This is a genomic window from Flagellimonas sp. B-3, assembly GCF_056857835.1.
This window is the reverse complement of the sequence record NZ_JBSXNW010000024.1, coordinates 403,700-865,072: the sequence shown is the minus strand read 5'-3', so window position 1 is coordinate 865,072 and position 461,373 is coordinate 403,700. Positions and strand designations below refer to the sequence as shown.

Here is a 461,373-nt window from a genome sequence, read left to right as displayed (position 1 = left end):
ATCGGGAAGCTGCAAATATTTATGATATATGGTACTGTTCTTTACCTGATTGGCAATCCGCAAGAGTCTGGGCGTGTATCTTACCTCAAACTGTTTCAGGGTAAGGGTTTTTTCGCCCGTTGCCAAATCGGTTGCTCCTTTTTTCCAATATACGTGTTCAAAAAGTTCTTCTATGCTGTTTTCCGAGGAAAACGATTCCCTTTCGGATGGATGCACCATATTCTCCAACGGGGTTGCGTAGAACTCTATCATCCTGTATTGTGCCGATTGGAATCCACTTGCCGGAAGCAAGGCCATTCGGTAACGTAGGAATTGTTCCCTTTCCATACCCTTTATCATAATACTAAAGGAAGATATAAGGGCCTTGAAGTAACTGTTGATTCTTCGAACTTTTTCTATAAAAAAGGCTACATCCTGGGATTTGTCTTCAACAATCTGTTTTTCTTCATGAAGGATGAGTTTAAAGTACAGCTCCGTAATCTGGTGGTACATGATGAAGATTTCCTCATCTGGAAAATGTGTTCGCGGTACTTGAAGACTGAGCAAGGTATCCAATCGGATATAATCCCAGTAAGTAAGATATCTTTCGTAAAGGAGTCCATCCAAGTAGGAACTTAAGTCCTGCCCTGAGTTTTTGAACTTTTCCTCTAGTTTAATTATTTGGGAAGCGATTTTTGCATCCTTATCCATTAATCTCGATACTAATCCATTATTATTTTAAACTGGTTCTTAAGTCCATTATAGCCATCTAAGTCCGCCTTTAATGATCCTACGGCCAAATCTGCCTTGATCCGAATGGGTATTTTGTTCCAATCGTTGGAAACCCAAAGTGTAAGACTTTCCTTTTCCTTAAAAACTCGACCGGACTGAACCAAGGGTCTAAATTTAAGACATTCTACCTTTCCATACTTGGTCCTAAGGATTTCTTTTCCCAAATATTTTAACTGGAACTTAAAAACCCCGTCATCGTCAAAAAGCATATCCAAATTAATGGATTCTCCTTCTTCAAACTCTTCAAGATTGTAGTTGCTTCTTAAATAATACGAGGCGGAAATCAAATCCTGGATCCCATCATGTATGGCAATGTTCTTTTTTGTATCATTTTTATTGTCAATCAGAATCGCTTTGTCCTTATCGTAATCAAATTCAATTTCTATGTCCTTGGTATAACCGCCTTCATCTATTTTTCGGATAAACTTGTAGGGTTTACCGTGTTCACGGCCAAAATAGCTTTCGTAGGTATCGTCGACCTTAAAAAAGATACTTGCAAATCCTGTGGTCTTGCCTTTCCCCACAACATGATAGACAGGGATATCGTCCAAAGTTTTGGAAGTTAAGTGCAATGTGGCATAACTGGCATTTAGGATGCCATAGTGTATCCTAAATTTTAGCCATTCACCTGGTTTAAAGGCAGGGCGTGAACTTTGACCCATAACGGACATTGACAAAAGAAGCAGTAGTGTAGGTATTATAGTCTTTTTCATTTGCAATTTTATTGGTATAAAATTAGTAAAATCACTTTAGGGGCCATGCTGTTCACATATACTTAAACAAAACTTATTCCAAAATAGTATAAACAAAAAAAGCCCAGTCTCGAGACTGGGCTTTTCCTAAATAACCAACCAAACTTTAAATTATGAAAAACCAATACTTAAAGTTATAAGGGAACCACCCCTTATGTGGGTCAAAGATACGGCAAGCTTTTGTAGGAAAAAGTGTTTTTAACGGACTTTAACTAAACACTTATATTATTGGTTGATTTTACCGGTTTTTTTGACAAATTATTAAGAGAATCAACCTAATTGATCAAGTGATTTATATTAGAACCAATACCCGACACTGAAGAAAATATTGCTTTCACTAATCTCCGGAGACCAAGAATAGTATACTTGAATCGGTCCTAGAAAAGATTCGAAACCATAGCCTACCCCATAACCCGAAAAATTTGGCTCTTTAAACCAATCCCCTGTTCTAAAAAGATCGTCGGCGATATTGGCATAATTTGCAGAAAACAAAAAGTGGTGCTTGTAGGTAAATTCGTAATCCAAACGGCCATATCCTTTAACGTAACTATTGCCTGGCAAGCTAAGAAAATCGTAACCGAAGAAGGGCACAAAATTGTTTACAAAGTCGTTGCCAAAACCTCCCAAAATAAAATCAAACGAGGTTATCTGCGATGTTCCCAGTTTTACGCCTCCATCAGCTTCCAACTGCAGACTCAAATCGTTTAGTATGGGGACAACGCCGCCTAACTTTGCCTTCCCGACAGCAAATTGGCTAAAATTATCGTTGTAATCGGAAGAGAACGCGTAAAAATGAAAGTCTCCATCAAACAAAAGACCCTTGGTAGGGAAGTATTTATCATCGTATGTATCCAGTTTTATTTGGGAATAGGCACTAAAATAATTGGAGTTTTCAAAAGTAGTCCTTTTGTTGGATGCCGACATTGCAACCTCCCCATCTGTATCTATTTGGTTTAGTGTTCGGGTACTATAGTTCAAGAATTTGTGCTCTGCTCCAATGGTAAAGGCAAACTCTTCTTGGAGAACGGTTTGCAGATACACTTGGTTGGTAAGGTCGGTCACATCTATATTGATTCTTTGGATATTGGGATCGTTCGGAACATTAAAGTTGCCTTGAATCAAAGAAAAATCGGTTTCAGCATCAAAATCGGTCAATTTTGAATTTATCCCAAGGCTCCAGTAATAGCCTTTATCCAAATAGTACTGCATGTTGTACCTAATATGGTCGCCCAATATAAAATCAAAGGAAGCCACATCATCCTTCATTAAAAAATTCTTTTTGGTGAGATTGATCAATGCCGCACTTTTATATAGATCATCATAATGGGCGGACATTTTAATGAACATTTTGGTGGGGTTTTCCTTGAGTTTTAGAATCAAGTCCGTACCCAGACCGTTCGATACAAGATCGTACCGGATTGCCTTAAAGTTTCCCGTTGCAGAAAGATTGCTCATTCCTTGCTTTAACTCATCAAACGAAATCTTCTCCGCCAGGTTAAACCTCAACTTACCTTTAATATATCCTCTGGTGTACTGGTCGTTACCTTTAATGATCATCCTGTTAATGGTTAAGCTGTCCACCATCTTTATTCTTTTACGGGGTTTTGGGGCCTCATTTTGACTTTGTGCTATTTGTTTTAGCTCATCCATTTTATTTTGGGCCGCAGCCTCCCCGCTTTTAACAATTTGTTTGCCCTTATCAAAAGCAATAACGGAAAACTCGTCAATGTCCGGCCGGATATACAAATCGGTTTCCTTGGATTTTTTCTTCATATCGTTTACCGTACGATAATTGTTGATCTGGAGCAATATTTCCGTAGCCGAAGAAAGTGATTCCCTTGTGGCCAGATCGTGTTGCACGTCCACCCCAATAATAATGTCTGCCCCCATTGCCTTTACTTGATTTATAGGGTAGTTGTTCACCACGCCGCCATCGATTAAGATCTGTCCATCGATCTCAGCAGGTTCAAAAAGTGAAGGGAATGTCCCACTTGCCACAATGGCCTCGGGCAGATATCCTTTGTCCAGAAGAACCTCTTCCCCAGTTTCTACATTGGTGGCCACACACAAGAAAGGTGTAGGCAATTTTCTGAAATCCTGCACATCCTTTACATGGTACAAGAGCTGAACCAATAGGTTGTATATGTTCTGTCCGCCAGAAATAGCTTGCGGGAAGGTTACCTTAAAATTTTCGAAGGGCAAGGAAAGGGCATAGCGTTCGGAATCCTCTTTCTCGTAAAATGTTTTTGCACTTCGGGGAACATTGTCCTGTATCAAATCGGTAAAATCGGTACTCCTAAAAATGGAATCCAATTGCTGGGCGGAGTAGCCCGATGCGTACAAAGCCCCAACAATGGCCCCCATACTGGTTCCGCCAATATAATCCACTTTAACACCAGCTTCCTCAATAATCTTTAATGCGCCAATATGAGCCAAACCCTTGGCGCCGCCTCCACTTAGTACCAGCCCAACTTTTGGCGACTTTTTGTCTGTAGTGTTTTGGGCCATCCCCACCACACCTAGTAAAGCAATTAAAAGTGTTGTGATTGTTAGTTTTTTTCGCATTGCTTACTTATGAAAAGTTTTATAAATCTTCTTTGCCTTGGACACCCCAACGGAAGCTGTTAAAGTTTCCAGGGACGCTTCTTTGATTCGTTTTACCGATTTAAAGCTTTTTAGTAGTTGCTGGGCGGTTTTTTCTCCTATCCCCTCAATATTAACCAATTCTGAACTAATTGCACCCTTACTCCTTTTGTTCCGGTGATGGGTAATCCCAAACCGGTGTGCCTCGTTTCGGAGCTGTTGGATTATTTTTAAAGTTTCCGACCTTTTGTCCAAATACAACGGTACCGGGTCGTCCGGAAAATAGATTTCTTCCAATCGCTTGGCAATGCCAATAATGGCTATTTTTCCACGTAGCCCCAAAACTTCCAAACTCTTTAACGCCGACGATAATTGCCCTTTTCCTCCATCTATCACAATAAGTTGGGGCAGGGATTCTTCTTCTTCGAGCAACCTTTTGTACCTCCTAAATACTACTTCCTCCATACTGGCAAAGTCGTCCGGTCCCTCCACGGTTTTTATATTGAAGTGACGATATTCTTTTTTTGAGGGTTTTCCGTCCTTAAAAACAACACAGGCCGCAACGGGATTACTACCTTGTATGTTGGAATTATCAAAACACTCAATATGTCGTGGCTCCTCCGAAAGCCTTAAATCCGACTTCATTTGTGCCATGATGCGTTTGGTATGGCGATCTGGATCGGTAATTTTGATTTGCTTCAACCGATCTTGACGGTAAAATCTTGCATTACGTTCGGACAGGTCTAATATCCTGCGTTTATCGCCCAACTTGGGCAGGGTCACCTTTACATCTTCATCCACGGTAACAGGGAATGGCAAATACACTTCCTTGGATTTTGAGTTGAAGCGCTGTCGAATTTCGGTTATGCCCAATTGGAGCAATTCTTCATCGGTTTCATCAAGCTTCTTCTTTATTTCCAAAGTATGTGACCTGATTATGGCTCCGTGGGAAATCTGTAAAAAGTTGACATAGGCATGGGTCTCATCAGAAATAATCGAAAACACATCAACATTGTTGATCTTGGGGTTCACTACGGTGGATTTGGCCTGATAATTTTCCAGAACTTCAATTTTGTCCTTTACACGCTGTGCCTTTTCAAACTCCATTTTCTCGGCAAAATCCTTCATTTGCTGCTTAAAGGTCTGTATGGAGTTTTTTAAGTTTCCTTTTATGATTTGTCTAATGTCCTCTATCTGGTCATGATACTCTTTTTCGCTCTGAAGTCCCTCGCAAGGCCCCAAACAATTGCCCAAATGATAGTCCAAGCACACTTTGTATTTTCCTGCTCCGATCTTTTCTTCGGAAAGGTCGTAGTTGCAGGTACGCAATGGGTACAGGCTCTTTACCAGATCCAGAAGCGTCCTCACCGTTTTCATACTGGTATAGGGGCCAAAGTATTCGGAACCGTCCTTGATCAGTTTTCGTGTGGAAAATACTCTGGGAAAACGTTCGTTTTTAATACAGATCCACGGATAGGATTTATCGTCCTTGAGCAAAACGTTGTATCTGGGCAACAGTTTTTTAATGAGATTGTTCTCCAACAAAAGGGCGTCCGACTCCGTAGGCACCACAATATGTTTAATGGAATGGATCTTCTTTACCAGTACCCGGGTTTTGCCATACTCTTGTTTTTTATTGAAATACGAGGAAACCCTTTTTTTAAGGTTCTTGGCCTTGCCCACATATAAAATCTTTCCATCGGCATCATAAAATTGATAAACTCCAGGATTATTGGGTAGCGAACTTAACTGTACTTCTAAAGATGCTGATTTGGACATAAGTAGTTCTAAAAATGAACTGTTTTTGACTTTATAACAAAGTTATATTTTAATTGCTGTGATAATTGTTAAACTTGATCAATTCCCGTTTTGCATTGATATTTGACCGTTCTCACTTTAGCATGCATCAAAAAGTACACATAATCAGAATTTTGCCTCCTCAAACCCAAACAAGGGTTTTTCCCTAAAAAAACTAAGGAAACCATGCAATTTAACAATTGGGATTGGGTCTGGTTTGTTAAACAGTTGCTAAAAATTGTGCATTTCGTCGATAAAAAGTGCATTTCATGGTAAAATTTTCAATTGTTTTACTTACATTTAACCATATAAATACAATCCAATGGAAAACTATATTATCGTTTTGGGAATGTACTTGATTTTGATGCTTTTCTTCAAAATATTTTTCTCCGTTGCAACCAACAAGGGAGAATAATGTTCCATTGCCCAAAAACAACCCCAAAACCTTCAACAGTTAAATGTTGAAACGTGAACTTAGAAAAAAATACACAAATCTGAGAGCTGAAGTTACTTCTGAACAAGCCTCTGATTTTAGTTTGGCAATGGCCAACAATATACTCCAAATCCCTATCTGGGATTTTTTTTATTACCATATATTTCTAAGCATAGAGGAAAAGAGCGAAGTGGACACTTTGCCTTTGATAACACTTCTCCAAGGAAAGGATAAAAATGTGGTGGTCCCCAAAGTGGTAAGCAGCAATTCCATGGAAAATTATTTGCTCACCGACAATACTTCTTTAAAAAAAAGTGCCTGGGGCGTACCCGAACCTGTGGATGGCATTGAAGTCCCTGAAAATAAAATTGATGTAGTCTTTGTACCCTTATTGGCTTTTGACTCCTTGGGCAACCGGGTGGGATACGGAAAGGGCTTTTACGATACCTTTTTGAACAAATGCCGCAAGGAAACCATAAAAATTGGCTTATCGTTTTTTGAAGCTGAAAATGAACAAATTACCGATGTCCATGAAAACGACGTAAAATTGGACTATTGCGTTACCCCAAAAAAGGTTTATACATTCTGATCGGCAACGGCCTCTTTCTTATCTTCCTCCTTTGGAAATGCTTTTTTATTGAAAACGATCAAAATTCCTACCCCTGTACTTATTGCGGTATCGGCAATGTTGAACACTGGCTCAAAAAAACGAAAACGTTGACCTCCCCATGAGGGAACCCAATCTGGCCATGTGGTATCCACCAAAGGAAAGTAAAGCATGTCCACCACTTTGCCGTGAAACAAACTTCCATAAGGCTCTTCGGCAAAAAGCGTAGCAACTTGTCCGTTGCTATGATCAAAGATAATTCCGTAGAAAACAGAATCGATAATGTTACCTACCGCTCCGGCAAAAATTAGGGAAACCGCCAAAATCAAAGTTTTGGGTGACTGTTTTCTAATAATGTCCCACAACCAATATCCAATTCCAAAAACGGCAAAAATCCTGAATATCGTCAAAACCAGTTTTCCCACTGGCTCGGATATTGGCAGTAAATCACTCAATTTTGTGCCCCAAGCAGCACCTTCATTCTCAATAAAAAGTATTTTGAACCAACTGAAAACCTCATGCGCCTCACCCAATATAAAACTGGTTTTGATATAGATTTTACTGATCTGGTCCACCAATAGGATCAGAATGATGATAATAAGGGACTTCTTTAAATTCATTCTTCTATTAAAAGGATTGCAAAAATATGGATATTATTTTGTTTTGGTTAAGAAGATGTCTCCTTCTATCGTCTTCAGAACAAATTGATTGTGACCAAAGGGTATTGTTTCCTTCTCTACTTTTCCGTAAGTGCTCTCCGCAACAATATCTCCACTCGGTGCAGTTACCATAATATCCCCTTTTTGGGTGGTTACCTTAACAGATTCGGAAACATTCTCCAAGGTACAGCGCCCATCGGACAAGGTAACGTTCAAATCTTCATATTTACCCGAGACATACAAATTGGTATTGGTTCCAAATACATCCACACTTTTATATTCGGGAACACTAATTTCCAAAGCTATGGAAACAACTTTGTGCGCACTGAGTTTGTCGTTGGGGTTTATAAAAAGGGGTTGAAAGCCAGCGCTTATCATAGCGGTGATCCCACTTTGCTCAATGGATATCAATAAATCTTTAGCATATTCCCCCTCCATACTTGCAGCGACTTGGACCTCATCGGACGATGTGGTCTTTAAATCAATTCGGTAGCAATATTGGGCATCAATTTGAATGGTTGCTGTTCGCGGACCAATAAAGGCTTTCCTTACCAATTTTTGCCCGTGAACATGCACGAGCGTAAAAAAAACGAACAAAAACAATAGTGCCCTCATAAATAAAAAACGCCCGAAGGCGTTTCAATTACTTCTGCATGTTCTTCGCCTCAATGCTCAAAGTAGCATGGGGCACAAGCTTTAATCGCTCCTTGTTGATGAGCTTTCCGGTAACCCTGCAAACACCGTATGTCTTGTTCTCAATTCTTAACAGCGCATTTTTAAGGTCGCGGATAAACTTCTCCTGACGGATGGCCAATTGGGTGTTCGCTTCCTTGCTCATGGTCTCAGAGCCTTCCTCAAATGCTTTAAACGTTGGTGAAGTATCATCTGTACCGTTGTTACCATCGTTCATGTAGGAGCTCTTTAAAAGTTCCAAGTGTTTCTTGGCCTTCTCTATTTTTTCCTCTATCAAAGCCCTGAATTCTGCAAGGTCCTTGTCGGAATATCTTACTGTTGAATCTTCTGCCATTTTCTAATGTTTTTGAATAAACAATTTTGTATTCACTTCATCAAAGGCAATTGCTATACCTTCTTCAAGTTTTTCTTCAAAGTTGAGCTCAGCGGTCAAAGTTTCCGTTTTGATGTAATCCTCGTTACTGGAAACCGCATTCTCCACAAAGCCGTCCTTCAATATCTTAATATCAATTTTATCAGTCACCTCAAACCCTGATTCCTTTCGAAGATTCTGGATTCGGTTCACTAGCTCTCTCGCAATACCTTCTTTTCTTAAGGTTTCATCTATAGTAACATCCAGCGCTACGGTCAATGGACCGGAACTAGCAACTAACCAACCTTCAATATCTTGAGAACTAATATCTACATCGGTTAACTGTAAATTAACGGTTTTATTTTCCAACTGTAGCAATAATTCTCCCTCGCGTTCCATTTTTTGTATGTCCTCTTGGCCCAATTTTGATACTCCGGCAGCAATTGCTTTCATATCCTTACCAAATTTTGGGCCCAAAACCTTAAAGTTGGGTTTTATTTGTTTTACAAGAACTCCTGAAGCATCGTCCAACATCTCGATTTCCTTCACATTTACTTCGGATTTCACCAAATTGGAAACGGCTTCAATATCACTCCTTTGCTCATCATCCAAAACTGGAATCATGATTTTTTGAAGCGGTTGGCGTACCTTTATTTTCTCCTTCTGACGGATGGAGAGTACCAAAGATGAAATTTTTTGGGCCAACTGCATTTTACGCTCCAAGTCCTTGTTCACCATATTGGCATCAAAAACAGGGAATTCTGCTAAATGTACACTCTCAAAACCATCTTTTTTAGTCGTCGCATCCAAATCCCGGTACAATTGATCCATAAAGAAAGGAGCAATAGGGGCCGATAGTTTGGCTACTGTGGACAAGCAAGTGTAAAGGGTCTGGTAAGCCGAAATTTTATCCTGTTGGTAATCGCCTTTCCAGAAACGTCTTCTGCTCAAACGAACATACCAGTTGCTCAAATTCTCCTGAACGTAATCGGAAATCATCCTGGCAGCACGGGTAGCTTCGTAATCACCGTAGGCTTCGTCCACATTTTTGATCAAGGTATGGAGTTCGGACAAGATCCATTGGTCTATTTCTGGCCTCTCCTTCAACGGAATATCAGCCTCGGAATAATCAAATTCATCAATGTTGGCATAAAGTGCCATAAAGGAGTAGGTGTTGTAGAGCGTTCCAAAGAACTTTCTCTTTACCTCAGCAACGCCTTCAATATCAAACTTAAGATTGTCCCAAGGGTTGGCGTTGGAGATCATGTACCAACGTGTAGCGTCCGGGCCGTGCTCTGGCAACACCTCAAAAGGATCTACCGCATTGCCCAATCGTTTGGACATTTTTTTGCCTTCCTTATCCAAAACAAGCCCGTTGGAGACTACATTTTTGTAGGCAATGCTATCAAAAACCATGGTGGCGATTGCATGCAGGGTATAGAACCAACCTCGGGTCTGATCCACACCTTCAGCGATAAAATTGGCCGGAAATGCAATTCCGTCATCAATGAGTTCCTTGTTCTCAAAAGGATAGTGCCATTGGGCGTAGGGCATGGAACCACTATCAAACCAAACATCGATAAGGTCTGCTTCGCGCTTCATGGGCTGTCCGGATGGGGAAACCAAAGTGATGCCATCCACTATATTTTTATGCAGGTCGATTTTATCGTAGTTGGACTCGCTCATATCACCCACTACAAAATCCTCAAAAACATCTTTCTCCAACACACCCGCCTCAACGGCTTTGGCCATTTCTGATTTCAATTCTTCCACGGAACCAATCATTAGTTCCTCCTTGCCATCTTCGGTGCGCCAAATGGGCAGTGGAATACCCCAGTATCGTGATCGGGATAGGTTCCAGTCGTTCGCATTGGCCAACCAGTTTCCAAAACGACCTTCGCCAGTGGATTTTGGTTTCCAGTTGATGGTCTGGTTTAGCTCGAACATACGGTCTTTTACATCCGTTACTTTGATAAACCAGGAGTTCAACGGATAATATAGAATGGGTTTGTCCGTACGCCAGCAGTTCGGATAGCTGTGCACGTATTTTTCAACCTTAAAGGCCTTATTTTCTGTTTTTAGTTTGATGGCAATCTCAACATCAACAGACTTTTCGGGCACTTCGCCCTCATCATAGTATTCGTTCTTTACATATTTGCCGCCAAACTCTTTCAATTCAGGTCTAAATCTCCCTTGCAGGTCCACCAACGGAACTGGATTGTCATTTTCGTCCAAGACCAGCATCGGAGGCACTTCTGGTGTGGCCTGTTTTGCCACCAAAGCATCATCCGCACCAAAGGTGGGCGCGGTATGCACAATTCCCGTACCATCTTCGGTGGTTACAAAATCTCCGGAAATTATTCTGAAGGCATTCTCAGGATTTTGGTAAGGTTGCACATAATCAATCAACTGCTCGTACCGGATGCCTACCAAATCCTTGCCCACAAAAGTTTCGCCTACAAAATATGGAATCTTTTTGTCACCTTCCTTGAATGATTTCAGTTCTTCCTCAGTCTCCACTTGGGTAAACTTTCCAGAAAAGTTATAGTTCACCAAGTTTTTGGCCACTACCACATTGATTGGCTCGAATGTATATTGGTTGTATGATTTTACAAGGACATAATCAATTTTTGGCCCAACGGTCAATGCCGTATTCGATGGAAGCGTCCAAGGCGTGGTCGTCCATGCCAAAAAGTAAATATCCCCATCAACTTTCTTCAAAAATTCTGGAAGTGAATCGGTTTTGGCCTTGAACTGGGCCGTTACCGTGGTATCCGTCACATCTTGATATGTTCCGGGTTGATTCAATTCGTGGGAACTTAATCCCGTACCCGCCTTTGGCGAATATGGCTGTATGGTGTAGCCTTTATAGATAAGCCCTTTGTTGTAAATCTGTTTGAGCAACCACCAAACGGACTCCATGTACTTGGGCTTGTAGGTGATGTACGGATCATCCATATCCACCCAATACCCTACTTTTTCGGTCATCTCGTTCCAAACGTCCGTGTAACGCATTACCGCTTTTTTACAAGCTGCGTTGTACTCTTCTACCGATATTTTCTTTCCAATATCCTCTTTGGTGATGCCCAGTTCCTTTTCCACTCCGATTTCCACAGGTAGGCCGTGGGTGTCCCATCCCGCTTTTCTTTTAACCTGAAACCCTTTCATGGTTTTGTACCTTGGGAATATATCCTTAATGGTACGTGCCATCACGTGATGAATCCCCGGCATTCCGTTTGCGGACGGTGGGCCTTCGTAAAACACGTAGCTCTCCTTGCCTTCCCTCGTGGAAACGCTCTTTTCAAAAATCTGTTTGTCCTTCCAAAAGTCAAGAATTTCTTCAGATACTTTTGGCAAATCCAATCCCTTATGTTCCGCAAACTTCATATACTGCTTCTTCTACTAGAATTCAAGTTTGCAAAATTATAAATTTAGATGGAATTACACCCTCCCTTTTTGCATTAGAATTCACTTAATTCCCTTAACCTAAATATGATAAGCACCAAATCAATTCTTAACATAAATTTCCTTATATTGATTCCTCATTAACACTTAACCATATATATCATGAAAAAAGTACTAATTGCCGCAATGGCACTGACCTTGTCCATGTCTGTTATGACTTCTTGTAGGGACACTAAGGACAAAACCGAGGAGGCTTCGGAAGAAGCTGCAAAAAGCTTGGAGGAGGCTGGTGAGGATTTAGAGAAGGCCGCCGAAGATGCTTCCGACGCCATGAAAGAAGCTGGCGAAGATGCCAAAGAAATGGGCGAAAAGGCCCTGGACAGCATTAAAAAAGCTGGTGAAGAAACCATAGATGCTGCAAAAGAGGCTGGCGAAGATGTAAAAGAAGCTGCGAAAAAAGCTATTGATAGCATCTAGCTTTATGCTAACTCAAGACGAAATCTCAACAAAAAAAGGAGGCTCGGAAATTTCCGAGCCTTTATCTTTAAAACGCATACCCTAATCCTACAACCAAATTGGTTCCCGGGGCGGTTATACCGGATGAGTACATTCGGTATCTTTGGTTTGTCATGTTTTCCAGACTCACAGATGCCTTTAAAGCATTGGTTATTTGATATTGCGACCTAAAATTTAAAGTGTACCATGATGGCGAATAGGGGTTCCCGTTGGCATCGCTCGCATACATATAGGTTTTGCCCTGTTCGGAAATCGCCAAATCATCGTTACTTACCTCTCCGTTATAGTTGACGAATACATCTGCTTTTAACTTTTGATTTTCCCAAATCAAATGTACATCGCCAAAAGTGGGCGCGGCGTGGCGGGATGGGCTATCGGTTCCATCATCGTCCTCTTCAATTCCTTTTGTTAAGGTTAAATTGGTGTTTAAGGAAAGATGTTCGTTAAAATAGGCTTCCAATCCAAACTCAAAACCATACACATAGGCCTTGGCTGCATTTTGTATTGCCTGCACATTGCTTGGTTCTCCATTGTACTCAATTTCGGTTTGCCCACCGAAGGTGAAATCTCTTCGCACTAAAGCATCGACCAAGTAAGTGTAGTAAGTGGCACCTTTTAAAACCAAAACATCATTAAAGTTTTTTCTGAGCCCCAGCTCGCCATTGTAGGCATATTCGGGTTCCAAATCGGGGTTGGGCACTACTACCGAGCCAGGTTCGGAGTCAAATATTTTTCCGATATCATCAATATTGGGTGCTCTAAACCCGGTAGATCCGTTCAAAGTGACCTGTAAATCGGACCTTGGGAACCAGCTAAGCCCCAAACTTCCGGTAAGGGCTCCGGTTACAATATCTGCCTCATCAAAAGGAAAGGGGTAATAGGTGGTATCGAAAATAGCATCTACCCAAACTTGGCTATACCGGATTCCCGATAATAAAGTAAGGTTAGGCTTTAATTGATACTCTCCATTTATATACCCGGCCAAGGTTTGCCATGTGGAACCATCGGGATATCTTGAAGCTGTTTCCGCTACTTCATCCGTTTCAATATTTTGCATGCTTCCTTTGGAATCGACCTTGTTGAAAACATACTCGGCGCCATAATACAAATGCAAGTTTCCTATTTTCTTGTTTTCAAAATCCAAGTTTACGGATAGGGCATCTACTTTCTCCCTGGTTGAATAAAGTTCAGGGTCTTGAAAGCCCCTGTCGTGCCTACTTTCTTCAAAAAATTGATAGGCCGTGGTCAGTTTTACCCCGTCATAGAATTTGTTTTTTCCTTTTTGGGTGATTTGAAAATTTCCCATGAACCATTTTTGTGGGCCATAGTACCATTCTGCCGAACGAAGCCCCTCACCATCGTTGGTTGGACGAATCAATCTGTCATACCTTGGAAAATCCGATGTTTCGGAATAATACAATCCCAAATCGTAGTTCCAAGTGCTATTGGGTTTATAGGTGAACTTTTGTAGCAGATTGACCTGGTCGTATCCTGAACCCACTTGTTTTTTAGGTTCATCATTCGCAACCAAAACATCGGTTCCGTTCTCACGAACCACATAATTGTTTCGCAAATAGGATTCAGGCCCGTGCTTGCCCATCTTCAGATCATCAAAATTGTTGTAGGTAAAGCTGGTGTAGGATGCCCACTTTTGCTTTCCAAAATTAAAATCAATGTGGGCGGTGTTCTCATTATTGGCGGTCGAATATCGGTAGTTCACATTTGCAGAAAAAGCGAGGCTATCTGTAAAAGAAAAACGTGGCTTTTGTGTGTAAAAATTCATTACACCTCCAATGGCATCACTACCGTAGATTACCGAACCCGGACCAAAGGTCACCTCTGTTTTTTTGATGGTGAACGGGTCAATGGATATCACATTTTGAAGGTTTCCGCCTCGGAATATGGCATTGTTCATTCGAACTCCATCTACGGACAATAGTATTCTGTTGGTGGCAAACCCCCTGATCATGGGGCTGCCGCCACCCAATTGACTTTTTTGCACAAATACTTTTCCGCTATGCTGCAAAAGGTCTGCGGAGGTTTGGGGGTTTGCAAACGCTATACTACGGGCATCAAAAGTTTCAATTTTTTGAGGGATGTGTTTTTTCTGCTGCTCCCATTTGGAGACGGACATCACTACTTCTTGAAGTTCTTCTGTTTTTAGGTGGAGATAAACTCGGTTGCCGCGCCTTTCTATTTGATTTTTGGTAGTGATATAGGTTTCATAACTAATGTGTTTAAAAGTGATTTTTTCATCAGACGAAAAAATATCGAGTTCACTTTTTCCATTGAAATCTGTTACCGTAGTCTTACTCTGATCTTTGTTGAAAATCGCAATGTTGTCCACTGGCACTCCAGTATCTGCATCCAAAACGGTTACTTCTTGGGCATAAAATGTTAGGGTGAAAAATAGAAGAATTAGAGGTAAGGTTGATTTTAGGTTTTGCATTGTTAGGTAAATACTACATTTAATACGGCGAGGGATTTTGGTTCCCGAAATCCATATACATGTAAGCGGAAATACTGGACTACCGTTTTTAAGAGTTCTCGCCTGTTCGACTTAGTTAGTTGTATTCCTTGTAGTGCCTCAAAATTCGTGCCTAAAAATTTCTTAAAGTTTTCCAGATTTTCATTCTGAATCAAGGGATTAAGCGATGGCTCATTACAGAAATGGCCTTCCAAAAGATCAAAAAATGGCGAGTTTTGGTAAGAAGTGTCTGGATAGAAGCCCAAATACTTGGTAAGATTGAGCAAAAACAGGATGTGAAAATTAGGCGAGAGCTTATGTGCATCCATCCAATGGAGGGCATACTCCAAATAATTGAAAAGACCTTCATCCTGCTCTTGTTCCTGAATACTGTTTCCCAACATTTCAGCCAAAAATAGCACCACACTGTTCTTTACAACATCGGTGTGCATGGTTTGGTAAGGAATGGCCACCCTAACGTCGCGGATACTTTCCAAAGTACCCTTGTTTTTATGGTTGGCCACAATCTCCAACTGCATTAGAGGAAGAAAATAAGCAGGTCTAATTTTAGCCTTTTTGGAAGCGAGAACTCCTTTTAGCAAATACGATTTTACCCCATCGGACTGTGTAAAGGCCCTAACAATAAGGCTGGTGTCCCCATATTTTAGGGAAGAGAGAACAATGGCCTTTGTTGTGATTTGCATAGGCTAAAAAAAAGCAGTTACCAGAAGTGTAAATGTAGCCACTACTTCTGGTAACTGCCAATCTAAAATTATTTTGGTAACCGGATTAATGTCCCACTCTGGGCATGGGCGAAAATCCCTCGCCTTAAGGCGAGGACTTCTGTTTGTTTTTATTTCACGCTTGTCCCCACCTAACCTCCCCAAAGGGGAGGAACTGTTCTCCCCTCCGTTGGAGGGGTTGGGGGAGGACTCTTTAGTTGCCTTTAGGCAAAGGTAGTTTAAATCACCCCTTGGGCCAGCATAGCATCTGCAACCTTAACAAAGCCAGCAATATTGGCTCCTTTTACATAGTTGCAATACCCGTCTTCCTCTCCATATTCCACACAAGAGTCATGGATATCGGCCATAATTCCTTTCAGTCGTTTGTCCACTTCTTCCCTTGTCCAACTAATACGAAGTGAGTTCTGGCTCATTTCCAATCCTGAAGTGGCTACACCACCTGCGTTTGAGGCTTTACCTGGTGCAAACAGAATTTTAGCATCGTGGAATGCATGGATGGCCTCTGGGGTAGAAGGCATATTTGCACCTTCTGCCACGGCAATACATCCGTTTTTGATCAATGTTGCAGCCGCGTCACCATCCAATTCGTTTTGGGTGGCACATGGCAATGCGATATCACAAGCAATCTTCCATGGTACTTCTCCTTTGTGGAATTCTGCCGATGGATATTTATCTGCATACTCGGAAATTCTTCCTCGTTTGTTATTTTTTAAGTCCATCACAAAGGCCAGTTTTTCAGCATCAATACCGTCCTTATCATAAATGAATCCTCCTGAATCAGAAAGTGTTAATACGGTACCTCCAAGTTGCAATACTTTTTCAGCAGCATATTGCGCCACGTTACCGGAACCTGAAATCACCACTTTTTTACCTTCAAAAGTCTCGTTTCTGGTTTTGAGCATGCTATCGGCAAAGTAAACCGTACCATAACCGGTTGCTTCAGGACGAATCAAGGAGCCTCCCCAAGAAAGTCCTTTACCTGTTAACACGCCGGTAAATTCGTTACGTATTTTCTTGTACATCCCGAACAGGAACCCAATTTCACGGGCACCTACGCCTATATCCCCTGCTGGAATATCGGTATTTGGACCAATGTGTCTGCACAGCTCGGTCATAAAAGCATGGCAAAAACGCATGATCTCATCGTCCGACTTGCCCTTAGGGTCAAAATCGGAACCCCCTTTACCTCCACCCATGGGCAAGGTTGTCAAACTATTTTTGAAAACTTGTTCAAAAGCCAAGAACTTAAGCACACTGGCGTTTACGGTCGGGTGAAAACGAAGTCCCCCTTTGTACGGCCCAATGGCCGAGTTCATTTGCACACGGTAGCCACGGTTTACATGGATTTCGCCATCATCATCTATCCATGCCACACGGAATGAAATCAATCGCTCAGGTTCTACCATTCGCAATAGAATGTTTTTACCGTGGTATATGTCGTTCTGTGCTATGTAAGGTATCACGGTTTCCGCAACCTCTTGCACGGCTTGTATGAACTCGGGCTCATGACCATTTCTGGCAATTACCTCATCCATAAACGCTTTTATTTTTGCTTCCATATATTGGGTTAAAATTAATTGTCTTTCCGCTCGCGAAAAGTGTTTTTTTATTGAATTATGAATTTGAGGGCAAAATTATATTATTTCAATAATTTGAATATATCTATTTTATAAATTTTTCAAAAAATGTTATTTCAAGGCCTGATCCAAATCTGCAATCAAATCTTCTACATCCTCAATGCCTACGCTAAGCCTGATCAGGGCATCGAACACACCATTTTTTTCTCGTTCTTCCTTTGGAATACTACCGTGCGACATACTCGCCGGATGTCCCACTAAACTTTCGACACCTCCTAACGATTCAGCTAGGGTAAATATTTGAAGGTTCTCCACAATTTTGATGGCATTCTCATAGTTACCGCCCTTGGGCACAAAAGAAATCATCCCGCCAAAGCCCCTCATTTGATTTTTGGCTACCTCGTGGTTCGGATGGTATTCAAAACCAGGCCAGTACACCTTATCGATTTTAGGATGATTCTCCAAATATTTGGCAATCAATTCCCCATTCTCGCAATGTCGTTGCATGCGCACGTGAAGGGTTTTGATACCACGAAGGGTCAAAAAACTATCCATAGGACCACAAATACCTCCGCTGGATTTCTGGATAAAATAGAGTTGCTCGGCCAATTTTTCATCCTTTACCGCCAAAGCCCCGACCACTACATCGCTATGTCCGGCCAAGTATTTAGTGGCAGAATGCATCACTATATCTGCACCGAGCTTCAAAGGTTGTTGCAAGTAAGGTGTGGCAAATGTGTTGTCCACCGCTAACAGCAACTTATGCGATTTCGTGATTTCTGAAACGGCTTTAATATCAATAATGTTCATCATGGGGTTGGTAGGCGTTTCCACCCACACCAGTTTGGTATTTTTATTGATTTGCGAAGCTAGTTCCTTTATATCCGTCATTTCCGAAAAGCGAAACTTGATTCCATATTTTTCATACACTCCTTTAAAGAGTCGATAGCTGCCTCCGTATAAATCACTTGTGCAAATTACCTCATCACCTGGGCCCAACAGCTTCATCACGGCATCTATAGCGGCCATTCCACTGCCGAAAGCCATACCAAAATTGCCGTTTTCCAAGCTGGCCACCGCATTTTCCAAAGCAGTTCTCGTAGGATTTGCCCCTCTGGAATATTCGTATCCTTTATGCCCTCCAGGAGTGGATTGCGCATAGGTAGAGGTTTGATAAATGGGAGGCATTACCGCACCATAGGCTTTATCGGGCTGCTGCCCACCGTGAATGGCCCTACTGTTGAACTTTAACTCTTTTTTGCTCATGCCAAAACTATCTTACTACAAATGTATCGTTATCTTTCCGAAGTATTATTTTTGATGACCCAAAAACCTCGACCCATGAAAAAGCACCTTGTAACAATCTTTTTTTTGTGCCTATTGATAAGTTGTCAAACAGAGAGCAAACTTACTTTTGAGCCAACACAGTTGTTGGGCGAAAACTGCAATGGTTGTCCAAAAATAGAGATCAACATTCCAAGTGCGTTGGACAACTCCCCGGTTGCCAAGGCCATAAATATTGCGCTACAAGAAGAGATTATCAGTATTTTGTCCTTTAATGACGATGAAACCATTGACAGCGTGGACAAAGCCCTGCAATCGTTTACTGCGAGCTACAAGGAACTTAAGACCAAATTCCCCGATGAGGTGCAATGGGAGGCCGAGATAGATGGTACAGTAGTTTATGAGGATGAAAACATTATTACATTAGTGCTAAACTCGTACTCATTTACCGGAGGAGCACATGGATATGCTTCCACTTCTTTTTTAAATTTTGACAAAAAGCAGGGCAAGGAACTGGAAAACTCGGAACTTTTTGATGATTTGGAAGGTTTTGAAGATTTTGCAGAGTCCAAGTTCCGAATTCAGGAAAACATCCCACAGAACAAAAATATCAATGCCACGGGCTTTATGTTCGATGGAGATGCTTTTCATTTATCGAACAACATAGGATATACCGAAGAAGGCATAGAGCTCATATATAATCAATACGAGGTTGCATCTTATGCCGATGGACCCATTGTTTTGATTTTGCCGTATGACGAAATCAATACCTATTTAGAAAGAAAAGTGAAGCACTAACGGTCTCTTTCCAACGCTTTTTTTAATGCTAAGATGGCCCCAAGGTGAAGCCCTTCATGAAACACATTGAAAGCCAAAGCGTCTTCCACATTGTTTAAACCAATTTTTGGGGTTGTCATATATTCCTTAAAACTCTTGAACTTACCGTGTTCATAGTCCAACTGGATAAGCTTTACCGTACTGAACAGATAGGCCGATATTTTCTCCATCTCCTGCTTTGTCGGCTCTCCTACGGGAAATGTTCCTTTTCTGTATTTATCTATCAGTTCTTTTTCGATGGTAAAATCCATACCACTCAATCCATAAACCAATAATTGGGGCGTAACCACCACATGGGCAATGTTCCACCAAATATTGTTGTTGAAACCTTCAGGAATTTTGAACAAGTCCTCTCTTGGGGTATGCTCCAAATGGCCGTGAAGAATCTTTCTGTTCTTGAGAAGAATATCGAATAACTTTTCCATGGGATAGCAATTGGTTGATGTAAAACTAACCCTAAAATCTGAAAAAGTATCCCCAAAGCGTAATCAATCCATCAGCAAAAAAACAAACACTGCCTTTAAATGCTGTTGAATTTACATGTTCATAATGTGTTTTGATGGATTTTTGATTTCCTTTGTCCATCAAAAATCATTGTCATGAAAAAAATATACCATTTGGGCAGTTGCTCAACCTCCAAGCGTATCCTTAAGGAATTGGAACCGTTGAACGGCGTGGAACTCCAAGAAATAAAGTCCGAGGCCATTACTCCCGAACAATTGGAACAAATGGCAGAGCTCAGCGGAAGCTATGAATCGCTTTTTAGTAGAAGAGCCATGCTTTTCCGCCAAAGAGGACTTCACGAAAAGAATCTCTCCGAAAGTGATTACAAAGACTTGATTCTGGAGCATTATACTTTTTTAAAAAGACCCGTGATTGTAGTGGATAAAGAGATTTTTGTCGGCAACTCCAAAAAAACGGTAGAAGCTGCCAAGCAAGCCCTGCATTGATGAGCAAAAGAACCCTAGCTATTTTGGCCGCTATTGGCGCCACTATAATTTACGGTATCAACCACACCTTGGCCAAAGGGGTCATGCCCACGCATGTTAAACCCTTTGGGTTTATTTTCCTCCGTGTTGGGGGAGCTGCGCTTCTTTTTTGGTTAATTTCCTTTTTTGGCCCCAAGGAAAAAATCGAGAAACGGGATTGGGGCCGCATGTTGGTTTGTGCCCTATTGGGTATGTCCATAAATATGCTTTCGTTTTTTAAAGGCCTACAACTTTCCACTCCCATCAACAGTGCTGTTCTGGTGACCATTACTCCTATAATCGTAGTGGTTATCTCAGCCCTTTTTCTGAAAGAGAAAATTACCTTGAACAAAGGCTTAGGGATTTTTTTGGGGTTTGTAGGTGCGGTGGGGCTTATTCTTTTTGGAGCTGAGGCGCGTCAAAATGCGCCTAACATCCCTTTAGGCAACTTTTTGTTCATTATAAATGCCACTTCCTATGGTGCTTATCTAGTTGTCGTCAAAAAACTGATTGAAAAGTATCATCCTTTTACTCTAATGAAATGGTTGTTTACCATTGGAGTGGTCATTAATCTGCCATTGACACTTCCCGAAGCAATGGAGATTCAATGGTCCGCCATGCCTCTTTGGGCTTATGGTTCTATTGCCTTTGTGGTTATCGGGACCACATTTTTGACTTATCTGTTCAATATTTTTGCGTTAACACAGCTCAAAGCTTCGTCCGTTGGGGCTTTTGTGTACATGCAACCTTTGGTTGGGATACTGTTCGCCCTGTTTGCAGGCAAAGATGAATTGACACTTGTTAAGGTTGCTGCAATGGCCTTTGTGCTAGTAGGCGTGTATTTGGCGAGTAAAAAACCGAAGCCCAGATTCAGACAAACTACATCTTCCTAAGATTGAACACTTTCCAAATCCCTCGGCACCTGCACATGCTTCCGGGTATCTTCCTTGGTCAGGGTTTTAAAATCCGCTGTTTTTTCCATGGACTCAAAAGCCTTGAGAAACTTATCGGGCAATCCTGTTAGTTTCCTTTCTTTCAAATCTATCCAAGCGCCCATCATCTCACAACGTGCAAAGTTTTTGCCCTTATGGTCGTAAAAATTGTGCCGGAACTCAAAAAACATACCATCCTCGCTCATTCCTACAAACTCCAACGAAACTTTTACGGGCATGCCAGGAAATGCTTCTTTAAAATAGTATACGTGCTCGTAAAAGACCACGGGACCAATATTATGGGCGGCCATACTCTTTTGGTTAAAGCCAAGCTGTTGCAAATAAGCCATTCGGGTATGGCTCATAAAATTGATATAAGCGGAATTCGCCAAGTGCCGATTAGCATCCGTATCGCTCCATCTGATCTCAAATTCTTTAAAAAACATAGCGGGTTATTTTGTTATGCATGCATAATAATTGTAAAAATACCATAGTTTTGATAACTGATTCCAATACGGAAGAAGAATTGTTCCTATTTTTAAACATAGTTTAACACATAATCCATGAGCCAAAAAGCTGAATTCATCAAAAACCTATCACTTCCTGTAATTGCCGCACCCATGTTCTTGATTTCGGGACCTAAATTGGTGGTGGAATGTTGCAAAAACGGTATTGTGGGCACATTTCCTGCCCTTAACCAACGTACTAGTGAAGGTTTTGAGGAATGGCTCATCCAAATAAAATCCGAACTAAAAACATTTGAAGAGGAAACAGGTAAAAAAGCGGCTCCTTTTGGTGTCAATCTTGTGGTACACCCTACAAACCCGAGATTGGAGGCGGATGTTAAACTCTGTATAAAGCACAAAGTGCCATTGGTAATCACTTCTTTAGGTGCTGTGAGCCAAGTGGTGGATGCCATTCATAGCTACGGTGGTCTTGTTTTTCACGATATCATTAAAAAACGTCACGCAGAAAAAGCGGCCGAAGCAGGCGTGGACGGACTTGTTTTGGTATCTGCCGGAGCAGGCGGGCATGGTGGCACCATAAACCCGATGAGCCTAATTGCCGAGGTGAAAAAATTCTTTGATAAGACCATTATTTTGTCCGGATGCATCAGTACGGGAAGGGATGTTGCCGCTGCGCTTCAAATGGGAGCCGACCTTGCCTACATGGGCACTCGATTTATCAATACAGAAGAAAGTAAGGCCACAGATGAATATCGAAAAATGATCATTGATGCAGGTGCCAGCGATGTTGTTTACACTGCTGCCATTTCGGGGGTGCACGCCAATTTCCTGGCAGAAAGTTTAAAAACGGCCGGAATAACCGAAGAAGACTTGAAAAAAGATACGAAGATTGATTTTGGCAAAGAACTGGATACCGAAGCCAAAGCATGGAAAACGATTTGGTCTGCCGGACAAGGGGTAACGACCATAGACAATGTATTGCCCGTATCAAAACTCGTTGCAAACTTGAAAGGCGAATTTAAAACAGCCGTTGAAGAACAAGCAAGCATTTTAAAAACCTTCCCGAAGGAGTAAACTGCCCCGGGGCTAGCCTGTCTGCCGACAAAGGCAGGCCCACGAGGCATTGATAGGGAAACATATTTTGATTTCGAGGCAAGCCTCGGAGCAACTTGCCTAACGGCAGTCAGGTTCAAATCTCGATTATCGAGTAATTTTTAAACTAAAATTGTACCAATGCCCCAAGTCAATTCCGATTACACTCCGCCTTTTCTGTTTAAAAATGGTCATTTTGCCACCATTTACTCAGGCATTATCCGTTCGGTAAACGGCGTGGTCCAAAAAAGGGAAAGGCTCACCCTTTCCGATGGGGACTTTTTGGATTTGGACTGGAGTGATTCTCAAATGCCGACCCAAAAATTGGTGGTCCTTCTCCATGGGTTGGAAGGAGATGCGCAACGACCCTATATTACCGGAAGCGCCAAAATACTCAACCAAAATGGGTACGACACCTGCGCCGTAAATTACCGCGGTTGCAGTGGCGAGCCCAACAAAATGTACCGTTCCTATCATTCCGGGGCGACTGAAGATTTAATCGAGGTGCTCGACCATATCCTAAATACAAGGGATTACTCCGAAATTTACTTGAAGGGTTTTAGTTTGGGAGGAAACCTACTGCTTAAATATTTGGGGGAAGAAAACGATGTTCCAAGGGAACTGAAAGGTGCTGTTGCGGTATCCGTACCCTGTAATCTTCACGATTCTTGCCAGCAATTGCTCAGTCGAAAAAATATTCTCTACGCCATCCGCTTCAAAGGAAATTTATTGGGCAAGCTCAGGCAAAAACAACAAATGTTTCCTGAAAACATAAGCGAAGCCGACATCAAAAAAATTAAGACTTTAAAAGATTTTGATGACATCTACACCAGTAAGGCGCATCATTTTAAAGATGCCTTGGATTATTACCACAAATGCAGTTCCCTTCAATTTTTGCCGAACATAAACGTCCCGAGTTTGATCATCAATGCAAAAAACGACTCTTTCTTGGGACCGGAATGCTACCCGATTGAAGAAACCGAAAACAACGATTCACTTTTTTTGGAAACCCCAACCTATGGTGGACATGTTGGTTTTTGGGGCAAAAAAAACATCACCTACACCGAAAAAAGAGCTTTGGATTTCTTTAATTCTATCTAACTACAACGTTTTCTGATCTTATATTGTGATGATCAACACAGAAATGCCCATAATATTATTGGCTAATTACCTATCTTAGTGCCTACGTTTACACAAACAAAATTCAATAGAATCAGAATGAAAAAAATTGTAATGTTCTTGGCCTTGGGTGCCTTGATAATGAGCTGCGGCGGAAAAAAAGAAGAAAAAAAAGATGGTTTTGAGGTGAGCCGTACCAAAACTGAAGAAAAAAAAGCTGAAGAAAAAGAAGGTGTCCCCGTTGATTTGGACAACAAAGGAATTGGACCCATAACCAATTTGGAATTCCCCGATGAAATCAATGATGAAATGGCTGCGCGCGGAAAAGCTAAATTCGATGCCATTTGTGTGGCTTGCCATATGATCGATAAACGCATGATCGGGCCTGCCCTAAAAGGAGTTTACGACAGAAGAAGCCCTGAATGGGTAATGAACATGATTCTAAACCCTGATGGGATGCTGAAAGAAGACCCTATTGCAAAAGCTTTGTTGAAAGAATACAACAATGCGATAATGCTTAATCAAAACCTAACTGAGGACGAAGCGAGAGATATTGTCGAGTACTTAAGAACGCTCTAACAAACCGACCTAATTATATAGAAAAGCTGCTGTTTTATCGCAAAACAGCAGCTTTTTTTTATCTTAATAAAAACTTTTAGGCCATGAAAAAATCAATATTGCTTGCTGTTTCTTTATTAATTGCCCCTTTTGCACATGCACAGTACTTGCATGGTGCATGGACCGCAACAGAATCTGATGCTACGGGAGACCAAACGGAACATACCCTTATTTTTGCGGGTACTTTTTTTTCGGAGGCCATTTTTGGAAAAACCCACGGAAAATTTATAGGCACCAAAGGGGGCAGTTACACCTTGAATGACGACACCCTTGATCTTACCTACGAATTTGCCAACCAGAGCCCCAACTTGGTCGGGGAAACCAAATCCGTTTCATACACCTTAAAAAACAATACCCTTGAATTGGGTGGGTATACATGGACCCGGATTGACGACGGAACCCCAGGCGACCTATTCGGGGCATGGCTGATATCCGGCAGAAAACGCGATGGTGAAATTGTAAAGCGTGATACCTCGGGGCCACGAAAAACCATGAAGATATTGTCCGGCACCCGTTTTCAATGGATTGCATTTAACACGGAAACCAAACAATTTATGGGAACAGGTGGCGGCACTTATACCACTATTGATGGCAAATACACCGAAAATATCGGTTTTTTTTCCAGGGATGATTCCAGGGTAGGTGCAAGCTTAGAGTTCAACTACGAACTGAAGGATGGCGATTGGCACCATTCTGGGCTCAGCAGTAAAGGACAACCCATTTATGAGGTTTGGAGCCATAGAAGGCTATAAGTTATACATTTGATAATCATTTTGAGAAAATACCATGAGAAAGATTGTTGCAGCATTGAATATGACAATTGACGGGATATGCGACCATACTGCTGGAATACCCGATGAGGAAATACACCAACATTATACGGAATTATTAGGTCAGGGAGACGCGATTTTATATGGCAGAACTACGTATCAACTTATGGAATTTTGGCGGACGTTTTTAGAAAATCCCTCCGAAGAAAAATCAATGAACGACTTTGCTATGGCTATAGACAAAATTCCTAAAATAGTTTTTTCCCGCACGATTAAAAATGTAGCATGGGAAAGTGCAACAATAGCAAAACGAGACTTAAAAAATGAAGTTATAGAACTCAAGCATCGACCGGGTAAAGATATTTTTGTCGGTAGTCGCAGTTTAATCATACAACTGATAAAGCTCAAATTGATCGATGAACTCCAACTTTGCATTCATCCAATGGTTGAAGGAAAAGGCTTGCCATTGTTTGAAAACTTAAACGACAGGACTATTTTTAAGCTTGTTAAGAATAAAACCTTTAAGAGTGGGGCTATAATTCTATATTATCAACCAAAAAACGAATGACAAAGAAAACAAAGACGGTTATACGTAATTGTTTCTGCCCGTTTACTCCGAAAATTCCTGCCACCGCTCGGCCAATACTGCAAATGAAACAACGCTCCGAGCCGTTTTACCCAACAGAATAGATGCTTACAAGCAATATTTTTAGTATTTTACTGACACATTAACCACTCATTTCTGTAAAATGAAATTATCCGTCATCCTCTTTTTTACTACTGTTCTACTGGCTGAATCCTGCAGTGGACCAAAATCCAATGAAGAAGCATTGTACGGTCCCACTTGGGAGCTCGAATATATTTCTGGGCCACGGATTGCTTTTGATGGTCTTTTCCCGGAAAAAAAACCACAAATAACCTTTAACAAAAAATCCGGTAAAGTATCCGGCACGGATAGTTGCAATGGATACGCTGCAGATTATATGCTGGAGGGCAGCTCCATCTCTTTCGGTGAACCAGGACCAACCACCATGATGTTCTGTGGGGGCAGCGAACGCCAATTCTTGGAAATGATGAAAAAAATAGACGGGTATTCCTTCGAGGGCAACAAACTCAATCTATTGGTGGACGAAATTCCCATGATGCGCTTCAAAAAAGTTAACCCATGAGAAAAATACTCATTCCAATCTGTGCATTGTTTTTGTTTTCCAACTGTATTGAAAAGAAAAAACAAGAAATTTCCGAACCCGGGTCATCAGAAATGGAAACAAAGGACACGGTTCAAGTGAAAGAACAAATACGGCAAATGGAACCCATCACCATAAAAATTGACGGCAGTTACTTTAAGGCCACTGGTACCGAACCTTTTTGGGGACTCAAAATTTATGATGACAAAATTGAGCTTCAGACCATGGAGGACACTATTGTAACACCACCATCAGAAGCAATTAAGGCACAAGATGCCAATATTAAAATGTTCCGTATTCAAACGGAGGCTACCCAAATGGACATTATTATTTCGAACAAGGAATGCATCAATGCCATGTCGGGAGAGGTTTTTCCCTATACCGTAACCGCTTCGTATAAAAATACAGACGGGGACGAAACGCGTGTTCTGGAGGGCTGTGGGTCGTACATAACGGACTATAGGCTTCACGATATTTGGGTTTTGGAAAAAATGCAAGGAGCAGCCGTATCCAAAAAGGATTTTAACGGGAACGATGTTCCCAATATGGAAATCAACATCAACAACAATAGATTTTCAGGTTTTTCTGGCTGTAACCGGATGACCGGCAGTATTTTTTACGAAAAAGATGTGCTACGCTTTACCCAAGTAGCCTCCACCCGAATGGCCTGCCCCAATATGGAAAAGGAATCTGAGTTTTTAAAGGCATTACAGCGCAGCACCAAACACAAAGTGGAAAACAACAGATTATACCTATCCAATGGTTCCAAAGAAAATCTTCTTGTGTTTAAAAAAATAGACTGATCATGAAAAATGGTTTCCACTATCAATTTGCCACCATTCTCTTTATCTTGATGGCCTATTCAAACCTTCAAGCACAAGCAATGGAACTACCTTACAAAGAAATCCCTGCCTATCCCCCAGATTATGCTTCGGGCAATGTGGTGTCCCGAATGATTGATGGATTGGGATACCGGTATTATTGGGCCACGGAAGGTTTAACGCAAAAAAATCTTGACTATAAACCTTCGGAAGATGGGCGTACCGTTATGGAAACCTTGGAACATATCCATACAATGTCCAACAATATTTTATTGGCACCTGACGCAAAACCGTATGAGCGCCCCAAGAATCCTCCAAAATACTCCTACAAAGAGCTTCGCGCTCTCACCCTGCAAAACTTAAATGCTGCGAGCAACAAGGTGTTGGGCAAAAGCCCCGAAGAAATGGAGCATTTTAAAGTGATTTTTAAACAAGGGGAGAGGGTATCGGAATTTCCGTATTGGAACATGATCAATGGTATGATTGCAGATTGCATTCAACACACTGGGCAAATTGTTTTGATGCGAAGGGCAAGTGGAAACCCACAAAACCCAAACGTAAATGTGTTTTTGGGAAAAACCAGAGAATAAAAAAGAACCGCCCCAAGTTTAAATACTGGGGGCGGTTCTTAACTAAATAACCAACCAAAAAACTTATTTGTAAAGTCGAACAATATTGTTTTTCCTTACATATTTCGTTGACGGGTAACGTTCATTGTTGGATTTTTGGTTTTTGAACGTTTTTTGCCCGTTACATCACTCGATTTCAAATATTGAATGTATCCTCTTCCTGTGAATTCATAAACCGTTCCGCTGGATACGTGGTACAACTCTATGGTACTATCATTGATAACGTACAACTCAAAATAATCATTGCCCAAGAAGTCATAATCGAGTGTTAAAGTTTTCAATGAGGCATCGTTAGCCACATCATACACTTCATAACCTCCTTCATAATCCCATTGTATATTGGTAAGTGGAATTCCTTGTGCATCTACGGATGACCTGAAAATCCTTCCTCCATCAGCAAAAAATTGTAGGTAGTTTTCCTCATCAAACTCGTTTAAGGCACCAACTTCGCTGGTATATGTTTTTTCCCAAACTTGATATTCCTGCAAAAAGTAGTGGATGTTATCGTAGAACACCATATCGTAATCAAAGTTGTTTCTTTGGTAACCTTCCAAAATGTAGGACGTATCCGAACGTGGGTCGTAAAACTCCAATGTGTTGTTGTCCAAGGCGAATATCTCCATCAACCAAAGACCGTCCACATCGTGGTCTATTTCCACCTGACCGCTGTAGGTGGCGTACGCACCCACATCAATACCCAATCCGTTGCCTGTTTTTCCCAAGCCAGAAAGGTTATTGTTGGCATAAACGATTCCCCTATCAAAAGAAATGGTGAAAGCACGTTGCAAAAAGGGAACTTCTCCATTTCCACGGGTTTCGTTGATATCCACATACCAAAGATCATGCGATTCCAAAACCAAGGCGGTATTGACTGGTGGTTCCGTGATCAAATCATCCTCCACAATAACCTCGGTGTAGCAAGAACTGGTCAAAAGACCTATGAATAAAATTCCAAAGAGTAGTTTTCTATTTTCCATAATCGAGGTTTTAAAGTTCTCTTTATATAGACCAAGCACTATGCCAAATTCTTTAACTATTTGATAATCAAACAAAAAAAGGCTGATGATTTTATTTTTTAGCTTTACACTCTAATTTAAATGCATGAAAGACAAACTTACGTTTGGAGTATTTGGAGGTGGAAGCTGGGGAACTGCTATCGTAAAAATGTTGACCGAAAATTTGGATCAGGTAAACTGGTATATGCGAAGCGATTCCGCTATTCGTCATATTAAAAAAGAGTGGCACAATCCCAATTATTTGAGCTCTGTGGAGTTTGATGTGGACCAATTGGTAATGAGCCATGATATTAACGAGATTATTGAAGCATCTGACGTGCTCATTTTTGCTATTCCTTCTGCTTTTTTGGATAGGGAACTGCAAAATTTGACGGTTTCTTTGAAGGATAAAATTATTTTCTCGGCCATTAAGGGCATTGTTCCCGAAAGTGGACGGATCGTTGGGGAACATTTTAATGAGAAATATGAAATTCCTTTTGAGAACATAGGTGTGATCACGGGACCTTGCCATGCCGAAGAGGTGGCTTTGGAACGCCTATCGTACCTAACCATTGCCTGCGCGGACGCCGACAAGGCCAAAATGGTGGCCAAACATTTAAAAAGCGACTATATCCGCACTAAAATTTCTGATGATATCATAGGAACGGAATACGCAGCTATGCTGAAAAATATTTATGCCATTGCTGCTGGAATTGCTCACGGGCTTGGCTATGGGGACAACTTCCAAAGTGTGTTGATGAGCAATGCCATCCGAGAAATGAAGCGGTTTATTGACCGTGTGTACAAAATGAAGCGTAACATCAACGCCTCTGCTTATTTGGGCGATCTATTGGTGACGGGCTACTCCGTTTTTAGTAGGAACCGTATGTTCGGGAATATGATCGGCAAGGGCTATACCGTAAAGAGTGCCATGATGGAAATGAACATGGTGGCCGAAGGCTATTACGCCACAAAAAGTGCCCATGATCTTATGGACAAACTGCAAAAAAAGTCCAAAACGCCGATTATCAATGCGGTTTACCAAATACTTTATAAAAACAAAAACCCCAAAAAGGTGTTTGAAAAGTTGACGGAGAAGTTGGATTGAATTATAAGGTCAAAACTTGGCAATGTCAATACTGTAGCTTATAAATGGTACCATAATGGTCGCCTTTCCTTCAAAATACTTTGTATTGCGAGATATGTAAATACCCATCATTATTTTGGATTTACCTTTTCCATAACCAACGGAAATTTTGTTTGCACTAAAATTATAATTATCCATGGATGTCTTTGACCCTACGACATCTCCTTCTTCATTGAAAATAGGTTCGGTACGAGCATATTCACTATTTCGATTGAGCAAGCTAAGCCCAGCATTGACCAACAAATCTCCTTTTTTAAAAACTTGAAAATGATAGTTAAAACCAAAATGATAGCCGAACATCAGCCCCCGCTCTGTTTCTGAAGATGTTTCATCGATATGGGTCGTTATCAAATCATACCGAACGGAGGTTTTGAATCCTACGCTAAAATTTTGAGTAAAAAAATAATCCAATCCGATATTAAGTACTGGGCCAGAATTTTGTAAATCAGGATTAATAAAATTTGTGGCTACTGCTTGATCTCCAGATTTGTAAATGGGTGTAATCCTGAATTCAGCACCCAAATTGAAAAAGAATTTTTTCTCCCTTGAATTATTTTGGGCAACAAGATATAGTGGTAGTAGGAATAGGAGTATTAATGGTTTCTTCATCGGAAAACATAGTACTTTCATTAACAAAATTTTCTACCATCTGTTTTTGGGTGAGAAAAAACCTGTATTGATACCTTTTGTTCTATCATCATACTCCTCTTGGGTGAAAATCTTCCCTTTGAAAGGTTTAATTTCAATGTTCTTCTGTATAGTTTTAATTTCCACTGCTTGAAAAGTAAAATGGGTATCCTTAAGCTCCAAAATAAGCCCAGGAAGACTATTGAATTCTTTAGGTCCAAATTGACCAGGTATTTGGGGGCAATACCATGCAACAATATCAAAATCAAATGTTCCTTTTGAGTTTGTTATCATTTTATTCTTTACTGCCTTGAACGTTTTATATTTTCCAATGAATTTAAATTCATCAGTCAACTCCCAATCTTGGGAATCGATTGGATATTTTATCAGAACTTTTTCTCCATATGCATCTGTTTGCCTATAAACCATATTTTCTTTTAAGTCCGTATAATAACGACCGTTAGCCACAATGTTTTCTGCCCAAGACTGGCCTATTGGCGTAATGTCATTTTCTAATGTAGTTGCTATTTCAAAAACCGATTTTTTTTCTGTAAAAGATAAAATAAAAGTGACTCCCTCCCCCTGTTTATGAATTTTATCGAAAAAGTCATCTCTATCCTCAGTAAAATCAGATTTATTTTCGATAAACTTATAAGTTACTTTTCCTGACCTTATTTGATTTTGAGCATTTACACTCAAAATGACTATGGTAAATAAAGTCAAACAAAAAAGACATTGCTTCATACAACCAATATTTTAAATTGGGTGAGAAAACTTAAACTCAGTTTCTCACCCAATTATAATTATTTACATTTTAATTACATGTTAACATCCCCCATTGAATATCCCTCACAGAGGGCATAACTTACATTCATATACCATGTAGATGCCTCGTCACTTAGACCCGCTGCGTGTGCTTGCTGACCAACCATCAGGGCTTGGTCCATGCAATCTTTGGCCTCCGCTTTTGAGAAATTTGCATTCAAATTAATGGTAAATAACATAATTGCTATTACCATAATGAAACTAATTTTCTTCATTTTAAAAAATTAATGGATTAATACTAGTTTTCTCTTACCATTAATTTTGCGCAAAAATGTAAGATTGGTGTCAAGCTATGTAAAAATTATCTTTCAAAACTCCCAAAATCAACAGATGCTACTTTTGGATTGACGGAAAAGGGTTTTGAGTTGACGAATTGGCAATTATGACGATTACAGCTTATATGAAACTTTAAACATCACAATCCTCGGCATAATGGCAGTAGATTGGTCACTGATCAAAAAATCGGAAAAGGAGTTTTGTCTTTTAAACCTCACATCAAAAAGGTTGTTTACCGAAATTTCAAATCCCCAGGGGCTATCTTCTTTTTGATAAAAAAGTGATGCATTGGCCACATCAAATACATTGGTCAGGTTTTGTCCTTCGTTGTTGTATTCAGTTCGTTCATAATCTCCTTTCAAATGAAAATCATTGAAAAACACATAATCCAGATTTGCGAAAACACTGGAGTTGGTAAAGGTGTTTTTACTCGTTGAGGTGGTATAAACCGATGGCTTGTGCGTGTAACCCAGCTCCAAATTGGGCCATTTATCGAAAAGGGTCTCTACCTTCCCGGTAGCAGAAATGGAGCGGGACAGGTTTTTGGAAACATTGTCGTTCACCAATTGGAAAAATTCGTTATAGTTTCCTCTACTTTCTACGCTTAGTTTAATCTTGTTAATCCTCTTTCCAAATCTAAAATTGGCATTCAACGAATTTTCGGGCTGGTTGAACATCGTATAGGTCACAAATTGATTTATCCCATCCAACACCGTGTTGTTTTTTACACTCTGTGTCCTTTTGGTGTAGGTCAACCCTGCATTTAAATTCAAACCTCGAAACAGACTGAACTTATAATAGCTCAAGGAATAGGAATGGTTTCTTCCGTTTTGCAAATCGGGTGTGCCCAAACCCACCGAATTGAAGGACCTCAACATAAAATTGGTCCCTAATTGGTCAATCGTCGGGAATTGCATTCGTTGTCTGTATCGGAATCGTATTTTTTCGCTACTGTTGAACTCCGCCTCTGCGTTAAAAGCAGGCAACAGAACTTGAGTGGTGTTATTTATCGACAGCCCTTCTTGCTCATTGTCCCAGATGTAATTGTGATAAAACAGTCCTGATTTCACGGTGAAAATCCCTGCCAAGAATTTATATTCCAGTCCCAAAAATGTATCATTGAACCAATAATCAATATCGTTTCCAAAGCCATTATCTGAAAAATCATTTACGCTTCCATTGGTGAGTTGTTGTATTTCCCCACTCGTGAAATCATCGAACCGTAAATTGGTGCCGAAGGTGGTGTAGATGTGGTTAAAATTGTTGAGCACCCAATAGTCTTTCAATACCAAATCAAAAGATGCGGTCTGCGTTTCCTTCTGCTGAAAAACTTGATAGGAATCGTCTTCTTCCAAAGGAATCAACCCTTGCAGAAAAACTTGATCGGTTTCCCAAGTATTCTCCGGAGTGTTGTTTTGAAATACCAGGGAAGCTTCCAAGCTAAGCGTCTGCGCTCTTGAAAAACGCTTGCTGTATTCCACATTCTGTTTTAGCTCCAGTGCCAAAACATCGTGCAAGGTGTTGAAGAAAGTATTTTGATCGTCACTCTGAGTCAAAATGATACCGTCGCCCTTGTTTTTGGTGAGTTTTGCAAACGAATTTAGCGTTACATTCTCCTCCCGGTTGGGTTCGTGTTCCACCGTCGCCTTCCCGATCAAAAAGAAATTGTCAAAATCATTAAGTTCTGTTCTGTCCTCATTTAGCAATCCATTGGAGTTGTTGTATGTGTTCAAGGTGTTGAATTCCGTTTGTGTATTGCTGCTGTTTGCTATTACATAACTGTTGATGTCCGTTTTGGAAGAAACCTTCTGTCTTAGATTGAAAGCCCCAAACCGATTGGTGTTGGCCCTGAAATCGGTGTTGTTCAAAAATTGCGAGAAATCGTCCCTGCTCAACGAAAAGTAGCCTCCAATATCGTCCAGAAGCTTGCCAAACCCTCCATTGAATTCTAAATAATCGGAAAAGGAAAAACTTTTGACTCCTATGTTGTTCAAGTCCCCAATAAAATTGATATTGGTCTTAGGACTGTAATAAAACAGATTGGGATGCAGCAAATATCGATCTTTAACACCGCTTCCTACTTCCATATCGCCAAAAGCGAACTTCTTTTTGTCTTCTTTAAGTTTGATGTTGAGGGCCAGCTCATCGGAATCTTGTAGTCCTTTGAGAAATCCGATTTTGTTGTAGTTGTCCAACACTTGAACCTGATCTACTGCATCGGCCGGGATGTTATTGACAGCGAGTTTGCTATTGCCCGTAAAAAAGGTCTTATCCTCAACCAGTACCTTGGTCACTTTTTTGCCCTGAGCGGTTACATTGCCTTCTCGGTCCACTTCCAATCCCGGTAATTTTTTGAGCACTTCGCGCAGTTTGCGCTCCTCGCCCGTAACAAAGGCATCGGTTTGGTAGGTTATGGTGTCCTCCTTTACTGTTATGGGAATTTTGTATTCCAGCACTACCTCATCCAGATCATTGGTTTTGGGCACCATCATTACATCTTTGGTGGCATTTTGGGCTGCGGTATGGTCAAAAGAAAGTTTTTGGTAGCCGAGATAACTGACCTCAATGGAATAGGCCACCTCTTTTTTTAAGCGCAGGGTATACCCACCCTTATCGTTGGTGATGGCAAATTGGGTACGCTCATCGGCATTTTTGGGGAAGGCCAAAATATTGGCATTGACCATTGGTGTTGTGGTGGAACTATCCGTAATAATCCCACTTAGGACTACATTTTGTCCAAATAAATTTGTGATACCAAAAAAAAGAATGCCTATTTTAAGAAGGCATTTCACTGAAACCGAATCTTTAACTTTGAGCAATCTGTATAGTTCTTATTTACATTAATTAAAAGCCGTCTTTCTCTACTATCGTTTAAATTTTTCCCGTAATTTTTCAAACTCTTCTTGAGTTATTATGACTCCTTTTTTAGGTTTAACTATTTTATAATCGGATTGGTTCAATGAAATTTCTGTAGCACTGTATGTGCGCTTATCATCAGTCAATTCCAAAATTAATCCTGGTAGACCAAAAAAACCAGATGGCCCATACGAATATGGAATTTCTGGACAGTACCATGCGATTACATTTTTTTTAAAACTTCCTGCATCGTTTTCAATTGTGTAGTATGTAGTCGCCATATAACATTTATATTTCCCAATCATTTTTGAGCTATTGGATAGTTCCCAATTAGGCCTGTTAATTGGAATAAGAAAAGTTTCTCCGTAAGCCACTTCTTGCTTTAGAAACTCTTCAGTTTCTAAGTTGAGATAGAACTTTTTCATACCCCCCAGCATTACTTTGGCAATCTTGGTTTGAAAATCATTTGCCCCCATCCTACCCTTCATTTCAAAAAAAGCCTTTCCCTTATTAAAAAGTAATTCAAAATCCATTGGATTATTTTTAATAGCTTTATTTATAGCGTCAAATTGTTTATCCTCTTTGCTTGCACTATTTTCTAATTGAAGTTTTGAGGTTGCTTTATAAATGATTTTACCGGTTTGTGCTGTTGTAGAAAGCACCATTGCAAAAAAGAAGAATATGTTTAAGTGTAAAATGGTTTTCTTTTTCATGGCTTTCTCAGTTTTTACCACCCTCTATCCAACTGCGCTTTAATCTTATCACCTTCTTTTTTGTATTCCTCCTCCGTCATGGTTTCGATATTGGTTGGCCAATCTATTTTTATATCTTTTTTGGAGTTCAGCTCAATCTCGCTAGCGGTGTAGGTAGCTATGGGCAATTTTAGTTCCAAAATAAGGCCAGGCAAGTTACCAACGTAATCTGCTGGGCCAAAAGAAACAGGAATTTCCGGTGCATACCATGCTATAGTATCTTCATTTAACCCAGTGTTGGATTTATCAAGAATGGCTTTATAACACAAGAACTTTCCGATTTTTTTCTGTTCCTTGGTCAATGTCCAATCTTGTTTTTCTACTTCTGAACCTACATTGTATTTCCTATCTTCATAATAGGTCTGCAATATTTGTTCGCTGTTAGTTAAGTTCGTAAAATAAGTTCCCTTAGAAGTAAGATACTTAACAAACTCGTCTAGTTCTTTATAATCCGAAATACTAAGTCCTTTTTGGTGTTGAAAAATACTTTTTGCATTTTTAAAGAATAATTCAAGTCGAATATTCTTGGCAGCGTCAGCGGTCATTCTATACATCCGCTTCAATTCGGGTGATGCTTTTCCGTCTTTTACACCATCTTTATAAAAACCCTCCATGCTTACTTTATAAAGGATTTTTCCGTTTGTGATTTGGGCAAAGATTGTATTGACCCCAAATAAAGTCAGAAAAACATACAGACAATATTTTTTCATAAACAGTTTTTCAAGAAGTATGCCTGAAGCTTTTCAGGCATACTTACAATCAATTATTATTTTAATTTTATTGTGAATACGATTCACATAAAATCATTGCCGAAGTAAATGCGCTTCCTGCTGCGAACCCATCGCCAGTTGATTCATAGACTACATCAGCCCACTCCATTGCAAAACTCTCGCAATCCACCGGCATTTCAGGTGTTGCCGCATTCAAACTGCTAGAGGTAAAACCAATAGCAAAAAACAATACTTGCTAAAAAATCACTTTTTTCATTTTAAAAAATTAATGGTTAATGTTCAATTTCCCTTACTTGTTTTTGCGCAAAAATTTGTAAGACTTAGCGTGAAGCTATGTAAAGTTTATCTTTCAATGGCTATTAAATTGAATTGAATTGAGGGATGTCCCTTTTGAGTTGACAGATGGTGGTTTTCAATTGATAGATGACAATAGGCATACTAAAAGTAGATGCCAAAAAGCATCCCTTAATTAGGTGAAATTGTCCAATGATTGTTTATTAACCCCGTTTTTTAATTTCTGCCATATTGGTTTCCAGCATCTCGAAATACTTTTCAAAAGTCATTTCTTTTGAGCCTTTTGGGAGCTTGATATCCACATCTTTTTCTTCTATTTCTTTTAGTTTGAAAACGACCTTACCTCGATACATTTCGAGTATAAGACCGGGGAGGCCATTATAACCCAAAGGGCCAAAGGAATAGGGCAGTTTTGGTGCGAACCACGCTTCAATTTCTTCCAGATAACTGCCCAACTTTCTTGTTGTGGTGGCCTTTAGCACTTTGAACTCACCAATGTATTTTGACTCGTTGGTAATCTCCCACTGTACTTTTTCATCTAAAGTTAAAACCGTAGAAGGATTAGAGTTTAGCAATGCAATTCTTTTAATGGAGTCATCCTTTTTTGTGTGCCAAACTTCGTTTCCAGAGCAGAATCCTGATGCCAATTCATACTGCATCGGGTTTATATCATCTCTGACCAATTGTTTGGATTGTTTAAAAATGGACTCATTACCATCAATCAATAATTGAAACTCGAAATCAGACATGACCTCGGCTGCCATACTTGCCATGGTTCTCGTCTGTTCATGCTGCATTTCACTCAAATCAAAGTTTGATTCGACATCATATGTGATTTTAAGTGATTCTTGACCAAAAACAGTCCCAACGATAGAGAAGAAAAACAATGTTACCGTAAAATTTTTCATCATAACTATTTCGTTAGTTGAAAGCTAGCTATTAAAGAGGGTACCTTCGATTGAATATCAATTTTTTTAAAACTTTTACTCCCGCTCCAACGAAAAATCGGAATGCTCTTTCAGTTGTGCCTCCAATTCCTTGGAAAAGACTTCCATTTCTGCTGCTGAGTAGTTGTACGCTTTCTGGAATTCCTCGAACACAGGCTCCTGAAATTTTCGAACGCTGTCTATATCAAAATACAGTCGGCCTGTTCTTCTAATAAAAAAGTCCAAGGGATTTAAAGCCATTTCGTGGGCGATGGCAAATTGAGCTTCGGCCCTGATCATCCGTACTTTGGGTTCATCACCCTTTATTTTCGCATATCGTTCTAAAATGGATTCGGTTTGTTTACCATAAGTGGTCACTAGATACCATCCTTCATATTTCGAAAAACCATCCGCTTGCAGTTGCTCTTGTACCTTGCCAATGTACTTTTTTACGTGCTTATACTTTTTAAAGTCGTTTCCACAAAGTGGAATCTTGTCCGTGGTGCATGGCTTCAGTTCCATATCGTGGTCTTCTTCCATTTTTTTGGCGATACGGTTTACCGCACGCTCGGCCATTTTTCGGTATCCGGTGAGCTTGCCCCCAGCAATACTCACCAAACCGGTATCGGAAGTGAAAATTTCATCTTTTCGTGATAGTTCGGACGCCGATTTTCCTTCTTCGTGAATCAGAGGACGCAATCCTGCCCATGAGGAAATGATATCGTCCAACTCCAATTCAATATCGGGGAACATATTGTTCACCGCGGAAACCAAGTATATGGCATCGGCAATATCGGTGGTCACATGGTCCTTGTCCAAATTATAGTTGGTGTCGGTGGTACCAATGTAGGTGACCTTACCGCGTGGAATGGCGAACATCATCCTGCCATCAGGGATATCAAAATATACGGATTGTTTTACAGGGAGTTTCTCCTTTGGAAACACCAAGTGCACACCCTTGGTCAAATGCAATCGCTTCCCTTTTTTGGACTGGTTCACGCTCCGGAGTTCATCTACCCACGGCCCAGCGGCATTGATTACATATTTTGATGAAATGCTATATTCACCTCCAAAAACCTCGTCCGTAAATTTTACCCCTGCTACTTTTTCATCCTCGTAAATAAAATCGGTTACCTTGGCATAATTGAATAGCTGTGCGCCAAATTGAAGACTGGTTTTTAGGTTTTCCAAGGTAAGTCTAGCGTCATCGGTACGGTACTCGGCATAATATCCTGCTCCGTTCAAAATCTTCTTGGGCAAAAGGGGCTCTAGCTTCATGGCTTCCTTCTTCTCCAGCATTTGCCTTTTATCATCCCCTGAAACTTGTGCCAAAATATCGTAAACCTTCAAGCCGATGGACGTCAACCATTTTCCGTAGGAACCACCTTCAATGAGTGGGAGCAACATCTTTTCGGGAAGTACCAAATGTGGTGCCAATTTATGTACGATGGCCCTTTCGGAACCTACTTCTTTCACCAACCAAAAATCGAACTGCTTTAAATAACGTAGCCCACCGTGAATAAGTTTTGTGGATTTACTGCTGGTGCCCGAGGCAAAATCCCCTTTTTCGAGCAAAAGCACTTTCATGCCGCGAGAAGATGCGTCCAAAGCAATGCCAGCTCCCGTGATTCCCCCTCCAATTACCACAAGGTCGTAAGTATCCTTGGTAATCTTTTGCAGGTTGTTCTTTCTATCTACGTTTGAAAAAGCAATGTTCTCGCTCATGAGTCTATTTATTGAATTCGTATTCGCGTTCCACCCTGCAAATCCTAACTTTATACCAAGAATACCATGTTTTTATCCCATTCTTCTGCGCCTGCTTATGGTCCATATTGGCTTTCCAGTCGGCAATGGCCTCCAAACTTTCCCAATAGCTCACCGTAATGCCCAATCCGTCCCTGGCACTTTCAATATCCAAAAACCCCGGTTGTTTTCGAGCCAGGGTTTCCATTTCTTCCGCCATTTTTGCGTAACCTTGGTCCCCTTCTGTCCTCAGGCTGGTGAAAATTACGGCATAGTACGGTTTTTTAAGCTCCATTTATGTGATGTATTCTTTTTCCAAGAAATAATTGACTACGGCTTCTTTCATTAAAACAGCCTGTTCCCCGGCCTTGAGCGGTGGCAATTGCTCTTTAATTTTATAATGTGGCCATCCATCATCATCGAAAAAATCAAAATCGTAATAGCCATAGGGTTCCAATAATCTACAAATGGCTATATGCATTAGGTTGACTTTTTCGTCCTTTTTAAATTTGCGATGAAAATTGCCCAGTTCCTGTACGCCCACCAAATAGACAATTCCATCCAACTCCAAGGGGTCGCCATCAGAAAATTGCGCGGACAATTTTTCCACCAAAAATTCCCACCGTTCTCTTAATTGTTCGTCTCTAGACATGTTTTTGCAATGAATAACAAAGGTACAAATCAATATTCTATATTTGTTAAAACCCGTGTATGAGCTTTTTGGATATTATCATCGGAATTCTTTTGGTCTGGGGCCTATACAAAGGCTTAAAAAATGGCCTTTTTGTAGAATTGGCCTCCTTGATTGCCCTGATTGCGGGAATATACGGCGCCATCCATTTTTCGTACATAACAGGCGATTACCTCGCCGAACGGTTTGACTGGAGTGACCAGTACCTGAAAATTGCTGCATTTCTGATTACTTTTTTCGTCATCATTATTGTAGTGAACTTGGCGGGAAAATTCCTGACCAAGATTGCCGATTTTGCCATGCTGGGCCTTTTAAACAAGATTGCCGGTGGTATTTTTGGTGCCCTTAAAGTTGCTGTAATCCTTGGGGCATTTCTTATTTTCTTCGAAAAGCTTTCCTCTCCCCTCGGATTCATTAATGAGGAAACCAAAGAAGAGTCCATTTTCTACGAGCCCATCAAGGAAATAGGTGCCTTGGTTTTTTCCTATGTTTTTGATGATGAAGAAAACAATCCTTCAAACCAAATCGAGGTAAAGGAAGAGGTTATATAAACGGTACACTTTTGCCGATAAAGGGACCCGGGCTTCATCAAAAAAACACTATTGAATGCAGCTTCCTGTATTTCAACGTAATAATCTGTCCTAACATGGAAATTTCATGGAAAAGGGAGGCGTCTCCTTTAGTTTAGCAACGAGAACACTAGGGAATTTAGAACACTCCCTGAAAATACCCCGAAAAATGAAAAAATTTTCTAGCGCAACGCTGGTACTGGTCTTTTTATTGTTGCTTGTCAGTTGCAGCGACTCTTCATCAGAAGAGTTTGAACAAATGTACTCTGAAACCAATCTTGAAAACCAAAAGGTTACTGTTGATCCCAACAAGATGGAAAAAGAATTATTGGGCCTAATCAACGAACATCGAACATCGATAGGGTTAAGTTCCTTGGCAGATAGTGCGCCAGCTTACAAATATGCAGAGGAACACAACGATTATATGATTTCCAAAAACAGCCTAAGTCACGATAATTTTGAGGCACGGGCCACGAAAATCGCCGATGAAACCAATGCGCTAAAAGTATCTGAAAATGTAGCGAGATTTTATACCACTGCCGAAAAAACATTAAAGGCATGGGTAGAAAGCGACTCGCATAGAAAAGCTATGGAAGGAGATTTTAGCCATACAACCTTAAGTGTTCAATTGGATAAAGATGGCAGACCATACTACACACAAATTTTTATCAAAGTGGAGTAGCCAACCAAAAATATATAAGAAAGAGACCCGCCGATCAGCGGGTCTTTTTTGTTAATTGCTATGTTGCCAGCAAGGTTTTTTTTACCTTTCGTAAAATCTTTGAACATGGCAATACAGGAACCTTTCAACCTTAATAAATGGATTGAGGAAAACCGAGAAACCCTAAAACCCCCGGTCGGGAACAAAAACCTTTACAAAGCGTCTGGCGATTATATTGTGATGATTGTTGCAGGACCAAACGCCAGAAAAGATTACCATTACAACGAAACCGAAGAGCTTTTTTATCAGCTTGAAGGCCATATAGAAGTGCACATTCAGGAAGATGGCCAGAAAAAAACCATGAAACTGGGGCCGGGCGATATGTACCTTCATCCTGCCAAAGTGCCCCATTCACCTGCCCGCCAAGAAAATTCCATTGGCTTGGTTGTGGAACGCAAACGTGCAGATCTCGATGCTGAAGATGGCCTACTATGGTTTTGTGACAACTGTAATCACAAATTGTACGAGGTCTATTTTAAACTGAATGATATTGAAAAGGATTTCTTAGGACATTTTAAGCACTTCTATGGTTCGCAAGAATTGCGTACCTGTGATAAATGCGGAACCGTTATGCCCGTTGATGAACGTTTTGTAGCCAAAGAAGAATGATTCTCCTTTTAGCAAAAATCATTATCGGAATTGTGGCTTTGCTCCACATCTATTTTCTGTGGTTGGAAATGTTTGCTTGGACGACAAAAGCAAAAAAGGTATTCCGTACTTTTCCCGAAGAACTGTTTGAACCCACAAAAACATTGGCAGCCAACCAAGGTCTTTACAATGGTTTTTTGGCTGCAGGGCTTATTTGGTCATTGATTGTTCAAGATGCAGTATGGCAAGTTTATGTGGCCATGTTCTTTTTGGGGTGTGTGGCAGTTGCCGGTATTTATGGAGCTGCAACAGCATCAAAAAAAATATTTATGGTACAAGCACTTCCTGCCTTGGTGGGAATTCTTCTTCTTTTGATCCATCAATTCCTCTAAACCGTTTATCCTCTTCTATATTATTTGTAATATTGTAATAATATAACAATACATCGCTAAAAAGTTATAAATGTCAAAAATAGCAACTGATTTTGGAATTGAAGAAGCCTTAAAGGAACTTGGCTTAAACAAAATAAATAATGGTACTTCCACAGGAAAAGATTGGTTTTCCGAGGGAGATATCATCGAATCCTATTCACCCGTAGATGGTGCGCTTATTGGAAAAGTGAAAACCACTACCAAAGAGGACTATGAAAAAGTAATCACTACAGCCCAAAAGGGGTTTAAAACTTGGAGAACCATGCCAGCCCCTCAACGTGGTGAAGTGGTTCGCAAATTTAACGACGAGCTTCGCCGTTTAAAAGAACCTTTGGGCAAATTGGTATCTTATGAAATGGGGAAAAGCTACCAAGAAGGTTTGGGCGAGGTACAGGAAATGATAGATATCTGTGACTTTGCCGTAGGCCTGTCCCGTCAATTGCACGGACTCACCATGCACAGCGAACGTCCCGGACACCGCATGTACGAACAATACCATCCACTTGGTGTTGTGGGGATTATTTCTGCCTTCAATTTCCCCGTGGCCGTTTGGTCCTGGAACACGGCTTTGGCTTGGGTTTGTGGTGATGCCTGTATTTGGAAAGGCTCAGAAAAAACCCCGATGACCTCCGTAGCTTGCCAAAACATTGCGGCTCGTGTGTTTACCGAAAACGGAGTGCCAGAAGGTATTTCCTGTTTGATTACCGGCGATTATAAGGTAGGTGAATTTATGACCAAAGACGAACGTGTTCCATTGATTTCGGCCACAGGTTCCATCCGTATGGGAAAAATAGTTGCAAAAGCAGTAGCCGAACGTCTTGGAAAATCTTTATTGGAGCTTGGTGGTAACAACGCCATTATCGTAACCCCCGACGCCAACATAAAAAACACCGTAATAGGTGCTGTATTTGGTGCAGTGGGTACGTGCGGACAACGTTGCACCTCTACACGTAGATTGATTGTCCATGAAGATGTGTACGACAAGGTAAAAAATGCCATTGTAGATGCCTACAAACAAATACGCATCGGAAATCCCTTGGATGAAAACAACCACGTTGGACCGCTAATAGATAAGGATGCTGTAAAAAATTATTTGAATGCCCTTGAAAAAGTTAAGGAAGAGGGCGGAAACATTTTGGTAGAAGGTGGCGTGCTCGAAGGCGAGGGCTACGAAAGCGGTTGCTACGTAAAGCCCGCTATTGCCGAAGCCAAAAACCACTTCGATATTGTACAGCACGAAACCTTTGGTCCCGTTTTATATATTTTGAAATATAAAGGTGACCTACAAAATGCTTTGGACATGCAAAATGGTGTTAGGCAGGGACTATCCTCTGCAATTATGACCAACAATCTGCGGGAGGCGGAACGTTTCCTCTCAGTAGAAGGATCGGATTGTGGTATTGCCAATGTTAATATCGGTACTTCCGGAGCTGAAATCGGTGGAGCCTTTGGTGGCGAAAAAGAAACCGGTGGTGGCAGGGAAAGTGGTTCGGATGCTTGGAAGATCTATATGAGAAGACAGACCAACACCATTAATTATACCACCGAATTACCGTTGGCACAAGGCATTAAGTTTGACCTATAAAAATAAAAAGCCGCCCATTTAGTGTCTAACCTAAATGGGCAGTCTTTAAAACCAACTTAACTAACTCAAACTTAACTTTAAAACCCTATTTCAATGCCGGATCTTCGTCGGGAGAAACAGGGTTCTTCACTTAATATTGATTTTCAAATTTCTAAATATTTTATCAAGAAATTAAAAGGTATCTTATAAGTGGTCATAAAAAATGTATAATCGGTAATTTTAGTTTTGTTTTTGGCCTTGGATTTTTCCTACAAAAGCCCCCTATTTTCAGAAATCCCTCAATTTTAGGTGGTTTAATTTAGAATTTTAAGATTTTTTTAATATTTTAAATGAGCAGTTTCTACTGTTTATTTTGTGTGAAATATGGATTGGATAAGTTCTACAATTTGGTATTGGATTGTTTTGGCCATAACGGGAATCATTTCTGGGGTTCTTGGTTATTTTTTTGGAAAATCCAGCACACCCTCAGCAGCCGAAAATTCAGTTCAACTCAATATCCTTGAAATTGAAAACGCCAAGTTAAAATCCGATCTGGAAACTTGCAGAAAAAGACTGGGTATATCCAAAACAAGGCAACTAAACCTTGAACGGGATAAAAATCTTCCAAAAAAAGACGCTTTCTTCTTTGATGCAAATAGGGCAAAGACAGCTTTTGGGGAAAAAATCAAAGAAAATGATTTAAAGCTTGTTGAGGGCATAGGCCCAAAAATTGAAGCCCTTTTTCACAATTTTGACATCAAAACATGGAAAGATTTGGCCGAAACTTCAGTGGACAAATGCCAAGAGGTGTTGGATTCCGGCGGTAAGCGCTATCGCATCCACGACCCCGCCTCATGGCCCATGCAGGCAAAAATGGCTTACGAGGGCCATTGGGAACAGTTGTTCGAGTGGCAGGAAAAACACCGTGCCGGCAAATATTAATGCCATCGGACAGACTTAACTTGATTCCTACAACATTCCGTTAGCCTCTACCCATTTAAAAGTATGCTGCTCTTGGGAAAATTTCATACGTTCGGATATACGTTGTAGCCTTTCGGGGAGTTTCATCAGATAATCCCTGGCCTTTTCTGCCTGATCAGAAAGTCCGCGAAGGTTTCCTATATCCCAGTAATCGTTCAATTTTTTCAAAATATCAATATAGTCTTGTGAGGTATACACCCCCAACCGTTGGGCACAATTGGAAAACTGTTCGAATGCCTCTCCTATACTTCCGCCCGATTCCCTAAGAAAATGGGCCGGCATCACAATTTTTTTCTTCATCATATCTGCAAAGGCCAAGACCATTCCATCGGGGTCCTGCCCCATAATTGTCTTTACAAATTCGCGATATGCCAAATGGTGCCTCATTTCATCACCTGCAATTATGGTGCACATTTTTGCGAGCAGTACATTACCTTTCTTTCTAGCCATTTTTCCCACTCTTTTGTGCGAAATATTGGTGGCCAACTCTTGGAAAGTGGTGTATACAAAATTCTTGTAGGGATCCCTGTCCGTTCCAATATCAAACCCATCAGAAATCAAATGTTGGGTAGTTATCTCAATTTCACGCATGTTTACACGGCCAGAGAGGTACAAATATTTGTTCAAAACATCTCCATGGCGATTTTCCTCAGCTGTCCATGCACGCACCCATTTGCTCCATCCATTGTCCTTGCCATTGTGCTGATCAATGCCTTCCACATCCATCAACCAGGATTCATACGTGGGGAGTGCTTCTTCTGTAATGGTATCGGCCACAAGGGTTACCCAAAAATCGTATCCCAATTCCTTGGCCTCACCACGAAGCTGCTCCACCTCATCAAAAAACTTATCGCTTTGGGAGTCTGGCAAAAAATCGGTGGGTTGCCATATTTTTTCTGTTGGAATAAGAAATTCATCAATAAACCCTTCAACTTTGGGTTCAATCGCCTGCATTACTTCCAATCTTACATTCTTTATCGACATAGTACGGGGTTTTTTACAAAGTTCTATATAAAATAATGAAAACTACGCTAATTTCTTCCTCTTTCGCCGGGATAAAATGTGTGTACGGGATCACTTTGCCAATATTCCTTGGTTTCCACATCCAACATGGTCAATCCGCCCATAAAAGCGGCCCCTGTATCCACGTTCCAAACATTGGCTTTGTTCTGTGGTTCTACAAACCCGTTTTTGGACAAAGGGGTGTGGCCTATGTAGATTTCTTTGTAGTGGGTCAAGCGTTTTGGAAACTTGGGACTTGTAGGTTCCAAATCAGGGTCAAGTGCGGTTACCAGTTCCCATAATGTCCTGTCCCAGTAAAAAGATTGTTCAAAATATTCGTAATCTACTCCCTTAAGGTTTGTGTAGCCGGCATGCAAATACAACCGGTTGTCATCTGCGAGATAATAATTTTGCAATTCGTTATAAAACTTCAAATGTAATTCCCATATATCCCTATCTGCATTCAAATAAGAATCTCTGGTTGCAATGCCGCCGTGTGCCAACCATTGCGGGTTTTCTTTTTGATCTACCAACCAAGCCCTACAGAGTTCATCGTGATTTCCACGAATAAAAGTGCAGTTATATTCACTTTTGAGCTGTATCAAAAAATTTACGGTTTCCACTGCCGTGCTCCACCCATCTACATAATCGCCCAAAAATATGATATGATCTTTGGAGGTGACATTGGCCTTGCCCATTAATTGCTCCAACGCCCGCACCCCTGAATGGATGTCGCCCACAACAAGTGTTCGCATAGAAAAGTTTTTGACAAAATTACGCACAAATGCTTGGCCTATGAAAAATCACGGTGGCTTTATCAAGCATTTAACCTATATTTCAAATTAACCTAACTGTTTTTTGGACATGGTATAATTTTCTATGTACCTTAGAATATTCCGAAACAATATGAAAAAAGTATACTGCATTGGTGAAGTGTTGATTGATTTTGTTGCCGAACGGCAAGGAAGCGACCTTTCCAAAGCAAACGAGTTTACCAAAAAAGCAGGGGGAGCTCCTGCCAATGTGGCCTGTGCCATATCCAAGTTGGGAGGAAACGGAATTTTTATTGGTTGCGTAGGGGACGATCCGTTTGGGAAATTTTTATTGGAAACCCTGAAAGAGGTTGGCGTTGACGTTTCGTTGGCCCAATTATCGGATACTTTCACCACGCTGGCCTTTGTATCGCTTTCGGAAGATGGAGAACGCGATTTTGTTTTTAGCAGGGGCGCCGATAAGGAATTGAAGTATAATCCCGACCTAAGAAAGAACCTTCCCGGAAATATTCTTCACTTGGGGGCCGCGACCGCTCTTTTGGGCGGACCTTTGGAAAAAACATACAGCAAATATCTTTTTGATGGCCTTACCAAAGAAATGTTTATCTGTTTTGACCCAAATTTTAGAAGCGACCTTTGGAAAGATGACCAAGAAACCTTCATAAAAAAGTGCATGCCCTTTGTGGAAAAATCACATTTGTGCAAGTTTAGCCAAGAAGAAGCACAGCTTATTTCAGGTAAAGAAGATTTACATGAAGCCTGTGATGTTTTGCACAAGGCCGGAACGAAAATAATTACCGTTACCTTGGGGAAAGACGGTACCTTACTGAGCATGAACGGCACCAAAAAAGTAATTCCGAGTATAAAGGTAGCTCCCTTGGACACTACTGGTGCCGGCGACGCTTTTATAGGGTGTTTATTGTATCAAATTTCCGATTTGGGCAATTTTGGGCCTGTTTTCGAAGATTTTTCGTTAGTGGAAAACATGGTCGCCTTGGCGAACAAGGCCGGGGCCATTACCACTACTAATTATGGTGCCATTGTTGCTTTGCCCACAAAAGAGCAGCTCGAAAAATAAATCAACCAAGCGACTATGCGTACCTTACTTTCCTTAGAATTCGTTGGGATTCCTTTAAGGATTGGTAAATATTGCTGTCGTAAGTTTTTAACAACGCCCTTGAACTGTCCATTTTTTCCTTGGCCTCCTCAAAACCGTTCAGGTAACAAATAAGATACGTTGCTGGGAGGTGGGTCATATCCGTATGCTCCGAATCTGTTAACGGAATATGGTTTTCCAACTTTTTGAGCAATGCATTGTTGGCATTGTACACATGATACAGCGTTTTTTTATCAAATTGAGGTGGTTCAAATATTAATTTACTGTTGATGGTGTACTTGCCATTGTCCGAAAATGTGATGACCACTTCTTCCAAAGGATAATATTTTTGTTGAGAGCCCAAGCCCAATTGCACATACTCCAAGGTTTTGAAGTGGTCGTCATCATAATCAATAGTGATTTCGTCCAAAGCGGAATAAAACAGTTTTACCTGTTCGTTGATGAGTTCAATATCCACTCTGGAATAGTAGATCTTGCCTTTCACTTTCTTCTTGTTTCCCGCCCAACAGACCACAAATTGTTCTTTAAAGACTTTGTAATCGCTTGTAAGGTCGGGATGCCTGGTATTGAAGAATTTTATGACCGCATCCAGTGTCAATTCTATGTTATTCCGCGCGTGCTGTTCAATCGTCGCCACCTTATCGGAGTTGATGTCCTTTAGCTCAATATCAAAAGCTTTGGGCAAGCTGATGCTGCCTTCCCTAAAAAAGACCGCTCCCCCGTAATACTTCCAAATATTTTTGCGAAGGGCACAAACTTTTCCGTTGGACCTAATTGTTACGAGACCAACCACCTTGCCTTCGGGCAAATGGGGAAAGGGAATATTTTCATAGGAAATTAGAGGCGGATTGTCCAAATAGGCATTGACGAGGTTCTGAATTTTGCTGTCATCAAAAAAATCAACGCCAACAATGGTATTGTCCTCATCCTCCACCCCGATCACAATAAAGGAGTTGTTTTTTGGGTTGCTGTTGGCCAAGGCACAGACATGTTTTAAAAATTTGGCCTTGCCCTCCTTTTCCCCAATGGATATAAAACGCTTTTTATCGTAAAAACTATTCTCGTCGTTGTGGGCCAAAAGATTTTTTACGAGTAGGCGTTTATTGATCATATTTTAAGGTTTCGAGATTTTATAAACCAAAGGAAAATTCGTCATTTCGAGTGGTTTTTTGAACCTAAGTTCAAAAAAATGTATCGAGAATAGAATTTTTAATCGTACAAACCTTGTTCTCGATACTTTTTCCTTCAGAAAAAACTCGAACTGACGGTTTTGACCTTTAAACATCAACTATGAACCATTTTTGTTGACAATCGTACTGCTGGCCTGTGCAGTAGGCATTACCACAAGGTCGGCAATGTTCACATGGTAGGGTCGAGTTACCACAAACAGGATAATATCCGCGATATCCTCTGGTTTTAACGGTTGAAAGCCTTTGTATACATTGGATGCTCTTTCGGAATCCCCCTTAAAGCGAACATCGCTGAACTCAGTTTCCACCAATCCAGGGTTTACGGCCCCTACGCGAATTCCGTAAGCATTCAAATCTATCCGCATACCTTGGTTAATGGCATCCACGGCATGTTTACTGGCACAGTACACATTTCCGTTGGGATATACTTCCTTGCCCGCCGTGGAACCAATGTTGATGATATGCCCAGATTTGCGTTCCACCATTTGAGGAATAACAGCTTTGGACATATACAGCAACCCCTTTACATTAATGTCCAACATGGCATCCCAATCATCTGGGTTGCCCTTGTCAATGGGGTCCAATCCATGGGCATTGCCCGCATTGTTGACCAAAATGTCTATCTCAGAAAATTCCTTGGGTAAACTTTCTATGGCAGAGAACACAGCTTCTCTATTTCTAACATCAAAATTTAAGGTAAAGATTGCTGTGTCTCTTCCCAATTCATTTTTAAGCCCTTCCAAACGTTCCTGTCTTCTTCCACAAAGAATTAAATTAAATCCTTGCTTTGCAAAAAGCTCTGCCGTTGCTTTGCCTATTCCACTTGTAGCTCCTGTTATTAATGCTGTTTTTCCCATTTCCAATTTTTACGGAACATCGTGTCCTTGGCTCGCTACCAAAAGGGCAAACCAATCTTGAAGTTCCAATTCTATATCTATGGCTTCTGCGGCCATTTCCATTCTTTTTTTGTTTGTGGTTCCAATGACCGGATGCACTTTTGCAGGATGTTTTAAAATCCAGGCCAAGAGCAACTGGCTCTCATCAGCATCATACTTGTCCATCAAAGGCCCCATGGCCTCTTTAATGCGATCTGCTTGCTCATCATCTTCCCTAAAAAGTGTTCCCAACGGGCTCCATGCCATGGCCAATCTTTTGTTGGCAATGCAATCATCAAAAGTTCCATCGTACATAGGATTGTGATGCGTCAAAGAAAATTCGACCTGGTTTCCTTCAACGGGTATGGCTGTTTCCAACATGGCCACTTGAGAGGTTGTAAAATTGGATACCCCAAACTGTTTTATTTTTCCACTTTGCAATAACTGCCGGGCAGCTTCCGCCATCTCTTCGGTTTCCATCAACGGACTTGGCCTGTGCATTAAAAAAAAGTCCAAATAATCCGTTTTCAACTTTTTTAAAGACGCTTCCGCAGACCAAATAATATAATCCTTGTCATACTGGTAATGATTGATTCGGTTATTCCTGCCACGGGTCATTTGAATACCACATTTGGTGATCAGTTGAATATCCTCCCTTTTAATTCCACTATTCCCAAATGCCTGTCCAAAATCGGCCTCGGTGGAATAGCTTCCATAAATATCGGCATGGTCAAAAGTGGTTAAGCCACAAGCAATGCTGTGATGCATTAATTCGATCATTTCCTTTTTGGAAAGTTTTTTCCCCCAACTTCCCCATGTCATCGCTCCCGATATAATGCGGGAAAAATTCGTTGTCCGTTCCATAAGTGCTGAATGTATAAAATTAAAGCCTTAAATCCTTCATAAAACTAGGGGTTTAGCGTTTTTTTTAACCATTAATTAACAGCTAGGTTTTAAATAAATTTTCATTTTGCACACCTTAGCAAAAACCCCGACATTAACACCAAACAATAAAAGTATATAATGGAAGAAAACACTACTATTGATATTAGTGCTGTGAATGAAAAAATTGCCCAGGAAAGCGCTTTTATTGACCTTTTAAGGGTTGAAATGAACAAGGCCATTGTGGGGCAGACCCACATGGTGGAGCGCTTACTGATAGGTCTACTGGGAAAAGGCCACATTCTGCTCGAAGGTGTTCCCGGACTGGCAAAGACATTGGCCATCAACACTTTGGCCAAAGCGGTGAAAGGAAGCTTTAGCAGAATACAGTTTACACCCGATCTTTTGCCCGCTGATGTTATTGGTACATTGATATACAATATAAAAGAGAACGATTTCTCCATTAAAAAAGGACCCATCTTTGCCAACTTTGTTTTGGCAGATGAGATCAACAGGGCTCCCGCAAAAGTACAGTCGGCGCTTTTGGAAGCCATGCAGGAAAAACAGGTGACCATCGGGGACGAAACATTTGTGCTGGACGCACCTTTTTTAGTAATGGCCACCCAAAACCCTGTAGAGCAAGAAGGTACTTACCCGCTTCCTGAAGCGCAGGTGGACCGTTTTATGTTGAAAACAGTAATCGACTATCCAAAGTTGAACGAGGAACAACTCATTATCCGTCAAAACCTAAAAGGTGCAACCGAGGCCGTTAACCCCGTAGTTTCCTTGGAGCAAATTCTAAGAGCCCAAGAAGCTGTTGGCGAGGTTTATATGGACGAAAAAATTGAAAAATATATTCTCGACCTCATTTTCGCTACGCGTTACCCGGAAAAATACAACTTGGAAAGCTTGAAGCCGCTTATCAGTTTTGGTGCTTCTCCCAGAGGTAGCATCAACTTGGCGAAAGCGTCCAAATGCTACGCGTTCATCAAGCGAAGAGGTTATGTGGTTCCCGAAGATGTTAGGGCCGTGGTGCACGATGTACTGCGTCACCGAATCGGAATCACCTACGAGGCCGAGGCAGAAAATATTACTTCCGAAGAAATCATCAACAAGATTGTAAACGAGGTAGAGGTGCCTTAGCGGTTCAATGTTTATCGGAATAAGTAGCAATACTTTTAACCAACCCGAAAACCTATTTTTTTGAACCAAATGGATACAAAGGAACTACTAAAAAAAGTACGTAAAATTGAAATAAAGACCCGCCGTCTTTCCGACCATATTTTTGGTGGGGAATACCATTCTACGTTCAAAGGTCGGGGGATGACGTTCAGCGAAGTACGCCAGTATCAGTTTGGCGATGATGTACGAAGCATTGACTGGAATGTTACCGCACGCTATAATGAACCTTACGTAAAGGTTTTTGAAGAAGAGCGTGAACTCACCATGATGTTGATGGTAGATGTAAGCGGCTCGGAACTTTTTGGTACTTCCAACCAGTTCAAAAAAGAAATCATTACCGAAATCTCAGCTACGCTTGCCTTTTCTGCGCTTCAGAACAACGATAAGGTTGGTATGATTTTGTTTTCCGATGAAGTAGAGCTTTTTATCCCGCCCAAAAAAGGAAAAAGCCACGTACTCAGAATCATTAGGGAGTTATTGGAATTCCATCCAAAAAGCAGCGAAACCGATCTTGCAGAAGCTTTAAAGTTCCTTACCAACGTAATGAAGAAAAAAGCCATTGTTTTTGTGCTTTCGGATTTTATCGCCGACGACTACGACAATACACTTCGGATTGTAGGCAACAAACATGATGTTACAGGAATTAGAGTTTATGATGAGCGTGAAGAAACCATCCCAAATTTGGGAATGGTGCAAATGCAGGATGCCGAAACGGGCGAAATTCAATTGGTGAACACCCAATCCAAACAGGTTCGGTTGGCCTATGGACAACACTACAAAGACAAAGTGGCCTATTTCACCAATTCCTTTAACAAATCAGGCTGCGGGGTCATCAATTGCCGGGCAGACGAAAGCTACGTAAAAAAGCTATTGGGGTATTTTAAACGAAGAGGATAATGCAAATGAACGGTCTACATAAAATGAGAAGCAAAACAAGGCCCCAATCAGTTTGGGGGGCCATGTTGTTTCTATTGCTGATGTCCACGGTTGGTTTTTCGCAAACAGGACCCAAAGTCGATGCCGAAGTGGACACCTTGGCCATTAAAATTGGGGAACAGATTCAATACAAAATTACGGTTGAGACGGATTCTACCGATGTGGTTTTCTTTCCCGAAGGGCAAACTTTTTCCCCGCTGGAAACCGTAGAGGCCATTATGGCCGACACCCTCAAAAACGATGACAAAGTCATCCTTCAAAAAATATATTCCCTAACCCAGTTCGATAGTGGCGCCTACACGATTCCCCCGCAGCGAATCGCTATTAACGAGCAACCCTTTTTCACGGATTCCTTTCAAGTAAAGGTCGCCGATGTGGTAGTGGACACCACCAAACAAAAAATGTACGACATCAAACCCTTGATAGAGGTAGAAAGAAGTACCGCCGATATGTGGCTTACGGCACTTTGGATTCTTTTAGGGTTGATTGTGGTCGGGGGATTGGTCTATTGGTTCTTTCTAAGAAAGAAACCTTTGACCGAGGAAGAAAAAGTGGCCTTGCTCCCACCCTATGACCGAGCCCTTATGGAGCTTAAAAAGTTGGAGAACTCCAAATACCTTATTCAGGACGAATACAAGCAGTACTATTCGGAACTTACCGATATTGTGCGGTCCTATCTGGAAGAAGATGTGCACGTTACTGCCATGGAAAGCACCACGTCAGAACTCATCACCAAACTGGAAATGTTAAGGGATGCCGGAGAGCTTAAATTGGACGATGATACCATACAACAGTTTCAAAAAATATTACAAACGGCCGATTTGGTAAAGTTTGCCAAAAACAAACCAGCCACAACCGTTGCCGAACAAGATAGGAGATTGGTCGAAGAAATCGTGACCAAAACCCACGAAGGCCTTCCGGAACCAACCGAAGAAGATTTGTTGTTAGATGAAGAATATTTGGAAGAACTTGCCAGAAAAAAACAGCGCAAAAGAATTTACTGGGCCGCGGCCATTTTTGCAGGAATTATTGTTTTGGGCGGAATAGGGTCAACCATTTATTTTGGTACCAAAAAAGTAAGGGACACCGTTTTTGGTTACCCGACCAAGGACATGTTGGAGGGTGAATGGGTCGCCAGTACGTACGGTTTCCCTCCCATTCAAATAGAAACACCAGAAGTTTTGGTCCGTCAAGAATTGGAACTTCCCAAAGAAACCGAAGAGCTCATTAAAGAGCTTCAAGCATTTTCCTACGGTAGCTATGTGGGGATATTTTCGGTAAGCACAAGCTCCATCACATTCAAAGAACAAAAAGAGGAACCTCAATTTGATGCAGTAATCGGTTCCACCCTGACCAATTTTGAACAATTGGGACTAAAGAATATCATCACCAAACAAGAAGAATTTGTGACACAATCCGGTGTAAAGGGCATGAAAACCTATGGCACGGGAACTTTGGAACGACCCAATGGCGATTCCAAAAGGGCCAGGTACAATATTCTAACTTTTGGAGGTAAAGGTTTCATCCAACAGGTGGTGATCACTTGGGAAGAGGACGATGAGTATGCGCAACAGATCGTAGATCGAATTTTGAACAGTTTAGACGTAAAAACACAAGTGTAAATGTTTGAGAATATAGAATTTGCAAATCCTGAATTTTTCTGGCTGCTCCTTTTGCTGCCATTGGCTTTGCTATGGTATTTTTTCAAACGGAAAAATGAAATGGCCTCCCTGCGCATTTCCAGCATCAAAGGGTTCACGGTGAAGAGTTGGGCGTCCAAATTAAAACCTGTTTTGTTTGCCATTAGATTGTTGGCCTTGGCCGCTATCGTAACCGCATTGGCCAGACCTCAAACGGAGGATATTTCAACACGGACAAAAACAACAAAGGGTATCGATATTGTAATGGCCATTGATGTGTCTTCCAGTATGTTGGCCCGCGACCTAAAGCCGAACCGGTTGACCGCATTGAAAGAAGTAGCCGCCGATTTTATCGAAGGTCGCCCGAACGACCGTATCGGTTTGGTGAGCTATGCGGGCGAAAGCTATACCAAAACCCCTATTACCAGCGATAAAGCCATTGTTTTGAATGCCCTCGAAGAAATCACCTATGGCGTATTGGAAGATGGAACCGCAATCGGAATGGGCTTGGCCACATCGGTAAACCGACTAAAAGAAAGCAAGGCCATAAGTAAAGTTATCATTCTTTTAACGGACGGTGTCAATAATTCTGGCTTTATTGAACCTAGAACCGCAGCCGATCTAGCAGTCGAATTTGGAATCAAGACATACACCATTGGTCTCGGAACCAACGGAAATGCCTTGTCTCCCATCGGCTACAATAGGGATGGTTCCTATAGATACGGTATGCGACAAGTGGAGATTGATGAAGAATTGCTTAAAGAAATTGCAGAGGTAACAGGAGGAAAATATTTCCGTGCCACAGACAATGAATCTTTGGAGGAAATTTACGATGAGATCAACAAGTTGGAAAAAACAGAAATAGAGGAATTCAAGTATTACAAATACGAGGAAAAATTTAGGCCGCTGATTTTCTTGGCCGGAATTTTATTGTTGTTGGAATGGGGGTTGCGAAACTCCATCTTTAAAAGTTTTATTTAGCGAATGATTCAGTTTGACGAAAAAATATATTTCTACCTCTTGGCCATTATTCCGGTAATGGTCCTGACGTTCTTTTTTCTTCAAATCTGGAAGAGAAAGACACAAAAACGTTTTGCAGACTCAAACCTATTGAAGCGTCTGGCACCCAATAAATCCAACTTTAAGTCAACCCTTAAACTGATATTTTTATTGGGAGGGCTTACGTTTTTGGTATTGGGGTTGGTCAATCCAAAAATCGGTACAAAACTGGAAACCGTTAAACGCGAAGGTGTGGATATCGTTTTTGCCATCGATGTTTCCAAAAGTATGCTGGCAGAGGACATTGCCCCCAACCGTTTGGAAAAAGCCAAACGTATTGTTTCTGAAATCATCAACCAATTGGCGAGCGACCGTATAGGAATTATTGCCTACGCAGGGCAAGCCTACCCTCAATTGCCTATAACCACGGACTATGGCGCCGCTAAAATGTTCTTACAGAGCATGAATACCGATATGCTCTCATCACAGGGAACCGCCATTAACGCAGCCATAGATTTGGCCAGTACTTATTACGATGATTCCCAACAGACCAACAGGGTGCTTTTTATTGTTTCTGATGGGGAAGACCACTCCGAAAATTCCACTATCGATGCAGTTGAAAAAGCTACTCAGAACGGAATCCGTGTTTATACCATTGGAGTGGGCAAAGTCAAAGGAGCTCCGATTCCCATCAAAAAGAACGGCATTGTAGAAAGTTTGAAAAAGGACAACCAAGGCGAGGTTGTCATCACAAAATTGAACGAAAACATATTAACCGAGATTGCCGATAGGGGCAATGGCAATTATATTGATGGCTCCAATACGGAAAATGCCGTGGAGTTCATCAAAGAGGAACTGAACCGGATGGACAAAACAGAGTTTGAAGCCAAACAATTTGCAGAGTACAAGGACCAATTTCAATGGTTCCTGGCCGCTGGCTTTTTATTTCTATTTTTGGACATCTTCGTTTTGGACAGAAAAACACAGTGGTTGAAAAAACTGAATCTTTTTAATGAGCATGATGATGAGCAAGATTAAGTTGATGGTTGGACTATTGCTATGTTTTGGGATGGTCCAAGCACAGGACGACATGACCGAAAAAGCGAACAAAGAAGCGGAAAAAGCATTGCAAGCCTCTACCAATCTTACCTATGAGGCCAACGAAGAACTTACCGCCAACGATTTTGTTACGGCAGAGGCCGATTACAGAAGGGCCATTTCCAAAAGCAACAAAAATGCCGCCGCCCGATTTAATTTAGGGAACGCCTACTATAACAGGGAAAGTTATGGAGAAGCTTTTGGAAGGTACAAACAGGCAGGAGAAGTTGCCGAGGATAAAGGAGAAAAACATAAGGCCTTTCACAACATGGGCAACGTGTTCATGAAGCAAAAAGACTACAAACAAGCTGTTGAGGCATACAAACAAGCCTTAAGAAAAAATCCTAACGACGACGAGACGCGCTATAACCTTGCTCTGGCCAAAAAGATGCTAGAAAAACAACAGGACGAGCAAAAGAACGACCAAAACAAGGACAACGAAGACAAGAAAGATCAGGAAAACGAGGACAAGGATAAAAACCAAGACCAGAAGAACGAAGGCGGGGATAACGAGAAGAAAGACGAAGGCGAGCAAAAAGAAGACGAAAACAAGGACAAAGGCGATCAAGGTGAAAATGGAGAGGATAAGCCTAAGGAAAATCAAAAAGGCGATGGGGACAAGAAGAAAGAGCAAGAGAAAAAACCCAATGAGGGTGACCAGCCCGAAGATAAAAAGCAGCAACCTAGACCCAATCAATTGTCTGAACAACAGATTCAGAATTTGCTAGAGGCCATGCAGAACGAAGAGAAAAAAGTACAGGAGAAAATGGAGGCCCGAAAAGTTCGAGGCAAAAAAATTAAAAACGAGAAAGACTGGTAATGAAAGTGTTGAAGGGCAACATATTGTTTATTCTGGGAATGTTACTCTTTACGGGCTTACATTCACATGCCCAAGACGATGCGGAAGAGATTTCGTTTACCATGAACTTGAGCAAAGAGGAATTGGGGCTAAACGAACGTCTTCGGGTAGATTTTACCATGAACAAGGATGGCGACAACTTTAAGCCGCCTCAATTTAATGGTTTTAATGTGGTAATGGGGCCTTCGCAGTCCATTAGTTCTTCTTGGGTAAATGGCAAACGCAGTTTTTCCAAGACCTATTCTTACATATTAAAGCCCACGGCGAGAGGGAGTTTCACCATAAACCAGGCCACTATCGAGATTGATGGCCAAACATACAAGACAACCCCCAAGCAAGTAGAGGTTACAGCGGCAGTGGACAAGCCTAATGCAGAGAAGACCGTGGATGATGTGGCCGACGAAAGCCTTCATTTAGTTGCAGAAGTATCAAAGGGGAATCCTTATTTAAATGAAGCTGTTACCGTAGTCTATAAGCTCTATGTAAGTCCAAACATAAGTGTTACGAATTACCGTCCGTTGGACAATCCTACCTATAACAATTTTTGGAGCCAAGACATTCCGGTTACCAAGCACACCGCGCAAAACGGTACTTACCAAGGTAAACCCTATAGATATGTAGTTTTAAAACGAGTGGTACTTTACCCCCAAAAATCAGGACAGTTGGACATTGAGCCGCTCTCTCTCGAGATTTTTGTTGATGTACCCACCAACAGAAGAGACTTTTTTGGTGGCCGAATTTATACCTCAACCAGTAAAACCGTTTCTGCAGGTAGTAGAACCATCAACGTAAAACCATTGCCAGAAGCTGGAAAACCGGCTAATTTTAGTGGAGCTGTTGGTGAATTTGATTTTTCGGTGACCACAAGCAAAACCCAACTGAATGCCTCGGAGTCGCTTCAGGCCAAAGTTGAGGTTACCGGGAAAGGGAACTTGAAATTGTTCCAACTTCCAGAGCCAGAACTGCCAAGCTCTTTAGAAGTTTATGATCCCGAATACGAGGAATCCATCAATACTTACAGTACCGGTATGGAGGGCAAAGTGGCGAATAATTATACCATTGTACCTTCATTTAGGGGAAAATACCCCATTCCAAGTATTTCTTTCAGTTATTTTAATCCGAGTACTGGAAACTATAAAACCATTAATTCAGAAGAAATCAATATTGAGGTAATCGAAGGGCCTACAAGTGGCTCGGCCAATATAACAAGTCCCTCTGCCAACAAGCAATTGGTTGTGCCGACCGGGGAGCAGTTTCATTTTATCAACATAAATCCGAACCTAAGCCCTATTGGTTCTGACCGCTTTTTTGGCTCAAGACTCTTTTTTATTCTTTTGCTTGCCCCGTTATTGTTGATTCCAATAGCCATTTTCACATTTAAGAAGAGAGAGGCCATTGCCAGTGATGTGGTGGGGAACAAAATAAAGAAAGCCAACAAGCTGGCCAGAAAATATCTTTCAACCGCCAAAAAGGAGCTCGGGAACAAAGAAGCCTTTTATGTGGCTCTGGAAAAAGGTTTGCACAACTACCTGAAGGCAAAATTACACATAGAAACTTCGGAATTCAGCAAGGATAAGATTACAAGCATTCTTTCGGAAAAAAATGTTGACCAAAAGGATGTTGATGGCTTTATAGCCTTATTGACCAGCTGTGAAATGGCACGATATAGCCCGTTTTCCAATGTGCAGATGCAACAAGATTATGAAAAAGCAAGTGAAGTAATTTCTAATTTGGACAAACAGTTATGAGCATGAAAAAGATAGTCCTTTTATTTTGTATGCTTTCGCTCTCTTTTGGATTTTCCCAAAACGAGGCTCTGTTTAATGAAGCCACCGAACTATACAACAATGGGGAGTATTCCGCTGCCATAGAAAACTACAAGCAAATTCTGGAAAATGGCGAGCATTCGGCTGCACTGTACTTTAATTTGGGGAATTGCTACTACAAACTCAATTCCATTGGCCCCAGTATTTATTACTACGAAAAAGCATTGCTTCTTGACCCACCTAATAGGGAAATCCAAAATAATTTGGCGTTTGCCCAAAATATGAGGCTAGATGCCATTGAGGAAGTTCCTACAACGGGGATATCCAAAATCTACAAATCAGTTGTGGGCTTGCTCTCCTATGACCAATGGGCTTATTTGGCCATTGGATTGGTCTTTTTGTTTGTTTTGGCCTATATGGCCTATTATTTTCTTAGACCGGCCAACCAAAAGAGGGTTGCATTTATTTCAAGTATGTTCTCTCTTGCTTTGTGCGCCGTCTCTGTTTTAATGGCCTATCTTGGCTATCAACAATACAAGAACGATGACCCGGCCATAGTTTTTGAGAAAGAAGTCAATGTTAGTTCAGAACCCAATACCAACAGCAGCACTATCTTTACCATTCACGAAGGAACCAAAGTGAATATTTTGGACGAGCTGGACGATTGGAAAAGAATACGTATTGCCGATGGGCAAACAGGATGGTTGTTGGGGGACCAGATTAGGTCGTTAAAGGATTTTTAGACATAATTAACAAATAAGTGCATATCTTATCTTAAATTTACCCCCAATTATTATGATGCGAACACTGGCTATACCGTTTATTTCCTTTGTGATGGTCACAATTTTGTTGACCTCACCTTTTGTCCCACTTATGGGGCGGGAATATAGTATTGCCTTTATTCTTGGTTCTTCCGAAGAGGAGAACAATACGCATGATACTTCGAGCAGTAAAACATTTGATATTAAATATTTTATGTCAAAAAGTTTTATTTCAGCGGATCCATCCATAAATCAAGAAAAAAATAATGATGCATTAGGATATGCATTCGCTGTATTGGAGTTTACCCTTGAAACACTAGACCCCCCTCCCCGAAAATTGGTTTAACATTCTTATTCTCGTTTAAATCAAATTTTAATTGTCCTTTACCACCAAATTTTATCTGATGTAGAGGACTAATCTTGTTTATTATTATGTTCAAGTATATAAAAAATGACTTGCCTGCCAGTATTGTGGTCTTTTTTGTGGCACTACCGCTTTGTTTAGGTATTGCCCTGGCCAGTGGTGCCCCTTTGTTTTCGGGGCTAATTGCAGGTATTATTGGGGGAATCGTTGTAGGTGCACTAAGTGGTTCCCAAATAGGGGTAAGTGGCCCAGCAGCAGGACTTGCAGCCATTGTATTAACCGCAATCGGTACCTTGGGTGGGTATCAAAACTTTTTGGTTGCCGTAGTATTGGGCGGTATAATCCAGCTAATTTTCGGATTTCTAAAGGCTGGTATTATTGCCTATTATTTTCCATCATCGGTAATTAAAGGTATGCTCACGGGTATTGGAATCATCATCATTCTAAAACAAATTCCCCATTTTTTTGGTTATGATGCCGACCCGGAAGGTGATTGGGCCTTCTTTCAAGTAGATGGTGAAAACACCTTTAGTGAAATTATAAACTCCATCAATTTTATTAGTCCTGGTGCAACCCTTATCGCTGTTGTTGCCTTGGCCATACTTATTTTATGGGGTCAGGTTTTAACGAAAAAATCCAAGATCTTTGAGCTTATACAAGGGCCTTTGGTCGCTGTGGTCATTGGAATCGTGTATTATTCATTGACCCAGGGCAATGGCACATGGGGAATCTCGCAGGAGCATTTGGTAAGCGTTCCGGTACCGGATAGCTTTGATTCGTTCTTGGGCTTTTTTAGTTTTCCCAATTTCTCCGCCATATCCAACCCAGAAGTTTGGATAACAGGTTTCACCATTGCATTGGTGGCCAGTTTGGAAACATTGCTATGTGTAGAGGCAACGGATAAATTAGATCCTGAAAAAAGAACAACGCCCACCAACCGCGAACTTAGGGCCCAAGGAGTGGGGAACATGCTTTCTGGTTTGGTCGGAGGGCTTCCGGTTACACAGGTAATCGTTCGTAGTTCGGCCAATATTCAATCCGGAGGTAAAACAAAGGCTTCTGCTATCATCCACGGATTCTTTCTACTCGGTTCGGTAATATTGATCCCTACCTTGCTCAATAAGATCCCGCTGTCCGTTTTGGCCGCCATATTGTTTATTGTTGGTTTTAAACTCGCAAAGCCATCGCTTTTTAAAACCATGTACCAAGCGGGTTGGAAACAATTTGTCCCCTTTGTAGTAACTGTGGTAGGTATTGTTTTTACAGACCTTTTGGTCGGAATCAGTTTAGGCCTTGGGGTTGGTATCGTAGTTGTTCTTATTAAAAGCTACCAGAACTCCCACTTCCTTCATATTGAAGATAAGAGCAATGGAGCACATAAAATTAAAATGACCCTTGCGGAAGAGGTTACCTTTTTTAACAAAGGAGCCATTCTAAAGGAACTGGATAGTCTTCCTGAAAACTCCTATCTTGAATTGGATGTTAGAAAAACACGTTTTCTTGACAATGATATCGTGGAAATCCTAGAAGACTTTTCAAACAAAGCGAAGAACAGGAACATCGACATTAAAATTATCTCGGAAAAAGGCGAAATTGAAAATCCGGATAGTTACATCGAATTTTTTAATCTAAGACCGAAAAAATCGGCATAAAATATTTTAGCATGAAAGCACACACAAAAGAAACCCAGGCAACCATGACGCCAGAAAAAGCCATTCAATTTTTAAAGGAGGGCAATCAGCGTTTTCAACAAAACTTAAAAGCGAACAGAAACCTGTTGGAACAGGTGAACGATACAAAGGACGGTCAATTTCCGTTTGCGACCATTTTAAGCTGCATTGATTCAAGAGTATCCGCTGAGCTTGTTTTTGACCAAGGGTTGGGAGACATCTTTAGTATAAGAATTGCAGGGAATTTTGTTAACGAAGATATTTTGGGCAGCATGGAGTTTGCCTGCAAATTGGCAGGGACAAAAACCATTGTAGTTTTGGGGCATACTGCCTGTGGAGCGGTAAAAGGAGCATGCGACCATGCTCGCTTGGGCAACCTTACTGCATTGATCAATAAAATTGAACCTGCCGTGGCCGCTGTCCAAGAACCTAAAGATGAATCTTTAAGAAACTCTAAAAATTTAGAGTTTGTGGATGCGGTTTCGGTCAAAAATGTTGAAATGACCTTGGAAAACATCAGAAATCAAAGCAACGTTCTAAAAGAAATGGAAGACAATGGAGAAATTGCCATAGTCGGTGCCATGTATGATATCTCTGATGGTAAAGTTACCTTTCTGTAGCACAGAATAACTTTATGTAAAAAATGCCGGTGTATTTTACTACCGGCATTTTTTATTCATAATATTGTTATATTAAAGCTACGCAAACAACACTATACCATGTTTAAGCACCTAAAAGGAGATTTGTTCGGGGGAATTACCGCAGGCATTGTGGCCCTTCCTTTGGCGCTTGCCTTTGGTGTAAGTTCTGGGTTAGGCCCCAGCGCCGGTTTGTACGGGGCAATTTTCATTAGTTTTTTTGCCGCTCTTTTCGGTGGAACCAACACACAAATTTCGGGCCCAACCGCTCCAATGACAGCCGTGAGCATGGTAGTTGTTGCAGGGATCATTGCCGTTAACGACGGGGATATCAACAAGGCACTTCCCGCTATTTTAACCGTTTTCCTATTGGCAGGGATTATGCAGGTTGGTTTGGGCCTATTGGGCTTAGGAAAATATATAAAATACATTCCATATCCTGTGGTTTCAGGTTTTATGACCGCTATTGGAATCATCATTTTAGTTACCCAAATATTACCAGCCGTAGGATACTATCCAGAAGAAGATGAAGCCTACGTCAACCAATTTATGCCCCAGGCCGAAGAGGCTATTTTAGAAAATATACTGCATGAAGAGGCCGGAGAGGGTATTTTGGTTTTAGAGAACTTTACGGAAACCATTAAGCGTGCCGAAAAAATTTCACATTCCGATATGTTAAAAGAAGCCGGTACCTTGGCTTCAAAAGATGCATCGGGGGTAATGGGAACATTTAAAGTACTGCCCAGGGCACTCAAGGACATTGATTGGCTGGAATTGGCCTTGGCCTTGGCAACCATTATCATTATTTACGGTTTTAAACGAATAACCACGACCATCCCCAGCACATTGGTTGCCCTGATCATAGTTTCTGGTGCGGCTTTTGGATTTGGGTTAGATTATAGGCCCATTGAACAGATTCCAAGTGGGTTACCCATCCCCAATTTTGAAATTTTTACAGCCTTCAACCTTAATGTTGTCACGCCCTATATTTTTACTGCACTTACATTGGCACTGCTTGGTGCCATAGACTCACTCCTTACCTCCGTGGTCGCGGACAATATGACCCAAACCAAACATAAACCCAACAAGGAGCTGGTGGGCCAAGGCATTGGAAACAGTATTGCAGCTATTTTTGGGGGGATTCCTGGCGCTGGTGCCACTATCAGGACAGTGGTAAACATAAACTCCGGGGGTAAAACAAGACTATCCGGTATGATTGCCGGCTTACTATTACTTGTTATTTTACTTGCCTTGGGGCCAGTAGCATCACAAATACCCGCCGCAGTATTGGCAGGTATTTTGGTAACAGTAGGTATTGGCGTGATGGATTACAGAGGGCTAAAAGCCATTCCCCACTTGCCCAAAGACATAAAATTGGGGCCTTTAAAACTCAGTTCCGAAGTTATCATCATGTTGGTAGTAATGGTATTGTCATCCATTTGGAATTTGGTCTATGCTGTTGGAATCGGCCTTGTAATTGCCTCTTTAATGTTTATGAAAAAAATTGGAGATCTGACAGCACAACGTTCCAATGTGAGGGCCTTGCGTGAAGAAGCGTGGTCCGATGAAAAAAATATTCCCCAAAAAATCAAAGATGAAGTTTTTATAAAACACATAAAAGGTCCTTTGTTTTTTGGATCTACCAACGAATTTCAACAACTGGCCTCGCAAATCCCCGATGATGCTTCAACAGTAATAATACGAATGGGCAGAATGCAGTATATGGACCAAACGGGCCTATATGCCATGGAAGATGTATTGCAAGATTTAAAACGAAAAGATATTCTTGTACTCTTGGTGAATATTCTGGATCAGCCCCGTTATATGTTGGAACGTATTGATATTATCCCGGACCTTATTCCAAAAGAACATATCTTCAAAAACTTTAAATCCTGTTTGGATTGGGTTGATAAAAACTTAAACCACCAAGAATAATATACGTTTTTGATGCTTCTTCAAGAGTTCCCACAAGATTCAGGACCTATATATCTGGAAACCGTTGAGGGTAGATTTCCCATTGAACCCTTTAACACCTATAGCAATCTCATCTTTTTGTTCCTGATTATTTATTGGGGCATAAAAGTGTATAAAAATCCAAAGCAACATCAATTTTTAGCATGGGTGCTTCCCATAATTGGCACCAGTTATATTGGTGGAACCATCTACCATGCCACCCGGAGCCGCGAATTCTGGTTGCGTTTGGATTGGATGCCCATTATGCTCTTATGTGCTGCTTGGTCATCCACTTTATTTTTAAGCTGGTTAAATCTAGGTGGAAGAGGTTGTTCTGGGTCGTCGTGTTGCTCGGGGGTTCTTTTTTATTTCGGATGCTGCCCATTCCATCTGGATTGAGAATTTCTTTAGGGTATGTAATAACGGCTGCAACCATACTTGTTCCCATAGCTTGGTATTTGGTCCGGACCAAAGGAAGGAACATTGTTTTTGTGATTGTCTCCTTCGTAATTTTTGGAGTTGCGATTTTCTTTAGGAGCATTGATCTGCATCAAAATTTCTTTCCGATGGGAACACATTGGCTGTGGCATCTTTTGGGTGGAATTGCAGTACATTTTCTTATTGCCTATATATTCAAGGACAATTTGCTAAATTTGTCCGCCAATAGCGTAAGCAATCATGATTGACACCATAAAGGAACATATCGCCGAAGTAGAAAAGTTTACTTCAACCTCAATAAAAGAAATTGAAGCCTTCCGAATTAAGTATTTAGGAAAAAAGGGGCTTTTGAACAGTTTCTTTGCCGAATTTAAGAATGTGCCCAACGAACAAAAGAAAGATTTTGGCAAGGTTGTCAATCAATTGAAAAATGCCGCTACCGATAAGGTCAATGCCCTTAAGGAAGCCTTGGAGAGCCAAACAGAAACTGTTGGCAAATATGGGGATTTGACACGCCCCGGGGAGCCTGTTGAAATTGGTTCCCGCCACCCAATCAATATTGTAAAGAACCAGATCATAGATATTTTCTCCCGAATCGGGTTCAATGTTTCCGAAGGTCCCGAAATTGAGGATGACTGGCACAACTTTACGGCACTAAACCTTCCGGAATACCACCCAGCAAGAGATATGCAGGATACTTTTTTCATTCAAACAGATCCGGATATCCTTTTGCGTACCCATACCTCATCAGTTCAGGTAAGGTATATGGAGAGCAATAAACCTCCCATCAGGACCATTTCCCCTGGAAGGGTTTATAGAAACGAAGCAATTTCGGCTCGCTCCCATTGCTTTTTCCATCAGGTAGAAGGCCTATATGTGGACAAGAACGTATCCTTTGCCGATTTAAAACAAACCTTGCAATATTTTACATCGGAAATGTTCGGCAAGTCCAAAATTAGGTTGCGCCCTTCTTATTTCCCATTTACGGAGCCCAGCGCAGAAGTTGATGTTTACTGGGGCCTAGAGACCGAAACGGACTACCGCATGACCAAGGGAACCGGCTGGCTGGAAATTATGGGCTGCGGGATGGTAGACCCCAACGTACTTAAGAATTGTGGTATAGACCCCGATGTATATTCTGGATTTGCCTTTGGAATGGGAATAGACCGTATTGCGTTGTTGCTCCATCAAATTTCAGACATTCGCCTGCTCAGCGAAAATGATGTTCGCTTCTTGGAACAATTCAAAAGCGCATTGTAGACCATTTTATGAAAAAGGATATTGAAATTCCCGTAGCCAAGGATGTTCATGTTGCTGTAATCCGCGAGTGGAACGATGAATTTCTGTCCAAAGACTGGAATGCCTATCTGATCAATAACAGAACAGATGTGATTGAAATGACCATTGTTGTTTCCAAAGGTTTTGACGAGGATAAAAAAACCTCTACCATGCGACACGGCATAGGGGTTGTTGAACCCAAGTCCTTTAAAAAAATTGAATTCCTGCAAGAAGAAGTGCTGGCGCTCAACAATGAATTCTTTGTTACCTTTTTTGCCGAAAACAAACTGTTTGAAAAAAGGTTCCTATTCCCTAAACATACTATTGCCGAAGACCATCTTACCACAATTCCAATTATAGATAAGGAAGGGATTCTCGCTAAGGATTGATGGGTGTTTTGTCAACGAACACTTTCTTTTAACAAAAATTTAGTTTTTGTTAGTTCGGTTTGTTCCGAACCAATATTAATTTTGCACCTTCAAAAATCCATCTATGGAAAAAACGAAGGAAGAAATAATAGAAACTTTAGGGCTTCATTTAGAGAAGGAACACAACTTACCTCCCCTGGCCGCCCGGATATATGCAATACTAATTTTAACCGATGAGGACGGAATCACCTTTGAGGATTGTTTGGAAAAACGGGGTGCAAGCAAAAGCTCTACCTCTACCTCTTTGAACCTTTTATTAAACATGGGCCTGGTTACCTATTTTACCAAACCCGGTGATAGAAGAAGGTATTTCACCACTGCTAAGAAAAAGAACTTCTTTCTTTCCAAGCTTCAAGAAAACTTGAGTCGTATGGAAACCGAAAAAAGTATAATCACCTTGGTTTTGGGCTATCATAAAAAAAATAGCCCTAAAAAATATGAAGAAGGTCAAGTAAGAACCAAAGTGTATCTGGATTATGTAAGCGACAACGAAAAAATCCTTAAAAAATCAATCAAAAAATTAGAATCCATTATAGATGAGTAATCTCTCCAACAGTCATAAACCCAACAATAACCCTAACAACCTTAGTTTGTTCATGAAAACAATCAAATCAATAGTAGTAGCAACAGGTGTGCTCTTGTTAATGTCCTGTGGGGGTAAAAACCAACAGCAAGCCACTGCGCCTCAAGCACCCTCGCTCAAAGTCAGTACGCTTAAAAAACAGGATATTACAATATATAATTCGTATTCCACCAATATTCAAGGTCTACAAAATGTAGAAATCTGGCCAAAGGTTGCTGGATTTGTTCAAAAAATATATGTAGAAGAAGGACAACAAGTAAAAAAAGGGCAGTTGCTCTTTAAACTGGAAACACAAACGCTTTCCCAAGATGCCGAAGCTGCAAAAGCGGCTGTAAATGTGGCACAGGTGGAAGTGGACAAGCTGGTTCCCTTAGTTGAGAAAAACATTATTAGCGAGGTGCAATTGGAAACCGCCAAAGCTCAATTGGAACAGGCAAAAAGCAACTACAACAGTATTGCCGCCAACATCGGCTATTCCAATATAGTGAGCCCCGTAAACGGATACATTGGTGGGATTCCCTATAAAGTGGGCGCTTTGGTTAGCAGCACCATGGGGGAGCCACTAACCGTGGTATCAGACATTAGTAGCGTTCGTGCCTACTTTTCCATGACCGAGAAGCAATTGTTACAAATGAAGAGTGAAATGGCAGATAAAGGAACTCCTATTTCATCTGAAAATACTCCGGAAGTAGAACTTGTAATGGTCAATGGTGAGACCTATCCACAAAAAGGAAAAATTGCCATGGTGAACAACATTATCAACCCAACCACAGGAAGTGTAACCCTTAGGGCGGATTTTGACAACCCCAACCAATTGTTGAGCTCTGGCAGTACGGGAACCATAAAGGTGCCGTCTACCTACGAAAATACTTTTGTTATCCCTCAATTTGCCACGGTTGACCTCCAAGGAACCAAAATGGTATTTATATTGAATGATGACAACTCGGTAAATACAAAACCATTGAACATTGTCGCACAAACCGATAAGGAGTTCATCGTAAACGAAGGTTTGGAAGAAGGAAGCACCATCGTAACCGAAGGAGTGTCCAAACTAAAAGATGGTCAAACCATCAATCCCGTAAAACAATAATTGCCATCAATCATTTATAGAACAAATTATATATGTTCCAAAAATTTATAGATCGTCCTGTACTTTCCACTGTAATATCCGTTATTATTATGATATTGGGTATTCTGGGGCTTAGTACTTTACCCGTAGAACAGTATCCGGAGATTGCTCCGCCAACCGTTCAGGTTAACGCCAATTATACCGGAGCCAATGCCGAAACAGTACTAAAAAGTGTAGTGATTCCACTTGAAGAGCAAATCAATGGTGTGGAAGGCATGACCTACATGACCTCATCCGCCAGTAACGATGGAGCGGCCAACATCAGTGTATTTTTTGAACTTGGTGTTGACCCCGACATTGCAGCGGTAAACGTTCAAAACCGAGTTGCAAGGGCCAACAGCTTGTTGCCGCAAGAAGTTATAAACACAGGGGTAACTACCCAAAAGGCCCAAAACAGTGCATTGCTATTTTTCTCCATTTACTCTGAGAATGAGGATTACGATGCCACCTTTGTGGAGAACTATGCCAAAATTAACCTGGTTCCGCAATTACAACGGATTAAAGGGGTTGGTAACGTTAACGTATTTGGGGCCAAAGATTATTCCATGCGGATATGGATCTCTCCTGATAAAATGGCTGCATACAATTTGGTGCCAGCCGATATCCAAGCGGCATTAAGAGAACAGAATACCGAAGCGGCAACCGGTAAAATTGGAGAAAATGCCGATGGTATTTTTGAATATGTGATGAAATACAAAGGACGGCTCTCCGAGGTAAAAGAATATGAAAACATTATTCTAAAAACTACTGAAGACGGAGGGTTTCTTCGCTTAAAAGATGTTGCCGAAATCGAGTTGGGGGCACTTAGCTACGTTAGGAAAAACTCTGGTATGGGAAACCCCGGTGTTGCTGTGGGGGTTTACCAAACATCTGGATCCAATGCAAAGGAAATCATCGACGAAATTGAAACCATCTTGGAAGAATCCAAAGCAGATTTTCCAAAAGGGTTGGATTATGTAATCCCCTTCAACTCCAAAGATTTCTTGGATGCCTCCATCGATCACGTTGTAAAAACATTGATCGAGGCATTTATCTTGGTGTTTATTGTGGTGTTCCTCTTCCTTCAGGATTTTAGATCTACACTTATTCCCGCCATTGCGGTGCCCGTGGCCATTGTAGGTACCTTTTTCTTCCTACAATTATTCGGATACTCCATCAATATGCTTACCCTTTTCGCCATGATCTTGGCCATTGGTATTGTGGTGGATGATGCCATTGTGGTGGTCGAGGCGGTACACGCTAAGTTGGAAGAAGGAGCCGACTCTGCAAAAACCGCAACCAAAAATGCCATGAGCGAGATATCTGGGGCCATTATCTCCATTACCTTGGTAATGTCGGCAGTATTCATCCCGGTTTCCTTTATCAAAGGGTCTTCAGGTGTTTTCTACCAACAGTTTGGTATTACCCTTGCCGTTGCTATTTTAATATCAGCCGTTAATGCGTTGACCTTGAGTCCTGCCTTGGCGGCATTGTTCCTAAAACCTCATAATCCAGAAAAAGGTAAAAAATCCAATTTCTTGAACCGTTTTTTTAAGGCCTTCAACATTGGTTTTACGGCCATGACAAATAAATACACCAATACCATTGGTACTTTGGTGAAAAGAAAATGGATAACCCTTGTTCTTTTACTTGGTTTTAGTGCACTGGCCATATTCCTGTTCAAATCAACCCCCTCTGGTTTTGTGCCAGATGAAGATCGTGGGATGATTTTTGTTAATGTGAGCATGCCTCCGGGAACAACCATTGAAAAAACAGAGGAAACCATCATGAAGCTGGATTCCATATATGAATCCATGGACGTGATCGACGCTAGAATGAGTGTGGCCGGGTTCAGTTTATTGAACCGAGTAAGTGCCGGGTCTTATGCATTCTCTATCATGAAGCTGAAAGATTGGAGCGAAAGAGATGCAGATTCTTTGTCCGTTAATGCGACCATGCAAAAGCTTTACGGAATTACGGCAGGTTTCAATGATGCCGAGATTATTTACTTTACGCCTCCGAGTATTCAAGGTTTTGGTACCAGTTCCGGTTTTGAAGTACAACTTCAGAGCAAAACGGGCGAAGATTGGAATTCCATCAACGATGTAAAAAACCAATTTTTGGGAGCGCTCAATGCCAGGCCGGAAATCCAGTATGCCATTTCGCAGTTCGACCCCGGTTTTCCACAGTACAATTTGGACATTGACATGGAGAAGGTGAAAATGGCCGGGTTGACAGCAACCGATATTTTCAATTCGCTCCAAGGTTATTTTGGAGGTATTTATGCTACCGATTTCAACAAATTTGGTAAGCAGTACCGTGTTATGATCCAGGCCAAACCCGAAGATCGGGCCAACGAGAACTCTTTGAACCATATTTTTGTTAGGAATGCCAATGGCGAATCCGTCGCTGTAAGCCAGTTTGTGGACCTAAAGAAAATTTATGGTCCCGAGGTCGTGCAACGATTCAACTTGTTGAGTTCGGTAAGCATAACAGGAGTTCCCAATCCGGGCTACAGTACCGGTGATGCCATTACCGCTATTGAAGAAGTGGCAGCCCAAGTATTGCCAACTTCTTACACCTACGATTACTCTGGACTTACAAGGGAAGAAAGCAATGCCGGTTCACAGACCATCCTCATATTTATATTGAGTTTGGTGTTTGTTTACTTCTTGCTGAGTGCACAATACGAAAGTTATATACTACCGCTTTCCATTTTGTTGTCCCTGCCCTTTGGTATAGCAGGAGCCATTCTTTTCATCAACTTGGCAGGCTTGCAGAACAATATCTATTTCCAGATTGCCCTGATCATGTTGATCGGTCTGTTGGCCAAAAACGCCATTTTGATCGTGGAGTTTGCCCTGCAACGTAGACGGGCAGGACTATCACTTTTTGATGCTGCCGCAGATGGGGCACGTGCCAGGCTCCGCCCAATTTTGATGACATCTTTCGCTTTCATATTTGGTCTATTGCCATTGGCCCTTTCATCAGGAATCGGAGCCGTAGGAAACCAATCCATAGGTGTAAGTGCTGTTGGGGGAATGCTGGTCGGAACCATTTTGGGAGTTTTTGCGGTGCCTGTGCTCTTTGTAGTGTTCCAAGCGCTGCAAGAACGCATATCAGGAAAACCGGAATCCATCAAAGTAAACAATGCTTAATTACAAAGCTTAAAAAACATGAAAATAAAATCCATATATAAATTCATCCTGTTACTCTCGGTACCGTTATTGCTACAATCTTGTTTTGTGGCAAAAAACTACGCTAGACCAGAGGTAGAAACTGAGAATCTATACAGAACGGACAACCTTCCACAGGACAGTATTTCCATGGCAGATGTATCTTGGAGAGACTTGTTCAATGATGAACAGTTGAAATCGTATATTGAAGAAGGGTTAGAGAATAATATTGACATTAGGATTGCCCTGCAAAACGTAATGGCCGCCGAAGCGTATGTAAAACAAGGTAAAGCGGGGTATTATCCAACCCTTTCAGGAACGGCCAGCTTCACACGGACAAAAAACTCGCGAAACAGTCAGTTTGGGAGCTTTTTTACTAGTGCCCTGGAGCAGTACGAACTCTCCGGCGCCCTATCGTGGGAAGCCGATGTTTGGGGCAAGATCAGAAGTAATAAAAGAGCTTTTGGTGCGGCCTATCTGCAGAGCGTTACCGCGCATCAAGCCGTAAAAACGGAATTGGTGGCGAACATAGCCAGCACCTACTATCAATTAATGGCATTGGATAAACAATTGGAAGTTGCCAAACAAACCTTGGAAGCCAGAAAAAACAGTCTGGAAACCACCATCGCCCTAAAAGATGCCGGTCAGGTGACCGAAGTCGCTGTAAAACAGACCGAAGCACAGGTCCATACCACCGAAATTATTGTAATCGACCTTGAGAACAACATCAAACTTTTGGAAAATGCCTTTAGTATGCTATTGGGAGAAGCTCCACAAAAAATACAGCGTGGCAACTTGGACGATCAAACCATTGATACGGAATTGAGCACCGGGGTGCCTTACTTGCTGCTTGCCAATCGCCCAGATGTGATGCAGGCAGAATATGGCCTCATTAATGCATTTGAATTGACCAATGTGGCCAAAAGTAGTCTATATCCCTCTTTGAGTTTATCCGCTTCGGGAGGTTTTCAGAGTTTGGAATTTGATAATTGGTTGGATGCAAGCTCACTCTTTTCAACCTTGGTAGGTTCTTTGACACAGCCCCTTTTTAACGGAAGACAGTTGCGCACCCAAATGGAAGTTGCCAAGGCCCAACAAGAACAAGCATTGTTGAGCTATAAACAAGCCTTGCTCACGGCAGGAAGAGAAGTGAGCGATGCTCTTTATACTTATGAAGCGGAAACCCAAAAAATGGAGGCTCGTTCCAAAGAACTCGAAGCCTATTCAACAGCCGAAGATTATTCCGAAGAGCTTTTGAACAATGGCCTCGCGAATTATTTGGAAGTATTGACCGCACGTCAAAATGCATTGAACTCCGAACTCAATTACGTAGATACACAATACGCCCAACTTAGTGCCATTGTGGAACTGTACAGGGCCCTTGGGGGAGGTTGGAAATAAAAACAATAGTATTGGGGGATAAAAACAACATATTGGCCTACGCCATTGAAAACTTCACCAAGTTTGGGAGCAAAAGGTTCTCCATGGACGAACTGGCCAAAAATCTGGGTATTTCCAAAAAAACCCTCTACAAACATTTCAACAGCAAAGAAAAGCTGGTAAAGGAAAGTCTTGGGTATTACTTGGACAACATTCGGGCCAATGTGGACAATTACATGCTCGAAAACCCCAACGAGGACCAACCCCTTACCACGGTAATATTTATATATAAGCAAGGGTTGATCACCTTTCAGGAAATCAACCCCGCTTTTCTGCACGGGCTCCACAAATATTATCCCAAGGCTTATGAAATATATGCCCAGTTAAAAATGGACATTGTATGGAATGTTGTATGCCCCCTTTTAAAAAAAGCCCAAGAATTGGGGCAGGTCAGAAACAATGTCAATGTTGAATTGGTCTGTACATTATTTTTGTCCCGAATGGAAGAGACCGTGTATTCAAAGGCCAATCTATTCGATGAATATAGCATCCACGAATTGCTGGATCATATCATTATCAATAATCTACGGGGCATTCTTACATTGGAATATCTTCAAAAAAGCCCCTTACAATAGTACTCCTTCCTATCAATTTTAAGAGATTTCCCTTTAAATTACTGAACGGAAATTGATGGACCATGAATTAAAATCCCCCACTAGAAAAAACACTGCCTAATTTTTTGAAAATAGTTATTCCTAAATTCCTATCTTTCAAAAAAGCAGGTAATTATGAAACAATTGCTCACATCTATATTGACCATTTTTTCCCTTGGAATTTTAATTGCACAACAATCAGACCTCAAAGTAAACCAACACCGGCTAGAAAAGAGGATATTTAATCTTGCTGAATTTGGACTGCAGGAAAATGGCGAAACCGAACGGGTTGCCTTTAGCGATGCGGACATTGAGGCCCGAAATTGGGTGATTAAAACCCTAAAGGGTTTTGGAATGGAGGTAAAAGTAGATGCAGCGGGGAACATTATTGGAAAACGGGATGGAACAGATTCGTCAAAAAAGCCAATTGCTTTTGGCTCCCATATTGATAGGGTACCCAATGGTGGGAATTATGATGGCTGTGTGGGCTCTATGGCGGCTTTGGAAGTGATTGAAACCCTAAACGAGAATAATATAAAAACCAACCACCCGATTGAAGTCATCATTTTTCCGAATGAAGAAGGTGGTGTGATGGGAAGCAGGGCCATGGCAGGAAACCTTGGAAAATCGGCCCTATCGGTGGTAAATTCTACGGGATATTCCATGGGTGAGGGCATTATGCGAATTGGTGGAGATACCACGAAACTGGAAGAGGCCAAACGCAAAAAAGGTAGCCTAGCAGCCTTCTTGGAACTTCATATTGAGCAAGGAGGCAAACTCGAAAAAGAAAAATTGGATATTGGCGTTGTCGAAGGTATTGTTGGCCTTAATTGGTGGGATGTTGTCTTTACAGGCTTTGCCAATCACGCAGGCACCACGCCCATGAATGCCCGTCAAGATGCACTGCTGGCGGCAGCCAAATATATTGTGGCCGTAAACGAGATTACCAATAGCTTCGAAGGTTCTCAAGTAGGAACAGTAGGTCGGATTAAGGCCGAGCCAGGTGCTCCAAACGTAATACCTGGTAAGGTCATTGCAAGTTTAGAGATACGTGACCTATCCTCCGAAGTGATTCAAAAAGTATATCATGCCATCAAGCAAAGAACAGAGGAAATAGCCAAAGCTTCCGATGTGTCCGTGGAATTTTTGCCCTTGGACACAACGGCAGAACCCGCCTTGACCGATACAAGCATTCAAAAGGAAATCGAGGCATCGGCAAAGGCTCTTGGATTAACCTATAAATATATGCCCAGTGGTGCTGGTCATGACGCGCAGGACATATCAAGATTTGCACCCGTTGGGATGATTTTTGTGCCGAGCAAAGGGGGTATCAGCCACTCGCCCAAAGAGTTTACTTCGGCAGAAGACATGGCAAATGGTGCCAATGTGCTTTTGCATTCCATTTTGTCCTTGGACAAGAAGCTGGATTGATTTGTTTAATCTTTTCCTTTTAAAACTATTTGGCGAGTAGCGTTCGCAATCAAACTGATGCTTAACCAATATGTGGCCAAAATCAATGGCCCCGATAGGTAAAACGGTGTCTTGAACTTGGCAATAGCCAATAGAGTATCCGAAAGCATAAAAAACAATACCCCCATAGCCATACATGCATGCGCATTGTTCCTTTCACGCAGGTACAAACCCACCCCTTGCAATGCCATAAACGTGATTATCACCACATAAATGGAAACGGGCAGCAGCAAATCTCCCAAACCTGGCCTTAACCAGAAGAACAATACCCCGCCTATGCCAAAGAGTATCAAAGAGGGGATCCAATTTTTGTAAAATCCCATATACTGGATAAATGCCACAGAGAATAAGATATGTGCCAATAAAAATGCAACTAGGCCCAACAAGAAATAGTCTTCAAAAAGCAATAGAACATCCCCTAGCAAACAGAAAGCCAAGGCGATAGTTACCATTCTACCCAATCGTACGCAACTCCTTTTTGGAGTAAAGAATAGTAAAACAATCACCAAAATCGTGGTCAACGGCTTAAATAGCATATAAAGTTGCTTATCATCGTAAAGACCAAAGTAAATGGCCAAAAGGGCACTAATTACAATCAATATATTGATTGTTCTTGCTGCTTTTCGGGATTCGGTTACCATTCCCTGAACGGTTTTTTACTTAACTGGGAATTGTAGTATTGGATTTGACCAGTTACTTCTTCACCCAACCATTCAGGCTTTTCAAAACGTTCGTCTTCATGGTTCAGTTCTACTTCTGCCAAAATGAGGCCTTTGTTCTCGCTCAAAAACTCATCCACTTCATACAAATGGTTTCCAAAGGGCACCTCAAAACGTATTTTTTCCAAAATGCCCGCTTCGCACAAATCAATGAGGTTGGTCGCTTCTGCCGCAGTAATTTCCGTTTCCCATTCAAATCTTGTGGTTCCCGATTCGTTGCTGGCCCCCTTTACGGTCAAAAAGCCCTTATCTCCCTTAATCCTGACCCTTACTGTCCGATCAGGGTCTGTATTCAAGAATCCCTGCACTATTCGGGTTTGAGATGTGGCCTTCTGCTTAAACTCATCAGATTTAACTAAAAACTTTCGTTCTATTTCCAAATGTTCCATCAAACTAAATATACCCTAAATTTGAAAATGGACTTCGATTTTCCGTTAAGAAAAATTATTCATGTGGATATGGATGCTTTTTACGCATCTGTAGAACAGCACGATAACCCGGAACTAAAAGGGAAACCCATTGCCGTTGGTGGAGGTTCCAAACGCGGTGTGGTATCGGCTGCGAGCTATGAAGCCAGAAAGTTTGGGGTGCGAAGTGCCATGGCGGGTACCATTGCCCGAAGAAATTGTCCTGAACTTATTTTTGTAAGACCCCGTTTTGATCGCTACAAAGAGATTTCAAAGCAAATTAGGAGCATCTTTTTTGAATATACGGATTTAGTGGAACCCCTTTCCTTGGACGAGGCTTATTTGGACGTCACCGAGAACAAAAAAGGAAATCCATCGGCCACCCTTATCGCACAAGAAATACGCAACAAAATCTTTGACAAAACAGGATTAACGGCTTCGGCCGGAATCTCTATAAACAAGTTTATAGCCAAAGTTGCCAGCGATTACAACAAGCCCAATGGGCAGAAAACGGTAAACCCTGAGGAAGTCATTGAATTCTTGGAAAACCTGGATATCCGAAAGTTTTATGGTGTGGGCAAGGTAACTGCCGAAAAAATGTACCGCTTGGGCATTTTTACCGGACTGGACCTAAAGCAAAAGCCTGTGGAGTTTTTAGAAAAGCATTTTGGGAAAAGCGGTAGCTACTACTACAATGTGGTACGGGGAATACATTTGAGTAGTGTAAAGCCCCATCGGATTCCAAAATCGGTAGGAGCTGAGCGTACTTTTTTTGAAAATCTGAGCAGTGAAATCTTTATGCTGGAAAAATTGGAGCATATTGCCTCGGAGCTGGAAAGAAGACTTCAAAAATCGAAAATAGCGGGCAAAACTATCACCCTAAAAATTAAGTATAGCGATTTTACCTTACAGACCCGTAGCAAAACACTGCCCTATTTTATTGCAAGCAAAGACCTTATTTTGGAAACAGCCAAAGAGCTGTTGTACCAATCACCTTTAGAAAATTCCGTGCGCTTGTTGGGCATTTCCTTGGCCAACCTGAACACCGAAAAGAAAAAAGAGAGCGAGAAAAAGGAGTCGGTACTTGTTCAGCTTAAATTTGATTTTTAAAAAAGAAGCTGTCTAAAAGCTCAAAAAAAATGACTTTGTCAGGTTGAGCGAAATCGAGAACTTATAGTGATGTTCGTAATCAATGGGTTTCGACTTCGCTCAACCTGACAATCTGAAGCTTTCAGACAGCCTCCTCTACAATTTAATTTTTAATATCCGTTTCCACGGGTTTTACCGCAGGTTTTTTGGGATTGCCATCGGCATCAATTTCTATGATGTTATCAAAACCGAGTTCGTCCAATTTGTCTATAATTTCGGCCCTATCGCCTACCATAAACCAATTTACCTTTTCTGGTTGTACAACTTCATTGCTCACTTTTCTGATATCGTCCACAGATAGATTTCTTACATTTTGATCATACTTCTGGTAATAGTCGTCCGGTAAATCATATCGGACCAAATTCCTGACCGAACTGTTGACTGAGCTGTTGGTTTCCCATTGTCCTGGGAGTTTCAACACTTGATTGGTTTTTACCTTTTCAAGCTCTTCTTTGGTTGCGGGCCGTGTAGAGGTAAATTCGGATATTTCCTTTCTTATCTCGGTTACGGATTCCGCAGTTTTATCCGTTTGAACCGGAGCATACACAATAAATGGGCGTTCTTCCTTGGACCCAATCACAAAACCTCCTGCTCCGTAAGACCAGTGTTTGTCTTCCCTTAAATTCATATTGATCCGGGAAGTAAAATCACCTCCAAGAATATTCACCATTTGCTCCAAGGCTATCTCGGAAACATCCCCGTACTTTTCGGTTAAATGCCCTGCAAGGATCACGGATTGCTGCGACTCTGGTCTGTTCATCAAGTACAGGGTGTTTTTTGTATTGGTCTTTGGCTCATTAAAAACAATGTTGGGCACATCTCCCTTTTTCCATTTGCCCAGTGTTTTTTCCAATTTGGACTTTAACTCGTCCATCTCCACATCCCCAGTAACAATTAAGGTAGAATTATTGGGTTTAAACCAAGTATTGTAGAACGCAACAACATCTTCCCTGGTCAATTTGGAAACCGTATCCTCGTATCCCGTTCCGGTATATGGGCTGCTGTATGGGTGGTCATCGCCGTAAAGATATTTGTTCATTACCCGTAGGGCCATGGAGATGGGTTGTGATTTTTCTTGTTTTATATCATTGATCTGCTCTTTTTGAAGCCGTTCAAATTCTTTTTGCGGGAAAACGGGGTTGAGCACAACATCCATAAATAGATCTAGACTGGCATCAAAACTCGGTTTTAATGTGCTCATGTATACGTTTGATTCATCTTGGCTGGAAAACGTGCTCAAAGATGCTCCTAGCAACTGGAGCTGTTCGTTGATTTCCAAGGCATCCATGTCCTTGGTTCCCTCATCCATCAAATTCATGGCCAACTTGGCCGTTCCGGGGCTGGATAAGTGATCGGTCTTGTAACCTGCATCGGCCACTAAGTTTATCACTATGGTCGGTACTCCTTCGCGCTGGGCCAAAACCACATTGAGCCCGTTGGATAATTGGGTGCGTTGCAGTTCTGGAAATTTTGAGCTTTTTGGCGCTCCCAGTTCTGGCAATTTGCTTCTGTCCACTGAAGACGCGACGACATCGTATTCCGGAAATGGTTTGCACACCAAAACGTGCTTTCCTTTGGTAAGCCATTTGGCCGCAGTTTTCTTTAAATCTTCAATGGTCGCTTCTTCCACATACTTCAACTTGGTTTTATAATAGGATGCATCGCCATGGTAGGTTTGATTGGATGCCAGGATATCCGAAACCCCTCCGAAGCCTCCTATACGTTCCAAACCTTTGATAAAATTGGCAAAGTAATTCGCCTTTACCCTTTTGAGTTCTTCTTCTGTTGGACCCTCTTTGATAAATTTATCGATTTCGGCCTCAAGTTCTTGCTCCAGTTTTTGGGGATCCTCTCCTTCTTTTACATTTAAATACGTAATAAATCTACTCGCTATCTCACTCGAGGCCTGAAAAGAAACGGCGGCACTTGCCGATTGATCTTGGTAAATGAATTTTTGATATAATCTTGAGTTTTTTCCACTGGTAAGAATGGCGGAAATTAAATCAAAGTGAAGGTCTTCCTTGAATCCGAACGGAGGTGTATTCCAAGCAAAGAGCACCCTGGTCTCAGGAACACGGTCTTCATATTCCTGACGGGAGTCGTATATTTTGTTTGGAATATTAATCTCTTGGCGTTCCACGGTAGGCCCCGAAGGAATGTCTCCAAAATATTTGATTACTTTTTGATGGACTTCCTCAGCATCAATATCCCCCGCCACGGCAACTACCGCATTGGCAGCACCGTAATAGGATTTGAACCACTCCTGTACGTCTTCCAATGAGGCAGCGTTCAAATCTTCCATTTCGCCAATAACCGTCCAGGAATACGGATGTCCTTTAGGGTACATGGCCTTGGTTAAATAATCCCACTGCATCCCGTAAGGTTGGTTTTCCCCTTGTCTTTTTTCATTTTGAACAACGCCTCGTTGCTCATCCAGTTTTTCCTGATCAATGGCTCCCAACAAGTGCCCCATCCGGTCAGATTCCAAAAACAGTACTTGATCCAAGGCGGAAACAGGTACGTTCTGAAAATAATTGGTGCGATCGGTGTTGGTGGTTCCATTAAGGTCGGTTCCTCCGATACTTTCCAACGCTTGAAAATAATCGGTGTTGTAGTTTTCGCTTCCATTGAACATCAAATGCTCAAATAAGTGGGCAAAACCACTTTTCCCGGGCTTTTCATTTTTAGACCCTACATGATACCACACATTTACGGCAGCGATAGGGGCTTTATGGTCTTCGTAAACCAAAAGTGTAAGGCCGTTTTTTAAGGTGTACTTTTTGTAATCGATGTCAATGTCATCTGCTTTGAACTGAAAACTCTGTCCATAGTTCATAGGAGCGAAGAGTAGGCCGACAATAAAGGCCAGAAGTAACTTTTTCATTTTAGGTAGTGTTTTAATTATTTGATTGATAAAATTTTATATACAATATAGGAAAATCTTTACAATCAGCAGCATATTAAATAGTTAGCATTTGTTTAGGGTTTTAATAAAGCTAAGATTGCCAACTTAAACCCATATAATATTTTACGGTGGAACTATAGGTTACATAATTTCTTTATTAATTTGTAAAAGCATCCCCGTTAAAACAACCATTACATCTTTTCTATGCAGCGAAGCGATTTGCACCAACATATTATTACCACGGCGGGCAATCTTTTTTATTACCAAGGATACAATTCAACAGGCATCAACGAGATCATATCAAAATGTGATATTGCCAAAGCCACACTGTACAGCCATTTTAAATCCAAAGAGGATATTTGTGTTGCTTATCTTAACCAGCGGCACGGTGCCTTTATGAATAGCTTAAAAGACTATGTGAACCAACGAACAGAAAGTAAAAGTCAACTGCTCGCCATTTTTGACCTTTTGAGGGATATGTACCTTGAAGAAAATTTTCAGGGGTGTTGGGGCATTAAAACGCTTGGGGAGCTTTCTCCCGACCAAACCAAGATTCTGAACGTCATCCAGCAACAAAAAAAGGAGTTGCTACTGTATTTAGGAGAAGTTGTAGGAGAAAACATTGCCAATCTGTCCAAAGCGGAAACTGAAAAAATATCGAGCGGTCTTTATCTTTTGTACGAAAGTGCCGTTACCGAGAGTCACCTGTTCAAAAACGACTGGCCCATTTTTATGGCCAAGAGCATTGCTCCCTTGCTTATTACAGACATGGATTTAAAATAATCTGCAAAAAAAGTGCGCAATGTTTCCACTGCGCACCCTAAAGATTGTTGATTGGTACTGTTTAGAAGTTACAGTTTTCAATCTCGGTCACACGCAAGGTGTTTACCATTCCTTTTTCTTTGATCGGCATTGCCGCTAGGCTCACTAGCATGTCCCCAACGTTCAAAAATCCTTTTTTACAGGCTATTTGGTTTACATCCTCAATGGTCTGATCAGTGGACACAAATTTGTCGTAATAAAATGCTTTTACTCCCCAAAGTAGATTTAACTGTGTCAAAATCCTTTTGTTGGATGTAAAAACAAGAATGTGCGCAGCAGGCCTCCAAGCCGAAATCTGAAAAGCAGTATAGCCACTATTGGTCAATGTGGAAATGGCCTTTGCCGAAATTTCGTTGGCCATCAGTGCTGCATGATAGCAAACAGATTTTGTGATGTATCTTTTAGTACGAATGTGTGGTGGATTCTGGGGTACTTTGATCAAGCTAGAGCCTTCCACACTAGTTACTATGCTTGCCATTTTCTCAATAACCTGAACCGGATAGTTCCCTACCGATGTTTCACCGGAAAGCATTACGGCATCGGCACCGTCCATTACGGAATTGGCCACATCGTTCACTTCCGCGCGAGTTGGTGTTAAACTGGTAATCATGGTTTCCATCATCTGGGTGGCAATTATTACCGGTATTCTGCCTTTTTTGGCACTTAGTACCAATTGTTTCTGAATCAATGGAACTTCCTGTGCCGGAATTTCTACACCTAAATCCCCACGTGCGACCATAAGTCCATCGGAGGCCTTCACAATCTCCTCTATATTTTCAAGGGCTTCAGGTTTTTCTATTTTAGAAATAACCGGGATTTTGTGTTCGGTGTGTTCCTTGATCAAGTTATGAAGGTCGTATATGTCTTGAGCGTGTCTCACAAAGGACAAAGCCATCCAGTCCACATCTTGGCTTATTGCAAAAATGGCATCTTTAATGTCTTTCTTTGTAAGGGCTGGCAAAGAAATATCTGTATTGGGCAGGTTTACTCCTTTCTTGGATTTTAATGGTCCCCCTTGTATTACTGTTGCTACGACTTCATTCTCTCCATTGGTGGCCTTTACTTCAAAAATAAGTTTGCCATCATCCAATAGAATACGCTCTCCCGCTTTTACATCCTTTGGAAAGCTTTTGTAGTTCATGTACACCCTTTCGGCGGTTCCTTCAAAAGGCTCACCTGTGGCAAAAGTTACTTCATCACCGGGGGAAACAATTACTTCTCCGCCCATTACCCCCACTCTTAGTTTGGGCCCTTGTAAGTCGGCAAGTATAGCGGTGTTGATTTCCAACTCCTCATTAAGTTCCCTTATCATTTTAATTCGCTCAGCAACATCTTCGTAGGCGGCGTGGGAAAAGTTAATTCTAAAAACATCCACTCCTGCCAGGATCATTTCCCTTAGGGTCTCCTTTTTACTGGTGGCAGGGCCAAGGGTCGCTACAATTTTAGTCTTCTTTCTAGTTGGCATTGTTAAAAGATTAAATTTCTTTTTGATTTTAAGTTTTGTGTTTCTAATGGATACGCTGTTATCACCTTGGTTATTTGGTTGATTGATTTCAATTTTTCCGAAAGAAAGATTTCTTCATCTGCTGCATCAACTTTTAGAAAATAATCCACATCTTTCCGCTCTTTCACCAAATAATCTGTTCTTCTGGAAATGTTGTTCCCAAACAAACCCTCCGAAGGCATCACTTCTTCAATTTCGCACTTGTTCGAAATCAGTGTCCAATACACATCGTTCATTTCATCGTCCCAATCGAATACGGAGAAAGACATATTTTCATTGAGATGAAGGTCTTTTTTCATCCGTTTCAAATATAGCCCACAGGTGGAATTTATGGCATAGGTAATGGCATAATCTTCCAAATCACAGTGTATGGCGATGAGCGAAAAACTGTCATCATATAGATCAGCTGATATCTTGTGCGTTGTTAACATGCCCATAACACGAACGGTAAATATAGGCTTAATCCTAATGAATGCCTAGTTAATACAAAACAATACACTTACAAAAACGAGCGAAAACGTTTGAGTTTACCTTTATTTAAAATTACTGGTTCTCTATCTTGCTCTGCAATGCAAAATAGGCTCGTTTGGATGCCTTTTCTTCTGCCTTTTTCTTGGATGTGGCCCTAGCTTTTGCCAACATTCTATCCCCAATGGTAAGTTTTACGGCAAAGTGTTTGAGCTCATCGTTACCTGTATCCTCGTACACATTGTAATTGAAGGGTTTCTTTTCTTTTTGGCACCACTCGATCACCAAACTCTTGTAACTGATTACCTTGCCTTCAAGCTGCTCAATATCCACATAAGGCTCTATCACCCTTTCATCAATAAATTTTTCGCAGTAATTGTACCCTTTGTCCAAATATATGGCCCCTATCAGTGCTTCAAAAACATTCCCATGGATATTTTCGCCAAAATGCGCTTTGGGAATCCTGCTTTCCACAAATTTTAATAGCCCTAGGTCTTTTCCCAATTCGTTCAGGTGCTTTCGGCTCACTACTTTGGAACGCATTTTTGTGAGATAGCCCTCATCGCCCTCAGGTACTTCGTTGTACAAATATTTTGAAATGATGGTTCCCAGCATGGAGTCTCCCAAAAACTCCAAACGTTCGTAGTTGACAGGATTTCCCTTGTCGTCCTTTTGATTCATGGAACGATGAAGGAACGCAGTCTTGTAAATCTCTATGTTCTTGGGCTTAAATCCAAGAATTCTTTTGATTCCCAAAAAAAAATCCCCATCCGCGTTTGGATGGGAATTGAATATTTTGGAAGTAAGTTTCATGTTACAAAACTACCCTATTTTTTTGAATAACACACAAGCATTGTGTCCTCCAAAGCCAAATGTATTGCTCATGGCAACCTTTACCTCTCGTTCTTGGGCCTTGTTCAAGGTCAAGTTGAGCGAAGGGTCTATTTGATCATCCACAACACTATGGTTAATGGTAGGTGGAACCAAATTATTTTCCATTGCCAAAATGGATGCAATGGCCTCAATGGCTCCCGCTGCACCCAACAAATGTCCGGTCATGGACTTGGTGGAGTTGATGTTGATCTCTTTGGCATGGTCTCCAAACACTTTGGATATAGCTTTTAATTCGGCAACATCTCCAAGTGGTGTAGAAGTTCCGTGCGTATTGATGGTATCAACGTCTTCCGGTTTAAGTCCGGCGTTCATTAAGCAGTTTTCCATCACTTTTATCACTCCTATCCCCTCTGGATGTGGTGCGGTCATGTGGTAAGCATCGCTGGAGAGTCCTCCACCCAATACTTCTGCATATATTTTTGCCCCTCTAGCTTTGGCATGCTCATATTCTTCCAGTATAAGCGCTCCTCCGCCTTCTCCCAACACAAATCCGTCGCGTGTAGCGTCGAATGGCCTAGAGGCGGTTTCTGGGCTTTCGTTTCTAGTGGAAAGTGCGTGCATGGCGTTAAATCCGCCCATACCTGCAAGGGTAACGGCAGCTTCACTACCTCCGGTCACAATAACATCACAGTGGCCCAAACGAATATAGTTCAGGGCATCAATCATGGCGTTGGCCGAGGATGCACATGCAGATACCGTGGTATAGTTGGGTCCCATGAATCCATGTTTGATGGAAATATTTCCCGGTGCTATATCGGCAATCATTTTTGGGATAAAGAATGGATTGAAACGTGGTGTGCCATCGCCCTCGGCGAAATTAATCACCTCATTTTGGAAAGTTTCCAATCCGCCTATTCCCGCTCCCCACACAACGCCTACCCTAAACTTGTCCACAACGTTCAAGTCGATTCCAGAGTCTGCTATGGCCTCATCCGAGGACACCAGGGCATATTGGGCAAACTTATCCAGTTTCCTGGCTTCCTTCCGATCAAAATAATCTGAAGGATCATACCCCTTAAGCTCGCAAGCAAACTTTGTTTTAAATTTTTCGGTATCGAAATAAGTAATGGGGGCAGAACCGCTCTTACCGGTCCGTAGTCCTTCCCAATAAGCTTCCAAATTGTTACCTATGGGCGTTAACGCTCCCATTCCGGTAACCACAACTCGCTTTAACTGCATTGAACTATTTTTTTTACCCTTTAGACCTAAATTATAAAAAAAATTATCCATGTGATAACCACCACATGGATAATTTAAAATCTTCAGCGATATATCATATAATTACTTAGCTTCTTCGATGTAGCTAATGGCCTGACCAACAGTGGCAATGTTCTCTGCTTGGTCATCTGGTATTTGAATATCAAATTCTTTCTCAAACTCCATGATAAGTTCAACAGTGTCCAAGGAATCCGCTCCTAAGTCGTTGGTAAAGCTAGCTTCTGCAACTACTTCATTTTCATCTACACCTAGTTTATCAACGATGATAGCCTTTACTCTTGATGCAATGTCTGACATAATTATTGTGGTTTTAAAAATTTAAATCGTTGGCAAAAATATAAAACTTTGGATTAAATACACCATTTGTCGATAAAATGTGCTCCAAATTAAACATCTTAAATTACTGTACCTTACTTTAGCCGACGTAATTTAGTCCAAAATCATATCAATTCCTAACGAATGAAACGAATTGTAATCTTTGCATCGGGCAGCGGGTCGAATGCAGAAAATATTATTTCCTTTTTTCGTGAAAAACCAGAGGCGACCGTAGCTGCGGTGCTCACCAACAAGAGCTCGGCCAAGGTTCTTGAACGTTGCGACCGTCTTGGGGTGCCCGCCTTTTATTTTAATAAACCCGCTTTTAAAGATTCTGATGCGGTCCTAAATATTTTACAAGGACTTAATACAGATTTAATTGTGCTTGCCGGTTTTCTTTGGAAGATTCCATCAAACCTTATTAATGCCTTCCCCAATAAAATTATTAACATTCACCCTGCCTTATTGCCCAAATATGGCGGAAAGGGCATGTATGGGAGCAGGGTCCATCAGGCCATAAAAGAAAACAAAGAGACCGAAACCGGCATTACCATACATTATGTAAATGAAAATTATGATGAGGGTGCCATCATCTTTCAAGCTAAAACCATAGTGGAACCTTCGGATAATGCAGAAGTTATTGCCCAAAAAGTACACCAATTGGAATACCAGCATTTTCCTAAAGTGATTGAAAAAGTTTTATCCTAAATGGCCAAGAAGAAAAAGTTTTATGTAGTCTGGAAGGGCAAGCATCCCGGCATTTTTGAGTCCTGGGCCGATTGCAAAGCCCAAATTGATGGCGTAAAGGGGGCTCAGTACAAATCGTTCACCACTTTTGAAGAAGCCAAAAAGGCCTTCAACAGCAATTATTTGGAGTACAAAGGCAAATCCAAGGGCAAAAAAGAGCTTAGCCCGGAAGAGCTGCTAAAAATCGGTGACCCCAACTACAACTCCATTGCCGTGGATGCAGCATCGAGCGGCAATCCGGGAAAAATGGAATATCGCGGTGTGGATACCAAAAGTAAAAGAGTTCTTTTTCACCAAGGTCCTTTTGAGCAAGGAACTAGCAATGTTGGGGAGTTTTTGGCATTGGTGCATGGTCTTGCGTTTTTAAAACAACAAAAAAGCGATCGCATTCTTTATTCCGATTCCAGAATAGCAATCGGGTGGGTGCGAAAGAAAAAGTGTGGCACCAAGCTGAAAAAAACAGCCAAGAACGCCCAACTTTTTGAGCTAATAGAAAGGGCCGAGGAATGGCTCAAAAAGAACCGGTTCAACACTCCGATCGTGAAGTGGGAAACCAAAGCTTGGGGCGAAATTCCAGCCGACTTTGGCAGAAAGTAGCTGTGAGATGCTAGACACATCCTCTTTTGAGCTTGAACTTGATGCTTGAACTTGTCTTTGGGTCCGAAGTCGGGAGTTACTCAGTTATTGAATTGTTGGAATTTGGTGTTTGATGTCGGAAGTCGGTTGGCAGTAACAGTGAGCAGTAACACAATAACTCCAAACTTGAGTCTTGGTTCTTGCCTTTCCGTTCTATCTTCCCTTTTGACACTAATTTCACAAATCATCACGAATAGGTTTGCTCTTGAACTTGATGCTTGTACTTGTCTTTGGGTCCGAAGTCGGGAGTTACTCAGTTATTCAGTTATTGAATTATTGGAATTTGAAACTTGATTGTTGGTATTTGGTGTTTGATGTCGGAAGTCGGTTGGCAGTAACAATACGCAGTAACCCAATAACTCCGAACTTGATACTTGAGCTTGTCTTTCTGTTCTTTTTTCTCTGTTCTATCTTCCCTTTTGACACTAATTTCACGAATCATCACGAATAGGTTTGCTCTTGAACTTAATGCTTGTACTTGAACTTGGGCTTGCTCCACTCTTTTTCTTAAATCCTCTGCCAATGATTCCAAATGGAATATCAAAGCGTATATTTGCAGCAAAAAATAGGGAATGGGCAAATTACTGATCGTGGGAACCTTGGCTTTTGATGCCATCGAAACACCGTTCGGGAAAACAGGAAGAATTTTGGGGGGCGCAGGCACCTTTATCGGTTTGGCAGCTTCACAATTTAAAATAGACTCCGCGATTGTATCCGTAGTGGGAGATGATTTTCCACAAGCTTACATGGATATTTTAAAAAATAAGGACATCGACCTATCCGGGGTCGAAGTGGTAAAGGGCGGCAAGACCTTTTTTTGGGAAGGAAAGTATCATAACGACCTAAATTCCAGAGATACTTTAGCCACCGAACTCAACACCTTGGCCGACTTTAATCCCATTGTACCAAGTGATTACACCGATGCAGATATTGTGATGTTGGGCAATCTTCACCCAAACATCCAATTGAGTGTAATTAATCAGATGGAAAAACGACCAAAACTTATAGTTTTGGATACCATGAATTTTTGGATGGACAATACCTGGGATGAATTGATGACGGTGATTTCAAAAATCGACGTCATTACCATTAACGATGAAGAGGCAAGACAAATGACCAACGAATATTCCTTGGTCAAGGCTGCCGCGAAGATTCAGGAAATGGGTCCCAAATATGTGGTGATCAAAAAAGGGGAGCACGGGGCGCTTTTGTTTCATAAGGATAATATTTTCTTTGCACCGGCCCTTCCTTTGGAAGAGGTTTTTGACCCCACTGGAGCAGGAGACACCTTTGCCGGTGGTTTTGCAGGATATTTGACCGAGGCAGAAAACATTTCTTTTGAAAGTATGAAGAATGCCATTATCCATGGGTCCAATTTAGCCTCGTTCTGCGTGGAAAAATTTGGCACGGAGCGCATGGTGGATTTAAAAAAGAGCGAGGTAGACACCCGCTTGGCACAGTTTAAAGAATTGACACAGTTCAATATTGAATTAACATAAATTGTTTGCCCTGAAAATTTCGGGGCTTTTTTATTTGATTTGTTATGAGTGATCCCATTAAGCACGAATGCGGAATATCGTTGATCCGTTTGCTTAAACCTCTGGAGTACTACAAAGAAAAGTACGGCACCGCTTTTTATGGTGTAAACAAAATGTACCTGATGATGGAAAAGCAGCACAACCGCGGACAAGATGGTGCCGGTTTTGCCAGCATTAAAATGGATATGGAGCCCGGGGAAAGGTACATGAGCCGCGTACGATCGGCCCAACAGCAGCCCATTCAGGATATTTTTGCCCAAATCAACAGCCGTATCAATACCGCGTTGACCGAGCATCCTGATCGTGAAGACGATGTGGCTTGGCAAAAAAAGAACATTCCCTACATTGGTGAACTTTTGATGGGGCACGTTCGCTACGGCACCTTCGGAAAAAACAGTATTGAGAGCGTACACCCATTTTTAAGGCAGAACAACTGGATGCACCGCAACCTTATTGTTGCCGGAAACTTTAACATGACGAATGTTGATGAACTCTTCCAAAACTTGGTGGAGCTGGGGCAGCACCCCAAGGAAAAAGCCGATACCGTTACGGTAATGGAAAAAATCGGTCACTTTTTGGATGATGCCGTGGCCAAGCTCTACAAACAGATCAAGAAAGAAGGATATACCAAAAGAGAAGCATCTGCATTGATTGCAGAACGTTTGAACGTAGGCAAGATATTGAGGAAAGCCTCAAAAAATTGGGATGGCGGGTATGCCATGAGCGGACTTATTGGCCATGGTGATGCCTTTGTAATGAGAGACCCTGCGGGAATACGCCCAGCTTATTACTACCAAGATGATGAAGTTGTGGTCGTGGCTTCGGAACGTCCGGTAATACAAACGGTCTTCAACATTAATTTTGATGATGTAAAAGAACTGGACCCCGGACATGCCATTATTATTAAAAAAAATGGTTCCATGGCGCTCAAACAAATTTTGGAGCCCACCGAACGGAAGGCCTGTTCTTTTGAGCGCATCTATTTCTCCCGTGGCAGCGACAAGGAAATCTATCAAGAAAGAAAAAAATTGGGGAAACTGGTATTTCCGGAAATATTGAAGTCCATAGACAACGATTTGGAGAATACGGTTTTCTCGTATATCCCCAACACGGCAGAAACGTCTTTCTTTGGAATGGTAAAAGAGGCCCAGAACTACCTCAACAAGAAAAAGGAAGAACAGATTTTGGCCTTGGGATCAAAAATGACCGGGGAAGAGCTTCATAAAATATTGAACATTAGACCACGAATAGAAAAAGTGGCCATTAAAGATGCGAAGCTCAGAACCTTTATCACCCAAGATAGCAGCAGGGACGATTTGGTGACACACGTTTACGACATTTCTTACGGTTCGGTAAAACCTACGGACAACCTTGTTATTATAGATGACAGTATTGTTCGTGGAACCACCTTAAAGCGAAGCATCCTCAAAATCTTGGACCGCTTATCCCCAAAGAAAATAGTGGTGGTGTCCTCCGCTCCGCAAATACGTTATCCGGATTGTTACGGTATTGATATGGCCCGATTGGAAGATTTTGTAGCATTTAGAGCGGCATTGGCCTTACATGAAGAACACGGTACCACTCATAAAATAAAGGAGATTTATGAAAAATGTCTCACACAGACCAATCCCTCAAATAAAAATGCGGTAAACTATGTACAAGAGTTCTATGCCCCGTTCTCTGCCAAGCAAATTTCAAAGAAAATCGGTGAGATTTTAAGCCCCGAAGGTATCAACGCAGAAGTAGAGATCATCTATCAGACCATTGAAGGCCTGCACAGCGCTTGCCCAAAAAATCTTGGTGATTGGTATTTTACGGGCAATTATCCAACTCCCGGAGGCAACAGGGTGGTCAACAAGGCTTTTGTCAACTTTTTCGAGGGCAAGAACGAAAGGGCTTATTAAGTAATCGAGAAAAAGGCAAAAGTGCAGTTCATCGATGAAACTAGTAGAACAGCGGGTTTTTATACAATGGCAAATCTGCAATCCTACTTTAGTGTCTGCCATAGCATAAGTAGGTTAAGTTCATGGTAAGATTTGGGGCAAAAAAGGTGGAAGCTATTCCACCTTTTTTATTTTCTGTATACTCGTAAACCTTTCGCCCTCCCTTAATTTTCTTGACATTTATCAATAATCAGGCTGTGTTGCACACTTCAACGCATTTAAGGGAGTTTCATCTAAAAGCTTGGACACAAAAACATCGCTTGGCTTACTTTTGAATCACCATAGCATAAGTAGGTTAAGTTCATGGTAAGATTTGGGGAAAGAAGCCGGAGCATGCTCCGGCTTCTTTATGTTTGACTACCAAGGTTTTATCCATTTTATCGACGAACTGCACAATTTCTTTTTCTTCATAAAAACAAAATATTTTTTAAAACCCTTTGTTATTTTACACAATACCAGTATTTTAGTGCCGCCATAGCATAAGTAGGTTAAGTTTATGGTAAGATTTGGGACGAAAAGGGTGAGGACTTCCTCACCCTTTTCTATTTAAAAAAACAGAAACAAAAAAAGCCGTGCACTTGGTGCACGGCTTTTCATATTATTATTGAACCAGTTCTTATTTACTAGCTGCGTAGTTTTCAGAAACTTTGTCCCAATTGATTACATTAAAAAATGCTGAAATATAATCTGGTCTCAAGTTTTGATAATGCAAATAATATGCATGTTCCCATACATCCAATCCCAAAATCGGGTAACCACCACAACCCACTCCTGGCATAATGGGGTTATCTTGGTTAGGGGTGGAACAAACTTCCACTTTTCCTCCTTTGTGCACACACAACCATGCCCAACCTGATCCAAATTGGGTAGCGGCGGCAGTGGAAAATTTTTCTTTGAAAGCATCAAAAGAACCAAAAGCCTCGTCAATTGCAGAAGCCAATTCCCCTGAAGGTTTTCCGCCTCCGTTTGGGGACATTACTTCCCAAAAAAGGCTATGGTTAAAAAATCCGCCTCCGTTGTTTCTAACAGCGGCATTGGACATATCCAAACCAGAAAGGATATCCACGATCCCCTTTCCTTCCAAATCTGTTCCTTCGATGGCTCCGTTCAATTTAGTGGTGTAGCCATTGTGGTGCTTGGTATGGTGGATTTCCATGGTCCTAGCATCTATATGTGGTTCCAATGCATCGTATGCATACGGTAATTTAGGTAATTCAAAAGCCATAATATTCTGTTTTTTTAGGTTATTAATCAATTCACGTAAAAATACAAGTTTTAACATATATATTCCGCTAAAAGCATGTTAACATCAGGTAAGGAATCCTTATTTTGCAGGAAAAACGTTTTTGGAGGGGTCCAATTTTAAAATATACAGCGCATCGGCAGGTTCGGGCAAGACCTATGCCCTGGCAAAAGCATACCTCAAATTATTGCTCTCCAACGATGCTTCGATAAAATTCCGTCAGATTTTGGCCATTACCTTTACCAACAAGGCAGTGGACGAAATGAAAACCCGGATTTTGGATAACTTGTACGCTTTTGGTCAGGATCAAGTTCCCGAAAAGCAGAAAAGTTTGTTCCGATCACTTTGTGATGAACTTAATTTATCTGAGGAACAATTGCGGCAACGATCCCAACTCATTCTAAAACGGATTCTGCACAATTATTCCTTTTTTGAGATTTCTACCATAGACAAATTCAACCATAAAATCATAAAAACATTTGCCCGAGATCTGCACCTGTCCCAAAATTTTGAGGTAGAGCTCAATACCGATTTACTATTGGAAGAAGCCGTGGGAAGATTGTTGGAACGAGCCGGAAACGATGAAAAACTTACCGAAGTCCTGATTGCCTTTTCACTCGAAAAAATTGATGATGACAAAAGTTGGAACATCGCCTACGATTTGGTGGAAATCGGGAAACTCCTTTTTCAGGAAAACCATGCGGAACATGTGGAGCCGTTACGTGAAAAATCAATTGGGGATTTTCAGGACATTCAAAAACGAATCGCTTCCGAGAGCAAAACCATTCAAGAAAAGGTAAAGCACCTGGCTCAAACCGTACTTCAAGAAATGGAAAATCAAGGGTTTGATTTTGCGGATTTTCCATATAAAACCTTGCCCAATCATTTTAAAAAAATGGTTGACGGAGAACTCGACCCCAAGAAACTATATGCTGCCAAAACCTTGGAACCCAATCTAGTGGAAGGTAAATTGCTCAAATCCAGCGACAAAAGGGACGTTACCCGTTTGGCCGCAACCATTTTGGAACACTATCTCGCAATAAAACAACTCATTTATCGGCATCGTTATCTGCAAAACATTTATGGCAACATTGTGCCAATGACGGTATTGAACGAAATCGCCAAGGAAATCAAGAATATTGAGTTGGACAGGGATATTGTTCCTATTTCTTCCCTGAATGCCATCCTCTCCAAAGAAATCAAGAATCAGCCTGTACCTTTTATATATGAACGGATGGGCGAAAAATACCGTCATTATTTTATAGATGAGTTTCAGGACACCTCCAAAATGCAATGGGAAAACTTGGTGCCCCTCATTGGCAACGCCTTGGAAAGCGAGGACGAAAAGCATGAACGTGGTTCCCTTTTTTTGGTAGGCGATGTAAAACAGGCCATTTACCGCTGGCGTGGCGGCAGGGCGGAGCAGTTCCTCGATCTGATCAATGGAAAATCGCACCCATTTGTAGTGGAACCCAGTATTTATTCGTTGGACACCAATTGGCGGAGTTATGACGAAATCGTGAGCTTCAACAATAGTTTTTTTACCGAAGTGGCGCCTGTGCTCAACAATGAAGATTATCGGAACCTATTTTTGAACGACTCCCATCAAAAAACGAACGACAAGCCAGGAGGCTACATCCAAATATCCTTTTTGGATAAAGATGTGGAGGATAAGGACGAGGTATATTGCACGGAAACGCTTAAGCACATCCAGCACATCATTTCGGAAAACCACGCCTATGCCGATATCTGTGTTTTGGTGCGGGACAATAAAAAAGGAATGTTGCTGGCAGATTTCTTGGCGCAGCACAACATTCCCATTATTTCTTCGGATGCGTTACTGTTGAGCAAAAACGAAAAGGTCACTTTTTTAATTTCCATCCTTAGGATTTTTGAAAATGTAAAAGACCGAGAAGCGGCCTACCTTATATTAATGTATCTATCCCCCAATGAAAACGGCAAGCACGACTTCATTTCCAAACACTTGGAAAATATTGAAACCTTCTTGACCAGTGCATACAGTTTCAATATAAATGAATTAAGGGGAGAACCTGTGCTCACCATTTTGGAAACCGCCATTGTACAGTTTGAGCTTTATAAAGGTTCCGTTGCGCATATTTCCTTTTTAATGGACGAAGTGCTCGATTTAGAAAAAAGGGAAGGGCCCAGCGTATATGCTTTCCTTAATTATTGGGAAGTAAAAAAGGAATCCCTCTCCATTGCGGCTCCCGATGGTGTGGATGCCGTAAAAATTATGACCATCCACAAGGCCAAAGGTCTTGAATTCCCATTTGTGATTTTTCCGTTTGCCAATGCAATTCTGGACGATAAACGTAAGAAAAAGAAAGCTTGGGTGCCAGCCACTAGTGCTGATAAAACTTTAGGGTTGGATGAATTCCTCATAAACAACAATAAAGATATGTTGGAGTACAATGAGGTGGCCCAGCAAAAATACCTGGACGAAGAGCAAAAAACCTTGTTGGATTCCATGAACGTACTCTACGTGGCACTTACCCGACCTGTTAAAGGGTTGTTTGTGATTACAGAAGCAGGTAAAGAAGTTGCTTCTGTTGAGTCTACTTCTTCCTACGCCGACCTTTTTCAGTTATTTGTTCAACAAAAGAACATACCTGAAAACCAGAACGGGGTTTATACCATTGGAACTTTTCCATCAAAAGAAATAGCAAGTTCACCTTTGGAATCCAACGAAAAATATATCTCCTACGTTACCCGCCCCAAAGAAGATGCGGGGTTTACGATTTCCACCAAATCGGGCCGTTTGTGGGACGATGAACGCATGGAAGCCATTGAAATGGGGAATGTAATCCACTTTGCGTTGAGCCAGATTGAAACTGTAAACGATGTTGATTCGGTTTTGGAGCGATTGGAAATTGAGGGGCATTTTCCCAAAGAGGCCGCGAGCGACATCAAACAAAAAATTATGGCTGTTGTAAATCATCCAAAGTTGAAAGATCTGTTCTTGGACAACCTTCACATATTGAACGAACAAGAAATCTTGACAACGGATGGACATTCCCTTCGGCCTGATAGAATTACAATTGATGGGAACCAAGCGACCATCATAGATTATAAGACAGGTAAACCATCGCCAAAGCATAAGGAGCAAATCGCAAATTATGCCGATATTTTAAAAGCAATGGATTTTGAAATCAAACAATCCATCATTGTTTATATTGACCAAGAAATAGACCCTATTTTTGTATAAAGTTAAGTTGTTGTGTATTTTGAACATTAAAGTTCAAGGCGTCAGTTCGAGTGATTTTCGGTGGTTGAGCCCTTCGACTATGCTCAGGATAAACTAAAGTCGAAACCAAAGAAAATCGTATCGAGAACCTTTTTTAGATAAAATTCTTTTTCTCGATACAAATTTCACTCATGCTGTCGTGAAATCCACTCGAAATGACGAATTTTATAAAAATGCACAACGGATAAAGTTAAATCAAAGATATGTACGGAAAAATAAAAGAACATTTGGCCAAGGAATTGAAGGAGATTGAAGAAGCCGGCCTATTTAAAAAAGAACGAATTATTACCTCGCCACAAGGAGCGGTCATAAAAATCTCCACAGGGGAAGAAGTCATTAATTTTTGTGCCAACAACTATTTGGGACTTTCCTCCCATCCGGATGTGATCCAAGCCGCAAAGGATACGATGGACACCCACGGTTTTGGAATGTCTTCGGTACGTTTTATTTGCGGAACGCAGGACATCCATAAAGAATTGGAACAGAAAATCGCCAATTTCTACGGTACCGAGGATACCATATTATATGCAGCCGCTTTTGATGCCAACGGTGGCGTATTTGAACCCTTGCTCACAGCAGAGGATGCCATTATCTCAGATTCATTGAACCACGCCTCCATTATTGACGGTGTTCGTTTATGCAAAGCTAAGCGGTATCGCTACACGAACAACGACATGGCCGACCTTGAGGAAAAACTCAAACAGAGTAATGCCGATGGGACGCGCTTTAAAATAATCGTAACCGACGGAGTGTTCTCTATGGACGGACTTTTGGCTCCTTTGGACAAAATATGTGATTTGGCAGATAAATATGATGCCATGGTCATGATAGATGAATGTCACGCTACGGGCTTTATCGGGGAAACAGGCCGCGGTACCTTGGAAGAAAAAGGTGTCATGGACCGAATCGACATTATCACAGGCACACTCGGTAAAGCTCTGGGCGGGGCCATGGGCGGTTATACCACCGGAAAAAAGGAAATTATTGAAATGCTCCGCCAGCGTTCCAGACCTTATTTGTTCTCCAATTCCTTGGCACCCGCTATTGTTGGGGCATCCATTAAGGTATTTGAGATGTTGGACAAGGATACTTCTTTGCGGGATAAGCTACAAAGCAATACAGAATACTTTAAAAAAGGAATGAAAGATGCAGGCTTTGATATTATTGACGGTGATTCTGCCATAGTACCGGTAATGTTGTACGATGCCAAATTATCACAAAATATGGCCGATATGCTCTTGGAAGAAGGAATTTACGTGATTGGTTTCTTTTATCCCGTAGTTCCTAAAGGCAAAGCGAGAATTCGTGTACAGCTCTCAGCAGCCCACGAAAAAGAGCACTTGGACCATGCGATTAATGCATTTATAAAGGTAGGAAAATCGTTAAATGTCATCTAAATTCGTCGAAATGCAACAAATCTTCTGGCAAATGAGTCAAAAAAAAAGAAATTTAGATTTTGTTAATAAGTCTTAACAACTTACATTTGCTGCTGATAAACACTTAAACTTAAAATTTTGAGCATGAAACATCTTAGCAAATTATTGGTTGTTGCTCTTGTATTTGTAGGGATCAACAGCATACAAGCGCAAGACGAAAATAATCCCTGGCAAGTTAGCATAGGGGTAAATGCAATAGACGCTTATCCTACTAACGATAGTGACAATCCTTTTTCCAGTACTACTTTATTTGACGAGTACTTTAATGTATCCGATCATTGGAACATTTTACCATCTGTTTCTTATGTTTCTGTTTCCAAGTATATTGGAGATGGTTTCTCTGTAGGAGCAAGAGGTTCTTTGAATAGAATCGAAAAATTAGGAGACTTCGAAGTTGACGATTTGTCTCACTATGCTATAGATGGTACGATTAAATACAACATTCTTAAAAACACTACTATTGATCCTTTCGTAGAAATAGGAGGTGGTTACACTTGGGTTGATGAAATCGGAGCTGGAACCGTTAATGGTGGTGTAGGTGTTAACTTTTGGTTTTCAGACAACCTAGGTTTTACACTTCAAACTCAGTACAAGCACGCTTTTGAAGATTACTTGGTTAAGCATTTCCAGCACATGGCAGGTATCAGCATCAAGTTTGGTGGTACAGACACTGACGGTGACGGCATCTACGACAAAGACGATGCTTGTCCAGAAGTTGCTGGTTTAGAAGCATTCAACGGATGTCCTGATGCTGACGGTGACGGTATCGAAGATGCTAAAGATGCTTGTCCTAACGAAGCAGGTTCAAAAGAAATGAACGGATGCCCTGATGCTGATGGCGATGGTGTTGCCGATAAAGACGACGCTTGTCCTAGCACTCCTGGTCTTCCTGCACTAGCTGGTTGTCCTGATGCTGACGGTGACGGTGTTGCCGACAAAGACGACGAGTGTCCTAACGAAGCAGGTCCTGCTGAAAACGACGGATGCCCTTGGCCAGATGCTGACGGTGATGGTGTTCTTGACAAAGACGATCAATGTCCAGAAGTTGCCGGTACTGTTGCTAACAACGGTTGCCCAGAAGTAACTGAAGAAGTTCAGAAGCAATTGAACGATTACGCTAGAACTATCTTGTTCGACACTGGAAAGTCTTCTATCAAAGCAGAATCTACTTCTGTAATGGTTGACATCATCCAAATCTTGAACGAGTATCCTAACGCTAAGTTTACTGTTGAAGGACATACTGACAGTGTAGGTAGTGAAAGCTTGAACCAAAAACTTTCTGAAGAAAGAGCTAACTCTGTTAGAGATTTCTTGATCGACAAAGGAATCGATTCAAGTAGATTATCTGCTATCGGTTATGGTGAAGCTAAGCCAATTGCTACTAACAACACAAGAGCTGGTAGAGCACAAAACAGACGAGTTGAAATCAACTTGGTAAAATAATAAGAAACAAAGTTTTCTTGAAAAAGGCTCCGCAAATGCGGGGCCTTTTTTATTTTTAGTCCATGCATGATACTTTCCTAGAATATGTGCTGGACGACCTCCACAACAAACAACTGGATATAACCCAGTGTACCTATGTGCTTCCCAGCAAAAGATCGGGTACATTTTTAAAAAAACACATTTCCAACAGGCTGAAAAAAAACATATTCAGTCCACAAGTATTGTCCATTCAAGAATTCATCGGCAACCTATCCGATTTGAACCAAGCATCGAACATTGATTTGTTGCTCCTCCTGTTTAAAATCTACAAAGAATCGCAAATTGACGAATCGGATGACTTTGCCTCCTTCATTAATTGGGGACAAACACTTTTACAGGATTTCAATGAAATTGATGGTTATCTAATACCGGCCGAAGACATTCTGAACTACTTATCTGCCATCAAGGAAATCAACCATTGGTCCGCAAGCAAAGAGAAATCAGAACTGGTCGAGAATTATCTGCAACTCTGGAAGAACCTCGAAACCATCTACAATGATTTTTATGCTGCTTTGCTCGTACAAAAGAGAGGCTACCAAGGAATGATTCAACGTGAAGCGGTGAAAGCAATTCAAAATGGAAACTACCGAAAAACTAATGCCGACCCCATCATATTTATTGGTTTCAATGCACTCAATGCAGCAGAATCCACCATTATACAACATTACTTGGAGCAAGGCAATGCATATATTTATTGGGATATTGATGCTTACTTTCTAAACGATCCCATTCACGATGCGGGATTGTTTGTGAGAGACTATCTATACAACTGGACCTATTACAAACACGGACACAAAATAGAGCCGCAGCACAATTTTCTAACAAAAAAGAATATCACCATAACTGGAGTGCCCAAAAGTATATCCCAAACCAAATATGTGGGCCAATTATTGCAGACGTTGGGCCAGAGCGAAGAAATTGACCTTAAAAAAACCGCTTTGGTACTTGCTGATGAAACTTTGCTCAACCCTATGCTCAATGCCATTCCCAACAACATCCCTGAAGTGAACATTACCATGGGGATGCCTTTGAACAAAACGGTTTTATATTCCTTTTTTGTGAATTATTTAGAGTTGCACCTCAACGTTTCCGAGCGAGGATGGTTTTTTAAACGTGTGTTGGAATTTATCTCCAATCCCTACGCTTTGGTACTATCTTCCGAAGATCAAGGTAATTATGCACAGCGAATGTCCAAAGACATTAAAGAAGGCAACCTGCTCTACATTAACGCAGAGATCCTATCAAAATATCCAAAAGCACAAGGTTTATTGTCCATTATATTTCCGTCGGCAGAAATCTCCCCCATGGAATGGATAAACAACTGTTTGCTTCTCATCAAGCGATTAAAGACCATCTATCAAGACGAGAAAAACCCCTTGGAACTTGAATACCTGTATCGATTCTATGCACTTTTCAATCAATTGGGTCAATATTTGGACAAAGTGGATTTTATGGGCAAACTCAAATCCATCAAAAACCTCTTCAAACAATTGGCCAATATGGAAACCTTGGACTTTATAGGCCAGCCATTGACCGGCTTTCAAATTATGGGAATGTTGGAGAGCCGAAACCTCGATTTTGAAACAGTGATCATAACTTCGGTGAACGAAGGCATATTACCATCAGGAAAATCGAACAATTCATTTATTCCCTTTGATGTAAAACGCGATTATGGTTTGCCAACATATAAAGAAAAGGATGCCATTTACGTGTATCACTTTTATAGGTTGATACAGCGGGCCAAGAACATTTACATCACTTACAACACCGAGCCAGATGTTTTGGAAGGTGGTGAAAAGAGCCGATTGATCACCCAATTGTTAACGGACAAAAATTTAAAACAGCATATAACACATACCATTGCCTCCCCTAAAATTTCAATTGACCCAAAACCCCTGATCCAGATTGAAAAGGACGGAAAATTTATGGAAGACTTGAAGGACTTTGCCCAAAATGGGTTTTCGCCCACATCTTTGACGAACTACATCAGAAATCCTATTGACTTTTACACTCGAAACATTCTAAAAATCAATGATTTGGAAGAGGTAGAGGAAAATATTGCCGCCAATACCTTCGGGACCATTATTCACGATAGTTTGGAGCAGCTTTACACCCCGCTCGTCAATCAATTGTTGACGGAAGAAAATATCCAGTCCCTAAAAAAGCAAGTACCCGAGGTTGTGCAACATCACTTTACCAAGAACCTTTCCGGGGTGGATGTCTCAAAAGGTAAGTTCCTGCTGGTCTACAACGTTATCCTAAAATACCTACACAACTTTTTGGACGATGAGTTACGTCAACTCAAACGCCATGAAATAAAAATATTGGCCCTCGAAGAACGCTACGAAGAATTTATTTCGGTACCCGGGCTTGATTTTCCCATCAAACTAAAGGGAACTTTGGATCGTGTGGATGAATTTGATGGCACCTTGCGCATCATCGACTATAAAACAGGTAAGGTAGAAGCGAAAAACGTGAAAATAACCGATTGGGAAACATTGATTACCGATTATGATAAAAGCAAGGCGTTCCAATTGCTCTGTTACGCCTACCTCTATTCCAAAAAACATGGAGTAAGCGACGTGCAAGCAGGAATTATCTCATTTAAGCATCTGGGCAAAGGTCTATTGCCATTTTCAGAGGACAAGGATACCCGGATAGATTCGGACACCCTTGCAACCTTTGAAAATTATCTGTTCCAATTGATAAGGGAAATCTGCAATACTGCGGTTCCCCTTACCGAGAAAATGGATTGATTATTTTAAATCGGGACGCGTAGGACGTACCTCTATTTTACTTGGCAAGGTACGTGGGTGCATCGTCAGCAAATCAACGACCAATTTACCAATGTCCTCGGGCTGAATTTTCCACGCATCCTTATCCGATGGCTCGTTGTTGTTAAAATGACTTGCCACAGAACCGGGCATAATGGTGGTCACCTTTATATTATACTGCCTTAAATCCAGCATCGCGGCCTGGGTAAAACCAACAACACCAAACTTGGTCGCGTTATATCCAGCCGCTGTGGCAAAGAAATTGGTGCCCGCCAAACTAGCCAAGGTCATGTAATAGCCTTCGGATTTTTTCAGGGCATCGACGGATGCTTTTAGCGTGTGATACACTCCATTTAGGTTAGTATCGATCATTTGATGCCATTTCTCGTCTTCCATTTCATCAATCGGAGCAAAATGTCCAACACCTGCATTTGCCATCACCACATCCAATTGTCCCCATTTGTCAAGAATCGCCGCTATGGCCTTTTTTTCATCATCCAATTTGGACACATCGGATACCAAACCCAACACTTTATCTGGATTGTTCAAACTTTTTACGGCAGCGTCGGCACTCTCTTGGCTTCTACCGCTAACGGCCACCTTCATGCCCTGCTCCAACAAGCATTCGGCAATGCCGTATCCAATACCTTTGGTTCCTCCTGTGATGTATGCTACTTTTCCTTCTAGTTTCATGTTGATTTAGTTTTGAAGTAAAGTTCAAAAAAGGACAGGCCAATTACAAAAAATCCATCCTAAAAGGATGGTAAAGTTTGAAAGAGAAATCAGAAAAGACCAATTATGTAGTTTTCCTACAAAAAATGCTACATTTATGATGAATCCAAACAGATAGTGAGGAAAATTTCTTATATCTAATTGAGCCACAGTGAAATTAATCATTGCGTTTAGCGCTGTAGTAGTCATTGCAGGACGAGTTGGACAAACGGGAAGATAAATATTCAAAGAAGCTTTAAATGAAAAGAAAATGGATAAAGCAGAACTAGAAAAACTACATGCTGATATACTAACCGCTTGGAATAAACAAGATGCAACCAAAATGGCATCATTCTTTACCGACAATGGAGTATCAATAGGATTTGACGGGAGCCAATATAATGGCAAGAACAAAATCGAATCTGAAATAGGGAAAATATTTGAGCACCATCAGACCGCAGATTATGTTTGGAAAGTTAAAGAAGTCCGTTTTTTGAATTCAGAAGTTGCTACCCTTCGAGCTATTGTAGGTATGAGGCCTCCTGGGCAAAAGGATATTAATCCTGCAGCCAATGCTATCCAAACCATAACCGCAATAAAGCAAAATAACGTTTGGAGAATTGAGCTTTTTCAAAACACGCCTGCACAATTTCACGGCAAACCGGAAAAGGTAGAAGAGCTAACAAAAGAGTTAAGCGCAGTATCAGAAAAATAAAATAAGCATGAATGCAGAATTTGAAGCAGGAATTAATATCGCGATAAAGATTCCCAAAAGTAAATATGAGAAAACCGTCGCTTTTTACAGGGACATTCTAAAGCTGGAAGTAGAAGAAATACCTATTGATAATCCAACCGTTTCGAAAACACACAAAGTAAAATTCGGAAACAACGTAATATGGTTGGACTGCGTGGACAACTATACCCATTCAGAAACTTGGTTACAGCTTACGGTTCCCAATGTAGAAGCAGCGACAAACTATTTGAAATTAAACGGTGTGGAAACGTGTGACGAACTTGAAGAGCTTCCTAAAAATATGCATTGGATTCAAGACCCTGCTGGAACAGTCTTCAATCTGCAAAGAAGAGAAATTGAACAATCTGAATAAAAAACGAACCCCCAACAGCAATATCGGCAAACCGAAGTTGAAGTACAATAATTGACCGTCTACAAAAGTCTCACAATACATCAATCCCAACGAAACCCATATCGTCCCCAATATTATCAATCCCCAACGATTACAAGAATATGGCATGGGAATATTTGAAGCCATTCCTACCAAATCAGCCCTTAAAAAAGCCCTCAAGAAAAAGTATATTTCTGTAAATGGAGCCATTGCCACGACGGCTACTTTAATTACCGGAGGGGAGCGCATCAGTTTTTCCGTTCCAAAAGAGACCAACCCAAAGAAACAACTCATTTTTCCGCTTACCATATTGTTTGAAGATGACTATTTAGCCGCCATCCATAAACCTGCGGGCATTGAAGTGAGCGGCAATAAATTTAAGACCATAGCCAATGCCTTACCCCAAAATCTTAAGCCCAGTACACTATCGGATGTTACCACACCGCAACCCGTCCACCGATTGGATTTTGCCACTACGGGTATTGTTTTGACAGGAAAAACAAGTAACTGTATCCGTGCCTTGAACAAAATGTTCGAGGACAAGACCATTGCAAAAATCTATTATGCCGTTGCCATTGGTAGAATGAAAAACAGCGGAACCATAACATCAGAAATAGACGGGAAACCGTCAGAATCAGATTATAAAGTAATCAAATCCGTACCCTCGGAACGGTTCGGTATCCTTAATTTGGTGCAATTGCATCCCAAAACGGGCAGAAGACACCAATTACGCAAGCATTTGTCCGGTTTGGGCCATCCCATACTCGGAGACAAAGAATACGCATTAGAAGACTTAATTTTGAAGGGTAAAGGTCTGTATTTACATGCTTTTTCGTTGGAGTTTAGGCATCCGTTTACCCATCGGCCCATCAAAATAACTGATGAGCTACCTAAGAAGTTTCGGAAGATATTCAGCTAAGACCAAATAAAAAAACACCCCATTTGTGAGGTGCTTTTACATTTTTGGTGGAGAATACAGAATTCGAACCGGTGACCTTTCCGAACGCCTTCGGAACGCTCTAGCCAACATCTTTCCCGACCAGAAACTCAATATATTTCCTGCTTTTCTTCCTTTTAATATCCTTTTCCCGAGCCATTGCTTCGCTCCGGGTGAAATACTTTTCTGTATACTTTATATCCCAATCCTTTGCAATTTTAGTGTATTTGGTCCTGCCACTATTATGGCGATTCATCCTATCATCCAAATCTTGACTGTGACCCACGTAATAACGCTCCAAAGATTTACTATAAATGATGTAGACAAAATACTCCATAAAAAAAGCACCCCGTTTGTGAGGTGCTTTTACATTTTTGGTGGAGAATACCGGATTCGAACCGGTGACCTCTTGCCTGCCAGCAAGAGGATTACCATATCAATCCAATACAAATAAATACATAATAAATTGTTTTTCAGTATTTTAAATAATTTCGTATTCATTTAATTTCAAATAAAATCACCCATTTGCGTGCAAATTGCGTGCAAATTTTTTTTACCTTTGATTAGGATGAATACCAATATAAAACTTTCTTTAGATACGCGTAGGAAGAAAAAAGATGACTCCTATCCTATTATTTTACGGTTAACCCATTTTCGAAAAACAACTTCCATAAGCTTAGGGCAATCAATAAAAAAGGAATTTTGGGATAATAAAAACGAGAAAGTTAAAAGAGCATTCAAAGGAACTTCATCAGTTAGTAAACTCAATAATCAACTCTTAAAAGAAAAGACCAGAGCGGTCGACATAATTAATGACCTGAACGAAAAGGACGAGCTTAACTTTTTATCCATTTTGCAGCTGAAGAAGAAGATTGTAAAAACCGCATCATTGGATTCATTTTTTAAGTTTAGCGAGGATATTGTCGATGAGTTAAAAGCAGCTGAACGTTATGGTAATGCAAACACATACTACGCGGTAATTAAGGTATTGGAGAAATTCGCTGATGGAAATGATATCAAATTCAACGAAATCAATTATGATTTTCTCAAAAGATTTGAGAACTGGCACTTTTCCAAAGGTAATTCTGTTAACAGTCTATCGACGTATATGAGAACAATCAAAGCGGTCTTTAACAAGGCCATTAAGTCTGATGTTGTTTCTAGAGATGCTTATCCTTTTACACATTATAAGATTAAAACTACTCCTACAGAAAAAAGAGCGCTTGACATTAAAAGCATCAAATCAATTATGCTTTTAAAACTGGAAGAAACGGATAGTCTGTTTCACTATAGAAATTACTTCCTTGCCTCTTACATGCTTTATGGTATTTCCTTTATGGACTTGGCTTTTTTAAGGGTTCAAAATATCATTGACAACCGAATTAAATTCCAAAGAAAAAAAACGTCAAAGCCTTATGATATTAACATCACGCCTCAGTTAAAGGAAATCCTCTCGTTTTATCTTAAGGATAAAGAGAGGTCTGAATTTATATTTCCAATCATTAAAAGAGCCACATTTGAACTTCAATATAAAGACGTCTTATGGGCACGGAAGAGATATAATAAAGGGCTTAAAGAAATTGCAAAAAAATGCAAGATAGAGCAGCGGTTGACCTCATATGTATCTCGTCATAGTTTTGCAACCCAAGCTATGCTGCAGGACGTTCCCTTACAAGCTATTTCTTCCATGCTTGGCCATAATCGACTATCAACTACTCAAATATATCTGAAGTCCCTGCCGAATAATATACTAGACAATTATAATCAGAAATTGGTTAAACTGTAACCTTAACCCTTCCTAGTCCCAAATCCTTACTCACAACTTCAGCGCATGGATCCTGGCCTATTTTTGCAGTGTTTGGGAAGATAAGCGTAAAGCAAAAATAGGATAGGGCGCTGTCCTACTTTTGGCCATTATCCTCCAGCCATTTTTGATATAGTTCCTTTGCCTCTGGGCTTTCTTCAAAGAATGTCCTGTAGTGTTCAATTGCATCATCTTGACCTTCTACATATGCAACCTGTTCTTTCTTGGATATCCTTGACACCTTGTAGATTGAAAAACCAAGGACCAAAAGGACCGTGACCAACAACCCCCAAGTAAGTTTTATGGCCCAACTGGGCAAGAGAACGGACCGCTCTACTTTATGAAGAATCCTTTCCATCAGTCTTTGTTGTTCCTTAATGTCGTTTTTTTGTTTGTTGCCATACTCTTTTAGAAGAGCATTTAATTCGCTGGTATCTGGCCTTAATGGAAGGTTTTTGAAATCCTCATGAACCTTTTCCAATCGGCCGATACTCTTTTCAAATCCGTTGATCTCCTCAGTCAACAGTTCCGCTATCTCGTCCAGTTTTGCCATATTGTTTTGTTTAGATTCCTATTCCAGTGTCCCTGACCACTTTGATGGCCAGTTTGATGGTCTTTTTTATGATGGTCTGGGTCAAACTTTTTGGGACATTCACTGTCCTCCCCAAAAGCTGCATGCTCTTGTCCTTGGCAATCCGCTGTGCCATGTTCCTTTCAAAGTTCATTTGACGGGCGATCCTGCCCATGGACATGGACCGGTGCACCTCGCTTCCCTTTAGGTTCGTTCCCTTATGCTCAAAACGGAAGCCCTGCAACTGGTTCTGCCTGTTGATGCTCGGGATGACTTTTACATTGTTCTGCTCCATCGATTTGATATACTGGTCAAAATCCCTTGGCCGTTCCTTGGCCATGACCTTTTCATGGATCTTCTGTATTTCCGATCGGACATATTGCATCCGGTACAGTTTTTCCTGCTGAACTTCCCTTACCGTGGTCAGGTCCATTTGTTTGGCCACCCTTTCCGCCACTTGTTGGCTCCGCTTGCCGATGAAGCTGTCGTTATAGGCCTTCCCCTGAAAGTTTATCCGGTTGGCATACAGGTGGACGTGCACGTGCTCTTTGTCCCTATGGACAAAGGCAATGGCCTGGTGCTGCTTGAGGTTCATTTCCTTGAGGAACCGTTCGGTCATTTCCTTGAGTCGTTCGCTTTCCAGTTTCCTGCCGTCCTCGATGGTGGGGCTCAGCACAAAGCTGAGCGTGTTCTTCCGGCAGAGTTCATTCTGTTCTTGGATGACCTTGAACTCCTCGGTGATCTCCCTCGGGGTCTCCCCGGCCAGATATTGGCTGTGGATAATCTCCGATCCCTTCTCCTGGTTCATCCCGTAGCTCATGGAGGCCGATGTGTGCGATATGGATTTGCCCATGCCTATCATTTCTTGAAATTTAAAAAGTGTTGTCGTATCTCTTTGGCCAACTGGGCCGTTTCCTCGGCCAATCTAGGGTTACGCTTGCGGAACATGTTGGTGATCAGCTTGAAGTTCCGTTGGTATTTGACCAATAGCTTATAGGCCTCTATCTGTTCGTCCGTCATCCTTTCAACTATCCTATCATCGAATGCGGCACGGCGGCAGTACTCACTGATGGAAAGACCGCTCTTCCGGGCCTTGATCCTCAGCAGTTTCTTCTCGTAGACCGAGCACCGGAACTGTACGAACTCTTTCTTCATTTTCACATCATCTTTTGCGACCTACGGGAGCAAAAGCAAGATTTGTCATGACAATGACACATCTTGAATTCGTTTCCGAACTTCATCCTTCGCGCTTTTTACCTTCCATTCGTTTATATCTTTAAAACCTTCATAGAGGAAGGATATATCCCTACTGTTCGGGCACTTTTCCAGTAACAGTTCCGTCATCCCCAATCCCGTTTTGTCCCTATCAAGAAACAGTTTTACATTTTCATAATCCTCTATTTCTTTTATCATCCGTTTTACAAAGGCAGTTGTGTTCAATACCAGAAGGTCATGGCTGTTTACGATATCCGCCATCAGCTCAATTAGGGTGAGCATATCGAACATGCCTTCTGTAATCGCCAATTTCTTTGATTTGTTCCCCATCATCGAAACATCCTTTGGCGAGGTGGAGCCTTTCCAATAGCTGTTCCGCAGTTCCCAGCCTCCAGACCTGTTTTGGAGTCCGATGCCAAAGTATGTCCGTCCTCCTATTCGATAATGGATTTCCTTGCAAAGTATTCTTGCGGTTTTGATCGAGATACTTCTGGAGCTTAGATAGTTTTGCAGGGCCCTGTGCTCGATTTCCTTTTCCTCGATGATTTCAATCGGGTTGACTCTATGTTCCGCTTTGGTTGGATTCGGCCGCCGGTGAAAAGAAAAATGGTCCATGTTCCCGGACAATCGTTCCAATGCCTCCTTTACGGAACAGTTCTCCATTTTCATGACCAGGTCTATGGTACTTCCCCCCTCAAAGGTTCCGAAGTCTATCCAATAGTTCTGTTTCAATGATACCTTGAAAGAGGCTTGGGTCTCGATCCGGAACGGGCTGAGGAACCAAGCTTCTTTTTCCGTTTTCCGGACTGGAAAGTGCCCCAACTTGGCCAGCGTGGAAACGATGTCAATGTTGCGGGCTTTTTCGCAGTCCATTCTTTTTTCTTTCATGGTTCTGTTTTTAATCGATTTTTGATGATTTGATGACAAACCTCTGGGAGGCCCTTTAAATACTGGTAGTTTCCCCGTCATCATTTTGTCATCGTTTCATCGTTTTTGTTTTTTTCTTCATAGTACCTGTCATCATTTTTTATTTTGATGACAGAATGATGACAAAGTGATGACAGCCTAAACCCTTATAAATACTGGGCTTATATCAATCTGTCATCAAATCATCAAAATTTTGGACCAAAAAATTCTTTTTTATGGTAAAGTACCTCCCTTTTGCGTCCTCGGTGTTGATCTCACCGTTGTTCCAGATGGTGATCTTTTGGTACTTGTTGGAATTGGGCTGGTTGTCCAGTTTCCAATCATTTTTCAGCAACCGCCTCAATTGGGTCAGGTCGGTCTTGACCCTTGTGCGGTTGAGCATGTGCAGGGCATCGATGGGACAAAGGTCCACGGAGTCCATCTCGAACTTTTCCATGGCACTGAGCAGTAGACTGGCCAGTTCCTTCTCCACCCTGTTCCGGTTATTGTTTACCAGTTTCTTCAGCGCTGGTGTATGCACCTGTTTTGGAGTGAACCACATTCGTGTTCTTTGCTTGGTACTGTATTCCCTTTTTGAAAGGAAATCCAAAAAAGCGGGCACCTCCCGGGCCAGTTGGTCCAAGAAATCGGTGTCCTCCCTTTTAAGGGATGGGATCTTCCTCACCCAGAACCGTGTCTCATGGGCATCGATCTTGATAAAACTGTCCTCGTTGTTGCTGCAGAGAATAAATTTTCCGAAGAATTCCACTTCCCGTTTGTCCTTGCCCTTGGCCTCAAGCTTGTTCCGGTTGGTGGTGCTCAGGTACTTGATTCGCTCGGTGAGTTCCTCCTTGTTGAACAGTACCTCGTCGACGCATATCAGCAACTTGTTGGCCCAGTCCGCATTGAACTGGCTTGCAAAGCTGTCGTTGGTCAGATAGGTCAGGTTGTTGCCAAAGATTTCCTTGAGCCATTTGAGAAAGGTGCTTTTCCCGGTGTTTCTTTCGGTGGATACCAGACAGAGGATGGGGAGCACCTGCACCGGTCTTTGGTACAGGAGTTTCAGATAGTCCAGTCCCAGCTCCAGTTGATTTCCGAAGATATGCTTCAAAAAGCCCCGTGTCCTTATTATACATCCCTCTTTCGGTTCATGCGTCAAAGGGGAATAGGTATTGTAGAAACCATGGTGTTCCTTTTTAAAATTCACATGGCAAGGAATACAGGCGAACCCGTCATATTTGGGCACCTTGCCCAGATAGTCCTTGCCATGGTCCTGCTTGATGATATGCTCGTTCCACGGAACCAGCTGCTCGTTGAAATGTCCCGAAATGGTAGGATACTTTACAATTTTATAGAAAGACGTGCCCACCCTTATATAAGGTACTATTTTCATATTTTGAAATTTTTGAAATCTTAGGGTTTCTATGAAATTATCGTGAGTCCACAAATAATTTAAAGAGGAATTCGACTAGGGAATCGAATCCCCGATCGTTTTGCTTTCCGGTAAAGGCTTCTGTTGGTTCTGCAGCAGCCAACGCACTATCTTTTTCCTTTCGAAGAAAATCAGTTTTCCATTGGGCTTGGAGTGCGGGATATGCCCCGCAGCGGTAAGCTTGTACAGATAGCTTCTTGATATGCCGGTATAGTCACAGGTCTCATCGAAGGTCAGCACTTCTTTATTGGCGATCAATAGCCTTTCCAAACGGTCGAGCCGTTCCAGTATTAAAAAATTGTCCATTTTATTTCTTTTTAAAGATTAGAAATGAACAAAAGCGCTTTTGTTTTCTTTTGAAGAATTCTTTGGATAAAGATAAAAATAAGGAGGAGGGAAAGTAAGATTGACCGATTGATTTTATTCACAAATAATTGATATACAGTTTTTTATGTTAAAATAGTTCAAATATAATGGTATTGATAAACCCTTAGTTTTATTTGGTTTCATTTGATACCAAATGGAACTGTTCTTATTTTGGGCAAATAGGTGGTTTAATGGAAGAAAGCAGAGTTATCAACAATTAAGACTAGGGGAGTTAGAAAATAGGCACTTTAAAAAAGCATGTTTTAATCTTTGGATTGTCTTAATGAAGTCTGATACTTTGATACTACTTTAAGAAAGTCTAGCGCTTTTTTGAAAAATACTGTCTTGAAAATCGTTCCTTTTAAAAAACTACGCTCAAAGCCATTCTTTGCAACCCAATTGCACTATAATTCTTTTACCTTTGCAAGGTGAAATTTTTTGCGATTATATTATCCATCTACTTTCTGGCACTCAATTTCGTGCCTTGTAGCGATGCCAGCAGTGTTGATGAAGGCACACAGGTCGTTTCTGTAATGGATTTCGATGGCGAACACGGACAAGACTGTGAACTGTGTTCCCCATTCTGCCAGTGCCAATGCTGTCATTCACATACCATCGATTTCCGTTTGGCTATTTTTGAACCCATCGAGCCTATCGTTTCGCTAGAAAATTTTATCCACTTCGATAGTTTGGGCAAGGATATTTCACTTTCCCTTTTACAGCCACCTCGGGCATAATCCAGTTTTCATAGGATAGCTATATCCTGTTTTGACGTGTCCATCTATTGGATTCGTCAACATTGTGCATTGCTTTTTATTCAATGTGCTCAACAAGAATTTCAACTGAATTAACATCCTTATCTATGATTAACAAAATCATTGATTTTTCAATCAATAACAAATTTATAATCGGTCTGTTTACATTGACTCTTATAGGTGTCGGTATCTGGTCAATGGCAACGGTAAATCTTGGGTCTGTGCCAGATATTACCAATAATCAAGTGCAAGTCATCACACAATCGCCCAATTTGGGAACGGAAGATATTGAACAGTTCGTAACCTATCCCGTAGAACTATCTATGGGTAATTTACCAGGCGTTACAGAAATAAGATCTATCTCACGCTTTGGCCTTTCCGTAGTTACTATCGTTTTTGAAGACGATATGGGAACCTATCTTCCTCGACAGCTGGTACAGGAAAAACTAAACGAACTGGGCGAATCTATCCCTGAAAAATTTGGAAGTCCATCTATGGGTCCCATCTCTACTGGTTTAGGTCAGATCTATGAATACACTATAAAGCCAGAGGAGGGTTTTGAAAACAAGTATTCGCCTATGGAACTGCGCACCGTGCAAGATTGGGTTATCAAACGACAACTCACATTACTGGAAGGCGTGGTAGAGGTCAACTCTTATGGAGGCAGTATTAAACAGTATGAGGTCGCTGTCAACCCAGATAAGTTGAATAGTTTGGGTATTAGTATTTCACAAGTGTATGAGGCTCTCGCTCGGAACAATGTGAATACAGGCGGTGCTTACATAGAAAAAAATAAAATGTCAAATTTCATAAGAGGTGAAGGTCTTATTCGCTCTTTGGAAGACATTAAAGATATTTCGATTATTAACGAGGGCAACATTCCCGTAACTATTGGAGATGTTGCAACACGCGTCCATTTTGGGAATCAGGTACGTTATGGTGCTTTTACGCAAGACGGTAAGGAAGCCGTGGGAGGAATAATAATGATGCTAAAAGGTTCAAACCCTAATGCGGTTATTCAAAATGTTAAGAATCGTATGGCAGAAATTGAAAAATCCCTGCCAGAAGGTCTCACTATCGCCCCTATCATTGATCGTAGTGAGCTAATTGCCAGAACGACCGATACCGTTAAAACCAATTTACTGGAAGGTGCCCTAATCGTGATATTTGCCCTTGTTTTATTGTTGGGTAGTTTAAGAGGTGGCATCATAACGGCCACGACCATACCGTTGTCCTTGCTTTTTGCCTTTATCTTAATGAAGCAATTTAATGTATGGGCAAACTTAATGAGCTTGGGAGCTATAGACTTTGGGATTATTATAGATGGTGCCGTGATTATTATAGAAGGAACGGTGTATGAGATCCAAAAACGGATTAGGTCTGGAAAGCTAAAATTCAATCAAGGCGTAATGGATAAAGTAGCCTATGATGCCGGAACCACGATGATGGGTTCTGCTTTTTTCGGGCAGATCATTATACTTATAGTTTTTACACCTATACTTTTCCTTACAGGTGTAGAGGGTAAAATGTTCAAACCGATGGCATACACCTTTGGTTTTGCTATGATAGGTGCAATTATTCTGTGTCTTACGTATGTCCCAATGATGTCTGCGCTTTTTATGAAACCAGTTCAAAACACCAAAAGCTGGTTTGGCAAATTTGAGCGTTGGCTTGAAAAGATAAGTGATAAAATTATTGGTGCTATACATAATGCTTATAAGCCATTATTAAAAGGCGCACTACGGCTTAAGCTTATCGTGTTATCATCTGCTGCTGTTCTGCTTATTATTGCTGGATTTATATTTTCTAATATGGGTGGAGAATTTGTGCCGCAGCTCGATGAAGGAGATATAGCAATGCAGGCGTTTATAAGACCAGGAAGCTCGCTCACAGAATCCATTGAAGTTTCAAAGAAAATAGAAACTATCCTATTAGAAAATTTTCCTGAAATTAAAACGGTAACAGCACGTATGGGTGTGGCAGATATACCTACAGATCCTATGCCTATGGATATTGCAGATATGTATATCATCCTTAATAAGGATATGGACGAGTGGACAACTGCTTCTACTAAAGAAGGTTTGATTGAAGCCATAAGGGATAAACTGGATGATGAACTCGTCGGGGTTAATTTATCATTTACCCAACCGGTCGAATTAAGATTTAATGAGCTTTTAGAAGGCGTAAGAGAGGATATTGCAGTAAAGCTATATGGCGAAGATTTAGAGGTGTTATCAGACAAGGTTCAGGAAATGGCAGCTATTATAAAGACCGTTCCTGGCGCGGGCGATGTGAGTGCAGAACGTACAGCTGGACTACCACAAATGACCGTAAAGTTCAGACGAGATAAAATGGCGCAATATGGACTGGATATTCAAAAAGTAAATGATTACATAAGTACTGCTTTTGCAGGTGGTACCGCTGGCGTCATTTTTGAAGGCGAGAAACGATTTGATCTGGTGGTACGATTTGATGAAAGCCATAGAAAAAGTATTGATGACCTGCGCACGATGTACATCGATCTTAAGGATGGAAGCCAGGTACCCATTATTGAAATAGCAGAGATTGAATACGTGCCTGGACCTATGCAAATCTCACGTGACAATACGTATAGAAGAACCTATGTAGGTGTAAATGCACGAGGCAGAGATGTGGAGTCTGTTGTAAAAGATATACAACAAAAGTTAGATGAAGAACTGGACTTGCCATCAGGATATTATATTACCTATGGTGGAGAGTTTGAAAACCTACAAAGCGCTAAGGATCGTTTAACAATTGTTGTGCCCATCGCCCTGTTCTTGATATTTGTACTGTTATACTTTGCCTTAAAATCCTTTTCACAATCGCTAATGATTTACATCGCGATTCCCTTGGCGGCCATTGGTGGTGTGTTTGCTTTATGGCTTCGAGATATGCCATTTAGTATTTCGGCAGGTGTAGGATTTATTGTGCTATTTGGTGTCGCAGTTCTTAACGGGCTGGTACTTATTAACCGATTTAATTCTTTAAAGGAAGAAGGTGTTACAAGCATAAAGGATAGAATATTTCAAGGGACTAAAGAACGTATTCGCCCCATTATGCTCACGGCTACCACAGATATTTTTGGGTTTTTACCTATGGCATTTTCCACATCAGCCGGTGCAGAGGTGCAACAACCGCTCGCTACGGTAGTTATTGGTGGGATGCTTACGGCCACCCTACTCACGTTGATAGTACTTCCTGTACTCTATATCTTTATAGAAAAGCGACGTGAGCGCAAAGACCAGAACAAGATTGGTTCGTTTAATCCGCAAGCATTGACCACGATTTTAATACTTGGTTTTATGTTAGGTGGTACCGCTTTGGCGAAAGCGCAACAAACACAAGCACCTGTGCCAGACCTCATTGTTCAGGATAGCATTACACCCATTACCTTATCTCGGGCTGTAGAAATTGCCAAAGAGAATTATCCAGCACTCAAGACGAGCCAACTCGAAATAGAAAGACAGAGCGCACTCACGGGCAATGCCTATGACTTCGGTAATACTAAAGTATTTACAGGTGGCGAAGAAGTGGCAGATGGTCAGGGCATTTATACCTTGATAGGTATCGGGCAACAAAATATTGATCTATTGGGAATAGGTGCCAAAAAACGCTTGCAACAACAACGCATCCAGTTAGCCGAAACAGCTTTTGACCTATCTGAAATCCAGATAGAACTGGAAGTCAAAAAAGCCTGGTCAGAAGCTTTTCAGGCAAAGAAGAAATTTGTTCTTTATCGAGAACTGGACAGCATTTATGGTCAATTTGCACAATCTGTAGAACTCAATTTTGAAGTCGAAGCCATTTCGAGACTGGAATATGCTGCTGCGCGCAATCAAGCGTTACAGATAACCAACAGGTTTCAGCAGGCAGAAACAGATTATTTAATCGCATTACAAAAACTCAATCTTTGGTTGACACCAGATACGATGTACACCGTAGCTGATGAATTTGAAGCTACCGAAATTTCGGTGTTAGAGACTGATGATACATTGGATGAACATCCCGAGTTATCGCTTTCGCGAAAGCGTATAGACGAAGCACAAGCAAGCTATGATGCAGCAAGGGCAAGCTTACTGCCCCAGTTTAATCTGCAAGGTGGCCTGCAACGTGTAAATGGCGATAGTGGTTTCTACACCTATCAGGCAGGGATTTCCATACCGCTGTTTTCTGGCCCAGACCGCAGCCGCGCAAAAGCTGCTAAACTGGATGCACAGATTGCAGAAACCAATGCCGCATTCAAACAACGCGAGCTGCAATCCCAATATACACAAGCACAGCAAAATTATACACGATGGCGAGATACTTGGTTTTTCTATAAAACCGAAGCTCTGCCACTTGCCATAGACCAGCGCAAAGGCGCATTGCTCGCCTACAAAGAAGGTGCGCTTGATTATGCAGCATTCACGCAAATTATACGTGATGCCATACAGACCGAAATGGATGCGCTGGACGCACTCGATAATTATTTAGAAGCCTTGTTTAAACTACAATATTTCCAAAACTAAAAAAAGATGAAAAAATTAAAATATATACCGATTACCACAATGCTTATGGCATTGACATTATTCAGCTGTGGCGAGTCAAAAACTGAAGATGGCCACGATGAAGCCACCCATTCTGAAACAGAAGAAAATCACTCTGAAGGGGAAGATGAAGAAGATAATATGGAAGGCGAAACTAAGGAAGTAATGCTCACGGCACAGCAGTTTGAAGCCTTACAGATGGAAATTGACACGCTCTCACAACGTTATATGAGCGGTTATGTAGAAGCAAATGGCACGCTGGAAGTACCACCCCAAAACGAAGCATCCATTACCGCCATAACAGGAGCAAATGTGGCATCCATAGAAGTAATAGAAGGTGATGAAGTGAAAAAAAATCAAGCGGTTGCCTATCTCTCACATCCCAGCATCATACAGATACAGAGCGATTACTTAAATGCACACAGCAACAGTCGGTTTTTAAAACAAGAATACGAACGTCAAAAAAGGCTTTATGAAGCTGGTGTGGCATCTGGTATGAATTTCCAAAAGGCAACGGCAGACTATCAGTCATCTACCGCAATGGTAAACGGGCTGGAAGCACAATTGCGACAGTACAACATCAATGTGAATGGCGTGCGCAATGGCACTATCTACCAGCGTGTTGCATTGCGCAGTCCCATTGCAGGGGTTGTAGAAAAAGTTTTTATAAAAACTGGACAATATGTGGAGCCACAGACCAACCTAATGGAAATAGTAGATACAGACCACGTACACGCAGATTTAATGGTTTTCGAAAAAGATGTTGATAGGGTAAAGAAAGGTCAACAAGTACGATTTAGCGTTCAATCAAGACCAGGAACGGAACTCGTTGCCGAAATTTATTCAGTAGGAAAAACCTTCGAGCAAGATCCTAAAGCGGTGCACGTACACGCAGAAATTGAGAACAAAGGTGGTGGTCTTATCTCAGGAATGTACATTAAAGGTAGGATTGAAGTTGATAACGATGAAACCGCTGAAACCGCATTACCAGAAAGTGCCATTATTACAGAAGGTGGTAGGGATTATGTGTTTAAAGCGCAAAGGGAAGGCAACACTTGGAGTTTTATACCAGTAGAAGTCACTACGGGCGAGAAGGATGGTGACTGGATAGCCATACGTTTTTTTGAAACCCCAGACCCAAATACTCATTTTGCCTTTAATAATGCCTATTACCTTATGGGAGAGATGAAAAAAGGGGAACTTGGTGACGATGATTAAAATGGAATGAAAGAAAAAAGAAAGAAAAACTTAAAAGTAGCAAGAACCTTACAGATTTGGAACGTCATCTACGATGTTATTGAAGTTGCGGTCTCGCTTATTGCTGGATTTACAGCAAATAGTTCGGCTCTGATAGGTTGGGGATTGGACAGCACGATTGAAGTGGTTAGTGCGGGAACATTAGGCTGGCGACTACACGGCGAGATTAAAGGTATCGATGAAGAAAAAGTAAAACGAAGACAAAAAATCACGTTAAACGTAATTGCAGTTTCCTTTACGCTCATCTGTATTTTCATTTCCTACGATTCCATTACAAAGCTTATAAATAAAGAAACCGCAAACTGGAGCACGATGGGACTGATTATATTATTGGTTTCCCTGGTTGTAAATCCTATCCTGATCTATTTCAAAAGAAAGTATGGAAAGAAATTAGACAGTCCAGCCTTGCTGGCTGATGCTAAAGACACCTTTATTTGCTTATACCAAACCGTGGTCGTACTTATAGGATTGCTATTGGTCAACTGGTTAGGCTGGTGGTGGGCAGATCCTGTGGCGGCATTACTTATCGTTCCGTACGCTGCAAAAGAAGGCTATGAAGCCTACAATAAAGCTAAAAATATCAATTATAACACCGCACAAAATGACTGAAATTGAAAAAACATTAAATGACCATAACGTGCGTCCCACCGCAATGCGCATCTTGATTTATAAGTATATGGCCGATAGGGATGCCGCCATCGCCCTGACTGATATTGAGAATGCTTTCGCAAAAGCGGATAGAACCACATTGTACCGAACCCTAAAAACGTTTGAAGAAAAAAACGTGGTGCATCACATAGATGACGGAACTGGAATCTCTAAATACGCACTTTGTGAAGAAGGCTGTAATTGTGAAATAGAACAGGATTTGCATTTACATTTTCATTGCACTAACTGTGACGAAACAGTTTGTTTAACGGAACTAAAAATCCCGCATATCAATTTGCCAGATGGATATTTGGCAGAGGATGTTAATCTCGTGGTTACGGGAATATGCGAAAAATGCAGCAGTAATTTACTTTAATAAACAAACGAACAAATTAGATTGATTTTGAAAAAAAGCACTTTTATAATAACTAAAATGGACTGCCCTTCAGAAGAGCAGATGATTCGGATGAAGTTAGAGTCTTATGCTCAAGTAAAACACTTGGATTTTGATATTCCAAACAGAAAATTGGAAGTATATCACGTGGACGACGTCAAGGCGATAAAAACGTCTATAGCCAGCTTAAAACTTGGGGATTCCTTAGAAGGAACCACAGAAGCCGAACCACCCGTAATGGAAGACCAATCCAAACAAAAAAGAATCCTATGGTGGGTCTTGGGCATCAACTTTGGCTTTTTCGTTATCGAAATGACCACCGGTTGGATTTCTTCTTCGATGGGTCTTGTGGCAGACTCATTAGATATGCTGGCAGATTCCATCGTATATGCATTAAGCCTATTTGCGGTAGGCGGTGCCATTTCAAGAAAAAAGAAGGTTGCGAAATACAGCGGATACTTTCAGATGGCATTGGCAACACTTGGGTTTGCAGAGGTCTTGAGAAGGTTTTTTAGCAATACCGAAACACCCTTGTTTCAATGGATGATTATCGTTTCAATTTTCGCATTGGCAGGTAATTTGATATCGCTCTGGCTCATCAACAAGGCAAAGAGTCAAGAGGCTCATATGCAGGCAAGTGCCATTTTTACATCCAATGATATTATTGTTAATGGTGGTGTTATAGTAGCTGGGGTGCTGGTTTATTTTCTGAATAGTAAATGGCCCGATTTAGTGATTGGCGGCATCGTTTTCACTTTTGTAATGCGCGGTGCATTGAGAATATTGAAATTATCGAAGTAGTTTTTAAAATGATATCAAACTTGATTAGAACATATGAAAAAGAAAAAAATAAACTTACGTGACTTAGAACCAAAAAAACAACAAGGCGAGCACAGTCACGACGATGGCCATAACCATAGCAGCCCTGAAGAAATTTCAAATTTCAGAACCTATCTACCGGCTATTTTCAGCTTCGTAATGTTGATAGCCGGAATTGCTATTGATTACTTTGATGCGTTTCCTTTCTTCAAAGGATGGATTCGCGTAGTATGGTACACGGTAGCCTATATCCCTGTGGGATTCCCTGTAATAAAGGAAGGCTGGGAAAGTATTAAAAAGGGGGATTTCTTTACTGAATTCTTCTTAATGTCCATTGCAACCCTCGGTGCTTTTGCCATAGGCGAATACCCTGAAGGTGTAGCCGTTATGCTATTTTATGCCGTGGGCGAACTCTTCCAAAATGCGGCCGTTAACCGTGCTAAGGGAAATATAAAAGCCTTACTCGATGTAAGACCCAATGAGGCTTTGGTTTATCGTGATGATGATTTTGTTTCAGTAAATCCCGAGACTGTTGAGATTGGCGAAAAGATACAGGTGCGTGTAGGCGAAAAAGTTCCGCTTGATGGCATTCTGCTTTCTGAAAAGGGTTCTTTTAATACTGCTGCCTTGACAGGCGAAAGCAAACCTGATACTATTGCTAAAGGTGATACTGTTTTTGCAGGAAGCATAAATCTTGATGGCGTAATCGAGATTGAAACCACAAAAGAATTTAAAGACAGTTCCATTGCACGAATTTTGGATATGGTGCAGAATGCAACCGCCAGAAAATCAAAGACCGAATTGTTCATTAGAAAATTTGCACGGATTTATACACCAATCGTGGTATTCCTCGCTATCGGACTTACTTTTCTGCCTTACTTTTTTATAGATGATTATGTATTTAGGGATTGGCTCTATCGAGCATTGATATTCCTCGTAATTTCCTGCCCTTGTGCGCTGGTCATTTCCATTCCTCTGGGCTATTTTGGCGGATTGGGTGCGGCATCGCGAAACGGTATTCTATTCAAGGGTGCATCCTTTTTGGATGCAATGACCCAAGTAAACACGGTCGTAATGGACAAAACAGGAACCGTTACCAAAGGCGTTTTTAAAATCAAGGAAATCAATTCCATCACATTTGAGGAAGCCGAATTTATGAAATACCTGATGGCGATGGAAGAACAATCTACTCATCCCATCGCAAAAGCAATTCTCGAATACAAAGCGGACGGGTCAGATTATGAAGCGACAGATGTATCGGAAGTTGCCGGAAAGGGATTGAAAGGAAAGGTCAACGGGAAAACGGTATTGGTAGGTAACAAAGCCTTGATGACCTCAAACAGCATAGAAGTCCCTTCGGAAACAGATGGTATTGTAGAATCAATCGTTATGGTGTCCATAGATGGAACATTTGCAGGTTATGTTACCATTGCAGATGAATTAAAGGATGATGCGCACCAAGCCATTAAACAAATTAGGGATGCAGGAATTTCCAAAATTATAATGCTATCGGGTGACAAAGACTCAATTACACAACAGGTTGCAAAAGAGTTGAAAATCGATTGGGCAAAAGGCGGACTGTTGCCTGAAGATAAACTCAATGAGGTTGAAGAGCTCAAAAAGCAACCCGAAACCAAAGTAGCATTTATTGGCGATGGTATTAACGATGCACCCGTTTTGGCAGCAAGTGGTGTAGGTATTGCAATGGGTGGTTTGGGTAGCGACGTTGCTATAGAAACAGCCGATGTTATCATACAGACCGACCAACCCAGTAAGATTGCAAGAGCGATTAAAATTGGTCGTTCAACGCGACGAATTGTCTGGCAAAATATTGCGCTTGCATTTGGTGTCAAGGTCATAGTCCTCATTCTCGGTGCAGGTGGATTAGCGACAATGTGGGAAGCTGTTTTTGCTGATGTGGGTGTGGCGTTTTTGGCTATATTGAATGCGATACGATTGCAGAAGATGGAATGGAATTAGTACATTCATGAAAATTCATTATTTCATGTATGGCTAAAAACGAACCCATCAAGCAACAATACATACCACGGTCTTACCTGAAAAATTTTGGTGTTGAAGGTAATAACGGCAACTATTTTGTTGATGCTTACAGATTGGAAGATGATTTGCTTCTTGAACAGATTAGTACAAAAAGTATTTGCTTTCAGAAAAATCTTTATACGATTCCGAATGCCGAGATTGATAGGAAATACGATTTGGAATATCATTATGCCGAACACGTCGATTCTGAATTCCCTAAGATTTATAAACTACTTGTCGATGAAAATGTGAAGATATTGACCTCTGAGCAAAAAAGGCAAGTACTATACGTCTGCCTATCCCTTTATTTTAGAACCCCGAGGTTTCTTAATCATCAGAACGCATTTACCGACCAAATTTTAGATAGAATGTTATTGTACGCCGACGAAAACGGCGATGTGAAATTTACATTTGAAGAAGAAAAGCACGAATTCAATATTAAGGATATTGGTAAAGTTAGACACGAATTTAAAGAGCGTAACAGGATTAAATTCTTGGTTCAACATTTGGAAAAATGGAAAGAATTTGTGGATTTCAAATATGATTGTACTATAAATGTCCACCGAATCAATGATGAGGATGCACCATTAATTACTTGCGATAATCCGGTATCAATACGCGGCGTAAAATCAACTCGATTTGAAGGCCTTTTTAATCCTGACTCAGTAATAACTTTGCCTTTAGATACCAAATACTACTTAGAAATCTTTCCAAACAGTATTGCTGATGGTCAAACCAGAATTAATAGGATGGTTCACGATAGGGACTATGTTTTTACTACAAATGGAATCGTTCAGATTAATGCTGAGAAATTGATAATTGGAAAACCGGGTACGATAGAACGACATTTTGAAATTCAATCGAGTTACGAGGATTCTGAAAATGGGGAACAATTTGTTGAAAAGGCAAAGTACAAGTTAGAGCAACTTCAGAAATTTACCGAACTTTTTGAAAAAAAGGGATTAACTTCAAAAGAAACCGTTGGTCAACTGAGAAAAATGCTAAGTCATGAATATTTCAAAGATGAAGACCAACTTATTCAAATGAAAAGGCTACTTATTGCTGCCGGACATTGGAATCAGAATCCGAAATAGAAATATCATAGTCCCCTATTTTTTTCACTGGTGCTACAAAAACTCGGTAGGCATTCGTCTATAAAAACTAAAACAAAGAACCAATCCAACTTCCTAAATAATATGTCTACAGTTTTAGTATATAAGTATTTGCTTAAATAATGATATATTTGTAGACGCGTTAAGTTAAAATTGATGAGCTTGGAAATAACCTGTACCCGGAATGAAGCCGACCATAAACAAATATCACGGTGCAAGAGGACAATAGAAAATTCTTCCGATAGTTTTAAGGCCATGAGCAAAATTTTGGCCCTTGCCGGAAGTGAGGTACGACTGAAAATCCTATTTCTTTTGAACATAGAAAATGAATTGTGTCCTTGCGATATTGCTGACATTCTTGAAATGAGTGTCCCCGCGGTATCCCAACATATCCGTAAAATGAAGGATGCAGGAATTATCACATCGAGACGTGAAGGTCAAACATTATATTATTCGTTGGTAAAGAGTGAGGATAATGTTTTAAATGGAATTTTCAGTTCAATTTCGATAAGAAAGAAAACAGCTTAGAAAGTTTAAATTATGGCATCGAATAATACTTCAAACACCGCGGCCTATACCAGTATTTTTACCGCAGTTGCAGCATCAATATGCTGTATTACCCCTGTCTTGGCACTGATTGCTGGAACAAGCGGCATTGCATCTACCTTTTCCTGGGTCGAGCCGTTTAGACCCTATTTTATCGGCTTGACCATTATTGTTTTGGTATTTGCATGGTATCAGAAATTACGGCCAAAAACAAAGGAAGAAATAGATTGTGCCTGTGACGATGATGCGAAACCTACATTTTGGCAATCCAAACAATTTTTGTTCATCGTAACCGTATTTTCGGGATTGATGCTGGCCTTCCCGTACTATTCCAACTTATTTTATGCACAGCCCACAAAGGACATCGTCTATGTCTCTCAATCCAATATCGAAAAGCACACGTTTTATGTTGAGGGAATGACTTGTGTGGGTTGTGAGGCACACGTAGAAAGTGAAGTCAATAAGTTGGATGGAATTATTTCGGTAAAAACCAGCTACGAAAATGCCAACACCATAGTGGAATTTGACAAGACCAAAACCGATTTGCCCGCAATCAAAAAAGCCATAAACAGTACAGCTTATAAAGTAGTCAAATAATGAGACCTCAGTTAATATCAACAATTACTTGCCCAAATTGCGGGCTTGAAAAAGAAGAGGAAATGCCAACAACGGCCTGTCAATTCTTTTATGAATGTGACAATTGCAAAAAAGTCCTTAAGCCAAAAGAAGGGGATTGTTGTGTCTTTTGTTCCTACGGTACTGTCGCTTGTCCACCTATTCAGAATAACGAAGATTGTTGCTGATTGATTGCCTACACAGTTCTCTAGTAAAAGAAAACTTTTTCGGTGCATTTAAAAACAGTTCATTTTAACGGCCCTTTTTTTGAACTTCTTTTCTATTTCAAAAATTCTGTTGTCATTCGGTCACATTTGTGGTCTCTTTTATTTGTTTCGTTAATTGACCTTTTATGGGACTTAGATTCATAAATCTAATACTGAAGCTAACGCATGTAATAAATGTGATACTTTTTCAAAAAATTATGCTATAAAGGATTAAAAAGCATAGAAATAGCCCAATTTGAATCAAATAATACCGAGCTTAATTTAAAACCAGTTTTGCGTGCAAATTGCGTGCAAATGAAAAAAGCTCCAAAAGTTAAAAACTCTTGAAGCCTTACTGTTACTGTGGAGAATACCGGATTCGAACCGGTGACCTCTTGCCTGCCAGGCAAGCGCTCTAGCCAACTGAGCTAATCCCCCAAAGAGAGCGCAAAGGAAATACTTTTTTCCGAAAGTATCAAAAATTGCGCCGTTTCCTTAATCTTTTTTAACGCTGAGAACCAGTACAGGTATCTTTGCAAAGAACTCCGACTTAGGTATGGTGTTCTTTTCCCATAGTTTTTTAAAGAATCCTCGCTTTCTTCTAAACACACATAACATGTCGGGGTGCTCCTTCTGGAAATACTCCGTCACACCCAAATAGGTGGTTCCATTTTCGGTAATCGTCAATTGGGTGCTCAAGTCCATCAAAGCTGTGTTCACTTTAAGGTCATCCTCGGTATACCCCGGTCTTTTCACCAACAACAGGCTTACTTCAGACCTAAATTTATTCTTGATCATCACCAATGGGGTCAGAATACTGCTTCTCTTTAAAATACCGGACCCAAAAGCCGTCAATATTTTTTTCATTGGTTTAAAAGTTGTCCCCTTAGGCACAATTAGCGTAGGTATTTCGGTTTGCTTAATGATTCTTCCAGAGGTATTTCCCAAATAAAGTTCTTCTTGGATATCATTACTTTTTGGGGCAATAATGATCAAATCAATCCCCAATTCTTTGTTGATGCTCTTTAAACCATCAATAATATCCCCATTATAAGTGGCCATTTTTACCTCTACACCTTTGGTGTCCACCTGGTCTATCACTTCTTTTAAATGTTCCTTGCTGCTCTTGGCAACCTTTTCTTCCACATTGGCCAAGCTGCCCACTGCGGTAGTTACGGAGAACACATCCATCACATAAACTTTGGCCCCAAATTCCGAGGCAAAATCAACGCCATATTGCAAGGTTTGATGTGAATCTGGAGAAGTTCCAATGGGTACAAGTATGTTGTTCATGGTTTGGTGATTACGATTAAACCTTAAATTTACAATTAAATTGAAACGAATCAATGATAAGACGCGCAAAGATATCCGAAATCCCCGATATCTTGACCATAACTCGGGCCTGTGCCAAAAAAATGCAGGAGAACGGTATTTTTCAATGGAACGAGTACTACCCTTCCAAAGAAGCATTCATCAAAGACATTGAACGCGATGAACTTTTCGTAATAGAAGAAAACAACATCGTACAGGGCACTATCGTCATATCAACCCTTATGGATGATGAGTACAGACCCATCCAATGGTTGACCCCAAACGGAAACAGCACCTATATCCACCGCCTTTCCGTTCATCCAGACCTTCAAGGGAAGGGACTGGCCCAACAAATGATGGATTTTGCCGAAAATTATTCAAGGGAGAACGATTTTATCTCGGTACGCCTCGACACCTTTTCACAGAACAAAAGAAACCAACGTTTTTATGAACAGCGCGGCTATCAAAAATTGGACGATATCTACTTTCCCAAACAAAGCGACCATCCTTTTCATTGTTATGAATTAGTGCTGTAACTTGCCGCCGATTTGAGCACACAGGTAAACTTTAAGAGCATCAACCAATTGGCGATTCCCGCAACAATCTCGGGTATTGCCGAACCCTTGCTGTCCATTACGGATACAGCTATTGTGGGCAATATTCCAGTGGACGGATTGGAATCCTTGGCGGCAGCCGGGATTGTTGGCTCTTTTTTGTCAATGCTCATTTGGGTGCTCGGCCAGACCCGTAGTGCCATTTCTGCCATCATATCTCAGTATTTGGGTGCCGGCAGGTTGTCCGAGGTGAAAAATCTGCCTGCTCAAGCCATATTTCTGAACATCTGTTTGAGCCTTGTGGTCCTGCTCACCACCATTTTTGTAATCGAAGAGATTTTTGCACTCTTTAATGCTTCGGGCAAAATATTGGACTATTGTGTTTCCTATTATTCCATTCGGGTTTGGGGATTCCCGCTTACGCTGTTCACTTTTGCCATTTTCGGTATTTTCCGTGGGCTCCAGAACACTTTCTACCCTATGGTCATTGCCATGTTGGGTGCCGGGCTCAACATCCTGTTGGATTTTGTTCTGGTTTATGGAATTGATGGTTTTATTCCAGCACTTTACTTGGAAGGTGCCGCATGGGCCAGTTTGATTGCCCAAGCCATCATGGCCATCTTGGCTCTTATTTTATTGGTTAAAAAGACGGACATCAGTATGAAATTGACCCTTCCGCTCAACAAAGAGATCAAACGGTTGATTTTTATGAGCCTCAACCTTTTTGTAAGGACCTTGGCACTCAATGCCGCCTTGATGCTGGCCGTTCGCGAAGCCACTACCTTGGGCGACCGCTTTATCGGGGCACACACCATTGCCGTAAACCTTTGGTTGTTTGCCGCATTTTTTATTGATGGGTATGCCGCAGCGGGCAATAGTATGGGCGGAAAACTTTTGGGCGCCGCCGATTACGACGGCCTATGGAAATTGGCCAAGACCATATTTAAATACGGGATGGCCGTAAGCCTTGCCCTTATGTGCTTTGGGTTTATTTTTTACCGGCCCATCGGGCACCTTTTTTCTAATGAGGAAATTGTGCTCAATACCTTCTACAGTATTTTTTACATCGTAATTCTAGGGCTGCCCATGAACACCTTGGCCTTTATTTTTGATGGTATTTTTAAGGGGATGGGCGAAATGAAATATCTTAGAAATGTACTCTTGGCTGCTACCTTTTTAGGATTTATCCCATGTCTGTATTTGGGCATGTATTTGGGGCTCGGTTTTTATGCCATTTGGATCGCTTTTGTGGTTTGGATGATGATTCGCGGATTCTCTCTGGTATGGAAATTTAGGAGAAAGTTCAGGCCCTTGGTACAAAACCCTTAATTTAGTGCTCAAAGACATCTGATAATCAATTTTAATGACAACAGATAGAACCAACGGAAGTTTATACACCAAAATAGAAAACAGGATTGCCATGGTCGAATTTGGTCACCCTGCCAGTAATTCCTTTGTTTCCGAGCTTTTGGCCCGACTAGCAAAGGAGTTTCACGAGCTTGGAGAAAACAACGAGGTTTCCGTGATTGTTTTAAAATCTGAAGGGGAAAGAGCTTTTTGTGCAGGAGCTTCTTTTGATGAATTGGTAGCCGTTTCCAATTTGGAAGAAGGAAAACAGTTTTTCAGCGGGTTCGCCAATGTCATCAATGCCATGCGTAAATGTCCCAAACCCATTATTGGTCGGGTACAAGGAAAGACGGTTGGTGGCGGTGTCGGCTTGGCATCCGCTTGCGATTATGTGCATGCTACGGTAGAAGCCGCCATCAAACTATCCGAAATTTCCATAGGAATTGGGCCCTTTGTGATTGCGCCCGCTGTAGAACGCAAAATGGGAAAAGCTGCTCTCGCCGAGCTCACTTTATATCCTACGGAATGGAAAAATGCGTATTGGGCCAAGGAACATGGACTCTATGCCAAGGTATACGATTCCATTTCCGAAATGGACAAGGAACTGGACATTCATCTGCAAAAATTGGCGACCTATAATCCTGAAGCTCTGGCCGAAACGAAAAAAGTGCTCTGGGAAGGAACCGAGCATTGGGACGACCTATTGTTGGAGCGTGCCGAAGCATCTGGAAAATTGGCGCTGTCCCCAAACACTAAAAAAGCATTGGAAAAGTTTAAAAAATAAAAGCAGTTATGAATGATTTGATTTTTCCCATATTGGCCCTTTTTGTAATCGTGGTGTATGTGGTCAATAGAATACGAAGCAACCGACGTTACAAAAAATAATATATATAATATATATTTTATACATTTGCTGGTATAGAATTTGAGGGACCAAGTTTTATGGAACATGTTAAAAAACTGATTGAAGTCGATAAGTCACTTGTGGTAAAATTAAAAGTGCTTTCCGCTTTTGAAAACTTGAGCGTTAAAGCCTTGATGGAAAAGGCTGTGGTTGAATATGTGAAAAACAAAGAACTGGAACGTTTCGAAAAGCTATCAGAAGAGGAAAAAGAAGATTTAGGGCTTTTACTTTTGATGCAACAAGCAGACAAAGAAGACTTTGTTAGCGAAGACGATGTCTTTAAAATTCTGGATGAATGAATATCAAGTATCATAAATTACTTGAAAAAGATTTAAGAAAGATTAATGATAAAAAGATAAAGCAAAAGTTAAAGCTTATCATTCTTGAAATGAAAGAGGCACAGGTTTTTGATGAACTTAAGTCCGTAAAGAAATTAGCAGGACACCCGAACGCCTTCAGAATGAGAATAGGTTCTTACCGCCTAGGTTTTTATTATGAAAACAATACCTTAATATTGTCTCGTTTTGTTAAACGAAACGACATCTATAAACTTTTTCCGTAGACCCATTGGACAATATCTCACTTCCTAAAGGCAAAAAAGTCTATTTCGCGAGCGATAACCACCTTGGGGCTCCCTCCCGAAAGGACAGCTTGCCGCGTGAGAAAAAATTTGTGGCCTGGCTCGATTCCATAAAGAAAGATGCCGCTGCTATTTTTTTGATGGGCGACCTTTTCGATTTTTGGTTCGAATACAAGACCGTAGTCCCAAAAGGCTTTACGCGCACCCTGGGCAAGTTGGCGGAACTCTCCGATATGGGCGTCCACATCAACTACTTTGTGGGCAACCATGATCTTTGGATGAACGGTTATTTTGAAGAAGAACTCAACATACCGGTCTATCACAAATCTCAGCAATTCCTCATCAACGATACTTCGTTTTTTATTGGACACGGTGATGGATTGGGTCCGCACGACAAAGGTTTTAAACGGATGAAAAAGGTGTTTACCAACCCCGTTGCCCAATGGTTTTTTAAATGGTTGCATCCTGATTTGGGAGTACGCTTGGGGCAGCATCTATCCGTGAACAACAAAATGATTTCCGGCGAGGCCGATGCCAAATTCTTGGGAGAGGACAAGGAATGGCTCATTTTATACGCCAAACGCAAGCTGGAGGAGCAGCATTACGACCATTTCATTTTTGGTCACCGCCATCTGCCAATGGAAGTCAAGCTCAACGAAAAATCCACTTACACCAATCTCGGGGATTGGATTTCGTATTTTACCTACGCTGTTTTTGATGGTGAAAAGTTGACCTTGGAGAAATTGGAAGACTAATCTTCCTTTTCGTGCTCGTCAATATCTTTTTGAAGGTCCAATCGCCTGAAGCTCGGTGAAACAATGGCTGTTGTTCCTGCCGTTAAAAGTGTCATACATCCTCCAAACACTACCGCGGTGACCGTTCCCAATAGTTTAGCAGCCACTCCGCTTTCAAAAGCCCCCAATTCGTTGGACGAGCCAACAAACATGGAATTAACCGAAGCTACCCTGCCCCGCATATTATCAGGTGTTTTTAATTGCAAAATAGTTTGGCGTATGATCATGGAAACACCATCTACGGCACCACTTAGGAACAGAGCGATTACGGATAACCAAAATAGTTCCGACAGTCCAAACACGATAATACAGACTCCAAAGGCGAAAACCGCCATCAATAATTTTTTGCCCGCATTTTTGTGCAATGGAAATCGGGTAGAACCCAACATGGTAATGGAAGCTCCCACAGCAGGTGCTGCCCGTAAAATTCCAAATCCTTCGGAGCCTACATGCAAAATATCTTGGGCATAAACGGGCAAAAGTGCTACGGCACCTCCAAAAAGCACCGCAATCATATCCAAAGTAAGCGCTCCAAATATCGCCTTGTTTCCAAAAACAAATTTGAGTCCATCCCGTAAACTTTGAAAAACGGGTTCTCCAAGTTTCGGGTTCATAATGGGCTTTCTAGGAATTTGGAAAAGGAAGATCAAGGCCATCAAGGAGAAACCGAAAATAACGCACATGCTCCAGTGCACTCCTATCCAACTAATGGAAAATCCTGCCAAAGCTGGACCCAAAACCGATGCCAATTGCCATGTGGAACTGCTCCACGTAGCTGCATTGGGGTATATTTTTTTTGGAACGATCAATGCAATCAGGGAAAAAATGGTCGGTCCCAAAAAAGACCGTACAAAGCCACCCAAAAACACCAAAGCATAAATGGAATACAGGATTGTTTTGGATTCCCAAGTATCTTCAAGCCCGGGCCAGCTCAACAAAAAAAGCCCCAGGCTGATGACCGAGAATCCCGCAATACAGGTAATTAAAAGGTTTCGCTTTTCTTTTTGATCCACAATATGCCCGGCAAAGAGTGCCATGCTCACCGCTGGGATCACTTCCATCAATCCAATAATGCCAAGGGAAAGTGGGTCTTTGGTCAAAGAATACACCTGCCACTCAATCACAATAAATTGCATGGACCATGCAAATACCATGGCAAAACGCACAATCAAAAATATGTTGAATTCCTTATAGCGGAGGGCAGCGTAGGGATCCATAAATAGCTAGCGAATATCTCTTAGTTTTAGTTGAAGGCTCACCGTTCCGTTCCATTCATTTTCATCCAACGAAAATACGGCATCAAAAGATTGTACGCCCTTAACTTTGTCTATTTTATTGCCCAAATTAAATCCAATGCCACCAATGGGTTCGGAACCGGACTGATACACACTGCATTTTAAATGTTTTCCCTCTTCACCTACACCGCGGGCATACCCTGTGTCCTTTAGTCCTTCGGCCATAAAAATGGGGGTCATGTTCCCAGGACCAAAAGGGGCAAATTGTTTTAAGATGCGCATCAGTTTTGAGGTAATCTGGTCCATTTGGATTTTTGCATCCACAGAAATTTCGGGCTTTAACAATATTGGGTCGATGGTTTCCGAAACCACTTTTTCGAACTGATTCTTGAAGGTTTCGTACTGTTCTTCCAACAAGGTAAGGCCCGCTGCGTACATATGACCCCCAAACTGTTCCAGACAATCCGAACAGCCTTCAAGGGCATTGTAGATGTCAAACCCTTTTACCGATCGTGCGGAAGCTGCCAATTTATCCCCACTTTTGGTAAAGACCAGCGTGGGCCTGTAATAGGTTTCGGTAAGGCGTGAAGCCACAATGCCTATTACCCCTTTATGCCAATTTTCATTATAAACCACAGAGGTAAATTTATCCTCTTCCTGGTTTTGTTGAATTTGAATTAGGGCTTCTTGTGTAATCTCTTGATCTAAACTTCGTCGCTCGGTATTGAACAGTTCTATCTCGGAAGCAAACTGCTTTGCTTGGGCAAAGTCTAATTCGGTTAGCAGGTTTACTGCATGCTGACCGTGCTTCATACGCCCAGCGGCATTAATGCGCGGCGCAATGATGAAGACCACATCGGTTATGGTGAGTTCCCTTTTTTTGGTCTGATCAATCAGCGCTTTTATGCCTGTTCTTGGGTTTTCGTTGATTACGAGCAATCCATAATAGGCGAGTACACGATTTTCACCTGTAATCGGCACTATATCTGCAGCAATGGCCGTTGCCACCAAATCCAAATACAGCATTAAATCATCGATGGTTTTACCCTGTTTTGAACCCAAGGCTTGGATCAGTTTAAAACCAACTCCACATCCGCAGAGTTCTTTGTATGGATATGCACAATCATCTTGCTTTGGGTCCAAAATCGCCACGGCATCGGGCAATGTCGCTCCCGGTCTGTGGTGGTCGCACACAATCACATCAATCCCTTTTTTCTTGGCGTATGTTATCTGGTCAATGGCCTTGATGCCGCAATCCAAGGCAATAATAAGGCTTATGTCGTTGTCCGCGGCAAAATCAATTCCTTGAAATGATATGCCATATCCTTCCAAGTAACGATCGGGAATGTACGTGGCCACATTCGGGTATGTTTCCATCAGAAAGGAGCTCATCAAGGCTACCGACGTTGTTCCATCCACATCGTAATCCCCATACACCAATATGTTTTCTTCATTGGCCATGGCTTGTTGAATCCGTTCCACGGCCTTGTCCATACCCTTCATCAAAAAAGGGTCGTGCAAATGGGACAGCTCTGGCCGAAAGAATGCTTTGGCTCCTTCATAATCGGTGATGCCCCTTTGAAGCAATAGCTGTGCTATTAGGCCTTCTACTTTTAATGCATTGGAAAGATGGTCTATGGCCTCTTGTGCAGGTTTTGGTTTTATGGTCCAGCGCATGGTTTTATAAGTTCAAGTTCGGGTTTCAAACTCAAGTTCAAGCTCAAGTTCAGGTTCAGGTTCAAACTCAAGTTTCAAGTGCTTGTCGTTTTTTGTTTTTGATTATTGTGGCCATGATTTTAATCAATTGCTCATCTTCATCCAGTAAACTTTTACGTATTTCTTCATCGCCATAATCTATTTTATTCAAAATTTTGAGGTTCACTCTTGATTCTTTCAGTTCCCTTAACGATATAGTCGCTCTGTGGATATAATCTCTGTCCGAACAGGTTCCTTGAGTCTCACCAAAATTCAAAGCTGCACTACCCGCTGAACGAAGCAGTTGATTACCATAATACTGGCCAGTAAAATTGTTGGGTAGGTCTTTACAGAAGAAAGCAATATTGGCTGCCAACTCAACAAATCTTTCCTCTAAATCAAATTTTTTGTGGGTCATAAATCATGTTGATTTGATTTTGAGGTTGACCTAATTGTTAAATATAATCGATTTACTCGAATTTAAACTTGGTGCCCGTACTTAAAATTGAACTTGCACTTGAGCATTGTACTTGGGCTTGTATTTAAATTTTACTTATGATGAAAAATGGTCTTGATGTCCAATTTTGCAAATTTTCGGAACATTTCCATGACACCGCAATATTTTTCCACGGAAAGATTTACGGCTTTTTGGAGTTTGTCCTCATTGAGGTTGGAACCCGTAAAATGATATTCAACAACAACGGAGTCGTAATGTTTTGGATGTTCATCGGTAAGATTGGCTATAGTCTCAATCTTAAAATCATCTACTTCCAGCTTCATTTTTTTGATAAGTGATGCCACATCAAGACCGGAACAACCGGCCAAACTGGATAACATTAGGGCTTTGGGGCGCAATCCTGCAGCAGAGCCACCACTTTCTTCCCCGGCGTCGATTCGTACAGTATGTCCAGATGGGTTGTTGCTCTCAAAAGCCATTTCACCCAACCATTTGGTAGTTATGTGATTTGTCATGAAGTTTAATTTTTGTTTCTTGTGGAGTTCAAAAATACAATTTATAACTCAACCATGGCTTTAGTATCCCCCCTTGCCCCTAATCACGACCCAGAAACCAAACAACTGGCGGAATTCTTTAACGAAACCCTTGGGTTTTGCCCCAATTCCGTTTTGACCATGCAGCACAGGCCTGCGATTTCCAAGGCGTTTATTAACCTTAACAAAGCGGTGATGGCCAATGAGGGCAGGGTGACTTCCGCACTAAAACGGATGATTGCCTGGGTAAGCAGTAACGCAACAGGGTGTAGGTATTGCCAGGCCCATGCTATTCGAGCGGCGGAACGATATGGTGCCAAACAAGAACAACTGGACAATATTTGGGAGTACAGAACACATGAAGCCTTTTCTGAAGCAGAAAGGGTAGCCTTGGACTTTGCTTTGGCTGCCTCGCAGGTACCAAACACCGTTAACGGGAATATAAAAAAACGCTTGCATCAGTTTTGGGATGATGGTGAAATAGTTGAAATGATGGGGGTTATCTCTCTTTTTGGATTCCTTAACCGCTGGAACGACTCCATGGGCACAACCATTGAAAATGGCGCCGTGGAAAGTGCGGAAAAATATTTAGAGGAAGTAGGTTGGCAAAAAGGAAAACACGATGGATCTAAATATTAGACTAAGCTCAAGAAATAAGGCTACTTGAAACCCTTTTCCTTAAATCCGGTAGTACATCTTTATCGAACCAAGGATTTTTACTCAACCAAAACCGATTTCTGGGCGATGGGTGGGGCAACACAATGCAATCGGGCAAATATTCCCGGTAGTTATTCACCGTTTCCGTCAAGTTTCTTTTCATGGTATTGCCCAAATAGTATTTTTGGGCGTATTGGCCTATCAGAATGGTGAGTTTTAGATCGGACATTTGATTCACCAAAGCTTTATGCCACAGGGGAGCACATTCCGGTCTCGGGGGCAAATCCCCAGATTTTCCCTTTCCCGGATAGCAAAAACCCATGGGGATTAAAGCAAAGAGTTGTTCGTCATAAAATTGCTCATCCGTGACATTCAGCCATTTTCTGAGTTGCTTTCCACTGGGGTCGTCCCACGGAATACCTGTTTGGTGCACCTTGGTGCCGGGTGCCTGCCCAATAATGGCAATCTTGGATTTGGGATGGGCAGCAACAATGGGTCGGGGACCCAAGGGCAGATGCTCTTCGCAATGGGAACAGTTCCGTATTTTGGAAAGTAATTCATCCATCTTGTATAATGGGTCGTAAAGTTGTGTTGAAGTTAACAACTATTTTTTGCCTCCAACCACAATAACAAGCTCACCCTTGGGTGGTTTATCGGTAAAATGTTCCAGCACTTCGCTTGCGGTTCCCCGAACGGTCTCCTCGTACAACTTTGTCAATTCACGAGATACAGAAACAGGTCTGTCCTCTCCAAAATACTCAGCGAAATGGGTCAAGGTTTTAAGTAGCTTGTGGGGAGATTCATAAAAAACTAGGGTCCGGGTTTCTTCGGCGAGTTCCAAAAGTCGGGTGTGGCGGCCTTTTTTTATGGGCAAAAAGCCCTCAAAAACAAATCTATCGTTAGGCAGTCCGCTATTTACCAAAGCGGGCACAAAAGCAGTTGCGCCTGGCAAGCATTCCACTTCAATATCGTTTTCAACACAAGCGCGGGTCAATAAAAATCCTGGGTCGGAAATAGCCGGTGTACCTGCATCGGAAATGAGAGCGTAAGTAGTTCCCTCTTTCATTTTTTGCACCAAGCTATCAACTTGTTTATGTTCGTTGTGCATGTGGTGGCTTTGCAGAGGGGTGTTTATCTCAAAATGCTTGAGCAATTTGCCGCTAGTTCGGGTATCTTCCGCCAAAACCACATCCGCTTCCTTGAGCACCTTAATGGCGCGAAGTGTCATGTCATCCAAATTTCCTATTGGTGTTGGAACCAAGTATAGCTTTCCCATACACCAAAGTTACGGTCTTCTTCCTATTAAAATAAAATTGAAAATCGGATTTATGCGAATCTTCTCTCGATAAGTGCCAAGAATCGGGCTTCGTATTCTTCTTTGCCCTCCCAATTATTATACTCGGGTTTTACCATATTGTTGATAAACGCGATGGAACGTTCCTCCGAATCTATTGTTGTGAGTTGAGAGAGAACACGGGTATAGTCTTCCATGTCGTTATTGAACAGATGTTTTACAAATGCTAGTTTATCGTTTAGCCCTACCTGGAAATCTTTGCCAAGTCGATCATTTAAGGATTTGGGCTTTATTGATTTAGAAGGTGCACTGGCACTCTCATTGGGTGTCACCTCATCTTTGTCGTTTTTCATAAGGTCGGGCTTGGCCACGAACTCGGCAAACACCTGTTCCAAATCTGCATTGGACGGCATTTCGGAAACCATGTCCTTAATGGTATCCATGCCCGGAGTCATAATATCTTCCTTGTGTGGATTGCTCTCGGGCACCGATGTGTTACCGCTCAATACCGCATTGGCCATTTTCTCAAATCTTGAGGCTATTACGTTTTGGGAAACATCTACCTCAACATCGCTCAATTTTTCATCAATAAACTTCAACACGGCCAACTTTTCGTAAATCTCTCTCGATTTTTTATAAAGTGCCGCAAGATCGGTATCCTCCCTGGCTGTGATTATTTCAGTGGACAACTTAATCAACTCTTCCCTCAATTTCCGTATCATAGCTTTTCTTCTTTTCTATAAAAATATAATGATTTTGCAAAAACCCTATCAACAAAAGGTTAAAATCTTATTGAAAACAGGGGGGCAATTTTTTAGTAGCTTTGTGGTCGTCCCAATATAACGGGAAAACAAACAATTTCTTTCAAAAATACGGTATGTTTCTCGAAAACACAGTAAACCCTAAAGAACAGTTTGGATGGATTGAGGTTATCTGCGGTTCCATGTTTTCGGGAAAGACCGAAGAATTGATCCGACGATTGAAACGGGCTCAATTCGCCAAACAAAAAGTGGAAATATTCAAGCCCATTGTGGATACCCGCTACCATGAAGATATGGTCGTATCCCACGATTCCAACGAAATCAGGTCCACCCCCGTTCCGGCCGCAGCCAACATTCGTCTATTGGCGGACGATTGCGATGTAATAGGCATTGACGAGGCCCAGTTTTTTGACGATGAAATCGTGACCGTATGCAATGACTTGGCCAACCGTGGGATCCGTGTGGTGGTCGCTGGTCTGGACATGGATTTTAAAGGAAACCCATTTGGCCCTATGCCCGCATTAATGGCAACGGCAGAATATGTGACCAAGGTACATGCCGTATGTACCAGAACCGGAAATTTGGCAAACTACAGTTTTAGAAAATCCCTTAACGACAATTTGGTGCTGCTGGGCGAAACCGAGGAATACGAGCCCTTGAGCAGGGCCGCATTCTACAAGGCCATGCTGCGCGAAAAAATAAAGGAAATGGATGTGGAATCGGAAGAAGTGGGCACCAAAAAAAAGAAATCCAATGAGTAAGGTCGGAGAAACTACCTTGGTTTTGGATCTTTCGGCCTTGGAACACAACTACAACCATTTGCATTCCCAAATAAAACCAGAAACCAAATTTTTAGGGGTGGTTAAAGCTTTTGCCTACGGAAGCGATATGATTGCCATTGCCCAAAAACTGGAACAAATGGGTGCCGATTATTTGGCCGTTGCCTATGTAAGCGAAGGTGTATTATTGCGCAAAGCAGGAATTAAAACACCTATTTTGGTGTTGCATCCTCTTGCTTCAAACTTTGAAGATTTAATTGTACACCACTTGGAGCCCAGCATTTATTCCAAGAATATTTTGAATCAATTTCTTGAAGCCGCCAAAGAAAAACAACAAAACGATTATCCTATCCACATTAAATTCAATACGGGATTGAACCGTTTGGGTTTTTCTGAGGATGATGTTGATTTTATTGCTGAGGAAACGCAACGCAACGGATACATCAAAATAGTTTCGACTTTTTCACATTTGGCCGCTTCGGAAGATTCCAATGAAAGGGATTTCAGTTTGAAGCAAATCAACTCCTTCAAAAATTTGAGCAGCAAACTCATCGAAGCCTTGGGCTACCCTTTAATTCGACATATGCTTAACACTTCGGGCATCATCAATTATCCCGAAGCGCAGTTTGAAATGGTACGCAGCGGGATCGGCCTGTATGGTTATGGCAATCACGCCAAAGTGGATGCACAATTAAAACCTGTGGCCACACTCAAAACCACCATCTCACAAATCCATCAAATTGATGCCCACGAATCCGTAGGGTACAACCGGGCCTATAAATCCAAACGACCCATAAAAAGTGCCACACTCCCCATAGGCCATGCAGATGGCATTGGGCGACAATATGGAAAAGGTAAAGGTTTTGTTGTGATCAATGGTGAAAAAGCACCCATCATTGGAAATGTTTGTATGGACATGATCATGGTAGATGTAACAAAAATAGACTGCCAAGAAGGGGATGAGGTTATTGTATTCGGTCCAAACAATTCTGCGGAAAGCTTTGCTTCGTCGGCAAACACCATATCCTACGAGATTCTCACCGCCATATCCCAACGGGTAAAAAGAGTTCTTATCGGGGCTTAATATTATCTTTTTTGCTTAATTTGTTTACGATTAACCAATACTCAACTATAAAATGGGATTTTTAAAAGAGTTTAAAGAATTTGCCATGAAGGGGAACCTGGTGGATATCGCCGTAGGTTTCGTCATGGGTGCCGCTTTCAAAGAAGTGGTTTCTTCATTTACCGGGGGAATTGTTTCCCCCCTGATCGGATTGTTGTTCAAATCGGATTTCAACGATTTGAAATATGTGATCACGGAAGGAACTCCGAATGATGCAGGTGAAATCGTTGGGGAAATAGCCGTGCTCTACGGTGCATTCCTTACCAATGTCATCGACTTCATCATCGTCGCATTTGTTATGTTCCTTGTAGTGAAGGCCGTAAACAGAATGAAGAAAAAAGAAGAGCCTGCTCCAGAAGCTCCAAAGGGTCCGACCCAAGAGGAGCTGTTGGCAGAAATCCGCGATTTGTTGAAGAAATAAAAATCGTTGATGCTGAATAGAGTTCGGCAGTCCGCTACATCACAATAACCATTAAAAACCATCAATGTGTTTCGCTATCATGTTGATGGTTGTTTTATTTGTAACATTTTGTTATTTTTTGATTATTCATAAAGAAAAAGCTTGTTTAAACCGCTGACTAAAGTACCTTTGCGACAAGAAATAATTTTACGATGAAAGTAGCAGTAGTTGGAGCCACCGGAATGGTAGGCGAAGTTATGTTGAAAGTCTTGGAAGAACGCAACTTCCCTATTTCAGAATTGTTGTTGGTTGCCTCGGAACGTTCCGTGGGCAAAAAACTCACCTATAAAAACGAGGAGCATACCGTAATCGGTTTGGCAGATGCCGTTGCCGCCCAACCAGATATTGCCATTTTCTCCGCAGGTGGAGACACCTCGTTGGAATGGGCGCCAAAATTTGCCGAAGTGGGAACCACAGTAATCGATAACTCCTCCGCTTGGCGAATGGACCCGACCAAAAAATTGGTGGTGCCGGAAATCAATGCAAGTGAACTTACCGCAGAGGACAAAATTATAGCAAATCCTAACTGCTCCACCATTCAAATGGTATTGGCGTTAGACCCGCTCCACAAAAAATATCAGATGAAACGTGTGGTAGTTTCTACCTATCAATCCGTTTCGGGAACGGGGGTTAAGGCCGTGGAGCAAATGGAGAACGAAGCGGCTGGAATCGAAGGCGAAATGGCATATCCTTACCCCATCAACCGCAATGCATTGCCCCATTGCGATGTGTTTTTGGAGAATGGCTACACTAAAGAAGAAATGAAATTGGCCCGTGAGCCACAAAAAATATTGGACGACCGTACTTTTTCCGTAACTGCTACCGCAGTTCGTATTCCAACGGCTGGTGGACACTCGGAATCCGTGAACGTGGAATTCCACAACGATTTTGATTTGGCCGAAGTTCGAAAACTGCTAAGTGAAACTCCAGGAATTGTGGTTCAGGACAACCCGGACACCAATACCTACCCCATGCCTGTTTTTGCCAATGGCAAGGACGATGTTTTTGTGGGCAGAATCCGTCGGGACGAAACCCAGCCCAACACCTTGAACATGTGGATTGTGGCGGACAACCTAAGAAAAGGGGCGGCCACCAATGCTGTACAGATTGCTGAGTATTTGGTGGAGAACAATTTGGTTTCGAATACTTCGGAGGCTCTGTCCTAGTTTTTAAATAAAATAGAAAGGGTATAAAGCACAATGTAAATAGTTAACGTGGCATCTGTGCTTTAACCCTTTTTTTGTAGATACTATCATATTCTTTCTGGCTCACAACATTGCCTTTAATTGGATTTTCAACTTGAACTTCCTTACCGAGGTCTAAGTCTTCCAATACCACACTTCTTCCCTTTAAATCCAACTGAAGCACCAAACCAGGGAGTCCAACGGCCTCAAAAGGCCCTGTCCTAATCGGTATTTCAGGGCAATACCATGCAACTACTTCCGTTTCAAAAGTCTCATAGTTTTTGGACATTGCATATCTTTTTCCTATCGCTTTGTAACATAGGTAATCTGAAACTTGTTTTTGATCATCAACCAATTTCCATTCCACATCTTCCAGGTCTGTTTTAACCTGAAACTTTTTCCCCAAAAAGGTTTTTTGTTCAATTATATAAGCCTCTTTTAGGTTGGTATAGTACATTTTGTCCCCATCAAAAATTGTGATGGCCATTTTTGCGTTAAAATCATTTTTATCAATGGGAAGGTTTTTAACCAAAGAAAAGGCAGAGGCTTTTTGATTAAAAGCAAGCTCAAACCTTAATTTTTGAGCTTGCTTTTCAATATTATCAATATCACTCTTGTATGGTCCCTTTAACTTGGTATTCGTATTTTGTTGCAGTATCACCTTATACTCGGCCACTCCTGAATTTATTTGAGCAATTATTGCCAAAGGGAAAAGAAGTGCCCCAATTAAAAGAATCCTTGTCGTTTTTAAGATATACATAAAAAATTAATAAGCAGCCTCAATGCAATCGCCATATACAGAAAAATAGACTCCGTAATAATCTGTGCCATATGCTAACTCATAATAGGTGGCTAGCTTATGGGCATAGTCACTGCACACAGTAAAATAATCCTCCTTTTTCAGCACTTGATAAATTTATGCTAAAAATCATAGCTAATAATAAAGTAAGTTTTTTCATATCGTAAGATTTTATTGGTTAACTCAATATTAAAAAAAAGCAAGTCCAAAATTTCCTTGAATTGATGGATGACCCTTTTCAATTGACCAATACCCTTTTTTGATTTGACCGAAATTGATTTAGCTGAATTTCAAAGGTTAAAAAACGTTAACTAGAGAGTTCCTTTTCCCCAAAACATAATATTCATTGTATTTTTATCCGAATCAATCCAATAAAACATGAAAAACATTAGTCTGTTGGCTGCCTTGATTTTATTCACAGCCTGCCAGGAAACCACTAAAAAAAGAGAGCCCATTACCGTGAACTACCCTACGACCAAAAAAGTTGACACCGTTGATAATTATTTTGGAACCGAAGTCCCTGACCCCTACCGTTGGTTGGAAGATGATCGAAGCAAAGAAACCGAAGCTTGGGTAAAAGAGCAAAATACGGTCACTTTTGGGTATTTGGACAAAATCCCGTTCCGTGAAGACCTCAAAAACCGATTGGAAAAACTCTGGAACTACGAAAAAGTGGGGTCCCCGTTTAAAGAGGGTGACTATACCTATTACTACAAAAACAACGGCCTGCAAAATCAATATGTCGTTTACCGAAAAAAGGATGATGGCGAAGAAGAGGTCTTTTTGGATCCCAATACCTTTTCCGAAGATGGCACCACATCTTTAATGGGCCTTAGTTTCACCAAGGACGGTTCCAAAGCCGCTTATCTTATTTCCGAGGGCGGAAGCGATTGGCGCAAGGGCATCGTTATCGATGCCGAATCCAAGGAAATTGTGGAGGACACCTTGGTCGACATCAAGTTCAGTGGAATTTCTTGGAAAGGAAACGATGGTTTTTTCTACTCCAGCTACGACAAACCAGAGGGAAGCGAACTTTCCGCAAAAACGGACCAGCATAAATTGTATTACCACAAACTGGGCACACCTCAATCCGAAGATAAAATCATTTTTGGCGGTACTCCGGAAGAAAAACACCGTTACGTAGGTGGTTCTGTTTCCGAAGATCAAAAATATCTGTTCATCTCTGCATCCGTTTCCACTTCTGGGAACAAATTATTTATGATAGATCTTTCCAAAACCAATCCTGAACTCATCACCATTTTGGATGATACGGATTCCGACACTTACGTTATCGACAACGAAGGGTCCAAACTTTATTTGGTAACCAACCGAGAGGCTCCCAACAAAAAAGTGGTGGTGGTCGATGCTGCAAACCCAACCCCCGATAATTGGGAAGACCTAATTCCAGAAACCGAAAACGTATTGACCGCTGGAACGGGTGGAGGTTATCTCTTTACCGAATATATGGTGGATGCCATTTCCAAAGTGCTTCAGTATGATTATGAAGGAAATTTGGTCCGCGAAGTGGAACTTCCCGGCGTGGGAAGCGCAGGAGGTTTTGGTGGCAAAAAAGAAGACAAAGAATTTTATTTTTCCTTTACCAATTACAACACCCCAGGTTCTTTGTATAAGTATGATGTGGAAACTGGCGAATACGAGCAATACTGGAAACCTCAAATTGATTTTAATCCAGATGATTACGAATCAAAACAGGTTTTTTATACCTCAAAAGATGGCACCAAAGTGCCCATGATCATCACCTATAAAAAAGGAACCGAGCTTAACGGTAAAAACCCCACCATCCTTTATGGTTATGGCGGTTTCAATGTTAGTTTAACACCGTCCTTTAGCATTGTAAATGCCGTTTGGATGGAGCAAGGCGGTGTATATGCCGTTCCCAACCTTAGGGGAGGTGGAGAATACGGTAAAAAATGGCACATTGCAGGCACCAAACTTCAAAAGCAGAACGTTTTTGATGACTTTATCGCCGCTGCTGAATATTTGATTGACAACAAGTACACTTCCAAAGAATATTTGGCCATCCGTGGCGGTTCCAACGGAGGTTTGTTGGTAGGTGCAACCATGACCCAGCGTCCCGACCTAATGCAAGTGGCATTGCCAGCCGTGGGTGTATTGGATATGCTGCGCTACCATACCTTTACCGCAGGAGCAGGATGGGCCTACGATTATGGGACTTCCGAGGATAACGAAGAAATGTTTAAATATATTAAAGGATACTCCCCTGTGCACAATGTAAAGGAAGGCACGGAATATCCAGCAACCTTGGTTACCACAGGAGACCACGACGACCGTGTGGTTCCTGCGCATAGCTTTAAATTTGCTGCAGAATTACAGGAAAAACAAGCTGGTGAGCAACCTACCCTTATCCGAATCGAGACCAATGCAGGACATGGAGCCGGAACACCGGTGAGCAAAACCATTGAGCAATATGCTGATATCTTTGGGTTTACTTTTTATAATATGGGATACGATGAATTGCCCAACCAAGCCGTGCTCAAGGAGTTTAAAGATTGATCAAATCCATAAACAATTGCTCAAACACTATAATGTCAGTTCAAGCGCAGTCGAGAACAAAACACGTGTAAACCAATTTAGGTTTTGACTGCGCTCAACCTGACATATTTTAGATATACACGCCCTTTATATTTATGCTAAAAGTCCAAGTAGATTCTTTCGGTTATCAAGACCAAAATATTTTAAAGGACATTTCTTTTGAAGTGGCCCCAGGGGAACATGTGGCCTTAATGGGCGAAAGTGGTTCGGGCAAAAGCACCTTGCTAAAAATTATCTATGGTCTCCTTCACATAGAAGAAGGTTCGGTTTTTTGGGGTGATATCGAAGCATTAGGTCCCAACTTTAATCTGGTTCCCGGTGAACCGTACATGAAATATCTGGCTCAGGATTTTGATTTGATGCCTTTCATTTCCGTTGAGGAGAACATTGGTCAGTTCCTTTCCGTGTTCGAACGCGAAACACATGAAGAACGCATCAACGAACTTTTGGAGTTGATTGAAATGAAGCCCTATGCAAAGACCAAGGTAAAATACCTTAGCGGTGGACAGCAACAACGGGTGGCCCTAGCTCGGGTTTTAGCGCAGGAACCCGAGATTCTCCTTTTGGACGAGCCTTTTGGCCATATTGATAACTTTAAGCGCAATTCCCTCCGAAGAAATCTCTTTTTGTACCTCAAAAAACAGGGGATAACTGTACTAACCGCAAGTCACGACCCAAATGATGTGCTGCCCTTTGCAGAACGCACCCTAATTTTGGAAAAAGGCAACATTATTGCCAACCAGAACACCCAAGATTTATATAAAAACCCGCCCAATTACTACACGGCCTCATTGTTTGGACAAGTAAATAAAGTTCCCATGAAACTTTTAAAGTCCTACGCACAAATCGATAGGTCGGTACTGGTGTATCCCCACGAGTTCAAATTTTCCGATGCCTCTGGGCTAAAAGTTGAGGTTACAAACTCGTTTTTTAAAGGAAGCCACTACCTTAACGAAGGTAAAACAGAAGACGGAACCGTTATTTTTTTCAATACACAGAAAAAACAAGCGAATGGCGTTCCTATGTTTCTTAATGTATCTTTGGACACCATCAACATGAGACTTCAGGTTGGACAAAAAACAAATAAATAGGGAGTTACAGTTTAAGGCCATGCGCAGCAGCGGGGCCGGAGGGCAACATGTAAACAAGGTTTCCTCCAAAGTGGAACTTACTTTCAATATTCCTGCTTCCGAAGGACTTTCCGACAGAGAAAAACAACGGATTCAACTAAAGCTCCAATCTCGACTCACTAATGACGGTGCTTTGGTTCTTCAATGTGATGAAGCCCGAAGTCAGCACAGAAACAAAGACTTAGTGGTGAAACGTTTTTTTGAGCTTTTGAGAAAAGCGCTCACCATACCCAAAAAGCGAAAGCCCACCAAACGCACCAAATCGTCCATAGAAAAACGGTTGCGGTCCAAAAAGAAAACTGCAGAGAAGAAGGCCAAAAGAAAACCGCCTGATTTGGGACAATAATAATCTGTCCATCTTATTGCAAATCCATCAAAAAACCTCATCCACAACAATTCTAATCGACTGAATTTAATATCCTCGCTACAAATGCTTAAATTTCAGTCAAATTATAACTAACTCAAAAAAATGATTTCTAAAACTACAAACCTCAAAACATTGCTGCTCTCCGTGGCAATGGCTTTGTCTTGTGCTGCTTTTTCCGTAGCACAAACAGTCCCCTCCCCCGAAGATGTATATGGATTTAGGGTAGGAGCCGATTACAAACTGGCCGATTATTCACAAATTGAAGATTATCTGTCCCAATTGGACGCCGCTTCCAATAGGGTAAAAAAAATCGAAATTGGAGAAACCGTTCTAGGTCGTAAAATGTACCTATTGTTCATCTCCACAGAAGAAAACTTAGCTCAGCTTGATAAGTGGAAAGACATCAGCACCAAACTTGCCCGTGTTCAAGTTGACGACGAAGAGGCCGTAAAGCTTTCGCAAGAAGGAAAAGCCATTGTTTGGGTAGATGGTGGAATGCACTCCACGGAGCTGGCTCACGGACAAATGACCTCCGAACTGGCTTATACCCTAGCGACATCTGAAACAGCAGAAATGCAAAAAATCAGGGAAAATGTGATTACCCTTTTAATGCCGGTAATGAACCCTGATGGTCTGGACATTGTTGTGGATTGGTACCGAAAAAACCAAGGCACTGCTTATGAGACTTCACGTCCCCCGATTTTGTACCATTACTATATGGGCCACGACAACAACAGGGACTGGTTTATGAACATAATGCCGGAAACCTACAATGTTACCAAAATACTGTACAACGAGTGGTATCCACAAATTGTGTACAACCATCACCAATCTTCTCCTTCTTGGACAAAGATTTCACTTCCTCCATACGCCGACCCGGTGAACCCAAGAATTCACCCAGCCATTACAGCAGGTGTTAGCGAGGTAGGTTCCGCCATGACCAAGCGTTTTTCCCTTGAAAATATGCCAGGAGCCATTGCCGATAACTTTTATACCATGTTCTGGAACGGTGGAGGACGTACCGTGCCCTATTACCACAACATGATCGGTATTTTAACCGAAACAGGACATACCTCCCCGACCCCAAGGTATTATGATCCCGAAAAATTACCCAAAACCGTCGCTGGGGGAACACCGACCGATGGCACGGACATTATGTACCCAGACCCATGGAAAGGGGGCGAATCCCATTTTAGGGATGCCGTAGATTATATGTTAACGGCAACTTGGGCCACATTGGACCTAGCTGCCGACCGAAAGAGCAACTACCTGCACAATATTTATAAAATGGGTAAATCTGCTGTTGAAAAAGGTACAACCGAAGGTTTGTTTGCCTACATCATTAGTAAAGAACAATGGGATTCTTTTGAGGCCGTAAACTTGGTCAACGTATTGCTCCGAGGTGGCATCGAAATTGAAAAAGCGACCAGAGATTTTACGGTTAACGGTAAAGAATACGAAGAGGGATCTTATGTAATCTACACTGCACAAGCCTTTAGACCTTACTTGATGGACCTCATGGAAAAACAAAACTATCCAACGCGTTTCCAATACCCAGGAGGCCCTCCAGATACCCCTTACGATTTGGCCGGATGGACCTTGCCCATGCAAATGGGCATCGATGTGGATAAAATTTCCGAATCGTTCAAGGCCCCGACCGAAAAAATCACAGACCTTGTAAACTATTACGAAGGTGAAGTAAACAGAAATGGTGCATTTGGATATGCCCTTAGCGTTAACACCAACGCCTCGGTAGTGGCCACAAACAAAGTGCTGAAAGCCGGGGGAACCGCATACAAAAGCATGACCGAGTTCAAAGCTGGCAAGCAAACTTTTCCCGCAGGATCCTATATTGTTTCTGGAGAAAAAGAGATGATGGAATCCTTGGCCGATGAGTACGGTCTTGAATTTACAGGTTTGTCCGCCAAACCAGAGGTACAATTGAAAAAAATCCATTTGCCCAAAGTAGGCTTGTACAAGTCTTGGGTGGCCAATATGGATGAAGGATGGACGCGTTTTGTAATGGACGAATATGAGTTTGATATGGACACCCTGCACGATACCGATATTAAAACCAAAGATCTTTCCCAGTATGATGCCATCATTATCCCGTCGCAAAGGCCAAGTTCCATTTTGCACGGACACAGTAATTTGAGCATGCCCGAAAAATTCACGGGCGGAATCGGCCTTAAAGGATCAGTGGCCCTTAGTGACTATGTGGAAGAAGGCGGAACCTTGATCGCTTTTGATGCTGCCAGCAATTTTGTGATCGAACAATTCGGATTGCCATTGCGCGATGCCGTAGCGGGTGCCGACAGCAAAGATTTTTTTATTCCGGGATCTTTGATCAAAGCTGGTGTGGATACTTCGCACCCATTGGCTTTTGGCATGAAAGACACGGTTGCCGTTTCATTTAACAGAAGTAGGGCCTTCACCATTAACAAACAAAGCAAAAAAGGTGAAGGTGGTGTAGAAGATATAAAAGACGCACCCGCACCCGATGTCGAAGTAATCGCTACCTATGCCGCCAAAGATCTATTAATGAGCGGTTGGGCCATGGGAGAAGATAAATATATTGCCAAAAAGCCTGCGATGGTAAAAGCTAAATACGGAAAAGGATCGGCCATTTTGTTTGCGTTCCGTCCACAGTTTAGGGCGCAACCGCGCGGAACTTACAAATTGATCTTTAACGCGATTTACGAAGGTGCTTCGGAATAGCTCAAAATCTATTAATGTATAAAAGAAAGCCGCATCAAGTTGATGCGGTTTTTTATTGAATTGTATTCTGGTCTATCTAAACAAAATCGCCACCGCACCAATCGCCGTCACAATCAAAATAAAGCGTTTGTAGTTTTTTTCGTTGATTTTCTTCACTAAAAAAACACCCAAAACCAAACCAACAAAAATAGCTGGGAGCAATCGTAGATTGATCAAAAGACTTTCCACCGTAATGGTCTTCCAAACAAAAACATGAAAAGGCATCTTAAACAGATTGGTGATAAAAAACAACCAAGCAGCCGTGCCTACAAATTCATTTTTGGGCAAGCGCATCGCCAAAAAGAAAATATTGGTAAAAGCCCCGGCCAAATTTCCAATCATGGTGCAAACACCTGCGAATACCCCCATGGAGCCAGAAAACAACCAATGGGTGGGTACTGTTTTGGACTTTCTTCGGTCCCAAAAAACCAACATGCCCAAACTAATAAATATCACCACCACCATGGCCCATTTAAATTCCTGTTCGGGTAGGTCTTTTCCAATCAAAACACCCAGTAGAATTCCCAAAATCATCCATGGAAGAAATTTTATAATGTACTTCCACTGCGTGTGTCGATTGTAATAAATCACGGCAAACGTATCGCCCACGATCAACAAGGGAATAAAAAGCCCCGTGGATGCCTTGGAACCAAATGCCAATGCCATGAGCGTTACATTAAAAATGGACATTCCCTTGAGCCCTGCTTTGGAAACTCCCATTAAGAAAACAGCAGTAGCGGCCATTGTCCATGCAGCAACGGAAATATCTGAGAATGTGGAAAGAAACATGAAGACTTTTTTCTGGTTTACAAAAGTAACTCAAAAAACCTATCTTTAGCTCCAGCCAAACTAAACAAATGAAACTAGAACTTTTAGATTACATCATCATTTTTGGATTCTTCGCCATAGTCCTTTTCATCGGAATCTATGTCTCCAAAAAATCAGGAAAAAACACAGCAGAATACTTTTTATCTGGCCGTAGCATGCCTTGGTGGCTTTTGGGGTTCTCCATGGTGGCCACCACATTCTCTACCGACACCCCCAATTTGGTCACGGATTTTGTCCGTACCGACGGGGTTTCCGGAAACTGGGGCTGGTGGGCCTTTTTGCTCACTGGTTTGCTTACCGTTTTTGTATATGCCAAGCTTTGGAGAAAATCCAACGTCTCCACCGATATGGAATTTTATGATCTAAGATATGGTGGAAAACCCGCACATTTTCTCCGCGGATTTAGATCATTGTACTTGGGTGTGGTATTTAATGTGATGGCCATGTCGGCCGTAACTTTGGCCGCCATCAAAATCGGACAGGTAATGCTGGGTCTGGAACCTGTTGAAACTGTGCTTCTAGGTGGTACCATTACTGTAATATTTAGCGCCGTAGGTGGCTTTAGGGGGGTAGTTTATACCGATTTCCTGTTATTTTTTGTTGCCATGGGCGGTGCTATTGGAGCTGCGGTCTATTTGGTAAACATGCCCGAAGTTGGTGGTTTGGACAATATTTTGGCCAATGCACAGGTGCAGGAAAAAATGTCCATCCTACCCGATTTTTCAGATACCGAAGCCTTAATTGGTCTGTTGATCATACCCTTGGCGGTGCAGTGGTGGAGTGCGTGGTATCCTGGTGGTGAACCAGGTGGGGGCGGTTACATAGCCCAACGAATGCTGGCAGCCAAAAATGAAAATCATGCCATCGGGGCCACTTTTTTCTTTAATATTCTGCATTATGCACTAAGACCTTGGCCATGGATTTTAGTGGCATTGGCCTCCATTGTGGTATTTCCGGATTTGGAGAGTATTCGTCAAGCATTTCCCAATGTGCCCGAAAACATCCTCAAAAATGATTTGGCCTATTCCGCCATGCTAACCATGTTGCCCACTGGCCTATTGGGCCTGGTAATGGCTTCTTTGGGAGCGGCCTACATGTCAACCATATCAACCCACCTTAACTGGGGTTCCTCATATATTGTGAATGATTTTTACAAACAACAAGTCAACAAAAACGCTTCAGAAAAAGAATTGGTCAACGTGGGAAGGATTTCCACTGTTATTTTGATGGTCTTGAGTAGCTTGTTTGCTTTGGAACTTAACAATGCCACCCAATTGTTTGACATTATCATCATGTTCGGAGCCGGAACCGGGCTTATCTTTTTATTGCGATGGTTCTGGTGGCGCATCAATGCCTGGAGCGAGATCGTTGCCATGTTCTCCTCGGGTATTATCTCTATTTTGTTCTGGAAGTACGAAGACGTGCTCTTTTTGTCAGAAGCGGCACCATTTCCAGGCTGGAGCAAATTTCCACTGGTCGTGCTTATAACCACTATACTTTGGTTGGCAACGACCTTTTTAACCAAACCTGAAGAAAACAAGGTATTGTACCGATTCTACAAAATCACAAAACCGGGAGGTCCTGGCTGGAAAAAGATTCATGAAGAAGCTAAAGCCGAAGGGGTTTCTTTAGACGACGGTAATGAAAAATGGACAGTTCCATCAGGTGTATTGGCCATGATCGTGGGCTGTATTTTGGTGTACGGTTGCCTTTTTGCCACAGGAAACTGGATCTATGGCAATTATCCGTTGGCCATGGGGCTCACTGGTTTGGTATTGGTCGCAACATTTTTCTTGATAAAAATATGGCGCGGAATGCGGAGTGTGCTTTGATGGGTATTAACCCCTCAACTCCAATAACCTGGAAACATACTTCCCGACCACATCAAACTCCAAGTTTACCGTTGTCCCCACTTTGTAGATATGGAAACGGGTGTGTTCGTGGGTGTAGGGAATAATCGCTACGCTGAAACTATTTTTTTGTGAGTCAACCACGGTCAAGCTCACCCCATCCACCGTAATGGAGCCTTTTTCAATGGTTACATTATTGAGTTTGGGGTCGTATTCAAAAGTGTAAATCCAACTGCCGTCTTTTTCCTCGATGGATTTGCAGGTAGCGGTTTGGTCCACGTGCCCTTGAACAATGTGACCGTCCAAACGGGCACCCAAAACCATGGCACGTTCCAAGTTCACTACATCCCCCAATTCCAAATCGCTCAAGTTGGTTTTGTTCAGGGTTTCTTCAATGGCCGTTACCGTATAGTTGTTGCCGTCAAGAGAAACCACGGTTAAACATACCCCATTGTGCGATACACTTTGGTCTATTTTTAATTCTGAAGTAATATCGGAAGCAACGGTAATGTGTAGATTTCCGCCCTCTTTTTCCAGCTTTTCAACCTTACCCAAAGTCTCTATAATCCCTGTGAACATGTGTCTTATTAATTGACTAGATTTGTAATGCAAAAGTAGCCATAACGGCATTCATTTTATGAAGGAAAATCAAAAAATAAAGTTAGGGATTTCCATAGGGGACATTAACGGCATTGGGTGCGAGGTAGCGCTCAAAACATTCGAAGACCCAAGAATGTTGGAGTTTTGCACCCCAGTGATATTTGCATCGAACAAAATCATTTCACAACAAATCAAAGATTTGGGGATTGACCTCAAATTCAATGGTGTTCGGGATGCGGGCCAGGCTCTGGAAGGCAAGGTCAATATTGTGAATGTATGGAAAGAAACACCGAAAATTGAATACGGTCACGCCACCAAAGAAGGAGGCGATTTTGCTATTCGCTCCCTGAGGGCTGCAGTTTCTGCATTAAAAGAAGACAAAATTGATGTCTTGGTCACGGCACCCATCAACAAAAACAATATACAGTCCGAAAATTTTAAATTTCCCGGCCATACCGATTTCCTTGCCCAAGAACTGGAGGGTGAAAGCTTGATGTTTATGGTAACGAACTCCTTGCGTGTTGGATTGCTCACCGACCATATCGCCGTAAAAGATGTGGCCAAGGCCATTACCCCCAAATTGATTCGGAACAAGGTCGCCACCATGGAAAAATCCCTTAAAATGGATTTTGGTATCCGCAGACCCAAAATTGCCATGCTGGGAATTAATCCCCATAGTGGTGACAGTGGCACCATTGGCGAAGAGGATGATAAAATTCTAAAACCTACCATAGAAGAACTGTTCAACAAGGGCACTTTGGTATACGGACCTTATTCGGCAGATAGTTTTTTTGGCTCCAACAGTCATCAGAATTTTGATGCCATCTTGGCGGCCTATCACGATCAAGGTCTTATTCCCTTTAAGACCCTTTCCTTTGGAAAAGGAGTAAATTATACGGCAGGATTGAACAAAGTACGTACATCTCCCGACCACGGAACCGCTTACGAAATCGCAGGAAAGGGCAAAGCGGACGAGAGTTCTTTTAAAGAAGCCGTATTTACCGCAATGCAAGTGTTCAAGAACAGAACGGAGTATCTGGAATTGACCAAAAACCCCCTGCAAAAGCAGAAAATTAAGCGCGGGGGATAAAAAGTTGACTGCATTTTGGATATTTGTTGTAGCTAGAATTGCAGTTTTGTAAATTAGTAGTATCTTTGCACCCGCCTTTAAAGGCTGGTACACAAACCTTAAGTGTAGAAATGATGAAGCTGAAAGAGTTTTTTATCCCTTTTTCAGGTCTGAAGTTGGGGAAACATAAATTTGTGTACGAGATTGATGATGCGTTCTTTGAATCTTTTGACTACCAAGAATTTAACGGAGCTTCCGTTCAAATAAGTGCCGTTTTGGAAAAAATGAGCACCATGATGGAACTTCAGATTGAAGCGAAGGGTACCATAAATGTGGATTGTGATTTGACAGGCGAGCCTTTTGACCAACCTATCGACTCCAGTTTAAAACTAGTCGTCAAGTTTGGCGAAGAGTACAACGATGAAGACGATGAAATCTTGATCATACCACATGGAGAGCACCAGTTCAATATAGCACAGTACATATACGAAATGTTAGTGCTTGCCGTTCCCCAAAAAAGGGTTCATCCCGGAGTTGAGGACGGAACGTTGCAATCGGACATCTTGGACAAGCTGGAAGAATTACAGCCAAAAGAGCATACGAAATCATCAGAAAAAACAGATCCCAGATGGGACGATTTAAAAAAGTTACTAACGGATAAATAGGTTTATAATGGCACATCCTAAAAGAAAAACATCAAAAACCAGAAGGGACAAAAGAAGAACCCACTACAAAGCAGTTGCGCCAACGATTGCCAAGGACTCTACTACAGGTGAAATGCACTTGTTCCACAGAGCTCACTGGCACGAAGGCAAATTGTACTACAGAGGTCAGGTTTTGATTGACAAAACAGAAGAGGAAACTGCGGCCTAACCGCAAATCCCTTGTAATAAAGCAACTCCCGTTGAATTTTTGACGGGAGTTTTTTTATGGACCCGTCTTAACACCCAAAAACGGTTAATTTTACCAATAAAGTCATATAAAATGACTAATTTTCACCGCTTTTGGGTCAAATTTCAATCTTTTTGACAGTAAAGAGAGGCTAAAATGAAAAAAACAACAGCAGCAATAACAGCTGTAGGAGGGTATGTTCCAGATTTTGTTCTTTCCAATAAAGTATTGGAAACCATGGTGGACACCAACGATGAGTGGATTACCACAAGAACAGGGATCAAGGAACGAAGAATCTTAAAAGAAGAGAACGCGGGAACATCTTTCATGGCCATCAAAGCTGCGGAAGATTTGCTTCAAAAAAGAGGCATTGAGGCTTCCGAAATAGATTTTGTACTCGTTGCCACCGCCACCCCCGATATGCCTGTTGCTTCCACAGCGGCCTATGTAGCTTCAGAAATTGGTGCGGTTAACGCTTTTGCTTACGATTTACAAGCTGCATGTTCCAGTTTTTTGTACGGGATGTCCACCGCGGCCAGTTATATAGAATCCGGCAGGTACAAAAAAGTATTGGTCATTGGGGCCGATAAGATGTCGTCCATAATAGATTATACCGATAGAACAACTTGTATTATTTTTGGGGATGGAGCTGGAGCGGTTCTTTTTGAACCCAATGAAGAAGGCTTAGGTTTACAAGATGAGTTTTTGCGCTCGGATGGGATTGGCCGCCAGTTCTTAAAGATTGATGCAGGAGGTTCTATTTTGCCGGCATCAGAAGAAACGGTAAAAAACAAACAGCACTACGTCTTTCAAGATGGGAAGTCTGTTTTTAAATTTGCTGTCTCTAACATGGCCGATGTTTCAGCTTTGATCATGGAGCGGAACAACCTAACAAAAGACGATGTACAATGGTTGGCGCCACACCAAGCCAACAAACGTATTATTGATGCCACGGCCAACAGAATGGGTCTTGAGGCCGAGAAGGTTCTTATTAACATTGACAGATACGGAAACACGACATCCGCCACACTGCCCTTGTTGCTCTATGACTTCGAGAAGCAGTTGAAAAAAGGAGACAATATCATATTCGCCGCCTTTGGTGGTGGTTTTACATGGGGTTCCATTTACTTAAAGTGGGCCTATAATTCTTAATCACACAACTAACTAAATTATATTCCATGGACATTAAGGAAATTCAAAGTTTAATCAAGTTTGTCGCCAAATCGGGTGCCAGCGAGGTGAAGCTGGAAATGGAGGACATTAAGATTACCATTCGAACGGGAAGCACTAGCTCCAGCACACCAGAGACCACCATTGTTCAGCAAATACCCGTAGCCCAAGCCCCGAGCGCCGCTGCCCCAGCTGCGCAAGCACCTGCAACAACCCAAGAAGCTGCGTCGCCAGCACCATCGGATTCTAAAAAAGGAGATGATGACTCAAAATACATAACCATCAAATCGCCCATCATAGGAACATTCTATAGAAAACCATCCCCGGACAAACCGCCATTCGTTGAGGTTGGCAGTTCCATCAATAAAGGAGATGTTCTATGTGTGATCGAAGCAATGAAACTTTTTAACGATATTGAATCGGAGGTTTCAGGTAAAATAGTTAAGATATTGGTTGATGATTCCTCTCCTGTTGAGTTTGACCAACCTTTGTTCTTGGTAGACCCATCGTAGTGAGTTTTAAATGATAAATTTTGGGGGCGTTTCGTCACCTAAAACCATTTAAGATTTAGAATTCAGAATTTAAGATTGTGTTCTATGTTTAAAAAAATATTGATTGCAAATAGGGGTGAAATTGCCTTGCGGATTATAAGAACCTGTAAGGAAATGGGCATCAAGACCGTTGCCGTTTACTCCAAGGCCGACGAGGAAAGCCTCCATGTCCGCTTTGCCGACGAAGCTGTTTGTATTGGGCCAGCGCCCAGTAGCGAATCCTATTTAAAGATTCCAAATATTATAGCCGCAGCGGAAATCACCAACGCCGATGCCATTCACCCTGGTTACGGATTCCTTTCCGAAAATGCCAAATTCTCCAAAATATGTGCCGAGCACGATATCAAATTCATCGGTGCTTCGGGCGAGCAAATTGAGAAAATGGGAGATAAGGCAACCGCCAAGGAAACCATGAAAAAAGCAGGTGTTCCCACGGTTCCCGGTTCCGAAGGTTTATTAAAAGATGTTGATCATGCCAGAAAAGAAGCCAAAAAAATGGGCTATCCGGTAATGATCAAAGCTACTGCCGGTGGTGGTGGTAAAGGAATGCGCGCCATTTGGTCCGAGGAGCAAATGGAGAAAAATTTCAACAGTGCCGTAAACGAAGCAACCGCTGCCTTTGGCAATGGTGGCATGTACATGGAAAAGCTGATTGAAGAACCCCGGCATATCGAAATCCAAATTGTGGGCGACCAGTATGGCAAAGCCTGTCACTTGTCCGAAAGGGATTGTTCCGTACAGCGTAGACACCAAAAGCTTACCGAAGAAACGCCTTCCCCTTTTATGACGGACAAACTCCGTGAAGATATGGGGAAAGCGGCCGTAAAAGCAGCCGAATACATAAAATACGAAGGGGCGGGCACCATTGAATTTTTGGTGGACAAACACCGAAATTTCTACTTTATGGAAATGAACACCCGTATCCAAGTAGAGCATCCGATTACAGAACAGGTGGTGGATTACGATTTGATCCGTGAGCAAATTTTGGTTGCTGGTGGAGTACCGATCTCGGGAAAAAACTATTATCCCAAATTGCATTCCATTGAGTGCCGGATCAATGCAGAAGATCCCTATAACGACTTTAGGCCTTCCCCTGGGAAAATCACAACACTTCATACTCCTGGCGGACATGGTGTTCGTTTGGACACCCATGTGTACAGTGGTTACATGATTCCTCCGAATTACGATTCCATGATTGCCAAGTTGATAACCACAGCACAAACAAGGGAAGAGGCCATCAACAAAATGAGAAGGGCCTTGGACGAATTTGTGATCGAGGGCGTTAAAACCACCATTCCATTCCATCGTCAACTGATGGATCATCCAGATTATTTGGCAGGTAATTACACCACCAAATTTATGGAGGATTTTGAAATGGATCCAAAATATCAAGACCATCATTAATACAGACCCCGATAATATCGGGGTTTTCTTTTATGGAATTAAGTTATTGGGAACATAAAAGCTGGTTTTCTAATGTTGATTTTACCATTGTTGGCAGTGGTATAGTAGGAATCAATTGTGCTATCCGGTTGAAGGAAAAATATCCCAATAGCCACATTTTAATTTTGGAAAAAGGCAGTCTGCCCCAAGGCGCAAGCACCAAAAATGCCGGTTTTGCCTGTTTTGGGAGCGTCTCGGAAATTTTATCGGATCTAGACCATCATACCGAGGAAGAAGTGGTGCAACTCGTCCAAAAGCGGTGGGATGGGATTCAAAGATTACGCAATCTATTGGGCGATGAAGCCATCGGTTTTGAATTACATGGAAGTCACGAACTTTTTCCTTTGGAAAAACCCCAGCTTTATAAAAATTGCTTGGAATCCATTCCATATCTAAACAGTTTGATGGAACCCATATTCGGACAAAAACCTTTCGATACCAGCAATAATTGCTTCAACTTTGCCAATATTCAAGAAAAATATATCACGCATCAGTTGGAAGGGCAACTGGATACGGGTAAGATGATGCGTTCCCTGATCCAAAAGTGCGTGTCCATGGAAATACCTATTTTAAATGGGGTTATGGTCGAAGAGGTAATTGAATCCAATGAATGTGCGACTATCAAAACCTCAGACTTCGAATTTTTATCCAAAAAAGTGTTCGTTGCCACTAATGGTTTTGCTTCCTCTTTGCTGAAGTCAGAAACTGTAAAACCAGCAAGAGCTCAGGTTTTGATTACGGAACCCATCAAAAATCTATCTATCAAAGGGACATTCCATTTTGATGAGGGTTATTATTATTTTAGAAATATTGATGACCGTATTTTATTTGGCGGGGGCAGAAACCTCGATTTTAAGACTGAGGAAACCACAGAGTTTGGGGAAACTCAAATCATTCAAGATAAGCTTGAAACATTGCTCCGCAATATGATTTTGCCCAACCACCCCGTTAAAATTGAACGTAGATGGAGCGGCATCATGGGTGTGGGCGCCCAAAAATCGCCTATTGTCAAGCAAGTTTCCAACTCTATTTATTGTGGGGTGCGTCTAGGTGGAATGGGGGTTGCCCTGGGCAGTTTGGCGGGCAAAGAACTTGCCGATTTGGCTAAATAAGCTCAACTTCAAGAACCAAGACACCAGACTTTGGACTAAATTGTTGATTTACTCCGTACTGCAAACTGACTCCCGACTTTGGGCATCAAGCAACAAATTCCAAAACTTCGGACTTCGGACTCCCGACTTCCTATAACTTTTTGACACGAATTTCACCAATGCCACAAATGGTTAATCAGGTCTAGTTTCTTGATTCTAAAAGCGAAGCGGACTTGTTTCTTTGGTTATAGATGCAAAGCTTAAGGGGAGATTTAACGGTCAAACCATCCTGCCGTCCAACAAATTGATGATTCTGGAACCATACTCCGCATTTTTTTCCGAGTGTGTCACTTGAATGATGGTTACCCCCTCTTCATTTAATTGCTTGAACAGCTCCATGATTTCCTCTCCCTGTTTGGAGTTTAGATTGCCTGTGGGCTCATCGGCCAAAATCAATTTTGGATTGGCGATCAAAGCTCTTGCCACCCCTACCAATTGCTGTTGTCCTCCGCTTAGTTGAGCTGGAAAAAGGTCCTTTTTGCCCACAATGTTAAAACGGTCCAGCATATCGGCTACCATCGCCTTTCGTTCCGAACCTTTAATCTTTTTATAGATCAGCGGCATTTCCAGGTTTTCCTTTACCGTAAGCTCATCCAACAAGTGATAGGATTGAAATACAAAGCCAATGTATTGTTTGTACAGGTTGGATCGGTGCTTTTCTTTGAGCGAATGGACGGATTCATCCAAAAAATTGTACTCGCCCTCATCAAACCCATCCAGCATCCCGATAACGTTGAGCAAAGTCGATTTTCCAGAACCTGATGGTCCCATAATGGATATGAACTCTCCTTGCTCTACTTCGAGATTGATGTCTTTCAATAGAAAAATACGCTGGCCACCCGAGTTGACCCATTTGAATATGTTGTTGAGTTGTAAAAGCATGTTCTGATTTTATTCGGTTCTTAAACTTTTTACGGGATTGGCTGTCGCCGCATGGAACGATTGAAAGCTACAAGTAAAAATTGCAATGATTAATGTTATGCATCCTCCACTCAAAAAAATCCAAACGGATAAATCAATACGATAGGCAAAAGTTTCAAGCCACAAATTGCCAAAGTAATATACAAGAGGTGCCGCTATAAAGAATGCCAATGCTATCAAGCCAATGAATTCTTTGGTGAAAAAAGAAAAAAGCTGTAATACATCAGCCCCCAAAACTTTTCGAACTCCAATTTCCTTTTTCTTTCGGGATACTATAAAGGACATCAATCCCAAAAGCCCCAAACACCCTATGCATATCGCAAGTATCGAAAGTATGGTAAAGCCCTTAAAAATAAGTTGTTCTAGAACATATTCCTTCCCAATAGAATCATTCAAAAAACTAAGACTATAGGTTGAACCAGTAAACGTGTTCTTCCATATGTCCTTTATCTTATCAATAGTCTCCGCTTTGTTGCTACCAATTTTTATAAACGCCTGATTTTGAAAAAATGTCCAGTTCATAATAATACAAGGTGTTATTTCCCTTTGAAAAGAATTATTATGATAATCCTTAACGACCCCAACAATGGTACCTGGCCCCTCATTAATCTGAATTCTTTTACCAATTGCTTCTTCTGGGCTCCAACCAAAAGGTTTTAATAGAGTCTCGTTAACAATAAATTCATCAAAAGCTTCCTTATTTGTGGTAAAGCTTCTACCTGCCAAAAGTTCCAGCTCATAAAAATCAAGATAGTGTGAATCCCCTATTTTTACTTCAGCATCCAAAGCTTCTTCAGAAGATTGTTCGGGCAAACGGAACCTTGTTCCCAATTGAAGACCGTCCACGGCCATGGGAGGCCCTGAAGCAATAGTGACGTTGGTAATATTATTGTTCTCCAGCAGTGACTGTCTATAAACTTCCAATTTTCCAAAATCGGGGGCAGGGGTCATCACTACGGCATCGGACGAAAATCCCATAGGTTCGTTCTTGAAATAATTCATTTGCAATGAAACAACGATAGCTGATATTACAAAAAGTTGTACTATCACGAATTGAAAAGTAACTAAAGACTTACGTACACTTACTCCGTCCCTTTTTGAAAATTGAACTTTGTTCCTAAGTGCCCTTATCGGTTTAAAAGCGGACAGAATCAAGGCTGGATAGAATGCGGCCAAAATAATGGTTGAAATGCCAATTACAAGTATTAGACCGATATGATTCAAATCCAATCCCAGTTGAAGGTCGATTACGGACAAATTTTCATTGAGTTGCGATAACAAAATGTTCAGAAACACAACAGAAAGGGCCAAAGACCCAAGGATAACCAAGCTGTTTTCGAAGATAAACTGGAATATGAGATCCAACCGTTTACCACCAAGAACTTTGCGTATACCTACCTCTTTGGATCGTGAAGTTGATTGCGCTGTCAGCAAATTGATGAAGTTTACAATAGCTATGACCAAAATGAACAATGCTACAACAGAAAGGGTGTAAAGGATGTTTGAAGGCATTATATATCCACCAGGGCTACTTCCGTAAAGGGTCTCGTTATGTATGTCGGTAAGGGGTTGGAGAAAATATGAAATACGCTTATCATCCTTGGGCTTGAGATACTTCTTCTTCCATGATGCAATCTTGGATTCAAGTTGTTTTAAAAGACCGGGATTTTGCAGGACTACAAAAGTTGTTCCTTGATGATTTCCTGACCAGTTTTGTGCTAGACCGGGATTTTTTGTTTTGAAGAACCCATACGGAATTAGCATATCGAAACGCTGGCTGGAGTTCCCCGGGATATTTTTGATTATTCCGGTAACTGTAAGGGGTTCATTACCTTTTAAAAGTATTGTCTTGCCCAAGATTGATTCGTAAGCTCCGCCACTAATACCAAAGTACTTTTTTGCAATATCTTCAGTAAGCACTATGGAATTTATACCGTCCAAAGCGGTATCAGGATTTCCAGACAACCATTCAAAATCGAATGTTTTCGGATAGAATTGGTCTACAAAAAGAACCCTTGGCTCTTCGAATCTTTTTAACTCCGCCCCCTCGGTAATACTAAATTCCTGACTTACCGGACCCTGTGTTTGGGTTACTGTTTCAATTTCAGGAAAATCGTTCCTAAGTGCCTCTGCCAAAGGATAGGGAGTAATGTTCCAATACAAGGTCTGGTCTGGTAACTTGTTATGTTGTACCACTCTATATATATTTTCCGATTTCGAGTGATAGTCGTCAAAAGTTGATTCGTACCTAACAAAAATCAGGATGACCATGCAAGCACTTATTCCAATGGACAGTCCAATAACATTGATAAAAGAACTGAGCATATTCTTGACTAGGTTTCTCCAAGCAATTTTTAGATAGTTCTTGAACATGGTCTTTCTTTTTTTTGATTGTGTGGCGTAAAGTTGATCTACTCTGTTCTTAGACTCTTCACCGGATTTACTATGGCAGCTTTTATACTTTGATAACTTACCGTAAGCACTGCAATGATCACGGCTATCATGGCCGCCAGCGGAAAGGACCACCAAGGGATATCAATCCTGTAAGCAAAATCCTCCAACCACCTGTTCATAACAAACCAGCCCAAGGGCAACGCAACAGCAATGGAAATAAAAACCAGCTTTAAGAAATCCATCGACAAACGGTAGGTAATTTGGCTCACACTGGCCCCCAAAACCTTTCGTACTCCAATCTCCTTAACCCTTTTTTGGGCATTAAATGCTGCCAATCCAAAAAGGCCCAAACAGGCAATACAAATGGAAAGCAGGGTGAAAATCATAAAGATTTGCCCCAAGCGCTGTTCGGCATCGTAGCTTTGATTAAAGGAGTCGTCCATAAAATAATACGAAAAAGGTTTACCTGGTGCCATTTGCTTCCAAAGCTGCTCAATTTGCGCTAACGTACCATCCAGGTTTCCATTGCCCATTTTAACCGCCATCCTTCCCGCATTATCACTGGGAAATATCCCCAAAGCTGCAACTTCGCTATGAAGTGTCTCAAAATTAAAGTCTTTAACAACACCTATAATTGTGTAAATTAGTTCTCCATTGCCTTGGTTGATATCCACCAGCTTTTTACCCAACACCTCGTTTAGGGTACTGTTCATCTTTTTAACAGTAGTTTCGTTTACAATGATTGCCATGGAGTCCGTACCGTAACGAGAGTCAAAATCCCTTCCTGCGACCAGTTCTAGTCCCATCGTATTGACATAGTCAAAATCTGCCTGCCACTCCTGCATTTGGACGGCTCTTTCTTGGCTTCGGTTCTCGTTCAATAAAAATGAATTGTCATTCCGGCTGGACGGGGTGGGCAGAAAACTACTCAATGTAGCTTGTTTAGTTTGGGGTATGGCTTTTACCTGTTCCTTGAAGACCTTCCTTTTATTCCCTAAAAGATAAACGTCCTCCACTACAAGAACTTGGTCCTTGGCGTAACCAAGGTCCTTGCTTTTTATATAACTTATTTGTTGATACACTACTAGGGTGGAAATAATCAACAAGACCGAAACAGCAAACTGGAAGATGACCAAAATACTACGGGTCTTGCCCCCACCCAAACTTTGTACGCTGCCTCCCTTAAGTACTTTTACAGGCACAAAGCGCGACATAAAAAGGGCTGGATAACTCCCTGAAAAAAATCCTAAAAAAACGGTCGCTACAACCAAAATAACCAAGAAGACGGGATTGGTAAACGGAATCACCATTGATTTTCCGGATAGTTGATTAAACAAAGGCAAAACCGCAAAGGCGATGCCTACAGCCAACACCAAAGACCCAAATGAAATAAGTCCCGATTCCGTTAAAAATTGGCAGATGAGACTAGACCTATCCGAACCCAAAGTTTTTCTAACCCCTACTTCTTTCGCCCTTTTCAAAGATTGGGCCGTGGACAGGTTCATAAAATTGATGCTGGCCAAAACAAGCAAGAATACTCCTATGGCTCCCAAAACATAAATATTCTGAATTGTACCGTTTGGACTGAACTCCGGACTGCGATCTGAATATAAATGAATATCTGCCAAGGGTATGGTGCTATATTTTATATAGTTGCCGCTTTCCTCAAATTCTTTTAAGGTGATACCTGGAAAATAGCGTTGCACATAGGGAATTACATATTTCCCCACCATAGCGTTTAGGCCTTGGTGAATATCATTGGGCTGTACGCCTTCCCTAAGTTTAACAAGAGTGTAATAATTATGGCTGCCCCAGGCACCAGCACTTGCATCTGGGTATCCAACCATGGACAGAAAAAGATTTCTATTTTGTAAAAAAGAATTTTTGGGAAGATCCTCAATCACCCCGGACACTGTATACTTGCCATAAACTTCTACATCAATGACTTGGCCAATGGCGTTTTCGGTAGAAAAAAGTTTTTGGGCAAGGCTCTTGGAAATCACTGCAGTATTAGGTTCGTCCAAAGCTGTAGAGGTATCGCCATACAATAACTTTAACCCCAACAAACTAAACATGCTCGTCTCTGCATACGCTGTCCGCGGCTCTTTAAAGCTATTGACATCTCCGTTCTTTTTGATCAGTACAGCCCCTGTATTTCTAAATCGGGTAACTTCCTCAACCTGTGAAATGTCATTCAAAACGGCTTCGGCCATAGGTGCGGACACTTCGGGCTGGGTATTTAACTCACCACCAAATTTTATATCGGCGTTTATACGATGAATTCTATCAACGTCCGCAAACATTTTGTCATAGCTCAACTCGTCATAAATGTAAAGACCCAGCAAAAGCCCACCAGCCATTCCTATAGCTAATCCAAATATGTTAAGGAAGGTAAAGAATGGCTGTTTTTTAAGGCTTCTCCAGGCTATTTTAATATTGTTCTTAAACATAATTGTTGTTTTTTGATACTGAAACGAGTTCAGTACAGGTTGATCTATTCCGTTCTCAAACTTCGTGCAGGGTTGGATTTGGCAGCTCTAATTGCCTGAAAACTAACTGTCAAAATGGTCACTGCCATAGCGCCGATCATAGCCAGGGCAAAAATCCACCATTTCAAAATCACACGGTACGGATACTCCTGTAACCAACCGTTCATCACATAATAGGCGATGGGCACTGCAATGAAGCAAGAGATAATGACGAGTTTCAAAAAATCCTTGGACAACATATTCCATACATTGAACACCGAAGCCCCTAAAACCTTACGCACCCCTATTTCCTTGGTTCGCTGTTCCGCCACAAAGGAAGTCAAGCCAAACAGCCCCAAACAACTGATCAGAATGGCAAGAGCCGTAAAAATTCCCGATAATTGACCAATGCGTTCTTCGGCGGCAAATTTTTCACCATATTCATCGTCCACAAAGTCGTATTGAAAAGGAATGCTTGGAAAATGCTCTTTGAAAACTTTTTCGATGACAGCGATATTCTGGCTCGCACTTTGCTCTGGGTTCAATCTCATATTGTAATAGGAGCCGTTACCATATCTATCGAATACATACATGCCTTGTTTAACGGGCTCATATGGAGATTGGGCAATCATATCCTGAACCACTCCAACGATTTTCAAGGGATCACTTGGATTTTCAGCATCCTCATCTATAAGGAGTTTCCCAATGGGGTCTTTGAGTCCCATATATTTTACGGCTGTTTCATTAAGAAGTACGGCCGTTGAATCGGAAGCAAAGTCCCGCGAAAAATTTCTTCCGGCCACAATCTTTAAATTGAGACTTTTGGCATATTCCGGGGATACTTCGGTCCAAGCCAGGTCTTCTTGAAAACCTTCGGGTTTGCCTTCCCATGTCCAACCACTACGGTTGGACCATATATTTGTTGTTGGGCTACTGGAGGTCGACATTTCGATGACCGCTCCCGAATTGATAAATTCTTCCCGCATCAATTCAAACTTTCCGGTAAAATCTTGACTCATGGTCGGCACTTGTACCAAGCCTTCTTTATCGTAACCCACAGGTCTGTTTTTGGCATGGTTGATTTGTTGCATCACGATTACCGTTCCTATAATAAAGGCCACTGAAACCGTAAATTGTACCACCACCAATATCTTACGAGGCAGGCCTGAATGTTTTCCTGATTTAAAGGTGCCCTTTAAAACATCTACCGGTCTAAATGAAGATAAGTAAAGTGCCGGATAGCTGCCCGCCAAAAGTGCTGTAAACAAAATAAAGGTCAATGAGGCAAGCCAAAAACCTATAGACGACCAAGGGAAGTCGATTTCCTTTCTAGCTAGATCATTGAACCCGCTCAAGGATAGGACTACAATAAAGATGGACAGTGCATAGGCAAATAAAACCACTAAAAAGGATTCTCCCAAAAATTGATTGATGAGTTGGCCGCGTTGCGAACCAATGGACTTTCTAATACCAACTTCTTTTGCCCTCTTTTCAGAACGGGCCGTGCTCAAGTTCATAAAGTTTATACAGGCCAGCAACAGTACAAAAGCCCCGATAATCCCAAATAGCCATACGTATTTGATTCTACCGCCCACCTGTTTACCGTTTTCAAAGCGCGATCGTAAATGCCAATCTTCCATCGGCAACAAGAACAATTCCGTGTTGAACTCTCTTGAGTTTTCGTTAAGCTCTTGTTTTACCTTTATGATTTTTGAGGTAACGGATTCCATGGTTGTGTTGTCCGCTATTTGTACAAACATTTGAAAGGAGTTATTACCCCACTGATCTTCAGCATTTTTAATCCATTCATTTATGGAAACATATTTATCCCAAGGCATAATAAACTCAGTATCGTTGAACGAATTGTTGAAGGGTATGTCCTCATAAACTGCTGATACCATCATGTCGTATTGACTATTGACCTCTATGGTCTTTCCAATAGGGTCTTCACCGCCAAAAAGGGCATTGGCTGTCGATTCGTTCAACATAATGGAATTGATTTCCCGAATCCCGTCCTTTTCTCCTTTTAGGATATTGATTTCCAACATCTCGGGGGCCTCACGCTGCATAAAATTCCCGCTCCTCGATATACTGGTCTCCTTGTATTTAAGATATTGCGAAGTGTTCCATGAGGACATTACCAAATGCTTGAAATTGTCCATATACCCATCCCTGAAAGCTTTTTCCAACGGGCGGGGAATAGCGGGTCCGGTCCCTGTTTCCCCATTCATGGTCTGCGATTGAAAAACCTGTGCTATTCGCTCTTTATTGACAAAATAGCTGTTATGGCTCAATTCGTCCGTAATCCACAAACCAATAATAAGGGCTACGGCCATACCTAGGGCAAGCCCCCCTACATTGATAATGGTATAGGCCTTGTTCTTGATAAGGTTCCTCCAGGCTATTTTTAGATAATTCTTGAACATGATTTCTTGGGTTTTTGATTGATTATTCCGAACGTAAACCTTTGGTAGGTTTTAACAAGGCAGCTCCAATAGATTGATAACTGATGGTAACTATCGCAATACCAAGTGCTATGAGCCCTGCGGTTAAAAATATTTCCCAGCCAATACTGATGCGGTAAGCAAAACCTTCCAGCCATCTATTCATTAAATACCAACCAATAGGGATAGCAATACATATAGAAATGATGATCAATTTTAAAAAGTCGAGTGTGAGCAGTTTGTAAATGTTTTTGAAGGGAGCGCCCAGAACCCGCCTGATGCTTATTTCCTTTCTGCGCTGCTCCACCATAAAGGCTGAAAGTGCAAACAGGCCCAAACAGGCCACAAGAATGGCAAAAAGTGCAAAACTGTTGAATATTTTGCCCATGCGTTGAACGTCTTCGTGCATTTGGGCAAACTCCTGTTCCAGAAAAGAATAATTGAGTGCCTGATTTGGTACATTTCTGTTCCAAACTTGTTCAATGGAGGCCAAAGCTTCTGTCGGGTCTCCTTTTTCCAATTTTACGGAAACGGCACCAACATCCTCTCCTATGACCAACGAAAGTGAAGAGATATCCTCTTTCAAGGATTTAAAGTGAAAATCCTCTATGACACCTATAACCTCAAAAACTTGACTGTTATTGTCCAATTTTTTCCCAACTGGGTCTTGTAAACCCAGTTCCAAGGCCATTTTGGTATTTATAATAATGGAATTGATGGAGTCGTAGGCAAACTCTTTGGAGAAACCTCTTCCTTTTTCCAATCGAATACCCAAGGTTTCCATATAATCGTAATCCACCCTCCAAATTTGGGCGGGAATACCCCTTCCGCCATCATCTTGCCCATCTACATTAAAGGTGTTTCCGTTTCTGCTTCCACCATCTATGGGCAAATAATTGGTGGATGTAACACTCTTTACTTGTGATAATGACGCGAGCTGTTCTTTAAAAGATTCTATTTTGTTTCCCAGAATATTGGTTCCTTCAAGCACTACAACACGTTCTTTGTCATACCCCAATTCCTTGCTTACGATAAAATCCATCTGACGGTAAATGATCAAAGTCCCGATAATCAAAATCACCGAAGTTGTGAATTGAAAAACCACCAAGCCGCTCCTTAACCTTCCGCTTTTACTTCCTACACTCAACTTTCCTTTTAAGACATTCGCAGGTCTAAAAGCTGATAAATAGAACGCTGGATATAACCCTGCCAAAACTCCGACCAGTAAAGCTGACACCAACAACATAGGGGCAAACCACCATGCGGACCAGGGAAGCTCCATGTTTTTGGAAGCAATTTCATTAAAAGTAGGTAACAACACCCAAGCTAGTACAACTCCCAGAACAAAGGAGATAACGCTAAAAACCACTGATTCTGTTAGGAATTGGTTTACCAGATTGTTCCTAAATGCCCCAATGGTTTTTCTAAGCCCAACCTCTTTGGCCCTATTGGCCGATTTAGCCGTGGAAAGATTGATAAAATTGATAATGGCCAAGAGCAGTACAAAAATGGCAATGGCAGCAAAAAGCCAAACAAACTTAACATCGCCATGCTTGAGTCCATCCTGCATTTTTAGGTCCGATTTTAAATAGATGTCCGTTACGGGCTGCAATTTGTACTCCGCTGTTCGCAACACGTCTATAAAACTGGCCGATCGCCCCCGCTTTATTTGTGCCGGGATGATATATTTTTCAACGATCAAAGTCATTTTTTGCTCCAACTCTTGAATATTGGTATTGGGATTTACCAAGACGTAGGTAAAATAATTCTGGTTGGTCCAGCTCTGGTTGGTATCTTCAATGGGAAGAAGGAAATCGAAATCAAGATGGGAGCTCTCGGGTACATCCTCCATTACCCCTGTTACGGTATACGGGGTTGAGGTGTCGTTGTCCAAAAATATGGTTTGCTCCAAAACATTGCCATTAGGAAAGTACTTTTCGGCCTTGGATTTGGAAATAACAATGCTTTTGGGTTCCGTTAAAGCTGTTGCAGGGTCGCCCTGCTCCAATTGTATTTCCAAAATATCGAATGCTTCTTGATCGGCAAGAATAAAGTTCTCCTCAAAGGTGTTCTCCTTTTTTCCTGTTAACCTAAACCCGCGTTTGCCGGCACCAAATATCTCTATGGTGTTTACTTTTCCCGCTTTGATTATTTCGGGAAAATCGGATTGAAGCGCATCGGCAAAAGGCAGCTGAAAATGCGTGCTTTTCATGACCTCCCCTTGGATCTCTCCCTGAAAAACTACTCTGTAAATTTGATTTTTCTTGGCATAGTGCTGGTCGTAGCTGACCTCGTTACGAATAAATAACGCAATTAATAGGCAGGCGGCTATACCTACGGCAAAACCACCTATTTTGATAAACGTAAAGAGTTTATCTTTTTTGATGGTCCTCCAAGCAATATTTAAGTGATTTTTGAACATGTGATTGATTTGATTGTTTTTTGATTGACCCATTACTTCGACTACGCTCAGCATAAACTCGCTCAGGGCAAGTGAACAAACTCCTATACCATGCTTTTCATTGGCTTGTTCTGGCTTTCGGTCACAATTTGGCCATCGAAAAGGTTAATGACCCTGTGCGCGTAATGCGAATCGCGATCGGAGTGCGTTACCATAACAATGGTGGTGCCCTCTTGGTTCAGTTCCGTTAACAGGTTCATTACCTCGATACCGTTTTTGGAATCCAGATTACCCGTAGGCTCATCCGCCAAGATCAGTTTTGGGTTGGTAACCACGGCACGGGCAATGGCCACTCTTTGCTGTTGCCCCCCGGAAAGCTGCTGCGGAAAGTGTTTTTCCCTGTGCGCAATCTTCATCCGTTCCAATACCTTTAGCACTTTTTCCTTGCGTTCTGCCTTGTTCATTTTAAGATAGATCAAGGGAAGTTCCACATTTTCAAACACTGTGAGTTCGTCGATCAGGTTGAAACTTTGGAACACAAAACCAAGGTTCCCTTTTCTAAGCTGGGTGCGTTGGCTTTCCTTTAGTCCGCCCACTTCGTGCCCTGCAAAATTGTAGCTACCCTCGGTTGGGTTGTCCAGCATCCCGATGATGTTCAGCAAAGTGGATTTTCCGCATCCGGACGGACCCATGATCGCCACAAACTCACCTTCTTCCACTTTTAGGTTTACTCCGTTCAAGGCCAAGGTCTCTACCTCCTCCGTTCGGAAACTTTTTTTAAGGTCTGTTATCTTTATCATTTTTTGATGGTTGTTTTTTGTTTTATTATAAAGACTGTTCGTTTTTGATGATTGTTACATTTCCACGGATTACTTTAACACAATCCGTTCTGCATCACCAAAACTGTCGTAGTTGCTGGTAATGACCTGTTCCCCTGGTTGAAGCCCTTCTAGGACCTCGTAGTATCTGGAATTTTGTTTTCCCAATCGCACATTTCGCTTGATGGCTTCGTTTCCATCGGGGTTTATCACAAATACCCATTGTCCGCCAGTGCTCTGGAAGAACCCTCCTTTTGGCAACAATAAAGCATCATTGGATTCGCCCAACTGCAACCGTATGTTATAGCTCTGTCCGGCACGTATGGTTTCCGGTCTGTCATCCACAAAAACCAAATCCACACGGAACCTACCGTTCCTAACCTCTGGATACACCTTGCGCAAACGAAGTTTGTACTCGTTGCCGTTACGTTCCAAGGTTGCGGAAAGGTCTCTTTTTACACGATCAATATAATGCTCGTCAATATCTGCTTCAATCTTAAAATCGGTAAGCACATTAATTTGTCCTATACGTTGTCCCTGTGAAATATTCTGGCCAATTTCTGCGTCCAAAAATCCCAATTGTCCGTCCGCAGGGGCCCGCACATTAAGGTGATCCAAACGTTCGTAAACCATGGAAAGCGTTTTTTGCATGCGCTCTAGGTCGGTGTCCAGTCCTTTTAGGGAGGTCTCCCGAAGTTCATCATCTTGTTCCGTTTGTAATTTTACAATCTCCAACTGCTTTTCGGCCAATTGATAATCTTCTTTGGATTTTAGAAATACTTCCTTGGAAACCAATTCCTCCTCGTACAATTCCTTGTTTTGCTCGTATGCACGTTTCAATCTTTGAACATCGTATTGTGCGGTGGCCAAAGATTTTCTGCCTTCGACCTGCCTGGAATCGAAGGTGAGTTTGGTGGAGCGCAGGTCGTTTTGCTTTAATGCCAAGTTGCTTTCGCTGGCCAAAATCTGCTCGTACAGGGCCATGTTTTCCAGTTTTAGGATAATGTCCCCTTTTTTTACCATGGACCCTTCCTCAATCAACTTTTCGGAAACACGTCCTCCTTCGTAGGCATCCATATAAATTGTGGCAATAGGGGCAACATTACCATTTATGGTAATATAATCATCGAACTTACCATTGGTTACGGTGGCAATGGACAGACGTTCCTTTTCTGTTCTAAAGGTGGACATGGAACTGGCAAAAATCAATTTATAGCCAACAAACAAGAGCAATATCCCCAATGCGATATAGCCGTAGTGTTTTAGTTTAAGTCCTTTCTTTTTTTCTAATTGTATATCCATGGTTGTTTTTAGTTGATATTAAAAATGGGCAGCCCGCTATAAAAATCTATGGTGCTTTGGTTGACTTTTAATCTTAGACCTGCCTGCAAATTCTCGTTCTGTGCAACACCGTACAGGTTCTTTGCCTGAAAAAGCTCCAATGCATTGATCAGTCCTTTCTCATATCTTTTTTGGGCTATGGTGAAGGCCAGTTGCTGGGCTTCTACCTTTTTGGTGCTTTGTTCATATTCTGCAATTAGTGCCCGATTATCCTGAACCAATTGCTGCAATAGCTTAAAGAGTTCCTGCTCCTGGATCTCCAAGTTGTTCTTGGCCTGCATATAGGCAATTTTTTGCTGTTTTACTTGAGAGTGGTTCGCCCATCCGTTGCTTATGGGGATGTTCAATTGTGCGCCCACAAATTTTGAAGAGTTGTCGTTGAACTGTGTTTTAAACGGGATAACATTGCCGTTTTCATCCACATTGGTCTCAAAATAGCTGGTCCCATACCCTGCAACAAGCGATAAAGAGGGAAATAGGGTTCCCCTTGTAGCCTGTAACTGCTTTTTGGCCGCTGTTACCCTATACTCTTGCGATTTTACCAAAGGCACAAATCCTCTTGCAGATTGGTACAGGGAGTCCAAAGCAACAGTTTCGTTCACCGAGGCTTGTTCCAGGTTTTCCTGTAGTTTTATATCCGAAGCTTCGGTTAAATTCATTTCCTGTATCAATATCAATTTGGCATTGGTAAGCAGGTTTCTGTTCTGGGTCAATAAAAGTTTGTCGCCCAAAAGATTGGATTCCGCTTCATAAAGATCGGCACCCGCCATTAACCCAAGTTCCACCTGTTTTTCAACCAAATCGTAGTTTCCTTGGGAAATTTCCAGTTGCTCCAAGGAGTTGGCCACTAAACCTTCGTAAAATTTGATGTCGTAGAAAGCACTCATTACCCTAAAGGCCAATAAGAACTTTTCTTGCAGAATATCTTCTTGGGTTGCCTTATAAATAAATTTGGAGGCTCTTATGGTATTCAATTTTTGAAAACCACGGAACAGGTCCAAATTGGCATTGAGCGAATAATTGTTACTGAAGAAATCCGTGTTCACATAATCGTTGGTTTGTGGGTCGGCGGACCTACCATATCTAATGGTATAATTGGTGGAACCACTTACAGTCGGCAATAGATCCCTGATGGACTGTCTATAAGATTCCCTGCTGGATTCGTTGCCAAAAGACGTATTCTTAACCTGAAGATTGTGTTCAATGGCATAATCCACACACTCCTCCAGCGTCCAAACTTCCTGCGAAAACCCGATCAAGGATGCAAATAATAATAAAGTTGTAATGTATGTTTTTAGGCTCATAGTTTTATCCTGTGCCAAATTACTGTCTATTCTTGTGCCAAAATAAATTTAATCTGATTATCAGGTATTTACAATCAAAAACGAACAATTATCAATAAGTAAGTGTAAAAATTTTGTACAAAAAATGTCCAAATATTTTACAGTTATATAAAACATATCAAAGCAATTAGTAGCTTTAGCTTTCAATATGAACCTAAAAGCCCTATGGTTGATGCCAAAATTTTAGTGGTTGACGACAACAAGAGCGTGTTGAGTGCTTTGGAAATTCTTTTGCAGTTTGAGTACAAAAGCGTCCAAACCATTTTTAATCCCAACCAGATTTCCTCTTTTCCTAACTTACATGATATTGACATTGTGCTCTTGGACATGAACTTTTCCGCTGGGGTAAACACGGGCAACGAAGGATTATATTGGCTCAACGAGATTAAAAAGAGATCGCCCAATACCTCGGTGATCATGATGACGGCATACGGTGCCGTGGATTTAGCGGTCAAGGCCCTCAAGCAAGGGGCATCCGACTTTGTGCTGAAGCCTTGGAACAACGAACGGTTGATGACCACGGTGAAATCGGCCTACGAGCTGAGAAAATCAAAACAAGAAATACACAACCTCAAGAAAAAAGAGAACAACCTAAAGCAGGTCATCAACGAAGGACGAAATTATATCATTGGCCAGTCCAAGGCATTGACTTCTGTTCTGAACCTCGTGGCCAAAGTGGCCAAAACCGATGTTAACGTCCTCATCACAGGAGAAAATGGTACCGGAAAAGAATTGATTGCCCGGGAGCTGCATCGATTATCAACTCGAAAAAATGAGGTTTTTATAGGGGTAGACATGGGTTCCATCGCCGAAAACTTGTTTGAAAGCGAGCTTTTTGGACACGCCAAAGGGGCCTTTACCGATGCCAAAGAAGATAGGGCCGGGAAGTTTGAGGCCGCACATCAAGGCAGCCTGTTTTTGGATGAAATCGGGAATCTTTCGCTTCAAATGCAGGCCAAATTATTGTCTTCCATCCAAAACAAATCCGTAGTTCGGGTGGGTTCCAATAAATCCATTGATGTAGATATTCGGTTAATATGTGCCACCAATTGCAATTTGGAGCAAATGGTCGCGGATGGATTGTTTCGGGAAGATCTCCTGTACCGCATCAACACCATCCATATTGAAGTGCCTCCGCTAAGGGAACGGGATGAAGACATTCTGGTGCTGGCGGATTTTTTCCTCAAAAAATTTGCCCATAAATATGATAAGAGCGGCTTGCGAATCAATCAGTTGGCACAGGAAAAACTGATGGAATACCCGTGGCCGGGCAATATTAGGGAGTTGCAGCATACCATGGAACGGGCCGTTATCCTTTCTGATGGCAATGTTTTAAAACCCTCCGATTTTCTGTTGCATGCCAAACCCATGCAGTCTTTTGACAGCGAACCCATGACCCTCAACGAAATGGAGCAACAAATGATACTTAGGGCTTTGGAACAAAATGAGGGCAATTACAGTGCCGCGGCCGAACAATTGGGCATTTCCAGACAAACGCTTTATAACAAGTTGAAGAAAAAGAACGACTGATGGCAAGCAGAAACTTTTATATTCAGCTTATTGTCCGGGTAGTTCTCCTCACCCTAACAGCCATTGTAATGGTCTTTTCACTGGCCTATAAATGGTATTTTACATCGGGGTTTTGTGCCATTTTAATGGTGGTCCAAGTATTTTCTCTGATTACTTTTATAAATCGGACCAATAGAAAAATCTCATACTTTTTTGATGCCATTAAAAATGAGGATTTTACCCTACGCTTTCCAGAAGGTGTTACGATTGAATCTTTTAAAGAACTGAACAAGAGCCTAAACCGTGTAAATGGCCTTATCCAAGAAGTCCACATGCAACTCCAGATACGGGAGCAGTACTATCAAGAAATTTTGAAACAGGCCAGTATCGGCATCATGACCTACAATGAGAAGGGGCATATTCTTTTCGCCAATCCCACTTTAGAGCAGTTGTTGGATTATACTCCCTTGAACCACATCAAACAGTTAAAGCAAGTGGATGAAAATCTGTACGAAATCTTTAAAGACTTTCGGCCTTTTCAACGCAAGTTGTTCCAATTGTCCAATGAGCGCGAACAAACACAATTGGCCCTAAAGTCCACCCCTTTAAGGTTGGACGGCCAATCTTTACTGCTAGTGGTGGTCCAAGACATCCATAAGGAACTGGACGAAAAAGAAACCGAGTCTTGGGTACGCCTCATCCGTGTGCTTACGCATGAAATTATGAATACCATTACCCCCATTGCTTCCATATCGGATTCCATTATTAAATACTACCGAAAAGGAGGCAAAATCACCCCAATGGAAGAGCTGGAGGAAAGCCAGATAAAAAATACGTTGAAAGGATTGGAAGTCATCAAAGAACAGGGTGGAGATCTAATGGATTTTGTGCAATCTTACCGAAGCCTATTGCACGTACCGGACCCGAACAAAACCCTTGTGAAAGGAAAGGACTTGCTGGAAAAGATAGATGTGCTCATGTCCGCCCGGCTGCTTGAAGGAGAAAGCGAGTTCAATATACTTTGCCACCCAGAGGATCTGGAGTTTTATATTGATGAAAAGCAAATTTCCCAAGTGTTGATCAATTTGGCGAAAAACGGACTGCAATCTGTTGAGTCCACCAGCGGTGGAAAAGTGCAAATGGTTGCTGGAGTCGATGAAAACGGCTCAAAATATATTGATATTAAGGACAACGGTCCTGGGATACCCCCCGAGGTAATGGACGAAATATTTGTTCCTTTTTTTACCACCAAAAGCGAAGGCACGGGTATTGGACTAAGTCTTTCCAAAAGGGTGATGCAACTTCACGGAGGAGGTATTCAGGTACGTTCTGTTCCTAATGTTGAAACCGTTTTCCGACTTACCTTTGCTTAATCAAACTATGAAAAAAGCACTTTTAGACTTCTGCTGGAGCCATTTGGACGAGCGAACCGCCCGTCTCAAAAAACAGGGCGATGAACTCCAAGAATCTTTGGGTTCCGAAACCAAAAGTTCTGCTGGGGACAAGCACGAAACAGGAAGGGCCATGATGCAGTTGGAACAGGAAAAACTAGGTCAGCAATTGTTGGAACTCGATGCAACCCGAAGCATCTTGAATAAAATCAATATTGATACACCCCCAGATAAAATACGTTTGGGTTCTCTGGTAAAAACGAGTGTGGCCGATTATTTTATAGCCATCTCCGCAGGTGCTTTTAAGTATACTGATGGTGTTGTTTACTGTATTTCGGCCAATGCTCCCATAGCCAGATTGTTGCTAGGAAAGGAAAAGGGTGAAAACTTTGTTTTTAATGGGAATGCCCAATCCATTTTGGGGGTTATTTGAAGCTTGGAAAACCCTAAGAATCCTTTTCCACCAGTTTCATGCTAGGCTTTTCACGATGGAATACAATAAGAAGAAAAAGTATTCCGATAATGACCAAGAACACTATTTCCAAACGTGACAATAATTGGTTCATGCCAAGAGACCTCTGGGATCGTTGGGTCAATTGTCTTCCTTCTGAAAGTTGGACCTCGGAAAGTTCATCAAGGTCATTGTTAATTCTGGTCAGCTTTGATGAGATATCACGCTTCATTTCTGCGCTTCCGGATGCATTCTTGACCGATAGGTTTTTCTCCATCTCTTGAAGCTCGGAATAGCTGCTCCTCAAATCCGATAAATACCTCGATTCCTTGACCGTTAATTCTGTTTCTGCAAAATCTGAAAGTATTTTTTCAATATCGGAAGATTCCGCAAGCGTGTTCGTGTTTAACTCATTTTTGGCCAAGGCCAGTTCTTTCTTATGAAATAGGTTATTGAGCCTATAAATGTATTCCTGAACCACCAAACGATCTTCAAAAACTGAGTTTACACTTTGTTCTACGGTAGAAAAATTACGTTGGTTCAATCGGTTGGAAGCAAGCACCAGTAAAAATGCCGCAGCAAGTATGAAACCTGCATTTATTCGCTGTTTTATGGACATTTTTTTTGGCATTCTTTGTTTTTTTGTTTCTATCGAATCGAACTTGGATTTATTTTGAATAAATCCGCCCAGCCATTAGCTAACCATCTAATTGAGCAAACCTAAATGCTTTGGGCTGAGCGGAAATCATCAATCAACTACAGTGCACTTAATTCTCCCGACTCAAGTGCATTTTTCAAATCAGCCTTAACCACAGGGTGGCTGTTAAAGAATCTTTTACCGTCGGTCTTTTTTATTCTCACCTCCACGGTGCCATTCTTTTTTTCCTTTATGGCGGTTACCACCACTTTGTTTCCCTCAACTCTTTTATAATTGGCAATGCCTCCTTTTTTAATAATGAAGTTGGCACGGGGGAAATCAATGTGCTTGTACTGGGGTGCATCGGGACGGCCAATTTCCAATATATCGCCAACTTTTACTTCTTGGGGATTTACATTTTGTGCGTTGATATTTGTGGTTGCTACCACGAACAGAATTGCTAAAACTATTATTCTCATAACTATATATATTTAAGGTTTACAAATTATTTTCGCATTGTATTTTTAAAAATCAAAACTGGACGATAATTGGTGTGATTGCTCCACGTCCACTATCCTAAAGGATCTCGAATCCGAAGGAGTGCCGATTTGAACAGTATCATCAACTGCAAGCCCGACCAAACTTGCTCCCATGGCGCTCACAACGGATATCATATTGTTTTTAAGATTACCCCGTGTCGATGGAACCAATTGAAACATTTGACGTGCCCCATTTACAAATTCGACGGTAACTTTTGAGTTTAACCGAACCACATCATCTGGAATATCCAACTCATCCTCCACCAAAGCCTTGTCAATTCTGTCGCTCAACTGTTCCAAGGCATCTTTGTGGGCATAGTCCTCATAATACCTATGAAAGTTCAGTATTCGTTTAAGCGTTACATAATCCTTTTTCTCCATGATTAGGCTTCCGTATTTCATTTCCAGTTCTTAACGGACGGGGCACCTCAACAGCATCCCAGCATTTTGCCCATATAAGCGCAAACCTTGTGCCATTTACAGTAATACGGGCATATCATAAATCATAAATATATGATTATAAGATGCTTAACTTTTATTTGATTCTATGAAAGAAAAACAACGGTGGGTATTTTTTACCCGATCGGGGTAAAATGCCCCGGTAGTTATTTCAGTTTTTCGCGAAGTGTTTTCCGGTTGATGCCTAAAATTTCAGCTGCTTTGGTTTTGTTTCCTTGGGTGGACAGGAGTACTTCTTGGATATACTCTTTTTCCTTTTCTTGAAGCGTTTTAAAGCCTTTTTGGGGGAAGTCAATTTTATACTTTAATTCATTGGGCAAGTGTTCCAAAGTAATTTTACCATCGCACATAATTACGGCGCGCTGCACCACGTTTTCCAGTTCTCGGATATTGCCAGGCCAAGAATAGCGTTCCAATACGTCAAGGGCATCATTAGCAATACGGACAAAGCGATCTTTGTACTCAATGCCATACTTCTGCATAAACTTGTCGACCAACAAAGGAATGTCGGAGGAACGTTCCCTTAGAGGTGGCACATCAATCGTAACCACGGAAAGGCGGTAATAAAGGTCTTCCCTGAATGTTTTTTTTTGAATAAGTTCTTCCAAATCACTATTGGTCGCCGCAATAACCCTTACGTCCAATTTTTCGGCCTTTTGCGAGCCTATTTTGGTCACTTCTTTCTCCTGAAGCACCCGCAGCAATCTATTTTGAACGGGCAGGGTGGCGTTTCCTATTTCATCCAAAAAAATAGTTCCCTTGTGCGCTGCCTGAAAAAAACCATTACGATTTTCGTTGGCACCCGTAAACGCACCTTTGGTGTAACCGAAAAGTTCTGCTTCCAAAAGGTTTTCTGGAATGGCACCACAGTTTACCGCGATAAAGGGCGCCCTGGCAAACTTGCCCGAATAATGGACAGCCCTTGCCACAAGTTCCTTTCCAGTTCCGCTTTCCCCGCGAACCAAAACTGTGGCTCGGTTATCCTTTACCCGGTCTATAATTTCCGTGACCTTTTGGAACGCTTCGGAGGTTCCTATCATGTCCGCATAGCCCTTGGCAATATTTTCTTTGGATGATGTTTTAACGGCCTCCTTGGCATCTTTGCTGGCAAAGGCTTTTTTTACGGCATCTTCCAGCTCTACTTTGGTAAAGGGTTTGGTAAGGTAGTCCGTTACACCATGCTGAATAACTTTTGATGCATCTTCCACCGAAGGAAAGCCCGTTACCACCAATTTGGGCATATCTGGGTAATGTTCGGCAGCATACTTTACCAATTCCAAGCCATCTATCTCCGGCATATTGATGTCCGTCACCAATAGGTCAATCTCTGTATCCTTCAAAATATAGAGCGCCTCCTTGACCGAAACCGCCTTGTAGGTATGGTAGTCCATCGACTTTAAATGCCGTTGCAACAGTTCAAGAATATCGATGTCGTCATCGACCAGCAATATGTTCTCCTTTTTCAACAAGGCGTTTACTTTTTTGGGAATTTCAATGTAAAGATAGTGCCTGTTGGAGTATTTGGCCTAACCGCGATGCTTCCTTGATGGCTCTGTACAATACCGTGCACCACACTAAGTCCCAAACCGGAGCCTTCCCCAACAGGTTTGGTGGTAAAGAACGGGTCGAAAATATGCGCTATGGATTCTTCGGGAATGCCAGGGCCTTGATCGGCAATTTTTAGGATGATGTTTTCCTTTTCGATTCCAAGAGAAACGGAAATAGTGCTTTTGGGCGGTGCAAAATAGATGGCGTTTACAATAAGGTTAAAGACCACTTGGGTCAACTGGATTTTATCAATACGAAGTTCGATGGTGTCTTCGGAATGCTCAAATTCGCAAGAGACATCATTCTGCCGCAAGGTGGTCCGCAGCATATTGATGGCCTCCTCCATCACCTCGACCACATTGATGACCTCCCGGGTCTCTGGCATTTCGCAGGCAAAGAACATCAGTTTTTTTACTACTTCCCGTGAAAATATGGTGTTGGTAATAATTTTGTCCAAATCTTTGAGCGCTTGTTCATCATTACTTATCCGCTCTTTTAAGAGTTCGGTAAAACCTAAAATGTTAGCCAGTGGTGTATTGAGCTCGTGAGCAATACCTGCTGTGATTTCTCCCAAGATTCGGAGCCTGTCGGATTGCTCCACCTGTCTGCGGATATGTTCTTCCTTTTCTTTGATTTCCTTACGTTCCAACAAATTGCCCACTTTTAGGCAGACATTGTCCAACAGTTGCTGTTCTTCTTCTAAAAAATCCTTTAGCTGGTATTTGGGGAACGGATACCCAACCTTAATCTCACCCTTGGGCTTATTGAACACGGTAATAACGGATTCCAAAAAAACATAGGCATCGCCCTTTTCCTCTGTTTTTATAGAATAATCGGGGGTGGACAGGACCACATAAGTTTCCTTGTCGAATTGCCAAGCGCGCTCCAAACATTGCACAATGCCAAGCAATGCGGTTTCCATATCGTCGTAATCACAATTGACAATCAGTGAAGTTACCTCGTACAGACAGGTAAGTTCCTTGATGCGCTCCTTGAGTTTTTGTTCGGCAGTGAGCATAGAATTATCCTTTGTAGCAAATTAGTGAATTCTGGGGATTCAATTGATGTCGGAAAAATGGTGCTTTTTCTTGATAAATGTTCAATTCATTAAAAAACCCTTCCAAATCCAAGACTTGAAAGGGTTTAAAAAGTAAAAAGGTCTATATTTTGATTTAGTGGGAATACAAGATACCTTTTACCCTATTATTTAAACAACATCGGTGCGAATTCCGATAGATAGATTCTCCAATTGGACCATGTATGTCCGCCGGTGCTTTCTCGATAGGTGTAGTCAAAATCGTGTTTGTCCAGCTCATTTCGCATATCAACTACACTTTGGTACAAGAAATCGTCCGTTCCGCAAGCAATCCAATAAAGTTCAGGGTCGGCAGCTTTTAAAGCTTCTATTTGCTCACCTCTTTTAGAATGGTCCACCTCAATTCCAAAACGACTGAGGTCGGCAAATCCCATGCTCATAACACCAATATAATCGAACAGCTCGGGGTTTTCAAAAGAGGTGTTCATGGTCTGCAGGCCGCCCATGCTCAAGCCGGTCAAAGCACGATTCTCTTTGTTGGCTTTCACTCGAAAGTGCGATTCAATGTAAGGAATCACGTCATTGACCAAACTCTTTTCGAACAACATATTTGCCATGCCCCCTGCGGGTTGTGTTGAAGGTTCCAGTTTGGGGCTTACCGTTAAAGCGGCGGCTTGACCTGGGTTACCATTGGTCATCACCACGATCATGGGTTTGGCTTTTCCTGAATTAATAAGATTGTCCAAGATATGGTTTGCAACCCCAAGGGTTGGCCATGCCTCTTCGTCTCCACCTCCACCGTGCAATAGGTACAGCACAGGATAGTTTTCATTGCTATCGGCATACCCCGGTGGGGTGTATACATACATTCTACGGGTTAAGTCCAAGGTCGGGGACTCGTACCAAATTTTGTGAACGGTCCCTTTTGGTCCTGTTTTGGCCCAATAGAGTTCGGAAGCTTCGCCAGGAATGTACAGCACACTTTCTGTTCTAAATGCTCCGTCGCGAGCAACCAATAAATTGGCGGTGTCCAAGGTGTTAACTCCGTCTATGACAAAACTGTACCCGTAAAGCTCTGGTTCCAATGGACCAACCGTGGTGGACCAAACACCATTTTCATCTTTGCTCAGCGCTACGGTTTTTCGAGTCATTCCCATTCCCTCACTGGGTACCATTGGCATCCAATTGCCGGATAAGACTACCTTTTCTGCTTTTGGTGCCTTAATTCTAACAGTTACCGTGTTGTCATCGGCAATTTCAGGAGAGACCAGTCGCTCCATTGAACCAACTTCTTGACCAATGGCCGCCAAGGGCAAGGTCAAGACCACAAGCATCAATTTAATGCGGAACTTACTTAGTTTTTTTAACATTTTTTTCATTCTAATTCTGTTTAGTTGTTTTTTATGCGCTACTGTCAGTGTGTTGTTTTCAAAAGATTGGAAACCTTGCATAGGTTACGGTTACCCCTGGAAAAATCAAATTATCACTGTGGATGATATCACTAAGATATGGTATTTTTCTTTATTGTAACATTTTGTAACAATAAAGATTTGGGATTAAAAATGAAGCCTTTTCTGAATGGGCGCTCGAATTGCTTAAAACAGGAATGGTTCAATTAAACGAATAGGTAACAACATTAAATATGTTCTTTATTCTACTTTGACTTGCTGTTGAAAACGTTTGTGAAAATTATCATATAGAAAGAAAAAATCCGTAAACATTTTTTTATCAATGTATTACGGATTTTAAAAGTGGTCCCACCTGGGCTCGAACCAGGGACCCCCTGATTATGAGCAGCTTTTTTTAGTTGTCATAAATTTTCATTTGGTTTCTTATGTGTTGATTATCAATATTTTATGAAATTTTTCTTTTCATTTAGATGCATCAATACTACCTTTAAATGACCATTTGTTGTACCTATGTTGTACCCAAAATACCGCTGAAAATGATCAATGTACGAACGGTTTTAAGAAAAAAACAGCTTTCCGATGGAACTTATCCGGTATGCCTTCGTGTGACCAAAGGTAGGCGATCCAAATACTTCAAGACCATCTACAATGCATTTCCAAAGGAGTGGGACGAACGAACTGGCTCCTTCAATAAAAACCATAGTAATTTTATTCAGGACAATCGGTTATTGTTGAAGTTTCGGGACAGGGCTTTAAAAGTTATCGCAGAGTTGGAAATGGAGAAAGACGATTTCTCTTTGAGGGAATTTGAACATAATTTTAGGCTGGCATTCAATCCGGTCAGAAGAAACGTTTTTGACTTTTGGGATGAAATAGTGGAGGAGTTGAAACTCGCAGGTAGAATGGGGAATGCCCGTTTCCACAACGATACCAGTAAATCCGTCCAGAGATATTTAAAGTTTGACAAAGACCTTTCCTTTACGGACATTACCCCAGCCTTTCTTGAAAAATATGAGGCCTATCTGCGTTCACGTGGCGGTACGGATGGCGGTATTGGCGTAAGGATGCGCTCCATAAGGGCGTTGTACAACCATGCCATCAGAAGGAACATCGTAAAGGAATCACTTTATCCCTTTCGCGTATACAAAGTATCCAGATTGAAAGGAAGGGGCGCCAAAAGGGCCCTTACCTTTGAGGAGGTAAAACAAATAATCAATGTTGACCTTTCTGAAAACCCAGAGCTTTTGAACAGCAAAAACTATTTTGTTTTTAGTTTTTACACCCGAGGAATGAACTTTGCCGATATGATGAAATTGAAATGGAAGGACATCAAAGGTGGCAATATATATTATACCCGCTCTAAGACCAAGGGGAACTTTACCATTAAAATCCTGCCTCCTGTTCAGGAAATACTGGATCATTATCGTAAAAATTCATTGGGCACGAAATATGTCTTTCCCATTTTGCTCCATGACGAGCTTACCCCGAACCAGATAGAAAACCGCAAAACAAAAGTGCTCAAAAACTATAATAAGGATTTAAAGGCTATCGCTGAATTGGCCGAAATCGAAAAATCTGTGACCAGTTATGTGGCCCGGCATAGTTTTGCCAATTGCCTTAAACAAAAAGGTGTTGCGACAGATGTAATCAGCGAATCATTGGGCCATCAAAACATGGCCATAACCCAAGCCTATTTGAAGGAATTGGATACATCTGTTGTTGATAAAGCCATAGAAGTTCTTTTATAATGTGAGTCACCTATGGCTAACTTAATTTTTTCCGTTGTCTTATAACGTTTTCATTCTAGTGCAATATTGAGCTTATTTTTGGTCTATTCTGTTTCTCAAGAGCAATATCTTGATTTTTGCGGGAATGAAAACTTATTATTAACCTGATATGCACAAATTGATTCCTTTCATTGAAGTATTCCTAGAAAAGATTCTATATCCTTAAAAAAGCTAGGCAAGGAAATAGATTAATCCATTTTTGACTATTCAGTTTAGAGTTATATTTTAATTATTTTCACGCTAAAGACTACTTTTCAAATTATGAGTTCCATTCTCGAAACTATAAAAATGTTAACCCTTCGTGCTTTAGTAAGTGATGAAGAACTAATGTATGGTCTTGTCCTTAAAGGTGGAAACGCTTTGGAGTTGGCTTATAAGATAACAGACAGGGCTTCCAAAGACGTTGACTTCTCAATTTCCGGAGATTTCACCAATGAGGAATACAAAAGAATCAATGACAAAATGCATGGACTTTTGACCCAGGAATTTGAAAAACACGATTTGGTGGTTTTTGACGTAAAATTTTACGAAAAGCCAAGGCAGAATAAGGTGAAGGAATGGAAGGGGTATCAGCTAGCATTCAAAGTAATCGATTACGAAAATTACACCCCTGAAGACGAGGACAAAAACAGAAGAGAGGCTCATGTTATCCAAGAAAATAATTCGACGGTTTTTACGGTCGATATCAGTTCTTATGAATATACAGAGCCTAAAAGGTTGGTGGATGTAGAAGGTGCCATTTTTTATGTGTATACCCCAGAAATGATCGTATTTGAGAAATTGAGGGCGCTATGTCAGTCAATGCCCGAGTACAGGGATATTGTGCCCACTGCCAAAATGAAGCTTAGGGCCCGGGATTTTTATGACATTTGGAACTTGTTTCAAAATTTTCAGATTGATTGTACCTCTTCTGAAAATAAAGAAATTCTTCAACATATCTTCGATGCGAAGAAGGTGCCATTAAAGTTTTTGGATTTAATAGAAAAATATAAAGATACCCACGCCCAAGACTGGCTAAATGTAAAGGATACCATCACCGCTAAAAGTGAGGAGTATGATTTTTACTTTGATTTCGTACAGGAACGAATCAAAGAGCTTCAATCCCAATAGGGTGATATATACCCCATTTTTCATTCAGCTTTTTATTGGATAGATTATAGGCCTGATAGAAATTGATGTTTGTTTTTTTATCCAAAAAGATTTGTAGGTCCTTTTTCGAAAAGCCTGTTAGGTCCAGGTAAAATCCAATGAGTTGGTGGTAAGGATAGATATAGTCTAGTTGAATAAGATATTCGTTCAGTTTTGTCACATCAATATTTGGCCTTGCACTTTTATAAGCTTCCAATACCTCAAAGGCTCCACCAGAATATACGGGACGGACGGCAATGTCAATTAAAGTGCGCTCAAGATCTGTCACGGTTAAATCCCCTCTTTTTATTATGCCTATATTGACAGAAGTATGCTTTCGCTGAAGATAGACATAGCGAAAGCCATCAAAAGTTGATTTATAGGATTCCCTCGCCACACGTTGTGGTTTGGAAAATGCCCTGTCCACTGCATCCTGCTCCAACTCGACATCTTTTGGTTTCAATGCATAGGCATCCTCATATTTTTCTTCACTGACATAAACGGTTTTTGGCAACTGAAGGGTAAGTTGGTGGATTTGCATGGCTGAATAGTAGCTTAAGTATCCATCCTTTTTAACGGTCAAGCCGACATGAAAAGGTGTTGCCTCTTTTTTCCTTAAAATTCGTTTTTCGGAGGTATGGCCCTCATGATTTTGAACGTCCAACAATAGTATTTTACGATCGTTCAAGAAAGTGATGAAGTGTTTGTAGTTGCGATAATTAGCTATTCTCCATTTATCTTTTTTTGAATCAAATATCTGTTGGATGTCATGAGTTGTATAAGCCTTGAAAGGGTGTTTTTCAAAGAAAGTAGCAATATCGGAAGCTGCTCTGTCAAATGATTCTTTCGGCATATTATTTAAAAGTATAGTATCGTATACGATACTATACTACAAAGGTATACATTTTTTTTGAAAAAGTCAAATGTTATTTGTTTTGTAGAAGACCAGAATAGAAAAACGTGAGATCTTAATTACGTTATCTCATATATGAGATAACGATGCGAAGTTATGCTTATTACACCAAAAAAACAACCTTTATAGGTTAATATTATTATCGCTAGATTGACGTTCCTATTCTATATTGTTATTGTTTTGGATTATTTCAATAAACACCTAATCTGGCTTAACATTTTTCTACAGTTTTAACAGCGCGAACTATTTTGTCGTATTTATTTTTTAATCTTGCATTCAAAATGAGAAAACTAGAAATTTTAATCACCGAAGATCAATATCAACATATGATTGCAGAACGGGACTATGGCAAGAGGGTAAATTTGAATGAGGAAACGTTAGGGAGTTACAGTTTGTGTTTACATATCGGCAGTCCCGATGTAATACCGGCAACCTTAGAAATGAAAATGTTAAACACGATTTACTTGGGTGAAATTGAATGGACCATTTCTAAATACTAAACACTGTAGGTTCAAATAGGATATGTGTTAGACTTCTATTTTTTTCAGTTTCTTACAACATTCCTCTGCAAATGGTTTCAAAAGGATATTGTTGATTTCTTCAAATTTAGACTTGAATAATTCCATAAAGTATAGGTCTTCAGTTGTTTCTAAATCGTCTCCGTTTTTTCCTTTGAACTTCTCTATTGCTTCGGCTTTAGATATTAATAATAAATCATCATAATTGAAAAGTGTTACGCTGCACTCCCGGACAAATTCATCCTTTAGATCATCATTATATCGTACAAAGGTTTCGTTTTTGATTTCCTTTAAACTGTCGAAGTTTTTCATTTGAGTGTGATATTCAGTCCTTACCTTTTTTATGGATTCCTGCTGTTCAGATTCCACAATGTCTCCAAATCCTAGTTTCAGCCAAACACGATCTTTATCAATATGAAGTACATAGCTAAAGATATGTTCTCCTCCTCGGGATTTAGCCGCAGGATACTTGAACAAATCTTTAACCTCAGTGGGTAATAGGAAAATCACATTTCTACGGGAAGTTTTTGGAGTAAATTCATAAACTTTCGATTCTTCGAAATATCTCTCAATCAACTCCTTGTAAATGGAGAAATCTTGCTGGTTGTTAATTATGAAATTAATTACATGCCCATACTCTTTATAAATTTCCTTTGCCCTGGCAATTTCTTTACTTGTTTTGGTGAGGTTTTTTTCTACCATGGATATATATTGTTGGATACTTTCTTTAATTGATGGTGTTGAATTGTTGATAATCTCTTCATTGCTTTTTAAAAACCTGAGAATGTCCTTATATGTAATATTAGTGTATTCCTTGCCAGAAACAATTTCCTTGTCTTTATGACGATTGTTTTCCAAAGGGGTCAATGTCAAAAATATTTTCGATTTGATATGTCCATAGTGCGTTATAACATGCTTATAGTATTTGTCCAATTGGTGCTTGGAAAAGTCTGAATAAATTTTGTTTTCAATAACGATGGTGAATCCTAGCTCTTCATTGATAAAAAATAAATCAATATCTTCCTCACATTCACGAATTACCTCAGTCTTTGCCCAAGCTTGATGTGAAAAATCACTATGATATGAATCAATTATTAGCCCCATTTTGTTTAAATGTCCTAATAGCTCTTTTAAAATAGAACTCCCAAATCCATGAGACCCATTGGGATTTAACAACCATCCAATGAAATTACTGTGGCGAATTTCTCTGTATTGAATACCCAAAACGTTGAAAACATTAAATCCGTTTAAGTATGGCGTTATCATATCTGATACATTCTCACATTCCTTTTTGAAATTTTCTAAATCTCGATATGTTACATCCATAAGACTTCTTTTTAGTATTCCTTATCAACTTTGAGGAAGATGATATATTGCGCTCCTACTTTGGTTTTTAAAAATTAATATTGAAATAGGTAGAATCCGCTTTTTCAAATTATATGGTTTTCCAAATTTTAATGACATGATACCACTATATCTCATCAAAAACCAATTGCTTTTCTTTGTGGCTCCTCCATTTGTTGGTTTTCCTTAAAATTAAAGATTTCGGCCAATGTGAGGGAATCATTGGTGGTTTCTTCCACTCCTTCTATTTTCAATAGGGCATTAGCTTTTTGAGAAGTTAGGGCTTTAAATTCATAGCTGCTTTTTAAGCGGCCTTTCCTTTTTAATGCGGGATCGATTTTTTTAAGATCAGTATTAAAAGTTGCGATAATTTGAATGCCCAAGGATTCACCAAGAATGCCATCAGTTAAATTTAAGATCATGGCGAGATTGGAATTTCTTTGGTGATTCCGGGAAACAATTAGCTCTTCTGCATCCTCAATGATTAATATTGAATTTGAATTCGAAAGGAGATAGCGCATCATGTATACATTGTCCATGTTTCTGGCAATCTCTCCTGGTAGAAAAATCACTTTCTTTTTGAGCAATCCGCACAAATATCTAATGTAAGTGCTTTTACCTGTTCCGGGTATTCCGTGTAGTAGATGGAGTCCGCTAGTATCCTCTTCTGAAAGAACCGATAGTATTTGGCGATGGAAGGCATCAAAGTCATCATTGTATAGATGATATAAATCGACTTCAGGTTTTTTGAATTCAATTATTCTGTTTTCAAAGTTGCCTTTTCCTGAAGTTATTAGGTTAATCTGAGCTAAATTGGATTTCTTTTCTTTCTGTCTAAATTTCACGCAGAATTCCTCAATAAGTTGCACTTGAAGTGTCTCTTCTGAAAAAAGCACGCTCAAGCCTCTATAGTTAATCCGCACCAAGATTTCATTTTTTAAAATAAAGACATGGCCATGTTCTGTAACACAATAATTGCTTCTATCAGTCTTATAATGATAGGCCAAAATTCTATTTTCAAATTCCTGACGGAATTCCGGTAAGAGATTTGATGTTTCAATGTCAAAATGACCAACTTCGTTAGGTATTTTTTCAAAATAGCTGAAATAAAGTATCTCTGGGTTCTCAATTATACCGCTTTCGAGAAAAGAAAAATTTTTAAGCGTAAGTTGATTCATAGTATGGTTTTGTTGTTAAAGTTTTTCAGTTCAAATACGGTACTTTCAATAAGTTATTGGATGACCTTTTTCCTAACGGTCTTTAATTGATTCAAAAGTATTTTAAGATGGCGCCAAAAGCTGTCGCTTAATATCTTTTAAATGCATTCATTAACTGATTTTTAATTTGATCTTGAAGTGACTCTGGAGAAATCACCTTCACTTGATTTCCATAAGAAAGTATCTCCATTTTAAAATCGAGGGTCGGTTTTATGAAATAGCCAAAGCGGATTTCATCCCTATTCTCAACAACAACTTGCTGACTGTGATGGATGGGTAGAGATTGTATATATCTGCCCTGTTCTAGGGTAAATGAAAGGATGACTTCAATCGGCTCTTCATCCGAACCATTGATAATCCCGAAGCAATCTTTGAATTCCTTATTGACGTCATAAGTAACCGGTTTAAACTTGTCAGAGGTAATGCTTAAATTACTAATGCGGTCCAAGGAGAAATTTTTGATTTTTCCATCTCTCCCATCTTCGCCTATCAAATACCAACGGTTTCTGGATTCTTTTAAAGAAATAGGTTTGACCTTCCGAGTACTTTTTGATGAATCCCAGTATTTTATGTAGTTGAATTCTACGATTAGTTTTTTCTGTATGGCGTGGATTAACCCTGCCATATGGTTGGTGCCCAAACTTCCTCTTTCCTCAAAGGTTAGAATGTCTCCAAGCCCCTTTGACATTTTGATTGCATTTACAAGTTCATAACTTTCACGCAAACGTTTGGTCTCTATGTCCTCTACGTCTTCTTTGATATAATATCGATTTTGACTTTTATCGGAAGCTATCTCAATTTCATAGATGGATGCGATTGCCAGAATATCCCGTTGTAAAGTGCGTTGGGAGGTGAGCAGTTTATATTCAATGGCATCTGGGTCCGATGACATTTCATCTTGAATCTCCTCATAGCTCATTGGCCTTCTTCTTAGAAGTGAGATAATTTTGGTATAACGTTTAATGGTTTGATCTACGGACATATTGATAGATTTAATAACATAGTTCACTAAAAAAGCGGGTTACTTCATTATTGAACAATTCTATACATCAGTTAGTCGTATACGCAATTTCTAGGCACAAAACGGGATTGGTCTTCGGGGTCTTTATTATTAAAATTAAAAAGAACATCTCGTAAAATATCCAAACACTTTAAAGGGAAAGGTCCAGCGCCAAGTTTTGTCTTTGTCAAACGCTATTTTTAGGGTCAAATATAATGACATGATATTAAAAGAAAGGCTCGCGAGTATGTACACTTTAAAGACATGGGGGCTTATCGAGTCTGGCATACCTGCACTAGACGATAATAGCACATTTGAGCAGGGAAAAACAACATTGTTAGCTGCACGCCCAGGAATGTTTGCCAAACGTTTGATAGATCAGTTAATTTTAAGGGTGTGTATACAAAACAAAAATCCTTTAGCCCATTTTAGCTTTGAAAGATCTGTCAAGGAAACCATTGACCATTTTCTTTGGTGCTTGACCTTGGACACTAGGTTTCTGTCATCAGATTCATACTCTGAAGAACTTGTAAATTCAGAGGCAATTGATAATGCCTTTAAATTGTTTGAACAGTCTCCATATTGGATAGAGACCCGAAAGGAATACACCTGTATTGAAAGTTTGATAGACCTCCTTAGAAAAAGGGTTGAAAATCATAAAATAAGATTAGTCGTAATAGACTACCTAGAGCTTTGTGGTTCAATTGAGCTTTCAAAGAATAAGTCAATGCCCATTGAGAAAAAGAAAAGTATTGAGCTAAAAAAACTAAAGGCCATTGCCCGTGAGCTTGATGTTCACATTATTATAACAAGTGTACTAAGCAATTATGTTGATATAAGACCGTATCATGAAAAGCGACCAGAAATTGATGATATCAACATTGAAAAGCCATTTGATTGTGTTGATAATATTATGCTTGTCTATCGTCCCGAATTTTATGGCATCAAACAATGGGATATTTTTGGTAATAAAAAAGAAAGACTGTCTACTCGTAATTGCTTAGAAATATCTCTGCATCAAAAGGAATCTTTCTCTGGAAAATGTTTATTGGAATTTAATAACCCATGTACCGAGTTTAGAGATATTACACCTTTTTAAAGTACTCTATGCAATCAATTCTAAAAGTGCATTAATATGTAGTTCTTCCTTTTTCCCCATAGGGTGCTCGGTGACAATTATATTCAAATTATCCACAAAGTACTGTTTGGTTTCATATTTGGACCACGGAATAACCATATCTGGCTCGGGTAGGTTGCTTTGTTTATCCAAGCCCATTAGGTTTTTCAGAAAAAAACCCTCCCAACCACCGGTAAACATGATTACGGTCTCAGGTTTGAAAATTTCCAGTTCCTTACGGAATATACTTATGCAATCCTCCCTTTGTAAGTTCCGCAATTTGGGATTTGGATTCATTCCAGTGTTATTCGGTGATACTTTGAAAAGATTGCTCCAAACAACATGCGAAAACCAATCGTCATTTATTTTTGGGAGATGAGCCTCTGTTGTTTTTTTAACAACTCTCCAAAAAGCTGAACGCTTGGTATTATATTTATTTTTATCATGCTCTCGCTCATGTACCCAGCGCATTTGATCCCCTCGATTGAAAATTCTATCGTTTCCCTCACCAAAAAGTACATCGGCATCCAGAGAGTTGTTTATCCAGCCATTTACCGATCGTCCGACAAACATAATACGCTGCTTAGGCTCTAAATCAAAATAGTGTTCGCCCCATTGGGCACAGAAAGCACAGCTATCATTGGTAAAATTGGATTCTTTGACTTTTTGGAGCATTGGGACATACAATTGTTTCAGCTCTGTTTTGTGTTTGTTCAAATCAATCATAATCTTTTGTAAGGTTTTTTGTCAGTTTAATGGTTTGGTTCAATATGGCTTTTTTTACTGAAGGAGGCTCGACAGATATTAAACTGCCACCATAGGAAACCAACTTCATGATAAAATTATGTTTGGGAACAAGTAAAAACCCAAAAGACGTTGAGTCCTTGGCCTTACTGATAATGGTTTGACTATGGTGCAAAGGTACAGCTTCCAAGAAGCTGGCCTGAAATTTTGATAGCGTAATTATTGTTTCCACAGGTTCCTCATCAAGACTTGGTTCAACACCATAGGAATGTTTAAAATAGTCTTGAATTTCATTTTTATCTTCTGGATAAGTTTCATTTAGCAATTCAATGTGATTTATTCGGTCCAGGCTGAAAATCCTAAAAGATTTTTTTTCCATATCGTGCCCAAAAACATACCAGCGTTGATCATGCTCCTTAATGCCGTAAGGGTTTAGTTTCCTTCTCTGAGGTTTTTCTATATAATTTTTATAATGAACAAATGAGAGACATTTTTTTGTTTCAATTGCCTCCAAAACAAGAGAAAGATATTTTGAGGATGCCTTATTCTTTTCTTGTGGAATGATATAATCAGGAAGAGTGCCCGAGGCGCTCAATGCCATTAACACATCAAGGTGGCCCAATATGTATTGTGTGGGCTTTCTAGCATCCGATTCATCGACAATATTATACTTTAAGGTTGATTTGTCATATTCAATAGATATTTGGTAAATCGAATCAATATTCTTTATGTCCCGCTGAAACGTCCTTAATGAGAGCCGAAGGTCCCTGTCCAATAAAATTGATTGTGAATCCAAGTAATCAGCTATTTCATCAAAAGTTCTGGGTCTTGTTCGCAGACACTGTACTATTTTTTGTTGCCGTATAGTAATTTCTTCAAACCTCACGTGTTCTCTTGAATTAGTTGAATTTTTCTCGTGGTAGAGAAATTCGTTTAATGAATTGCTCCATTTTTCAAATATAGACTCCATGTGGTAAATATACAGTAGGACAACGTCAAAACTTGTCGTTCATTTATTTGCCCACAATAAGCCATTATTGAAACATAACTTCACATAGTATAAGAGGTTTTATTCTTAAAGCATATGAATCCCCAGAAACTTTAAGGAGTCTACCTTCCAAAACACATGTGTGACTGGAAGGGCAAATGCAGCGAAGCGAAATGCAGCAAGCGTCCCAAATTCTTACCCCAACTTTTGCGCATGGATCCTGTCGGGTTTTTGTAGCGTTCGGGAAGATAAGCGTAAAACAAAAACACGATAGGGCGCAACCTACTTGTTGGATTTCAATAGCCCATGTCCTCTAGGTACGTTCATATTCAATATTGGCATAGTATTTCAGGTTTTCGGCCTTGACCTGTTCATACACGTCATTTTACTCTAGGAATGCCCGAAATCATTAAACTATCGATGTATCGGCATAAAATTTAACACAACTAATTTTTTTGAGCTTCTATTTAAATAATGTTTTGGCATCAAAAAAATCTCGTAGTATATTCTTTTTTAACAAGCAGCGTTTTTCCTTACAAAAATGTTGTTTCCATAATTCTTACTAACATGCAAATCTTCTCTTTTTACCTAATTATAAGTTTAGTACTAGCCATTGCTAACTCAGAAATGAATAAAATACCATCGTATGATGATATTAGCACCTCAAATCCTGAACGGATAGTTTACATTTTCCTCTAGCCAGCAATCATCATTTATGTTATTTACAGACTTAAAAAGTAACGCTATGTGGCAATTGTTATATGACTCTATTAATAGTATAGAGGTAATTGATCTACTAGATATTCCTCAAGTGAAGGCTTTAGGTATTATCGAACAAATTGAAGAAGAAAACCAAGAGCTTAAAAAGTCACTGATTAACTTAATAGGAACACAGTATAAAATTGACGAAAGTGAAATTCAAAGAGGCTATGCCCTAGTTGAGGAAGATAAATTACTTGGGGTTTTATTCGGAAACCATATACTACATTTACAAATGCAACCGTTCTATAAAGAACTGATTCAAAAAAAAGTAGTTCCTCTTCCGTCTCTAGATGATATTTATAATACAACGGTTGAAAGAATTATAAACAGAATCGTTAAAGAGAAGAATTCCATCATCTCCCCTAAGGAATTTGAAATTTTGAGAACGTCTGCCCTAAATATTAATGACATACAATACACTGGAAACACCTATTGTATCCATACTACTGATTTTTCCGAATTAACGTTATATCATTTATGTGCTGCTCCATACTTTAAGCAAATCAAAAATGAGTTTTCCAAGAAATGGGATACCATAGTTGCCATGAAAGATTTTAAAGTAACCAAATTATATTACAAAAAACACCTTTTAATAGGTTTCTGTTTATATAGACCAGAAGATGGAGAGCAATTCTTTTGGAGCAGTCAATTACAAGAAGTGTTGGAGAGTTTAATCAATAAATGAAATAAATATGACAAGGATTAATCATCAATTATTAAATCAGAATTTTTTTGTTCCTAAATGGGAAATAAATCATTTGTTTTTAGGCACTTTTAACCCTGAAGGGGGGGATGATGTCAGTTATTTTTATGGTCGAAAAAGAAATCAGACATGGAAACTGTTAAGCGAAATTTTTAAGGAAGAATTTAACCCAGAAGAGTTTGATATTTTTTTAACTAAATTAAAAAAACATCAACTAGCCTGTATGGACATGATCAAATCAGTAAAGGTTAGGGAGGAAGACATTTCTTTTGTAACAGGCAAAGGTTATTCTGACTCAAAACTCATTAACAATGTAAATGAAAGAGAACATAACACAGCCAATATAATAGATGTAATTAAAAAAAATCCTGGTGTTAGGGTTTATTCCACATGGGGCAAGGGGCCTAAGATTAAAAATTGGAATATTGAAATTGATAGAATTGGATCAATTATTAATCTCACGTCCCCAAGTATGGCCGCAAGAGTACCAAAAGGAACGAAAAAATATGATTATATGTTTAAAGATTGGTCGAGTAAAATAAAAAATAAACTCTGTATTCCAATAACCTGATGAATACCTAGTTTAATTTAAATCTATATGAAACCCTTAACCAAATCCCGTTTCAAACTAGGGCTAGAATGTCCAAATAAACTGTATTTCACTTCAAAAAAGGAATATGCGAATCAAAGTTTGGATGATAACTTCTTACAAGCCTTAGCCGATGGTGGGTTTCAGGTAGAGGCCTTGGCTAGGTTGCATTACCCAAAAGGTATTTTTATAGATACTGAAAATTATGAATATGACCTTGCTACAAATCTTACCCAAGAACAATTAGAGAAAGATGCGGTTTCAATATATGAAGCTGCCTTTGAGCATCATGGTCTTTTCATACGTACAGACATTCTTTCAAAAAAAGAAAGCCATATTAAACTCATAGAGGTCAAGGCAAAGTCATTTGACCCTAATGATGAATTTCTATTCATAGGTAAACGAGGAGGTATAAACAGTGGTTGGAAATCATATCTGTTCGATTTGGCTTTCCAAAAATATGTAGCTCAAAAAGCTTATCCTCAATTTACCTTTGAAGCTCATCTTTTGATGGCGGATAAAACCAAAACCGCTAAAGTGGATGGCCTTAACCAATTGTTCCGGATTCCTAAAGATGGCAATCCAAGAACAGATCTATCATCAAATATTGATTCTTTGGATGAAATTGGTACATCTGTGCTCTCGGAAATCAATGTAGATGGCATTATCAATGGAATAATAGCCAATGAATACCCCTATTTTGACAATCTCTCTTTTGAGGAAACTATTACGCTATTTAAAACATCTTATCAAAACAATGACTATTTAAATTGGCCGACACAATTTGGTGCTTGCAGAAGCTGTGAATTTAAGACAACACCTGAACAGGAGAAAGAAGGTTTAAAGTCTGGATTTAAATACTGTTTTGAAAAACAGCATTCGTGGAAGCCTTCAGATTTTGATAAACCTAACGCCTTTGAGATATGGAATTTCAGAGGAAAGAATTTGGTTGAAGAGAATCGATTGTTAATGCAAGACCTTACCGAAGAAGATATCAAGGTAAAACCAGAAGCAGGAAGATTATCTGCATCAGAAAGGCAATGGATTCAAGTTGAAAAAGCCCAGCAAAACGATGAATCTATTTTTGTATTGAAGGATGAACTTAAAGAAGAAATTGTAAAATGGAAGTTCCCATTACATTTTATCGATTTTGAAACCAGTACGGTTGCCTTACCCTTCACAAAAGGCAGACGGCCTTATGAACAAGTCGCCTTTCAATTTTCGCACCACCAATTAAATGAGGATGGCAGCATTGAGCATAAAAGTGAATACATCAATAATACACCTGGAGAATTTCCCAATTTTGAATTTGCCCGGGCTTTGAAAAGAGCACTCTCTAAAGATGAAGGAACTATTTTTAGATTTGCAGCCCACGAAAATACCATTGTAAATGCCATTATTTCGCAATTACAATCAAGCTATGAAACTGATGCCAAAGAATTAATTTCATTTTTAAAATCCATTTCAACCGCTACAAAAGACAATGTGAATCAATGGAATGGCGAGCGAAGTATGATAGATTTAAACAAAGTGGTCAAGGGTTATTATTATAACCCCTTAACTAAGGGCTCCAATAGTATCAAGGCAATACTTCCAGCAAGTCTTCATTCCAGCCCCTATTTACTGCAAAAATACTCCCAACCCATTGGTGAAATAAATGTAGGTAGTTCTAATTTTGGGGCAAATCAAATTTGGATAGAAAAAATTGGTGATGAAATTATTAATCCATATGTAATGCTACCATCTCTTTTTGAAGGGTGGAGTATGTTGGACTTGGATGACACTATCTCAGAATTGGATGGTATTGCAGATGGTGGAGCGGCGCTTACTGCCTACGCGAAACTACAATACGTAGACATGGGGCAAAAAGAACGGGATGAAATTACCAGTGCCCTATTAAAATATTGCGAACTGGATACTTTGGCTATGGTGATGGTCTATGAGCATTTTAAATATGACTTGATTAATTAATAATAGTATTTAATTGACACTTCTTGGATTTCAGTAGCCCATATCTTCACCCGTGCCCCTAGCCTTATCGATTCCCCTTCCAAGTGCCTTGATGATCTTGGCCGCCATCTGTATTTTATTGGTCGGTATACTGGGTGCCTTTACACCCATTGTCTTAAGAAGTTTAAAGGCCATATCCTTTTCCTTGGTGGGCAGTCCCATCACCTTTGCAAAGAACTTCCCCGGTTCTTTGGCATGGGCCTTTCTCCCAACATAGGATTCCACATAGTTTCTCTTGAACCCCGTTGTCCTGTCAAAGGTCTTTTCTGCTGCTTGGTAAAAACTGTCCCGATCAAACCCTCTTTTGACCATCTTTCCGTTTAGTTCCACTTCGGAAGCCTTGTGCTTGGCCATCGGGGAAAGTGTATAGGTGTTGGTCACGTCCCTTCTACTGACAATGATATGGATATGGGTCTGTGGCCCCTCTTTTTGCATTCCGGCTGCCACTAGTTGCCCGTTCTGTTTGTGTGGGGCCAATCTTTCTTGCTCTTTGATTCTTTTTTTAAGCTCCTTGACATTCCCTATGGATTCGCCCCGTTCCACTTTTCGTATCTCATTCCTTAGCCTTGCTATCTCCCCTCGGTAAGGTGCATTCTCCTGTACCTGTTTGTCAAAGCCCCGATAGGTGCGTTCATGCTCTATCTTGGCATAATATTTCAAGTTCTCGGCCTTTACCTCTTGGTTGCGATGGAAACTCTTGGCATAGTCCTCCATGAGTTTCCTTGTATATTCCCTTAGCAGATTTGGGTCGTTGCCTATGGTCTCTAGCTCCCTTTTATTGGGACTGACCACTATGGAATAGAATTTAGGGTCTTTCTGCCTAAGTTTGGCGGTATTGGCATCTATTTCATCGATGACCGTTTGAGGGCTTACGCTGTCGTTCTCTTGGTCAAAGAATTCCTCCCTTTGTTCGGGCAATCTGTCCTCGTTTTCCTTTTCCAGATAGTCCACATAGTTACCCACACTGGAGTTGTAGGTACTGCCCATTTTCTGTGCTGAGATGGTAAGGTACATAGGCGTTATCTTAATAGATGTTTCAAGCTTTCAAAATCCCCGATGCCCATATTGATCTTGAGATAGGGTTTCCCAATCATGGGCTCCACCTTTTCAACGCTGCTGAGGATTTCATTGCAGCGATTTTTATATTCTTTGAATTCTTGTAGCATTCTATCATGCTCCACTTTCGGAACGGTGTTTCTTGGCTCCAAAAAGTCCTTTCGTTCTTCCTGCAATTGGACTGGTTCACGTCTGGGTTTCCTCCCATCTTTTACATAGGCCTCATAAAGAATGAGCACCATTTCATAGGTGGGCCGGATACTGGTCTTTTCCATGTTCTTGATAATGGCGATGAGCCTATCGAATTTTTTCATCATCTCCAATTGCAACTTTTTGATGCTATCAAGAATGACCTTTGTTCCCTCTCCAAAAGGGTCAAGGTGGTTCTCCTTGAAGTATTGTATCATTCCATCAAGTACCTCACTATGTGATTTGTTGAACTTTTTGGAATAAGTGCGAAAGCGCAAAGCCGTTTCCTTCTTTACGGTGATATTGGAATAACCACCAGTTACTTTCTTTGTTCTGGCATTTTTTGATTGTTTTTCCATAGGTGCGATTTTGTTTTTTAGTGAAATTGCGTCAATTTTTGCGTCAAAAATTTCCAGTGTTTATTGGGCTTCCCAAAGGGTTTACTGTAGATTTCGGAAAAGTCTACTGTAGGCCCTGATTTTGTACAGTATTCCAAAATCTATTCAATCAACTGATTTTCAAATTGTTGAAGACCCGAAAACAACCGTGATGGCGCAATTTGCGCATCACCCTCTTGCTATTCCTTTTTTCACGCAAGCGTGAAAACCGAAATACTTTTCTTTGGAGTAAAGGGCTTCAATAAATTCAGTGGTTTTTGTTCCTTTGAAGCTGTTGACTGAACTTCTCTTCCAGAAATTCATCGGATAGGTTTGGATCGCCCATAAGCCATTTGTCAATAGTATCCTTGTCAAAAAATATTTGCCGGATATGCTTATTGTTGCTCATAGGAATAAGCTTTAACGAGGTAAGCTTGTAAATCTTGCTTTTGGAAAGTCCCGTATAAGCTGCAAGGTCTTCCACATTCATAACCTTCTTCTGATGACCAAGGATGGTTTTGATTTCTTTGAGTATTGTCAACACATTCTGTTGCTCTTCCATAGCTTTTTATTTTTGGAATTAAAGAATATGTAAACGGCCGCTCACTTTTTTTGTACACGACAAACATATATCACCTGATGCAAGTGAAAAATAGGGAAATGAAGATTGCGCTATAATTGTCTTTTGTTTTCGGGGTTAGGCAAAAAATCATCAATAATTAAGAAATTCCAAGTGCTTTGGCTATTGCTTTTCGTGTATCGTCATAGTCCCCTTCTTTGGTCTTCTGCGACCATTTGGAGTAGCTGGATGCAAAAGTGTTTGGGTTGATTTCGGAACCATCGAAGGAAAATCGTTTTTGAACCAATCTGGAAAGTGAGTCTCTCGATTCCTTTCCAAGTCCTTGAATGCCATCTTCAATAATGTGGTCCAAAAACGAGAAAAGAAACCTAAGATTCCCCGATTGCTTGTTCTTTGGCACTTCCCTCATAACTATCTTTTCTTTGCAGGGCAAAAGATTTGTCAAAAGCTCTAAATTTTCAATATCGGATTCATCAAACCCAAAATATTCCTTGTCTATCTTTTTAGATGATAGCTCTACAAATGAGAAGCCTTCTACATCGGCATTTGCCATTTCTTTGGCCTTAAACCAGCCAATTACAAACACAAGAACTATTAATAATAGGAGCAACTGAAAAATATAGTAAGCCGATATCTGTAACCAAGAATAATTCTTTCCGCTGATAAAAAAAAGAAGGGTTAAGGGAATAAAGCTTATAATGACAATTAAAATGGAGAGCCCATTAAGGGAAAGATGTCTAGCCTTGGATTCCATTTTTCTGGACAGCGTTCTTTGCTTATGAATCCATAAAGCTAAAATGTTGCCCAACTTTTCCATATCCCAAGATAATGATTAAATGGTGGTTTTATAAAATGTTATCTGATCATAAAAAACAATTAGTTGTGATTTACGGACAATCTAGATTACAATTTTTATTAAAATCATTGCGGAATTTTCTTTCAGCTTAGGAAAACTAACTATTTTTAAGAAACCCTAACCATTCACCACCAATGTTGGACCAATCTTTTTCGAAGAAAAACTTCAGAATCATATTTGATATAGAAAATAGAAAAGGCTTTTTCGTAGAAGATAAATTTGGTTTTAGCTCAGTAAGAAAATTAACAAACGACATTAAAGTTTATGGAAATCTAGCCAAAAAGTATAAAAAGAGTGGGGATGAGCGTTTAACGAAGTTTTTCAATGAAGTTAAAGAAGTTACGAGAAAATCAAGGAGTGAAGAAGTCGACAATGCGCTTGAAGCAATTAGCGTCAAAATATTGGAAAGCAGTTTTGGTATTAGGCTTAAACAAATCAAAATTCCTGGAGGTAGTGATTTATATACAATCGACAATAAAGCCGAATATTTCTTTGCAATAAAACAGGTTCAATATAACATTTCTAGACTTTATGGTGTGAAGCAATCTAATCGGCATAGTATTGTTGATCAACTAATAAAATTATTAAATAATAAGTTTCCTAAGGTTGTCATTAGAACGGACATCTCCAGTTTTTATGAATCTATTGACCACCAATCTTTATCACGGATAATTAATCAAGATAACTTATTGAATCCAAAATCTCGAAAAATTGTTAATAGTATTCTTCGAGATTATAAAAAATTATCTGGTTCAAATAATGGTATTCCTAGAGGAATTGGTGTAAGCGCATATTTAGCAGAACTATTTATGCGTAAAATAGATAGCATTATTAAAAACACTCCAAGTGTTAGTTATTATGCAAGATATGTTGATGACATAGTAATAATCTTCACACCGAATCCTAATAACCCAAATAGGTCCTATCTAGATGAAGTGAAGAATATCATTGAACAAAATAGCACGGTCAAAGTAAATCCCACTAAAACATTCTCAGTTGAGATCACGGATAAAAAAAGACATACTTTTGAATTTTTAGGCTATCAATTTATTGTTCAAAATGGAACTGTAAAAACCAAATTGACAACAAAAAAGAGTCAGAAACTGGTAAGTCGAATCAATAAATCATTCAATCACTATACTCATTATTCAAAAGTAAATGAAAAAGAGGCCAGAAAAATCCTTGTAAAAAGAATCCGTTTCTTAACTGGAAATACACGATTAGCAAATAACAAATCCAACATACTGGTTGGTGTTTATTACTCTAATAGTTTTCTCACTGAATTAGGAGATATCAGGCATCTTGACAATATTTTAAACTCTAATATAAATAGGGTTCCTTCTGCTTCTTTAAAAAGGAGGTTAAAAAAATATAGTTTCACAAAAGGTTTTACAGAAAAACGATTCTCATCCTTTTTAGCCTCAGAGTTAAAAGAAATAATGAATATCTGGAAATAATGAGGAGAAGTAAAAAAAATATCACAAACAAAAAAGAAAGGGTTGTTTTATCAGATATTTTACCTTTTGAAACTCCTGCCACATTTTCTAACCGTCACTTTTATGAGTTCCTAGTCGACAATAAGATTGAACTTAATGGAAAAAGATTGACATGGAAAAAAGATGGAAAAGCCTTAAGTACAATCATCAAGTTGATTTTCAGTCTCAACTCAAAAGAAATAGAAACAGAAAAAGATAGCGAGATTGTTATCAAAAATGATGCGCTAAAAGCTATTCCCTTTCAATATAAAATCTCACATAAAAAACATGAATTTAGGGAGTTAACCATTGTTCATCCTAAAAACCAAATAGCAGTTACAGAATTTTACAACTTGTTTAAAGAGCTGATTTTGTATTATAGCAATGAAAGTAATTTTTCAATCAGAAGACCTTTCAAAACTGCACAATTCACATATTTTAAGGATAGGCTACATTATGAAAAATTAGCCCATGACCATGAAATTAAAGGGGCTGAAGAATTTGACAAAGAATATGAGAATCTAAAAACCTTTTTCTCATATAAAGAAATAAACTTTATTCATAAATTTTACGAATCCTATAAGTATCACCGCTGTGAAAAAAAATATAAACACCTCTTTAAGTTTGACATATCTAAGTGTTTCGATAGCATATATTCACATTCTATTACTTGGGCACTATTGGATAAAGGTCTTGTAAAAGATAATATTCCAACTTCAAAAACAACTTTTGGAGGAAAGTTTGACCGTTTAATGCAGGATTTAAACTATGGCGAGACAAATGGAATAGTAATAGGCCCAGAATTCTCAAGGATTTTTGCTGAGCTCATTCTTCAAAAAATAGATAAAAGCGTGGAAATAGCTCTTTACGAAAGTGAAGAGTCATTGGTTCATAAAAAAGATTATGAAGTCTTTAGGTATGTAGATGATTATTTTGTCTTCTATAATGACGAGTTTGTAAAAGATGAAGTTCTTAAGCTTTTCAGATTAAACTTACGAGATTTCAAATTAGGTCTCAATGAACAAAAATCAGAATTATATGACAAACCTATTTTAACAGGAATATCAAAGGCTAAAATTGGCATTGTTAAATTACTTGACGCAAAACTATCGTTAAAATCTAATATAGAACCATTATTAATATCTGAAGAACCGGAAGAAAAGAAAGAAACATTTTATGTAAGTTCAAATGGCTTAATAACTGAATTAAAAATTATTCTAAAAACATCAGATGTTCAGTATAAAGACATACAAAGCTTTACTCTGGGATGTGTAGACAATAAAGTTATAAAGCTAATAGAACATTGCTCTGAAACGCTATACAGCCAAAACTCTTTGACCAAGGTCTTCCTGGAAATACTTGACTTTATTTTTTTTATATATGCCGTTAATCCACGTGTCAATAGTACAATTAAATTATGTTCAATTTTAACCAAGATTATCACTTTTTCAAATTTAAAATTAGAGGCAGATTTAACAGATAGAATTTTTAAAAAGATTTATGATGAGGTTTTTTTAGTTTTGAAAAAATCAAGAATCAAAGAGCATGTGCAAATTGAAACTTTATATCTTTTAATAACCTTACGTGATTTAGGAAGGGATTACAGGTTGGAAGAGGAAGTTCTTTGTCATTATTTAGGTATTGATATAGCGAGTCAAAAATGTAAATTTGAGTTGAATTATTTTACAATAACAGTCTTGTTGTTTTACATTGGTGATAAAATAAGGTATAAGCAAACTAAGAAGATACTTGAAATATATATTTTATCTAAAATATCAAATGTTTCATTTGAGAATAGGACTAAAACCACTGAATTGGTACTACTATTTTTTGATCTAATAAGCTGTCCTTATCTCGATAGAAAATTTAAAAACAAATTGTTCCTGTTATTCAATATTCCTTCAACACAGGGTATACTTAGAACAAAAATTATAAATTTTAAAAAGTATTGGTTTGTAAAATGGGATGATTTTAATTTTGGCAAAGAATTGGAGGCAAAAAAGAGTGAAGAAGTTTATTAAGTAATGGTTACACGCTCCGCTCAAATAACTGATTCCTTAGGGAGTTCACACACAAGCGTTTAGTTTACTCTTCGATAAAAGAAGGTTAGACTTAAGAAAACAGCCTGAGCGGGCTGTTTTTTCTTTAGCCACTAATTAAAATAACCAGTGTAATAGAAATGTTGTACCTATGTTGTACCCGTATAAAAAAGAAAAACCTCCCAATTGCTTGAAAGGTTTATCTTTGTTGAGGTGGTCCCACCTGGGCTCGAACCAGGGACCCCCTGATTATGAGTCAGGTGCTCTAACCAGCTGAGCTATAGGACCCGCATTTTGCGGATGCAATATTAGTGTTTATTTTTCTTCAGCGCAAGGTTTTAACGCCCCTTCCCTTCTTTTATTTCTTGGCAAAGCTCCACCAGCACGCCATTGGTACCCTTTGGGTGTAAAAATGCCACCAGTTTGTTGTCCGCTCCTTTTTTGGGTGTTTCGTTCAAAACAACAAAACCTTCGCCCTTTAATCGTTCCATTTCCGATACAATATCATCCACCGCAAAAGCAACATGGTGAATACCCTCGCCTTTCTTTTCCAAATATTTGGCAATGGGACTGTCTGGATTTGTCGCCTCCAACAATTCAATTTTATTGGGGCCCGATTTAAAGAATGATGTCTTTACCCCTTCCGAGGCCACTTCCTCAATTTTATAATGGGGCACGCCCAACAGCTTTTCAAACAAGGCATTGGATGCCTCCAAATCTTTTACCGCGATTCCAATGTGTTCAATTTTATCCATAGGAGATGTAATATGCGTTAAAATGTTCACCTTTTTTCAAAATTACGCACTGTAAATGGTTAATAGTGTGAGGTTAGTCATTAATTCACTTATTTTTGCAGTATGGAGGAAACACAAAGACAGAAAAAAATAGCGGGAATCATTCAAAAAGATCTGGCCGATATCTTACAACGTGCCGCTACCGATGGTGGCCTTAAGGGAACTTTGATCTCTGTGTCCAAGGTTTCCGTAACCGTAGATCTATCCTTGGCCAAGGTGTATGTGAGCATTTTTCCGAACAAGGGTGCCCAAGAATTGTTGGAAGGCATCAAAGAGAGCCAAGTGGCCATTCGATACGAACTGGCACAGCGTACCAAACACCAATTAAGGCGTGTGCCCGAGCTTAATTTTTATCTGGATGATTCGTTGGAATACATCGAAAAGATTGAAAAATCATTGAAAAGAGAAGAAAACCCTATCGAGAACAGGGACTTGCTCGACAAACGTAAGAAATCCTGATTTTGAACTTTCCGCTTTATATCGCAAAACGTTACTTACGGTCCAAAAGCAGCCAAAATGCGGTAAATATTATCAATTTCATTACTTTTTTGGTGATTGTGATAGGTTCTGCTGCGCTTTTTATCGTACTTTCTGCTTTTGCCGGTCTAAAGACGTTCAGCTTATCATTCTCAAACACATTTGATCCCGATTTGAAGGCTTCACCCTCCATTGGCAAACATTTTACCATCTCTCCAGATGAAGAATTGGAGCTTAGTCAAATAGAGGGACTGGCCAATTTTTCCAAGGAATTGGAAGAGCGCGCCTATCTTACCTATAAAGAAAAAAGCACCATTGCCTATATAAAAGGGGTGGATAAAAACTACCGGGCTGTTACGGGAGTGGACAGCACGCTAATTTTTGGCAATTGGGGATCTGATCAATACAATGGGGTCATCGGCATCGGGATATACAATTTGCTTGGAGTGCCCATGAACAATAGAACGGCCATGGAGGTTTTGGTTCCCAAACCTGGTGAGGGCTCTTTTTCGCAACAGGGATTTAATGCCAAACCCTATGATGAACTCGCTTTGGTGGTAAGCGGCGTTTATGCCGTTGAAGAAAGTTTGGACAAAAAATACGTGTTTGCCCGGCTTCCGTTGGTTCAAGAGCTATTGCAGAAAGACAGTACAGAGGTCTCCGGCATCAATTTTAAATTAATGGAGAATGCCTCCGCAGATGATGTAAGGAGCTCCATTGTCGGAGTTTTAGGAGAAAAAGCATCGGTTTTGACCCGTCGTGAGCAAAATACCTCGCTCTACCGCATGTTGAATACCGAAAACTTAGCGACCTATTTGATTTTTACTTTGGTATTGATTATTGCCCTATTTAACGTTGTCGGGGCAATTATTATGATGATCTTGGACAAACAACAGAACTCAAAAACATTGTTCAGTCTAGGTACAACAATCAAGGAATTGCGCCGTATTTATTTTATCCAAGGCTTATTGGTCACCTCTTTTGGCGGGTTGATAGGTGTACTGATAGGGTCTTTATTAATCGGTTCCCAACTTGCCTTCGGATGGTTAAAAATCACGCCATCTCTGGCCTATCCCGTGGAATTCAATATCATCAACTTGCTGATTGTAATCGGAACAATTGTGGTTCTGGGGGTTATTTCTTCAAAAATTGCGAGCAGCCGAATCACCAAAAAATTGATTTCCGCCTAAGCAAACTGGTAATCCCCAAATTTTTCCTCTACTTCATCAAAAGCGGCAAAAACATCCGCAGCATCATCGTTGGTCACCATTTTCATCCGGTATTCCTTAAAATGGGGTATACCTTTAAAGTAATTGGTGTAATGTCTTCTGGTCTCAAAAACCCCCAGTTTTTCGCCTTTCCAATCTATGGCCATTTGCAAATGTCTGCGGGCAGCTTCCACGCGTTCCTGCATGGTAGGCGGTGCTAAGTGTTCGCCGGTTTTTATGTAGTGTTTTACCTCATTGAAAAACCAAGGGTATCCAATGCTTGCCCTGCCGATCATGGCTCCGTCCAATCCATATTCGTCACGCATTTTTACGGCAGCTTCGGGCGTGTCCACATCACCGTTTCCAAATACAGAAATATGCATCCGTTGGTTGTTCTTTACCTCGGCAATGGGCCTCCAGTCAGCTTCGCCTTTGTACATCTGTACACGTGTACGACCGTGGATGGAAATGGCCTGTATCCCAACATCTTGTAATCGCTCGGCAACCTCAACTATCTTAATGGAATTGTTGTCCCACCCCAAACGTGTTTTAACGGTAACGGGTAATTTAGTACGTTTTACGATTTCTTCCGTCAACTTGACCATCAAAGGAATATCCCGCAAAATACCTGCACCGGCATTTTTACAGACCACCTTTTTTACCGGACAGCCAAAATTGATGTCGATGATATCAGGATTGGATTTTTCCACAATATCCACCGCCTGTAACATAGAATCCAGTTCGGCACCGAAAATTTGGATGCCTACGGGACGCTCTTTTTCATAAATGTCCAGTTTGATGACACTTTTGGCGGCATCTCTGATCAATCCTTCGGAAGAAATAAACTCGGTATACACCACATCGGCGCCCTGCTCCTTGCACAATTTACGGAAAGGAGGGTCGCTCACATCTTCCATTGGAGCTAGAAGAAGCGGAAAATCAGGGAGTTCTATGTTTCCAATTTTTGGCAAATCCTACAGTTTTTTGGACTGCAAAAGTACAAAATAGCTTAGAATCAAAAGCTAGTTCTGCGATTGAAGTCGGTCGCGTTCATTTTTGTCGATGCCCCTTTGGTTATCCTCCAATCTAAAATTCCCAAAATTATAGGTGAAACCAAAGCGAATAAACTGTGTTTCGGGACGTCTTCGGTAAAAGTTGTCTTGATTAAGGTACTGCGAACGGTAGGTGGGCACATATTGCTCCAAAATATCCTCTGCTGCCAGCGATAGGGTTATTTTATTATCAAAAAGGTTTTTTCGGAGCCCGATCGTTAAATTAAACTGCTCGTCGGATACGTAAGAACCAAAAAGAAACTGGGAAATGTACGTTGCGGCCACCTCTGCCGTGAACGTTCCATCACTTGATAACGTTAAGTAATTGCCCAAATAGGCATAAACCCCATTTACTTCGTTCGTATAGGGCACATTGCCACTCTCTTCGGCCAAAAAGGTCTCTTCTTCGTGGAACAAGGAGGTGTAGGCATACATAAACCATGCGGGGGCAATGGATTTGCTCAAGGTAAAATCCAAGCCGTAGGATTGACTCTCCAACACATTCTGCTTAAGCTCCACCAAGGTTTGGTTGTCGTTGTCCTGAAATACCAAATAGGCAATGTTGCTGCCATTGTCACGATAATAGACATCAAAGAAATATTCGCTGTTGAGGGTATAGTTGAAATTGAAATTGTTGCTGAAACTTGGTAGCAACCGAGGGTTTCCTTCCTCATAATCGTTTTCGTTGTAAAAAAAGCGGAAGGGGTTCAGGTCGTTATATTTTGGCCTGTTGATATTTCGCCCGTAATCAAAAGAAAAGCTATGCTTATCCGATGGCGAGTAGAGCAAGTATACGGACGGAAAGGGTTCAAAAAAGTCCTGGGTGTTTGTCTCTCCCAACGTGATGGAATTCCCTTCGGCCTTGGTCAATTCCCCTCGGACACCCAGTTTCATGGACCATTTTTCCCAGTTTTTCACAAAGCTCATATAAGCGGCATATACATCTTCATCGTAAATATACCTGTCCGACTGTGATGCGTCGACCGTATTGCTAGATCCATTAAAATTGAAAAAGTTCATCGTATTTTCCGAGGTAATCGTTGAAATCTTGGCCCCGGATTCAAAAGAAGCGCTCCCAATTGGAGTGGAATAGTCCAGTTGTCCCGTAAAAATCTTGATTTCTTGATCCGAATCGGTATCAAAACCAAAGTCCCGCAAAAAAGTACCATCGGCATCAAAATAATTGGATGCAAGGCGTTGGAACGTCTCCCCGTTAAAATAGGTGTAATGCCCATTGGCCCGTATCTGTGCCCCTTCCTTTTTCAATTTGTGAACATAGGTGAGGTCGAACGCCAAGTTGGTGTTGTCCATATTGGCGTTGTTCTGGGTGGTAAATGTGGAATCCAACTGGGCTTGGGCATCCCTGATTTCGTTACTGAGCAATGTTTGTTGTTCTTGATCTACATTAAAAAGCAGGTTGGAGGTCACATTCAAACTGTTTTTGTCATCAAAATCATAATCCAGAATAAAACTTGCATTTTGCGACTGCGACCTATCCGTTTGATTATAATCCGTATCCCAAACGGAAAAAACATCATTGATATCATCCATAAAATGGATACCTTTTTTCGTTTTGTTCACATCCTTTTTTGGGTTGATGGTATAGTTGGCAAACAGGTTGAGCTTGTCCGTTTTGTAATAATGACTGGTTCCTATACTGAATTTTGGAAAAACAGCCTGAGTGATGGTTCCGTTGACGCTCCCTTTATAACCGGGCACAATGTTCTTACTGGTAACAATGTTCAGAATAGGACCTCCTTCAGCATCATAACTTGCGGGAGGGTTCGCGATTACTTCCACTGATTTTATATTGTTTCCCGAAAGTCCCTGAAGCAAATCCTGAACCTCTTGCCCTGAAAGTTGCACTTTCCTATCATTAAGGTAAACGGTCGCATTTTGACCACGAATCATTAAATCATCTTGGTTTACGATTACTCCAGGGGTGTTTTTTAGAATATCCCATGAGGTTCCTTGGGAAACGACTGTATTTTCTACTGAAAAGACCAGTCTGTCTGGCAATCTTTGCAATTTAGGACGCTGAGCCGATACCACTACCTCATCCAGTTCGTTGTTTTCCAAAGGAATGATCAAAGCGCCCAAGGAAACATCCTTGGCAATGTCCAAAGGTCTGGGCTCGGAGCCCCTGCCCACATAGCTTGCCTGTAACAAATAGAGGTCTGGTTCCACTTCTGACAGGACAAAAAAGCCTTTCTCGTTGGCAGATGTCCCTTGAACAAATGTGGAATCTGTAGCCTGAAGCAGCAAAATGTTGGCGTAGGGAATAACCTGATTCTGTTCGTCCACGACCTTACCAGAAATTGTATAGGTTTGCCCATATGCGTCGCATACTGCAAAAAACACCAATAAAAAAGTAGCGGTGTAGTTCTTCATTAGAGGTTTGGGTTGATTGTCAAATCTATGAAATAATTTTTGAGCGGGATGGGCGGTAATTTTCTTATTGATAAAAACCGTTGGCAGGTATTTAAAACAATTATATTTGCAGTTGATTATGTCCCTTTTTTAGGGTATGTTATTGTTGATATGGAGAAGATCAGGAATTTTTGCATTATTGCACATATAGACCACGGTAAAAGCACCTTGGCAGACCGTTTGTTGGACTTTACCGGCTCGGTTACCGAGCGCGAAAAACAGGATCAGTTGCTGGACAATATGGACTTGGAGCGTGAACGGGGCATTACCATTAAGAGCCATGCCATTCAAATGGACTATGTCCACAATGGCGAAAAGTATGTGCTCAACCTGATCGATACTCCCGGACACGTTGATTTTTCATACGAAGTATCGCGTTCCATTGCTGCTTGTGAGGGTGCACTTTTGGTAGTGGATGCCGCACAGAGCATTCAGGCGCAGACCATATCCAACTTGTATCTGGCATTGGAAAACGATTTGGAAATTATTCCCGTGCTCAACAAAGTGGACCTTCCCAGTGCAAATCCAGAAGAGGTTACCGATGATATTGTGGACCTATTGGGCTGTAAACCGGAAGAGGTAATCCCGGCAAGTGCTAAAACAGGAATTGGTATCGAAGAGATTCTTACAGCGATTATTGAACGCATACCTCCTCCCAAAGGAAACCCCGATGAGTCTCTCCAAGCTCTTGTATTTGATTCCGTTTACAATCCGTTTAGAGGTGTTGAAACTTATTTTAGGGTGGTAAATGGTGAAATCACAAAAGGGCAAAAAATAAAATTTGTGGCCACCGGAAAGTCTTACTATGCAGATGAAATTGGCACCTTAAAATTGACCCAGCTCCCTAAAAACAAGATTTCGACGGGCGATGTGGGCTATTTGATCACCGGAATAAAAGATGCCCGCGAGGTAAAAGTAGGGGATACCATAACGGATTCCGCAAACCCGACCAAAAACCCCATTGGTGGTTTTGAGGATGTAAAACCTATGGTTTTTGCGGGTATTTACCCTGTGGACACGGAAGATTTTGAGGATTTACGTTCCTCGATGGAAAAATTGCAACTCAATGATGCTTCCTTGGTATTTACGCCTGAAAGCAGTGCTGCATTGGGCTTTGGGTTTCGATGTGGCTTCTTGGGAATGTTGCACATGGAGATCATCCAAGAACGTTTGGAGCGCGAGTTCGACATGACCGTGATTACCACGGTGCCCAATGTTAGCTACCATGCGTATACCACCAAAGGTGATCCAGAACCCATAATTGTCAATAACCCAACGGATTTACCAGATCCTTCCACTATAGACCGCGTAGAGGAACCTTATATTAAGGCAACAATCATCACAAAAGCTGATTTTGTGGGCAACGTAATGTCGCTCTGTATTGAAAAGCGTGGGCAAATTGTTAACCAGACCTATTTAACCACGGAGCGGGTGGAGCTGGTTTTTGATATGCCTTTGGCAGAAATTGTTTTTGACTTTTACGACCGTTTAAAAACCGTTTCCAAAGGATATGCCTCTTTTGATTATTCCCCAATAGGAATGCGCACCTCAAAACTGGTTCGTGTGGACATTCTTTTAAATGCCCAGCCTGTTGATGCACTTTCTGCCCTGGTACACTTTGACAATGCTTACCATATCGGTAAGAAAATGTGCGAAAAGCTAAAAGAGCTTATCCCAAGACAGCAGTTCGATATTCCGATCCAGGCTGCCATTGGCTCCAAAATTATTTCTAGGGAAACCATTAAAGCGTTACGAAAAGATGTTACCGCCAAATGTTATGGTGGGGATATTTCCCGTAAGCGTAAGTTGTTGGAAAAGCAGAAAAAAGGTAAAAAACGGATGCGCCAAGTAGGCAATGTGGAAATTCCTCAGCAAGCCTTTATGGCCGTTCTTAAGTTGAACGATTAAAAAGGCCAAGAAAATAGTTTTCTCGGCCTTTTGCAGATTATAATGATGCATCTCCAGCTGCACATAATGATTCTGCAAATTGTTTAGGCGTTAAATCCTCTCCGCCAAAAAACTTTGCATCCATAGTTGTTGTAGACCCGGCCGCTGATACTGTCCAAGTACCATCTCCGTTATCACAAACTTCCACTTTTCCTCCGTCAAGGGTACAGGATTCACATTCATTTGTTGGTCCGTCATCTTTGGAACAGGCGGTCATTAATGCGGTAGCGACAACTACCGTAAGTACAAACTTTTTCATTTTTAAAATATTGGTTAATAAAACACCAAAATACTTGTACTCCATCATTTAATATGCCCTCAATTGACAGATGCCCTATATGAATTGACGGATGCGAAAAAAAGCGTGTCCTTCTTAAATTATTTAAAAGGAAAAAAGTAAGGGATTACAAAAGTGGCGGCAATCCAGATAATGATATTAAGCGGTGTCCCTACCTTTAAAAAATCGTTGAACTTGTAATTTCCCGGCGCATAGACCATGGTATTGGTGGGATAGCTTACGGGCGTCATAAAAGTAAGGGAGCAAGCAAACATCACCGCCACCAAAAAAGGCCGTTCACTCACCTCCATTGCCGCGGCAAGACTAATTACTATCGGAGTCATAAGGGCCGCTGTGGCCTTGCTGGAGAGCACATTGGTGCTCAAAAAAGTGACCAAGTACAAAATGCTTAAGGTAACTTGGGCATCATAACTTCCTAAGGTCTGTTCTATAAAAAGGGCTATTTTTTCGGCCCCTCCGGTTTTTTCAAGGGCCGTTCCCATGGAAAGCACACCTGCCATCATGAAAATAACCTTCCATTCCACTGCTTCGTAAGCTTCCTTTGGTTTTAACGTGGACGTGGCCACCAATAACAGAGCGCCAACCATACTACTAATCAAAATAGAGGTGAGGTTTAGTGAAGCCGCAAGCACTACCCCCACGGCAATAACAAGGGCAGGAATGGCTTTTTTTAAATTGACTTTCCCATGCTTGTGCTCGGAAAGGGCCACCACCAAGTTCTGGTCAACCAATGCATCCACATCGGCCTCGGTGCCCAAAATCAGTAACATGTCTCCTTCTGTCAACTTTACATCAGCGAGCTTTTCATATAAAATCTCGCCACGTTGTCTTATGGCCAGGACCGAGCCATTGTATTGCCTCCTAAAATTAAGGGAGCGAAGGGACCCCTCCGTTAGTTTGGAACCAAAGGGAATAATGACTTCATAAATGTGTTTCTCAAGTTCTGCTTCGTCCAACTGTCTGTCCCCTGTGATTTTATATCCTTTAAGGCTTCGGATGCCGTTAAGTGCTTTCGGGGGAATCATAACTTTCATTACGTCTCCTTCCAATATAAATGTTTCGGGGCCAATGTCGTGCTTGAGCGAACCCGCCCTCAATATGGCCAGAACCTGTACATTGTGATCATTGACCAATCTGGATTTATGCAACGTTTTTTTGCTGTCGGGACAATCCTTTTCCACCAGTAATTCGGTTATGTACTTTTCTGCTTCTTTGGAAAGTGCTTTCTGCTCCTTTTCTGCCTTGGGCAACAGAAGGGGTGCCACAAAAAAGATGTAGGCAAAACCAATTACGGCCAAACAAAGTGCCGCCAAACTGAATTCGAACATCCCAAACCCCTCCAGCCCATATTCTTCGGCATAACTGCTCACCAAAATATTGGTGGAAGTACCGATCAAGGTACAGGTGCCGCCAAAAAGTGCCGAAAACGATATTGGGATCAACAACATGCCCGGGGTTATTTTGGTTTCCCTACAAACGGTAAGCGCTATGGGCAAAAGCAGGGCCACTACTGCGGAATCGTTCACAAAAGCGGAAAACATACCCGCAATAAGGCAAAATGTGATCAGGGCAATGCTGTAATGTATTTTGGCCAGCTTTATGATCCTATGGCTAAGACCGTCCAAAATTCCTGAATTGAACACCCCTGCACTTACCACGAACATGCACCCAAGTGTTAAGGTGGCAGGGTGGTTAAAGCCCGAAAAACCTTCTTTGGGACTAAGGACGCCCGCCACTATGAACAGGGCCATAATGATGATGGATGTGGTATCAATAGAAAAATAGTCCTTTACAAAAAGGACAATGCCTATGCAGATGATAACGATGGTAATAATTAAATCGCTGCCCATGGTGCCCCTAATTTACAATTCCGTTCTTTGTTTGGCCACCTTTTTTCTATCCCGGTTCGGTCAATGATGAGTAAATCCGTAAACTGAACCATTTTCGCCTCTTCTACAGAAAACTATCTTAATCCGTTTTGGAATTCTCTTCCTTTTTTGCCACTTCTATCTCTTTGCCTAAATAAACTAGCTTGTAGCCTTCACCCTTTGGAGTAAAGTCCTTGCTGTTTGCTGGAATGATTTCAATGCTTCCATCGGGCGATTTTGTGAACAATGGAACAATGTCACGTTCTTCGTAGGTAATGTCGATCAACTTGTCGTAGTGTTCCTTATCCTCCAATTCAATTTCGTGGATGACCGGATGCTTTCGCACGGTATCCATCAGTTGGATAAAATCATCCGTATGGGAAAAGAGCCCTTCTTTTGGATTGTTATCCGGGTCATTCACCTCTTCGGTATTTACCAAACGAAACGCTCCGTTCTCGCCAAATTGTTTTTGGAACTTATCGATGGCAAACTTGTTGATATCGGAGTTCCCTGTAAGTGCCATTAAATAACCCATGTCGTTCAACTCAATATTATCTACAAGCGTGTCAGAAAAAATATTGGCAGAAAGGGCTTCCAAACCTAGTTTCTTTGCTTTATCAACATTATTTTGGTTATTGTCTATAAGCACTACGTGTCTATTGTTCTTTCTCAAATAATTGCCAATGAGCCGCGATAGTTTGGATGCACCAATAATTAAAATGCCTTCGGACTTTTTTAAGAACACACCAACCAGTTTGGCGAACAAACGTGCCGTGGTAGCGTTTAACAATACCGTGCCCAAAACAATCATAAAAACCAGAGGGGTAATATATTCGGCCCCCGGTTCTCCCCTTAACATCAATTTAGAGCCAAAAAGCGAAGCAATGCCCGCAGCAACGATCCCTCGTGGACCGACCCAGCCAATAAAAAGTTTCTCGTTGAGTTTTAAATTGGATCCCTGAGAACTTAAAAATACCCCCAAGGGCCGTATTATAAATACGATTACTGCAAAAAGAGCGACCGTGTTCCAGTTGTAGATCAGCTCCATGTCGCTAATATTGATGTTGGCCGCCAATAAGATAAATAGAATCGAAATCAACAACACACTAAGGGATTCCTTAAAATAAAGCAGTTCTTTAAGATTGGGAAGATTCATGTTGCCCATGACCATACCCATAACCACCACGGCCAACAGACCGGATTCGTGAGCAAACAGATCCGACTCCACATAAACAAGGAGTACGGTGGAAAGGGAAACCACGTTCAACAGATAATGTGGAATAAAGTTCTTTTTTATGGCGAAAGCCAGTGCGTGGGCAAACGTAAACCCAAAAGTGGTCCCGAACAGAATAATTTTACCAAACTCGATGAGCGCTGTTTGTGTAAACGCCTGCCCTTCCCCTACACTGATGAATTCAAAAACCAATACGGCAACCAATGCTCCGATGGGATCGATCAGGATTCCTTCCCACTTTAAAACGGCCGACACGTCTTTTTTGAGGGGAATGTTTCTCAAAATAGGTGTAATAACCGTAGGTCCGGTAACTATAATCAGCCCAGAGAACAAAAATGAAATTTGCCACGACAACCCAAAAATATAGTGCGCCGCAACACCGGCCCCAAAAAACGTTACGATCGTCCCAATGGTAATCAACTTGGTGATTACAGGTCCCACGTTGGATATTTCTGCCCGTTTAAGGGTAAGGCCGCCTTCAAAAAGAATAACGCTAATGGCCAAGGACACAAAATAATAAAGCCCCTCTCCCGGGAACAGCCCTTTTTCGCCGTTCCAGATGGGCTCTATTAGTTTTGACCCATCATCTGTATATAAGGTTGCGATGGGGCCTACCAATAAACCGATCAAAATTAAAGGTAAAATGGCTGGCAATTTAAATCGCCAAGCCACCCACTGTGCAATAATGCCAAGAATTATAATTCCCGCAAGTTCGAGCATAGTCTAAGTTTTGTGGAAATTTAATGTTTTTCTTTTAGATAATCGTTCTTGGCCTGGGTCGCCAACTACATTATAGAAGCTTTTGGGGAGAAAACCTTCCCAGATTTAACAGCACTCATCCCATATTTTGTTAAAATACGGCCAATATGTCCTTAATTTTTCGGCATTTGGACTGTGCTTTTATTATTTTGCACCCCATTTTATTTTCTAAATGACAATTTATCCCATAGAGACCGGTAATTTTAAATTAGATGGAGGTGCGATGTTCGGCGTGGTTCCCAAATCTATTTGGAACAGAACCAACCCTGCAGACAGCAATAATATGATCGATCTTGCAGCCCGTTGCCTTTTGATCGAAGATGGCGACAGGCTTATTTTGATTGATAATGGTCTGGGCAACAAACAATCCGAAAAGTTTTTTAGCTATTACTACCTCTGGGGCGATCATTCCTTGGACAAATCCTTAAAAAATGCAGGTTTTCATCGTGATGATGTTACCGATGTTTTTTTGACCCATCTACATTTTGATCATTGTGGAGGCAGCATCCAATGGAACAAAGACCGCACCGGGTATGAACCGGCCTTTAAAAATGCCCGTTTTTGGACCAACAAGGACCACTGGGAATGGGCCACCAAACCCAATGCCCGGGAAAAAGCTTCATTTTTAAAAGAGAACCTATTGCCCATGCAGGAAAGCGGACAGCTTCATTTTGTGGACAGAAAAGATGGTTCCTTTTTGGAAAAGTCCGAACTCGGTTTCGGCATCCACTTTGTGGATGGTCATACCGATAAGCAAATGCTCCCTCACATAAACTATAAGGGCAAATCCTTGGTTTTTGTGGCCGATCTAATTCCGACCGTGGGCCATATTCCCCTACCTTATGTAATGGGGTACGATACCCGCCCTTTACTGACCTTAAAAGAAAAATCAGATTTTTTAAATGCTGCCGTTGAAAACGATTGGCTCTTGCTGTTTGAGCACGATGCCCACAACCAAATATGTTCTCTTAAGCAAACCGAAAAAGGAGCTCGTTTGGATCAGTTGTTTTCCTATAACGAACTATTCAAAATGCAATAACCTTACACTTTTTACAAATACATTCTATGAATCGCACATATAGCAAACTATCATTTTTATCCCTATCTGCCGCCCTATTTTTAATGGGTTGCGGGTCCACCGCCTTGGTCTCTACCCCTGTGGAGAACATTGATGCCGTTCCCTTAAAAATTTCTGAGCTTACCGAAGCGGAGAAAAAAAATTGGGGCCACCTCGACCTTATTGCGGACACCATTCCCGGCATGAGCGTGGACAAAGCCTATAACGAAATCATAAAGAACAAAAAGGGGAAAACCGTTGTAGTGGCCGTTTTGGATTCGGGCATGGATTTGGAGCACGAAGATCTAAAGAGTGTTCTTTGGACAAACACCGATGAAGTCCCCAACAACGGCAAGGATGATGATGGCAATGGTTATGTGGACGATATACACGGCTATAACTTTTTAGGAGATTCCTACAACGAGCAATTGGAATACGTTCGAATGCTTCGTTTGGGCATCGGAGATGCTTCTGAAAGGGCCGAAGCAAGGCTTTTGCTTGATAAAGAATACCCTGAAGCTGTTCAGAACAAACAGCAATATGAGCAAATATTCCAAGTGGTAAAAGGAGCTGACCAATTGGTTAAAACCGAATTGGGCAAAGAAGACTACACCAAAGAGGATTTGCTTTCCATTGAGCCCAAAACCACGCAAATGGAACAGAGTGTTGCGGTGTTGACCCAAATGTTCACCTATGGCGATAGTATTCCTGAAGTATTGGACGAACTCCAAGAAGGCATTAAATACTTTTCTGAACAGGCCAATTACAACCTCAACAAAGATTTTAATGGAAGAACCCCCGTGGGTGATGATCCTTATGATATTACGGACGTTCCCTACGGTAATGGCAACCCAAAAAACATTGTGGACACCGAAAGCCACGGAACCCACGTAGCTGGAATTATCGCTGCCAAGCGCAACAACGGTATTGGGATGGACGGTGTAGCCCAGAATGTGGAAATCATGAGCATCAGGGCCGTTCCCAATGGTGATGAATACGATAAAGATATCGCTCTTGGTATTCGCTACGCTGTGGACAACGGTGCGTCCATCATCAACTGTAGCTTTGGGAAGTCCTTTTCCCCTAAAGCGGAATGGGTTTACGATGCCATAAAATATGCGGCTTCCAAAGATGTTTTAATTGTTCACGCAGCAGGTAACGACGGTGAGGATTTAGAAAACCCTGAAAACAGAAATTATCCAAACGATGATATGGATGAAAGTCAGGAGTTTGTGGATAATATGATTACTGTTGGAGCACTTTCCAGCAACTATGGGTCTGAGATGGTGGCCTCTTTTTCCAATTATGGAAACCAACGTGTTGATGTTTTTGCTCCCGGTGCCGAGATTTACTCTACCATGCCCAATAGTGAATATGAGTTTCAAGGTGGAACCTCCATGGCCGCTCCCGCGGTTGCCGGTGTTGCGGCGCTTATTCGTTCCTATCATCCAGACCTATCCGCTTCACAGGTAAAAAACATCATCATGCAGTCCGGTCTTAGAACAAAACGGTCGGTTATTGTAGCGGGTGACGAGACCAAAGCCACCACTTTCGATAAAATTTCTAAATCCGGCAAAATGGTCAATGCCTATAATGCCTTAATTTTGGCAAACAATATCTCAAAAGGTAAAATGACCTTGGAAAGTAATTCAAAATAATATATGAAGCGTTTACAATCCCTCTTTTTTACAGCCTTTTTCGGCGCCACTCTTTTTTTAAGTGCGCAATCAAGTGACTGGCAACAGCACGTGGACTATACCATGGATGTACAAATGGATGTGAAAACATACCAGTACACCGGCACCCAAAAATTGGTCTATACCAACAATTCTCCGGATGAATTGAGCCGTGTTTTTTATCATTTGTACTACAATGCCTTTCAGCCCGGTAGTGAAATGGATATCAGGCTCCAAAACATCAAAGACCCGGATAAAAGGATGATGGAAGACGGGAAAAGCAGGATCGCATCGCTTTCGGAAAGTGAAATGGGGTATTTGCATGCCAAATCCCTAACGCAGGACGGTCAACCCGTTTCTTTTGCCGAAGAAGGAACCATTCTTGTGGTGGATTTGGTGAAACCTATTCCCCCAGGAGGAAAAACGACCTTGGAAATGTCTTTTGAAGGTCAAGTTCCCCTTCAAATAAGACGTTCGGGAAGAAACAGTAAAGAAGGTGTTGCCCTTTCCATGAGCCAATGGTACCCCAAACTTTCGGAATACGATTTTGAAGGGTGGCATCCAAACCCATACATAGCCCGTGAGTTCCATGGCGTGTGGGGCGATTTTGATGTGAAGATCACTTTGGACAAAGATTACACGGTCGGAGGCTCTGGATATCTTCAAAACCCGCAAGAAATTGGACATGGTTATGAAACGCCCGGCACCAAAGTAAAAACCAAAGGCAAAACATTGACTTGGCACTTTAAAGCACCCAAAGTACACGATTTTATGTGGGCGGCCGACCCGGAATATATTCACGATACTTATAAAATGGAAGATGGGCCAACGCTTCATTTCCTGTACAAAGACAACCCAGAATTCAATGAAAACTGGAAAAAACTTCAGCCCAAAACGGCCGAAGCGATGACCTTTTTTAGCAAAAACATAGGGAAATACCCTTACGAACAATATTCAGTAATTCAAGGAGGCGATGGCGGAATGGAGTATGCCATGAGCACTTTAATCACTGGCGAACGCGAATTTGGTAGTTTGGTCGGGGTAATGGTGCACGAAATGGCGCACTCTTGGTTCCAACATGTACTGGCGACCAACGAGTCCAAACACGAGTGGATGGACGAGGGTTTCACTTCCTTTATCAGTAGCCTGTGCATGAATCAAATTATGGAACAGAACAAGCAAAACCCTTTCGAGGGATCGTATAGGGGCTATTATGCCCTGGTCAACTCCGGTTTGGAAATGCCACAGTCCACCCATGCCGATAGATACCCTACGAATTTTGCTTATGGTGTTTCGGCTTACAGCAAAGGATCCATATTCCTTTCTCAACTGGGGTACATAATTGGTCAAGATAAACTGATGGAAACCATTCAAAAATATTTCAAAGAATTCAAGTTTAAGCACCCTGTGCCCAACGACATTAAAAGAACAGCGGAAAAAGTATCGGGAATGGAACTTGATTGGTACTTGACCGATTGGACACAGACAACCAATACCATTGATTACGGTATTAAAAGTGTTGAGGCCGATGGGGACAAGACCAAGGTAACCATGGAGCGCATCGGTGAAATGCCCATGCCTTTGGATATTTTGGTCGTGGGCGCCGATGGAACACAAGAAACGTACTATGTGCCATTGCGCATGATGTACGGGGAAAAAGACAACCCCTACCCTAATCTAAATCGTACTGTTTTGGAAGATTGGCCCTGGGCTTACCCAACTTACGAGTTTACGTTGGATATGCCTTTGGACAATGTTCAGGCCATTATGATAGACCCATCGCAATTGATGGCCGATGTGGATGGGGAAAACAACGTATATCAGGCAGAGGAATAAGTCCTCCCTTAATCCCTCCAAAGGAGGGAAACCTCTCCCCTTGGAGAGACTGGAGAGGGGACCATCTATAAAATTTATAGAAACAATTAAATTCTAGGATTTTAACCTTTAACTAGATTATTAAGGGCGGCCGATTGGGCGGCCCTTGCTTGTTCTAGGTAAAAATTATGTATTTTGAACATAAAACTTAGTTCCAGGCGTCAGTTCGAGTGATTTTGAGGAACAAAAAATCGTATCGAGAACCCTTTTTTAGATAAAAATTCTTTTTTTCGATACAAACTCCTCTCATGCTGTCGTGAAATCCACTCGAAATGACGAATTTTATCAAAATGCACCACGAGTTATTCAAGTAATTTACCTTCTAAAAGGAACTGTCTCTAAATGCTAGAAGAAAATACAGATTCAAAAAAGACAGATGCTCCCCTGAAGTCCCCTCAAGGGGACAATTTTGATTTATCCTTTCCCAAAAAAGAAAAGCTCACCAACAAAAAAATGTTCGAAGCGCTTTTTGCGGAAGGTAAAAATCTGCGTGAATTCCCTTTAAAGCTGATTTACCTCAACACCAATTTTAAGGATGAGGTGCCTGTAAAAGTTGCTGTGGTCGCCCCCAAAAGGCAATTCAAATCCGCAGTAGACCGTAACCGCATCAAGCGGCTTTTAAGGGAGGCTTACCGGCGCAACAAGCCCCTCATTTTTAACAACATTGAGGGAAATTTTGCGTTCATATTTTTATACCTTGGCAAGAAGACCCCAAGTTTTAATGAAGTTGATGCAGCCATGAAAAAGCTGTTAGAGGCCTTTATAAATAAAGAATTCCATGAAAAGATTGATTAAAAAACAGGTTTTGATTCCCGTTTTGGCACTTGCCGTTTTGGTTGGTGCCAGCAGTTTTAAAAGTGACTTTTTTGAGATTGCCAAACAAATAGAAATCTTTACTACGCTCTTTAAAGAACTCAACATGAATTATGTGGACGAGACCAATCCGGCAGAGCTGATGGATTCCGCCATAAAAAACATGTTGGGTGAACTGGATCCCTATACCCAGTTTTTGAACGAGCAGGATGTTGAATCGTACAAAATCAATAATTCGGGCGAGTATTCGGGCATTGGTGCCCTTGTTCGCTCTTATGAAAATAAATTGGTGGTGGTTGAGCCCTATCAAGGGTATGCCGCCGACAAAGCAGGCCTAAAGGCCGGAGATGAAATTATTAAAATTGGAGAAACCTTGGTTGCCGATTTCGATGATAATGCCGGAGAACTCCTAAAAGGGGCCAACAACTCCTCGGTTGATGTCACCTTTTTAAGACAAGGAGAAACCAAGACCGCAACCATTACCCGCGAAGGTGTAGAGGTAGACGCTGTTCCCTTTTACGATATGATCGATGACAAAACGGGGTATATCGTATTGTCTAGATTCAACAGAAAAGCTTCCAAACAAACCCAATTGGCCATGCAGGACCTTAAAGGCCAGGGTGCAGAAAGATTGGTGCTGGATTTAAGGGGAAACCCCGGAGGGTTGCTATCCGAAGCCATCAATGTAACCAACCTTTTTGTGCCCAAAGGAGAGTTGATCGTTACCACGAAATCCAAGGTAAAAAAGTTCAATCAGGAATACAGAACCAAAAACAAGCCAGAGGATGAAGCCATTCCCCTTGTTGTCCTGATAGATGGAAAAAGTGCTTCGGCCAGTGAAATTGTTTCCGGAGGGCTTCAGGATTTGGACCGTGCCGTTATCGTCGGGGCAAGGAGTTTTGGCAAAGGATTGGTACAACGCCCCCTCAAACTAACTTATGGTACGCAATTAAAGGTAACCATTTCCAGATATTACACCCCTTCGGGCAGATGTATACAATCCTTGGATTATTGGAACCGCGATGCACAGGGCAATGCCGTTCGAAACACTGATTTTAAAGAATTCACCACCAGAAACGGGCGAAAAGTATGGGATGGTGGAGGAGTAATGCCAGACATTACCATTGAATCTTTAAAAACCAACTCCCTTATTGATGCGTTGGAGGAAAACAATATCGTTTTTGATTTTGCCACGGATTATTTCTACGACCACAATTTTGATTCGGTAGAAAATTTTAATTTTTCCGATGATGATTATAGCGCATTTAAAACCTATGCCCAAGAGCAGAACTTCTCCTATCAGACCAAAACGGAAAAGCTTTTGGAAGAATCCATTAATGGTGATGACACCTTATTGGGAGGTGATGTCCAAGAAAAGTACAAAGACCTTCTTTTGGCCGTAAATAAAGGTAAAATAACCGCTTTGGACACCTTTAAAAAGGAAATCCAAAAGAAGTTGGAAGATGAGATTATAGCCCGATATTTTTACCGGGATGGGCTTTACAAATACTATTTGACCCACGACGATGCCATATTGACCGCAAAAGAATTGTTGGCCGATAGTTCCAAATACGCTGCAATTTTAAAGTAGGGCATTGTTTCTTCGGTTCGTCTTTCAATCCATATGCCGCATTCATCAAACCAAATACGGCAATTATCAAATGTCCCCACATTAATCGTCCGATATTCACTAATTTTCCTTTGGATAGCTGTTACAGCTCATTTTAGCAAATAATGCCTATGGCAAAAATTGAACGGGAAGATATACAGACCATAAGTCAGCACAGCAATTGGTCAAAAAGTGGGGTCTCTAAGGCCTTGCTCCACCATATTTATCCCGATAAGACCGCTTGGCAACGTTTTTTATCGCTGCTGTTCCTGGGCTTGGGCCTTTCCTTTTGTATTGCTGGTATTATTTTCTTCTTTGCCTTTAACTGGTCGCAGATGCACAAGTTTTTTAAACTTGGCCTCGTTGAAGCGCTTATTGTTTTGGTTTTTTTGTCCATCTATTTTTTTAGGGCAAAACCTTTTATCAAAAAATCATTGCTTACCGTGGCCTCGGTTCTTGTTGGTGTTCTTTACGCTGTTTTTGGGCAAGTATACCAAACGGGGGCCAATGCATACGATCTTTTTCTTGTTTGGACCTTGTTTATTACTGTTTGGGCGGTTGTTTCCAATTTTTCACTTTTGTGGTTGGTTTATATTGCGCTCATCAACATAACCATTGTGCTTTATGCCGAACAGGTGTCCCTTAATTGGGATGCCATGTTTCTCACCATCTTGCTTTTTGGTGTAAACGCCCTGTTTTCTGTACTTTTTATTGCACTGCCCAAACTAACAAGGCTAAAAGCATATCCAACTTGGTTTACCAATGTTTTGATTTTGGCGGCAACAACCATTGGCACAATTGGAGTATCTGGCGGTATCATGGATAAGAAAGATGCTTCCTTTTATGTACTGTTGGTCTTTGTTCTTTTATTTTTTTGTGCAGGTCTGTGGTATGGGAAAATAACGCGAAACCTATTCTATCTGTCCGTCATTCCCTTTGGGGCCATCATTGTTTTTTGTGCTTTTCTCCTCAATATTTCTGAAGATGCGGGCATGCTATTTGTCATTGGTCTGTTCATTATCGCCAGCATATCCGTATTGATAAAAACCTTATTGAACCTTCAAAAAAAATGGACAGGATAGAAAACATAAAAAATTTGTTGAATACCATACGTTCCTCCGAAGGAAGTGGATTTACTTGTGATGAAGATAAAATCCTTGCCAATTATCACAATAAAAAAGGGGAGAAAGCCAGTTTGGCCATAAAAATCCTTTCGGTTCTTGGAGGTATTTTGGCCTCCGCTGCGTTTATCGTGGTTTTGTTTATTCTTGATGTTTTGGATTCTGAATGGAGCTCAGTGGTCTTGGGTATCGTGCTTATTGGAACGGCCATTGGCATCAACAAAAAATATGAAACATTGATTATTGATACGTTTAGTGTATCCATTTATGTGCTCGGGCTTGTCCTTTTTATTTTGGGTATGGCAATGCATCATAACGTGCAGCAAGAACATATTGCGTTTTTAATAGTTCTAATTGCCCTGAGCAGCCTGTTCTTTACCCAAAACTATGTTATCTCTTTTATTTCTGTCCTCGCCATTGGCGCTGCTTTTTTGTTCTTGATCATTTCATACGACATTCCCGATGCCATACACGGCTATATACTGTTTTACGCGACCGCCCTTTCGTATTGCTTTTTGAACGAGGCCTCCCTTTTGACCGATCATCCCAAATTGGCAAAATTATATGGCCCCTTACGCATTGGGCTTGTTTTTTCCTTGCTTTTTGGTCTTGTTGCCATTGGCAAGAACGGGCTGGTTCCCATATCCAAAAACCTGATTTGGATGTCTTCCGTTGCTTCCTTTTTCTTTATCTTATACTTGGCCTCTTACGTTCTAAGAACGCTACAGGTCCGGTCGACAAAGAACAAATTGGTCGCCTATGTACTGTGCTTTCTTATACTTTTGCCCACACTTTTTGCTCCCGCTATTTCCGGGGCCATGCTTATAGTTCTTTTAAGCTTTTTGGTAAACCATAAAACTGGTTTTGGGGTGGGAATCGTAGCCTTGGTTTACTTTGTGTCGCAATATTACTATGACCTTAACCTAAGTTTATTGACAAAATCCATTGTTCTGTTTTCATCAGGAGTGGTGTTCCTTGTTTTTTATCTGTTCTTCACCAAAAAAACCAAAACCCATGAAAAAGTATAGCTGGATCATTATACTCCTAAACCTTTTTCTTTTTTTGGGGTTTTTCAATTATTCCATCTTCAAAAAGGAAAAGCTATTGGACAATGGAACATTGGTGCTCATGGAACTGGCCCCAGTCGACCCCCGGTCTTTGATTCAAGGTGATTACATGCGCCTGCAATATAAATTGGCAAGCGAAATGGTCCACGACAGTATTCCACCACGTGGTTTATGTGCCATTGAACCCAATGCTGACGGGGTAGCACAAAAAATCAGGGTTTTGCATGATAAAAATGTTATTGGCAAAAATGAACATATCATTAAATACTCCGCAAAAAAATGGTGGGGCATACGCATTGGTGCAGAATCTTATTTTTTTCAAGAAGGGGAAGCGGAAAAGTATGAAAACGCCAAATACGGCGGCCTAAAGATAGATGCTGAAGGAAATAGCATCTTGATAGGTTTATATGATGATACACTAAAAAAGATAGAATAAATTCTATTTTTGGGCATGCAACAACTCAAGGTCTGTGAACTTTTTGCGGGTGTGGGCGGTTTTCGTCTGGGATTGGAAAATACAGGGCACTATTCCGTTGTGTGGAGCAATCAATGGGAGCCCTCTACCAAAATGCAGCATGCTTCTTTGGTTTATGAAGCGCGGTTTGGAACAGGGAATCACTCCAACACCAATATTGAAAATGTAGAAACCTCGGAAATTCCCGACCACGATATACTCGTAGGCGGGTTTCCCTGTCAAGATTATTCCGTGGCCACATCTTTGAAAAACTCCAAGGGCCTTATTGGTAAAAAGGGTGTGCTGTGGTGGTCCATCCATCGTATTCTTTCCGAGAAAAAGAACAAACCAAAATATCTTTTTTTGGAAAATGTAGATCGCCTGTTAAAATCCCCTTCTTCCCAAAGGGGTCGAGATTTTGCCGTGATGCTCCGTAGTTTGTCAGATTTGGGCTATGCTGTGGAATGGCGAGTAATAAATGCGGCGGAATATGGAATGCCACAGCGCCGAAGGCGCGTTTTTTTTATGGCGTATTTTAAGGGTTCTCCTGTTTTTAAAAAGCTCCTAAAATCCCGCCCAAAAGATTGGATTTTGAAAGAAGGAACTATTTCTGCTGCTTTTCCAGTCGACCAAACAGCTCAAAATGTGGTTTCCTTTGATTTGGAAAAAGATTTAGTGGCTTTGTCCCATAACTTCAACCCAGAAAAAGGCCTTTCCCCATTTTTAAACTCCGGGGTTTGTGTTAATGGTAAAGTATCTACCCTAAAAACAATTCCTTCTTACGATGCAAAAAGAACGGTGCTCTCCGATATTTTGGAAAAAGGTTCCATTCCTTCGGAATATTATATTGATGCTGCCGATTTGCCCAAATGGGAATATTTAAAGGGCTCCAAAAAAGAAATACGCAAGACCAAAGCTGGTTTTGAGTACAATTACAGCGAGGGAAGCATGGTGTTTCCTGATGCTCTTGATCAACCTTCCAGAACAATAATAACCGGCGAGGGCGGAAAATCTCCTTCTCGGTTTAAGCACGTGGTCCAAACCTCCAAGGGACTGCGAAGACTTTTACCTGTTGAATTGGAACGGTTGAACATGTTTCCGGATAACCATACACAATTGGAGGGCATTTCTGATGCCAAGCGTGCCTTTTTTATGGGCAATGCTCTTGTGGTGGGCATTGTGGAGAAACTTGGTGCTTCACTGTTCCGGAAAATATCCGAGATTGAAAAGCAAGTTCAAAGCTGACCTATCCAAAGAAAAACAATTAACCCCTTTACTGGATTCGTATTACCAAAAACACTTAAAGCAATATTGTTTTGAGCGGATTTCTCATCTTAAAAAACAACTACAGGGCATAGATCTTATCCTAAAGGATAAGCAGTCAGAAAAGCAATTTTTAGTGGATGAAAAAGCACAACTGGATTATGTAAATGAAAGTTTGCCCACATTTGCCTTTGAGTTGTTCTATCAAAAGAATGGAATTCAAAAACAGGGGTGGTTGTTCGATGCTTCCAAAAAAACACAGTTTTATGCTTTGGTCACCAGCATTTATTCGGATGAAGATGGTGTTTTTACCTCTTGCAACATCACTTTTGTGAATCGGGAAAAATTAATTCTGCGTTTGGAAGAAATAGGTTTATCGCGAAAACATCTAGAGCAACTCATTTTTGAAAATCGCGGCAAGCATGGCAAAATAAATGTGAATCAACTTGATGCCAAAACTGAAGGCTATTTGTTCTTTTCCACTAAAAACAAAGCGGAAAAGCCTGTAAACCTTATTCTTAAGTTGGATTATTTGGAACTGATCGGGGTGGCGAAAAGGTTGGTTTGAATTACTCTTTCAACATCCTCCTATGCGGAATACCGTCTTCCAAGTATTCCTCGCCGAAGGCATTAAAACCTAATTCCGTGTAGAATTTTAATAGATAGGATTGCGCGGAAATTTCTATCGCTTTATCCGGAAATCTTTGATCAATAGCTGCCAAGGTGGCTTGCATGATTTGTTTGCCCAGTCCATATTTACGTTGGTCTTGGCTTACCACTACCCTGCCAATGCTTACATTATCAAAATAATACCCAGGTTTAAAAATTCGTGTGTAAGCCACTACTTCATCATTTTTAATACCGATAACATGTAGTGCTTTTTGGTCTTTATTGTCCACATCTTGGTACACACAGTCCTGCTCCACCACAAAAACCTCACTGCGAAGGCGTAAAATTTGATAGAGTTCTTTGGTGGAGAGTTCTTCAAAGGTTTTTACCAATACTTCCATTAATCCTGAACTATTACGTTTTTGGAATCGCACTTATCAAACTCGGGTTGAATATTTACATGGTTGATACCGTGTTTGTGATAGACGTGCTCCTCTATTTTTTCTAAAATTACATCGAACTCGGAAAGGCGAATATCGTCCTTAAAATCGATGTGGGCCTCCATGTGGACTTCGTCTTCATTGAGTTGCCAAATGTGCACATGGTGCACGTTTTTTACCGGTTCTATGGTACATATAGATTCTACAATATCTTGTATAACCACCGATTTTGGAGTAAAAAGCATTAATACCTTGGTCGATTCCTTCAAAAGGTCATACCCCATATAGATCAAATAAACACCAATAATCATGGTCAATATGGCATCTACCCAATAAATCTGAAAATATTTCATCAAAATACCGCCGATCAATACGGCTACGGATGCCATCATATCCGTAAGTAAATGCAAGTAGGCGGATTTCATGTTCATGTTGTGCTGGGAATCCTTTTTCAATAACAACACGCTAAAGCCGTTGCCCAAAATGGCAATAAGTGCCAACCAAATTACTAAGTTGGATTCTATTTCTTGTGGCTCCATCAACCGTTCAACAGCTTCTCTTATTAAAATAATGGCTACGACCACTAGGGTTGCCGCATTAATGAAAGCCGCCAAAATTTCGGCTCGTTTATACCCAAAGGTTTTGTGGCTGGATGCTTGTCTTTTTCCCAATCTCCTGGCACCATAACTAATCATTAAAGAGAGTACATCGCTAAAGTTGTGAAGTGCATCGGATAGGAGCGCCAAACTCCCCGAGAGCAATCCCCCAATAATTTGGGCCAATGTAATACCTATGTTAAGGACGATGGATATGAGCAAGTTTCTCCCTTTTAGGTCGGGATGCGCATGCGAATTTCCATGATTGTGATGATGGTGGTGACCCATAGGGTTTATCTACAAGGAATTTTTTCGATTCTACGTTCGTGCCTTCCGCCCTGAAACTCTGTGTTTAAAAAGGTTTCTACCATATCCAATGCCTGGGGAAGCGATATAAATCGGGCTGGCAAGCTCAAAATATTGGCGTCGTTGTGTTCTCTGGCCAATTGGGTTATTTCTTTGTTCCAGCAAAGTGCGCCACGAATATTTTTGTGTTTGTTAATGGTCATGGTGGCACCATTGCCACTACCACAAAGCACTATACCAAAATCTACTTTTCCTTCGGCCACGTCAGTGGCTACGGGATGTGTGAAATCTGGATAATCTACACTATCGGTGCCGTCAGTGCCGTAATTTATAATTTCTATTCCTTTTGACTTTAAAAGACCTATAATAGCAAGTTTATAATCGGTTCCTGCGTGGTCGTTTCCTATGGCAATTTTCATGGTATTTGTATTAAAATGGGTACGTAACAAAGGTACAATATCTTTTAATGTTGTGCTGTTCATAAAATTGAGGAGATATTTTCATTGGGTTCACATACAATCAATTAACAATAACCCCGTTTTGTTAACTATTTGCAAAAAACTATTGGTAACGAAATTTTGTTTTTCAATAAAATTGATCAGTAAGGATAATTATTTAATGTTGAGGTAATATTCCATTAAAAATTAATCAACCGATATAAACCTTTTTTTGTGGGTAGTTAACATTAAAAACACATTAACTTTTCAATAAATTGATGTTGATAAGGGTTATTAAAAATCGTGGATAAAAAATCTAATCCATTGATTTTTAATTTTATTATGTTCTGACAAATTGTGAACAACATATTTTGATCGTTCAAAGCAACTTTTTCCCTAAAATTTTATTCCACATTTCAACGATCAATCATCATCATCATTTTAATTAAATTTAAAAAAGAAGAAAAAATATAATATTGATAATTGTTGATAAAGTTGACATTGTTTTGGAATACTCTTCCTTTCCTTGTTGCTCAAGGATTATAATTCGTATTTTTCAAAAAAATAAGGACGTTAATGTCAAAGAAAAAGAAGAGAGCTGGGAGTCAGCGAAAGAATGAAATTACGAAGGGCATTTTTACCGTACTTGAAAAAGAGCCATCAAAAACCTTCAATTACAAGCAAATAGCTTCAAAATTAGGTATTTCCGATACCCAAGATAGAAACCTTTTGATCAAGCGTTTGGGGCAGTTAAAGGCCAGCGAACGAATTGTAGAGCCAGAAAGGGGCAAGTATCAAAAGAAACCATCACTGCATACATATTTTATAGGTAGGGTAGATCTTACCACAAGTGGCAATGCCTATATTGTGGTGGATGAGTTGGAAGATGACATTTTTGTTCAGAGCAATAATTTGAACAGGGCCTTCCATGGCGATACGGTCGAAGTATTTATCAAACCAAGGCGTAAGAGCAAAAAAATGGAGGGTGAGGTTTCCAAGGTACTCGAACGTAAAAAAACATCTTATGTGGGCATTGTGGACAAGCAAGCTCGGTTTGCATTTGTTCGGCCTACGGATTCGAGAATGTACACCGATATTTTTGTTCCCTTGGAAAAGCTTAAAAAAGCGAATGATGGTGATAAAGTATTGGTTAGCCTTGGAGATTGGCCGGGCGATGCCGATTCTCCCTATGGTGAAGTAATCGAGGTACTGGGGAGACCAGGTGAACACCATACAGAAATACACGCCATATTGGCCGAATACGGATTACCGCATGAGTTCCCCTATGAAGTGGAACAGTTTGCCAAAACCTTGGATACCAGTATAAAGGAATCGGAAATTGCGAAGCGCAGGGATATGCGCGATGTGCTCACTTTTACCATAGATCCCAAGGATGCCAAGGATTTTGATGATGCGCTTTCCTTTCAAAAATTGGAGAATGGCAACTATGAAATAGGTATTCATATAGCGGATGTTTCGCATTATGTGCAACCCGATAGCATTCTGGAAGAAGAAGCTTATAATAGGGCCACTTCGGTGTATTTGGTGGACCGTGTGGTTCCCATGTTGCCCGAAGTACTGTCCAATAAAGCATGTTCGCTGCGCCCAAATGAAGAAAAATATACCTTTTCCGCCGTATTTGAAATGGATGATAACGCCAAGTTGGTAAAACAATGGTTTGGTAGAACCGCCATTAATTCCAACGAGCGATTTGCTTACGAAGAGGCACAACACATTATTGAGACCGAACAAAACAAAATTCCGAAGGAAATATCCATTAGGGAAGAAGCGTATTCCGTTTCGGATGATGTAGTAGAAGCCGTGCTCACTTTTGATAGATTGGCCAAAATTATGCGACAGGCCCGTATGGATGCCGGGGCCATCTCTTTTGATAAAATTGAGGTGAAATTTCACCTGTCCGAAAATAATGAACCTGTTGGCGTTTTTTTTAAAGAAGCCAAGGACGCCAATAAGCTGATCGAGGAGTTTATGCTCTTGGCCAATAGAAAAGTGGCAGAGTTTATCGGCAAACAGAAGAAAACATTTGTATACCGTGTACACGATAAGCCCGATGAGGATAAATTGATGGCCTTGAACGGCGTTATTTCCAGATTTGGACATAGTATTAATCTAAAGGATCCAAAGTCCATCAACCAGTCCCTAAACAAGTTGTTGGAAGATGTAAAGGGCAAAAAAGAACAAAACTTGGTAGATACCCTGGCCATTCGTAGTATGAGCAAAGCAATTTATACTACGGAGAATATTGGCCACTATGGTCTTGGATTTGAATATTACACACATTTTACCTCACCCATTCGAAGATATCCCGATGTAATGGTGCACCGATTGCTGCAGCATTATTTGGATAAGGAAAAAACACCAAAAGCTACCTTGTACGAGGAAAAGTGCAAACATTCCTCGGATATGGAACTATTGGCGGCCAATGCAGAACGTGATTCCATCAAGTACATGCAGATAAAATTTATGGAAGACCACAAGGATCAAGAATTCTTGGGCGTGATTTCCGGGGTTACCGAATGGGGCATTTATGTAGAAATTATCGAGAACAAATGTGAGGGCATGGTTCGTATCCGCGACATTAAAGATGACTACTATGTGTTTGATGAACGCCAGTACGCCATAATAGGCGAGCGAACCAAACGGATGTACCAACTGGGCGACGAGGTTTATGTGATGGTGAAGAGCACTGATTTGATCAAACGCCATTTGGACTTTTCGTTGATCGGTAAAAAGAAATAATACTATTTTGGAATAAAATTTGTTATCCTATTGAGAACCAAATTTTTATAACATGAAAGTAATTACGATTGTTCTTATGTTCCTATCGCTTCAATTACTTGAGGCCCAGGATGCAACCGTAACCCAAGACCTACAAAAGTTTACCGAAGTAAAGGGATTTGATGGTATTGCCATCAATCTTATCAAATCCAACGAAAACAAAGCGGTGATCACCGGGGCAAATACCACAAATGTTGCCATTGTCAATAATGAAGGGGTATTGAAAATCCGGATGGAAATCGTCAAAATATTCAGTGGCTACAGAACGTATGTAGATTTATATCACTCTGAAAAATTAGTGGTTATAGATGTTAATGAGGATGCCCGAATATCATCGGATGATACCTATGTACAAGATATTTTGGAACTTAAGGCACAGGAAGGTGGTGAGCTGGAGATAAATTGCGAAGTGGACCAGTTGTTGATAAAGGCGGTTTCCGGTGGAAAGATCTTTGCAGGTGGATTTTCCAATACCCAGGATGTGATCATTAACACTGGTGGTGCTTACAGTGGAAGAACCTTTAAAACAAAATTTACAACCATAAGTGTAAACGCGGGGGGAAATGCCGAAATACATGCAACGGACTACGTTAAGGCCAATGTGAAGGCCGGGGGCGAGGTTTTGGTATATGGAGACCCAAAAACCATGGACGAACACACCCTTTTCGGTGGAAAAATAAAAAGAGTAAACTAAAAAATGATTGACGATATCCAAGCTGCAATCCCTTTGGGATTTTTATTGAGCTTTATGATTGGTCCTGTTTTCTTTGTTTTGTTGGAAACAAGTGCCACCAAAGGCTTTAGGGCTGGAGTAAGTTTGGATATTGGAGTGATTTTCGCCGACATTGTTTTTTTGTTGATTGCCTATTTCAGTAGTTTTCAGTTGTTGGAGAACCTGAGCAACGAACCGGGTCTTTTTGTATTCGGAGGAATGATTTTGTTGGTTTACGGGATATTTCTATTTGTGAAGAAGGCAAAGAAAAAATCCAACGTAAAGGCCTCCAAGGGAACTTATCTTGGTTTATTGGTAAAAGGTTTTCTTTTAAACTTCATAAACATAGGCGTACTGGCTTTTTGGTTAGGTTTGATTATTGTTGTTGGACCTAGTTTGGAAAACAATCCCAATAGGATGATGGTATTCTTCAGTACCGTATTGATCGTTTACTTTATAACGGATTTAATCAAAATACTTTTAGCGAAACAACTGAAACGCTATTTGACCCAAGAGCGCATTGTGCTCATAAAAAAAGGATTGGGGATTATTTTGATTATTTGCGGGATTATATTGATTACCAAAGGTTTTTTGCCCAAGGATAAGTTTGATATCCAAGAAAAAATAGAGAAACTTGAAGACCTGTAAACAAAAAAACCCAGCACAAAGTACTGGGTTTTGAGGCATCGAGCGGATTCGAACCGCTGTACAAGCTTTTGCAGAGCTCTGCCTAGCCACTCGGCCACGATGCCAATTGGATCGCAAAGCTAAAAATATTTTGCGAATTTTTATCGTGTAATCTTCTAAATAACTTATCGCTTGGATGTAAGTATCACCGAAACACTTTCTACATCGCCCCCAATGGGCGGGTTTATTTTGGAAACTTCGACTTCCACTTCGGTTACTTCTTTAATTTCTCCGAATATACGATCAATAATTCTTTTGGCCACATGTTCCAATAAATTGGAACGTACCGTCATTTCTTCTTTTATGATGTTGTTGAGATGGACATAGTCCACCGTTTCGTTAAGTTGATCGGAAGCGGCAGGTTGTGAAAGGTCGGCAGTAATTTCAAGGTCTACCCTGTAATCGCTTCCAATGAGCATTTCTTCCTTTAAACATCCATGATTGGAATGTATTCTAACGTTTTTTAACCTGATTTTTCCCAAAGCTGTGAATTACGAAAGGGCAAAAATAGGGCAAAACGTATAAAATCAATACATACATCGACAGTTACTTATACCCTGAAAGAGATCCATTCCCACCGTAAGCACGTGTGTTCCTGCACTGTATCCCAAAATTTCGTTGGTAATTACCTGATAGGAATACCCAAAATAGAAGTTACTCTTTTTAAAACCTGCAATAGGAGCTATGTATAAAGGTTCTCCCAATTGGTCGTTCAAAAAACGATAGGTAAGGCCTACGTAATAGTAATCTTCAAAGTCGCGAAAACGGAACTTGGTGTTCAGATCGGTAACGGAACGGCCATCACTTTCGAACCATTGAAAGAAAACGGAAGGTTCTATTTCCAATTTGCTGTTTTTGCTCTTGGAAAAACTGTAGCCCGTATAAGCATAATAATTTCTTAGTTTGTTGGGTTCAATACGGATGATATCGGTATTAAAATTGGATAGATCCTTGTTAAGGACGTTTCCTGCATTCAAACTAAAAAAGAACTTGTCGTACCTGTAAAGTACGCCCAAATCAAAGTTATGGTTGGTGGTGGCTTTGTCATCAGCGGGCAATTCATTGTTGTTTTCTTCAAACTGTTCAACATCTACCCTAAACTGGTTAAAGTTATAGGAGATACCGAAGGAAAGGAAAATATCGTCGTACCTGTCCAACGTTAAGTGGTGGGCAAAGGCTACTTTGGCACCTCTTTGTCTGGTATATCCATTACTATCGTTATAGAGCATCATTCCTATTCCAGACCTGTTTCCAATTCTGGCGTCAGCGGCCAAGGTCTGGGTATCCGGGGCGTCTTCGATGCCTACCCATTGCGTTAAGCCGTTTAAACGCACTTTTATATGATCTCCTATACCTGCATATGTCGGGGACATTAAAAAGGGATTGTCCGCGATGTATTGAGATAATTGGGGTACGGTCAACTCTTGTCCCTTGGCACAAAGTGCCAAGGAAACAAATAAAATAGTTGAATATACTTTTTTTAGCATGGGGTCTAAGTAGTAGGTTATGTTATTCTCTGTATAATGTAAAGTGGCCTACAAACTCTCTAAAGTCTTGTTCTCCTTCAAGTTTAACAACATACCAGTAATCTCCGGTAGGCAATGGTTTTCCGTCGTAATTACCGTCCCAACCTTTAACGTTTCGGGTCATCTCTTCCACTACTCTACCATAACGATCGTAAATCTTAATTAGTACATCTGGGAAGCCTTCAAGATTATCGGGTATCCATATATCATTACGGCCATCGCCATCTGGGGTGAAGAAGTTAGGGAACTCGATATCTATGAATTCCATAAAAATTTCAGCAGTGGCTTCACAACCGTTCTGATCTACCACAGTAACGGTATAGGTATCGGTTCTGTTGATATAGAACGTATTATCGGTTCCGTTATCAATGCCATTGAAGTAGAAGGTATAATCCTCCACACCACCTTCTGCAATTGCTGTAATTTGGTTAATGGTGCTGTTCTCCAAGCTTAGGACAAGTGGTTCGAATGTTTCAATGGTAAAGTCATAAGTGGTCATACATCCATTGGTATGTGCAATGGTAATGTAATGGTCGCCCGGTGTCATGTTGGTAAAATCAGCGGATAGTCGCATATCTGCTGGATCTGTCGAATCCAGGGCATACATTAGGTCTCCTGCAATGGATTCATCTTCCAGTACGATGTCCAAGTAATTATCAGGAATATTTTCGGTACACTCGTAAACAGGCGTTACGGTAGCCGCCAAGTTTACTCCTGGATCAATTTCCACAATTACGTTGGTTTCGCAACCTTGGGCATCCCTTACAAATACTACATGCGTTCCTGCGGGCAAATCTTGGAACAAGACCTGATCTTGAACAAAGTTTGCATCGGCACTGGAATTCAGGCTTGTTTGATACGGGGCAGTACCTCCGGATATTTGAATTTCGAACGAACCATCCCCACTTTCAAAACATACCTCATCCATAATGTTGATGGCTTCGGCCACGACAGGTTCTGGTTGTGTAATCTCAAACTGGAAGGTAATGAAACATCCGTTCGCATCCTGAGCGATTACATCATAGATGCCGGGTTCTAGATCAGTAAATGTGTTCGTCGTATCAAACTGATCTAGATTGGGTGAAATAGCGTATTGGATTTCACCTGTTCCCCCCGACACTTCAACAGTAATTGTACCGTCGTTCATTCCTGAACATGTAATATTGGTAAATTCTTCTCTATCTATCTGTAGTGGTGCTGGATCAACTATAGTAATTACAGAAGATACCTCAACACAGTCCTCGCTGGTTACTCTTACATAGTATTCGCCAGCGACCAATTCGTTGAATGTTCCATTGGTTTGCGGTCCATCAACCAAGTTGGTCAAGGCTGCATCGGTGAACAACTCATAACTGTAATTGCCCAAACCACCTGTTGCTTGTGCAATAATGGTAGCGGATGCTTCTCCCATACAGTTGATAATGGCCGCAGACTCGTCGATTTCCAGCATCAATTCCGGAACTTCGTCAACAGTTATTTGGTTTGATATCATGGCATCACAACCATTGGCATCACGCACATAATATTGATAAGTACCTGCACCTACATTGAATGTATGGGTGTCCCCACCGCTCATTGGGTTAAAGGTAACACCATCTGTACTATAAAAATAAGGTGCAGTACCGCCAGATGCCGTTAATTCCAGTTGAGCATCATCGTTGCAGGTCATTCCGCTCAATTGTACCAAAGATGCCATTACTTCGGATGGTTCAGTTATGGTTACTGGATCTGTTGTAAAACTACAGTTCCAACCATCGGTAATGGTGATGCTGTAGGTTCCGGCACCCAGATTGTTGAATCTTGGGCTTCCTTGTTCACCAGAAGTAAACACAATGTTTGTTCCGGTTTCATCATAATAGTTCAACAGGTAGTTGTAAGAACCTTCCCCTCCAGCAACATTGTACGCCCATACGGATGCACTTTCATCTCCAAAGCACAATAGGTCAATTGGAGCAGCATCAATGTCTGCAGTAATTGGATCTACAGGATTTAAGGTTAAAGAAGTATTATCAATAATTTCACAACCTTCACTATCGGTTACCCTTACTTCATAAGAACCAGCGGAAAGACCAGTGAACACATAACTATGTACATCGTTCATGGTGTAGGATTGTGTTGTGGTAATATTGGTCAATACTATATCGTAAGGAGCATAACCACCTGTCGGAGCAATGAGTACTTCGCCCATATTATCGGTACAGGTAACGCTGGCCACCTGCTCTGGGACAACCGCCAATTCACTGCTTGGTGATATAATGGTAACGGAACCAGATCTAGCATGACAGAATGGCGCTTCGGTAGCTTCTACTTCAACATAATAGTTACCACCTACCAAATCAGGATGGGTTATTGCCAATGATCCTGTTGACGTGTTTGCATTATCTGATACAATTAGGGTACCATCATTTCTGAACACTTCATAATTGTAAGCTCCTGTATAGCCCGTTACATCAATTGTCAATTCTCCGGCATCATCAAAACAAACTGCCGGTGATGTGGCGGTGGCCGTTACATCTATAAGGTCATAAGGTTCGACGGTATGGGTGATAAACTCGTAGCATCCAGTACCATTATCCGTTACCTGAATGGTATAGTTTCCATGGTTAGGAAGCGTAAATGTATATCTATCAGTTGAAACTGTTTGTATATCCCCGGTTTCCAAAACCTCAAAGGTCAGATTATAGGGAGATGATTGTCCGCTCGCAATTACCGTGATTTCTTCTCCACTATTGGCACAACTTATATCAACCACATTGGTTATGTTCAAATCCATTTGAGGTAATGGATCTATTGTTTGAGTAGGCAATGCAAAAGTACATCCATTGCTGTCCCTTATAACTATATCATAATCATCGGCCACGGAAGTGTAATAAGTGAAGACATTTCCACCAGTTGGCATAAACGTGCCACCATTTACACTGTAAAAGTAGTTTGGTGTACCACTAGTTGGGTCGATGGTTACTTCTATTTCGGCTTGTTGCGTTCCATTATTGGTATCACAAGCTAATTGTGTAGTTGTAGCCGTAGCGGCCAATGGATCAGGCTCCCCAACGGTTTCGGTTTTGACAGCCTCACACTCCCTTTCAGATACTACGCGCACTTGGTAATCTCCTTCTGGTAGATTTTCGAACAATGGCTCATCTTGAAGCGGTCTGCTCGGTGCACCAGGACTCAAGCCAATCAATTCGTATTGGTATGGTGGATTCAGTGCTGTGGCGGAATCTAGTTGGGCTAAAATACTACCATCACTTCCTCCAGCACAACTTACATCTATAATAGTTGCATCCACTAATTCAGGAACTACCGGGGCATCCAGCTGTTGGGTAACAATGATTTCACAATTGGAGGATGTGGTATTGTTATCCGTAATGGTGAAAGTATATGTTCCCACTTGGTCGAGCCCAGTAAACACCCCATTTGGACTGGTGGCTGTACTATTATCGGGGAACAACACTTCATAGGAATAATCCGAGGAACCCCCTGAGACGGTTAGTCTGACCTCACCTCCTGGATTGCTAGGATCACAGGTTATAGGCTTGACCACCGTAGTATTGGTAAGGGTCATTACATCATATAGTTCCACGGGACCAACGGTTTCAGAACAGCCCCATTGATCAGTAATCAGAACTTCGTAAGAACCAGCACCCAATCCACGGAAAATGTTACTTGATTGGGGAGACCCAAAGTTGCTTCCATCCTTGATCAATTGATAGCTATAGTTACTACCTTGGCCTCCCGTAACAGGATTACTGGCAGGTATGCCGACAACTTCTATTTCCCCTTCAAAGGCAACACAATTGTCGTTATTGATTCTCAAATCTGCCACGATGGGGTCTGGAACGCTCAAGTCAACATCGGGTAATTGTAAAGCACATCCTTCTTGATCTATGATCCAAACCTCATAAGTACCTGCCGTAAGGTTTTCAATCTTAGGATTAGAGTCATAATCTGTAGATCCTGTTGGAGAAGAAACACCTACATAATAGGAGTATCCTCCCCATCCACCAGAAGCTGTTATTTCAATAATACCATCGTTTCCAGGATTACAGGTTATCGGAGTTACAACCCTATTTCCTGTAATTGCCGCATTAGGTCCTGCAATGTTGAAGGCTTCCTCATTGGTACATTCCGGGAATGCATCTTGTGAAATGACCAAGCGGTAACTGCCTGTGGGCAGGCCACTATATGTTTCAGGGCCAGTGGTCGCTGAAATACCGTTGGTTACAGGAATATCATCAGCTGTGTTGACAGGTGTACCATTGGTGTTGTAAATGGTCCAATTAAATCCTCCTGTATATGTGGCGTCCACAAGTTCAAAGGTTACTTCGCCTGTAGCTGTACCATAACAGATGACATTGCTTACCACATTTAGATCTATATCGAATGTGTTGGGGTCGGTAATGGTTTCGGAAGTTGAAACCATACAACCTGTATCCTTGTGACGTATTAAGAAATTGTGGGTATCCGCATCCAAACCACCGAACACATTGGAATCTTGCCAAGTACTACCGTTGTCGTCACTGTATTCAAAACGGGATGTGTCGCCTAAGGTCGATGTTACCGTAATGGTAATTTCCCCATCCCCACCAGGGGCGCAGCTTAAGTCATTTGTAATGTTAGCTTCAGCATCAATTATCTCGTCAAAGGGATTTATCAAGGCATCTATATAACCTGAACAACCGTTTTCGTCGTATACAGTAACCCTTATATCCCTACCATTGGTATCCGTTTCAACATAGACGTTGTTGGAACCATCTTGTAGGACAGTACCAAATATGTTATCCCTGAACTGGTAGCGGACATAGGTTCCGGTTCCACCGGATATGTCGGCCGGATCTACTGTGATCGTGGCGTTGTTCATATTGTTGCCCGCAACACAACCAAACTGAACGACATCTACATCAGAGATTACAACAGGGTCTGGTTCGGTAATGGTTACCGTTTCAGTATCGGCACAATTATTTGCTGCGGTAACCTGAATATCATAGGTAATTCCTGCTACGGAACCAGGTAGATTTTCAAAGATAGCTGTTGTGGCTGTTGAACTAGTAGGAGCAATCGGAGTACTGATAGAGCCATCCGAAGCTGCAATGATTTCGAAAGTATAAGGTCCAATACCGTTGTCCACAGCCTGTACGGAAATGGTTCCATCATCGGCGCCATAACAGCTAACATCTGTATAAGTGTAAGTAAATGATGGATAGGGAGCTTCGGGCACATCTATGGTAACTGTTTTTGGACAGTTTGGCGGTGCTGTGCCCATATCAAAGACGATAACGTCATAACTTCCGGCAGCTCCTGCACCGTCCCAAACAAACTTGTTGGAAGCGTCAAGGGTCAAGGTGCTTTGGGGCATATCGTATGCCGTTCCCGGTCCATCTATGATAAATTCATAATTTCCTGATCCAGAAATCACTTCGATTTCCAATTCTGCATAAGCATTGGTGCCAGACTCGCAATCTAAAGCCACGGTTTGAATTACGTTGAATTCAAGTGGTGGATGGATGTCGAATGTTTCGGAATCAATACAACCGTTTAAGTCTCTTACCTCGATAGTCTGGTTATCGCCTGAACTCAATCCGGAAATCAGATATTGGTTGCTTCCATCAAAAGTAAAGTTCTGGAAGGCAGCACCATTTACACTGATTTGGAAAGGAGCCATGGCATCAGCTGGATTGTCCAAAGTAACCATTACTTCAAATAAACCTTCATCCACACATTCATCCACTACTGCAATGGATATTTCCGGGCTTGGGTCGAGAAGAACAGTTACAGGATCGCTCTGTATACAATCGTTGGCATCTTTTACGTAAACAATGTAATCTCCCGCCTCAACATTTGCTGTTGTGCTGCTTGTCCAACCAGTTGTAGAGGCGGTTGGAGCAGGGTCTAAAGCAGGTAGGTATAGGTACTCATAAGGAGCTGTACCAAATTGAGCATTTGCTGTTATTACCCCAGCATTTGGGGTACAATTGTCATTGGTTGGAGATTCAGCGATTACCTCAAGCAATGTTGGTGATTGTTGTATTACAAAGGAGTCAGATGCTGAAACACAACCATTCTCATCTTCATAAAGAATATAATATTCACCTGGACTTAATCCTGTTGCCGTATCGGTTTCTGGACCACCAACAGCTCCAGAAATCGATCCTGTGATTCCAGTAGCAATGTTGGTTGTAGCATAGAAAATTTCATAGTTCACATTGGTTCCAACATAATCCCAAACAGTAAATTCAACACTACCATCGGCTGCACCAGTACAAGTAATATCAGTAACAGTGTCAATTGATGAATCTAAGCTAGAAGTTGTTGAAACAGGAACAGTGGCTTCTTGAAGGTATTCACATTCCGTATCCTCATCATAAACGATAAATGTATAGGTAACTCCGGGTGTTAAACCAGTGAACAAATGGGAGTTATCAGGTGCAGGGGATACATCCTCAGGAAACCATGCAGGATCCGATGCGTTAAATGTAGGAGCTGGATATAGGGCAAAATAAAAAGTCCCTGTTCCAAGTGTTCCATTTAAAGCATCTGCCTCAACTAACATTTCACCACTACCAGGAGTACAACCAGCAGTGCCTTGTGTGGTTATCAACACATCGGGGCCAGTGGTTATGGTCACCGTTGAGATATTTTGACATCCATTGGAGTCAGTAACTACAACAGTATAATCACCAAAATCCAATCCAGTGAATGTGTGGTCATTGGTACCAGTAGAGGTATCATAGGTTAGATTTACATTATAATCATTGTTAAATACCTCGTATATATAAGTTGGTGATCCTCCCGAGGCATCTACTGTAATGGTTCCTAGTTCTGTACCACTTGCCGCACAGGTTAAATTTGTATGTGTTGTGTTTGGAATGATGGCTGTCGGCTCAGAAATAACTACTGGGAATGGATCTGATACACAACCTTTGGCATCGGTTACAGTTACTTCGTAAGAACCGGCAGGTAATCCTGTAGTCTGGGTGCCGTAAACTGCACCACTAATGGTTTCTACGACATTGATTGTATAAGGCGGAACCCCCACGGAGGTGTCAATAACAATATCCAAAGCACCGGTACTTTCCCCATTACACAATATGTCGGTTGGCGTAACACTGCTTATCACAGGTTGAGAGGCAGGTGTTACCACAATACTGTTGGTCGTTGTTGTACAACCAGCAGAATCGGTTACAAGGAACGTATAGGTTCCATCTGTATTTGTGTTGAACACGTTGCCAGTAAATCCAGTTGAATTATAGGTAGTTCCGCCATCGTTGGACCATTGATAGGAGTAAGGAGTTGCACCTCCATTTGCAGTTATGGTAATAGTTGCATCGTCCAAACAAGTCAAATCGCTGTCGAGGAAGGCCGAGGCAGTCAAGGCAGGGTTGATTGTTGCTGTAGCCTGCTCATCACACCCATACCCATCACGAACATCAATGGTGTAAGTTCCTGCTGTTAAGTTCTCAAAAGTATAGGTTGTATCGGTTGGAGTAGAAGGTGTCATCCAAGCGCCACCATTTATACTGAACTGATAGTTTCCGTTCCCGCTGGTTACATCTACTTGGATGCTCCCATCGTTGTTGCCACTATAACATAAGGTTGGTGTTACATCAAACGTAATATCGGCAGGGGGTACTACGGTTATGGTTCCGGTTACATCCTCACACATATTGGCATCCTGTACCCTTACCACATAATCGCCTGCGGCAAGTCCAGGGAACTCATTGGAAGATTGGTAGGTTACGATAGGCGTACCACTCGTATCTTCCAATTGATATTGATAGGCCGGTGTACCTCCCGTAGCAGTGGCGGTTATGGTTGCCCCACCATTGGTACAGGTTAACTCTGTAGTAACCGAAGCAGAAACATCAACCACATCGGGTTGTGTAAGATCTTGGGTCAGGACAACGGAACATGTAGGGTCTCTTAAATCTCTTATGTTGATGGTATGTGTTCCTGCTGCTAATCCAGTAATGGTTATCGGACTTGTGGTAGAAGTGGTAAACACACCACTATTGTTAATTTCATATTCAAAACCAATACCTGAATCAAAGTTTTCGGCTTCAAAAGTGATGGTACCATCGGCATCGCCGTTACAAGTAATGTCCGTGTGGGCGGTAATGGCTCCATCAAAAGCATGGCCATCCTCAACATTTACATCCAATGTGATAGATCCACCACAAACTTCCGGAATTTGATATGCCTCGATGTCATCTATGGCGATATCATTTCCATTTGTAACGGAAGAGTTTGTACGGATTACGATATCCAAATTGGAATAGGCACCAGGGTTAAGTGTTACACTATAGTCGTGCCAATCGGTGGCGCCAGTATTTTTTGGAATGCTTCCAGTAGTTGTACTTTGAATTACGTTTCCTCCTCCATCTACCAATTGGATTTCTATGGATGGATCTCCTCCATTTTCCCCATTACGTAATAGGTTGAAAGCCCAAAGCGATACGGTAATATCTCTGTTTGGAATTACCTCTACACCTGTTTTTTGATATACAATACCACCTACACCGGCTACTCCTCCCACATTGATGGCCAAGAACCTTCCGTTGGACAACCCAGAATGGTCATTAGGGCTTTCCCAGGTTCCATAAGGATTGGCGATATCTTGTGTTACAGAGTATTCCCCATCTTGAATATGGGTATCGATGGGCGTCCAACCACACGAGTTTAAAGTTCCGTTTTGTGGTTCATAACAATAAACGGGATCTATTTCAGAAATACTTGTATTTGGTCCTACCCCAAAGTTTTCGGAAAGCAAAATACTTGGACTTGGTGCCGAATTACTTACGTAATTTACGGTTATAGTGTGGCTTCCCACAGCTACATCGCTAAATGTATTGGACGTACTTGGTGTGTTCGCAATTCCATCAATTTCGTAAGTGTAGTCAAAATCTGGGCTATCAGGTGTTACTGTAATCGTTCCTTCGCCATCACACTCATAATCAATAGTAGCTGTTGCACTAGGCGGTGTTGGTTCTGGGTCTATAGTAACCGTCATTGGATATGTACACAAGTTGGCATCCCTTATATAAAGGGTGTGTGTTCCCGGAAGCAAATAGCCAATTGATGTTGTATCGTATGTCGAGCCTCCATCAAAACTATATTCGTATGGAGCTGTTCCTCCAATGGCATTGGTGATCCTTACCTCAGCTCCCATACCAGGGTTACATTCTGCCAAGGCCGTTACTGCCGCAGAAGCTGAAAGGGTAATAGGCTCTGTAATGGAGTATATTTCGGTTATTTCACAATTGTTGGCATCCCTTACGCGAATATTATAACTGCCAGCTGGTTGATTATAAAATGTATTGGAGGTTTGATATGTAGCACCATTGTCGATACTGTAAGTGTATGGTGCTTCTCCACCACTTGCTGTTATGGTAATTTGTGCTTGTGACTCACCACTACAAAGAATATCGGTATTGGTCACTGAAATGGCCAACGGATCATCTTGGACAATGGTAATGGGATAAACAGCTTCACAATAATCTGTTCCACCAGCATTGTCCCTTACATAGACATCATAATCGCCTGCAACAACACCTGTAATCGGGTTTGTTGGGGCAAAGTCTGCATCGGCTGGCGTTGCTCCGGCGGCTACCAAGGCATACACATAATTTCCATCTCCACCGGCAGCGGTAATGGTTACATCGGTATCTGTTTCGCAGGCAGCAATATTTGGGGCAGAAGCCACAACGCTAAGTTCCGGATCTATGGTTATGGAAGCGGTATCGGTACAATCGTTACCGTCCCTAACCTCAATCGTGTAATCTCCTGGTGCAAGCCCGGTAAACACATTGTTTGTTCCAAAGGGACCTCCGTTTAAGCTGTACTGATAATTTCCGTCGCCACCAGTAGTTACATTGGCGGTCAAGGTCAATCCTACGGCATCGTCATAGCAAATATCGTTGGGGACAATTTCTAGAACGGGTTCAACAGCCTCATTAATGGTGAATATATCCGTGAATTCACAACCGTTAGCGTCCGTAACTTCAAAGGTATAGTCCCCCACAATGGTCAAATTCCCGAACAAGCCGTTGGATTGTGGTGCTGGAGGAGTATAACCTGTAGGGCCGGAAATAATTTCGTAAGTATAGCTTCCCCATCCGCCTGTGGCCGTAATATTCACCGATCCATCTACTATACATGTAGGCTGTTCAATTGTTGGTGTTGCATCAATGGGTGAAGGTGGAGCGTCAATAGTTACTGTTGCCGTATCGGTACAATTGGTTTCATTGTCTGTTACTGCAATGTTGTAAGTGCCTGCCTCCAAATTACTTATTGAAACGGAAGCATTGGTTTGGGCTGTTCCTGTATTGGAATATGCCGAAGGCCCGGTTATGGTGTAATCGTATGAGGTATTAAATCCGGAAACCGTGAAAAGGGCTTCCCCATCTTCAGCATCAATACAGCTTATATTGGCCATTGCTTGGCCCACAACGCCAATAGGTGTTGTTGGGGCAATGGTATAGCTTTCCGTGTAAACACATCCAGTGGCATCGGTAACCCTGAAGGTATAAGTGTCCGGGTCTAGATCATTAAAAGTAGCTGTATCTCCGGAAGTGGTATTTGGCGCTATGGGAGAGGGGGCAATAATTTCGTAAACAAAGGCAGCTGTTCCCCCAGCAACGGTTACTGTTACATCCGAAGTTTGATCGGGACATCCTGGAACCGTGGAATTGAAGACCAAGTCTGTTGGTGGGTCCAATGGGGCTATTGTAATAGCATCGGAAAAGGTACAACCATTGGCGTCCCTAACAGTTATGGTGTAGGTGCCATCTGTTAGATTGGAGAAAGTAGGGGAACTGTCAAAAGTCACCCCGTCTATGCTGTATTGGTAGGGAGCGGCACCACCTGTTACATTTTGGGCTTCGATAATGCCGTCTTGTAAACAACTGTACTCTTGTACTATAACGGCATCTAAATCCAAGGCAGCTGCAGGGGCATCGATAGTTTGGTATTCAAAATAATCACAGGAAGCAGATCCATTGCTCTGTTCGATTACTATGGCATAATCACCATTGGCCAAACCAGGAAAGTTTCCTGATGAGTTGGTGGCCAAGGCGTTGGCATAGTCGTAATTTTCTTCATCAAAACCTGTGGCATCGAACAAATGGTAGGTGAGTTGGTAGCCATTGGCTTTTACAAGGTTGAATGTAATGGACCCCGAGGATTCGCCATTACAGAGCACATCGATGACCGTGGTGGGGTCAAAATCAGCACCAGGTCTGAATTCAATGGAAACCGTGTTGGATAGGGCATAGCAATTGTTTTTATCAACTACAATAAAGGTATAATCGCCTGGTTCCCAAATATCAAAAATACGATCATTATCGCTTAGAAACTCGGAAGGCGGAATATCCTCAACGGTTGGATAGGAGATAACAGCATTGCCGTCTTCATCCACAAAGGACCAAATGGCATAACTGAAAGGTGGTTGTCCACCATCCCAGTGAAGCTGAATGTTTCCTTCCTTACAGGTAATGTGCTGAGAGACCCTTGCGGTCAGTTTCAGGTTTGATTGATCAAGAATTGTGACCTGTTCCGTATAGACACATCCATCATCAGTGGAAACAGCAACATCGTAAACCCCACTATTTAGGTTTTCAAAGGTATAATTATTGTCTATGGACGGACCATGGGTATCCACCTCTACGCCGCCTTGGGAAATGGTGTAATAGTATTGTGGCTCCACATCCAAAACGGAAATGGAAATTGCACCCAAATCGTTACAACTTGTATTTTGGGCGGTAATGTCCACTTGAAAATCCCTTTCGAGAATACCAATGTTGTCGAGTACAAATACGCAACCATCGGTTACGCCCTCTTGTCTCATTTCTACCATATAAGCTCCATTTGTGGTAATATCGAAGCTTGGGCTTGGTCCGTAGGGAACCAATACATTGCCCGTGGTTTGGTCTACAAGTTGGTACTCATAGCTCAAAGGCATATTGGTTACCGTAATGTTCCCGGGAGTATCACAGATAATATCTCTGGAAGTGTATTGTGGGTCTAACGGGTTTTTGTAGATATTGAAATAGAATCGACTAAAACATCCGTTCTGATAATTGATGACCAATCGGTACTGACCGGAATCCGAGGCTAAAAAGTCATTGCCCGTATCAACCGTGTTCCAAGTACAACTGGCATTGGTGTTGGCGCATCCATCGGTAGCTTCCGTACAGCTGGATTCATCCAACTTTTCCCAAACTATGCTCTGGGCATCTGGAATATTGATTTGAATGAGTTCGGTATCATTTAATCCGCACAAGAAAATTTCCGGCAGTTCGCTGCCATCGTTGGGACATACGAGAATATCTCCGTCTATGGTATTGGAGGTATCGTTGATCAAAGCCGTAATGGGGTTGCTCTGTGTTTCACCAAAAAGCTCAACAACGATTATTTCAGCAAAATCCTTACAGGGGTCGGCAACTTGCTTATCCACAATGTAAGTTCCGGTTTCATCAACCAATATGGTGCTTGGGTCGTTGTCGGAATCACTGTCCGTGATCACCGTATCGGTACCAATGTCGATAGTGTTGTTCCCGTTTTCGTCGCGATACCAGATATAATTGTCGAAATTGTCACCTGCATCTAAAAGCACGTTTTCGCCGCAGAGCTGAACGGTTCGTGTAAAGTTACAGGCACTAAGGTCGTCCAAAAGGAAATTGGTGGCCCCGGGATAGGGAAAACCACAGCCGTCAAAATCGTACACACTGGGGTCGTCGGTTATTGGAGCGGTATTTATTGCACCACTATAAGTTGAATAAGCCAAGTTTTCGATGATGTCGGTACAGGCATCGATGAAGTCAAAACAGTTTTCGGCCACTTGTACCCGCATGCGAATGGAGGCAGCTGGATCATCCTCTTCAACAATATTATCGGGGATAGTAAAAACAATGGTTCGGGTTGCCGGGTCAAAAGTATAGGTTGTACCTGTTGGCATGGTTATACTGGACTCGTCGAGGGTTACATTGATGGGCAGTACGTCCCTGATGGTATAGCCGACTGCATCATCGTTGCCCACATTTTCAAACGCAAGCACATAATCCAAATATTGTCCAAGATGTACCCCTTGTCCGGTAATATCGTTGCCCGCAATATCCTCGACCGTTTTGGCCAAGTTTATCTTGGGCTCTATAATTTCTACATCCATTGAGGTGAAGAAAATGTCGTACTTATCTTGCGTGGACGAAGCCCTAAATGTGGCTCCTGTTTCATCATTGGGAATAACGGAATTGCTCGGGTTGGGAATGGTAAACATATCCACATCCCATCCTAAAGTGTTTACACTATTGGGATTTCGGGTGGTAACAATACTTCCTTCGTTGGTAATATTACTGTTGAAAAAGTTATTGGAGGGGTTAGCGCTGTTGGACAATGTTGTAAAAGAACCATTGCTATCCGCCTTAAAGGCGAGTTGATCTCCAGTAATTCTATTGTCGCCCTCCAAGGTTGCCACGCCCAATTTTGCACGCACAGGAAAAGGAGGGGGCAGGGTGGTAAACCCACTAAAGGGAATGTCCACGGTTTCTCCGGACTTAACACCCGCATAACCATCAAAAGTAGTGATGAATTTTCCTGGATAGGTCGGGTTTTCATAGACGACGACCATGGTCCATCCCCCAGAAACACCACCTTGGATGGAGCTGCCGGAGCTGGCCCTTACGTTGCCAACAAAATAATCACCTTGTGGATCGGTGAGTCCAGTAACAATGGAAGTCACATCCTTATAACATGCGTAAGGGGCATAGTACCCAAAATCGCCATCATTATAACCATCAAATAGGATTTCGTCCGCGGTCAAATCAACATAGGAACCACCGGGAACCCTAAATTTTACTTGGTTGAAATCACTTCGATCACTATCTGTATATACGGCGGACCAATACAGCCCGGCATACCTAATCTTGGAACAACTGGGGTCTGGTACGGACAATGTTGCACTACTGGAACTGAATGTTGATGGGTCCCCATCAATATCAATGTATTGCATATTGAGGTCGTCGTTGTATGCAGACCACCAACCAGTGGTATTATAAGGGTCTTCAGGATCTTCTGACGAGGTATCCCTGTTTACTATATTGTTCGCAATAAACGTTATGTCTCCTTTGAGTTTGTTCTTATAACGAGCGTCAAAGGTGTTTTTTACTTGTGATATACCTGTATACGAAAACAAGAGTATACAGATTAATGTGCCCCACCTGAGTAGTGATTTTTTCATAGGATGGTGGTTTTTAAATGGTTGTGTTTGACTTGATTCGCATAATCCACATATCGTCGTTATACGAAGCGTTAAGTTTGGTATAGTAAGATGTTAAGGCGTTGTTCCATGTTTCGTGCTTTTTCAAATACACGTACCTGTGCTTGTCCTCTGGGCTTATAAAATAGCTTGCATGTAACCCTCTTGCATTCAGTTCCTTTACAAATTCTTTGGCGCTTGAGGAGCTTTCAAAAACATTGGCGATGATGTAAAAGCCTTCTGGCAGTCCGTCAACGGATTGGGATCTGATCACAACATTGCGTTTTCCTTTGGAACTGTTGGCTACATTTTTGGACAATAGATTGTTTTCGTATTTGGAGCTGCGTTTGTTGACCACTCCCGAATACCCCGCTATTTGAGAGTTACCATTGTTCACGTTCATTACCCAGGCATCACCTTGGTATGTGCCGTTCATTTTGCTGTGGTAAGCTTCCAAAACATCCGTTTTGTTGCCAAAGTCCCCAATGTAAACGTAGTTAAGACCGTTTTTTGGGTTTTGGAAATAGTCAGCATCAATTCCCTGAGCCCTTAGTTTTTCAATAAAAGCATTTACGTTGTTGGGGTCTCTAAAAACATTGGCAATCAAATAATGACCGCTTTCCACATTGGGTACGGCATGGGACTTGAAACCAGGTTTTTTGCTTTTTGAAGGCCTATAGGTATTATCCTTTTTTGCACTTGGGTTTGATGCGTAAGTTGCCCTGGCAATGCCTTTTGTTTTGTTGATCTTGATGACCTTTTTGGTTGAGGTGTTGTTGGATAGTCCGTGGTTGGCCAAAGGTTGTTTTCTTTGGGTCACGATATCGGCGCTGTCCATATTGGCAAAGTATACTTCCTTGGCTTTTTGCTCCAAGGCGGGGTTTTGACCCCGGGTTTCGCGTTGGACCATTTTCATTACGGTTTCAAAACGTCTTTCCAAGTCTTGTTTGCGCGTTGATTCTATGGAATCTTGACGCATCAACAACTCATCCAGTATGGCGTCGTTTTCGGCCAGTTTGTCTTTTAGCCGGGCAATTTCAAGATCCTTATCGGTAATATTAAGACTGTCCTGTGGTACTTCCTCATCATTGGAAACCAATTCTTCCCCCTCTGTTTCGAGCATTACACGATCTTCGGTAAGGTTGGGCGTAAAGGAGTATGCCAAGGAGATTTCGTGGGTAACACCAAAATTTTCAAATTCGTTGGAGAGGCCTTTTTCTACGGTATAACCCAGAGATATGTTTTTAGTTAGATTAAAACCAAGTCCTGCCGATGCCCCATAAAAGTCGTCGTACCCTGCTTGCACCCAGCCTAATTTAGGTAGGTCAAGAATTAAGTTTCCACCTAGTGTGATGTTTTCTTCACCTACTTTGCGCACTCTGGCCAAGGGCATTAAACGGGCACTTTCCATAATACCCCTTCCGTTTTCAAACTGATGGGTATATTGTAGGTGTCCGGAGTATGTTTTCTCGTTAAAATCGGTTACAGATTCACTTGTTTTTAAGTTGTAATCAAATAGGTTTTCTGCAAAACCACCAATGTCAAAACGGCCCAGGGAAAAATTAAAGCCGGGTTGAAAGCTTACCAGGGAACTGCTCTCCAAAGTATTCAAAAACGGGTCTACCTCTACGGAATTTACCCTGTCCTGATTAAATGAGCTTTGATAGTAGCTAACATTGGCACCAAAGGTGAATGTGCTTTTAGGGCTCAATCGCACACCATAGGCATAATTGGCGTGTACACCAAAGTTGTTAAAAAGGCCTTCGCGGTTGGTAAACAAGCTAAGACCGACACCACTTCTATCACTCACCCTACCACTATAGCTCAAGAAGTAAACCTGGTTGTTGTCATCAAAAGATACCGATTGGTTTCTGTGGAAAAGGTTGATGTACGATTTGTCCTCCCTAACCGTGGAAAAAGTTGGGTTCAATAAGAACCTATTAAACTTTAAAAGGTTTTGGGAAGGGACGTTATAAGGCACATAGTTTCCTTCTTCCTGTCCTCTCATTCCAGAGAAGGCAAGTAGCAAGATGGCAAGTATTAGTAGAGGTTTCTTGGTTTGCATTGCTGCTTATTTAATAACAGTGATAGTTCCTTGTTTCAGGCTTTTGCCACCACGTGTAATCTTGTAATAGAAAATCATGCTTTGTTTGTTGAACGATGTGGTGGATTGTGGCCAATTGTTTTCATAGCCAGATTGGCTAAATACCTGTTCTCCCCGCTCATTAAAAATGGTGACAAGAACGTTGGGGTCTCTGGAATATGAGTTGGGCAACACCCATAAATCGTTAATACCATCGCCATTGGTGGTAATAACATTGGGTATGGCGAACATATCCCTGTAGGTCACAGTAATCACTTTGCTTATGGTACACGTTCCGAAGCTGGCAATCAACAGGTACTCCCCTTCTTCGGTAAAGTCATAATAACTGCTCGAAGAAATTAGGTTGTTACCCGCATCATACCATTCATAGGAATCTGCACCGCTTGCGGTAAGAGTTTGGGTCTCTCCCTCAATAATGATGAGGTCTTTGGATTTATCCAAAACCAATAGTGATTCATCAAAGGCACTAATGGTTACTTCGTTGGATATCAATGCACATTCGTTGGAAGTAATAACAAGTTGGTAAACACCTGTTTCCGTAACGGTTAAACTCTGGGAAGATGAATCAATTGTATTACCATCTTTCTTCCATTTAAAAGATTCATTGGTTAGGTCTGAAGTGCTCTCAAGTACTATGGCTTCGCCTCCTTCACACAGCACAGTGCCATTGGCCGTTATTTGGAGTGTTTCGTTGGATGCCAACTTTACCTGTAGGTTGTTGGACAATGCCTCAAAAGCATCAATAGAACCAAACAAAGTGTATTCGCCATTGTCCTCTTGGTTGGATATAGTGATGGTTTTTGATGTTTCACCAGAAATATCGATACCGTTCAACTTCCATTGATAATCAAAAGCGTTTTGTAAATCTGCGGTCACGTTGGTAGTGGTGCCGTTATCACTTACGGCATTAATAGTGGTAAGGCTTAAAGTAGCATCGGTATTTTCGCAAGAGGAATATGTTCCAATATAGTCTACCACAAATTCGAATGCATCGGGCGATACAATTGTAATTTTTGTTGAAGCTACTGGAGCAGGGCTACAAGAACCGCCATTTTCCGTAACCTCTACGTAGTATTCACCTATCTCATTAATCGTCAATTCGTTACTCGTCGCCTCCGCGATGGCAGTACCATTCTTGAACCATTGGAATGTTGCACTTGATGCAGTAGTGCTAACGGACAATGTTTTGGTCTGCGAAGGAAGCAGCACAATGTTTTCTTCATTGTTCAGGGTAATATCAAAAGAACCTGTACCCGAAATAGTTACAGGGTCGGATAGTTCTGTACAGATCCCGTAACCGGATACTTCCACCTCATAAGAACCTTCAAAACCGCTAATTCCTGCATCAACGGTAAATGTGCTAGCATCTACGGTTGGTCCGCTTACAATGCTTCCGTCTTTGTACCAAGTATAGGTAAGCCCTTGTCCACTTATGTTGGACTCCAGTATATGTGTTTCCCCAGGACATATTTCCACATTGCTTTCGCCATTTATGGCCAACCCAGAACTTGTGCCTGTAGAAATTTCAATGGTGTTGGATAAGGTATTGGCTGTGCCTGAGCAATCACCATAATCCAGTTCCACATAATATATGCCCGGTTCAGAAACGGTGATGCCTTCTGATTTTTCCGCAAGCAACGTACCGCTACGGTACCAATTGTAAATGTAGTTCGCGGCATTGGGGATGTTATGTGGCTTTAAGGTTACGGAACCTCCGCCGCATAATTGAATAAGGCCTCCTGAAGGAATGTTTCCACTTCCATTTTGACTGATCAATAACGGTGAATTGTAGTCGATATAGTACATGGAAAATGTTTCAGAAGCCGGGCTTGTTTTTGCGGGAGAGGTACTCCGTACTCTCATTTTAAAGTTATCCCCCCTCATATCAGTAGGAAGGGCAAACTTGAATTCAAAATCGAAAATTGTGTTCTTGTCGCTAACTCGGGCCAGTTCAATGGGTGAAGAAAAGTATCCGTCTGCATCCGATAGCTCTAGCACAAACTCGTTGTTGCTATCCACCATAGGTGGGTCCCAATTAAAACTTACAAAGTATTCATTGAAACCATTGGAAGCGCAAACAGCTGTCCATGCTGTATTTCCCCCAAGGTTGGGGTTGGCTGCTGGCTCGGGTTTGTAGAGTATTTGAGCTTGCGCACCAAAAGCACCAAGCAGCATAAAAGCCAAGGCCAGAACAAGAATGCTATACGTTGAATTACTTTTTTTCATCACCGTTAGTATTTAAGAGGTTATGGGCCATAAGCCCTGTTAGTTTGTGCCCCTTAATTGTAATTCGTTCAAAAAGACGTTGTTCAGGCGTCCCTTTTTCATATAGTATTCAATAACAAATATGTCTCTAATTTCGACGAAAGGAAAGATATTGTTGTAGGCTATACCCAAAGTGTTGTGAAATCGCCTATTTTGTATACACAGATGAACGAATAATAGCTATCAACACGGGATTTTACTACATTTGCGCATCAAATTATTGGTATGGCAGAAGAAGCTCGATCGCTCAATTTTATAGAACACATTGTTGAGGAGGACCTTACAAAGGGTTACACACAGAAAGACTTGAGGTTTCGTTTTCCTCCCGAACCCAATGGATATTTACACATTGGGCATGCAAGTTCCATTTGCCTCAATTTTGGCTTGGGATTGCGCTATAATGCACCTGTAAACCTACGTTTTGATGATACCAACCCGGCAAAGGAAGAGAAGGAGTATGTGGAGGCCATTAAAGAGGACGTAAGTTGGCTGGGTTTTGAATGGGCCACGGAATGCTATGCCTCCGATTATTTTCAGCAGTTGTACGATTGGGCCGTAAAGTTGATCAAGGATGGCAAGGCCTACGTTGATAGCCAATCTTCGGAGGAAATTGCCAGCCAAAAAGGGACACCGACCGAACCGGGAAAGGAAAGCCCTTATAGAAATCGTTCTGTTGAAGAGAATTTAAAGCTTTTCAAGGGGATGAAAGAAGGGGAGTTCAAGGACGGAGCGCATGTGCTACGCGCCAAAATCAATATGGCCTCTTCCAATATGTTGATGCGTGATCCCGTAATGTACCGAATCCTACATAAGGCGCACCACCGAACAAATACCGATTGGTGTATTTACCCGATGTACGATTGGACACACGGTGAAAGCGATTACATCGAACAGGTTTCGCACTCCTTGTGCACACTGGAGTTTTTACCTCACAGAGAGTTGTACGATTGGTTTTTAGACCAAGTGGTATCTTCTGATAAATTGCGCCCCAAACAACGGGAGTTTGCACGTAGGAACCTGAGCCATACCGTTGTGAGCAAGCGTAAATTGCTGCAATTGGTGGAAAAGGGTGTTGTATCAGGCTGGGATGATCCCAGAATGCCCACAATTTCCGGTTTGCGAAGAAGGGGTTTTACTCCGGAGTCCATTAGAAATTTTGCGGATACGATTGGCATTGCCAAGCGGGACAATGTTGTTGATGTTGCCCTACTTGATTTTCATGTAAGGGAGCATCTCAATAAAATAGCTCCCCGTGTAATGGGGGTGCTCAACCCATTAAAGGTGGTACTCACCAATTATAAGGAGGGAGAGGAGGAATGGTTGGACGCGGAAAACAATCCCGAAGATCTATCAGCAGGTAGTAGAAAAGTACCATTTTCGAGGGAATTGTATATAGAAAAAGAAGATTTTAGGGAAGAAGCGAACCGTAAGTTTTTTAGACTAAAGCTTGGTGGTGAGGTCCGTTTAAAAAATGGATACATCATAAAAGCAGAAAGTTGTACCAAGGACGAAGATGGCAACATTATAGAGGTGCAGTGTACTTACGACCCCAAAAGTAAAAGTGGTTCCGGAACCGAGGAGAGTTTACGAAAAGTTAAAGGAACCCTGCACTGGGTTTCCATACCACACGCCATAACCGCCGAAGTAAGGCTGTACGACCGTTTATTCTCCGACCCAACGCCCGATAGCCATAAGGATAAAGATTTTATGGATTTTGTTAATCCGGATTCTTTAGAGAAAGTAACGGGTTATTTGGAGCCAAGCCTAAAGAACTTAAAAATAGGTGATCGAGTACAATTTCAACGATTGGGATATTTTAATGTGGACAAAGATTCCACTCCAGAGAATTTGGTATTCAACAGAACGGTAACCTTAAGGGATACTTGGGCCAAATTGGAGCAAAAAAGCTAGCATAATTTTTCCTTATTTTAATTAGTCCGTCCATTGAAGATTCTTATTAAGAACAGATGCTTCAGGAGAGGTATGCCTGCATTTTTTTATTATCATGGTTAATTGCTTGGATGAGGCTGTAATCTGCGCAGAAAAGGCCTTATTCTCATTTTTCTTCAAAATTTAGCTAACGCGTCAAGGTTTGCAGCGATTGAATCAATTTCTGTTTAGGATGTAACTTAATTTTAGAATAAATCGATTGGGTCAGGAAGTTTTCACCTTTCAAACGAGACTTGATCATTTTTCACTGATGTTTAATTAAAAAGTTACAATAGTATGTCAAATAACACTGGAAACGTATTAACTGCATTATTAACTGGAGCCGTTGTTGGAGCTGGAATAGGAATTTTGTATGCACCGGACAAAGGAAAAAAGACCAGAAAAAAAATTAAGAAAAGTGCAGTAAAGGCAAAAGATGATATTGCCCAAAGTATAACACATGCGAAAGAGGAATTCAGCAAGACAGCCGATGCCAAAAAGGAAGAGTTTGAGGAAAAGCTAGAGGACACACTTTCCAATATGAGCTATAAAGCCGATGATATTCTCGTAGCGTTGGAGAATAAATTGGAAGACCTAAAAAAGAAGAACGCCCAACTACAGAAGTAATATATGGCATTCGAAGATATTAAAGAACAGATAGATGATGTAGAGGATGGCGTTAGGTCTTACGTAAAGAACAGCCTGGATTTTTATCGACTCCAAAGTTTTCGGTCCATGATGAAGGGCATTACGATGGCGACCAAAGTGCTGTTAATTGGCGGAATAGCTTCTATTGCTCTACTGTTTCTTTCATTGAGTGCTGCATTTTGGCTAGGCAGTATGCTTGGCAATACAGCAGAGGGCTTTTTAATAGTTGGCGGATTTTATGTACTGATAGGTATAATCATATTCCTGTTGAGAAGCAAAATCGAAAAGCCGCTTTTAAAAGAGTTTTCTAAATTTTATTTTGATGAATTATGATTCACACACAATACACATCATTCAAAGAAATTGATCGCGACCTTAAAATCTTACAGTTACAAAGACAGATTGAGGAGGAAAAAGTGAAGCTTGCGGTTCAAAACACCAAAAAAGAACTTTACCCAACCAATATTCTTGGTGGAATGGCACCCTTATTACAAAAAATTGCGATATCCTTTATTGCGAAAAAGCTGCTTAAAAAATTGGATTGACCCATTGTGCTTTTTGATAAAATTCGTCATTTCGAGTGGATTTCACGACGGCATGAGTGAAATTTGTATCGAGAAAAAGAATTTTGTCTAAAAAAGTTCTCGATACGATTTTTCGTTCCTCAAAATCACTCGAACTGACGCCCAGAACCAAGTTTTATGTTCAAAATGCACTACAGGTTAGATTAGTATATGCTCCTCAAACTTTGTATAGAAGAAGGTCTAAAAAGCATAAATTTTGACTTTGTCAGGTTGAGCGCAGTCGAAACCCATTGATTATCAACATAATTTAGGTTCTCGACTGCGCTCGAACAGACAGATAGCGAGCTTTTTAGGCAACCTCTTCTTTTTTATTAAAATAACATTTAAGAGTCAGATGATGAATCTTTTTCGATTTGTTTGCGCTTCATGGCCTCGCCAATTTGATTACTTGCCGTAAAGGAAGCTACCATATTGTTCAGCATATCGCTGCCTGCCTGTGGAGAATTCGGCAACAATATTAAATTGGTGTCCGTTTCTTCCCCGATGGCCTGTAGGGTATCATAATGTTGGGTTACCACAATAAGGGCAGATGCCTCCTGCGAATTGATGCCCACTTTGTTCAAAACCTCCACGGATTCTTCTAGTCCACGGGCAATTTCCCTACGTTGATCGGCAATACCTTGTCCCTGTAATCTTTTGCTTTCTGCCTCGGCTTTCGCTTTTTCAACAATAAGAATGCGTTGGGCATCACCCTCGAACTGGGCCGCTATTTTTTCTCGTTCCGATGCATTGATGCGGTTCATGGCTGCCTTTACCTGGGCATCTGGGTCAATATCGGTGACCAATGTCTTTATGATATCAAAACCATAGTCGAACATAGCATCTTGCAATTCGGATTTAACGGCGTTGGCAATATCATCTTTTTTTACAAAGACATCATCCAGTTTCATTTTTGGAACTTCGGCACGTACTACATCAAAAACATAAGAGGTAATTTGATCGTGTGGATATTCCAATTGGTAAAATGCTTCATAAACTTTATCGCGGAGAACCACGTATTGAACGGAAACTTTCAACTTTACAAAAACATCGTCCAAGGTTTTGGTCTCGACGATCACATCAAGCTGTTGAATCTTTAAACTCAAGCGACCGGCAATACGGTCTATAATCGGAATTTTCAATTGTAGCCCGGAATTCCGTATGCTATGGAATCTTCCAAAGCGTTCCACGGCCACGGCCGTTTGTTGTTTTACAATAAAGAAGAACTTGAACAGAATGACAAGCGCTACAAAAGCAATAGGTATGAAAAGATAGTTGCCCATAGTGTTTATGATTTTATGTTAGAAATGGAAATTACGAAACTTGGCCATAGTATTGGTAGCCATTCGTCAATTAATGTTACAGATCCATCAATTCTATAGCTGGGCGATGGCGGTTTTTATACGGTTTATACACTCCTCTTTGCCAATAAGTTCCATGATATCGAACAAATGAGGGCCTTTCATGTCCCCAACGATGATCAAGCGGAGGGGAGGCATCACTTTTCCAAAGGAAAGTTCACTGTCGGATATCCATCCTTTCACTTTTTCTTCTATTATGGACGATTCAAAATTTTGAACATTATTCAGGACCGATGCGACCTGTTCCATGATTTCCGGAGTACCCTCTTTCCATTGCTTTTTGACGGCTTTCTCGTTGTATGAAGACGGTGCCTCAAAAAAATAGTCTCCCAGTTCCCAAAAATCCTTTACAAAACTTGCGCGCTCCTTAATCAAGGACACTACTTTTTGAACGTAATCCTGTTCCGACGAAATTTGTTTTTTTGCCAGTTCGGCAGCGAACAGTTCGGCTAGTTCTTTATCAGACTTCCTCTGTAACCACTGCTGATTATACCAATTGTTTTTTTCTGGGTCGAACCGAGCGCCCGATTTGTTTACACGTTCCAAGGTAAAAGTCTCGACCAATTCTTCCAAACTAAAAATTTCTTGCTCGGTGCCGGGATTCCAGCCTAACAGGGCCAAGAAGTTGATTACCGCTTCTGGGAAAAAACCTGCCTCGCGGTATCCTTCCGATTGGTTCCACGTGAGCGGAAAAACGGGGAAGCCTCCTTTTTCGCCATCACGTTTGCTCAATTTTCCCTTTCCAACGGGTTTCATGATCAAGGGCAGGTGTGCAAATTTTGGAGCCTCCCAGCCAAAGGCATCGTACAATAGCGTGTGAAGTGCCAAGGACGGCAACCATTCTTCACCACGGATTACATGGGTAATTTGCATTAAATGGTCGTCCACAATATTGGCCAAATGGTAGGTTGGCATACCATCGCTTTTAAACAAAACCTTATCATCTAAAATACTGGTATCAATTTTAATTTCACCTCGGATGATGTCGTTCAAAAACAACGTTTCATTCTCTGGACATTTAAACCGGATTACGTAATCCTCACCGGCCTCCAATTTAGCTTTCACTTCTTCCTCGGATAGCGAAAGTGAGTTTGTCAACTTTAAACGGTTGTGCCAATTGTATATAAATGTTTTTCCTTTCGCCTCATGGTCTTTTCTATGGTGGTCCAAAGTTTCAGCAGTATCAAAAGCATAATAGGCCTTACCTTTTTCAATAAGTTCCAAAGCGTAGGCTTTGTACAGGTCCTTGCGCTCACTTTGTCGGTATGGGCCAAAATCACCTTCTTTGCCCGGACCTTCATCAAAAGGAATTCCACACCAGTTCAAGGCCTTGATAATATATTCCTCTGCGCCTTCAACAAATCGGTTTTGGTCCGTATCTTCAATACGAAGCACAAAATCGCCACCATGTTTTTTGGCAAATAAATAATTGAACAAGGCGGTGCGCAGACCACCAATATGTAATGGCCCAGTTGGGCTGGGCGCAAATCGAACACGTACGTTTTGACTCATAATTGGGTATGATTGTGTCGCAAAGATACATTCCCGCCAATGAATGGGAAAGTGAATTTATTCTGTCTTTTTCTGACCCATGTGGACTTATAGTATAAAGGTTTAACAAATTTTTTCTTTTGATTTACCAAGGATCAGGTAATTTGGTTGTAATTAGTATCGATTTTGAACGCATATCAAGACATTCTCGTTAAGCTGGAAGACTTTATCAAGCGGATTTATACCAAACAATTGATAAAGGGAGTCTTCTTGTTTTTAACTTTAGGAACCCTGTTCTGGATGGCCATTACGTATTTTGAATACGTTTTGTGGCTGAACGAGTCATGGAGGCTTACTTTGTTCCTTCTCTTTGTTGTAGTAGAACTTTACCTATTGTATAGATACATCGCGATGCCTTTGTTATATCTTTTTAGGATTAAACATGGTATTGGTAATAGGGAGGCCTCTTTATTAATTGGAAAACATTTTCCTCATGTGGATGACAAGCTGCTCAATCTGCTTGAATTATCCGAGAACCAACACAAGTCAGATCTTTTAATGGCCAGCATTGAGCAAAGGGCCAAAAATTTAGGTCCGGTTCCTTTTGCCGAAGCGGTCAGTTTTAAGGACAGTTATAAGTACGCGAAGTACATTTTTATTCCTTTGGCCCTGTTCTGTTTTATCTGGATCACGGGTGATATCGTTTCTTTCTTTAACTCGCACCAAAGGGTAATGCATTACGATTTGGCCTATGAAAGACCGGCACCATTTTCTTTCCAGCTGATGAACGATAAATTGGAAGTATTAGACAATCAATTATTGACCATAAAAGTTAAAACAGTTGGGGAAATTCGACCAGACAATGTTCAAATAGTTGTAAATGGCGAACAGTTGCTCATGCAGAACAGCGGGGAGTTTTTTGAGTATACATTTCAAGCACCCGTTCCTGAAACCAATTTTTACCTAACAGCCAATGGATGGGAATCCAGAACTTATTCCATAAAAAGTTATCGCACCCCGGCCTTGGTCGATTTTGCCATGGAATTGGACTACCCCAAATATCTCAACTTGTCTTCCGAACTGATTACGGGCACGGGAAATGCCGAAGTTCCCGAAGGAACCAAAGTCACTTGGAGAATACAGGGGAACCATGTGGATGATATACAAATGATGACAAAGGACACCACTGTTTCCTTTGAAAAATCCAACAACTTATTTTCAAACACAAGGCGATTGTTCAATGATTTGGATTATGAGCTGAGTACATCAAATGAACGAGTACAGGATTTTGAAAAATTGGCTTATCGGTTAAATGTCGTCAAGGATCAAAAGGCAACCGTTCAGGTAAATCAAGTGCTGGATTCTTTGCATCCAAACCAATCCTATTATACGGGGCAGGCTGCCGATGATCATGGTTTAAAGGAAATCCGGTTGGTTTGCTATCCTTCGGATGATATAAATAATGTTCAGCGGCTTTCGCTCGAATCTCCCAATACCAATGTGTATCAGTTTTACTATACGTTTCCTTCGGGATTGTCGCTTCAGCCTGGAAAAAAGTATAAGTTATATTTTGAAGTAGTTGATAATGACGGGGTTAGGGGTGGTAAAGTTACCAAAAGCGCTGTTTTTAATGCATCTCTTTATGATGATAATGAATTGAATAACAGAGAGTTGGAATTTCAGAACTCCACCTTGAACAAAATGGGAGAATCTTTGCAGCATTTAAAACAACAGCAAGAAGAATTCTCGCAGATTAACAAGCTACAAAAGGAGGAAAAGTCGCTAAGCTTTGAAGACAAGAGCCAGATAAAGAACTTTTTGCAGCAGCAGCAAATGCAAGAACAATTGATGCAGAAGTTTAGTCAGGATTTAAATAAAAGCATTGATAAGAATTCCGAAGACACTAAGATGAAGAAGATGCTTCAAGAACGTTTGGAGCGTCAAGAAGCTGAAGCCAGAAAGAATGCTGAATTGCTTGAGGAACTCAACAAGATTGCTGATAAAATTGATAAAGAAGACCTTCAAAAGCGATTGGAAGAATTAGGAAAGAACCAGGGCAAGAACACGAGGAACCTTGAACAGATTTTGGAATTGACGAAGCGTTATTATGTTACTGAAAAAGCTTCCCAGATTTCTAAGGAACTGGAGGAGTTGGCCACTAAACAAGAGATACTGTCCGAATTAAAACTGGGACAGGATTTTAGTGACAAGGAGCAGAGGAAATTGAATGAAGATTTCAACGAGTTGGAAAAAGACATTCGTGAATTGGAAAAAGATAATCAGAAGCTCCAAAAGCCATTAGAACTTGACACTGATAAGAAAAAGACAGATGGGGTAAAGCTGGATCAAAAAGATGCTCTTGAAGAAATCAATAAGCACCAGGGCCTAGAAGAATCTTCCCAAGCCAAGGAAAAGCAAGAAGCAGGCAATAACGCTTCCAAAAAGCAAAAGTCCGCAGCACAGAAGATGCGGGAAATGAGCCAATCCATGCAATCTAGTTCCATGGGTGGTGGTTCCTCCGATGCCGAGGATGCCGAAATGTTACGCCAGATTTTAGATAATTTGGTCACTTTTTCTTTCAAGCAAGAAAATTTGTTTGACAACATACAGCGAGCGGATGTTGATATGTCCCAGTTTTCCAAAACCGTCAAAGACCAACAAAACCTAAAAAGATTGTTCGAGCATGTAGACGATAGCCTCTTTGCACTTTCTTTGCGTAGGGCTGAACTTTCTGAATTTGTGAACGAGCAAATAACCGAAGTATACTACAACATTGATAAATCTTTGGAAAGCATCGCCGAGAATCAAATTTATCAGGGAGCATCGTATCAGCAGTACGTAATAAATGCTACAAATGCCTTGGCCGATTTCTTGGCAAATATTTTGGACAACATGCAGCAGAACATGATGCCGGGTCAAGGTAGTGGAGAAGGGCAAGATTTTCAATTGCCCGACATTATTAAAGGACAACAAGGTATCCAAGAGAAAATGAACGGTTCCGGAAAAGAGGGAAAAGAATCCGAAGGTAAAGGTGAACAGCAAGGTGATAACGTGGGAGGACAGCAAGAAGGTGATAAGGGCAGTCAAAAACAAGGAAAGGAAGGACAAGATGGTGAGCAAGGAGAAGGAGGCAACAAAGGTTCAAAGCAAGGAAATAGCTCCCAATCCAATGGAAATGGTTTAGGAGAAATGAATCTTGACGAAGTATACGAGATCTACAAGGAGCAGCAGTTTTTACGGGAAAGCCTAGAAAAACAATTGGAGGATATGATGCGTGAATCTGACAAGAATCTGGCAAAAAAATTGATGCAACAAATGGAAGACTTTGAGAATGATCTGTTGGAGAACGGAATCACCGAACGCACCCGAAGCAAGGCCAACAATATTCAACACCAATTAATGAAGTTGGAAAACGCATCTATGGAACAAGGGGAAAAGAAGGAGCGCGAAAGCAAAACAAATGTGAATCAATTTACTAATCCTATCACTACCAAACCCGAGTTACTTCAAGAATACCAGAACAACATTGAAATATTAAACAGACAAGCTTTACCTTTGCGGCAAAATTTTGAGAAGAAGGTAAAGGTTTATTTCGATAATGATTGAGTTTCATTTTAAAAGTGAATTCACAATCCCTGACAAATCCGAGTATGCCGATTGGATAAATAGGGTTATAGTTTCCGAAGGTTTTGTTGTTGGTCAAATAGATTATATATTCTGTACCGACGATTACCTTTTAGAACTCAACAAGGAGTATTTAAACCATGATACTTTTACGGATATTATCACATTCGATTATAAGGATGGAAACACGCTTTCGGGAGATATTTTTATATCCACGGACAGGGTGCAAGAGAACGCTGTAAAGTTTGATGTTGAGTTTTTAAATGAGCTTCGCAGGGTAATGAGCCATGGTATTCTTCATCTAGCTGGTTTTGGGGATAAGACCAAAGAGGAGAAATTGATGATGCGTGAAAAGGAAGAAGAAAAAATTAAAATGTTCCACGTGGAACCATAGGTATGTTTGAAAAGGAATATGATGTTATTGTTGTGGGAGGAGGACATGCTGGTGCGGAGGCTACGGCCGCTGCCGCCAACATGGGTTCAAGCACTTTGTTGGTGACAATGAATCTTCAAACTATTGGTCAGATGTCATGTAATCCCGCAATGGGAGGAATAGCTAAAGGACAAATTGTACGAGAAATTGACGCCCTGGGAGGGTATAGTGGAATTGTTACCGATAAATCTGCCATACAGTTTAAGATGCTCAACAAATCCAAAGGACCGGCCATGTGGAGCCCCCGAGCTCAGAACGACCGTATGCGATTTGCAGAGGAGTGGAGGATGGCTTTGGAGAACACTCCAAATGCAGATTTCTATCAAGAAATGGTCAATGGCTTGTTGATTGAAGGGGATAAAGTTGTTGGTGTAAAAACGAGTCTTGGTTTGGAGATTAGAGCCAAATCCGTAGTGCTTACAAACGGTACTTTTTTGAATGGCCTGATCCATATTGGGGAGAAGCAATTGGGTGGAGGTAGGGCAGGGGAAAAAGCCGCAACTGGAATCACGGAACAATTGGTTGATTTAGGTTTTGATAGTGGAAGAATGAAAACCGGAACACCTCCCCGAGTAGATGGAAGGTCCTTGGATTATTCCAAAATGATACCGCAACCCGGGGACGATGTACCTGAAAAATTTTCTTATTTAAACACCCCGATTCTTAAAACACAACGCGATTGCCACATGACCCATACCAGCAAATTGGTTCATGATTTACTGCGTGAAGGGTTCGAAAGGTCTCCAATGTTCAATGGAAGAATTAAAAGTGTTGGACCAAGATATTGTCCTTCTATCGAAGATAAAATCAATCGGTTTGCAGATAAAGATTCACACCAAATTTTTGTGGAGCCCGAAGGGTGGGATACGGTAGAAATGTATGTCAATGGTTTCTCAACTTCATTGCCAGAGGATGTTCAGTACAAAGCGCTCAAATCCGTAAAAGGTTTTGAAAACGTCAAATTTTTTAGACCAGGTTATGCCATTGAATACGATTATTTTCCTCCAACGCAATTAAAGCATACGCTCGAAACCAAGTTGGTAAAGAACTTATATTTTGCTGGTCAGATCAACGGAACCACGGGGTATGAAGAAGCAGCCTCCCAAGGTTTAATGGCGGGCATTAATGCGCACCTTAAAATAAATGGGAAGGAGCCGTTTATTCTTAAAAGGGACGAAGCTTACATTGGAGTTTTGGTGGATGATTTGATTACCAAAGGCACCGAGGAACCCTATCGAATGTTTACTTCACGAGCAGAATATAGAACCTTGTTGCGCCAAGACAATGCCGATTTAAGACTTACGCCCAAGGGGTATGAAATTGGTTTGGCCAAAGAAGAACGCCTCAAAAGAATGGAGGAGAAGATGAGCAAATCCGAAAACTTTGTCAATTTCTTCAAAAAGACAAGCTTCACTACGGAAGAGGTAAACCCGATTTTAGCGTCTTTGGATTCTGCTTTGGTAAAGCAATCGGATAAACTTTTCAAGGTGTTTTCCAGACCAAAGGTAACTATGGACCACATGCTTCAATTGGATACAGTTTCTGAATTTGTAAAAGAAAATGAATTGGATTCCGAGGTATTGGAGCAAGCCGAAATACAAGTCAAATATTCAGGTTATATAGCAAAGGAAAAAACTAATGCAGATAAATTACAGCGATTGGAAAACGTTCGAATCCCAGACAATTTTGATTACTCCAAACTAAAATCCCTGTCCTACGAAGCACGAGAAAAGTTGGAATCAATTCGGCCCGTTACCATATCTCAGGCTTCACGAATTAGCGGCGTATCACCGGCAGATATTAGTGTATTGTTAGTGTATTTGGGCAGGTAATCCAGAACACTGTTCCACGTGGAACAGTGTTCTTTGTTTCAAGGAATTCGTAAAGGGTCTAATTTTTATTTTTCAGATTGGTCGTAAGAGCAAACAACATAAATCTTACCATCCGTTTTCCATAAATAATAAAGAATTTCATTCTTTTCTTTAAAACTAATGATTTCAAGTCCAAAGTGGTTTGTTTTAGGTTCAGGTAAAACTGTCATTCCTGTGAAAACAGGAATCCAAACAAAAGGATTTTGGTTTTAGATGGGTGATTGTAAAGTTCGGTTCAAAGAGATGTAGTTTTATGCTATCTTCGGGATTTGAAAAGCGAATGTTTGGATATAGATAATTACAATGAAGTTGTTTTTAAAAACTAAAGACTTTTCCGTTTCGGGCGAATCATTTGAGTTGCATTGGGACAAGGATCTGGATATGCTGGTGACCCGACCCCAACCCAAAAACCTAGCTCCTTATTACGAAAGTGAGGGCTACATTTCTCACACGGACTCCAAATCTTCGTTTACAGATAGGATGTACCAACTGGTTAAGGGAAAAAACCTCAAAAACAAGGTTCAAATAATTGAAAATCAAATAGATAAGCCGAATTCGCTGCTGGATTTAGGTGCTGGGACAGGCGATTTTTTGATTACAGCCCAAAAATCAGGATTTAAGGCTGTTGGAGTTGAACCAAACGAAAAAGCTAGGCAGTTGGCCAAGGAAAAAGGAATTGAACTTCATCAAAGTTTGGAATATCTGTCGGGCCAAAAATTTCAAGCCATTACGCTGTGGCATGTTTTGGAGCACCTGCCCAATTTGGAAGAACAGATAAAGACATTGGTAGATCTTTTGAAAGATGACGGAGTTTTGGTCGTTGCAGTTCCCAATTTTAAATCATTTGATGCCAAACATTTCAAATCATATTGGGCAGCTTATGATGTGCCAAGACACCTTTGGCATTTTTCAAAAAAATCCATTTCCAAACTTTTTGCTCGTCACAAACTGGAAGTCATCAAAATTAAACCCATGTGGTTTGATGCTTTTTATGTTTCCATGCTTTCTGAAAAATATCGAGGCAATAGATTGTATTTGGTCAGCGCATTTTTTGTTGGGTTGTGGTCCAATCTTGCCGCCATCTTCACCAAAGAGCATTCTTCGTTGATTTACATCCTTAAAAAGGAGGAATAAGCCATTTTAAAGGCCCCTGCTGTCCAAAACACGGGCTGTATGTGGAATTGTATTCAACAAAAAAGAAGCGCTTAAATCGACCTGTTTCTAAAAGCCATCAAAATAAGGGTTAACAATTAAGCGCACTGGGTTCCATAAAAATTTCTTATATAATGTTTTGAGCCAAACAAACGATTAAAAAAACTTAATGACCAGCATTCCAAAAGCTTTTCTATTTTTGCGCATCTATAAAAAGTAAATGATGAAAAAATTAGTAGTGCTTGCTATTGCCATCACCGCCATGGCATGTCAGCAAAACAAAATTGCCTATGTGGACAGTATAAGGATCATGGACGATTATCAAGAAAAAATTGATGTCGATGCCAGATTCCAAACAAAAGCCGAGGCATTGACCAAAAAAAGGGACAGTATTTCCCAAACGTTCCAAATGGAGTTACAAGAATTTCAGAGCAAGGCGCAGAGCATGTCCCAGAAAAATGCGCAAGAAGAATATTCCCAATTGCAGCAAAGAGGTCAGCAAATAGGTCAGCAGTTGCAGCAAGAAGAGCAACAGTTGCAACAAAAAAGCCAGGCCGAAATGGACAGCTTGGTGAAAAAGGTAAAAAAAGAGATCAGGGCATACGGCAAGGCCAACGGATACACCTACATTTTGGGAGGTGGCGACGGAGGCTCGGTAATTTACGGCGATGAAGCCAAAGATGTAACGGATGCCATTCTTACCATTTTGAACGATAAGTACGAGAACTAAACGCGATAAAAAATAGGTTAAGAAGGCCCACTCATTTGGAGTGGGCTTTTTGTTTTATCGGATGGATGCAAAATAAACCCAGAGGATAAAAAACAACTGTAACGGAATTCGGAACCAAAGGTAAGCAGTTCCTGGGCCGTTCAATTGCCCTGTTTGATAATTGATTTGATGTATTGATGCCTTTACGTTCGCGGGTAAAATCAAAATAAAAAACGCAATAAGGAGCCAACCCACTTGAACCTGATATTGGGGAAACAGAAGGGCAACGGCAAAGATGATTTCAATAACACCCGTTACCACTACCAACTCCTTTTTAAACGGCATAAACGAGGGAATAATCTCGGCCATACCCCTTATAAAAACAAAATGTCCAATGGCAGTGAACACCAACATAGCGGCCATGGCAATGCTACCGGCAAGCTGATAATCCCATTGTTCGCGGGTAAATTTTAAGATTGATGAAGAAATAATAAAGGCGGCAATAAGTACAATGAGTGGTTTCATACTTTTTTGTCAAAATTCCAGCATTACCGCTTCAATAGCAATGAACCCAGGTTAAGAAATACGCTTTCGGATACGGCTCAACGCTTGCGGGGTAATACCAATGTACGAAGCAATATATTTGAGGGGAATCTCACGGATGAGTTCTGGCCGTTCATCAAAAAGATTGAGATAACGCTGTTCCGCGCTATCACGTAAAAGGGAAAGCTCTCTTTTCGATTTTTTCAAGAAAAGCTCCTCGCTGGCCCTTCTCCCGATCAAGTTTCCGATTTTGGAAGATGCATATACCTCCTGAAGCTCTTTATAGTCCAGGCGCCAAAGTACCGTATCCGTTATCGTTTCTACCACATATTCGGATGGTTTTTGGGTCAGGAAAGAGTCATAAGCACTTACAAAGGCCCCGCCAAAAACAAAGCCAAATGTAAGCTCACCGTCCTCTTGTGGAATATAGAGGCGGACAATTCCTTTTTCTATAAAGGACAGATGGTTCTCCACCTTGCCCGCTTCAACCAGCTTACTTTTTTTGGGGAATACATGTCGGCTTAATTTTGATGAAAAAACCTTCCAATCGTTTGATGAAATCCCATATTCCGATTCAAAATAGTGCCTGATCTGTTCCAAACCGCCTTTACTTTAGGGTTGACTCTTTTTGTACGAGAAAAACATAAAAGCCCCCAAACCAATTTCTATGATCGATCCTGTAAAGGCAGAAATGGCAGGAGAAGCCTTCAAAAGAAACAGCGCAAAAGACGCTGCGCCCAATATACCGCCCAAAATCCAATACGTTTTGATGCCATAAAGCGTAGTGAACGTTAAATATCTTCCCCCAATGATCAATAACATGCCCTGAAAAAACCAAGCATGGTCCTGTAGAGAGAGGAGCAGGGCCAAGGGAATGCACATCAGCATAAAAATAGTGCCTTCCATAATAAGCTTGCCCAAAGGGTTTTGTTTAGAATGGCTTCCGGGAACCCCTATTAGTTTGGCCATTAACAATCCTAGGGGATGAATGAGCATACCGCCAAAAAACAAGGTCCAAATAGCGGTTTGTGAAGAAACCAAAAAAGCTACTAAAGCCGCTACCATCCATACCGTTCCAGAAGCTAAAACCCCCAACGCGCCATCAGCATAGCCTTCACGTAAATCAGCTTGTGCACTTGAAATGGAATCAATAGAAGTTTCCTCTATATTTTGTGTTTGTTTGTTCATTTTTGATGATGAGTTATAGTTACCTTTTTGACTTTTTCTCTCGAATCACGGCAACCATTGCCACAATCAATAAAATGTTGGAGACGATTCCCCATAGTGCACTATTGCCTTTTTTCAATTCTATCAGGTTGATAACCAAAAGCGCTAAACTAATCACAATAAGAAGTACAGGAGCAATCGCTTTTTTCCCAAACATGATTACAGTTACATTTAAAGTTCAATATCCAGTTGTCGGCCTTCTTCCTTTGCCTTGTTGTCCATTCGGGATCCCATGGCAAGTCCGATCGACATTCCCACGGGCAGACCAATGCCCAAAAACGCCATATTCCCCAAACTAAGGCCCAAGGCCGCTCCAATGGGCAGGCCAAAAACAGTCATACCCAGAACAAACCAAGTCTTTCGGTAGTAATTAATGGGTACAATTTTAAGTTTTTGGGCCAGGGTGCCTATAATTTTTGATTGTACTTTGCGGATTTCATTTCTTAGAATTTTATCGGAATCCGTTACTGCGTTCAGTGCCGTAATCTGCTTATTGATGACCAACATGATTTCTTCGGGTAGTTTCTTTTTCCTGATTTGGACGATCAAACGTTCAAATTGCCCGTAATATGCCTCGGTCTTTTTCGATAGATTTGGTCTTTGAACGGGTTCAACGATCATGGAAGAACTTTATTATTGCATCAAATACACCAAAAAAACCGTGGGAATCAAGTACACAACAATGGTTTGGGCCCCAACATAATCTTTGGCAACACGTTGCCCCAACAAAAGCATCAACAAAGTTATGGCAGAAAGAACGGCCCCATAAAAACCAAAAACACTTTCTCCATCAACGGCAAATTGAAAAACACCCACGCCGCAAAGTATTCCGGAAAACATTTCGAATACCAGAACAATGCTTAGCAGTACGGGCACCGTTCCTTTAAAAATGGATTTGGAAAAATGGCCCGTTAGCCAACCCAGATTGCCTTTCCAATCTAAAAGTTTGTCAATCCCGCTCTGTAGAAAAGTAATGGTCAAGAACACCAGCAGTAGTATTTCTGTGGCATTTGAAAATAAATCATCCATGATTAGTTTTATTTAGGCGGCCTTTGCATGCAAAAGCCGAGTAAGTTTAATGGAGAGATCTGTGAAAATCAACTTGGAATTTCCGTTGCGTTCCACGTGAAAAATTGCTTGCTCCAACTCCTTTACAATATCCAAAATATTGTTTTCATGTACAAAAGGGGCAAACTTGTTCAGGTCAAAACCCTCCATGTGCACTTTGGCATAAACAAGTTCGTTTGCCTTGTAGTTGAGCATAAGCGCTTGCCGCATTATGGTTAAGCAGTAGTTCAGGAATTTTTTTTGGACTTCGCGCCCTGTTTTGGCGACCTCCTCGCTCCATAAGATCAGTTCCTGTACGGCACCTTTGTTGCCCTTGGCTTTAAAGGCGCTCCGCACCCATTGCACAAACCAACGTTCGAACACCAAATCTTCAGAGTCTTTGTTCAATAGATCAAGAGCCTTGTTAAAATTACCGTTCGCTTCCAGTGCAATGGTAAGTGCTTCGGTTTGTGCCACTCCCCGCTGTATAAGTTCATCGGTAATTACTTGTTCGGCCAAGGGAGGGAAATTTAAAATTTGGCAACGGGAACGAATGGTGTTGATGATTTGTTCCTCATCTTCTGCCAAAAGGAGTAATATGGTCTTGTTCGGGGGCTCCTCGATTAACTTCAAAAGTTTGTTGGCCGCGGAAACGTTCATTTTTTCGGCCATCCAAACAATAAGGACCTTGTAACCTCCTTCGTAAGACTTTAAGGAAAGCTTCTTAACCATGTCCTGAGCTTCATCCACCCCGATTTGTCCCTGCTTTTTTTCAATGCCGATGTGGCGGTACCAATCAAACAAATTGCCATAGGGCTGGTCTTTTACAAACTGTCGCCATTCTTCCAAATAATGATCGCTCACGGCATGCGACTTTACCTTGTCCGAATTGGAAACAGGAAATGCAAAATGAAGGTCGGGATGTGTCAATGAGTTGCATTTAGTATTGCATACGGTGTTTTCCCCGTCATTTTCTCCACCTGTATTGCCACAGAGCAAATATTGGGCATATGCCAGTGCCATGGGCAGCACCCCGGAACCTTCGGGGCCAACAAAAAGTTGTGCGTGTGCGACCCTGCCGGTTTCCGCAGTGGTCACCAAATGGTTTTTGATATGCTCGAGTCCTAAAACATTTTTAAAAAGCATGTTCCAAAGATACATTTTTAAGTGTTGAACCCCTTACGTGTTTGATTTAAAAGAGGAGTGTTATGGTTGCCGATCAATATAATCAGTGGCGGTAATATCCCTGAATTGGACGCCACCTGCTTGGCAGACCTGCAGACCAATGGAGGAAAGTAAAGTGAGTACATAAAAAAAGCCCCGAACCGGGGCTTTTCTCAACAGATCAATATATTTGTTTAGGATGATGTGGTTCCGGTCACTGTTACATTGGCGCTTAACTGTAAAGCGGATGTAATTTGTAAAGCAGATAGGTCGAGCCCAGTGGTCGATTCCACCTCTAATGTTGAATTAAAGTAAAATTGATTGCCATCTTGGGCGTAGGACACAAAAATCAATTCGTATTCCCCAGCCGATAGAAAGTTAAGGCTGAAGGAATTGTTAAGCCCACTGGCCTCGGCACTTGTAATGGCATTGGCAAAGCGCACATTGCTTTCTCCTTGCCCCTGAGTTTCAACTTCTGCATTATAGGTGCCTTTTTCATAGGCATATACCACAATTTTGTCCGATGTGTTTTCTGCATCGTTTATGGTTCCTTCAATTTCTCCAGTAGTTTCCTGGTTTACGGCCCGTATTCCTGCGGAGAGTTCGGACGTCGTCACAAAATCAAAATCCGTTTCCAACGTACCTTGATTTTCCTTTATGGTCTTTCGCAAATCAAAATCGATAACGACCTCATTGGTATTCGAGGCAAACACCTCAAAAGTATCCACAATGTCAATGCTGCTCGCAGAGGATGTTATCTTGTCCTTGGAACCATCTGCCATTTCTACGTAACAGCCCGGGGAATTTCCGTCCATATCGGTTTCGTAGTCCAGCACCAGTTCAAGGTCGGAATATGCTCCAGCCTCCAATTGCAGGTTGCCCAAGGTTTTAGTCTGACCATTGACAAGGGCGGCCAAATCAAAAGTAGTTTTGTTAAAGCCCTCCAGTGATGTGCCATTGACCTTTACATCGGAAACCGTAACAAAAACGGATTCAATTGCTGCGTTGTCCACTGGGGCATCTGTGATTTTAAAGGTTGTGTTATACGATTCTTTCTCTACATTGTCATTACCATTGTCATCGCTACAAGAAAAAGCCAATACGGCTATTCCAATAGCAAATCCTACATTTTTCAAAAAAGGTTGCATAAAATTTGAGGTTTTGGGGTTAATAATCACTTTACCTTATAACAATTAAAAATGGTATAACCCTACTTTTGATCGGACAGCTTCCAAGAGATACATGTCAAATACAGCTTCACTCTTATAAAACGGAATTGGTTTATGTTTTGACCCTTCCATGGTGTTCCATTGTCCATATCTTTGGCCTTGTAAATTGGCTTTTAAGGCCACACTTGGACCGAAAACCCTTCTTTGGTTATCGGCCAAAACGAACAACAAGGAATCCCGCTAGGAACCCTTGCGCAAGCAGGAGCCAGTGTAACATATCAAATTAAAATGGTTAAAAATTGAGAAACTTTAAAATTATGGGGCCGGTCTGTCCATTGAAAAAGCAGGAAATCTTTACATTTGAGACTCTCAAAAAAGACCACACTACATGAAGACGATAGACGATTTTAATTTCAAGGGAAAAAAAGTATTGATCAGGGTAGATTTCAACGTGCCGTTGGATGGCGATTTTAATGTAACCGACACCAGCCGAATTGATGCAGCCAAACCTACCATTCTTAAAGTTTTGGAAGATGGCGGATCTCCAATTTTGATGAGCCACTTGGGAAGACCCAAAGGAAAAGCAAACCCGGACATGTCACTTTCCCACATCACCGAAACCGTATCCGATATCATTGGGGTACAGGTAAAATTTACAGAAGACTGTGTTGGAACAAAAGCAGATGAAGCCGTCGCTGGATTGCAAAGCGGAGAGGTGCTTTTGTTGGAAAACCTTCGTTTTCACGCCGAAGAGGAAGCAGGAGATGAGTCTTTTGCTGAAGCATTGTCAAAGCACGGAGATGTATATGTGAACGATGCTTTCGGAACAGCCCACCGCGCACATGCATCAACAACCATTGTGGCTAAATTTTTCCCCGAGAACAAATGCTTCGGATATCTGTTGGCTAAAGAAATAAAAGCGATAGACAAAGTGATGGAAACTGGAGAAAAACCGGTTACCGCCATTTTGGGCGGAGCAAAAGTATCTTCCAAAATCACGATTATCGAAAACATATTGGACAAAGTTGACAACCTTATCATTGGCGGCGGTATGACCTACACTTTTGTGAAGGCAAAGGGTGGCAAAGTAGGGGATTCCATTTGTGAGGATGATAAAATGGAATTGGCTTTGGAGATTCTTAAACAAGCCGAGGCCAAAAACGTGAAAGTATACCTGCCTGTAGACGTTTTGGCTGCCGACGACTTTGACAATGGTGCCAATACACAATTTGTGGATGTAGATAAAATCCCTGATGGATGGCAAGGACTGGACGCTGGTCCAAAAACCTTGGAAATCTTCAAGCAAGTGATTTTGGCCTCCAAGACAATCTTGTGGAACGGGCCCGTAGGTGTTTTTGAAATGGAGAACTTTGCCAAGGGAACCATTGCCGTGGGCAACTATATTGATCAGGCCACCCAAAGTGGAGCCTTTTCCTTGGTTGGTGGCGGAGATTCCGTTGCAGCCGTGAAACAGTTTGGTTTCGAGGACAAAGTAAGCTACGTATCCACCGGGGGTGGGGCCATGTTGGAAAGCTTGGAAGGGAAAACCTTGCCGGGTATCGCTGCAATATTGGGCTAAGTCTCACGTTGTGAGTTATTGGGGGAAACGTTAAAAGACGAGGGATTTTTGTCTCTGGACTTTATTGTTTCAGAAAAAAAAGCCATTTTCGTTAGTCCCAAAATCAAACCTTGTCCAAATGAGCCAGAAATTGAAAATAGTTGTTTTTGCGGCCATCATGTCCGCAGCTCCATTTTTAAGTGCGCAACAAAAAGCGAACACCACGGGAACGGAGCAGGATTCCACAGCACTTCAAAAGGATGAAAATCCGGCTGTTCAAGTATCCCATATTAAAATTGATGGCCAGCTCATGGCCTTGGAAACCCACGAGGATGGAAAGTTTAGGTTGCATGACCTAGAAGAGGCATGGAAATACGACAGCCTTTGGTTGAACGAGCTTCACAGCAATGCGGATTTGTTCAGCGATATGTTGTTGGAAATTCAGAAAGGCCCTGAACACGATTCCATTGTTGTTGTGGATTTGCCAACGGATACCTTAAAGGCTCGATTGGCTCGATTGGATGCAAAAACACCGTTCAACATTACCTATAATTCATCTTTGGAGAGTGTGATCAAATCTTTTTTGACACGAAGAAGGGATTTGATGCAGCGCATGATTACGGCCTCTCAATTTTACTTTCCTCTGTTCGAACAAGAGCTCGACAACCAGAACATTCCTTTGGAAATTAAATATTTGGCGATCGTGGAATCCGCCCTTAATCCAAAGGCAAGATCCAGAGTGGGCGCCAAGGGGCTTTGGCAGTTTATGTACAGCACGGGCAAAATGTACGGACTGGATGTAAGCAGCTATGTGGACGAAAGACACGACCCCATAATGGCCACCAAAGCCGCGAGCAAATACCTTTCCAGATTGTACGGTATTTTTGGGGACTGGGATTTGGCATTGGCAGCATACAACTCGGGCCCGGGAAATGTAAACAAGGCCATACGCCGTTCCGGTGGATATGAAAACTATTGGAACATCAGGCCCTTTCTTCCACGTGAAACGGCAGGGTATCTTCCAGCTTTCTTGGCCACCATGTACATTTTTGAATATGCCGAGGAGCATGGGTTGCAATACAAAAAAGCGGAGCGCCCCTATTTTGAGACAGATACCGTTCATGTAAAAAACTTGATCACCTTTGATCAAATCTCCAAGCTGGTGGACATTAGCACGGAGGAACTTGAAATGTTGAATCCTGCTTATAAACTCAACATCATACCAAAAGTTGAGGGAAAAGATTATGCGTTGCGCTTACCAAAATCCAAAATCGGCAAGTTTGTATCCAATGAAGAAGAAATCTATGCCTATGTGAAGAAGGAATTGGACTCTTTGGAAAAACCATTGCCCAATATGGTTACGGCCAAAGACCAGATTCGTTATCGGGTGAAGAGCGGAGATTATTTGGGCAAGATAGCAGAGCGTTACGGCGTCGGGGTCAGTCAAATTAAAAGATGGAACGGATTGCGAAGCAACAATCTTCGTATTGGCCAACGTTTGACCATTTATCCAAGAAAGCCGTATATCGCCAAAAATGATTCAAAGAGTAGTAGCTCAAAGTCTTCGGGAGCTGTTGTAAGCGGATCTAAAATTCATACGGTACGCTCGGGAGATTCCCTTTGGACGATTTCCAAAAAATATCCTGGAGTTTCTATAGAGAATTTACGAGAATGGAACGGTATTAGTGGGAATAACCTAAAACCGGGCACAAAACTTAAATTGTGTGATTGTTCTTCGTAAATTTAACACAAGATGAAAAAATTAGGAATACTATTGATTGCCACAGCTTTGTTGGCATTGGGAGCTTGTAAGAACTCAGGTTCAAAGAAAAAATTTCTTCCGCCATCCACAGGAGGCATCAACTCCTTAATGGTTATAATGGACACCGAGCTTTGGAGAGGTCCCGTAGGAGAAAAAATAAGGGACGAATTTGCCGCACAAATTGTTGGTTTGCCACAAATAGAGCCCAAATTTACCCTTACCCAAGTGCCCCCCCAAGTTTTTAAGGGCACAACCACACATTCCAGGTCCATTCTATATGTAGAGCAAGATTCAACTTCTTTGGCGCACATAAAGGACGATGCATACGCAAAGCCACAAAAAGTAGCCGTGGTAACCGGGCCAACCGAGGAAGTGATGATCAAAAACTTGGATTCCTTGGCCGATAGGGCCATAAAAGAATTCAAGGCAAACGAGATTGCCGAAGCGCAAAGGCGTTTTGAACGCTCCTTAAGCAAGGACAAAGCATTGGAAGAAGAGTTTGGAATTCAACTCGACGTCCCGTCACTTTATAAGGTTGGGAAAAGAGAGGACAACTTTGTTTGGATGGATATTCAGATTCCGAAAGGCACCATGAACATCATTGCTTACGAAATGCCGTGGGATTACTTCAGCAACGATTCCACTTTTGTTGAGGACATTGTAAAAATGAGAGATTCCATAGGTGAAAAGTACATTCCTGGACCTTATGAAAACACCTACATGATTACGGAGAAAGCTTTTGCGCCCTATGTGTTTCCAGCTGAGATTGGAGGCAAAAAGGCCGCTGAGGTAAAAGGAGTCTGGGAAATCCACGGATATCCGATGGCAGGCCCGTTTTTAACCTATATCATCAACGATAAGGAAAACAATCGCAAAATGATTATCGAGGGGTTCACCTTTGCCCCTTCAGAAGCCAAAAGAGATTATATGTTTGAGCTGGAGGCGATATTGAAAACGGTGGACTTTGAGCCAGCTACTCCTGCGGCTGACTAGAAAAACATAGTTAACACAAAGCAAAAAGGCCAGAACTTTTATAGTTCGGGCCTTTTTTGTTCTTTTAAAGCTTAGGGGGGTTAATCAAATGCAAAGCCTGTGGATATCCTGTAAATAAAGGCATAAAGCACTATAAAGAACAAGATAAAACTGAACCAAGCGAAAATTTTAAAATATTTTTCTACGATAAAGTGTCCCAAGTTGCGGAACCCTTCAACATAAATTTCTTTGACAAGTAGTAGTTTTTTCATAAGTATGATTTAAGGTTTAAAGACAAGCCAAAGGTTTGATTTTGTGTAGGAGGGAGGAAAACTAAAGGACAAAAGGCGGTAAAAACAGGTTGAAAGCCTTAGGTAAAGCTCCAGAATCCACAAGTACGGCGCTTTGATCGATAAAACGCATATTGCCATAAGCAGTCAAGAGGACAGAAATATCGACAAACTGCATTTGAAAGCGAAAAAGAAAAATAACGGATTGATCAAAATGGTTGGGCCGGTTTATTCAGAGACCAGAATAAATTCTGACCTTCTGTTTAAACGATGTTGGTCCGGAGCACAGGGTGTTCCGTTGGAACAATCGTTCAACAAACGTTCTTCGCCATAACCAATGGCACTAATGATCCTTGAAGGGTCGATTCCATGGGAAACAAGGTAATCACGAGTAGATTTGGCGCGCTTGTCGGACAGATATTTGTTGTAGACTTCTGGGCCAATGGCATCGGTATGGGATGCGATTTTTAAGGACAGGTTTTCGTTCTCTTTTAATAAGGCAACGAGCTTATCCAATTCTTGAGCGGAACGCGGGGTGATTTTAAAACTATCAAAATCAAAGTATACATCGCTGGGCTCAAACAGATCAACTATTGGTTTTTCCTCAACAAGTTTCTTTAAGTATTGGGTTACCGAAATATTTTCGTTTTTCTTGGTTTCCACGGTCATACTGTCCCTAACAAACCCTTTTTTCTTGGCCACAACGGTGTAGTTTGTTATTGAATCAAGGTTTTTGAACAAATAGTTGCCAGTTGTGTCCGAGACGGTTTCATTTATCAGCTTGCCTTCGTTGCTGTACAAGGATATATTGGCTTTGTTCACGGCTTCACCTGTTGACTCGTTTTCAACGGTGCCGACAATGGCATTTAGGTTGAGTATGTATTTAAAGGAGTAAATATCGTCATCACCCTTGCCACCTTTGCGATTGGATGCAAAATAGCCTCGCTCGCCCGTAGCATCAACAATATAGGAGAAATCATCTTTGTTACTATTGATGGGTTTGCCTAGGTTGACCCCTATGCCGAACTCCCCATTTGCCCCATCAGATCTGTACACATCCAAACCACCAAAGCCCATGGGTCTGTTGGAAGAAAAATAAAGGGCGTTTTCTATAACGTATGGGAACATTTCCTTGTCTTCGGTGTTGATGGCCCTTCCAAGGTTTTTTGGCTCAGAAAAGCCCCCGTTTTCGATAATATCAACAACATAAATATCTGTTTCTCCAAAACCACCTGGCCTATCGGACACAAAATACATTTTTGTTCCATCTGGACTAATGGTCGGGTGGCCTGTCGAATAATCTTCGCTGTTAAAGGGAAGCTCTTCTGCCTTGCCCCATTCACCATTGGTAAATTGAGAACGATATATTTTTAGGTGGTTTATACCGTTTTTGCCCCTTTTTAAACGTTTGCCATAGTTGTTCCTTGTAAAATAAATGGTTTTTTGGTCAGGAGAAAATGCCATGGAGGCCTCATGGTACTTGGTATTTATTTTTTTTGAAAATTTTCGCGGGGAGGAAAGGTCACCTTCCTTGTTCTTGCTTTTTGCAACGTAAAGGTCGAGGAAAGGTTGATTGGTACGACGGTAACGCCGACTTGTCAAAAACAAGGTGTCCTTTGCAGAGGCATAAACAATATCGGAACCGTTGTGGAACATGGGAGAAAAATCAGAATATCGGGAGTTAATGCCCAAATTTTTGATTTTAACGGTGTAGGCGCCTTCCCATGTACGAGGGTCTATTTTATTAAGCTCATTTAAGGGCTCGTCCCTTTTTTGCCGCAAGATTTTTGTTAGGGTTGCAGCCCTGCGATACTTTCCTGTTCCCTTTAAAGTTTGGGCATATTTTAAATAAGCATCCTCATGCATTTCCTCTTGATGTTGTCGGTAAAGCTCGTGGTACCATTCGTAAGCCTTTTCAAGATTTCCTGTGTAGTAATGTGAATCACCTGCTTTCCACAGCAAAGCTGAGGTGTGCTCGGTCTCTGTTTTTTCAAGAACAATGTCGAAAACGCGAGCTGCTCTGGCGTACCACATTTTATCAAAGTAATCGTTGCCTAAGGCAATAAGTTTTTCGGTCTTTCCTTTATCACCCAGACCACCTTGATGGTTTGCTAAATTGGAGTCGCTGTTTTCTGAAGGGGCAAATCTATTGGAAGAGGAGGACGACCCATCAATTTCGGACAGGGCAATCTCTTGGGAAAACACCCCAAAAGAGCATAGGAAGAATAAAAGTAAGATAAGTCTTTTCATTACCACTCCATCTGCACAAATGAACGATTGGGTTCATTTGGAGGTTAAGCATAGGGGGCTTAACAGTTTATTTTCAACCGCTAAAATAGGATATGGTAAGTGGGGTGATAATTTTTTGTTGTGAAAGGGGGAATATGCGGCGTTGAATGCAGAAAAGATGTTGTTGATGGTTGAAAACCATTAAAAACACAGTGCATTTCAGGCCACAAGAATCAATTTAGGATTTCGACTCGTTTGTTTCGCCTTCCAGTTTTTCGTCTTCCTTGGTAGCGTTTTTGAATTCTTTGATTCCGCTTCCAAGGCCCTTCATAAGTTCTGGAATCTTTCTGCCTCCAAAAAGCAAAACTACCACGGCAACGATCAAAACAATCTGCCAGGGACCTAACATACCAAGAAATATAGTTTGAGAAATCATATCTTCAAATGCTTTGATTAGAAATGTAAAAGTACTAAAAAGATGTTGAAGAGCACATTCGATTAACGAAAATTAGCATTTGAAAATGATTTTTAGGAATTTATCCCCTACGCTTTTTAAAAAAGCTTAACATGCATATTAAAATCTAAGCCTATCTTTGTTCACCATGGCAAAGGACAAAAAGAAAAGAAAAGAGATAAAGCGAAAGCTGTTGCACAAGTATCGCTTGGTAATTCTTAACGAAAGTACCTTTGAGGAAAAGATATCCTTTAAGCTCAACAGGCTTAATGTTTTTGTTACTGGAACTTTGTTTATTATTGTCTTGATAGGGGTCACCACCTTGATCATTGCCCTTACCCCGCTAAGGGAATATATTCCAGGCTATTCTTCCACAAGGTTAAAACGACAGGCCACCGAGCTTACCTATAAAACGGACTCGTTAGTCACCGTACTTAATTATACCAACAGGTATTTAGATAATGTAAGAAAGGTGCTGCGGGGAGATATCGAGAATAATCAAGTAAATCGCGACTCACTTTTTGAACAATATAAATTAGATCCAACTTCCGTGGACCTTACCCCGATCAAACAAGATTTGTTGTTGAGGGAAGAAGTGGAACTGGAAGATAAATACAATCTTTTTGAAAGAGATATCGAGAACTTGGGAACTCTGTTCTTTTCGCCCGTCAACGGAACTATCTCGCAAGAGTTTGACCAAAAGACCAAACACTATGCCGTTGATTTGGTAGCACCAAGGGAAACACCTGTAAAATCCATTGCAGATGGCACGGTTTTATTTGCAGAATGGACAACGGAAACAGGGTATGTAATCATTATCGAGCATCAAGAGGGAATAACCTCCGTATACAAGCACAATGGTTCCTTGAGCAAATCCCAAGGCGATTTGGTAAAAGCAGGGGAAGTAATCGCATCCATTGGAAATACGGGAGAGCTCACAACAGGGCCCCACCTACATTTTGAGCTTTGGAGAAAAGGAAAGCCTGTTGATCCACAAAACTATATTGATTTCAACTAAATGTCCCTAAAAGCGTTTGCAGCAAAAATATTTGCGAATCGGATAGCCAAAAAAACCGATAAATGGGTAAACCGGCCCGTAAAAACCCAACAAAAGGTGTTTAATCAACTGGTTGCCCAAGCCAAGAGCACTGTATTTGGCAAGGACCATCAGTTCGAAAGTATAAAATCGCACCAAGATTTTGTGGAACGGGTCCCCATTCGGGATTATGAGGAACTAAAAGGATACATCCAACAAATTATTGATGGCAAGAGTGATGTGCTTTGGCCGGGAAAACCCATTTATTTTGCCAAAACTTCGGGCACCACTTCCGGAGCGAAGTATATCCCCATTACCAAACCATCTATAAAAAACCAGGTCGAAGCCTCAAGGAATGCCATCCTCAACTACATTCACGAAACCGGAAACGCCGATTTTGTGGATGGAAAAATGATTTTTTTACAGGGAAGCCCCATTTTGGAGGAGAAAAATGGAATCAAATTGGGCAGACTCTCCGGCATATCCGCCCATTACGTGCCCAACTATCTCCAAAAAAACCGATTGCCGAGCTGGGAGACCAATTGCATTGAGGATTGGGAGACCAAGGTGGACAAAATTGTTGAGGAGACCGAAAGGGAGAACATGACCGTTATTGCGGGAATACCCTCTTGGGTGCAGATGTATTTTGAAAGGCTCAACGCCAAGACGGGTAAAAAAGTGGGCGATCTCTTCAAAGAGTTCCAATTGTTCATTTATGGAGGGGTCAACTACGAACCATACCGGGCCAAGTTCGAGGACCTGATCGGAAAAAAAGTGGATAGTATCGAGCTTTTTCCCGCGAGTGAAGGCTTTTTCGCCTATCAAAATTCCCAAGAGCAAAAGGGAATGTTGCTGCTTTTGGATGCAGGAATCTTTTATGAATTTGTAAAGGCGGATGAGTTTTTTGATGAAAACCCGAAACGATTGACCATTGCGGATGTGGAATTGGATGTGGATTATGCCATGGTAATTTCTACCAATGCGGGACTGTGGGGCTATAATCTAGGCGATACCGTTCGGTTTGTTTCCAAAGCCCCGTACAAAATTGTGGTGTCGGGGAGAATCAAGCATTTTATTTCCGCTTTCGGGGAACACGTAATTGCAAAAGAAGTTGAAGAGGCACTGCAATTGGCCGTGAAACAAACGGATGCGGTGGTAAACGAATTTACCGTAGCACCCCAGACCAACCCGAAAGAGGGAGAACTTCCCTATCACGAATGGTTTATCGAATTTCAGAAAGAACCATCAGATTGGACGAAATTTTCTGAAATCATCGAAGAAAGCATGAAAAAACAGAACAGCTACTATTTTGATCTGATCGAAGGGAACATCCTTCAACCCCTAAAAATCAGCAGCATCAAACCAAATGGGTTTCAAGACTATATGAAATCCATAGGCAAATTGGGCGGACAGAACAAGGTGCAGCGCCTTGCCAACGACCGTAAAGTGGCCGATGGATTGCATCCCTTTAAAATTAGTTGACCCAGAACTGTTTAATTTTTATAGGAAATCACTTATTTTGCCAGAAGTTATGATGGCAACAGAAGTAAAACAGACAACCAGGGCACAAGAGTCCACGAATGCAATCGAGCGTTTGTACATCACTATGCGTCATTTGCTCAACCGTGGGTTTTATAAACCATCGGGCGTTTCGGGCAACGCACTTCGAAATGCACTTTTATTGCTAAGGCCAGAAATTTACGGCACCATTGCAGAGGACAAGGCGGAACTCAACGGACTTATCTATGTCTTGGAACGCTTGCCCGAAGGCATTGAGGAGTGCCGTTTCATCAATCTGACTTCCGATGAGGGCTTTGCCAAATCACACTTAAAACCCATTGTACCGCCCAAAAGGCGAAGAAACTGCTACCGAATAGACGATGAGCAGATGAACATCGAAATCACACGCGGCAGAAGCGATATCTATGATATTTTGACCCACCTTACCTTTTTGTTCGTGGAGTCGGGCAAAATCTCAAGAAGGGTGTTGGTCGATGATGGCAATGCCACCATTCGTGATTGGGACAAGCTTACCGAGTTTGTGCTGAGCGAGGAAAAGGATAATGACCAGCGAGAGGTGGCCCTGATCCACTGTGCCAATATTTTGGGAAGGACCTTTGATGAGGTGGTCGATATCCAAAACAAATTAAAGACCGCGAAGGATCCCGATCGTTTCTTAAACGTGATGTATTGGTTGGGCAAGCTGGCCATCGAAGAAGAGACTACGGGCAATAAAAGAACGATTACCTTCAGCCCTTTGTTGCGGGAGCGTTTGGGGCACCACATCCATGGAGAAAAATGGGCCGATAAAATCAAACGCACCTTACAAAAGCATAACTTATTGGATAGGCCGCTACATATCATCAGTGCCAACATGCACAGTGTTATGAACTCGCTTTTTGCCAAAAAGGCATTGGCCCAAGAGTTTCCCGATAACGAATCATTGGACATTTATGAGGCATTGGGCTCCGAGAAGCATAAAAACCTCAATAAAAAAGTAAAAAATCTTGCCGAAAAGAACGGTATGATCTTTTTGGACGACGAATCCGGAGCAAACATTGACGTTCAAATCTTTGATACGGCCAAGTTCGGAAAGCAGAGTTGCTGCTATAAGTTGCCAGAGGATATTTCGGAGGAAGAAAAACCCGTTATATTTGTGATGGACTATGCCTTTGGGGAACAAGCCTATGAAACCATAGATGAGTTGTTAAAACCTATGGAGTATGGGGAGGAAAAGGTTTTCCTGAATGTTGATTCGGTTTCCATTATGGGAAAGGCTGGTATTTTGGAAGGCGGTAAAGGCGATTTAATGATTCCCTCGGCACATATTTTTGAAGGAACGGCTGACAATTACCCCTTTAAAAACGAACTTAACGGCTCGGATTTTGAGGGCCATGGCCTAAAAGTAATGGAAGGCACCATGGTTACCGTTTTGGGGACATCCTTGCAGAATAGGGACATCCTCCAATTTTTCCATGAATCCACATGGAACGTGATAGGTTTGGAAATGGAGGGGGTGCACTATCAAAAAGCGATACAATCGGCATCCCAAATCCGAAAAAGCATAAAAAAGGATGTTAAGGTACGTTACGCCTATTATGCGTCGGACAATCCCTTGGAAACTGGAAGTACCTTGGCTTCTGGTGGACTGGGAACAACAGGGGTCAAGCCCACATATTTAATTACGGACAGGATTTTAAAACAAATATTCAATTCATAGGAAATGGCAGACCAACCAGTAAATCAGAATAATTCAGATGAAATAGATTTGGGACAATTGTTCCAGATGATCGGGAGGGGTTTTCAGAAGTTCTTCAATTTCATCGGTAGCATTTTCAAAGGAGTTTTCCACTTGGCAATGCTGTTCCTCATTTTTGTACAGAAAAACATCATCGTCATAGGGGCAGCCGTTATCATTGGCGGGGTTGGAGGATTTATTTTGGACAAAACCCTACCGGAAAAGTATATTTCCAGAATGGTTGTGGAACCCAATTTCAACAGTGTTCAGCAGCTGTACAATAATATAGCCTTTTATAATGATTTAGCAGAGGCGCAGGATTCCGTAGCTTTGGCCACGGCATTGAACATTACCGAGCACGAAGCGGCCAGTGTTAAGGAAATTTTCACCGATTCATATTCCGATGAGAACCAGAAAATAAAGCTCTTTGATGAATTTATTCGTGGTTTGGACACTACTACGGTTAAGGCAATTGATTATGAAAACTATTTAAAAAATTTCAATTCGATGGATGCTCGGTTCCATCAAATCTCTGTAATAAGTACGGATAATAAGGTGGCCAAAAAGGCGCAACCGGCCATTATCAATTCGATTTCTGTCAATCAATATTTTAAGCTTCAGAAAAGAATCAACGATGAGAACTTGGACCTCCAGGAAGAAATCTACAAAAAACAGCTTGCCGAGATTGACTCGCTACAGAGCCTGTACAAAATAGTAATGGTTAAGGAGGCAGACAAACCTATGCAAGGGACCAATATTAATCTTGCGGAAAGTTCAGATTCACAAGGCAGGGAGTTGGAGTTGGTGCAAGAAAAAGATGTTCTCAAAGAAAAATTAGTTGCCTTGAACAAAGAACGGGCCAATAAATCCACGATTATCAATGTAATAAGTGATTTTCCCACAAGAGGGGTGGAACTAAAGGGAATTTGGAACAGTTATAAGTTTAAACTTCCCATATTGTTGTTGGTCTTGGTGTTTGGAGTTTTGGCCTTACTTGCGTTGAACAGGTACCTCAAAACATATAACCAAAAATAGACCAATATTTAGAGAGTTAAGTAGTTTTTGACATTGGGCCAATCAAAATAAAAAATGGTATGAGGCGAATCTTGGTAACAGGAGCCGGGGGTCAATTGGGCCTCACATTACAAGAACAGGCCCATGATTTTCCAGAGGTTTCCTTTGATTTCAAAACATCCAAAAAACTGGACATCACCAAACCAAAAGAACTGGAGAAATTTTTCTCAAAAGAAAACTATGATTTGTGTATCAATTGCGCTGCATATACCCATGTAGAGGATGCAGAGAAGTACTCCGAAAAGGCTTTTGAGGTCAATGCGGAAGGGGTGAAAAATTTGGCCGAGGTATGTAGAGACCATAACACCACATTGATCCATATTTCTACGGATTATGTTTTTGATGGGGAAAAAGAAGGCCCATATACTGTTGATGATAAAACCAACCCTATCAACGAATATGGTAGGTCCAAACTAAGGGGAGAAAAGTTTATTCAAGAGATTTTACCGAACCACTATATAATTCGTTCATCTTGGTTGTACAGCAAAAAATACGGTCATAATTTCTATCGTTCAATTTTAAAAAAGGCTCTGGCGGGAGAAGATTTGTACATTACAGATACCCAAAAAGGATGTCCGACCAACACGGAGGCATTGGCAAAATTCATTTTAAATGAAATCGTGTTGGAAAAAAAGGCCTTCGGCATATATCATTTTACGGATGGGAAGCCAATGACGTGGTATGAATTTGCCAAGCAAATACTGGATGAAAACGGGTTAACAGACCAGGTCAAGCTTGTTTTGGACCCGAATTATCGTACTTTCGCAAAGCGGCCAAAGAACAGTGTTCTTTCATGATTAACAAAGAGTTTTCTTTTTTAGGAAACAGGCACATAGGGTTATAAAGGAGCTTACATGGACAAGGGTATTCCAAAAAATATTTTAATCACTGGTGGAGCCGGGTTTATCGGTTCCCATGTAGTTCGACGGTTCGTAACCAAGTACGATCACTACAAAATCTTTAATCTGGATGCGCTGACCTATGCGGGAAACCTGGAAAACTTAATAGCTATTGAAGAAGCCCCGAACTACTCATTTGAAAAAGGGGATATCGCCCATTCCGATTTTATCAATGAACTTTTCTCTAAACATAAGTTTGATGGTGTAATCCATCTGGCCGCAGAATCCCATGTGGACCGTTCCATTTCGGACCCCTTATCTTTTGTGCGAACCAATGTTTTGGGCACGGTCAACTTATTGAACGCTTCGTTGGAGTTGGCCAAGAACAACCCAAACTTCTTGTTTTATCACATAAGCACCGATGAGGTGTATGGAAGCTTGGGAAAAGAGGGGTTTTTTACCGAAAGCACAGCGTATGATCCAAACTCGCCTTACTCCGCCTCAAAGGCGAGCTCCGACCATTTTGTGCGAGCTTATGGAGCAACCTATAAATTACCGTATGTTATTTCCAATTGCTCCAACAATTATGGTCCTAATCAATTCCCGGAGAAATTGATTCCTTTGTTCATTAACAATATCATACAAAACAAGCCGTTGCCTGTTTATGGTGATGGAAATTATACCCGTGATTGGTTGTACGTAAAAGACCATGCCAAGGCAATTGATTTGGTATTTCACAAAGGGAAAAAGGGAGAGACCTACAATATTGGGGGATTTAATGAGTGGAAGAACATTGATTTGACCAAATTGTTATGCCGATTGATAGACAAAAAACTCAAAAGACAAGAAGGCTCCTCAGAAAAACTGATAACCTTTGTAAAGGATCGTCCGGGACACGATTTAAGGTACGCCATTGATGCCATCAAAATAAACCAAGAATTGGGATGGGAGCCATCCGTAACATTTGAGGAAGGTCTTGAAAAGACCATAGATTGGTATTTTGACAATCAGGAGTGGCTGGATCATGTTACCTCGGGAGACTATTTGGAATATTATAAAAAGCAATATCAAGCATAAAACACAATGAAGGGAATCATCTTGGCAGGAGGAACCGGCAGTAGGCTGCACCCACTTACCCTTTCGGTGAGCAAGCAGTTGATGCCCATTTACGACAAGCCAATGATTTATTATCCATTGTCCACCTTAATGTATGCGGGAATCAAGGATATATTGATTATATCCACACCAAAGGACCTCCCGTTGTTCCAGGAACTGTTGGGTGACGGACAAAAGTACGGCTGTTCCTTTTCCTACGCGGTGCAAGAATCCCCAAATGGATTGGCGGAAGCCTTCATTATAGGTGAAGATTTTATTGGGGAGGACAAAGTAGCCCTCATTTTGGGGGACAACATTTTTTACGGCGCAGGCTTGTCCAAACTGTTGCAAGCAAACAATGACCCCGACGGAGGAATCATTTATGCATACCGAGTCAACGACCCACAGCGATATGGTGTGGTAGAATTTGATGAAGCAGGAAAAGCCATCAGTATTGAAGAGAAGCCAAAGGAACCCAAATCCAATTATGTAGTGCCAGGGATTTATTTTTATGATAATGAGGTCATCTCCATTGCCAAAAGCATACAACCCAGTGTAAGGGGGGAATTGGAGATTACTGATGTGAACAAGGCATACTTAAAAAGAGGTAAACTCAATGTAAGTATTCTAGATAGAGGAACGGCTTGGTTGGATACCGGCACGTTCCAAGCCTTGATGCAAGCCTCAAAATTTGTAGAAGTGATCGAGGAGCGACAAGGCTTGATAACTGGGTCGATAGAAGCAGCGGCGTATGAAATGGGCTATATCGGCCAAGAAGCATTAAAAGAGCTGGCAAAACCATTGATGAAGAGTGGTTACGGAAAAAGATTGTTGGGCATATTGAGCAAAGAGGCATGATCAAGGCAACGGAGACCAAGTTAAAAGGGTGCTTTATAATTGAGCCCACAGTTTTTGAAGATGAGCGGGGCTATTTTTTTGAAAGCTATAACCACAAGGATTTTTGTGAAGCGATTGGACGAGAAGTAAACTTTGTGCAGGATAACCAATCCTTTTCCAAGAAAGGGGTACTCCGGGGGTTGCATTTTCAAAAAGGAGAGCATGCTCAAGCTAAGCTAATCCAGATTCTTGAAGGGACAATCCAAGATGTTGTAGTTGACTTTCGTAAAGATTCTCCTACCTTTGCGCGGCATTTCTCCATGGAGCTGAGCGACAAGAACAAAAAACAGTTATTTGTGCCTAGAGGTTTCGCCCATGGGTTTTTAACGTTGAGCGATACGGCAAAAGTAATGTACAAGTGCGATAATTACTATAACCACAAAGCGGAGGGAGGACTTCGTTTTGATTGCCCAGACCTAAATATAAAATGGAAGCTGAATAAAAAAGAAATAGTTCTTTCAAAAAAGGATTCAACTTTGGTGCATGAAAAAAACTTCAATCATATTGATTGGAGTTAAACAGAATATTTATTCTAGTTTTGTCAATGTTTTGAAATGTGCAAGGGTTTGAAGGGCAATAGAAAAAGAAAAGGGTATTAAACTTAGCAGGATTATAATAAAACTACAACAGAATGACTTTTGAAGGAAAATCAGTTTTAATCACTGGAGGCACAGGTTCATTGGGTAAGGCTTTAACCTCTCATATATTTTCTAAACACCCAGAAGTAAGGAGGTTGATTATTTTCTCTAGGGATGAGCAAAAGCAATTTCAAATGGCTCAGGAATATCCTCATAAAGAATATCCACAGATACGTTTTTTTATTGGTGATGTACGAGATAAGGATAGATTGGTAAGGGCTTTTAAAGGGGTTGATTATGTGATTCATGCAGCTGCAATGAAGCATGTTCATTTGGCAGAATATAACCCTGAAGAATGTATCAAAACAAACATTGGAGGGGCACAAAATGTGGTGGATGCCTGTTTTGAAACCAAGGTAGAACGAGTTGTTGCATTATCAACAGATAAAGCATGTGCACCTATAAACCTCTATGGTGCAACTAAATTAACTTCTGACAAACTTTTTATAGCGGCAAACAATATTAAAGGAGACAGACCAATTAGATTTTCGGTAGTAAGATATGGAAACGTCATGGGTTCAAATGGATCTGTGATTCCATTTTTCATCAATAAAAAAAAATCTGAAGGAGTACTTCCTATTACTGATTCCAACATGACTAGGTTTAATATATCGTTGCAAGGTGGTGTTGATATGGTAATGCATGCTCTTGAACATGCCTGGGGAGGTGAACTTTTTGTGCCTAAAATCCCCTCGTATCGAATAATGGATGTTGCTGAAGCTATTGGTCCCGAATGCGACAAACCTGTGATTGGGATAAGGCCTGGGGAAAAACTGCATGAAGAAATGATTACAAGCTCCGATTCCTTTTACACGTATGATCTTGGTAGGTATTATGTCATTTTACCGGCAACGCATAGCTGGAAACTGGATGATTTTATAGAAGCTTTTGATGCCGCCAAAGTGCCAGAAGGGTTTAGATATAATTCTGGAGAAAATACCGAATGGGAAACTGTTGAAAACCTTCGTTCACTTATTGTTAAGCATGTTGATGAAACTTTTAAGGTATGAGCTTGAGCCCAATAATACCCTATGGTCGTCAGTCGATAGATGAAACTGATATACAATCAGTTATAGAAACATTGACCTCTGACTTTTTAACCCAAGGCCCAAAAGTTGCAGAGTTTGAAGAAAATTTTGCCGAATATGTTGGCTCAAAATATGCCGTTGCAGTTAGTAACGCAACAGCTGGATTGCATTTAGCGGTTTTGGCAATGGGTCTAAAACCTGGCGACAGAGTAATAACTACCCCAATAACATTCGCCGCCACAGCTAATTGCGTAAGATATGCTCAAGGTGAAGTTTGGTTTGCGGATATAGACCCAGAGACTTACCTCATTTCGTTTGAAAAAACAAAAGAATTAATTGAAAGTAAGTCCAAAGGCTTTTTTAAAGGAATTATTCCTGTAGATTTTGCTGGATTGCCTATAAATCTTGAAAAATTCAGGCGATTGGCCAAGGAACACGGGTTATGGATTATTGAGGATGCTTGTCATGCACCAGGAGGGTTTTTTACGGATTCAAATGGGGAAAAACAGTTCTGTGGAAACGGAAACTATGCAGATATTGGTGTTTTTTCGTTTCATCCAGTAAAACATATTGCTTGTGGGGAAGGAGGAATGTTGACCACAAATGATGAGAAGCTATACAACAGACTACTGCTATTAAGAACTCATGGGATAACCAAGGATGGCATGGAGGAGAATCATGGAGGGTGGTACTATGAGATGCAAGAACTTGGATTCAACTACAGACTTACCGATATCCAGTCTGCCCTCGGAATAACACAACTTGTGAAGAACAACGAGGGGGTTTTAAGAAGGAATGAAATAGCCGAGAGGTATAAAACTGCATTTAAAGGAAAATTAAAATACCAAGCATTACCAGATGAAAGCTGGAATGCCCATCACCTTTTTGTTGTAGAAGTAGAAAACAGGAAGGGATTGTATGATTTTTTAAAAGAGAACAACATATTTGCTCAAATTCATTATATCCCCGTACATACCTTGCCTTATTACAAGAGAATAGGTTATGATAATGCTGATTTAAACAACGCACTTAGATATTATAGCAAATGTATTAGCTTACCAATGTATCCTTCCTTGAAAGATAACGAACAGAATTTTGTGATAGAAAAAATGCTAGAGTTTAATGAATAATTTGGCAATCATACCAGCAAGGGGAGGAAGCAAAAGGATTCCGAGAAAAAATTTAAAACATTTTTTAGGGAAGCCAATAATTGCCTATTCGATTGAATTGGCAATTCAGAGTAATCTCTTCACAGAAGTAATGGTTTCAACTGAAGACGAGGAAATAGCAGCGATTGCTAAAAAATTTGGCGCAAGTGTGCCATTTTTAAGGTCAAAAAAGAATTCAGATGATTTTGCAACCCTATCTGAGGTAATCGACGAAGTACTATCAACGTATAAAACACAGTTTGATTTTATCTGCTGTATTTTACCAACAGCTCCACTAGCAAGTCTGGAGGCGTTGAATGAAGGGCTAAGTGTACTCCAGAAAAATCAATATGATTCGGTTAGGCCGGTCGTAGAATTTTCCTACCCAATACAAAGAGCAATAAAAATTGATTCTGATAATAGGATGCACTTTTTCTTTCCGGAGCATTATAAATCAAGATCACAGGATTTAGAGCCTTCATACCATGATGCGGGACAATTTTATTGGATGACCAGCAAGGAGAGACTCCATGGCGCCAAAAAGGGAGTTGTAGTCATTAACGGCAACCAGGCTCAGGACATTGATACAGAGAAAGATTGGGAGCTAGCGGAATTGAAGTATAAATTCAATCAGCAAAAAGGAAATCAGTACGAAAGAAAATAAAAAGCAACAGGTACCATGCAATCTTTTTTCTTTATTCCTGCAAATAAGCTACATAAAATTGCTCATATTAAAGAAAAGGGAGCAACTGAAATAGTCATTGATTTAGAGGATGCTGTAAAAACTTCAGAAAAGAATAATCTGTTAGAACGAATTCTGAAATATCCAAATGAGGATATCCGTAACTGCTTTTTCAGAGTTCCATTAATGGATTCTAAGGGAAACTTTGATTTTAAAATTTTTGACAGGTTACTTGAAAATGGTTTTACCCGGTTTGTTTTTCCAAAATTAACGGGCTTTAACGATTTTGAGCTTTGTTTAAAAAGAACAAAATCAACACTTAAAGTTATTTTGCTCATTGAGACTCCAAGATTATATATGGAAAGCTTTAATCATATTTCCAATTATCATCAACATGTATATGGATTGGCTTTGGGAAGCCATGATTTTATATCTGCCATACAAGCAAAGCATACTTTACAAAACCTAGAGGTTTTGAGACAACAAATTTTGTATTTTTCTAAAGCATATGACATTCTAGCCATTGATATTGCCTCAATGAACATTATGGATGGAGAAAGCTTTAGAGAAGAGTTGATGGACGGATTTGATAAGGGCTATGATGGAAAGTTTATTATTCACCCAAATCAATTGGAAATTGTAAATGGAACCAAGTTCTACAGTGATTTAGAATACGAGTGGGCACTACAAGTGGAACAAAAATTAAACAAACATGGTGGAGCAAATGAATTTGACCCTATCTTGATAAATGGTAAAGTTGTGGAAAAGCCCCATATAAAACTAGCAATAAGAATAATTAATGAATTTAGAAAATAACATGGCTGTAACAAAATTTGGAAGATACTTTGAGGATTTTATTATAGGCGAGGAGGTTTTGCACGAAGGATCCAAGACTATTTTTGAAAGTGACAATAATTTTTTCAGTTTGCTGACGATGAATCATCATCCAGTGCATATTAACTTGGACTATGCAGAAAAGAAGCAGCATAAACAGCTGCTTGTCGTAGGGACATTGGTTTTCAGCTTAATAGTTGGAATATCTGTTCCTGATATAAGTGGAAAGGCGATAGCCAATTTGGAATATGAAGATATTAAGCATTTAAACCCTGTTTTTATTAATGATACGCTCTATGCGAAAACCAAAATACTAGCGAAGAGAGAATCCAAATCCAAAAGTGATAGAGGAATAGTTCATGTTGAAACAATTGGATATAATCAACATAAACAGAATGTCATTAGTTTTAAAAGAAAAGTTTTAGTTCCTAGAATGCCTAAGTAGAACTCTATGAAAGATGTTTTAATGAGGAGCTTAATGTTTGTTCCCGCCCACAGTGACAAGCTTATGCAAAGCGCTATGAAGGTAGACGCAGACATATTGCTTCTTGATATCGAAGACTCGGTGCAGCCAGTAGCAAATAAACAAGTCGCCAGAAATAAAATTATAGAGTACTTGGAAAAGGGTATGTTTAAAGGCCGGACAATCTTTCCTAGAATTAATGACAGAGAAAGTGGCCAATTACTAAAAGATGTTAGCCAATTGACCATACCGGGTATTGCAGGTTTTATGTATCCGAAAGCGAAAAGAGGAGAGGACATATATTTTTTTGACAAACTCTTGGAAACAATAGAGTTCGAAAAGGGATATAAGATAGGGTCTTTTAAAATTATAGCATTGATTGAAACGGCCTCTGCGGTAATGAATGTTCAGGAGATATGTGCAGCTTCTGAAAGGGTGGTGGCCATAGCTTTCGGCTCTGAAGATTTTATAACGGACTTAGAAGGAATACATGACCAAGAGCACATGAGTCTTTTTAGTCCAAGGGCACTGATTGCAATGGGGGCTAGGGCACAGAATGTAATTCCAATAGACACTGTTCATGTCAGAGTCAAAGACCTTACAGATTTGGAAAAAAATCTCCAATTGTCCGTTAAATTAGGTTTTGAAGGAATGCTGGTTTTAAACCCTATTGAAATCCCTCTTGTCCATAAATACTATTCCCCTTCAAAGGAGGACGTACAGCATTCCAAAGAGATTTTAATTTCAGACCAACTAGCGAGAAAAGAAGGGTTAGGAGTCGCTATAATCAATGGCAAGTTTATTGGTCCGCCATTTGTGGCAAAAGCAAAAAAGATTCTTGAAAAGGATAAGTTGATTCAAAGAAAAAAGCAATGAAAAAAATTATAATCATTGGAGGATATGGTAACGGAACAGTGGCTTTATCAACAATTGAAGACATTAACAAAAATGAAAAGACATGGGAAGTCTTGGGGTTTTTAAACGACAATGAAACGGCACCCATTAATGGTTACCCAATACTCGGTAAAATAAACAAACCCAACGTCCAAAAATATATTGAAAAACCTGACGTCTATTTTTTCTACTCTTTAATTTCCGTAAAACTTAACTTTAAGTTTCTTTCAAAACTGAACGAACTTGAAATTCCTAAAGAGAGATTTGCCACATTAATACACCCAACGGCTGTTATTTCCAAGTTTAGTGAAATAGGATATGGCACCTGTATTCAACCTTTCGTATCAATAGGCCCAAATACCGAGATAGGTAATCACGTACAAATTTTTGCCCAATCCTTGATTGGTCATGGAGCAAAACTGAATGATTACAGTTATGTTGCCAATAATGCTTGCATTGGTGCCGATGTAGTTTTAAAAGAAGGGGCCTATTTAGGTACTAATGCAACTACATTGGAGTTTGTAACATTGGGAAAATGGTCTGTAACAGGAATTGGGGCGGTAGTATTGAAAGATGTGCCAGATTATGCTAAAATGGTAGGAAATCCAGCCAGACAAATTGGAACGGTGAATTAAATTTAGAATGATAGAAGGCAAGAAGATACTTTTTAGAGTAGATGCTGGTGAACAAATAGGCCTAGGACACTTTTTTAGAAGTTATCATTTAGGAAAAGCTTTAAGAAATAGGGGTTTTTACGTATCATTTGTTCATGCAGATTCTTTATTCTGGAGTCAATTGCCAAGTTTTGAGTTTGAGCACTACAACCTGGAAAGCGGGAGCGAAGAGGACCAAACCGTTGAAATATGTATTAGCGGTAATTTTGACCTTCTCTATGTAGACGCAATTTGTTCTTTTAGAGAGGAAAAATTGAATAAAGTAAAACCAAAGGCAAAAGTTGTGTTCTACCAAAATTTAACTGAATCGAGGTTTTTGGCAGACATTTTCATTTTACCATCAATTCACCAGAAAGACTCTTTTTTTGAGGGTTTTGTTAGTAGTGGAACAAAGGTATACCAGGGCCTAGAGTATTCGATTTTAAATGAAAGGATGAATGAGTTCAAACAATTAAGCAAGAATTATAGTCTAAAAGTCAATGAAATTGGAATAATTAGTGGCGGAAGCGATCCCAGAAATGTATTGGGGTCTGTGTATAATTTGCTGGATTTTAATAGATGGCAAGAAATAATGTTTGTTTTTTATTTTGGAGAAAATTATTTGCACCGTGGGAGTGTTCCAACTTATTTGCCTAGTAACGTTAGCTTTAAGGAGTTTGATTTCGATACAGTAATTGAATCAGATGTTGTAATAGCAACTTTTGGAGTTAGCACCTATGAGTTATTAAGCATAGGAATGCCTGTAATGAGTATTGGGCACCAAAAATCAAACACGGAGGCCTCAGACTTTCTAGCTAATAAGACAGGTGCCCTTTACCATCTGGGACTAATAGACAACATAAACAAAGATCAGATCAATCAAGCAATTAGCCAATTTTTGGATGTAGAGATTAGAGAAAAACTGGGAAATAGGGCAAAAGAAATAGTTGACAATAAAGGAGTGAACAGAGTTATAAAAATAATTGAAGAAATATTATGAATGAAGAGACTGAAAATGGCGTGTTCATAATCGCTGAACTTTCCGCAAACCACAACAATGATTTGGAACTCGCGGTCAGGACCATTGAAGCAGCGGCAAAATCTGGTGCGGATGCGATAAAAGTGCAGACCTACACAGCAGACTCATTAACCCTAAATGTAAACAATGACATTTTTGGGCCCAGAAAGGATGGCTTATGGAAAGGGAGAACATTGTACGAACTTTTTACCGAGGGCAGTTTACTATACGAATGGCATCCCGTTCTAAAGAAAAAAGCAGAAGAATTGGGGATGATATTTTTTTCTTCACCTTTTGATAAAGCAGGAGTTGACCTTCTGGAATCTTTGTGCGTTCAGATGTATAAGGTCGCATCCCCGGAAATTACCGACATTCCACTTATTGAATATGTTGCATCTAAGAATAAACCGGTTATCATTTCAACCGGGATGGCATCGCTTGCAGATATAGAACTGGCGGTAAATACTTGTCGCAAAGTGGGGAACAACGATATTACTCTATTAAAATGTACTTCGGAATATCCTGCAGTTCCTGAGATGGCTAATTTAAAAACTATTCCAAACCTCAAAAGCACCTTCAATGTCAAAGTTGGCCTCTCTGACCATACAATGGGAGCAACGGTTCCTATTGTTTCGGTAGCATTGGGGGCAAGAGTTATTGAAAAGCATTTTATACTGGATAGAGAATTTGGAGGTGTTGACTCGGCATTTTCAATGAACCCTGATGAGTTTAAGGAAATGGTCAGGGCCGTAAGGGAAGCGGAAAAATGTCTTGGACAAATAGACTATTCTTTGACCGAAAGAAATAAGTTGAGAAGAAGATCATTGTTTCTATCCAAGGATGTTAAGGCAGGGGATGTGGTCACAGAGGAAAACCTTCGCTCGGTAAGACCTGGTTATGGGTTACACCCGAAATACCTTAATGATGTTTTAGGCAGAAAGGTCAACAATACCTACAAGGCTGGTACAGCATTAACATGGAGAATGCTTTGCTAAATAAAGATTTATATAACAAGTTACTTACGGTTTCATGCAGGTTGCTGGGCCTTGGCTCGCGATTTTTGCTTACATTTTTGTTGACAAAGGAAATATCGCTCGAATTTCAAGGTGAATATACTTTAATGAGCACTACCGTGGCCTTGTTGATTATTCTTTTTGGGTTCGATTTTTATGTATATGCAAATAGGCTGTTGATAAAACAAAAAAAAAATGAAGTGTTTTTTTTTAAAAACTCCTTGGTTTTTTACTCTTTTTCATACTTGCTTTTGCTTCCTTTTATTTGGTATACAACTAAGAATTTTGATGTAGTTGATGTCGGTCCATTTTGGATACTTTACTTTTTAATAGTTTTTGAACATCTTGGTCAAGAATTGTTCAGGTCTTACATTGCGCTCAGAAAACCACTGTTTGCCAATGTATTACTCCTTCTCAGAACGGGTAGTTGGGCAGGAATCATAGTTTTTGGTCTTGTTTTCATCAAAGATTTTCAAATAAGCATACCCGGCATATTAGAACTATGGTTGCTTTTCGCGTTTATAACTTGTGTATTGGGCATTGCGTTTTATCCTAATATAAAATCATTCACAAGGGAAAGAATTGATTTTAAATGGATCAAAAAGGGTATAGGGGTTGGCCTAACAATGTTTATGTCCACAATATGCTTAAAAGTTATAGAATACTCCGATAGATACCTAATTACCTTTTTTCTTGACAAAACCGAGTTGGGAATATATGCACTCTATTTTCAATTGGCCAACCTCATAAATGTTATAATTTTCACAATGTACATTTCATTCATTTATCCCGATATAATTCAGGGAGTGCACGAAAAAAGCAGGGATAGTACACTTGGCGCAATGAAGAATATTCAAAGAAAAACGCTTTTTATTGTAATTTCATATGCGCTTTTATCAGTTGTTTTAATTCCGATTTTTTTGAAATATATAGGTCGGAGCGAATTGTATCCTAACATACCCATATTTTATATACTGCTTACAGCCTTTTTATTTTTGAACCTTAACTTTTCATATCATTTTGCTATAATAGGTTTTGAAAAGGAAGCTCTTATTTTGAAAGCTACTTTTTTAGCCTGTGTATTTAATATTTTTATGAATATCCTTCTAATCCCATTGTTTGGAATTTATGGTGCAGCAGTTGCGCTATTGACAGGAAATTTCGTGCTTTTTCTTGTTAAGAGAAAATTTGGTAAAAACCTAATGGATCAATGGAGGTAGAAAACATAGCAATAGTACTTACACCCTTTCAAAAACATATGATTGGGGCTGTTGATAAGAACCTCTTTGATTCAGAAACAACTTTGGTCTTTCATAGTAAACATGTCTCTTTTGAAAATTGTAATTGCGCTTTGGAGAGAATAGATGGTTTCGAGTTCTCTAAAAGAAGATTGTTTAGATTGGACATTAGTTATTTTAAAGAGGCAAAGCAGGCGATTCAAAGAATTCGAGGAAAAATAACTGGATGTCAAATGAAGTACTCATTAAAGGACGGGCTTAATCTTTACATAGGGAGTGAAAAAGATGTTTTTTCCCAAATGTTGTTGGCCACTCCTTCAATGTACCGTAAAATATCGAATTTGATTGCAGTGGAAGAGGGTGTTGGATATTATAAAACAGGTAGGACATTCAATACAAAACTGACAAAGGTTGCATACAAATTCCTTACACCTCTACTATTTGGAGAAAGGATAGATTATGTATATACTTTGGGCTTGGATTCTAATATCAACATTGTTTATGCAAGAATGCCGAAACTGTTGCCAAAAAAAAGAAATAAAGTGGAGTATCGGCAGCTTCCGGGCCCTTCTAAAAAAAATAAAGGGTCTTATTCTGCCTCCACGGGAAAAATTCTTATTTACTCGTTCCCAAGTGAGGACTATGGTATAAAAGACCGTGAAAAAAAGAAAATATTTCAAGTTTTAATAGATGCCTTTGCGCAAAAACAGATTGTTATAAAGCCACACCCTAGGGAGAATATGGAATTTTTTAATAATGAATTTATAAATAACAATGTTACCTTGTTGGATAAAAGGTTGATTGGAGAAGCATTTGATTATTTTGAATTTGAGAAAATCATAAATTTTTCATCTTCAATCGTAATTGATATTCTAATGGCAGGTTACCCTAAAGAGAAGGTATATACCATATTTTTTGATAAGAGCCCAAAAATTTCCTTTTTAAAGGAAACCAAGTGTTTGAAGCTATCTAACCTAAATCACAAGGATTTTGAAGATTAAGTTTGGAAATGGATTTTTTTTGGCATCAATTTTAAGCTATCCGGTTCTTTTGGGAGCAATCTTTTTTTTTGACCTTGAGCCATTCAGAGTTACTGCACCATACTTTTTTATAATCTTACTTTTTCTTTCAATTAAAATTGTTAGGCAGAGGAAGTTTATGATTTCCAAGCAAGACTCATCTAACCTTCTAATCATCTTACTAGTGGTCTTGGTTTCAGCAATCAATTTCACCACGGTTCGATATAGTATTCCAATCTTATTTGCAACATATTCCTTCATTCTTTTTTTGTATCTAACTACTGTAGAATCTGGATTTATACTTAAGAACAAAATAGTAAGAAGATATTTGGTTATTTACTTATTAATGGCTGTAATGTTTCTTTTTGTTAGCCATGCATATATGGAAGTTGGGGAAAGATATATCGGATTTACAGGTTCCCCTACAACTTTTGCTGGCCTTTTAGCGGCTCTTTTCATATTATTTGACACGATGACCGACCAAAAGAGATGGATTAGGGTATTAACGTTTCTTTTTGTGCTCTTTTTCGTGGGTTTATCAAAAACTAGGTTAGTAATTATTTTTTTGATCGGGTACCCCGTCTTAAGGTATGTTATCAATAAAAAAGCACTTAATAGAGGAGGGGTCTTTCTTATATTCTTTCTGATTTTATTTTTCGTGTACTCCCTCTATGGAATCGTTGTGGAAAATTACCCTGAGTTGATTACCTTACGGTACAAAGATGCCAGGGATGCATCTTTTGGGCTCAGATACAGATTGTACCAGATAGTTGAAGAGAATTTTTTCTTGGGAAATAAATGGGAAATTCTATTTGGAAAAGGAAATGAATATTCTAGGAATTTAATTATTGAAAAAATCGGATTGGATATATTCCCTCATAATGATTTTATTCGATTGATTAATGACTGGGGCATTCTTGGCGCAGGAATTTTTTTCGTTTTGCTTTACAGACTTGCACTGAAAAACATAACTTCGCTTTTAATTGCCCTGCTCTATATTGTTTTGTGGTATTCAAATATGATTTTCAATTTATACTTGGTTTCCATCTTGATTATATCATCTTTTTATCACGAAAATATGGGTGGCGCTAGGATACGGAAATGAGTGTTAAATGTCTATTGTAGAGCGGATAATGGAATTTGATTCAAAATCACAGTTTAAAAAAAATGCATTGCCTTTTGCAATTTATTTATTTGCGTTTTCTTTTTCTTTAACACCGTTTTTTTCGTCCTTATCCTTACTTCTGTTTTCGGCAACCTCCCTGTTTTATCTGAAAATCAAGTCGCCTAGAAGAAGCGATTTATTATTTTTACTATCATATTGCTTTATTTTTTTGATGTATTTGGCTGGTATGATTTTTACAAATTTTCAAAATCGGGCAATAGAGTTGATTGTAAGGGCTTCACCAATCTTATTTGTTCCATTTTTGCTTTTGTTTACAAAGGCCCCTGCAAAAACCAATTATTTTAAATTAAAGCTTAGCTTTATTTCAGGAGTATTTGTCTCATGCCTTATCTCCATCATTTATGGTGTTTTTAGGGTTTTGCGAGATGGTGATTTACAACGGGTTTTATATTTCGAGTTTGCAGAGCTTTTAGATTTACATCCTTTATACTATTCAATTTATATCATTACTGCCATTGTATTTATTAACAAAATCGTGATAAAAACAAGCTACAAGGCTTTTGGATATCTTGTTTTTGGAAGCTCCCTTCTTTTGTTGCAGTCTAAACTTGGAATTTTAATGTTGGTTTTTTTATTGGGACACTTCGTTTTTATAAGCGTCAAAAAGAAACAGTACATGTATCTTTCTATTGGCCTTTTATCTCTGTGTTTAATCTTTTTTTCTGCTTTTGCGTTTGATGACAATCGGCTGAATGAACTTTTTTTAAGTAGGGAAAGAATGGAACTTGGCACAATTAAAGAGGATGGGGTTTCTCAAAGAATCTGGCTTTGGAAAACAGCTATTATTCAGTTGAAGGAAGAGCCTTTCACGGGTTTTGGTCTGGGTTCGAAGAAAGATATGTTTAAATGGAAGGTTGAGAAAGACATTTTGATGAACAATTACGATTGGCCCACCATTAGAGCCATGAAGTTGATTTCAACTTGGAACTTGCACAATAATTACTTGCAGATTTGTTATGAGTTTGGAGTAGTAGGGTTAATTTGCTTTTTAGTCTCAATTATAACATGTATAAGACTTGCCATTTTAAAATCAAAGGCGTTATTCTTATCGATTTATGCACTAGTATTGGCACTTCTTTTTGTTGAAGTTGCACTAAATAGACAAATGGGAATATACTTTTATGCTTTAATACCCCCATTGCTATTTTGGGAATCAAAAACAAGACGATGAGCAAGAGCTGTTTTTTATTTGCTTTAGTATGCCTGTTTCTTTCCTGCCAAAGTCCAGAAAAGAAAAGTGAAGTCAACCATAAAATTGTTCAGACTGAACTTGACGAAGCCTTTGTCAATGGGTATTTTGAAAAGGGACAGGATGAAACGTACGTGTTAATTAATAAAAAATCCATATATTATTTTTTCAAGGAAAGAGAAGAGTTTCTGAGGTATAAGGTTATGCTGCACATGATTAAAAAGGATAATACGTTTGACAATTTGGATTTCTTTCCAAACCATCAAAGAATATCCCAATTAACAAAAACAGGGTTCGGTGATTTTGATACAATATCCATAAAGTTTGAAAGCAAGGGGTTTGTTGGTATCCGGACAGGGCAATTCAAGAGAACTGAAAATGGCGGCAGTAAAAACATTTGGGCTAAACAAATTCAATTTTCTGAAATATCTACTAATAGCAATAACCCGGCCAAAGAAAAATTCTTGAAAACCATAGGCATGAACAGTCTAAGGAACCATTTTGCAATGAGGTTACATACCGGATCATTTTACAGAAATACTTTTGGGTTTTATGTTTTATTGTCAAAAAATGAATTGTTTATGATAACACCAAAAGAGGTGGCAGCTAAGAATAAGATGATGGTTCATCTAATAAAGGAAAATGGTGATTTTGATAACCTCTCTGGACTTTTTAGCAATAAATGGTATTGTAAATGCGCTAATTCGGAAGAAGGTGAGCTAATTGTTTACAGGGTTGTACTTCAGGATTTGGGGTCCTTCGAAAAATTAAGGTTGGGGGAGTTTAATGATTATGGCAATAAATGGGTGCAAGAGCTTTACCTAAATGAAGTTTTTTCCAATAAATTGCTTCGCTACAATAATGAATTTAAACATTAAAGATGATTAATCAGATTTGCGATAAAATAATAGATGATATTGATTTCGAAAAGAGGTCTCAAACTGTTTCGTACTTGAACATTTATAATTATCAGATTCTACGGAAGACTCCAAAAATCATTGAAAAAATTGATTACTTCACTTTGGATGGTATTATGCTGCTGCTTTTCATTCAAATTTTTATGGGTAAAAGATTTAACCGTATGGCCCCTGATTTTTCTTCCTACTTTGCCGAATTTTTTGGTTACCTCGAAAGAAACAATAAAAGGGTGGTATTTATAGGAGGCTCAGAAAATGATATGTCTTCTTTTATAAAGACGGTCAAGGAGAATTATCCTCAAATGAATATTATTGACACCTACAATGGCTTTGATTTGGATGAAGATCATGTAATCAATGGTCTAATTTCTAAGGAAGTTGATTGTACCATCGTTGGAATGGGCACCCCAAAACAAGAAAGTTTTATTGTAAAGGCTCGCAAAAAAGGCTATGAAGGATCATCTTTTTGCTGTGGGGCATTTATGAGTCAAACAGCAAATAAGGGCAGGGATTATTTTCCAAGTTATATTAACAGATTGCATCTAAGGTGGGCCTACAGGATTTATAAGGAGCCTAAATTATTTAAAAGATACTCAATAAATTATCCCAAGGGTTTGTCATTATTGTTTTTGGACAGGTATTTTAAATAGACAATATGGGTTTTGATCTGTCTTTTTGATATAATTCAAAAAGACCAAATGGCTTAATTGAATCCTAGTGAGATAAAAAGTAATTAAGAAGATTTCTTTACTTATTTTTGAACTTTTAATAAAAATGTGCTTGTTAAAAGTCAGCCGCAATTATAAAATTTAACAATGTTTTTTAAGAAGAACAATCTTTCTGGTTTTATTTATCCGATTTCTCTCTTTTTAGATTTGTTGGCTATTAACATTCTGGTATACTATTTTCCAATTTTATTTAGGTTTCCATTACTTTTTCATGGCTACATAACTTTGATGTGGATTATTGTTTCGTTTAAAAATAAGTTTTATGTTATTTTTAGATTTACCAAAGTCACTTACATATTGAAATTGTTATTCAGACAATTCATTTTTTTCTTTCTAATATTATATGCCTTTATCGGATTTTTTAAGCAACCTAACATAAGCAGGTTTTATCTGGGAGTTTTCTTTTTATCTGTCTTTTTCTCGATTTTCACTTTAAAATTTCTCAATTATTACCTTTTGATGCAATACAGGACAAAAGTGAAAGGGAGCTTACGGGATATTGTCGTAATTGGAAAAAATAGAATGACAGACCAATTAATTAACATGTTTGAAAAGCATGGAGAGTATGGATACCATGTGATTAAGCAATTCTCACCCAAATCAAAGGATTTTGATTTGAAGGAGTCACTTTCGTTTATCAAAAAAGCAGGAATAGACGAAATTTATTGCTCCGTAAAAGAATTGTCCAACTCTGACATTAGTAGATATGTTAATTACGCGGACAATAACTTGATAAAACTCAAATTCATACCTGACAACAGAGAGATTTTCACTAAAAATTTGAGGTTAGATTATTATGAATATTTCCCAATACTTTCACTAAGAGAACTTCCATTGGATGATTCCTTCAATAGATTGTCCAAACGAGTTTTTGATTTTATTTTTTCTTCTGCTATAATTATTTTTTTATTGTCATGGTTAATGCCGATAATTGGGATATTGATTAAGCTCGATTCCAAAGGGCCTATTTATTTCAAACAGAATAGACCAGGGTTTAAGGAAGAAGGATTTGGTTGCTATAAATTCAGAACAATGACCATTAATAATGAAACTGAGAAATCGGCAACAAGAAACGACCCTAGGGTAACGCGAGTTGGTGCCTTTTTGAGAAGAACAAGTATTGATGAATTGCCACAATTTATAAATGTGTTGTTTGGACAAATGTCCGTTGTTGGTCCTAGACCTCATTTATGGAGGCAGAACAAGGAGTATAATACCACAATTCAAAAGTATATGCTTAGGCACTACGTAAAGCCCGGAATAACCGGTTTGGCCCAAGCTAAAGGTTATAGGGGTGAAATTGAAACGAATGAAGATATTGTTAACAGAACTAGATATGATTTTTTTTATATAGAAAACTGGTCTATGTTACTGGATTTGAAAATTATATTTCAGACGTTTATAAACATTCTCAAAGGTGAGGAGAAAGCTTATTAAACCTGATATTTTGAATGCTTGAGGATAAAACTTTTATTCTGTGTTTGTAAAGACTATGTTTGTAAAGTTGAAGATTACAATATAAATAAATGAAAAGAACTCTAATTACCGGAGCGGCAGGTTTTCTTGGTTCCCATCTTTGTGACAGATTTATTGCAGAAGGGCATGAGGTTATTGGAATGGATAACCTTATTACCGGAGACCTTAAAAACATAGAACACCTATTCCCTTTGGAACGCTTTAAGTTCTATAATCACGATGTAACCAACTTTGTACATGTACCGGGAGATTTGGATTATATCCTCCACTTTGCTTCGCCTGCAAGCCCCATTGATTATTTAAAGATTCCCATTCAAACGCTAAAAGTAGGGGCATTGGGAACCCATAACCTGTTGGGTCTTGCCAAGGAAAAGAACGCTCGTTTCATGATAGCCTCCACATCAGAAATATATGGAGACCCCTTGGTACACCCACAAACTGAGGAGTACTACGGTAACGTAAACACCATAGGCCCAAGAGGCGTATACGATGAGGCCAAACGCTTTCAAGAATCCATCACCATGGCATACCACCGGTTCCATGGGTTGGATACAAGGATTGTACGGATATTCAACACTTATGGACCAAGAATGCGACTGAACGATGGTCGTGTAATCCCAGCTTTTATGGGACAAGCACTCCGTGGTGAGGATCTGACCGTTTTTGGCGATGGTTCACAAACCCGTTCTTTTTGTTATGTAGATGATGAAATCGAAGGAATCTATCGCTTACTGATGAGCGACTACACACTTCCAGTAAACATTGGCAACCCCAATGAAATCACCATTAAGGATTTTGCCGAGGAAATTATCAAGCTTACTGGAACCGACCAAAAAATCATTTATAAGCCGTTGCCCAAAGATGACCCCATGCAGCGCCAACCCGATATTACCAAAGCAAAGGAAATTCTGGGATGGGAACCCAAAGTGGGACGTGAAGAAGGCATGCGCAAAACGTTTGAATTTTTCAAAGGGTTATCCAAAGAAGAACTCAAAAAAACGGAACACAGGGACTTTTCAAACCATAACAAAAAGTAATTTTTCTTTTTATTTCGAACGCCCGATTGCCGGACGGGCAGGTAGGTGAGAAATAAAGAGTTGCCTAAAAACATTCGTGGAAATTAGTGGCATTCGTGTCCAACGGATTGATTAATAATGGCATAGCGGAATTCATGCAATTCCTGCCTGCGGCGTGCAGGCGTATAAAAAAGTAAGCGCAGATCATTCACAAATAAGGCCCAAATTATATTTGAATTGCGTTATTTTTGCCAAAACTTGAATCATGAACATCCTGGTCCTGGGTTCTGGTGGTCGCGAACACGCCATTTCCCTTAAAATTTCACAAAGCCCCAAAACATCCAAACTATTTGTAGCGCCCGGTAATGCGGGAACTTCCCAAATCGCCACAAATGTTGAGGTAGGTGTGAACGATTTTGAAGCCATTAAACAATTGGTGTTGAAAGAAAGCATCAATTTGGTGGTGGTTGGACCAGAAGACCCCTTGGTAAAAGGGGTACACGATTTTTTCTTGAATGACGAAGTACTAAAATCCGTTCCAGTAATCGGACCGGAGAAAGCAGCAGCAGAACTCGAAGGAAGCAAGGAATTTGCCAAAGAGTTTATGATGCGGCACAATATTCCAACGGCAGCCTACCAAAGTTTTACCAGTGAGACCTTGGAAGAAGGGTATAGTTTTTTGGAAACCCTAAAACCGCCCTACGTCCTTAAGGCAGACGGACTTGCCGCTGGCAAAGGTGTGTTGATTCTTCAGGATTTACAAGAAGCCAAGGACGAGTTAAAATCCATGCTGGTGGATTCCAAATTCGGCAACGCAAGCGCCACGGTGGTCATCGAGGAATTCTTGGACGGCATTGAATTGAGCTGCTTTGTACTTACTGATGGCACCAACTATAAAATTCTTCCAACAGCCAAGGATTACAAAAGAATAGGCGAGGGAGATACTGGCCTCAACACAGGGGGCATGGGGGCCATTTCCCCGGTTCCATTTGCCGATAAAGCCTTTATGGACAAGATAGAGCGTAAAATTGTAAAACCTACCGTAGACGGCCTTAAAAAGGATAATCTGCCCTATGTCGGGTTTATTTTTATTGGTTTGATAAAAGTCGGTAACGAACCCAAGGTAATCGAGTATAACGTTAGAATGGGCGACCCCGAGACCGAAGTGGTAATCCCAAGACTAAAAACGGATTTGGTTGAGGTGCTTTTGGCCATGGCTAACGGAACCCTGGATCAAGTAGACCTTCAAGTTGACGAAAGGGCGGCAACAACCGTTATGGCAGTATCGGGCGGTTATCCTGAAGCTTATGAGAAAGGCAAGGAAATATCGGGAGCCGAAACCATTGAAGATTCCATTGTGTTCCACGCAGGCACAAAACTGTCCAACGGAAAAGTTGTAACCAATGGAGGACGCGTAATAGCGGTTACTTCCTTTGGAAAAGACTTTAAGGAAGCACTACAGAAATCCTATCAAAATATGGAAAAGCTCCATTTTGATGGCATGTATTACCGAAAGGATTTAGGATTCGATCTATAGGTAGGAGTGAGAGCTGATGCTCTTGTCTTCCTCACCACTTTCATTGAAAATTTTCAATTGGCCCATCCAATAAACCATGGCTACAAAGCCTATGATCATAAAAATCCAGTTAATGGAGTTGGCACCCCACCAGCTGTCCATAAAACGGAAAAAATCCAATGGTGCGAAAAGGTAGTTTACAAATAAGTCTTCTATACCGTAAAAAAACTTGCTCATGTTGGCTATATTTACTTTACAAAAGTAGCAAAAGATAAGATGATTTCAAGCTTTTTCGGAAAAACTAAACCTATAAATTACATTGTCCTTGCCATCATTTTATTTCTTTTTTACTTCACCAATGTCTTTTATCAGTCCGGGGAACAAAGAATCAATGAGGTTATTGCCTTGGAAATCTTGTTGTTTGCAGCCTTGTTGTTTTCCATTTTTATTGTCAATCAAATTGTAAGAACCGAAAAGGCCACGGAATCCAATTCCTATGCCATGCTGTTTTTTTTGCTTTTGATTATCACATTTTCTGATGAGTTCGTCCTTCAAAATGTGATTTTCGCCAACTTTTTTTTGCTTTTGGCTTTTTGGAGGATACTGTCCATCAAATCCATAAAAAATGTAAAGCACAAAATCTTTGATGCCTCCCTACTGATTGCCCTTGCAAGTTTATTTTACGATTGGGCCTTGGCATTTATGTTTCTTGTATTTTTCGTAATCTTGGTTTATGACAGAAAGACCCTGAAAAATTGGTTGGTACCGTTATTAGGGCTTGCCGCTATTTTTATTTTGACATTTACCGTGCTAAAACTGAAGGGCTCTTTGGGCTTTTTTAAGGAACACTATCAGTTCTCATTGGGGCTTTTTACCACCAAATCATTCTTCCAGGTACTTAACATAAAGACCTTGATTTACCTTATTTTAACGATTGTTGTTTCCATTTTGGTGTTTGTGCGCCTGCGCAATGTGAGCGGCGGCAAATTGCTTTTGCTCAGGATAGTATTCTTGATCTTTGTTTTGGGAACGGGCATTATTCTTTTTACCCCGGCCGATGCTTCTCCCGTGTTGATTACTTTTTTCCCCGCAGCCGTTTTTGTTACCAACTATTTCGAGGGTATAAAAAAGCCTAGGCTTCAAGAAATGGTCTTGATCCTAAGCATGGTCGTGGCCTGCTCGCTTTTTGCCATTCATCTTAACTAATTATGGCATAAAGCAATATCTTTGAACAAATTTATGTAAGCAATGTTCAGCGATTTTGCCCTCAAGATATTTCAGGAAAGTATAGATGCCTATCACATTAAGGACGATGTGTACCAAGAATTCATCAACCCTTATCCAAAGGATAAAGTAGAGCACCTGCTTTATAGAAAAAACTGGATCGATACCGTACAATGGCACTACGAAGACATCATTCGTGATCCTGACATCAACCCGGTGGCTGCGTTGGATCTTAAACGAAAAATCGACGCGAGCAACCAGAACCGTACGGATTTGGTGGAATATATCGACAGTTATTTTTTGAATAAATACCAGTCGGTACAAGTACAGGATGATGCCACGATCAACACCGAGAGTCCTGCATGGGCCATTGACCGACTTTCCATTTTGGCATTGAAAATTTATCACATGCAAGAAGAGGTGAACCGAACGGATGCCTCACCAGAGCACCTCCAAAAATGTAGCGATAAACTTGCCGTGCTTTTGGAGCAGAAAAAAGATCTTTCCACAGCCATTGACCAATTATTGGCCGATATTGAAGCTGGAAACAAGTACATGAAAGTCTACAAACAGATGAAAATGTACAACGACGATGAACTAAATCCTGTACTTCGTGGTCAAAAAGGGTAAAAACACCCATATTTTATTGATTCGGTTATCGGCGATGGGCGATGTGGCAATGACCGTGCCCATTATCCGCGCACTAACCGAACAATATCCACAAGTACAACTTACCGTACTTACCAAAAAACCGTTCATGCCCATTTTTAATGGGTTGGAGAACGTTCAGGTAAAAGAAGCCGATGTTAAAAAACGGCACAAAGGCCTTATTGGGCTTTGGCGATTGTACCAAGAACTAAAACCCTTAAAATTTGATGCCGTTGCCGACTTGCATAATGTGCTGCGAAGTCGTGTGCTCAAAAAGTATTTTGTCTTGGAAAGCATTCCGTTTGCTCAGATTGACAAGGGCCGAATGGATAAAAAAGCACTCACCCGCCCCAAGAACAAAGTTTTTGAGCAATTAAAGAGCACACACCAGCGATATGCCGATGTTTTTGCCGAACTCGGTTTTCCCATTGATTTATCCAATGCCAAACCATTGGAACGTGTTCAACTCTCAGAGAAAGTATTGGAACTTGTGCAGCAGGGCACCAAAAAATGGGTTGGGATAGCACCTTTTGCCGCCCACGAAGGCAAAATGTATCCGTTGAAATCCACAGAAGAGATAATCAAAACCCTTAACGATACCGATAAGTATAAAATCTTGTTGTTTGGAGGTGGAACCAATGAAGTGGAGGTACTGGAACGGCTTGCAGCTACCTACAAAAATACCTTGTGCATGGCGGGCAAGTTAAATCTATCCGAAGAATTGCAACTCATTTCCAATTTGGATGTAATGTTGTCCATGGATAGCGGTAACGCGCACATGGCAGCCAACTATGGTATTCCAGTAGTGACGCTTTGGGGTGTTACCCACCCTTATGCTGGCTTTTATCCGTTTGGGCAGCCTTTGGAAAACGCACTTATGGCCGACCGCGAAGCCTATCCTTTGATACCAACCTCAGTTTATGGCAACAAAGTACCCGAAGGCTACGAAAATGCCATGAAAACCATTCAGCCCCAAAAGGTTTTGGAAAAATTGTTGGGGGTTTTGGAGGTTTAAACCATTTTGTAGCCACTAATTTATTTTTAATTGCTTCTGGAGTTTGTTCTCGCAAAATTTCCAAAAATAAATTGGTCAATTAGTTAGGGCCATCCATCAATTGTAATACGGCACCCATCAATTGCGTCAAAACAAATAAGGATTAATTTCTGAATTTGGCCACTTGTATGTTAGATATTCAATCTGACTCGATTAAACCAAATTCGTTATTATGAAAAAATATTTTTTATTCCTTTTCTCTTTGTTGATACTCTCCTGCTCTAAAGATGAAGAAAGTTCCGTTCAGGAATCAATAGTACCTGTGGTTTCCGAAATCACGGCAACTGAAATAACAAGCTCTTCCGCTATGTTGAAATGGACTGCATCTATTTCTGATAAATCCAAATTGAGTTTTAAAATATTTTTGGAAGGTTCTTTAGTGGCCGATAATGTTACATCAAGTTTTTTGAAATTGGAAAATTTGGAAGAGTTGACAAAATATTCCGGAAAAGTTGTTGCATCTAGCAATAAGGGAAAAACTAGCGAGAAGGCGTACTCGTTCACCACAGTTCAGGCACCTAGCCCAACAGGTTTTGAGATAAACGTAAATGAAATAACAAGCAATAGTGCAGAGTTAACATGGACATCTTCAACCATTGAAGGCGATTCTGAAATTAGTTACGAAGTGTATTTAAACGATGACCTTTTGCAAGAGAATTTTAGTGGAACTTCACTTTTGTTGGAAGAATTGGAGTCTTTTAAGGAATACGCAATAGAAGTTGTTGCTGTTGGCTCTAATGGAAAGACAAAAAGTGCACAAAGCTCTTTTAAAACACTTGGTGTTCCGCCTTCAAGTTTTCCATTGTCTGTAGGAAACTCAATTAATGGACTGGAAGATTTAGACCCCTACGGCCTACAAGTCACATGGATTCCGCCTACAGTTGAGGGCGATTATGATTACTATTACGATATTTACTTAGATGGTTTACTTGTATTGGATAACCTTGCTAGTACAGCAGACTCATATATGTTTGATGGTTTAAATGAAGGAGAAACCTATACAGTCGAAATAGTAGCTAAAGCCTTAAATGAGACAGAGACCGTAGAAACCATTACTTTTACCACCCTGACACACCCCGAACTTACAAATTTTGATGTTGAAATCACAAGTTTTGACAGTACATCTGCATCTATAGAATGGACACCCTCCACCTATCCTGAAGACAAGGAGGTGGTTTATAGTGTTTATCTTGATGGGGTGCAGCAGCAACCGTCCAACACCTTTATTTTGGAGACAAATTATCTTATTGAAGGTCTTGAACCAAGTACTCAATACGAGGTGGTTGTTGTTGCCGTGATGGAAGAGGAACATTTCACCAAAACCCTGGAAAAAGAAATCGTATTCACAACAGACTATGCAGAACACCCTACTTTGCAAGTTACGGAAGCAGTTTTGTATACACCAGAGAGTGAATTCTTTGCCGGTCAGCTTTTTGTTAAATTTTCAGAAAATATTGAAAACATAAACATATCAAAGTTTAGTGCGGGCAATATTTCCATTGACAGCTTTATTTTTTACCCCACATCTATTTCCAGTGGAATTTTTTCAGCAGAGGACTATAATACAATAAGCATGGACAAAACAGGATATGTTCATGTTGTGGATAATGGTGAAATCTACAAGATAAACTTTGATATTGTGGAAGAGACGAATTAAAGATTTTTTAACCGAAAAAGAATTCCCCATATGTTTGCATCGGGGTTTCCATCGCAACTGTCATTCCCGTGAAAACGGGAATCCAATAATAGAATTTCGGTTTTTGATCCTGGTGTCAAAATGAAACCAGCGAAATACCCCTGTGGCTTGCCCTGGGGGTAGTTGGTTTCAAGAAATTCTTTATTTTCTTCTAAAGTTTGCTCTCACAAACGTTCCAAAAAACAAATTGGCTAATTGGTTAGGGCCATCCATCAATTGTAATAGGGTAGCTTGATTATAAACGCGGGAATAACGTAGAATAAGAGTTAAAACAATAAAAATGGCAGGTCCTTGCTTCACACTATACTATAAAAACTCAAATTTTGTCCCTATTGAAGCTGTTCGGAACAAATTGAACAATTTATTCTCTGCAAGGCAAACACTTCATAAGCATAATAGGGTGCGTGAACTGGACAATGGTTGGGAATTATTTCTCGACATGTCGCTTATTTCAATGCATCCTTCATCCAAAAGAAGAAAATCCAGGGGCTTGACAGGAATGATACTGTTAAGTCATTCATCGCAAAACGAATTTGAATATATAAGCAATGCCGAAAAAAGAAGTTTGACCGACAATTTAGGTTTTGTTCCTCAATGGAGTTGGACAGGCTGCGCAATGTGCAAAGATGACAAAGATATTGATGGGCTGTATTTTCTAATGGACTTTTTAATCAATGAATTCGGAGGATTTCAGAAATTGAACAAAACAAATGGTAGTTTATTATCAAAGGAAGATTCAAACAGCATTAGCTATGTTGAATTCAGGGATTATGAAGAATACTTTGGTAAAAGAAACATATCAGATGAGGAGAAGCGACAATATGAGCAATACATACCGCTTACATCTTACTACATGATAAATTCAAGCAAAACAAGTTTTAGAAACCTTGATTATTGAATAATATGATCCCCCTACTTGTTAGCTCGACTTTACAGGAATATGCAATAGAGTATTTTAGTGATATAAGTACGATACCCATCTATCGACAAAGACACGCTTTTACCTGCGAGAGACTTGAAAAATAGGCGCGTCCCATCCTTTAAATTGAAAAAGACAAATCCCTATGGAACAGAATTTGTACCTTTATTATAAGAAAAACGAAGCTATTATGGCAACGATGGATTTAAGGGATACTGTAAAGGGGTACGTGGAAACAGCAGATATAAGACTTTTGAAAATGATAAAGGCTTTGGCCGAAAGTTACCAAAAAGATGAGCAAGAACTTGCCTTGACCGAAGAACAATATCAAATAATCGACAAGCGGAGGGAAGCCCATTTAAAGGGGGAAAGCAAATCCCTTACTTGGGAACAGGTCAAACAGAACGCAAGAAACGCCGGTCAGTAGATGACATATATTTTAGAGGTCAAGGACGAAGCCAATCTGGAAATCATCGAGGCCTATCTTTAATTATGAGGAAAAACGAACGGGACTGGGCGAAGAATTTTTGGAACACTTGGACAGTTATTTTGATAGAATCACCACAAACCCGAAACACTTCCCACAAAAGCGCAAACCTTACCGGGAAGCATTCATAAGGCGTTTTCCGTTCCTTATCGTTTACGAGGTCATAAAGAACAAGGTAATCGTTTACTCCGTGTTCAACACTTGGCAAGATCCAGTAAAGAGGAAAAAATAACCCCTGTTAAGCCAGTCTCTTGGCTCGCACCAACGGCAAATCATAGGTACGCCACGTTCATTTAGTTAAAAAGTACGTGTTTAAGTACTTTTATGGTATATTTGCACTATGGAAACAGTAAACTATACAGGCTTTAGATCAAACCTAAAACATTGGTTCGATAAGGTTGTCAACGATGTAAGCGAGGTCATCATCAAGCGCAAGGGCGGCAAGGATCTTGTTTTGATATCATTGGACGAATACAATTCATTAAAGGAAACCACCTATTTGTTGACGGGCAAAAACAGAGATATCCTCTTGAACTCCATCAAAGAACTGGAAGCGGGAAACGGTATTGAAAGAGATATGATCGAGTAGATGAAACTGACCTGGTCCACATCTTCATGGGAAGATTATCTGTATTGGCAGAAAGTCGACAAGAAAATAGTAAAACGAATAAACGAGCTTATCAAAAGCTGTATGCGCACCCCTTTTGAGGGCATTGGAAAACCCGAAGCCTTAAAAGGGGATTTACAGGGCTATTGGTCAAGACGGATAACATCGGAACACCGATTGGTCTACAAATATGATAATGATAGGTTATTGATTGCAGCTTGCCGATATCATTATGGAAAGTAACGTCCCGCTAGTGCGAGCGCGGTCGTTCTGACGTACAAGACGGTCTTAAGCCACCGAACCTTGGCAACTACTTCCCGCTCCCGCGGTACAGCCATAGCAATGCTGTGAGATAACAATGTCCCGATTGTTTAGCACGTCATCATTATAATCCTTAATGTGCTTTACCTTGCTCGCTACCTTTAGGTCCAACATTTGGTTAAAATCGCAATCGTAGAGCCAACCGTCCCAACTTACGGAAATGGTGTTGGTACACATTACATTTTCTACCGCAGCCGGGTTATAGGCTTCCACCAAGGAGTACATATAATCCTCATAATTGTCCGAAGCGATGAGATAATCCAAAAACCTTGAAATCGGCAAATTGGTAATGGCAAAAAGGTTGTGGAAATCAATGTCAAAATCGGCTTTCAGTGCTTTTTTAAAATCGTGTTCCATGGCAGCTTGGTCGGCAGGCAAAAATGCCCCCGAAGGATTGTACACCAAATCCAAACGCAAACCGCTACCTGGCCTCCCATAGCCCACTTCGTTGAGCATTTGCAGGGCCTTTATAGATTTATCAAAAACACCGTCCCCACGCTGTTTGTCGGTTTTTCCACGGGTATAGTGCGGCATGGACGATACCACATGGACATTGTGCTTTTTAAAGAATTCAGGCAGGTCGTGGTACTTTTTGTTGGCCAAAATAATGGTGAGATTGGAACGCACAATAAAATCTTGGATGCCTGCTTTGGATGCTTCCTCTACAAACCATCGAAAATCGGGGTTCATTTCAGGCGCGCCGCCTGTCAGGTCCAAAGTATGGGCCCCAGTATTCCGAATCACCTCCAGACATTGCTCCATGGTCTCCCGGGTCATGATTTCCTTCCGGTCCGGACCGGCATCCACATGGCAGTGCCCACAAACCTGGTTGCACATGTATCCCACATTGATCTGGAGCACCTCCAGTGTTTTGGGCCGTAATGGAAAATGGCCTGTTTCTGCAATTTTATCTTTAAAGTAGGGCAGCTCACCATCCGCAAAAAGCTCCCCATTTAGAACTTCTAGCTGTGTTTGGGTATTGGCAAGTGCGTCTTTCTGTGCCTTTAAGGATTTTTTCGCTGCTTTTTTTAGGTCTGTAAGTATGCTTTGTGCCATTAATCTAAAATAGGTTTACATGGAAAGTTTGTCGTACTTGTTCATCATCTGTACCCCATGTACCAAGGTGGCACCACTTTCTATGGCGGCCCCTGCGTGTACGGCTTCCATCATTTCTTCTTTGGTGATTCCCCGTTGCAGGCCATCTTTGGTATATGCATCAATACAGTACGGGCATTTAACCACGTGCGATACGGCCAGGGCGATCAAGGACTTTTCTCTGGCGCTCAGCGCTCCCTCCTCAAAAACTTTTCCGTAGTAGTCAAAAAACTTGTTGCCCAGCTCTTCGCTCCATTCGGTAATCTTACCAAATTTTCTCAAGTCAGCAGGGTCGTAATATGATTTGGCCATGTCTCTTTATTTAATGTTTCACCTAAACATACAACAAATATCACTATTCATTTTGGTCGAAACGATATGGGATGGATTACATGTTTTGATCGATAAATTGTTGGTTTTGTCAAAATAAACAAGGTTGCATCTGATTATGAGACTTTTAAAATGAAAAAGAGCGACAAATGCCGCTCTTGTACTCATTCAAATATAAACCAACCAAAACTATTTAGACGAAGGAAGTACTACGGTATCCACAACATGGATCACCCCATTGGATTGATTTACATCGGCAATCGTTACGGTGGATACATTACCAGCACCATCCTTGATCATAATGGTGCCATCACCCATCATAGCAGTCAATTTGCCCCCGTTTACCGTCGTAAGCTCTGTCATTCCATCCCCTTTTTTTATCCATTTCATTAAATCGTCGGCATTGTACTTTCCAGCCACTACGTGATAGGTAAGTACACTTTGTAATTTTGACTTATTTTCTGGCTTGAGCAAGGTTGCCACGGTTCCTTCCGGTGATTTTTCGAATGCACTGTTGGTGGGTGCAAATACCGTAAAAGGTCCCTCGCCTTGCAACGTCTCTACCAAACCGGCGGCTTTTACGGCAGCGACCAAAGTAGTGTGGTCTTTGGAGTTTACGGCATTGGAAACAATGTCCTTGCTCGGGTACATGGGAGCGCCTCCCACCATTTTAGTTTGAGAGAATCCGGTTGTAATTGTCATAAATCCAACGCAGGATAATATCAGCGTCAATGTTTTTAAAGATTTCATGTGATTTGAATTTTAGTTTATATAATCACTTACGGAGTTTTTGCGGAGGGGGTTTGGTTTTTGGTAAGATTGATGATTATTTAATCTAAATACGATGTAGGAACAATGTGTCCCAAGCTGCAATATGTTAACTTTGCTCCTTATTGATTTACCCAAATGCTTGAAAACAAATCCATAGGCCTCGTGCTTTCTGGGGGAGGTGTTCGCGGAATGGCGCACATAGGTCTGATCAAGGCCATGCGCGAACACAATCTTGAAGCCAAAGTAGTGGCGGGCACAAGTGTAGGAGCCTTGGTGGGCGCACTTTACGCCAACGACAACTCTGTGGAGGAAATGCTCGCCTTTTTTAAAGAAACACCTTTGTTTCAATATAGCTTCTTTGCCATAAAAAAGCCCGGCTTTATAGACACGGAACGCTATTTTAATATTTTTAAAGAATTTTTCCCGGAGAATAATTTTAAAAGCTTGAAGCGGCCGCTTTTTGTGGTGGCCACGGATCTATTAAAAGGAAATGAAAAAGTGTTTTACGATGGGGAACTCATAAAACCCCTTTTGGCATCGGCAGCTTTGCCACCCGTTTTTAGTCCGGTGGAGATTGATAATGTGCTTTATGCAGACGGGGGCATCATGAACAATTTTCCAAAGGAATACGTGGATCACCTAACGGATTTTATTATAGGGAGCAACGTATCTATAACCGCACCTCTGGAAAAGAAAGATTTGCGAAACTCCTTTCAGCTTACGGGAAGGGTCACCAGTTTAATGATCCATGCTTCAAACAATGAAAAATTGCACCAATGCGACCTTTTTATCGAACCAAAGGAATTGGATTCGATTGGGGTATTGGACAAAAAAGGTATCGAAAACGCCTTCAACATTGGGTATGAGCATGGCAGTAGGGCCTTGGAAAAATTTTTGTAAGCCCCCTATTCCCCGATTTTGTTGTTCAGCTGCTCAGTTGTTGAATTAGTACATCCCGTATTTCGCCCACTGTGCTGTTGACAAGGTTCAAGTGTCAAGTATTAAGTTCAGAGTTCAGAGTTAAGAGTTATTGGATTATTGAGTTACTGCAAACTGCCACTGCCGACTGCGTACTTCCGACTTCGGACATCGTGCATCAAGCATCAAGCTCAAGTTCAAGTTCAGAGTTAAGAGTTATGAGTTACAAAGTTATTGAGTTACTGCAAACTGCCACTGCCGACTGCGTACTTCCGACTTCGGACGTTTCGACTTTAGTTTATCCTGAGCATAGCCGAAGGGCTCAACGTGACATTTCGGACTAAGTTATTGGTCCAGCAACCCGAAACGGACACCCGACATCGGGCTTCTGACATCGAGCATCAAACATCGTCGTAATCCACCTTGATTTTTGATGTGATGGGATGCGACTGACAGGTCAAAACAAAACCTTCTTCGATTTCACCATCGGTAAGGATTTGATTCTTTACCATTTCCACTTTTCCTTCGGTCAAGCGGGCAATGCAGCTACTGCAAACACCACCTTGGCAAGAATAAGGAGCGTCTATATCCTGTTTTAAAACAGCATCGAGGACCAATTCTTTTTTATCCATCACAAAAGTGAAGGTCTCATCATCCAAGATTACCTCCACCTGGGTCTTGCCTTCTAATGTTCCGGCAAGTTCATCTTCGGTATCATCGCTCGTGAAAAGCTCAAAATGGATTTTTTCTTCGGAAACACTGTTTTCTTTAAGTGTAGCGGATACTTGTTGGATCATATCTTCGGGTCCGCAGAGGTAGAAAGCATCAAACTCAGTCCCCTTGAACTTGTTTTTGAGCACAAAGTTTACGGTAGATCGTTCAATCCTACCAAAAAGGGCGTCTTCCTCATGGGACCTACTGTATACATATTGCACAAAAAAGCGGTCGCCATATTGTTCCTTTAGCGACTGTATTGTTTTAAAATACATGGTCTCTTCGGGCGATTGGTTACCAAATACCAATACAAAGGTATTTTCCGGGTTGTTTTCCAAAACGGTTTGGGCAATGCTCATGATCGGCGTAATACCACTGCCGGCAGCGAACGCGGCAATTTTTTTTGGAGAGGTTTCATCAAAAACAAAACGGCCTTCTGGAACCATTACCTCTATGGTATCACCGACCTTTAAATTCTCGTTGGCATATACGGAAAAGGTGCCGCCTTCCATCTTTTTGATGCCTACCGTTAATTTTCCAGAGGATGGCGGTGTGGAAATGGAATAGGCCCGGCGTAGTTCCTGTCCGTTCAATTTATGTTTTAAGGTAATATACTGTCCAGCTTTGAAACGATAAGCTTCTTTAAGATTTTCTGGAACATCAAAAGTAAGGGCCACGGCATTGGGAGTCAATTGGTCCACCGCGGCTATGGTTAAAGCATGAAAATGGCTCATGTAAAGAATTTTGCTGCAAAATTAAGCATTACACTCCTTTTGAGCAGCTATTTTTATAAAAAGCGTACCTCTTCTGTAACAAATCCAATAAATTGGACACCAACTAAAAAAACGCCAACCATGCTCAAACATTTTATTGGACTCCAGTGGAAGTCATTTTTTAGGTCAGCAAGTTTTAAGACAGAGATTTGGTTTAAGATTTTAATGGCCTTGGGAGCACTATACTTTATTGTTGTGTTCCTGGGAATGGGCGTTGGGGCCTATTTTATTATCGAGGACATGGAAATCGGCGATCCGTTGCGGGTGGTCAATCGGTTTATGGTTTACTATTTTGCCTTTGATCTTGTATTTAGGTACATGCTGCAAAAAATGCCAGTAACCAATATTAAACCTTTGTTGTATTTGCCCATTAACAAAACCAAGGTTGTCAATTTTTCGCTGGGTAAAACCGTAATCTCGTTTTTTAACATAGCCCACGCGTTCTTTTTTATTCCCTTTAGTATTGTGTTGCTGGTTGAGGGATATCCACCAATACAGGTTATCGGATGGCATTTGGCTTTAATGGCCCTTTTTTACTGTAACAACTTCCTCAATGTTATGGTAAACAACAAAAATGCTGTTTTTTATGTGTTTGCCGTATTGTTTATTCTGGCCGGAGCCTCCCAGTACTACCAATGGTTTGATATTACCGTTTATACCCAACCCATATTCGATTTTTTCTATGACATGCCATGGACGGCCATAATTCCTTGGTCGGTTTTGTTGGGAATGTACTACGGTGCTTTCTCCTATTTTAAAAAGCATATGTATCTGGATGGTGGTCTGGCCAAAAAACAGACCGAGGCCAAAACAGAGAACTTGGAATGGCTAGATCGCTTTGGCAATCTGGGCACCTTTTTAAAGAACGACATCAAACTGATCAAGCGGAACAAAAGATCGCGAACGGCGGTGCTCATGGGCTTCTTCTTTATATTTTATGGATTGCTCTTTTTTACGGGTGCCCTCGAAGTATACGACGGGCCTTTTTGGAAAATTTTTGCGGGGATTTTTGTTACAGGAGGGTTCCTCTTTAGTTTTGGGCAGTATGTGCCCAGTTGGGACAGTAGCTATTATCCTTTGATGATGAGCCAGAACATCAAGTACCGCGAGTACTTGTCATCCAAATGGTATTTGGTGATCATTGCGACCATCATCTCCACCATTTTGGCCACCTTTTATATCTATTTTGGATGGGAGGCCTATGCTGCGGTATTGGTAGGTGCCATTTACAATGTTGGAATAAACAGTTACTTGGTACTTTGGGGCGGGGCCTATGTAAAAACCCCGATCGATCTCACCTCCAACAAAAAGGCATTTGGCGATAAACAGGCATTCAATGCCAAGACACTCCTGCTCACTTTGCCCAAATTGGTATTGCCGATGGGGATTTATGCCATTGGTCATTTTTTGATCAACCCGACCGCAGGATACGTTTTTGTGGCCGTTTTCGGTTTACTTGGATTTGTGTTCAAGAAAAAGGTGTTCACCATGATCGAGGGCATCTACAAAAAAGAAAAGTACAAAACATTGCAAGCATACAAACAGAAATAACACACCATTAATAAAAAAATACATGATCACAGTTCATAATTTAACCAAGATTTACGGAGAGCAGACCGTTTTGAACATTGAACAACTGGAAATCCCCAAAGGCCAAAGTTTTGGTCTGGTCGGGAACAACGGAGCGGGAAAAACAACCCTTTTCAGTCTGTTGTTGGATTTGATTCAGCCCTCAACCGGGCACATTGTCAACAAAGATGTGCAAGTAGACCAAAGCGAAGCTTGGAAACCGTTTACTTCGGCATTTATTGATGAGACCTTTTTGATAGGCTACCTAACTCCCGAAGAGTATTTTTACTTTATCGGGGAACTGCGCGGCAGAAACAAGGCCGATGTGGATGCCCTACTGGCCAATTTCGACGATTTCTTCCATGGGGAAATATTGGGCCAGAAAAAGTATTTGAGAGATCTTTCCAAAGGAAACCAAAAGAAAGTGGGCATTGTGGCCAGCTTTATTGGCAACCCCGAAGTAGTGGTCTTGGACGAACCCTTTGCCAATTTGGACCCGACCACCCAAATTCGGTTAAAGGGAATCATCAAGGATTTGGCGGCCAAAGAAGGGGTCACGGTATTGGTTTCCAGTCACGATTTGATTCATGTTACCGAAGTCTGCGAACGTATCGTGGTGCTCAACAAAGGCGAAATCGTGAAAGACATCCATACCTCTGCGGAAACCATGAAGGAGCTCGAAGCTTTCTTTGCCGGTTGATGTTTGAAAAGCATCGCCAAAAATTCTTGCATTTTATCGATAAGCCTTATAATAATCCGCTCATTTTTGAGTTTAAGGTTACACAAGATTATCGATAATTTTGAAGCTTCATCACACATTTTTAGGCGCCATGGTTTTGGGAGGACTTGCATTCAATGCATGTTCCACCAAAAAAGATAAATTCATCAACCGAAATTGGCACGCACTCAACACCGAGTACAACACCTTGTACAACGGTAATTTGGCCTTTCAACAAGGATTGGAAGAAATCAATGCCACGTATCGTGACGATTATTGGGAAATTCTTCCCGTGGAGCGCTTAAAGGTCACCGACGAGATAAAACTAGACTCAGAGGACAACAACCCCAACTTCCTTATTGCCGAGGAAAAGGCCACCAAGGCCATCCAAAAGCACAGCATGGACATTAAGGACGAGGAACGAAACCCTCAAATTGATGAAGCATTCCTTCTGCTCGGGAAGTCCCGCTATTTTGACCAACGCTACATACCGGCTTTGGAATCCTTCAATTATATCCTAAGAAAATATGTGGAGAGCGATAAGCTGAACGAGGCAACCATTTGGAGGGAAAAAACCAACATGCGGCTGGACAATCCCGAAGTGGCCATTAAAAACCTGAAGCGCCTCTTTAAATACGAAAAACTGAAGGACCAGGAATATGCCGACGCCAATGCGGTTCTCGCCCAGTGCTACATCAACTTGAACGCTCCCGATACGGCCATTCAAAAATTGAAGCTATCCCAGGCCTACACCAAAAAGAACCCAGAGAAGGGAAGGTACCTTTTTATAATCGGACAGTTGTACGATCAATTGGGCCATAAGGATAGCGCCAACTACGCTTACAACAAGGTGATTGAACTCAACCGTAAATCACCAAGGGTGTACATGATCAACGCACACCTAAAAAAAATCCAGAACACCGAACTTACGGAGGCCAATAGGGAAGAAATGCTGGAATACCTTACGGATTTGGAGGAGAATAGGGAGAACAGACCATTTCTGGACAAAATTTACCGTCAAGTGGCCCAGTACCACATGGCCTACGAATCGGATAGTTTGGCCTTGGCCTATTACAACAAATCGATACAAGCTACGCAGGGAGAGCGCAAATTGAATGCACTGAACTATCAGAGTTTGGCGGATTATTATTTTGATGAGGACGCGTACAGGATGGCAGGTTCTTATTATGACAGCACCTTGACCAACCTGAACGAAAACACACGGAAGTACCGGAGTATTAGTAAAAAGTTGGACAACCTCGAGGATGTTATCAAATACGAAGATATTGTACAGCATGCCGATAGCGTAATTACCTTATACCAGATGCCCGTAGCGGAACGCAAGGCCTATTTTGAGGATTTTATCGCTGAAATGAAGCGTAAGGAAGAGGCCGAAGCAGAGAAACAACAAGAACGTACCAATGCTGGGTTTGCTACGTTTGCTGACAGCAAGGGAGGAAAAGAAAATCAGGGCAAGTTCTATTTTTATAACATTACCAGTTTGGGCCATGGCAGAAACGATTTTAAAACCCGTTGGGGTACAAGGTCTCTTGAAGATGATTGGCGATGGAGCAATAGATCAAAAACCTTGGTTTCCGAGGCAACGGGCGAAGAGGTTGCAGGCAATGATGAGGTCTTGACGGAAGACCAAAAGTATTCCGTAGATTATTATTTGGAACAAGTACCGACCGATATGACCGTTATTGATAGTTTAAAGGGAGAACGCAACTTTGCCAACTATCAATTAGGGTTGATTTATAAGGAGAAATTTAAGGACAATATGCTGGCAGCCGCCAAGTTGGAACGCGTACTTTCCTCAAACCCCGAAGAACGTTTGATACTCCCATCAAAATACAACCTATACAAGATTTACGAAGAATCGGGCAGCCCTTTGGTTATGGATATGAAGCAGAACATCATCACCAACCATCCCGATACACGCTATGCCGAGATTTTATTAAACCCGCAAGCAGTTCTCGACGGAGATTCGGACAGCCCCGATGCCAGATATGCAGCTTTGTTCAAACAATACCAAAAGCAAGAATTTTTAAGGGTGATCACGCAATCCGAGGAATACATCAACAAATTTACGGGCGACCCCATTGTGCCCAAGTTTGAAATGCTGAAAGCGAATGCCATTGGTCGTTTGCAAGGATTTGAGCCCTTTAAGGAAGCCTTGAACTATGTGGCGCTCACCTACCCCAACAACCCCGAAGGGAAAAAGGCCCAGCAAATGATAGACGAGCAACTGCCCAAACTGGAGAACAAAGAATTCTCACCAGAAACAGGTTCCACGGGCGCAGGAAACTGGAAGGTAGTCTTTCCCTTTACCATTAGAAATGATGAAAAGGCCACCAAACTTAAAGAGCGTTTGGCAGAAGTAATCGAAGAATTGAATTACAAGAACATTGTTTCCAAGGATATCTATAATCTGGAAGATGAATTTGTGGTGGTACATGGTTTTCCCTCCAAAGATTTTGCCCTAGGCTTTGCCGAGCTTATAAAAAACAATAGGGACTACCTTATTAAAGATGAGAATTTTGTAATTTTATCAGATAATTACAAAATCATCCAAGTCCATAAGAACTTAGAATCATACAAAGCACAATTTTAATCCCCAAAACCCTAGAACACAATGTTTTCTGACAACAAAAAACCTCGACCTATGAATGAATTTGGCGGACAGCCCAATAGAATTGAAAAAAACACCAAAATTAAGGGCGAGATTACCTCCGAAGCCGATTTTAGGATAGATGGCAAATTGGAAGGCGATGTTACCACATCCGGCAAAGTGGTTATAGGAAAAGATGGCTACATCAACGGAAAAGTAGAATGTGTGAATGCAGATATTGAAGGGCGGTTTAATGGAGAACTTATTGTGAAGGATTTACTTTCCTTAAAATCCTCTGCAACTATTGAGGGTACCGTAAGCGTGGCAAAATTGGCAGTGGAGCCCGGAGCTACATTTAATGCTGCCTGTACCATGGGCAAAGCAGGTGCTACAGCTACCAAACCGGAGTCCATAAAGAAAAATGAGCCAGCAAAAGCCTCCTAACAAACATAAAAAAACAATAAACACAGCAGCCCGTTTGTCTGGTTCGGCCATTCAAATGGGCGTTGTTATTTATTTGGGCGTGTGGGGCGGAAAGTGGCTCGACGGCCATTTTGATACCGAAAAAGTGTTCTTGCCCATCTGTACAATAGTGGCCGTTGCGATTTCCATATATTTGGTGACTCAACAACTGAAAAAAATCAACGATTGAAAATCAGGTCTTACCCGATTGTTTTTATTTTAACTCTGTTTGTGGGGTTATTTGTTTCTTTCTTTTCCCAATCTTGGCTTTTGGAAAACAATGGTCATGACCCTTCTTCTTTTCAACTTGCAAAGAACTATGTGCTCAACGCAATAATGGCCTTGATCGTATTTTTTGCCATTTACATCTTTAGGAACAAATACCGGGATTTGCTTGGTTTCTTTTTTTTGGGAGGCAGTCTTTTAAAATTTGCACTTTTCTTCATTTTTCTATACCCTGCCTTTAATCAAGACGGTGCATTGGAGCGTTTGGAGTTCCTTGCGTTTTTTGTTCCGTACGGATATGCACTTGCCCTGGAAACCTTCTTTTTGGTGAAACTGCTTAATACTGTGTAACAAAGCGGTGAAATCAACCCGAAAAAGCAAAGAAAAAAATAATACTCAAAAAAGCTTTTTTCTTTTGAAGGAGGAATGTATTTTTGCACCAATTTTTGAGGACCCATAGTCGGATCATATGCGATATTCTTTTTTCAGTAAAAAATTAGTTGCCGTAATTTTTTTGATTGCGGGATTTGTATCGGCCCAAAACCATGAGGGAGAAGAAGTTGAAACCGGTGCCCACGATTTAAAGACCCAGATTAAGGAATACATAGACCACCACCTTCTGGATTCTCATGATTTCAACCTTTTGTCATATACAACAGATGAGGGAGAGCATAAATATATTGGATTTCCGCTTCCTGTGATTCTTTGGGACAATGGACTTAAAGTTTTTCTTTCTTCGGAGTTCGAGCACGGGGAAGCCGTGGCCGAGGTAGATGGAAATTATTACGCACTTTATCACAATAAAATTTATAAGACGGATGCCGAGGGGACTATCAATTTTGGTGGACACCACGGTGACGAAACCCACACGGAAGATGCTTTTGGAGAAGATTTAGTGGTGGATGACGCACACCCTACCAATGAGAAACCATTGGATTTTTCGATTACCAAGAATGTTGTCTTTATTATTGCCGTATCACTTTTAATGTTTTTGGTATTCCGATCAATGGCTAAAAGGTACCAAAAGAGTACTATGCCAAGAGGCTTGGGAAGATTTTTGGAGCCTTTGGTACTTTTTGTTCGCGATGAGATTGCAATTCCAAACATAGGTGAGCACAAACACAAAAAGTACATGAGTTACTTGTTGACGGTATTCTTTTTTGTGTGGATCATCAACCTGTTGGGGTTGACGCCGTTAGGAGTGAATGTCACCAACAACATTGCCGTTACTTTTGCCTTGGCAATGATCACTTATCTTATCACAACATTTACAGGGAACAAGAATTACTGGAAACACATTTTCTGGATGCCAGGTGTACCCGTTCCCATGAAAATTATATTGGCACCCATCGAATTGTTGGGAACGTTCATCAAGCCATTTTCATTGATGATTCGTTTGTACGCCAACATTACTGCGGGTCACGTAGTATTGATGAGTATTATCGGACTTATGTTCATTTTTAAGAACTGGATAGGAAGCCCGTTGTCCTTTTTATTGGCCTTTGCACTTTCTTTGTTGGAATTGCTGGTGGCCGCATTACAGGCATATATTTTTACCATGTTGTCCGCCCTATATTTTGGTATGGCGGTAGAAGAAGATCATCATTAATTAAGAGTAGAACGTTTAATATTTAAATTCATATATCATGACAATTCCAAACATCGTAGGTGCTGGTTTGATCGTAATCGGAGCAGGATTGGGTATCGGTAGAATCGGTGGTCAGGCAATGGAAGCCATTGCTCGTCAACCTGAAGCTTCTGGTAAGATCCAAACAGCAATGTTGATTGCAGCAGCCCTTATTGAAGGTATCGGTTTCGCCGCTCTTTTTGCAGCTTAATAACCGTAACAGTATTGATGAAGGCCATAGCGGTTGGCTATGGCCCTTCATTGATTTAAAATGATATAGTTAAAAGATTTAATAGTTAAGATAAATGGAAAAGTTAATCGAACAGTTTTCATTTGGGTTGTTTTTCTGGCAATTGTTGCTTTTTGTGGCCCTTTTGTTCTTGTTGAGGAAATATGCTTGGAAACCAATTCTTGGTGCTGTTGAAAAGCGTGAAGAAGGTATTAAAGATGCTCTTGAAGCTGCCGAAGCTGCAAAAAAAGAAATGCAGAACGTTACTGCAGACAGCGAAAGACTTTTAAAAGAAGCCAGAGCTGAAAGAGATGTTTTGCTAAAAGAGGCAAGGGATATAAAGGCCAGCATTATTTCCGAAGCCAAAGAACAAGCGCAAGTCGAAGGCGATAAGATGATCAAGCAGGCACAAGCCACTATAGAAAGTGAAAAGAAAGCCGCCGTTGCCGATATTAAGGCACAGGTAGCTAGCCTTTCCCTTGAAATTGCAGAAAAAGTGATTAAAGAAGAACTTTCCCAAAAAGGCAAACAACAAAAGTTGGTTGAGGACATGTTGGGAGACATTAAACTGAACTAAGAGCATGAACCAGAACAGGGCAGCCATACGCTACGCAAAAGCAACCTTGGATTTCGCATTGGAAAAGAAAGCGGCAGATGCCGTTGAAAAAAACATGCGGGAGATAGCTGCGACCATTTCCGGGAGTGAGGAGCTTCAGCACCTTTTGGAAAGCCCCATCATAAAATCAGAAGTGAAGAAGAACAGTTTGTTGGAAATCTTTAAAGATGCCAACGAGATTACCAAAGGCCTTCTTCAAACCTTGATAAGCAACAAGCGTATTGCCATGCTACAGGAAGTTGCCTTCAAATACATCATTCTTCACGAGAAATTGAAGGGTGAAGAAGTAGCTTATGTGACCACGGCAGTTCCATTGACCGCTGAGCTGGAAAAGAAAATCTTGGCTACCATTACCAAGGCAACGGGCAATACGATTACCCTGGAAAATAAAATCGATGAGAGCATCATCGGAGGATTTGTACTAAGGGTGGGAGATACCCAATACGATGCGAGCATCGCTAACAAATTGAACGGATTAAAAAGAGAATTTACAAATAGTCTATAAAAATGGCAGGAGTAAAAGCCGCTGAGGTATCAGCAATTTTGAAAAAACAGTTATCAGGTTTCGAAGCATCCGCTTCTTTGGATGAAGTAGGCACCGTATTACAAGTAGGTGATGGTATTGCCCGTGTGTATGGACTTGCCAATGTTCAATACGGGGAATTGGTGGAGTTTGACGGCGGAATGCAGGGAATCGTTTTGAACCTAGAGGAGGACAACGTAGGTGTTGTATTGTTGGGCCCATCGAAAGAGGTCGTGGAAGGCGCCACCGTTAAGAGAACCGAGCGTATAGCCTCCATCAACGTAGGTGAAGGAATTGTTGGCCGTGTGGTGGACACCTTGGGCAAACCTATTGATGGTAAAGGACCTATTTCTGGTGAAACCTACGAAATGCCCTTGGAACGCAAAGCTCCTGGAGTAATTTTTAGACAGCCTGTAAACGAGCCATTGCAAACAGGTATCAAGGCAATCGATGCCATGATTCCGGTTGGTCGTGGACAAAGGGAGTTGGTAATCGGTGATAAGCAAACCGGTAAAACCACCGTTTGTATCGATACCATCCTAAACCAAAAAGAATTTTACGATGCCGGTGAACCGGTGTATTGTATCTATGTGGCCATAGGACAAAAAGCATCAACCGTAGCCGCCATCGCCAATACTTTGGAAGAAAAAGGGGCATTGGCCTATACCACCATTGTGGCAGCCAACGCTTCCGACCCTGCTCCAATGCAGGTATATGCTCCGTTTGCCGGTGCAGCTATCGGGGAGTATTTTAGGGATACAGGTCGTCCGGCCTTGATCATCTATGATGATTTATCAAAACAAGCCGTTGCTTATCGTGAGGTATCCTTGCTTTTGAGAAGACCCCCGGGACGTGAAGCATATCCTGGTGACGTTTTCTTCTTGCACTCAAGATTATTGGAGCGCGCCGCCAAGGTCATTGCCGACGATGAAATCGCAAAGAACATGAACGACCTACCAGAGGTGTTGAAACCCATGGTAAAAGGAGGAGGTTCTTTGACAGCTCTACCAATTATTGAAACACAGGCAGGTGACGTATCCGCCTATATCCCGACCAATGTAATTTCCATTACCGATGGTCAGATATTCTTGGAGCAGGACTTGTTCAACCAAGGGGTTCGTCCTGCGATCAACGTAGGTATCTCCGTATCACGTGTTGGAGGTAATGCCCAGATCAAGTCGATGAAGAAAGTAGCAGGTACTTTGAAACTGGACCAAGCCCAGTTCCGTGAATTGGAAGCTTTTGCCAAGTTCGGTTCTGATTTGGATGCCGCTACCTTGAACGTTATTGAAAAAGGACGTAGGAACGTAGAGATCTTGAAACAGGGCCAGAACGACCCATTTACAGTTGAGGATCAGGTTGCCATCATCTTTGCAGGTTCCAAAAACCTGTTGCGCGATGTTCCTGTGAACAAGATAAAGGAGTTTGAAAAGGATTACTTGGAATTCTTGAACGCAAAGCACAGAGATGTGTTGGATACCCTTAAAGCAGGTAAATTGACCGACGAGGTGACCGAAACATTGACGGCTGTTTGCAAGGATCTTTCAAGTAAATACAAGGCATAACAATTGTCATTCCCGTGAAAACGGGAATCCATAACCAAAAAGATTCCGCATCAAGTGCGGAATGACAAAGAAGCATATGGCGAATCTAAAGGAAATACGGAACAGGATAACATCCATCTCTTCAACGATGCAGATTACCAGTGCCATGAAAATGGTTTCCGCTGCAAAGTTGAAAAAAGCCCAGGATGCCATCACGGCCATGCGTCCCTATTCGGACAAGCTTACCGAGCTTTTGCAAGGGCTTAGTGCCAGTTTGGAAGGAGACGGAGGAAGCGAATACGCTGACAAAAGACCCGTGAACAAAGTTTTGGTTGTTGCCATCACTTCGAATAGAGGTCTTTGTGGTGGATTCAACTCCAACATCATCAAGCAGAGCAACAATTTGGTGTCCAACAAGTATCCGGGAAAACAAGTTGATTTCTACACCATTGGCAAAAAGGGAAACGACATCCTTCGTAAAAGACATACCATATTGGGTGACCAAAGCAAGGTGTACGATGATTTGACCTTTGACAACGTTGCGGAAATCGCTGAATTGTTGATGCGTTTGTTCACCAAAGGTGATTACGACAAAATTGAATTGGTGTACAACAAGTTCAAGAATGCCGCTACGCAAATTGTGATGACCGAACAGTTTTTGCCCATCGTTGGCGCAGAAGGAGAGGAAGCCATTGCGGCGGATTATATTTTTGAGCCGTCCAAAGAAGAAATCGTTAAGGAATTGATTCCTAAATCCTTGAAGACACAATTGTTCAAAGCTCTTAGGGATTCTTTTGCGAGTGAGCACGGTGCGCGTATGACGGCGATGCACAAAGCAACCGATAATGCCGCCGAACTTAGGGATGAGTTGAAATTGACCTATAACAAAGCCCGTCAAGCAGCGATTACCAACGAAATCCTTGAGATTGTTGGTGGAGCGGAAGCGTTGAACAATTAAACCGAATGAAGATGAGGTCAAATTTTCCAACAGAGACGTTGAACAATTAAGCCGAACTAAAGTGAGGCTAAATATTCAATAACGGAAGCGTTGAACAATTAGATTACAATATTTTTATATAATGAAAGGCTACCAAATTCGGTGGCCTTTTTTTGTGCCTTTTTTAGCCGATTTTCAAAGTAATTGTGGAAAAACTCCAGTTTTTTTAAGGTTTTTGTCCAGCCCTAAGTCGAATAAAGTTATTAGTTTAGCCCAACGCAATCCCCATTACTTGTCGAGTGCAGCAAAAGTGTACGTCCAGAGCGGCCGTATGCGGTGTGTTGCATTAATTTTTTAAAGATTTCCCCAAATCTTTTAATATCTAAAACTTGACAAGAATGAAACAACTGAAAAACCTACTGCCCGTAATGCTATTGGCCCTCTTGGCATGGAACTGCGAAAAGGATGATGCTCCATTGAGCCCCCCTCACCATAAAAATGTTGTGAATATACAGACATTGACCCTGGAGGAGCTTAATCAAAAAGAATCCTTAAAAAAACCTTTAGGAAAGATAGACAAGTTGCTGGATGTCAACAAAACAACAAATCACACATCCAAACTCAAAACTACCGACGGCTCTTTCACAGTTTTGACCAAGGATATTGTTGAATTGACCACGAGCAACTCAAAATCGTACAGCTTTAGAACTGAAACTCCTGTGTATCCAGAAGCGGATTTTGAAAATCTAGTAATCTATAAAAAAGACGGGGAGACGTTCAAATTTTATCTTTATAGTTACAAGTACATCTTTTTTGAAGGGGAATGGCAAAATTATATTATTTCCATAGTTCCTATAGATGCGGAAGCATTGGGGCTGGAAAATTTAGTAGAGAATTTTACATCCAAAATGCTATTGGCCAACAATTGTTTATGGAATATAGTCGGATATGAGATAAGTCTTGTATGGTGTTTTGGATCCAATAACGGAAATTTTGGAATGGAAGGGAACGGATCCTCAAGTCCTATTTCTGGATGTGAGGATTGGGTGTACTTTAACCCAGATGGTATTGGAAAATGTGTAAGGACAAGAGGGTGCGTTGACTCCAATGGCAATGTGTATTCCATAACTGAATATAATGTTCAGTGTTCTGGCAATGTTGTGCACGGAGAAAACGGAGGTGGCAACGATGGGGGAAACAATGAAAACTATGATGGGGATGTTGATGATAACTGGGGCATCGAAGATGGGCCGATCAATGATGGTCCCGTAAATGGAGGGGGAACACCCAACAATGATGTTGAAGAGGAAATAGTTCCCGTAAACCCTCCTGTAGACTATGTACAGACCGCCGAACTTTGTTTGGGCCTTTTTGGAAACAATTACAACATTCCCCAAGATACCATGGAAGACTTGGGAAAATACATCTACGAGAACAGTTGTAATGACCCATTTGTATCTGAAGCAATTAATGCCCTACAGCACGGCGACAATGAAGTGGATTTTGAGGAGAAGATTATTTATCTTTTGGAGGACTATCCATGTCAGGCTGACATAATTAAAGATGCCCTTGCGGCCAATTCACCAGTTACTGATTTGGTAATGGATATATTTAATAGCGATGTTAAGCCAAGTATTACAATCCAAGCAGATGATTTAGATGACATTTTTTGGGGAGGATACACAACTGTACAGAATGGCACCCCATTTCATTATTTAATAACTATAAATACAGAACGCTTAGATGTTTCTACTGATATTGATATTGCATCTATAACCATTCACGAAAGTGTCCATGCCTTGTTGTTTTATTTTTATCAAGCAGGTTCGTTTCAATCCGAAAATGAATCGTATGCTCAACTGGTTGAAGATTTTACAATTCACCAAGCTTCTTTTGGAGGCGACCACCATGAGTATATGCAAAACTTAGTAGGCTATATCGCTGATGCCTTATATGAATGGGCAATTAACAGCGGTTATTCTCCAAGTGATTTTCTTAGTTTCAATACAATTGATAACAATAATTATGATGGACTTAGAGAATATTTAGACAAACTTGCTTGGAATGGGTTAACTGACACAGGTACTTTTGAGCTACTATATCCAGAAGGAACTCTGGAAAGACAAAATATAATACAATTAATTAATTCAGAATCTTTGCCTTATGAAAACTCGGCAAATCCCAAAGGGACTATATGTGATTAGTATCATTATAGTTTGTTTTAGTTGCAAGGCGATTAAGCCTAACACCTATATTGTAGGTGAGGCATATAAAGTAGCTAAAGTTTCTATAAACTATTTAATTGAAACTAAACTTGAATATTTAAAAAGGCAAGATAAAGACACCATAATTCTATATCAAAAGGTAGATACTTTCGAAATTAAAGATTTTAAAAAGCATATTGATAATTTCCAAATTCAAAAAGAGGCTAATTTAAACATACCAGAATGTGCTGATTCGATTTATAAAAATTTTGATTTTGCTAATACTCAAAAAGAGATAAAAGGAATTTTAGAATGGGATATTAGTAAATTGGAAACAAAAAAAGTAATCAAAAAAGAAACCTCAGAGATTAAAAGATTAGACCATCGTTTAAAATTGTCAGTCCCGGTTTTTAACAAAAAAATTGATAAAGCTTTGGTACTATTAAATCATATTAATACGGGGCAAATCATCTACTATTTGGAGAAGAGGCCTTATGGTTGGGAGGTAAAGTGTGAAGTCTATATTGCTTTTCATTAGCTGAATTAAATTATTCAATTAATATATTCTGAATCTTCACCTTATGAAAACTAGGCAAATCCACTTGGTACTCCTTGTGATTAGTCTATTCTTATTTATTGCTTGCAAGGCATTGCCCAAAGAAGAAATTTTGGTAAATGAAACATATGGAATCATTAACACAACTCTTAATGATTATAAAAATCCCAACAAACCTTATGTTATAATAGAAGAAACAGTAGGACTGGCAATAGAAGACTTCAACAGTCACATGAACGGCCAAAAAGTATTGAATGATGAGGGCTACAATTCTGACCCGTGTGCAATGCGCTATATTGAAGGCAAAGTGAAATTAAACAAAACCACCTTTAGATTAAAAACGTGGGATAGATCAAAAATCACTTATAATGAAGTAAGTTATATTAGTCGTGAAAAGCTGGGTAAAAACATATCTATGAAAGAGGCCAATGAACTTATGGGCAAACAAATTTTTAGTTTCTCAAACCCGATTTATGATAAGAGTTTGGTTAATGCAGTAATACTTATAAACATAAGCAGGGAAGGTGAAAAACACCATTTTCTAAATAAGGAAGATGGAAAGTGGATATTGAATTGTGAATATTATATTAGCGTATATTAAATATTAGTTAGTACATACAGGCTTCGTAGCTCGCCTAGTGCTACATATTCAATAGCTCAAGCGTTGAACAATTAGAATTACAATATTTCTATATAATTGGAGGCCACCATTTCGGTGGCCTTTTTGTTTTTCTTGACATTACGACTAAAGGCTTTTGCGTAACTTGTAGCCACCTAATCAAGGTTTTTAAAGAAGCAACACCTATTGAACCCATTAAAAAGGCTTTTTAAACAAACATTTATCTATGGTTTGGCCACGGTATTGCCGCGGGTGCTCTCTTTTTTGTTGGTGCCCTTATATACATCGGTAATGAACCCCGAAACCTATGGTGAGATTTCAGTTATCTTCTCGTGGTTTGCCATTTTTAATGTGGTGCTTGCTTACGGTATGGAAACGGCTTTTTTCCGTTTTTTCAATAAGTATTCCAATAAGGAGAACGTGATTTCAACTTCGTTGATTTCATTGCTGATATCCTCCTTGGCCTTTTTTGCAGGATCGCTGATTTTCAAAGAAACCTTTGCTTCGCTAATAGATGTTAAAGCGTCACTGATAATTTATATCATCTTAATTCTCGTTCTAGATGCATTGGCCATTGTTCCCTTTGCTTGGCTCAGGGCAAAGGAGCGACCACTTCGATATTCAATTGTAAAAGTGAACAGTGTGGCGATGAATTTGCTGTTGAATATTTTTTTCTTGACCATATTGCCGAGATTGGCGGAAAATGGGTCGTCGTTTTGGGCGGAAATCTACAAAGAAAATTTTCAGATTGAATATGTATTTATCGCCAACGTGATTTCCAGCGGCGTGGCCTTTTTGTGGGTGAGCGGTATTTATTTTGACACTAAATATAGCTTTGATAAACGTTTATGGAAGGAAATGCTCAAATATTCCCTCCCCATTATGGTAGCTGGGCTTGCATTTACGGTAAACGAGGTTTTTGACCGTATTCTTTTAGATCGATTATTGCCCGAAAACGTTGCCAAGGCAGAAATCGGAAAGTATTCCGCTTGCTATAAATTGGCCGTGTTCATGACGCTGTTCGGCACCGCCTTCCGATTAGGGGTGGAGCCTTTCTTTTTTAGTCATGCGAACACTGAAAATCCAAAGAAAGCCTATGCCCAGATTACCAACTATTTTGTGATTATGGGCAGCCTTATCTTTTTGGGAGTGATGGTATTTATAGATCCCTTGAAAAAACTATTGGTGCGCGATGCCGCTTTTTGGGAAGCCTTGGACGTGGTTCCCATTATACTTTTGGCCAGTTTCTGTTTGGGCATCTACCACAACCTGTCCGTTTGGTACAAGGTAACCGACCGGACCAAGTTCGGGGCCTATATTTCATCCGTGGGGGCAATCATTACCTTGGTCATCAATATAAGCCTTATTCCAAAAATTGGGTATATGGCATCCGCTCTGGCCACTTTGGCGGCCTATGGTAGTATGATGCTTTTGTCCTATCATTTTGGAAAAAAATACTACCCCGTTCCCTACAACATGCGGAAGATAGTCTTCTACCTTTCCGTATCACTCATATTTTCAATACTATCATTCTATGTTTTTAATAGAAATTTAATAGCCGGCAGCATACTGTTTTTGTTATTTTTGGGGTTAGTGTATAAGATGGAAGGAGATAAATTACGAAGCATATTATTAAGACGTGAAGATTAAGATCATCAACAAATCGGGCCACAAGTTGCCACATTACGAGACGCTTGCTTCGGCAGGTATGGATTTACGAGCGGATATTGAATCACCCATAACTTTAAAACCCTTGGAAAGGGCCATTGTCCCAACAGGACTTTTTATGGAGCTTCCCGTGGGTTACGAAGCACAAGTACGGCCACGTAGCGGACTCGCCGCCAAAAAAGGCGTCACCGTTTTAAATGCTCCAGGCACTATTGATGCCGATTATCGTGGAAACGTTGGGGTAATCTTGGTGAACCTGTCCAATGAAGACTTTACCATCGAAAATGGGGAACGTATCGCCCAATTGGTTATCGCAAAGCACGAACGTGCCGAGTGGGAAGAAGTCGAAACCCTTTCGGATACCGATAGGGGCGAGGGCGGATTTGGAAGCACTGGCACCAAATAGAGAAGAATGTCAGGTCGAGCGCAGTCGAGACCCTGTTGAATAAATTATAACCTTTAAAAGACACCTGCGTAGGCAGGTGTGTGACATATGAAAATAATCGTACCCATGGCGGGAAGAGGATCCCGATTAAGACCGCATACATTAACAGTTCCAAAACCATTGATTCCCGTTGCGGGCAAGCCGATTGTGCACCGATTGGTGAGCGATATTGCCAAGGTATTGGGAGAACCCATTGAGGAAGTCGCTTTTATTCTCGGCGACCCGGCCTTTTTTGGCGATGATGTTGTGGAAAGCTTAATGGAACTGGCAAGTGAATTGGGGGCCAAAGGTTCCATTTACAGACAGGACAAACCGCTTGGAACGGGACACGCCATAATGAGTGCCAAAGAATCTTTGAGTGGACCTGCCGTAATTGCCTATGCCGACACCTTGATTCGAGCCGATTTTGATTTGGATAAATCGGCCGACAGTGTTATTTGGGTAAAACAAGTGGAGCAACCGGAAGCTTATGGAGTGGTAAAACTAAATGGAAGCAAGGAAATCGTCGAGTTGGTCGAGAAACCACAAGAGTTTGTTTCCGACCTTGCTGTAATCGGTATTTATTACTTTAAGGACGTTGGTGTGCTAAAAAATGAATTACAACATGTGTTGGACAACGACATTACCCATGGTGGCGAATACCAAATCAATGATGGCATAAAACGGATGATGGAAAAGGGCATGAAATTTGTTCCTGGTAAAGTGGATGAGTGGATGGACTGTGGCAATAAAAATGTGACCGTGGAAACCAATCAGCGTATGCTGGGCTTTCTGGAAAATGAGGGTGAAAACATGATTGCCGATTCCGTAAAACAGGAAAATGCGAATATTATAGAGCCTTGTTTTATTGGCGAGAACGTAGTGCTTAAAAACACAACGGTCGGACCTTATGTTTCGGTTGGAGCGAATACCGTTTTAGAGAATTCAACCGTAAAAAATAGTTTGATCCAGAGCAATAGTAAAATAAGCAACGCCAACTTGGACAATGCAATGATTGGCAATCACGTTGTTTATAATGGTAATTTTGAGACCATTAGTATTGGAGATTATTCCGTTTTGGAATAACTTTAGAATGGATTTTTAGTTGGATGGGGACTTAGGATATTACTATGAAAAAGAAACTTCTTGTTTGGATGGTTTTGGGAGCATCAATGGTGATGTATTGTGATACCTATGCCCAAGAAAAAGTGAATCTGAACTTTCTTTTTGATGATTGGGTCATTTCCGATAAGGAATCTACTTTAAAGCAAATAATACTTAGAAAACCAGGCTTTACCAAAACATTGTCAAAAGAAGATTTGAAGACAATTTACACTTTCAAAATAGGTCTGGATTCTGTGGTCTGTACAAGTCAGATAAAAAACTATTCTGGTTGGATTTGTGGTTCAGAACCTATAAGTTCTGGGAATGATTCACCCAAAAAGGAGGTTTGGTCCTTAAACTATGAGGGTAACCAACTTACCAGAGGATACTATTTTGGAAACAATCAAAGCCCAATATATGCCAGTATTTATAAAATAGTTAGTTTGAACCATAACTATTTAAAGCTCCAATTGTTGGATGAGGTTTTTAATTAGGTAGAGTTAAAATGAAAAAAGAGTTTCTTTTTAGGCTGATTTTGGCTGTGTTCTTGGTTACGCAGAGCATTGCCATTGCCCAAGAAGAACAGGAAAGCGCCGAAGTCTATCTCGAAGAATATACCGATGAGTTTCAAGAGAACTTCTTTGAGGCCTTAAAGCAAAAAGGTATCCAAAACTACGATAGGGCCGTGGATTTGCTCCTAAAATGCAAACAACTGGAGCCGAACAATAGTGTAGTGGCCTATGAACTGGCCAAGGCCTATATGCTCGACAAGAAATATGTACAAGCGCAGGATTATGCTATTGAGGCCTTGCTTTCAGAACCAACCGATTATTGGTATTTGGATAATTTGCTCACTATTTTGGACAAGCAGGGAAGCCCTATCGAAAACGTAAAACAGCAAATACCTTATGGAAACAATAAACTTAAGCAAAATATGGCCGTCTCATTCTTTAAAATGAAGAAATACGAGGAAGCCTTAAAAGTGCTTGATGATCTGGAAAGCTCTCCATTAAAATCAGACTTGAACCAAAAAATAAACGACTCCCTCCAAAAAGGAAAACAGGAACAAATTACTTCAATTCCCCAGAAAGAAGTGGAAGTTTTGGATGACCCTGTAGCCCAGTTAAAATCACAGATGGAAAAACTGATTGCTGCAGCAGATTTTAAGGAGTTATTGAATGTTTCGAAAGAAGCTTTGGACAGGTATCCATTACAGCCCTATTTTTATTTTGCCTACGGGACAGCATTGAACAACACGGCAGATCCGAACAAAGGCATAGAGGTTTTGGAAAGTGGACTCGATTATCTATTGGATGATGAAGGGTTGAAGAATAAAATCTACAAACAGCTTTCCGAAGGGTACTCCAAAATTGGAAATCCCCAAAAGGCAAACGAATATTTGAACAAAATCAATTCAGGATTATAATGCACCCATATAAAAACATAACTAAAATCGCCTTGCTGATAGCTTTCCTTCTCACCCTTGGATCCTGCAAGAGTACCAAGTCAATTACAGGAGGGGAAGTGGATTCAAGAATGTCGGCGAGGAATATCATCAATGCCCATTACTCCAATCAGCCAAAATTTAAAACATTGAGAGGCAGGGTCAAGATTGATTATGCCAATGGAGATGATTCGCAGGGCGTAAACGTCAGCCTCCGTATGGAAAAAGACAACGTCATCTGGATGAGCGCGCCCTTGGGTGTGGTCAAAGCCCATATTACCCCGAACAAGGTTTCCTTTTACAACAAATTGCAAAACGAATACTTTGATGGGGATTTTAGTTACTTAAGTGACTTGCTGGGAACGGAACTCGATTTTGAAAAAGTACAGAACCTGCTTCTAGGAAATGCGGTCTTGGATTTAAGAAAGGAAAGATTCAATTCTGAAGTGTACAATGGCAACTACCAACTAAAGCCAAAAAAGGCCAGGGAGTTGTTCAAAATTTTATTTCAACTGGAGCCAAAAAACTTTAAAATAGCAACTCAAGAAATCTCCCAACCAGAAAAAATGAGACAATTGCAGGCAAATTATACCTATCAGAATATTTCTGGAAACGTGTTGCCCAATGAAGTGAAGATCGTAGCGGAAGAAGCTGGGGATTTAACCACGATAGATTTGAGCTTTCGCAACTTAGAAATCAATAAATCCATGAATTTCCCCTACAAAGTACCAAAGGGATATGATAAAATTACATTAAAGTAATATGAAAGATAGAATTTCATATTGTATTTATTGTCTGATAGTTATATTTTTCACTTCAGTAAGTTCCCATGCCCAAACTAGCGAGCAAAAGGTGTTAGAGGCCAAACGGGAGCGATTGCAAAAGGAAATCAAGGAAATCAATAGGTTGCTCTTTGCCGAAAGGAAAGAAAAAGGCACTGTTTTGGATCAAATGGAAGCCTTGGACAATAAAATAAACGTTCGCCAAGAGCTCATTCAGGTCACCAATCAACAGTCGAATTTGCTCAACAGGCAAATCAATGTCAACATAAGGAACATCAGTAAGCTTCGGGAAGATTTAAAAATACTGAAAGAGGATTATGCCGAGCTCATTCAAAAAACCTATCAGAACAAATCGCAAAGCAATCGGTTAATGTTCCTGTTGTCTGCCGAGAATTTCTATCAGGCATTCAAACGGCTTCAGTACATGCAGCAATATGCAAAGCATCGTAAAAAGCAAGGAGAGGGAATCGTTAAGAAAACCGAAGAACTTAAAACCCTGAATCAAGATTTGGTGCGTCAACGAAAGGAAAAAGACCAGCTCATAGCCGAAAATCAAAAAGCAAAGGCCGAATTATCCAAAGAGATCGAGTCCCAAAGAAACCTTTTAAGGAGCATTAAACAAAACGAGGCCAAATACACTGCCGCCATAGCCGAAAAGCAAAAGGAGGCCCGTAAAATTGATCGTGAGATAGAAAGAATGATTAAAAGTGCTATCGCAAGTTCCAATAGAAGTTCAGGGAAATCTACCAGTAGCGCAACCTTTGCCTTGACGCCCGAGGCCAAGCTGTTGGCGGATAACTTTTCATCCAATAAAGGAAGGTTGATTTGGCCTGTGGAAAAGGGAGTGAAAAGCCAGGGATATGGGGTGTATGCGGATAAATTGTATCCCGGAATCAAGCACCGAAACAACGGTGTCACCATTACTACCGATGCGGGGAGTAAGGCAAGAGCCATTTTTGAGGGTGAGGTGATAGCCATTTTAACTGTGCCCGGTGGAAAAAAAGGCGTACAGATAAAACATGGAAACTACATCAGTACATATTACAACCTATCCAATCTCTACGTTAAAAAAGGGGATAGGGTCGCCGCCAAAGAAGTGCTCGGCGAAATAAATACCAATCGGTTGGATGGCACCACAAAATTGAAGTTTTATCTTTACAAGGACTCCAATCGCTTGAATCCCGAAGATTGGATCTATCAACTTTAACACTATGAAGCGAATAACAGATTTACAAGGCTCCTTTGAACTGCACAATGGGGTCCAGATGCCCTATTTTGGATTGGGGGTATATCAATCCGAAGACGGAAGCGAAGTTATTAACGCGGTAAAAACTGCATTGAACCATGGCTACAGACATATTGATACCGCCGCCATTTACTACAATGAAGAGGGCGTTGGCACAGGAATCCGAGAAAGCAATGTGGCCCGGAAGGACGTTTTTTTAACGAGCAAAGTCTGGAACACCGATCAAGGCTACGATGCCACCCTAAAAGCTTTTGATGCCAGTTTGAAACGCTTAGGCACCGATTATCTGGACCTGTACTTGGTGCATTGGCCCAAAGGGGAAATTTCTAAAGAAACTTGGAAGGCACTTGAAAAACTGTACAAAGAAAAACGGGTGAGGGCCATTGGCGTGAGCAATTTTCTGCAACATCATTTGGAAGATTTATTGAGCTCGGTGGAAATTGTACCGATGGTGAATCAAATGGAGTTCCACCCCTATTTGGTACAACAAGATTTAGTGGATTTCTGCAGCTCCAAAGGCATCCAATACGAAGCATGGTCCCCATTGATGCAGGGCAATATATTTGACCTCGATATCATGAAGGATTTGGCCTCCAAATACAACAAGACGATTGCCCAGATTGTTTTGCGATGGGATCTTCAAAAAGGAGTGGTCACCATTCCAAAATCATCCAAAAAAGAGCGCATCATTGCCAATTCCGACCTTTTCGATTTTGAACTTTCCGAAGAGGACGTACAATTACTTGATGGTTTGGACAAAGGCAAACGGTTTGGCCCAGACCCCGATAATTTTGATTTTTGATTCCTTCCAAACGGCGGCCTCTACTAATAGGATGGTTTTTAGCACGGGAATTTATTCAAATTAGAATTCCAAAGGTTCTTTTCTTGCATACCTCACCCTCAAAATATAGACTGTGTTTTCCTCAATAAGATAAGAGATTCGATAACGGTGTTTTTCATTGGCCCTGACATTTCCAGTATTGTTTTGTTTTAGCGCATCTACTTTATAGATTTCGGGATCGGTTGCCAAAATATTGGTGGAAGCATGGATTTCTGTAATGACCCTAATGGTTGTTTCAATGGACTTTGACTCTTCCAGTAAAGATAAAAAGGCTTGGTTCAAGTCTGCTTCGGCCTTGTGTGTCCAGATTATTTTTCTGCCCATTTTTTGATGTGCTCTGCCACTTCCTTATGGGAGTATAGTTCCCCTTTCTCTATTTGGGCAATGGATTCGTTCAGTTCCTTGTTATATTGCTCCAGACCGATACGTTCGTCGTTATCGTCATTGTAGTTGTCGGCCATGGCCTTGACGAGCCTCAAGAACCTGTGATCGGCCTTCTTGACGTATTCCAGTACACTTTGTCTTAAATCCAAGGTTGCCATACTGTTCTGTGTTTGTTATAGTAAAGGTACAATTTTCATTCCACAGCCATCATGTTGATTGTACAAAGGCTGGTTCCTAAGAAGTAAACAGCGCTTTAAGTTCCGTGGCATCGGCAGCTTTCATTTTACCGGCAAGTACCAAACTCAGTTGCTTGCGGCGAAGCGCGGCAGCATAGCGTTCCTTTTCCAAATCGGTTTCAGGCTTCAATGGAGGAACTTCCGTTGGTTTTCCGGTATCATCTACCGCAACAAAGGTATAAATGGCCTCATTGGCCTTGGTACGCTCACCGGTAAAGCGATCCTCTATCCAAACATCTATAAAAATTTCCATGGAGGTATTGAATGCTCGGGAAACTGCTGCCTCCACAGTTACCACACTGCCTAGCGGAACAGCCCTGTTAAAAGCTACGTGGTTTACGGAAGCGGTCACCGTGATCCTACGGCTGTGTCTACGGGCAGCAATGCTGGCGGCTCGGTCCATACGGGCCAAGAGTTCCCCACCAAAAAGATTGTTGAGGGGGTTGGTTTCACTGGGTAACACCAAATCGGTCATTACCGTGCGGGATTCACTAGGAGTTTTAGCGCGCATACCTTTAAATTTTGCGCAAAGATATTGAAGTGTGGAATGGTTTTAAAGGAAAGCGTGATTATTTCTCGGAAAGTAACCAAGCATCTCTTGAATCCTCGGCTTTTACCTTCCTCAAAAAGGCAAGTGCTTCTTTGGGCTCGTCAAAGCTATCGTAGGCCACTTGGTGCAGCCCATATTTGTTCACGCCCAAATAAAAAGCATTATATCCCTTTTCTTTGAGTTGATTTACCTTTTTCTCGGCATTTTGCTCTTCACGGAAGGCCCCGGCAATTACATGGTGCTTACCCAACTTTTTCTTGGTCACTTTTATGTTGATGGCGGGCAGTTCCAACGGAGCACTTTCAAAAAAAGTAGCCTCTTGGATCAAGCGGGACACTTCTTGTTGGGCATCTTGACGGGCTGCCACTTTCTTTTGCTGAAGGTCACCATAGGTGCGGTACGAAGTAACCCCTAAAGAAACAGCCAATAAAAAGACGGCGGCATACTTTAACCAAGGCCTAAAAGAAGTTTGCTCCCTTTTCTCTGGAGTGATGATAAATGGAATACGTTCTTCCAATTCTTCCACCTCTTCTTTGATTACCTCACGTTGAATAGGGGTGGCTGCAAATGTGGACAGGCCAAAGGAAGATGTTAAAAAATTGATTTTTTCCTCTGGTTGAAACTGGATGCGTTGTTCGCTATTGTGCCAAAGTTTGCCGATTCCAAAAAGTTCAATGCTATCGCCCTGAACCAACTTATTGTTCCATTCCTGTGCAATACTCTCCACTTCCCGAAGCATTTCTTCATATCCCAAATTCTTTTCTTTGGCAATATGGGACACCAACAGACCATCATTTTTGGAAAGTTGGGCGTTAAAGGAAATGGTCTTGCTCGGCGGCACCAAAGTATTGGTGGCCAAATCAATTTCAGCGGACTTGCCTTGTGTCAAAAAAGCACCAAAACCAGGCACTACGACACAGTTATAATCGAACAAGAGCTTTTCTATGTATGAATCAATCCGCATAAGCACAAATATTGCAAAAAAAGGGACAGTACAAAATATGCAGGATAACTTTTTATTAACATTTGAAAAGCTGTATTTTGTGGACAACTTTGACGCCCAAATCAAATGACTGAACCTGAAATTATTGCGGCTTTGCGGCTGCAAAATATTCCCAATATAGGGGATGTTACGGCCAAAAAATTAATTGCCCATTGCGGAAGTCCAATAGCCGTTTTTGAGGACAAACTGCACCATCTTTTAAAAATTGATGGCATTGGTAAGATGACTTTGAAAGGTCTCCATGATTCCATTCATCTTGAAGAGGCCCAAAAAGAGTTTGAGTTTTTGACCAAAGAAGACATCACCATGTCCTATTTTATGGATGATGGGTACCCCACCCGTTTGAAGCATTGTGTTGATGGCCCTATTTTGTTGTTCCAACGAGGTAATATCAATTTGAATGACCAAAAAATCATCAGCGTTGTTGGAACAAGGAACGTAACCAAATATGGCACATCGTTTTGTAATCAATTTATTGAGGAGATAGCCCATCTAAACCCGATTATTGTTAGTGGTTTGGCCTATGGCGTTGATATTGCCATTCAAAAAGCAGCAATGGATCATGGATTGCAGACCATTGCCTGTATGGCGCACGGGCTCAATCAAATTTATCCCAAAGTGCATGCCAAATACAAATCCAAAATAGAAGCAAATGGAGGTTTTATGACCGAATTTTGGAGTACAAGCCAACACAATCGGGAGAATTTCCTAAAACGAAACCGAATTATTGCCGGAATCAGCGAAGCAACCATTGTAATAGAATCCGCTGAAAAAGGAGGCAGTTTGGTAACGGCGGATTTGGCTCACGGATATCACAGAGAGGTGTTTGCGGTTCCCGGAAGGGCCACGGATAAGTGGAGCAAAGGCTGTAACGACCTCATCAAATACCAAAAAGCCCATTTGTTGACCTCAGCAGCCGAGCTTGTGTATCTTTTAGGATGGAAAATTGAGGAAGAAAAGCAAGAGAAGACGGTACAAAAACAGCTGTTCATCGAGTTGGATGAAACAGAACAGTCAATCTACTCTTATTTGCAAGTGAACGGAAAACAACTGCTAGACACCGTGGCTTTGGAGTGTAATCTGCCCATTTTTAAGGTTTCGTCCACTTTGCTGAATATGGAAATGAAAGGCGTGATCCGACCATTGCCCGGTAAAATGTTCGAGGCGATATGATCGGTCAATATGGAAAATCTCAAAAATTAATCATTCCGATTAGATTTCTCGGTCACAAGTTCCTTTACATAAATGACAACAAATGTATTACTCGGTTGGCAAAGGCGGGGGCGTATTGCCTCCCAAGAACGATTTCAATTCCTCTACCTCTTTCAATGCGGTCCAAGCAGTCATACCTTGTTTCCATACCAAACTGTCACGGTTAATGGTTCGTGAGGCGAATAGGGAACGCATTTGCTCAAAGGTCACTGGACCGTGTTGGGTTCCATTCGTTGCATAATGGTACATGGTTTGTGCAGGCAGTGGTGGAGGAACGGCCCCAGCCGAAGGTTGCGCAGCTTGCTGTGGTGCAGTTTGGGTGTTTCCGCCCATCATGCCGCCCATTTGTTGGGCCAGTGCAAATCCCATACCCATGCCCATGCCGGCACCAGCAGTACCCCCTTCATTTTGAGCAGCGGCCTCAATGGCTTTTGCAGTCTTGAATTTGGTCAATTTATCCAAATCCAGTTTATCGATTCGGCTATATTCAAAGATTTCCTTTTTAAGATCTTCGGGCATGGAAACGTTCTCGATATAGAATTTTTCCAAGGAAATGCCCACACTTTCAAACTCGGGTGCCATTACTTCCCGACAGGTGTCCGAAAGTTCGGTAGTGTTGGCGGCATAGAGCTCAATGGGCAGATTGGCTTGGCCGACGGTATTTGTAAATCGGGTGGCAATCAAACTTTTTAAGTGCTCATTGATTTCAAAATTGGTGAAATTGCTGTCCGTCCCCACAATATCCTTGATGAACTTTCCTGCATCGGAAATTTTAAAGGCGTATGTTCCAAACGCTCTTATTTCTACCAAACCAAAACGGTCATCACTTAAGGTGATAGGGCTTTTGGTGCCCCATTTTTCATCGGTAAACAAATGGGTGTTCACAAAATACACTTCGGCCTTAAAAGGAGAGTTGAAGCCATATTTCCAACCCTTCAAGGTGGCTAAAATAGGCAGGTTTTGTGTGGTAAGGTCGTAAGTGCCCGGTCCGAATACATCGGCCAACTGCCCTTCATTGATAAAAACGGCGGTCTGCCCTTCGCGAACAATAAGTTTGGCGCCGTTTTTTATTTCATTTTGATAGCGCTCAAACCGATATGCAATGGTGTTGTCGGTGTAATCGAGCCATTCGACAATGTCGATAAACTCGTTGCTGAGTTTTTCCTTGATTTTTCCAAAAATATCCATGGTAGTGTTTTTAGTTTTAATGATGCTTAATTTATGAAAAAAGAAGATTACTTCCGTTGGGTTAGTATGAAATGCCAAGGTATTGTTACAGTTGGCTCACAATCAGTCCATTTTTACAGCCTCTTTCAGCATTTTCAAGACTTGTTGTTTCGGAAGGGCCTCGATTTTGTGTCCATCCCGCCCAATCATCGTCTCCCCGGCAAAAAGGGAATTCAAGATGGCTTCCTCGGTCGCTTCAATGGTAGCGAGAAACAAAGGTGTCATGGCGTTATTTCGCAAGGTTGTCACGGTTTGTGTCGGGTTTTCACTTTGATACGGTATTCGACATGCTTTTGCAGTGGAAACCGCAATCACATAATCGCCGCTTCCATTACTGGCAATACCTCCCGTTCGTGAAAGACCCAACATGGCCCTTTTGGCCAAGCGTTCCAAGTTTCGGGAATCCAGCGGAGCATCGGTGAGCACAACCATCATGCAGGAACCATCCGCAGAATATTTGAGAGCGTCCGAATAGCGGTCGAGTTGCTTGTCCACCTCTACTCCGGCAATCTGCAAAACACCCCCAAAATTGGTTTGGACCATTACGCCCACGGTATAACCGCCCAATTTTTTGGGCAACACTCTGGATGATGTTCCTATGCCACCCTTGAACCCAAAACAAATGGTTCCTGTTCCGGCCCCTACATTACCTTCGGCAACAGGGCCCGATTTTGCATTTTCGATAGCTTCAAGCACATGTTCTTCCGTAATATGGCGACCTCTGATATCGTTGAGGTAACCATCATTGGTCTCACCGACCACGGCATTAACGGAACGGACATCTTCGTTTTCAGGCTGATTGAGCGTGTAACCAATAACGGCATTCATCGCTGTGGAAACACTTAAGGTATTGGTCAAAATGATGGGCGTTTCCAAATTGCCCAATTCCTTCACTTGGGTATAACCAGCGATTTTGCCAAAACCATTGCCCACATAAATAGCGGCGGGTACTTTTTCCTGAAAAATATTTCCAGAATGGGGAAGAATGGCGGTGACTCCTGTTCTAACGTTATCACCCTTAATTAGTGTGGAATGCCCTACTTGTGCCCCGGGCACATCGGTGATGGCATTCAAGGCTCCGGGTTTTAGGACACCAATCTCGACCCCATGGTCCCGAAGACGGTTTTGGGATAGCATCAACAAGGGCAATATCAAAAATAAATAACAAAAACTGTGATTTCGCTTATTCATACTGATCCATTAACCTTTCAAAACACTTACCGTAACCAACAATTGCCCAACATGGCGCTGGCTGTGTTCGGCCGCATGGAAAAGTAATCCTATCACGGTGGTGGGAAGCTTCTTTCTTCCCACAAAGCGTTCGTTTGTAAGCGTCGTTTCCGGGATAGTTTTAAAATAGTCCAAAGCTTGGCCCACCTTTGTCTCAAAATCCACTATCAGTTGCTGGGATGTTGGAGCATTTTCTCCATTCCCTTCGTTCTTTAAGTATTGGAATTGTGCATCCGTCAAACTTTCTTCCTTGGCGTAGGTCAGTAATCGATCTAACACGCCTGTCAAATGTTTTAGGTGAAACCCGACCGAAGCCCTTCCAAATGGCTTTTCCCAAAGCTTGTTTTCGGGGAACTCGGACAAATATTCCTTTATTTCCCGCACAGATTGCAACAAGGCATGTGCTGCAGGTTGCAAAAGTGCGGGTACCTCTGGTATAGGACCACTTAGCCAATACTCCTGGGTGGATGACATAAAAATTTTACTTTTTAAAAATCCCTGTAATCACCGGCCAAATATTTGTTGGCTTTTTCTTCTTTGAATTGGGCGGTTTCTGCATCCCAATGCAAGGTTTCTCCTGGGAAGCGCCCTGCAATGGTGCCCAATAAAATGGTTTCGGTCAATCTTGCCGCATAATCAAAAGGTGCGGTAGTGGTACCCTTGCCCAAACAAGCATCTACAAATTGGTGGTAATGTTTAGGTCCTTCAGTGGCATAATTCCGGATGGGTTCCCCCAAGTTGTGCTCTTCGGAAACCTTGGCGATTTCTTTGGAGATGTCCACGTATTTTCCCCTTCGAATTTTCTTTGGCAATTGCATAAAGTGAGGTAGCAACAAACGTCCCTTTTCACCTACGAACATAGCTCCCTGTTCCGGTAATTCGTTCTCACCTGCTACTCCTGCATCCAAGGAAATACTGTTTTCATTATTCTTATCGGTGGACTTTTTGTTCTTTTTCATGTCCATGCCCGGCAACATAAGGTCTTCGTGCATTTCTGGAACGCCAGGCCCATCGTACCAAATCCATTTTAGGGATTTGCCCGTGTATTTGGTGCCTGGGAATTCATAGGTAACCGTATTTTTTTCTGGGAAACCAAATCCATTGGTGGGTCTGCACTGTGTCATAATGGTTCTTGGAACATCCAGTTCCAAAGCGTTGTATGGGGTATCAAAAATATGCACACCCATGTCGCCCAAGGTGCCACAGCCATAATCCATGAGTTTTCTCCAGTTTCCGGGGTGGTACATTCCATCTTTATAGGGCCTTTCTTTGGAGGTGCCTAACCAAAGGTTCCAATCCAATTGGTCAGGAACGGGGTCTTTTCCTTCAGGTAATGGCCCATCATAGCCCCAGTTTTTGGGAGACCAGGCATGTACGGTGTGCACTTTTCCGATAATACCGGACTGGATCAAAAGGGTGGCCAGTTTGTAATCGTAAAATGAATGTACCTGAATACCCATTTGCGTGACCAATCCTTTTTCGGCTGCCAATTTTTTCATTTCCCTAGATTCGGAAACGTAGTGCGTCAATGGTTTTTGACAGTAAACGGGCTTGTCCATGTTCATCGCCATCAACGAAGCTGGTGCATGCGTATGGTCGGGAGTGGAAACGATAACGGCATCAATTTCGTCGCCCATTTCTTCCAGCATGGCACGGTAATCAAAAAAGATACGTGCCCCCGGATGCATTTTATGGGCGGTGGATAGGTTGATGGCATCTACATCGCAAAGAGCGATTACCTCAACTGCTTCGTGGGATGAGACGGCCTTTAGGTCCTCCATCCCCATATTACCGACTCCAATGTGGGCTGTTCTTAGTTTTTCTTTTGGGAAGCCTGCCTTTAAAATGGAAGGGGCAAACATAATTCCGAGTGCTCCCACACTACTTTTCTTGATAAATTCTCTTTTGTTCATGGTTGGAGGTTATAGTTTTTTAATTTTTATGTTTCTGAACCAAATAGGGCTCGCATGATCTTGAAGGGCAATGTAGCCAGTTTTGTATTTTCCGTAGTCGGGCGCATTGTCCCATTTGCCCGAATTCTTTTTGGCTTTCCAGTCATCGGACCAAGGCACAAATTCCAATAATTTTTTACCGTTGAGCCAGTGTTCCACCTTTTCGGGGGTGAACACGATTTTTGAGGAATTCCATTCTCCTACCGGATTCAGTTGTTTTTGAGATTCGTCCGCGGTATGCATGGCATAATCGGCACCTGTTTTTTGCCAATCTTGAAGAAGCTCTGGGTGTTCTGCACCAAATTGCGAGTTGTACCCTGTCAAATCGTGTATGTCCGCATAGTTTTCATCATCGATGATCTGATATTCCGGGGCAACTACGGGAGGACCATCATATCCTTCTTTTACATGGTAAAAAATGCCGCTGTTGGCCCCTTCGGGTATTTTCCATTCCAGATAGAGTTCAAAATTATCGAACTCTTCGGCTCCGTAAATAATATCTTTTCCACCAGTATAATCCTGTTCCAGCCCCAGTTCGGTGTCAAAAGTGAGGACACTGTCTTTTATCGTCCATCCAGGTGGAAGGGAATCCATACCGTAACCGCGCCAGCCTTCCAAGCTGGTGCCATCAAAAAGATGGACCCATTCGGATTTCTTTTCTTCCGGCTGGGAAGTTGTTGTTTCTTCTTTTTTGTTGTTGGATTGGTTTTTACAAGCAGCTATCGCCAAGATTAAAACGGCGAGCCTTAAAAATTTGAGCATGGTTTAGTTTTTGATTTTTTATCTGCGAGGTTAAAGTACAAAATAATTGGATAATTTTTTTGTGCCTTTTTCACTACTTTTAAGGCAGACTAACTCAACACTTTAAAAATGAAGACTTGCTTTTTCAAAATTGGTATGCTTTTGCTAACCGCAACATTGTTTATTGCCCCAATGCATTCCCAGCGCAGGAACAAAAAACAAAGCGCACCGGAATACCCCGAAAAATTATACTCAAGTTTGGAATACCGATTGATCGGTCCTTTCCGTGGAGGCCGTTCCGGAACTGTTGCCGGAGTACCGGGAGAACCTAATTTATATTATTTCGGAGCTACAGGTGGTGGTGTATGGAGAACCACCGATGGAGGCCGTACCTGGGAAAATATTTCCGACGGTTATTTTGGAGGGAGTATCGGTGCCGTTGAGGTGGCACAAAGTGACCACAATGTGATTTACGTAGGTGGAGGAGAACAAACCGTTCGCGGCAATGTTTCATCGGGCTATGGCGTTTGGAAAACAGAGGATGCTGGAAAAACCTGGAAATCATTGGGCCTTGACAAAAGCCGTCATATTTCCCGAATGCGGGTACACCCCGATGATGCCAATATTGTGTATGCCGCTGTAATGGGCAATTTGTACAAGCCTACCGAAGAAAGGGGCGTTTACAAAAGTACCGATGGGGGAGAGTCATGGAAAAAAGTGCTTTTTGCCAATGATATGGCTGGAGCGGTCGATTTGACATTTGACCCGAACAACCCACGGATTTTGTATGCATCAACCTGGAGAATTGAACGAACTCCCTATAGTTTGAACAGTGGCGGAGAAGGTTCTGCGTTATGGAAAAGTACCGATAGCGGAGAAACATGGACAGAGATTTCCAACAACGAAGGTTTCGCGACCGATACTTTAGGAATTATCGGTGTGGCCGTTTCGCCCCAAAACAGCAATAGGGTCTGGGCCATGGTAGAGAACAAGGAAAAAGGAGGTCTGTACCGTTCCGATGATGCAGGTAAAACTTGGGCTCTTGTTAACAGCGACAGAAGTTTAAGACAGCGTGCTTGGTACTATACCCGAGTTTATGCCGACACCAATGATGAAGATGTAGTTTATGTGCTTAATGTAAGCTATCATAAAAGTACGGATGGAGGAAAAACTTTTGAATCTTCCAATGCCCCGCACGGTGATCACCACGACCTTTGGATCGCTCCGGAAGATTCCAATCGCATGATCATGGCTGATGATGGAGGCGCTCAAGTAAGTTATGATGGTGGTGAAACCTGGAGTACCTATCATAACCAACCCACAGCACAATTTTACAGGGTTACTACAGATAATGCATTCCCTTACAGAATCTATGTGGCACAACAAGATAACTCCACCCTAAGAATCAATTACAGGAGTGATGATGGTTCCATTGGAGAGGATGATTGGGAAGAAACTGCCGGTGGTGAATCCGCTCACATTGCCGTGGACCCAACCAATGATGATATTGTTTATGGAGGCAGCTACGGTGGATTATTGACCAGGGTGAACCATGCAAAAAATACAGCTAGGGCAGTTAACGTATGGCCGGACAACCCCATGGGCCATGGAGCCGAAGGGATGAAGTATCGTTTTCAGTGGAACTTCCCAATCATGTTCAGCAAACATGACCCGAACAAATTGTACACCTTTTCCAACCATGTGCACATGACCACCAACGAAGGTCAGAGCTGGGAGTTGTTGAGTGGAGATTTAACTAGAAATGATCCTACAAAATTAGTGTCCAGTGGCGGACCGATCACACAGGATAACACCAGTGTGGAATATTATTGTACCATATTCGCAGCGAACGAAAGTCCTTTAAAAGAAGGATTATTGTGGGTGGGCAGTGATGATGGATTGATTCATGTGACCAAAGACGGTGGTCAAACTTGGGAAAATGTTACACCACCAAATATGCCCGAGTGGAACATGATCAACAGTATTGAGCCATCGGCTTTTGACGAAGGTACCTGCTACGTGGCCGCTACGCGTTACAAATTGGGTGACTTTGCACCATATCTCTACAAAACTACCGATTACGGAAAAACTTGGACCAAAATCACCAACGGAATCGAGGATGAGCATTTTACCCGTGTGGTAAGGGAAGACCCTAAAAGAAAAGGCTTGTTGTATGCAGGCACGGAAACGGGTATGTATATCTCCTTTAATGATGGGGCCGATTGGGAAAAGTTTCAGTTGAACTTGCCCATTGTTCCCATTACGGATTTGACCATTAAAGACGATAACTTGATCGTAGCGACCCAAGGTAGAAGTGTTTGGGTGATTGATGACTTGACAGTTTTGCACCAATTGGATGATGCCACAAAATCTGCAGATGCTATTTTGTACAAGCCAAGAGATAGTTACAGAACCAAAGGAAGGGCAGCTAGAAAACCATCAAAAACAGAAGGCGAAAACTTGGCCAACGGAGTCATTACTCATTTTTACTTGAAAGATTTTTCCGAGAAGGACAGTGTTTCATTAACCTATACCAAAATGAACGGCGATACTTTGGCAACCTATAGTACTTATGCCAAGGAGAAGGATAAAAAATTGGAGGCCAAAAAAGGTGGAAACACCTATGTTTGGGACACCCGCGGCAAAGGAGCTGAAAGATTGGACGGCATGATTTTGTGGTGGGCCAACCTAAGCGGGCCTAAAGCCGTTCCTGGAACATACAAAGTTAGTTTGAATGTCAACGGAAATGCCCAAACGGAGAACTTCACCATTCTTCCCGATCCAAGGGCAGAAGTTACGGTGGCCGATATGCAAAAACAGTACGATTTCATCACCGAGGTGAACGAAACCGTGGACAGAGCGCATCAATCCATTAAAAAAATCAGGGAGATCAATGGCAAGTTGGACGAATTCATCAAAAAGTATAAAAATGATGAAGCGACCAAAGCTTTGGTGGAAAAAGCCAAAAAAATGAAAGAGCAATTCAGTTCCATTGAAAAAGAACTGTATCAGACCAAGAACAGAAGTAACCAAGACCCATTGAACTTTCCCATCAAACTGACCAACAAACTGGCACACTTGAACAGTTTGGTTTCCATTGATGATTTCCCGCCGACGGAGCAGGACATCGCCGTTAAAAATGAAATGTCAGGCAAAATAAACGAGCAATTAAGGGAATTCGATAATTTGGTCGATGAAGAGATTTCCGCTTTTAATGCAGAGTTCAATCAGCTTAAATTGAATTATTTGAGTATCGAGGAATAAACAGAATGAGGGTGTATAAAAAGCAACAAAAGATTGAATTTGTCAGGTTGAGCGCAGTCGAAACCCATTGATTATCAAATTACTTTAGGTTCTCGACTACGATCGAACTGACAGATAACGAGCTTTTCAGACACCCTCTTTTCATTGTGAACAGCACATATTCTATTATATAAACCAACCATCACCATGAAAAAAAGAGTATTTCTTCTGTTAGGCGCTTTATTTGGAACGCTGGCTTTTGCACAGACCGCCAACGATTATTTTGAACCCATGAAATTTAGGAACATTGGCCCATTTAGGGGCGGACGTTCCGTAACTGCAAGTGGTGTTGTGGGCGACCCGATTACCTATTATATGGGAACCACAGGCGGAGGACTTTGGAAGACCACCAATGCAGGAGGCCAATGGGAAAACATTTCCGACGGATTTTTTGAAATGGGTTCCGTTGGGGCCGTTTCTGTTTCACCATCCAACCCCAATATTGTGTATTGTGGTATGGGAGAGCATGCCCCAAGAGGCGTAATGACTTCTTATGGAGATGGTATGTATAAATCCAACGATGCAGGGAAAACATGGGTCAAGCTAGGCTTGGAAAAAACGCAGCACATTTCACGAATCATCATCCACCCCACCAACCCCGATATTGTTTATGTGGCAGCCCAAGGAGCATTGTATGCCCCAAATCCGGAGAGAGGGGTATATCGTTCCACGGATGGAGGAAAGACGTGGGAGAACATTCTGTATGTGGATGAAGGTACAGGAGCTGCCGAGCTTTCCATGGATGCAAATAATCCTCTGGTCTTGTATGCAGCAATGTGGGAACACCAGCGCAAACCCAATAAAGTGATCAGTGGTGGGCCTGGAAGTGGATTGTACAAAAGTACCGATGGCGGGGATACTTGGACGGAAATGACGAAGGGTCTTCCCGAGGAAAAAGGAAAAATGGCCATAGCGGTAAGTGCTGCCAATTCCGATAAAGTCTATGCCGTAATCGAAAGTGATTCCAATCAAGACAAGGGCGGTTTATTTGTTTCGAATGATGCAGGTGATAGCTGGCAGATGGTAAGTGGTGATAACCGATTGGTGCAACGTGCCTGGTATTATATTGAAGTGTTTTCCGATCCCAATGATGAAGATACCGTGTATGTGCTGAGTGCTTCCATGTTCCGTTCCGAAGATGGGGGGAAAACATGGGAAACCATCTCAGTGCCCCATGGCGATACCCACGATTTGTGGATTAACCCCAACAACTCCAACAATATGGTTTTGGCAGATGATGGCGGGGCTACCATTACTTTTGATTACGGCGAAAACTGGACCTTACAGGACAATATGCCTACGGCACAGTTTTACCGAATCAATACCGATAATCTCTTTCCGTATAATATTTACGGAGGCCAGCAGGACAATACTTCGGTCAAGATTGCGAGTCTTTCAGTAGGTCGATGGAGCATTGGTCGGGAGGATTGGCACTATTCCGCAGGTGGGGAGAGTGCTTTTTTGGCCTTTGATCCCGATAATCCCCGTTATGTGATGGGTGGAAGTTATTTGGGGACTATTGAGTTGTTGGACATGGAATCCAAAATGTCCAGTAACGTCATGGCGGCTCCTATCCAATATTTGGGTCGTGATGCGCGGGATATGAAATACCTGTACAACTGGAATGCCCCTGTGATTTGGTCCAAGCACGAACCTGGTACGTTTTATCACGGTGCGCAATTGGTGCTAAGAACTAAGAACAATGGAGTCACTTGGGAAGAAATATCCCCGGACCTTACCAGAGATCAAGATGAATTACAAGGAAAAGGAGGGGGCCCCTACACCAACGAAGCCGTTGGTGCTGAAAACTATGGAACTTTAGCTTACATTATTGAATCACCGCACGAAAAAGGAATTTTGATTACGGGAAGTGATGATGGCTTGGTGCATATCACCAAAAACGGCGGGGAGTCATGGGAGAACATAACCCCAAAGGGGTTAAAGGAATGTTTGGTAAACGCCATTGAGGTATCGCCACATAACCCAAGTACCATCTACATTGCCACCACCCGATATAAGTTCAACGATTATACCCCTGCCATATACAAAAGCAGCGACTACGGTAAATCGTGGACGAACATAAGCGAAGGAATTCCTTATGGAGCATTTACAAGGGTAGTACGGGAAGACGAAGAGCAAAAAGGACTATTGTATGCGGGTACCGAGAAGGGGCTTTATGTTTCTTGGAACGATGGAAAAAAATGGGAACCCTTGCAACTGAATCTGCCCAAAACGCCGGTTACTGATTTGAAAGTGCACCAAGGAGATTTGATCGTGGCTACATCCGGAAGAAGTTTCTGGATTTTGGACAACATCACCACACTTGCTCAGTACGAAGGAAGCAACAAAGCATTAAAAATTTACAAGCCCGAAGAAGCCGTTCACGGTAATTGGGGAAGTCAGCTAAACAGTTCTTCTAAAAGTGTAACGGGGACCCATTCTTTTGAAGGAGTAAACCCGGCAAACGGTATGGTGATCTACTATAATCTTCCCGAAAAAATGGATTCTACGGAGGTGACCATGGAAATTTTGAATGGCCAGGGTAAAGTAGTTCGCAACTTTACTTCCAAAAAAGATGAAAGTTATATACCGCATAATGGCGGTGGAGCTCCACCAGCTCCTGTTTTGGGAACCGACAAAGGGTTGAATCGCTTTGTTTGGGATTTAAAAACCCCAATATTGCCAGGTATCCCAGGCGTGTATATCGAAGCAGATTTTACAGGTCACAAAGTGCCACCCGGGGAGTATACCATAAAATTAAAAGCAGGAGGGGAGACAGTTTCCACCAAGGGAACCATCATTGCTACACCCAATACCAATGTTGATCAAGAGCGTTTTGAGGAACACGATGCCATTATGACGGATTTCGAGACCAAACTCACCGAGATGCACAACAAAGTGAACAAGTTGAAAGAAGTGCAAGATCAACTGGAGAAGCTGTTGAAGGATTTGGATAATGATGAGCTGAAGAAAGAAGGTCAAGCTTTACTCGATACATTAAAAACATGGGATGGCGAAATGGTGCAGCGGAAATCCCAAGCGTATGACGATGTAGAGAACTTTCCCAACAAGTTTACCGCAGAATATCTTTTTGTGATGAACCATAGCAACAGTGCATTGCCACAGATCAATCAACCATCAAAAGATAGAAAGGCAGAACTGGATGCGCAATGGGTTGGACTAAAACAGCGTGCTGAGACCTTGATGAAAACAGAAATACCTAAATTTAACGCCAAACTATGGGAGCATGGCATTGGAGCCATTAGAATGTAACACTTAAAACAAAATAATTGCTGTACCAGTACATAAAATCGTTGCACTTAATATTCGTGGTGACCTGGTTTGCCGGTTTGTTCTATATTCCCCGGCTGTTCATCTACCATATTGAAGCCTGGCAAAAACCATCACCGGACAAGGAAATCCTTTCCGAACAACTAAAGTTGATGACGAAACGATTGTGGTACATCATTACATGGCCATCGGCAATTTTGTGTACGTTGTTCGCGATATGGTTGTTGATTTTGATGCCCGCTTGGTTGCAGCAACCTTGGATGCACGTTAAACTGGCCTTTGTAGCGTTACTTTTCGTGTATCATTTTAAATGTCATCAAATCTTTCAACAATTGCAGCGCGATGAGGTAAAATACACTTCTAAATTTATGCGTATTTGGAACGAGGTGGCGACCCTTATCCTGTTTGCCGTGGTATTTTTGGTCATCCTTAAAAATGCCTTTAACTGGATCTATGGGGTGATAGGGATTTTTGTGCTGGCCCTATTGCTGATGCTGGGAATCAGGTTGTACAAACGTATCCGTGACAAAAACCCGAATGCTTAGAACACCCATTTAGGCTTAAGTTGGGGTATAAAAGGCGGAGTGTTATGCTGCGTTGTTTTTTGATTCAAACTTGTGTATTTTAACGTATGCCCAAAAAATACCCGAAAGATCGCATCAAAGTACCTCGATTTAGTGAGGATTCGGGTTTTTATACTACACCGCAACGTTCCAAGATCATGGGAAAAATAAAGGGCAAGAACACCAAGCCAGAACTTGCCTTTAGAAAAGCACTGTGGCAATCGGGCTACCGTTACCGTATTGATTACAAGAAGCTCATAGGAAAGCCGGATATCGCCCTAAAAAAGTACAAGACCGTTATATTTATTGATGGTGAGTACTGGCACGGTTATAATTGGGAGGAGCGCAAACAAAAAATCAAGAACAACCGAGAATTCTGGATTCCCAAAATTGAGCGTAACATGCAACGGGATCAAGAGGTGAATCAAGCTCTGAAAGAAAAAGGGTACACTGTATTTCGTTTTTGGGAAACAGAGGTGAAGAAAAACTTAGATGAATGTTTAGAGGCAGTCTTAATGCACCTGGATAAAGTCAAAGCTGCTTTTTCACAATCTTGAAGACTTGTAACACATCATCCAAAGGCAACTCAAAGTCCTGAAATTCGGGCGATGTATTCAAATTATGGCACAAAACCGTCTTATTTTCCCTGTTATACCCTGTAAGCTGTTTACAGATAATCCTATTCGCACAAACCAATATATATGATTGGTTCCAAAAGGTTTCGTTATTGCGCGTTAACGATTCTTTTTTAATTTCCAACCCAAGTACATAGGCCTTGTTTGGGATTGCATCTAAGCTGGAATCGTTCATGGAATCGCCGGACACCTCAAATATGCGGTGGGGCTCATCCGCTAAAAAATCAATTATAAAACCTCCTTGAAAAGGATTGCTCAGGTTGTTCTTCTGTAAACTTTGAATGTATTTTTTGTGCCATTCGACCAATACCAAAGGGGCCATTACCAAGTATTTTCCATGCTCCAACGGGTAAAACACACTGCCATGCTTGGTAAAAGGCTGTCGTTTGGTGTAGGCCTCTCCCATATCGTTGACCTCGTGCATATACAGTTCGGCAATGGTAAGCCCAAAGTACTCTGCTATTTTGGTGAGATTTTTTATGGGGATATTGGCATCCTTGCGTTCGTAAAGCTGAATGGTGCGAAGGCTAACCCCAATTTCTTTGCCCAATTGTGATTGGCTAATATTATTTTTTCGTCTTAACTGCTTAATTATATACATTTATTTCTATATTGTGTAATATTGTTACGCAACAAGCAATCAACGCAGCAATTCATCTAATTTTCTGTAATTGGGTTACAAGCCAAATATAGAAAATAGGATTTGACCCCGACATATAATTATTTAAACACGAATTATAAATGGGTTCCATTAAAGGCCTTGGGCCAATTGTAAAAGGCGAATTGATTTTTAGGGAAGAGGATTATGGAAAGCCGATCAATGAAAAGCTGTCCGAAATACTACGAAGAAATACATCTAAAAACGATTTTGCCAACATTGCCATACAGAGCAATGTGAGTTTTTCCACGATCCGCGATGTAGTGTACCGCACCAATAGTTTGACCAAATTGAACGCAAATGCCATTTCTTTGCTGATTCATGCCGCTTACGAAAACTCTTTTGCATACAAACTACAGGCGGAGGGCGATATTCTTTATCTGGGAAATTTATTGAAGCTCTAATCGCAACAACCAATCGGTTTGTTTATCGGTACCAATATAATAAGGGTGTTCGTTAAACTTTGTAAAACCATGTTTTTGATAAAAACGTATGGCCTTGGGGTTGTGTTCCCATACCCCTAGCCAAATATAATCCTTACCCAACTCCTTGGCTTTTGTGATGATCTCTTGGAGCATCCAAGCACCTATCTTTTTGCCTTGATGCTCCCCAAGCACATAAATACGTTCAATTTCCAAGGCATTGGGGTCGTGCACATCGGTCTGCGCCGTTCCAATATTCAATTTAAAATACCCTACCAATGTTTCATCGTCATACACAAAATAAAAAAGGCAGTCCTTGTGGGCAAGTTCTTTGGCTAGTTTATCAGGATGGAACGCTTCTTGGATATAGGCTTCAAAATCCTTTGGGTCATTGTCTTTTTCAAAGGCGGCTCTAAAGGTTTCTTTGGATATGTGCACCAAAGTTTTTAAGTCCGCAGTAGTACATTTTAGATAGTGCAAGGCCATGGCGAAGAATTATGCCCAAAATTATCACAAAAAAAGAGCCTAACAAGATGTTGGCTCTATATTTTTCAGGGGGATTACAACTGATCTATAGCATGAAAAGCTTTTTGATCAAAAGCATAAAACCTGTGAAAAAATCGTTTCTGTAGACTTGGACATTTTCGTCCATCGTGGTTTTTGATTTTAGTGCCATGGTTAATTTGGTTTGTGGTGTTAATTTGGGTAAAAATTTCGATATAACCAAATATATAATCGATGAACGGTAATTTAAAACTATTGTTGTGTAATGGCTTGATTTTGTTGTAAAAATTGTATGGATATTTATCAAATATTCATTTCGGGAATATCTCCTTCCACAACAAGTTTTCCTTCGGTTGCTTCTACGATTTCCTCAACGGTAACCCCGGGTGCTCTTTCCATCAATTTGAATCCTTCGGATGTGACTTCCAATACGGCAAGGTTGGTGACAATTTTTTTTACGCACCCTACACCGGTCAAGGGCAAGGTGCATCGTTTCAACAATTTTGATTCCCCGGCCCGGTTGGTATGCATCATGGCAACGATGATGTTTTCTGCGGATGCCACCAAATCCATAGCTCCTCCCATTCCTTTTACCATTTTTCCGGGTATCTTCCAGTTGGCAATATCTCCGTTCTCCGCTACTTCCATTGCCCCTAAAATGGTTAAATCCACATGCTGGCCCCGTATCATTCCAAAACTTAGGGCAGAATCAAAAAAAGAAGCACCTGGCAAAGTGGTTATGGTCTGTTTACCAGCATTGATGATGTCGGCATCCTCTTCCCCCTCGAATGGGAAGGGGCCCATGCCCAAAACACCGTTTTCGCTTTGAAATTCCACACTAATATCGTCCCGTACAAAATTGGCAACCAAGGTGGGTATACCAATACCGAGGTTGACGTAATATCCGTCCTTGACCTCTTTTGCTATCCGTTTTGCTATTCCGTTCTTATCTAACATGTTGTTAATGTGTCAATTAAGTAATTAGACAATATGCCAATTACTTCTAGTTATGTATTTCTTTTTGAGGTCGAAATTATTTTGTTCAAAATTTTGATGATGTCAAACAATTCCGCCAATAACTTTTCAGCACTTGGATAATTATTCAGTTCGTTGCACAAGAAAAGCCAAAACTCAGTTTCTTCAGCTTCCTTCATTGCAATTTTCATCTTGTGCACAAAGTCAGCCTTGCTCTCCGCATTTTGGGCTTCCTTAATATTTGCTCCTATGGATGTTCCTGACTTTAAAACTTGGTTAGCTACCACGAACTTTCGAATACTTTCAAGTTTTTCGCCATATTCAACAACGTTTTTGGCAAATTCAAATGATTTTACCAAAATAGTGTTGTCACTATACTTTTCACTAAAAGTTATCATCATACTTTTTGAATATATCGCAATCCGTTAATTGATCCAGCCTAATCGACCCATTGTCACATTGATTCATTGGCATATTGGCACATCGGCTTATTATCTCGTTCTCACCGTTCGCTGCTCTATTCTTTTCTCAAATGATTTTCCTTGGAAAATGCGCTGTACAAATATTCCGGGAATATGGATCTGGTTGGGGTCCAGACTGCCCGCCGGAAGTAGTTCTTCGACTTCCGCTACGGTTATCGTGGCCGCTCCGCACATACACGGATTAAAATTCCGTGCCGTACCCTTAAAAATGAGGTTGCCGGCTTCGTCCCCTTTCCATGCTTTTACAAAAGCAAAATCAGCCTTGAACGCTGGCTCCAACACGTACATTTTTCCATCGAATTCACGGGTCTCTTTTCCTTCTGCGACCTCGGTCCCGTAACCTGCCGGGGTGTAAAAAGCGGGAAATCCTGCTTGTGCCGCCCTGCATTTCTCGGCCAAAGTTCCTTGTGGTGTGAGTTCCACTTCCAGTTCCCCGCTCAGCATTTGGCGTTCAAACTCGTCGTTCTCACCTACATAGGAGGAAATCATTTTTTTTATTTGATGCTTCTGCAAAAGGAGTCCTAGGCCAAAATCATCGACCCCGGCATTATTGGATATACAGGTAATGTCCTTGACGCCCAATCGTACCAATTCGTCTATGGCATTTTCGGGTATTCCGCATAGGCCAAATCCGCCCAACATAAAGGTCATTCCATTCTTTACACCCTCCAAAGCTTCTGTAACATTGGCAACTGTTTTATTGATCATAGCATTCGTATTTATATTGCCTGAAATTACGATTTAAATAAAAAAGCCCCAAGCAAATTACGATATGCTTGGGGCTTTATTTTATCAATGTGGGTTTGGGCTAGAAATCCAAGTCGTCCAAATCGTCTCCAGTATCAATATCTTCCTCTTCTTCCTGTTGTTGTTTGGTACAGTCTATATTGATCGACATCTCCTCTGGCACTTCAAAAGCATCTTTGGAAACGCCTATTTCTTCGTTGGCGTAGTTCTTCTTCATATAAAGGGCCCAAATCGGCAATGCCATAGATGCTCCCTGGCCATAAGCCAATCGATTAAAGTGTATGGACCTATTGTCTCCGCCTACCCAAACGCCGGTTACTAGATTGGGAACCATCCCCATGAACCATCCATCACTTTGATTTTGTGTGGTTCCAGTTTTTCCGGCTATCGGATTTGTCAACTCATAAGGGTATCCGGTTATAATCTCCTTATAAACGGTGTTGTTCTTGCCATAGGTGTGCCTTAAACGTCCCCCAGAACCGTATTGGGTCACACCTTCCAAAAGATTGATCATCGCATAGGCAACATCCTTGCTCAAGACATCTTTTGTTTCGGGTTTGTATTCGAATAGTACGGTACCATTTTTATCTTCTATACGGGTGACCATCACGGGTTTTACATACACCCCTTGGTTAGCAAAGGTCCCAAAGGCACCCACCATTTCATAGACACTAACATCGGGTGTGCCCAGTGCAATGGACGGCACTTCTGCAATATCCTTTGTAACACCCATACTTTTTGCTATGGAAGCCACGGAACCCGGGCCTACCCTATCAATCAATTGCGCTGTGATGGTGTTTACGGAATTGGCCAACGCACTTTTCAGGGACATATCCTCTCCCGAGTACTTTCCATCCGAATTCTTTGGGCACCATGCCTCCATGTTCCCATGTTTTCCAGGTTCAATACAGTATTGGTTGTCCGGTAATGTGTAACATGGGGAATAGCGCAACTGGTCAATCGCCGCAGCATACACGAAAGGTTTAAACAATGAACCCGCTTGTCTTGATCCTTGAATTACATTGTCATATTGAAAATGCTTGTAATCTATTCCTCCGACCCATGCTTTTACATGACCAGTCTGTGGTTCCATGGACATCATGGCAGTACGTAGGAATGTTTTGTAGTACCGTATGGAATCCATAGGTGTCATTATAGTATCTTTTTCAAAGGAATCGCTGTTCCAATCAAAAACGGTCATTTCGGTTTTCTTGTGGAAAGTTGCTTCAATGTCCTTTTCATCCAATCCTTCACGTTTAAGATGGCGCCATCTGGCCGATCGTTTCATGGCGCGCTCCATAATGGTATCAATAGCCCCGCTTGTCACATCCAGAAATGGAGCTGTAGGGTTACGGTCGGGCGTATTTTGGTGAAAGAACTCAGCTTGAAGGTTTTTCATATGTTCTTGCACGGCCTCTTCTGCATTTTGTTGCATTCTGGAATCTATGGTGGTGTAGACTTTTAGCCCATCCAAATAAATATTATACTTTTCGCCATCAGGTTTTGGGTTTTCACGCACCCAGTTGTTCAAATAGCGTTGCATGTACATTCTAAAATAGGTGGCCAACCCTTCTCTGTGGGATTCTGGGTTAAAGTTGATTTTCATCTCCCTGCTTTGCAACGAATCTTTCTCCTTTTCAGAGATATATCCATATTTGGCCATTTGCCCGAGAACGGTGTTTCGTCTGTTAAAAACCAACTCTTCACGGCGTATGGGATTGTAAAGGGACGAGTTTTTTAGCATACCTACCAATACGGCGGACTCTTCGGTTTTAAGTTCGGCGGGTTCTTTTCCAAAGTAAATTCTAGATGCAGAACGGATACCGTCTGCATTGTACCCAAAATCATAAATATTGAGGTACATGGCGATAATCTCTTCCTTTGTGTAGTTGCGTTCCAAACGTGTGGCTATTACCCACTCCTTTATTTTTTGTGTAACTGCCTCTAACAAGTTTCTGGATCGTACACCAACAAAAAGTTGGCGTGCCAGCTGTTGGGAAATGGTACTTGCACCTCCTTTGGTTCCCAAATAGGCCAAGGCTCTTGCAAAGCCCCGGGCGTCAATACCTGAGTGATCATAATACCGGGCGTCCTCGGTAGCTACCAAGGCATCTACAATGTTTTGCGGAAGGGTCTCGTAGTCTACCCAAGTTCTGTTGTCGTCCAAATAGAGTTTCCCCAAAGTTTCCCCGTCCGAAGAGATAAACTCGGTGGCCAAGTTGGTCTCTGGGTTTTCCAAACGTTCAAAGGTGGGCATTTCTCCAAGGGCTCCCCACGAAGCCAAAAGAAAGATCAGAACAACGGAGAGTACCCCTGCTCCAAATAAGATCCAAAACCACTTAATGAAAGGAAAAAAGTTTTGCTGCTGTTTTTTTTGACGCTTCTTTGCCATTATAATTTGGGTGCTTTTTCTATTTCCAAACCAACATCTGTTACTCCTTCTAAAATATGAAGGCCTTCCACATCGCCATTTTTGCGCATGGCGTGGGAAATATTCACTTTATATACGCCAGAATCGGGAAAACCGATGTTTTCCTTGTACCAAAGTTTGTTTTCCTTAATGCTTCCCATTCCTTTCCCCAACCATTCTCCACTGGGTTCTGCCATTTTATATTCCAATGTATCCTTAACGGTATTGCCGCTTGGATATTCTAACTCGGTAATCAAGAATAAATTGCTAAAGGCAAAAGTATCATCATTTCTGATATTGATGAACATATTGTATGTTTCCGTGGAATCCAGTTCGGAAAATTGAAAGTCCACCCCTTGATCCATTTCCCACTTTCCTTCTTTGATGGGTCTGTAATCCGAATAGACCAACAGCTCATTACAGGATGATAGGGCAAGGACTGCGATAAGTAGAAACAAAAATTTATTTCGCATTGGATGCTTTGGATTTTGGTTTTCTACGTTTTTTCTTTCTTCGCTTTTTATTCTTGGGCCTATCAAAACGGGTAAGGCTGTCTTGGCCCACTACATTTTCGAAAGTAGTCTTTTCTTCCGCTATATTATCTGCGGCATACTCCTCAAGACTGGCAACTTTATCACCTTTCTTGTTAAGTTCCAGGATTTCCAAAACTTGGTCTTTGGACAAGGTATGCCATGTAGCGGGTTCATCTTTGTAAGAGAACCATAGTGTTTCCTTAAAAATATCCGCTTTTTGACAAAAAGCTATCCCTTTCTGGGTTTTGAGCTTACAATCGGAGGGGGGGAAGTTTTTGAGTGCCTCCAGATACATATCCAACTCGTAATTGAGGCAGCACTTCAATTTACCGCACTGACCTGCCAATTTTTGAGGGTTCAAGGCCAATTGTTGGTAACGGGCAGATGCTGTGCTCACCGACCTAAAATCTGTCAACCAGGTAGAGCAACAAAGTTCACGACCGCAAGAACCGATGCCTCCCAAGCGCTGTGCTTCTTGCCGGTAGCCGATTTGGCGCATCTCAATTCGAATGCCGAAGGCTTTGGCCATGTCCTTGATCAATTGCCTAAAATCCACGCGATCTTCGGCCGTATAGTAAAATGTGGCCTTGGAACCATCTCCTTGGAATTCCACGTCGCTAAGCTTCATTTCAAGTTTTAGGGAAATGGCGATTTCTCGGGAACGCTTTTTTATTTCTTCTTCCCTATCCCTACATTTTTGCCAAATATCAATGTCCCGTTGGGTGGCTTTTCTGTAAATTTTTGGGATGGTCTTATCATCAGGTGCCACCTTTTTCTTTTTCATCTGTATCCGCACCAATTCACCGGTAAGGGTAACAACGCCGACATCATGACCGGATTTGGCCTGGGTGGCCACTACATCGCCTATGGACAATGTGAGATTCTCCGTATTCCTAAAAAATTCCTTTCTACTATTTTTAAAACGTACCTCAACGCAATCAAAAGGTTTTTGACCGTTGGGCAACGACATATTGGAAAGCCAGTCAAAGACTGTTAGCTTGTTACAACCATCAGTGCCGCAAGTACCATTGTTCTTGCAACCACGCGGTTGTCCATCCTTGCCGGTTGAACAACTGCTACACGCCATATTTAATATCTTGATTGAGGTGCCGATAAAACGTTGTCGGTTGGATTACAGTCACAAACTCCCTCAAGCATTGAGAAATTTAAAAACTCATCACGACTGTGCTCGATGTGACATGAAATTCCTTCCTATCCGTTTAAACAACCTCAATAGGGTTCATAAAAATTACTAATTGTAAATATAGTACAATTTGTTGCAGTAGTGAAATGCTACTTCTTGTATTTCAGCACGGGAGAACGTCCTTTTTTGAATATTTTGTTGCTGGCCCCCTTGCCTTTGCGCAAACGTTTTTGTTCTTCGTAGGGCAACGCGTGTATTTCCATGCAATCCACAGAGCAGCAATTGTTCATTTTTTCAGCGCACTCCTCGCATTGGATAAACAGTAAATGGCAGGCTTCGTTGGCACAGTTCACATGGGTATCGCAAGGTTTACCGCATTGATGGCAATGCGCTATCACTTCGTCCGATATACGTTCCCCCCTCCTGTGGTCAAAAACAAAGTTTTTTCCCAAGAATTTATTCTCCAATTGCTTTTCCCTTACTTGTCGGGTGTATTCGATGATGCCCCCTTCTAGCTGGTACACATTTTTGAAACCTTTGTGTTTGTAATAGGCACTGGCCTTTTCGCAGCGGATACCACCAGTGCAATACATCACCAGTTTTTTGTCTTCCTTGTGCTCGGCAAGATCTTGTTCTATAATATCAAGGGAATCGCGAAAAGTGTCCACATCGGGTGTGACGGCATTTTTAAAATGGCCTATCTCGCTTTCGTAATGGTTTCGCATATCTACCAGAACGGTATTCTCGTCTTCAATAAGTTCGTTAAACTGTTCCGCGTCTACGTGGATTCCTTTGTTGGTGACATCAAACGTGTTGTCGTTCAGCCCATCCGCCACAATTTTTTTGCGGACCTTCACTTTCAATTTCAAAAATGATTTGTTGTCCTGCTCAATGGCGATGTTCAACCGCACATTTTCCAAAAATGTAATGCTGTCCAGATGTTCCTTAAAAACGATAAAATTGTCCGCAGGAACCGAAAGTTGGGCGTTTATTCCTTCGTGGGCCACATAAATCCGACCCAGAACTTCCATATCGTTCCAAGCCAAAAAAAGATGGTTCCTTAAAATTTGGGGATTACCTATGTGTGCATATTTATAGAAAGAGATGGTAAGCCGTTCTTTTCCAGCTTCCTCAATAAGGGCCTCCCTTTCTTTTGCACTTAATGTGTTGTACAGTTGCATGCTATACTTGATTAAGCCTGCCTGTCGGCAGACAGGTTAAAGAATGGTTCTTAAAATGTGGGGCAAAGATAAGAATTAAAGGGCAAGTAAATCAAAAGGGCCTGTTAAGGGCCCCTTGATCTACTACTTCCTTTTCATAGCTAAATTTTCTTCCTCCTAGCAATGCGAGCTATAATTAGCTCTATGTAGATGAGTTAGTACCCTTAAGATGTATTGTTATTAAAAAGGTTGCGTGGCCTTTGTGGCATGTTGAAAGAAATGGTATTTTAGCCTTCCTAACATTTTTTACCATGAGCAAAGAGAAAGAAGCAAAATTAAAAGCCCTTAAACTTACATTGGACAAGCTTGACAAGACCTACGGCAAAGGTGCTGTCATGAAAATGGGGGACAGTGTTGTTGAAGATGTTGAAGTGATTCCTTCCGGCTCATTGGGATTGGATATTGCCCTCGGCGTAGGGGGTTACCCGAGAGGACGGGTGATTGAAATATACGGTCCTGAATCCTCAGGTAAAACTACATTGACACTGCATGCGATTGCCGAAGCCCAAAAAGCTGGTGGCATTGCCGCTTTTATTGATGCAGAACATGCTTTTGACCGATTTTATGCCAAAAAGTTAGGGGTTGATATTGACAACTTGATCATCTCCCAGCCCGATCACGGAGAGCAAGCTTTGGAAATTACCGAAAACTTGATTCGTTCCGGTGCTATTGACATTGTAATCGTGGATTCCGTGGCAGCCCTTACACCAAAAAGTGAGATCGAGGGTGAAATGGGAGATTCCAAAATGGGATTGCATGCGCGTTTAATGTCTCAAGCACTGCGAAAATTGACTTCCACCATCAGCAAAACAAAATGTACCGTAATATTTATTAACCAGTTGCGGGAAAAAATCGGGGTAATGTTCGGAAATCCAGAAACAACCACCGGGGGCAACGCCCTTAAATTTTATGCATCCGTACGATTGGATATTAGGCGTTCCACACAGATCAAAAGCACCGATGGTGATGTACAAGGAAACAAGACCCGAGTAAAAGTGGTGAAAAACAAAGTGGCACCGCCATTTAAAACTGCGGAATTTGATATTATGTACGGTGAGGGAATTTCCAAAATAGGAGAAATACTTGATTTGGGAGTCGCCTACGAAATTGTAAAAAAGAGTGGCTCTTGGTTCAGTTATGGCGACACCAAATTGGGACAGGGAAGGGATGCCGTAAAATCACTCCTAATGGACAATCCTGAACTATCCGAAGAATTGGAAAGCAAAATCAGGGAGGCCATTGCAGCGGTAAGCGAATAACCCTTTTATCGATTTTTATGAGAGATTAACTTTTAGTTGTGAAAATCCTACGCAACCCTTGTCTGTGCTGCACATCTAGGGAATAAAAGGATTTTTATTATGAAAAAAGTATTAGTGCCCTTTATGTTGATTGTGGCATGCTCATGGTTCGTCTCTTGTGAGGTGGATGATGATTCCCCCAATTTTTACTTTACAGCCTTAAAAACAGTTGAGGCCGATGTGCCCGAATCATTTGAGTATGGGAAAACCTACGACATTGAAGTAACCTACCAAAGACCAAACGGATGCACCTTTTTTGAAGGATTTGATGTAACAGACACTGCGGAAACGGGCCGTGATGTAGTTGTGGTCGGCTCTGTGCTAACCGATGAAGACCGAGCTTGCACCGAAGCCGTGGAAGAAGTTGTGGCCACGTTAAAATTCAATGTAATTTACACCAAAGACTATACCTTCCGGTTTTATGCGGGTGATGACGCCGAAGGCAATGCAACTTATTTGGAATATACAATCCCAGTAGCGGAAGGGGAACAAACAAATTAAATAGCAACTATCCAAAATTGACCAACATTTGGATCTTGAAGAACTGATACATAACTGTAAAAACGGAAATCGAAAGGCCCAAGCCGAGCTATACCGGAGATACTCCGGTATTCTTTTCGGTATGTGCCTCAAATATTCCCGTAACAAAACGGAAGCGGAGGACAATCTGCACGACAGTTTTATGACCATATTCGACAAGGTCGACCAGTTTGGTTTTAAAGGATCCTTTGAAGGTTGGATTAAACGGATAACCGTAAACACGGTACTTCAGAAATACAGAAAAGACCAATACCTCAACGTCGTTTCAGAAAATATTGAAGACGAGGTAGAAGTAGAAACGGAAGACACGGACATAAGCCTTTCAACCTTATTAGGTTACATACAAGAGCTGCCACATAAGTATAGGCTAACCTTTAACCTTTACGTATTGGACGGCTACAGTCACAAAGAAATCGGTGAGATGCTGGGGACATCCACCGGAACCTCAAAATCCAATTTAGCTAGGGCCAAGGCCATTTTGAGGGACAAAATAGAAAAAGCCAAAATAAACATTGCTTAAATAGAACTAACGATGGGGAAAAAGAATTTAGAGCAATTGTTCAAAGAAAGTTTTCAAGACTTTCATGAAGTCCCGGACAAAAAAGTCTGGAACTCCATTGAAGCCTCTTTGGACAAAAAGAAACAAAAAAAGCGGGTAATACCTATTTGGTGGAGCTTGGGCGGCGCAGCCGCAGCCTTGGTAATACTCCTGTTGGCAATCAATCCGTTTGCGGAAGAACCAAAAGAAGAACAAATTATTACCGACCGGGAAAACATTGCTGTTCCAGACGAAACCAGTAATTCAGAAGAAAAGAAGAGTAAAGGCTTTAATAGTCCAGTGACTACTTCAGAAAAACAAGGGGATGGCTTGGCAAATACATCCGATAGTGAAAACTCGGAGGAAGGAAACCATCCAACAACCGATAACGGCTTACACAAAAATGAGGTTTCGGCAATTGCCGAAAATGTTGCTTCCACCAATTCAAAAATAAATGACCCAGCGGGTAAAACTCAGGCCAAAAACAATGGTTTGATCGAATCTGAAGCACTTTCTTCTGAAAAAGATGGAGCAGAAAAAAACAGTGCCATTGCGATGAACGGTGATGAAGGCCAAAGGCGAACCACTGAAACAGACAGGGATAACAACCAAGTTGCACAGCATACAGAAGAAAAAGTAGAGGCTGAAAAAAAATCCATTTACGATGCGATTGAAGAGCAAAAGGAAATAGAAGAAGCGGTGGCAGAAAACAAAACGGGAAAATGGTCCGTTGGTCCTTCTTTGGCACCTGTATATTTTGATGCTACTGGAGATGGCTCTCCTGTTGGAGCCGATTTTTCCTCCAACTCAAAATCGGGGAAGTTTAATTTAAGCTATGGTCTTACGGTAGCGTATGAAGTGGGGAAAAAATTAAAAATCCGCTCCGGAGTGCACAGGGTAAATTATGGTTACAATACCAACGATGTGGTTTTTTCCTCTACTTTACGGGCTGCATCGGCCAACAAAATAGCAAATATTGATTATAACCCAAATTCCGAATCCATAATTGTACAAAGTAGGGAAAGCGCCAAAAATGCACCTGCGATCAACTCCAAAGAGGTTCTATTCAACGAAGCCCCCTCCCTTGATGGTAAAATGGTTCAACAATTGGGATATATTGAAGTCCCATTGGAAGTAAATTACGCCGTTTTGGACAAAAAGTTAGGCGTTGATCTTATAGGAGGTGTAAGCTCACTTTTCCTTGTGGACAATTCAGTGTTGTTGGAATCCAATGAACTGGTTACCGAAATGGGCGAGGCGAACAACATAAACGCTTTAAACTTTAGCGCCAATGTGGGTATGGGCCTCAATTATAAATTTACACCCAAGGTCAGGTTTAATATTGAACCTGTATTCAAGTATCAATTAAACACTTTTTCCAATGTGTCCGGCAATTTTAAACCTTATTCCATTGGAGTTTATAGCGGCATAAGTTTTAAGTTTTAATATGTAAGAAGTTGGTTAGGAAGATTGCTCCTTTAAGCAATCAATTAAGCGCCCTATTAAAAAGGGTGCTTTTTTGTGCCAAAGACATTCACATATTTTTCTTACTTTCAGACTTATAAAACTAACCAACCTTTTGACAATGTGAAAAATAATCAGTTTGAAGATGTCCTCATTTACTTTTCAAAATCGCTTATGGGAAAGGAAAATGAAGATGATATTCTCTGGGACGTGGCCAAGAACTGTATTGGCCAGTTGGGGTTTGTGGATTGTGTGATCTATCTAGTAGACGACAAAAAAGAGCACTTGATCCAAAAAGCTGCGTACGGCCCAAAAAACCCAAAAGACAAGACTATTTACAATCCAGTTAAAATTCCTATGGGCCAAGGAATATCGGGTTATGTGGCCCAAACGGCCCAAGCGGAAATTATTAACGATGCCTCTAAAGACCCAAGGTATATTGAGGACGATGAGGCAAGACTATCGGAAATTTGTGTGCCCATTACCTGCGAGGATATTGTGTATGGCGTTATTGATTGCGAGCATCCCGAAAAGGGCTTTTTTACGGACCATCATCTTAAAATGCTCTCGGCCTTTGCCGCCATCTGTGGCATAAAAATTAGAAGCGTTCGCACCCACGAAGCGTTGATGGAAGAACACGACCGCTTGATAAAGATCAAAGAAGAGATGGTCGAGTTGAAGCTAAAAAGCCTGAGTTCACAATTAAATCCACATTTTGTTTTCAATTCGCTCAATTCCATCCAATATTTTATTACCTCGGAGAAAAAAAGACTGGCCTTGGAGTATTTGTCCATGTTCAGCAAGCTCATCCGGTTTTACCTGAATCAATTAGGGCAGGAAACAGTTCACTTAAAAGATGAAATAGACATGCTCCATTCGTACCTAAAACTTCAAAAGCTACGTTATGATGGTTTGTTCGATTATAACATATCTCTCCACGAAAACTCAAAAAAGATGGAAGAGGCGACTATTCCTTCCCTTGTAGTGCAAACGCTTTTTGAGAATATTATTGAAAACGCCATGTACAACCAACAAAAAGGACAACATTTTGATGTACTGCTAAAAGTTGCCGACTCCGTTGTAACGCTCAAGGTCCTTCACCAATCGCTCCAGACGGGTAAATACAACAACAATCAATCGGGTTACCGCGAAAGCATTTTGCAATGGCAAGACCAAATCAACCTCTTAAATGCTGTAAAAGACTTTAAAATTACCACTACAATCACTCATAGTTTTGACAATGACATCCTGAAAAGGAGCATTTCCCTAAAACTCCCCAATCTGATTTAACCTATGCTAAGACTTGCACGAAACCTATCCATTTTGCTTGTCTGTTGGTTATGGCACCCCTGTTTTGCCCAAGAAGCCACTTTTGAAAAAGAGGTTTCTTTTAAAATAATTAAGGCAACGGATACCAGTTTGTCCATAAAAGATATCCTAAACCAGACCGAGGAATTTAAACTTCCCCGTCAATTTGAACAAAAAACAGACCCAAAGGATATTTATTGGATTAGGTTGGATTTTGAGGACAACATTGCTTCCAAGGAATCAGATGCTACTTTTTACCTAAAACACAACACGTTTGACCATGGGGCCATTTACCACAAAAACAAAAGTGGCATTGTCAAAAAAAACATCGGACAATTTGATAAAGACCCCATTGCCAAAAGAATCAGGGGTTCCAATTACTACTCTTACCTTGAGTTCAATATCCAAGACCTGATTAATGATCGCTATTTGATACTTAAGGTTCAGCGCATTACCTTTAAGGAAGATATTTCCAATTGGCATTTTAATTACAGTACCCTATCGCCCGATAAGTACGGCACACCCGATGATTTTTACCAACAGATTTTTTATGGTGTTTTTGCAGGGATATGTCTTATAATCTGGTTTTCCACAACGTCCATGTACCTGTTGCAGCAAAAACGGGAGTTCCTCTATTATTCCACATATTTGCTATTGCTCTTCATCTATTTGACTGGAAGGTATTTCGGCTTTTTTCAGTTTGTACTTAATGATTCTCCGTTACAACATTGGGCATCCCAAGGCTTTATTTTTTCTTCCAATATTGCTTATGGTTATTTTTTGATTGCCTACCTCAACACCAAAAAAGATTATCCCATCATCCATTATGCTTGTTTGGCAGCAATTGTAGGCAACATCGCAATTATAATTCTGATGGGAGTTTTTTACTCCTTAAACTATATTGATGGACTTACATTTCTTGTGGGGCATAGCCAAAAAACCCTCAACCTTTATGGCTTGCTTGCACGTTCTTGTTTTTAATATACAGGGATACACTTATGTATATTGCCCTATCCGCAACGATGGTTCTCTGCCTCGGCGGTTTGGCTCGTTATTATTTGGCAGTCCCAAACGACGGGCTTTATATGGACAGCCTCCCATACTTGATTTTAGGATGTTCCATTGAGGTGATTATATTTGCTTTTGGATTAAACTATAAAGCCTATCTGGAATTTAGGGAAAACTATAGATTGCGCGAGGAAGTACTCATCAACAAAATAAAGGCGCTACGGGCACAGATCAATCCACATTTTATATTTAATGCACTTGGTTCCATTCAACATCTTATACTGGACAAGAAGAATACAAGTGCACTTAAATACCTGACCAAATTCAGCAGATTGATGCGCAACGTATTGGAGAGTTCCGTAGTGACCAACATAACTCTCGATGAAGAGATTGAAATGCTCAAAGATTATCTGGAACTGGAGTCCCTTAGATTCAACAATTCTTTTACATACAACATTCAGGTCGATGAAAATTTGGATGAAACTGAAATTGAAGTGCCCTCCATGGTTCTGCAACCCTTTGTGGAAAATGCCCTGATCCACGGTCTGTTGCCCAAAAAGGAAGGGCCAAAGGAGCTCGTTATCCAGTTTAAGGCAAAAGAACAACAACTCTGGTGTATAGTAGATGATTCGGGTGTGGGCAGACAATCGGCCAAAAACAAGACCCACATATATCCAAAAGAAAAAAAATCAAGAGGATTGGAGGTCACAAAACAACGGTTGGAATCCTTGGGGGTTGCCCAGAATCCTATCCAAATAATAGATAAGTTTGATGAAGATAATCGCCCTTTGGGCACCACGGTGATTATAAAAATACCGATATAGAATTTTTACTGTTTGGTCAGTTCTTTTAAAATTACGTCCCTTACCTCTTCCCTTAAAGTAGAGGTATCCGAGGCACTCAAAATTCCAGTCTCGAAAAACTCGTGCACTTTGGCCCTTAACCGTCCTGGTCCGCCACTAAAAAAGGTAAACGAAAAACGTGTTTTATTATCCAAAAAAGTCATGGGTACCACAGGAATTTTATGGGCAATCGCCATTTTAAAAGCGCCATCCTTAAACTTGTCCAGAACAATGTCCTCCTCGGGCACGCCACCTTCGGGAAAAATACAAATGCTCAGCCCTTGATCTAGTCTTCTTTGTGCGCGACGGTAAACCCCGGTTCTACTACGAACGTTTTCTCTATCCACCATTATGCAGACCCGCTTATAGAAAAATCCAAAAATGGGGAGATTCTCCAATTCCTTTTTGCCCACAAAAACAAAAGGGTTGCTACTGATTACCAGCATCAGCATAATATCAAGCATGCTGGTGTGGTTGGCCACTAGCATATAGCTTTTTCCTTTCTTCATACGCTGCTCGCAAACAATCTTGGGAAAACAGCCCATACCATATAAAATAGGACGGGCCCATAAGTTTCGGGCAAGCCAAAAAAATTGAGGATAGGTTTTTTCGGAAATGGTCAGTAGGAGTAAAAACGGAAAAAATATAAGAATGGGAACGGTAACCAAGATATAGAACCAAACCCTATATACTAAATGTCCCGCATTTTTGATTATTCCAAGCATTCATCAAAAGTAAAATTTTTGAATATCTTTATAAGACTAACCATTAAAATTTAGGACATGGGTATTTTATATGCTTTATTGATCGGAGCCCTAGCCGGATGGCTTGCGGGCAAAATTATGAAAGGGGGTGGCTTTGGCCTTCTTTTAAATATTATTTTGGGAATTGTTGGTGGAATTGTGGGCAATTGGCTTTTTGGCGCACTTGGAATCCACATAGGGTCGGGAATTATCGGTCACCTCATCACAGGGGTTATTGGCGCCGTAGTGATTCTTTTCGTTGCCGGGCTGTTCAAGAAATAAACCCTGATTAAATCAATTTTGTGTGAAGAGGCACCGCCACTTTTTTTATAGGTGAGGGATGCTTACTTTTACGGGCAAAAATTTAGCATGGCCCGAATTCTGACCGGAATACAAAGTACAGGCACACCGCACTTGGGTAACATTTTGGGAGCAATTGCACCTGCCATTAAAATGGCGGAAGACCCCAAAAACGATTCCTTTCTGTTTATTGCCGATATGCACTCGCTTACCCAAATTAAGGATGGTGAGCTGTTACGAAACAACACCTATGCCATAGCTGCAGCTTGGCTGGCCTTTGGTCTGGATATTGAAAAAACTGTTTTTTACAGACAGAGCGATGTTCCACAAACGGCTGAATTGGCGTGGTACCTTAGCTGTTTTTTTCCGTACCAGCGATTAACGTTGGCACACTCCTTTAAAGACAAGGCCGATAGGTTGGAAGATGTGAACGCAGGCTTGTTTACCTACCCAATGCTCATGGCCGCCGATATTTTACTTTATGATGCTGATATTGTTCCAGTAGGGAAAGACCAGCTCCAGCATTTGGAAATGACCCGCGATGTAGCCTCCCGCTTTCACAACCAGATGGGCGAAACCTTTGTGATGCCCGAAGCCAAAGTGCACGAGCAAACCATGTATGTGCCCGGTACGGATGGTGAAAAAATGAGCAAAAGCCGAGGCAACCTCATCAACCTGTTTCAACCGGACAAAAAACTCCGTAAGCAGATTATGGGTATTGTTACGGACAGCACGCCAATGGAAGACCCTAAAGACCCTAGCAAGGATAATGTATTTGCTCTATACAAATTATTGGCTTCTACGGAACAGATTGAGGAAATGAGCGCTAATTATTTGGCAGGAAATTATGGTTACGGACACGCTAAACAAGCCTTGTACGAACTCATTTTGGAAAAATTTGAAGAGCCCCGCGAAAAGTTCGAATACTACATGCACCACAAGAACGAAGTAGACGAAGCTTTGGCTTTTGGTGCAGCAAAAGCCCGTAAAGTAGCTGATGAGGTGCTGACAAGAGTTCGTGAAAAGTTGGGGTATTAAGTTGTTTTATCAAAAAGAACTACCCCGCATGTTTGCATCGGAGTTTCCATTGCAACTGTCATTTCCGTGAAAACGGGAATCCAATAATAGCATTTTGGTTTTTTGACTTTGCACAAAAAGGCAACAAAGATTAACTGGGAAATTCCTGCAAGCCCCCGGGATATTAGCTCTGAATGAACGAACACTAATTGAAAGTTGTCAACTTTTCAATTGATGATTGGCAAATTGTAATTAAAACAATTTCATCTGTCCATCTTTGTATTCTTCGTGAAGCTCCATATTCAAACGAGGAAAGGTTTTATCTTTAAAATATCGCTTTCTGGCCAAATGGGCCATTTCGTGTATTTGCTCCGCGATTTTGCCCTCTCCTTTTGTTCTTGTGCCAAATCGGCTATCATTTAAGGTTCCTCCATGGCAATCCTGTATTTGATGTAGAACCTTTTCAGCCCTATCTGGCATCGCCTTTTTGATCCAGTCCGAAAATATTTGCCCTATGGCCCCATTGAGCCGCACCACCGTTAACCCAAAAGAGAGAGCCCCATGCTCTGTAACCGCCTTGGCCAACGGCAACAATTCATGTGAATTGATTCCGGGAATCATGGGTGCTAGCATAGCATTAACGGGTATATTGTTCTCGGATAATACCTGAATGGTCTTTAATCGTTTTTGAATGGATGCCGTTCTGGGCTCCAGTTTTCGTCTTGTTTTTTCTGATAATGAAGTAACAGAGATATTGACCCCGACCAATTGATGTTTGTTCAACTCTTTTAAAATATCGAGGTCGCGCAACACCAATGCGTTTTTTGTGATGATACCCACTGGATGGCGGTATTTTAAAAAAACCTCAAGACATTTTCGGGTAATTTTAAACTTTTGCTCCGCGGGCTGGTAACAATCAGTGTTGCCGGACAGCACAATGGTCTGTGCCTTCCATTTTTTATGCTTTATTTTGGTTTCTAAAAGTTCTGGTGCCGATTCTTTCACCAAAATTCGACGTTCAAAATCCAAACCTGCACTATAGCCCCAATATTCGTGGGTGTTTCTGGCATAACAATAAATACAACCGTGCTCACAGCCTTGGTAAGGGTTCATGGAATATCCCATCCCTACATCGGGACTATCCACTTTGTTGACAATTGTTTTTGGAAAAATAGGAATGTACTTTGTTTTGTTGCTTTCGGCTTCCTCTCCTTCCAAACGGCAGAATTCCAAAAAATCCTCCCGCATCTCATACACATGTTGCAAAAACCGATTGCTTGTATTTTGCTGTGCTCCCCTCCCTTTTAAAAATTCTTCGGATGACATTGTTTTGGATTTATTCCAAATATATGGATTATTTCCCACACAATAATTTTAGACTAATAGTTTGACACGCCTGCCTGCCGACTTTAGGTAGGAATTGCACGGATTCCCTCGAATTTATTTTGTTTCACCACTGTTGTCATTCCGTGCGGACGGGCAGATAACCATCAGGGGTACAATTGTTCTTGAGCTTGTCGGGAGTCGGATGTCCGAAGCACGATGCACGAAGTCAGTTGGCAGTAGGCAGTGGCAGTTTACAGCAATACAATAACTCCAAACTTAATTCGTGCAAATTTGTTTCAGGTCGTCATTCCGGATTTGTTTCGGAATCCCATAGGAGTGAGACCCTGAAACAAGTTCAGGGTGACGGGATTTCTCCCCTCTTTCACGCTAGAACGAGCCTCTTGGCTCGTGCCAAGTACACAAAATGCTGTAAATGATTGGAACGAGCGTGACGCCTATTTGCCGACAAAGGCAGGTTCGCACCAGCAATAGACTAAGCACTTCTCTTATTAAAAAAAGCTGACACGAATTTCACGGATGCTCACCAATGGATGAACGCACTTTATAGATTTCTCGACTGCGCTCGAAATGACACCAAACCTTGCTTGCGATTCTTCGCTCTGTTCAGAATCTCTTGTTTTTGGTATAGGGTAAAAGGTAAGGTTTGAGATAAATTGAATAAGATTCCATGTCGGGGCATGGAATAAGAAAAGCCGAGTTTTCGCCCGGCTTCTCCGTTTTGGTTAGGTGCCCCAACGGGGAAATATCCTTTACTATTCCAAACCAAAATATTCGGCCACAGCATTGTAATCGCTGGTATCCACTCCGGCAGCCTTTAGCTCTGCCATAAGGTTTTCGCTGTTTTTAGACGTGTTTGTAAGTTCAATAGCTACTACAACCACTTGAGTATATTCTCCTCCAGGTATTACATAAGAAGAATCATCTGAAGTCTCATAGAACTCAATCCTAAGTACTCCCGTTTCAATTTCGGTATATACTCGTGTATAATATGTATTTCCAATCAACGAACCTGGAATGGAATACCTGAAACCATTTTTATGATCAATATAATAGAGATAAGCATAGTTTGATGGATTATCAACAATATTGTTCAAGTCAAGATTAAGTACATCATAATTAACAAATACATCCAAATTAAAGGTGTGTTCTTGTACATTGGCATTTCCATCTGTACCATTAGCACCTTGGCAGTCCAGCGCATCAAAGTTGCCGTCTTCGTTAATGTCTTCCTCGGCGTCGCCCGTTCCATTGCCGTTAAGGTCCCAACAACTGATTCCATCTGCACCATCGGCTCCATTTACACCATTTTCCCCAGCAGGTCCTTGTTTTCCTTGTGGTCCTTGCTCTCCATCTTCGCCTGAACAGGAGATCAAAACCATTGCCATGCCAAGCACGGCCATACTAAATAATCTAATTGATTTCATAATAATTTTGTTTTTAATTAGGGTTATATGAAACCAAAAGTATGTTGTAAAAATGGGTGTTTTAGTGCCTAACTAACCTATGGACGGTTTGGTTTGACGGATGGCACAAATGAATTGATATAAAAATTAAATTGTAAGTTTTTTCTTTCATTATTTTTGTAATGAGAAGATTGAAACTAGTAGTTCCACGAATTTACATTAAGTCAATCCATCATTTTCGAACGGGAACCCAATCTTGATTGGCTGGAGTGCGAGAAATTTAAAGTATTGGTATAGAATAGATTTCTCGATCGTTGTTACCCTCATCATTTCGAAATGACATCACTTCTCCTGACATTCTATGGAGGGTGAAGAATTGTTTCAACCCTGTAAAGTTTGACACGCCTGCCTGCCGCCTTTAGGCAGGAATTGCACAGATTCCCTCGAATTTTTTTGTTTCACCACTGTTGTTCTTCCGTGCGGACAGGCAGATAGCCATAAAGCGGACAAATGTTCTTGAGATTATCGGGAGTCGGATGCTCGAAGTACGAAGTTTAAAAGCATCCGTGATCATTTGTGAAATCCGTGTCAAATGTAGCCAACCGTTATTCCGAACTCGTTTCGGAATCCCATAGGAGTGAGACCCTGAAACCTGCCTTTTGCCGGTAGGAAGGCCAGTTCAGGGTGACGGGATTTCTCACCCTCCCGCTGGTCGGTTCGAAATGACAATGAAACAATTCGTGGCCATTCGAGAAATTAGTGTCAAAGCGTAATAACTGAATAACTTCGTAACTCCGAACCCTGAACTTCTAACTTGGGTCTTGGTTCTTATTTAAAATCAACTTTTACCAGTTGTTTTCTGCTTCCTTGCTTGGCGTAGAAGAGCATTTTGTCCTCCTCTTCGTCCTTAAGTGGTTTGGAAACCATGAGTGGTAATCTGGCTTCTTGCTGGTCGATGATTTTTTCATAATCCATAACTCCGTTTTCATCCAAAGAAATCAGGAAAACGTTTCGGTTTCTGCTAAAACCTTGCTTAAAGATCAATCGCTCGTTGTTTATGAGTTGTGGGTGCTCCGAAGAAGTACAGATAAAGAAATACGTTTTGCCATTTTTGCAGTACGAACTGTAGGAGGCATAGGCTCCATCACCTTGGGTAACTTCGGTCTTGTTGATGTTTCTGGCCCATTTCATATCACCATTAGCTCCTAATTTAACGCTAACAATGTCATTATAGTGATAACGCTCAATCTTTACACGTTGTCCAGCTCCGGTAACCTCTAAACCTGAAGTCACAAAATATTCTTCTGCATTGAACAAGATATCTTGGTCATCGGTTACCTCAACTCCTTTAAAAACCAAGTTTTTTATATCGTGATCTCCTGCACGTCCAAACTTGTCTTCCATAAACTGCTGTGAAAAAGCATTGTATTTTTGGGATTGGATATCCAATGTGCTTTGGTTTACATCAAAATAAGCAATACCGTTGTATCGGTTGTCTTTTCTATCTGCATAAAAGCCTATACAGACCAGTCTGTTTTTAACCAAGATCGGATACAATGCTTCCGGGTACTTGCCAGGATCTACAAAAGATTGTGTTTTGCTCCCGTATTGCGAGACTTTGATCAATTCGTATTGAAACTTTCTTTCATCGACCCTAAAACGTCTCTTCTTAAAATAGGCCTTCCCAACAATATAGGCTGTTTGTAGGTCTGGCGAAAAAGCTACGTTCTCAAAAGCGTAGTTTTTTTCCTCAATCTCATCGGAAAAATCATATTCGAACTTTTTGTTGAGCGCGGTATCGAACAAATGGATCATGTGTTTGTTGCTCTTCCCTTTTTTATGATGTGTGCTTATTACGAACCCTGTCTTCTCCTCATTAAAAAGAATGGCTGTGGTAAAGCCACGGGAAAAGTCTCGGTTATAATAGTTTTTCCCAACGGGGTCTTTTACTTCTTCGGAAGCAATGGAGAGCAGTTTTTTTGGCCTGAAATTAAAATCTATTATGGGGCTGGTATGCACCCAGTATTCATATTCCTCTTTATTGGGATTATAATTTAGGAACAAGAGGTTCAACTGGCCATTTTTCAGGAATCCGTTCACAAAGTCCAACCCTTTGAGTTTATAGTTGTACTCGGAAACCAGTTCCAAATCGCTGTTGTACTGTTCTATAAGGTATCCCTTGGGCTTAAGCACCAATCCTTGGTAATAGGCGCGCACCAAAACGTAACCTCCCGAATCATCTTCATTAATGGCCACGAGGTTGGAATAGCGGTACCTGTCTCTATATTTCTCTCCAAAATCGTAGGAAACGGGCATTTTTTGGGCATTGACGGCCATGCCTGTCAATACAAGGCAAAATAATGGAAGTAGGTGTTTTTTCATGATCTGGCTTGGTTAAGCCAATGGTCACGATCCGGGGAAATCTGCTTTTCGTTTGTCCAAAAACGCGGAGGTTCCTTCTTTAAAGTCGTCCGTTCCAAAGCAATTGCCAAAGGCATCAATTTCCACCGAATAGCCATCAGCGTCATATTTAAAACCAGCATTTATCGCTTTTATTGCATGTTTTATGGCGACACTGGAATTATTCGATATCCTGCTCGCAATTTTCATACAAAACGGCAACAATTCTTCAGAGGATACCACATGGTTCACCAACCCATATCCAAATGCTTTGTCGGAATCGATCATTCCTGCGGTCATGATCATTTCCATGGCCCTTCCCTTGCCTACCAACTGTGGTAAGCGCTGGGTTCCACCATAACCGGGAATTACTCCCAACGATACTTCGGGCAAGCCCATTCTAGCATTGCTACTGGCTACTCTAAAGTGGCATGCCATGGCAAGCTCCAATCCGCCGCCAAGGGCAAAGCCATTAATTGCAGCTATTACCGGTGTGGACAGGTTTTCCACAAAATCGAACAGTTGCTGCTGCCCGACTGCCGCCAACTGGCGACCTTCCTTTACCGAGAAATTGGCAAATTCGGAAATATCGGCACCCGCAACAAAGGCTTTTTCACCACTTCCTGTTATAATGATCACTTTTATATCCCTGTCTTCGTCCAGCTCCTTAAAGGCTACGTGCAACTCTTCAATTGTTCTTTTGTTGAGGGCATTGAGCTTTTTTGGTCTGTTTATGGTTATGGTGGCCAAATTGTTCTCTTCTTCAATGTAAATGTTTTCGAAATCCATGTATACTGATGTTTGAGACGGGCTGTACAATGTCCGCCATTATTATTTATGTTCTTTTGGAAAATCAATGGTAAAAACGGTTCCTTTTCCAACTTTAGAAGTAAAGTTAATGGTTCCGCCATAGTTTTCCACAATGTTCTTTACCATACCTAGCCCCAAGCCCGTTCCGCTGGACTTGGTAGTAAACTTGGGCTCAAAAATTTGGTGTTTGTGCTCGTCCGATATTCCAAGGCCGTTGTCCGCAATCGAAATTTTAACACGATCGCCTACGGAGGCCACTGTTACCAAGATTCTCGGGGAGTCTACATCGGGCACAGCTTGAATGGCATTCTTCACCAAATTGGTGATTACCCTTATGAGTTGTGTCCGATCCAGCTTGGCCACAATTTCTTTTTCGTCGGCTATAAAATGAATATAGTCTTCATTAAAAATCTCCATGGCCAATTTTACCACCTTAACCACATTCAAAGTTTCGTTCTGCTGAGCGGGCATATCGGCAAAACTGGAAAATGCTGTGGCTATATTGCTCATGGTATCTATTTGTTGTATCAAGGTTTTGGAAAACTCTTTTACCTTTTTCTGAATATCAGGGTCATTTGGGTCGAATTTCCGCTCAAAACTCTGCACAGTTAGCCGTAAAGGCGTTAGAGGATTTTTAATTTCGTGGGCTACCTGTTTTGCCATTTCACGCCATGCCTGTTCTCGTTCGCTACGTGCCAATTTTACGGCACTTTCTTCTAACTCATCTATCATTCGGTTGTAGGAGTCCACCAATTTTCCGATTTCCTCTCCAGGACTTTCCAAATAAATTTTTTCGTTTTGATGGGTCAAGTTGGTTCTGTTGATTTTGTCCGATATGGTCTGGAGTGACCTTGTAATGTATTTTGAAATAAAATATGCCAAAATAATGGCAACGACCAGCATTAAAACATAAACCATCCCCAACCTGAAGAGAAATTCCCTCAATTCCATGTTATTGAAGGTGTTGTCTTCAAAATAAGGAAGGTTCATGATGCCTATGGGCTTAAATCTCAGGTCATAAATGTAGGTGTAGGTGGATTGATAATTATCTCCGGCCGTCCTTTTTTCCTCCACAAACCGGGTTTCTCCGCTTTCCCTGAGAAAATTCAGCACTTCAGGGTCGAGACAAGTGGCGATTGAGTTGGACTCAAAAGTTGGGCGAGAGCTTTTGATCAAATTGCCCTCCAGGTCGTAAATATTGAAGTTTACATTTTGTATGTTGGCTATCTCATAAATTTCTTCGCTGAATATAAGGTGAAGATTCTCTGTGGTTATGGGGTAGGTCGTCTCCTTAAGCGTATAGTTAATGCTTTTTATGAGCTGTTCTTCCTTTCGCTCCAACCTTTCGTTATGATAGTCGTTGCCTTGTTCCTTGTACTGATAAACCGTAACCCCGGCAATCAATACAGAGGCGAGTACTACCAAGGTAATCATGGCAACAAATATGCGTGACCGTAAGGAAAATTTTCTTAACAAGCTCGCTTGATTTAGCCTTAAATTTAAGCAATTATCGAGCCAAATAAAGTGCAAGAGCAAAAATGAAGCTCAAGAATTTCATTTACATTGACGCTTTACGAAAAGTATTGTAGCTGTTTCATGAAATTCCTGCCTAAAGGTGGAAGGCGAGCATATTAAAAAATTACATTTATTATTTATCATAGAATATCCTTTGCCCAACAAAGAACGAATACCCCATTGTTCGATTTTTGGATTGATCGTTATGCTAAGGGCCCAGAGCGAATAAAAGATATTTTGGTTTGTCCTACACAAGGCAAGTAATCTTGATACAAAAAATGCTGATTTTCAAGAATATATCACCTCGAGCGCAGTCGAGAGGTTTCGGTTGATTTCCCCATTTAAATTAGGTTCCGACTGCGCTCGACCTAACACTACTTAGATTTCTTCCTAAAAACAAAAAACCCAAACTCCTATTGGAAATTTGGGTTTCGTATATTGAAATTTTATAAGATTTCACCCCTTTAAAGTAGCGGATAAGTACTCGCGATTCATACGGGCAATATTGGTCAAGGAAATACCTTTTGGGCATTCAACCTCACATGCTCCCGTATTGGTACAATTGCCAAAACCTTCCAAATCCATTTGGCGAACCATATTTTGAACACGTTCCGTAGCTTCGATTCTTCCTTGCGGCAACAAGGCAAATTGGGAAACTTTGGCTGAGGTGAACAACATGGCACTTGCGTTTTTGCAAGCGGCCACACAAGCCCCACAACCAATACAGGTAGCGGCATCCATAGCTTCGTCCGCATCGTATTTGTTGATTGGAATTGAGTTGGCATCAATTGTGTTTCCGGATGTGTTCACCGAGATGTATCCACCAGCTTGCTGAATGCGATCAAATGAGCTTCGGTCCACGATCAAATCCTTGATCACAGGGAATGCCTTGGCACGGAAAGGCTCAATTACAATGGTGTCCCCATCGTTGAACTTTCGCATGTGCAATTGGCAAGTGGTTACCAATCTATCCGGTCCGTGGGGCTCTCCGTTGATTTGCAGGGAACACGTTCCGCAGATACCTTCCCTACAATCATGGTCAAACTCTACGGGTTCCTCTCCTTTGGAGACCAATTCTTCATTTAAGATGTCCAGCATCTCTAGGAAAGACATATCTCCTTCTACACCATCAAGGGTATAATCAACTATTTTCCCAGGTGAGGATGCGTCCTTTTGACGCCATATTTTTAAATGTAGCTTCATTGCTTCGCTAATTATTAAGTTAATCGGTTATTGGTTTAAACTGTGTTTTAGTTTAGCATCCTTTAAATATTTGATATAACCGTTTAGTATTTTTAATGTTCTGTTATGTAACTCTCTAAAGTTATTAAGTTTTTCCTTTGTGATATAGTTTTCATCAAACGCTATAATCATATGGTCCAAAGTTTCATTCAAAGAGCCTCTTGCCATGGGGCAGAATTGAATGTTCTCTTGATAGTTGAACCTTCCAAACCCTTCTGCAATATTGTTCCCAACTGACCGGGAAGAACGCTTTATTTGGCTAACAAGCTCAAATTTTTCAGAATTGGGCAAAAGAGGAATGATTTCATCTTTAACATAATTTCTTAGAATTCTCGACTCTTTCCAACAGGCCAACTCTTCAAAAGATTTAAAACTTCCCACTAATAATTCTACTGCTGTTCTTTATCCAATAACTTAAATAACAAATAACACAATAATTATTTGTAGGATCTTGTCTTCAGTTCAATGTTTTCATATACCAAATCCTCTTTGTGCAATTCGGCATCTTTGGGCTCGCCCTTATATTCCCAAGCGGCCACATATTTAAAGTTCTCGTCGTCACGTAGTGCTTCGCCTTCTTCCGTTTGGTACTCTTCACGGAAGTGTCCGCCACAGGATTCGTTTCTGTGCAATGCATCCTTCGCGAAAAGCTCGCCCAGTTCCAAGAAATCGGCAACGCGTCCAGCTTTTTCCAGCTCTTGGTTTTTAGAGTCGATGCTTCCGGGAATTTTTACGTTCTCCCAGAAATCTTTCCTTAGCGCCGAAATTTCCTTGATGGCTTCTTTCAGTTCCTTTTCGTTCCGGGCCATACCACATTTGTTCCACATGATCTTGCCCAGTTTTTTGTGATAGTAGTCCACGGAATGGATTCCAGAGCCACCCATCAACTTTTCCATTCTATCACGGACCTGTTGTTCGGCTTCGTCGAATTCCTTGGTATCGGTTGGAATGGCCCCTGTTCTAATATCATGTGATAGGTAGTCGCCAATTGTGTATGGCAGTACAAAATATCCATCTGCCAGACCTTGCATCAAAGCGGAAGCGCCCAATCGGTTGGCACCGTGGTCGCTAAAGTTGGCCTCTCCGGCTGCGTAGCAACCAGGGATTGTGGTCTGCAAGTTATAATCTACCCAAAGACCTCCCATGGTGTAATGTACCGCAGGATAGATCATCATTGGGGTTTTATATGGATTTTGGTCTACGATTTTTTCGTACATCTGGAACAGGTTACCATACTTGGCCTCAACAACCTCTTCACCTAATTTTGTGATAGTCGCTTTATCTGGATTTTTAAGTCCAGAGGTCAACGCTTTTTCTTTTCCGTAACGTTCAATGGCGGAGGCAAAATCCAAGAATACCGCTTCCCCGGTTTTGTTTACCCCAAATCCTGCATCGCAACGTTCCTTGGCAGCTCTCGAAGCCACATCACGGGGCACTAGGTTACCAAAGGCGGGATACCTTCTTTCCAAATAATAATCTCTGTCCTCTTCAGCAATTTCCGTTGGCTTCAATTTGCCTTCGCGTATGGCAATAGCATCTTCTTTTTTCGCAGGCACCCAGATTCGTCCGTCGTTACGAAGTGATTCGGACATCAATGTCAATTTGGATTGATGGTCGCCTGAAACAGGAATACAAGTTGGGTGGATCTGTGTAAAACATGGATTGGCGAAGAAAGCCCCCTTACGGTGCGCTCTCCAAGCAGCCATTACGTTACTTCCCATAGCGTTGGTGGAAAGGAAGAACACATTTCCGTACCCTCCAGTAGCCAAAACTACGGCATGTGCACTGTGTCTTTCAATTTCTCCGGTCACCAAGTTTCTGGCGATTATTCCACGAGCCTTACCGTCTACCAATACCAAATCCATCATTTCGTGACGGTTAAAGGCCTGTATTTTACCGCGGTTTATTTGGCGGTTCATTGCGGAATATGCACCGAGCAACAATTGCTGACCGGTCTGTCCTTTGGCATAGAAGGTTCTGGATACCAGTACCCCACCAAAAGAGCGATTGTCCAACATTCCCCCATACTCACGGGCAAAGGGAACCCCTTGCGCCACACATTGGTCGATGATGTTCCCCGACACCTCCGCCAAACGGTAAACGTTGGCTTCGCGGGAGCGGTAATCACCACCTTTTATGGTATCGTAGAAAAGACGGTAGTTACTATCGCCATCTCCTTGATAGTTTTTTGCAGCGTTTATTCCCCCTTGGGCCGCAATGGAGTGCGCCCTACGCGGTGAATCTTGATAGCAGAATGTTTTTACGTTATAACCCAACTCGGCCAAAGTGGCTGCTGCGGCACCCCCTGCAAGTCCTGTACCTACAACAATGATGTCGATGTTCCTTTTGTTGGCAGGGTTAACCAGATTGATGTCGTTTTTATGTTTGGTCCATTTATCGGCCAACGGCCCAGATGGAATTTTGGAATCCAATATGCCCATACTTAATGTGTTATTGGGTTAAGGTGGTGATAAAGGGCGATAAAAGCAAAGCCCAATGGAATGACCACCGAAAATATTTTAGTGAAAGTTTTGATGGCTGGAGTATACTTGTTGTTTACGCCCATGGATTGGAAAGATGAAGCAAACCCGTGCCATAAGTGAAGGCTCAGTAAGAAGAATGCCACCACATAAATGATGGTTCTCCAAATGGGAGCAAACTTTTCTACGGTTTCTGCGTAGTAACGTGTTGGGTCCTCAGGGTTGGCCTCAATATATTTATAGGCCATTTCGTGTACCCAAAAATCGTAGAAGTGCAATGCCAAAAAAGCAAGGATAACCAATCCGGAATAGATCATATTGCGGGACACCCATGGAGCATTGGCGCTGCCCTTGTACTTTACATAGGCTGTGCCCCTGGCTTTTCTGTTCTGGATCTCCAAAACAAAACCCATTACAAAGTGTACAATTACGCCAGCAATCAAAATAGGTTGTAGGGCAAACTGTACCAAAGGATTGTATCCCATAAAATGGGACCAGGAATTAAAAGTTTCGGGATCTACTACCGAAGCAAAATTAATGGTAAAATGTTGTGTAAGAAAAACAACCAAAAAAAGACCCGAAAGTGCCATTATCACTTTTCGGGCAAGCGATGACTTTATCATTCCACTCATTAGTGCTGGTTTTTCAACAAATTTACGGCACGGATGAGTTTTTAACAAGCTTTCAACATCGTAAAACAGGTTATTTAGATTCATTTTAAGCTACTGGGATTTAATCCTTCAGGATTCTATTTTGGGAATTTTAACCGATATTACAATTGATTTTCAAACCAATGCAAAAAACATGGACATTGCCATTTTATCCGTAAGCCTCAATGTATATTCCACAGCTAGGATTGCAGAGGAATTTGAAAAGGCAGGTCATTATGTGGAGCATATTGACCACACCAAATGTTCGGTGCAGTTGGGCGACGATAAGCCGCAGATTTTTTTTGGAACGGAGAACATTACCGATGAATTTGATGCCATAGTCCCGAGAATCGGCACAACGGTGACCCGCCACGGCGCGGCCATTGTAAAGCAGTTTGAAATGAACCATGTCTTCAGCACGGCGAAGTCACTTGGAATCATCAGGGCCAGAAACAAGGTTTCTACCCTACAAATGATGTCCAAGAAGGGAATACCTGTGCCAAAAACCGTGTTCTCCATCAATCCGAACAATGTAGCCGATCAAATAGAGTTGTTGGGTGGTGCCCCTGTTATCATCAAACTGCAAGAAGGAACCCAGGGCAAGGGGGTTATTTTGGCGGAAAGCAAAAAATCGGCAAAATCAGTGATAGATACTTTGTATAATATGAACACGAGCATTTTGCTGCAACAATATATAGAGGAAGCCAACGGTGAAGATTTGAGAATAGTGGTGGTGGGGAACAAAATTGTGGCCAGCATGAAGCGGACCAGTGGACTGGACGATTTTAGATCCAACGTGCACCGAGGGGCCGAAACCCAAAAAGTACAGCTAACGCCAAGGGAAAAATTTATAGCTATAAATGCCACCAAACATTTGGGTCTTGGTGTGGCCGGAGTGGATTTGATCCGGTCCAAAAACGGGCCTTTACTGATAGAGGTAAATGCATCGCCGGGGTTAAAGGGCATTGAGGCGGTAACGGGGGTAAATGTGGCCAAGCACATTGTTCAATATGTAGAAAAGCACAGTGGAAGGAACAGAAAATGAACTCGTCTTGAGTGGTGAAGTTCAAGCCGACAAGTCAATTTTTTTTTCGTTGACCTTGGCCAAACTCCACTTTATGGCATCTTCCAAGTTTGCAAATTGGCGTATTTTGTTTCTAAAGAACATTTTTTCCAGAACAAGACTGGCCAACCCGCTTTTGTTGTAAGCAACAACCGAATAAAACTCCAATTGGTGTCGGTGTTTGTAAAACTTTAGCCAATCGGTGGGGACTACCGAGTAGTTATGAATGCGATTGCTGATGTAGGCAATAGGTTTGTCTTTTCCCAAGACCTCGTAGGCCACGGATATTATTTTTTCGGCAATGGACCAGTTAAAAACTTCACCTTCTTTTATTTCCGATATGACCAATCCATCAAAAAAGTAGAAAATTCCAAATTCGTATTCCCGTATTTCCCGTATGGTTTTAAAAAACTCCAAATCCTTAACTCGCTGCATATATCCTTTCAGTAAGATGAATCAAATTGTATTCATCAAAAGTAGAAGCAAGCAACGGTTATTTTTGAGCTGATTTTACCAATGCCCCTGTAGGATTGGTGCAACTGGCTTTTCAATTGACAACTCATTTTTCACATTTCAACCAAAAAGAAGTATTCCTACATAAGCCAGTATAAAAACTGATTATTTTTCCATGTTCTTTAATTGGATTCCCAATGCCTTTGTGGATAATTGTACCTCTAAAAGAGAGAGTACCAAGGAAACCATAAGGAACACCAAACTAATACCAAAAATAACATTGGCCCAGACACGCATTTCCACATAGATCAAGAACATGGTTACCGCAGCCAACAAAAAACTGATAATTGCAGTTGCCTGCATGTTTTTTATAATGCCCAAACGGGTGCGCAATTGATTGATCTGTTGTTTTAAGGGCTGGGCGGCGGTTTCTTCAAACTGTTTGTGCAATTGTCTGATCAAAGCCGCAATGGCCAAATAACGTGCGTTATAGGCCAACATGGTCAATGAAATGGCAGGAAAAAGGAGTGCGGGAATACTTAGGTTGAGCTGCATGTTTTCAATTTGAAATTGAAGGTAAGGATTTGTCTTCGGTAACGCAATTGGCTACATTTGGGCAAATCAAATTAAATTTATGAAATACGCCCAAATAGACAGCAATCTTTTTGTAAAGAACCGTAAGAAATTCATGGCTCAAATGAAGCCGAAAAGCATTGCGGTTTTCAATTCCAATGATATTTATCCGATCGGTGCTGACAGCACTTTACCCTTTGAGCAGGACCGTGATATTTTTTACCTGAGCGGAGCGGACCAAGAGGAGACAATTTTATTGTTGTTCCCCGATGCCATGGATCCAAAGCATAGGGAAATCCTTTTTGTGAGGGAAACCAACGATCATATTGCGGTTTGGGAAGGAGCAAAGCTCACCAAGGAAAAAGCAACCGAAGTATCGGGCATCGAGACCGTTTATTGGCTCACGGAGTTTGATAAAATCTTTTTTGATTTGATGACGGAGGCGGACACGATTTATTTCAATACCAACGAGCATTACCGCCAAGCAGTGGAAACCCAAACACGGGAAGCACGGTTTATCGAAAAATGCAAAAAAGAATATCCAGCGCACCAATGGGCCAAGAGCAACCCTATTTTGCAAAATATTCGTGGTGTAAAAGAACCAGAGGAAATCGAGTTGATGCAAACCGCCTGCGATATTACCGAAAAAGGGTTCAGAAGAATCTTGGAGTTTGTTAAGCCAGGGGTTTGGGAGCACGAAATTGAAGCAGAATTTTTGCACGAATTTGTTCGCAACCGTTCCAGAGGTTTTGCATATCCCCCTATTATCGCAGCGGGCAGCAACGCCAATGTACTCCACTATTTGGAAAACAACAAAGAGGTGAATGACGGGGACATGATTTTGTTGGACCTTGCTGCCGAGTACGCCAACTATTCCAGTGATATGACCCGTACCATTCCTGTAAACGGGAAATTTACCGACAGGCAGAAACAAGTGTACAGCGCGGTGCTTCGCGTTAAGAACGAGGCGACAAAAATGTTGGTGCCCGGAACTATTTGGGCCGAGTTCCATAAAGAAGTGGGCAAGCTCATGACCTCCGAACTTATAGGTTTGGGCTTGCTGGACAAAGCCGATGTGCAGAACGAAAACCCTGATTGGCCAGCATACAAAAAATACTTTATGCACGGAACCAGTCATCACATAGGCCTGAACACCCACGATTATGGTGAGTTGAAAAAACCGATGAAAGCCAATATGGTATTTACGGTAGAACCCGGGATTTATATTCCAGCCGAAGGAATGGGTGTTCGTCTGGAAGATGATGTTGTAATTCAAGAAAAGGGAGAACCTTTTAACTTAATGAGAAACATTCCCATTGAGATTGAAGAGATAGAGGAGTTGATGAATAAATAGACCAGATGAAGGTTTTACTGTTTTTAGTACAACAATCAAACATTGAAAAAAAGATGGAGGAAGCTCCCGACAGTGCCTACGAAATTGGCGTGGTTATCGGGAGCTATCTCCCTTTTGTGGTATTGGCCGCCATCGCTTATGCCATTTTCTACTACACTAAAAAGAACAAGGGTTCGGAATAATTTCCTCGGACCGTGTAACCTGTTTCAATAAAGTACCGTCATACCTTACAAATCAAAAAATGTAAGGTAAAATGAAAAACGGACTAAATACGAGGCTTCGACGGTTTCTGTTGATTGCTTTTATAGTAGGGCTTCAACCCTTGCTGAACGCACAGGACTTAGAAATCCAGATAGACGATAAGCTTAAAGAAAAATTTGCCGAAAACGGACCTGGTTCTGTTTTTTTGGTGGCAAAAAAGGGCAATGTCATTTACAAAAAAGCGTTTGGTTTGGCCAACCTTGAACTTCAAGTGCCAATGGAAACCAACAATGTCTTCGAAATCGGTTCCATGACCAAACAATTTACTGCTGTTTCCATTTTAATGTTGATGGAAGAGGGAAAGTTGCAATTGGATGATGAGGTAACCGAATACATTCCCGATTATCCCACACGCGGCCATGTAATCACCATTCACCACTTATTGAACCATACTTCAGGAATAAAAAGCTTTACAAGCGTAAAAGGGCTCAACGCCATAGCGAACAATAACATGGAACCGTTGGAGATGATTGATTTTTTTAAGAACGAGCCCATGGACTTTCATCCCGGAGAAAAATTTAAATACAACAATTCGGGCTATATCATTTTAGGCTATATCATTGAAAAAACATCGGGTATGGAGTATGCCGATTTTGTGGAAAAGCATATTTTCAAAAAGCTGGGAATGTCGTCGTCCTATTATGCAAGACGTTCAAAAGTGATACCGAACAGAGCTTCCGGCTATCATAAAAGAGAAGACTATATCAACGCTAGGCATATCAATTATTCCATTCCTTTTGCATCGGGATCCTTAATGTCCACTGTGGATGATATGTTAAAGTGGGAACAAGCGATCAAGAACCATATATTGCTCAGTAAGGAAAGCACAAGAAAGGTTTTTACGAATTATACCTTGAACAATGGGGAACTGACCAATTATGGCTATGGGTGGCATGTCAAAACCATGAATGGCAGCAAGAGTCTTGAACACGGAGGCTCTATTTTTGGGTTTAAATCCATGGGGGTTTATTTGCCCGAAGAGGATATTTATGTAATAGGCCTAAGTAATTGCGATTGTAACTCACCCACAAAAATCACACGTGAAATAGCTGAAATGATTTTGAACAACAACGATTTTGGTAGGTGATTGCCAATTTGTTTGATTTTTATCCCGAAATCTCGGAAATTGGAGAAGTCTAAAAAGAAAGCATGCCTAAGACGTTTCCAAAGATTCAGGATAAAAAACTCTACCGGACCGCCTTTGCCCTGGCCCTGTTCACTATCTTTTACAACATTGCCGAGGGGATTATTTCCACCTATTTGGGTTTTGAAGATGAAAGCCTTGCGCTATTTGGGTTTGGAACCGATAGCTTTATCGAGGTGATTTCTGGACTGGGCATTGCCCACATGGTTTTGCGCATCCAAAAGAATCCGGACAGCAATCGCGACAATTTTGAGCGAACCGCCCTAAGGGTTACAGGGGTGGCTTTTTATCTTTTGGTGGTTGGATTGGTTATTTCCAGCAGTTATAATATTTGGACGGGGCATAAACCGCTGACGACCTTTTGGGGCGTCATCATTTCAGCAATATCCATTCTTGTAATGTGGATTTTGGTTTGGTGGAAACGCAAAGTGGGTCGTAAACTGAATTCAGCACCTATCTTGGCCGATGCCAATTGCACACTGGTCTGCGTGTATATGTCCATCATCTTACTGGTGAGCAGTGGGATCTACGAACTTTTTAAGATTCCTTATATTGATAGTATCGGTACTTTGGGATTGGCCTATTTTGCTTTTTCCGAAGGAAAGGAATGTTTTGAAAAGGCACGCAGTAATAAACACTGTGCCTGCGATTAGAAAAGTATTTCAATTTGTGAAACACCTTGAAGATATAAAACTTATCTGACAATCCTTTTTGGAATGTCGTTAAGAAATGTAATAAATCATTTGTTTTTAACTGTCCTATTAAATTCCAAATAGAACATTTAAAAATACTTTTTTGGAGGCTATCCAAAAAAATATTTTTCTTTACGCAGAACCCAAATCCACCTAACCATGAATAAACTTGAAAAAGCAAGACAAGCAATTTTAGATTATCCGCTCGAGGAGTATTTTGACACTATTGGTATAGACGCTTCAGACTATATATTTTCGAAGGAAAATATTTCAGAAGGTTTGCAATTCTGCATTGATGTGGTACATGATAAAGTAGTTGATGAATTCGATATCCCCATAGGTTCATCAAAGAGTAAAGGGATTCCTCACCTGCCAAAAAATATAAATACAGCTATTTTTGAGGGCTACCAGTTTTTGGTTCAATTTAATTTTGAGGAATTAAAACCTTATGATATTTTTGGTCTTTTCCCCCAAACAGGCATTTTATATCTATTTTTTGATTCGGATAATGTTTCTGCCAAGGCTTTATATTTTAAAGGAGAGGTTAACCAGTTACAATTGTTGGAAACGGTTGGTGATAAAAAAGGGTTATCAAAAATAACTTTTGAGGCTGGATTTACATATGGCAATTGGGATGAGAGGCATGAAATAACTAAAGTTATGCCAAATGGATTGAATGAAATGCTTACCAATATCTTTGGTTTTCCACTGTTAAATCCATTACGCCATAATTTTGAAAAGGAAATATCCGGCAATATTTTAGGAAAGCCCACATTTTTGTTAGATGATGACGAATATGAAAATCCATATTATTTGGACGACTATATTTTGTTATACGACTATTGTTTTGGTGACAATTACCTCCATTTTTGGATTGCCCCTGATAATTTAAAAAAACGTGATTTTTACAGGATTGAGGTAACAGTCTCTGTTGGGTGATAAAGAGCAAAAATTTAAATAGGTTATATGGATAGAAAAAATCATTGGGAAACCGTTTACGAAACCAAGAATCCAGATCAGGTAAGTTGGACCCAGGAAGTACCGCAGACCTCTCTGGATTTTATTCATTTTTTTAAACTGGACAAAACTGCCAAAATTATTGATGTGGGCGGTGGTGATAGTAAATTGGTGGATTTTCTGTTGGATGAAGGTTTCGAAAACATTACCGTGCTCGATATTTCGGGCAAAGCCATGGAAAGAGCCAAAAAAAGGTTGGGAAATAGGGCGCAAAAGGTAAAATGGATTGAAAGTGACATCACCGAATTTGAATCCAAGGAAACTTATGATCTTTGGCACGATCGCGCAGCCTTTCATTTTTTGACATCCCCTGAGCAGATACAAACCTATGTGGAATTGACCCAAAAAGCTGTTGCCAGCTATATGATTCTGGGAACCTTCTCCGAAAATGGACCAAAAAAATGTAGTGGTCTCGACATCAAACAATATAATGAAGAGCAAATGGAAACTGTTTTCAAACATTTTGAGAAATTGGAATGTAGAACCGAAGACCATACCACGCCTTTTGGCACTACACAGCATTTTATTTTTTGCAGTTTTAAAAGAAAACAAGATTAGCTTGAAGCAGCTGTTTCTTTACTGTTGATGATGTTCGAAACAATAAAGGCAATCAACGCTGGAAGCACCCAGCCCATTTGATGCTGGCTCAACGGAATCCAATCAACATAAGGAGAAATAAACCCACCAAGGCCGATGCCCCCCAAAAAATCGGGGATACTGAACAGAATGGTCACTCCAATTACCCGTTGAAACACCTTGGGCGAACCCCATTTTTCAGGGACTACGTTGAGTAAAATCAAAATAATGGTGATGGGGTAAATAAACATGAGCGACGGAACGGCTACGGTAATAATGTAGCCAACATCAAACTGACCCACCAACACACCCAAAAGGCAACCCAAAAATGCGGTGATTCGGTATGCTAAAATTGAATCGTTGAACCTTCCTTTGATAAAATCAGAAGTTCCCGTTACGATTCCTACCGCTGTGGTAAAGCAGGCCAAGCTTACCAAAATACTGAGCAATATATTGGCTGTTTGCCCCAAGGTTTTTGTACTGATTCCTCTTAGAAGAGCGGTTCTGGAAATATCGGTATCAAAAGCATCCCCGAACAATGCACCTGTAAGGATAAGGCCTCCGTACACGAAGAACAGCCCAATGCCCGCCCAAAGACCTGCTCTCCCAATAAGTCTCTTTTTTTCTTCAAACGTAGCGGATTTTTCCTTTAGGTTGATGGATATGATGATTACCGCGCCCACTACTACAGCTCCGATGGCATCAAACGTTTGATAACCTTCCAAAATTCCAGAACTAAAAGCTTGCTCCATTGTTGATGGTACAAAATCAAAGTCCAATGCAAAGACTGCCGTTGCTATCATTATTAATAAAATAATCAAGATGCCTGGGGTTAATAGCTTGCCCAATGCATCCAAAACTTTGGAACGATTGATGACAAAAACAAATACCAACATAAAATAGATTAGGCTGGTTAGCAACGATGGAGAATCCCAAAAAGGCTGAATGGCCATTTCATGTGTTACCGATGCAGTCCTGGGCGATGGCAAAGCGATGGCGATGGCATAAATTAAATAACAGTACACCACACTAAATGTGGGAGAAACTTTTTTGGCAAAATCGAATAATGTACCCTGTAATTTGGCATGGGCAATAATACCCAAAATTGGGATAAGAACACCCGAAATGCAAAATCCCAAGGTGACCAACCACCATAAATCCCCTGATTTAAATCCCAATAATGGAGGCAAGACAAGGTTTCCCGCACCAAAAAAGAGCGAAAAAAGGGCAAAAGATGTAATTATTAAAGATTTCTTGCCGGTAGATTGTTGATAATTTGTTTTCAATATGGTATATTACAAAAGCGTTTTTGAGCGAAAAAAGATAGCTTTTTGTCGATTTTATTGCATTTCATCGAAAAAAATACTTTGTCGACGCAATCGTAAAATAAAAAGTTATCAACACTCGTTCCTATTAAAAGTTGAACCACTTAAAAATATTTTTATAACACAAAATTACTATTCACCAATTTAAGCATTTTCGAAGCTCCATATCGTAAATCATTGCTTTTCTCCAAACAAAACCAGCTTATGAAAACAACTACTACACAGCATGGCAACAAATTCTCTTCTTTCTTTTGCAGTCTGTTCGGGCACCATTACACGGTTTCCAAAAAAGTGACCCAACACATAAAAGAATACAAATGTATTCATTGCCAAAAACAGGTTACTACAGATGTTACTGGCAAACTTTCTGCGCTGACTCCGCAAATGCAAGAGATCAACAGTACATTGGAAGATATGTACCGAAAACGAAAAAGTAGGGTAGTGCACCAAGTGGCATAACCCTTTTTTATTTTAGAAAAGGCCCAAGTCTTATCCCGGAAACTTAAGTAATTGCCTACTGCTAATGGTTGCGTGCCCCAATGCCATGATGTAGGGATGCCCTTGATTTTCGGGATTTTTTTATTATCCAGTGAAAGATTAAAATCAGTTTCCGAGATTTTTGAGATTGTATTGTCATTCCGCACGTATGTTGAGCGCCCGCCTGCCGGACGGGCAGGCAGTCGAAGTACGATGCGGAAACCATAAAAATATATCTGCGTTTAATGGATTCCAGCTTTCGCAGGAATGACAAGCCGTTTTTTCAAAACCAACAATTTTCTAGCTATGGTGTTTTATTTTGGTTCATGGAATGAATTCCATCCCTGAGCCGTAATCAGAATTTTGGTCTCTGCCCTTGTAATCAGGTGGACGCCTTCGCTCTTTTCGGTCATGTGGCCGATTACCGTTAGGTTCGGGTTCCCTTTTATTTTTGGAAAATCTGCTTGATCTATGGTGAACAATAGTTCGTAATCTTCCCCGCCGCTCATGGCAATCATGGTGCTGTCCATTTTAAACTCTTCGGACGCGGAAATCACCGTGGGATCCAACGGAATTTTTTCCTCAAAAACATTACAGCCAATGTCACTGTGCTTGCACAAATGCATTACTTCGGAAGATAGTCCATCACTAATGTCGATCATAGAGGTTGGTTTTACTTCCAGCTTTTTGAGCAAATCCACAATATCCTTTCGGGCTTCGGGCTTCAACTGTCGTTCCACAATATAGGAATAAGGCTCCAGGTCGGGTTGACTGTTGGGGTTAACTTTAAAGACTTCTTTTTCGCGTTCCAGTACTTGTAGCCCCAAATAAGCGCCGCCCAAATCACCGGTAACTACTAGCAAATCATTAGGCTTGCTTCCTTTTCGGTAAACGATGTCGCTTTCATTGGCAGCTCCAAGGGCAGTAACGCTAACAATCATTCCCCTGGTGGAAGAGGTTGTGTCTCCACCGACCAGATCAACATTGTACAGTTTGCAGGCCAAGGCCACACCTTCATAAAATTCTTCCAGTGCCTCCAAAGGAAACCTATTGGAAATGGCCAGTGAAACGGTAAGCTGTGTGGCCAAGGCGTTCATGGCATAAATGTCCGATAGGTTCACCATCACGGATTTGTACCCCAAATGCTTTAGAGGCATATAGCTCAAATCAAAATGAACACCCTCAACCAACATATCGGTGGATACAATGGTTTTTTTTCCATTGTAGTCCATTACCGCAGCATCATCACCAACCCCGATCAAGGATGAGGGTTGATTGAGTTTAAAGTTTTTGGTAAGGTGGTCGATCAGGCCAAATTCACCCAATTCTTCCAAAGAGGTACGTTCTTGATTCTTGTCTTCTAGCATTTTGCAAAAATAATGAGGATAATCGTAAAATCTGGTGTCGAAAGGAACATAAAATTTTTTCATGGGAAATCAAGTTAAAAAAACAAGGAAAACCATGGGATTTCAAGCTATACAGGCTTTGTGGCCAAACAGGTCGGTTTTCCATAAGAAACACCTATGGAATCATTCGTTATAATAATGTTAGTTGCCATGGTAAAACCCTACATATACAGTATATTTGTGGGCTATTTAGATTAAATTCAAGTAAGATGATTAAGGTTTCAGAATCAGCAAGGCACAAGGTGGTGTCGCTCATGACCGAGGAAGGTTTTAATGCGGCCACGGATTATGTGCGTGTTGGCGTAAAGAGCGGAGGGTGCAGTGGATTGTCTTATGAATTGACGTTTGACAATGCTGCAACAGATACAGATAAAGTTTTTGAAGACAATGATGTGAGAATCATTGTGGACAAAAAAAGCTTTTTGTATTTGGTGGGCACCACATTGGAATATTCTGGAGGTTTGAACGGTAAGGGTTTTGTGTTCAACAACCCCAATGCGCAACGAACCTGCGGATGTGGAGAAAGTTTTTCACTATAAACATTGACAAAAAGCCTGTAATTGGCTAACTTAAAGATATATGGCTTATACAGAGGAAGAATTAAAAAAAGAACTGGAGACCAAAGAGTACGAGTACGGTTTCTATACGGATATTGAATCGGACACCCTTCCCAAAGGGTTGAACGAGGATATTGTTATTGCCATTTCCAAAAAGAAGGAAGAACCCGATTGGATGACGGAGTGGCGATTGGAAGCTTTTCGTGCTTGGAAAGAAATGGAAGAACCAGAGTGGGCTAACGTGACTTACAAAAAACCTGACTTTCAGGATATTTCTTATTACTCGGCTCCCAATAAAAAACCGAAGTACGATAGTTTGGACGAAGTGGATCCAGAATTGTTGGAAACCTTCAAAAAGCTGGGTATTTCCGTGGATGAGCAGAAAAAGTTGGCAGGTGTTGCGGTGGATATCGTGATGGATTCTGTTTCCGTTGCCACTACTTTCAAAAAAACATTGGCTGAAAAGGGCATTATTTTCTGCTCCATTTCCGAAGCTATCAAAGAACATCCGGAATTGGTAAAAAAATACCTCGGAACCGTAGTGCCGAAAAAGGACAACTTTTATGCAGCATTGAATTCAGCGGTATTTTCGGATGGATCTTTCTGCTACATTCCAAAAGGGGTAAGATGTCCCATGGAACTTTCCACCTACTTCCGAATCAACCAAGCGGGAACTGGACAGTTCGAGAGAACCTTGGTCATTGCCGAAGAAGGCAGTTATGTGAGCTATTTGGAAGGATGTACCGCCCCGATGCGGGACGAGAACCAATTGCACGCGGCCGTTGTGGAATTGATTGCCATGGACAATGCGGAGATCAAATATTCTACAGTTCAGAACTGGTTCCCTGGCAACAAGGAAGGAAAAGGGGGTGTTTACAACTTTGTGACCAAACGTGGACTTTGCGAAAAGCACGCCAAAATTTCTTGGACACAGGTCGAGACAGGTTCTGCGGTAACATGGAAATATCCATCATGTATCTTGAAAGGCGATTATTCCATTGGTGAATTTTATTCCATTGCCGTGACCAACAATTTCCAACAAGCAGATACAGGGACCAAAATGGTTCACTTGGGCAAGAATACCAAGAGTACCATCATTTCCAAAGGTATTTCTGCAGGTAAGTCGCAAAACAGCTACCGTGGATTGGTGCAGGTGAACAGCAGGGCGGAAAACGCCAGGAATTTCTCACAATGTGATTCCCTGTTGATGGGTAACCGTTGCGGAGCACACACCTTCCCCTATATTGAAGTAAAGAACAAAACGGCACAGATAGAACACGAGGCCACCACCAGTAAGATTGGGGAAGACCAGATTTTCTATTGTAACCAACGTGGTATCGATACCGAAAAAGCCATTGCATTGATTGTTAACGGATTTAGCAAGGAAGTATTGAACAAGCTGCCGATGGAATTTGCCGTGGAAGCTCAAAAACTATTGGAAATCAGTTTGGAAGGTTCCGTAGGATAGCTTCGACTACGCTCAGCTACCTCATTTAAGTTGGTGATTGAGCGAAGTAGAAATCACAATTATTAAGTAAGAATACAATTTTACAAAATGCTAGAAATCAAAAATTTACACGCAAGCGTAGACGATAAAGAAATCCTGAAAGGAATCAACCTAAAGGTAAACGCAGGAGAGGTACATGCCATTATGGGCCCCAACGGTTCAGGAAAAAGTACCTTGGCCGAAGTAATCGCAGGTCAAGAGGAATTTGAGGTAGGTGAAGGAAGCATCCTCTTGGAAGGAGAGGATTTGGAAGAACTTTCCCCAGAGGAAAGAGCTCACAAGGGTGTTTTTCTTTCGTTCCAATACCCTGTTGAGATTCCAGGGGTATCGGTAACCAATTTTATGAAGACCGCCATCAACGAATCCAGAAAAGCACAAGGTCTGGAAGATATGCCAGCCAACGAAATGCTTAAAAAGATACGTGAGAAGTCCGAAATGTTGGAAATTGATAGAAAATTCCTTTCTCGTTCCCTGAACGAAGGCTTTTCTGGAGGGGAAAAGAAGCGTAACGAAATCTTCCAAATGGCAATGATGGAACCCAAATTGGCCATTTTGGACGAAACCGATTCAGGTTTGGATATTGATGCCCTTCGGATTGTGGCCAATGGCGTAAACAAATTGCGCGGCAAGGACAACGCCATCATTGTAATTACCCACTACCAAAGATTGTTGGAATACATTGTTCCCGATTTTGTGCACGTATTGCACGATGGCAAGATCGTAAAATCGGGAACCAAGGAATTGGCCTTGGAACTCGAAGAGAAGGGGTACGATTGGCTAAAAGAAGAAGCCGCGGTATAAACAGTTTTTGTCATTCCCATGAAAATGGGAATCCAAATGAAAAAGAATCATTAATTAGATTCCTGGCAGAGTTTATGCTGAGTTAAACTAAGTGCAGGAATGACAATTAAAAACGAATGGATTTAAAGGATAAATTGGTCTCCTCTTTTTTGGCTTTTGAAGATGGCTTGGATTTAGATCATCCAGTACATGAAGAGCGAAATAATGCCATTAAGAACTTTGAGACAAAGGGCTTTCCCACCAAAAAGGACGAAGCTTGGAAATATACCTCGTTGAAAGGTTTGCAAAAGGTAGACTTCAGCATCTTTCCAAAGCAGGAAACCACATTGGAGTATAAGGACGTAAAGAAATATTTCCTTCACGAAATAGATACTTATAAAATTGTTTTTGTGGATGGTGTGTACAGTTCATATCTATCGGAAACGACCCACGATGGAGTAGATGTCTGTTTAATGAGCTCCGCCTTCAGCAAACCGATGTTCCAACCGGTCATTGAAGTATATTTCAACAAAGCGGCCTCTAAAGATGAGTCTTTGACCTCTTTGAACACCGCATTTTGTAAAGAAGGAGCATACATTTACATTCCAAAGAACAAAATGCCCAAAAAGCCTATCCAAATCCTGCATTTGGCCACGGGCAACGAGGCAGCCTTGATGCTACAGCCCCGTAACCTGATTGTTGCTGAGGACAATGCTGAGGTGCAAATTATAGAACGTCACCAAAGTTTGACCGGCAACGAAGTCTTCACCAACTCCGTGACCGAGATTTTTGCAGGCAAGGACGCCATTGTGGACTATTACAAGGTTCAGAACGATGAGCCTACCGCTTCTTTGGTGGACAATACCTATATTTCGCAAAAAGATAGCAGTGTTGTGAGGGTGCATACCTTCTCCTTGGGCGGAAAACTGATTCGTAACAACCTGAACTTTTATCAGAACGGGGAGCGCATCGATTCTACCTTGAAAGGAATTACCATCCTTGGGGATAAACAGCACGTGGACCATCATACGTTGGTGCACCACGCACAGCCCAATTGCGAGAGCCATCAAGATTACAAAGGAATATTTGGTGACAGTTCCACGGGAGTTTTCAATGGTAAGATCATTGTGGACAAAATTGCCCAAAAAACGGATGCCTTTCAGCAGAACAACAATATTTTGTTGAGCGACAGGTCGACCATCAACTCAAAGCCCCAATTGGAGATTTTTGCAGATGATGTAAAATGTTCGCACGGATGTACCATTGGTCAATTGGATGAAGAAGCACTTTTTTACCTTAGATCAAGGGGAATTCCAAAGAAAGAGGCCAAGGCCCTATTGATGTACGCTTTTGCCAACAATGTGTTAGAAAGTGTTCGTATTCCCGAACTAAAGGCGCGAATCAACAAAATCATAGCCAATAAATTGGGAGTTCGTATGGGTTTTGACCTGTAGTTTATGAGGTGTCATTTCGAGCTTTAGTCCTGAGAGTGAATCGGATGGGCGAGAAATCTCCTTATAGTTTAGATTTTTCACTTCGTTCAAAATGACAGAAAAAAGCATTCCAATAGAGAAGTTTGATGTAAATACCATTCGCAAAGACTTTCCCATCCTCCAAAGAGAGGTCAATGGGCATCCTTTGGTGTATTTGGACAATGCAGCTACCTCGCAGACGCCACAGCAGGTAATTGATACGATTGTCGATTATTACCAAGGCTACAATGCCAATATCCATCGTGGGGTGCATACCCTATCACAAGAGGCAACCGATGCGTATGAAGCAGCACGTCAAAAAATCCAAAAGCACTTTAACATTGCCCATCCTTACGAGGTGATTTTCACTTCGGGAACCACTGACGGTATCAATTTGGTCGCCAACGGATTCACTTCATTTTTAAAAGAAGGGAACGATATTTTGGTGTCCGCCATGGAACATCATTCCAATATTGTGCCCTGGCAAATGCTTTGCGAACGCACGGGGGCAACCCTCAAAGTGATTCCAATGAACCTGGATGGGGAGTTGGTAATGGAGGAGTATCACAACCTACTGTCGGACAAGACGAAACTGGTCTTCTGTAACCACGTGTCCAATGCCTTGGGAACCATCAACCCCATCGAAGAAATCATCCAAGCTGCCCACAAAGTGGGAGCCGCGGTTTTGGTGGATGGGGCACAGGCTGCAGCACACATCAAAGCTGATTTACAGGCATTGGATGTGGATTTTTACACAGTTTCTGCCCATAAAATGTGTGGACCAACGGGTGTTGGAATGTTGTATGGCAAAGAGGAATGGCTTAAAAAATTACCACCCTATCAAGGCGGGGGCGAAATGATTGCCGAGGTAACCTTTGAAAAGACCACCTATGCCGATCTGCCCCATAAATTTGAAGCGGGCACGCCCAACATCTGCGGAGGTATAGCCTTTGGCGCTGCTTTGGATTATATGAACAATATTGGTTTCGATGCCATCGCCCAATATGAAGATGAGCTGGTGGAATATGCCACCGAACAATTGCTCACCATTGATGGATTAAAGATTTATGGAACCGCAGCGCACAAAACTTCGGTGATATCTTTCAATATTGATGGAATCCATCCCTACGACATCGGCACCATTGTGGATAAATTGGGCATCGCCGTGCGTACAGGGCACCATTGCGCGCAACCTATCATGGATTTTTACAAGATTCCGGGTACGGTAAGGGCCAGTTTTAGCTTTTACAATACCAAAGAAGAAGTGGATAAATTGGTCGGAGCCGTAAAGCGGGCCAGGAATATGTTGCTTTAGCCAAAGCGTTATCTTTATCATAAAGACTTGAATTGCAGTCCGCCGAGTTGTACTTTTGAACAAAACCACAGCATGACCATAAAAGAAATACAGGAAGAGATAATAGACGAGTTTTCCATGTTCGACGACTGGATGCAGCGTTACGAATACATGATCGAACTCGGAAAATCACTTCCATTGATAGAAGAACAATACAAGACCGATGATAACCTGATCAAAGGTTGCCAGAGCAAGGTTTGGGTGCATGCCGAACTGGATGGAGACAGATTGGTTTTTACTGCCGATAGCGATGCCATTATCACCAAAGGGATCATAGCCATTTTGGTCAGGGCGTTCAGCAACCAGAAACCACAGGATATTATCGATGCCGACACAGGGTTTATTGATGAAATTGGTCTTAAAGAACATTTGTCGCCAACCCGGGCCAACGGATTGGTAAGCATGATCAAGCAACTAAAATTGTACGCAGTTGCCTATCAAACACAGTTAAAATAGCATAAGATGAGCGAAGAAACCACCATAGATACACAAGAACTGGGCGAAAAGATCGTAAAGGTGCTCAAGACCATTTATGATCCAGAGATTCCTGTGGACATTTACGAACTGGGCTTGATCTACGATGTATTTGTCAATGAAGAATACGAAGTAAAAATTCTCATGACCCTTACATCGCCCAATTGCCCTGTTGCCGAAACCCTGCCCGTTGAGGTAGAAGAGAAAGTAAAATCCATTGATATGTTGAAGGATGTAGAGGTGGAAATCACGTTTGACCCCCCTTGGACCCAAGAGCTGATGAGCGAAGAGGCGAAATTGGAGTTGGGACTCCTGTAGGGGTTTAACTTGTCATTCCGCACTAGATGCGGAATCTACTTAATTTGAAAAAGATTCCTGCGAAAGCAGGAATGACAATCAATTATGGAAAAGGAAATCGTAAATAGAGTAGCCCAAAGTAAGTTGATTACCTTCGACCTAGAGGATTATTACCCCAAAGGAGAGCGAAAGGTATTGGACATTAAAGATTGGTTGTACGAAGGCTTTATCTTGCGCGAAAAGGAGTTCCGTGCCCATGTGGAAGAACACGACTGGACAGGGTATCAAGATACCTATGTGGCCCTGCAATGCTCTTCGGATGCCATTGTACCTGGCTGGGCCTTTATGTTGATTGCCTCCAAGTTACAGCCTTATGCCAAAAAGGTGGTTCAGGGTAGTCTTGAGGATTTAGAAACTGCACTTTATCAAACTGTATTGGATCAATTGGATGTTGCTGAATTTACAGATAAACCCGTAATCATAAAAGGGTGTTCCAACAAACCCGTTCCCGAAAATGCCTACCTTATGGCCGTTACAAAAATCCAAGAAGTGGCCAAAAGTGTCATGTACGGGGAGGCTTGTTCATCTGTGCCGCTTTACAAGAGAAAATAAAAAGTCCCCAAAAAGGGACTTTTTCACTTTTTTTAATGTCTTGACAACCATTAAAAAATAAGGTAACCTAAAGAAAGTTGCAATACAGAATTATTTTCCGTTGATTCAATTATGGTTATTTCTCTACGCAAATTGGATAGCCCATGAAAATAATTAAGCTGAACGAATGCTTTAGTAGTAAAATAAAAAGTTACACCGGCCATAGCTCCGTAATCCACAAAGAAATCACCTGATCTCTCATGTAACACATCTCCTTTCGCGAAATAGCCTTCCCCATCAACCTTCGTAACCACATCTTTTGAATAAAGTAAGAAAGCAATTTCTGGTCCCAAATCCAAACTAAGATTATTCATCAACTTATATTTGAATAACATGGGTATTGACAGATAGCTATTTCTAGTGGCATATTTTACTGGTTTTACTGGGATTCTTGAATGATTATCGAAAGCGCCTAAGTCCATTTCATCATTAAAGCCTTTAGAAGAAAAGAGTACTCTGGGTTCCAAAGCTATCTTATCACTCAAAGAAAAGTTTGAAAACACGCCCAAATGATAAGCAAGACGCCAACTATTGTTGATGGATTCTGCTCTATCTCCCCTAATATTGGCATAATTTAATCCTCCCAAAACGCCAAACTTCTTTTCTTGGGCATTTACAAATAAAGTACTGGCTATAACAATAACTACAGCAATACCTGCTGATTTTTTCATATTTGATTCAAATTGAATTGAAAACCTACAAGAAAGGAAATAATATTGGTTCGGGAAACGGCCAATTGACAAATGCCCCATTTGAATTGATGGATAAGGGTTTTAAGGAAATTTTTACCTGTGATGCTAACCATCAAGAGGTAAAATGAGACAGTTGAGGGGCGTTTTTGGTAAGTACTCAATTCATAAGTCCCCACCAATTTGTCAGTAATAGAAAATTGTTTATTGCCATCGGTTAAGGAAAATAGGTGTGACATTTCTTACTTTTACGGTTCTAAACAGAAAACTCCATACTATGAAAAAACTACTTTTTACTACTATGGCTTTCTTTGCTCTGTTCTCAGCAACTGCACAGACCGAGGAAGAATTAAAAGCCCAGATTGCCCCAAAAAAAGATTCTATTGCCGCTATCCAGTCGCGGGTCAATGCACTTCAAGCAAAACTGGATGCGCTTCCGGGTTGGAAAATTGGCGCATTCGGAACTATTGGTGGCAGTATATCCCAGTTCAATAATTGGTTTGCCCAAGGAATTCCCAATAACTCATCAGGAAATATTGGATTTACCGTTAATGCCTATGCCAATCTTCAAGAAGAAAAATTCTTTTGGAGAAATGCTGCCAATCTCAACCTGTCCTGGGTCAAACTGGACGATAAGGATGATCCTACCGACGATGATAGCTTTCGTCAGGCCACCGATGTGTTCAATATTTCATCTTTGTACGGTAGAAAACTGAGTGAGAAATTCGCTATATCTACTTTGGCGGAATATCGAACCACAATTTTGAGCAATTTTAACGACCCTGGTTATCTTGACCTTGGTGTCGGTGCCACATGGACCCCAATTCCGGATTTGGTGGTGGTAATGCATCCACTCAACTACAACTTTGTGTTCAGCAGTGAGGATACCATTTTTGAATCTTCCATGGGTGCAAAAATTGTAGCGGACTATACTAAGCAAATTGGTGCAATAAGCTTTAAGAGTAACCTGTCCTTGTTCCAAAGTTATGAAAGCAGCAATTTGAGCAACTGGACATGGACCAATTCTTTTAGCTATAAGTTATGGAAAATGATCGGTGTAGGTTTTGACTTTGGATTGCGAAACAACAAACAGGAAACATTGAATTACATTGTAAACAATGCGCCAACTCCTAATCCAGATGCTACGTTCGATACGATTGACAATGAGCTTCAGACCTATTGGACACTTGGACTTAGTTATAAGTTTTAAGGAGCAATTTAAGTTGACAAAAAAAGCCCTCAATTTGAGGGCTTTTTTGTGGGGTGAAAATTATGTTTTCCGTGTTTTTAAGACCATGGTCTAAGTAGGTTAAGATCTGTAAAATCTGCGTTCGACACTAAAATGACTTAAAAACAATGTGAAAGTAGGCCTAATGTGGCGACCCCCTAAATTTTTGTTGTGAACTGTCCGAAAAATGTTGTGAAGCAATTGATGTTTTGCTGTTTGCCCAAGAAGTAAGTACTTAATTGGGACTGCTTTTAATACTCATCCAAATGTTCCGGATATAAAAAGTTGTTGTATGGGAAACGGGTGACATGGATATCGCGCACCGCATCGTAGACGCGCTTTCTGAATTCGTCCATGTTTTCCTTGTTCAATGCAGAGATAAACAGTGCTTTGTCCCCGAGCTTATTAAAATAGGTTTTCTTCCATTCCTCCAATGTAAAATGGGCAGTTGTGCGTTCCGTAACCAAATCGTCTTCATCAATAGTTTCCGGGTGGTATTGGTCTATTTTGTTAAAGACCATGATGCAGGGTTTTCCAGAACTATCAATTTCGTCCAAAATTTGATTTACCGAGGCAATATGCTCTTCAAAATTAGGATGCGAAATATCTACCACATGCAGCAGTAGATCAGCCTCGCGAACCTCGTCCAAGGTACTTTTAAAACTCTCTACCAATTGGGTCGGTAATTTTCTGATGAATCCCACCGTATCACTCAATAGAAAAGGAAGGTTTCCCAGTACCACTTTGCGAACAGTGGTGTCCAGCGTAGCAAAAAGTTTGTTCTCTGCAAACACATCGCTTTTGCTGATCACGTTCATTAAGGTAGATTTGCCAACGTTGGTATATCCCACCAAAGCAACCCGAACCAAAGAGCCACGGTTACCGCGCTGGGTTTCCATTTGGCGGTCTATTTTGGCAAGTTTCTTTTTGAGCAAGGCAATGCGGTCACGAACAATACGTCTATCCGTTTCAATTTCCGTTTCACCGGGACCACGCATACCAATACCACCCCGTTGCCGCTCCAAGTGCGTCCAAAGACCGGTCAATCTTGGTAAAAGATATTCGTATTGGGCAAGCTCTACTTGGGTTCTGGCATAACTTGTCTTGGCCCTTTGGGCAAATATGTCCAGAATCAAACTGGTTCTATCCAGCACTTTACAGCGCAGTAGTTTTTCAACATTGTTCTGTTGTGCAGGCGATAGTTCATCATCAAAGATTACGGAACCTATTTCATTTTCCTTTACAAATTGGCGTACCTCTTCCATTTTACCGCTTCCAATGTAAGTTTTGGGATTGGGTACATCAATGCGCTGCACAAATCTTTTCTCAACTTCGCCACCGGCAGTGTATGTCAAAAATTCAAGCTCGTCCAAGTACTCTTTTACCTTGGCTTCGTCTTGGTGCTGATTCATTACACCGATAAGTACCGCCTTTTCATATTCAATTGACTTCTTTTCTAGCATCGAACAGGTTTAGGGTACAAATTTACGCAATGTTTTGGAAGCTATTTTGTACTTTGGCATTTCTATTGAATCATTGGAAAAAGAAACAGGGATCTTGCATAAAAAGGAAAACAGATATACGATAGCATTTTATAATCTCGAAAATTTCTTTGACACCAAAGATGACCCGTATCTGTTGGATGATGATTTTACCCCAAAGGGGTTTAAAAGGTGGAACAAAGCTAAATTTTGGAACAAAGCCAATAAAATTTCCAGGGCTATTTCTAGAATTGGATTGGAAGAAAGTAATCATTCCCCGATTTTGGTAGGTATGGCCGAAGTTGAAAATAAAGGTGTAATTAAATCGCTTTTACGATCAAAACAATTACGGGATATTGATTATGGAGTCATACATTTTGATTCCCCCGATGAGCGGGGAATAGATACGGCCCTGATTTACCATAAAGAACATTTTGAGGTGCTCGATGCCGAGACCATTCCTTTGATGGTACAAAATACAAATGGCGATAGAGACCTTACCCGAGATATTTTATATGTACACGGCAAGTTGCATCAAGAAGAAATCCACGTTTTTGTGAACCATTGGCCATCCCGTAGGGAAGGAGCTGAGGAAACCAGCTATAAGCGTATCAAGGCAGCGGATACCATTCTTCAAAAACTTGATGCTATACAAGGGAATAGTTCAAACATTATTGTTATGGGCGATTTTAATGACGACCCCAATTCACAAAGCATCCAAACACTTATGGACACAGGAAAGTTCATCAACCCTATGAAAAAACTGTTATCCCCTGTATCGGGCAGCGCCAATTACAAAGGGGAATGGAGTTTGTTCGATCAAATATTGCTCTCGCACAGTTTTTTGAACTACGAAAAGGACACCCACAATTTTGTAGAAGCAAAAATATTTTCACCAAGATCTTTAAAAGAATGGAAGGGCAAATACAAAGGAAATCCTTTCAGAACTTTTGCCGGAAAGAAATATTTGGGGGGCTATAGTGATCATTTTCCTGTATATATTGTATTGGATGAAAGCAAGAAATGATTGTGAGAAAAAATTTACACCACGTAAAAGTGAATTTTCACAACATAAAGAAGTAAAACGCCATGCATTTCATCGAATAAAGTAGGAATTTTATCGATAAATAATACATATCAACATATATTCGTAGTCCAAATCTTACCATAAACTCAATTATGGACTATCGTTTTCCTATAGGGGTTAAGGGAGTGATTTTCTCCTTTTTATTTTCGCTTCTAGGCGTAGTTTCCATATTTGCCCAATCCAAAAGTGCAAAAGAGCAAATTCGTTTTTCCTACGATCAAGGGAAAATATCCTCTTTTATTTCCGAAATGGAAATTGATCACCAGTCCAAGCTTAAAAAAATAGGCGAGCTTATAAAAACCAAAGGACTTACAGCTTCAAAAAGCAACAATGGTACACAAATAGCTTTAAAGGATATTGGTACCGATGGAACACCACTTTACTATACTACCTTAAACGATTACGCATCCCAAACTTCAAGGGCTCATACGCTTTATGATAAAGGGCTGCTAAATTTAGGCTTAACAGGTAGGGGCATGGAAGTGGGTGTTTGGGATTCCGGCGTAGCTTTGTCCTCTCACCAGGAGTTTGATACCAGGGCAAAGAATGCCGATAATGCCGATGAGATAAGTCTGCATGCCACTTTGGTAACAGGCAACCTTATTTCTGCCGGTGTGGAACCCAGTGCCAAAGGTGCTGCCTATGGGGCACAAGCCTTGACCCACGATTGGAGCCGCGATAAAATTGAAGTGGCAGAAGCCGCCGCCAATGGACTTTTGTTGAGCAATCATTCCTACGGAATTTTGTCCGATAGGGTGCCAGATTGGTATTTTGGCGCCTATATTAAAGTAACCCAAGACTGGGATAGGATCATGTACAATGCTCCTTATTACCTAATGGTGACAGCAGCGGGGAACGCACAAAAATCTTATGATAACGAAACACCAAATTTTGGCAAGACCGCCGATGGCTTTGATCTTTTATTGGGCTTTACCACAACCAAAAACGGATTGACAATTGCCGGTGCCAACACGGAAATTGATGGCAACGGGGATTTAAAAAAAGCTTCGGTAGCCGGGTACAGTAGTTTTGGCCCAGTGGATGATGGCCGCGTAAAGCCAGACTTGGCAGGAGATGGAGGGGATATTCTTTCCACAAGTTCGGCCACCAATAGTAGTTATCAGGTGTCTGCCGGGACTTCCATGGCGGCCCCTGGGGTTACAGGCTCACTTTTGTTGTTGCAACAGTATCACGAAGAGCTTTTTGGTTCCTATATGAAAGCGGCTACCTTAAAAGGACTTGCGCTTCATACTGCCGATGATGTGGATGCCAAAGGACCGGATTATAAAATGGGTTGGGGTATAATGAATGCCAAATCTGCGGCAGAGGTGCTTCAGAATAAAGAATACACCACCTTGATAAACGAAGAAACGCTATCAGACGGAGAAACCTACTCCATAACGGTTTTGGCCATGGAAAATGAACCATTGATGGCTTCCATATCTTGGACAGACCCTGAATCGGAATACATAAACCGAGGAGAGCTTAACAGTACCCGAGCCGCTTTGATGAACGATTTGGATATTAGAGTAACCAAGGACGGAGAAACCCATTTTCCATGGAAATTGAACCCTGCCAAGGCCAACGACGCCGCCACTAAAGGGGATAATACGGTTGATCCTTTTGAACGTATTGAAGTAGAAAATGCAACAGGTGCTTACACCATTACTATTTCGCACAAGGGTGGGTTAAAAAATGGTCTTCAAGATTTTTCCTTGATAGTTTCAGGGGCCCAAGTGTCCAATTGTTCCATAGAGACTCCTTCGGATGTGGATTTGGAAGGTTCCTCCAGCGAGGGCACAACCATTTCTTGGGGCGATGCTGAAGAAACTTTATTTGAGGTGCAATACAAGAGTGTTGATACGGACAATTGGGAAAGTGAATTGATTTGGGAAAATAACTTTGAACTTACCGCTTTGGAAGAAGGCAAAGTGTACGAAGCCCGTGTTCGTTCCATCTGTACCGAGAATGTCGTGTCCGAATTCTCTGAGACCATTGCGTTTGAGTTTAAAGGTGAAGAAACAGTACTGATACAGAATACCCCGATGTTTGTTCCCCAGGAATTGAACATAACCATTTATCCGAATCCCGCTGTTGATTATTTAAACGTGAATGCGGATTTGTCCAAAGATGCCGAGTTTTCTATTGTCACTACTTCTGGCAACGTTATTAAAAAAGGCAAGACCGAAGGTTCCATTAATGTGTCTTCTTTGTCTTCTGGTTTATATGTACTGGTGGTTCAGGATTACTCGGGAATCAAAAGCACTAAGTTTTATAAGAACTAGTTATTGATGCCTTCCGCACGAATGCTGAACCAAGACGAAGTACAAGAATGACATGATAGCCTTGGCCAACTCTGACCCCATGCTTTTTAACTCTCTTACTTCTAATTTACACCTTCTTAATCTCGCTATCGGTCAAGAGCTCCTCATTTCGCAATCGTAAGAATACTTGTGCAGTCGTCACCACGTCCAATTCGCAATACGTGATGATTCTATCAATATCGTTTTCCTTGTAGAATACATCTTTTACCATGCTGCCATCCATATCATCTTTGGGAGATGGAATGCCCAATACATGTGCCAATAGTTTTAAAGAGGTGTAATGTTTATAATCACCAAACTTCCAGAGTTCCATGGTATCCAAATGGGGAACCTCCCAAGGCTTTTTACCGAAGAGATCCAGTTTATAGGGTAGATTGATGCCGTTTATCACCATTCTGCGGGCGATATAGGGGAAATCGAACTCTTTGCCATTATGGGCGCACAAAAGATGCTTAACTTGGCTAAAATGATCTTTAAGAAGTTGTTTGAATTGTTTAAGGATTTCGATTTCTTTGCCGTGAAAGGAAGTGACCCTAAAATTTCGATTCTCCCCTTTGTGGGCAAAATACCCCACGGAAATACAAACAATTTTCCCAAACTCTGCCCAAATACCGGCTCGGTCGTAAAATTCTTCGGGGGTAAACTCGTCTTTGCGCTGGTATTGCGTTTTTTGTTCCCATAAAAGCTGGGCGGTTTCATCCAAGTCGGTGAAATGTTGCTGTTGGGGTACGGTCTCGATATCCAAAAAGAGGATATGCTCCAGGTTAAGTTTATAAAGCATGGTAGCTAATTAAAAAAGAGTCGTCTGCTTTGCAGGGCTCTCGTGTTCCAATAACCATTTTTTTCTATGCAGTCCACCTGCATATCCTGTGAGGTCTCCGTTGGTTCCGATAACGCGATGACAGGGAACCACAATCCAAAGTGGATTTTTGCCATTGGCCGAGGCTACTGCACGAATGGCTTTTACATCGCCTAGTTGTTTGGAAAGTTCCAAATAAGAAATGGTTTTTCCAAAAGGTATTTTTAAAAGGGCATCCCAAACTCTCTTCTGAAATTCGGTGCCCGAAGGGTTTAATTTAAGGTCAAATACCGTTCGGTCTCCATCAAAATATTCTTGAAATTGCTTGGCAGCATCCTGTAAAACCACAGGAATTGTACCTTTTGGTTTATTTTTGTCCAAAACAGAGATAGATGCAAGGCCATTTGCATCACCTTTTAACTCTGCTGTTCCAATAGGAGTCTGTATATAAGCAACTTCCATCACTCTATGTCATCTTTACCTTCAATAATTCCCAATCGCTTTGCGCGAGCTTCCCAGTTTTTTCTGGCCAGTGTTTGTAGGTTTTCCACATTATCGCTTTCATCCATAATTTCCAATCCGAGGAGGGTTTCGATTACATCTTCCATGGTGACCAACCCGCTTACCGAACCATACTCGTCCACTACCAAAGAAATATGTTCTCTTTTCTGTACAAACTTTTTGAAAAGATCATTAATGGACTTACTACGATTTGTTACCAGTATTTCTCTTCTGATTGTAGATAATTTTTCATTCCCCTTTTTATTGATGATGGCTTCCAACAACTCATCTTTTAAAAAGAAGCCCGTAATGTTGTCCATCCGATCTTTGTACAACGGAATTCTTGAAAAGCGCAAGGGTCTGTTTTTTTCAAAAAACTTCTTTATGGTAGTGTCTTCGGATGCCACTTTCATTACAGTTCTTGGGGTCATTACATCACGTGCCAAGATCTCATCAAAATAAAGTAGGTTTTTGATCATTTTCGATTCCGATTCCTTGAACACACCTTCTTCATGGGCAATTTCGGTCATAGCACTAAAATCCTCCCGATTCAACACACTGCCATGTTCGGCTTTTGCACCCACCAATTTGGTGAAAAGCTGCAACAACCATAGCAACCCCGTCCATTTAAGCACAAATACCATAATGTTCAGTGCTTTGCTGGTAAAGTTGGCCAGTTGCTTCCAAAAGGTCGCTCCAATGGTCTTTGGAATGATTTCTGAGGCGACCAAAATCAATATGGTCATCAGGGTAGAGACAATACCGACCATAAGATCTTCGGTAAAGGCCATCCCAAAAAAGCTTCGTTTTGTAGATCCATACATTTCAGCATAAGCAACTTTTGCCTGTACCCCTACCAAAATGGCACCAACGGTATGCGCAATGGTGTTTAGGGTGAGAATGGCGATCAAAGGTTTATCAACATCCTTTTTAAGTTTTTCCAGAGAGCTTGCATAATCTTTACCCTCTTGCTTTTTTATATTGATAAAAGTGGGTGTGACGCTCAATAGAACCGCCTCCAAAATGGAGCAAAGGAATGAGAAGAAAATGGAAATAAGGGCGTAAAATATAAGTAGTCCCATAAAATGGTAGAATCTTTAGTACCAAGATAGGGAATAGGAATCAATTTTGAACGTTTAATCCCCCAGCTTTATAGAAAATATCCTGAAGCGCCGTTCGAATATTTAAATTGTACAATTGACGATGGTCCCTAGAAGGATAGACTCTGTTGGATAGAAAAATAAAGGTCAACTTGTTTTCCGGGTCGGCCCACACAAAAGTTCCCGTAAAACCCGAGTGTCCAAAACTTTTGGGACTTGCCAAAGGAGAGGGGTAGGCCTCTTCCAATGGGAGTTCGGCATTATCCAGCAAAGGTTTGTCGAAGCCCAATCCCCGACGATTTTCATTTTCGGGATATTGCACTTTGGTGAATTCCTTTACCGTTTCAGCCGAAATGAGCTGTTGGCCATCTACCTCGCCATAATTTTGATAAAAGAGCATCAATTTGGCCAGATCATCAGCTGTTCCGAATAATCCTGCATTGCCCGAAACTCCACCTTTGAGCGAAGCATTTTCGTCGTGCACCCAACCTTGCACCAAGGATTTTCGGAATAGTGAATCCACTTCGGTAGGCACAATGGTGTTCACGTAGTTATTTTCTTTGGGCAGGTATCCCAAGGTATGACAACCTAAAGGTTGATAGAAATTTTCATCCAAATACGTTTGATAGTCGGTTCCTGTGAGCTGCTCTATCAAACTTGGAAAGATGAGAAACGTAAGCCCGGAATATTTGTATTTCTTCTCATCTGAAACTTCGGAGCGGTTAATGATTCGGTTCATTTTTCGCTCAAAACGATTGTTGATGTAGAGCCCATCATACACTTGTCCTTCAAATCTTTTATGGGAAAAATTCCGAACAAAGCGTCTTTTGATTTTACCATTCTTCCGTAGCACCTTCTGCAAAAAAACGATGTAGGGCACCAAACCAGCTTGATGCGCCAAAATCTCGCGAAGCGTTAGGTCTTTTTTGTCCTTTCTTCGCTTCCATGGGTCCCAATATGTACTGAATGGTTTATCTAGGTCTAGCTTGCCTTCGTCCACCAACTTCATCAGGGCAGGCAAGGGCCCCGAAATTTTGGTAACCGAGGCCAAATCGTATAGATCGTTCAAGGCCACGGGTTGAATGCTGTCGTAGGTGTGGAAACCGTACGCTTTATGAAAAATGACAGTATCGTTTTTGGCCACCAAGAGCTGTGCCCCGGGAAAAGCCAAACTATCGATACCCATTTCCATAATGGAGTCCACTTTTTGGTTGATGAAAGCTTCATCAAATCCTAATTTGGAGGGATAGGCATGGATGAGCTCCCGTTGGGCAAACCCAAAAGGTATCACTAAAGTGATGAAGAACAATGAAACTGCTAGTTTTTTCATTTTGGTGTAAGGTTTATCCCAAAGTTCGGATAAAATCCTTAGCAACCCTTCGACTGCGCTCAGGGCGACGAAAAAGGATTAACATATCATTTTTACTACATCTTTAGCAAAATACGAAGCGATGATATTGGCACCAGCTCTTTTTATGGCCGTCAATTGCTCCAAGACCACAGCATCATGGTCCAACCAGCCTTTTTCGGCGGCGGCTTTTACCATGGCGTATTCTCCAGAAACCTGATATACGGCAACGGGAACTTCTACTTCATTTTTGATTTCCCGAACAATGTCCAAATAACACAACCCTGGCTTTACCATCACAATATCTGCCCCTTCGTCAATATCCATTTGGGTTTCCTTGATGGCTTCATACCGATTGGCATAATCCATTTGATAGGTTTTCTTGTCCTTGGGAACATTGTCAATATCAACAGGTGCAGAATCCAGGGCATCACGGAAGGGCCCATAAAATGCACTGGCATACTTGGCGGAATAGGCCATGATTCCCGTGTTGATGAACCCTTCATCTTCCAAAGCTTCGCGGATGGTCAATATTCTACCGTCCATCATATCACTGGGGGCTACAAAATCAGCCCCAGCTTTGGCGTGGGACACACTCATTTCGGCCAACACCTCTGCGGATTCGTCGTTCAGGATTTGCCCTTCGGCCACAATACCGTCGTGTCCATAAGATGAAAATGGGTCCAGAGCCACATCGGTCATCACCAACATTTGTGGACAGGCATTTTTTACGGTTTTTATGGCACGCTGCATCAAGCCATTGGGATTCAGGGCCTCGGTTCCTTTGTTGTCCTTCAGTTTATCATCGACCTTTACAAAAAGAAGCACGGAGCAAAGTCCCATTTTCCAGAGTTCCTTCACTTCTTTCTCCAAATTGTCCAAACTCAACCTAAAGTAGTTGGGCATGGAAGGTATTTCTTCCTTGACTTCTTTTCCTTCGGTAACAAATAAAGGTACCAGAAAGTCATCTGGGGTCAAGGTGGTTTCCCGAACCAATCTTCTAATGGATTCGGATGCGCGGAGTCTTCTGTTTCGTATGAGTGGATACATATATTTAGTTTTAAGTTGTGAGCCTTAAGCTTATCGCTTAAATATCAATTTCTCCAGTTAAATAAAGTGCGGCCTTTCCTGAAATTTTAACGCGCTCGCCCAAATATTCGCAGACCAAGTCACCTCCTCGTTGGGAAAGTTGTTTGGCCGTCATTTTGGTTTTGTCCAAAATTTCGGCCCAATATGGCGATAATGAGGTGTGGGCGGAACCTGTCACAGGGTCTTCGGGAATGCCACAGGCAGGGGCAAAAAAACGGGATACAAAATCCACCTCGTCCCCAGGCGCGGTTACGATAACGCCCCGAACATCCAATTGTGCCAACAGATGGTGGTTGGGTTCAAGGGCTTCAATTTCTTTTTGGGATTGGTAGACCATCATGTAATCCGTTTTGCCCTTCAGGGTTTTAATCGGGCTTTGCCCAATGGCATTGTCCAACGCTTCCATATTTTGAATGGCTACTAGATTATCCGTCGGAAAATCCATGGTCAACCAGCCATTATCTGCCTTGCTAACAATAAGTTCTCCGCTTCGGGGCGAATAAAACTGAATGGTATTTTTTTTAAACTCATAAAAGTGAAACAACACAAAAGCGGTCGCCAAGGTTGCGTGTCCGCAGAGATCGACCTCCACTTCCGGGGTGAACCATCGCAATTCGTACTGGTCATCTCTTTTGACGGCAAAAGCGGTCTCGGCCAAATTGTTCTCTTGGGCTATTTTTTGCATTAATTCTGGATTCAACCACGAATCCAAAATGCAGACCGCAGCGGGATTTCCGCCAAAAGTCTGGCTGGTAAATGCATCTATTTGGTAAATTTTCTGTCTCATAGGCTTGGTTTCAAGGCAAAACTACGCATTAAACCCAATCTTTTGGGCTTTGTAGTACTTCTATCAACTTATCTTCTTCACTTCCCTTTTCGGGATGATGGTCGTATCGCCATTGCACATGTGGAGGCAGACTCATCAAAATACTTTCAATACGGCCATTGGTTTTCAGGCCAAAAAGGGTGCCTTTGTCGTGTACCAAATTGAACTCCACATAGCGTCCGCGTCTAATTTCTTGCCAATCGCGTTGATTCTTGGAGTACGGTAAGTCCTTCCTTTTTTCAACAATAGGAGTGTAGGCCTCCAAAAAACTGTCTCCGACCTCCGTCACAAAATTGTACCAGTCCTCCATGCTTGTTCCTTCGGTTGCTTTGCAATAATCGAAGAACAATCCACCTACCCCGCGAGCTTCATTCCGGTGGGTATTCCAGAAATAATCGTCACATTTCTTTTTGTACGCAGGATAAAATTCTGGGTTGTGGGCATCGCAGGCTTTTTTGCAAATCGTATGAAAATGGGTCGCATCTTCCTCGAACAAATAGTAAGGGGTGAGGTCCTGTCCGCCACCAAACCATTGGTCCACGATGTTACCCTCCTTGTCGTACATCTCAAAATAGCGCCAGTTGGCATGCACGGTGGGCACCATCGGACTTTTTGGATGAATCACCAAGCTGAGGCCACACGCAAAAAAGTCGACATCCCCAACTTCGAAATAGTTTTGCATACTTTTTGGCAATGGCCCGTGGACTTTGGAAATATTGACCCCTCCTTTTTCAAAAACGGAACCATTTTCAATGACACGGGTTCTACCGCCACCGCCTTCTTCGCGTTCCCAAAGGTCCTGCTGAAACGTAGCGCTTCCGTCGAGTTCTTCCAGTTTTGAAGTGATGCTGTCCTGTAGTTGTTGAATGTATGTGTAAAATTTATCCTTCATTGCTCTAAAATATGTACCATTCGGTTTTTATATTCTGAAAGTGTTGAATTTTCATCAATTTTGATGGATTCCAGAGCCATTAGCTTTAATACCTCGATGACCTCTTGTTCTGATTTTTCTCTGTTTTGCTCAAAAATGAAACGACCCACTTTGTTATTGTGCAAGTCCATTGCCTTTGGCAAACTTTTATTCGGAAATGAAGCCTCGTGCCAATCCGTCACCTTTTTTGCCCAAGCTAATACGACTTCCTCATTTTCTTGCCATTTAAAACACCGTTTTGCAATCAGATAATTCCAAAAAGCGTGTCTGAACGCATTGGCAGGGCCATTTTTATGGTGGAGTTTGCCGTAGTTTTTGGTCGATATGGATATGCAATCCTTCGTAGCTTTTATGGTTGGCCAAATAAAATGGGGACGGCTTAGTCCAATACCTATAACTTTCAGTATATTTTTAAAATTTACCCGTTTTAGTACTGCAAAAAGGTTCACTCCTTGTATTCTTTTACGGCATCAATAAATGCTTTTGCGTTCTCCACGGGAATATGGGGCAAAATTCCGTGACCCAAGTTTACGATGTACTTGTCCTTGCCAAAATCTCGGATCATTTGTGTTACCATTTCCTTGATTGTGGCAGGAGGTGAAAGCAAGCGGGCCGGATCAAAATTACCTTGCAGCGTGACGTTTCCTCCGGTTAAATATCTTGCATTTTGAGGGGAACATGTCCAATCAACTCCAACGGCCGAAGCCCCTGAATTTGCCATTTCCTTTAAAGCGAACCAGCATCCTTTTCCAAAAACGATTACGGGCACTTCTTCCTTTAAGGCATCCACAATCTGCTGCATATATTTCCAAGAAAATTCTTGATAATCCTGCGGTGAAAGCATTCCGCCCCAAGAATCAAAGACCTGAACGGCATTTACACCAGCTTTGACCTTTGCTTTAAGGTATGCGATGGTAGTATCCGTTATTTTTTGGAGCAATTCATGCGCCGCTTCGGGCTGGGTAAAGCAAAATCCTCTGGCCTTGTCAAAGCTTTTACTGCCTTGACCTTCTATACAATAGCAGAGAAGTGTCCACGGGGAGCCTGCAAAACCAATCAATGGAACTTCGTCGTTCAATTTTTCCTTGGTCATGGTTATCGCATCCAACACATAACCCAGCGAATCCTGGATATCGGGAACAATCACTTTGTCCACATCGGCTTGGGAGCGGATAGGGTTGGGCAAATAAGGGCCAAAATTGGGCTTCATCTGAACCTCGATGTCCATGGCCTGCGGAATCACCAGAATATCGCTGAACAAAATAGCGGCATCCATGCCATATCGGCGGATGGGCTGCACGGTAATTTCCGAGGCCAATTCCGGGGTCTGACAACGGGTAAAGAAATCATATTTTTTACGGAGTTCCATAAACTCGGGCAAATAGCGCCCTGCTTGCCGCATCATCCATACGGGTGGACGTTCAACGGTTTCGCCTTTTAAAGCTTTTAGGAACAAGTCGTTTTTGATCATAAATTTTAATTTGTTATTCCTGTGAAGACAGGAATCTTTTAATTGTTTTTTCGATGTTGAAAGATGCTTCGACTTCCTGCCCGTCCGGCAGGCGAGCGCTCAGCATCCGTTTATTTCGACATTTCTTTTATTGCCTGAACCAACACATTTTCCACGGTCGGTTTGTTGGCTATAATAATTTGGTTTGAATGATTTTGCGCTTCGGCGGCGGTCGTTTCCCCAATACAGAGCAATTTGCTGTTCCCCAGAGTGTTTTCCAAAAGATAGCTTCGGATGCCACTTGGACTAAAAAAGAGAATGCCATCAAAATCACGTTGAAACTTTTTCGGGTTCAAGTGGGTGCGGTACACTTCCAACTCTTTATACTGAACGTTGTTTTTTGATAAGAGCTCTGGAAGGTCGTCTCTTCTTTTATTGCCACAGAGAAACAAAAACACTTCATTTTTATAGCGTTTAATCAAAATTTCACCTAATTCTGATGCATATTCGGCCATTTTAACCACTTTTACACCATTTTCTTTCAAAAGTGCTTTGGTTTTTTCGCCAACACAATAGGCACGGAACTCTGATTTGTCCATACCTTCGGATTGATTCAAAAATACCTTTACGGCATTCTTGCTGGTAAAAATATAGTTGGTGTAGTTGAAAGGAATCTTCACGTCCCGCGACTCGATTTTCAAGGCATCGTACTCCACCAAACCCAAACCAGAATTTAGAAAAAGCTCCTTTTGAGATGGTGTCAATATTTTAGTGGTGAGCACTGTTTTCATTTCTGATTTCTTGCATCAATTTATCACCTCCTTTTTGCAAAACCTCTTCGGCAGAAGATTTCCCAATGCCTTTGGCATCGGACAATTTCACTTCTTTTTTGATGTCGATTTTCTGTTTGCCATCCAAAGAGAAAACAACGCCTTCAAAATGAACCGTTTGGTCTTTTATTTGTGCCAAAGCACCGATGGGTGCGGTACAACCACCTTCCAAGGTGCGTAAAAATGCACGTTCAATGGTTGTGGACATTTCGGTTTCGGGATGGTTGAGTTTGCCCAATGCTTCTCTGGTAAAATCATCTTCTTCTTTGGCTACGACCAACATGGCACCTTGAGCTGGTGCGGGAACCATCCAATCCAATTGAATGGCATCTTTGGGCAATAGTTTTATCCGTTCCAATCCGGCCTGGGCAAAAATGGCCCCTTGCCAATCGTTTTCGATTAATTTGAGTAGTCGGGTATTCACGTTTCCCCTAAGGTCGACCACTTTGTGGTTGGGATATTTGTTCAACCATTGGGCTTTTCGGCGTAAACTTCCCGTGGCTATGGTGGCAGGTTGATCGGTTTCCAAAAAATTGGACCCTTTGTGCACCAAAATATCGTGAGTGATGGCGCGTTCCAAAACGGCCACCTTCACAATTCCCTTTGGCAGTTGTGTGGGCACATCTTTCATGGAATGTACTGCAATATCAATATCTCCTTTGAGCAGAGCAACATCCAGGGCCTTGGTAAAGATTCCCGTAACACCGAGTTCGTAAAGCGGCTTGTCCAACACTTGGTCTCCCAAAGATTTGGTCGGCACCAAGATGGTATCGTAGCCAAGTGCCTCCAACTTTTGTTGCACGGTGGTTGCTTGCCACAGCGCGAGTTCGCTGTCGCGGGTTCCAATGCGGATGATTTTGCTCATTTGGAATGTAGTTCTAGCTGAAAAACTTTTTGGATAAGCTCCAGACTGTCTTCGGTATCTACCTCGTTGCTCTTTAGGTGGTTGGCAAACTGCTTGGTGATTTTCTGGATGATTCGGTCCGAGATAATTTCCGCTTGTATTTGATCAAATCCCTCAATTTTCTTGGTTTGAAAATCGATTTCCTCAGTTTTCATGGTGTTCAGTTTGTCTTTGAGGGCATTGATCACGGGAGCAAACTTTCGGGTTTCCAACCATTTCAAGAAATCCTTTTTTACCTTTTCTATGATAGCTTCTGCTTTGGGAACGTATTCTTTTCTTTTGGTCAAGGTCTCATCCGTAATTTGTGAAAGTTGGTCCAAATGCACCAAGGATACATTGTTCAACTCTTTTACATCGTCCGACACGTTTTTGGGAACGGATAAATCCAAGATCAACAACGGTTTTTTAGTATAGATCAAGGCTTTGGAAACCGTGGGCAACTGCGCTCCAGTGGCCACTACAAGAATATCGGCCTTTCTGATCTCGGTTTGCAGGTCGCCATAGTCCTTTACGGTCAATTGGAACTTGCCCGCAATGTCTTCCGCTTTTTCCCTGGTCCTGTTGATCAAGGTGATGTGGGAATTGTCGGAATGTTTCACCAGATTCTCGCAAGTGTTTCTTCCAATTTTTCCCGTTCCGAACAATAATATATTCTTGTTGGAAATATCATCAACATTGTCCAGAATATATTTTACCGAAGCAAATGCCACCGATGTGGCTCCTGATGATAGTTCTGTTTCGTTTTTGATGCGTTTGCTGGCCTGAATCACAGCATTGCATAAACGCTCCAAGAACGGATTGGCCATCTCAAGCTTTTTGGAACGATAAAATCCTTGCTTAATTTGGCTAATGATTTCAAAATCCCCCAAAATCTGACTATCAAGACCGGTACCTACTTTAAACATGTGCGAAATCGCATCATGGTTTTTGTACACATAGGCTACTTCTTGAAATTCTTCGACGGTACCATTGGTTTGGTCGCAAAGTAGTTTGATCAATTGATAGGGATGTTGAGCAAAACCGTAAAGCTCGGTTCTATTGCAGGTGGAAATGGCCAAAAGACCATCAATACCAATTTCCTTGGCCTTGCCCAAGATATGATCAATGGCAGGAACATCCAGACTGAACTTTCCTCTCACCTCTGCATCCGCCTTCTTATAACTCAACCCAATGGCGTAGAAGGAATTATGTTTTGAAATATGGTAGTTCCTCATAAAGGATATAAATCGCAGGACAAAAATAATAGGGTTATAGGTCAAAAAATAACGCTAGCGGAACTATAAATAACTGTCGCTGTTATTTTATGTTATATTTTTAATGAAAATGATGTAAAGCATTGTTATTATTGATAAATTTGATGGTAAGAAACACAATTTAGAGCGATTCTAAATTAAGTAAAAAGCAAGGTTAGATTGAAAACAAACATGAAAAATATCGCTAGAGGTTCGTATGACGAAATTTTGGTCGAGGACGGGATTTACATACTCAAGATCCAAAACGATGCCCAAGAACCAAAGCTTATTGAACGGGATATCGACAGTTCGTACATACAATTCCACTTTTGTTTAAAGGGGAGGTCAAAATTTAATTTTAACGAGGGCAACTATTATTTGGAGGTGAACGAAGAAAACTCCTTGCTCCTATACAATACCCAAAAGAATCTGCCTTTGGACCTTATTGTTTCGCCTGGTTCTTGGTTGCTTTCTGTTGTTATGACCATTAGAAAATTTCACTCCTTGTTTTCCGACGAAGCGGATTACATTCCTTTTTTAAGTGATGATAACAAGGAAAAGAAATATTATTCCCAAGAAATAGTGTCACCGGCAACCGCGGTTGTATTGAGTCAGTTGATGAATTTCAACCTTCACCCATCCATCAAAAAATTGTACTTGAAAGGCAAGGTATACGAATTGATTTCCCTGTATTTCAACAAAACCGAAGATGCAGATTTGGAACAATGCCCTTATTTGGCAGACGAAGACAATGTGCGCCGGATTCGGATGGCCAAGGAAATCATGATTTCCCGAATGGCTGAGCCACCAACCTTGGCCGAATTATCACAAGAAGTGGGGTTGGGCCTCAAAAAGCTAAAAGAAGGCTTCAAACAAATCTATGGGGATTCCGTTTTTGGATTCTTGTTCGATTATAAAATGGAATATGCCCGAAAAATGTTGGAAACGGGCAAACACAATGTGAACGAAGTAGGATTGAAAGTGGGGTACAGCACAGCCAGTCATTTTATTGCTTCCTTTAAAAAGAAGTTCGGCACTACACCAAAAAAATACTTAACTTCAAACGTCTAAAACTATGACTATGAGATTTACTGTACTGTTACTAACTTTTTGCTTTGTAGTTTGTGCTTGTGCCCAAGAGGAACCCGCAAAAGAAGAAGAAAATGTAAAAATGCCAGAATTGGTGATGGTATTTACCAAAACCGAAGGCTGGAGACATAAATCCATTGAAAAAGGAGTGCAAACCCTTAGGGAACTTGGCAGGCAGAATGGCTTTGTTGCTTTGCAAACCGAGTCAGGTGAAGACTTTACTTCCCAAAACCTTCAAAACTATAAATTGGTGGTGTTTTTGAATACAACCTTGGACGTATTGAACGATGCACAGCAAAGAGCATTTGAAGCGTACATCAAAGGAGGGGGTGCTTTTTTAGGGGTTCATGCAGCGTCAGATACCGAATATGATTGGCCTTGGTACGGAAAGTTGGTAGGGGGTTATTTTGTGAGCCATCCCAACGACCCCAACGTCCGGCAGGCAAAAATTGATGTGGTGAGCAAGGCGCATCCGTCCACGGAGCACTTACAAGATTCCTGGACTAGAACAGATGAATGGTACAACTTTAAGGATTTAAATCCAGAAGTTACTGTTTTGCTCAATTTGGACGAGACCACTTACGAAGGCGGAACCAACGGCTCCAATCATCCTATTGCGTGGTATCACGAATTTGATGGGGGAAGAGCTTTTTACACAGGCGGAGGGCATACCGAAGACTCTTATGACGAGCCCATGTTCCGAAATCATTTGCTGGGAGCCATTGAGTGGTGCCTAAAGCGAAAGTAAGGTCGGTCTTGCGACTATGATTCCAATATTACTTTTGATATTTTTAAGGTAATCCGCCAAGGGCAATTCGGACATTTCCACTTCGCCATTTTTGCTGGAGGCGTGTAATAAATGCAACCTTCCATCAGGTTGATGGATGGCGATTCCCGTGTGGGTTACGTCCAATCCTTTTATGGATGTGGCCAAGGCAAGAATGTCACCTGATTTGATGAGGTGTTCCTTACTTTCAATTTGGTCCTGTGGCAAATAACAAAGTTCTTCCTTGGCAAGTTCTTTTTCTACTGCCAACATCGCTTCAAAATTCTCGTCGCTGGCCAAAAATGGATAAAGATTGCGGTGCGTCCCCATAAAATTGATGGGTTTTTCCAGCTCCACACCACCCAGTTCAGCAGTGATATCTTTTACCAATCTCTTTTTCTCGTTGTTGCGAATCCATTCGGTAAAATAATGTAAGCGAGAAGGATACCCATCCAACTTCCCATTTCTATACCGAACGGTCTCCAAGTTTTGAGTAAAACTTTCAAAGTCTTTCTGTTGGTTTTGAAGCATCAAGCTGAAGGCCAGCACATTCTCCACAAAGGTGGTACAGTCCAGCCCACCAAAATTGACTACCAAGGTTTCCGTATCGCCAACCTCAAGGGTTTTCTCCACATAAGGGGTTTCCAGAAACGATTGGCCCACCAAGGCTATGGTATCGCCAAGACTGGAAGCTTTTGTTTGCTCTAAATCATTGATTTTGGTTTCAAACAATAATTTGTCCTCAGGCGAGCAAGTGATTTTTTGGGCTGAGGTGGTAGATAAAAGCCCTAGAAAGAAAAGCAGACATAAAATGTTGTTACCTGCCTTAATGCTTAAATTGGAAATATTCATGCGGTTTGTAGTATGTTTTTAAGTCTGGAGTGATAAATTCCACCTGAATCAAGTCAGTATAATTGATGAAATCTAAATGTAAGGATGTTGAGGTCAAATTTAGGTCTTCAATTCTTAAATTTGGATATGCTTGCTGTATTTCTTCCGGAATCTCACCAATTGTTCCAGAAAAATCAGGAGCAGAAACAACATTCCAGTTGGTTTGAATTAGGTCTACATATCTCTCACCTTCTTTAACTTCCCATAGAACATCTTTCATTTGATAATCCAAGTTGGTTTCAAATTGATAATTATAAATGGACTCATCTAAAACAGTTATTGATTTGTTCTCGGGAATTATAATGCTCTCAGGTTTATCGCCGAATTTTGTGTAAGCATAGGCGAACTCATCGGTATAATAACTGATAATGCTTAAATATTTTGAGTAAGCATCCAAGTATCCAAGTTTAAGAGGGACAGGAGGTTCAGCATCCGCGAAAAAATAGGATGTGAATTTTCCGCCCCTCAAACTGACGGATTGGTCATCATCGAACACGGCTGAAATAGAGGATAGTTTATATGTTGAAGTTGTGTTGGGCAACGTAACCTCCAAATAGCTGTCAAATGATTTAAAGTCCGAATAGTCCAAAATAATATCATCCCCGTCACTCACATTTTCTATGGAGTGGTATTTTAAATTATTGCTTGAATCATATATTGTAAAAAAGAAATCAGGGTTGTCATAAATCGGAATGTTCTCATGGGTATAATTGCTGGTAAACCCTGGAAGGTCTGGACCACTGGTTGCAACAAGAATCCCCTGTCTATCAGAAATCCATCGGTATTTTGGCGATACATTCTCAACTGTTACATTGAAACTGCCCGTTGAAGGGTTTCTAGGAGGATCGTTATTTGCTCCAGCATTTGGTGTGTATTTCCAATGTGATTCAGCCGATATATTTGGATACGATTTGATCGTATGCAACATTTCACCCTCAACTGAATTTTTGTAATTGAATAATGTAATTGTTAAATTATTGGGTTGTGTTTCTTCTTCTGAAACCTGAAATTCAAACATATCTCCAAATTCGAACGGTTTAAAGTCCAGTAAAAGACCATTTTCATCATGGATGATAATCCAATCATCAGTATCACCAGTATTGGTTAAAGCCTCAAATGTAAAATAGGTTACCATTTCTGGCTCTTGTTCTTCTGGGTTCTCATTTGTTGGTTCTTCACCTCCTGTAGGATTTGGATTTGGTTGTTGGGATTCATCTTTGGAGCATCCATAACAAATTAAAAAGATACCCAACAATATTGGAAATAGGTTTTTCATGTGCATAGTTTAGTTGCGCTAAAGATAAGTATCTCGATAAAATAGCGAAGAAAATTCTGTCAAACAGTAGAAAACAAAGTTGAACTTAGGGGTTGGTTTGATTATCATCTTTACGTTCAACCGTTAATCTTGTAGTCCTTGCAATACTCTCAGGATAATTTTCCTGCAAATATACAATGAGCTTTTCTCTTACATGTACGCGTAAATCCCAAGCGGTGGGAGAATCCTTGGCACTTACAAGGCACCTGATTTCCACATAATTGGGCTTGGTGTCCGTAACCTGAACCACATCCACTTTGCCGTTCCAGAGGTCGGTATTTTTTAATATACGGGTTTGTTCTTCCCTAATTTTATCAAACGGAACGTTATAATCCACATATAAAAATATGGTTCCCATAAGTTCCGATGAGGTCTTGGTCCAGTTTTGGAAGGGTTGGTTTATAAAGTAGGGAGTAGGAACTATCAATCGTCTTTTATCCCAAATACCCACTACCACATAAGTGAGCGTAATTTCTTCGATTCTGCCCCATTCACCTTCCACAATAACCACGTCGTCCAATTTTATGGGTTGGGCAATGGCGATTTGGATTCCTGCCAAAATAGTTCCGATAAATTGCTGAGCCGAAAACCCGATGATGATTCCCGCAACCCCCGCCGAGGCAAAAATACTGATGCCCACTTCCCGGATTTCTTCAAAACTCATCAGCATAAAGCCAATTCCCAGTAGAACTATTATAAAAATAAAAATACGCTCCAAAATGGTAAACTGGGTGTACACCTTTCGAGCCTTGAGGTTGTCGGCAGCACCAACATCGTAATGCTGGATAACAGTCTTTTTTATAATTTTAATTAGTGCGATCATAACCCAGGCCATGGCGAAGATAAAGAGGACAGTACTCGCTTTTTTAAACCAGTATTCGGCATTTTCGAGGTTTAAAATGTCTCGTAGGGCCTTCATTCGGAGCAGTACGGAGATAAAAATTAAAATTAAGGGAAACGCCAACCGTTTAAAGGCACTTTTGGGCAGCAAGTATTTTGGATTTTTCCCCAAGCGTTTTAGTATAATAGAAGTACCCCAATAAAGGATAACGAGCACAAGCAGGGCCACGCCCAAATAAATGAGGGATTCTTTGGAAACATTGTCGTAAAAAGACTCCATATTTCAAAAATAAGACAGAAAAGGTCAAGCAAGTAAGAATGCTTGAACAAAATCGAAAAACATTATTTCATCATAAGAAAGTATTTTGATGAGGAAAAGGCGATGTCCACTTCGTGTTGTATTTTAGCGGACTAAATAGAAAAGCCGTGAAAAAAGGAGTTTTATTGGTCAATTTGGGGTCGCCAGATAGCCCAACCGCCAAAGATGTTAAACCGTATTTGGATGAATTTTTGATGGACGAACGTGTTATTGATGTGAACCCCGTGCTCAGAAATATTATTGTTCGAGGGATTATCTTGAACACCCGCCCCAAAAAATCTGCGGAAGCCTATTCCAAAATTTGGTGGGATGAGGGTTCTCCATTGATTGTTATTTCCGAAAGATTCGCGGAAAAAGTGCAAAAACATACCGAGCTTCCCGTGGCCCTGGGCATGCGATATGGTTCGAACACCATAAAAGAAGGATTGCAGGAGTTGAAGGACAAAGGGGTCGATGAGGTTTTATTGGTGCCCTTGTACCCCCACTATGCCATGTCATCCTACGAAACGGTGGTGGTAAAAGCATTGGAAGTGCAACAGCAGGATTTCCCAGAAATGTACCTGACCACTTTACCGGCTTTTTACAGTAATCCGGATTACATCAAAATATTATCAAAAAGCATAGCCGAAGGCCTAAAGGGTTTTGATTATGACCATATCCTTTTCTCCTACCACGGTATTCCAGAAAGACATGTTAGAAAATCAGACCCGACCAAGTTCCACTGTCAACTAAATGGCAAGTGTTGCAAGACCAACTCGGTTGCTCACCATACCTGTTACAGGCACCAGTGTTACGATACCACCGAATTGGTAAAAAAACAATTGGGCTTGCCAGAAGATAAGGTGAGTACCTCTTTCCAATCCAGATTGGGCAGCGACCCATGGTTGCAACCCTTTACCGACAAAGAATTTGAACGATTTGGTGAAGCAGGTGTTAAAAACTTGGCCGTCATTACCCCGGCATTTGTTAGCGATTGCCTGGAGACCTTGGAAGAAATTGCCATGGAAGGAAAGGAGCAGTTCCAAGAAGCCGGAGGAGGTGATTACATCCACGTTCCGTGTTTGAACGATCGTGACGATTGGGCCGAACTCATGGCAAAATGGATCAATACTTGGGCCGAAAAAGCCGTTTTGCCCGAATATCATATCCGATAATTCCATTTCAATGCAACAAACAACCGTGGCATGGCCAAAATAACCTCAGATGAACTTGGACAGGAACCCATAGGAAAATTACTGGTCAAACAGGCCGTTCCTGCTTCCATTGGTATTTTGGTAATGTCCCTGAACGTACTGGTGGATTCTATTTTTGTGGGAAACTGGATAGGATCCATAGCCATTGCAGCCATTAATGTGGTGTTGCCCGTTTCCTTTTTTATTGCCGCTTTGGGTATGGCCATTGGTATTGGCGGATCTAGCATTATATCGAGGGCCCTGGGTGCCAATAATCGGGAAAAGGCCCTTAAAACTTTCGGTAACCAGATTACATTGACTTTATTGGTTACCATCACCATGGTGGCTTTGGGACTTTACTATGTGGATAACCTAATTCCAGCCTTTGGCGGTAAAGGCTCCATTTTTGAACCTGCCAAGATTTATTACACCATCATTTTGTACGGAGTTCCCTTTTTGGCACTCTGTATGATGGGCAACTCCGTAATCCGTGCCGAAGGCAAGCCTCGTTTTGCGATGATTGCCATGATCATTCCATCTGTGGGAAACCTATTGATGGATTATATTTTTATTTATGTGTTTGATTGGGGCATGCACGGAGCCGCTTGGGCCACCACGGTAGGCTATTTGCTTTGTTTCCTTTATGTGTTTTATTTTTTCCTATCGGACAATTCGGAATTAAAGATTGATATCTCCCATTTCGGGTTAGATCGGCCCATCTTACGTGAAATAGGTTCCTTGGGTTTTGTTACCTTGGCCCGCCAGGCCGTAACCAGCATTGTGTATTTGTTGATGAACAATATATTGTTCAATCTAGGTGGGGAGGCCATGGTAGCGGTCTATGCGATTATCGCCCGAATGTTGATGTTTGCCCTGTTCCCTGTATTTGGGGTCACCCAAGGCTTTTTGCCCATCGCAGGCTATAATTATGGTGCGGTTAAGTACGATCGAGTAAAGGAATCTATATATACGGCCATTAAATATGCAGCCTTGGTCGCAACCTTGGTTTTTGTGGTGCTTATGGTTTTCCCTTCGGAAATCGCATCCTTGTTTTTGAGCAATAGGCCCGAACTGTCCGCACAAGAAATAGCGACCAACAATTTTGTACTGCAACATACGCCCTTGGCCATGCGATTGGTTTTTGCCGCTACACCGATTATTGCTATACAGTTGATAGGAGCCGCCTATTTTCAGGCCATCGGTAAAGCCATTCCGGCTTTGTTGCTTACCTTGACCCGTCAAGGTTTCTTTTTTATCCCTTTGATTTTGGTGCTGCCCAATTTTATGGGAGAAATAGGGGTGTGGCTATCCTTCTGTATTGCCGATGTGCTTTCGACCGTGGTCACAGGTGTTTTTCTACGAAAAGAAATCAAATCTGAACTGTCCTAAATACTGTTTCTTTGATTTAGAATGTTTAATTTGGGTGGCCTAACTAAACATCCATGAAAAAATATATTCTAGCGGGCATAGCTGCTGTTTTGGCAATCGCCTGCGCCGAAAAACCCGAAAAAAAACCTATGTACACCCTATTTGTAGGAACTTATACCGATGGCGACAGCGAGGGCATCTACACCTACACTTTTGATGCAAATACAGGAGAACTGTCCAACCAAAAATTAGCGGCCAAACTGACAAACCCATCTTATTTGGCCATTTCTGATGATAAAAAGAATCTGTATGCAGTTCAGGAAACGGCAGATTTTGATAGTTTGGGCGGTGGTGTTACTGCCTTTAGTTTAAACAAGGACGTTTTGAAGCTTCAAAATAGTATGGGAACCCAAGGCGCACATCCTTGTCATGTTTCCCTTTCAGGGGATGGAAATTTGGCCGTTGCCAACTATACTGGGGGCAATGTTTTGATATTTTCTTTAAATGATGATGGCTCTCTGGCGGATAATCCACAGATGATTGATCATAAACCATTGGATTCCGTAAAAACATCCCATGCGCACATGGCCCAGTTCAATGCGGGTGGCCTTATGGTAACCGATTTGGGACTGGATGCAGTGAAACGATACAGTCAAAAGGACGGGGAGTTTGTTCCTGCCGAACAAAGTTCAATATCTTTTGAAGATGGAGCCGGTCCACGCCACTTTACCTTTGGTAAAAACGGTCAATTACTGTACGTCATCAATGAATTGAACAGTACCATTTCCGTTTTTGAAAAAGCTGGGAATGGAAATTATCAAGAAATCCAAGTGGTCTCTACTTTGGATGCCGATTTTGATGGAGAGAGCTTTTGTGCCGATATTCATTTATCACCGGACGGAAAGTTTTTGTACGGCTCCAACCGTGGTGAAAACACCATCGTAATTTTTGAAGTTGATGAAAACTCTGGTCAATTGGAATTGGTGGGAAGGGAATCGGTGCATGGGGATTGGCCGCGAAATTTTTCCATGGACCCAACGGGTGAATTTTTACTGGTGGCGAACAAAAAGACGAGCAACATTGCCATATTCAAAAGAGATGCTGAAAATGGCACCTTGACATTTTTAAACGAAGTAAAGCAACCTAATCCGGTTTGTTTGGTGTTCGAATAATGAATCAAGTGTCATTCTGAGCGTAGCGAAGAATCTCAAGTCTTGGGAAGAGATACTTCGTCGTTCTTTGCGACTCCTCAGTATGGTAGACTGATGCTTAAACAAATCGTCACATCGAGTGAAAACGCGAGGCGTTTTTGTATCGAGATGCTAATGTTCTAAGTTCTCGATACAATTTCCTTTGGAAACCACTCGAACTGACTTAATATTTATTTTTTTGAAAGGAACACAATCACCCCAATAACCACAAGTGCCGCTAGAACAGTAAAAAAGATTTTCCAAAAACTATAAGGTCGAGTGCCTGATATTTGTCCATTTTCCCCATTGATGAAAAAGTTGTACTCTTTTCCATTGTACCGATACGCGCTAACGTAAACAGGCAACAAAATATGTTTAAAGGTTTCTTCGGACAGTTTCATATCCATAGAAAGCACACGCTGGGTGTCGCCACCAATATCGCGCCTGCACCAAGAATCTGCAATGTCCTTTGCCACCTCTTTGGAATGCAAATGGCCATCTTTTAAAGGGATGGTATATTTTTCGGTAACAAATCCAGATAAAAATCCACTGTTGAACGGTTGAAGCTCTTTCAAATCCCAAAAGGCAATTTTACTTGGAATTCTTCCGGTTTTTTGGTGCGAGGCTTTGATCAACGTATCGTCCACAAATCCGGAAACCTCCCCCGATGCAGGGTACCATCTGGTTTTCCTGACCCTTTGGGTCACCATTTTGCCATTGGCATTGCGCACTCTTCGGGTCTCGTAATAATATTCTCCCCGCTGACCTGTGTAGGAGGCGTACAGTTGCGCATCAAAAGTCCAATAGGGTAAATACAGGCCTTTGGTAAATTGAGGGTCGAGAGCGGCTTTTTTTAAGTTGTTGGGGGCGAACCACAAGTGCTTTACCCACTTCTTAAAAATGGCAAAGGATTGTTTTTTGTCAATTTGAAAGGGGAGGACTGCACCAGGTAAGATCCAGTTTTCCTTGTGGGCATCTTCGATGACCAAGGGTTGCCCGCAATACACACAATGGAGCGATTTGTAGTTTTCCTCAACATGTTGGTCGGCCCCACAATTTTTGCAATGCAGCATGGAAATTTCCTCACTGTGCTTTTGTGAACCCATTTCCTGTAAAAAAGGGTACAGCTCCAACTCTTCAAAACCGCTTTCTTTTATGGAGATGTTCTCTTCATGACCGCAGTATTCACAACTAATGCTGGTGGTGCCAGGTTTGTATTTTAGCTCTGCCCCACAATTGACACAAGCTTTTTTGAGTTCGGTCTTTTGGATTTTTTGTTCTTCCATATCTTCTTTCCCGCAAAAACGGGAATCAATAGAAATTAAAATGTACTGTTAAACTATGTTTGCTAGAGGTTAGAATTATATTGATCTTTAAAAATAGATGAATACAAAAGAGAAAGAGCCAGACTGTTTATTGTTGTTGGTTTAAAAACAGCTCGAAATATCCGTCCCTTTCTGCAGATGCCTAAAGATTGAACGGTTCATCGGGCCAAAAGGCTGACTTAGAATTGATAATCTACGGGCATTTAAAAACTATATATGCATAAAATTATAGGAATCGGCATTGGCAAGCAAACTTTTGATGTTTATTTTAAGAAAGAAAACAAGATAATCCTTGGTGTTTGCTTAATTGCCCCGTAAACTTTTAAAAAGCTGATTAAAGGTTTTCCATTGGCGGGCCGAGCCGTGGTGTAAGACTTTGGTCCATTTTAGGTTCAACGGACAGGTCAATTACTAAGATAAGCATAGTCTATTTTTAGGGTGCCCAAAACCTGTAAACCTCAACTGTGCCGATTAATGGAATCCGTGTAGGGCAAGCATTGATATAAGCAAAAAAAATGGCCCAAAACGGGCCATTTTCAATATAAAAAACTTTAATCTATTTCAATTCCCAACCTTTGCGGTAATCGCGGGTTACCCAGTCGTTGGCCTTCTCGTAATTGGTAATCTTCATGTTGTCGCCATCCCAAAAAAGTTTTCTTCTTCCAGGAGAGTTGTAAGGACTCCAATCGCTCGGAGTTTTCCCTTCTTGCAACTCTTTGTATTGAAAGGCTTTAACGGCCAAGTTGCCCATGAGTACGGTTTCGGTAAGTCTTCCTGCTTTTTCAAAGTTGGAAGAGGTGGGCGTACCGTTTTGGCAACCATCCACAAAATTGGCGAAGTGTCCACTCATTCCACCGGGCACTCTAACGTATTTAGGGGCCGGGGATTTGTACAGGTCCATCATTTCGGATGGCAACAATCTTGCATTTCGGGAATAGGTATCGCATACCAATATGCCTTTTTCACCGTACATAACGGTTCCGCCACCATCATCACCGATGGTTTCATCATCTTTAAGTTCATCGGGCAAGTTTGGTTTTATACCACCATCATACCAGTTTAAAGCGATATCGCCGTGCTCTTCGTGCTCAAACTTCAAGTGAATTTTGGAAGAAGGAGGACAGGAATGGCTATAATCCGCTTCCACAAAATCATCTACCCAAACTGTAGTGCAACTTGCTTCTGCCTCTTTGGGATAACCAAGGTCAAGAACGCTAAAAGGTGTTTCCATAATGTGGCATCCCATATCTCCCAAAGCTCCAGTTCCGAAGTCCCAGAAGCCTCTCCATTTAAAGGGAAGGTAAGCATCGTTGTAGTCCCTCATTTTGGCCGGTCCCAACCAAAGGTCCCAATCCAATCCTCTTGGAATACGGTCTTTTTTTGTAGGCAAGGGAACGCCTTGTGGCCATACGGGTCGGTTGGTCCAACAATCTATGGTGTGTACTTTTCCAATAATGCCCGATTCTACCCATTCGCGTGCTATTCGGCTGCCATCGCTGGATGCTCCCTGGTTCCCCATTTGGGTTACGATTCCCTGTTCTTTTGCAACTTGGGTCATTAAACGTGCCTCATGAATATTGTGGGTCAACGGTTTTTCCACGTAGGCATGTTTTTTTTCACGCATAAACGGTAAAGAAATGGTGGCGTGTGTATGATCTGGAGTTGCCACGGCAATGGCATCAATATCGTTTATATGTGCATCAAAAACCTTTCTAAAATCCTTAAAACGCTTTACATCGGGGAATTGCTCGTAGGTTTGTTGGGCGCGACGGTCATCCACGTCGCAGAACGCCACAAATTTTACCCTTCCGGTATCGTTTAAGCCATTGATTACGGAATTCCCCCTTCCGCCAACACCAAAACCGGCTACATACAGCGTGTCACTTGGGGGAATGTGGGTCCTGCCCATTACATGGCTTGGGACAATGGAAAACGCAGCTGAAGCGGCCGCGGTGTTTTTGATGAACTTTCTTCTTTGCATTTTGTTTAGTTTGATTTAAGTGAAATCCCAAGATACAAAAAACTGAAAGAGTAATCCTAGCGATTATTCATCCCCGTTCCACTCTTTGTAAAAATGATTGAGATAGTCCAGCATAAATTGATGGCGTTCCTCAGCCAGTTTTTTTCCGCTTGCCGTGTTCATTTTCTCCTTGAGCAATAATAGCTTTTCGTAAAAATGGTTGATTGTGGGTCCTTTTGATTTTTTGTATTCCTCCTTGGTCATGTTGAGGTTGGGCGGAATCGTGGGGTTGTGAAGTTCCCTGTTTTTAAAACCTCCGTAATTGAAGGCTCTGGCAATCCCAATGGCGCCAATGGCATCCAAACGATCGGCATCCTGCACAATTTGAAGCTCTTTGGATGTAAATTTTTCTGTTTCCGTTTCCAGACTGTTCTTAAAGGACATGTGCTTGATGATGTTCACAACATGATGGATGGTCTCCGCATCAACGGATTTGGATGTAAGAAATGTTTCCGCGGTTTTTGGACCAATGCTTTCATCCCCACCGTGGAATTTTGGATCGGCAATATCATGAAGCAGTGCTGCCAGTTGCACGACCAAAGCATCTGCCTGTTCGTATTTCAATAGTAATTTTGAGGTGTTGAAAACACGTTCAATATGGAACCAATCGTGTCCTCCTTCGGCATGTTGGAGTTCCTCTTTAACAAAATTGATGGTATCTTGCACCAATTGGTCTTCCTTCATCATTTGGTTTTAACTCCCGATACAATTTGGTTTTCTATCTGGACAATGAGTTCATCGGCCTTGCCTTGATTTGCTATGGGCGGATGTACTTCAAAAGTAACATGGGAACCCAGTCCCATAGGAAATTTACCGTAACGCAATAGTTTCCATGAGTTATTGATGCTGATGGGAACGATTAAAGCGGAGGGTGCATTTTTCAACATCACTTTAAGTCCCGTGGTCCTGAAAGGTTTGGGCACTCCGTTCCTGCTTCGGGTACCTTCGGGAAAAATTACGGCACTTCGGTTGTTCGCCTCGATATACTTGGCCAACTTTTGAAGCTCGGCGATGGATTGTTTCGGGTCTTTTCTGTCGATCAAGGCAGAACCACCATGTCTTAAGTTGTATGAAACACTGGGTATTCCTTTTCCCAATTCAATTTTGCTCACAAATTTGGGGTGGTACTTTCGCATATACCAAATAATAGGGGGTATATCGTACATACTTTGGTGGTTGGTCACTATAATCAGTGGACGATTGGTCGGGATGTTTTGTTTGTTCCGGAAACTGTATCGTGTTCCCAGTACATTGGTACACCGCATAATGAACCAATTAAGTATGGAAACACTTTTTTTATGTGCATTGTACCCAAACACTTTTAGGCATATCCACTGTATGGGATGGAAAATAACCAATACCAGGCCAAAAAGCAGAAAGAAAACAACGGTTAGGGGATACGAAAGCAGTTTTAGCACGTGTACATTTTTATTGGTTGCCGTAAAAATAAAAAAACCACCCTTTAGGGTGGCTATTCCATGTTTTATTTCCTAGATTTTAGCAATGCTCGTTATAGGCTTCCATCAAGTTTTCTGCAATAAGTTCGGCAGGTCTACCTTCAATGTGGTGCCTTTCTATCATGTGCACCAACTCTCCATTTTTGAACAAGGCCATACTTGGTGAGGAAGGAGGAAAGGGAACCATGTGGTCTCTGGCCGTTTCAACAGCTTCCATATCCACACCGGCAAAAACGGTAACCAAATTATTTGGAGTTTTACTGTTTTGCAGGCTCAATTTAGCAGCTGGCCTTGCATTGGCTGCGGCACAACCGCAAACCGAATTTACCACTACCAAGGTGGTTCCATCCTTTTTTAAGGCCTCATTTACAGCTTCACTTGTATGTAGTTCTTCGAACCCGGCACTGGCCAAGTCTTCGCGCATAGGTTTAACCAATTCTTCTGGATACATAGACTTCTTTTTGATTATAGTACAAAGATACGGTATTGTTAGCGTTTTTTCATCACCCTTAACATTGCTTAAAGCTTTGTTTCTCTATCAAACCGTTATCTTTGCCGTTTAAATTTTGAAACATGATCAAGTGGATAGCCGCCTTTATCGGTTATTATTTATTTCGATTTCCGGGTGCGATTTTAGGGTTTATCGTCGGGACTTTTTTGGATAATATGGGAGGTTCTGGAAATAACCCCAGGTCCATATTTGAAAATGTTACCCGGCAATCGGTTTCTCCGGCCGATTTTGAATTGAACCTGCTCTCGCTCTGTTCCATAATTATTAAGGCTGATGGGCAGGTAAACCAAAGGGAGTTGGATTATGTGCGACAGTATTTTTTGAGCACCTATGGCAAGGAAAAAGCGAACGCGATTTTCCGGACGTTTAACGATGTTATAAAAAATCGGGAGATATCCGCACAGCATATCTGCAATTTTATGGTACAGCGCACCCGATACGAGGTACGCTTGCAAATGCTTCACTTTTTATTTGGGATTGCCCAGTCCGATGGACAGGTAAGCAAGGCGGAAATTCAAAAATTAAGGGAGATAGCGGGTTATTTTCGAGTGAACCAGCACGATTTTGAAAGTATCATGGCGATGTTCATCAAATCGACGGACAACTCGTACAAGATTTTGGAAATCGAGAAGACCGCTACCGACGAAGAGGTGAAAAAAGCTTACCGAAAAATGGCCAAAAAGTACCATCCCGATCGTGTGGTCACCGAAAATGAAGCCATCCGAAATGGGGCTGAGGAAAAGTTCAAAGAGGTTCAAAAAGCCTATGAGACCATTCAAAAGGAAAGAGGACTTTCCTAAGCTGTAGCCAATTTATTCTTCTTTCTTCTTTTGCTTTTCTTTTTTAGTTTGTTGATGTAGATGATGGTTCCCGTAATGGGCAAGCTGGTACCGATCAAGCAGGCCAAGAAATACAACCACTTGCTAAATCCGCCATAAATGGTTCCGGTGTGAATCGGCTTTATGGCCGAAGCAATTTTTACATTGAGCGGTTTGTCGGCATATATTTCTTTACTGACCACTTCGCCCGATTCGTGGATCTGTAGTCTGTCCTGAGCCACGGTTGACCAAGAATTGTCCGGAATCTTACGGAAACCATAGATCGGATTTTTTTCGTTGGGCAAACTCACCGTTAGTTCACCTTCGTAGTTCAACTCCTTATTGGCAAGGGCAATGGCTTCTTCCAAGTTAATGGATTTGCCGTTGTCCAAACGCTCCAAATCAACATCTGTGCCTCCACCACGGTTTCCGAACACCCGTGTTCCCATAATGGCGCTCAAACCATCGCGATACCCCTCAAAGGACCAACACAGCCCGGTAATGCCCATGATCAATATCAAAATGCAGGCATAAAAGCCCAAGGTGTTGTGCAAATCGTGGTTGATGCGCTTCCAATTGGCGTTGGTCTTGATTTTGAAACCGGCTTTTACGGTTTTCCATTTTACTTTTTTAGGGAACCAAAGTACAATTCCAGATAAGGCCAATATCATAAAAATGATGGTTGCAATGCCCACAATAGGTCTTCCCCATTTAATGTCCATCAATAACCAACGGTGCATTTTAAACATACTGAACATAAATTTGTCCATTCCCGTTTCTTGTGGGGCCAAAATTTCGGCGGTATACGGGTTCACTTCATAAGTAGAGCCTCTTCTTTGCTTGGGATCTTCTTTAATGGATAATTTATAGGGTGAAGTTTCATCAGAAGGTATAGTTATGGAGGTAAGGAGCCCTTTTGCTTTAATGTTGGGGTCGTTCACCAAGCTCGAAAGTGATTTTTTCGCCCCCATAGCCTCTACTTTCAAATCTTTTTTGAACCATTGTTCAATTTCTTTTTCAAAAGTTAGAATGGTGCCACTAAGGCAAACCAAGAAAATAATGATGCCGCTCACAAGCCCTAACCAAAGGTGCACATCGTTGATAAAAGCTCGGATTCCGTATGTGTTCTTTTTTCCCATAATCGCAAGAAGCTCCAATATTAGGTTGACCAATAAAAGTTTAGTTGGTTTTGATAAACATTTTCGCAAATATAATAGCTGGGTAAAAAAATTCTATTATTATTTGGATTAATTTTAAATAAACTGATAATATTGAACTTGCACCAATTGAGAATGTACATTATTGGTACATTTGAAAGCAAAAGCATATGGAGGAATTTCTGTTCTACATAAAACTTGGACTTGACCATGTATTGGACTTTGGAGCCTATGATCATATCTTGTTTTTATCGGCTTTAGCGGTCCCGTTTACTTTTAAGCATTGGAAACGGGTATTGATTTTGGCCACTATTTTCACCATTGCGCACTGTACCTCTTTGGCTCTATCCGTTTATGAAGTTGCCATTGTAGATGTTGGTCTGATCGAATTCTTGATTCCCGTTACCATTTTGCTTACGGCGCTTTTCAATTTTGCCTATGTCTACAAAGAGGCCTTGGACGTGGGTCTTTTTCTTCACATTTTGGCCACCGCTTTCTTTGGGTTGATCCACGGTTTTGGCTTTTCCAACTATTTTAAGATGTTGATGGCCGAAGAAGAGGATAAGATTACGCCCTTATTGGGTTTTGCTACGGGAATTGAGTTATCTCAAATCATCATCATATTGGTGGTTTTGATTATTGCCTATGTGATTTTGGACTTATTGAAGGTAAAGCGATCCATTTTTATAGCCGTTGCATCCATTTTGATCATAGCCATTACAATACCCTTGCTTATTGCTACGTTCCCCATATAGGACCTTAGTTAAAATTTATCGAATAAGGTTGTCTGGGTCTGTCAAAGCAGGTATATTTAATTAATTATCAGCGTTTTTTGGATTTATGAAGGCGAGCAAACAAGAAAAATACGATAAAGCCTATTTGCGAATGGCCCAAGAATGGGGCAAACTATCCTACTGTAAAAGAAGGCAAGTAGGAGCCATAATCGTTAAGGATAGAATGATTATTTCCGATGGGTACAACGGAACACCCACGGGATTTGAGAATTTTTGCGAGGACGATGAAGGGTATACCAAATGGTATGTGCTGCACGCCGAAGCCAACGCCATTCTTAAAGTTGCCTCATCCACACAGTCGTGCGAAGGTGCTACGCTCTACATTACCCTATCGCCATGCAGGGAATGTAGCAAGCTCGTGCACCAAGCTGGCATAAAACGTGTGGTATACCAGAATGCGTACAAAGACGACTCCGGAATTAAATTTCTGGAAAGGGCAGGAGTTGAAATCGTCCATTTGCCCGTTTTGGAAGAAATGGTTTAAAACCATAATTGCTATATGAAAAAGATCAAAGGATATATTTGGCCTACCTTACTTGCTCTAGCGGTAGCCATAGGCATTTTTATAGGAGGAAAGCTCCATTTTAACGATTCCCCGGAAAAATTGTTCTCCACCAATTCCAAAAAGGACAAGCTCAATCGGCTTATTGACTATATCGACTACGAATATGTGGACGATGTGGACACCGATAGCATTGTGGATGTCACCGTTAACAATATCTTGGGCAAACTGGACCCACACTCCGTATACATTCCAAGAGATGAGATGAAAGACGTGGCCGAAAGCATGAAAGGCGATTTTGCAGGTATCGGCGTAAGTTTTTACATGTATAGGGATACCATTACCGTAATAAGAACCATCAAAAATGGACCGAGTTACATCAGTGGAATAAAACCGGGCGACCGTATTTTGATGGCCGACACGGATACGCTTTACGGCAGAAGAATAGCCAACGATGATGTGGTCTCTACCTTAAAAGGCAAGATCGGTACAAAGGTAAATTTGAAGGTTTTTAGAAAAACCGAAAACAAAATAATGGACGTTCCCGTGGTTCGGGACCGTGTTCCAATCAGAAGTGTTGAAGCGTATTACATGCTCACCAACGAGATGGGTTACATCAAAATCAACCGTTTTGCCGAATCCACTTTTGATGAGTTCAAAGATGCGTTGAGAAAATTAAAACTAAGAGGTGCAGAGAAACTGACCTTGGATCTGAGGGATAATCCTGGTGGTTATTTGGGAATTGCCGAAAAATTGGCCGACGAGTTCTTGGAAGATGACAAATTGATACTTTTCACTAAAAACAAGAAAGGGCGCATTAAAAAAGCATACGCCACCAAAAAAGGGGATTTTGAGAACAAACCGGTATATGTGCTTATTAATGAACGCTCTGCATCGGCCAGTGAAATTATTGCAGGAGCCTTACAGGATAACGATATAGGTACTATTGTAGGTAGGCGTTCCTTTGGAAAGGGCTTGGTGCAACGCGAAATGGACTTGGGCGATGGCTCAGCGGTTAGGCTAACAGTTTCCAGATACTACACCCCAACAGGGCGGTCCATTCAAAAAACCTATAAAAACGGTAACCACGACTATTACAAAAGCTTTATGGAACGCTACACCAGTGGCGAATTGATATCTGCGGACAGCATTAAAGTGGCCGACTCCTTAAAGTTTGTAACCCCAAAGGGCAAAGTGGTCTACGGTGGTGGGGGGATTATCCCCGATGTTTTTGTTCCTATCGGGAGCAATCAAGAAGAAGCCATAGAGAGCATGGACGATACCTATCAGTTTTTTGCCCGTTTTGTTTTTGAACATTTGGAAAAGGACAGGACCATGTACGATGATTATGACCAAAACCAATTCTTGGACGAATTCAAGGTAGATGATATCCTTTTCGATAATTTCATACAATTTGTACTGGATAGAAAGGTAAAATTGGATTTCTATGCCCATGAGGAAAAGATAAAGGCGTATATAAAGGCCAATATTGCCGAACAATTGTTCTCGCCCAACCTATCTGCCCAGATCAAGGGAGATTTTGATTCCATGCTCAATAAGGTAAAAGCATTGGATAAAGCAAGGATAGATCAATCCCAAATTGGTGCTGTAGAAGTAAAACCTTGATTTATACCTTTTTAGGAAGTTTTCAATTGTTCTGTTATGCCCCTTTTTGTTGCCAACGCACTATCTGGCCACTCTTTCAAAGGTCAAATCGTTGACCTTTTCATCTGTCCTGTTATAATTTTGAACCGTAGCCGCGGCTATGCTTAAAAATTATGTCTCAAACTGCATCAAAAAAGGCCTATATCAATTCCAATCACAAATTCCTAAACAGGCTCTTAGTCTTTTAGCTTTTTGTCTATCTTTTTGGAAGTAATAAAGATCAACATAAGCACTATGGCACACAGCGAGGCCACTATCCCGATCAAAGCAATGGTGCTATCGCCCTGAAGCGGGTTTTCAAAATCTACCAAGGTTACATTATAGGCAATAAGGCCCAACGCCAGTATAATTAAAACTATAGCAAAGGTCTTGTTCATATCAATGGTTTAAATACCGTGCGTAAGTAACTCGTTTATGTTGGTGGCAAAAAGCTTAACCGCAATGGCCATAAGAATTACACCGAACACCTTTCGGATAATATTGAGTCCGTTTTTGCCCAAAATACGTTCGATTCTTGCACTGGACTTAAGCACGATGTATACAAAGATAACGTTTATAATAATGGCGACGATAATGTTCTCCACGTGATATTCCGCCCTAAGTGACAGAATGGAGGTCAAGGTACCAGCACCTGCGATAAGCGGAAATGCAATAGGTACAATAGAGGCGGTTTCCGGCTCATCATCCTTGTAAAGCGATATGCCCAAGATCATTTCGATCGCCAAGAAAAATATGATAAAAGCACCGGCAACGGCGAAGGAATTTACATCGATCCCGATCAAAGAGAGAATACTTTCCCCAACAAACAAGAAGGCAACCATTATACATGTGGCCACAATGGAAGCCTTTTCCGACTGCACATGGCCAACCTTGCTCCTTAGGGATAAAATAATGGGGATACTTCCCAAAATATCGATTACGGCAAACAATACCATTCCAGCGGTAGCAATCTCCTTAAAGTTAAAATTCATCGCATCATTTTTTTCGGACGGCAAATTTACGGGTAAAAAACACTTTTGGACTACATAAAATGTTTATAAATCATCAAATTTTCGGTTTTGAATTACCTTTGCCCAAAAAGTTAAGCGCTTAGTATGTTCCAGATAGGAAAAACCATAGTATCCGAAGAGATATTGCAAAATGATTTTGTGTGCAACCTAAATGCTTGTAAAGGAGCTTGTTGCGTAGGAGGGGAGTATGGAGCCCCCTTGGATGATTCCGAAACCGATAAACTCGTAAATATTTATCAAGATGTAAAACCATTTTTGCGCCCCGAAGGTATTGCTGCCATTGAGGAGCATGGTTCTTTTGTAAAAGGAGAGGATGGCGAATGGGAAACCCCATTGGTAAACAACAACGAGTGTGCCTACGTTATTTTTTCCGATAATGGCATGGCAAAATGTGGCCTCGAAGCCGCTTATGAGGCAGGCGCCACCAAGTGGAAAAAACCAATTTCGTGCTATTTATACCCGGTAAGAACAAGGGAGTACTCCGAATTTACGGCGGTAAATTACCATAAATGGGAAATCTGTGACCCTGCCTGTGCCTTGGGCGAAGAATTAAAGGTTCCGATCTATAAGTTTGTAAAAGATGCTTTGATCCAAAAATTTGGGGAGGACTGGTACAGGGAATTGGAGGAAGTAGCGGCAGAAAACGTTAGATAGTAGGAATATCCAGCACTACTTTGGTGCCGTTCGGGTCTCCATTTTCATCAAACAGGTCCAAAATATCCACATCGAATTTGTTTTGATAATCCTTGGCAAAATTGGCCAATCGTTCCTTGGTAATGCGAATGCCCAAGGACTTTCTCTTTAGTACCCTGTTTTCTTTGTTCACTTCTGCCATGGTTCGGCCCACACCATTGTCCACAATTTCGATGGTTACATGGCCCCTGTCCTTGTGCTTAACATTGATCTGTATTTTCTTTTCACCATCTTTTGGTGATAATCCATGCCACAAGGAGTTTTCCAAGAAGGGCTGGAGGGTCAAAGATGGAATTTTGATATTGTCTATATTGATATCTTTTTCCACTTCGATCTTAAAATCAATCTCGTTGGAAAACCTAATGTTTTCGATGTTCATATAAAGCTCCATGGTTCCGAGTTCCTCCGATAACGGGATTTCCTTTTGGGATGACGCCTCTAGAATCTTCCGTACCAGTTTTGAAAACTTGTTTAGGTAATGGACGGCATTTTTTTGCTCGTTGTTTATAATGTAGAGCTTAATGGAGTTCAACGAATTGAACAAAAAGTGTGGGTTCATCTGGCTGCGGAGCATCTGTTGTTCCAAGGTTAGTACCCTTTTTTCGTTTTTACTTTGGTATTGGCGATAGAGAATATAGAGAATGGACAAAATCAGTCCAACAATTAAAGCACTGACAAGAAGCGTTGTTTGGTTCTTCTTTAGTCTAAGGCGAACAATCTCATTTTCCTTGGCAAGTACGGCAATTTGGTTGTTCTTCTTGTCATTTTCGTACTTAACAATAATGTCGTTCATGTACCTTAAGTTGGTGGCACTGGAAATCTGTTTGTCGTATTCGTCGGCTTTTTTGTAATACTCGTATGCCTTTTTAAAGTCGCCCTTGGTATTTTGGAGTTCCGACATTTTTTCATAGGCATACAGAATGTTGCTGGGAATGTTTCGGTTTTGGGCCATTTGCAAACCTTCTTTAATAAAGTTCTCGGCTTCCATGTAATTGCCCAATTTTGTCTGTGCCCAACCTGTATTGATAAAAACCAGGGAGGTTATGGAAAAGTCGCCTATTCTTTTTGACTCTTCTTGTAGCGGCTCCAAAAGCACCAATGCCAAGTAGGGCATATCCTGTTTAAGATAGATTTGGGCCAAGCTGTTCTTGCATATCAAACGGCCAATATCGGAATCGATCTCTTCATTATAGGCCAGTGATTTTCTGTAGTTTTCCAGGGCACCTTCCAAATCCCCTTTTTCTTCAAGGCAATGCCCTATATTTTGATGATTGATGGCCAACCCCAGTTTATTGCCAAGTTCTTCTTCAAGTTTAAGGGCTCTCCGAAACTGTAATATCGCCAAATCATACTGTTCCAAGGTTTGGTACAGGTTCCCTATGCCGTTCAGCGCAACATTGATGCTTCTTTTTATATGGTTCGAGGGGTTTTCAACCTGCTCTGCCAATTCCAAGGCCTTTTGGTTGTAGTCCAAGGCTGTTTTAATGGCATCGGTACGTCTGTACACCACTCCTAACATATTAAGGCTAAGGATTCTAAAGTCGGTGTTGTTGGCCTCCTCGGAGGCTGACAGGGCCTGTTCATGGAGAGTCACCGCCTTTTCGTATTGGGAAATATTTCTGTATTTCATGCCCAATTGGTTCAGGGCATAGGCTCTGCCTACCAAATAATTATACTCTTTGCTTAAATTGGCAAAATATCTTAACAACGAGGTGTCCCTTTTTTCTGAATGCAATTCTTTGTCGAGGGCTTCATACGTTTTGGGCTGAAGTTGGACGAGTGTTTCGGCCTTTTCCTTAAATTCATTTGGGATTTCCTGGGCGATCAAGGAACCAAAAAACGAAAACAATAATAGAATCAGCAAAGTAGTTCTTTGCGGCCGATATAGATTTTCAAAGTATTGGAGCTTTACGATAGGCACGGGAACATTGTGGGATTAAAGCATATCCAAAAAGTCGGATTTTTTTTGCCGGGAAACAGGAATTTTATGATTGGATTCCAAAACCACATAACCATCGGTTTTGAGGAACTCTTTTATTTTATTGAGATTGATAATGTACGAATTGTGTATTCTAAAGAAGATGCTCTGGGGTAAAAGTGTGTTTACTTCTTTTAGTTTTTTGGTAAGTAATATTTTTTGACCATCCGTCAAGAAAATGGTACTGTAGTTGCCATCCGATTCAGCATACAGGATGTCGTCACTGTTCAAGAAAACCAGTTTGCCATCGGTGTTGATGGTTATTTTTTTGTTCTGTGATTCCGCATTGAAGTTGAGCAAAATTTTCTCCAACCGATCAATGCTCAAGTTCTTGGAGTTGAACTTTTTTATCTTGGCAATGGTTTCTTCAAGATCATCGGAGTCAATGGGCTTTAAAAGATAATCGATGGCCTCATTCTTTAAGGCTTGCAGCGCATATTGGTTGTAGGCTGTAGTAATAACGACCGGGAAATTCTTGTTCTTTAGGTTTTTAATAAACTGAAACCCGTCCATGGCGGGCATCTCAATGTCCAAGAACAGGCAATCGGGCGTATTTTGTTCCAAATAATCCAAGGCCTCGCGGGCATCGGTAAAAGATGCAATAATATCCACCTCATCGCTCAAGTTGGTCAGTTCCCAACTTAAACTTTGCAGGGCTTTTATTTCGTCATCAACTATTACAGCTTCTAGCATAATACAGAATAGGTTATATCAAATTTAGAATTATTCTTTACATAGTAATAAAATTATGTGTTAATGGATATTTAGCACGTATAACTGGTATAAAAAGATAAATCAAGGGAAAAACTGTCTTTTTTGGTACACCGCAAAAGAACTGCAAGAGGAAAACAAACGCAATCAGAAAACCGTGTAAACCAATTATACATAAAAAGGAACAGTTTATACATAGACCCTATACTTATGGGGGATTGTTATTTATATTCGGCTTGTCAAAAATTGAAAGACAGTTTATAAAGTTTTGGAAATGAGAAAATGTGCAGTATTGTTTCTGATTTTAATAATGGTTCTGATTTTTGCGGCGGTGTTAGATAAGAAAGATACCGGATTAAATTCTAGTTGGAACAAGGTAGTTGTAAAGAAATAAAATAAGCTTGTGACCAACAGTTGCTCTTAAAAATTTTGTATTACCAAATAATTGTACGGCCACAGCAACCAATCTCTTGATTGTATAAACCGCTTGCACAATTAATCTTCAATTAGGTCAAAATCTAAATTTGATTTTAGGTTTCGGGGGAACTACCTAGGACGAATAAAGGTTTGTGAAGGCCATGATTGAAGAGGCCGTACTCTTTGGTAATATTTGGCCATTGGCTGGTTCATCATAAAAGCGAGACCAAGTAAGTAAACAATATTGCTTCTTGGTCTTTTTTATTTGGTGTAAGCTTATTCCCATCTTTCCGAGAATTTCGACTCTCAAACCTAGATTTTCAACATTTTATGTTAAAAACTTTGTGCCTGTTTTGCAAAGGAGACCTTTAAAAATTCATTGCGTTTTTAAATCTTTGCCATCGCAAACTTCAAGTTTCAACTTTTTACGTGGTATCCGTTGCGATAACATTTAAGCTGATTTTGAATGATGCAAAAAACTTACTGTACATTAAGCATCCCAAATTTTATGCTCTCTGGTGTACATTAATTTGTACTGAAAAACAGTACGTGTGATAGTGTTTATTGATTTAATACCTCGGACAAGTTCACCCCACATTAGAACGTTCCGAGGTATTTTTTTAAAGAAAGTATAAAAAAAGCCTCCAATTTGGAGGCTTTTGATTTTATAGCTCGGTAAACCTTAGAGTGACCATGCTTTGCCGCTGGTCAGGGTGTTGAGGTCTCCACAAGGAACATACTCGCCGGGTATTGGCAAATAGGCCAATACTTCTTCACCAATATATTCTGATGATTTATAGGCCCATGTGGCCAAATCCCTTAAATCATTGGCAAACGAAAAACGGGCAATATCATCATCCAAGCTGGCTTCGCCTCCTTGCAAAATGGCCTCCATGTAGTTCATAATGGCTTCGGAATGTGCCTCTTCTTCTTCGTCGGTACGTTTTTTAAGATACATTTGCAATGCTGGTTCAATATCAGCAGGCTCAATGTCCATTAGGCTTTCCTTACCGGAGTCTGCAAGGACCTTATCATAGAATTTGTTCATTTTCATAACTACAAAGTCTCTTTGGTCCAAAGGCATCACTTCATCCAGGTATGCATCTATAAAAACGTGCACGTTCATCTCGGTTGCTGACGGAGTGTCCGTTTTGGGAAGGATTACGTCCAAGGTCTGTGCCATGGCGTATCCTTGTTCTTTATTTAGGAAACTGGGTGTCCATTCGGCGTAGGCCGGCTTGTTCTTGCAGCTCTGAAGCAAAGAGAACAATGTTGGTGTGGCCACTGCATAACCGAAGGCCAATCCCATATTTTTAAGTGCTGATCTTCTTTCCATTATATATTTCCTTTTTTAAGTTCTTGGGCAGCATGGTTGGCGGCCCTTGCAGTAAATGCCATGTAGGTCAACGATGGGTTAACGCAGCTTGCAGAGGTCATAAAGGCACCATCGGTTACATATACGTTCTTACATCCATGCACTTGGTTGTGTCCGTTTACCACGGATGTTTTTGGGTCACGGCCCATACGTGCTGTTCCCATTTCGTGTATGCCAAGTCCTAGAGCGTAAGGTCTATCGTAAGGAGTAATGTCCTTGGCTCCTGACTTTTCCAACATTTGAACGGCCTGATCCTGCATATCTTTACGCATATTCAGTTCGTTTTGTCTGATTTCCGCATCAAAAGTAACGGTAGGTAGGCCCCACTGATCTTTTTTGTCGTAATCCAAGGTCATCTTATTGTCGTGGTATGGAAGAATTTCTCCAAAGGCAAGCATGTTCATGGTCCAACCTCCGGGTGTAAGTACGGCATCCTTATAGTCTTTACCAAAAGAAGCCTCGGCGATCATTTCTTCATAATTGCCTCTACTGGCACCTCCTTGGTAGCCATAGCCCCTAACAAAATCTTTCATATTGGAATCCCCGCCGAGGTTCCTAAACCTTGGAATATACGTACCATTGGGTTTTCTTCCTTTATAATACTTGTCTTCGTATCCTTCAAATTTACCCGATGCGCCGACCAAGAAATGGTGGTCCATAATGTTATGGCCCAATTCTCCTGAATCGTTGCCCAAACCATTGGGGAACCTATCGGATTTGGACTGCATTAAAATAGAAGTTGATGCTACTGCAGAAGCGCAAAGGAAAATTACTTTGGCCTTGAATTCGAATTCCTCTTTGGTTTCCCTATCGATGACCTTAACTCCTGTAGCCTTTTTGGTGTTAGGGTCATAAATTACTTCATGAACAATGGAATCCGGTCTTAGCGTCATGTTTCCTGTTGCTTCGGCAGCGGGCAATGTGGAAGAAACACTACTAAAGTATGCTCCGAAAGGACATCCTCTAATACAACGGTTTCTAAATTGGCAACGAACACGGCCATCGCCTTCAAATTGCTTGTCGCTATTAATGTGTGCCACCCTACCTGCAGTAATTACACGGCCATTAAAATGTTCTGCAACTTTTCCCCTAACATGGTCTTCCACACAGTTAAGCTCCATCATGGGTTCGAACTTTCCATCTGGTAGCTGCGGCAAACCTAAATTTTCACCGGACACACCAATGTAGCTTTCCACTTTATCGTACCAAGGAGCTATGTCTTTGTAACGTACGGGCCAATCAACCGCAATACCTTCATTTTTGTTTGCGGTAAAGTCGATGTCGCTCCAACGGTAACTGTGCCGTCCCCACATAATGGAACGTCCACCAACATGGTATCCACGCATCCAATCGAACCGCTTGGTCTCGTTGTATGGGTGGTCCAGGTCATTTACAAACCAATGTTTGGATGCTGCTCCAGTTGTGTACCCTGTTCTGGATTGTTTCTCCTGCTTTTTAATGTCTTCTCGGGTTGCTGTTCCCGCATGGGGGAAATCCCAAGGATCCTTATCGGCTGTTGGGTAATCTTCACGGTGCTTTACCATGGGCCCACGTTCCAAGACCAAGGTCTTCAGGCCGTTTTCGCACAATTCTTTGGCAGCCCAACCACCGCTGATACCCGTACCTACCACGATGGCATCATAGGATTCCTGCTCCTGATTGTAATAAAATTTACTCATTTATTCGGATTGTTTATTTGCTAAATGTATTAATTATTAAATTAATTTTCTACATTTAATCCCTATGTTTATTGAGAATTCAGCACTATAACGTTGTAGTTTTTGGATTCCGAACGAAATTAACTAACGTAAAAATATGAACAGAAGTAATTTAGCACAGAAAAGTATTGTTACCTTGATTATGGTGGCATTTTTAGGATTTTATTCCTGTAAACAGAATTCAAAAAAGGAATCGGCCGAAGAAACTGCAACAGAAGTAGCCGTTGAAGAATCCAAACCGGATTTAAAACTTTCTTTGGCACAATGGTCAATCCATAAAATGATTCTTGAAGAGGGTGTAGACCCTTACACTTTTGCAGAAAAAGCAAGTGAATGGGGCTTTGAAGGTCTCGAATATGTGAGCGCCCTTTATTATAAGGAGCTACAGGCCGCTAATTTTTCGGAAGAGGCCATGAACAACTGGGTGGAAAAAAGCAAGGCCGAAAGTGAAAAATATGGCTTAACGAATGTTTTGATCATGGTAGATGGTCAAGGAGATATAGCCGTTCCTGATGAGGCCGAAAGAACAAAAGCCGTTGAAAACCATTACAAGTGGGTAGATGCCGCCGCAGCTTTGGGCTGCAGTTCCATCCGTGTAAACCTGAACGGGAGCATGGACCCGGAAGTTTGGATGCCGGCCTCTGTTGCAGGGCTTACGCAACTGGCCACTTATGCCAAGGACAAAAACATCAATATTATTGTTGAAAACCACGGAGGACCATCTTCCAATGCACAACTATTGGCGGAGGTCATGGAAAAAGTAGGCATGGACAATTGTGGAACATTGCCCGATTTTGGCAATTTCTGCATCAAAAGAGAAGCAGGCGATTACTATTCGTCCAAATGTTTGGAAGAATATGACCGCTATAAAGGAACAAAGGAGTTAATGCCCTACGCCAAGGGCGTTAGTGCCAAATCCTATAGTTTTGATGAGGAGGGGTATGAAACAAGAGTGGATTATCCAAGAATTATGGACATTGTTCTAGAATCCGGATACGAGGGTTTTGTGGGGGTGGAATATGAAGGCTCCGAACTTAGTGAAGAAGAAGGAATTTTGGCAACCAAGGCACTTTTGGAAAAAGTATTGGAGTAGACCAAATTAATATGAATGGGTAGATGAAGGGATTTTTGCAACAACTCTTCGATTACAATTTTTATTGTAACAAAAAAATAATTGAACAATGCAGTGGTCCGGGCCAGGTTCCGGACAACTGCATTAGACTTTTTAGCCATATACTCAATGCGCACCATATCTGGAACCATCGCATGTTGGGAATCCCAACCGAATTCGGTGTTTGGGACGAGCACGAATTGAGCAAGTGGGAAGATATCCATTACGAAAACCAGCGCACCTCTTTTGAAATTGTTTCCAATACGGATACTTTTGAAAAACGGGTGGAGTACGAGAACAGTCAAGGAAGAAGTTTTTCCAATGACATAAAGGATATTCTTTTTCATATTATTAACCATTCCACGCACCATCGTGGGCAAATTATGATGGAAATGAGAAATTCTGGAATAGCGCCAGAACCTTTGGATTACGTACATTACAAACGATAACAAGCAACTAACTAACACTTTACATGAATATTAAAACCAAACTCCAACTGTCCTTTATGATGTTCCTCGAGTTTTTTATCTGGGGTGGTTGGTTTGTTACTTTGGGTACTTTTTTGGGCAACAATTTGGAGGCCACAGCGGGACAATCGTCAATGGCCTTTTCCACACAGTCATGGGGAGCTATCATTGCTCCGTTCATTATCGGATTGATTGCCGACAGATACTTTAATGCCGAACGAATTTTAGGGGTACTGCACTTAATAGGTGCATTTTTAATGTACCAAATGTATCAGTCAACAGATTTTACGGCCTTTTACCCCTATGTGCTGGGTTACATGATCTTGTACATGCCCACATTGGCATTGGTAAATTCAATTTCATTCAACCAAATGAAAGACCCTGCAAAAGAATTTTCGAACATCCGCGTGTTCGGGACCATCGGTTGGATTATTGCCGGTCTGGTCATTAGTTATCTTTTTGTTTGGGATTCGCCAGAAGCGTTGAAAGCGGGAATGCTCAAAAACACATTTTTAATGGCGGGCATCGCTTCTGCCGTGTTGGGGCTTTTCAGCTTTACATTGCCCAAAACTCCTCCAACAGTAGACAAAAATGAAAAGGTGACCATTTCCGATATGTTGGGACTGGATGCGTTAAAGCTTTTAAAGGACAAAAACTTTTTGGTGTTCTTTATCTCATCCGTATTGATTTGTATCCCATTGGCCTTTTATTATCAAAACGCCAACCCTTTTCTGGCAGAAATAGGGTTGCCCAATCCAACGGGGAAAATGGCCATCGGACAAATATCGGAAGCACTGTTTATTCTTGCGCTGCCCTTTTTCTTTACCAAGTTTGGATTTAAAAAGACGATTTTGATAGGCATGTTGGCCTGGACCGTTCGTTATTTGCTGTTCGCTTACGGTAATGCAGACGAACTATCATTTATGCTGATCATCGGAATTGCATTGCACGGTATTTGTTACGACTTTTTCTTTGTATCCGGACAGATTTATACCGATACCAAAGCAGGGGAGAAATACAAAAGTGCCGCGCAAGGATTGATTACCTTGGCCACTTACGGTGTAGGAATGTTAATAGGGTTCTGGATCGCTGGGTTAATAACCGATTCACTTACTTTGGAAGATGGAACTCACGCTTGGGATACCATTTGGATTTATCCGGCAGCGTTCGCAGCAGTAGTATTTATATTGTTTGCACTGATATTTAAAAACGAAAAAGTAGAATATAAATCTTAGATACAACCAAAAATCAACTAATACAAACATGAAAAACGTAAACAAAAATCAGCTATTTGTAGCGGCCTGTATATCGCTTGTCGTTACATCCATGACCTTTGCCATCAGGGCGGGTATTTTGACCCAATTAGGGGAAGAGTTTATGCTTTCCAATCAACAATTGGGTTGGATAAACAGTATGGGCTTTTTTGGGTTCCCTATTGCAATGATCTTCGGTGGATTGCTCTACAATAAAATAGGGGCACGTAAACTCATGGTAACGGCATTTGTCTGCCACATGCTTGGATTGGTGCTCACTATTATGGCAGGAGGTTTCTGGACGCTAATTATATCCACCTTCTTTATTGGTTTTGCCAATGGTTCGGTCGAAGCGGCCTGTAACCCTATGATCGCCGATATGTTCACCAAGAACCGGACAGCTATGCTGAACAGGTTCCACGTATGGTTCCCCGGAGGAATTGTAATTGGCTCCCTTATCTCCAAGTTCATGACCGATTTTGGAATGGGATGGCAGTTGCAGATAGCAGTAATGCTGATACCAACACTTATCTACGGATACATGTTCTTTAAACAACAGTTTCCGGAAAGCGAGCATATCGAAACCGACACCACAAAAAATATCAAAGGGCTGGCAGACCCATTGTTCATTTTTATAATGATCTGTATGACGCTAACCGCGATATCCGAATTTGGACCACAACAATGGGTAGAGCGTATATTGGGCAATTCAGGAGCAAGTCCAATGCTGGTGTTGGCCATGGTGACGGGTATTATGGCCATAGGCCGGTACTTTGCAGGCCCCATTGTACATAGGCTTAACCCCATAGGAGTGCTGGTGATGTCCGCTCTGGTCACCACTGCTGCGGTTTACAGCATGAGTGTTGCAGAAGGGTCGATGATTTATTTTGCGGCCATTCTTTTTGCCCTCGGAGTTTGTTATTTTTGGCCTACCATGATCGGGTTTACCTCGGAATATCTTCCAAAAACAGGGGCATTGGGAATGTCCTTGGTCGGAGGCGCAGGAATGTTCTCCACGGCCATTTGGCAGCCTGTAATCGGCGGATGGTTGGATAGTGCAAAAGAAACAGCCATAGCATCGGGATTGACCGATCAGGTCGCAGAGTTGGCCGCAGGAAAGGCAACCTTGGGAAAAATGATGTTTTTTCCGCTGGCAGTATTGATTTTGTTTTTCATTTTGTTCTTGTTGAGAAAAAAACTGGAAGAACGAAGAGTACCACAAGGTCATACCGCAGAAGAAGTAGTATAATTATAAAATAAAATAACAGAAAATGCCTAAAAAGATTAGACTTGGAATTCTTGGAGGAGGAGGGGATTCCCTTATCGGAGTTTTACACAGAGTAGCCTCTTTCATTAATGACAATTATGAAATTGTTGGGGCGGTATTCAACCCAGATTTGGAAGACAGTATAGCGTTTGCCAAGGAAATTGACATTCCTACCAATCGCGTCTACAAAGATTTTGATACGCTTGTTGAAGAAGAGATGAAACTCCCCGAAGACGAAAGAATTCAGGTGTGCTCTATACTTACACCAAACTTCCTTCATTTTCCAATGGCAAAAAAGCTGTTGGACAATGGTTTCCACGTTATCTGTGAAAAACCGATGACCACTACCTATGAAGAAGCCAAAATTCTTCAGGAAACCCTAAAAAAGGCGGGAACTGTATTTGCCGTTACCCATACCTATACAGGGTATCCGATGGTGCGTCAAATGCGTGAGATGATCAAGGAAGGAGTCATTGGAAAAGTACATAAAGTTGATGCACAATATTATCAAGGTTGGATGAACCCTATCATCCATGACAAGGAAAAACGCGGAACAGTATGGAGGCTCGACCCGAAAAAAGCGGGAATCAGTTCTTGTATGGGAGATATAGGGGTACATGCTTTCAATATGATTGAGTATACGACCGGCTTGCAGGTACAATCATTGCTGTGCGATTTTAATTATATGTACGATGACAATGTGATGGACATGGATGGTACGGCCCTTATCCGTATGGACAAAAACGTAAAAGGGGTCATTAGGGCAAGCCAAGTGGCCACAGGAGAGGAAAACAACCTCACCATTGCCATTTATGGTCAAAAGGGAGGCTTGAAATGGGAACAGGAAAACCCCAATTACCTCTACAAATTGAACGACCCAGAACCATTGCAGGTGTACAAACCAGGCCATGAATATAATTCCGACCTATCCTTGGATGGAACCAAATTACCTCCCGGACACCCCGAGGGTATTTTTGATTCCATGGCCAATATTTATTTGGGCGTGGCCAGGGCCATTCGCGGCGAACAATACAATAGCGGAGAGTTCCCGACCATGTTGGATGGAGTTAGAGGCCTTAATTTTATTGAGAACACCGTAGCTTCTCACAAACAAGGAAATGTTTGGGTGGATATGGATTGATATTGGTCTATGGACCTAAAAACTAGACATGATGGCTGCCCTATGGGCGGCCATCATTTTTTATAAAGCATCTCAAATTCCTCAAAAACCACAATCATACTCTCGGTAGGTTTGGTGCCTAGTTCAGAAAGTTCACGGGTGTAATGGTCCCAATGTGTTTTTTTCCAGTGTTCCAAACTTTTGTCGCCCTCGCCCTCTAGGCGAGCATGCTCTTCCCGAATACTAAAAAAGGGCAGTAGTTTAACGGCAGTGGTACGAATAACGCACTTGGCATTGCCCTCCCAATCGGTAACCACGTAAAAATCTCCGATTTTGGGCAAAGCTTCATTGCGTAGTTGAATCCCTTTTAAAGAATGGGTAGTGGCCCTTTTGATTTCTTTGCAAACCAAATCGGCACACAGATCGGCATCTTTTTCATTATCACAAAAATGAATCACTTTGGGCGCATCTTCAGAAGCAAATTCCAAATGGGCATCCAAAAAGTCGCCCCACAGATTTCGGGCAGAAGCATTTTCCATAAGTAGTGTTTAAAAAAAAACTCTAAGCTGTTTTAATTGTTAATGAATCCCTATATTTATGTCTTACTACATGAGACATAAAATTAGCATAGTTTTTTTCTTAAATATAGAAGATAAATCCCAATTAAATTGGGATTTCCAAATTTCTTAAAATTAATTTCAATGAAAACAATTAAAGGACCAGCCGTGTTCTTGGCGCAATTTGTGGACAGTAAAGCTCCGTTCAATACCTTGGACGGTATGTGTAAATGGGCCTCGGATTTGGGGTACAAAGGAATTCAAATACCAACTTGGGAATCCTTCCTGATTGACTTGGACAAAGCGGCCGAAAGCCAAGATTATTGCGACGAGTTAAAAGGAAAAGTCAATTCCTACGGATTGGAAATCACGGAACTATCCACCCACTTGCAAGGGCAATTGGTAGCGGTGCATCCCGCTTACGATATTATGTTCGACAACTTTGCGCCCGAAGCATTGCACGGAAAGCCAAAGGAACGTACGAAATGGGCCGTTGACACCGTAAAAAAGGCCGCAACCGCAAGCCGCAGGTTGGGACTTAACGTGCATGCCACATTTTCTGGGTCATTGCTTTGGCACACCGCTCACCCATGGCCACAACGACCTGCTGGCTTGGTGGAAATGGGTTTTGAGGAGTTGGCGAACCGCTGGATGCCCATCCTAAACCATTTTGACGAAGAAGGTGTGGATGTATGTTACGAAATCCATCCTGGGGAGGACCTGCACGATGGTGATACCTTCGAGCGTTTTTTGGAAGCAACGGGCAATCACAAAAGAGTGAACATTCTGTACGATCCAAGCCATTTTGTATTGCAGCAATTGGATTACATTACCTATATCGATCATTACCACGAGTTTATCAAATCGTTCCACGTAAAGGATTCAGAATTTAACCCAACGGGCAAAAAAGGAGCCTTTGGCGGGTACAACGATTGGGGCGATAGAGCAGGGAGGTACCGTTCCTTAGGCGATGGTCAGATAGATTTTAAGACCATTTTCTCCAAATTGACCCAGTACGGTTGCGATGTTTGGGCCGTAATGGAGTGGGAATGCTGCATAAAAAGTCCAGAACAAGGTGCTCGTGAGGGAGCAAAATTTATTCAAGATCACATTATAGAGGCGACCACAAAAACTTTTGATGATTTTGCAGGTGCCGAAACTGATAAAGAAAAACTTAAAAACATATTGGGATTATGAGAAAATCGATATTATTCGTAGCCCTTGCCATTGCTTTTGCATGTAAGGACAAATCAAAAGAGAACAAACAGGAAGTTGATTCTGACCCAATGGCTGGCATGGAAACTGAAACTCCTGAAGAGCCAAAGCCATCGTGGGATATTCTATTTGATGGAACCAGTTTTGACGGTTGGCACATGTACAATGGAGGAGAAGTTACCGAACCTTGGAAACTCGAAGATGGCGCCATGGTTTTTTATCCGCCAGAGGAGCGGCCCGAAGGTGCCAACTATAACTTGGTGACGGATGAAGAGTTTACCGATTTTGTGCTTACCATGGATTGGAAAATTGCCGAAGGCGGAAACAGCGGTTTCTTTTGGGGAGTGAAAGAAGATGAAAAATACGGACAACCTTACTTGACCGGACCAGAAATACAGGTTTTGGACGATGAAAGACATCCTGATGCACAAAATGGGGAAGACCGATTGGCAGGTTCTTTGTACGATATAATCCCTCCATCGGAAAATGTGGTGAAGCCTGCAGGGGAATGGAATTCCGTGGAATTGATGATCAATCACAAAACCAACCAAGGCCATGTAGTTTTGAATGGGACCAAGATAGTTGAGTTTCCAGTGCAAGGCCCAGAATGGGACAAGCTGGTGGCCAATTCAAAATTTGCCGATTGGGAAGATTTTGCAGCCTTTAAAACAGGCAAAATTGGATTACAAGACCATGGAGATGTGGTAGCCTACAGAAATATCAAAATAAAAGAACTTTAAAATGAATAGAATCAAGATTGCCCTTATGTTGCTGACATTTTCAATGGGGCTGTTCACATTTGGGCAAGAAGTAGAACCAACTACACCAGAAGAAACCGAATTTTATAAACCCGTACCACCAAAAGTGACCCCTGGTGAAGATGGAGCCCCACCAAGTGATGCCATTGTCCTTTTTGATGGCACCTCCTTGGATAAGTGGGTCAGTTCTGTGGACAGTACTGCCGCCAAATGGATATTGAACAAGGACGGCAGCATGACGGTGAACGATAGGACAGGGGATATTCAGACCAAGCAAAATTTTGGAAGTATCCAGCTTCATATCGAATGGAAATCACCCGCAGAAGTACAACGCGATGGTCAAAACAGAGGTAATAGTGGCGTATTTTTGAATGGCCTGTATGAAGTGCAAGTGCTGGACAACAACGATAACGACACTTACGTCAATGGTCAAGTAGGCTCTATTTACAAACAACATGTGCCCTTGGCCATGGCGTCCGTACCTACCGGAGAATGGAACACCTACGATATAATTTACCATGCTCCCGAGTTTGAAAAGGGGCAAAAAGTGAAATCTGGAACCTTAACAGTAATTCACAATGGTGTGTTGATCCAAGACCATGTGGAGATAAAAGGAACCACTCCTTACATTGGTTGGCCCAAAAACCCGCCACACGGCAAAGGGCCGCTTAGGCTTCAAGATCATGGCGACAACAGTAGGGTCAGTTATAGAAATATTTGGGTAAGGGAGCTGGATTAGCTCCCTTATTACTATTTTACTGATACAGAATCTCCAAGAGCCAAAACCTATTTTGGTTACCTTTGGCAAAATTTATCATTTATATATGATTCAATCCATGACAGGCTATGGGAAGCACGTAGTTCAGCTTCCTTCCAAAAAAATCACCATTGAGCTCAAATCGCTCAACAGCAAGAGTTTGGACATCAATGCCAGACTTCCCCAATTCTACAGGGAAAAGGAGCTGGAATTGCGTAAAATGATCGCTGGTGCCTTGAACAGGGGCAAGGTAGACTTTAACCTTTATGTTGAAATTACGGGTGAGGAAACTACAGCAGAGGTCAACAAAGGTGTGGTAAAGAATTATATGGAACAATTGGCCGATATTGCCAAGGGCGACGATATAAAATTGATGGAAATGGCATTGCGCATGCCGGATACCCTCAAAACCGATAAGGACGATATTAACGAAGAGGAGTACAAGGCCATAATAGAAGCCATGGACGAAGCCCTTTCCAAAATTGTTGAGTTCCGTAATGAAGAAGGAAAGGTACTGGAGGAGGATTTTGTGGCCAGGTTGAAGAATTTAAACGAACTTTTGGAAGCCGTGAAAGCCATGGACCCCGAACGTTTGGGAACGGTAAGGGAGCGATTGGACAAAGCGGTGGCCGACCTTAAAGTGGAATTGGATGCCAATAGATTTGAACAGGAACTGATCTATTATCTTGAGAAGTACGACATCACCGAAGAAAAGGTTCGCTTGGCCAACCACCTAAAATATTTTGAGACCACCTTGAATTCCGATGACTCCAATGGCAAAAAATTAGGTTTCATTTCCCAAGAAATAGGGAGAGAGATCAATACCATTGGTTCCAAGGCCAATTATGCGCCCATGCAACAATTGGTGGTACAGATGAAGGATGAACTGGAAAAAATAAAGGAACAAATGCTCAATGTGTTATGACAGAAGGCGGTAAACTTATCATTTTCTCGGCACCCTCGGGCAGTGGTAAAACCACGATTGTGAAGCATCTATTGGATCAACCAGAACTGAACTTGGCGTTTTCCATATCGGCAACATCCCGCCCTCGAAGGGGAAAGGAAAAGAATGGGGTCAACTACTATTTTATGTCGGTTTCCCAATTTAAAAGGCACATCAAAGACGGTGATTTTTTGGAATGGGAAGAAGTGTACCGGGATAATTTTTATGGCACGCTCAAAAGCGAAGTAGAGCGTTTGTGGGCCGAAGGGAAAAACGTGATTTTTGATATTGATGTTTCTGGCGGACTTAGAATTAAAAAGAAGTTTCCGGAGAAAACATTGGCCGTTTTTGTAAAACCTCCCAGTGTTGATGAACTTAAAATCAGACTGAAAAAAAGAAGTACCGAAAGCGATGATAAAATCAATATGCGGATTGCCAAGGCATCCGTGGAGCTGGCCACAGCCCCTCAATTTGATAAAATCATCAAGAACTACGACCTCGATGTAGCTCTTAATGAGGCCCATAGATTGGTCGCCGAATTTGTTGGGGCCGAGATGCCCCCTAAAGAAGATTAGAACATGAAAAAGGTAGGGCTCTTTTTTGGGACCTTTAACCCTATACACATAGGCCATTTGGTCATAGCGAACCATCTGGTGGAGTTTTCCGATCTGGATGAGGTTTGGTTCGTAATAACGCCACAAAGCCCGTTTAAGGTGAAGCAATCCCTTTTGGACAACAACCATCGCTATCAAATGGTGTTCGAAGCGGTTCAGGATTACCCCAAGTTAAAACCCAGTAAAATAGAGTTTGATCTTCCCCAGCCCAATTATACCACCAATACCCTGGCCCATTTGGATGACAAATACGGAAAAGACCATCAATTTTCACTTATCATGGGGGAGGACAATCTAAAAAGTTTCCATAAATGGAAGAACTACGAGGCTATTTTGGAACATTACTCCATTTATGTGTATCCTAGAGTTTCGGACGGTAATATTGAGCATCAATTTAAGGGACACCCAAAAATTACCAAGGTGGATGCGCCCATCATGGAAATATCATCCACTTTTATCCGTAAAGCACACAAAGCAGGTAAAAATGTTCGTCCCATGCTCCCACATTCCGTTTGGAAGTATATGGACGAGATGAATTTTTATAGGTAGCGCTATTTTTTTGAGGTAACCACCCCTACCATGCTATCTGCCGTTCCGTAATACAGATACCAAACATTTTTGAAGAGTACCAAGCCCTCCAGAAAGGTAGTACCATCTTTATATTGGCCTGATTTTTCAAAAGGCAATTCGGGTTTTATAAAAGGTTTCTCGGTACGGTCCAATAGTTTCCAAGGTTCTTGGGCATCAAAAAGGGCCTGCCCTCCTGTATAGATTCGATTTCCAAGCTCCTTTACTCCAATATTTTGTGAATTCCCTGCGTTGTAGAGCACCACAATACCATTATCTGTTAGTAGTGGAGGTGGGCCTACTTCGACTAGCCAAGAATCGAAATAACCGGGCCTAGGGCTTAAAACAGGCGCCAGTTTGCCTTCGTAGGTTTCCACGGGCTCCCAATCTATCATATTGGTTGATGTGGCCATCCAAATATGGGGCACCCCATAGTACATCCAATATTTTCCATGAATCTTTGCAGCAACCAGTTTACCATCCTTAAGTGCTGTTACAATGGCTCCCGATTTGGTTTCTTTTTCGTGATAAACACCATTTTTATAATTCTGAAAAACGGGTCCATGCTTTTCCCAATGCACTAAATCTTTTGAGGTGGCAACGGCTAGCTTGGGGACTTTACGGTTCCATTGTGTATAGGTTAGCACATAAAGCCCATCTTCGGTCTCAACTATGCGTGGGTCTTCAATACCGCCTGGCCATTCATTGATTTTTTGATTGTCATCGTTTGGGTAAAATACAGGTTCTGGCCATTTGTTGTAGGAAGTGCCATCCGCCGAAGTGGCCATTCCAATTCGGGAACGGTGCCCACCGATTTCTTTCTCCCCCAATTTTTCTTCGGCCCGGTATAGCACATAAATGGAATCGTTTTTAGCGATAGCTGCTGGGTTAAACGTGGCCATGGATTCCCAATGGACTATTTTTTGCGTTATGGGGTCTTTAAAGGTAGATGTACCATCTTTCTGTAAAATAGGCTGGGCATTTTTGGGGCGTTCAAATGGCCCCAACATCCAATCTTTTTCTTTGGTTTGGGAAAACAGGCCAGTGCATGTAAATAAAAGAATGCACAGTTGAAAATACGTTGTTCTCATCAATATTAAATTTTTTCTAAGGTATCAGTGCCTAAATACTTATCACCCTTATTAAGGTACCATGCTCTTGTTTTGGGCATTTTTATACCGTTGATTTCCTCTAATCCAGTCAAAAGGATATATTCACCATCATTTTTACTTTCTTCATGATAAAATTGATAGACTTCCATGGCGTAAGTGGTTGGGTCAAAATAAAAATACCATGTATCGGTGCCTACTTCAGCATCGTAGGTAACTTTTAAAACCACATATTTTTTGTCCTTGAATGTCCTATTGTAAACTTTGGGATCTAAGTGTGTGCCCGGGTCATTCAACTTCATGGGAAGTCCGTAGAGGTAGGTGTAGTAATCTTTCATAAAGTTGCCACGTTCACAATTCAGTTGGAATTCTTCGGCCTCTTCTTCAGAAAAGTCTTCGCTTCCGTTCAAGGTGATTTCACAGGAACCCTTATTAAATTCATAGGCGTAGGAATTGCCTTTTTGCTCAACGTTCAAGCTAAACTCTTGTTTGGGAAAGTCCACTCCAATGATGCTTGTGCGTTTTGGACGGCTCGGGGTTTCCATCACCACTTTAAAAGTGGTGTTTAGGTTTTCCCAATTTCCGTTGGGGTCGTGGAACACAATGGCCTTTTCCAGAACTTCATCTGCAGAAAGGGATTGTGCATGACTTGGCGCACTGAACAATACACTTACCAATAAAAGAGCAAAGCAATACCTTCTCATACCAAAAAATTAATAGTTGATATGAGAAAGGTACTATTTTATTTTATCTCAATTGTAGCAGGTTCAACAGAACTATCATGTTCACGATAATACTGTTCCAAAAGGTTCATCATTGCAGTAATTAAATCCCTTGTTTCAAGCAAAAGTGAGAAATACAGCGTCGTATTCTTTGGGCTAGATTCCTCTGTCCTTGTTCTGGAGACTTGGATATCAATTTTTTGTGAAACCAAATCATACAGCTCTTGTTTGGAGTCCAAAATGACACCTATTTGCTCAAATGACTTTTCTTCAAATGCTTTTTGGGTGCTATTGAAAATTTCTTCCAGTTTGTGGTCAATCTCCTTTAGCTCCTTGATTTGGTTGTATTTTAATTTTTTGTGATTGTTGTTGACATGGTTGTAGCTAACCTTCCCAATGTATTCCAGGGATTGTGACATATCGGTTAAGTACCCCATAATATTGATATAAAAATTACTGGCACCAATATGGGCTTCCTCCAGGTTTTTGATAAAATAGAAGGTATGTTCCCTTAAATCTTCTATTTCCAGTGCAAGCTTTTTACCCTGTTTCTTGTTCTTTTTTAAAGAATCCAGTGCTTGTTTGGCAAGCCCGTTGATGGAGTTGGTATAGATTTTATTGCTTCGCTTTATTACATTGGCAATATTGGCGGCGCTTTCTTCTATAACTCCTTGGATGGAACTGCTCTCAGCTCTTCTTAAGCGATCTTCAACCTTTATTTCCTTTGATTTTTTGTTATAGGAAATATAGTTTCTCACCAAAAGTAGAATAGCGGCGAACAATAGTATGGAGATGGCTGCTCCTTTTCCAAAACTTATAAGTGCCAAAATTACTCCAGAAGCCAAGAAAGCAATGATAGCGGTACTGAACCAGCCAGCAATTACGTTGAGCACGCCAGCTACGCGGTATACGGCACTTTCTGCACCCCATGCCCTATCGGCCAAAGAAGTACCCATGGCCACCATAAAGGTTACATAAGTGGTGGAAAGCGGCAATTTGTAAGATGTAGCAATCGAAATCAGGATACCGGCAACCATCAAGTTTACGGATGCCCTAATCATATCAAAAGCAGGTAGTTGGAGTACTTTGTCCTTTGATAGGTTTACGGTAGGTTTTTCGAAACGCTTATCAATTTTATTCTGTATAGATTTTGGTACCGCTGTGGATGCCCAAGTGGACAAACCTATGGAGAACCTAACCAACCCCCTGGATAAAAAATTGGGCTGAAACTTTTCTTTGGCCTCACCCTCACGGGATAGGTTTATTTCGGTATCGGCCACGTATCTTGCTTTTTTGGACAACCAAAGTGTTACCACCATAATCATTCCGGAAAGGAACAATAGTATTGTTGGGGTTTCGACTTTAGTGGCCAAGATTCCCATACTAAATTCAGAGGCCGCGACTCCCGAACCAACCCATGCTTGGTACGATTGCCATGCCGCGATGGGTACACCGATAAAGTTAACAAGGTCGTTTCCGGCAAAAGCTAGGGCCAAGGCAAAAGTTCCCACTCCAATGATTACTTTGTACATATTGACTTTAGCAAACTGGATAAGTAAATAGGATAGGAGGGCCCAAAAGGCAAAGTTGATCAATGCTACCTTGTAAATTTCGGTCTCCAAAAAGTCTTTGATTGTAATACCTCCAATAAAACCATAGGTTTGGTCGGCAAAAGGAGTTCCTTTTATACCTTTCAATAATATAAAATAGGATATCGCCGATAGTGCTATTCCGGCAAAAATAGCTCCGACCCACTTTGCTTTTTTCTGAAATTGATAGGATAACAGCACCCTTGATACCCATTGTACAAAGGCTCCAATGGTAAAGGCTATTACCACTGAGGACAGTATGCCAATGATTATCTCGATGGCCTTATCGGTGTTGATATAATTGACAACATCGGAGAAACTACCGTTTACATCCGCTATTTTTAATATGGCCATGGCCACGGCCGCACCCAAGAGGTTGAAAACTATGGAAACTGTGGTGGAGGTGGGCATTCCCAATGTGTTGAAGAAATCCAACAACAGAATGTCCGTTATCATCACGGCCATAAAAATGAACATGATTTCGTCAAAGTAAAACTCGCCAGGATTAAATATACCTTTCCTGGCAACTTCCATAAGTCCGCTCGAGAAAATGGCACCGCATGCAATTCCCAAGCTAGCAACAATCATAATAGTCTTAAATGAAATGGCCTTGGAGCCTATGGCGGAATTAAGAAAGTTAACCGCATCATTACTTACACCAACAACAAGGTCGGCTATAGCTAAAATGCCCAAAGCGACCAGAATCAAAAAATAAATGTTGTCCATAATTAAAATTCAGAAAAATTTTTCAAATATCTACAGAAATGACCTTTTAATAAGTTATGTTAAGGTTATTTTTTAAAAATGTACCTCTACTTGTAAACGATACATTAATGTATCAAATCCATCATCTATATTTAAATAGCTTAAATCGCTTTGAACCTTTAGCTTATGGCCCACAATGTATTTTGAGAGCCCTAAGGTGTATTGTGTTTCAGGTGTTTTACCGGTTATGCCGTAATCCAATTTAATGTTGGTGTATCTGGCAGATACTTCCCAATTATTTTTAAACAGGTAACCCGATTGAAGATTGAGCCCCCTTCCCACTTGAACAACATCCCCTGTTTCGGTATTGTCCGAGTTTACGGCTATCGGGTTGTCCGCATCACGATTTGCATATTCGCCCATCAGGGAAAATCCATTGTACTTGAACATGAAATCCAAAAACAAGGTGGAAATATTGGTTTGGTAGAGCCCGGTATCATTGAACATAAAGTTTCCCATGTTGCTTCGGGTTTTTACGGCATTGTTATTTAGATCGTATGTGGCTGCGACCATTAATTTTGGGGTAGCTTCCCGGCTTAGGTCAGCTCCTTTATAATCCCCTTTGGCCGTGAACCTTCCAAAGGGCAATAACTCTAGTCTTGTGGTGTATTGATGCCCTCCTAAATTACCTTCGGTAACATTTCTTCCATCGCCTTGGGATAGGGCGAATTTTTCGCGTACCAAGAACTTGTTGCCCAAATAAAAATGATGCCTGAGCTGAAAGCCCATATCCCTGTCAATAGTAAATCTGCTATTTAATAGAGATCTATCCACTTGCTGAAGGTTTCCGGATGAGATGACCCTTTCAATATTACCGGGCAACTTTGTTTGTCCGAACCAAAGCTCAAAGTTTTGGTAAAAATTCCACATTACAACGGCATCTAAAATGTATCGAGGTGTATTTCTTGTAAATTCGGAGCCTCCAGAAAGATCCCTATTGGAAAGGCCAAGCTCTATTTTGTACTTGAGTTTTGGGGAATAGGCAAAACCATCGAATTTTAACCGGGCCCGCCTTACCAAAAAGTTCTGTTCTGGGCTGGCAAATTTATTTTCACCATTGTCTGTCCAGCTAAAATTGGATAATATTTGCATTCTTGTTCCCACCTTCATGGACCAAGTACTATCCTTGCCAACGATGTTGAGCAAGCCTTTGCCAAACTTTGTCGAGGATATCTCTTGGGAATAAGAAAAATGTGCGCATGTAAATAGAAAGAAGAAGCCTATTAAGGCTAACTTTTTGGTATTCATAACGGTACTAGTTTTTGTCGCTGCAAATAACCGTACTCAATGTTAAGTTAACATTTCCTCTATGTTATTTTAAGGATGTTATTTTTAATAAAATGGCTACCTTTTAAAAGGTAGCCATCAGATTTCTGAGAATAGTCGACAAAAACTAATATCCGTATAGAAATCCTTGTCAAAATTGAACTATCCAAATTTCTTTACTGTAATTTTAAGTTTAAGTAATCATTAAGCATTGCTTACTAAGGTGATATCCAGTTTTCTTGGTGTATAACCTAGGTTAAATGTATATTGCGCCAATAGTTGAGTATGAACTGGGAACAATTACTTTCTTTAAAACGTCACGGCGACACAGGTAAACGATTACGCAAGGAACAGAACGAGACCCGTTTGGGTTTTGAGGTGGATTACGACCGGATCATTTTTTCGTCTGCCTTTAGGAGCTTGCAGGACAAGACCCAAGTATTTCCAATGCCCATAGCCGTTGGCTCCCAAAAAGATTTTGTGCATACCCGCCTTACCCATAGTTTGGAGG

At 41.2% G+C, this 461,373-nt stretch carries 425 protein-coding genes and 3 tRNA genes (2 of these 428 only partly in view); 244 read left to right on the top strand and 184 right to left on the bottom strand.

Annotated features, from left to right (window positions below):
* The 4 genes from AC13CS_RS16450 to uvrC form a co-directional block, all read right to left on the bottom strand.
* A protein-coding gene (locus AC13CS_RS16450; protein ID WP_482888893.1) for a tryptophan 2,3-dioxygenase family protein crosses the window boundary here: on the bottom strand, window positions 1-690 show its 5' portion. 285 nt of this gene lie to the left of the window's left edge; only the first 690 of its 975 coding nucleotides appear in the window; the start codon lies at window positions 688-690; its stop codon lies off the left edge, out of view.
* Window positions 691-701: 11 nt separating this feature from the next.
* Window positions 702-1,484, bottom strand: a complete 783-nt coding sequence (locus tag AC13CS_RS16445) for a DUF3108 domain-containing protein (protein WP_482888892.1) — start codon at window positions 1,482-1,484, stop codon at window positions 702-704.
* A gap of 336 nt (window positions 1,485-1,820) precedes the next feature.
* The gene (locus AC13CS_RS16440; protein ID WP_482888891.1) at window positions 1,821-4,088 is read right to left on the bottom strand and encodes a patatin-like phospholipase family protein; all 2,268 of its coding nucleotides are present in this window, start codon (window positions 4,086-4,088) and stop codon (window positions 1,821-1,823) included.
* Between the two features lie 3 nt (window positions 4,089-4,091).
* Complete coding sequence (uvrC, locus tag AC13CS_RS16435) at window positions 4,092-5,885, bottom strand: excinuclease ABC subunit UvrC (RefSeq protein ID WP_482888890.1); 1,794 nt, start codon at window positions 5,883-5,885, stop codon at window positions 4,092-4,094.
* A 476-nt stretch (window positions 5,886-6,361) separates the two neighbouring features.
* Here uvrC and AC13CS_RS16430 point away from each other — a divergent pair, with 476 nt between their 5' ends.
* Entirely contained in the window at window positions 6,362-6,925 is a 564-nt protein-coding gene (locus AC13CS_RS16430) for a 5-formyltetrahydrofolate cyclo-ligase (RefSeq protein ID WP_293165871.1), read from the top strand.
* On the opposite strand, the gene AC13CS_RS16425 is transcribed toward AC13CS_RS16430, so the two are convergent.
* From AC13CS_RS16425 to ileS, 4 genes are all read right to left on the bottom strand, one after another.
* Complete coding sequence (locus tag AC13CS_RS16425) at window positions 6,913-7,563, bottom strand: lipoprotein signal peptidase (RefSeq protein WP_293165873.1); 651 nt, start codon at window positions 7,561-7,563, stop codon at window positions 6,913-6,915. The genes AC13CS_RS16430 and AC13CS_RS16425 overlap by 13 nt on opposite strands.
* Window positions 7,564-7,596: 33 nt before the next feature.
* Window positions 7,597-8,157 (bottom strand): hypothetical protein, encoded by a 561-nt coding sequence (locus AC13CS_RS16420; RefSeq protein ID WP_293165875.1) that lies wholly within the window; start codon window positions 8,155-8,157, stop codon window positions 7,597-7,599.
* An 88-nt stretch (window positions 8,158-8,245) separates the two neighbouring features.
* On the bottom strand, window positions 8,246-8,629 hold the full coding sequence (locus AC13CS_RS16415) for a TraR/DksA family transcriptional regulator (RefSeq protein WP_014032448.1): 384 nt from the start codon (window positions 8,627-8,629) through the stop codon (window positions 8,246-8,248).
* A 3-nt stretch (window positions 8,630-8,632) separates the two neighbouring features.
* Window positions 8,633-12,034, bottom strand: a complete 3,402-nt coding sequence (gene ileS, locus AC13CS_RS16410; RefSeq protein ID WP_293165877.1) for an isoleucine--tRNA ligase — start codon at window positions 12,032-12,034, stop codon at window positions 8,633-8,635.
* Between the two features lie 180 nt (window positions 12,035-12,214).
* Between ileS and AC13CS_RS16405 the strand changes: the two genes are divergently transcribed.
* Window positions 12,215-12,529: a hypothetical protein gene (locus tag AC13CS_RS16405; RefSeq protein ID WP_293165879.1), complete on the top strand. Its 315-nt coding sequence runs from the start codon at window positions 12,215-12,217 to the stop codon at window positions 12,527-12,529.
* Window positions 12,530-12,596: 67 nt separating this feature from the next.
* On the opposite strand, the gene AC13CS_RS16400 is transcribed toward AC13CS_RS16405, so the two are convergent.
* From AC13CS_RS16400 to AC13CS_RS16385, 4 genes are all read right to left on the bottom strand, one after another.
* A complete protein-coding gene (locus AC13CS_RS16400; protein ID WP_482888889.1) occupies window positions 12,597-15,017 on the bottom strand; it encodes a TonB-dependent receptor in 2,421 nt (806 codons plus the stop codon).
* A gap of 2 nt (window positions 15,018-15,019) precedes the next feature.
* Window positions 15,020-15,739, bottom strand: coding sequence for a DNA repair protein RecO (recO, locus tag AC13CS_RS16395; RefSeq protein WP_482888888.1), 720 nt, complete (start codon window positions 15,737-15,739; stop codon window positions 15,020-15,022).
* 257 nt (window positions 15,740-15,996) lie between these two features.
* Entirely contained in the window at window positions 15,997-17,337 is a 1,341-nt protein-coding gene (gene gdhA, locus AC13CS_RS16390; RefSeq protein WP_482888887.1) for an NADP-specific glutamate dehydrogenase, read from the bottom strand.
* 129 nt (window positions 17,338-17,466) lie between these two features.
* On the bottom strand, window positions 17,467-18,621 hold the full coding sequence (locus tag AC13CS_RS16385; RefSeq protein WP_482888886.1) for a cystathionine gamma-synthase: 1,155 nt from the start codon (window positions 18,619-18,621) through the stop codon (window positions 17,467-17,469).
* 75 nt (window positions 18,622-18,696) lie between these two features.
* On the opposite strand from AC13CS_RS16385, the gene AC13CS_RS16380 reads away from it, so the two are divergent.
* Window positions 18,697-19,437 carry a DUF3298 and DUF4163 domain-containing protein gene (locus AC13CS_RS16380; protein ID WP_482888885.1) on the top strand — a complete coding sequence of 247 codons (741 nt, stop codon included), beginning with the start codon at window positions 18,697-18,699 and terminating at the stop codon, window positions 19,435-19,437.
* Here AC13CS_RS16380 and AC13CS_RS16375 read toward each other — a convergent pair.
* Complete coding sequence (locus tag AC13CS_RS16375) at window positions 19,434-19,901, bottom strand: DinB family protein (protein ID WP_482888884.1); 468 nt, start codon at window positions 19,899-19,901, stop codon at window positions 19,434-19,436. The genes AC13CS_RS16380 and AC13CS_RS16375 overlap by 4 nt on opposite strands.
* Window positions 19,902-20,075: 174 nt before the next feature.
* Between AC13CS_RS16375 and AC13CS_RS16370 the strand changes: the two genes are divergently transcribed.
* Window positions 20,076-20,426 carry an arsenate reductase family protein gene (locus AC13CS_RS16370; RefSeq protein WP_482888883.1) on the top strand — a complete coding sequence of 117 codons (351 nt, stop codon included), beginning with the start codon at window positions 20,076-20,078 and terminating at the stop codon, window positions 20,424-20,426.
* Entirely contained in the window at window positions 20,426-21,337 is a 912-nt protein-coding gene (locus AC13CS_RS16365) for a DMT family transporter (protein ID WP_482888882.1), read from the top strand. Before AC13CS_RS16370 ends, AC13CS_RS16365 begins: the two co-directional genes overlap by 1 nt.
* Here AC13CS_RS16365 and AC13CS_RS16360 read toward each other — a convergent pair.
* Window positions 21,334-21,822 carry an acyl-CoA thioesterase gene (locus AC13CS_RS16360; RefSeq protein ID WP_482888881.1) on the bottom strand — a complete coding sequence of 163 codons (489 nt, stop codon included), beginning with the start codon at window positions 21,820-21,822 and terminating at the stop codon, window positions 21,334-21,336. The two genes, AC13CS_RS16365 and AC13CS_RS16360, sit on opposite strands and share 4 nt — an antisense overlap.
* A gap of 117 nt (window positions 21,823-21,939) precedes the next feature.
* On the opposite strand from AC13CS_RS16360, the gene AC13CS_RS16355 reads away from it, so the two are divergent.
* The 8 genes from AC13CS_RS16355 (at window position 21,940) to AC13CS_RS16320 (ending at window position 28,040) form a co-directional block, all read left to right on the top strand.
* Window positions 21,940-22,917: an NAD(P)H-dependent flavin oxidoreductase gene (locus AC13CS_RS16355; RefSeq protein ID WP_482888880.1), complete on the top strand. Its 978-nt coding sequence runs from the start codon at window positions 21,940-21,942 to the stop codon at window positions 22,915-22,917.
* 159 nt (window positions 22,918-23,076) lie between these two features.
* Entirely contained in the window at window positions 23,077-24,036 is a 960-nt protein-coding gene (locus AC13CS_RS16350) for a YheT family hydrolase (RefSeq protein WP_482888879.1), read from the top strand.
* 117 nt (window positions 24,037-24,153) lie between these two features.
* Window positions 24,154-24,633 carry a c-type cytochrome gene (locus AC13CS_RS16345; RefSeq protein WP_482888878.1) on the top strand — a complete coding sequence of 160 codons (480 nt, stop codon included), beginning with the start codon at window positions 24,154-24,156 and terminating at the stop codon, window positions 24,631-24,633.
* A gap of 83 nt (window positions 24,634-24,716) precedes the next feature.
* Window positions 24,717-25,424 carry a membrane or secreted protein gene (locus tag AC13CS_RS16340; protein ID WP_482888877.1) on the top strand — a complete coding sequence of 236 codons (708 nt, stop codon included), beginning with the start codon at window positions 24,717-24,719 and terminating at the stop codon, window positions 25,422-25,424.
* Window positions 25,425-25,458: 34 nt separating this feature from the next.
* Entirely contained in the window at window positions 25,459-26,010 is a 552-nt protein-coding gene (locus tag AC13CS_RS16335) for a dihydrofolate reductase family protein (protein ID WP_482888876.1), read from the top strand.
* A 181-nt stretch (window positions 26,011-26,191) separates the two neighbouring features.
* Window positions 26,192-26,611, top strand: a complete 420-nt coding sequence (locus AC13CS_RS16330) for an META domain-containing protein (protein ID WP_482888875.1) — start codon at window positions 26,192-26,194, stop codon at window positions 26,609-26,611.
* Window positions 26,608-27,432 carry an META domain-containing protein gene (locus tag AC13CS_RS16325; protein WP_482888874.1) on the top strand — a complete coding sequence of 275 codons (825 nt, stop codon included), beginning with the start codon at window positions 26,608-26,610 and terminating at the stop codon, window positions 27,430-27,432. The genes AC13CS_RS16330 and AC13CS_RS16325 overlap by 4 nt, the downstream gene beginning before the upstream one ends.
* A 2-nt stretch (window positions 27,433-27,434) precedes the next feature.
* Window positions 27,435-28,040: a DinB family protein gene (locus AC13CS_RS16320; RefSeq protein WP_482888873.1), complete on the top strand. Its 606-nt coding sequence runs from the start codon at window positions 27,435-27,437 to the stop codon at window positions 28,038-28,040.
* Window positions 28,041-28,135: 95 nt separating this feature from the next.
* Here the strand turns inward: AC13CS_RS16320 and AC13CS_RS16315 are convergent, their stop codons facing one another.
* On the bottom strand, window positions 28,136-29,056 hold the full coding sequence (locus AC13CS_RS16315; RefSeq protein WP_293165913.1) for a nicotinic acid mononucleotide adenyltransferase: 921 nt from the start codon (window positions 29,054-29,056) through the stop codon (window positions 28,136-28,138).
* Window positions 29,057-29,180: 124 nt separating this feature from the next.
* Here AC13CS_RS16315 and AC13CS_RS16310 point away from each other — a divergent pair, with 124 nt between their 5' ends.
* Complete coding sequence (locus AC13CS_RS16310; RefSeq protein ID WP_293165915.1) at window positions 29,181-30,182, top strand: NAD(P)H-dependent glycerol-3-phosphate dehydrogenase; 1,002 nt, start codon at window positions 29,181-29,183, stop codon at window positions 30,180-30,182.
* A 9-nt stretch (window positions 30,183-30,191) separates the two neighbouring features.
* On the opposite strand, the gene AC13CS_RS16305 is transcribed toward AC13CS_RS16310, so the two are convergent.
* From AC13CS_RS16305 to AC13CS_RS16260, 10 genes are all read right to left on the bottom strand, one after another.
* The gene (locus AC13CS_RS16305; protein ID WP_293165917.1) at window positions 30,192-30,851 is read right to left on the bottom strand and encodes a hypothetical protein; all 660 of its coding nucleotides are present in this window, start codon (window positions 30,849-30,851) and stop codon (window positions 30,192-30,194) included.
* A gap of 12 nt (window positions 30,852-30,863) precedes the next feature.
* Window positions 30,864-31,592 (bottom strand): GLPGLI family protein, encoded by a 729-nt coding sequence (locus AC13CS_RS16300; protein WP_293165919.1) that lies wholly within the window; start codon window positions 31,590-31,592, stop codon window positions 30,864-30,866.
* A 74-nt stretch (window positions 31,593-31,666) separates the two neighbouring features.
* Window positions 31,667-31,888 carry a hypothetical protein gene (locus AC13CS_RS16295; RefSeq protein WP_293165921.1) on the bottom strand — a complete coding sequence of 74 codons (222 nt, stop codon included), beginning with the start codon at window positions 31,886-31,888 and terminating at the stop codon, window positions 31,667-31,669.
* A 174-nt stretch (window positions 31,889-32,062) separates the two neighbouring features.
* Window positions 32,063-34,741, bottom strand: coding sequence for a carboxypeptidase-like regulatory domain-containing protein (locus AC13CS_RS16290; RefSeq protein WP_293165923.1), 2,679 nt, complete (start codon window positions 34,739-34,741; stop codon window positions 32,063-32,065).
* A 72-nt stretch (window positions 34,742-34,813) separates the two neighbouring features.
* The gene (locus AC13CS_RS16285) at window positions 34,814-35,518 is read right to left on the bottom strand and encodes a GLPGLI family protein (protein ID WP_293165925.1); all 705 of its coding nucleotides are present in this window, start codon (window positions 35,516-35,518) and stop codon (window positions 34,814-34,816) included.
* A gap of 14 nt (window positions 35,519-35,532) precedes the next feature.
* Window positions 35,533-36,267, bottom strand: coding sequence for a GLPGLI family protein (locus tag AC13CS_RS16280; protein WP_293165927.1), 735 nt, complete (start codon window positions 36,265-36,267; stop codon window positions 35,533-35,535).
* 518 nt (window positions 36,268-36,785) lie between these two features.
* The gene (locus AC13CS_RS16275) at window positions 36,786-37,493 is read right to left on the bottom strand and encodes a GLPGLI family protein (RefSeq protein ID WP_293165929.1); all 708 of its coding nucleotides are present in this window, start codon (window positions 37,491-37,493) and stop codon (window positions 36,786-36,788) included.
* Window positions 37,494-37,565: 72 nt separating this feature from the next.
* Window positions 37,566-39,233: a glycerol-3-phosphate dehydrogenase/oxidase gene (locus AC13CS_RS16270; protein WP_293165931.1), complete on the bottom strand. Its 1,668-nt coding sequence runs from the start codon at window positions 39,231-39,233 to the stop codon at window positions 37,566-37,568.
* Window positions 39,234-39,237: 4 nt separating this feature from the next.
* On the bottom strand, window positions 39,238-39,546 hold the full coding sequence (locus AC13CS_RS16265; protein WP_014032487.1) for an antibiotic biosynthesis monooxygenase family protein: 309 nt from the start codon (window positions 39,544-39,546) through the stop codon (window positions 39,238-39,240).
* Window positions 39,547-39,903, bottom strand: a complete 357-nt coding sequence (locus AC13CS_RS16260; RefSeq protein WP_293165934.1) for a hypothetical protein — start codon at window positions 39,901-39,903, stop codon at window positions 39,547-39,549.
* Window positions 39,904-39,962: 59 nt separating this feature from the next.
* Between AC13CS_RS16260 and AC13CS_RS16255 the strand changes: the two genes are divergently transcribed.
* From AC13CS_RS16255 to AC13CS_RS16230, 6 genes are all read left to right on the top strand, one after another.
* Window positions 39,963-40,493, top strand: a complete 531-nt coding sequence (locus tag AC13CS_RS16255) for a CvpA family protein (RefSeq protein WP_293165936.1) — start codon at window positions 39,963-39,965, stop codon at window positions 40,491-40,493.
* A gap of 187 nt (window positions 40,494-40,680) precedes the next feature.
* Window positions 40,681-41,193: a CAP domain-containing protein gene (locus tag AC13CS_RS16250; protein WP_293165938.1), complete on the top strand. Its 513-nt coding sequence runs from the start codon at window positions 40,681-40,683 to the stop codon at window positions 41,191-41,193.
* Between the two features lie 105 nt (window positions 41,194-41,298).
* Window positions 41,299-41,841, top strand: coding sequence for a 3-hydroxyanthranilate 3,4-dioxygenase (locus AC13CS_RS16245; RefSeq protein ID WP_293165940.1), 543 nt, complete (start codon window positions 41,299-41,301; stop codon window positions 41,839-41,841).
* Window positions 41,838-42,212, top strand: a complete 375-nt coding sequence (locus AC13CS_RS16240) for a DUF1304 domain-containing protein (protein ID WP_293165942.1) — start codon at window positions 41,838-41,840, stop codon at window positions 42,210-42,212. Before AC13CS_RS16245 ends, AC13CS_RS16240 begins: the two co-directional genes overlap by 4 nt.
* Window positions 42,213-42,282: 70 nt before the next feature.
* The gene (amaB, locus tag AC13CS_RS16235; RefSeq protein WP_293165944.1) at window positions 42,283-43,836 is read left to right on the top strand and encodes an L-piperidine-6-carboxylate dehydrogenase; all 1,554 of its coding nucleotides are present in this window, start codon (window positions 42,283-42,285) and stop codon (window positions 43,834-43,836) included.
* A gap of 363 nt (window positions 43,837-44,199) precedes the next feature.
* Entirely contained in the window at window positions 44,200-44,757 is a 558-nt protein-coding gene (locus AC13CS_RS16230) for a hypothetical protein (RefSeq protein WP_293165946.1), read from the top strand.
* Between the two features lie 27 nt (window positions 44,758-44,784).
* On the opposite strand, the gene AC13CS_RS16225 is transcribed toward AC13CS_RS16230, so the two are convergent.
* Window positions 44,785-45,780: an acyl-ACP desaturase gene (locus AC13CS_RS16225; protein WP_293165948.1), complete on the bottom strand. Its 996-nt coding sequence runs from the start codon at window positions 45,778-45,780 to the stop codon at window positions 44,785-44,787.
* A gap of 47 nt (window positions 45,781-45,827) precedes the next feature.
* Window positions 45,828-46,553: a metallophosphoesterase gene (locus AC13CS_RS16220; protein ID WP_293165950.1), complete on the bottom strand. Its 726-nt coding sequence runs from the start codon at window positions 46,551-46,553 to the stop codon at window positions 45,828-45,830.
* A gap of 151 nt (window positions 46,554-46,704) precedes the next feature.
* Between AC13CS_RS16220 and AC13CS_RS16215 the strand changes: the two genes are divergently transcribed.
* Entirely contained in the window at window positions 46,705-47,649 is a 945-nt protein-coding gene (locus AC13CS_RS16215) for a carbohydrate kinase family protein (protein ID WP_293165952.1), read from the top strand.
* A 13-nt stretch (window positions 47,650-47,662) separates the two neighbouring features.
* Here the strand turns inward: AC13CS_RS16215 and AC13CS_RS16210 are convergent, their stop codons facing one another.
* The 3 genes from AC13CS_RS16210 to AC13CS_RS16200 all read right to left on the bottom strand — a co-directional run bounded on the left by AC13CS_RS16210 (window position 47,663) and on the right by AC13CS_RS16200 (window position 50,617).
* On the bottom strand, window positions 47,663-48,799 hold the full coding sequence (locus tag AC13CS_RS16210) for an ATP-binding protein (protein ID WP_293165954.1): 1,137 nt from the start codon (window positions 48,797-48,799) through the stop codon (window positions 47,663-47,665).
* Between the two features lie 177 nt (window positions 48,800-48,976).
* Window positions 48,977-49,735 carry an SDR family NAD(P)-dependent oxidoreductase gene (locus tag AC13CS_RS16205; RefSeq protein WP_293165956.1) on the bottom strand — a complete coding sequence of 253 codons (759 nt, stop codon included), beginning with the start codon at window positions 49,733-49,735 and terminating at the stop codon, window positions 48,977-48,979.
* Window positions 49,736-49,744: 9 nt separating this feature from the next.
* Entirely contained in the window at window positions 49,745-50,617 is an 873-nt protein-coding gene (locus tag AC13CS_RS16200) for an aldo/keto reductase (RefSeq protein ID WP_293165958.1), read from the bottom strand.
* Window positions 50,618-50,776: 159 nt separating this feature from the next.
* Here AC13CS_RS16200 and AC13CS_RS16195 point away from each other — a divergent pair, with 159 nt between their 5' ends.
* The 12 genes from AC13CS_RS16195 (at window position 50,777) to AC13CS_RS16140 (ending at window position 64,483) form a co-directional block, all read left to right on the top strand.
* Window positions 50,777-51,778: an AAA family ATPase gene (locus tag AC13CS_RS16195; protein ID WP_293165960.1), complete on the top strand. Its 1,002-nt coding sequence runs from the start codon at window positions 50,777-50,779 to the stop codon at window positions 51,776-51,778.
* A 69-nt stretch (window positions 51,779-51,847) separates the two neighbouring features.
* A complete protein-coding gene (locus tag AC13CS_RS16190) occupies window positions 51,848-52,714 on the top strand; it encodes a DUF58 domain-containing protein (protein ID WP_482888872.1) in 867 nt (288 codons plus the stop codon).
* Window positions 52,714-54,375, top strand: coding sequence for a hypothetical protein (locus AC13CS_RS16185; protein ID WP_482888871.1), 1,662 nt, complete (start codon window positions 52,714-52,716; stop codon window positions 54,373-54,375). Before AC13CS_RS16190 ends, AC13CS_RS16185 begins: the two co-directional genes overlap by 1 nt.
* Entirely contained in the window at window positions 54,376-55,374 is a 999-nt protein-coding gene (locus AC13CS_RS16180; RefSeq protein WP_482888870.1) for a vWA domain-containing protein, read from the top strand. It abuts the gene before it with no gap.
* Between the two features lie 3 nt (window positions 55,375-55,377).
* The gene (locus AC13CS_RS16175; protein WP_293165967.1) at window positions 55,378-56,430 is read left to right on the top strand and encodes a VWA domain-containing protein; all 1,053 of its coding nucleotides are present in this window, start codon (window positions 55,378-55,380) and stop codon (window positions 56,428-56,430) included.
* Window positions 56,417-57,310: a tetratricopeptide repeat protein gene (locus tag AC13CS_RS16170; protein ID WP_293165969.1), complete on the top strand. Its 894-nt coding sequence runs from the start codon at window positions 56,417-56,419 to the stop codon at window positions 57,308-57,310. Before AC13CS_RS16175 ends, AC13CS_RS16170 begins: the two co-directional genes overlap by 14 nt.
* Window positions 57,310-59,097 carry a BatD family protein gene (locus AC13CS_RS16165; RefSeq protein ID WP_293165971.1) on the top strand — a complete coding sequence of 596 codons (1,788 nt, stop codon included), beginning with the start codon at window positions 57,310-57,312 and terminating at the stop codon, window positions 59,095-59,097. The genes AC13CS_RS16170 and AC13CS_RS16165 overlap by 1 nt, the downstream gene beginning before the upstream one ends.
* A 2-nt stretch (window positions 59,098-59,099) precedes the next feature.
* Entirely contained in the window at window positions 59,100-59,858 is a 759-nt protein-coding gene (locus AC13CS_RS16160; RefSeq protein ID WP_313790341.1) for a tetratricopeptide repeat protein, read from the top strand.
* Between the two features lie 52 nt (window positions 59,859-59,910).
* Window positions 59,911-60,222 carry a hypothetical protein gene (locus tag AC13CS_RS16155; RefSeq protein ID WP_293165974.1) on the top strand — a complete coding sequence of 104 codons (312 nt, stop codon included), beginning with the start codon at window positions 59,911-59,913 and terminating at the stop codon, window positions 60,220-60,222.
* 86 nt (window positions 60,223-60,308) lie between these two features.
* Window positions 60,309-61,892 (top strand): SulP family inorganic anion transporter, encoded by a 1,584-nt coding sequence (locus AC13CS_RS16150; protein WP_163625064.1) that lies wholly within the window; start codon window positions 60,309-60,311, stop codon window positions 61,890-61,892.
* A gap of 11 nt (window positions 61,893-61,903) precedes the next feature.
* Window positions 61,904-62,530 carry a carbonic anhydrase family protein gene (locus AC13CS_RS16145; protein WP_293165977.1) on the top strand — a complete coding sequence of 209 codons (627 nt, stop codon included), beginning with the start codon at window positions 61,904-61,906 and terminating at the stop codon, window positions 62,528-62,530.
* 99 nt (window positions 62,531-62,629) lie between these two features.
* Complete coding sequence (locus tag AC13CS_RS16140; RefSeq protein ID WP_293165979.1) at window positions 62,630-64,483, top strand: SulP family inorganic anion transporter; 1,854 nt, start codon at window positions 62,630-62,632, stop codon at window positions 64,481-64,483.
* A 280-nt stretch (window positions 64,484-64,763) separates the two neighbouring features.
* On the opposite strand, the gene AC13CS_RS16135 is transcribed toward AC13CS_RS16140, so the two are convergent.
* A complete protein-coding gene (locus tag AC13CS_RS16135; protein WP_293165981.1) occupies window positions 64,764-64,949 on the bottom strand; it encodes a hypothetical protein in 186 nt (61 codons plus the stop codon).
* Between the two features lie 230 nt (window positions 64,950-65,179).
* On the opposite strand from AC13CS_RS16135, the gene pheS reads away from it, so the two are divergent.
* From pheS to AC13CS_RS16095, 8 genes are all read left to right on the top strand, one after another.
* Window positions 65,180-66,199 (top strand): phenylalanine--tRNA ligase subunit alpha, encoded by a 1,020-nt coding sequence (gene pheS / locus AC13CS_RS16130; RefSeq protein WP_293165983.1) that lies wholly within the window; start codon window positions 65,180-65,182, stop codon window positions 66,197-66,199.
* 8 nt (window positions 66,200-66,207) lie between these two features.
* The gene (locus tag AC13CS_RS16125; protein WP_293165985.1) at window positions 66,208-66,606 is read left to right on the top strand and encodes a hypothetical protein; all 399 of its coding nucleotides are present in this window, start codon (window positions 66,208-66,210) and stop codon (window positions 66,604-66,606) included.
* A 103-nt stretch (window positions 66,607-66,709) separates the two neighbouring features.
* On the top strand, window positions 66,710-67,189 hold the full coding sequence (locus AC13CS_RS16120) for a GbsR/MarR family transcriptional regulator (RefSeq protein ID WP_163625070.1): 480 nt from the start codon (window positions 66,710-66,712) through the stop codon (window positions 67,187-67,189).
* A 52-nt stretch (window positions 67,190-67,241) separates the two neighbouring features.
* Complete coding sequence (locus AC13CS_RS16115) at window positions 67,242-68,318, top strand: efflux RND transporter periplasmic adaptor subunit (protein WP_293165988.1); 1,077 nt, start codon at window positions 67,242-67,244, stop codon at window positions 68,316-68,318.
* A gap of 32 nt (window positions 68,319-68,350) precedes the next feature.
* A complete protein-coding gene (locus AC13CS_RS16110) occupies window positions 68,351-71,494 on the top strand; it encodes an efflux RND transporter permease subunit (protein ID WP_293165990.1) in 3,144 nt (1,047 codons plus the stop codon).
* 18 nt (window positions 71,495-71,512) lie between these two features.
* Complete coding sequence (locus AC13CS_RS16105) at window positions 71,513-72,913, top strand: efflux transporter outer membrane subunit (protein ID WP_293165992.1); 1,401 nt, start codon at window positions 71,513-71,515, stop codon at window positions 72,911-72,913.
* An 11-nt stretch (window positions 72,914-72,924) separates the two neighbouring features.
* The gene (locus AC13CS_RS16100) at window positions 72,925-73,527 is read left to right on the top strand and encodes a TetR/AcrR family transcriptional regulator (RefSeq protein WP_293165994.1); all 603 of its coding nucleotides are present in this window, start codon (window positions 72,925-72,927) and stop codon (window positions 73,525-73,527) included.
* 153 nt (window positions 73,528-73,680) lie between these two features.
* Entirely contained in the window at window positions 73,681-74,976 is a 1,296-nt protein-coding gene (locus AC13CS_RS16095; RefSeq protein ID WP_293165996.1) for a Zn-dependent hydrolase, read from the top strand.
* Window positions 74,977-74,981: 5 nt separating this feature from the next.
* On the opposite strand, the gene AC13CS_RS16090 is transcribed toward AC13CS_RS16095, so the two are convergent.
* A complete protein-coding gene (locus AC13CS_RS16090) occupies window positions 74,982-75,656 on the bottom strand; it encodes a lysoplasmalogenase (RefSeq protein WP_482888869.1) in 675 nt (224 codons plus the stop codon).
* On the bottom strand, window positions 75,650-76,123 hold the full coding sequence (locus tag AC13CS_RS16085) for a CYTH domain-containing protein (RefSeq protein ID WP_293166000.1): 474 nt from the start codon (window positions 76,121-76,123) through the stop codon (window positions 75,650-75,652). Before AC13CS_RS16085 ends, AC13CS_RS16090 begins: the two co-directional genes overlap by 7 nt.
* Before the next feature lie 27 nt (window positions 76,124-76,150).
* On the opposite strand from AC13CS_RS16085, the gene dinB reads away from it, so the two are divergent.
* Window positions 76,151-77,251, top strand: a complete 1,101-nt coding sequence (gene dinB / locus AC13CS_RS16080) for a DNA polymerase IV (protein ID WP_482888868.1) — start codon at window positions 76,151-76,153, stop codon at window positions 77,249-77,251.
* Between the two features lie 142 nt (window positions 77,252-77,393).
* On the opposite strand, the gene AC13CS_RS16075 is transcribed toward dinB, so the two are convergent.
* Complete coding sequence (locus AC13CS_RS16075; RefSeq protein WP_482888867.1) at window positions 77,394-80,174, bottom strand: M16 family metallopeptidase; 2,781 nt, start codon at window positions 80,172-80,174, stop codon at window positions 77,394-77,396.
* 225 nt (window positions 80,175-80,399) lie between these two features.
* Between AC13CS_RS16075 and AC13CS_RS16070 the strand changes: the two genes are divergently transcribed.
* Complete coding sequence (locus tag AC13CS_RS16070) at window positions 80,400-80,978, top strand: TetR/AcrR family transcriptional regulator (RefSeq protein ID WP_293166006.1); 579 nt, start codon at window positions 80,400-80,402, stop codon at window positions 80,976-80,978.
* 61 nt (window positions 80,979-81,039) lie between these two features.
* On the opposite strand, the gene pyk is transcribed toward AC13CS_RS16070, so the two are convergent.
* The 5 genes from pyk to AC13CS_RS16045 all read right to left on the bottom strand — a co-directional run bounded on the left by pyk (window position 81,040) and on the right by AC13CS_RS16045 (window position 85,398).
* The gene (gene pyk / locus AC13CS_RS16065; protein WP_293166008.1) at window positions 81,040-82,482 is read right to left on the bottom strand and encodes a pyruvate kinase; all 1,443 of its coding nucleotides are present in this window, start codon (window positions 82,480-82,482) and stop codon (window positions 81,040-81,042) included.
* A 2-nt stretch (window positions 82,483-82,484) separates the two neighbouring features.
* Window positions 82,485-82,958, bottom strand: a complete 474-nt coding sequence (locus tag AC13CS_RS16060) for an IPExxxVDY family protein (RefSeq protein WP_293166010.1) — start codon at window positions 82,956-82,958, stop codon at window positions 82,485-82,487.
* 106 nt (window positions 82,959-83,064) lie between these two features.
* Window positions 83,065-83,802 carry a ribonuclease III gene (gene rnc, locus AC13CS_RS16055; protein ID WP_482888866.1) on the bottom strand — a complete coding sequence of 246 codons (738 nt, stop codon included), beginning with the start codon at window positions 83,800-83,802 and terminating at the stop codon, window positions 83,065-83,067.
* Between the two features lie 9 nt (window positions 83,803-83,811).
* Window positions 83,812-85,062, bottom strand: coding sequence for a beta-ketoacyl-ACP synthase II (gene fabF / locus AC13CS_RS16050; protein WP_482888865.1), 1,251 nt, complete (start codon window positions 85,060-85,062; stop codon window positions 83,812-83,814).
* Between the two features lie 102 nt (window positions 85,063-85,164).
* Window positions 85,165-85,398 carry an acyl carrier protein gene (locus AC13CS_RS16045; RefSeq protein WP_009778413.1) on the bottom strand — a complete coding sequence of 78 codons (234 nt, stop codon included), beginning with the start codon at window positions 85,396-85,398 and terminating at the stop codon, window positions 85,165-85,167.
* A gap of 162 nt (window positions 85,399-85,560) precedes the next feature.
* Between AC13CS_RS16045 and purN the strand changes: the two genes are divergently transcribed.
* The 4 genes from purN (at window position 85,561) to AC13CS_RS16025 (ending at window position 90,241) form a co-directional block, all read left to right on the top strand.
* The gene (purN, locus tag AC13CS_RS16040) at window positions 85,561-86,124 is read left to right on the top strand and encodes a phosphoribosylglycinamide formyltransferase (RefSeq protein WP_293166016.1); all 564 of its coding nucleotides are present in this window, start codon (window positions 85,561-85,563) and stop codon (window positions 86,122-86,124) included.
* A complete protein-coding gene (locus AC13CS_RS16035; protein WP_293166018.1) occupies window positions 86,125-86,760 on the top strand; it encodes a ribonuclease H family protein in 636 nt (211 codons plus the stop codon).
* A gap of 611 nt (window positions 86,761-87,371) precedes the next feature.
* Entirely contained in the window at window positions 87,372-88,298 is a 927-nt protein-coding gene (locus tag AC13CS_RS16030) for a PfkB family carbohydrate kinase (protein ID WP_293166020.1), read from the top strand.
* A gap of 44 nt (window positions 88,299-88,342) precedes the next feature.
* Window positions 88,343-90,241 carry an amidophosphoribosyltransferase gene (locus AC13CS_RS16025; RefSeq protein WP_293166022.1) on the top strand — a complete coding sequence of 633 codons (1,899 nt, stop codon included), beginning with the start codon at window positions 88,343-88,345 and terminating at the stop codon, window positions 90,239-90,241.
* Between the two features lie 655 nt (window positions 90,242-90,896).
* Here the strand turns inward: AC13CS_RS16025 and AC13CS_RS16020 are convergent.
* A complete protein-coding gene (locus tag AC13CS_RS16020; protein WP_293166024.1) occupies window positions 90,897-91,505 on the bottom strand; it encodes a superoxide dismutase in 609 nt (202 codons plus the stop codon).
* A gap of 121 nt (window positions 91,506-91,626) precedes the next feature.
* On the opposite strand from AC13CS_RS16020, the gene AC13CS_RS16015 reads away from it, so the two are divergent.
* The 4 genes from AC13CS_RS16015 (at window position 91,627) to AC13CS_RS16000 (ending at window position 100,462) form a co-directional block, all read left to right on the top strand.
* Window positions 91,627-94,749, top strand: coding sequence for a UvrD-helicase domain-containing protein (locus tag AC13CS_RS16015; RefSeq protein WP_482888864.1), 3,123 nt, complete (start codon window positions 91,627-91,629; stop codon window positions 94,747-94,749).
* 242 nt (window positions 94,750-94,991) lie between these two features.
* Window positions 94,992-96,185, top strand: coding sequence for a glycine C-acetyltransferase (gene kbl / locus AC13CS_RS16010; protein WP_482888863.1), 1,194 nt, complete (start codon window positions 94,992-94,994; stop codon window positions 96,183-96,185).
* Between the two features lie 123 nt (window positions 96,186-96,308).
* Window positions 96,309-97,667 (top strand): OmpA family protein, encoded by a 1,359-nt coding sequence (locus tag AC13CS_RS16005; protein WP_293166030.1) that lies wholly within the window; start codon window positions 96,309-96,311, stop codon window positions 97,665-97,667.
* A 62-nt stretch (window positions 97,668-97,729) separates the two neighbouring features.
* Window positions 97,730-100,462 carry a PD-(D/E)XK nuclease family protein gene (locus AC13CS_RS16000; protein ID WP_482888862.1) on the top strand — a complete coding sequence of 911 codons (2,733 nt, stop codon included), beginning with the start codon at window positions 97,730-97,732 and terminating at the stop codon, window positions 100,460-100,462.
* Here AC13CS_RS16000 and AC13CS_RS15995 read toward each other — a convergent pair whose 3' ends face one another.
* Window positions 100,463-101,173, bottom strand: a complete 711-nt coding sequence (locus tag AC13CS_RS15995; RefSeq protein ID WP_163624416.1) for an SDR family oxidoreductase — start codon at window positions 101,171-101,173, stop codon at window positions 100,463-100,465.
* Window positions 101,174-101,462: 289 nt separating this feature from the next.
* Between AC13CS_RS15995 and AC13CS_RS15990 the strand changes: the two genes are divergently transcribed.
* The 3 genes from AC13CS_RS15990 to AC13CS_RS15980 all read left to right on the top strand — a co-directional run bounded on the left by AC13CS_RS15990 (window position 101,463) and on the right by AC13CS_RS15980 (window position 103,234).
* On the top strand, window positions 101,463-101,906 hold the full coding sequence (locus AC13CS_RS15990; protein WP_482888861.1) for an SgcJ/EcaC family oxidoreductase: 444 nt from the start codon (window positions 101,463-101,465) through the stop codon (window positions 101,904-101,906).
* 7 nt (window positions 101,907-101,913) lie between these two features.
* Window positions 101,914-102,297 carry a VOC family protein gene (locus AC13CS_RS15985; protein WP_163624414.1) on the top strand — a complete coding sequence of 128 codons (384 nt, stop codon included), beginning with the start codon at window positions 101,914-101,916 and terminating at the stop codon, window positions 102,295-102,297.
* Between the two features lie 145 nt (window positions 102,298-102,442).
* On the top strand, window positions 102,443-103,234 hold the full coding sequence (locus tag AC13CS_RS15980; RefSeq protein ID WP_482888860.1) for an RluA family pseudouridine synthase: 792 nt from the start codon (window positions 102,443-102,445) through the stop codon (window positions 103,232-103,234).
* Window positions 103,235-103,334: 100 nt separating this feature from the next.
* Here the strand turns inward: AC13CS_RS15980 and AC13CS_RS15975 are convergent, their stop codons facing one another.
* Complete coding sequence (locus AC13CS_RS15975) at window positions 103,335-103,589, bottom strand: GIY-YIG nuclease family protein (protein ID WP_293166040.1); 255 nt, start codon at window positions 103,587-103,589, stop codon at window positions 103,335-103,337.
* 231 nt (window positions 103,590-103,820) lie between these two features.
* Between AC13CS_RS15975 and AC13CS_RS15970 the strand changes: the two genes are divergently transcribed.
* A complete protein-coding gene (locus AC13CS_RS15970; protein WP_090292201.1) occupies window positions 103,821-105,038 on the top strand; it encodes a site-specific integrase in 1,218 nt (405 codons plus the stop codon).
* Window positions 105,039-105,153: 115 nt separating this feature from the next.
* Here AC13CS_RS15970 and AC13CS_RS15965 read toward each other — a convergent pair whose 3' ends face one another.
* From AC13CS_RS15965 to AC13CS_RS15940, 6 genes are all read right to left on the bottom strand, one after another.
* On the bottom strand, window positions 105,154-105,609 hold the full coding sequence (locus AC13CS_RS15965; RefSeq protein WP_116216542.1) for a DUF6730 family protein: 456 nt from the start codon (window positions 105,607-105,609) through the stop codon (window positions 105,154-105,156).
* Between the two features lie 10 nt (window positions 105,610-105,619).
* Complete coding sequence (locus tag AC13CS_RS15960; protein WP_235856357.1) at window positions 105,620-106,480, bottom strand: relaxase/mobilization nuclease domain-containing protein; 861 nt, start codon at window positions 106,478-106,480, stop codon at window positions 105,620-105,622.
* Window positions 106,481-106,485: 5 nt separating this feature from the next.
* Window positions 106,486-106,782 (bottom strand): mobilization protein MbpA, encoded by a 297-nt coding sequence (mbpA, locus tag AC13CS_RS15955; RefSeq protein WP_116216544.1) that lies wholly within the window; start codon window positions 106,780-106,782, stop codon window positions 106,486-106,488.
* Window positions 106,783-106,827: 45 nt separating this feature from the next.
* On the bottom strand, window positions 106,828-107,730 hold the full coding sequence (locus AC13CS_RS15950) for a toprim domain-containing protein (RefSeq protein WP_116216545.1): 903 nt from the start codon (window positions 107,728-107,730) through the stop codon (window positions 106,828-106,830).
* Between the two features lie 205 nt (window positions 107,731-107,935).
* A complete protein-coding gene (locus tag AC13CS_RS15945) occupies window positions 107,936-109,141 on the bottom strand; it encodes a primase-helicase family protein (protein ID WP_116216546.1) in 1,206 nt (401 codons plus the stop codon).
* Between the two features lie 75 nt (window positions 109,142-109,216).
* Entirely contained in the window at window positions 109,217-109,486 is a 270-nt protein-coding gene (locus AC13CS_RS15940) for a helix-turn-helix domain-containing protein (protein ID WP_090292211.1), read from the bottom strand.
* 488 nt (window positions 109,487-109,974) lie between these two features.
* Between AC13CS_RS15940 and AC13CS_RS15935 the strand changes: the two genes are divergently transcribed.
* From AC13CS_RS15935 to AC13CS_RS15885, 11 genes are all read left to right on the top strand, one after another.
* A complete protein-coding gene (locus AC13CS_RS15935) occupies window positions 109,975-110,283 on the top strand; it encodes a DUF6660 family protein (protein WP_099189899.1) in 309 nt (102 codons plus the stop codon).
* A gap of 125 nt (window positions 110,284-110,408) precedes the next feature.
* Window positions 110,409-114,830: a CusA/CzcA family heavy metal efflux RND transporter gene (locus tag AC13CS_RS15930; protein WP_116216547.1), complete on the top strand. Its 4,422-nt coding sequence runs from the start codon at window positions 110,409-110,411 to the stop codon at window positions 114,828-114,830.
* A 6-nt stretch (window positions 114,831-114,836) separates the two neighbouring features.
* Window positions 114,837-116,066: an efflux RND transporter periplasmic adaptor subunit gene (locus AC13CS_RS15925; RefSeq protein ID WP_116216548.1), complete on the top strand. Its 1,230-nt coding sequence runs from the start codon at window positions 114,837-114,839 to the stop codon at window positions 116,064-116,066.
* Window positions 116,067-116,072: 6 nt separating this feature from the next.
* Window positions 116,073-116,714 carry a cation diffusion facilitator family transporter gene (locus AC13CS_RS15920; RefSeq protein WP_116216549.1) on the top strand — a complete coding sequence of 214 codons (642 nt, stop codon included), beginning with the start codon at window positions 116,073-116,075 and terminating at the stop codon, window positions 116,712-116,714.
* On the top strand, window positions 116,707-117,129 hold the full coding sequence (locus AC13CS_RS15915; protein ID WP_116216550.1) for a Fur family transcriptional regulator: 423 nt from the start codon (window positions 116,707-116,709) through the stop codon (window positions 117,127-117,129). The genes AC13CS_RS15920 and AC13CS_RS15915 overlap by 8 nt, the downstream gene beginning before the upstream one ends.
* A 27-nt stretch (window positions 117,130-117,156) precedes the next feature.
* The gene (locus tag AC13CS_RS15910) at window positions 117,157-117,948 is read left to right on the top strand and encodes a cation efflux transmembrane domain-containing protein (protein WP_181898143.1); all 792 of its coding nucleotides are present in this window, start codon (window positions 117,157-117,159) and stop codon (window positions 117,946-117,948) included.
* A gap of 33 nt (window positions 117,949-117,981) precedes the next feature.
* Window positions 117,982-119,946: a heavy metal translocating P-type ATPase gene (locus AC13CS_RS15905; RefSeq protein WP_116216551.1), complete on the top strand. Its 1,965-nt coding sequence runs from the start codon at window positions 117,982-117,984 to the stop codon at window positions 119,944-119,946.
* A gap of 29 nt (window positions 119,947-119,975) precedes the next feature.
* The gene (locus AC13CS_RS15900) at window positions 119,976-121,100 is read left to right on the top strand and encodes a DUF4238 domain-containing protein (RefSeq protein ID WP_116216552.1); all 1,125 of its coding nucleotides are present in this window, start codon (window positions 119,976-119,978) and stop codon (window positions 121,098-121,100) included.
* 174 nt (window positions 121,101-121,274) lie between these two features.
* On the top strand, window positions 121,275-121,646 hold the full coding sequence (locus AC13CS_RS15895; protein WP_116216553.1) for an ArsR/SmtB family transcription factor: 372 nt from the start codon (window positions 121,275-121,277) through the stop codon (window positions 121,644-121,646).
* A gap of 12 nt (window positions 121,647-121,658) precedes the next feature.
* Complete coding sequence (merTP, locus tag AC13CS_RS15890; RefSeq protein ID WP_099546398.1) at window positions 121,659-122,261, top strand: mercuric transport protein MerTP; 603 nt, start codon at window positions 121,659-121,661, stop codon at window positions 122,259-122,261.
* The gene (locus AC13CS_RS15885) at window positions 122,261-122,467 is read left to right on the top strand and encodes a GDCCVxC domain-containing (seleno)protein (protein WP_099546397.1); all 207 of its coding nucleotides are present in this window, start codon (window positions 122,261-122,263) and stop codon (window positions 122,465-122,467) included. The genes merTP and AC13CS_RS15885 overlap by 1 nt, the downstream gene beginning before the upstream one ends.
* Before the next feature lie 382 nt (window positions 122,468-122,849).
* Here AC13CS_RS15885 and AC13CS_RS15880 read toward each other — a convergent pair.
* A tRNA-Ala gene (locus AC13CS_RS15880) sits at window positions 122,850-122,923 on the bottom strand.
* 57 nt (window positions 122,924-122,980) lie between these two features.
* Window positions 122,981-123,778 carry a universal stress protein gene (locus AC13CS_RS15875; protein WP_293166048.1) on the bottom strand — a complete coding sequence of 266 codons (798 nt, stop codon included), beginning with the start codon at window positions 123,776-123,778 and terminating at the stop codon, window positions 122,981-122,983.
* A 53-nt stretch (window positions 123,779-123,831) separates the two neighbouring features.
* Here AC13CS_RS15875 and AC13CS_RS15870 point away from each other — a divergent pair, with 53 nt between their 5' ends.
* From AC13CS_RS15870 to AC13CS_RS15845, 6 genes are all read left to right on the top strand, one after another.
* Window positions 123,832-124,332 (top strand): GNAT family N-acetyltransferase, encoded by a 501-nt coding sequence (locus tag AC13CS_RS15870; protein ID WP_293166050.1) that lies wholly within the window; start codon window positions 123,832-123,834, stop codon window positions 124,330-124,332.
* Window positions 124,333-124,344: 12 nt separating this feature from the next.
* Entirely contained in the window at window positions 124,345-125,679 is a 1,335-nt protein-coding gene (locus AC13CS_RS15865; protein WP_293166052.1) for an MATE family efflux transporter, read from the top strand.
* Window positions 125,680-125,713: 34 nt separating this feature from the next.
* Window positions 125,714-126,481, top strand: coding sequence for an enoyl-CoA hydratase/isomerase family protein (locus AC13CS_RS15860; protein WP_293166054.1), 768 nt, complete (start codon window positions 125,714-125,716; stop codon window positions 126,479-126,481).
* 158 nt (window positions 126,482-126,639) lie between these two features.
* Window positions 126,640-126,900, top strand: a complete 261-nt coding sequence (locus AC13CS_RS15855) for a hypothetical protein (protein ID WP_293166056.1) — start codon at window positions 126,640-126,642, stop codon at window positions 126,898-126,900.
* Window positions 126,897-127,163, top strand: coding sequence for a plasmid stabilization protein (locus AC13CS_RS15850; protein WP_293166058.1), 267 nt, complete (start codon window positions 126,897-126,899; stop codon window positions 127,161-127,163). Before AC13CS_RS15855 ends, AC13CS_RS15850 begins: the two co-directional genes overlap by 4 nt.
* A gap of 14 nt (window positions 127,164-127,177) precedes the next feature.
* Window positions 127,178-127,936 carry a UDP-2,3-diacylglucosamine diphosphatase gene (locus tag AC13CS_RS15845; RefSeq protein WP_482889097.1) on the top strand — a complete coding sequence of 253 codons (759 nt, stop codon included), beginning with the start codon at window positions 127,178-127,180 and terminating at the stop codon, window positions 127,934-127,936.
* Here the strand turns inward: AC13CS_RS15845 and AC13CS_RS15840 are convergent.
* The 4 genes from AC13CS_RS15840 to AC13CS_RS15825 all read right to left on the bottom strand — a co-directional run bounded on the left by AC13CS_RS15840 (window position 127,933) and on the right by AC13CS_RS15825 (window position 131,877).
* Entirely contained in the window at window positions 127,933-129,192 is a 1,260-nt protein-coding gene (locus AC13CS_RS15840; protein ID WP_293166062.1) for an MFS transporter, read from the bottom strand. The genes AC13CS_RS15845 and AC13CS_RS15840 overlap by 4 nt on opposite strands.
* 6 nt (window positions 129,193-129,198) lie before the next feature.
* Entirely contained in the window at window positions 129,199-130,887 is a 1,689-nt protein-coding gene (gene recJ / locus AC13CS_RS15835; RefSeq protein WP_293166064.1) for a single-stranded-DNA-specific exonuclease RecJ, read from the bottom strand.
* Between the two features lie 67 nt (window positions 130,888-130,954).
* Entirely contained in the window at window positions 130,955-131,323 is a 369-nt protein-coding gene (locus AC13CS_RS15830) for a four helix bundle protein (RefSeq protein ID WP_293166066.1), read from the bottom strand.
* A 131-nt stretch (window positions 131,324-131,454) separates the two neighbouring features.
* Window positions 131,455-131,877 (bottom strand): OsmC family protein, encoded by a 423-nt coding sequence (locus tag AC13CS_RS15825; RefSeq protein WP_293166068.1) that lies wholly within the window; start codon window positions 131,875-131,877, stop codon window positions 131,455-131,457.
* Window positions 131,878-131,931: 54 nt separating this feature from the next.
* Between AC13CS_RS15825 and AC13CS_RS15820 the strand changes: the two genes are divergently transcribed.
* Window positions 131,932-132,534, top strand: coding sequence for a carboxymuconolactone decarboxylase family protein (locus AC13CS_RS15820; RefSeq protein WP_293166070.1), 603 nt, complete (start codon window positions 131,932-131,934; stop codon window positions 132,532-132,534).
* A 7-nt stretch (window positions 132,535-132,541) separates the two neighbouring features.
* On the opposite strand, the gene AC13CS_RS15815 is transcribed toward AC13CS_RS15820, so the two are convergent.
* Genes AC13CS_RS15815 through AC13CS_RS15805 form a run of 3 tightly spaced genes read right to left on the bottom strand, consistent with a single transcriptional unit; the run spans window position 132,542 to window position 134,568 of the window.
* The gene (locus AC13CS_RS15815) at window positions 132,542-133,117 is read right to left on the bottom strand and encodes a uracil-DNA glycosylase family protein (protein WP_293166072.1); all 576 of its coding nucleotides are present in this window, start codon (window positions 133,115-133,117) and stop codon (window positions 132,542-132,544) included.
* 39 nt (window positions 133,118-133,156) lie between these two features.
* Window positions 133,157-133,828 (bottom strand): 16S rRNA (cytidine(1402)-2'-O)-methyltransferase, encoded by a 672-nt coding sequence (gene rsmI, locus AC13CS_RS15810; protein WP_293166074.1) that lies wholly within the window; start codon window positions 133,826-133,828, stop codon window positions 133,157-133,159.
* Window positions 133,829-133,878: 50 nt separating this feature from the next.
* Window positions 133,879-134,568 carry a hypothetical protein gene (locus AC13CS_RS15805; protein ID WP_293166076.1) on the bottom strand — a complete coding sequence of 230 codons (690 nt, stop codon included), beginning with the start codon at window positions 134,566-134,568 and terminating at the stop codon, window positions 133,879-133,881.
* Between the two features lie 155 nt (window positions 134,569-134,723).
* Here AC13CS_RS15805 and AC13CS_RS15800 point away from each other — a divergent pair, with 155 nt between their 5' ends.
* From AC13CS_RS15800 to AC13CS_RS15785, 4 genes are all read left to right on the top strand, one after another.
* The gene (locus AC13CS_RS15800) at window positions 134,724-135,368 is read left to right on the top strand and encodes a thymidine kinase (RefSeq protein WP_293166078.1); all 645 of its coding nucleotides are present in this window, start codon (window positions 134,724-134,726) and stop codon (window positions 135,366-135,368) included.
* Entirely contained in the window at window positions 135,361-136,470 is a 1,110-nt protein-coding gene (gene alr / locus AC13CS_RS15795) for an alanine racemase (RefSeq protein ID WP_293166080.1), read from the top strand. Before AC13CS_RS15800 ends, alr begins: the two co-directional genes overlap by 8 nt.
* Before the next feature lie 52 nt (window positions 136,471-136,522).
* Complete coding sequence (mscL, locus tag AC13CS_RS15790) at window positions 136,523-136,930, top strand: large-conductance mechanosensitive channel protein MscL (protein WP_163624396.1); 408 nt, start codon at window positions 136,523-136,525, stop codon at window positions 136,928-136,930.
* Between the two features lie 191 nt (window positions 136,931-137,121).
* Complete coding sequence (locus AC13CS_RS15785; protein ID WP_293166083.1) at window positions 137,122-138,135, top strand: aspartate-semialdehyde dehydrogenase; 1,014 nt, start codon at window positions 137,122-137,124, stop codon at window positions 138,133-138,135.
* A gap of 43 nt (window positions 138,136-138,178) precedes the next feature.
* Here the strand turns inward: AC13CS_RS15785 and AC13CS_RS15780 are convergent, their stop codons facing one another.
* Window positions 138,179-138,913, bottom strand: a complete 735-nt coding sequence (locus AC13CS_RS15780; RefSeq protein ID WP_293166085.1) for a GLPGLI family protein — start codon at window positions 138,911-138,913, stop codon at window positions 138,179-138,181.
* Window positions 138,914-139,330: 417 nt separating this feature from the next.
* Here AC13CS_RS15780 and AC13CS_RS15775 point away from each other — a divergent pair, with 417 nt between their 5' ends.
* The 4 genes from AC13CS_RS15775 to AC13CS_RS15760 all read left to right on the top strand — a co-directional run bounded on the left by AC13CS_RS15775 (window position 139,331) and on the right by AC13CS_RS15760 (window position 145,741).
* Window positions 139,331-141,487 (top strand): prolyl oligopeptidase family serine peptidase, encoded by a 2,157-nt coding sequence (locus AC13CS_RS15775; RefSeq protein ID WP_293166087.1) that lies wholly within the window; start codon window positions 139,331-139,333, stop codon window positions 141,485-141,487.
* A gap of 134 nt (window positions 141,488-141,621) precedes the next feature.
* Window positions 141,622-142,617 carry an ABC transporter ATP-binding protein gene (locus AC13CS_RS15770; RefSeq protein WP_293166089.1) on the top strand — a complete coding sequence of 332 codons (996 nt, stop codon included), beginning with the start codon at window positions 141,622-141,624 and terminating at the stop codon, window positions 142,615-142,617.
* Window positions 142,595-143,002: an alternative ribosome rescue aminoacyl-tRNA hydrolase ArfB gene (arfB, locus tag AC13CS_RS15765; RefSeq protein ID WP_293166091.1), complete on the top strand. Its 408-nt coding sequence runs from the start codon at window positions 142,595-142,597 to the stop codon at window positions 143,000-143,002. The genes AC13CS_RS15770 and arfB overlap by 23 nt, the downstream gene beginning before the upstream one ends.
* Window positions 143,003-143,125: 123 nt before the next feature.
* Complete coding sequence (locus AC13CS_RS15760; protein ID WP_293166093.1) at window positions 143,126-145,741, top strand: M14 family metallopeptidase; 2,616 nt, start codon at window positions 143,126-143,128, stop codon at window positions 145,739-145,741.
* Between the two features lie 72 nt (window positions 145,742-145,813).
* Here AC13CS_RS15760 and AC13CS_RS15755 read toward each other — a convergent pair whose 3' ends face one another.
* Complete coding sequence (locus tag AC13CS_RS15755; protein ID WP_293166095.1) at window positions 145,814-146,569, bottom strand: sulfite exporter TauE/SafE family protein; 756 nt, start codon at window positions 146,567-146,569, stop codon at window positions 145,814-145,816.
* Window positions 146,570-146,637: 68 nt separating this feature from the next.
* Between AC13CS_RS15755 and AC13CS_RS15750 the strand changes: the two genes are divergently transcribed.
* Complete coding sequence (locus AC13CS_RS15750; RefSeq protein WP_293166097.1) at window positions 146,638-148,440, top strand: sodium:solute symporter family protein; 1,803 nt, start codon at window positions 146,638-146,640, stop codon at window positions 148,438-148,440.
* 6 nt (window positions 148,441-148,446) lie between these two features.
* Here AC13CS_RS15750 and AC13CS_RS15745 read toward each other — a convergent pair whose 3' ends face one another.
* Window positions 148,447-149,037 carry a riboflavin synthase gene (locus AC13CS_RS15745; RefSeq protein WP_293166099.1) on the bottom strand — a complete coding sequence of 197 codons (591 nt, stop codon included), beginning with the start codon at window positions 149,035-149,037 and terminating at the stop codon, window positions 148,447-148,449.
* A gap of 58 nt (window positions 149,038-149,095) precedes the next feature.
* Between AC13CS_RS15745 and pdxA the strand changes: the two genes are divergently transcribed.
* The 7 genes from pdxA (at window position 149,096) to AC13CS_RS15710 (ending at window position 155,294) form a co-directional block, all read left to right on the top strand.
* Window positions 149,096-150,148, top strand: a complete 1,053-nt coding sequence (pdxA, locus tag AC13CS_RS15740; RefSeq protein ID WP_293166101.1) for a 4-hydroxythreonine-4-phosphate dehydrogenase PdxA — start codon at window positions 149,096-149,098, stop codon at window positions 150,146-150,148.
* A 110-nt stretch (window positions 150,149-150,258) separates the two neighbouring features.
* A complete protein-coding gene (locus AC13CS_RS15735) occupies window positions 150,259-150,792 on the top strand; it encodes a DUF177 domain-containing protein (protein WP_293166103.1) in 534 nt (177 codons plus the stop codon).
* 7 nt (window positions 150,793-150,799) lie between these two features.
* Entirely contained in the window at window positions 150,800-151,000 is a 201-nt protein-coding gene (gene rpmF / locus AC13CS_RS15730; RefSeq protein ID WP_014032589.1) for a 50S ribosomal protein L32, read from the top strand.
* A gap of 174 nt (window positions 151,001-151,174) precedes the next feature.
* Window positions 151,175-152,170, top strand: coding sequence for a beta-ketoacyl-ACP synthase III (locus tag AC13CS_RS15725; protein WP_293166105.1), 996 nt, complete (start codon window positions 151,175-151,177; stop codon window positions 152,168-152,170).
* Window positions 152,171-152,196: 26 nt separating this feature from the next.
* Window positions 152,197-152,700: an acetyl-CoA carboxylase biotin carboxyl carrier protein gene (gene accB, locus AC13CS_RS15720; RefSeq protein ID WP_293166107.1), complete on the top strand. Its 504-nt coding sequence runs from the start codon at window positions 152,197-152,199 to the stop codon at window positions 152,698-152,700.
* An 84-nt stretch (window positions 152,701-152,784) separates the two neighbouring features.
* Window positions 152,785-154,143 (top strand): acetyl-CoA carboxylase biotin carboxylase subunit, encoded by a 1,359-nt coding sequence (gene accC, locus AC13CS_RS15715; RefSeq protein WP_293166109.1) that lies wholly within the window; start codon window positions 152,785-152,787, stop codon window positions 154,141-154,143.
* Window positions 154,144-154,175: 32 nt separating this feature from the next.
* Window positions 154,176-155,294 (top strand): NAD(P)/FAD-dependent oxidoreductase, encoded by a 1,119-nt coding sequence (locus tag AC13CS_RS15710; RefSeq protein ID WP_293166111.1) that lies wholly within the window; start codon window positions 154,176-154,178, stop codon window positions 155,292-155,294.
* A gap of 258 nt (window positions 155,295-155,552) precedes the next feature.
* On the opposite strand, the gene AC13CS_RS15705 is transcribed toward AC13CS_RS15710, so the two are convergent.
* From AC13CS_RS15705 to AC13CS_RS15670, 8 genes are all read right to left on the bottom strand, one after another.
* Window positions 155,553-156,215: an ABC transporter ATP-binding protein gene (locus tag AC13CS_RS15705; protein WP_293166113.1), complete on the bottom strand. Its 663-nt coding sequence runs from the start codon at window positions 156,213-156,215 to the stop codon at window positions 155,553-155,555.
* A gap of 9 nt (window positions 156,216-156,224) precedes the next feature.
* On the bottom strand, window positions 156,225-158,627 hold the full coding sequence (locus tag AC13CS_RS15700; protein WP_293166115.1) for an ABC transporter permease: 2,403 nt from the start codon (window positions 158,625-158,627) through the stop codon (window positions 156,225-156,227).
* A 38-nt stretch (window positions 158,628-158,665) separates the two neighbouring features.
* Window positions 158,666-161,098, bottom strand: a complete 2,433-nt coding sequence (locus tag AC13CS_RS15695) for an ABC transporter permease (protein ID WP_293166117.1) — start codon at window positions 161,096-161,098, stop codon at window positions 158,666-158,668.
* A gap of 44 nt (window positions 161,099-161,142) precedes the next feature.
* Window positions 161,143-163,542 carry an ABC transporter permease gene (locus AC13CS_RS15690; RefSeq protein ID WP_293166119.1) on the bottom strand — a complete coding sequence of 800 codons (2,400 nt, stop codon included), beginning with the start codon at window positions 163,540-163,542 and terminating at the stop codon, window positions 161,143-161,145.
* Between the two features lie 22 nt (window positions 163,543-163,564).
* Complete coding sequence (locus AC13CS_RS15685; RefSeq protein ID WP_293166121.1) at window positions 163,565-165,982, bottom strand: ABC transporter permease; 2,418 nt, start codon at window positions 165,980-165,982, stop codon at window positions 163,565-163,567.
* Between the two features lie 83 nt (window positions 165,983-166,065).
* On the bottom strand, window positions 166,066-166,761 hold the full coding sequence (locus AC13CS_RS15680) for an ABC transporter ATP-binding protein (RefSeq protein ID WP_163624374.1): 696 nt from the start codon (window positions 166,759-166,761) through the stop codon (window positions 166,066-166,068).
* A gap of 69 nt (window positions 166,762-166,830) precedes the next feature.
* Window positions 166,831-168,081: an efflux RND transporter periplasmic adaptor subunit gene (locus tag AC13CS_RS15675; RefSeq protein ID WP_293166124.1), complete on the bottom strand. Its 1,251-nt coding sequence runs from the start codon at window positions 168,079-168,081 to the stop codon at window positions 166,831-166,833.
* An 8-nt stretch (window positions 168,082-168,089) separates the two neighbouring features.
* Complete coding sequence (locus AC13CS_RS15670; protein WP_293166126.1) at window positions 168,090-169,424, bottom strand: TolC family protein; 1,335 nt, start codon at window positions 169,422-169,424, stop codon at window positions 168,090-168,092.
* Window positions 169,425-169,628: 204 nt separating this feature from the next.
* On the opposite strand from AC13CS_RS15670, the gene AC13CS_RS15665 reads away from it, so the two are divergent.
* The 3 genes from AC13CS_RS15665 to AC13CS_RS15655 are packed head-to-tail and all read left to right on the top strand — an operon-like array spanning window position 169,629 to window position 172,796.
* Window positions 169,629-170,993 carry a sigma-54-dependent transcriptional regulator gene (locus AC13CS_RS15665; protein ID WP_293166128.1) on the top strand — a complete coding sequence of 455 codons (1,365 nt, stop codon included), beginning with the start codon at window positions 169,629-169,631 and terminating at the stop codon, window positions 170,991-170,993.
* Window positions 170,993-172,345, top strand: coding sequence for an ATP-binding protein (locus tag AC13CS_RS15660; protein ID WP_293166130.1), 1,353 nt, complete (start codon window positions 170,993-170,995; stop codon window positions 172,343-172,345). The genes AC13CS_RS15665 and AC13CS_RS15660 overlap by 1 nt, the downstream gene beginning before the upstream one ends.
* A 7-nt stretch (window positions 172,346-172,352) precedes the next feature.
* The gene (locus AC13CS_RS15655; protein ID WP_293166132.1) at window positions 172,353-172,796 is read left to right on the top strand and encodes a 3-oxoacyl-ACP synthase; all 444 of its coding nucleotides are present in this window, start codon (window positions 172,353-172,355) and stop codon (window positions 172,794-172,796) included.
* 13 nt (window positions 172,797-172,809) lie between these two features.
* Here AC13CS_RS15655 and AC13CS_RS15650 read toward each other — a convergent pair whose 3' ends face one another.
* From AC13CS_RS15650 to AC13CS_RS15625, 6 genes are all read right to left on the bottom strand, one after another.
* Entirely contained in the window at window positions 172,810-173,445 is a 636-nt protein-coding gene (locus AC13CS_RS15650; RefSeq protein WP_293166134.1) for an MCP four helix bundle domain-containing protein, read from the bottom strand.
* 125 nt (window positions 173,446-173,570) lie between these two features.
* Entirely contained in the window at window positions 173,571-173,930 is a 360-nt protein-coding gene (locus AC13CS_RS15645) for a hypothetical protein (protein WP_293166136.1), read from the bottom strand.
* Window positions 173,931-173,975: 45 nt separating this feature from the next.
* On the bottom strand, window positions 173,976-174,392 hold the full coding sequence (locus AC13CS_RS15640) for a GreA/GreB family elongation factor (RefSeq protein ID WP_293166138.1): 417 nt from the start codon (window positions 174,390-174,392) through the stop codon (window positions 173,976-173,978).
* Window positions 174,393-174,595: 203 nt separating this feature from the next.
* The gene (locus AC13CS_RS15635) at window positions 174,596-175,918 is read right to left on the bottom strand and encodes a sigma-54-dependent transcriptional regulator (protein ID WP_293166139.1); all 1,323 of its coding nucleotides are present in this window, start codon (window positions 175,916-175,918) and stop codon (window positions 174,596-174,598) included.
* Window positions 175,919-175,923: 5 nt separating this feature from the next.
* Window positions 175,924-177,015 carry a sensor histidine kinase gene (locus AC13CS_RS15630; protein ID WP_293166141.1) on the bottom strand — a complete coding sequence of 364 codons (1,092 nt, stop codon included), beginning with the start codon at window positions 177,013-177,015 and terminating at the stop codon, window positions 175,924-175,926.
* 185 nt (window positions 177,016-177,200) lie between these two features.
* Window positions 177,201-178,412, bottom strand: a complete 1,212-nt coding sequence (locus AC13CS_RS15625) for an esterase (protein ID WP_293166143.1) — start codon at window positions 178,410-178,412, stop codon at window positions 177,201-177,203.
* A gap of 566 nt (window positions 178,413-178,978) precedes the next feature.
* Here AC13CS_RS15625 and AC13CS_RS15620 point away from each other — a divergent pair.
* On the top strand, window positions 178,979-180,190 hold the full coding sequence (locus AC13CS_RS15620; protein ID WP_293166145.1) for a site-specific integrase: 1,212 nt from the start codon (window positions 178,979-178,981) through the stop codon (window positions 180,188-180,190).
* A 300-nt stretch (window positions 180,191-180,490) separates the two neighbouring features.
* Complete coding sequence (locus AC13CS_RS15615; protein WP_293166147.1) at window positions 180,491-181,339, top strand: nucleotidyl transferase AbiEii/AbiGii toxin family protein; 849 nt, start codon at window positions 180,491-180,493, stop codon at window positions 181,337-181,339.
* Here the strand turns inward: AC13CS_RS15615 and AC13CS_RS15610 are convergent.
* Window positions 181,317-182,210 (bottom strand): hypothetical protein, encoded by an 894-nt coding sequence (locus AC13CS_RS15610; protein ID WP_293166149.1) that lies wholly within the window; start codon window positions 182,208-182,210, stop codon window positions 181,317-181,319. The two genes, AC13CS_RS15615 and AC13CS_RS15610, sit on opposite strands and share 23 nt — an antisense overlap.
* 341 nt (window positions 182,211-182,551) lie before the next feature.
* On the opposite strand from AC13CS_RS15610, the gene AC13CS_RS15605 reads away from it, so the two are divergent.
* Entirely contained in the window at window positions 182,552-182,770 is a 219-nt protein-coding gene (locus AC13CS_RS15605; RefSeq protein WP_293166151.1) for a hypothetical protein, read from the top strand.
* A gap of 27 nt (window positions 182,771-182,797) precedes the next feature.
* Here the strand turns inward: AC13CS_RS15605 and AC13CS_RS15600 are convergent, their stop codons facing one another.
* The 3 genes from AC13CS_RS15600 to AC13CS_RS15590 all read right to left on the bottom strand — a co-directional run bounded on the left by AC13CS_RS15600 (window position 182,798) and on the right by AC13CS_RS15590 (window position 186,331).
* Window positions 182,798-184,114, bottom strand: a complete 1,317-nt coding sequence (locus AC13CS_RS15600; RefSeq protein ID WP_293166153.1) for a PDDEXK-like family protein — start codon at window positions 184,112-184,114, stop codon at window positions 182,798-182,800.
* A gap of 155 nt (window positions 184,115-184,269) precedes the next feature.
* Complete coding sequence (locus AC13CS_RS15595) at window positions 184,270-185,310, bottom strand: AAA family ATPase (RefSeq protein WP_293166155.1); 1,041 nt, start codon at window positions 185,308-185,310, stop codon at window positions 184,270-184,272.
* Window positions 185,311-185,437: 127 nt separating this feature from the next.
* On the bottom strand, window positions 185,438-186,331 hold the full coding sequence (locus AC13CS_RS15590) for a WYL domain-containing protein (protein WP_293166157.1): 894 nt from the start codon (window positions 186,329-186,331) through the stop codon (window positions 185,438-185,440).
* Between the two features lie 265 nt (window positions 186,332-186,596).
* On the opposite strand from AC13CS_RS15590, the gene AC13CS_RS15585 reads away from it, so the two are divergent.
* A complete protein-coding gene (locus AC13CS_RS15585; RefSeq protein ID WP_482888858.1) occupies window positions 186,597-187,448 on the top strand; it encodes a DnaB-like helicase C-terminal domain-containing protein in 852 nt (283 codons plus the stop codon).
* Window positions 187,449-187,454: 6 nt separating this feature from the next.
* Here AC13CS_RS15585 and AC13CS_RS15580 read toward each other — a convergent pair whose 3' ends face one another.
* Window positions 187,455-188,192, bottom strand: coding sequence for a hypothetical protein (locus tag AC13CS_RS15580; protein ID WP_293166161.1), 738 nt, complete (start codon window positions 188,190-188,192; stop codon window positions 187,455-187,457).
* The gene (locus AC13CS_RS15575) at window positions 188,185-189,180 is read right to left on the bottom strand and encodes a WYL domain-containing protein (protein ID WP_293166163.1); all 996 of its coding nucleotides are present in this window, start codon (window positions 189,178-189,180) and stop codon (window positions 188,185-188,187) included. The genes AC13CS_RS15580 and AC13CS_RS15575 overlap by 8 nt, the downstream gene beginning before the upstream one ends.
* A gap of 733 nt (window positions 189,181-189,913) precedes the next feature.
* Here AC13CS_RS15575 and AC13CS_RS15570 point away from each other — a divergent pair.
* From AC13CS_RS15570 to AC13CS_RS15560, 3 genes are read left to right on the top strand one after another with little or no spacing between them, the layout of a single operon-like run.
* Window positions 189,914-190,645 (top strand): hypothetical protein, encoded by a 732-nt coding sequence (locus tag AC13CS_RS15570; protein WP_293166165.1) that lies wholly within the window; start codon window positions 189,914-189,916, stop codon window positions 190,643-190,645.
* A gap of 7 nt (window positions 190,646-190,652) precedes the next feature.
* Window positions 190,653-191,234: a uracil-DNA glycosylase family protein gene (locus AC13CS_RS15565; protein ID WP_293166167.1), complete on the top strand. Its 582-nt coding sequence runs from the start codon at window positions 190,653-190,655 to the stop codon at window positions 191,232-191,234.
* A gap of 27 nt (window positions 191,235-191,261) precedes the next feature.
* Window positions 191,262-193,223, top strand: a complete 1,962-nt coding sequence (locus AC13CS_RS15560) for a DUF2779 domain-containing protein (protein ID WP_293166169.1) — start codon at window positions 191,262-191,264, stop codon at window positions 193,221-193,223.
* Between the two features lie 30 nt (window positions 193,224-193,253).
* On the opposite strand, the gene mobB is transcribed toward AC13CS_RS15560, so the two are convergent.
* The 4 genes from mobB to AC13CS_RS15540 form a co-directional block, all read right to left on the bottom strand.
* A complete protein-coding gene (gene mobB / locus AC13CS_RS15555) occupies window positions 193,254-194,276 on the bottom strand; it encodes a MobB family relaxase (protein ID WP_293166171.1) in 1,023 nt (340 codons plus the stop codon).
* Window positions 194,277-194,281: 5 nt separating this feature from the next.
* A complete protein-coding gene (locus tag AC13CS_RS15550) occupies window positions 194,282-194,866 on the bottom strand; it encodes a BfmA/BtgA family mobilization protein (protein ID WP_293166173.1) in 585 nt (194 codons plus the stop codon).
* Window positions 194,867-195,152: 286 nt separating this feature from the next.
* Entirely contained in the window at window positions 195,153-195,446 is a 294-nt protein-coding gene (locus AC13CS_RS15545) for a helix-turn-helix domain-containing protein (RefSeq protein ID WP_293166176.1), read from the bottom strand.
* 157 nt (window positions 195,447-195,603) lie between these two features.
* Window positions 195,604-196,281, bottom strand: coding sequence for a hypothetical protein (locus tag AC13CS_RS15540; RefSeq protein WP_293166178.1), 678 nt, complete (start codon window positions 196,279-196,281; stop codon window positions 195,604-195,606).
* A 173-nt stretch (window positions 196,282-196,454) separates the two neighbouring features.
* On the opposite strand from AC13CS_RS15540, the gene drt3a reads away from it, so the two are divergent.
* Together drt3a and drt3b are read left to right on the top strand one after the other, a co-directional pair.
* Complete coding sequence (gene drt3a / locus AC13CS_RS15535) at window positions 196,455-197,777, top strand: antiviral reverse transcriptase Drt3a (RefSeq protein ID WP_293166180.1); 1,323 nt, start codon at window positions 196,455-196,457, stop codon at window positions 197,775-197,777.
* Window positions 197,777-199,816, top strand: coding sequence for an antiviral reverse transcriptase Drt3b (drt3b, locus tag AC13CS_RS15530; protein WP_293166182.1), 2,040 nt, complete (start codon window positions 197,777-197,779; stop codon window positions 199,814-199,816). The genes drt3a and drt3b overlap by 1 nt, the downstream gene beginning before the upstream one ends.
* Window positions 199,817-200,048: 232 nt before the next feature.
* Here drt3b and AC13CS_RS15525 read toward each other — a convergent pair.
* Window positions 200,049-200,122: transfer RNA gene (locus AC13CS_RS15525), tRNA-Ile, on the bottom strand.
* Between the two features lie 50 nt (window positions 200,123-200,172).
* Complete coding sequence (gene mce, locus AC13CS_RS15520; protein ID WP_293166184.1) at window positions 200,173-200,589, bottom strand: methylmalonyl-CoA epimerase; 417 nt, start codon at window positions 200,587-200,589, stop codon at window positions 200,173-200,175.
* Between the two features lie 102 nt (window positions 200,590-200,691).
* Between mce and rbfA the strand changes: the two genes are divergently transcribed.
* Both rbfA and AC13CS_RS15510 read left to right on the top strand, forming a co-directional pair.
* The gene (rbfA, locus tag AC13CS_RS15515) at window positions 200,692-201,087 is read left to right on the top strand and encodes a 30S ribosome-binding factor RbfA (RefSeq protein WP_293166186.1); all 396 of its coding nucleotides are present in this window, start codon (window positions 200,692-200,694) and stop codon (window positions 201,085-201,087) included.
* Between the two features lie 2 nt (window positions 201,088-201,089).
* Window positions 201,090-202,295, top strand: a complete 1,206-nt coding sequence (locus AC13CS_RS15510) for an FtsX-like permease family protein (protein ID WP_293166188.1) — start codon at window positions 201,090-201,092, stop codon at window positions 202,293-202,295.
* Here AC13CS_RS15510 and dusB read toward each other — a convergent pair.
* Together dusB and AC13CS_RS15500 are read right to left on the bottom strand one after the other, a co-directional pair.
* Window positions 202,292-203,284: a tRNA dihydrouridine synthase DusB gene (dusB, locus tag AC13CS_RS15505; protein WP_293166190.1), complete on the bottom strand. Its 993-nt coding sequence runs from the start codon at window positions 203,282-203,284 to the stop codon at window positions 202,292-202,294. The two genes, AC13CS_RS15510 and dusB, sit on opposite strands and share 4 nt — an antisense overlap.
* A 51-nt stretch (window positions 203,285-203,335) precedes the next feature.
* Window positions 203,336-205,756: an outer membrane beta-barrel family protein gene (locus AC13CS_RS15500; RefSeq protein WP_293166192.1), complete on the bottom strand. Its 2,421-nt coding sequence runs from the start codon at window positions 205,754-205,756 to the stop codon at window positions 203,336-203,338.
* A 150-nt stretch (window positions 205,757-205,906) separates the two neighbouring features.
* On the opposite strand from AC13CS_RS15500, the gene lepA reads away from it, so the two are divergent.
* The gene (gene lepA / locus AC13CS_RS15495) at window positions 205,907-207,703 is read left to right on the top strand and encodes a translation elongation factor 4 (RefSeq protein WP_293167255.1); all 1,797 of its coding nucleotides are present in this window, start codon (window positions 205,907-205,909) and stop codon (window positions 207,701-207,703) included.
* A gap of 37 nt (window positions 207,704-207,740) precedes the next feature.
* Here lepA and AC13CS_RS15490 read toward each other — a convergent pair whose 3' ends face one another.
* The 3 genes from AC13CS_RS15490 to AC13CS_RS15480 all read right to left on the bottom strand — a co-directional run bounded on the left by AC13CS_RS15490 (window position 207,741) and on the right by AC13CS_RS15480 (window position 211,862).
* Window positions 207,741-208,049: a hypothetical protein gene (locus AC13CS_RS15490; RefSeq protein ID WP_482888857.1), complete on the bottom strand. Its 309-nt coding sequence runs from the start codon at window positions 208,047-208,049 to the stop codon at window positions 207,741-207,743.
* A gap of 71 nt (window positions 208,050-208,120) precedes the next feature.
* Window positions 208,121-209,890 (bottom strand): SLC13 family permease, encoded by a 1,770-nt coding sequence (locus AC13CS_RS15485; RefSeq protein WP_293166196.1) that lies wholly within the window; start codon window positions 209,888-209,890, stop codon window positions 208,121-208,123.
* A gap of 118 nt (window positions 209,891-210,008) precedes the next feature.
* Window positions 210,009-211,862 (bottom strand): sodium:proton antiporter, encoded by a 1,854-nt coding sequence (locus AC13CS_RS15480; RefSeq protein WP_293166198.1) that lies wholly within the window; start codon window positions 211,860-211,862, stop codon window positions 210,009-210,011.
* Between the two features lie 211 nt (window positions 211,863-212,073).
* Between AC13CS_RS15480 and AC13CS_RS15475 the strand changes: the two genes are divergently transcribed.
* The 10 genes from AC13CS_RS15475 to AC13CS_RS15430 all read left to right on the top strand — a co-directional run bounded on the left by AC13CS_RS15475 (window position 212,074) and on the right by AC13CS_RS15430 (window position 223,404).
* On the top strand, window positions 212,074-212,940 hold the full coding sequence (locus AC13CS_RS15475) for an MBL fold metallo-hydrolase (RefSeq protein ID WP_293166200.1): 867 nt from the start codon (window positions 212,074-212,076) through the stop codon (window positions 212,938-212,940).
* A gap of 26 nt (window positions 212,941-212,966) precedes the next feature.
* A complete protein-coding gene (locus tag AC13CS_RS15470; RefSeq protein WP_293166202.1) occupies window positions 212,967-214,616 on the top strand; it encodes a S8 family peptidase in 1,650 nt (549 codons plus the stop codon).
* A gap of 3 nt (window positions 214,617-214,619) precedes the next feature.
* Window positions 214,620-216,470, top strand: a complete 1,851-nt coding sequence (locus AC13CS_RS15465; protein WP_293166204.1) for a M1 family metallopeptidase — start codon at window positions 214,620-214,622, stop codon at window positions 216,468-216,470.
* Between the two features lie 381 nt (window positions 216,471-216,851).
* Window positions 216,852-217,304, top strand: a complete 453-nt coding sequence (gene rnpA, locus AC13CS_RS15460; protein ID WP_293166206.1) for a ribonuclease P protein component — start codon at window positions 216,852-216,854, stop codon at window positions 217,302-217,304.
* Window positions 217,288-218,913 (top strand): S41 family peptidase, encoded by a 1,626-nt coding sequence (locus AC13CS_RS15455; protein ID WP_293166208.1) that lies wholly within the window; start codon window positions 217,288-217,290, stop codon window positions 218,911-218,913. The genes rnpA and AC13CS_RS15455 overlap by 17 nt, the downstream gene beginning before the upstream one ends.
* A gap of 149 nt (window positions 218,914-219,062) precedes the next feature.
* Complete coding sequence (locus tag AC13CS_RS15450) at window positions 219,063-220,013, top strand: DUF2157 domain-containing protein (RefSeq protein ID WP_293166210.1); 951 nt, start codon at window positions 219,063-219,065, stop codon at window positions 220,011-220,013.
* Window positions 220,001-221,080, top strand: coding sequence for a DUF4401 domain-containing protein (locus AC13CS_RS15445; protein WP_293166212.1), 1,080 nt, complete (start codon window positions 220,001-220,003; stop codon window positions 221,078-221,080). Before AC13CS_RS15450 ends, AC13CS_RS15445 begins: the two co-directional genes overlap by 13 nt.
* Window positions 221,067-221,555, top strand: coding sequence for a GDYXXLXY domain-containing protein (locus AC13CS_RS15440; protein WP_293166214.1), 489 nt, complete (start codon window positions 221,067-221,069; stop codon window positions 221,553-221,555). The genes AC13CS_RS15445 and AC13CS_RS15440 overlap by 14 nt, the downstream gene beginning before the upstream one ends.
* Before the next feature lie 15 nt (window positions 221,556-221,570).
* Window positions 221,571-222,818: a DNA (cytosine-5-)-methyltransferase gene (dcm, locus tag AC13CS_RS15435; RefSeq protein ID WP_293166216.1), complete on the top strand. Its 1,248-nt coding sequence runs from the start codon at window positions 221,571-221,573 to the stop codon at window positions 222,816-222,818.
* Window positions 222,796-223,404: a hypothetical protein gene (locus tag AC13CS_RS15430; protein WP_293166218.1), complete on the top strand. Its 609-nt coding sequence runs from the start codon at window positions 222,796-222,798 to the stop codon at window positions 223,402-223,404. Before dcm ends, AC13CS_RS15430 begins: the two co-directional genes overlap by 23 nt.
* A gap of 1 nt (window position 223,405) precedes the next feature.
* Here the strand turns inward: AC13CS_RS15430 and AC13CS_RS15425 are convergent, their stop codons facing one another.
* Genes AC13CS_RS15425 through rpiB form a run of 3 tightly spaced genes read right to left on the bottom strand, consistent with a single transcriptional unit; the run spans window position 223,406 to window position 225,206 of the window.
* Entirely contained in the window at window positions 223,406-223,846 is a 441-nt protein-coding gene (locus AC13CS_RS15425; protein ID WP_293166220.1) for a GNAT family N-acetyltransferase, read from the bottom strand.
* Entirely contained in the window at window positions 223,846-224,769 is a 924-nt protein-coding gene (locus AC13CS_RS15420) for a cation diffusion facilitator family transporter (protein WP_293166222.1), read from the bottom strand. Before AC13CS_RS15420 ends, AC13CS_RS15425 begins: the two co-directional genes overlap by 1 nt.
* A gap of 5 nt (window positions 224,770-224,774) precedes the next feature.
* Complete coding sequence (gene rpiB, locus AC13CS_RS15415; protein WP_014032637.1) at window positions 224,775-225,206, bottom strand: ribose 5-phosphate isomerase B; 432 nt, start codon at window positions 225,204-225,206, stop codon at window positions 224,775-224,777.
* Window positions 225,207-225,800: 594 nt separating this feature from the next.
* Here rpiB and rnr point away from each other — a divergent pair.
* The 3 genes from rnr to AC13CS_RS15400 are packed head-to-tail and all read left to right on the top strand — an operon-like array spanning window position 225,801 to window position 229,383.
* Window positions 225,801-227,984, top strand: coding sequence for a ribonuclease R (gene rnr / locus AC13CS_RS15410; RefSeq protein ID WP_293166225.1), 2,184 nt, complete (start codon window positions 225,801-225,803; stop codon window positions 227,982-227,984).
* 52 nt (window positions 227,985-228,036) lie between these two features.
* Complete coding sequence (locus tag AC13CS_RS15405; RefSeq protein WP_293166227.1) at window positions 228,037-228,717, top strand: head GIN domain-containing protein; 681 nt, start codon at window positions 228,037-228,039, stop codon at window positions 228,715-228,717.
* A 3-nt stretch (window positions 228,718-228,720) separates the two neighbouring features.
* Complete coding sequence (locus AC13CS_RS15400; protein ID WP_293166229.1) at window positions 228,721-229,383, top strand: LysE family transporter; 663 nt, start codon at window positions 228,721-228,723, stop codon at window positions 229,381-229,383.
* 33 nt (window positions 229,384-229,416) lie between these two features.
* Here AC13CS_RS15400 and AC13CS_RS15395 read toward each other — a convergent pair.
* The 6 genes from AC13CS_RS15395 to AC13CS_RS15370 form a co-directional block, all read right to left on the bottom strand.
* A tRNA-Cys gene (locus AC13CS_RS15395) sits at window positions 229,417-229,487 on the bottom strand.
* Window positions 229,488-229,547: 60 nt separating this feature from the next.
* A complete protein-coding gene (gene folB / locus AC13CS_RS15390; protein ID WP_163624330.1) occupies window positions 229,548-229,904 on the bottom strand; it encodes a dihydroneopterin aldolase in 357 nt (118 codons plus the stop codon).
* A 45-nt stretch (window positions 229,905-229,949) separates the two neighbouring features.
* A complete protein-coding gene (locus AC13CS_RS15385) occupies window positions 229,950-230,909 on the bottom strand; it encodes a PorP/SprF family type IX secretion system membrane protein (protein WP_163624329.1) in 960 nt (319 codons plus the stop codon).
* 22 nt (window positions 230,910-230,931) lie between these two features.
* The gene (locus AC13CS_RS15380; protein WP_293166233.1) at window positions 230,932-245,178 is read right to left on the bottom strand and encodes a T9SS type B sorting domain-containing protein; all 14,247 of its coding nucleotides are present in this window, start codon (window positions 245,176-245,178) and stop codon (window positions 230,932-230,934) included.
* A 13-nt stretch (window positions 245,179-245,191) separates the two neighbouring features.
* Window positions 245,192-247,261: a PorP/SprF family type IX secretion system membrane protein gene (locus AC13CS_RS15375; RefSeq protein ID WP_293166235.1), complete on the bottom strand. Its 2,070-nt coding sequence runs from the start codon at window positions 247,259-247,261 to the stop codon at window positions 245,192-245,194.
* A 6-nt stretch (window positions 247,262-247,267) separates the two neighbouring features.
* Window positions 247,268-249,526, bottom strand: a complete 2,259-nt coding sequence (locus AC13CS_RS15370) for a T9SS type B sorting domain-containing protein (RefSeq protein WP_293166237.1) — start codon at window positions 249,524-249,526, stop codon at window positions 247,268-247,270.
* Between the two features lie 264 nt (window positions 249,527-249,790).
* Here AC13CS_RS15370 and AC13CS_RS15365 point away from each other — a divergent pair, with 264 nt between their 5' ends.
* The 4 genes from AC13CS_RS15365 (at window position 249,791) to AC13CS_RS15350 (ending at window position 252,687) form a co-directional block, all read left to right on the top strand.
* Window positions 249,791-251,476 carry a glutamine--tRNA ligase/YqeY domain fusion protein gene (locus AC13CS_RS15365; RefSeq protein WP_293166239.1) on the top strand — a complete coding sequence of 562 codons (1,686 nt, stop codon included), beginning with the start codon at window positions 249,791-249,793 and terminating at the stop codon, window positions 251,474-251,476.
* Window positions 251,477-251,791: 315 nt separating this feature from the next.
* The gene (locus AC13CS_RS15360) at window positions 251,792-252,121 is read left to right on the top strand and encodes a YtxH domain-containing protein (RefSeq protein WP_293166241.1); all 330 of its coding nucleotides are present in this window, start codon (window positions 251,792-251,794) and stop codon (window positions 252,119-252,121) included.
* Between the two features lie 3 nt (window positions 252,122-252,124).
* Window positions 252,125-252,475, top strand: a complete 351-nt coding sequence (locus tag AC13CS_RS15355) for a hypothetical protein (RefSeq protein WP_293166243.1) — start codon at window positions 252,125-252,127, stop codon at window positions 252,473-252,475.
* Window positions 252,472-252,687, top strand: coding sequence for a DUF6327 family protein (locus AC13CS_RS15350; RefSeq protein ID WP_293166245.1), 216 nt, complete (start codon window positions 252,472-252,474; stop codon window positions 252,685-252,687). The genes AC13CS_RS15355 and AC13CS_RS15350 overlap by 4 nt, the downstream gene beginning before the upstream one ends.
* 362 nt (window positions 252,688-253,049) lie before the next feature.
* On the opposite strand, the gene AC13CS_RS15345 is transcribed toward AC13CS_RS15350, so the two are convergent.
* Window positions 253,050-253,988 carry an SPFH domain-containing protein gene (locus tag AC13CS_RS15345; RefSeq protein WP_293166247.1) on the bottom strand — a complete coding sequence of 313 codons (939 nt, stop codon included), beginning with the start codon at window positions 253,986-253,988 and terminating at the stop codon, window positions 253,050-253,052.
* A 93-nt stretch (window positions 253,989-254,081) separates the two neighbouring features.
* On the bottom strand, window positions 254,082-255,578 hold the full coding sequence (gltX, locus tag AC13CS_RS15340; protein WP_293166249.1) for a glutamate--tRNA ligase: 1,497 nt from the start codon (window positions 255,576-255,578) through the stop codon (window positions 254,082-254,084).
* 165 nt (window positions 255,579-255,743) lie between these two features.
* Here gltX and AC13CS_RS15335 point away from each other — a divergent pair, with 165 nt between their 5' ends.
* From AC13CS_RS15335 to AC13CS_RS15315, 5 genes are all read left to right on the top strand, one after another.
* On the top strand, window positions 255,744-259,163 hold the full coding sequence (locus AC13CS_RS15335; RefSeq protein WP_293166251.1) for a hypothetical protein: 3,420 nt from the start codon (window positions 255,744-255,746) through the stop codon (window positions 259,161-259,163).
* A complete protein-coding gene (ybeY, locus tag AC13CS_RS15330; protein WP_293166253.1) occupies window positions 259,156-259,575 on the top strand; it encodes an rRNA maturation RNase YbeY in 420 nt (139 codons plus the stop codon). The genes AC13CS_RS15335 and ybeY overlap by 8 nt, the downstream gene beginning before the upstream one ends.
* A gap of 2 nt (window positions 259,576-259,577) precedes the next feature.
* Window positions 259,578-261,446 carry a tRNA uridine-5-carboxymethylaminomethyl(34) synthesis enzyme MnmG gene (mnmG, locus tag AC13CS_RS15325; protein ID WP_293166255.1) on the top strand — a complete coding sequence of 623 codons (1,869 nt, stop codon included), beginning with the start codon at window positions 259,578-259,580 and terminating at the stop codon, window positions 261,444-261,446.
* A gap of 342 nt (window positions 261,447-261,788) precedes the next feature.
* Entirely contained in the window at window positions 261,789-262,619 is an 831-nt protein-coding gene (locus AC13CS_RS15320) for a class I SAM-dependent methyltransferase (protein ID WP_293166257.1), read from the top strand.
* Between the two features lie 241 nt (window positions 262,620-262,860).
* Complete coding sequence (locus tag AC13CS_RS15315) at window positions 262,861-263,367, top strand: OmpH family outer membrane protein (RefSeq protein ID WP_293166259.1); 507 nt, start codon at window positions 262,861-262,863, stop codon at window positions 263,365-263,367.
* Window positions 263,368-263,421: 54 nt separating this feature from the next.
* On the opposite strand, the gene AC13CS_RS15310 is transcribed toward AC13CS_RS15315, so the two are convergent.
* The 8 genes from AC13CS_RS15310 to AC13CS_RS15275 all read right to left on the bottom strand — a co-directional run bounded on the left by AC13CS_RS15310 (window position 263,422) and on the right by AC13CS_RS15275 (window position 268,475).
* A complete protein-coding gene (locus AC13CS_RS15310) occupies window positions 263,422-263,871 on the bottom strand; it encodes a DoxX family protein (protein ID WP_293166261.1) in 450 nt (149 codons plus the stop codon).
* Window positions 263,872-263,922: 51 nt separating this feature from the next.
* Window positions 263,923-264,489, bottom strand: coding sequence for a Crp/Fnr family transcriptional regulator (locus AC13CS_RS15305; protein WP_293166263.1), 567 nt, complete (start codon window positions 264,487-264,489; stop codon window positions 263,923-263,925).
* A gap of 12 nt (window positions 264,490-264,501) precedes the next feature.
* Entirely contained in the window at window positions 264,502-265,077 is a 576-nt protein-coding gene (locus tag AC13CS_RS15300; RefSeq protein WP_293166265.1) for a DUF7010 family protein, read from the bottom strand.
* Between the two features lie 19 nt (window positions 265,078-265,096).
* Window positions 265,097-265,273 (bottom strand): hypothetical protein, encoded by a 177-nt coding sequence (locus tag AC13CS_RS15295; protein ID WP_293166267.1) that lies wholly within the window; start codon window positions 265,271-265,273, stop codon window positions 265,097-265,099.
* Window positions 265,274-265,287: 14 nt separating this feature from the next.
* Window positions 265,288-265,737, bottom strand: a complete 450-nt coding sequence (locus tag AC13CS_RS15290; RefSeq protein WP_293166269.1) for a hypothetical protein — start codon at window positions 265,735-265,737, stop codon at window positions 265,288-265,290.
* 12 nt (window positions 265,738-265,749) lie between these two features.
* Window positions 265,750-266,145, bottom strand: a complete 396-nt coding sequence (locus AC13CS_RS15285) for a DoxX family protein (RefSeq protein WP_293166271.1) — start codon at window positions 266,143-266,145, stop codon at window positions 265,750-265,752.
* Window positions 266,146-266,157: 12 nt separating this feature from the next.
* The gene (locus tag AC13CS_RS15280) at window positions 266,158-267,309 is read right to left on the bottom strand and encodes a DNA polymerase III subunit delta' (protein ID WP_293166273.1); all 1,152 of its coding nucleotides are present in this window, start codon (window positions 267,307-267,309) and stop codon (window positions 266,158-266,160) included.
* 212 nt (window positions 267,310-267,521) lie between these two features.
* Window positions 267,522-268,475, bottom strand: coding sequence for a DUF4382 domain-containing protein (locus AC13CS_RS15275; protein WP_293166275.1), 954 nt, complete (start codon window positions 268,473-268,475; stop codon window positions 267,522-267,524).
* A 409-nt stretch (window positions 268,476-268,884) separates the two neighbouring features.
* On the opposite strand from AC13CS_RS15275, the gene AC13CS_RS15270 reads away from it, so the two are divergent.
* From AC13CS_RS15270 to AC13CS_RS15260, 3 genes are all read left to right on the top strand, one after another.
* The gene (locus tag AC13CS_RS15270) at window positions 268,885-270,075 is read left to right on the top strand and encodes a phosphoglycerate kinase (protein ID WP_293166277.1); all 1,191 of its coding nucleotides are present in this window, start codon (window positions 268,885-268,887) and stop codon (window positions 270,073-270,075) included.
* 118 nt (window positions 270,076-270,193) lie between these two features.
* Window positions 270,194-271,795, top strand: a complete 1,602-nt coding sequence (locus tag AC13CS_RS15265; protein ID WP_293166279.1) for a LysM peptidoglycan-binding domain-containing protein — start codon at window positions 270,194-270,196, stop codon at window positions 271,793-271,795.
* A 12-nt stretch (window positions 271,796-271,807) separates the two neighbouring features.
* Window positions 271,808-272,809: a DUF4837 family protein gene (locus AC13CS_RS15260; protein ID WP_293166281.1), complete on the top strand. Its 1,002-nt coding sequence runs from the start codon at window positions 271,808-271,810 to the stop codon at window positions 272,807-272,809.
* Window positions 272,810-272,889: 80 nt separating this feature from the next.
* Here AC13CS_RS15260 and AC13CS_RS15255 read toward each other — a convergent pair whose 3' ends face one another.
* The 3 genes from AC13CS_RS15255 to tatA all read right to left on the bottom strand — a co-directional run bounded on the left by AC13CS_RS15255 (window position 272,890) and on the right by tatA (window position 275,743).
* The gene (locus tag AC13CS_RS15255) at window positions 272,890-273,060 is read right to left on the bottom strand and encodes a DUF6747 family protein (protein WP_293166283.1); all 171 of its coding nucleotides are present in this window, start codon (window positions 273,058-273,060) and stop codon (window positions 272,890-272,892) included.
* A gap of 246 nt (window positions 273,061-273,306) precedes the next feature.
* Window positions 273,307-275,328 (bottom strand): OmpA family protein, encoded by a 2,022-nt coding sequence (locus AC13CS_RS15250; protein WP_293166285.1) that lies wholly within the window; start codon window positions 275,326-275,328, stop codon window positions 273,307-273,309.
* A 217-nt stretch (window positions 275,329-275,545) separates the two neighbouring features.
* Window positions 275,546-275,743, bottom strand: coding sequence for a twin-arginine translocase TatA/TatE family subunit (gene tatA, locus AC13CS_RS15245; RefSeq protein ID WP_293166287.1), 198 nt, complete (start codon window positions 275,741-275,743; stop codon window positions 275,546-275,548).
* 166 nt (window positions 275,744-275,909) lie between these two features.
* Between tatA and AC13CS_RS15240 the strand changes: the two genes are divergently transcribed.
* From AC13CS_RS15240 to purD, 26 genes are all read left to right on the top strand, one after another.
* The gene (locus AC13CS_RS15240; protein WP_163624300.1) at window positions 275,910-276,779 is read left to right on the top strand and encodes a M23 family metallopeptidase; all 870 of its coding nucleotides are present in this window, start codon (window positions 275,910-275,912) and stop codon (window positions 276,777-276,779) included.
* Window positions 276,780-278,279: a GH3 auxin-responsive promoter family protein gene (locus AC13CS_RS15235; protein WP_293166291.1), complete on the top strand. Its 1,500-nt coding sequence runs from the start codon at window positions 276,780-276,782 to the stop codon at window positions 278,277-278,279. It abuts the gene before it with no gap.
* 49 nt (window positions 278,280-278,328) lie between these two features.
* A complete protein-coding gene (locus AC13CS_RS15230; RefSeq protein WP_293167256.1) occupies window positions 278,329-280,017 on the top strand; it encodes a DUF6909 family protein in 1,689 nt (562 codons plus the stop codon).
* Between the two features lie 3 nt (window positions 280,018-280,020).
* Window positions 280,021-281,070, top strand: coding sequence for a hypothetical protein (locus AC13CS_RS15225; protein WP_293166293.1), 1,050 nt, complete (start codon window positions 280,021-280,023; stop codon window positions 281,068-281,070).
* Window positions 281,071-281,129: 59 nt separating this feature from the next.
* Window positions 281,130-281,906 (top strand): dTDP-4-dehydrorhamnose reductase, encoded by a 777-nt coding sequence (gene rfbD / locus AC13CS_RS15220; protein WP_293166295.1) that lies wholly within the window; start codon window positions 281,130-281,132, stop codon window positions 281,904-281,906.
* Window positions 281,907-281,963: 57 nt separating this feature from the next.
* On the top strand, window positions 281,964-283,025 hold the full coding sequence (gene rfbB / locus AC13CS_RS15215; RefSeq protein WP_293166297.1) for a dTDP-glucose 4,6-dehydratase: 1,062 nt from the start codon (window positions 281,964-281,966) through the stop codon (window positions 283,023-283,025).
* 6 nt (window positions 283,026-283,031) lie between these two features.
* On the top strand, window positions 283,032-283,901 hold the full coding sequence (gene rfbA / locus AC13CS_RS15210; protein WP_293166299.1) for a glucose-1-phosphate thymidylyltransferase RfbA: 870 nt from the start codon (window positions 283,032-283,034) through the stop codon (window positions 283,899-283,901).
* Window positions 283,898-284,458, top strand: coding sequence for a dTDP-4-dehydrorhamnose 3,5-epimerase (gene rfbC / locus AC13CS_RS15205; protein ID WP_293166301.1), 561 nt, complete (start codon window positions 283,898-283,900; stop codon window positions 284,456-284,458). The genes rfbA and rfbC overlap by 4 nt, the downstream gene beginning before the upstream one ends.
* Window positions 284,459-284,571: 113 nt before the next feature.
* Window positions 284,572-285,588, top strand: a complete 1,017-nt coding sequence (pseB, locus tag AC13CS_RS15200; protein ID WP_293166303.1) for a UDP-N-acetylglucosamine 4,6-dehydratase (inverting) — start codon at window positions 284,572-284,574, stop codon at window positions 285,586-285,588.
* On the top strand, window positions 285,585-286,736 hold the full coding sequence (pseC, locus tag AC13CS_RS15195; protein WP_293166305.1) for a UDP-4-amino-4,6-dideoxy-N-acetyl-beta-L-altrosamine transaminase: 1,152 nt from the start codon (window positions 285,585-285,587) through the stop codon (window positions 286,734-286,736). Before pseB ends, pseC begins: the two co-directional genes overlap by 4 nt.
* Window positions 286,729-287,418, top strand: a complete 690-nt coding sequence (pseF, locus tag AC13CS_RS15190) for a pseudaminic acid cytidylyltransferase (RefSeq protein WP_293166307.1) — start codon at window positions 286,729-286,731, stop codon at window positions 287,416-287,418. The genes pseC and pseF overlap by 8 nt, the downstream gene beginning before the upstream one ends.
* A gap of 15 nt (window positions 287,419-287,433) precedes the next feature.
* On the top strand, window positions 287,434-288,252 hold the full coding sequence (locus AC13CS_RS15185) for an aldolase/citrate lyase family protein (protein ID WP_293166309.1): 819 nt from the start codon (window positions 287,434-287,436) through the stop codon (window positions 288,250-288,252).
* Window positions 288,236-288,715, top strand: coding sequence for a MaoC family dehydratase (locus tag AC13CS_RS15180; RefSeq protein WP_293166311.1), 480 nt, complete (start codon window positions 288,236-288,238; stop codon window positions 288,713-288,715). The genes AC13CS_RS15185 and AC13CS_RS15180 overlap by 17 nt, the downstream gene beginning before the upstream one ends.
* A 6-nt stretch (window positions 288,716-288,721) precedes the next feature.
* A complete protein-coding gene (locus AC13CS_RS15175; RefSeq protein ID WP_293166313.1) occupies window positions 288,722-289,609 on the top strand; it encodes an HpcH/HpaI aldolase/citrate lyase family protein in 888 nt (295 codons plus the stop codon).
* Entirely contained in the window at window positions 289,606-290,262 is a 657-nt protein-coding gene (locus AC13CS_RS15170) for a PglD-related sugar-binding protein (protein WP_293166315.1), read from the top strand. The genes AC13CS_RS15175 and AC13CS_RS15170 overlap by 4 nt, the downstream gene beginning before the upstream one ends.
* Before the next feature lie 7 nt (window positions 290,263-290,269).
* A complete protein-coding gene (locus tag AC13CS_RS15165; protein ID WP_293166317.1) occupies window positions 290,270-291,280 on the top strand; it encodes a hypothetical protein in 1,011 nt (336 codons plus the stop codon).
* Window positions 291,277-292,293, top strand: a complete 1,017-nt coding sequence (gene pseI, locus AC13CS_RS15160) for a pseudaminic acid synthase (RefSeq protein WP_293166319.1) — start codon at window positions 291,277-291,279, stop codon at window positions 292,291-292,293. The genes AC13CS_RS15165 and pseI overlap by 4 nt, the downstream gene beginning before the upstream one ends.
* Entirely contained in the window at window positions 292,275-293,531 is a 1,257-nt protein-coding gene (locus AC13CS_RS15155) for an oligosaccharide flippase family protein (protein ID WP_293166321.1), read from the top strand. Before pseI ends, AC13CS_RS15155 begins: the two co-directional genes overlap by 19 nt.
* Window positions 293,522-294,550 (top strand): polysialyltransferase family glycosyltransferase, encoded by a 1,029-nt coding sequence (locus tag AC13CS_RS15150; RefSeq protein ID WP_293166322.1) that lies wholly within the window; start codon window positions 293,522-293,524, stop codon window positions 294,548-294,550. The genes AC13CS_RS15155 and AC13CS_RS15150 overlap by 10 nt, the downstream gene beginning before the upstream one ends.
* On the top strand, window positions 294,540-295,673 hold the full coding sequence (locus AC13CS_RS15145) for an O-antigen ligase family protein (RefSeq protein ID WP_293166324.1): 1,134 nt from the start codon (window positions 294,540-294,542) through the stop codon (window positions 295,671-295,673). Before AC13CS_RS15150 ends, AC13CS_RS15145 begins: the two co-directional genes overlap by 11 nt.
* Before the next feature lie 7 nt (window positions 295,674-295,680).
* Window positions 295,681-296,925 (top strand): O-antigen ligase family protein, encoded by a 1,245-nt coding sequence (locus AC13CS_RS15140; RefSeq protein WP_293166326.1) that lies wholly within the window; start codon window positions 295,681-295,683, stop codon window positions 296,923-296,925.
* Window positions 296,922-297,821 (top strand): hypothetical protein, encoded by a 900-nt coding sequence (locus tag AC13CS_RS15135; RefSeq protein ID WP_293166328.1) that lies wholly within the window; start codon window positions 296,922-296,924, stop codon window positions 297,819-297,821. The genes AC13CS_RS15140 and AC13CS_RS15135 overlap by 4 nt, the downstream gene beginning before the upstream one ends.
* Window positions 297,822-297,823: 2 nt before the next feature.
* Window positions 297,824-298,510, top strand: a complete 687-nt coding sequence (locus tag AC13CS_RS15130) for a WecB/TagA/CpsF family glycosyltransferase (protein ID WP_293166330.1) — start codon at window positions 297,824-297,826, stop codon at window positions 298,508-298,510.
* A gap of 165 nt (window positions 298,511-298,675) precedes the next feature.
* Window positions 298,676-300,025 carry an exopolysaccharide biosynthesis polyprenyl glycosylphosphotransferase gene (locus tag AC13CS_RS15125; RefSeq protein WP_293166332.1) on the top strand — a complete coding sequence of 450 codons (1,350 nt, stop codon included), beginning with the start codon at window positions 298,676-298,678 and terminating at the stop codon, window positions 300,023-300,025.
* 89 nt (window positions 300,026-300,114) lie between these two features.
* Complete coding sequence (locus AC13CS_RS15120) at window positions 300,115-301,101, top strand: UDP-glucuronic acid decarboxylase family protein (protein ID WP_293166334.1); 987 nt, start codon at window positions 300,115-300,117, stop codon at window positions 301,099-301,101.
* Window positions 301,102-301,345: 244 nt separating this feature from the next.
* Window positions 301,346-302,617: a phosphoribosylamine--glycine ligase gene (gene purD, locus AC13CS_RS15115; protein ID WP_293166336.1), complete on the top strand. Its 1,272-nt coding sequence runs from the start codon at window positions 301,346-301,348 to the stop codon at window positions 302,615-302,617.
* Here purD and AC13CS_RS15110 read toward each other — a convergent pair.
* Window positions 302,612-302,833, bottom strand: coding sequence for a DUF6341 family protein (locus AC13CS_RS15110; protein ID WP_293166338.1), 222 nt, complete (start codon window positions 302,831-302,833; stop codon window positions 302,612-302,614). The genes purD and AC13CS_RS15110 overlap by 6 nt on opposite strands.
* A gap of 39 nt (window positions 302,834-302,872) precedes the next feature.
* Between AC13CS_RS15110 and AC13CS_RS15105 the strand changes: the two genes are divergently transcribed.
* The 9 genes from AC13CS_RS15105 (at window position 302,873) to AC13CS_RS15065 (ending at window position 309,474) form a co-directional block, all read left to right on the top strand.
* Window positions 302,873-303,802, top strand: a complete 930-nt coding sequence (locus tag AC13CS_RS15105) for a DUF6427 family protein (protein ID WP_293166340.1) — start codon at window positions 302,873-302,875, stop codon at window positions 303,800-303,802.
* A 42-nt stretch (window positions 303,803-303,844) separates the two neighbouring features.
* Complete coding sequence (locus AC13CS_RS15100) at window positions 303,845-304,450, top strand: DUF4254 domain-containing protein (RefSeq protein WP_293166342.1); 606 nt, start codon at window positions 303,845-303,847, stop codon at window positions 304,448-304,450.
* Window positions 304,434-305,483 carry a glycosyltransferase family 9 protein gene (locus AC13CS_RS15095; protein ID WP_293166344.1) on the top strand — a complete coding sequence of 350 codons (1,050 nt, stop codon included), beginning with the start codon at window positions 304,434-304,436 and terminating at the stop codon, window positions 305,481-305,483. The genes AC13CS_RS15100 and AC13CS_RS15095 overlap by 17 nt, the downstream gene beginning before the upstream one ends.
* Window positions 305,484-305,694: 211 nt before the next feature.
* Complete coding sequence (locus tag AC13CS_RS15090; RefSeq protein ID WP_293166346.1) at window positions 305,695-307,179, top strand: fibronectin type III domain-containing protein; 1,485 nt, start codon at window positions 305,695-305,697, stop codon at window positions 307,177-307,179.
* 439 nt (window positions 307,180-307,618) lie between these two features.
* Window positions 307,619-308,116 (top strand): hypothetical protein, encoded by a 498-nt coding sequence (locus tag AC13CS_RS15085; RefSeq protein WP_293166348.1) that lies wholly within the window; start codon window positions 307,619-307,621, stop codon window positions 308,114-308,116.
* A gap of 166 nt (window positions 308,117-308,282) precedes the next feature.
* Window positions 308,283-308,564, top strand: coding sequence for an addiction module protein (locus tag AC13CS_RS15080; RefSeq protein WP_293166350.1), 282 nt, complete (start codon window positions 308,283-308,285; stop codon window positions 308,562-308,564).
* 100 nt (window positions 308,565-308,664) lie between these two features.
* Window positions 308,665-308,856, top strand: coding sequence for a hypothetical protein (locus AC13CS_RS15075; RefSeq protein WP_482888856.1), 192 nt, complete (start codon window positions 308,665-308,667; stop codon window positions 308,854-308,856).
* Window positions 308,857-308,964: 108 nt separating this feature from the next.
* Window positions 308,965-309,213: a type II toxin-antitoxin system Phd/YefM family antitoxin gene (locus AC13CS_RS15070; RefSeq protein WP_293166352.1), complete on the top strand. Its 249-nt coding sequence runs from the start codon at window positions 308,965-308,967 to the stop codon at window positions 309,211-309,213.
* Entirely contained in the window at window positions 309,214-309,474 is a 261-nt protein-coding gene (locus AC13CS_RS15065) for a Txe/YoeB family addiction module toxin (protein ID WP_293166354.1), read from the top strand.
* 45 nt (window positions 309,475-309,519) lie between these two features.
* Here the strand turns inward: AC13CS_RS15065 and arsS are convergent, their stop codons facing one another.
* The 3 genes from arsS to AC13CS_RS15050 form a co-directional block, all read right to left on the bottom strand.
* Window positions 309,520-310,608 carry an arsenosugar biosynthesis radical SAM (seleno)protein ArsS gene (gene arsS / locus AC13CS_RS15060; protein WP_293166356.1) on the bottom strand — a complete coding sequence of 363 codons (1,089 nt, stop codon included), beginning with the start codon at window positions 310,606-310,608 and terminating at the stop codon, window positions 309,520-309,522.
* Window positions 310,609-310,623: 15 nt separating this feature from the next.
* On the bottom strand, window positions 310,624-310,959 hold the full coding sequence (locus AC13CS_RS15055) for an arsenosugar biosynthesis-associated peroxidase-like protein (protein WP_119607732.1): 336 nt from the start codon (window positions 310,957-310,959) through the stop codon (window positions 310,624-310,626).
* Between the two features lie 207 nt (window positions 310,960-311,166).
* The gene (locus AC13CS_RS15050) at window positions 311,167-311,727 is read right to left on the bottom strand and encodes a fasciclin domain-containing protein (RefSeq protein ID WP_293166362.1); all 561 of its coding nucleotides are present in this window, start codon (window positions 311,725-311,727) and stop codon (window positions 311,167-311,169) included.
* Between the two features lie 156 nt (window positions 311,728-311,883).
* Between AC13CS_RS15050 and AC13CS_RS15045 the strand changes: the two genes are divergently transcribed.
* Window positions 311,884-312,648, top strand: coding sequence for a patatin-like phospholipase family protein (locus AC13CS_RS15045; RefSeq protein ID WP_293166364.1), 765 nt, complete (start codon window positions 311,884-311,886; stop codon window positions 312,646-312,648).
* Between the two features lie 419 nt (window positions 312,649-313,067).
* Here the strand turns inward: AC13CS_RS15045 and AC13CS_RS15040 are convergent, their stop codons facing one another.
* Window positions 313,068-314,114 carry a ferredoxin--NADP reductase gene (locus tag AC13CS_RS15040; protein ID WP_293166366.1) on the bottom strand — a complete coding sequence of 349 codons (1,047 nt, stop codon included), beginning with the start codon at window positions 314,112-314,114 and terminating at the stop codon, window positions 313,068-313,070.
* Window positions 314,115-314,234: 120 nt separating this feature from the next.
* On the opposite strand from AC13CS_RS15040, the gene AC13CS_RS15035 reads away from it, so the two are divergent.
* From AC13CS_RS15035 to AC13CS_RS14925, 23 genes are all read left to right on the top strand, one after another.
* The gene (locus tag AC13CS_RS15035; RefSeq protein ID WP_293166368.1) at window positions 314,235-315,704 is read left to right on the top strand and encodes a DUF5687 family protein; all 1,470 of its coding nucleotides are present in this window, start codon (window positions 314,235-314,237) and stop codon (window positions 315,702-315,704) included.
* 22 nt (window positions 315,705-315,726) lie between these two features.
* Window positions 315,727-316,422, top strand: a complete 696-nt coding sequence (locus AC13CS_RS15030) for an ABC transporter ATP-binding protein (protein ID WP_293166370.1) — start codon at window positions 315,727-315,729, stop codon at window positions 316,420-316,422.
* Window positions 316,423-316,522: 100 nt separating this feature from the next.
* Complete coding sequence (gene porW / locus AC13CS_RS15025; RefSeq protein WP_482888855.1) at window positions 316,523-319,054, top strand: type IX secretion system periplasmic lipoprotein PorW/SprE; 2,532 nt, start codon at window positions 316,523-316,525, stop codon at window positions 319,052-319,054.
* A 21-nt stretch (window positions 319,055-319,075) separates the two neighbouring features.
* Entirely contained in the window at window positions 319,076-319,495 is a 420-nt protein-coding gene (locus tag AC13CS_RS15020; protein WP_293166372.1) for a polymer-forming cytoskeletal protein, read from the top strand.
* Window positions 319,473-319,703 (top strand): AtpZ/AtpI family protein, encoded by a 231-nt coding sequence (locus tag AC13CS_RS15015; protein WP_293166374.1) that lies wholly within the window; start codon window positions 319,473-319,475, stop codon window positions 319,701-319,703. Before AC13CS_RS15020 ends, AC13CS_RS15015 begins: the two co-directional genes overlap by 23 nt.
* Window positions 319,700-320,089, top strand: coding sequence for a DUF6168 family protein (locus AC13CS_RS15010; protein WP_293166376.1), 390 nt, complete (start codon window positions 319,700-319,702; stop codon window positions 320,087-320,089). Before AC13CS_RS15015 ends, AC13CS_RS15010 begins: the two co-directional genes overlap by 4 nt.
* A gap of 118 nt (window positions 320,090-320,207) precedes the next feature.
* A complete protein-coding gene (atpB, locus tag AC13CS_RS15005) occupies window positions 320,208-321,347 on the top strand; it encodes a F0F1 ATP synthase subunit A (RefSeq protein ID WP_293166378.1) in 1,140 nt (379 codons plus the stop codon).
* A 37-nt stretch (window positions 321,348-321,384) separates the two neighbouring features.
* Window positions 321,385-321,576 carry an ATP synthase F0 subunit C gene (atpE, locus tag AC13CS_RS15000; protein WP_053970734.1) on the top strand — a complete coding sequence of 64 codons (192 nt, stop codon included), beginning with the start codon at window positions 321,385-321,387 and terminating at the stop codon, window positions 321,574-321,576.
* Between the two features lie 94 nt (window positions 321,577-321,670).
* Complete coding sequence (locus AC13CS_RS14995; protein WP_293166387.1) at window positions 321,671-322,171, top strand: F0F1 ATP synthase subunit B; 501 nt, start codon at window positions 321,671-321,673, stop codon at window positions 322,169-322,171.
* A gap of 4 nt (window positions 322,172-322,175) precedes the next feature.
* Window positions 322,176-322,715 (top strand): ATP synthase F1 subunit delta, encoded by a 540-nt coding sequence (gene atpH / locus AC13CS_RS14990; RefSeq protein WP_293166389.1) that lies wholly within the window; start codon window positions 322,176-322,178, stop codon window positions 322,713-322,715.
* A 2-nt stretch (window positions 322,716-322,717) separates the two neighbouring features.
* Window positions 322,718-324,298: a F0F1 ATP synthase subunit alpha gene (atpA, locus tag AC13CS_RS14985; protein WP_293166391.1), complete on the top strand. Its 1,581-nt coding sequence runs from the start codon at window positions 322,718-322,720 to the stop codon at window positions 324,296-324,298.
* 76 nt (window positions 324,299-324,374) lie between these two features.
* Window positions 324,375-325,235 carry an ATP synthase F1 subunit gamma gene (gene atpG, locus AC13CS_RS14980; RefSeq protein ID WP_293167258.1) on the top strand — a complete coding sequence of 287 codons (861 nt, stop codon included), beginning with the start codon at window positions 324,375-324,377 and terminating at the stop codon, window positions 325,233-325,235.
* A 377-nt stretch (window positions 325,236-325,612) separates the two neighbouring features.
* Entirely contained in the window at window positions 325,613-327,418 is a 1,806-nt protein-coding gene (locus AC13CS_RS14975; RefSeq protein ID WP_293166393.1) for a hypothetical protein, read from the top strand.
* The gene (locus AC13CS_RS14970) at window positions 327,411-327,956 is read left to right on the top strand and encodes a hypothetical protein (RefSeq protein WP_482888854.1); all 546 of its coding nucleotides are present in this window, start codon (window positions 327,411-327,413) and stop codon (window positions 327,954-327,956) included. Before AC13CS_RS14975 ends, AC13CS_RS14970 begins: the two co-directional genes overlap by 8 nt.
* Window positions 327,957-327,999: 43 nt before the next feature.
* Complete coding sequence (locus tag AC13CS_RS14965; protein WP_293166397.1) at window positions 328,000-328,575, top strand: hypothetical protein; 576 nt, start codon at window positions 328,000-328,002, stop codon at window positions 328,573-328,575.
* A gap of 204 nt (window positions 328,576-328,779) precedes the next feature.
* Window positions 328,780-330,243: an oligosaccharide flippase family protein gene (locus AC13CS_RS14960; RefSeq protein WP_293166399.1), complete on the top strand. Its 1,464-nt coding sequence runs from the start codon at window positions 328,780-328,782 to the stop codon at window positions 330,241-330,243.
* Window positions 330,233-330,667, top strand: a complete 435-nt coding sequence (gene dut / locus AC13CS_RS14955; protein ID WP_293166401.1) for a dUTP diphosphatase — start codon at window positions 330,233-330,235, stop codon at window positions 330,665-330,667. Before AC13CS_RS14960 ends, dut begins: the two co-directional genes overlap by 11 nt.
* Window positions 330,668-330,754: 87 nt before the next feature.
* Window positions 330,755-331,771 carry a sugar phosphate nucleotidyltransferase gene (locus AC13CS_RS14950; protein WP_293166403.1) on the top strand — a complete coding sequence of 339 codons (1,017 nt, stop codon included), beginning with the start codon at window positions 330,755-330,757 and terminating at the stop codon, window positions 331,769-331,771.
* Between the two features lie 44 nt (window positions 331,772-331,815).
* Window positions 331,816-332,283, top strand: a complete 468-nt coding sequence (locus tag AC13CS_RS14945) for a hypothetical protein (RefSeq protein WP_293166405.1) — start codon at window positions 331,816-331,818, stop codon at window positions 332,281-332,283.
* 11 nt (window positions 332,284-332,294) lie between these two features.
* A complete protein-coding gene (locus AC13CS_RS14940) occupies window positions 332,295-333,215 on the top strand; it encodes a hypothetical protein (protein WP_293166407.1) in 921 nt (306 codons plus the stop codon).
* Window positions 333,215-333,994 carry a lipoprotein insertase outer membrane protein LolB1 gene (lolB1, locus tag AC13CS_RS14935; RefSeq protein ID WP_293166409.1) on the top strand — a complete coding sequence of 260 codons (780 nt, stop codon included), beginning with the start codon at window positions 333,215-333,217 and terminating at the stop codon, window positions 333,992-333,994. Before AC13CS_RS14940 ends, lolB1 begins: the two co-directional genes overlap by 1 nt.
* Before the next feature lies 1 nt (window position 333,995).
* Window positions 333,996-335,222 (top strand): peptidoglycan DD-metalloendopeptidase family protein, encoded by a 1,227-nt coding sequence (locus AC13CS_RS14930; RefSeq protein ID WP_293166411.1) that lies wholly within the window; start codon window positions 333,996-333,998, stop codon window positions 335,220-335,222.
* Window positions 335,223-335,226: 4 nt separating this feature from the next.
* Window positions 335,227-336,063, top strand: a complete 837-nt coding sequence (locus tag AC13CS_RS14925) for an aldo/keto reductase (protein WP_293166413.1) — start codon at window positions 335,227-335,229, stop codon at window positions 336,061-336,063.
* Window positions 336,064-336,123: 60 nt separating this feature from the next.
* Here the strand turns inward: AC13CS_RS14925 and AC13CS_RS14920 are convergent, their stop codons facing one another.
* The 4 genes from AC13CS_RS14920 to AC13CS_RS14905 form a co-directional block, all read right to left on the bottom strand.
* The gene (locus AC13CS_RS14920) at window positions 336,124-336,426 is read right to left on the bottom strand and encodes a type II toxin-antitoxin system RelE/ParE family toxin (RefSeq protein ID WP_293166415.1); all 303 of its coding nucleotides are present in this window, start codon (window positions 336,424-336,426) and stop codon (window positions 336,124-336,126) included.
* Window positions 336,411-336,644, bottom strand: a complete 234-nt coding sequence (locus AC13CS_RS14915; RefSeq protein WP_293166417.1) for a hypothetical protein — start codon at window positions 336,642-336,644, stop codon at window positions 336,411-336,413. Before AC13CS_RS14915 ends, AC13CS_RS14920 begins: the two co-directional genes overlap by 16 nt.
* A gap of 76 nt (window positions 336,645-336,720) precedes the next feature.
* The gene (locus AC13CS_RS14910) at window positions 336,721-337,233 is read right to left on the bottom strand and encodes an acyl-CoA thioesterase (protein WP_293166419.1); all 513 of its coding nucleotides are present in this window, start codon (window positions 337,231-337,233) and stop codon (window positions 336,721-336,723) included.
* 58 nt (window positions 337,234-337,291) lie between these two features.
* Window positions 337,292-338,236: an HU domain-containing protein gene (locus AC13CS_RS14905; protein ID WP_293166421.1), complete on the bottom strand. Its 945-nt coding sequence runs from the start codon at window positions 338,234-338,236 to the stop codon at window positions 337,292-337,294.
* A gap of 105 nt (window positions 338,237-338,341) precedes the next feature.
* On the opposite strand from AC13CS_RS14905, the gene dprA reads away from it, so the two are divergent.
* A complete protein-coding gene (dprA, locus tag AC13CS_RS14900; RefSeq protein ID WP_293166423.1) occupies window positions 338,342-339,448 on the top strand; it encodes a DNA-processing protein DprA in 1,107 nt (368 codons plus the stop codon).
* Window positions 339,449-339,535: 87 nt separating this feature from the next.
* On the opposite strand, the gene AC13CS_RS14895 is transcribed toward dprA, so the two are convergent.
* From AC13CS_RS14895 to AC13CS_RS14875, 5 genes are all read right to left on the bottom strand, one after another.
* Window positions 339,536-340,675 (bottom strand): SPFH domain-containing protein, encoded by a 1,140-nt coding sequence (locus tag AC13CS_RS14895; protein ID WP_293166425.1) that lies wholly within the window; start codon window positions 340,673-340,675, stop codon window positions 339,536-339,538.
* 102 nt (window positions 340,676-340,777) lie between these two features.
* Window positions 340,778-341,905, bottom strand: a complete 1,128-nt coding sequence (locus AC13CS_RS14890) for a DmpA family aminopeptidase (protein ID WP_293166427.1) — start codon at window positions 341,903-341,905, stop codon at window positions 340,778-340,780.
* A 9-nt stretch (window positions 341,906-341,914) separates the two neighbouring features.
* Entirely contained in the window at window positions 341,915-342,418 is a 504-nt protein-coding gene (locus AC13CS_RS14885; protein WP_293166429.1) for a DinB family protein, read from the bottom strand.
* A 14-nt stretch (window positions 342,419-342,432) separates the two neighbouring features.
* A complete protein-coding gene (locus AC13CS_RS14880) occupies window positions 342,433-343,857 on the bottom strand; it encodes a Gfo/Idh/MocA family protein (protein ID WP_293166431.1) in 1,425 nt (474 codons plus the stop codon).
* Window positions 343,858-343,866: 9 nt separating this feature from the next.
* Complete coding sequence (locus AC13CS_RS14875) at window positions 343,867-344,658, bottom strand: 3-keto-disaccharide hydrolase (RefSeq protein WP_293166433.1); 792 nt, start codon at window positions 344,656-344,658, stop codon at window positions 343,867-343,869.
* A gap of 108 nt (window positions 344,659-344,766) precedes the next feature.
* Here AC13CS_RS14875 and AC13CS_RS14870 point away from each other — a divergent pair, with 108 nt between their 5' ends.
* From AC13CS_RS14870 to AC13CS_RS14855, 4 genes are all read left to right on the top strand, one after another.
* Window positions 344,767-347,901, top strand: a complete 3,135-nt coding sequence (locus tag AC13CS_RS14870; RefSeq protein ID WP_482888853.1) for a VPS10 domain-containing protein — start codon at window positions 344,767-344,769, stop codon at window positions 347,899-347,901.
* A gap of 186 nt (window positions 347,902-348,087) precedes the next feature.
* Window positions 348,088-351,213 (top strand): VPS10 domain-containing protein, encoded by a 3,126-nt coding sequence (locus tag AC13CS_RS14865; RefSeq protein WP_293166437.1) that lies wholly within the window; start codon window positions 348,088-348,090, stop codon window positions 351,211-351,213.
* A gap of 17 nt (window positions 351,214-351,230) precedes the next feature.
* Window positions 351,231-351,776 (top strand): CopD family protein, encoded by a 546-nt coding sequence (locus AC13CS_RS14860; protein ID WP_293166439.1) that lies wholly within the window; start codon window positions 351,231-351,233, stop codon window positions 351,774-351,776.
* An 86-nt stretch (window positions 351,777-351,862) separates the two neighbouring features.
* Window positions 351,863-352,351: a very short patch repair endonuclease gene (locus tag AC13CS_RS14855; protein WP_293166441.1), complete on the top strand. Its 489-nt coding sequence runs from the start codon at window positions 351,863-351,865 to the stop codon at window positions 352,349-352,351.
* On the opposite strand, the gene AC13CS_RS14850 is transcribed toward AC13CS_RS14855, so the two are convergent.
* Window positions 352,326-353,030 carry a helix-turn-helix domain-containing protein gene (locus AC13CS_RS14850; RefSeq protein WP_293166443.1) on the bottom strand — a complete coding sequence of 235 codons (705 nt, stop codon included), beginning with the start codon at window positions 353,028-353,030 and terminating at the stop codon, window positions 352,326-352,328. The genes AC13CS_RS14855 and AC13CS_RS14850 overlap by 26 nt on opposite strands.
* A gap of 140 nt (window positions 353,031-353,170) precedes the next feature.
* Between AC13CS_RS14850 and AC13CS_RS14845 the strand changes: the two genes are divergently transcribed.
* Window positions 353,171-353,491 (top strand): hypothetical protein, encoded by a 321-nt coding sequence (locus AC13CS_RS14845; RefSeq protein WP_293166445.1) that lies wholly within the window; start codon window positions 353,171-353,173, stop codon window positions 353,489-353,491.
* On the opposite strand, the gene AC13CS_RS14840 is transcribed toward AC13CS_RS14845, so the two are convergent.
* The 8 genes from AC13CS_RS14840 to trhO all read right to left on the bottom strand — a co-directional run bounded on the left by AC13CS_RS14840 (window position 353,477) and on the right by trhO (window position 361,485).
* Window positions 353,477-353,995: a GNAT family N-acetyltransferase gene (locus tag AC13CS_RS14840; protein ID WP_293166447.1), complete on the bottom strand. Its 519-nt coding sequence runs from the start codon at window positions 353,993-353,995 to the stop codon at window positions 353,477-353,479. The genes AC13CS_RS14845 and AC13CS_RS14840 overlap by 15 nt on opposite strands.
* A gap of 321 nt (window positions 353,996-354,316) precedes the next feature.
* Window positions 354,317-354,970, bottom strand: a complete 654-nt coding sequence (locus tag AC13CS_RS14835; protein ID WP_293166449.1) for a CoA transferase subunit B — start codon at window positions 354,968-354,970, stop codon at window positions 354,317-354,319.
* Window positions 354,971-355,020: 50 nt separating this feature from the next.
* Entirely contained in the window at window positions 355,021-355,389 is a 369-nt protein-coding gene (locus AC13CS_RS14830) for a four helix bundle protein (RefSeq protein WP_293166451.1), read from the bottom strand.
* A 90-nt stretch (window positions 355,390-355,479) separates the two neighbouring features.
* Window positions 355,480-356,178, bottom strand: coding sequence for a CoA transferase subunit A (locus tag AC13CS_RS14825; protein ID WP_293166453.1), 699 nt, complete (start codon window positions 356,176-356,178; stop codon window positions 355,480-355,482).
* A gap of 100 nt (window positions 356,179-356,278) precedes the next feature.
* On the bottom strand, window positions 356,279-358,609 hold the full coding sequence (locus AC13CS_RS14820; protein WP_293166455.1) for a transglycosylase domain-containing protein: 2,331 nt from the start codon (window positions 358,607-358,609) through the stop codon (window positions 356,279-356,281).
* Window positions 358,609-359,100, bottom strand: a complete 492-nt coding sequence (locus tag AC13CS_RS14815; RefSeq protein WP_293166457.1) for a gliding motility lipoprotein GldH — start codon at window positions 359,098-359,100, stop codon at window positions 358,609-358,611. Before AC13CS_RS14815 ends, AC13CS_RS14820 begins: the two co-directional genes overlap by 1 nt.
* Window positions 359,090-360,247: a regulatory iron-sulfur-containing complex subunit RicT gene (locus AC13CS_RS14810; protein ID WP_293166459.1), complete on the bottom strand. Its 1,158-nt coding sequence runs from the start codon at window positions 360,245-360,247 to the stop codon at window positions 359,090-359,092. The genes AC13CS_RS14815 and AC13CS_RS14810 overlap by 11 nt, the downstream gene beginning before the upstream one ends.
* Before the next feature lie 206 nt (window positions 360,248-360,453).
* On the bottom strand, window positions 360,454-361,485 hold the full coding sequence (gene trhO / locus AC13CS_RS14805; RefSeq protein ID WP_163624227.1) for an oxygen-dependent tRNA uridine(34) hydroxylase TrhO: 1,032 nt from the start codon (window positions 361,483-361,485) through the stop codon (window positions 360,454-360,456).
* 290 nt (window positions 361,486-361,775) lie between these two features.
* Here trhO and recA point away from each other — a divergent pair, with 290 nt between their 5' ends.
* The 7 genes from recA (at window position 361,776) to AC13CS_RS14770 (ending at window position 368,504) form a co-directional block, all read left to right on the top strand.
* The gene (gene recA, locus AC13CS_RS14800; RefSeq protein WP_293166462.1) at window positions 361,776-362,783 is read left to right on the top strand and encodes a recombinase RecA; all 1,008 of its coding nucleotides are present in this window, start codon (window positions 361,776-361,778) and stop codon (window positions 362,781-362,783) included.
* Between the two features lie 99 nt (window positions 362,784-362,882).
* Window positions 362,883-363,323, top strand: coding sequence for a hypothetical protein (locus AC13CS_RS14795; protein ID WP_293166464.1), 441 nt, complete (start codon window positions 362,883-362,885; stop codon window positions 363,321-363,323).
* A 28-nt stretch (window positions 363,324-363,351) separates the two neighbouring features.
* A complete protein-coding gene (locus AC13CS_RS14790; protein ID WP_293166466.1) occupies window positions 363,352-363,882 on the top strand; it encodes a sigma-70 family RNA polymerase sigma factor in 531 nt (176 codons plus the stop codon).
* Window positions 363,883-363,894: 12 nt separating this feature from the next.
* Window positions 363,895-365,346 carry an outer membrane beta-barrel protein gene (locus AC13CS_RS14785; protein WP_293166468.1) on the top strand — a complete coding sequence of 484 codons (1,452 nt, stop codon included), beginning with the start codon at window positions 363,895-363,897 and terminating at the stop codon, window positions 365,344-365,346.
* Window positions 365,347-365,487: 141 nt separating this feature from the next.
* Window positions 365,488-366,654, top strand: coding sequence for a histidine kinase (locus AC13CS_RS14780; protein ID WP_482888851.1), 1,167 nt, complete (start codon window positions 365,488-365,490; stop codon window positions 366,652-366,654).
* A gap of 3 nt (window positions 366,655-366,657) precedes the next feature.
* A complete protein-coding gene (locus AC13CS_RS14775) occupies window positions 366,658-367,653 on the top strand; it encodes a 7TM diverse intracellular signaling domain-containing protein (protein ID WP_293166473.1) in 996 nt (331 codons plus the stop codon).
* Between the two features lie 104 nt (window positions 367,654-367,757).
* The gene (locus tag AC13CS_RS14770; protein WP_293166475.1) at window positions 367,758-368,504 is read left to right on the top strand and encodes a histidine kinase; all 747 of its coding nucleotides are present in this window, start codon (window positions 367,758-367,760) and stop codon (window positions 368,502-368,504) included.
* A 5-nt stretch (window positions 368,505-368,509) separates the two neighbouring features.
* Here AC13CS_RS14770 and AC13CS_RS14765 read toward each other — a convergent pair whose 3' ends face one another.
* Complete coding sequence (locus AC13CS_RS14765; RefSeq protein WP_293166477.1) at window positions 368,510-369,247, bottom strand: lysophospholipid acyltransferase family protein; 738 nt, start codon at window positions 369,245-369,247, stop codon at window positions 368,510-368,512.
* A gap of 57 nt (window positions 369,248-369,304) precedes the next feature.
* Here AC13CS_RS14765 and AC13CS_RS14760 point away from each other — a divergent pair, with 57 nt between their 5' ends.
* Entirely contained in the window at window positions 369,305-369,547 is a 243-nt protein-coding gene (locus AC13CS_RS14760; protein ID WP_163624221.1) for a GlsB/YeaQ/YmgE family stress response membrane protein, read from the top strand.
* An 87-nt stretch (window positions 369,548-369,634) separates the two neighbouring features.
* Window positions 369,635-370,603 carry a tryptophan--tRNA ligase gene (gene trpS / locus AC13CS_RS14755; protein WP_293166481.1) on the top strand — a complete coding sequence of 323 codons (969 nt, stop codon included), beginning with the start codon at window positions 369,635-369,637 and terminating at the stop codon, window positions 370,601-370,603.
* Between the two features lie 231 nt (window positions 370,604-370,834).
* Here the strand turns inward: trpS and AC13CS_RS14750 are convergent, their stop codons facing one another.
* The 9 genes from AC13CS_RS14750 to AC13CS_RS14710 all read right to left on the bottom strand — a co-directional run bounded on the left by AC13CS_RS14750 (window position 370,835) and on the right by AC13CS_RS14710 (window position 382,411).
* Window positions 370,835-371,908, bottom strand: a complete 1,074-nt coding sequence (locus tag AC13CS_RS14750) for a PA0069 family radical SAM protein (protein ID WP_293166483.1) — start codon at window positions 371,906-371,908, stop codon at window positions 370,835-370,837.
* A gap of 773 nt (window positions 371,909-372,681) precedes the next feature.
* Entirely contained in the window at window positions 372,682-373,353 is a 672-nt protein-coding gene (locus AC13CS_RS14745; protein WP_293166485.1) for a collagen-like protein, read from the bottom strand.
* 807 nt (window positions 373,354-374,160) lie between these two features.
* The gene (locus tag AC13CS_RS14740; RefSeq protein ID WP_293166487.1) at window positions 374,161-375,714 is read right to left on the bottom strand and encodes a hypothetical protein; all 1,554 of its coding nucleotides are present in this window, start codon (window positions 375,712-375,714) and stop codon (window positions 374,161-374,163) included.
* Between the two features lie 24 nt (window positions 375,715-375,738).
* A complete protein-coding gene (locus AC13CS_RS14735; protein WP_293166489.1) occupies window positions 375,739-376,521 on the bottom strand; it encodes an enoyl-CoA hydratase-related protein in 783 nt (260 codons plus the stop codon).
* A gap of 42 nt (window positions 376,522-376,563) precedes the next feature.
* Window positions 376,564-377,976, bottom strand: coding sequence for a sensor histidine kinase (locus AC13CS_RS14730; RefSeq protein WP_293166491.1), 1,413 nt, complete (start codon window positions 377,974-377,976; stop codon window positions 376,564-376,566).
* 537 nt (window positions 377,977-378,513) lie between these two features.
* A complete protein-coding gene (locus tag AC13CS_RS14725) occupies window positions 378,514-379,260 on the bottom strand; it encodes a succinate dehydrogenase/fumarate reductase iron-sulfur subunit (RefSeq protein ID WP_293166493.1) in 747 nt (248 codons plus the stop codon).
* Between the two features lie 27 nt (window positions 379,261-379,287).
* Window positions 379,288-379,680: a four helix bundle protein gene (locus AC13CS_RS14720; RefSeq protein WP_293166495.1), complete on the bottom strand. Its 393-nt coding sequence runs from the start codon at window positions 379,678-379,680 to the stop codon at window positions 379,288-379,290.
* Between the two features lie 56 nt (window positions 379,681-379,736).
* On the bottom strand, window positions 379,737-381,740 hold the full coding sequence (locus AC13CS_RS14715; protein ID WP_293166498.1) for a fumarate reductase/succinate dehydrogenase flavoprotein subunit: 2,004 nt from the start codon (window positions 381,738-381,740) through the stop codon (window positions 379,737-379,739).
* 2 nt (window positions 381,741-381,742) lie between these two features.
* A complete protein-coding gene (locus AC13CS_RS14710) occupies window positions 381,743-382,411 on the bottom strand; it encodes a succinate dehydrogenase cytochrome b subunit (RefSeq protein WP_293166500.1) in 669 nt (222 codons plus the stop codon).
* A 172-nt stretch (window positions 382,412-382,583) separates the two neighbouring features.
* Here AC13CS_RS14710 and AC13CS_RS14705 point away from each other — a divergent pair, with 172 nt between their 5' ends.
* On the top strand, window positions 382,584-383,474 hold the full coding sequence (locus AC13CS_RS14705; protein ID WP_293166502.1) for a RimK family alpha-L-glutamate ligase: 891 nt from the start codon (window positions 382,584-382,586) through the stop codon (window positions 383,472-383,474).
* 21 nt (window positions 383,475-383,495) lie between these two features.
* On the opposite strand, the gene AC13CS_RS14700 is transcribed toward AC13CS_RS14705, so the two are convergent.
* Both AC13CS_RS14700 and AC13CS_RS14695 read right to left on the bottom strand, forming a co-directional pair.
* Entirely contained in the window at window positions 383,496-383,927 is a 432-nt protein-coding gene (locus AC13CS_RS14700; RefSeq protein ID WP_163624210.1) for a hypothetical protein, read from the bottom strand.
* 183 nt (window positions 383,928-384,110) lie between these two features.
* Window positions 384,111-384,500, bottom strand: coding sequence for a DUF2721 domain-containing protein (locus AC13CS_RS14695; RefSeq protein ID WP_293166504.1), 390 nt, complete (start codon window positions 384,498-384,500; stop codon window positions 384,111-384,113).
* 79 nt (window positions 384,501-384,579) lie between these two features.
* On the opposite strand from AC13CS_RS14695, the gene AC13CS_RS14690 reads away from it, so the two are divergent.
* The 6 genes from AC13CS_RS14690 to AC13CS_RS14665 all read left to right on the top strand — a co-directional run bounded on the left by AC13CS_RS14690 (window position 384,580) and on the right by AC13CS_RS14665 (window position 389,544).
* Window positions 384,580-385,872 carry an aminopeptidase P family protein gene (locus AC13CS_RS14690; protein WP_293166505.1) on the top strand — a complete coding sequence of 431 codons (1,293 nt, stop codon included), beginning with the start codon at window positions 384,580-384,582 and terminating at the stop codon, window positions 385,870-385,872.
* Between the two features lie 5 nt (window positions 385,873-385,877).
* A complete protein-coding gene (locus AC13CS_RS14685) occupies window positions 385,878-386,054 on the top strand; it encodes a hypothetical protein (protein ID WP_293166506.1) in 177 nt (58 codons plus the stop codon).
* Window positions 386,055-386,125: 71 nt separating this feature from the next.
* A complete protein-coding gene (locus AC13CS_RS14680) occupies window positions 386,126-387,220 on the top strand; it encodes a serine hydrolase domain-containing protein (RefSeq protein WP_293166508.1) in 1,095 nt (364 codons plus the stop codon).
* A gap of 62 nt (window positions 387,221-387,282) precedes the next feature.
* Window positions 387,283-387,930: a cation efflux transmembrane domain-containing protein gene (locus AC13CS_RS14675; RefSeq protein WP_293166510.1), complete on the top strand. Its 648-nt coding sequence runs from the start codon at window positions 387,283-387,285 to the stop codon at window positions 387,928-387,930.
* A gap of 198 nt (window positions 387,931-388,128) precedes the next feature.
* Window positions 388,129-388,908 carry a DUF1963 domain-containing protein gene (locus tag AC13CS_RS14670; protein ID WP_293166512.1) on the top strand — a complete coding sequence of 260 codons (780 nt, stop codon included), beginning with the start codon at window positions 388,129-388,131 and terminating at the stop codon, window positions 388,906-388,908.
* A gap of 27 nt (window positions 388,909-388,935) precedes the next feature.
* Window positions 388,936-389,544, top strand: a complete 609-nt coding sequence (locus tag AC13CS_RS14665; protein WP_293166514.1) for a class I SAM-dependent methyltransferase — start codon at window positions 388,936-388,938, stop codon at window positions 389,542-389,544.
* On the opposite strand, the gene brnQ is transcribed toward AC13CS_RS14665, so the two are convergent.
* On the bottom strand, window positions 389,541-390,848 hold the full coding sequence (gene brnQ, locus AC13CS_RS14660) for a branched-chain amino acid transport system II carrier protein (protein ID WP_293166516.1): 1,308 nt from the start codon (window positions 390,846-390,848) through the stop codon (window positions 389,541-389,543). The genes AC13CS_RS14665 and brnQ overlap by 4 nt on opposite strands.
* A 243-nt stretch (window positions 390,849-391,091) precedes the next feature.
* On the opposite strand from brnQ, the gene AC13CS_RS14655 reads away from it, so the two are divergent.
* The gene (locus AC13CS_RS14655; RefSeq protein ID WP_293166518.1) at window positions 391,092-391,346 is read left to right on the top strand and encodes a hypothetical protein; all 255 of its coding nucleotides are present in this window, start codon (window positions 391,092-391,094) and stop codon (window positions 391,344-391,346) included.
* 332 nt (window positions 391,347-391,678) lie between these two features.
* Here the strand turns inward: AC13CS_RS14655 and thiL are convergent, their stop codons facing one another.
* Window positions 391,679-392,731 (bottom strand): thiamine-phosphate kinase, encoded by a 1,053-nt coding sequence (gene thiL / locus AC13CS_RS14650; RefSeq protein ID WP_293167259.1) that lies wholly within the window; start codon window positions 392,729-392,731, stop codon window positions 391,679-391,681.
* Window positions 392,732-392,979: 248 nt separating this feature from the next.
* Here thiL and AC13CS_RS14645 point away from each other — a divergent pair, with 248 nt between their 5' ends.
* The 8 genes from AC13CS_RS14645 (at window position 392,980) to AC13CS_RS14610 (ending at window position 399,823) form a co-directional block, all read left to right on the top strand.
* Window positions 392,980-393,309 carry a HesB/IscA family protein gene (locus AC13CS_RS14645; RefSeq protein WP_482888850.1) on the top strand — a complete coding sequence of 110 codons (330 nt, stop codon included), beginning with the start codon at window positions 392,980-392,982 and terminating at the stop codon, window positions 393,307-393,309.
* 40 nt (window positions 393,310-393,349) lie between these two features.
* Window positions 393,350-394,795 carry a Fe-S cluster assembly protein SufB gene (sufB, locus tag AC13CS_RS14640; RefSeq protein WP_293166522.1) on the top strand — a complete coding sequence of 482 codons (1,446 nt, stop codon included), beginning with the start codon at window positions 393,350-393,352 and terminating at the stop codon, window positions 394,793-394,795.
* An 87-nt stretch (window positions 394,796-394,882) separates the two neighbouring features.
* Window positions 394,883-395,635 carry a Fe-S cluster assembly ATPase SufC gene (gene sufC / locus AC13CS_RS14635; RefSeq protein ID WP_293166524.1) on the top strand — a complete coding sequence of 251 codons (753 nt, stop codon included), beginning with the start codon at window positions 394,883-394,885 and terminating at the stop codon, window positions 395,633-395,635.
* A 116-nt stretch (window positions 395,636-395,751) separates the two neighbouring features.
* Window positions 395,752-397,068: a Fe-S cluster assembly protein SufD gene (gene sufD / locus AC13CS_RS14630; protein ID WP_293166526.1), complete on the top strand. Its 1,317-nt coding sequence runs from the start codon at window positions 395,752-395,754 to the stop codon at window positions 397,066-397,068.
* A 91-nt stretch (window positions 397,069-397,159) separates the two neighbouring features.
* On the top strand, window positions 397,160-398,401 hold the full coding sequence (locus tag AC13CS_RS14625; RefSeq protein ID WP_293166528.1) for a cysteine desulfurase: 1,242 nt from the start codon (window positions 397,160-397,162) through the stop codon (window positions 398,399-398,401).
* A 72-nt stretch (window positions 398,402-398,473) separates the two neighbouring features.
* Complete coding sequence (locus AC13CS_RS14620) at window positions 398,474-398,896, top strand: SufE family protein (protein WP_163624197.1); 423 nt, start codon at window positions 398,474-398,476, stop codon at window positions 398,894-398,896.
* 6 nt (window positions 398,897-398,902) lie between these two features.
* On the top strand, window positions 398,903-399,232 hold the full coding sequence (locus AC13CS_RS14615; protein WP_108245524.1) for an iron-sulfur cluster assembly protein: 330 nt from the start codon (window positions 398,903-398,905) through the stop codon (window positions 399,230-399,232).
* An 84-nt stretch (window positions 399,233-399,316) separates the two neighbouring features.
* Window positions 399,317-399,823, top strand: a complete 507-nt coding sequence (locus AC13CS_RS14610; protein ID WP_293166533.1) for a DUF2480 family protein — start codon at window positions 399,317-399,319, stop codon at window positions 399,821-399,823.
* A gap of 50 nt (window positions 399,824-399,873) precedes the next feature.
* Here the strand turns inward: AC13CS_RS14610 and AC13CS_RS14605 are convergent, their stop codons facing one another.
* A complete protein-coding gene (locus tag AC13CS_RS14605) occupies window positions 399,874-400,533 on the bottom strand; it encodes a porin family protein (protein ID WP_293166535.1) in 660 nt (219 codons plus the stop codon).
* Window positions 400,534-400,828: 295 nt separating this feature from the next.
* Between AC13CS_RS14605 and AC13CS_RS14600 the strand changes: the two genes are divergently transcribed.
* Window positions 400,829-401,761 carry a DUF3078 domain-containing protein gene (locus AC13CS_RS14600; protein ID WP_293166537.1) on the top strand — a complete coding sequence of 311 codons (933 nt, stop codon included), beginning with the start codon at window positions 400,829-400,831 and terminating at the stop codon, window positions 401,759-401,761.
* 269 nt (window positions 401,762-402,030) lie between these two features.
* Here the strand turns inward: AC13CS_RS14600 and hflX are convergent, their stop codons facing one another.
* Window positions 402,031-403,242, bottom strand: a complete 1,212-nt coding sequence (gene hflX, locus AC13CS_RS14595; RefSeq protein ID WP_163624194.1) for a GTPase HflX — start codon at window positions 403,240-403,242, stop codon at window positions 402,031-402,033.
* Between the two features lie 34 nt (window positions 403,243-403,276).
* Here hflX and AC13CS_RS14590 point away from each other — a divergent pair, with 34 nt between their 5' ends.
* Window positions 403,277-404,287: an endonuclease/exonuclease/phosphatase family protein gene (locus AC13CS_RS14590; protein ID WP_313790345.1), complete on the top strand. Its 1,011-nt coding sequence runs from the start codon at window positions 403,277-403,279 to the stop codon at window positions 404,285-404,287.
* Window positions 404,288-404,439: 152 nt separating this feature from the next.
* Entirely contained in the window at window positions 404,440-406,632 is a 2,193-nt protein-coding gene (locus AC13CS_RS14585) for a S8 family serine peptidase (RefSeq protein ID WP_293166540.1), read from the top strand.
* 106 nt (window positions 406,633-406,738) lie between these two features.
* Here AC13CS_RS14585 and AC13CS_RS14580 read toward each other — a convergent pair whose 3' ends face one another.
* The 12 genes from AC13CS_RS14580 to hemA all read right to left on the bottom strand — a co-directional run bounded on the left by AC13CS_RS14580 (window position 406,739) and on the right by hemA (window position 417,663).
* Window positions 406,739-407,452, bottom strand: coding sequence for a 3'-5' exonuclease (locus AC13CS_RS14580; RefSeq protein ID WP_293166542.1), 714 nt, complete (start codon window positions 407,450-407,452; stop codon window positions 406,739-406,741).
* Between the two features lie 9 nt (window positions 407,453-407,461).
* Window positions 407,462-407,932 (bottom strand): methylated-DNA--[protein]-cysteine S-methyltransferase, encoded by a 471-nt coding sequence (locus AC13CS_RS14575; RefSeq protein WP_293166544.1) that lies wholly within the window; start codon window positions 407,930-407,932, stop codon window positions 407,462-407,464.
* Window positions 407,932-409,053, bottom strand: coding sequence for a hemolysin family protein (locus tag AC13CS_RS14570; RefSeq protein WP_293166546.1), 1,122 nt, complete (start codon window positions 409,051-409,053; stop codon window positions 407,932-407,934). Before AC13CS_RS14570 ends, AC13CS_RS14575 begins: the two co-directional genes overlap by 1 nt.
* Window positions 409,054-409,093: 40 nt before the next feature.
* Window positions 409,094-410,401, bottom strand: a complete 1,308-nt coding sequence (locus tag AC13CS_RS14565; protein WP_293166548.1) for a serine hydrolase domain-containing protein — start codon at window positions 410,399-410,401, stop codon at window positions 409,094-409,096.
* A 78-nt stretch (window positions 410,402-410,479) separates the two neighbouring features.
* Window positions 410,480-411,469: a porphobilinogen synthase gene (gene hemB, locus AC13CS_RS14560; protein WP_293166550.1), complete on the bottom strand. Its 990-nt coding sequence runs from the start codon at window positions 411,467-411,469 to the stop codon at window positions 410,480-410,482.
* Window positions 411,470-411,506: 37 nt separating this feature from the next.
* Complete coding sequence (locus AC13CS_RS14555; protein WP_293166552.1) at window positions 411,507-412,295, bottom strand: PhzF family phenazine biosynthesis protein; 789 nt, start codon at window positions 412,293-412,295, stop codon at window positions 411,507-411,509.
* A gap of 28 nt (window positions 412,296-412,323) precedes the next feature.
* On the bottom strand, window positions 412,324-413,226 hold the full coding sequence (gene hemF, locus AC13CS_RS14550; protein ID WP_293166554.1) for an oxygen-dependent coproporphyrinogen oxidase: 903 nt from the start codon (window positions 413,224-413,226) through the stop codon (window positions 412,324-412,326).
* The gene (locus tag AC13CS_RS14545) at window positions 413,223-413,714 is read right to left on the bottom strand and encodes a DUF6973 domain-containing protein (RefSeq protein ID WP_293166556.1); all 492 of its coding nucleotides are present in this window, start codon (window positions 413,712-413,714) and stop codon (window positions 413,223-413,225) included. Before AC13CS_RS14545 ends, hemF begins: the two co-directional genes overlap by 4 nt.
* Window positions 413,711-414,736: a uroporphyrinogen decarboxylase gene (gene hemE, locus AC13CS_RS14540; RefSeq protein WP_293166558.1), complete on the bottom strand. Its 1,026-nt coding sequence runs from the start codon at window positions 414,734-414,736 to the stop codon at window positions 413,711-413,713. Before hemE ends, AC13CS_RS14545 begins: the two co-directional genes overlap by 4 nt.
* A gap of 110 nt (window positions 414,737-414,846) precedes the next feature.
* Entirely contained in the window at window positions 414,847-415,506 is a 660-nt protein-coding gene (locus AC13CS_RS14535) for a uroporphyrinogen-III synthase (protein WP_293166560.1), read from the bottom strand.
* Window positions 415,484-416,410, bottom strand: coding sequence for a hydroxymethylbilane synthase (hemC, locus tag AC13CS_RS14530; RefSeq protein ID WP_293166562.1), 927 nt, complete (start codon window positions 416,408-416,410; stop codon window positions 415,484-415,486). Before hemC ends, AC13CS_RS14535 begins: the two co-directional genes overlap by 23 nt.
* On the bottom strand, window positions 416,407-417,663 hold the full coding sequence (gene hemA, locus AC13CS_RS14525) for a glutamyl-tRNA reductase (protein ID WP_293166564.1): 1,257 nt from the start codon (window positions 417,661-417,663) through the stop codon (window positions 416,407-416,409). Before hemA ends, hemC begins: the two co-directional genes overlap by 4 nt.
* Window positions 417,664-417,873: 210 nt before the next feature.
* Here hemA and AC13CS_RS14520 point away from each other — a divergent pair, with 210 nt between their 5' ends.
* Together AC13CS_RS14520 and AC13CS_RS14515 are read left to right on the top strand one after the other, a co-directional pair.
* Window positions 417,874-418,752 (top strand): helix-turn-helix domain-containing protein, encoded by an 879-nt coding sequence (locus AC13CS_RS14520; protein WP_293166566.1) that lies wholly within the window; start codon window positions 417,874-417,876, stop codon window positions 418,750-418,752.
* Window positions 418,753-418,762: 10 nt separating this feature from the next.
* Complete coding sequence (locus tag AC13CS_RS14515) at window positions 418,763-419,518, top strand: ThuA domain-containing protein (RefSeq protein WP_293166568.1); 756 nt, start codon at window positions 418,763-418,765, stop codon at window positions 419,516-419,518.
* Here AC13CS_RS14515 and AC13CS_RS14510 read toward each other — a convergent pair.
* From AC13CS_RS14510 to AC13CS_RS14500, 3 genes are all read right to left on the bottom strand, one after another.
* Window positions 419,504-420,388, bottom strand: coding sequence for an N-acetylmuramoyl-L-alanine amidase-like domain-containing protein (locus tag AC13CS_RS14510; protein ID WP_293166570.1), 885 nt, complete (start codon window positions 420,386-420,388; stop codon window positions 419,504-419,506). The genes AC13CS_RS14515 and AC13CS_RS14510 overlap by 15 nt on opposite strands.
* A complete protein-coding gene (locus AC13CS_RS14505) occupies window positions 420,363-421,703 on the bottom strand; it encodes a hypothetical protein (RefSeq protein ID WP_293166572.1) in 1,341 nt (446 codons plus the stop codon). The genes AC13CS_RS14510 and AC13CS_RS14505 overlap by 26 nt, the downstream gene beginning before the upstream one ends.
* 85 nt (window positions 421,704-421,788) lie before the next feature.
* The gene (locus tag AC13CS_RS14500; protein WP_293166574.1) at window positions 421,789-422,862 is read right to left on the bottom strand and encodes a mechanosensitive ion channel family protein; all 1,074 of its coding nucleotides are present in this window, start codon (window positions 422,860-422,862) and stop codon (window positions 421,789-421,791) included.
* A gap of 146 nt (window positions 422,863-423,008) precedes the next feature.
* Between AC13CS_RS14500 and hemH the strand changes: the two genes are divergently transcribed.
* The 3 genes from hemH to AC13CS_RS14485 are packed head-to-tail and all read left to right on the top strand — an operon-like array spanning window position 423,009 to window position 426,613.
* Window positions 423,009-424,055: a ferrochelatase gene (gene hemH, locus AC13CS_RS14495; protein WP_293166576.1), complete on the top strand. Its 1,047-nt coding sequence runs from the start codon at window positions 423,009-423,011 to the stop codon at window positions 424,053-424,055.
* Window positions 424,056-424,085: 30 nt separating this feature from the next.
* The gene (locus AC13CS_RS14490) at window positions 424,086-425,462 is read left to right on the top strand and encodes an MATE family efflux transporter (protein WP_293166578.1); all 1,377 of its coding nucleotides are present in this window, start codon (window positions 424,086-424,088) and stop codon (window positions 425,460-425,462) included.
* Between the two features lie 53 nt (window positions 425,463-425,515).
* A complete protein-coding gene (locus tag AC13CS_RS14485) occupies window positions 425,516-426,613 on the top strand; it encodes a lactonase family protein (RefSeq protein WP_293166580.1) in 1,098 nt (365 codons plus the stop codon).
* Between the two features lie 209 nt (window positions 426,614-426,822).
* On the opposite strand, the gene AC13CS_RS14480 is transcribed toward AC13CS_RS14485, so the two are convergent.
* The 5 genes from AC13CS_RS14480 to AC13CS_RS14460 all read right to left on the bottom strand — a co-directional run bounded on the left by AC13CS_RS14480 (window position 426,823) and on the right by AC13CS_RS14460 (window position 431,884).
* Window positions 426,823-427,917: a DNA helicase PriA gene (locus AC13CS_RS14480; protein WP_293166582.1), complete on the bottom strand. Its 1,095-nt coding sequence runs from the start codon at window positions 427,915-427,917 to the stop codon at window positions 426,823-426,825.
* Between the two features lie 595 nt (window positions 427,918-428,512).
* Window positions 428,513-429,937, bottom strand: a complete 1,425-nt coding sequence (locus AC13CS_RS14475) for a Gfo/Idh/MocA family protein (RefSeq protein ID WP_293166584.1) — start codon at window positions 429,935-429,937, stop codon at window positions 428,513-428,515.
* A gap of 63 nt (window positions 429,938-430,000) precedes the next feature.
* On the bottom strand, window positions 430,001-430,660 hold the full coding sequence (locus AC13CS_RS14470) for an HD domain-containing protein (protein ID WP_293167261.1): 660 nt from the start codon (window positions 430,658-430,660) through the stop codon (window positions 430,001-430,003).
* Entirely contained in the window at window positions 430,660-431,394 is a 735-nt protein-coding gene (locus AC13CS_RS14465; RefSeq protein ID WP_293166586.1) for a lysophospholipid acyltransferase family protein, read from the bottom strand. Before AC13CS_RS14465 ends, AC13CS_RS14470 begins: the two co-directional genes overlap by 1 nt.
* Before the next feature lie 79 nt (window positions 431,395-431,473).
* The gene (locus AC13CS_RS14460; protein ID WP_293166588.1) at window positions 431,474-431,884 is read right to left on the bottom strand and encodes a BrxA/BrxB family bacilliredoxin; all 411 of its coding nucleotides are present in this window, start codon (window positions 431,882-431,884) and stop codon (window positions 431,474-431,476) included.
* 122 nt (window positions 431,885-432,006) lie between these two features.
* Between AC13CS_RS14460 and AC13CS_RS14455 the strand changes: the two genes are divergently transcribed.
* A complete protein-coding gene (locus AC13CS_RS14455) occupies window positions 432,007-432,744 on the top strand; it encodes a TerB family tellurite resistance protein (protein ID WP_293166590.1) in 738 nt (245 codons plus the stop codon).
* Here AC13CS_RS14455 and AC13CS_RS14450 read toward each other — a convergent pair.
* Window positions 432,741-433,934: a PepSY-associated TM helix domain-containing protein gene (locus AC13CS_RS14450; RefSeq protein ID WP_313790346.1), complete on the bottom strand. Its 1,194-nt coding sequence runs from the start codon at window positions 433,932-433,934 to the stop codon at window positions 432,741-432,743. The two genes, AC13CS_RS14455 and AC13CS_RS14450, sit on opposite strands and share 4 nt — an antisense overlap.
* A gap of 155 nt (window positions 433,935-434,089) precedes the next feature.
* Here AC13CS_RS14450 and AC13CS_RS14445 point away from each other — a divergent pair, with 155 nt between their 5' ends.
* The 3 genes from AC13CS_RS14445 (at window position 434,090) to AC13CS_RS14435 (ending at window position 436,841) form a co-directional block, all read left to right on the top strand.
* A complete protein-coding gene (locus AC13CS_RS14445; RefSeq protein WP_293166592.1) occupies window positions 434,090-434,674 on the top strand; it encodes a HupE/UreJ family protein in 585 nt (194 codons plus the stop codon).
* Window positions 434,675-434,759: 85 nt separating this feature from the next.
* Window positions 434,760-435,197: a deoxycytidylate deaminase gene (locus AC13CS_RS14440; RefSeq protein WP_293166594.1), complete on the top strand. Its 438-nt coding sequence runs from the start codon at window positions 434,760-434,762 to the stop codon at window positions 435,195-435,197.
* Window positions 435,198-435,212: 15 nt separating this feature from the next.
* Window positions 435,213-436,841: a S41 family peptidase gene (locus tag AC13CS_RS14435; RefSeq protein WP_293166596.1), complete on the top strand. Its 1,629-nt coding sequence runs from the start codon at window positions 435,213-435,215 to the stop codon at window positions 436,839-436,841.
* A 215-nt stretch (window positions 436,842-437,056) separates the two neighbouring features.
* Here the strand turns inward: AC13CS_RS14435 and AC13CS_RS14430 are convergent, their stop codons facing one another.
* Both AC13CS_RS14430 and AC13CS_RS14425 read right to left on the bottom strand, forming a co-directional pair.
* Window positions 437,057-437,257, bottom strand: coding sequence for a hypothetical protein (locus tag AC13CS_RS14430; RefSeq protein ID WP_293166598.1), 201 nt, complete (start codon window positions 437,255-437,257; stop codon window positions 437,057-437,059).
* A 9-nt stretch (window positions 437,258-437,266) separates the two neighbouring features.
* Entirely contained in the window at window positions 437,267-437,851 is a 585-nt protein-coding gene (locus tag AC13CS_RS14425; protein ID WP_293166600.1) for a MarC family protein, read from the bottom strand.
* Window positions 437,852-437,974: 123 nt separating this feature from the next.
* Between AC13CS_RS14425 and AC13CS_RS14420 the strand changes: the two genes are divergently transcribed.
* Window positions 437,975-438,544, top strand: a complete 570-nt coding sequence (locus AC13CS_RS14420) for a DUF3109 family protein (RefSeq protein ID WP_293166602.1) — start codon at window positions 437,975-437,977, stop codon at window positions 438,542-438,544.
* Here the strand turns inward: AC13CS_RS14420 and AC13CS_RS14415 are convergent.
* The 4 genes from AC13CS_RS14415 to AC13CS_RS14400 all read right to left on the bottom strand — a co-directional run bounded on the left by AC13CS_RS14415 (window position 438,537) and on the right by AC13CS_RS14400 (window position 444,743).
* Complete coding sequence (locus tag AC13CS_RS14415) at window positions 438,537-440,504, bottom strand: tetratricopeptide repeat-containing sensor histidine kinase (protein WP_482888849.1); 1,968 nt, start codon at window positions 440,502-440,504, stop codon at window positions 438,537-438,539. The two genes, AC13CS_RS14420 and AC13CS_RS14415, sit on opposite strands and share 8 nt — an antisense overlap.
* 15 nt (window positions 440,505-440,519) lie before the next feature.
* Window positions 440,520-441,254: a LytR/AlgR family response regulator transcription factor gene (locus AC13CS_RS14410; RefSeq protein ID WP_293166606.1), complete on the bottom strand. Its 735-nt coding sequence runs from the start codon at window positions 441,252-441,254 to the stop codon at window positions 440,520-440,522.
* A 1,117-nt stretch (window positions 441,255-442,371) separates the two neighbouring features.
* Window positions 442,372-443,025: a gluconate 2-dehydrogenase subunit 3 family protein gene (locus AC13CS_RS14405; RefSeq protein WP_293166608.1), complete on the bottom strand. Its 654-nt coding sequence runs from the start codon at window positions 443,023-443,025 to the stop codon at window positions 442,372-442,374.
* Window positions 443,025-444,743 carry a GMC family oxidoreductase gene (locus AC13CS_RS14400; protein ID WP_293166610.1) on the bottom strand — a complete coding sequence of 573 codons (1,719 nt, stop codon included), beginning with the start codon at window positions 444,741-444,743 and terminating at the stop codon, window positions 443,025-443,027. Before AC13CS_RS14400 ends, AC13CS_RS14405 begins: the two co-directional genes overlap by 1 nt.
* Before the next feature lie 136 nt (window positions 444,744-444,879).
* Here AC13CS_RS14400 and AC13CS_RS14395 point away from each other — a divergent pair, with 136 nt between their 5' ends.
* From AC13CS_RS14395 to AC13CS_RS14375, 5 genes are read left to right on the top strand one after another with little or no spacing between them, the layout of a single operon-like run.
* The gene (locus tag AC13CS_RS14395; protein WP_293166612.1) at window positions 444,880-445,875 is read left to right on the top strand and encodes a sugar phosphate isomerase/epimerase family protein; all 996 of its coding nucleotides are present in this window, start codon (window positions 444,880-444,882) and stop codon (window positions 445,873-445,875) included.
* Window positions 445,876-445,898: 23 nt separating this feature from the next.
* Window positions 445,899-446,342, top strand: a complete 444-nt coding sequence (locus tag AC13CS_RS14390; protein WP_293166614.1) for a DinB family protein — start codon at window positions 445,899-445,901, stop codon at window positions 446,340-446,342.
* Window positions 446,343-446,365: 23 nt separating this feature from the next.
* Window positions 446,366-447,595: a nucleoside permease gene (locus tag AC13CS_RS14385; RefSeq protein WP_163624149.1), complete on the top strand. Its 1,230-nt coding sequence runs from the start codon at window positions 446,366-446,368 to the stop codon at window positions 447,593-447,595.
* Between the two features lie 28 nt (window positions 447,596-447,623).
* Entirely contained in the window at window positions 447,624-448,862 is a 1,239-nt protein-coding gene (locus tag AC13CS_RS14380; RefSeq protein WP_293166617.1) for an MFS transporter, read from the top strand.
* 22 nt (window positions 448,863-448,884) lie between these two features.
* On the top strand, window positions 448,885-450,021 hold the full coding sequence (locus tag AC13CS_RS14375; protein WP_293166619.1) for a Gfo/Idh/MocA family protein: 1,137 nt from the start codon (window positions 448,885-448,887) through the stop codon (window positions 450,019-450,021).
* 53 nt (window positions 450,022-450,074) lie between these two features.
* Here the strand turns inward: AC13CS_RS14375 and AC13CS_RS14370 are convergent, their stop codons facing one another.
* The gene (locus tag AC13CS_RS14370) at window positions 450,075-450,539 is read right to left on the bottom strand and encodes an ASCH domain-containing protein (RefSeq protein WP_014032847.1); all 465 of its coding nucleotides are present in this window, start codon (window positions 450,537-450,539) and stop codon (window positions 450,075-450,077) included.
* A 162-nt stretch (window positions 450,540-450,701) separates the two neighbouring features.
* Between AC13CS_RS14370 and AC13CS_RS14365 the strand changes: the two genes are divergently transcribed.
* The 6 genes from AC13CS_RS14365 to nadD all read left to right on the top strand — a co-directional run bounded on the left by AC13CS_RS14365 (window position 450,702) and on the right by nadD (window position 455,393).
* Window positions 450,702-451,754 (top strand): sugar phosphate isomerase/epimerase family protein, encoded by a 1,053-nt coding sequence (locus tag AC13CS_RS14365; RefSeq protein WP_293166622.1) that lies wholly within the window; start codon window positions 450,702-450,704, stop codon window positions 451,752-451,754.
* Window positions 451,751-452,512, top strand: a complete 762-nt coding sequence (locus AC13CS_RS14360; RefSeq protein WP_293166624.1) for a 3-keto-disaccharide hydrolase — start codon at window positions 451,751-451,753, stop codon at window positions 452,510-452,512. Before AC13CS_RS14365 ends, AC13CS_RS14360 begins: the two co-directional genes overlap by 4 nt.
* Before the next feature lie 25 nt (window positions 452,513-452,537).
* Window positions 452,538-453,269, top strand: a complete 732-nt coding sequence (locus AC13CS_RS14355) for a 3-keto-disaccharide hydrolase (protein WP_293167263.1) — start codon at window positions 452,538-452,540, stop codon at window positions 453,267-453,269.
* Between the two features lie 85 nt (window positions 453,270-453,354).
* Window positions 453,355-454,212, top strand: a complete 858-nt coding sequence (locus AC13CS_RS14350) for a YicC/YloC family endoribonuclease (protein WP_293166626.1) — start codon at window positions 453,355-453,357, stop codon at window positions 454,210-454,212.
* Window positions 454,209-454,805, top strand: coding sequence for a guanylate kinase (gene gmk, locus AC13CS_RS14345; protein WP_293166628.1), 597 nt, complete (start codon window positions 454,209-454,211; stop codon window positions 454,803-454,805). The genes AC13CS_RS14350 and gmk overlap by 4 nt, the downstream gene beginning before the upstream one ends.
* Window positions 454,806-454,808: 3 nt before the next feature.
* Entirely contained in the window at window positions 454,809-455,393 is a 585-nt protein-coding gene (gene nadD / locus AC13CS_RS14340) for a nicotinate (nicotinamide) nucleotide adenylyltransferase (protein ID WP_293166630.1), read from the top strand.
* 2 nt (window positions 455,394-455,395) lie between these two features.
* Here the strand turns inward: nadD and AC13CS_RS14335 are convergent, their stop codons facing one another.
* The 4 genes from AC13CS_RS14335 to AC13CS_RS14320 all read right to left on the bottom strand — a co-directional run bounded on the left by AC13CS_RS14335 (window position 455,396) and on the right by AC13CS_RS14320 (window position 460,844).
* Window positions 455,396-456,502, bottom strand: a complete 1,107-nt coding sequence (locus tag AC13CS_RS14335; protein ID WP_293166632.1) for a glycoside hydrolase family 130 protein — start codon at window positions 456,500-456,502, stop codon at window positions 455,396-455,398.
* Between the two features lie 5 nt (window positions 456,503-456,507).
* Window positions 456,508-457,224 carry a DUF6503 family protein gene (locus AC13CS_RS14330; RefSeq protein ID WP_293166634.1) on the bottom strand — a complete coding sequence of 239 codons (717 nt, stop codon included), beginning with the start codon at window positions 457,222-457,224 and terminating at the stop codon, window positions 456,508-456,510.
* Window positions 457,225-457,262: 38 nt separating this feature from the next.
* A complete protein-coding gene (locus AC13CS_RS14325) occupies window positions 457,263-459,557 on the bottom strand; it encodes an inorganic phosphate transporter (RefSeq protein ID WP_293166636.1) in 2,295 nt (764 codons plus the stop codon).
* 72 nt (window positions 459,558-459,629) lie between these two features.
* Window positions 459,630-460,844, bottom strand: coding sequence for a porin (locus tag AC13CS_RS14320; RefSeq protein ID WP_293166638.1), 1,215 nt, complete (start codon window positions 460,842-460,844; stop codon window positions 459,630-459,632).
* A 303-nt stretch (window positions 460,845-461,147) separates the two neighbouring features.
* On the opposite strand from AC13CS_RS14320, the gene dgt reads away from it, so the two are divergent.
* Window positions 461,148-461,373 carry the 5' portion of a dGTP triphosphohydrolase gene (dgt, locus tag AC13CS_RS14315; RefSeq protein ID WP_293166640.1) on the top strand. The gene runs 1,133 nt beyond the window's last position, so the window shows 226 of its 1,359 coding nt (coding positions 1-226); the start codon lies at window positions 461,148-461,150; its stop codon lies beyond the right edge, outside the window.

Excerpts from the sequence above, each read along its gene's own strand:
- AC13CS_RS16445 (WP_482888892.1), bottom strand. The coding sequence starts at position 1,484 with ATGAAAAAGACTATAATACCTACACTACTGCTTCTTTTGTCAATGTCC.
- AC13CS_RS16440 (WP_482888891.1), bottom strand. The coding sequence starts at position 4,088 with ATGCGAAAAAAACTAACAATCACAACACTTTTAATTGCTTTACTAGGT.
- uvrC (WP_482888890.1), bottom strand. The coding sequence starts at position 5,885 with ATGTCCAAATCAGCATCTTTAGAAGTACAGTTAAGTTCGCTACCCAAT.
- AC13CS_RS16430 (WP_293165871.1), top strand. The coding sequence starts at position 6,362 with ATGTTGAAACGTGAACTTAGAAAAAAATACACAAATCTGAGAGCTGAA.
- AC13CS_RS16425 (WP_293165873.1), bottom strand. The coding sequence starts at position 7,563 with ATGAATTTAAAGAAGTCCCTTATTATCATCATTCTGATCCTATTGGTG.
- AC13CS_RS16415 (WP_014032448.1), bottom strand. The coding sequence starts at position 8,629 with ATGGCAGAAGATTCAACAGTAAGATATTCCGACAAGGACCTTGCAGAA.
- ileS (WP_293165877.1), bottom strand. The coding sequence starts at position 12,034 with ATGAAGTTTGCGGAACATAAGGGATTGGATTTGCCAAAAGTATCTGAA.
- AC13CS_RS16405 (WP_293165879.1), top strand. The coding sequence starts at position 12,215 with ATGAAAAAAGTACTAATTGCCGCAATGGCACTGACCTTGTCCATGTCT.
- AC13CS_RS16400 (WP_482888889.1), bottom strand. The coding sequence starts at position 15,017 with ATGCAAAACCTAAAATCAACCTTACCTCTAATTCTTCTATTTTTCACC.
- recO (WP_482888888.1), bottom strand. The coding sequence starts at position 15,739 with ATGCAAATCACAACAAAGGCCATTGTTCTCTCTTCCCTAAAATATGGG.
- gdhA (WP_482888887.1), bottom strand. The coding sequence starts at position 17,337 with ATGGAAGCAAAAATAAAAGCGTTTATGGATGAGGTAATTGCCAGAAAT.
- AC13CS_RS16385 (WP_482888886.1), bottom strand. The coding sequence starts at position 18,621 with ATGAGCAAAAAAGAGTTAAAGTTCAACAGTAGGGCCATTCACGGTGGG.
- AC13CS_RS16380 (WP_482888885.1), top strand. The coding sequence starts at position 18,697 with ATGAAAAAGCACCTTGTAACAATCTTTTTTTTGTGCCTATTGATAAGT.
- AC13CS_RS16375 (WP_482888884.1), bottom strand. The coding sequence starts at position 19,901 with ATGGAAAAGTTATTCGATATTCTTCTCAAGAACAGAAAGATTCTTCAC.
- AC13CS_RS16370 (WP_482888883.1), top strand. The coding sequence starts at position 20,076 with ATGAAAAAAATATACCATTTGGGCAGTTGCTCAACCTCCAAGCGTATC.
- AC13CS_RS16365 (WP_482888882.1), top strand. The coding sequence starts at position 20,426 with ATGAGCAAAAGAACCCTAGCTATTTTGGCCGCTATTGGCGCCACTATA.
- AC13CS_RS16360 (WP_482888881.1), bottom strand. The coding sequence starts at position 21,822 with ATGTTTTTTAAAGAATTTGAGATCAGATGGAGCGATACGGATGCTAAT.
- AC13CS_RS16355 (WP_482888880.1), top strand. The coding sequence starts at position 21,940 with ATGAGCCAAAAAGCTGAATTCATCAAAAACCTATCACTTCCTGTAATT.
- AC13CS_RS16350 (WP_482888879.1), top strand. The coding sequence starts at position 23,077 with ATGCCCCAAGTCAATTCCGATTACACTCCGCCTTTTCTGTTTAAAAAT.
- AC13CS_RS16345 (WP_482888878.1), top strand. The coding sequence starts at position 24,154 with ATGAAAAAAATTGTAATGTTCTTGGCCTTGGGTGCCTTGATAATGAGC.
- AC13CS_RS16340 (WP_482888877.1), top strand. The coding sequence starts at position 24,717 with ATGAAAAAATCAATATTGCTTGCTGTTTCTTTATTAATTGCCCCTTTT.
- AC13CS_RS16335 (WP_482888876.1), top strand. The coding sequence starts at position 25,459 with ATGAGAAAGATTGTTGCAGCATTGAATATGACAATTGACGGGATATGC.
- AC13CS_RS16330 (WP_482888875.1), top strand. The coding sequence starts at position 26,192 with ATGAAATTATCCGTCATCCTCTTTTTTACTACTGTTCTACTGGCTGAA.
- AC13CS_RS16325 (WP_482888874.1), top strand. The coding sequence starts at position 26,608 with ATGAGAAAAATACTCATTCCAATCTGTGCATTGTTTTTGTTTTCCAAC.
- AC13CS_RS16320 (WP_482888873.1), top strand. The coding sequence starts at position 27,435 with ATGAAAAATGGTTTCCACTATCAATTTGCCACCATTCTCTTTATCTTG.
- AC13CS_RS16315 (WP_293165913.1), bottom strand. The coding sequence starts at position 29,056 with ATGGAAAATAGAAAACTACTCTTTGGAATTTTATTCATAGGTCTTTTG.
- AC13CS_RS16310 (WP_293165915.1), top strand. The coding sequence starts at position 29,181 with ATGAAAGACAAACTTACGTTTGGAGTATTTGGAGGTGGAAGCTGGGGA.
- AC13CS_RS16305 (WP_293165917.1), bottom strand. The coding sequence starts at position 30,851 with ATGAAAGTACTATGTTTTCCGATGAAGAAACCATTAATACTCCTATTC.
- AC13CS_RS16300 (WP_293165919.1), bottom strand. The coding sequence starts at position 31,592 with ATGAAGCAATGTCTTTTTTGTTTGACTTTATTTACCATAGTCATTTTG.
- AC13CS_RS16295 (WP_293165921.1), bottom strand. The coding sequence starts at position 31,888 with ATGAAGAAAATTAGTTTCATTATGGTAATAGCAATTATGTTATTTACC.
- AC13CS_RS16285 (WP_293165925.1), bottom strand. The coding sequence starts at position 35,518 with ATGAAAAAGAAAACCATTTTACACTTAAACATATTCTTCTTTTTTGCA.
- AC13CS_RS16280 (WP_293165927.1), bottom strand. The coding sequence starts at position 36,267 with ATGAAAAAATATTGTCTGTATGTTTTTCTGACTTTATTTGGGGTCAAT.
- AC13CS_RS16275 (WP_293165929.1), bottom strand. The coding sequence starts at position 37,493 with ATGATGAAAAATTTTACGGTAACATTGTTTTTCTTCTCTATCGTTGGG.
- AC13CS_RS16270 (WP_293165931.1), bottom strand. The coding sequence starts at position 39,233 with ATGAGCGAGAACATTGCTTTTTCAAACGTAGATAGAAAGAACAACCTG.
- AC13CS_RS16265 (WP_014032487.1), bottom strand. The coding sequence starts at position 39,546 with ATGGAGCTTAAAAAACCGTACTATGCCGTAATTTTCACCAGCCTGAGG.
- AC13CS_RS16260 (WP_293165934.1), bottom strand. The coding sequence starts at position 39,903 with ATGTCTAGAGACGAACAATTAAGAGAACGGTGGGAATTTTTGGTGGAA.
- AC13CS_RS16255 (WP_293165936.1), top strand. The coding sequence starts at position 39,963 with ATGAGCTTTTTGGATATTATCATCGGAATTCTTTTGGTCTGGGGCCTA.
- AC13CS_RS16250 (WP_293165938.1), top strand. The coding sequence starts at position 40,681 with ATGAAAAAATTTTCTAGCGCAACGCTGGTACTGGTCTTTTTATTGTTG.
- AC13CS_RS16245 (WP_293165940.1), top strand. The coding sequence starts at position 41,299 with ATGGCAATACAGGAACCTTTCAACCTTAATAAATGGATTGAGGAAAAC.
- AC13CS_RS16240 (WP_293165942.1), top strand. The coding sequence starts at position 41,838 with ATGATTCTCCTTTTAGCAAAAATCATTATCGGAATTGTGGCTTTGCTC.
- amaB (WP_293165944.1), top strand. The coding sequence starts at position 42,283 with ATGTCAAAAATAGCAACTGATTTTGGAATTGAAGAAGCCTTAAAGGAA.
- AC13CS_RS16230 (WP_293165946.1), top strand. The coding sequence starts at position 44,200 with ATGGATTGGATAAGTTCTACAATTTGGTATTGGATTGTTTTGGCCATA.
- AC13CS_RS16225 (WP_293165948.1), bottom strand. The coding sequence starts at position 45,780 with ATGTCGATAAAGAATGTAAGATTGGAAGTAATGCAGGCGATTGAACCC.
- AC13CS_RS16220 (WP_293165950.1), bottom strand. The coding sequence starts at position 46,553 with ATGCGAACACTTGTTGTGGGCGACATCCATTCAGGGGTGCGGGCGTTG.
- AC13CS_RS16215 (WP_293165952.1), top strand. The coding sequence starts at position 46,705 with ATGAAAAAAGTATACTGCATTGGTGAAGTGTTGATTGATTTTGTTGCC.
- AC13CS_RS16210 (WP_293165954.1), bottom strand. The coding sequence starts at position 48,799 with ATGATCAATAAACGCCTACTCGTAAAAAATCTTTTGGCCCACAACGAC.
- AC13CS_RS16205 (WP_293165956.1), bottom strand. The coding sequence starts at position 49,735 with ATGGGAAAAACAGCATTAATAACAGGAGCTACAAGTGGAATAGGCAAA.
- AC13CS_RS16200 (WP_293165958.1), bottom strand. The coding sequence starts at position 50,617 with ATGGAACGGACAACGAATTTTTCCCGCATTATATCGGGAGCGATGACA.
- AC13CS_RS16195 (WP_293165960.1), top strand. The coding sequence starts at position 50,777 with ATGGAAGAAAACACTACTATTGATATTAGTGCTGTGAATGAAAAAATT.
- AC13CS_RS16190 (WP_482888872.1), top strand. The coding sequence starts at position 51,848 with ATGGATACAAAGGAACTACTAAAAAAAGTACGTAAAATTGAAATAAAG.
- AC13CS_RS16185 (WP_482888871.1), top strand. The coding sequence starts at position 52,714 with ATGCAAATGAACGGTCTACATAAAATGAGAAGCAAAACAAGGCCCCAA.
- AC13CS_RS16180 (WP_482888870.1), top strand. The coding sequence starts at position 54,376 with ATGTTTGAGAATATAGAATTTGCAAATCCTGAATTTTTCTGGCTGCTC.
- AC13CS_RS16175 (WP_293165967.1), top strand. The coding sequence starts at position 55,378 with ATGATTCAGTTTGACGAAAAAATATATTTCTACCTCTTGGCCATTATT.
- AC13CS_RS16170 (WP_293165969.1), top strand. The coding sequence starts at position 56,417 with ATGAGCAAGATTAAGTTGATGGTTGGACTATTGCTATGTTTTGGGATG.
- AC13CS_RS16165 (WP_293165971.1), top strand. The coding sequence starts at position 57,310 with ATGAAAGTGTTGAAGGGCAACATATTGTTTATTCTGGGAATGTTACTC.
- AC13CS_RS16160 (WP_313790341.1), top strand. The coding sequence starts at position 59,100 with ATGAAAAAGATAGTCCTTTTATTTTGTATGCTTTCGCTCTCTTTTGGA.
- AC13CS_RS16155 (WP_293165974.1), top strand. The coding sequence starts at position 59,911 with ATGATGCGAACACTGGCTATACCGTTTATTTCCTTTGTGATGGTCACA.
- AC13CS_RS16150 (WP_163625064.1), top strand. The coding sequence starts at position 60,309 with ATGTTCAAGTATATAAAAAATGACTTGCCTGCCAGTATTGTGGTCTTT.
- AC13CS_RS16145 (WP_293165977.1), top strand. The coding sequence starts at position 61,904 with ATGAAAGCACACACAAAAGAAACCCAGGCAACCATGACGCCAGAAAAA.
- AC13CS_RS16140 (WP_293165979.1), top strand. The coding sequence starts at position 62,630 with ATGTTTAAGCACCTAAAAGGAGATTTGTTCGGGGGAATTACCGCAGGC.
- AC13CS_RS16135 (WP_293165981.1), bottom strand. The coding sequence starts at position 64,949 with ATGGGAACAAGTATGGTTGCAGCCGTTATTACATACCCTAAAGAAATT.
- pheS (WP_293165983.1), top strand. The coding sequence starts at position 65,180 with ATGATTGACACCATAAAGGAACATATCGCCGAAGTAGAAAAGTTTACT.
- AC13CS_RS16125 (WP_293165985.1), top strand. The coding sequence starts at position 66,208 with ATGAAAAAGGATATTGAAATTCCCGTAGCCAAGGATGTTCATGTTGCT.
- AC13CS_RS16120 (WP_163625070.1), top strand. The coding sequence starts at position 66,710 with ATGGAAAAAACGAAGGAAGAAATAATAGAAACTTTAGGGCTTCATTTA.
- AC13CS_RS16115 (WP_293165988.1), top strand. The coding sequence starts at position 67,242 with ATGAAAACAATCAAATCAATAGTAGTAGCAACAGGTGTGCTCTTGTTA.
- AC13CS_RS16110 (WP_293165990.1), top strand. The coding sequence starts at position 68,351 with ATGTTCCAAAAATTTATAGATCGTCCTGTACTTTCCACTGTAATATCC.
- AC13CS_RS16105 (WP_293165992.1), top strand. The coding sequence starts at position 71,513 with ATGAAAATAAAATCCATATATAAATTCATCCTGTTACTCTCGGTACCG.
- AC13CS_RS16095 (WP_293165996.1), top strand. The coding sequence starts at position 73,681 with ATGAAACAATTGCTCACATCTATATTGACCATTTTTTCCCTTGGAATT.
- AC13CS_RS16090 (WP_482888869.1), bottom strand. The coding sequence starts at position 75,656 with ATGGTAACCGAATCCCGAAAAGCAGCAAGAACAATCAATATATTGATT.
- AC13CS_RS16085 (WP_293166000.1), bottom strand. The coding sequence starts at position 76,123 with ATGGAACATTTGGAAATAGAACGAAAGTTTTTAGTTAAATCTGATGAG.
- dinB (WP_482888868.1), top strand. The coding sequence starts at position 76,151 with ATGGACTTCGATTTTCCGTTAAGAAAAATTATTCATGTGGATATGGAT.
- AC13CS_RS16075 (WP_482888867.1), bottom strand. The coding sequence starts at position 80,174 with ATGAAAAAGTTACTTCTGGCCTTTATTGTCGGCCTACTCTTCGCTCCT.
- AC13CS_RS16070 (WP_293166006.1), top strand. The coding sequence starts at position 80,400 with ATGCAGCGAAGCGATTTGCACCAACATATTATTACCACGGCGGGCAAT.
- pyk (WP_293166008.1), bottom strand. The coding sequence starts at position 82,482 with ATGCCAACTAGAAAGAAGACTAAAATTGTAGCGACCCTTGGCCCTGCC.
- AC13CS_RS16060 (WP_293166010.1), bottom strand. The coding sequence starts at position 82,958 with ATGGGCATGTTAACAACGCACAAGATATCAGCTGATCTATATGATGAC.
- rnc (WP_482888866.1), bottom strand. The coding sequence starts at position 83,802 with ATGAAACTTACTTCCAAAATATTCAATTCCCATCCAAACGCGGATGGG.
- fabF (WP_482888865.1), bottom strand. The coding sequence starts at position 85,062 with ATGCAGTTAAAGCGAGTTGTGGTTACCGGAATGGGAGCGTTAACGCCC.
- AC13CS_RS16045 (WP_009778413.1), bottom strand. The coding sequence starts at position 85,398 with ATGTCAGACATTGCATCAAGAGTAAAGGCTATCATCGTTGATAAACTA.
- purN (WP_293166016.1), top strand. The coding sequence starts at position 85,561 with ATGAAACGAATTGTAATCTTTGCATCGGGCAGCGGGTCGAATGCAGAA.
- AC13CS_RS16035 (WP_293166018.1), top strand. The coding sequence starts at position 86,125 with ATGGCCAAGAAGAAAAAGTTTTATGTAGTCTGGAAGGGCAAGCATCCC.
- AC13CS_RS16030 (WP_293166020.1), top strand. The coding sequence starts at position 87,372 with ATGGGCAAATTACTGATCGTGGGAACCTTGGCTTTTGATGCCATCGAA.
- AC13CS_RS16025 (WP_293166022.1), top strand. The coding sequence starts at position 88,343 with ATGAGTGATCCCATTAAGCACGAATGCGGAATATCGTTGATCCGTTTG.
- AC13CS_RS16020 (WP_293166024.1), bottom strand. The coding sequence starts at position 91,505 with ATGGCTTTTGAATTACCTAAATTACCGTATGCATACGATGCATTGGAA.
- kbl (WP_482888863.1), top strand. The coding sequence starts at position 94,992 with ATGTACGGAAAAATAAAAGAACATTTGGCCAAGGAATTGAAGGAGATT.
- AC13CS_RS16005 (WP_293166030.1), top strand. The coding sequence starts at position 96,309 with ATGAAACATCTTAGCAAATTATTGGTTGTTGCTCTTGTATTTGTAGGG.
- AC13CS_RS16000 (WP_482888862.1), top strand. The coding sequence starts at position 97,730 with ATGCATGATACTTTCCTAGAATATGTGCTGGACGACCTCCACAACAAA.
- AC13CS_RS15995 (WP_163624416.1), bottom strand. The coding sequence starts at position 101,173 with ATGAAACTAGAAGGAAAAGTAGCATACATCACAGGAGGAACCAAAGGT.
- AC13CS_RS15990 (WP_482888861.1), top strand. The coding sequence starts at position 101,463 with ATGGATAAAGCAGAACTAGAAAAACTACATGCTGATATACTAACCGCT.
- AC13CS_RS15985 (WP_163624414.1), top strand. The coding sequence starts at position 101,914 with ATGAATGCAGAATTTGAAGCAGGAATTAATATCGCGATAAAGATTCCC.
- AC13CS_RS15980 (WP_482888860.1), top strand. The coding sequence starts at position 102,443 with ATGGGAATATTTGAAGCCATTCCTACCAAATCAGCCCTTAAAAAAGCC.
- AC13CS_RS15975 (WP_293166040.1), bottom strand. The coding sequence starts at position 103,589 with ATGGAGTATTTTGTCTACATCATTTATAGTAAATCTTTGGAGCGTTAT.
- AC13CS_RS15970 (WP_090292201.1), top strand. The coding sequence starts at position 103,821 with ATGAATACCAATATAAAACTTTCTTTAGATACGCGTAGGAAGAAAAAA.
- AC13CS_RS15965 (WP_116216542.1), bottom strand. The coding sequence starts at position 105,609 with ATGGCAAAACTGGACGAGATAGCGGAACTGTTGACTGAGGAGATCAAC.
- AC13CS_RS15960 (WP_235856357.1), bottom strand. The coding sequence starts at position 106,480 with ATGGGCAAATCCATATCGCACACATCGGCCTCCATGAGCTACGGGATG.
- mbpA (WP_116216544.1), bottom strand. The coding sequence starts at position 106,782 with ATGAAGAAAGAGTTCGTACAGTTCCGGTGCTCGGTCTACGAGAAGAAA.
- AC13CS_RS15950 (WP_116216545.1), bottom strand. The coding sequence starts at position 107,730 with ATGAAAGAAAAAAGAATGGACTGCGAAAAAGCCCGCAACATTGACATC.
- AC13CS_RS15945 (WP_116216546.1), bottom strand. The coding sequence starts at position 109,141 with ATGAAAATAGTACCTTATATAAGGGTGGGCACGTCTTTCTATAAAATT.
- AC13CS_RS15940 (WP_090292211.1), bottom strand. The coding sequence starts at position 109,486 with ATGGACAATTTTTTAATACTGGAACGGCTCGACCGTTTGGAAAGGCTA.
- AC13CS_RS15930 (WP_116216547.1), top strand. The coding sequence starts at position 110,409 with ATGATTAACAAAATCATTGATTTTTCAATCAATAACAAATTTATAATC.
- AC13CS_RS15925 (WP_116216548.1), top strand. The coding sequence starts at position 114,837 with ATGAAAAAATTAAAATATATACCGATTACCACAATGCTTATGGCATTG.
- AC13CS_RS15920 (WP_116216549.1), top strand. The coding sequence starts at position 116,073 with ATGAAAGAAAAAAGAAAGAAAAACTTAAAAGTAGCAAGAACCTTACAG.
- AC13CS_RS15915 (WP_116216550.1), top strand. The coding sequence starts at position 116,707 with ATGACTGAAATTGAAAAAACATTAAATGACCATAACGTGCGTCCCACC.
- AC13CS_RS15905 (WP_116216551.1), top strand. The coding sequence starts at position 117,982 with ATGAAAAAGAAAAAAATAAACTTACGTGACTTAGAACCAAAAAAACAA.
- AC13CS_RS15900 (WP_116216552.1), top strand. The coding sequence starts at position 119,976 with ATGGCTAAAAACGAACCCATCAAGCAACAATACATACCACGGTCTTAC.
- AC13CS_RS15895 (WP_116216553.1), top strand. The coding sequence starts at position 121,275 with ATGAGCTTGGAAATAACCTGTACCCGGAATGAAGCCGACCATAAACAA.
- merTP (WP_099546398.1), top strand. The coding sequence starts at position 121,659 with ATGGCATCGAATAATACTTCAAACACCGCGGCCTATACCAGTATTTTT.
- AC13CS_RS15885 (WP_099546397.1), top strand. The coding sequence starts at position 122,261 with ATGAGACCTCAGTTAATATCAACAATTACTTGCCCAAATTGCGGGCTT.
- AC13CS_RS15875 (WP_293166048.1), bottom strand. The coding sequence starts at position 123,778 with ATGAACAACATACTTGTACCCATTGGAACTTCTCCAGATTCACATCAA.
- AC13CS_RS15870 (WP_293166050.1), top strand. The coding sequence starts at position 123,832 with ATGATAAGACGCGCAAAGATATCCGAAATCCCCGATATCTTGACCATA.
- AC13CS_RS15860 (WP_293166054.1), top strand. The coding sequence starts at position 125,714 with ATGACAACAGATAGAACCAACGGAAGTTTATACACCAAAATAGAAAAC.
- AC13CS_RS15855 (WP_293166056.1), top strand. The coding sequence starts at position 126,640 with ATGGAACATGTTAAAAAACTGATTGAAGTCGATAAGTCACTTGTGGTA.
- AC13CS_RS15850 (WP_293166058.1), top strand. The coding sequence starts at position 126,897 with ATGAATATCAAGTATCATAAATTACTTGAAAAAGATTTAAGAAAGATT.
- AC13CS_RS15840 (WP_293166062.1), bottom strand. The coding sequence starts at position 129,192 with ATGGATCCCTACGCTGCCCTCCGCTATAAGGAATTCAACATATTTTTG.
- recJ (WP_293166064.1), bottom strand. The coding sequence starts at position 130,887 with ATGCGCTGGACCATAAAACCAAAACCTGCACAAGAGGCCATAGACCAT.
- AC13CS_RS15830 (WP_293166066.1), bottom strand. The coding sequence starts at position 131,323 with ATGACCCACAAAAAATTTGATTTAGAGGAAAGATTTGTTGAGTTGGCA.
- AC13CS_RS15825 (WP_293166068.1), bottom strand. The coding sequence starts at position 131,877 with ATGACAAATCACATAACTACCAAATGGTTGGGTGAAATGGCTTTTGAG.
- AC13CS_RS15820 (WP_293166070.1), top strand. The coding sequence starts at position 131,932 with ATGGCTTTAGTATCCCCCCTTGCCCCTAATCACGACCCAGAAACCAAA.
- AC13CS_RS15815 (WP_293166072.1), bottom strand. The coding sequence starts at position 133,117 with ATGGATGAATTACTTTCCAAAATACGGAACTGTTCCCATTGCGAAGAG.
- rsmI (WP_293166074.1), bottom strand. The coding sequence starts at position 133,828 with ATGGGAAAGCTATACTTGGTTCCAACACCAATAGGAAATTTGGATGAC.
- AC13CS_RS15805 (WP_293166076.1), bottom strand. The coding sequence starts at position 134,568 with ATGATACGGAAATTGAGGGAAGAGTTGATTAAGTTGTCCACTGAAATA.
- AC13CS_RS15800 (WP_293166078.1), top strand. The coding sequence starts at position 134,724 with ATGTTTCTCGAAAACACAGTAAACCCTAAAGAACAGTTTGGATGGATT.
- alr (WP_293166080.1), top strand. The coding sequence starts at position 135,361 with ATGAGTAAGGTCGGAGAAACTACCTTGGTTTTGGATCTTTCGGCCTTG.
- mscL (WP_163624396.1), top strand. The coding sequence starts at position 136,523 with ATGGGATTTTTAAAAGAGTTTAAAGAATTTGCCATGAAGGGGAACCTG.
- AC13CS_RS15785 (WP_293166083.1), top strand. The coding sequence starts at position 137,122 with ATGAAAGTAGCAGTAGTTGGAGCCACCGGAATGGTAGGCGAAGTTATG.
- AC13CS_RS15780 (WP_293166085.1), bottom strand. The coding sequence starts at position 138,913 with ATGTATATCTTAAAAACGACAAGGATTCTTTTAATTGGGGCACTTCTT.
- AC13CS_RS15775 (WP_293166087.1), top strand. The coding sequence starts at position 139,331 with ATGAAAAACATTAGTCTGTTGGCTGCCTTGATTTTATTCACAGCCTGC.
- AC13CS_RS15770 (WP_293166089.1), top strand. The coding sequence starts at position 141,622 with ATGCTAAAAGTCCAAGTAGATTCTTTCGGTTATCAAGACCAAAATATT.
- AC13CS_RS15760 (WP_293166093.1), top strand. The coding sequence starts at position 143,126 with ATGATTTCTAAAACTACAAACCTCAAAACATTGCTGCTCTCCGTGGCA.
- AC13CS_RS15755 (WP_293166095.1), bottom strand. The coding sequence starts at position 146,569 with ATGTTTCTTTCCACATTCTCAGATATTTCCGTTGCTGCATGGACAATG.
- AC13CS_RS15750 (WP_293166097.1), top strand. The coding sequence starts at position 146,638 with ATGAAACTAGAACTTTTAGATTACATCATCATTTTTGGATTCTTCGCC.
- AC13CS_RS15745 (WP_293166099.1), bottom strand. The coding sequence starts at position 149,037 with ATGTTCACAGGGATTATAGAGACTTTGGGTAAGGTTGAAAAGCTGGAA.
- pdxA (WP_293166101.1), top strand. The coding sequence starts at position 149,096 with ATGAAGGAAAATCAAAAAATAAAGTTAGGGATTTCCATAGGGGACATT.
- AC13CS_RS15735 (WP_293166103.1), top strand. The coding sequence starts at position 150,259 with ATGATGAAGCTGAAAGAGTTTTTTATCCCTTTTTCAGGTCTGAAGTTG.
- rpmF (WP_014032589.1), top strand. The coding sequence starts at position 150,800 with ATGGCACATCCTAAAAGAAAAACATCAAAAACCAGAAGGGACAAAAGA.
- AC13CS_RS15725 (WP_293166105.1), top strand. The coding sequence starts at position 151,175 with ATGAAAAAAACAACAGCAGCAATAACAGCTGTAGGAGGGTATGTTCCA.
- accB (WP_293166107.1), top strand. The coding sequence starts at position 152,197 with ATGGACATTAAGGAAATTCAAAGTTTAATCAAGTTTGTCGCCAAATCG.
- accC (WP_293166109.1), top strand. The coding sequence starts at position 152,785 with ATGTTTAAAAAAATATTGATTGCAAATAGGGGTGAAATTGCCTTGCGG.
- AC13CS_RS15710 (WP_293166111.1), top strand. The coding sequence starts at position 154,176 with ATGGAATTAAGTTATTGGGAACATAAAAGCTGGTTTTCTAATGTTGAT.
- AC13CS_RS15705 (WP_293166113.1), bottom strand. The coding sequence starts at position 156,215 with ATGCTTTTACAACTCAACAACATATTCAAATGGGTCAACTCGGGTGGC.
- AC13CS_RS15700 (WP_293166115.1), bottom strand. The coding sequence starts at position 158,627 with ATGTTCAAGAACTATCTAAAAATTGCTTGGAGAAACCTAGTCAAGAAT.
- AC13CS_RS15695 (WP_293166117.1), bottom strand. The coding sequence starts at position 161,098 with ATGTTTAAGAACAATATTAAAATAGCCTGGAGAAGCCTTAAAAAACAG.
- AC13CS_RS15690 (WP_293166119.1), bottom strand. The coding sequence starts at position 163,542 with ATGTTCAAGAATTATCTAAAAATAGCCTGGAGGAACCTTATCAAGAAC.
- AC13CS_RS15685 (WP_293166121.1), bottom strand. The coding sequence starts at position 165,982 with ATGTTCAAAAATCACTTAAATATTGCTTGGAGGACCATCAAAAAAGAT.
- AC13CS_RS15680 (WP_163624374.1), bottom strand. The coding sequence starts at position 166,761 with ATGATAAAGATAACAGACCTTAAAAAAAGTTTCCGAACGGAGGAGGTA.
- AC13CS_RS15675 (WP_293166124.1), bottom strand. The coding sequence starts at position 168,081 with ATGGATATACAATTAGAAAAAAAGAAAGGACTTAAACTAAAACACTAC.
- AC13CS_RS15670 (WP_293166126.1), bottom strand. The coding sequence starts at position 169,424 with ATGAGCCTAAAAACATACATTACAACTTTATTATTATTTGCATCCTTG.
- AC13CS_RS15665 (WP_293166128.1), top strand. The coding sequence starts at position 169,629 with ATGGTTGATGCCAAAATTTTAGTGGTTGACGACAACAAGAGCGTGTTG.
- AC13CS_RS15660 (WP_293166130.1), top strand. The coding sequence starts at position 170,993 with ATGGCAAGCAGAAACTTTTATATTCAGCTTATTGTCCGGGTAGTTCTC.
- AC13CS_RS15655 (WP_293166132.1), top strand. The coding sequence starts at position 172,353 with ATGAAAAAAGCACTTTTAGACTTCTGCTGGAGCCATTTGGACGAGCGA.
- AC13CS_RS15650 (WP_293166134.1), bottom strand. The coding sequence starts at position 173,445 with ATGCCAAAAAAAATGTCCATAAAACAGCGAATAAATGCAGGTTTCATA.
- AC13CS_RS15645 (WP_293166136.1), bottom strand. The coding sequence starts at position 173,930 with ATGAGAATAATAGTTTTAGCAATTCTGTTCGTGGTAGCAACCACAAAT.
- AC13CS_RS15640 (WP_293166138.1), bottom strand. The coding sequence starts at position 174,392 with ATGAAATACGGAAGCCTAATCATGGAGAAAAAGGATTATGTAACGCTT.
- AC13CS_RS15630 (WP_293166141.1), bottom strand. The coding sequence starts at position 177,015 with ATGCTCACTGCCGAACAAAAACTCAAGGAGCGCATCAAGGAACTTACC.
- AC13CS_RS15625 (WP_293166143.1), bottom strand. The coding sequence starts at position 178,412 with ATGAAAAAAATGTTAAAAAAACTAAGTAAGTTCCGCATTAAATTGATG.
- AC13CS_RS15620 (WP_293166145.1), top strand. The coding sequence starts at position 178,979 with ATGATCAATGTACGAACGGTTTTAAGAAAAAAACAGCTTTCCGATGGA.
- AC13CS_RS15615 (WP_293166147.1), top strand. The coding sequence starts at position 180,491 with ATGAGTTCCATTCTCGAAACTATAAAAATGTTAACCCTTCGTGCTTTA.
- AC13CS_RS15610 (WP_293166149.1), bottom strand. The coding sequence starts at position 182,210 with ATGCCGAAAGAATCATTTGACAGAGCAGCTTCCGATATTGCTACTTTC.
- AC13CS_RS15605 (WP_293166151.1), top strand. The coding sequence starts at position 182,552 with ATGAGAAAACTAGAAATTTTAATCACCGAAGATCAATATCAACATATG.
- AC13CS_RS15600 (WP_293166153.1), bottom strand. The coding sequence starts at position 184,114 with ATGGATGTAACATATCGAGATTTAGAAAATTTCAAAAAGGAATGTGAG.
- AC13CS_RS15595 (WP_293166155.1), bottom strand. The coding sequence starts at position 185,310 with ATGAATCAACTTACGCTTAAAAATTTTTCTTTTCTCGAAAGCGGTATA.
- AC13CS_RS15590 (WP_293166157.1), bottom strand. The coding sequence starts at position 186,331 with ATGTCCGTAGATCAAACCATTAAACGTTATACCAAAATTATCTCACTT.
- AC13CS_RS15585 (WP_482888858.1), top strand. The coding sequence starts at position 186,597 with ATGTACACTTTAAAGACATGGGGGCTTATCGAGTCTGGCATACCTGCA.
- AC13CS_RS15580 (WP_293166161.1), bottom strand. The coding sequence starts at position 188,192 with ATGATTGATTTGAACAAACACAAAACAGAGCTGAAACAATTGTATGTC.
- AC13CS_RS15575 (WP_293166163.1), bottom strand. The coding sequence starts at position 189,180 with ATGGAGTCTATATTTGAAAAATGGAGCAATTCATTAAACGAATTTCTC.
- AC13CS_RS15570 (WP_293166165.1), top strand. The coding sequence starts at position 189,914 with ATGTTATTTACAGACTTAAAAAGTAACGCTATGTGGCAATTGTTATAT.
- AC13CS_RS15565 (WP_293166167.1), top strand. The coding sequence starts at position 190,653 with ATGACAAGGATTAATCATCAATTATTAAATCAGAATTTTTTTGTTCCT.
- AC13CS_RS15560 (WP_293166169.1), top strand. The coding sequence starts at position 191,262 with ATGAAACCCTTAACCAAATCCCGTTTCAAACTAGGGCTAGAATGTCCA.
- mobB (WP_293166171.1), bottom strand. The coding sequence starts at position 194,276 with ATGTACCTTACCATCTCAGCACAGAAAATGGGCAGTACCTACAACTCC.
- AC13CS_RS15550 (WP_293166173.1), bottom strand. The coding sequence starts at position 194,866 with ATGGAAAAACAATCAAAAAATGCCAGAACAAAGAAAGTAACTGGTGGT.
- AC13CS_RS15545 (WP_293166176.1), bottom strand. The coding sequence starts at position 195,446 with ATGGAAGAGCAACAGAATGTGTTGACAATACTCAAAGAAATCAAAACC.
- AC13CS_RS15540 (WP_293166178.1), bottom strand. The coding sequence starts at position 196,281 with ATGGAAAAGTTGGGCAACATTTTAGCTTTATGGATTCATAAGCAAAGA.
- drt3a (WP_293166180.1), top strand. The coding sequence starts at position 196,455 with ATGTTGGACCAATCTTTTTCGAAGAAAAACTTCAGAATCATATTTGAT.
- drt3b (WP_293166182.1), top strand. The coding sequence starts at position 197,777 with ATGAGGAGAAGTAAAAAAAATATCACAAACAAAAAAGAAAGGGTTGTT.
- mce (WP_293166184.1), bottom strand. The coding sequence starts at position 200,589 with ATGGATAAAATTGAACACATTGGAATCGCGGTAAAAGATTTGGAGGCA.
- rbfA (WP_293166186.1), top strand. The coding sequence starts at position 200,692 with ATGGAGGAAACACAAAGACAGAAAAAAATAGCGGGAATCATTCAAAAA.
- AC13CS_RS15500 (WP_293166192.1), bottom strand. The coding sequence starts at position 205,756 with ATGAAGAACTACACCGCTACTTTTTTATTGGTGTTTTTTGCAGTATGC.
- lepA (WP_293167255.1), top strand. The coding sequence starts at position 205,907 with ATGGAGAAGATCAGGAATTTTTGCATTATTGCACATATAGACCACGGT.
- AC13CS_RS15490 (WP_482888857.1), bottom strand. The coding sequence starts at position 208,049 with ATGATGGAGTACAAGTATTTTGGTGTTTTATTAACCAATATTTTAAAA.
- AC13CS_RS15485 (WP_293166196.1), bottom strand. The coding sequence starts at position 209,890 with ATGGGCAGCGATTTAATTATTACCATCGTTATCATCTGCATAGGCATT.
- AC13CS_RS15480 (WP_293166198.1), bottom strand. The coding sequence starts at position 211,862 with ATGCTCGAACTTGCGGGAATTATAATTCTTGGCATTATTGCACAGTGG.
- AC13CS_RS15475 (WP_293166200.1), top strand. The coding sequence starts at position 212,074 with ATGACAATTTATCCCATAGAGACCGGTAATTTTAAATTAGATGGAGGT.
- AC13CS_RS15470 (WP_293166202.1), top strand. The coding sequence starts at position 212,967 with ATGAATCGCACATATAGCAAACTATCATTTTTATCCCTATCTGCCGCC.
- AC13CS_RS15465 (WP_293166204.1), top strand. The coding sequence starts at position 214,620 with ATGAAGCGTTTACAATCCCTCTTTTTTACAGCCTTTTTCGGCGCCACT.
- rnpA (WP_293166206.1), top strand. The coding sequence starts at position 216,852 with ATGCTAGAAGAAAATACAGATTCAAAAAAGACAGATGCTCCCCTGAAG.
- AC13CS_RS15455 (WP_293166208.1), top strand. The coding sequence starts at position 217,288 with ATGAAAAGATTGATTAAAAAACAGGTTTTGATTCCCGTTTTGGCACTT.
- AC13CS_RS15450 (WP_293166210.1), top strand. The coding sequence starts at position 219,063 with ATGGCAAAAATTGAACGGGAAGATATACAGACCATAAGTCAGCACAGC.
- AC13CS_RS15445 (WP_293166212.1), top strand. The coding sequence starts at position 220,001 with ATGGACAGGATAGAAAACATAAAAAATTTGTTGAATACCATACGTTCC.
- AC13CS_RS15440 (WP_293166214.1), top strand. The coding sequence starts at position 221,067 with ATGAAAAAGTATAGCTGGATCATTATACTCCTAAACCTTTTTCTTTTT.
- dcm (WP_293166216.1), top strand. The coding sequence starts at position 221,571 with ATGCAACAACTCAAGGTCTGTGAACTTTTTGCGGGTGTGGGCGGTTTT.
- AC13CS_RS15425 (WP_293166220.1), bottom strand. The coding sequence starts at position 223,846 with ATGGAAGTATTGGTAAAAACCTTTGAAGAACTCTCCACCAAAGAACTC.
- AC13CS_RS15420 (WP_293166222.1), bottom strand. The coding sequence starts at position 224,769 with ATGGGTCACCACCATCATCACAATCATGGAAATTCGCATGCGCATCCC.
- rpiB (WP_014032637.1), bottom strand. The coding sequence starts at position 225,206 with ATGAAAATTGCCATAGGAAACGACCACGCAGGAACCGATTATAAACTT.
- rnr (WP_293166225.1), top strand. The coding sequence starts at position 225,801 with ATGTCAAAGAAAAAGAAGAGAGCTGGGAGTCAGCGAAAGAATGAAATT.
- AC13CS_RS15405 (WP_293166227.1), top strand. The coding sequence starts at position 228,037 with ATGAAAGTAATTACGATTGTTCTTATGTTCCTATCGCTTCAATTACTT.
- AC13CS_RS15400 (WP_293166229.1), top strand. The coding sequence starts at position 228,721 with ATGATTGACGATATCCAAGCTGCAATCCCTTTGGGATTTTTATTGAGC.
- AC13CS_RS15385 (WP_163624329.1), bottom strand. The coding sequence starts at position 230,909 with ATGCTAAAAAAAGTATATTCAACTATTTTATTTGTTTCCTTGGCACTT.
- AC13CS_RS15380 (WP_293166233.1), bottom strand. The coding sequence starts at position 245,178 with ATGAAAAAATCACTACTCAGGTGGGGCACATTAATCTGTATACTCTTG.
- AC13CS_RS15375 (WP_293166235.1), bottom strand. The coding sequence starts at position 247,261 with ATGCAAACCAAGAAACCTCTACTAATACTTGCCATCTTGCTACTTGCC.
- AC13CS_RS15370 (WP_293166237.1), bottom strand. The coding sequence starts at position 249,526 with ATGAAAAAAAGTAATTCAACGTATAGCATTCTTGTTCTGGCCTTGGCT.
- AC13CS_RS15365 (WP_293166239.1), top strand. The coding sequence starts at position 249,791 with ATGGCAGAAGAAGCTCGATCGCTCAATTTTATAGAACACATTGTTGAG.
- AC13CS_RS15360 (WP_293166241.1), top strand. The coding sequence starts at position 251,792 with ATGTCAAATAACACTGGAAACGTATTAACTGCATTATTAACTGGAGCC.
- AC13CS_RS15355 (WP_293166243.1), top strand. The coding sequence starts at position 252,125 with ATGGCATTCGAAGATATTAAAGAACAGATAGATGATGTAGAGGATGGC.
- AC13CS_RS15350 (WP_293166245.1), top strand. The coding sequence starts at position 252,472 with ATGATTCACACACAATACACATCATTCAAAGAAATTGATCGCGACCTT.
- AC13CS_RS15345 (WP_293166247.1), bottom strand. The coding sequence starts at position 253,988 with ATGGGCAACTATCTTTTCATACCTATTGCTTTTGTAGCGCTTGTCATT.
- gltX (WP_293166249.1), bottom strand. The coding sequence starts at position 255,578 with ATGAGTCAAAACGTACGTGTTCGATTTGCGCCCAGCCCAACTGGGCCA.
- ybeY (WP_293166253.1), top strand. The coding sequence starts at position 259,156 with ATGATTGAGTTTCATTTTAAAAGTGAATTCACAATCCCTGACAAATCC.
- mnmG (WP_293166255.1), top strand. The coding sequence starts at position 259,578 with ATGTTTGAAAAGGAATATGATGTTATTGTTGTGGGAGGAGGACATGCT.
- AC13CS_RS15320 (WP_293166257.1), top strand. The coding sequence starts at position 261,789 with ATGAAGTTGTTTTTAAAAACTAAAGACTTTTCCGTTTCGGGCGAATCA.
- AC13CS_RS15315 (WP_293166259.1), top strand. The coding sequence starts at position 262,861 with ATGAAAAAATTAGTAGTGCTTGCTATTGCCATCACCGCCATGGCATGT.
- AC13CS_RS15310 (WP_293166261.1), bottom strand. The coding sequence starts at position 263,871 with ATGAAACCACTCATTGTACTTATTGCCGCCTTTATTATTTCTTCATCA.
- AC13CS_RS15300 (WP_293166265.1), bottom strand. The coding sequence starts at position 265,077 with ATGAACAAACAAACACAAAATATAGAGGAAACTTCTATTGATTCCATT.
- AC13CS_RS15295 (WP_293166267.1), bottom strand. The coding sequence starts at position 265,273 with ATGTTTGGGAAAAAAGCGATTGCTCCTGTACTTCTTATTGTGATTAGT.
- AC13CS_RS15290 (WP_293166269.1), bottom strand. The coding sequence starts at position 265,737 with ATGATCGTTGAACCCGTTCAAAGACCAAATCTATCGAAAAAGACCGAG.
- AC13CS_RS15285 (WP_293166271.1), bottom strand. The coding sequence starts at position 266,145 with ATGGATGATTTATTTTCAAATGCCACAGAAATACTACTGCTGGTGTTC.
- AC13CS_RS15280 (WP_293166273.1), bottom strand. The coding sequence starts at position 267,309 with ATGCTTTTTAAAAATGTTTTAGGACTCGAGCATATCAAAAACCATTTG.
- AC13CS_RS15275 (WP_293166275.1), bottom strand. The coding sequence starts at position 268,475 with ATGCAACCTTTTTTGAAAAATGTAGGATTTGCTATTGGAATAGCCGTA.
- AC13CS_RS15270 (WP_293166277.1), top strand. The coding sequence starts at position 268,885 with ATGAAGACGATAGACGATTTTAATTTCAAGGGAAAAAAAGTATTGATC.
- AC13CS_RS15265 (WP_293166279.1), top strand. The coding sequence starts at position 270,194 with ATGAGCCAGAAATTGAAAATAGTTGTTTTTGCGGCCATCATGTCCGCA.
- AC13CS_RS15260 (WP_293166281.1), top strand. The coding sequence starts at position 271,808 with ATGAAAAAATTAGGAATACTATTGATTGCCACAGCTTTGTTGGCATTG.
- AC13CS_RS15255 (WP_293166283.1), bottom strand. The coding sequence starts at position 273,060 with ATGAAAAAACTACTACTTGTCAAAGAAATTTATGTTGAAGGGTTCCGC.
- AC13CS_RS15250 (WP_293166285.1), bottom strand. The coding sequence starts at position 275,328 with ATGAAAAGACTTATCTTACTTTTATTCTTCCTATGCTCTTTTGGGGTG.
- tatA (WP_293166287.1), bottom strand. The coding sequence starts at position 275,743 with ATGATTTCTCAAACTATATTTCTTGGTATGTTAGGTCCCTGGCAGATT.
- AC13CS_RS15240 (WP_163624300.1), top strand. The coding sequence starts at position 275,910 with ATGGCAAAGGACAAAAAGAAAAGAAAAGAGATAAAGCGAAAGCTGTTG.
- AC13CS_RS15235 (WP_293166291.1), top strand. The coding sequence starts at position 276,780 with ATGTCCCTAAAAGCGTTTGCAGCAAAAATATTTGCGAATCGGATAGCC.
- AC13CS_RS15230 (WP_293167256.1), top strand. The coding sequence starts at position 278,329 with ATGATGGCAACAGAAGTAAAACAGACAACCAGGGCACAAGAGTCCACG.
- AC13CS_RS15225 (WP_293166293.1), top strand. The coding sequence starts at position 280,021 with ATGGCAGACCAACCAGTAAATCAGAATAATTCAGATGAAATAGATTTG.
- rfbD (WP_293166295.1), top strand. The coding sequence starts at position 281,130 with ATGAGGCGAATCTTGGTAACAGGAGCCGGGGGTCAATTGGGCCTCACA.
- rfbB (WP_293166297.1), top strand. The coding sequence starts at position 281,964 with ATGGACAAGGGTATTCCAAAAAATATTTTAATCACTGGTGGAGCCGGG.
- rfbA (WP_293166299.1), top strand. The coding sequence starts at position 283,032 with ATGAAGGGAATCATCTTGGCAGGAGGAACCGGCAGTAGGCTGCACCCA.
- rfbC (WP_293166301.1), top strand. The coding sequence starts at position 283,898 with ATGATCAAGGCAACGGAGACCAAGTTAAAAGGGTGCTTTATAATTGAG.
- pseB (WP_293166303.1), top strand. The coding sequence starts at position 284,572 with ATGACTTTTGAAGGAAAATCAGTTTTAATCACTGGAGGCACAGGTTCA.
- pseC (WP_293166305.1), top strand. The coding sequence starts at position 285,585 with ATGAGCTTGAGCCCAATAATACCCTATGGTCGTCAGTCGATAGATGAA.
- pseF (WP_293166307.1), top strand. The coding sequence starts at position 286,729 with ATGAATAATTTGGCAATCATACCAGCAAGGGGAGGAAGCAAAAGGATT.
- AC13CS_RS15185 (WP_293166309.1), top strand. The coding sequence starts at position 287,434 with ATGCAATCTTTTTTCTTTATTCCTGCAAATAAGCTACATAAAATTGCT.
- AC13CS_RS15180 (WP_293166311.1), top strand. The coding sequence starts at position 288,236 with ATGAATTTAGAAAATAACATGGCTGTAACAAAATTTGGAAGATACTTT.
- AC13CS_RS15175 (WP_293166313.1), top strand. The coding sequence starts at position 288,722 with ATGAAAGATGTTTTAATGAGGAGCTTAATGTTTGTTCCCGCCCACAGT.
- AC13CS_RS15170 (WP_293166315.1), top strand. The coding sequence starts at position 289,606 with ATGAAAAAAATTATAATCATTGGAGGATATGGTAACGGAACAGTGGCT.
- AC13CS_RS15165 (WP_293166317.1), top strand. The coding sequence starts at position 290,270 with ATGATAGAAGGCAAGAAGATACTTTTTAGAGTAGATGCTGGTGAACAA.
- pseI (WP_293166319.1), top strand. The coding sequence starts at position 291,277 with ATGAATGAAGAGACTGAAAATGGCGTGTTCATAATCGCTGAACTTTCC.
- AC13CS_RS15155 (WP_293166321.1), top strand. The coding sequence starts at position 292,275 with ATGGAGAATGCTTTGCTAAATAAAGATTTATATAACAAGTTACTTACG.
- AC13CS_RS15150 (WP_293166322.1), top strand. The coding sequence starts at position 293,522 with ATGGAGGTAGAAAACATAGCAATAGTACTTACACCCTTTCAAAAACAT.
- AC13CS_RS15140 (WP_293166326.1), top strand. The coding sequence starts at position 295,681 with ATGTCTATTGTAGAGCGGATAATGGAATTTGATTCAAAATCACAGTTT.
- AC13CS_RS15135 (WP_293166328.1), top strand. The coding sequence starts at position 296,922 with ATGAGCAAGAGCTGTTTTTTATTTGCTTTAGTATGCCTGTTTCTTTCC.
- AC13CS_RS15130 (WP_293166330.1), top strand. The coding sequence starts at position 297,824 with ATGATTAATCAGATTTGCGATAAAATAATAGATGATATTGATTTCGAA.
- AC13CS_RS15125 (WP_293166332.1), top strand. The coding sequence starts at position 298,676 with ATGTTTTTTAAGAAGAACAATCTTTCTGGTTTTATTTATCCGATTTCT.
- AC13CS_RS15120 (WP_293166334.1), top strand. The coding sequence starts at position 300,115 with ATGAAAAGAACTCTAATTACCGGAGCGGCAGGTTTTCTTGGTTCCCAT.
- purD (WP_293166336.1), top strand. The coding sequence starts at position 301,346 with ATGAACATCCTGGTCCTGGGTTCTGGTGGTCGCGAACACGCCATTTCC.
- AC13CS_RS15110 (WP_293166338.1), bottom strand. The coding sequence starts at position 302,833 with ATGAGCAAGTTTTTTTACGGTATAGAAGACTTATTTGTAAACTACCTT.
- AC13CS_RS15105 (WP_293166340.1), top strand. The coding sequence starts at position 302,873 with ATGATTTCAAGCTTTTTCGGAAAAACTAAACCTATAAATTACATTGTC.
- AC13CS_RS15100 (WP_293166342.1), top strand. The coding sequence starts at position 303,845 with ATGTTCAGCGATTTTGCCCTCAAGATATTTCAGGAAAGTATAGATGCC.
- AC13CS_RS15090 (WP_293166346.1), top strand. The coding sequence starts at position 305,695 with ATGAAAAAATATTTTTTATTCCTTTTCTCTTTGTTGATACTCTCCTGC.
- AC13CS_RS15080 (WP_293166350.1), top strand. The coding sequence starts at position 308,283 with ATGGAACAGAATTTGTACCTTTATTATAAGAAAAACGAAGCTATTATG.
- AC13CS_RS15070 (WP_293166352.1), top strand. The coding sequence starts at position 308,965 with ATGGAAACAGTAAACTATACAGGCTTTAGATCAAACCTAAAACATTGG.
- AC13CS_RS15065 (WP_293166354.1), top strand. The coding sequence starts at position 309,214 with ATGAAACTGACCTGGTCCACATCTTCATGGGAAGATTATCTGTATTGG.
- arsS (WP_293166356.1), bottom strand. The coding sequence starts at position 310,608 with ATGGCACAAAGCATACTTACAGACCTAAAAAAAGCAGCGAAAAAATCC.
- AC13CS_RS15055 (WP_119607732.1), bottom strand. The coding sequence starts at position 310,959 with ATGGCCAAATCATATTACGACCCTGCTGACTTGAGAAAATTTGGTAAG.
- AC13CS_RS15050 (WP_293166362.1), bottom strand. The coding sequence starts at position 311,727 with ATGAAATCTTTAAAAACATTGACGCTGATATTATCCTGCGTTGGATTT.
- AC13CS_RS15045 (WP_293166364.1), top strand. The coding sequence starts at position 311,884 with ATGCTTGAAAACAAATCCATAGGCCTCGTGCTTTCTGGGGGAGGTGTT.
- AC13CS_RS15040 (WP_293166366.1), bottom strand. The coding sequence starts at position 314,114 with ATGAGCCATTTTCATGCTTTAACCATAGCCGCGGTGGACCAATTGACT.
- AC13CS_RS15035 (WP_293166368.1), top strand. The coding sequence starts at position 314,235 with ATGCTCAAACATTTTATTGGACTCCAGTGGAAGTCATTTTTTAGGTCA.
- AC13CS_RS15030 (WP_293166370.1), top strand. The coding sequence starts at position 315,727 with ATGATCACAGTTCATAATTTAACCAAGATTTACGGAGAGCAGACCGTT.
- AC13CS_RS15020 (WP_293166372.1), top strand. The coding sequence starts at position 319,076 with ATGTTTTCTGACAACAAAAAACCTCGACCTATGAATGAATTTGGCGGA.
- AC13CS_RS15015 (WP_293166374.1), top strand. The coding sequence starts at position 319,473 with ATGAGCCAGCAAAAGCCTCCTAACAAACATAAAAAAACAATAAACACA.
- atpB (WP_293166378.1), top strand. The coding sequence starts at position 320,208 with ATGCGATATTCTTTTTTCAGTAAAAAATTAGTTGCCGTAATTTTTTTG.
- atpE (WP_053970734.1), top strand. The coding sequence starts at position 321,385 with ATGACAATTCCAAACATCGTAGGTGCTGGTTTGATCGTAATCGGAGCA.
- AC13CS_RS14995 (WP_293166387.1), top strand. The coding sequence starts at position 321,671 with ATGGAAAAGTTAATCGAACAGTTTTCATTTGGGTTGTTTTTCTGGCAA.
- atpH (WP_293166389.1), top strand. The coding sequence starts at position 322,176 with ATGAACCAGAACAGGGCAGCCATACGCTACGCAAAAGCAACCTTGGAT.
- atpA (WP_293166391.1), top strand. The coding sequence starts at position 322,718 with ATGGCAGGAGTAAAAGCCGCTGAGGTATCAGCAATTTTGAAAAAACAG.
- atpG (WP_293167258.1), top strand. The coding sequence starts at position 324,375 with ATGGCGAATCTAAAGGAAATACGGAACAGGATAACATCCATCTCTTCA.
- AC13CS_RS14975 (WP_293166393.1), top strand. The coding sequence starts at position 325,613 with ATGAAACAACTGAAAAACCTACTGCCCGTAATGCTATTGGCCCTCTTG.
- AC13CS_RS14965 (WP_293166397.1), top strand. The coding sequence starts at position 328,000 with ATGAAAACTAGGCAAATCCACTTGGTACTCCTTGTGATTAGTCTATTC.
- AC13CS_RS14950 (WP_293166403.1), top strand. The coding sequence starts at position 330,755 with ATGAAAATAATCGTACCCATGGCGGGAAGAGGATCCCGATTAAGACCG.
- AC13CS_RS14945 (WP_293166405.1), top strand. The coding sequence starts at position 331,816 with ATGAAAAAGAAACTTCTTGTTTGGATGGTTTTGGGAGCATCAATGGTG.
- AC13CS_RS14940 (WP_293166407.1), top strand. The coding sequence starts at position 332,295 with ATGAAAAAAGAGTTTCTTTTTAGGCTGATTTTGGCTGTGTTCTTGGTT.
- lolB1 (WP_293166409.1), top strand. The coding sequence starts at position 333,215 with ATGCACCCATATAAAAACATAACTAAAATCGCCTTGCTGATAGCTTTC.
- AC13CS_RS14930 (WP_293166411.1), top strand. The coding sequence starts at position 333,996 with ATGAAAGATAGAATTTCATATTGTATTTATTGTCTGATAGTTATATTT.
- AC13CS_RS14925 (WP_293166413.1), top strand. The coding sequence starts at position 335,227 with ATGAAGCGAATAACAGATTTACAAGGCTCCTTTGAACTGCACAATGGG.
- AC13CS_RS14920 (WP_293166415.1), bottom strand. The coding sequence starts at position 336,426 with ATGGGCAGAAAAATAATCTGGACACACAAGGCCGAAGCAGACTTGAAC.
- AC13CS_RS14915 (WP_293166417.1), bottom strand. The coding sequence starts at position 336,644 with ATGGCAACCTTGGATTTAAGACAAAGTGTACTGGAATACGTCAAGAAG.
- AC13CS_RS14910 (WP_293166419.1), bottom strand. The coding sequence starts at position 337,233 with ATGCGCGCTAAAACTCCTAGTGAATCCCGCACGGTAATGACCGATTTG.
- AC13CS_RS14905 (WP_293166421.1), bottom strand. The coding sequence starts at position 338,236 with ATGCGGATTGATTCATACATAGAAAAGCTCTTGTTCGATTATAACTGT.
- dprA (WP_293166423.1), top strand. The coding sequence starts at position 338,342 with ATGACTGAACCTGAAATTATTGCGGCTTTGCGGCTGCAAAATATTCCC.
- AC13CS_RS14895 (WP_293166425.1), bottom strand. The coding sequence starts at position 340,675 with ATGGATATTTTTGGAAAAATCAAGGAAAAACTCAGCAACGAGTTTATC.
- AC13CS_RS14890 (WP_293166427.1), bottom strand. The coding sequence starts at position 341,905 with ATGAATAAGCGAAATCACAGTTTTTGTTATTTATTTTTGATATTGCCC.
- AC13CS_RS14885 (WP_293166429.1), bottom strand. The coding sequence starts at position 342,418 with ATGTCATCCACCCAGGAGTATTGGCTAAGTGGTCCTATACCAGAGGTA.
- AC13CS_RS14880 (WP_293166431.1), bottom strand. The coding sequence starts at position 343,857 with ATGAACAAAAGAGAATTTATCAAGAAAAGTAGTGTGGGAGCACTCGGA.
- AC13CS_RS14875 (WP_293166433.1), bottom strand. The coding sequence starts at position 344,658 with ATGCTCAAATTTTTAAGGCTCGCCGTTTTAATCTTGGCGATAGCTGCT.
- AC13CS_RS14870 (WP_482888853.1), top strand. The coding sequence starts at position 344,767 with ATGAAGACTTGCTTTTTCAAAATTGGTATGCTTTTGCTAACCGCAACA.
- AC13CS_RS14865 (WP_293166437.1), top strand. The coding sequence starts at position 348,088 with ATGAAAAAAAGAGTATTTCTTCTGTTAGGCGCTTTATTTGGAACGCTG.
- AC13CS_RS14855 (WP_293166441.1), top strand. The coding sequence starts at position 351,863 with ATGCCCAAAAAATACCCGAAAGATCGCATCAAAGTACCTCGATTTAGT.
- AC13CS_RS14850 (WP_293166443.1), bottom strand. The coding sequence starts at position 353,030 with ATGTATATAATTAAGCAGTTAAGACGAAAAAATAATATTAGCCAATCA.
- AC13CS_RS14845 (WP_293166445.1), top strand. The coding sequence starts at position 353,171 with ATGGGTTCCATTAAAGGCCTTGGGCCAATTGTAAAAGGCGAATTGATT.
- AC13CS_RS14840 (WP_293166447.1), bottom strand. The coding sequence starts at position 353,995 with ATGGCCTTGCACTATCTAAAATGTACTACTGCGGACTTAAAAACTTTG.
- AC13CS_RS14835 (WP_293166449.1), bottom strand. The coding sequence starts at position 354,970 with ATGTTAGATAAGAACGGAATAGCAAAACGGATAGCAAAAGAGGTCAAG.
- AC13CS_RS14830 (WP_293166451.1), bottom strand. The coding sequence starts at position 355,389 with ATGATGATAACTTTTAGTGAAAAGTATAGTGACAACACTATTTTGGTA.
- AC13CS_RS14825 (WP_293166453.1), bottom strand. The coding sequence starts at position 356,178 with ATGATCAATAAAACAGTTGCCAATGTTACAGAAGCTTTGGAGGGTGTA.
- AC13CS_RS14820 (WP_293166455.1), bottom strand. The coding sequence starts at position 358,609 with ATGGCAAAGAAGCGTCAAAAAAAACAGCAGCAAAACTTTTTTCCTTTC.
- AC13CS_RS14815 (WP_293166457.1), bottom strand. The coding sequence starts at position 359,100 with ATGCGAAATAAATTTTTGTTTCTACTTATCGCAGTCCTTGCCCTATCA.
- AC13CS_RS14810 (WP_293166459.1), bottom strand. The coding sequence starts at position 360,247 with ATGGCGTGTAGCAGTTGTTCAACCGGCAAGGATGGACAACCGCGTGGT.
- trhO (WP_163624227.1), bottom strand. The coding sequence starts at position 361,485 with ATGCAACTGTACAACACATTAAGTGCAAAAGAAAGGGAGGCCCTTATT.
- recA (WP_293166462.1), top strand. The coding sequence starts at position 361,776 with ATGAGCAAAGAGAAAGAAGCAAAATTAAAAGCCCTTAAACTTACATTG.
- AC13CS_RS14795 (WP_293166464.1), top strand. The coding sequence starts at position 362,883 with ATGAAAAAAGTATTAGTGCCCTTTATGTTGATTGTGGCATGCTCATGG.
- AC13CS_RS14785 (WP_293166468.1), top strand. The coding sequence starts at position 363,895 with ATGGGGAAAAAGAATTTAGAGCAATTGTTCAAAGAAAGTTTTCAAGAC.
- AC13CS_RS14775 (WP_293166473.1), top strand. The coding sequence starts at position 366,658 with ATGCTAAGACTTGCACGAAACCTATCCATTTTGCTTGTCTGTTGGTTA.
- AC13CS_RS14770 (WP_293166475.1), top strand. The coding sequence starts at position 367,758 with ATGGACAGCCTCCCATACTTGATTTTAGGATGTTCCATTGAGGTGATT.
- AC13CS_RS14765 (WP_293166477.1), bottom strand. The coding sequence starts at position 369,247 with ATGCTTGGAATAATCAAAAATGCGGGACATTTAGTATATAGGGTTTGG.
- AC13CS_RS14760 (WP_163624221.1), top strand. The coding sequence starts at position 369,305 with ATGGGTATTTTATATGCTTTATTGATCGGAGCCCTAGCCGGATGGCTT.
- trpS (WP_293166481.1), top strand. The coding sequence starts at position 369,635 with ATGGCCCGAATTCTGACCGGAATACAAAGTACAGGCACACCGCACTTG.
- AC13CS_RS14750 (WP_293166483.1), bottom strand. The coding sequence starts at position 371,908 with ATGTCATCCGAAGAATTTTTAAAAGGGAGGGGAGCACAGCAAAATACA.
- AC13CS_RS14745 (WP_293166485.1), bottom strand. The coding sequence starts at position 373,353 with ATGAAATCAATTAGATTATTTAGTATGGCCGTGCTTGGCATGGCAATG.
- AC13CS_RS14740 (WP_293166487.1), bottom strand. The coding sequence starts at position 375,714 with ATGAAAAAACACCTACTTCCATTATTTTGCCTTGTATTGACAGGCATG.
- AC13CS_RS14735 (WP_293166489.1), bottom strand. The coding sequence starts at position 376,521 with ATGGATTTCGAAAACATTTACATTGAAGAAGAGAACAATTTGGCCACC.
- AC13CS_RS14730 (WP_293166491.1), bottom strand. The coding sequence starts at position 377,976 with ATGATTACCTTGGTAGTACTCGCCTCTGTATTGATTGCCGGGGTTACG.
- AC13CS_RS14725 (WP_293166493.1), bottom strand. The coding sequence starts at position 379,260 with ATGAAGCTACATTTAAAAATATGGCGTCAAAAGGACGCATCCTCACCT.
- AC13CS_RS14715 (WP_293166498.1), bottom strand. The coding sequence starts at position 381,740 with ATGGGCATATTGGATTCCAAAATTCCATCTGGGCCGTTGGCCGATAAA.
- AC13CS_RS14710 (WP_293166500.1), bottom strand. The coding sequence starts at position 382,411 with ATGAGTGGAATGATAAAGTCATCGCTTGCCCGAAAAGTGATAATGGCA.
- AC13CS_RS14705 (WP_293166502.1), top strand. The coding sequence starts at position 382,584 with ATGGACATTGCCATTTTATCCGTAAGCCTCAATGTATATTCCACAGCT.
- AC13CS_RS14700 (WP_163624210.1), bottom strand. The coding sequence starts at position 383,927 with ATGCAGCGAGTTAAGGATTTGGAGTTTTTTAAAACCATACGGGAAATA.
- AC13CS_RS14695 (WP_293166504.1), bottom strand. The coding sequence starts at position 384,500 with ATGCAGCTCAACCTAAGTATTCCCGCACTCCTTTTTCCTGCCATTTCA.
- AC13CS_RS14690 (WP_293166505.1), top strand. The coding sequence starts at position 384,580 with ATGAAATACGCCCAAATAGACAGCAATCTTTTTGTAAAGAACCGTAAG.
- AC13CS_RS14685 (WP_293166506.1), top strand. The coding sequence starts at position 385,878 with ATGAAGGTTTTACTGTTTTTAGTACAACAATCAAACATTGAAAAAAAG.
- AC13CS_RS14680 (WP_293166508.1), top strand. The coding sequence starts at position 386,126 with ATGAAAAACGGACTAAATACGAGGCTTCGACGGTTTCTGTTGATTGCT.
- AC13CS_RS14675 (WP_293166510.1), top strand. The coding sequence starts at position 387,283 with ATGCCTAAGACGTTTCCAAAGATTCAGGATAAAAAACTCTACCGGACC.
- AC13CS_RS14670 (WP_293166512.1), top strand. The coding sequence starts at position 388,129 with ATGAATAAACTTGAAAAAGCAAGACAAGCAATTTTAGATTATCCGCTC.
- AC13CS_RS14665 (WP_293166514.1), top strand. The coding sequence starts at position 388,936 with ATGGATAGAAAAAATCATTGGGAAACCGTTTACGAAACCAAGAATCCA.
- AC13CS_RS14655 (WP_293166518.1), top strand. The coding sequence starts at position 391,092 with ATGAAAACAACTACTACACAGCATGGCAACAAATTCTCTTCTTTCTTT.
- thiL (WP_293167259.1), bottom strand. The coding sequence starts at position 392,731 with ATGCTAGAAGACAAGAATCAAGAACGTACCTCTTTGGAAGAATTGGGT.
- AC13CS_RS14645 (WP_482888850.1), top strand. The coding sequence starts at position 392,980 with ATGATTAAGGTTTCAGAATCAGCAAGGCACAAGGTGGTGTCGCTCATG.
- sufB (WP_293166522.1), top strand. The coding sequence starts at position 393,350 with ATGGCTTATACAGAGGAAGAATTAAAAAAAGAACTGGAGACCAAAGAG.
- sufC (WP_293166524.1), top strand. The coding sequence starts at position 394,883 with ATGCTAGAAATCAAAAATTTACACGCAAGCGTAGACGATAAAGAAATC.
- sufD (WP_293166526.1), top strand. The coding sequence starts at position 395,752 with ATGGATTTAAAGGATAAATTGGTCTCCTCTTTTTTGGCTTTTGAAGAT.
- AC13CS_RS14625 (WP_293166528.1), top strand. The coding sequence starts at position 397,160 with ATGACAGAAAAAAGCATTCCAATAGAGAAGTTTGATGTAAATACCATT.
- AC13CS_RS14620 (WP_163624197.1), top strand. The coding sequence starts at position 398,474 with ATGACCATAAAAGAAATACAGGAAGAGATAATAGACGAGTTTTCCATG.
- AC13CS_RS14615 (WP_108245524.1), top strand. The coding sequence starts at position 398,903 with ATGAGCGAAGAAACCACCATAGATACACAAGAACTGGGCGAAAAGATC.
- AC13CS_RS14610 (WP_293166533.1), top strand. The coding sequence starts at position 399,317 with ATGGAAAAGGAAATCGTAAATAGAGTAGCCCAAAGTAAGTTGATTACC.
- AC13CS_RS14605 (WP_293166535.1), bottom strand. The coding sequence starts at position 400,533 with ATGAAAAAATCAGCAGGTATTGCTGTAGTTATTGTTATAGCCAGTACT.
- AC13CS_RS14600 (WP_293166537.1), top strand. The coding sequence starts at position 400,829 with ATGAAAAAACTACTTTTTACTACTATGGCTTTCTTTGCTCTGTTCTCA.
- hflX (WP_163624194.1), bottom strand. The coding sequence starts at position 403,242 with ATGCTAGAAAAGAAGTCAATTGAATATGAAAAGGCGGTACTTATCGGT.
- AC13CS_RS14585 (WP_293166540.1), top strand. The coding sequence starts at position 404,440 with ATGGACTATCGTTTTCCTATAGGGGTTAAGGGAGTGATTTTCTCCTTT.
- AC13CS_RS14580 (WP_293166542.1), bottom strand. The coding sequence starts at position 407,452 with ATGCTTTATAAACTTAACCTGGAGCATATCCTCTTTTTGGATATCGAG.
- AC13CS_RS14575 (WP_293166544.1), bottom strand. The coding sequence starts at position 407,932 with ATGGAAGTTGCTTATATACAGACTCCTATTGGAACAGCAGAGTTAAAA.
- AC13CS_RS14570 (WP_293166546.1), bottom strand. The coding sequence starts at position 409,053 with ATGGGACTACTTATATTTTACGCCCTTATTTCCATTTTCTTCTCATTC.
- AC13CS_RS14565 (WP_293166548.1), bottom strand. The coding sequence starts at position 410,401 with ATGAAAAAACTAGCAGTTTCATTGTTCTTCATCACTTTAGTGATACCT.
- hemB (WP_293166550.1), bottom strand. The coding sequence starts at position 411,469 with ATGTATCCACTCATACGAAACAGAAGACTCCGCGCATCCGAATCCATT.
- AC13CS_RS14555 (WP_293166552.1), bottom strand. The coding sequence starts at position 412,295 with ATGAGACAGAAAATTTACCAAATAGATGCATTTACCAGCCAGACTTTT.
- hemF (WP_293166554.1), bottom strand. The coding sequence starts at position 413,226 with ATGAAGGATAAATTTTACACATACATTCAACAACTACAGGACAGCATC.
- hemE (WP_293166558.1), bottom strand. The coding sequence starts at position 414,736 with ATGATCAAAAACGACTTGTTCCTAAAAGCTTTAAAAGGCGAAACCGTT.
- AC13CS_RS14535 (WP_293166560.1), bottom strand. The coding sequence starts at position 415,506 with ATGAAAACAGTGCTCACCACTAAAATATTGACACCATCTCAAAAGGAG.
- hemC (WP_293166562.1), bottom strand. The coding sequence starts at position 416,410 with ATGAGCAAAATCATCCGCATTGGAACCCGCGACAGCGAACTCGCGCTG.
- hemA (WP_293166564.1), bottom strand. The coding sequence starts at position 417,663 with ATGAGGAACTACCATATTTCAAAACATAATTCCTTCTACGCCATTGGG.
- AC13CS_RS14520 (WP_293166566.1), top strand. The coding sequence starts at position 417,874 with ATGAAAAATATCGCTAGAGGTTCGTATGACGAAATTTTGGTCGAGGAC.
- AC13CS_RS14515 (WP_293166568.1), top strand. The coding sequence starts at position 418,763 with ATGAGATTTACTGTACTGTTACTAACTTTTTGCTTTGTAGTTTGTGCT.
- AC13CS_RS14510 (WP_293166570.1), bottom strand. The coding sequence starts at position 420,388 with ATGAATATTTCCAATTTAAGCATTAAGGCAGGTAACAACATTTTATGT.
- AC13CS_RS14505 (WP_293166572.1), bottom strand. The coding sequence starts at position 421,703 with ATGAAAAACCTATTTCCAATATTGTTGGGTATCTTTTTAATTTGTTAT.
- AC13CS_RS14500 (WP_293166574.1), bottom strand. The coding sequence starts at position 422,862 with ATGGAGTCTTTTTACGACAATGTTTCCAAAGAATCCCTCATTTATTTG.
- AC13CS_RS14490 (WP_293166578.1), top strand. The coding sequence starts at position 424,086 with ATGGCCAAAATAACCTCAGATGAACTTGGACAGGAACCCATAGGAAAA.
- AC13CS_RS14485 (WP_293166580.1), top strand. The coding sequence starts at position 425,516 with ATGAAAAAATATATTCTAGCGGGCATAGCTGCTGTTTTGGCAATCGCC.
- AC13CS_RS14480 (WP_293166582.1), bottom strand. The coding sequence starts at position 427,917 with ATGGAAGAACAAAAAATCCAAAAGACCGAACTCAAAAAAGCTTGTGTC.
- AC13CS_RS14475 (WP_293166584.1), bottom strand. The coding sequence starts at position 429,937 with ATGCAAAGAAGAAAGTTCATCAAAAACACCGCGGCCGCTTCAGCTGCG.
- AC13CS_RS14470 (WP_293167261.1), bottom strand. The coding sequence starts at position 430,660 with ATGAAGGAAGACCAATTGGTGCAAGATACCATCAATTTTGTTAAAGAG.
- AC13CS_RS14460 (WP_293166588.1), bottom strand. The coding sequence starts at position 431,884 with ATGTATCCAGAAGAATTGGTTAAACCTATGCGCGAAGACTTGGCCAGT.
- AC13CS_RS14455 (WP_293166590.1), top strand. The coding sequence starts at position 432,007 with ATGATCAAGTGGATAGCCGCCTTTATCGGTTATTATTTATTTCGATTT.
- AC13CS_RS14445 (WP_293166592.1), top strand. The coding sequence starts at position 434,090 with ATGGAGGAATTTCTGTTCTACATAAAACTTGGACTTGACCATGTATTG.
- AC13CS_RS14440 (WP_293166594.1), top strand. The coding sequence starts at position 434,760 with ATGAAGGCGAGCAAACAAGAAAAATACGATAAAGCCTATTTGCGAATG.
- AC13CS_RS14435 (WP_293166596.1), top strand. The coding sequence starts at position 435,213 with ATGAAAAAGATCAAAGGATATATTTGGCCTACCTTACTTGCTCTAGCG.
- AC13CS_RS14430 (WP_293166598.1), bottom strand. The coding sequence starts at position 437,257 with ATGAACAAGACCTTTGCTATAGTTTTAATTATACTGGCGTTGGGCCTT.
- AC13CS_RS14425 (WP_293166600.1), bottom strand. The coding sequence starts at position 437,851 with ATGAATTTTAACTTTAAGGAGATTGCTACCGCTGGAATGGTATTGTTT.
- AC13CS_RS14420 (WP_293166602.1), top strand. The coding sequence starts at position 437,975 with ATGTTCCAGATAGGAAAAACCATAGTATCCGAAGAGATATTGCAAAAT.
- AC13CS_RS14410 (WP_293166606.1), bottom strand. The coding sequence starts at position 441,254 with ATGCTAGAAGCTGTAATAGTTGATGACGAAATAAAAGCCCTGCAAAGT.
- AC13CS_RS14405 (WP_293166608.1), bottom strand. The coding sequence starts at position 443,025 with ATGGAAAGAAGATCAGCACTTAAAAATATGGGATTGGCCTTCGGTTAT.
- AC13CS_RS14400 (WP_293166610.1), bottom strand. The coding sequence starts at position 444,743 with ATGAGTAAATTTTATTACAATCAGGAGCAGGAATCCTATGATGCCATC.
- AC13CS_RS14395 (WP_293166612.1), top strand. The coding sequence starts at position 444,880 with ATGAACAGAAGTAATTTAGCACAGAAAAGTATTGTTACCTTGATTATG.
- AC13CS_RS14390 (WP_293166614.1), top strand. The coding sequence starts at position 445,899 with ATGAAGGGATTTTTGCAACAACTCTTCGATTACAATTTTTATTGTAAC.
- AC13CS_RS14385 (WP_163624149.1), top strand. The coding sequence starts at position 446,366 with ATGAATATTAAAACCAAACTCCAACTGTCCTTTATGATGTTCCTCGAG.
- AC13CS_RS14380 (WP_293166617.1), top strand. The coding sequence starts at position 447,624 with ATGAAAAACGTAAACAAAAATCAGCTATTTGTAGCGGCCTGTATATCG.
- AC13CS_RS14375 (WP_293166619.1), top strand. The coding sequence starts at position 448,885 with ATGCCTAAAAAGATTAGACTTGGAATTCTTGGAGGAGGAGGGGATTCC.
- AC13CS_RS14370 (WP_014032847.1), bottom strand. The coding sequence starts at position 450,539 with ATGGAAAATGCTTCTGCCCGAAATCTGTGGGGCGACTTTTTGGATGCC.
- AC13CS_RS14365 (WP_293166622.1), top strand. The coding sequence starts at position 450,702 with ATGAAAACAATTAAAGGACCAGCCGTGTTCTTGGCGCAATTTGTGGAC.
- AC13CS_RS14360 (WP_293166624.1), top strand. The coding sequence starts at position 451,751 with ATGAGAAAATCGATATTATTCGTAGCCCTTGCCATTGCTTTTGCATGT.
- AC13CS_RS14355 (WP_293167263.1), top strand. The coding sequence starts at position 452,538 with ATGTTGCTGACATTTTCAATGGGGCTGTTCACATTTGGGCAAGAAGTA.
- AC13CS_RS14350 (WP_293166626.1), top strand. The coding sequence starts at position 453,355 with ATGATTCAATCCATGACAGGCTATGGGAAGCACGTAGTTCAGCTTCCT.
- gmk (WP_293166628.1), top strand. The coding sequence starts at position 454,209 with ATGACAGAAGGCGGTAAACTTATCATTTTCTCGGCACCCTCGGGCAGT.
- nadD (WP_293166630.1), top strand. The coding sequence starts at position 454,809 with ATGAAAAAGGTAGGGCTCTTTTTTGGGACCTTTAACCCTATACACATA.
- AC13CS_RS14335 (WP_293166632.1), bottom strand. The coding sequence starts at position 456,502 with ATGAGAACAACGTATTTTCAACTGTGCATTCTTTTATTTACATGCACT.
- AC13CS_RS14330 (WP_293166634.1), bottom strand. The coding sequence starts at position 457,224 with ATGAGAAGGTATTGCTTTGCTCTTTTATTGGTAAGTGTATTGTTCAGT.
- AC13CS_RS14325 (WP_293166636.1), bottom strand. The coding sequence starts at position 459,557 with ATGGACAACATTTATTTTTTGATTCTGGTCGCTTTGGGCATTTTAGCT.
- AC13CS_RS14320 (WP_293166638.1), bottom strand. The coding sequence starts at position 460,844 with ATGAATACCAAAAAGTTAGCCTTAATAGGCTTCTTCTTTCTATTTACA.